The organism is Segatella copri DSM 18205, from assembly GCF_025151535.1.
Taxonomy (GTDB): domain Bacteria; phylum Bacteroidota; class Bacteroidia; order Bacteroidales; family Bacteroidaceae; genus Prevotella; species Prevotella copri.
In genome coordinates, this window is the sequence record NZ_CP102288.1 from 2,175,172 (window position 1) to 2,636,544 (window position 461,373).

363 protein-coding genes, 4 tRNA genes and 13 pseudogenes (2 of these 380 cut by a window edge) are annotated in these 461,373 nt (G+C 44.8%); 173 read left to right on the top strand and 207 right to left on the bottom strand.

Going from position 1 to position 461,373, the window contains the following annotated elements:
• The 24 genes and pseudogenes from NQ544_RS09230 to NQ544_RS09340 all read right to left on the bottom strand — a co-directional run.
• Positions 1 to 1,026: pseudogene (locus tag NQ544_RS09230) on the bottom strand (DEAD/DEAH box helicase) (its annotated part extends 165 nt beyond the left edge of the window); the annotation flags it as partial.
• 391 nt (positions 1,027 to 1,417) lie between these two features.
• Positions 1,418 to 1,573: a hypothetical protein gene (locus tag NQ544_RS09235; RefSeq protein ID WP_006849444.1), complete on the bottom strand. Its 156-nt coding sequence runs from the start codon at positions 1,571 to 1,573 to the stop codon at positions 1,418 to 1,420.
• 478 nt (positions 1,574 to 2,051) lie between these two features.
• Positions 2,052 to 2,564 carry a DUF6169 family protein gene (locus NQ544_RS09240; RefSeq protein ID WP_006849445.1) on the bottom strand — a complete coding sequence of 171 codons (513 nt, stop codon included), beginning with the start codon at positions 2,562 to 2,564 and terminating at the stop codon, positions 2,052 to 2,054.
• On the bottom strand, positions 2,564 to 2,731 hold the full coding sequence (locus tag NQ544_RS09245; protein ID WP_167529954.1) for a hypothetical protein: 168 nt from the start codon (positions 2,729 to 2,731) through the stop codon (positions 2,564 to 2,566). Before NQ544_RS09245 ends, NQ544_RS09240 begins: the two co-directional genes overlap by 1 nt.
• 244 nt (positions 2,732 to 2,975) lie before the next feature.
• Positions 2,976 to 4,883, bottom strand: coding sequence for an IS66 family transposase (locus NQ544_RS09250; protein WP_167529955.1), 1,908 nt, complete (start codon positions 4,881 to 4,883; stop codon positions 2,976 to 2,978).
• Positions 4,884 to 4,993: 110 nt separating this feature from the next.
• Entirely contained in the window at positions 4,994 to 5,332 is a 339-nt protein-coding gene (locus NQ544_RS09255; RefSeq protein ID WP_006849448.1) for a hypothetical protein, read from the bottom strand.
• A 192-nt stretch (positions 5,333 to 5,524) separates the two neighbouring features.
• Positions 5,525 to 6,571 (bottom strand): ISAon1 family transposase, encoded by a 1,047-nt coding sequence (locus tag NQ544_RS09260; RefSeq protein WP_228023671.1) that lies wholly within the window; start codon positions 6,569 to 6,571, stop codon positions 5,525 to 5,527.
• Positions 6,537 to 6,917, bottom strand: coding sequence for an ISAon1 family transposase N-terminal region protein (locus NQ544_RS09265; RefSeq protein ID WP_006847878.1), 381 nt, complete (start codon positions 6,915 to 6,917; stop codon positions 6,537 to 6,539). Before NQ544_RS09265 ends, NQ544_RS09260 begins: the two co-directional genes overlap by 35 nt.
• Before the next feature lie 55 nt (positions 6,918 to 6,972).
• Entirely contained in the window at positions 6,973 to 7,170 is a 198-nt protein-coding gene (gene tnpB, locus NQ544_RS09270) for an IS66 family insertion sequence element accessory protein TnpB (protein ID WP_006849452.1), read from the bottom strand.
• A gap of 1 nt (position 7,171) precedes the next feature.
• Positions 7,172 to 7,519 (bottom strand): hypothetical protein, encoded by a 348-nt coding sequence (locus NQ544_RS09275; RefSeq protein ID WP_006849453.1) that lies wholly within the window; start codon positions 7,517 to 7,519, stop codon positions 7,172 to 7,174.
• A gap of 432 nt (positions 7,520 to 7,951) precedes the next feature.
• Positions 7,952 to 8,077 carry a type II toxin-antitoxin system RelE/ParE family toxin gene (locus tag NQ544_RS14025; RefSeq protein ID WP_422784790.1) on the bottom strand — a complete coding sequence of 42 codons (126 nt, stop codon included), beginning with the start codon at positions 8,075 to 8,077 and terminating at the stop codon, positions 7,952 to 7,954.
• A gap of 68 nt (positions 8,078 to 8,145) precedes the next feature.
• Positions 8,146 to 8,349, bottom strand: a complete 204-nt coding sequence (locus NQ544_RS09285; protein ID WP_006849455.1) for a hypothetical protein — start codon at positions 8,347 to 8,349, stop codon at positions 8,146 to 8,148.
• Positions 8,350 to 8,807: 458 nt separating this feature from the next.
• A complete protein-coding gene (locus NQ544_RS09290) occupies positions 8,808 to 10,232 on the bottom strand; it encodes a nucleotidyltransferase domain-containing protein (RefSeq protein ID WP_006849457.1) in 1,425 nt (474 codons plus the stop codon).
• A gap of 115 nt (positions 10,233 to 10,347) precedes the next feature.
• Positions 10,348 to 11,103, bottom strand: coding sequence for a WecB/TagA/CpsF family glycosyltransferase (locus NQ544_RS09295; RefSeq protein ID WP_006849458.1), 756 nt, complete (start codon positions 11,101 to 11,103; stop codon positions 10,348 to 10,350).
• A 69-nt stretch (positions 11,104 to 11,172) separates the two neighbouring features.
• On the bottom strand, positions 11,173 to 13,110 hold the full coding sequence (locus NQ544_RS09300; protein WP_006848056.1) for an IS1634 family transposase: 1,938 nt from the start codon (positions 13,108 to 13,110) through the stop codon (positions 11,173 to 11,175).
• Between the two features lie 151 nt (positions 13,111 to 13,261).
• Positions 13,262 to 14,563: a D-glycero-beta-D-manno-heptose 1,7-bisphosphate 7-phosphatase gene (gene gmhB / locus NQ544_RS09305; protein WP_006849461.1), complete on the bottom strand. Its 1,302-nt coding sequence runs from the start codon at positions 14,561 to 14,563 to the stop codon at positions 13,262 to 13,264.
• 74 nt (positions 14,564 to 14,637) lie between these two features.
• The gene (locus tag NQ544_RS09310) at positions 14,638 to 15,273 is read right to left on the bottom strand and encodes a D-sedoheptulose-7-phosphate isomerase (RefSeq protein ID WP_006849462.1); all 636 of its coding nucleotides are present in this window, start codon (positions 15,271 to 15,273) and stop codon (positions 14,638 to 14,640) included.
• A 23-nt stretch (positions 15,274 to 15,296) separates the two neighbouring features.
• Entirely contained in the window at positions 15,297 to 16,358 is a 1,062-nt protein-coding gene (locus tag NQ544_RS09315) for a GHMP family kinase ATP-binding protein (RefSeq protein ID WP_006849463.1), read from the bottom strand.
• Positions 16,359 to 17,303: 945 nt separating this feature from the next.
• Entirely contained in the window at positions 17,304 to 17,555 is a 252-nt protein-coding gene (locus NQ544_RS09320; RefSeq protein ID WP_260113649.1) for a transposase, read from the bottom strand.
• A complete protein-coding gene (locus NQ544_RS09325) occupies positions 17,552 to 19,009 on the bottom strand; it encodes a transposase (protein ID WP_260113650.1) in 1,458 nt (485 codons plus the stop codon). Before NQ544_RS09325 ends, NQ544_RS09320 begins: the two co-directional genes overlap by 4 nt.
• Positions 19,010 to 19,089: 80 nt before the next feature.
• Positions 19,090 to 19,641 carry an acyltransferase family protein gene (locus tag NQ544_RS13960; RefSeq protein WP_006849466.1) on the bottom strand — a complete coding sequence of 184 codons (552 nt, stop codon included), beginning with the start codon at positions 19,639 to 19,641 and terminating at the stop codon, positions 19,090 to 19,092.
• Between the two features lie 4 nt (positions 19,642 to 19,645).
• A complete protein-coding gene (locus tag NQ544_RS09330; RefSeq protein ID WP_006849467.1) occupies positions 19,646 to 20,524 on the bottom strand; it encodes a decaprenyl-phosphate phosphoribosyltransferase in 879 nt (292 codons plus the stop codon).
• Positions 20,521 to 22,206, bottom strand: coding sequence for a hypothetical protein (locus NQ544_RS09335; RefSeq protein ID WP_006849468.1), 1,686 nt, complete (start codon positions 22,204 to 22,206; stop codon positions 20,521 to 20,523). Before NQ544_RS09335 ends, NQ544_RS09330 begins: the two co-directional genes overlap by 4 nt.
• 1 nt (position 22,207) lies before the next feature.
• Positions 22,208 to 22,510, bottom strand: a complete 303-nt coding sequence (locus tag NQ544_RS09340) for a glycosyltransferase (RefSeq protein WP_167529956.1) — start codon at positions 22,508 to 22,510, stop codon at positions 22,208 to 22,210.
• A 350-nt stretch (positions 22,511 to 22,860) separates the two neighbouring features.
• Between NQ544_RS09340 and tnpC the strand changes: the two genes are divergently transcribed.
• The gene (tnpC, locus tag NQ544_RS09345) at positions 22,861 to 24,336 is read left to right on the top strand and encodes an IS66 family transposase (RefSeq protein WP_153134078.1); all 1,476 of its coding nucleotides are present in this window, start codon (positions 22,861 to 22,863) and stop codon (positions 24,334 to 24,336) included.
• Here tnpC and NQ544_RS09350 read toward each other — a convergent pair.
• The 9 genes from NQ544_RS09350 to NQ544_RS09390 all read right to left on the bottom strand — a co-directional run bounded on the left by NQ544_RS09350 (position 24,305) and on the right by NQ544_RS09390 (position 30,571).
• Positions 24,305 to 25,207, bottom strand: a complete 903-nt coding sequence (locus NQ544_RS09350) for a glycosyltransferase (protein ID WP_006849471.1) — start codon at positions 25,205 to 25,207, stop codon at positions 24,305 to 24,307. The two genes, tnpC and NQ544_RS09350, sit on opposite strands and share 32 nt — an antisense overlap.
• 1 nt (position 25,208) lies before the next feature.
• Positions 25,209 to 26,315 (bottom strand): glycosyltransferase family 4 protein, encoded by a 1,107-nt coding sequence (locus tag NQ544_RS09355; RefSeq protein ID WP_006849472.1) that lies wholly within the window; start codon positions 26,313 to 26,315, stop codon positions 25,209 to 25,211.
• Positions 26,293 to 27,426 carry a glycosyltransferase gene (locus tag NQ544_RS09360; RefSeq protein WP_040553911.1) on the bottom strand — a complete coding sequence of 378 codons (1,134 nt, stop codon included), beginning with the start codon at positions 27,424 to 27,426 and terminating at the stop codon, positions 26,293 to 26,295. Before NQ544_RS09360 ends, NQ544_RS09355 begins: the two co-directional genes overlap by 23 nt.
• Before the next feature lie 123 nt (positions 27,427 to 27,549).
• Positions 27,550 to 27,981: an acyltransferase gene (locus tag NQ544_RS09365; protein WP_006849474.1), complete on the bottom strand. Its 432-nt coding sequence runs from the start codon at positions 27,979 to 27,981 to the stop codon at positions 27,550 to 27,552.
• A 10-nt stretch (positions 27,982 to 27,991) separates the two neighbouring features.
• Positions 27,992 to 28,588 (bottom strand): hypothetical protein, encoded by a 597-nt coding sequence (locus tag NQ544_RS09370; protein WP_228023678.1) that lies wholly within the window; start codon positions 28,586 to 28,588, stop codon positions 27,992 to 27,994.
• A gap of 159 nt (positions 28,589 to 28,747) precedes the next feature.
• Positions 28,748 to 29,641 (bottom strand): transposase, encoded by an 894-nt coding sequence (locus tag NQ544_RS09375; protein ID WP_260113651.1) that lies wholly within the window; start codon positions 29,639 to 29,641, stop codon positions 28,748 to 28,750.
• Positions 29,642 to 29,655: 14 nt separating this feature from the next.
• Positions 29,656 to 29,790, bottom strand: a complete 135-nt coding sequence (locus NQ544_RS09380) for a hypothetical protein (RefSeq protein ID WP_260113652.1) — start codon at positions 29,788 to 29,790, stop codon at positions 29,656 to 29,658.
• Positions 29,768 to 30,208 carry an ISAon1 family transposase N-terminal region protein gene (locus NQ544_RS09385; RefSeq protein ID WP_006849278.1) on the bottom strand — a complete coding sequence of 147 codons (441 nt, stop codon included), beginning with the start codon at positions 30,206 to 30,208 and terminating at the stop codon, positions 29,768 to 29,770. Before NQ544_RS09385 ends, NQ544_RS09380 begins: the two co-directional genes overlap by 23 nt.
• Before the next feature lie 75 nt (positions 30,209 to 30,283).
• Complete coding sequence (locus NQ544_RS09390) at positions 30,284 to 30,571, bottom strand: hypothetical protein (RefSeq protein ID WP_050758673.1); 288 nt, start codon at positions 30,569 to 30,571, stop codon at positions 30,284 to 30,286.
• A 144-nt stretch (positions 30,572 to 30,715) separates the two neighbouring features.
• Here NQ544_RS09390 and NQ544_RS09395 point away from each other — a divergent pair.
• A pseudogene (locus tag NQ544_RS09395) lies at positions 30,716 to 30,922 on the top strand (IS982 family transposase); the annotation flags it as partial.
• A 26-nt stretch (positions 30,923 to 30,948) separates the two neighbouring features.
• Here NQ544_RS09395 and NQ544_RS09400 read toward each other — a convergent pair.
• Together NQ544_RS09400 and NQ544_RS09405 are read right to left on the bottom strand one after the other, a co-directional pair.
• Positions 30,949 to 31,992: pseudogene (locus NQ544_RS09400) on the bottom strand (ISAon1 family transposase).
• Complete coding sequence (locus NQ544_RS09405) at positions 31,958 to 32,338, bottom strand: ISAon1 family transposase N-terminal region protein (protein ID WP_006847878.1); 381 nt, start codon at positions 32,336 to 32,338, stop codon at positions 31,958 to 31,960. Before NQ544_RS09405 ends, NQ544_RS09400 begins: the two are co-directional and overlap by 35 nt.
• Before the next feature lie 47 nt (positions 32,339 to 32,385).
• On the opposite strand from NQ544_RS09405, the gene NQ544_RS09410 reads away from it, so the two are divergent.
• The 3 genes from NQ544_RS09410 (at position 32,386) to NQ544_RS09420 (ending at position 34,240) form a co-directional block, all read left to right on the top strand.
• Entirely contained in the window at positions 32,386 to 32,556 is a 171-nt protein-coding gene (locus NQ544_RS09410; protein ID WP_422784791.1) for a peptidoglycan recognition protein family protein, read from the top strand.
• A 217-nt stretch (positions 32,557 to 32,773) separates the two neighbouring features.
• The gene (locus NQ544_RS09415; RefSeq protein ID WP_153151780.1) at positions 32,774 to 33,214 is read left to right on the top strand and encodes an ISAon1 family transposase N-terminal region protein; all 441 of its coding nucleotides are present in this window, start codon (positions 32,774 to 32,776) and stop codon (positions 33,212 to 33,214) included.
• Between the two features lie 129 nt (positions 33,215 to 33,343).
• The gene (locus tag NQ544_RS09420) at positions 33,344 to 34,240 is read left to right on the top strand and encodes a transposase (RefSeq protein WP_260113653.1); all 897 of its coding nucleotides are present in this window, start codon (positions 33,344 to 33,346) and stop codon (positions 34,238 to 34,240) included.
• Positions 34,241 to 35,533: 1,293 nt separating this feature from the next.
• On the opposite strand, the gene NQ544_RS09425 is transcribed toward NQ544_RS09420, so the two are convergent.
• The gene (locus tag NQ544_RS09425) at positions 35,534 to 36,370 is read right to left on the bottom strand and encodes a hypothetical protein (protein ID WP_006849351.1); all 837 of its coding nucleotides are present in this window, start codon (positions 36,368 to 36,370) and stop codon (positions 35,534 to 35,536) included.
• Positions 36,367 to 36,750 carry a type II toxin-antitoxin system antitoxin SocA domain-containing protein gene (locus tag NQ544_RS09430; RefSeq protein ID WP_155814081.1) on the bottom strand — a complete coding sequence of 128 codons (384 nt, stop codon included), beginning with the start codon at positions 36,748 to 36,750 and terminating at the stop codon, positions 36,367 to 36,369. Before NQ544_RS09430 ends, NQ544_RS09425 begins: the two co-directional genes overlap by 4 nt.
• Positions 36,751 to 36,836: 86 nt before the next feature.
• Between NQ544_RS09430 and NQ544_RS09435 the strand changes: the two genes are divergently transcribed.
• Positions 36,837 to 37,217 carry an ISAon1 family transposase N-terminal region protein gene (locus NQ544_RS09435; RefSeq protein WP_006847878.1) on the top strand — a complete coding sequence of 127 codons (381 nt, stop codon included), beginning with the start codon at positions 36,837 to 36,839 and terminating at the stop codon, positions 37,215 to 37,217.
• Positions 37,183 to 38,229: pseudogene (locus NQ544_RS09440) on the top strand (ISAon1 family transposase). The gene NQ544_RS09435 and the pseudogene NQ544_RS09440 overlap by 35 nt, the downstream one beginning before the upstream one ends.
• Before the next feature lie 29 nt (positions 38,230 to 38,258).
• Here NQ544_RS09440 and NQ544_RS09445 read toward each other — a convergent pair.
• The 9 genes from NQ544_RS09445 to trxA form a co-directional block, all read right to left on the bottom strand.
• Positions 38,259 to 39,212 (bottom strand): transporter, encoded by a 954-nt coding sequence (locus NQ544_RS09445; protein WP_006849355.1) that lies wholly within the window; start codon positions 39,210 to 39,212, stop codon positions 38,259 to 38,261.
• A 28-nt stretch (positions 39,213 to 39,240) separates the two neighbouring features.
• Positions 39,241 to 40,179 (bottom strand): M14 family metallopeptidase, encoded by a 939-nt coding sequence (locus tag NQ544_RS09450; RefSeq protein WP_006849356.1) that lies wholly within the window; start codon positions 40,177 to 40,179, stop codon positions 39,241 to 39,243.
• A 37-nt stretch (positions 40,180 to 40,216) separates the two neighbouring features.
• The gene (locus NQ544_RS09455) at positions 40,217 to 41,146 is read right to left on the bottom strand and encodes a M14 family metallopeptidase (RefSeq protein WP_006849357.1); all 930 of its coding nucleotides are present in this window, start codon (positions 41,144 to 41,146) and stop codon (positions 40,217 to 40,219) included.
• A gap of 60 nt (positions 41,147 to 41,206) precedes the next feature.
• Positions 41,207 to 42,007, bottom strand: coding sequence for a transglutaminase domain-containing protein (locus NQ544_RS09460; protein ID WP_006849358.1), 801 nt, complete (start codon positions 42,005 to 42,007; stop codon positions 41,207 to 41,209).
• Positions 42,004 to 42,705: an alpha-E domain-containing protein gene (locus NQ544_RS09465; RefSeq protein ID WP_006849359.1), complete on the bottom strand. Its 702-nt coding sequence runs from the start codon at positions 42,703 to 42,705 to the stop codon at positions 42,004 to 42,006. Before NQ544_RS09465 ends, NQ544_RS09460 begins: the two co-directional genes overlap by 4 nt.
• 72 nt (positions 42,706 to 42,777) lie before the next feature.
• Entirely contained in the window at positions 42,778 to 43,200 is a 423-nt protein-coding gene (locus NQ544_RS09470; protein WP_228023715.1) for a circularly permuted type 2 ATP-grasp protein, read from the bottom strand.
• 141 nt (positions 43,201 to 43,341) lie between these two features.
• On the bottom strand, positions 43,342 to 44,259 hold the full coding sequence (locus NQ544_RS09475; protein ID WP_006848425.1) for an IS982 family transposase: 918 nt from the start codon (positions 44,257 to 44,259) through the stop codon (positions 43,342 to 43,344).
• A gap of 92 nt (positions 44,260 to 44,351) precedes the next feature.
• Positions 44,352 to 45,272, bottom strand: coding sequence for a circularly permuted type 2 ATP-grasp protein (locus NQ544_RS09480; RefSeq protein WP_228023676.1), 921 nt, complete (start codon positions 45,270 to 45,272; stop codon positions 44,352 to 44,354).
• A 208-nt stretch (positions 45,273 to 45,480) separates the two neighbouring features.
• Positions 45,481 to 45,999, bottom strand: a complete 519-nt coding sequence (trxA, locus tag NQ544_RS09485; protein ID WP_006849362.1) for a thioredoxin — start codon at positions 45,997 to 45,999, stop codon at positions 45,481 to 45,483.
• A 222-nt stretch (positions 46,000 to 46,221) separates the two neighbouring features.
• Here trxA and NQ544_RS09490 point away from each other — a divergent pair, with 222 nt between their 5' ends.
• Both NQ544_RS09490 and rbr read left to right on the top strand, forming a co-directional pair.
• A complete protein-coding gene (locus NQ544_RS09490) occupies positions 46,222 to 47,850 on the top strand; it encodes a Na+/H+ antiporter NhaC family protein (protein ID WP_006849364.1) in 1,629 nt (542 codons plus the stop codon).
• Between the two features lie 157 nt (positions 47,851 to 48,007).
• Positions 48,008 to 48,550, top strand: coding sequence for a rubrerythrin (rbr, locus tag NQ544_RS09495; protein ID WP_006849366.1), 543 nt, complete (start codon positions 48,008 to 48,010; stop codon positions 48,548 to 48,550).
• Between the two features lie 81 nt (positions 48,551 to 48,631).
• Here rbr and mutY read toward each other — a convergent pair whose 3' ends face one another.
• From mutY to NQ544_RS09515, 4 genes are read right to left on the bottom strand one after another with little or no spacing between them, the layout of a single operon-like run.
• Positions 48,632 to 49,672, bottom strand: coding sequence for an A/G-specific adenine glycosylase (gene mutY / locus NQ544_RS09500; RefSeq protein ID WP_006849367.1), 1,041 nt, complete (start codon positions 49,670 to 49,672; stop codon positions 48,632 to 48,634).
• A 35-nt stretch (positions 49,673 to 49,707) separates the two neighbouring features.
• Entirely contained in the window at positions 49,708 to 50,961 is a 1,254-nt protein-coding gene (locus NQ544_RS09505) for a mechanosensitive ion channel family protein (protein ID WP_006849368.1), read from the bottom strand.
• A 53-nt stretch (positions 50,962 to 51,014) separates the two neighbouring features.
• Positions 51,015 to 52,295, bottom strand: coding sequence for a D-alanyl-D-alanine carboxypeptidase/D-alanyl-D-alanine endopeptidase (dacB, locus tag NQ544_RS09510; protein ID WP_006849369.1), 1,281 nt, complete (start codon positions 52,293 to 52,295; stop codon positions 51,015 to 51,017).
• A 30-nt stretch (positions 52,296 to 52,325) separates the two neighbouring features.
• The gene (locus NQ544_RS09515) at positions 52,326 to 52,730 is read right to left on the bottom strand and encodes a hypothetical protein (RefSeq protein WP_006849370.1); all 405 of its coding nucleotides are present in this window, start codon (positions 52,728 to 52,730) and stop codon (positions 52,326 to 52,328) included.
• A gap of 233 nt (positions 52,731 to 52,963) precedes the next feature.
• Between NQ544_RS09515 and nadB the strand changes: the two genes are divergently transcribed.
• On the top strand, positions 52,964 to 54,553 hold the full coding sequence (nadB, locus tag NQ544_RS09520) for an L-aspartate oxidase (protein WP_006849371.1): 1,590 nt from the start codon (positions 52,964 to 52,966) through the stop codon (positions 54,551 to 54,553).
• A 124-nt stretch (positions 54,554 to 54,677) separates the two neighbouring features.
• On the opposite strand, the gene sov is transcribed toward nadB, so the two are convergent.
• Both sov and ruvA read right to left on the bottom strand, forming a co-directional pair.
• Positions 54,678 to 62,216, bottom strand: coding sequence for a T9SS outer membrane translocon Sov/SprA (sov, locus tag NQ544_RS09525; RefSeq protein WP_006849372.1), 7,539 nt, complete (start codon positions 62,214 to 62,216; stop codon positions 54,678 to 54,680).
• An 18-nt stretch (positions 62,217 to 62,234) separates the two neighbouring features.
• A complete protein-coding gene (gene ruvA, locus NQ544_RS09530; protein ID WP_006849373.1) occupies positions 62,235 to 62,849 on the bottom strand; it encodes a Holliday junction branch migration protein RuvA in 615 nt (204 codons plus the stop codon).
• 460 nt (positions 62,850 to 63,309) lie between these two features.
• On the opposite strand from ruvA, the gene NQ544_RS09535 reads away from it, so the two are divergent.
• Positions 63,310 to 64,209, top strand: coding sequence for a diaminopimelate dehydrogenase (locus NQ544_RS09535; protein ID WP_006849374.1), 900 nt, complete (start codon positions 63,310 to 63,312; stop codon positions 64,207 to 64,209).
• A 671-nt stretch (positions 64,210 to 64,880) separates the two neighbouring features.
• Here the strand turns inward: NQ544_RS09535 and NQ544_RS09540 are convergent.
• The 7 genes from NQ544_RS09540 to NQ544_RS09570 all read right to left on the bottom strand — a co-directional run bounded on the left by NQ544_RS09540 (position 64,881) and on the right by NQ544_RS09570 (position 75,717).
• A complete protein-coding gene (locus tag NQ544_RS09540) occupies positions 64,881 to 66,164 on the bottom strand; it encodes an L-cysteine desulfidase family protein (RefSeq protein WP_006849375.1) in 1,284 nt (427 codons plus the stop codon).
• A gap of 151 nt (positions 66,165 to 66,315) precedes the next feature.
• Positions 66,316 to 67,503, bottom strand: coding sequence for a TlpA family protein disulfide reductase (locus tag NQ544_RS09545; RefSeq protein ID WP_050758669.1), 1,188 nt, complete (start codon positions 67,501 to 67,503; stop codon positions 66,316 to 66,318).
• A 38-nt stretch (positions 67,504 to 67,541) separates the two neighbouring features.
• Complete coding sequence (locus NQ544_RS09550) at positions 67,542 to 68,963, bottom strand: RagB/SusD family nutrient uptake outer membrane protein (RefSeq protein WP_006849377.1); 1,422 nt, start codon at positions 68,961 to 68,963, stop codon at positions 67,542 to 67,544.
• A 3-nt stretch (positions 68,964 to 68,966) separates the two neighbouring features.
• Positions 68,967 to 72,491, bottom strand: coding sequence for a SusC/RagA family TonB-linked outer membrane protein (locus tag NQ544_RS09555; protein ID WP_006849378.1), 3,525 nt, complete (start codon positions 72,489 to 72,491; stop codon positions 68,967 to 68,969).
• Between the two features lie 188 nt (positions 72,492 to 72,679).
• A complete protein-coding gene (locus tag NQ544_RS09560; RefSeq protein WP_006849379.1) occupies positions 72,680 to 73,648 on the bottom strand; it encodes a FecR family protein in 969 nt (322 codons plus the stop codon).
• An 80-nt stretch (positions 73,649 to 73,728) separates the two neighbouring features.
• Entirely contained in the window at positions 73,729 to 74,223 is a 495-nt protein-coding gene (locus NQ544_RS09565) for an RNA polymerase sigma-70 factor (RefSeq protein WP_006849380.1), read from the bottom strand.
• Positions 74,224 to 74,310: 87 nt separating this feature from the next.
• Positions 74,311 to 75,717 carry a C1 family peptidase gene (locus tag NQ544_RS09570; protein ID WP_006849381.1) on the bottom strand — a complete coding sequence of 469 codons (1,407 nt, stop codon included), beginning with the start codon at positions 75,715 to 75,717 and terminating at the stop codon, positions 74,311 to 74,313.
• 178 nt (positions 75,718 to 75,895) lie between these two features.
• On the opposite strand from NQ544_RS09570, the gene dxs reads away from it, so the two are divergent.
• From dxs to NQ544_RS09585, 3 genes are read left to right on the top strand one after another with little or no spacing between them, the layout of a single operon-like run.
• Entirely contained in the window at positions 75,896 to 77,788 is a 1,893-nt protein-coding gene (dxs, locus tag NQ544_RS09575; protein ID WP_006849382.1) for a 1-deoxy-D-xylulose-5-phosphate synthase, read from the top strand.
• Complete coding sequence (gene trkA, locus NQ544_RS09580) at positions 77,785 to 79,128, top strand: Trk system potassium transporter TrkA (RefSeq protein ID WP_006849383.1); 1,344 nt, start codon at positions 77,785 to 77,787, stop codon at positions 79,126 to 79,128. Before dxs ends, trkA begins: the two co-directional genes overlap by 4 nt.
• 30 nt (positions 79,129 to 79,158) lie before the next feature.
• Positions 79,159 to 80,616, top strand: a complete 1,458-nt coding sequence (locus NQ544_RS09585; protein ID WP_006849384.1) for a TrkH family potassium uptake protein — start codon at positions 79,159 to 79,161, stop codon at positions 80,614 to 80,616.
• Between the two features lie 256 nt (positions 80,617 to 80,872).
• Here NQ544_RS09585 and NQ544_RS09590 read toward each other — a convergent pair whose 3' ends face one another.
• On the bottom strand, positions 80,873 to 81,871 hold the full coding sequence (locus NQ544_RS09590; protein WP_006849385.1) for a DUF4435 domain-containing protein: 999 nt from the start codon (positions 81,869 to 81,871) through the stop codon (positions 80,873 to 80,875).
• 16 nt (positions 81,872 to 81,887) lie between these two features.
• Positions 81,888 to 82,703 (bottom strand): AAA family ATPase, encoded by an 816-nt coding sequence (locus NQ544_RS09595; protein ID WP_006849386.1) that lies wholly within the window; start codon positions 82,701 to 82,703, stop codon positions 81,888 to 81,890.
• A 176-nt stretch (positions 82,704 to 82,879) separates the two neighbouring features.
• Between NQ544_RS09595 and NQ544_RS09600 the strand changes: the two genes are divergently transcribed.
• Positions 82,880 to 83,824 carry a DMT family transporter gene (locus tag NQ544_RS09600; RefSeq protein WP_006849387.1) on the top strand — a complete coding sequence of 315 codons (945 nt, stop codon included), beginning with the start codon at positions 82,880 to 82,882 and terminating at the stop codon, positions 83,822 to 83,824.
• An 84-nt stretch (positions 83,825 to 83,908) separates the two neighbouring features.
• Here the strand turns inward: NQ544_RS09600 and NQ544_RS09605 are convergent, their stop codons facing one another.
• Positions 83,909 to 85,489 (bottom strand): L-lactate permease, encoded by a 1,581-nt coding sequence (locus tag NQ544_RS09605; RefSeq protein WP_006849388.1) that lies wholly within the window; start codon positions 85,487 to 85,489, stop codon positions 83,909 to 83,911.
• A 156-nt stretch (positions 85,490 to 85,645) separates the two neighbouring features.
• On the opposite strand from NQ544_RS09605, the gene NQ544_RS09610 reads away from it, so the two are divergent.
• Positions 85,646 to 86,146, top strand: coding sequence for a GFO_1088 family ECF-type sigma factor (locus tag NQ544_RS09610; protein WP_006849390.1), 501 nt, complete (start codon positions 85,646 to 85,648; stop codon positions 86,144 to 86,146).
• 215 nt (positions 86,147 to 86,361) lie between these two features.
• Here NQ544_RS09610 and NQ544_RS09615 read toward each other — a convergent pair whose 3' ends face one another.
• The gene (locus NQ544_RS09615; RefSeq protein WP_006848425.1) at positions 86,362 to 87,279 is read right to left on the bottom strand and encodes an IS982 family transposase; all 918 of its coding nucleotides are present in this window, start codon (positions 87,277 to 87,279) and stop codon (positions 86,362 to 86,364) included.
• Between the two features lie 134 nt (positions 87,280 to 87,413).
• On the opposite strand from NQ544_RS09615, the gene NQ544_RS09620 reads away from it, so the two are divergent.
• The 12 genes from NQ544_RS09620 (at position 87,414) to cysK (ending at position 99,669) form a co-directional block, all read left to right on the top strand.
• On the top strand, positions 87,414 to 87,887 hold the full coding sequence (locus NQ544_RS09620; RefSeq protein ID WP_260113654.1) for a PG0215 family putative anti-sigma factor: 474 nt from the start codon (positions 87,414 to 87,416) through the stop codon (positions 87,885 to 87,887).
• A gap of 65 nt (positions 87,888 to 87,952) precedes the next feature.
• Positions 87,953 to 88,399, top strand: a complete 447-nt coding sequence (locus NQ544_RS09625) for a DUF6108 family protein (protein ID WP_006849394.1) — start codon at positions 87,953 to 87,955, stop codon at positions 88,397 to 88,399.
• A gap of 173 nt (positions 88,400 to 88,572) precedes the next feature.
• Positions 88,573 to 89,859: an IS1380-like element IS942 family transposase gene (locus NQ544_RS09630; RefSeq protein ID WP_006847166.1), complete on the top strand. Its 1,287-nt coding sequence runs from the start codon at positions 88,573 to 88,575 to the stop codon at positions 89,857 to 89,859.
• A 201-nt stretch (positions 89,860 to 90,060) separates the two neighbouring features.
• Positions 90,061 to 90,954, top strand: coding sequence for a hypothetical protein (locus NQ544_RS09635; protein WP_006849398.1), 894 nt, complete (start codon positions 90,061 to 90,063; stop codon positions 90,952 to 90,954).
• Positions 90,955 to 91,510: 556 nt separating this feature from the next.
• Positions 91,511 to 91,891, top strand: coding sequence for an ISAon1 family transposase N-terminal region protein (locus tag NQ544_RS09640; RefSeq protein WP_006848144.1), 381 nt, complete (start codon positions 91,511 to 91,513; stop codon positions 91,889 to 91,891).
• Complete coding sequence (locus tag NQ544_RS09645) at positions 91,857 to 92,903, top strand: ISAon1 family transposase (protein ID WP_153088815.1); 1,047 nt, start codon at positions 91,857 to 91,859, stop codon at positions 92,901 to 92,903. The genes NQ544_RS09640 and NQ544_RS09645 overlap by 35 nt, the downstream gene beginning before the upstream one ends.
• Before the next feature lie 344 nt (positions 92,904 to 93,247).
• Positions 93,248 to 93,502, top strand: a complete 255-nt coding sequence (locus NQ544_RS13970; protein ID WP_006849402.1) for an adenine-specific methyltransferase EcoRI family protein — start codon at positions 93,248 to 93,250, stop codon at positions 93,500 to 93,502.
• Positions 93,465 to 94,379 carry an adenine-specific methyltransferase EcoRI family protein gene (locus NQ544_RS09650; RefSeq protein ID WP_307681346.1) on the top strand — a complete coding sequence of 305 codons (915 nt, stop codon included), beginning with the start codon at positions 93,465 to 93,467 and terminating at the stop codon, positions 94,377 to 94,379. Before NQ544_RS13970 ends, NQ544_RS09650 begins: the two co-directional genes overlap by 38 nt.
• Before the next feature lie 5 nt (positions 94,380 to 94,384).
• The gene (locus NQ544_RS09655; protein ID WP_006849404.1) at positions 94,385 to 95,554 is read left to right on the top strand and encodes an HNH endonuclease family protein; all 1,170 of its coding nucleotides are present in this window, start codon (positions 94,385 to 94,387) and stop codon (positions 95,552 to 95,554) included.
• A 209-nt stretch (positions 95,555 to 95,763) separates the two neighbouring features.
• Positions 95,764 to 97,038: an ATP-binding protein gene (locus NQ544_RS09660; protein WP_006849405.1), complete on the top strand. Its 1,275-nt coding sequence runs from the start codon at positions 95,764 to 95,766 to the stop codon at positions 97,036 to 97,038.
• A gap of 286 nt (positions 97,039 to 97,324) precedes the next feature.
• Positions 97,325 to 98,620, top strand: coding sequence for an O-acetylhomoserine aminocarboxypropyltransferase/cysteine synthase family protein (locus NQ544_RS09665; protein WP_006849406.1), 1,296 nt, complete (start codon positions 97,325 to 97,327; stop codon positions 98,618 to 98,620).
• Positions 98,621 to 98,721: 101 nt separating this feature from the next.
• Positions 98,722 to 99,669 (top strand): cysteine synthase A, encoded by a 948-nt coding sequence (cysK, locus tag NQ544_RS09670; protein WP_006849407.1) that lies wholly within the window; start codon positions 98,722 to 98,724, stop codon positions 99,667 to 99,669.
• A 168-nt stretch (positions 99,670 to 99,837) separates the two neighbouring features.
• Here cysK and NQ544_RS09675 read toward each other — a convergent pair whose 3' ends face one another.
• Positions 99,838 to 101,130 carry an ATP-binding protein gene (locus NQ544_RS09675; RefSeq protein WP_006849408.1) on the bottom strand — a complete coding sequence of 431 codons (1,293 nt, stop codon included), beginning with the start codon at positions 101,128 to 101,130 and terminating at the stop codon, positions 99,838 to 99,840.
• A gap of 222 nt (positions 101,131 to 101,352) precedes the next feature.
• Between NQ544_RS09675 and NQ544_RS09680 the strand changes: the two genes are divergently transcribed.
• Together NQ544_RS09680 and NQ544_RS09685 are read left to right on the top strand one after the other, a co-directional pair.
• Positions 101,353 to 101,526: a hypothetical protein gene (locus NQ544_RS09680; protein WP_006849409.1), complete on the top strand. Its 174-nt coding sequence runs from the start codon at positions 101,353 to 101,355 to the stop codon at positions 101,524 to 101,526.
• A gap of 920 nt (positions 101,527 to 102,446) precedes the next feature.
• Positions 102,447 to 103,670, top strand: a complete 1,224-nt coding sequence (locus NQ544_RS09685; RefSeq protein ID WP_006849410.1) for a serine/threonine-protein kinase — start codon at positions 102,447 to 102,449, stop codon at positions 103,668 to 103,670.
• Here the strand turns inward: NQ544_RS09685 and NQ544_RS09690 are convergent.
• Complete coding sequence (locus NQ544_RS09690) at positions 103,655 to 104,209, bottom strand: hypothetical protein (RefSeq protein WP_006849411.1); 555 nt, start codon at positions 104,207 to 104,209, stop codon at positions 103,655 to 103,657. The genes NQ544_RS09685 and NQ544_RS09690 overlap by 16 nt on opposite strands.
• 12 nt (positions 104,210 to 104,221) lie before the next feature.
• Between NQ544_RS09690 and NQ544_RS09695 the strand changes: the two genes are divergently transcribed.
• The 16 genes from NQ544_RS09695 (at position 104,222) to NQ544_RS09770 (ending at position 116,393) form a co-directional block, all read left to right on the top strand.
• Positions 104,222 to 104,368, top strand: a complete 147-nt coding sequence (locus NQ544_RS09695) for a hypothetical protein (protein WP_006849412.1) — start codon at positions 104,222 to 104,224, stop codon at positions 104,366 to 104,368.
• A 312-nt stretch (positions 104,369 to 104,680) separates the two neighbouring features.
• Entirely contained in the window at positions 104,681 to 105,163 is a 483-nt protein-coding gene (locus NQ544_RS09700) for a hypothetical protein (RefSeq protein ID WP_006849414.1), read from the top strand.
• A gap of 39 nt (positions 105,164 to 105,202) precedes the next feature.
• On the top strand, positions 105,203 to 106,444 hold the full coding sequence (locus NQ544_RS09705) for a tetratricopeptide repeat protein (RefSeq protein ID WP_153134093.1): 1,242 nt from the start codon (positions 105,203 to 105,205) through the stop codon (positions 106,442 to 106,444).
• 40 nt (positions 106,445 to 106,484) lie between these two features.
• Positions 106,485 to 107,324: an energy transducer TonB gene (locus tag NQ544_RS09710; protein ID WP_228023675.1), complete on the top strand. Its 840-nt coding sequence runs from the start codon at positions 106,485 to 106,487 to the stop codon at positions 107,322 to 107,324.
• Positions 107,325 to 107,385: 61 nt separating this feature from the next.
• A complete protein-coding gene (locus tag NQ544_RS09715; protein ID WP_006849417.1) occupies positions 107,386 to 107,871 on the top strand; it encodes a hypothetical protein in 486 nt (161 codons plus the stop codon).
• Entirely contained in the window at positions 107,868 to 108,386 is a 519-nt protein-coding gene (locus tag NQ544_RS09720) for a hypothetical protein (RefSeq protein ID WP_006849418.1), read from the top strand. Before NQ544_RS09715 ends, NQ544_RS09720 begins: the two co-directional genes overlap by 4 nt.
• 681 nt (positions 108,387 to 109,067) lie before the next feature.
• Entirely contained in the window at positions 109,068 to 109,964 is an 897-nt protein-coding gene (locus NQ544_RS09725) for an AbaSI family restriction endonuclease (protein WP_006849421.1), read from the top strand.
• Positions 109,965 to 109,990: 26 nt separating this feature from the next.
• Positions 109,991 to 110,791 carry a zinc ribbon domain-containing protein gene (locus NQ544_RS09730; protein ID WP_006849422.1) on the top strand — a complete coding sequence of 267 codons (801 nt, stop codon included), beginning with the start codon at positions 109,991 to 109,993 and terminating at the stop codon, positions 110,789 to 110,791.
• 3 nt (positions 110,792 to 110,794) lie between these two features.
• On the top strand, positions 110,795 to 111,091 hold the full coding sequence (locus tag NQ544_RS09735) for a hypothetical protein (RefSeq protein ID WP_006849423.1): 297 nt from the start codon (positions 110,795 to 110,797) through the stop codon (positions 111,089 to 111,091).
• A gap of 2 nt (positions 111,092 to 111,093) precedes the next feature.
• On the top strand, positions 111,094 to 112,458 hold the full coding sequence (locus tag NQ544_RS09740) for an SPFH domain-containing protein (protein ID WP_006849424.1): 1,365 nt from the start codon (positions 111,094 to 111,096) through the stop codon (positions 112,456 to 112,458).
• Positions 112,459 to 112,472: 14 nt separating this feature from the next.
• On the top strand, positions 112,473 to 112,811 hold the full coding sequence (locus NQ544_RS09745; RefSeq protein ID WP_006849425.1) for a DUF4339 domain-containing protein: 339 nt from the start codon (positions 112,473 to 112,475) through the stop codon (positions 112,809 to 112,811).
• Positions 112,812 to 112,823: 12 nt separating this feature from the next.
• The gene (locus NQ544_RS09750) at positions 112,824 to 113,171 is read left to right on the top strand and encodes a hypothetical protein (protein WP_153134095.1); all 348 of its coding nucleotides are present in this window, start codon (positions 112,824 to 112,826) and stop codon (positions 113,169 to 113,171) included.
• A gap of 15 nt (positions 113,172 to 113,186) precedes the next feature.
• Complete coding sequence (locus NQ544_RS09755; protein ID WP_006849427.1) at positions 113,187 to 113,552, top strand: NADH dehydrogenase subunit 6; 366 nt, start codon at positions 113,187 to 113,189, stop codon at positions 113,550 to 113,552.
• Positions 113,553 to 113,640: 88 nt separating this feature from the next.
• A complete protein-coding gene (locus tag NQ544_RS09760) occupies positions 113,641 to 114,462 on the top strand; it encodes an ion transporter (protein WP_006849428.1) in 822 nt (273 codons plus the stop codon).
• Between the two features lie 59 nt (positions 114,463 to 114,521).
• Entirely contained in the window at positions 114,522 to 115,406 is an 885-nt protein-coding gene (locus NQ544_RS09765; protein WP_006849429.1) for a DUF6591 domain-containing protein, read from the top strand.
• Positions 115,407 to 115,640: 234 nt separating this feature from the next.
• Positions 115,641 to 116,393 (top strand): hypothetical protein, encoded by a 753-nt coding sequence (locus NQ544_RS09770; RefSeq protein WP_006849397.1) that lies wholly within the window; start codon positions 115,641 to 115,643, stop codon positions 116,391 to 116,393.
• 530 nt (positions 116,394 to 116,923) lie between these two features.
• On the opposite strand, the gene NQ544_RS09775 is transcribed toward NQ544_RS09770, so the two are convergent.
• Positions 116,924 to 118,210, bottom strand: a complete 1,287-nt coding sequence (locus NQ544_RS09775) for an IS1380 family transposase (RefSeq protein ID WP_006849437.1) — start codon at positions 118,208 to 118,210, stop codon at positions 116,924 to 116,926.
• A 172-nt stretch (positions 118,211 to 118,382) separates the two neighbouring features.
• Here NQ544_RS09775 and NQ544_RS09780 point away from each other — a divergent pair, with 172 nt between their 5' ends.
• Both NQ544_RS09780 and NQ544_RS09785 read left to right on the top strand, forming a co-directional pair.
• The gene (locus tag NQ544_RS09780; RefSeq protein ID WP_006848388.1) at positions 118,383 to 118,721 is read left to right on the top strand and encodes a hypothetical protein; all 339 of its coding nucleotides are present in this window, start codon (positions 118,383 to 118,385) and stop codon (positions 118,719 to 118,721) included.
• A 7-nt stretch (positions 118,722 to 118,728) separates the two neighbouring features.
• A complete protein-coding gene (locus tag NQ544_RS09785; protein ID WP_006848389.1) occupies positions 118,729 to 119,451 on the top strand; it encodes a hypothetical protein in 723 nt (240 codons plus the stop codon).
• Between the two features lie 83 nt (positions 119,452 to 119,534).
• Here the strand turns inward: NQ544_RS09785 and NQ544_RS09790 are convergent, their stop codons facing one another.
• From NQ544_RS09790 to NQ544_RS09810, 5 genes are all read right to left on the bottom strand, one after another.
• Positions 119,535 to 120,983 (bottom strand): AAA family ATPase, encoded by a 1,449-nt coding sequence (locus NQ544_RS09790; protein WP_006849433.1) that lies wholly within the window; start codon positions 120,981 to 120,983, stop codon positions 119,535 to 119,537.
• 346 nt (positions 120,984 to 121,329) lie between these two features.
• Positions 121,330 to 121,911: a GNAT family N-acetyltransferase gene (locus tag NQ544_RS09795; RefSeq protein ID WP_228023673.1), complete on the bottom strand. Its 582-nt coding sequence runs from the start codon at positions 121,909 to 121,911 to the stop codon at positions 121,330 to 121,332.
• A 22-nt stretch (positions 121,912 to 121,933) separates the two neighbouring features.
• Positions 121,934 to 122,095 (bottom strand): hypothetical protein, encoded by a 162-nt coding sequence (locus NQ544_RS09800; protein ID WP_006849435.1) that lies wholly within the window; start codon positions 122,093 to 122,095, stop codon positions 121,934 to 121,936.
• A 280-nt stretch (positions 122,096 to 122,375) separates the two neighbouring features.
• Positions 122,376 to 123,506 carry an ATP-binding protein gene (locus tag NQ544_RS09805; RefSeq protein ID WP_006849436.1) on the bottom strand — a complete coding sequence of 377 codons (1,131 nt, stop codon included), beginning with the start codon at positions 123,504 to 123,506 and terminating at the stop codon, positions 122,376 to 122,378.
• 557 nt (positions 123,507 to 124,063) lie between these two features.
• On the bottom strand, positions 124,064 to 125,350 hold the full coding sequence (locus tag NQ544_RS09810; RefSeq protein ID WP_006847166.1) for an IS1380-like element IS942 family transposase: 1,287 nt from the start codon (positions 125,348 to 125,350) through the stop codon (positions 124,064 to 124,066).
• 214 nt (positions 125,351 to 125,564) lie between these two features.
• Here NQ544_RS09810 and NQ544_RS09815 point away from each other — a divergent pair, with 214 nt between their 5' ends.
• The 6 genes and pseudogenes from NQ544_RS09815 (at position 125,565) to NQ544_RS09840 (ending at position 134,096) form a co-directional block, all read left to right on the top strand.
• A complete protein-coding gene (locus tag NQ544_RS09815; protein ID WP_040553909.1) occupies positions 125,565 to 127,124 on the top strand; it encodes a glycoside hydrolase in 1,560 nt (519 codons plus the stop codon).
• 119 nt (positions 127,125 to 127,243) lie between these two features.
• Entirely contained in the window at positions 127,244 to 129,610 is a 2,367-nt protein-coding gene (locus NQ544_RS09820) for a beta-galactosidase (RefSeq protein WP_006849439.1), read from the top strand.
• 462 nt (positions 129,611 to 130,072) lie between these two features.
• Positions 130,073 to 131,478: pseudogene (gene ltrA / locus NQ544_RS09825) on the top strand (group II intron reverse transcriptase/maturase).
• A gap of 261 nt (positions 131,479 to 131,739) precedes the next feature.
• The gene (locus tag NQ544_RS09830; RefSeq protein ID WP_006849430.1) at positions 131,740 to 132,963 is read left to right on the top strand and encodes a transposase; all 1,224 of its coding nucleotides are present in this window, start codon (positions 131,740 to 131,742) and stop codon (positions 132,961 to 132,963) included.
• 64 nt (positions 132,964 to 133,027) lie between these two features.
• The gene (locus NQ544_RS09835; RefSeq protein ID WP_006849431.1) at positions 133,028 to 133,366 is read left to right on the top strand and encodes a hypothetical protein; all 339 of its coding nucleotides are present in this window, start codon (positions 133,028 to 133,030) and stop codon (positions 133,364 to 133,366) included.
• Positions 133,367 to 133,397: 31 nt separating this feature from the next.
• Positions 133,398 to 134,096: a hypothetical protein gene (locus NQ544_RS09840; RefSeq protein WP_006849432.1), complete on the top strand. Its 699-nt coding sequence runs from the start codon at positions 133,398 to 133,400 to the stop codon at positions 134,094 to 134,096.
• Between the two features lie 83 nt (positions 134,097 to 134,179).
• Here the strand turns inward: NQ544_RS09840 and NQ544_RS09845 are convergent, their stop codons facing one another.
• The 9 genes and pseudogenes from NQ544_RS09845 to fldA all read right to left on the bottom strand — a co-directional run bounded on the left by NQ544_RS09845 (position 134,180) and on the right by fldA (position 145,743).
• Complete coding sequence (locus NQ544_RS09845) at positions 134,180 to 135,628, bottom strand: AAA family ATPase (RefSeq protein WP_006848390.1); 1,449 nt, start codon at positions 135,626 to 135,628, stop codon at positions 134,180 to 134,182.
• A 221-nt stretch (positions 135,629 to 135,849) separates the two neighbouring features.
• Complete coding sequence (locus NQ544_RS09850) at positions 135,850 to 138,024, bottom strand: TonB-dependent receptor (RefSeq protein WP_006848391.1); 2,175 nt, start codon at positions 138,022 to 138,024, stop codon at positions 135,850 to 135,852.
• 35 nt (positions 138,025 to 138,059) lie between these two features.
• On the bottom strand, positions 138,060 to 138,542 hold the full coding sequence (locus tag NQ544_RS09855; RefSeq protein ID WP_006848392.1) for a calycin-like domain-containing protein: 483 nt from the start codon (positions 138,540 to 138,542) through the stop codon (positions 138,060 to 138,062).
• Positions 138,543 to 138,740: 198 nt separating this feature from the next.
• Complete coding sequence (locus NQ544_RS09860) at positions 138,741 to 139,085, bottom strand: DUF2149 domain-containing protein (RefSeq protein ID WP_006848394.1); 345 nt, start codon at positions 139,083 to 139,085, stop codon at positions 138,741 to 138,743.
• Positions 139,086 to 139,124: 39 nt separating this feature from the next.
• Complete coding sequence (locus NQ544_RS09865; RefSeq protein ID WP_006848395.1) at positions 139,125 to 139,715, bottom strand: MotA/TolQ/ExbB proton channel family protein; 591 nt, start codon at positions 139,713 to 139,715, stop codon at positions 139,125 to 139,127.
• A 56-nt stretch (positions 139,716 to 139,771) separates the two neighbouring features.
• Positions 139,772 to 140,467, bottom strand: a complete 696-nt coding sequence (locus NQ544_RS09870) for a hypothetical protein (protein WP_040553446.1) — start codon at positions 140,465 to 140,467, stop codon at positions 139,772 to 139,774.
• Positions 140,468 to 140,530: 63 nt separating this feature from the next.
• The gene (locus tag NQ544_RS09875; RefSeq protein WP_040553474.1) at positions 140,531 to 144,892 is read right to left on the bottom strand and encodes a cobaltochelatase subunit CobN; all 4,362 of its coding nucleotides are present in this window, start codon (positions 144,890 to 144,892) and stop codon (positions 140,531 to 140,533) included.
• Positions 144,893 to 144,959: 67 nt separating this feature from the next.
• Positions 144,960 to 145,163: pseudogene (locus NQ544_RS09880) on the bottom strand (DUF2023 family protein); the annotation flags it as partial.
• Positions 145,164 to 145,248: 85 nt separating this feature from the next.
• A complete protein-coding gene (fldA, locus tag NQ544_RS09885) occupies positions 145,249 to 145,743 on the bottom strand; it encodes a flavodoxin FldA (RefSeq protein ID WP_006848399.1) in 495 nt (164 codons plus the stop codon).
• Between the two features lie 276 nt (positions 145,744 to 146,019).
• Between fldA and NQ544_RS09890 the strand changes: the two genes are divergently transcribed.
• The 3 genes from NQ544_RS09890 to NQ544_RS09900 all read left to right on the top strand — a co-directional run bounded on the left by NQ544_RS09890 (position 146,020) and on the right by NQ544_RS09900 (position 148,972).
• Positions 146,020 to 147,246 carry an ATP-binding protein gene (locus NQ544_RS09890; RefSeq protein WP_006848400.1) on the top strand — a complete coding sequence of 409 codons (1,227 nt, stop codon included), beginning with the start codon at positions 146,020 to 146,022 and terminating at the stop codon, positions 147,244 to 147,246.
• Entirely contained in the window at positions 147,201 to 147,665 is a 465-nt protein-coding gene (locus tag NQ544_RS09895; protein ID WP_040553448.1) for a 3'-5' exonuclease, read from the top strand. The genes NQ544_RS09890 and NQ544_RS09895 overlap by 46 nt, the downstream gene beginning before the upstream one ends.
• A gap of 134 nt (positions 147,666 to 147,799) precedes the next feature.
• Entirely contained in the window at positions 147,800 to 148,972 is a 1,173-nt protein-coding gene (locus tag NQ544_RS09900; RefSeq protein WP_006848402.1) for an ATP-binding protein, read from the top strand.
• A gap of 226 nt (positions 148,973 to 149,198) precedes the next feature.
• Here the strand turns inward: NQ544_RS09900 and NQ544_RS09905 are convergent, their stop codons facing one another.
• The 14 genes from NQ544_RS09905 to NQ544_RS09970 form a co-directional block, all read right to left on the bottom strand.
• On the bottom strand, positions 149,199 to 150,179 hold the full coding sequence (locus NQ544_RS09905; RefSeq protein ID WP_153134118.1) for an ADP-ribosylglycohydrolase family protein: 981 nt from the start codon (positions 150,177 to 150,179) through the stop codon (positions 149,199 to 149,201).
• A 34-nt stretch (positions 150,180 to 150,213) separates the two neighbouring features.
• The gene (locus tag NQ544_RS09910) at positions 150,214 to 150,927 is read right to left on the bottom strand and encodes an ADP-ribosylglycohydrolase family protein (protein ID WP_006848405.1); all 714 of its coding nucleotides are present in this window, start codon (positions 150,925 to 150,927) and stop codon (positions 150,214 to 150,216) included.
• Entirely contained in the window at positions 150,908 to 151,456 is a 549-nt protein-coding gene (locus NQ544_RS09915; protein WP_006848406.1) for a phosphatidylglycerophosphatase A family protein, read from the bottom strand. The genes NQ544_RS09910 and NQ544_RS09915 overlap by 20 nt, the downstream gene beginning before the upstream one ends.
• 1 nt (position 151,457) lies before the next feature.
• Positions 151,458 to 151,622: a hypothetical protein gene (locus tag NQ544_RS09920; protein WP_006848407.1), complete on the bottom strand. Its 165-nt coding sequence runs from the start codon at positions 151,620 to 151,622 to the stop codon at positions 151,458 to 151,460.
• An 80-nt stretch (positions 151,623 to 151,702) separates the two neighbouring features.
• The gene (locus NQ544_RS09925) at positions 151,703 to 154,552 is read right to left on the bottom strand and encodes a cation-translocating P-type ATPase (RefSeq protein WP_006848408.1); all 2,850 of its coding nucleotides are present in this window, start codon (positions 154,550 to 154,552) and stop codon (positions 151,703 to 151,705) included.
• A gap of 1 nt (position 154,553) precedes the next feature.
• Positions 154,554 to 154,883 carry a hypothetical protein gene (locus NQ544_RS09930; RefSeq protein WP_153134117.1) on the bottom strand — a complete coding sequence of 110 codons (330 nt, stop codon included), beginning with the start codon at positions 154,881 to 154,883 and terminating at the stop codon, positions 154,554 to 154,556.
• 159 nt (positions 154,884 to 155,042) lie between these two features.
• Entirely contained in the window at positions 155,043 to 155,648 is a 606-nt protein-coding gene (locus NQ544_RS09935; protein WP_006848410.1) for an N-acetylmuramoyl-L-alanine amidase, read from the bottom strand.
• A 20-nt stretch (positions 155,649 to 155,668) separates the two neighbouring features.
• Complete coding sequence (locus NQ544_RS09940; protein WP_006848411.1) at positions 155,669 to 156,274, bottom strand: TerD family protein; 606 nt, start codon at positions 156,272 to 156,274, stop codon at positions 155,669 to 155,671.
• Positions 156,275 to 156,297: 23 nt separating this feature from the next.
• Entirely contained in the window at positions 156,298 to 156,945 is a 648-nt protein-coding gene (locus tag NQ544_RS09945) for a TerD family protein (protein WP_040553451.1), read from the bottom strand.
• 22 nt (positions 156,946 to 156,967) lie between these two features.
• Positions 156,968 to 158,944 carry a hypothetical protein gene (locus tag NQ544_RS09950; RefSeq protein ID WP_153134116.1) on the bottom strand — a complete coding sequence of 659 codons (1,977 nt, stop codon included), beginning with the start codon at positions 158,942 to 158,944 and terminating at the stop codon, positions 156,968 to 156,970.
• 22 nt (positions 158,945 to 158,966) lie between these two features.
• Positions 158,967 to 162,836, bottom strand: a complete 3,870-nt coding sequence (locus tag NQ544_RS09955; RefSeq protein WP_006848414.1) for a hypothetical protein — start codon at positions 162,834 to 162,836, stop codon at positions 158,967 to 158,969.
• A 20-nt stretch (positions 162,837 to 162,856) separates the two neighbouring features.
• Positions 162,857 to 164,530: a hypothetical protein gene (locus tag NQ544_RS09960; protein ID WP_006848415.1), complete on the bottom strand. Its 1,674-nt coding sequence runs from the start codon at positions 164,528 to 164,530 to the stop codon at positions 162,857 to 162,859.
• Positions 164,531 to 164,545: 15 nt separating this feature from the next.
• Positions 164,546 to 164,887, bottom strand: a complete 342-nt coding sequence (locus NQ544_RS09965) for a hypothetical protein (protein ID WP_006848416.1) — start codon at positions 164,885 to 164,887, stop codon at positions 164,546 to 164,548.
• 30 nt (positions 164,888 to 164,917) lie between these two features.
• The gene (locus NQ544_RS09970; protein WP_153134115.1) at positions 164,918 to 166,468 is read right to left on the bottom strand and encodes a hypothetical protein; all 1,551 of its coding nucleotides are present in this window, start codon (positions 166,466 to 166,468) and stop codon (positions 164,918 to 164,920) included.
• 945 nt (positions 166,469 to 167,413) lie between these two features.
• Here NQ544_RS09970 and NQ544_RS09975 point away from each other — a divergent pair.
• Both NQ544_RS09975 and NQ544_RS09980 read left to right on the top strand, forming a co-directional pair.
• The gene (locus tag NQ544_RS09975) at positions 167,414 to 167,869 is read left to right on the top strand and encodes a DUF6078 family protein (protein WP_006848419.1); all 456 of its coding nucleotides are present in this window, start codon (positions 167,414 to 167,416) and stop codon (positions 167,867 to 167,869) included.
• Between the two features lie 244 nt (positions 167,870 to 168,113).
• A complete protein-coding gene (locus NQ544_RS09980) occupies positions 168,114 to 170,000 on the top strand; it encodes a VapE domain-containing protein (RefSeq protein ID WP_006848420.1) in 1,887 nt (628 codons plus the stop codon).
• Positions 170,001 to 170,284: 284 nt separating this feature from the next.
• Here NQ544_RS09980 and nhaD read toward each other — a convergent pair whose 3' ends face one another.
• On the bottom strand, positions 170,285 to 171,655 hold the full coding sequence (gene nhaD, locus NQ544_RS09985; protein ID WP_006848421.1) for a sodium:proton antiporter NhaD: 1,371 nt from the start codon (positions 171,653 to 171,655) through the stop codon (positions 170,285 to 170,287).
• A gap of 536 nt (positions 171,656 to 172,191) precedes the next feature.
• Between nhaD and NQ544_RS09990 the strand changes: the two genes are divergently transcribed.
• Positions 172,192 to 173,526 (top strand): ATP-binding protein, encoded by a 1,335-nt coding sequence (locus NQ544_RS09990; protein WP_153134114.1) that lies wholly within the window; start codon positions 172,192 to 172,194, stop codon positions 173,524 to 173,526.
• A 238-nt stretch (positions 173,527 to 173,764) separates the two neighbouring features.
• Positions 173,765 to 174,898: an AAA family ATPase gene (locus tag NQ544_RS09995; protein ID WP_006848423.1), complete on the top strand. Its 1,134-nt coding sequence runs from the start codon at positions 173,765 to 173,767 to the stop codon at positions 174,896 to 174,898.
• A gap of 70 nt (positions 174,899 to 174,968) precedes the next feature.
• On the opposite strand, the gene NQ544_RS10000 is transcribed toward NQ544_RS09995, so the two are convergent.
• The 6 genes and pseudogenes from NQ544_RS10000 to NQ544_RS10025 form a co-directional block, all read right to left on the bottom strand.
• Positions 174,969 to 175,274, bottom strand: a complete 306-nt coding sequence (locus NQ544_RS10000) for a PD-(D/E)XK nuclease domain-containing protein (protein WP_006848424.1) — start codon at positions 175,272 to 175,274, stop codon at positions 174,969 to 174,971.
• Between the two features lie 157 nt (positions 175,275 to 175,431).
• Entirely contained in the window at positions 175,432 to 176,349 is a 918-nt protein-coding gene (locus tag NQ544_RS10005) for an IS982 family transposase (protein ID WP_006847996.1), read from the bottom strand.
• Between the two features lie 85 nt (positions 176,350 to 176,434).
• Positions 176,435 to 177,700, bottom strand: coding sequence for an ATP-binding protein (locus tag NQ544_RS10010; RefSeq protein WP_006848426.1), 1,266 nt, complete (start codon positions 177,698 to 177,700; stop codon positions 176,435 to 176,437).
• Positions 177,701 to 177,913: 213 nt separating this feature from the next.
• Positions 177,914 to 178,582, bottom strand: a complete 669-nt coding sequence (locus NQ544_RS10015; RefSeq protein WP_006848427.1) for a hypothetical protein — start codon at positions 178,580 to 178,582, stop codon at positions 177,914 to 177,916.
• A gap of 25 nt (positions 178,583 to 178,607) precedes the next feature.
• Positions 178,608 to 179,960: a PDDEXK-like family protein gene (locus tag NQ544_RS10020; protein WP_006848428.1), complete on the bottom strand. Its 1,353-nt coding sequence runs from the start codon at positions 179,958 to 179,960 to the stop codon at positions 178,608 to 178,610.
• Positions 179,961 to 180,336: 376 nt separating this feature from the next.
• Positions 180,337 to 180,603 (bottom strand): annotated as a pseudogene (locus NQ544_RS10025) (IS1380 family transposase); the annotation flags it as partial.
• Between NQ544_RS10025 and NQ544_RS10030 the strand changes: the two are divergent.
• The 3 genes and pseudogenes from NQ544_RS10030 to NQ544_RS10040 form a co-directional block, all read left to right on the top strand.
• Positions 180,575 to 180,979, top strand: a pseudogene (locus NQ544_RS10030) (sigma-70 family RNA polymerase sigma factor); the annotation flags it as partial. The pseudogenes NQ544_RS10025 and NQ544_RS10030 overlap by 29 nt on opposite strands.
• Before the next feature lie 44 nt (positions 180,980 to 181,023).
• Positions 181,024 to 182,961 carry a DUF262 domain-containing protein gene (locus NQ544_RS10035; protein WP_040553455.1) on the top strand — a complete coding sequence of 646 codons (1,938 nt, stop codon included), beginning with the start codon at positions 181,024 to 181,026 and terminating at the stop codon, positions 182,959 to 182,961.
• Positions 182,962 to 182,966: 5 nt separating this feature from the next.
• Entirely contained in the window at positions 182,967 to 185,357 is a 2,391-nt protein-coding gene (locus NQ544_RS10040; protein WP_006848433.1) for a DUF262 domain-containing protein, read from the top strand.
• Between the two features lie 277 nt (positions 185,358 to 185,634).
• Here NQ544_RS10040 and NQ544_RS10045 read toward each other — a convergent pair.
• A pseudogene (locus NQ544_RS10045) lies at positions 185,635 to 186,315 on the bottom strand (transposase family protein); the annotation flags it as partial.
• 211 nt (positions 186,316 to 186,526) lie between these two features.
• Here NQ544_RS10045 and NQ544_RS10050 point away from each other — a divergent pair.
• Positions 186,527 to 187,435 (top strand): helix-turn-helix transcriptional regulator, encoded by a 909-nt coding sequence (locus NQ544_RS10050; RefSeq protein WP_006848437.1) that lies wholly within the window; start codon positions 186,527 to 186,529, stop codon positions 187,433 to 187,435.
• Between the two features lie 121 nt (positions 187,436 to 187,556).
• Here the strand turns inward: NQ544_RS10050 and NQ544_RS10055 are convergent, their stop codons facing one another.
• Positions 187,557 to 189,230 carry an ATP-binding protein gene (locus NQ544_RS10055; protein WP_040553490.1) on the bottom strand — a complete coding sequence of 558 codons (1,674 nt, stop codon included), beginning with the start codon at positions 189,228 to 189,230 and terminating at the stop codon, positions 187,557 to 187,559.
• Between the two features lie 235 nt (positions 189,231 to 189,465).
• Between NQ544_RS10055 and NQ544_RS10060 the strand changes: the two genes are divergently transcribed.
• Positions 189,466 to 190,599 carry an AAA family ATPase gene (locus NQ544_RS10060; RefSeq protein WP_006848439.1) on the top strand — a complete coding sequence of 378 codons (1,134 nt, stop codon included), beginning with the start codon at positions 189,466 to 189,468 and terminating at the stop codon, positions 190,597 to 190,599.
• Between the two features lie 173 nt (positions 190,600 to 190,772).
• On the opposite strand, the gene NQ544_RS10065 is transcribed toward NQ544_RS10060, so the two are convergent.
• From NQ544_RS10065 to NQ544_RS10090, 6 genes are all read right to left on the bottom strand, one after another.
• A complete protein-coding gene (locus tag NQ544_RS10065) occupies positions 190,773 to 190,931 on the bottom strand; it encodes a hypothetical protein (protein WP_006848441.1) in 159 nt (52 codons plus the stop codon).
• A 90-nt stretch (positions 190,932 to 191,021) separates the two neighbouring features.
• Positions 191,022 to 191,339, bottom strand: coding sequence for a helix-turn-helix domain-containing protein (locus tag NQ544_RS10070; protein WP_006848442.1), 318 nt, complete (start codon positions 191,337 to 191,339; stop codon positions 191,022 to 191,024).
• 163 nt (positions 191,340 to 191,502) lie between these two features.
• Entirely contained in the window at positions 191,503 to 193,230 is a 1,728-nt protein-coding gene (locus tag NQ544_RS10075; protein ID WP_040553491.1) for an alpha-amylase family glycosyl hydrolase, read from the bottom strand.
• Between the two features lie 66 nt (positions 193,231 to 193,296).
• Entirely contained in the window at positions 193,297 to 195,399 is a 2,103-nt protein-coding gene (locus NQ544_RS10080; RefSeq protein WP_006848444.1) for a glycoside hydrolase family 97 protein, read from the bottom strand.
• Between the two features lie 27 nt (positions 195,400 to 195,426).
• Positions 195,427 to 197,154: a RagB/SusD family nutrient uptake outer membrane protein gene (locus NQ544_RS10085; RefSeq protein WP_006848445.1), complete on the bottom strand. Its 1,728-nt coding sequence runs from the start codon at positions 197,152 to 197,154 to the stop codon at positions 195,427 to 195,429.
• A 71-nt stretch (positions 197,155 to 197,225) separates the two neighbouring features.
• The gene (locus tag NQ544_RS10090) at positions 197,226 to 200,201 is read right to left on the bottom strand and encodes a SusC/RagA family TonB-linked outer membrane protein (RefSeq protein ID WP_006848446.1); all 2,976 of its coding nucleotides are present in this window, start codon (positions 200,199 to 200,201) and stop codon (positions 197,226 to 197,228) included.
• 228 nt (positions 200,202 to 200,429) lie between these two features.
• Between NQ544_RS10090 and NQ544_RS10095 the strand changes: the two genes are divergently transcribed.
• The 7 genes from NQ544_RS10095 to NQ544_RS10125 all read left to right on the top strand — a co-directional run bounded on the left by NQ544_RS10095 (position 200,430) and on the right by NQ544_RS10125 (position 208,940).
• Positions 200,430 to 202,067: a SusR-related protein gene (locus NQ544_RS10095; protein ID WP_006848447.1), complete on the top strand. Its 1,638-nt coding sequence runs from the start codon at positions 200,430 to 200,432 to the stop codon at positions 202,065 to 202,067.
• A 474-nt stretch (positions 202,068 to 202,541) separates the two neighbouring features.
• Positions 202,542 to 202,922: an ISAon1 family transposase N-terminal region protein gene (locus NQ544_RS10100; protein ID WP_006847878.1), complete on the top strand. Its 381-nt coding sequence runs from the start codon at positions 202,542 to 202,544 to the stop codon at positions 202,920 to 202,922.
• Positions 202,888 to 203,934: an ISAon1 family transposase gene (locus tag NQ544_RS10105; RefSeq protein ID WP_228023671.1), complete on the top strand. Its 1,047-nt coding sequence runs from the start codon at positions 202,888 to 202,890 to the stop codon at positions 203,932 to 203,934. Before NQ544_RS10100 ends, NQ544_RS10105 begins: the two co-directional genes overlap by 35 nt.
• Positions 203,935 to 204,447: 513 nt before the next feature.
• Positions 204,448 to 205,128, top strand: a complete 681-nt coding sequence (locus tag NQ544_RS10110; RefSeq protein ID WP_006848449.1) for a hypothetical protein — start codon at positions 204,448 to 204,450, stop codon at positions 205,126 to 205,128.
• A gap of 218 nt (positions 205,129 to 205,346) precedes the next feature.
• Positions 205,347 to 206,561 carry an ATP-binding protein gene (locus NQ544_RS10115; RefSeq protein WP_006848450.1) on the top strand — a complete coding sequence of 405 codons (1,215 nt, stop codon included), beginning with the start codon at positions 205,347 to 205,349 and terminating at the stop codon, positions 206,559 to 206,561.
• An 18-nt stretch (positions 206,562 to 206,579) separates the two neighbouring features.
• A complete protein-coding gene (locus NQ544_RS10120; protein WP_006848451.1) occupies positions 206,580 to 206,969 on the top strand; it encodes a nitroreductase family protein in 390 nt (129 codons plus the stop codon).
• Positions 206,970 to 206,981: 12 nt separating this feature from the next.
• Positions 206,982 to 208,940 carry a MutS-related protein gene (locus NQ544_RS10125; RefSeq protein WP_006848452.1) on the top strand — a complete coding sequence of 653 codons (1,959 nt, stop codon included), beginning with the start codon at positions 206,982 to 206,984 and terminating at the stop codon, positions 208,938 to 208,940.
• 70 nt (positions 208,941 to 209,010) lie between these two features.
• Here NQ544_RS10125 and greA read toward each other — a convergent pair whose 3' ends face one another.
• Positions 209,011 to 209,475 carry a transcription elongation factor GreA gene (gene greA, locus NQ544_RS10130; protein ID WP_006848453.1) on the bottom strand — a complete coding sequence of 155 codons (465 nt, stop codon included), beginning with the start codon at positions 209,473 to 209,475 and terminating at the stop codon, positions 209,011 to 209,013.
• Between the two features lie 144 nt (positions 209,476 to 209,619).
• On the opposite strand from greA, the gene NQ544_RS14030 reads away from it, so the two are divergent.
• The 9 genes from NQ544_RS14030 (at position 209,620) to NQ544_RS10175 (ending at position 218,436) form a co-directional block, all read left to right on the top strand.
• Positions 209,620 to 210,045: a hypothetical protein gene (locus tag NQ544_RS14030; RefSeq protein WP_422784786.1), complete on the top strand. Its 426-nt coding sequence runs from the start codon at positions 209,620 to 209,622 to the stop codon at positions 210,043 to 210,045.
• Positions 210,046 to 210,135: 90 nt separating this feature from the next.
• The gene (locus NQ544_RS10140) at positions 210,136 to 210,612 is read left to right on the top strand and encodes an Lrp/AsnC family transcriptional regulator (RefSeq protein ID WP_006848455.1); all 477 of its coding nucleotides are present in this window, start codon (positions 210,136 to 210,138) and stop codon (positions 210,610 to 210,612) included.
• A gap of 11 nt (positions 210,613 to 210,623) precedes the next feature.
• Positions 210,624 to 211,322 carry a M15 family metallopeptidase gene (locus NQ544_RS10145; protein WP_006848456.1) on the top strand — a complete coding sequence of 233 codons (699 nt, stop codon included), beginning with the start codon at positions 210,624 to 210,626 and terminating at the stop codon, positions 211,320 to 211,322.
• A 458-nt stretch (positions 211,323 to 211,780) separates the two neighbouring features.
• Positions 211,781 to 213,016: a DUF3810 domain-containing protein gene (locus NQ544_RS10150; protein WP_006848458.1), complete on the top strand. Its 1,236-nt coding sequence runs from the start codon at positions 211,781 to 211,783 to the stop codon at positions 213,014 to 213,016.
• Positions 213,017 to 213,106: 90 nt separating this feature from the next.
• On the top strand, positions 213,107 to 214,294 hold the full coding sequence (locus tag NQ544_RS13975) for an A1S_2505 family phage non-structural protein (protein WP_006848459.1): 1,188 nt from the start codon (positions 213,107 to 213,109) through the stop codon (positions 214,292 to 214,294).
• 37 nt (positions 214,295 to 214,331) lie between these two features.
• Positions 214,332 to 214,868, top strand: coding sequence for a tetratricopeptide repeat protein (locus NQ544_RS10160; protein ID WP_006848460.1), 537 nt, complete (start codon positions 214,332 to 214,334; stop codon positions 214,866 to 214,868).
• On the top strand, positions 214,847 to 215,476 hold the full coding sequence (locus NQ544_RS10165) for an HI_0787 family protein (protein WP_228023670.1): 630 nt from the start codon (positions 214,847 to 214,849) through the stop codon (positions 215,474 to 215,476). Before NQ544_RS10160 ends, NQ544_RS10165 begins: the two co-directional genes overlap by 22 nt.
• 6 nt (positions 215,477 to 215,482) lie before the next feature.
• Positions 215,483 to 216,295 (top strand): ADP-ribosylglycohydrolase family protein, encoded by an 813-nt coding sequence (locus tag NQ544_RS10170; RefSeq protein ID WP_006848462.1) that lies wholly within the window; start codon positions 215,483 to 215,485, stop codon positions 216,293 to 216,295.
• Between the two features lie 1,325 nt (positions 216,296 to 217,620).
• A complete protein-coding gene (locus NQ544_RS10175; protein ID WP_006848464.1) occupies positions 217,621 to 218,436 on the top strand; it encodes a putative polyvalent protein kinase domain-containing protein in 816 nt (271 codons plus the stop codon).
• Positions 218,437 to 218,554: 118 nt separating this feature from the next.
• Here the strand turns inward: NQ544_RS10175 and NQ544_RS10180 are convergent, their stop codons facing one another.
• Both NQ544_RS10180 and NQ544_RS10185 read right to left on the bottom strand, forming a co-directional pair.
• Positions 218,555 to 219,028 (bottom strand): lipocalin-like domain-containing protein, encoded by a 474-nt coding sequence (locus NQ544_RS10180; RefSeq protein WP_006848465.1) that lies wholly within the window; start codon positions 219,026 to 219,028, stop codon positions 218,555 to 218,557.
• 395 nt (positions 219,029 to 219,423) lie between these two features.
• A complete protein-coding gene (locus NQ544_RS10185) occupies positions 219,424 to 220,047 on the bottom strand; it encodes a vWA domain-containing protein (RefSeq protein WP_006848467.1) in 624 nt (207 codons plus the stop codon).
• Positions 220,048 to 220,251: 204 nt separating this feature from the next.
• Between NQ544_RS10185 and crcB the strand changes: the two genes are divergently transcribed.
• From crcB to NQ544_RS10225, 8 genes are all read left to right on the top strand, one after another.
• Positions 220,252 to 220,632, top strand: a complete 381-nt coding sequence (gene crcB / locus NQ544_RS10190; protein ID WP_006848468.1) for a fluoride efflux transporter CrcB — start codon at positions 220,252 to 220,254, stop codon at positions 220,630 to 220,632.
• A gap of 223 nt (positions 220,633 to 220,855) precedes the next feature.
• Positions 220,856 to 221,464, top strand: a complete 609-nt coding sequence (locus NQ544_RS10195; RefSeq protein ID WP_022120293.1) for a DUF6621 family protein — start codon at positions 220,856 to 220,858, stop codon at positions 221,462 to 221,464.
• A 38-nt stretch (positions 221,465 to 221,502) separates the two neighbouring features.
• Positions 221,503 to 222,744, top strand: a complete 1,242-nt coding sequence (locus NQ544_RS10200; RefSeq protein ID WP_006848470.1) for a saccharopine dehydrogenase family protein — start codon at positions 221,503 to 221,505, stop codon at positions 222,742 to 222,744.
• A gap of 19 nt (positions 222,745 to 222,763) precedes the next feature.
• Positions 222,764 to 223,795, top strand: a complete 1,032-nt coding sequence (gene recA, locus NQ544_RS10205) for a recombinase RecA (RefSeq protein ID WP_006848471.1) — start codon at positions 222,764 to 222,766, stop codon at positions 223,793 to 223,795.
• 330 nt (positions 223,796 to 224,125) lie between these two features.
• Entirely contained in the window at positions 224,126 to 226,063 is a 1,938-nt protein-coding gene (gene dnaK, locus NQ544_RS10210) for a molecular chaperone DnaK (RefSeq protein WP_006848473.1), read from the top strand.
• A 200-nt stretch (positions 226,064 to 226,263) separates the two neighbouring features.
• On the top strand, positions 226,264 to 227,118 hold the full coding sequence (locus tag NQ544_RS10215) for an HAD family hydrolase (protein WP_006848474.1): 855 nt from the start codon (positions 226,264 to 226,266) through the stop codon (positions 227,116 to 227,118).
• Between the two features lie 155 nt (positions 227,119 to 227,273).
• Entirely contained in the window at positions 227,274 to 227,633 is a 360-nt protein-coding gene (locus NQ544_RS10220) for a hypothetical protein (RefSeq protein WP_006848475.1), read from the top strand.
• A 95-nt stretch (positions 227,634 to 227,728) separates the two neighbouring features.
• A complete protein-coding gene (locus NQ544_RS10225) occupies positions 227,729 to 228,475 on the top strand; it encodes a peptidylprolyl isomerase (RefSeq protein WP_006848476.1) in 747 nt (248 codons plus the stop codon).
• A 127-nt stretch (positions 228,476 to 228,602) separates the two neighbouring features.
• Here the strand turns inward: NQ544_RS10225 and NQ544_RS10230 are convergent, their stop codons facing one another.
• On the bottom strand, positions 228,603 to 229,499 hold the full coding sequence (locus tag NQ544_RS10230) for a DMT family transporter (protein WP_006848477.1): 897 nt from the start codon (positions 229,497 to 229,499) through the stop codon (positions 228,603 to 228,605).
• Positions 229,500 to 229,896: 397 nt separating this feature from the next.
• Here NQ544_RS10230 and NQ544_RS10235 point away from each other — a divergent pair, with 397 nt between their 5' ends.
• On the top strand, positions 229,897 to 232,161 hold the full coding sequence (locus NQ544_RS10235) for a glycoside hydrolase family 3 C-terminal domain-containing protein (RefSeq protein WP_006848478.1): 2,265 nt from the start codon (positions 229,897 to 229,899) through the stop codon (positions 232,159 to 232,161).
• Positions 232,162 to 233,458: 1,297 nt separating this feature from the next.
• Here NQ544_RS10235 and NQ544_RS10240 read toward each other — a convergent pair.
• Together NQ544_RS10240 and NQ544_RS10245 are read right to left on the bottom strand one after the other, a co-directional pair.
• On the bottom strand, positions 233,459 to 235,168 hold the full coding sequence (locus tag NQ544_RS10240; RefSeq protein ID WP_006848479.1) for a SusR-related protein: 1,710 nt from the start codon (positions 235,166 to 235,168) through the stop codon (positions 233,459 to 233,461).
• Entirely contained in the window at positions 235,155 to 235,358 is a 204-nt protein-coding gene (locus tag NQ544_RS10245) for a hypothetical protein (RefSeq protein WP_260113655.1), read from the bottom strand. Before NQ544_RS10245 ends, NQ544_RS10240 begins: the two co-directional genes overlap by 14 nt.
• 132 nt (positions 235,359 to 235,490) lie before the next feature.
• Between NQ544_RS10245 and bglX the strand changes: the two genes are divergently transcribed.
• Positions 235,491 to 237,860, top strand: coding sequence for a beta-glucosidase BglX (bglX, locus tag NQ544_RS10250; RefSeq protein WP_006848481.1), 2,370 nt, complete (start codon positions 235,491 to 235,493; stop codon positions 237,858 to 237,860).
• A gap of 175 nt (positions 237,861 to 238,035) precedes the next feature.
• On the opposite strand, the gene NQ544_RS10255 is transcribed toward bglX, so the two are convergent.
• The 5 genes from NQ544_RS10255 to NQ544_RS10275 all read right to left on the bottom strand — a co-directional run bounded on the left by NQ544_RS10255 (position 238,036) and on the right by NQ544_RS10275 (position 246,416).
• Positions 238,036 to 238,911 carry a DUF4923 family protein gene (locus NQ544_RS10255; protein ID WP_006848482.1) on the bottom strand — a complete coding sequence of 292 codons (876 nt, stop codon included), beginning with the start codon at positions 238,909 to 238,911 and terminating at the stop codon, positions 238,036 to 238,038.
• A gap of 733 nt (positions 238,912 to 239,644) precedes the next feature.
• Complete coding sequence (locus NQ544_RS10260; protein WP_006848484.1) at positions 239,645 to 242,467, bottom strand: M16 family metallopeptidase; 2,823 nt, start codon at positions 242,465 to 242,467, stop codon at positions 239,645 to 239,647.
• Positions 242,468 to 242,705: 238 nt separating this feature from the next.
• On the bottom strand, positions 242,706 to 244,088 hold the full coding sequence (locus NQ544_RS10265; RefSeq protein ID WP_006848486.1) for an MATE family efflux transporter: 1,383 nt from the start codon (positions 244,086 to 244,088) through the stop codon (positions 242,706 to 242,708).
• A gap of 93 nt (positions 244,089 to 244,181) precedes the next feature.
• The gene (gene bamJ / locus NQ544_RS10270; RefSeq protein WP_228023669.1) at positions 244,182 to 244,820 is read right to left on the bottom strand and encodes a BamJ family beta-barrel-assembly machinery protein; all 639 of its coding nucleotides are present in this window, start codon (positions 244,818 to 244,820) and stop codon (positions 244,182 to 244,184) included.
• 33 nt (positions 244,821 to 244,853) lie between these two features.
• A complete protein-coding gene (locus NQ544_RS10275; RefSeq protein WP_006848488.1) occupies positions 244,854 to 246,416 on the bottom strand; it encodes a glycine--tRNA ligase in 1,563 nt (520 codons plus the stop codon).
• Between the two features lie 105 nt (positions 246,417 to 246,521).
• Here NQ544_RS10275 and NQ544_RS10280 point away from each other — a divergent pair, with 105 nt between their 5' ends.
• The 3 genes from NQ544_RS10280 (at position 246,522) to NQ544_RS10290 (ending at position 250,980) form a co-directional block, all read left to right on the top strand.
• Positions 246,522 to 249,383: a DNA gyrase/topoisomerase IV subunit A gene (locus NQ544_RS10280; RefSeq protein WP_006848489.1), complete on the top strand. Its 2,862-nt coding sequence runs from the start codon at positions 246,522 to 246,524 to the stop codon at positions 249,381 to 249,383.
• A gap of 129 nt (positions 249,384 to 249,512) precedes the next feature.
• On the top strand, positions 249,513 to 249,953 hold the full coding sequence (locus NQ544_RS10285) for an ISAon1 family transposase N-terminal region protein (RefSeq protein ID WP_006848975.1): 441 nt from the start codon (positions 249,513 to 249,515) through the stop codon (positions 249,951 to 249,953).
• On the top strand, positions 249,931 to 250,980 hold the full coding sequence (locus NQ544_RS10290) for a transposase (RefSeq protein WP_228023590.1): 1,050 nt from the start codon (positions 249,931 to 249,933) through the stop codon (positions 250,978 to 250,980). The genes NQ544_RS10285 and NQ544_RS10290 overlap by 23 nt, the downstream gene beginning before the upstream one ends.
• 250 nt (positions 250,981 to 251,230) lie before the next feature.
• Here NQ544_RS10290 and NQ544_RS10295 read toward each other — a convergent pair whose 3' ends face one another.
• Positions 251,231 to 252,508 carry a histidine-type phosphatase gene (locus NQ544_RS10295; RefSeq protein ID WP_040553459.1) on the bottom strand — a complete coding sequence of 426 codons (1,278 nt, stop codon included), beginning with the start codon at positions 252,506 to 252,508 and terminating at the stop codon, positions 251,231 to 251,233.
• A 40-nt stretch (positions 252,509 to 252,548) separates the two neighbouring features.
• Entirely contained in the window at positions 252,549 to 253,664 is a 1,116-nt protein-coding gene (locus tag NQ544_RS10300) for an SGNH/GDSL hydrolase family protein (protein ID WP_006848492.1), read from the bottom strand.
• Positions 253,665 to 253,846: 182 nt separating this feature from the next.
• Between NQ544_RS10300 and NQ544_RS10305 the strand changes: the two genes are divergently transcribed.
• Positions 253,847 to 253,928 (top strand) — tRNA-Leu (locus tag NQ544_RS10305).
• A gap of 343 nt (positions 253,929 to 254,271) precedes the next feature.
• Positions 254,272 to 254,625: a hypothetical protein gene (locus NQ544_RS10310; RefSeq protein ID WP_006848494.1), complete on the top strand. Its 354-nt coding sequence runs from the start codon at positions 254,272 to 254,274 to the stop codon at positions 254,623 to 254,625.
• 433 nt (positions 254,626 to 255,058) lie between these two features.
• Here the strand turns inward: NQ544_RS10310 and NQ544_RS10315 are convergent, their stop codons facing one another.
• The 7 genes from NQ544_RS10315 to NQ544_RS10345 all read right to left on the bottom strand — a co-directional run bounded on the left by NQ544_RS10315 (position 255,059) and on the right by NQ544_RS10345 (position 264,122).
• On the bottom strand, positions 255,059 to 256,765 hold the full coding sequence (locus NQ544_RS10315; protein WP_006847703.1) for a transposase: 1,707 nt from the start codon (positions 256,763 to 256,765) through the stop codon (positions 255,059 to 255,061).
• 327 nt (positions 256,766 to 257,092) lie between these two features.
• Positions 257,093 to 257,974 (bottom strand): BT4734/BF3469 family protein, encoded by an 882-nt coding sequence (locus tag NQ544_RS10320; RefSeq protein ID WP_228023667.1) that lies wholly within the window; start codon positions 257,972 to 257,974, stop codon positions 257,093 to 257,095.
• Between the two features lie 98 nt (positions 257,975 to 258,072).
• Positions 258,073 to 259,323 (bottom strand): DUF3987 domain-containing protein, encoded by a 1,251-nt coding sequence (locus NQ544_RS10325; RefSeq protein ID WP_006848508.1) that lies wholly within the window; start codon positions 259,321 to 259,323, stop codon positions 258,073 to 258,075.
• A 4-nt stretch (positions 259,324 to 259,327) separates the two neighbouring features.
• The gene (locus NQ544_RS10330; RefSeq protein WP_006848509.1) at positions 259,328 to 259,612 is read right to left on the bottom strand and encodes a helix-turn-helix domain-containing protein; all 285 of its coding nucleotides are present in this window, start codon (positions 259,610 to 259,612) and stop codon (positions 259,328 to 259,330) included.
• Between the two features lie 220 nt (positions 259,613 to 259,832).
• Positions 259,833 to 261,371, bottom strand: coding sequence for a site-specific integrase (locus tag NQ544_RS10335; RefSeq protein WP_006848510.1), 1,539 nt, complete (start codon positions 261,369 to 261,371; stop codon positions 259,833 to 259,835).
• A gap of 319 nt (positions 261,372 to 261,690) precedes the next feature.
• Positions 261,691 to 261,975: a hypothetical protein gene (locus NQ544_RS10340; protein ID WP_006848511.1), complete on the bottom strand. Its 285-nt coding sequence runs from the start codon at positions 261,973 to 261,975 to the stop codon at positions 261,691 to 261,693.
• Positions 261,976 to 261,989: 14 nt separating this feature from the next.
• Positions 261,990 to 264,122 carry a Tex family protein gene (locus NQ544_RS10345; protein ID WP_006848512.1) on the bottom strand — a complete coding sequence of 711 codons (2,133 nt, stop codon included), beginning with the start codon at positions 264,120 to 264,122 and terminating at the stop codon, positions 261,990 to 261,992.
• A gap of 89 nt (positions 264,123 to 264,211) precedes the next feature.
• Between NQ544_RS10345 and NQ544_RS10350 the strand changes: the two genes are divergently transcribed.
• Both NQ544_RS10350 and NQ544_RS10355 read left to right on the top strand, forming a co-directional pair.
• On the top strand, positions 264,212 to 264,436 hold the full coding sequence (locus NQ544_RS10350) for a hypothetical protein (RefSeq protein ID WP_040553466.1): 225 nt from the start codon (positions 264,212 to 264,214) through the stop codon (positions 264,434 to 264,436).
• 1,028 nt (positions 264,437 to 265,464) lie between these two features.
• The gene (locus NQ544_RS10355) at positions 265,465 to 266,643 is read left to right on the top strand and encodes an ATP-binding protein (protein WP_006848516.1); all 1,179 of its coding nucleotides are present in this window, start codon (positions 265,465 to 265,467) and stop codon (positions 266,641 to 266,643) included.
• Positions 266,644 to 266,937: 294 nt separating this feature from the next.
• On the opposite strand, the gene NQ544_RS10360 is transcribed toward NQ544_RS10355, so the two are convergent.
• The 4 genes and pseudogenes from NQ544_RS10360 to phoB all read right to left on the bottom strand — a co-directional run bounded on the left by NQ544_RS10360 (position 266,938) and on the right by phoB (position 269,633).
• Positions 266,938 to 267,168, bottom strand: a complete 231-nt coding sequence (locus tag NQ544_RS10360) for a hypothetical protein (protein WP_006848517.1) — start codon at positions 267,166 to 267,168, stop codon at positions 266,938 to 266,940.
• Between the two features lie 9 nt (positions 267,169 to 267,177).
• Positions 267,178 to 267,273: pseudogene (locus tag NQ544_RS13980) on the bottom strand (hypothetical protein); the annotation flags it as partial.
• A gap of 198 nt (positions 267,274 to 267,471) precedes the next feature.
• The gene (locus NQ544_RS10365) at positions 267,472 to 268,932 is read right to left on the bottom strand and encodes a sensor histidine kinase (protein WP_006848518.1); all 1,461 of its coding nucleotides are present in this window, start codon (positions 268,930 to 268,932) and stop codon (positions 267,472 to 267,474) included.
• 5 nt (positions 268,933 to 268,937) lie between these two features.
• Positions 268,938 to 269,633 carry a two-component system response regulator PhoB gene (gene phoB / locus NQ544_RS10370; protein WP_228023661.1) on the bottom strand — a complete coding sequence of 232 codons (696 nt, stop codon included), beginning with the start codon at positions 269,631 to 269,633 and terminating at the stop codon, positions 268,938 to 268,940.
• 246 nt (positions 269,634 to 269,879) lie between these two features.
• On the opposite strand from phoB, the gene NQ544_RS10375 reads away from it, so the two are divergent.
• Complete coding sequence (locus NQ544_RS10375) at positions 269,880 to 270,134, top strand: helix-turn-helix domain-containing protein (RefSeq protein ID WP_006848520.1); 255 nt, start codon at positions 269,880 to 269,882, stop codon at positions 270,132 to 270,134.
• Positions 270,135 to 270,186: 52 nt separating this feature from the next.
• Here the strand turns inward: NQ544_RS10375 and NQ544_RS10380 are convergent, their stop codons facing one another.
• Positions 270,187 to 271,398: an NADP-dependent isocitrate dehydrogenase gene (locus NQ544_RS10380; RefSeq protein ID WP_006848521.1), complete on the bottom strand. Its 1,212-nt coding sequence runs from the start codon at positions 271,396 to 271,398 to the stop codon at positions 270,187 to 270,189.
• A gap of 283 nt (positions 271,399 to 271,681) precedes the next feature.
• Positions 271,682 to 272,536 carry an OmpA/MotB family protein gene (locus NQ544_RS10385; RefSeq protein ID WP_006848523.1) on the bottom strand — a complete coding sequence of 285 codons (855 nt, stop codon included), beginning with the start codon at positions 272,534 to 272,536 and terminating at the stop codon, positions 271,682 to 271,684.
• Positions 272,537 to 272,977: 441 nt separating this feature from the next.
• On the opposite strand from NQ544_RS10385, the gene purL reads away from it, so the two are divergent.
• The 4 genes from purL to NQ544_RS10405 all read left to right on the top strand — a co-directional run bounded on the left by purL (position 272,978) and on the right by NQ544_RS10405 (position 280,586).
• Positions 272,978 to 276,709, top strand: a complete 3,732-nt coding sequence (gene purL / locus NQ544_RS10390) for a phosphoribosylformylglycinamidine synthase (protein WP_006848524.1) — start codon at positions 272,978 to 272,980, stop codon at positions 276,707 to 276,709.
• Between the two features lie 19 nt (positions 276,710 to 276,728).
• The gene (locus NQ544_RS10395; protein WP_006848525.1) at positions 276,729 to 277,280 is read left to right on the top strand and encodes a chromate transporter; all 552 of its coding nucleotides are present in this window, start codon (positions 276,729 to 276,731) and stop codon (positions 277,278 to 277,280) included.
• Positions 277,281 to 277,369: 89 nt separating this feature from the next.
• Positions 277,370 to 277,942 carry a chromate transporter gene (locus NQ544_RS10400; protein ID WP_006848526.1) on the top strand — a complete coding sequence of 191 codons (573 nt, stop codon included), beginning with the start codon at positions 277,370 to 277,372 and terminating at the stop codon, positions 277,940 to 277,942.
• 202 nt (positions 277,943 to 278,144) lie between these two features.
• Positions 278,145 to 280,586, top strand: coding sequence for an alpha-L-arabinofuranosidase family protein (locus NQ544_RS10405; RefSeq protein WP_006848527.1), 2,442 nt, complete (start codon positions 278,145 to 278,147; stop codon positions 280,584 to 280,586).
• Positions 280,587 to 280,729: 143 nt separating this feature from the next.
• Here the strand turns inward: NQ544_RS10405 and NQ544_RS10410 are convergent, their stop codons facing one another.
• The gene (locus NQ544_RS10410) at positions 280,730 to 280,990 is read right to left on the bottom strand and encodes a hypothetical protein (RefSeq protein WP_006848528.1); all 261 of its coding nucleotides are present in this window, start codon (positions 280,988 to 280,990) and stop codon (positions 280,730 to 280,732) included.
• Between the two features lie 267 nt (positions 280,991 to 281,257).
• Here NQ544_RS10410 and NQ544_RS10415 point away from each other — a divergent pair, with 267 nt between their 5' ends.
• Entirely contained in the window at positions 281,258 to 282,823 is a 1,566-nt protein-coding gene (locus NQ544_RS10415; RefSeq protein WP_006848530.1) for an ATP-binding protein, read from the top strand.
• A 389-nt stretch (positions 282,824 to 283,212) separates the two neighbouring features.
• On the opposite strand, the gene NQ544_RS10420 is transcribed toward NQ544_RS10415, so the two are convergent.
• From NQ544_RS10420 to NQ544_RS10480, 13 genes are all read right to left on the bottom strand, one after another.
• Complete coding sequence (locus NQ544_RS10420; protein WP_006848531.1) at positions 283,213 to 284,238, bottom strand: family 43 glycosylhydrolase; 1,026 nt, start codon at positions 284,236 to 284,238, stop codon at positions 283,213 to 283,215.
• A 110-nt stretch (positions 284,239 to 284,348) separates the two neighbouring features.
• Positions 284,349 to 286,019: an arabinan endo-1,5-alpha-L-arabinosidase gene (locus NQ544_RS10425; protein WP_006848532.1), complete on the bottom strand. Its 1,671-nt coding sequence runs from the start codon at positions 286,017 to 286,019 to the stop codon at positions 284,349 to 284,351.
• 122 nt (positions 286,020 to 286,141) lie between these two features.
• Positions 286,142 to 287,959: a bacterial Ig-like domain-containing protein gene (locus NQ544_RS10430; protein WP_006848533.1), complete on the bottom strand. Its 1,818-nt coding sequence runs from the start codon at positions 287,957 to 287,959 to the stop codon at positions 286,142 to 286,144.
• Between the two features lie 84 nt (positions 287,960 to 288,043).
• Entirely contained in the window at positions 288,044 to 289,801 is a 1,758-nt protein-coding gene (locus tag NQ544_RS10435) for a RagB/SusD family nutrient uptake outer membrane protein (RefSeq protein WP_006848534.1), read from the bottom strand.
• Between the two features lie 49 nt (positions 289,802 to 289,850).
• A complete protein-coding gene (locus NQ544_RS10440) occupies positions 289,851 to 293,054 on the bottom strand; it encodes a SusC/RagA family TonB-linked outer membrane protein (protein WP_006848535.1) in 3,204 nt (1,067 codons plus the stop codon).
• A 368-nt stretch (positions 293,055 to 293,422) separates the two neighbouring features.
• The gene (locus NQ544_RS10445; RefSeq protein WP_006848536.1) at positions 293,423 to 296,416 is read right to left on the bottom strand and encodes a two-component regulator propeller domain-containing protein; all 2,994 of its coding nucleotides are present in this window, start codon (positions 296,414 to 296,416) and stop codon (positions 293,423 to 293,425) included.
• Positions 296,417 to 296,729: 313 nt separating this feature from the next.
• Positions 296,730 to 296,936, bottom strand: a complete 207-nt coding sequence (locus NQ544_RS10450; protein ID WP_006848538.1) for a DUF6722 family protein — start codon at positions 296,934 to 296,936, stop codon at positions 296,730 to 296,732.
• Between the two features lie 138 nt (positions 296,937 to 297,074).
• Complete coding sequence (locus NQ544_RS10455; RefSeq protein WP_006848539.1) at positions 297,075 to 299,000, bottom strand: glycoside hydrolase family 13 protein; 1,926 nt, start codon at positions 298,998 to 299,000, stop codon at positions 297,075 to 297,077.
• Between the two features lie 24 nt (positions 299,001 to 299,024).
• Positions 299,025 to 300,977 carry a type I pullulanase gene (pulA, locus tag NQ544_RS10460; protein WP_006848540.1) on the bottom strand — a complete coding sequence of 651 codons (1,953 nt, stop codon included), beginning with the start codon at positions 300,975 to 300,977 and terminating at the stop codon, positions 299,025 to 299,027.
• 131 nt (positions 300,978 to 301,108) lie between these two features.
• Positions 301,109 to 303,244, bottom strand: coding sequence for a glycoside hydrolase family 97 protein (locus tag NQ544_RS10465; protein WP_006848541.1), 2,136 nt, complete (start codon positions 303,242 to 303,244; stop codon positions 301,109 to 301,111).
• A gap of 177 nt (positions 303,245 to 303,421) precedes the next feature.
• A complete protein-coding gene (locus NQ544_RS10470; protein WP_006848542.1) occupies positions 303,422 to 306,097 on the bottom strand; it encodes a 4-alpha-glucanotransferase in 2,676 nt (891 codons plus the stop codon).
• A gap of 169 nt (positions 306,098 to 306,266) precedes the next feature.
• Positions 306,267 to 307,607, bottom strand: a complete 1,341-nt coding sequence (locus NQ544_RS10475) for an MFS transporter (RefSeq protein WP_006848543.1) — start codon at positions 307,605 to 307,607, stop codon at positions 306,267 to 306,269.
• Positions 307,608 to 307,678: 71 nt separating this feature from the next.
• Entirely contained in the window at positions 307,679 to 308,704 is a 1,026-nt protein-coding gene (locus NQ544_RS10480) for a LacI family DNA-binding transcriptional regulator (RefSeq protein ID WP_006848544.1), read from the bottom strand.
• A 344-nt stretch (positions 308,705 to 309,048) separates the two neighbouring features.
• On the opposite strand from NQ544_RS10480, the pseudogene NQ544_RS10485 reads away from it, so the two are divergent.
• The 10 genes and pseudogenes from NQ544_RS10485 to NQ544_RS10530 all read left to right on the top strand — a co-directional run.
• Positions 309,049 to 309,906, top strand: a pseudogene (locus NQ544_RS10485) (TonB-dependent receptor plug domain-containing protein); the annotation flags it as partial.
• A 388-nt stretch (positions 309,907 to 310,294) separates the two neighbouring features.
• Positions 310,295 to 312,232, top strand: a complete 1,938-nt coding sequence (locus NQ544_RS10490) for an IS1634 family transposase (RefSeq protein ID WP_006848056.1) — start codon at positions 310,295 to 310,297, stop codon at positions 312,230 to 312,232.
• 28 nt (positions 312,233 to 312,260) lie between these two features.
• Complete coding sequence (locus NQ544_RS10495) at positions 312,261 to 314,393, top strand: SusC/RagA family TonB-linked outer membrane protein (protein ID WP_006848546.1); 2,133 nt, start codon at positions 312,261 to 312,263, stop codon at positions 314,391 to 314,393.
• Positions 314,394 to 314,421: 28 nt separating this feature from the next.
• Entirely contained in the window at positions 314,422 to 316,056 is a 1,635-nt protein-coding gene (locus tag NQ544_RS10500; protein WP_040553469.1) for a RagB/SusD family nutrient uptake outer membrane protein, read from the top strand.
• A gap of 27 nt (positions 316,057 to 316,083) precedes the next feature.
• Positions 316,084 to 317,268: a SusE domain-containing protein gene (locus tag NQ544_RS10505; RefSeq protein ID WP_006848548.1), complete on the top strand. Its 1,185-nt coding sequence runs from the start codon at positions 316,084 to 316,086 to the stop codon at positions 317,266 to 317,268.
• 58 nt (positions 317,269 to 317,326) lie between these two features.
• Positions 317,327 to 318,700, top strand: a complete 1,374-nt coding sequence (locus tag NQ544_RS10510) for an Outer membrane protein SusF domain-containing protein (RefSeq protein WP_006848549.1) — start codon at positions 317,327 to 317,329, stop codon at positions 318,698 to 318,700.
• A 157-nt stretch (positions 318,701 to 318,857) separates the two neighbouring features.
• Positions 318,858 to 320,375: a DUF8451 domain-containing protein gene (locus tag NQ544_RS10515; protein WP_006848550.1), complete on the top strand. Its 1,518-nt coding sequence runs from the start codon at positions 318,858 to 318,860 to the stop codon at positions 320,373 to 320,375.
• Positions 320,376 to 320,579: 204 nt separating this feature from the next.
• Positions 320,580 to 320,822, top strand: a complete 243-nt coding sequence (locus tag NQ544_RS10520) for a DUF8507 family protein (protein ID WP_006848551.1) — start codon at positions 320,580 to 320,582, stop codon at positions 320,820 to 320,822.
• A 9-nt stretch (positions 320,823 to 320,831) separates the two neighbouring features.
• On the top strand, positions 320,832 to 320,999 hold the full coding sequence (locus NQ544_RS10525) for a hypothetical protein (protein WP_307681167.1): 168 nt from the start codon (positions 320,832 to 320,834) through the stop codon (positions 320,997 to 320,999).
• A 197-nt stretch (positions 321,000 to 321,196) separates the two neighbouring features.
• On the top strand, positions 321,197 to 321,559 hold the full coding sequence (locus tag NQ544_RS10530; RefSeq protein ID WP_006848553.1) for a hypothetical protein: 363 nt from the start codon (positions 321,197 to 321,199) through the stop codon (positions 321,557 to 321,559).
• Positions 321,560 to 321,899: 340 nt separating this feature from the next.
• Here the strand turns inward: NQ544_RS10530 and istB are convergent, their stop codons facing one another.
• The 3 genes from istB to NQ544_RS10545 form a co-directional block, all read right to left on the bottom strand.
• Positions 321,900 to 322,631, bottom strand: a complete 732-nt coding sequence (istB, locus tag NQ544_RS10535) for an IS21-like element helper ATPase IstB (RefSeq protein ID WP_006847955.1) — start codon at positions 322,629 to 322,631, stop codon at positions 321,900 to 321,902.
• 14 nt (positions 322,632 to 322,645) lie between these two features.
• The gene (istA, locus tag NQ544_RS10540) at positions 322,646 to 324,202 is read right to left on the bottom strand and encodes an IS21 family transposase (protein ID WP_040553263.1); all 1,557 of its coding nucleotides are present in this window, start codon (positions 324,200 to 324,202) and stop codon (positions 322,646 to 322,648) included.
• 454 nt (positions 324,203 to 324,656) lie between these two features.
• A complete protein-coding gene (locus tag NQ544_RS10545) occupies positions 324,657 to 324,866 on the bottom strand; it encodes a hypothetical protein (RefSeq protein ID WP_006847957.1) in 210 nt (69 codons plus the stop codon).
• Positions 324,867 to 325,191: 325 nt separating this feature from the next.
• Between NQ544_RS10545 and NQ544_RS10550 the strand changes: the two genes are divergently transcribed.
• The gene (locus NQ544_RS10550; RefSeq protein WP_040553332.1) at positions 325,192 to 327,210 is read left to right on the top strand and encodes an alpha-amylase family glycosyl hydrolase; all 2,019 of its coding nucleotides are present in this window, start codon (positions 325,192 to 325,194) and stop codon (positions 327,208 to 327,210) included.
• A gap of 189 nt (positions 327,211 to 327,399) precedes the next feature.
• Here the strand turns inward: NQ544_RS10550 and NQ544_RS10555 are convergent, their stop codons facing one another.
• Positions 327,400 to 328,290, bottom strand: a complete 891-nt coding sequence (locus tag NQ544_RS10555) for an NAD kinase (protein ID WP_006847959.1) — start codon at positions 328,288 to 328,290, stop codon at positions 327,400 to 327,402.
• 83 nt (positions 328,291 to 328,373) lie between these two features.
• On the opposite strand from NQ544_RS10555, the gene NQ544_RS10560 reads away from it, so the two are divergent.
• Positions 328,374 to 328,946 (top strand): DJ-1 family glyoxalase III, encoded by a 573-nt coding sequence (locus tag NQ544_RS10560; RefSeq protein ID WP_006847960.1) that lies wholly within the window; start codon positions 328,374 to 328,376, stop codon positions 328,944 to 328,946.
• A gap of 42 nt (positions 328,947 to 328,988) precedes the next feature.
• Entirely contained in the window at positions 328,989 to 329,657 is a 669-nt protein-coding gene (locus tag NQ544_RS10565; protein ID WP_006847961.1) for a 2-C-methyl-D-erythritol 4-phosphate cytidylyltransferase, read from the top strand.
• Here NQ544_RS10565 and NQ544_RS10570 read toward each other — a convergent pair.
• Entirely contained in the window at positions 329,629 to 331,551 is a 1,923-nt protein-coding gene (locus NQ544_RS10570) for a glycosyl hydrolase (protein WP_040553265.1), read from the bottom strand. The two genes, NQ544_RS10565 and NQ544_RS10570, sit on opposite strands and share 29 nt — an antisense overlap.
• 132 nt (positions 331,552 to 331,683) lie before the next feature.
• On the opposite strand from NQ544_RS10570, the gene recG reads away from it, so the two are divergent.
• From recG to NQ544_RS10585, 3 genes are all read left to right on the top strand, one after another.
• Positions 331,684 to 333,780, top strand: a complete 2,097-nt coding sequence (recG, locus tag NQ544_RS10575) for an ATP-dependent DNA helicase RecG (RefSeq protein WP_006847963.1) — start codon at positions 331,684 to 331,686, stop codon at positions 333,778 to 333,780.
• Between the two features lie 154 nt (positions 333,781 to 333,934).
• Positions 333,935 to 334,255 carry a hypothetical protein gene (locus NQ544_RS10580; RefSeq protein ID WP_006847964.1) on the top strand — a complete coding sequence of 107 codons (321 nt, stop codon included), beginning with the start codon at positions 333,935 to 333,937 and terminating at the stop codon, positions 334,253 to 334,255.
• Positions 334,256 to 334,490: 235 nt separating this feature from the next.
• Positions 334,491 to 335,441, top strand: a complete 951-nt coding sequence (locus tag NQ544_RS10585; protein ID WP_006847965.1) for a M23 family metallopeptidase — start codon at positions 334,491 to 334,493, stop codon at positions 335,439 to 335,441.
• Between the two features lie 86 nt (positions 335,442 to 335,527).
• On the opposite strand, the gene rseP is transcribed toward NQ544_RS10585, so the two are convergent.
• The 6 genes from rseP to tsaB form a co-directional block, all read right to left on the bottom strand.
• Positions 335,528 to 336,910: an RIP metalloprotease RseP gene (gene rseP / locus NQ544_RS10590; protein WP_006847966.1), complete on the bottom strand. Its 1,383-nt coding sequence runs from the start codon at positions 336,908 to 336,910 to the stop codon at positions 335,528 to 335,530.
• 88 nt (positions 336,911 to 336,998) lie between these two features.
• Positions 336,999 to 338,159, bottom strand: coding sequence for a 1-deoxy-D-xylulose-5-phosphate reductoisomerase (locus tag NQ544_RS10595; protein WP_006847967.1), 1,161 nt, complete (start codon positions 338,157 to 338,159; stop codon positions 336,999 to 337,001).
• 73 nt (positions 338,160 to 338,232) lie between these two features.
• Positions 338,233 to 338,754, bottom strand: coding sequence for a ribosome maturation factor RimM (gene rimM / locus NQ544_RS10600; protein WP_006847968.1), 522 nt, complete (start codon positions 338,752 to 338,754; stop codon positions 338,233 to 338,235).
• Between the two features lie 31 nt (positions 338,755 to 338,785).
• Positions 338,786 to 340,096: a UDP-N-acetylglucosamine 1-carboxyvinyltransferase gene (gene murA / locus NQ544_RS10605; protein WP_006847969.1), complete on the bottom strand. Its 1,311-nt coding sequence runs from the start codon at positions 340,094 to 340,096 to the stop codon at positions 338,786 to 338,788.
• A 30-nt stretch (positions 340,097 to 340,126) separates the two neighbouring features.
• Positions 340,127 to 340,726, bottom strand: a complete 600-nt coding sequence (locus NQ544_RS10610) for a DUF4290 domain-containing protein (protein WP_006847970.1) — start codon at positions 340,724 to 340,726, stop codon at positions 340,127 to 340,129.
• A gap of 29 nt (positions 340,727 to 340,755) precedes the next feature.
• Positions 340,756 to 341,448: a tRNA (adenosine(37)-N6)-threonylcarbamoyltransferase complex dimerization subunit type 1 TsaB gene (gene tsaB, locus NQ544_RS10615; RefSeq protein WP_040553267.1), complete on the bottom strand. Its 693-nt coding sequence runs from the start codon at positions 341,446 to 341,448 to the stop codon at positions 340,756 to 340,758.
• 91 nt (positions 341,449 to 341,539) lie between these two features.
• Here tsaB and NQ544_RS10620 point away from each other — a divergent pair, with 91 nt between their 5' ends.
• The 11 genes from NQ544_RS10620 to NQ544_RS10670 all read left to right on the top strand — a co-directional run bounded on the left by NQ544_RS10620 (position 341,540) and on the right by NQ544_RS10670 (position 352,645).
• Positions 341,540 to 342,418 (top strand): YicC/YloC family endoribonuclease, encoded by an 879-nt coding sequence (locus NQ544_RS10620; RefSeq protein WP_006847972.1) that lies wholly within the window; start codon positions 341,540 to 341,542, stop codon positions 342,416 to 342,418.
• A gap of 152 nt (positions 342,419 to 342,570) precedes the next feature.
• Positions 342,571 to 343,146: a guanylate kinase gene (gmk, locus tag NQ544_RS10625; protein WP_006847973.1), complete on the top strand. Its 576-nt coding sequence runs from the start codon at positions 342,571 to 342,573 to the stop codon at positions 343,144 to 343,146.
• Positions 343,147 to 343,293: 147 nt separating this feature from the next.
• Positions 343,294 to 343,866 carry a nicotinate (nicotinamide) nucleotide adenylyltransferase gene (nadD, locus tag NQ544_RS10630; protein ID WP_006847974.1) on the top strand — a complete coding sequence of 191 codons (573 nt, stop codon included), beginning with the start codon at positions 343,294 to 343,296 and terminating at the stop codon, positions 343,864 to 343,866.
• A gap of 55 nt (positions 343,867 to 343,921) precedes the next feature.
• Positions 343,922 to 345,829 carry a phosphoethanolamine transferase family protein gene (locus NQ544_RS10635; RefSeq protein WP_006847975.1) on the top strand — a complete coding sequence of 636 codons (1,908 nt, stop codon included), beginning with the start codon at positions 343,922 to 343,924 and terminating at the stop codon, positions 345,827 to 345,829.
• A gap of 2 nt (positions 345,830 to 345,831) precedes the next feature.
• Positions 345,832 to 346,977: an acyltransferase family protein gene (locus tag NQ544_RS10640; protein WP_006847976.1), complete on the top strand. Its 1,146-nt coding sequence runs from the start codon at positions 345,832 to 345,834 to the stop codon at positions 346,975 to 346,977.
• A gap of 9 nt (positions 346,978 to 346,986) precedes the next feature.
• Entirely contained in the window at positions 346,987 to 347,991 is a 1,005-nt protein-coding gene (locus tag NQ544_RS10645; RefSeq protein ID WP_040553269.1) for an acyltransferase family protein, read from the top strand.
• Between the two features lie 35 nt (positions 347,992 to 348,026).
• Positions 348,027 to 348,932, top strand: a complete 906-nt coding sequence (locus NQ544_RS10650) for a decaprenyl-phosphate phosphoribosyltransferase (RefSeq protein ID WP_006847978.1) — start codon at positions 348,027 to 348,029, stop codon at positions 348,930 to 348,932.
• A 4-nt stretch (positions 348,933 to 348,936) separates the two neighbouring features.
• The gene (locus NQ544_RS10655) at positions 348,937 to 349,581 is read left to right on the top strand and encodes a haloacid dehalogenase-like hydrolase (protein WP_006847979.1); all 645 of its coding nucleotides are present in this window, start codon (positions 348,937 to 348,939) and stop codon (positions 349,579 to 349,581) included.
• A gap of 122 nt (positions 349,582 to 349,703) precedes the next feature.
• Entirely contained in the window at positions 349,704 to 350,684 is a 981-nt protein-coding gene (locus NQ544_RS10660) for an acyltransferase family protein (protein ID WP_006847980.1), read from the top strand.
• Positions 350,685 to 350,736: 52 nt separating this feature from the next.
• Positions 350,737 to 351,174: a GtrA family protein gene (locus NQ544_RS10665; protein ID WP_006847981.1), complete on the top strand. Its 438-nt coding sequence runs from the start codon at positions 350,737 to 350,739 to the stop codon at positions 351,172 to 351,174.
• Positions 351,175 to 351,205: 31 nt separating this feature from the next.
• The gene (locus tag NQ544_RS10670; RefSeq protein WP_006847982.1) at positions 351,206 to 352,645 is read left to right on the top strand and encodes a DUF6080 domain-containing protein; all 1,440 of its coding nucleotides are present in this window, start codon (positions 351,206 to 351,208) and stop codon (positions 352,643 to 352,645) included.
• Positions 352,646 to 352,648: 3 nt separating this feature from the next.
• Here NQ544_RS10670 and NQ544_RS10675 read toward each other — a convergent pair whose 3' ends face one another.
• Positions 352,649 to 353,518 (bottom strand): beta-1,6-N-acetylglucosaminyltransferase, encoded by an 870-nt coding sequence (locus NQ544_RS10675; RefSeq protein WP_040553271.1) that lies wholly within the window; start codon positions 353,516 to 353,518, stop codon positions 352,649 to 352,651.
• Positions 353,519 to 353,747: 229 nt separating this feature from the next.
• Between NQ544_RS10675 and NQ544_RS10680 the strand changes: the two genes are divergently transcribed.
• Both NQ544_RS10680 and NQ544_RS10685 read left to right on the top strand, forming a co-directional pair.
• Positions 353,748 to 355,085 (top strand): DUF6080 domain-containing protein, encoded by a 1,338-nt coding sequence (locus NQ544_RS10680; protein ID WP_040553336.1) that lies wholly within the window; start codon positions 353,748 to 353,750, stop codon positions 355,083 to 355,085.
• Positions 355,086 to 355,133: 48 nt separating this feature from the next.
• Entirely contained in the window at positions 355,134 to 356,108 is a 975-nt protein-coding gene (locus NQ544_RS10685) for a glycosyltransferase family 2 protein (protein WP_006847986.1), read from the top strand.
• Here NQ544_RS10685 and NQ544_RS10690 read toward each other — a convergent pair.
• Positions 356,044 to 357,480: a lipopolysaccharide biosynthesis protein gene (locus tag NQ544_RS10690; RefSeq protein ID WP_006847987.1), complete on the bottom strand. Its 1,437-nt coding sequence runs from the start codon at positions 357,478 to 357,480 to the stop codon at positions 356,044 to 356,046. The two genes, NQ544_RS10685 and NQ544_RS10690, sit on opposite strands and share 65 nt — an antisense overlap.
• A gap of 122 nt (positions 357,481 to 357,602) precedes the next feature.
• On the opposite strand from NQ544_RS10690, the gene NQ544_RS10695 reads away from it, so the two are divergent.
• Positions 357,603 to 358,472: a LicD family protein gene (locus NQ544_RS10695; protein ID WP_006847988.1), complete on the top strand. Its 870-nt coding sequence runs from the start codon at positions 357,603 to 357,605 to the stop codon at positions 358,470 to 358,472.
• On the opposite strand, the gene NQ544_RS10700 is transcribed toward NQ544_RS10695, so the two are convergent.
• Genes NQ544_RS10700 through NQ544_RS10710 form a run of 3 tightly spaced genes read right to left on the bottom strand, consistent with a single transcriptional unit; the run spans position 358,469 to position 360,839 of the window.
• Entirely contained in the window at positions 358,469 to 359,545 is a 1,077-nt protein-coding gene (locus NQ544_RS10700) for an NAD-dependent epimerase/dehydratase family protein (RefSeq protein ID WP_040553273.1), read from the bottom strand. The genes NQ544_RS10695 and NQ544_RS10700 overlap by 4 nt on opposite strands.
• Positions 359,546 to 359,553: 8 nt before the next feature.
• Positions 359,554 to 360,270: an IspD/TarI family cytidylyltransferase gene (locus NQ544_RS10705; protein ID WP_006847990.1), complete on the bottom strand. Its 717-nt coding sequence runs from the start codon at positions 360,268 to 360,270 to the stop codon at positions 359,554 to 359,556.
• Between the two features lie 20 nt (positions 360,271 to 360,290).
• Complete coding sequence (locus NQ544_RS10710) at positions 360,291 to 360,839, bottom strand: serine O-acetyltransferase (RefSeq protein WP_040553275.1); 549 nt, start codon at positions 360,837 to 360,839, stop codon at positions 360,291 to 360,293.
• Positions 360,840 to 361,076: 237 nt separating this feature from the next.
• On the opposite strand from NQ544_RS10710, the gene NQ544_RS10715 reads away from it, so the two are divergent.
• The 3 genes from NQ544_RS10715 (at position 361,077) to NQ544_RS10725 (ending at position 365,343) form a co-directional block, all read left to right on the top strand.
• Positions 361,077 to 362,447: a sigma-54-dependent transcriptional regulator gene (locus tag NQ544_RS10715; protein WP_006847993.1), complete on the top strand. Its 1,371-nt coding sequence runs from the start codon at positions 361,077 to 361,079 to the stop codon at positions 362,445 to 362,447.
• Positions 362,448 to 362,679: 232 nt separating this feature from the next.
• Positions 362,680 to 362,865, top strand: coding sequence for a hypothetical protein (locus NQ544_RS10720; protein ID WP_006847994.1), 186 nt, complete (start codon positions 362,680 to 362,682; stop codon positions 362,863 to 362,865).
• A 162-nt stretch (positions 362,866 to 363,027) separates the two neighbouring features.
• The gene (locus NQ544_RS10725; protein ID WP_006847995.1) at positions 363,028 to 365,343 is read left to right on the top strand and encodes an ATP-binding protein; all 2,316 of its coding nucleotides are present in this window, start codon (positions 363,028 to 363,030) and stop codon (positions 365,341 to 365,343) included.
• Between the two features lie 145 nt (positions 365,344 to 365,488).
• Here NQ544_RS10725 and NQ544_RS10730 read toward each other — a convergent pair whose 3' ends face one another.
• The 19 genes and pseudogenes from NQ544_RS10730 to NQ544_RS10815 form a co-directional block, all read right to left on the bottom strand.
• Positions 365,489 to 366,406: an IS982 family transposase gene (locus NQ544_RS10730; RefSeq protein WP_006847996.1), complete on the bottom strand. Its 918-nt coding sequence runs from the start codon at positions 366,404 to 366,406 to the stop codon at positions 365,489 to 365,491.
• 375 nt (positions 366,407 to 366,781) lie between these two features.
• Positions 366,782 to 367,558 (bottom strand): glycosyltransferase family 2 protein, encoded by a 777-nt coding sequence (locus tag NQ544_RS10735; protein WP_006847997.1) that lies wholly within the window; start codon positions 367,556 to 367,558, stop codon positions 366,782 to 366,784.
• Complete coding sequence (locus tag NQ544_RS10740) at positions 367,555 to 368,823, bottom strand: glycosyltransferase family 4 protein (RefSeq protein ID WP_006847998.1); 1,269 nt, start codon at positions 368,821 to 368,823, stop codon at positions 367,555 to 367,557. Before NQ544_RS10740 ends, NQ544_RS10735 begins: the two co-directional genes overlap by 4 nt.
• A gap of 607 nt (positions 368,824 to 369,430) precedes the next feature.
• Positions 369,431 to 369,910, bottom strand: a complete 480-nt coding sequence (gene ispF / locus NQ544_RS10745) for a 2-C-methyl-D-erythritol 2,4-cyclodiphosphate synthase (protein ID WP_006848000.1) — start codon at positions 369,908 to 369,910, stop codon at positions 369,431 to 369,433.
• A gap of 122 nt (positions 369,911 to 370,032) precedes the next feature.
• The gene (gene porV, locus NQ544_RS10750) at positions 370,033 to 371,211 is read right to left on the bottom strand and encodes a type IX secretion system outer membrane channel protein PorV (protein WP_040553340.1); all 1,179 of its coding nucleotides are present in this window, start codon (positions 371,209 to 371,211) and stop codon (positions 370,033 to 370,035) included.
• 19 nt (positions 371,212 to 371,230) lie between these two features.
• The gene (porU, locus tag NQ544_RS10755; protein WP_006848002.1) at positions 371,231 to 374,869 is read right to left on the bottom strand and encodes a type IX secretion system sortase PorU; all 3,639 of its coding nucleotides are present in this window, start codon (positions 374,867 to 374,869) and stop codon (positions 371,231 to 371,233) included.
• A gap of 25 nt (positions 374,870 to 374,894) precedes the next feature.
• Positions 374,895 to 375,512 carry a fumarylacetoacetate hydrolase family protein gene (locus NQ544_RS10760; RefSeq protein WP_006848003.1) on the bottom strand — a complete coding sequence of 206 codons (618 nt, stop codon included), beginning with the start codon at positions 375,510 to 375,512 and terminating at the stop codon, positions 374,895 to 374,897.
• A gap of 120 nt (positions 375,513 to 375,632) precedes the next feature.
• Complete coding sequence (tsf, locus tag NQ544_RS10765; protein ID WP_006848004.1) at positions 375,633 to 376,628, bottom strand: translation elongation factor Ts; 996 nt, start codon at positions 376,626 to 376,628, stop codon at positions 375,633 to 375,635.
• Positions 376,629 to 376,736: 108 nt separating this feature from the next.
• Positions 376,737 to 377,507 (bottom strand): 30S ribosomal protein S2, encoded by a 771-nt coding sequence (gene rpsB, locus NQ544_RS10770; RefSeq protein WP_006848005.1) that lies wholly within the window; start codon positions 377,505 to 377,507, stop codon positions 376,737 to 376,739.
• A 158-nt stretch (positions 377,508 to 377,665) separates the two neighbouring features.
• Positions 377,666 to 378,052 carry a 30S ribosomal protein S9 gene (gene rpsI / locus NQ544_RS10775; RefSeq protein WP_006848006.1) on the bottom strand — a complete coding sequence of 129 codons (387 nt, stop codon included), beginning with the start codon at positions 378,050 to 378,052 and terminating at the stop codon, positions 377,666 to 377,668.
• Between the two features lie 10 nt (positions 378,053 to 378,062).
• A complete protein-coding gene (rplM, locus tag NQ544_RS10780; RefSeq protein ID WP_006848007.1) occupies positions 378,063 to 378,524 on the bottom strand; it encodes a 50S ribosomal protein L13 in 462 nt (153 codons plus the stop codon).
• 620 nt (positions 378,525 to 379,144) lie between these two features.
• Positions 379,145 to 379,303 (bottom strand): annotated as a pseudogene (locus NQ544_RS10785) (IS5/IS1182 family transposase); the annotation flags it as partial.
• A 339-nt stretch (positions 379,304 to 379,642) separates the two neighbouring features.
• Positions 379,643 to 380,209 carry a 6-carboxytetrahydropterin synthase gene (locus tag NQ544_RS10790; protein WP_006848010.1) on the bottom strand — a complete coding sequence of 189 codons (567 nt, stop codon included), beginning with the start codon at positions 380,207 to 380,209 and terminating at the stop codon, positions 379,643 to 379,645.
• Positions 380,210 to 380,214: 5 nt separating this feature from the next.
• Entirely contained in the window at positions 380,215 to 380,559 is a 345-nt protein-coding gene (locus NQ544_RS10795) for a transcriptional repressor (protein WP_229775057.1), read from the bottom strand.
• Between the two features lie 1,118 nt (positions 380,560 to 381,677).
• Positions 381,678 to 381,818, bottom strand: a complete 141-nt coding sequence (locus NQ544_RS13985) for a hypothetical protein (RefSeq protein WP_006848014.1) — start codon at positions 381,816 to 381,818, stop codon at positions 381,678 to 381,680.
• On the bottom strand, positions 381,805 to 382,140 hold the full coding sequence (locus tag NQ544_RS13990) for an AAA family ATPase (protein ID WP_006848015.1): 336 nt from the start codon (positions 382,138 to 382,140) through the stop codon (positions 381,805 to 381,807). The genes NQ544_RS13985 and NQ544_RS13990 overlap by 14 nt, the downstream gene beginning before the upstream one ends.
• 537 nt (positions 382,141 to 382,677) lie before the next feature.
• The gene (locus tag NQ544_RS10805) at positions 382,678 to 384,867 is read right to left on the bottom strand and encodes a glutamine synthetase III family protein (protein WP_006848017.1); all 2,190 of its coding nucleotides are present in this window, start codon (positions 384,865 to 384,867) and stop codon (positions 382,678 to 382,680) included.
• A gap of 302 nt (positions 384,868 to 385,169) precedes the next feature.
• Complete coding sequence (locus NQ544_RS10810; protein WP_006848018.1) at positions 385,170 to 387,110, bottom strand: alpha-L-arabinofuranosidase family protein; 1,941 nt, start codon at positions 387,108 to 387,110, stop codon at positions 385,170 to 385,172.
• A gap of 140 nt (positions 387,111 to 387,250) precedes the next feature.
• Entirely contained in the window at positions 387,251 to 390,520 is a 3,270-nt protein-coding gene (locus NQ544_RS10815; protein WP_006848019.1) for a glycoside hydrolase family 2 TIM barrel-domain containing protein, read from the bottom strand.
• Positions 390,521 to 390,893: 373 nt separating this feature from the next.
• On the opposite strand from NQ544_RS10815, the gene NQ544_RS10820 reads away from it, so the two are divergent.
• From NQ544_RS10820 to NQ544_RS10830, 3 genes are all read left to right on the top strand, one after another.
• Positions 390,894 to 391,085, top strand: coding sequence for a hypothetical protein (locus NQ544_RS10820; RefSeq protein ID WP_006848022.1), 192 nt, complete (start codon positions 390,894 to 390,896; stop codon positions 391,083 to 391,085).
• Positions 391,086 to 391,412: 327 nt separating this feature from the next.
• On the top strand, positions 391,413 to 393,233 hold the full coding sequence (argS, locus tag NQ544_RS10825) for an arginine--tRNA ligase (RefSeq protein ID WP_006848023.1): 1,821 nt from the start codon (positions 391,413 to 391,415) through the stop codon (positions 393,231 to 393,233).
• Positions 393,234 to 393,386: 153 nt separating this feature from the next.
• Positions 393,387 to 393,860 carry an RNase H family protein gene (locus NQ544_RS10830; protein ID WP_040553281.1) on the top strand — a complete coding sequence of 158 codons (474 nt, stop codon included), beginning with the start codon at positions 393,387 to 393,389 and terminating at the stop codon, positions 393,858 to 393,860.
• Positions 393,861 to 393,935: 75 nt separating this feature from the next.
• Here the strand turns inward: NQ544_RS10830 and NQ544_RS10835 are convergent, their stop codons facing one another.
• Both NQ544_RS10835 and NQ544_RS10840 read right to left on the bottom strand, forming a co-directional pair.
• Entirely contained in the window at positions 393,936 to 394,079 is a 144-nt protein-coding gene (locus tag NQ544_RS10835) for a hypothetical protein (RefSeq protein WP_006848025.1), read from the bottom strand.
• Between the two features lie 400 nt (positions 394,080 to 394,479).
• Complete coding sequence (locus tag NQ544_RS10840) at positions 394,480 to 396,552, bottom strand: glycoside hydrolase family 127 protein (RefSeq protein ID WP_006848027.1); 2,073 nt, start codon at positions 396,550 to 396,552, stop codon at positions 394,480 to 394,482.
• 214 nt (positions 396,553 to 396,766) lie between these two features.
• On the opposite strand from NQ544_RS10840, the gene NQ544_RS10845 reads away from it, so the two are divergent.
• Complete coding sequence (locus tag NQ544_RS10845) at positions 396,767 to 397,591, top strand: Cof-type HAD-IIB family hydrolase (RefSeq protein WP_006848028.1); 825 nt, start codon at positions 396,767 to 396,769, stop codon at positions 397,589 to 397,591.
• Between the two features lie 257 nt (positions 397,592 to 397,848).
• Here NQ544_RS10845 and NQ544_RS10850 read toward each other — a convergent pair whose 3' ends face one another.
• Positions 397,849 to 399,810, bottom strand: a complete 1,962-nt coding sequence (locus NQ544_RS10850; protein ID WP_006848030.1) for a glycoside hydrolase family 97 protein — start codon at positions 399,808 to 399,810, stop codon at positions 397,849 to 397,851.
• Between the two features lie 156 nt (positions 399,811 to 399,966).
• Here NQ544_RS10850 and ilvA point away from each other — a divergent pair, with 156 nt between their 5' ends.
• From ilvA to NQ544_RS10865, 3 genes are all read left to right on the top strand, one after another.
• Positions 399,967 to 401,166: a threonine ammonia-lyase gene (gene ilvA, locus NQ544_RS10855; RefSeq protein WP_006848031.1), complete on the top strand. Its 1,200-nt coding sequence runs from the start codon at positions 399,967 to 399,969 to the stop codon at positions 401,164 to 401,166.
• Between the two features lie 63 nt (positions 401,167 to 401,229).
• On the top strand, positions 401,230 to 401,604 hold the full coding sequence (locus tag NQ544_RS10860; RefSeq protein ID WP_006848032.1) for a RidA family protein: 375 nt from the start codon (positions 401,230 to 401,232) through the stop codon (positions 401,602 to 401,604).
• 53 nt (positions 401,605 to 401,657) lie between these two features.
• Positions 401,658 to 402,434: an ABC transporter ATP-binding protein gene (locus tag NQ544_RS10865; RefSeq protein ID WP_006848033.1), complete on the top strand. Its 777-nt coding sequence runs from the start codon at positions 401,658 to 401,660 to the stop codon at positions 402,432 to 402,434.
• Positions 402,435 to 403,145: 711 nt separating this feature from the next.
• On the opposite strand, the gene NQ544_RS10870 is transcribed toward NQ544_RS10865, so the two are convergent.
• Positions 403,146 to 403,517, bottom strand: a complete 372-nt coding sequence (locus tag NQ544_RS10870) for a hypothetical protein (protein ID WP_006848034.1) — start codon at positions 403,515 to 403,517, stop codon at positions 403,146 to 403,148.
• A gap of 248 nt (positions 403,518 to 403,765) precedes the next feature.
• On the opposite strand from NQ544_RS10870, the gene NQ544_RS10875 reads away from it, so the two are divergent.
• Positions 403,766 to 405,346, top strand: coding sequence for an ATP-binding protein (locus tag NQ544_RS10875; protein ID WP_040553285.1), 1,581 nt, complete (start codon positions 403,766 to 403,768; stop codon positions 405,344 to 405,346).
• 62 nt (positions 405,347 to 405,408) lie between these two features.
• On the opposite strand, the gene NQ544_RS10880 is transcribed toward NQ544_RS10875, so the two are convergent.
• Both NQ544_RS10880 and NQ544_RS10885 read right to left on the bottom strand, forming a co-directional pair.
• Positions 405,409 to 406,257: a LytR/AlgR family response regulator transcription factor gene (locus tag NQ544_RS10880; RefSeq protein WP_006848036.1), complete on the bottom strand. Its 849-nt coding sequence runs from the start codon at positions 406,255 to 406,257 to the stop codon at positions 405,409 to 405,411.
• A gap of 33 nt (positions 406,258 to 406,290) precedes the next feature.
• Complete coding sequence (locus NQ544_RS10885) at positions 406,291 to 408,348, bottom strand: tetratricopeptide repeat protein (RefSeq protein ID WP_167529931.1); 2,058 nt, start codon at positions 408,346 to 408,348, stop codon at positions 406,291 to 406,293.
• Between the two features lie 206 nt (positions 408,349 to 408,554).
• Between NQ544_RS10885 and NQ544_RS10890 the strand changes: the two genes are divergently transcribed.
• The gene (locus NQ544_RS10890; RefSeq protein ID WP_228023657.1) at positions 408,555 to 410,186 is read left to right on the top strand and encodes an RluA family pseudouridine synthase; all 1,632 of its coding nucleotides are present in this window, start codon (positions 408,555 to 408,557) and stop codon (positions 410,184 to 410,186) included.
• Positions 410,187 to 410,254: 68 nt separating this feature from the next.
• Here NQ544_RS10890 and NQ544_RS10895 read toward each other — a convergent pair whose 3' ends face one another.
• Positions 410,255 to 411,916: a putative transporter gene (locus NQ544_RS10895; RefSeq protein WP_040553291.1), complete on the bottom strand. Its 1,662-nt coding sequence runs from the start codon at positions 411,914 to 411,916 to the stop codon at positions 410,255 to 410,257.
• Between the two features lie 151 nt (positions 411,917 to 412,067).
• Here NQ544_RS10895 and NQ544_RS10900 point away from each other — a divergent pair, with 151 nt between their 5' ends.
• The 4 genes and pseudogenes from NQ544_RS10900 to NQ544_RS10915 all read left to right on the top strand — a co-directional run.
• On the top strand, positions 412,068 to 412,937 hold the full coding sequence (locus tag NQ544_RS10900) for a PfkB family carbohydrate kinase (RefSeq protein ID WP_040553293.1): 870 nt from the start codon (positions 412,068 to 412,070) through the stop codon (positions 412,935 to 412,937).
• 66 nt (positions 412,938 to 413,003) lie between these two features.
• Positions 413,004 to 415,070, top strand: a complete 2,067-nt coding sequence (locus NQ544_RS10905; protein WP_006848041.1) for an AAA domain-containing protein — start codon at positions 413,004 to 413,006, stop codon at positions 415,068 to 415,070.
• Positions 415,071 to 415,085: 15 nt separating this feature from the next.
• Entirely contained in the window at positions 415,086 to 415,487 is a 402-nt protein-coding gene (locus tag NQ544_RS10910) for a hypothetical protein (protein WP_006848042.1), read from the top strand.
• 79 nt (positions 415,488 to 415,566) lie between these two features.
• Positions 415,567 to 415,767 (top strand): annotated as a pseudogene (locus tag NQ544_RS10915) (MATE family efflux transporter); the annotation flags it as partial.
• On the opposite strand, the gene NQ544_RS10920 reads toward NQ544_RS10915, so the two are convergent.
• Both NQ544_RS10920 and NQ544_RS10925 read right to left on the bottom strand, forming a co-directional pair.
• A complete protein-coding gene (locus NQ544_RS10920) occupies positions 415,741 to 416,997 on the bottom strand; it encodes an ATP-binding protein (RefSeq protein ID WP_040553296.1) in 1,257 nt (418 codons plus the stop codon). The pseudogene NQ544_RS10915 and the gene NQ544_RS10920 sit on opposite strands and share 27 nt — an antisense overlap.
• A 267-nt stretch (positions 416,998 to 417,264) precedes the next feature.
• Positions 417,265 to 417,495, bottom strand: coding sequence for a hypothetical protein (locus NQ544_RS10925; RefSeq protein ID WP_006848045.1), 231 nt, complete (start codon positions 417,493 to 417,495; stop codon positions 417,265 to 417,267).
• Between the two features lie 1,090 nt (positions 417,496 to 418,585).
• Here NQ544_RS10925 and NQ544_RS10930 point away from each other — a divergent pair.
• The 7 genes from NQ544_RS10930 (at position 418,586) to NQ544_RS10960 (ending at position 426,340) form a co-directional block, all read left to right on the top strand.
• Complete coding sequence (locus NQ544_RS10930) at positions 418,586 to 419,911, top strand: ATP-binding protein (protein ID WP_006848047.1); 1,326 nt, start codon at positions 418,586 to 418,588, stop codon at positions 419,909 to 419,911.
• 83 nt (positions 419,912 to 419,994) lie between these two features.
• Positions 419,995 to 420,360, top strand: a complete 366-nt coding sequence (locus NQ544_RS10935) for a hypothetical protein (protein ID WP_153134131.1) — start codon at positions 419,995 to 419,997, stop codon at positions 420,358 to 420,360.
• 39 nt (positions 420,361 to 420,399) lie between these two features.
• Positions 420,400 to 422,619 carry a TonB-dependent receptor gene (locus NQ544_RS10940; RefSeq protein ID WP_006848049.1) on the top strand — a complete coding sequence of 740 codons (2,220 nt, stop codon included), beginning with the start codon at positions 420,400 to 420,402 and terminating at the stop codon, positions 422,617 to 422,619.
• Between the two features lie 197 nt (positions 422,620 to 422,816).
• Entirely contained in the window at positions 422,817 to 424,181 is a 1,365-nt protein-coding gene (locus tag NQ544_RS10945) for a sigma-54-dependent transcriptional regulator (protein WP_006848050.1), read from the top strand.
• A 36-nt stretch (positions 424,182 to 424,217) separates the two neighbouring features.
• On the top strand, positions 424,218 to 425,546 hold the full coding sequence (locus tag NQ544_RS10950) for a sensor histidine kinase (RefSeq protein WP_006848051.1): 1,329 nt from the start codon (positions 424,218 to 424,220) through the stop codon (positions 425,544 to 425,546).
• A 78-nt stretch (positions 425,547 to 425,624) separates the two neighbouring features.
• Entirely contained in the window at positions 425,625 to 425,945 is a 321-nt protein-coding gene (locus tag NQ544_RS10955) for a nucleotidyltransferase domain-containing protein (RefSeq protein WP_006848052.1), read from the top strand.
• Between the two features lie 5 nt (positions 425,946 to 425,950).
• Positions 425,951 to 426,340, top strand: a complete 390-nt coding sequence (locus tag NQ544_RS10960) for a HEPN domain-containing protein (protein WP_006848053.1) — start codon at positions 425,951 to 425,953, stop codon at positions 426,338 to 426,340.
• On the opposite strand, the gene NQ544_RS10965 is transcribed toward NQ544_RS10960, so the two are convergent.
• The 8 genes from NQ544_RS10965 to ribD all read right to left on the bottom strand — a co-directional run bounded on the left by NQ544_RS10965 (position 426,341) and on the right by ribD (position 436,313).
• Positions 426,341 to 427,018, bottom strand: a complete 678-nt coding sequence (locus tag NQ544_RS10965) for an ABC transporter ATP-binding protein (protein WP_006848054.1) — start codon at positions 427,016 to 427,018, stop codon at positions 426,341 to 426,343.
• 88 nt (positions 427,019 to 427,106) lie between these two features.
• Positions 427,107 to 428,405, bottom strand: coding sequence for an ABC transporter permease (locus tag NQ544_RS10970; protein ID WP_006848055.1), 1,299 nt, complete (start codon positions 428,403 to 428,405; stop codon positions 427,107 to 427,109).
• Between the two features lie 12 nt (positions 428,406 to 428,417).
• The gene (locus tag NQ544_RS10975; RefSeq protein WP_006848056.1) at positions 428,418 to 430,355 is read right to left on the bottom strand and encodes an IS1634 family transposase; all 1,938 of its coding nucleotides are present in this window, start codon (positions 430,353 to 430,355) and stop codon (positions 428,418 to 428,420) included.
• 173 nt (positions 430,356 to 430,528) lie between these two features.
• Positions 430,529 to 431,659, bottom strand: coding sequence for an ABC transporter permease (locus NQ544_RS10980; protein WP_006848057.1), 1,131 nt, complete (start codon positions 431,657 to 431,659; stop codon positions 430,529 to 430,531).
• Between the two features lie 78 nt (positions 431,660 to 431,737).
• Positions 431,738 to 432,991 carry an efflux RND transporter periplasmic adaptor subunit gene (locus NQ544_RS10985; protein WP_006848058.1) on the bottom strand — a complete coding sequence of 418 codons (1,254 nt, stop codon included), beginning with the start codon at positions 432,989 to 432,991 and terminating at the stop codon, positions 431,738 to 431,740.
• Between the two features lie 63 nt (positions 432,992 to 433,054).
• Complete coding sequence (locus NQ544_RS10990; RefSeq protein WP_040553348.1) at positions 433,055 to 434,398, bottom strand: TolC family protein; 1,344 nt, start codon at positions 434,396 to 434,398, stop codon at positions 433,055 to 433,057.
• Positions 434,399 to 435,000: 602 nt separating this feature from the next.
• Entirely contained in the window at positions 435,001 to 435,159 is a 159-nt protein-coding gene (locus tag NQ544_RS10995) for a hypothetical protein (protein WP_167529932.1), read from the bottom strand.
• A 116-nt stretch (positions 435,160 to 435,275) separates the two neighbouring features.
• Positions 435,276 to 436,313, bottom strand: coding sequence for a bifunctional diaminohydroxyphosphoribosylaminopyrimidine deaminase/5-amino-6-(5-phosphoribosylamino)uracil reductase RibD (ribD, locus tag NQ544_RS11000; protein ID WP_006848061.1), 1,038 nt, complete (start codon positions 436,311 to 436,313; stop codon positions 435,276 to 435,278).
• An 83-nt stretch (positions 436,314 to 436,396) separates the two neighbouring features.
• Between ribD and prmC the strand changes: the two genes are divergently transcribed.
• From prmC to metG, 12 genes are all read left to right on the top strand, one after another.
• Positions 436,397 to 437,275, top strand: a complete 879-nt coding sequence (gene prmC / locus NQ544_RS11005; RefSeq protein WP_040553298.1) for a peptide chain release factor N(5)-glutamine methyltransferase — start codon at positions 436,397 to 436,399, stop codon at positions 437,273 to 437,275.
• 40 nt (positions 437,276 to 437,315) lie between these two features.
• Complete coding sequence (locus NQ544_RS11010; RefSeq protein WP_006848063.1) at positions 437,316 to 437,843, top strand: regulatory protein RecX; 528 nt, start codon at positions 437,316 to 437,318, stop codon at positions 437,841 to 437,843.
• A gap of 139 nt (positions 437,844 to 437,982) precedes the next feature.
• Positions 437,983 to 438,624, top strand: coding sequence for a ComF family protein (locus NQ544_RS11015; protein WP_228023655.1), 642 nt, complete (start codon positions 437,983 to 437,985; stop codon positions 438,622 to 438,624).
• A gap of 111 nt (positions 438,625 to 438,735) precedes the next feature.
• On the top strand, positions 438,736 to 439,368 hold the full coding sequence (gene pyrE, locus NQ544_RS11020; protein ID WP_006848066.1) for an orotate phosphoribosyltransferase: 633 nt from the start codon (positions 438,736 to 438,738) through the stop codon (positions 439,366 to 439,368).
• Positions 439,369 to 439,387: 19 nt separating this feature from the next.
• The gene (locus tag NQ544_RS11025) at positions 439,388 to 439,849 is read left to right on the top strand and encodes a hypothetical protein (protein ID WP_006848067.1); all 462 of its coding nucleotides are present in this window, start codon (positions 439,388 to 439,390) and stop codon (positions 439,847 to 439,849) included.
• Between the two features lie 14 nt (positions 439,850 to 439,863).
• Positions 439,864 to 441,201, top strand: coding sequence for an argininosuccinate lyase (gene argH / locus NQ544_RS11030; protein WP_006848068.1), 1,338 nt, complete (start codon positions 439,864 to 439,866; stop codon positions 441,199 to 441,201).
• 18 nt (positions 441,202 to 441,219) lie between these two features.
• Positions 441,220 to 441,846 (top strand): hypothetical protein, encoded by a 627-nt coding sequence (locus NQ544_RS11035; RefSeq protein WP_006848069.1) that lies wholly within the window; start codon positions 441,220 to 441,222, stop codon positions 441,844 to 441,846.
• 103 nt (positions 441,847 to 441,949) lie between these two features.
• Positions 441,950 to 442,022, top strand: a tRNA-Gly gene (locus tag NQ544_RS11040).
• A gap of 20 nt (positions 442,023 to 442,042) precedes the next feature.
• A tRNA-Leu gene (locus tag NQ544_RS11045) sits at positions 442,043 to 442,128 on the top strand.
• Between the two features lie 17 nt (positions 442,129 to 442,145).
• The gene (locus tag NQ544_RS11050) at positions 442,146 to 443,153 is read left to right on the top strand and encodes a DUF4369 domain-containing protein (RefSeq protein ID WP_006848070.1); all 1,008 of its coding nucleotides are present in this window, start codon (positions 442,146 to 442,148) and stop codon (positions 443,151 to 443,153) included.
• Positions 443,154 to 443,195: 42 nt separating this feature from the next.
• Positions 443,196 to 444,746 carry a YifB family Mg chelatase-like AAA ATPase gene (locus NQ544_RS11055; protein ID WP_006848071.1) on the top strand — a complete coding sequence of 517 codons (1,551 nt, stop codon included), beginning with the start codon at positions 443,196 to 443,198 and terminating at the stop codon, positions 444,744 to 444,746.
• An 885-nt stretch (positions 444,747 to 445,631) separates the two neighbouring features.
• Positions 445,632 to 447,698: a methionine--tRNA ligase gene (metG, locus tag NQ544_RS11060; protein ID WP_006848073.1), complete on the top strand. Its 2,067-nt coding sequence runs from the start codon at positions 445,632 to 445,634 to the stop codon at positions 447,696 to 447,698.
• 92 nt (positions 447,699 to 447,790) lie between these two features.
• Here the strand turns inward: metG and NQ544_RS11065 are convergent, their stop codons facing one another.
• Positions 447,791 to 448,495 carry a porin family protein gene (locus NQ544_RS11065; RefSeq protein WP_167529933.1) on the bottom strand — a complete coding sequence of 235 codons (705 nt, stop codon included), beginning with the start codon at positions 448,493 to 448,495 and terminating at the stop codon, positions 447,791 to 447,793.
• Between the two features lie 396 nt (positions 448,496 to 448,891).
• Here NQ544_RS11065 and NQ544_RS11070 point away from each other — a divergent pair, with 396 nt between their 5' ends.
• A complete protein-coding gene (locus NQ544_RS11070) occupies positions 448,892 to 450,145 on the top strand; it encodes an ATP-binding protein (protein WP_006848076.1) in 1,254 nt (417 codons plus the stop codon).
• Between the two features lie 102 nt (positions 450,146 to 450,247).
• On the opposite strand, the gene NQ544_RS11075 is transcribed toward NQ544_RS11070, so the two are convergent.
• Together NQ544_RS11075 and NQ544_RS11080 are read right to left on the bottom strand one after the other, a co-directional pair.
• Entirely contained in the window at positions 450,248 to 451,681 is a 1,434-nt protein-coding gene (locus tag NQ544_RS11075; RefSeq protein WP_006848077.1) for a RagB/SusD family nutrient uptake outer membrane protein, read from the bottom strand.
• A gap of 21 nt (positions 451,682 to 451,702) precedes the next feature.
• The gene (locus NQ544_RS11080; RefSeq protein WP_208855007.1) at positions 451,703 to 454,732 is read right to left on the bottom strand and encodes a SusC/RagA family TonB-linked outer membrane protein; all 3,030 of its coding nucleotides are present in this window, start codon (positions 454,730 to 454,732) and stop codon (positions 451,703 to 451,705) included.
• An 825-nt stretch (positions 454,733 to 455,557) separates the two neighbouring features.
• On the opposite strand from NQ544_RS11080, the gene NQ544_RS11085 reads away from it, so the two are divergent.
• The gene (locus NQ544_RS11085) at positions 455,558 to 456,415 is read left to right on the top strand and encodes an enoyl-ACP reductase FabI (RefSeq protein WP_006848080.1); all 858 of its coding nucleotides are present in this window, start codon (positions 455,558 to 455,560) and stop codon (positions 456,413 to 456,415) included.
• A gap of 75 nt (positions 456,416 to 456,490) precedes the next feature.
• Here NQ544_RS11085 and NQ544_RS11090 read toward each other — a convergent pair whose 3' ends face one another.
• Positions 456,491 to 457,498, bottom strand: a complete 1,008-nt coding sequence (locus tag NQ544_RS11090) for an endonuclease/exonuclease/phosphatase family protein (protein ID WP_006848081.1) — start codon at positions 457,496 to 457,498, stop codon at positions 456,491 to 456,493.
• Positions 457,499 to 457,554: 56 nt separating this feature from the next.
• Between NQ544_RS11090 and NQ544_RS11095 the strand changes: the two genes are divergently transcribed.
• Positions 457,555 to 457,626 (top strand) — tRNA-Arg (locus tag NQ544_RS11095).
• A gap of 146 nt (positions 457,627 to 457,772) precedes the next feature.
• On the opposite strand, the gene secDF is transcribed toward NQ544_RS11095, so the two are convergent.
• Together secDF and NQ544_RS11105 are read right to left on the bottom strand one after the other, a co-directional pair.
• Positions 457,773 to 460,790, bottom strand: coding sequence for a protein translocase subunit SecDF (gene secDF / locus NQ544_RS11100; RefSeq protein ID WP_006848082.1), 3,018 nt, complete (start codon positions 460,788 to 460,790; stop codon positions 457,773 to 457,775).
• A 119-nt stretch (positions 460,791 to 460,909) separates the two neighbouring features.
• A protein-coding gene (locus tag NQ544_RS11105; RefSeq protein ID WP_006848083.1) for an endonuclease/exonuclease/phosphatase family protein crosses the window boundary here: on the bottom strand, positions 460,910 to 461,373 show its end. Its footprint extends 634 nt past the window's final position; 464 of the gene's 1,098 nt are visible here — the last part of the coding sequence; the start codon falls outside the window, past its right edge; the stop codon is at positions 460,910 to 460,912.

Here is a 461,373-nt window from a genome sequence, read left to right on the forward strand (position 1 = left end):
CCGATAGAGCCTTTCGATACTCGGTTTCTTATTCAGCAACATATCCATTTCCTTGTTCTGGTAGTCACCGTCTGCCCCTCGCTTCTGCAAGGAGTCGATGAGCCGTTGCGTCACACTATCCGATTTGATGCTCACAAAATCGTATGTCGCCAATCTTCCCTTGCTGATAAACTCAGGAACACTCCACGACTGCACCAAGACATCAAACAAATCCGTGAATCCCTTACCATTCAATCGGCAAGGAGTAGCCGTCAGTCCCAGGAACTTAGCATTTGGGAATCTCTCCCACATCTCCTTATAGGTCTTGGCAAGCGCATGGTGCGCCTCGTCAATCACAATCATCCCCGGTTCTTCCTCTATCTCGTCACAGTGTTTCGACAACCATTGTATCGACACCGCCTTTATCGGCATCATGTCAGAAGTAGGATTAACAGAAGAGGCAGAAGTGGCACCAAGCCCATCACCACCCCTCTCACCCAGGCGGTCCCCAAGCCCCTCAGTAGGCCGCAAGCAAGTAGCAGTAAGCCCATCACCAGCTCGCAAGCAAGCAGCACCCAGGCGGTCCCATCCCGCACAATCTGGCGAGACCTTTGATGGTCCGCCAACCTTAGAGCGAAGCGGTTCCGAGCACCGAGTAGGGCGGTTTCCTCCCTCTCCCCTGAGGGTGAGAGGGTCGGGGTGAGAGGTGGAGCCCTCTTTAAGGGTAAAGAGGGACGGGGTGATTTTCGAAAAATTGACAGGGTGGTTCGAAAAATCCTCTTTTATGGTAAGGGAGGACGGGTGGGTTTTCGAAAAAACTCTTTGAATAGTTTCTCGAATCTGAGAAACCAACTCCCTTCTATGGGCAACAATCCAAACATTACAATTGGAATGTTCCCTCAAAAACGATTCTACGACCGAAGCGAGTAGAACCGTTTTTCCCGTACCCGTTGGCATTTGTGCCATCACGGACCGATGAAGGCGCATCGCCTTCTCAATCCGTTCCTTCATATCCTCTTGGTAATCAAAAAGCTTAATATTCTTCATATAAAAGCATATAATGAATATAGCGTCCCTGCTATATTCCAAGCAGTGACACCTATCAGTATGTTAAAAAGTAAGATGGTATCTTTTTTTAAATTCAAAAAAAGAAAAGTCAAAAAGACGGGCAGAGCTTCATCAAAAGCCCTGCCAATCTTAAAGTATATAATTAAAAATCTAAATTCTTATCCTTTTGTGTTTTCCAGATATTAGGCAATTGAAGTCACTTTCTTCAAATCATAGTACATCAAACGAGTGTGCTAAGTCTTTGCTACGTCATAGCCAAGATTTTCCGCTTCTTGCTGTTCCGTAGAAAACAAAAACAGGAACTCATTCTTTTGGTATATCTTATCATCCAATTTCACAAGTTTGCATTTTTCCAATAAGAACCCCATAATCAAAAACCCGCTTTTTCCAAAATGGCACGAGCTTCAGCAACTTTTGCAGAGAAGTCCACACGATTATTATTATTCATAACTTCTTCCGCTCTCTTCACAAAGCGAGCTGCTTCTTCACCTCGTAGAGTCGGTATCACTTTAATATCTATTGCCATAATCTTCTCCTTTTAAACATTTAATTCTGCCGCCAAAGTTACGCTTTTTTCTCGAAACCACCAAGAAAATCAAAAGAAATCTGCAACTCATCAGCAAATTACCACAAAAATCAGAAAACTATAAACTATTAACTGTAAACTGCTATTCCCCCGGCGGTCCCATCCCGCACAACATGGCGAGGGCTTTGATGCCCCGCCAACCTTAGAGCGTAGCGGTTCTGAGCACCGGAGGGCGGTTACATCCCTAATCCCTATGGTAGGGATTTAGGGCTTGGGTATAGGGTAAGGACCCTCCCGCAGGGGTTTCTGTCCCCTACAAGGGGAACCGAAAGGGTCGTAAAGACTATTGAAGACAGGTGGGGCAAATATAGCACTGTAGGGCAGTTACATCCTCTCTCCCCTGAGTTTTTCTGTCCCCTGTAAGGGGAACCGAAGGGGGTGTAAAGACTTTTAAGCCCATCAAGAATATCAAAAGAAATTAGTCATGACTATTAGGTTTTACCCTAAACATAGCCACAGTGTTTGAAAATTCTGCAACAATATCTAAAACATTCGGATTATCTTTTCGAATAATTAAAGCTGCAAAGTTTTCAACACCATCCATATCCTCAATGCTGACAGGCATTAGAATAAACTTATCTTTCATTTGATAAGAAGAAAACCAATATTCAAACAGACGGCTTCGCATATGCTGCTTACCATCCCCACTCTCACAAATATACAAGAGAGCAGCTTCATTCATATTAAAGAAGTTCTCAATAATAAGCATCACCGTATCACGCATTTTCAAGTCTCGAGGAGAAGGTATTTTATTTACATTGATGATAGAAAAGACATATGATTCTGCATTTTCAATGATGTCATCATCATCAAAGCCAATAGCAAGTACCACACCAAAATCACTTTTAAAGCGATAAGTTCGAGACGTTTCATGCCAATAAACCTCATAAGGAGCAGAAGCATTAATTATATCCAAAGGAAGTGGTTTCATTACCAAACATTTATATATTTAGGATATACCCCCGTTCGTTCCTTATATTCCTCACAAAGGCTCTTAGTAATTTCAGCTACACGAGCCTTTTTACGCTCTTTTGCCGCCATAAATCTTTTCATAGCAGCTTCACGTTTTTCCCAAAATTCTTTATCTAATGTATCCATAATAGTTCTCCTTTTAAATTCTTTAATTGCAATCTGCCGCAAAAGTACGCTTTTTCCTCGAAACCACCAAGAAAATCGAAAGAAATCTGCAAGTTATCTGCAAATTACCACAAAAATCAGAAAACTATAAACTGTTAACTGTAAGTATATCACCATTACAGCGTCCCCACTATTTTACAAGTAGTTACACGTATCTGTTTTCGAAAAAAGTTATTTTATTATCGTTTTTAGGGTGAAGGATTGCCTAAGCGCACTCCTTCACCTCATCGGATTTCTCTACATAGTAACATGGAAGCATAGACTTATAGTCCTTATCCCCATCTTTCATGCGGGTAAGGATGTCTTCAATATACCTTCCAAAGTTTAAATTGTTCATTTTGCAGCTTTCATATAAAGAATACATAAAAGCTAAGTTCTCCGCAGCCTCATGACTACCTGCCTTGCCCAAATTGCGACGTCCCATGGCGATATGCCGGAAGCATCGCTCAATGGCTATGTTGTGGATTTCTACATCACCATTAGTGAGAAAGACTTGAAACGCCTCTTTATCATCAAGCACGTAGTTGACTGCTCGCATCACCATCTTGCCATACTTCTTCACGTTCTTCTCGTCCTTCATTCTCTGCAATGCCTTCATGATGGACTGAACGACGAAGCGACTGTACTTCAAGCGGAACTTTAGTCGAGCCTCACCTGTCTTGCCTTTTTCATCTGCAACTCGCTCTATATAGAAGAGGTAGTTCATAAGCTTGATGATTGGTCTCACTCGATGGTCTGCTATGAAGGCGTCCACGAAGTAATGACGGGCATGGAACCAGCAAGCCGTGCGAGTAATCTTCACACCATACTTTTCCTCGATGCTCTTGACTACTGTATCATAAAGCTTGGCTCTGTCTGCCGTAAAATACTTGATGTTCGAGTGCTCGAAGATTTGTTCCTCAGGGATTGTATGGCTACGACTGCCTTCACCGTAGAGCATGACAACCAGCTTCTTCTCCAAGGAGAGGGCGGCATGGATATACTCCACTTTGTACTTGTCAGGCTTGTCTTCCAACAAGTTGCGAACCAAAATACGAGTCTCGTCATTGTTGGTATATATCGATGACTTTATCACTTCCAGCATCAGACCTTGCAATCGCTCACGCAAGCACTTCATTATCTCGTGCATCCACTTGTTGAGCGAGGACTGTGGCATAAATGCCTCCATGTCTCTCAGCATCTCCAAGATGCGATTCTCACTTACATTATAATGTATCTTCATGTCAAGGTAGAATCGGGCAAAGCTTGGAAGCAATGGATTCTTACCTACAATATGGTCTGGATGCTTGCTGCACATCGGATCATGTCCAGGAACATTGAACCTGCCGATTTCATACTCGATACAACCTGCCAAGGGAGCATAGCAATCGTACATTCTCACAATCCAAACGTCCTCGCCAGTAATCTTGTCTTTGCGATGGATTAGCTTGAAGCCGGCAGGCAAGTTGCTCGTATCAATACCCATAGAGTCAAGCACCTTGATGGAGAAGACGTTTCTTCTGCGCTTAGGCTTGTCCTCTTTGTCTTTCTTTTCTTTCCTTTTGTCGGACTTTGGCAACTTGGGCTCTTTACCTGTGTCAACTGGGGTTTGGTCAACTTCCTCAATAATTCCACTGGCCAACTTGTTGGCTTCGTCAACGACATCAGTGAATTCCATGTCGTTCATTCGACGTTCATCGAACTCAACCTCGCCTTTCATATAGGAACTAGCATCGCTGTTTGTCTTGAAGAGACGGCGTTGGAGCACCAGAACCACGCTGTGCAAGTCCACATTGGCTTGTTCGCTAAGTTCCTTGGCTTCCTTGGACTCTTGGAGTTTCGTTATTTCCTCCTTGGCTTTTGCCAGTTCCTTTTTAGTCTGAGAATGAGACTCACGCTCTTCATCGCGTTCCTTTTTATAACAGTCTCGTTGACTTTGAAGTTGAGCTTTTTCCTTATCCCATTCTTTTTGATTCTCCTCCAGCTCGAGAATACGACTATCCATAGACTCAATCGTCTTGCGATTGGCCTCTAACTCATCCTCATGCTTAGACACAGCATGTTTCAAGTGAGCATTTTCATTGCTCGCCTGAAGGTACAGATTTTTGTACTGATTGAGCTTGTTTAATATCATATTCTCTTGCTGTTTCATGTATGCAAAGATACAAAAAAATCTCTAGAAATCAGCATTTTACGAGTTAAAGAACGTTTATTTTTTGAACTATTTTTCATCTGCTAACTCTCTCATTTCCTGCGAGTTTTCAACTGGTCTAGCTCACGCTTTTTCTGCAACAATTCTTCATTCATCCGTTCTCTTTCCTCACGAAGTTTCTTTGTTTCTGACTTGATTTTTAAGGTTTCCTGCATTATTGCCTTACTCTCGTCCTTCAAAGAAGCCACAGCAGATTCCAAGGCAGTAGCCTTTAGTTCCAACTCTTTTATTAGAGCTTGGTGAAAATCAGCCAAGGACGCATGTTTCTTTGAGAACAAACGTTCCACCTGATTTTCATCAAGACGCTTTAGAGCCTCCTCAACTTTCTGCCAAGAGGCAACAAAGTCAGGATCTTCTGTTTCAATCATCATAAATATACATTTTAGATTGAACGGCATTTGAAACAAGTAAAGTCACTTGTTCACGAGTTATAAGATGACAACTCTTTATTTCCATAAATTTTGGTTTCAGCATCTTGCCATCATCAAACCATTTCTGATAAATCACATAGCCATTCAAGTCATAGTGAAGGATCTTCAGGGTCACCAGTAAAAGTGTGTGGATTAGGCATAGATTTTCATTAGTCTGAAGAGAAAGAACTTACGGTCAATAATACCTCTGAGTTGTGCTCTGAAATGCTTGATCTTTGCATTGAGGGATTCTGCTGATGCATTGGTAGAGCGATTGACAAAATAGTTAAGGATCTCATCCTCACGGTCGTACATGGCGGCAGCAATATCATTGAACGCTTTGTTACCGAACTCACCGACCTTCGAGTACCATGAATGCAGGCTGACAGCACCTTGCTCCTTAGTACACCTCTGCGAGAATATCATTCGAAGAGAGTGGGTAAGCGAGAAAGCCGTCTTTATGTCCGGAAACTCACGGAACAGTATTTCTGCACGTTCCTTCTGTGTGCCTGTCCATTTCTCGGGTGACATCATAAGTAGCCCCTTACTGCGTGCAAGGAGTTCTGCACGAGTCTCTCCGTTCTCAAGTCTTTCGGGATAGTACCTTGCATTGCGCCTTATGGCATTGCCCTCCTCATCCACAAATGGACCATCGTTCTCCTGCAGCTGGCGCATCATCAGACGGTGCTCTTCCCTAGCATGGGCATCAAGTGTCATCTGCTCACGCCTATACTCTCTGCGTACCTCTTGCAAGGCTTCAAGACAAAACTGCTGATGATGGAACCGGTCGAGCGTACGCATAGCCTTCGGAAAGCATGTCTCTACTATGTTGTGCATACTCTCAGAGAAGTCGAGAGTAACCTCTTCCACGCTCATTCTCAACGCTTCTGGTATCTTCATCAATGCCTTTATGACATCCTTTGCCTTAGTGCCCTTGACTACAGCAATAAGGCATCCCTTGCGACCATGTGCATCCTTGTTCGAGGCTATTGTGTATACCTCTCCCGTGGACAAGCATGTCTCATCTATGCTGACGTGAGGACTTATGTTCTCTGGGAAGATGAGCCACTCGTCAGCATGGCCTAGTTCAGACCATTCACGATAGCCGCTTAGGTGGTCCTTGTAGGCTCTGCCATACTCATCACCGTCTATGTGATAGTCATCCTCAAACGAACGGGCCGTTATAGGGCGCGTCTCCAAACGCTTCTTTTAAAAAATCCGCCAACTCGGTTGAGCAGCGGGTGGACTCCTGAATGAGATTGCATTCGGTCATCACGTTGTGACCATCTGCATCAAGCCATCTGCGACGGCGCACGTGAAGCAGTACTTCCTGACCTCTAATCGGAAAGTCGTGAAACACACTTTCGCGTGTAAATCCATTGGGGCGCAGGTCTTCTCCGTCGTCAGGTTTCTGCTCGTTCTCATCGAGATAAAGGTGAATCACCTGTGTGTCACCTTTCTTCTCGACACGTACAGTCTTCAAGTCAAACCAGTCAAGCATGCGGGCTGGCAATAGGCATTCCGCTAAGAGTCTATACTGTTCCATTTTCTTCTAACGTTTACTCTATAAACGTACACCTGCTTGCTTTTATTGTGCTATGCTATCCACACGCTTTTGCAAGTGACCCGATCTTCACCGTATCATATTTCTTGTTATAGAAGATGAAGGCTTCTCCATAGGCCGTTGGATCGCGATGAAAATACTCACGGACTATTGTTGCCAATCCTTCTCTTCCTTTTCTCATATCTGTTGGGATGCTGCAGATATAGAAATTGGTGCGTGACGTAAAGTTGAGCATACTACATACTCATTTTACGCAGCAGTTCTACAACAACCGCCAAGTTTGAACATTTTATCTCCAACTCATCTCCAGTAGGACTTGCTATCACCAGTTGCTTTACGCACCACTTTGCCTCTGGCTGTACAACAGGCTGTTCTGAGAAGCGTTCATCAATAACCTGAAGAGGTATCAATGAAGGTTCTTCTTCCTTCTCTACCTTACCCTTGCTAGAAGAGTACTGTTTCTTGTATTCAGACAACCACTTGTAGTCGATTCCTTCATCACTACAATACTTACGCAGGTTTCGACCTCTACGGTTCTGGTTAAAGTCCTGCATCACCTTTTCGAAGTATTCCTTTGTTTCCATAATTCTGATTTTTAAGAATTCGGATGCAAAGGTAAATACTTAGTGTGTTAAAACCTTACGCTGTAATGGTGATATACTAACTGTAAACTGCTATTCCCCGGCGGTCCCATCCCGCAAAATATGGCGAAGACCGCTTTGGTCCGCCAACCTTAGAGCGTAGCGGTTCTGAGCACCGGAGGACGGTTACATCCTCTCGTCCCTTAGGGAAGAGAGGCTTGATGAGAAAGGTGAAGCTCTCCTTGCAGGAGAGACAGAGAGGTAGAAAAACCTTTGAAAAGGGTCATTGGGATTCCCGAATCTACTTCATGAACTTCGCTTGAATGAATTGCGGCACTTTCCATGCCATTTTCAATTGTTTTTAGAAAACATCACTATGAGAACCAGTATTAGTCATCACTAAAACCAGCTCATATATTGTTTCCATATCAACAGTCAATCTGGCATAATATGACATTCCCAACTTCCCGCATATTGCCCAGATAGTTTATGAGGCTTATATTCAGGAGGTAATTTTCCGGTCTCTTCTAGTATTCGAATTACCTTCTTTAGCTTTTCCATTGGAAGATTACGTTTTTTACAACGCTTTACATCCTTTTCAAAGCGACTGGTAGCTATGATTCTTTATTTCATATTCCCAACTTTTCAAACATATCATCAGCACTTTCATACTCCGTCACTCTACCATGACGAATATCATCCATTGCTTCTTCTATCCCAGACATGCTTTTCTGATGATTAGGAACAATCACAACACCTTTCATTGCCTCAAGAACTTTCTTGAGTCCAGCCATAACACTATTATCTTCCACTTGTATAGTTAATGTTGCCATAACCTATAATTTTAAACGTTAAACTTTTCCGCAAAATTACGCTTTTTCCTCGAAACCACCAAGAGAATCACAAGAAATCTGCAAGTTATCTGCAAATAACCACGAAATCAATCGTAAACTATAAACTATTAACTGTAAACTATAAACTGCTATCCCATGCGGTCCCATCCCGCACAACATGGCGAGGGCTTTGATGCCCCGCCAACCTTAGAGCGAAGCGGTTCCGAGCGACGAGGAGGAGCGGTTTCCTCCCTCTCCCCTGAGGTTTCTGTCCCCTAGAAGGGGAACCGAAGGGGTCTTAAAGACTATTGAAGGTAGGTTTTCGAAAAGAGATACCAGGCGCTCTCAATCCCGAATAGGACAAAATCTGTGTAAATCCGTGCAATCTGTGGGACATGAAAAAGTAAAGAAGAAATCTGCGTCATCTGCGAGACCTTAAACCCAGCCCGCATAGGGCTTCAAGAAAAGACTCCGAGTGACTGCCTCCTGTGTTTAAGCCTCCAGAAAAAGTGCCAAATGCGAAACAATGGTTCGCATAGCGCCTCAGCAGGAAAATACCTCACGAGTCTTATATCCCTATACACCCTTTGGAGATTATGTCCAAGCTGTGACCTACCAAACCGATTCCGGGCATCATGCCTTCCGAAATTCCCGGCTTCCAGCACTTCATTCAGCACAAACCTACCATACTTCTCATTCGGAGGAACAATAAGGCGAGAGGCAGGCATGCCGAACACCTCCTGCATGATATACATGATACCCCCGGCAAACTTCCACAACCCCAACTCCTTCAATTCCTTCTGCACCCTATCAATAGCTGCAGAAGAATTGGCAGCAAAAGAAGAGCGAGCAGCAGTAGCAGAAGTGTCAGTAGAAGTAGAAGCAGTTGCAGAAGTCATATCCCCAATAGCATCCCGGCGGTCCCATCCCGCACAATTTGGCGAGACCTTTGATGGTCCGCCAACCTTAGAGCGTAGCGGTTCCGAGCACCGAGAAGGTGCGGTTACATCCCCGCTTCCTGAGGAAGAGGGGCTTGGGGAGAAAGTGGAGCCCTCTTTGGAAAGAGGGACGGGGTGATTCGAAAAATCTCCTTCTTTAAGGGTAAGGGAGGACGGGTGGGTTTTCGAAAAATTTTGATAGACTTTATAAAAGTCGCAAAGAACATAGTAATAATCCACCAGTTGCCTTAACCCAATCCCCTCATTCATCAGATGCGAGAAGATATGAGTCAATTGGAAGATAATATTAAACTCCACTGTTGGGATTGCAATCTCCCCTTGCTCTCCCAACATTACCCGATGCGAGAACTGCTCCTCCTTCACCCTCTCATAATATTTCTGAAGCTTTCTGTTATGCCAAAAGCACAGCAGGAAGCTAGGTCGATAATGCACTTCAACCTCCACACCCTTATACGATGGGAACTCGATGTGGTGATAGCACGCCTTTTCATGAGGCGAGATAGAGCGGACAAAGGAGATAACCCGTTTATCTCCACCTTCCACCCAGATATCAATATCGCCAGGAGTCCGGGAATAAGGATTCGGATACATCAATGCATTTCCCTGCCCTTTCAGGATACAGGTTCTGAATCCCTTCTTTCGGAACCACTCAGAAACCTGGATGGCAGCATCATTCAGCCGAACATTCGCTTTCTCCAACATCTGGCTTTCCGCCATCCATTGGAGCAGCAACTCCTTTTCTATCCCTACATGTTCCGCAGGTAGCTTCTTGATACCATCAAAGAGAACACCCACCAGGCATTGCTTCTTGGCAATAGCATACAGCTCCTTCCAATCCGCTTCCTTCAAGGAATCAGGTATTTCCTTGGCAGAACCAATACAGAATCGCAAGAAATCAAAGAAAATCTTTTGTTGTTTCAACATAAAGTTGTACTTTTGCACGCATGAAACAAGCCATACGCATCATATTATCCTACATAGCAGCTATCATCCTCCTTCCGATAGCCTTGCTATGTAAGTTCTTCCGAAGAAAGTAATCCTACTTTTTTCGGAAAGGATCCTTGTATATTCCCAAGAGCTGCTTACCGAAGTAATAAAAGAACTGCATGTCATCTACGAAGTAACGCTTGAAAAGACGCTTTGGTTCCAGACAGAAACGATAAAACCATTCCAATGCAAGTTTTTGGAAAATCTTAGGAGCTCGTTTGATGTTTCCAGCTTCAAAGTCTATAGTTGCCCCCAAAGCCATAAATACATCAATGTTAGGCAACTGATCCTTATACTTATAAATCCATTTAGTTTGTTTTGGATTGCCCAAACCAACTAAAACCACATTAACAGACGATTTACTAAGCATATCCACTATATGCTGGCATTCCTTCTCATCCTTCTCAAAACCAAATGGAGGAGAATAAGTTCCAACAATAATGTCTCGTCCAATACGTTTGTTAATTTTTTCTTTAGCTACATCAGCAACACCTTCTTTTGCGCCAAGTAGGAAAACCTTAATATTTTCATCCTTAGCATGATAATCACAATACATTGGGAAAAAGCTAGATCCAGGAATAGCCTCTTTCAATGGTTTGCCTGCAATAGAAGACATTAACTTAACCACCTTACTGTCACAAATAGAGAATTCTGCTTGTGAAGCATACTCATGAAACTCTTTATCATGCTGATGCTTCATAATATCGTCAATATTTGGAGTAACAAGAACACCATGAGTTAAGTTCTCCAGCAATTCTTGAGATGAGAGATTGTCTATTCTCACATTTAACAAATGAATTGATTCCATAAATTATCTTTTTATTTATCGATAAGAATTTGATTCAATACTTCCATTAACCCACATTGCAGTCACCCGTCATGTAACTCCCTGATTTCCAATATCCAGATTTTTTGAGGTATGATTTGGGTGTAGCATGGATTTTCTTTTCCCGAGCGGTTTGGGGTTAATGTAGAGCAAATCATAGATGGCGGAGAGTTTACTCTCTGCCTCTGTGCTCTGTCTTATACTAATGACCTGCCCATCTACGGTTTCAACTTTTGCAGTAACCACAACCTGTGTGCTGGCAATGCGCATGATTTCATCCCATCTCACATTCTCATGCTTCTTCAATTTCAGGCGATACTTGGTGACGCTGACCACCCAATATGCCAGTATGGCAAGGTTGAGATGAGCCTTGATTCCATTGTCGCTCTTATGATAGACAGGACGGATATCCAAGTCTGTCTTCAACACATGGAAAGTCTCCTCTACGGTTCTGATTACATTATAAAATTTCCAGATGTTCAATTCCTGGCTTTCATCAAGGCTCGTCAGCAAGACATATTTTCCATGGAACTTTCTTCTCTGAGCAGCCTTGTCCTCTCTGCATTCCCAGGTCATGGAAGTAGCAACCTCGTTCTTTCCTGTACCCTCATAGGTAAAGGTAACGTTGTATGACAGGCGAATGGCTCCATATTGCTTGTCCAATTTGCCCAATCGCTTGTTCACGGCGTCACGTTTCTTGGTTCCGCCCTTGGTAAGAATACCCTTTTTGATTGCTTCCAATCCCTCCTCATAGCGTTTGCATGCCTGCTCATACATGGAGCGTTCCTTGGCCCCCTTTGCGTCACTATCCACCATGAGAGCCTTGACGGATTCTCCATCCATGTCAACCTTACCCATCTGCAAGCGTATCTGCTGTCCCTTTTTGTCGGTATGATTGATGATTTCTGAACTTGTAGACTCGAACTTGCTATCGCCGGAAGGGAGTACGGTAATGTAGTCGAATCCATTGGCTTTTAACCAATTGACATTCGGCTTGGAGTAGAAGCCTGCATCCATCACTACGACACGTTTGGCTTCCTGAGTGGTGGTCTTGGCCAAAGTGCCAACGACTTCCTCAACGGTAGTAGAATCATGACGGTTTCCCTCGTATATCATTGTGCGGACGAGTAATCCCTCTGTGTTTACTACAGCAGCAAGGACAACAATCCTGCAGTCGTCCCTTTTCTCTTTGGAACGACCATACTGACAGAGTTCACTGTTCTCCATTTTCCCCTCAAAGTAGGAGTTTGTGATGTCAAACAGAAGGATTTTCTCCTCGATGCCGAACATGCTGCATACCCTGTCATGGAGCCAGTCCTCAAGACCATGGTGCTCGTCCCACAGACGCTTGGCACTTTCGTACAAGGCATCTTTGGTTATTTTCTCCTTAGGAATGCCGAACATCTCTGCAAGTGCAGTGTTCTCACGAAGATAGCGGACGGTCTTCAATTCTGAATATGGATAGATGGCACGTGCGATAATCTGCATGAGGGCAAAGTTTATATGGTCACGCTTCCATCCCCTGGAGGTCAGATATTTACGAATATCAAGCATACGCATGGTAGAGTTGCAGAGGTTCTCGCAACCGATGATGCGAGCTTCATGCTGGGTGAGCGTTTCAAGCTTAACGGCAACTGCTTTCTTGCGCTCCTCTTCTTCGCGAACCTTGCGCTCGGCGATGAGACGGGGATCGTTTTCCTGGGCATACTTGCTGCTGCGGTACTTCACGTATTGAGACATGGCTTCCTCGTAGAGCTTTTTGTTATCACACATCACGCTTTGTCCATCCTCAATCATAGTGGTAAGCATGGCTGCCAGTCGGTTACGTTCATCCTTGTCAAAGCCGGGAAGTTCTCCAAGGCAAAGAACACTACGATGCTTAGTCTTGCCATCTTTGTCGATGTAAGACTTCGTGAGACGATAGTAATCATATGCGATTGCTGTACCATCTCCCTGATCGCGATATTTCTTTGCCTTGGATATATACATTTCGGGGGCAAAGGTACACACAATTTTTTAACTGGCAAAACGGGCGGGTGTAGCATTTTGGGGATTTTCCCGAACATTCGCCGCAAATTAGGATTCTTTATGCAAAATCAGCTAGGTAATTGGCTGAAAACTGCCAAAATCTAGGATTTCGTTAGGAATCTTTAAGTTTTTCATCAAAGACTGCTGCAATGTGGGTTAAAGTACCAGCTTTATTCTCTTCCACCTTAATGCTCTTCTTTACCCCAGCATTCTCGCCAGCTTCAACATCACGATGGCTATCACCAATCATATATGATTCTGCCAAATCTATATTAAAGTCTCTGGCTGCCTGTAACAACAACCCAGGCTTTGGTTTGCGACAATCGCAATCTATCTTGTATTCAGGGCGTTCTCCTTCGAATCCCTTGTCAGGATGATGAGGACAGATATAAATACCATCAACATAAGCACCTTCTTTACCCAAGAGGGTTGCCATCTTCTTGTGTATCTCGTTGAGTTCTTCCCATGTGACCTCTCCTCTTGCTATCACAGGCTGGTTTGTGACAACAATTGCCAAGTATCCACTTTGGTTAATCAGCTTAATTGCCTCTGCTACTCCTTCAATCAGTTCAAAGTCATCTATATTGCGAAGGAATCCCACATATTTATTGATGGTTCCATCACGATCAAGGAATATGGCTTTCTGCTTGTTGGTAAGATTCTTTGCCTGAACAACACCATTTTTATAATCAGCCTCCACTTGATGAAAACGTTCTGGAGTACCCATGTCCTTTACATATTCAGGACTGTCATAACAGAACATCATGTTTGATCCACACAAAGGTTTTAGTATCTGTCGATCCAAGTCAACCTTTCCTTGTGGAAATCCAGACTCTTTGTTGATTTCAAGAGATTTCAAACCAATATCCAAAGCCTTGGGATCTATCACATGAAGACCAGCATTCACACGATTGTCATACCACTGTGGACGTTCATCTTCCTTGGCAAGCCATTTCTCTACATGACCGTTTTCATCAGCAATGATCAATCCACTATCGTATGGATGCGAATTAGGGTGAGTAAACAGAGTAACAAGACCTCCATGATTCTTATGGAATGCAACCATACGATTGAAATCAACATCGAATGCAGCATCCGCATTCAAGAGAAGGAAAGGCTCATCACCTAACTTTTCTCTCAGTCTAAACAAAGCACCAGCATTGCCAAGAGGAGACTCTTCTACAAAATAATCTATCTTTGCCCCAAATTGACTGCCATCTCCAAAATAGGCAATAATCTTGTCTGCTAGATAACCTACGGTCAAAATGATGTCTTTAAAACCTTGCGCACAGAGAGATTTTATTTCTCTTTCAAGAATAGGCATACCAGCCACTGGTATCAGTGGCTTTGGTATATTAGGAAAAAGTTCAGCGATACGGGTTCCTCTACCGCCCGCCATAAGTATTGTCTTCATACGAGTTTAGTTTTGAACACGAATCTCTCGAATAACACGAATAGATATTAATCCTTGCGATTCGTGTGAGTTTATCAATTTCCAAAGAATTTTTCTTCCAACATCAAGCACAAGCAATGATATACAGGAAGATGAAGTTCCTGAATCTTATATGTTTCAGTCTCTGGGACATGGATACAAACATCAGCAAATGTTTCCAATCTGTTTTCGTTCTGACCGGTCAGACCAATCACCTTCAAACCCTTAGATTTTGCAGCAACAGCTGCATAAAGTATATTCTTACTATTACCTGAAGTCGAGATACCCAAGAAAACATCACCAGCTCTACCTAAGCCATTCACCTGCTGGGCGAAAATCAAAACTGGGACGGCATCATTCATAAATGCGGTAGTTAATGAAGGTTCTCCCACCAAAGAGATGGCAGGAAGCGAACCTTGCAGATGATCAGCCAACACAGTACCCATTTCTGCATCTATCTGCATCAATCGGTCAATCTGAGCAGCATAAATTTTGCGTTTCAACTTAAACTCCTTCATCAACTCACCAACAATATGTTCTGAGTCTGATGCAGAACCACCATTACCAGCAACAAGCAACTTGCGACCAGCCGAATAAGCTTCCTCCAGGATTTGATAAGCCTTCAAAATATCATCTTTACAACTCTCCAACTGTGGAAATCGTTGCACCAAAGTTTCAATATGATTGTTCATATATGAATTCTTCTATTAAACATTCAACATTTAACACTCAACATTCGAACATCGTCTGTTGGATAAATCTTCCATCCATGAGCACCACCATCAGAGAACTGGAATGGCATCACAAAACCTTTAAGTTTCTTCAAAGCCTCTTCCACTTCCTTCTTACGGGTAGGTTCTACCACGAACATAATAAAACCACCACCACCAGCACCAGATACTTTGCCTGCCTTAGCACCAGCAGCCATAGCTACATCCATAGCCTCCTGAATCATAGGATTGGTGATGTTATTTGCCATCTTCTTCTTATTTTCCCATCCTTCACGAAGAATGTCAGCAAATCCATCAATATCACCCTTCAAGATCGCAAGTTTCATATCCTTGGCGCTCTGCTTAATCTTGTGCATAGCTTCAACAGCATCATTATCACCATGAGAAGTATTCTTCTTCTGTTCCTCAATGATAGCAGCACTACTACGGCTCTTACCTGTAAAGTAAAGAAGCATACTTGCCTCTAACTCATCGATAATCCATCGCTTAATCTTCAAAGGATTCACAATGACGATATCGTTCTGCAAGAACTCCATATAATTGAAGCCACCGAAAGCAGCTGCATACTGATCCTGCTTACCACCAGAAAGTCCCAAGTCCTTGCGTTCAATCTCATAAGCAAGACGGGAAATCTCATAATCACCCAATGGTAATCCAAGCCACTCTACAAATGCTTTCAGGATACAAACCACCATGGTAGATGATGTTCCCAAACCTGACCCTGCAGGAGCATCATTGTAAGTAGTAATCTTGAAAGATTTAGCACCAACGCCAAAATCCTTTACCACTCGATTATATACACCCTTAATGAGACTCGCCTCACCATCAATCTCCAGACATTCAGTCATCGGATAACTCTTGTTACAATGCGCATCATACGCATTGATAGTTATCTGATTGTCATCAGTCTCTTCAATTGTACAATATGCATACAAATTAATTGTTGCATTCAATATCAAACCTCCGTATATATCGCTATATGGCGATACATCGGAACCACCTCCAGCCAAGCCAAGGCGGAGGGGTGCTTTACTTCGAATAATCATATTTTAAACGTTTTTTATATTTCGTCCTGCATTGTACAAAATATACATTCTATTTCCAAACATCTCATTTCTCAGCTTCTCCGTTAATAATAAGACAAACTGTTATCCGTTCTTTCCTGTTACGAAATATCAATCACCCAAGATGTATCATATAGCTCTCATCAACTACAAGGACTAATGACGGATAATTATCTCTTTTCAAATCAAGTATTGAATAACTTCCCCATTACCCATCTTTCCAACGGATAAACAATATAACTTGCTATTGTAGACATTACAAACATCAATATCACACAGATAATACCTTCCAGTACATGATTGCCAATTTTATTTATTATCGCAAGATAAATTCCAAACATACCAAAATATACTATACTCTGATACAGATACAAAGTATAGCCCCGTTCATTCCATAATTTAATGAGTTTGAACTCAGGTATCTTCACTTTTGAGAAAAGCAAAGAGAAGAGGCATAGCACGATTAAATTATAAACCATAAATAAATAGTCTGGCGGAAACTTATGGTCTTGCATAGGTGTAAAAGTCATATCAGTACATGATAGAATAAGAGTCATTGTAGCAATGCAAATACTCAAAATCAGTAAAATCATTTTTTTGGAAATCTGCTTATAATAACAATACCCTATTACCATAAAAACATTGTAACAAAATATATTCCTAAAAAGCATATTATCAGAAAGATACTGAATTACAAAAAATACTATAATACATGCTAAGCAATACCCCCCCCCTCAGACCGTCCGAAAACCTTGATTTTCTGCTGTTTATCACTGTTTTGAGGGCATATAAAGCCCTCTAAGCTAGTCTGGGGACCAGCTCTAAAATTTCGATTTCTAATAAAATTCATAATTGATGTGCTCAAATCGAGCGAAAATAAGTGATAGGAGGTCTAAAAATTAAGTTGTGGGGACCTCCTTCTTCCCCTTATGCCATCTTTGCGATCAATTGTGGAACGCCAAGCATAGAGATGGCTCTACGCATGTTATAGGAGAGGCAGATGAGGGCCATTTCGGCCTCCACCTTAACCTTCGTTTTCAATAAAAAATAATACGCCCCTAAGGTTCTCTTCATCGTTCCAAAAGGATGTTCTGAGAGACACATTCTTTGCGCCATCTTCTTCTTGTCTAAATGAAGTTTGTATGTCACAATCTTGTGTTCTTTAACTTCTCGTTTCATCTTAGTCTTAGGAGGTTATGGTCTTCCTGATGATTACTGGAGTCTACCTTGTAATTCTGAGCTTTCATCACGAGAGTATCCTTGTTGAAGTCTGCTTCTTTAAATGCTGCTTTAGTACACTTATGCGAGCATTTTTTGCAAGCCAACTTATTGCAATAACGGATACGGCCATCCTTCTTTAAGGACTTTTGACGTAATATAGAGCCCTGCGGACAATACACTAAATTCTTAGCAGCATCTCTGACAAAGTAGCCTTGCAGCGCAAGCTGTTTGAGTTCCTCATCAGACATTTCCTTTATATTACTTGATGCCGTACATTCGTAGGATTTACGAACACCAATTTGGGGAGAGTCAAGGATGCCTGCATAGGCAGTCGGTATTTTGCCAGCCTTAAGGCAAGTTTCGAGATTCTCGGGCTTTTTGCTGTTTAGCATATCATCTGTTACGGTAGCTTCTACATATTCAAACTCTACTTCAGCAACATCATCGCCATCTCGCTGTATTACATTAGGGATGATTCCGGCAGCCAAAGCGTTTGCCATGTCTTTTGGATCTTGATAACCCTTGTCGGCAACAACTTCTACTATTTCATGTTCCAAATCATTCTTGGCCTCAGTCAGTGTTTCCGTAATTTCGCCATGATCAGTAGGATTGGTGGTAACATTGTAGGTGGCTATCAGATGACTGTCTGCCTCGACGGCTGTCTGTACATTATAGCCAACGTTAAAACCGTCATTGAACTTCATCAACTTAGAATCAGGATCTGTGAGTGAAAGTTGTTTCTCTCCACTTTCCTCCAGTTGATTACGATATTCTTTGTAATCCGCCTGACGCTTCTGAACCACCTCCAGATTAAGCTCGGTTTCATCCCTGCCAAGCTTACGTTCATCATCGAAGTCATTCTTTTCCAAATCCTCCAAGTACTGACGCTCATGCGCTTCAAGACGGGCAATACGATCATCAAGCTTATTGAGAGTAAAGTTGTTATCCTTAGAATTTACAGCCTTGAACTTACTACCATCAATAGATAAGTAAGAATGGCTGAAGAGTCCAAAGGAATCCAACTGCTTATTCAATGATTTAAAAACTTTCTTGATAGGCTTCAAATTATCCTTTCGGAAATCAGAAACTGTACGAAAGTCAGGGGTTACCTTGCTTAAAAGCCACATAACCTCGATATTGACAACGCACGCTTTGGCCAACTTTCGAGAAGAACGGATAGAATTGAAATAACCATAAATGAGTAGTTTCAATATGTCTGAAGGGGCATATGAAGGTCGTCCACCATTTCCAGGAGTCTCACGTTTAGTATGATTGAAGCCGAGTTCTTCTAAATCCTGGCTATCTACAAACGCATCAATGTAGCGAACGGGATTATCCTGCTCGATGTACTCGTCCAGACAAGCCGGAAACAATACGTATTGTCTTCTATCTTCACCTTTAATGTACTTCATAAGCGATAAATGTTTGATAGCTACAAAGTTACGAAAATATTTCGAGAAAACCAAAGATAAAGTGTTAACAATAAGAAATATTAGGAGACATTTTGGCTGCTATGGGTTTTCAGACAATCTCCCCTATTCACTTTTGTCAATATTCTTTTCTGCATTTCAAAAGAACACGACAACACCAAATAAGGTAGAATAAACCATAGATGCCAAACACAAGGCGACTGTGGAATTCCAGAAAATGAAAGGATACTCCATATATCATTCCAAGAATATGTAGAAATGTTAAACATATACTTGGTTGCTACCTTTTCTCCAAACAGGCTTATGATATTAGGCAACCAGTAATGCCATACTATTGATAAAACTGCAACTATTGCAACCATTACAACTGCATAAATATAGTACGGCAAAACAACACGCTTTATGCGACTCCATATTGTTTTCTTCAAACTACGATGCCCCTTATTAAAGGACAATGATGCACCTGATATAAAGAAAATTAGAGGCATTTCAAAGAGCATTAATGACAGAATAGGTTCCGATCCTATTTTTAGCCAATAGATTACATGAATGAAACACACCACGTATATCATTGATAATCCCCTATACAAGTCTAATTGCTTATCTCTTTCCATAGCTTTACAGATATATTAGTATCAAAAAAGAAATAACCCAACCAACAATACACAACTGAACAAATCTATCTTTCATCAATACCTTGGTCGGACTTCCACTTTTAACATCTACGATTGTAATCTGCAAGTATCTCAATATACCAGCCAAGACAAACACTGTAGTAAGGTAAATATAATGAGAATTAAACTGCTTCATAACATCATCAGAAACAGTATACATTACATAAGCAACCAAAGTAACTGCCGAAACAATGGTCAAAGCCTGATTCATAAAGTCCAAGTTATAGCGGTTGACATTTTTTCTTGGCAACACTCCCGTTTCTTGATACAATACAACATCATCTCTTCTCTTAGCGAAAGCAAGGAACAATGCTAACAAGAAAGTCATTAGAACTATCCAATGAGAGAGAATGATATCATTGACAACACCACCTAAAATAACACGAAGGACAAAACCAATTGCTATGATGAAAACATCTACTAAGGCTATTTGCTTAAGCTTTACACAATAGGCTATATTCATCAGATAATAGAAGCAAATAACACCAATCACCTGCATACTGGAATTTCCAAGAGTCCAAAACGCAAGATTTAAAGAAAGAAATAGCATCAACGCCATTAATCCATAAGCTTGAGGAATACTAATAGCACCAGATGCAATAGGACGTTTACATTTCTCAGGATGCTTTCTATCAGCGGCTACATCATATATATCATTAAAACAATATATGCTACTAGCCGCAAAGCTATAACAGAAGAATGCTATTACCGCATTTAGCAACATCTGGACATTTGCTAAATCCCCATGAAAGAACAAAGGCAAGAAGATAAATGTATTCTTTACCCATTGTTGAGGGCGAAGAAGCAAGATTAAGTTTTTCATTTCAGAACTCCTTTCTTCAATAATAATTCTTGTATGAAATTAGTCTTTACATCACGATTCAGTGCGCTATAATCAATATAGATTCTTACTCTCGTTGGCAACAGAGGAATCTGCTCCATCGTATTTGAAGGCTTACTTAAACCTAAAATCCGCTTAGCAGGTTCTATCTTACGTACAAAACCATACAAATCAGAACTATAGCATGATTTATCCGAGTGGTTGATGCATTTTACATAATAGTCTTCTATTTGGTTAGCAACTATGGTAGTAGCAAGAGTTGCTCCCATTGCTACCAAACAATTGATTAGCAATAAGCCATAAGTAAGCTTTCTTAGACGAACAATATTCTTACCCAACAATTTCCCTTCTGTAGCCATCAACAAGAGTATTGGCACCAAGTAGATATAGCTAACATAGCGATAGAACCAACCGCCAGGTACCAAGAACTGAGTGGCAAAGAAAGCCAAAGATAGAGCAATCATCCCCTTTCCTCGCTTCGTCTTATGCCCTCTTGCGAAACCGAACACCAATAAAGCCAACAACAACGCATCTATCCAGAACAATCCAGCTCCACCAAGCTTTGCATCTACAGAGCCACAAGCAGTAAGATTTTTCAGAGGATATCCTCCGTATGGAAATTGATAAACTTGACTCTGGGAGCCAGTAGTCGGTCTAGAGAAATCCGCAACAAGAATTTTCTCCAAATTATTATATTTATCAAACGACTCAGGCTCCACTATCGACATGATATCAACATTAGCTTGACCCCCCATAAGCGGATAAACAGGCGAATGATGATCCATTGTATTCGTGATGTATGGATTAAAAGAGAATGTAAGGATGGAGACGATTGTCGCCCCTATCCCATAGCTAACGATTTTACCAACCATTCCACGTTTGCCTTGCTTCCAGAAATACACAATGAAACTTAGGTAAAGCAATCCAAACCACATCAACATATTAAACTTAACAGATATAGCCAACGCCAGCAGGCATACGAATATCGTCAAGAACTTCACCTTATCCTCCCGATAAAGAATCATTGAGCAGAATGCTATCAACACTATAGAATAGAGGTTGAAGTCAATATAGTAGCTCAAAACCTGATTCCAGATAACGGGCGGGAATGCGATCACAAAAGCCAAAATGCCGACCTTTTTCTTACTCCAATCTTCAAATACTTTACTCAAAGCCAAGATAGTGAAGAATAAAGAGGACAAAGGAAGAAAGAAATTACCAAGCTTTCCCATCTCCATATTTCCAGTAAAAGCGACAATAGATGCACAAATAGTCTCTTGCCCTTTTGCATAGTGATCTACCCACATTCTAGATGATTCGTCCACAAGTTTCATGGAGTGATGCTCATAGATAGGATTCCAACCATGACTTAGTAGATAAATACCTGGTTGATGATACCAATTGCTATCGAAGGCTGGATCTTTGAGTAAATAGCAAAATAAAGCTATAAGCGTCAATCCAAGAATCACACAACAAGGAAACAATTTTACTATACAACCTTTAGCTTTAGAATATGCAAGAGATAATCCTAAACAAATCACTAAGGATATAGGAAAAATATAACAGAAGATTTCTAATTTTAAAACCCATGACATTCCTGCCATAAGTAAAATCAGTATAGGCATTAGTAAAAATGTAAATGCCCCAAGTTGAACATACTTCATATTAATTATTTTCAAATAAGATTAACCATTCTCTATAAATATTACTCATACTATACACCAAACTCTTTGAATATGCAGAATTTGACATATGTTGTAATTTTGACTCATCTGTTAGCAAAACTTTTGTTTGCAAAGCCATTTGCTCTGCTGAAAAAGTACCTAGAACTGGCTTAATAATTAAACCATCTATTCCATTTTCTATAACATCATATATAGAAGAAAAACTACCATAAACGATTGGAACGCATGAATTATTCATAGCCTCCATAACAACTAAAGGTACTCCTTCAAAATCAGAAGTCAAGAATAAGATTTTAGCTTTTTTATATGATGATAGAGGATCTGTAACTACTCAGCACCCCTATAGAAAACTTCTCGTTAATAAAGCATAAACTTGATTTTGCTTATTTTCTTCATCATTACAAACTTTTTAATGATTGAGTCGATGAGGACGTAGGCTGTTTAAAACAGTTCATTTAACGAGTTCTTTTCCGATGATGCCTCCAACATGTCTCCTTTGTCTATTATCGCCCTTCAACAGATTATCTGCCAGGAGATGCGTTTTTGCATTCCCCGTAAGTCAAAAGTCTGCGTTAAGGGATGTAAATCGTGATTTTGCCATGTGGAGATAAATGCTTATCTTTGCACCAAAAAATGGCAAGCGACTGTACTGACATAGATGTTGTTTTGCGCCAGATAAACCAGCGTCTGCGCAAACTTGAGAAGTCCGACTCCGAGAAGACTGAGGAGATCGGACGTCTCAACCGTGTCATTAACCAGAAGGACGTGGAGATACATAATCTAAAGACAGAACTTGCTTCCACAAAGGCTGAACTAGCCGTTGCTAAAAAGCGCATCAAGGAACTCGAGGGTGCTGATGACGATACATCAAGTACACCAGGAAAGCCCGAGAAAAACAGCAGTAACAGCAGTATCCCTCCATCCCAAGAAAGTATCGCTTCCCGTGAGCTGCGCAGGACCAAGTCTCTTCGCAAGCCAAGCGGAAAGCCGAGCGGTGGACAGCCTGGTCACAAGGGTCACACACTGCAGACTATAGCAGAACCAGACGTAATTGTAAAGCACGAACCCGTCTATTGTAAATGTTGTGGTCGGCTCTTGATTGATATACCATGCCAGAAGATCCGTAAGACACAGATTGTTGATATCAAGGTGGTCGTAGAGACCTGCGAGGAACAGTATTACGAGAAGGTCTGTGAATGCGGTTGCGTAAACAACTGCGAAGCTCCCAACTGTCGTATCAAGTATGGTGACAACCTCCGTGCACTGGTGACATACCTTAATGTAGTGCAGTGTATTCCGTTCAAAAGGATTGCAGAACTTATATCCGACCTGTCCGGCCAGAATATAAGTGAGGGAACAGTGCAGAACATACTCAAAGAGAATAGCGGCAAGGCAGACTGTGCATATGAGGAAATACGCAAGAGGCTGGAAACAGCGTCAGTCGTAGGAGCCGATGAAACTGGTGCTACGGTAGGAAAGCATCTGCATTGGAACTGGATATTCCAGAACGACCTGCTTACATACGTGTTCCAGTCAGAATCGCGAGGTCAGAAGGCCATAGATTCCAAGTTTCCAAAGGGACTTCCCTATTCGACACTTGTGACTGACAGACATCAGAGCTACTTCAGGATGAATGTTAAGGACCATCAGGTCTGCCTGGCTCATCTTCTTAGGAATGCAGAGTATCTGAACGAACTGGATCCAAACCAGAACTGGTCACGGAGATTCATCCATCTGATAGAACACTCTATAAATCTCAGAAGAGAGGACAACATTACCTCTAGAAAGATAAAGGTACTGAAGACAAAGATGAAGAACCTCTTGGGTGAAAGCCTCACGCATTTAGATAACGAGTTTGAGAAATTCAAGAGGGGTATCCTTAAAGTCAAAGACTACCTATTTACCTTTCTCTCCAATCCAAGTGTGCCTTACGAGAACAATGCCAGTGAGCGGGGAGTTAGGAAAATCAAGATAAAGCAGAAAGTCAGCGGTTGCTTCCGAACAGACAGCGGTGCCGATGATTTTGCCAAGTTGCACTCCATTGCTGAAACTGCTATGAAGAACGGAAATTCTAAATTCAATGCAATTCTTGCTGTAGTACAACAGTAAGACGATTACTCATGCCCATAGGGGGTGCTGAGTAGTTACGAGGATCTTGGAAACCTAAAAATTCCACATTACATAAATTATACATAGAGGCTTTACGCTTTACATTCTGCAACTCCGCACCATCGCCTATTATGCGTAAAGTCCATTCAGAGTTACAACGTTTCAATTTATTCCAAACTTCAATTATTCTAGAAACATTTTTATTCTCATCAATTCTCCCAACAAACAATGCAATATTGTCCTTTGCTAAAGAATCAGAATTTGTCTGCTCCAAAGTTGTAATAGGATTATGAATAACTTTTAGTTTTCGATAGTTTTTTAAATATACATATTCTTTGAAATCATCTATAAAACTTTCTGAAAGCAATACAAAACAATCACTGTACACATAATTATAAGTGAGACATAATTTAGAAGCAATACGTGTTAGAAATAGTTTCCCTTTTATTACCATACGTTCCCATAAATTACAACTATCAGTCAAAGTCCGAATTAATGTATACAAGCGGCCGTTCATTTTAGGTGAACAATGCAACACTGTTATAACTTTTATTTTGTCCTGGTCAACAACCTTTCTTATCAACCTTAAAGGATAAAAATTTTGTCCCCACTGGTTTATTATAACATCCGGAGAAAAAGAAGCTACTATTGAAGAATAAGCATCAATGTTATATTTTGACACTTTACCCCCGTTTCCGATATATATGTCAATTCCTTGCAGCACATGATGACTAGACTCACCTAATGTTGGGCTGCATAAAGCAAAGACTAACACATGATGCCCTTCTTCTTTGAATTTATTTGCCAACTGAAGAGTAACTTTTTCAACCCCTCCTACAGCAAAACTTTTTAATGTAAACAGAATATTCATTTTAATTAGAGATTTTCAATAAAGCACTAGCAAATTGACTTGCCATTTGACGTACACTAAATTGAGAATAAAGTTTTTTACTTTCTTCTACAGGTTTTTCTGCTATTAACATATCAACAATAGCCTTACCCAAAGCAATATCATCACCAGATGGAACCATAACGCATTCTCGACCATTTGCCAAATCGTAGGCAGCTCCCACTGAATCTGTAGCAATGACTGGAGTTCCTTGTTCTAAAGCTTCATTTACAGTTAGTCCCCAAGCCTCTATAATTCCTTGAAAAGGATAACTAGGTAGTACAAAAAGGTCTGATTGTTGATAATACAAACTTCGATTAGAAGGTTCTATCTTTCCTGCAAAGATTACGTTTTCTAAATTCGTTTCAGCTACATAATCTTTGCATTTCTTTAGCATTTCTCCTTCACCACATATTAGTAAATATGCACTTGGAAGTTGATTCTTAACAAATTTAAAAGCATTTATCAAGTTCATAATTCCTTTACGCTCAATAAGTCTCCCTAAATATAACACTATTTTAGAATTCTGAGAAAACCCATATTTTTCTCTTATACTAGTATTCTCATCACAACTGGGAGATGTACTACTATCATAGGCATAGACAATATTCTGTTTATCTACTCCATAAGTTACAAGATATTCACGAGCCTTGCTACCTGACGCAACACATAAATTAGCCTTTTTTGCATAAAAGGTTATCATTTTCATGTGAAGCCAATTCTTTATGCGTTTTTTGAATGGCTGACTGCCTAGAGGAGCTTCCCACTTTTCTGACCAATAAACAAAGGGGATTTTTTTTTGTAAGCACTTTTTGTATGCAAAAAAAGCAACAACAAACTGGTAAATTGTATCTATTGGTGGGAACACAACCACATTAAATTCATTACTATCCATAACCCCAAGAATATCTTTAGGGCGATTTACCAATACCATACCTATAGGTATATCTTTTTTAAAAGACAACCCATAAACTGAGTTTGCTAACTGTATATCGGTAACAGCTATATGTAATTCTACTTGCTTGGACAGCTCCTTAAAAAACTCTAACCGATATTCCGGCAAAGTATTATGAATAAATAAAACTTTCATAAATGCTCAACATTTTTTTATGTATCTTATCAATTTGGCAATAATCATTATAATAAGCAGCCTGATTCATTTTCATTTTAGAATTATCTGCATTACATAAAAAAGATAATTGGACCATCAAATCCATCTTATCACCATGTTTAAACAACATCCCTCCCTGTGAGTATTCTATTATAGATTTAAAGAAAGGGACATCTGAACATAAAACTGGTACATTAAAATAGTAAGCCAAAGATAGTACTCCAGACTGCGTAGCTGACAAATAAGGGTAAACAACACATTTCGCATGGGAATACAAATACTGAACTTCAGAGTCATCAATAAATCTATTAATTACTAAGATATGCTTTTCTGTTTCATCTTCTTTACGTTGAAACGCAATCGTTCCATTTCCCGCAATAACCAAGCGTTCCTTAGAACAAAGATTACTATTATAAAAAGCATTATATAATAATTCAACACCTTTATATTCCTCTATTCTACCAAAGAACAATATATAATTATCATAAGACAGTTCCTTCGGCTTTTTGCGTCCCCTAATTATGCTCTCTGTAACTAATGAGGGGAAATCGTGATAGAATGAAAGCTTGGAGTTTTTTGCCTCTAATTCTTTTTTCTGCACTATGCTATTCGTAACAAAAGCATCGCTCAACTTTAGAACTTGATATACTCTATGGTAAAACAAATGATGCTTTAACATTTGCAAAAAACTCTTTTTTGCTTCATGAGGATGCAAATCATGTACGGTATTCAAAACTTTGATACCATGTTTATGCAACCCAACAAGTAATTGAGGATGACAACTACCAGTTAGAATATGGACAAACTTAATGTGATACTTTTTACAATCATCAATTAGATTGCTATAATATGGCGGATAAATCGGAAATACCAAATGAAATAATGACTTTACTTTATTTTCTGGTTTAAGAAAAAAAGTAGCTTTTGAACGCAGATCAAGTTTAATCTGATCTGTATAAAATTTCTGTTCGTTTTCTACTAAGAAAAATCTAATATCATCTGTGCTGCTAAAAGAGTTTACTATATTAGCAACATATGGTCCCATCCCTGCATATGAGGTATCTGCCAATAATAATACGTTCTTATTCACTATGACTAAAAAAATATTTCTGTTTCTGTATAATAAGTTCACCCTCTGAGACACCCGGAGTTTGTGTCCAAGGATACGCATTGGAGGTCTCCAAAACTTTGCGAGAATATTCGTCCATCGTCATTATAAATTTTGCAGGAATGCCCCCCATACCTCACCTGCTGGAATATGTTTTGTTAGCACACTTCCAGCAGCTAATATACTATTTCTTCCTATAGAAGTATTTGGCATTAATATCGAGAAAGCCCCCACAAAAGAATTTTCATACAATTCAATAGCTCCTACTTTATCCAGAGAAATATGTGGCTTTCCTAGAAACCGAGATACATTCCATACGCTAACATCATGATTTATAAATTTCACGTCTGCAGCACAAGTCACATTGTCATGAATACTAATTAGATAAGGTTCTGTCCCAAAATAATGAGTATATAACTTAATATTATTGCCACAAAAAAAGAATTTATTTCTCATTAATTCCAATCTTTTCTCCAAAGAGCAATGTTTTATTCGATAATTAAATATTTTCTGTGAAATTTTTAAAATTATTCCCATATTGTACTCATTAATTTATTGAGATATTATATTTGTTCAAAATTGACATCAATTCTTTTGCACGGGCAGAAGTGTAATGTTTTTTTATAAAAGAAGAAACTTTCTCGTAATCAAAAGATTTAGCACGCAAATCATCCAAAACCTTTTCAAAATCTTCATAAGAATCAACTTCTGGTACTATACTTTTTAAATTATACCACAAAGTATCATCAGAATCAGGATAATGTCCTATTACCATACAACCATTACATAACATTTCAAAGAGTCTAGGAGTAACTTGGTTAAAACAAGAAGATTCCTTTTTAGCCTCATCAATTCCAGGCGTAGTATAACAAGAAATTTTTGTCTTGCTAATCATATCTAGATATGAACTTCTGCCGGTATCTTTAGCGACAATATTTCCTCTATGATCTATATATTGACGATTTTCAATATCTCCATTATTCATTATATAAGTAAAATCATCATGCAAAGACGCATACTTATCTAACATCCTTATAAAGAAAGGATTAGGTCTACCAAAAACACAAAATTCATATTTTTTTTCATTGTCCTTATTTACCTTATATCTATCTGGATAAGACAAAGCCCAATGCTCTATGTTCAAGGGACATCTATGTTCTTTTAAGAACCTATAGACCTCTAAATTTGTTACCAGCACCAAGGGCACATCTTTATAGGCTAAATAAAAATCATCTAACTCAGATTCCTTTAACCAAAAATCTAGGCTCAGGTGCGGAAGTCCGTGGATAGCCCAGCAGGCATGTTAACCGAAGATCATCATACGGTACATGAAGAAAGTCAAGTCTGCTACTCCTCTCACCTGCGCCCGAAATCCCTTCATCTTTGAGTTGAGAGATTCTGCAGAAGCATTGGTTGAACGATTGTTGAAGTAATTCAATACATACTCCTCCTTCTCCTTTATAGTGTCACGTACTGCGATTAGCTCTCTGATGTGGCTTCTGCCTATATTCTTGTACCACGCATGTAATGCCTTCTTGGCCTTCTTGCGGCTCTGCTTCTTCTTGAAGATGTTTCTCAATGCGCAGACCAAACCATAGCCGGTCTTGATTCGGTTATCCAGTTCGAAGAGAATCTTCATGCCTTTCTTCTGCCAGTCCGTCCAGTCATTGCCGCTCTTGAGCAGAGGGTAGCGTACATGAGTCAACAGTTCCACCTTAGTCTCACCATTGGCAAGTATCTCTGGCTGAAACTTCTCATTCTTGCGCTTTCGCGGCCTTCCAAGGGTTTTGCCGTTCTTGCTCTTCTTTGGTTTGTGGTTCTTCGCATAGTATGCCCTCGCCTTGCGTCTTGCCTGCACAAGTTTCTTGAACTTGCTTTCCTGCATATTCCTCTCCGTGACGGCAGCACGCTTGAGTTTCATGCGCATCTCCTCAAGACCTTTGCCTGCAAGCTGCATGATATGAAAGCAGTCTATGACAATCTCCGCATTGGGGAATACCTGCTTGATGATGCCCATCATGCTGTCGGAGAAATCCATCGTGACTTCCTTCACTGCAAGACGTTTCTCTTCCGGTATAGCCATGAGTCGCATTGCCACTTCTGCAATGGTAGTCCCCTTGACAGCTGCGATGAGCGTACCACGCTTACCATGGCCTTCCTTGTTGGAGAGGAATGTAAAGAGGTCATTGTGCAGCATACTCTCATCTATGCTTAGGTGCGTGCCCATATTCGGCGAAGAGCACCCACTCTGCGGCATGATCCTTCGTCCCAGTCTTCAAAGTCACTCAGGTGCTCCTTGTAGACACGGTTCAGGTACTTACCGTCAGTCCGGAAGAATCGCGCCACGCATTGGGCCGTCACTGGGTAGGTATCCAACCATTTCTTTTAAAAAAGCAGCGAACTCAATTGAGTAGCTGGTGCCGTCTGCAATAAGTGCAGGAGTATCTAACAGTTGGTTCTTCCCATCCTCCGTAAGCCATCTGCGACGGCGCACATGAAGGGCAACCTTGTGCTCACGCACAGGGAAGTCATTGAACACCCGGGGCTCAGTAAAGCCATTCGGCTTCAAATCATGCCACATATCATCGCGCAGGTCACGTTCGTCAAGATTGATATGAAGAATGCGGATTTCCGTATTCGTCTCATCGTATAGACCAGTGCACTCTTCATCGACATTGGTAACTTCAAAGGTGTCAAGCATCCCTTTTGGAAGCATGTAGCGTACGAGTATCTCGTAGTCAAATTGGGTAGTCTTCTTTGCCATGATGCAAAGGTACTACTTTTTATTGGAAAACATGTACCGTGCGATGATAATCTTTTGGTTTACATGTCTGCTGGGCTATCCACGGACTTCCGCACCTGAGCCAAAATCTATGATGACAGGTATAGTATTTTTATTAACAAAACACGTAGGGCGGGTTTCAGCCGTCATTACATACATCAATGACAACTTATTACTTTTAAACACCAACTTATTTACAAAATTTGCAAAACCATTCTTATTTATAAGATTAAATTTAACAAATCTAGTAAATTTGTTTTCACTTTTGAGACGCAAATGTAATTCTGACGCTAAAATTTCATCCCATTCTCTAACAATTCGCCAAGAAGGCTGAATTGCGTTCATTGATTTAATTGTAGTTAACTTCATTGCATTATATTACCTCAGTTCGGGATAAGAAATAGTGCCTAAAAAAGTTGGTAATCTCCGATATTTTTTGTATCTTTGTAGTTGAAATCCAATTAGTTACAAACATAAAAAGATATCATTATGGAGATTACCAAGGACAAAGTTACAGAATTATTTTGTATTATTGATGAATTTTACAAAGTTTTTGATGCTGAAAATGCAGGAAAATTGCTTTTGAGTGAAGATGGAGTAAAGCGCAGACGACGTAAAGCCTCTTTATCTGATAGTGAAATCATGACGATTTTGCTGTATTTCCATTTCGGCTCGTTCCGAAACTTCAAGCATTATTAGGGTCACCAGTAAAAGTGTGTGGATTAGGCATAGATCTTCATTAGTCTGAAGAGAAAGAACTTACGGTCAATAATACCTCTGAGTTGTGCTCTGAAATGCTTGATCTTTGCATTGAGGGATTCTGCTGATGCATTGGTAGAGCGATTGACAAAATAGTTAAGGATCTCATCCTCACGGTCGTACATGGCGGCAGCAATATCATTGAACGATTTGTTGCCGAAATCACCGACCTTCGAGTACCATGAATGCAGGCTGACAGCACCTTGCTCCTTAGTACACCTCTGCGAGAATATCATTCGAAGAGAGTGGGTAAGCGAGAAAGCCGTCTTTATGTCCGGAAACTCACGGAACAGTATTTCTGCACGTTCCTTCTGTGTGCCTGTCCATTTCTCGGGTGACATCATAAGTAGCCCCTTACTGCGTGCAAGGAGTTCTGCACGAGTCTCTCCGTTCTCAAGTCTTTCGGGATAGTACCTTGCATTGCGCCTTATGGCATTGCCCCTCATCCACAAATGGACCATCGTTCTCCTGCAGCTGGCGCATCATCAGACGGTGCTCTTCCCTAGCATTGGCATCAAGTGTCATCTGCTCACGCCTATACTCTCTGCGTACCTCTTGCAAGGCTTCAAGACAAAACTGCTGATGATGGAACCGGTCGAGCGTACGCATAGCCTTCGGAAAGCATGTCTCTACTATGTTGTGCATACTCTCAGAGAAGTCGAGAGTAACCTCTTCCACGCTCATTCTCAACGCTTCGGTATCTTCATCAATGCCTTTATGACATCCTTTGCCTTAGTGCCCTTGACTACAGCAATAAGGCATCCCTTGCGACCATGTGCATCCTTGTTCGAGGCTATTGTGTATACCTCTCCCGTGGACAAGCATGTCTCATCTATGCTGACGTGAGGACTTATGTTCTCCGGGAAGATGAGCCACTCGTCAGCATGGCCTAGTTCAGACCATTCACGATAGCCGCTTAGGTGGTCCTTGTAGGCTCTGCCATACTCATCACCGTCTATGTGATAGTCATCCTCAAACGAACGGGCCGTTATAGGGCGCGTCTCCAAACGCTTCTTTTAAAAAATCCGCCAACTCGGTTGAGCAGCGGGTGGACTCCTGAATGAGATTGCATTCGGTCATCACGTTGTGACCATCTGCATCAAGCCATCTGCGACGGCGCACGTGAAGCAGTACTTCCTGACCTCTAATCGGAAAGTCGTGAAACACACTTTCGCGTGTAAATCCATTGGGGCGCAGGTCTTCTCCGTCGTCAGGTTTCTGCTCGTTCTCATCGAGATAAAGGTGAATCACCTGTGTGTCACCTTTCTTCTCGACACGTACAGTCTTCAAGTCAAACCAGTCAAGCATGCGGGCTGGCAATAGGCATTCCGCTAAGAGTCTATACTGTTCCATTTTCTTCTAACGTTTACTCTATAAACGTACACCTGCTTGCTTTTATTGTGCTATGCTATCCACACGCTTTTGCAAGTGACCCAGACCTTCTCTACAGTCTCGTCCTCGACTATCCCGATGCCGAGATTCTAGGTCATCGCGACCTTCCCTGGGTTCGCAAGAGCTGTCCTTGCTTCGATGTCAAGGAATGGCTGAAGGAAATCGACTTCCATCTCTAGAAAATGCTCCTCATCTGAAAACAGATGGGGAGTTTTTTCGTATATCAACATTACAGCGTCACCACTATATAACAAGTAGTTACACGTATCAGTTTTTTGAAAAAAGTTATTTTTGGGCTCAGGTGCGGAAGTCCGTGGATAGCCCACCAGGCATGTTAACCAAAAGATTATCATCGCACGGTACATGTTTTCCAATAAAAAGTAGTACCTTTGCATCATGGCAAAGAAGACTACCCAATTTGACTACGAGATACTCGTACGCTACATGCTTCCAAAAGGGATGCTTGATACCTTTGAAGTTACCAATGTCGATGAAGAGTGCACTGGTCTATACGATGAGACGAATACGGAAATCCGCATTCTTCATATCTATCTTGACGAACGTGACCTGCGCGATGATGTGTGGCATGATTTGAAGCCGAATGGCTTTACTGAGCCCCGGGTGTTCAATGACTTCCCTGTGCGTGAGCACAAGGTTGCCCTTCATGTGCGCCGTCGCAGATGGCTTACGGAGGATGGGAAGAACCAACTGTTAGATACTCCTGCACTTATTGCAGACGGCACCAGCTACTCAATTGAGTTCGCTGCTTTTTTAAAAGAAATGGTTGGATACCTACCCAGTGACGGCCCAATGCGTGGCGCGATTCTTCCGGACTGACGGTAAGTACCTGAACCGTGTCTACAAGGAGCACCTGAGTGACTTTGAAGACTGGGACCGTAGGATCATGCCGCAGAGTGGGTGCTCTTCGCCCGCAATATGGGCACGCACCTAAGCATAGATGAGAGTATGCTGCACAATGACCTCTTTACATTCCTCTCCAACAAGGAAGGCCATGGTAAGCGTGGTACGCTCATCGCAGCTGTCAAGGGGACTACCATTGCAGAAGTGGCAATGCGACTCATGGCTATACCGGAAGAGAAACGTCTTGCAGTGAAGGAAGTCACGATGGATTTCTCCGACAGCATGATGGGCATCATCAAGCAGGTATTCCCCAATGCGGAGATTGTCATAGACTGCTTTCATATCATGCAGCTTGCAGGCAAAGGTCTTGAGGAGATGCGCATGAAACTCAAGCGTGCTGCCGTCACGGAGAGGAATATGCAGGAAAGCAAGTTCAAGAAACTTGTGCAGGCAAGACGCAAGGCGAGGGCATACTATGCGAAGAACCACAAACCAAAGAAGAGCAAGAACGGCAAAACCCTTGGAAGGCCGCGAAAGCGCAAGAATGAGAAGTTTCAGCCAGAGATACTTGCCAATGGTGAGACTAAGGTGGAACTGTTGACTCATGTACGCTACCCTCTGCTCAAGAGCGGCAATGACTGGACGGACTGGCAGAAGAAAGGCATGAAGATTCTCTTCGAACTGGATAACCGAATCAAGACCGGCTATGGTTTGGTCTGCGCATTGAGAAACATCTTCAAGAAGAAGCAGAGCCGCAAGAAGGCCAAGAAGGCATTACATGCGTGGTACAAGAATATAGGCAGAAGCCACATCAGAGAGCTAATCGCAGTACGTGACACTATAAAGGAGAAGGAGGAGTATGTATTGAATTACTTCAACAATCGTTCTACCAATGCTTCTGCAGAATCTCTCAACTCAAAGATGAAGGGATTTCGGGCGCAGGTGAGAGGAGTAGCAGACTTTCCTTTCTTCATGTACCGTATGATGATGATCTTCGGTTAACATGCCTGGTGGGCCATCCACGGACTTCCGCACCTGAGCCTATTTTTGCTCCTCATCGCAGTATCGCTCTGCACTTGTCGTCGCTCGAATGAGGAATATTTGCTTTATTCTACTTTTGAGAGGATTACCTCGGGGGAGGTGCCCATCAGGGTTATGGCAGAAATCTTATGACCGCCATTGACCATATGTTCCCAAATGGAACAGAAGAGCAATGCTCTATTTGCTAAAACCATCAAGCACGTCTTGCTTGATTCTCTTAGCAACATCCAATTGTTCTTCGCGTACCATTATATGAATATACATATCGTTACCACAAGCATCAATGCAAATTGGTAAATCAACAACATTCATATCTAATAACCCTTGAAGCTTATAAAACAAACTAGTAAAAAGCCTGTTACGATAATACTGTACCGACCATATCTTGGAGCTGAGCTGCCTTATATGCCTTCATACGCTTCACCCACTCTGCTACCTTTGGGGAATCGCTTTTAATAACTAATGTTTCTTTTATCTCAATCATTGTATAACCTCCTATATTAAAGAATGCTGCAAAGATACTACTTTCTGACGTAAACACCAAGGAATTAAGTAAAAATCTTCATTACCTAATCAATTTATAGGTTATCAACCTACTATTTTGTTCCTCATTGCAGTATCGCTCTGCACTGGTCGTCAATCGAATGAGGAGTTTATTCCATCTAATGTCCCACAGATTGCACAGATTAACACAGATTTCTTAGACCTGTGCGGTCTGGGGGATTAAGGGCACGCGGATTTCGCTGATGACGCAGATCTTTGAGTTGTGCGGAATACGATGGTGTTTTATTTTATTTTGTTCCTCATTGCAGTATCGCTCTGCACTTGTCGCCACTCGAATGAGGAATATTGTATTTATTAACCTATGCTTGGCTTATGACTAAACATTACAACACACAAAATGATTCTGCTTCCTTATCTGCTTTTTTCTCTTCTATGTTCATAACGTAATCTCCTTATTAATTATTGTATTTTTTCGACTCCCCTGTCCCCCTCTTGCGAAGAGGGGGTCCTTACCCTATACCCAAGCCCTAAATCCCTACCATAGGGATTAGGGATGTAACCGCCCTACTCGGTGCTCGGAACCGCTACGCTATAAGGTTGGCGGGGCATCAAAGCCCTCGCCATGATTGTGCGGGATGGGACCGCCTGGGGACAGCATGCTGATTGGGACCGCCTTACTATAGCTTGCTGATTGGGGGCGGCTTGCAATTACCCTCATAAAGGCATGTTGGAGAACCTTGATATAGAGGATTAATCATTAAACTCTTCAAAGAATTGTTTTCTTTTTCCCTCTAATTCACAAGTCTTCTGACTCATAAATTGACAAGTGAAATCATACATCGGAATGGCAACACAATGCTCATCTGCCTTTTCAAACTTCAACTGATCTGAATAATAGCGTATCAGCTCTTCATAAGGAGTCAAGTCGGCAGCAAATAAGAAAACATATTCACAACCTACTATTTTCAACATTTCCAATATCTTTGGTACTATAAAATACCAAAATACAGTTGTTCCCAAATTCTGAGGTAAACCATATCCATCCCACACTTCACGATGAGCATCATTCGCACAAAAATGAACCAACTCAACTCCAGGGAATGTTTTGACTACATTCTTTAGATTGTTACCAAATATCTTGGAGAATTCATCTGAATCAACTGACAAATGCAAAACTCTCGCAACATCCTCTTTCTTAATACCCTTCTTTGAACGAACGCTTTCAAGAATAGAAGCTATCGCCTTCTTGTTTTCTACAGACTGTGTTTCATCCAAACTCATGCGGAGAATCGTATCATAAAAATATTGTATCTCTTTCAAACGGTCACCCTCAATGAATTCATCATAAAGCAAACCACATTTTAGTGAAAAGAAAAAAAGAATTTTATCATCCACAGTTTTCACTATGTAATAAGCAATTCGATTATTCTCATCATCATCATAAGCATCTCCTTGCAAAGTATCTACAAGACTATTGTTACGAGTATTGTAGAAATCATCTATCAATGAGAAATTTTCCGGTTTTGACGAGAGTCGCTCACACTTTAAACTTCTGAGCAATTCCAATTGTGATTCTGTTATCTTCATGCGTAAACTGGTTTGTGGAATTGTTCCAAGTTAGTTAACAAGAAACGTCTTACTCGGAAACGGGCGGCATCTTCTTTGATGTCCTGGATATCCATTGATGTACCCTCTCCTTGCATCATGGCACGTTTCCAAGAATCTTCACCATGAATAAGATTGCTCAAACTTCTTGTTTTCTTTGCAGATAACAGTTCGAAAACACTATCAAAAATGGTCTTATATTCTTCTATAATGCTTGACGGCAAAACATCATGCAATGAATTTGATATATATGCGGCATGAACTTCCGGAATATATGGTCCGAGAGTATGAGCATAAAATATTGCTTCAAACAGAGGGCTCCCTGTTTGAACTATACACTCACGCTGCATAAAATAAAGCAAAATCGGGTCACTTGCAAAAGCGTGTGGATAGCATAGCACAATAAAAGCAAGCAGGTGTACGTTTATAGAGTAAACGTTAGAAGAAAATGGAACAGTATAGACTCTTAGCGGAATGCCTATTGCCAGCCCGCATGCTTGACTGGTTTGACTTGAAGACTGTACGTGTCGAGAAGAAAGGTGACACACAGGTGATTCACCTTTATCTCGATGAGAACGAGCAGAAACCTGACGACGGAGAAGACCTGCGCCCCAATGGATTTACACGCGAAAGTGTGTTTCACGACTTTCCGATTAGAGGTCAGGAAGTACTGCTTCACGTGCGCCGTCGCAGATGGCTTGATGCAGATGGTCACAACGTGATGACCGAATGCAATCTCATTCAGGAGTCCACCCGCTGCTCAACCGAGTTGGCGGATTTTTTAAAAGAAGCGTTTGGAGACGCGCCCTATAACGGCCCGTTCGTTTGAGGATGACTATCACATAGACGGTGATGAGTATGGCAGAGCCTACAAGGACCACCTAAGCGGCTATCGTGAATGGTCTGAACTAGGCCATGCTGACGAGTGGCTCATCTTCCCGGAGAACATAAGTCCTCACGTCAGCATAGATGAGACATGCTTGTCCACGGGAGAGGTATACACAATAGCCTCGAACAAGGATGCACATGGTCGCAAGGGATGCCTTATTGCTGTAGTCAAGGGCACTAAGGCAAAGGATGTCATAAAGGCATTGATGAAGATACCGTAAGCGTTGAGAATGAGCGTGGAAGAGGTTACTCTCGACTTCTCTGAGAGTATGCACAACATAGTAGAGACATGCTTTCCGAAGGCTATGCGTACGCTCGACCGGTTCCATCATCAGCAGTTTTGTCTTGAAGCCTTGCAAGAGGTACGCAGAGAGTATAGGCGTGAGCAGATGACACTTGATGCCAATGCTAGGGAAGAGCACCGTCTGATGATGCGCCAGCTGCAGGAGAACGATGGTCCATTTGTGGATGAGGAGGGCAATGCCATAAGGCGCAATGCAAGGTACTATCCCGAAAGACTTGAGAACGGAGAGACTCGTGCAGAACTCCTTGCACGCAGTAAGGGGCTACTTATGATGTCACCCGAGAAATGGACAGGCACACAGAAGGAACGTGCAGAAATACTGTTCCGTGAGTTTCCGGACATAAAGACGGCTTTCTCGCTTACCCACTCTCTTCGAATGATATTCTCGCAGAGGTGTACTAAGGAGCAAGGTGCTGTCAGCCTGCATTCATGGTACTCGAAGGTCGGTGATTTCGGCAACAAATCGTTCAATGATATTGCTGCCGCCATGTACGACCGTGAGGATGAGATCCTTAACTATTTTGTCAATCGCTCTACCAATGCATCAGCAGAATCCCTCAATGCAAAGATCAAGCATTTCAGAGCACAACTCAGAGGTATTATTGACCGTAAGTTCTTTCTCTTCAGACTAATGAAGATCTATGCCTAATCCACACACTTTTACTGGTGACCCGGAAATCACCCATGCTTCTTCTGATAATGCCACAGTTCGAAAGAATTGATCAAGTTCTGCCAAAGCACATAACAGCCTGGCCCCACCGTGGAAAGAGGATTCAAGTAGGCTGATGCTGCCCAAATGGCGAATGGGGTGTTCTTCTGCCCCAATGCCTGGCCCGACTCCACCACACTGTCGAAATAATGACCGATGAAACGGCCGGTGGCAAACTGGATGATGCTGAGCACCAGACCCAGGATGGCGATGACGCCCACAAACAGCAGCGAGGTGTTGGCATGCATGATGTTGCGCATCGTAGTGCCAGCCACAAGCACCAGCGAACCGCCCCAGAGATAGAAACTCAAATCCTTGATACCTATCAGCCAACGGTGGAAACGATGACAGGTGTGCTTTACCACAAACGCCAAGACCATCGGAACTACCAATACAATACATACCTGGTACAGAATACCAAGAAAAGCAGAGAGAAAGGTGAGATGCTCACCCTTCTCTATCAAAGGAAAACAGACTGGTATCAGGATAGCAGTTACAAAATTTGAAATGAATGTGTATGTAGTCATCTGCTCCATGCAGCCTCCCAGTTTGGCAGTAATCACCGAACTGGCAGCAGCACAGGGACCGATAACACAGGCAAGAATAGCCTCTAAAAGAACCAAAGGCTCGCCATGAATATGAAAAACAAGGATTAAACCAACAATCAACAAAACAAAGACTACCTGCTGAATCGCCACCCACATCTGCCACTTCACAGGTCGCAACTTCTTGAAATCAACCTTGCAGAAGACGGTGAAGAGGATGAGAAACATAAACGATGGCAGGATAGGACGACTCAGCGGCAGAAACCACTCGCACACCGGTTCCAACTCGGGAATCTCGGCAAAGACAAAATAGATGATGATGCCGAGACCGATAGAAACCGGCAATGTCCAATCCTTTAAAAATCTCACTAATCTCATAGAATACAATCTTTTCTGAAAAAACTCCTTAACTCTCCTCTTCCCTGATGATGCGGTAGAGGATGGCATGCTCCAAAACCAGCGGCTTGTTGTGGGCAAAGAAGATCTCGCCGTTCACGGGTGCCTTCACCTCTTCCAATACACTGCTATCGTATGGGTTGAGAATGCGTGCCAGCACCTCGCCCTCAGTCACCTGCATTCCGATGTTCTTCAGGCGATAGAAGATGCCTGCCCTCCGGGCTATCACATTGCAGAGGTCCTTTTCGTTGAGCACCACCGATTCATAGCCGGCACTCTTGTTCTTGTAGGAAATGATTCCTTCCTTGCTCAGGAATCGCAGGATAGCCTCCACGCTCTGCATGCTGGTACCGTCCTCCACATAGTTGGTCTGTCCGGCATAAAGCGAAAACGCCTTGCAGCCCCAAATCTGCCAGTTGTAGTTGAGAAGCGTGGTATCATAAGGCAACGGCTTGCGGATGGTTACAAAAGGCAAACCGAAATGACTGGCGGTCTGTACGTCTTCATAACCCGTCTGCAGCATTCTGACATGCGGCACGAAATTGCCCGGTATGTAAAAACTTGCCATCTGGATACCATATTTATAATCTTTTATCTGCTCAAACAGGGCAGCAGCGATACGCTGGGTAGTTTCACCCTTGTCGTAGCCCGGAAACATGCGGTTGATATCAGTGCCGTCCATCGCCCAGAAACGCTTGCTCACGTTCATGGAAAAAGGGTTGCACGATGGAATCACCAGGATGCTCTTGCCGTCGGCTATCCTGCCCTTGCGCTCCAAATCCTTCAAAACCACCACCATCCTGGCGCAGATATATTGTTGCTGAATCTCGTCACCTCGCATGGCACCCACTATGGCAAGCGTCTTCTCGCCGCTGCCAAAGAGGAAACCGTCAATATTGAAATCGTCACGATAAGGTGACTTCATGCTGAATAATGTCTCTTTCTTCATCTCGAATTATAAAAAATCTCACTCAGTACAAAAACTTCTAATTTTCATGATAAATTCTCGCCATGAGCGAACCTTCGTAAACGATAGGATAAGCCCGGATGGTAAACAGATAGCCATCTACCGGCGAAATGACGCGACTCAGAATCTTGCCCGTCAGCGGTTCCACAATCTGTCCTATCTCCTGCGATTTCTCTACCATGAATCCACATTTCAACTCTGTGATAAAGATGCCCGATGTCTCGGCATTCAGAAATTCCACCTTGTTGCCTTTGCATACAATGGAATCTGCCAGATGGTCGGCAGGCGCTTCACCCTTCCACATCCCCATCTCGTGCATCAGATGCAGGATGCCGTCGCGCAGACGGAAACACATGGAATGATTGATGCGCTCGCCTACTCCCATTTCTACTACCAGACATTTGGTACCGGTGGAATTGAGCGAATGTGCCAGCGTAGCCTCCAGCACGGTGGCTGCATCGTGAACCCAAACGAAATCTACACCCATTTCCTGTGCCAGCGGCACCAGTTCCTTCTCGTTCAAAACATTGATGCGAACCTGAGGAGTTTCCCTAAGATAGAGGTTACTGGAGTGAACGTCAATAACCAGGTCGGCACCTTTCAGATCTTCGATGATGGAATAGGCTGCCTGTTCTGCCATCGTTCCGTTCTTATCACCCGGAAAGATGCGGTTCATATCGAGGTCGAAGTTTGGGATTCCCCGTTGTATGGTGTCAATACCCAGAGGGTTGAGGGCGGGATAGATTTCCACCGTTCCATCCAGGTTTTCCTGTTGTTCGTTCAGCAGTCGGGCCATGAGATAGCACACCATCTGGCCTTCCAGTTCATCGCCGTGAGTTCCCGTCACGATGCAGATTCTCTTCTTTCCTTCACCATTGCTGATGATGTTTTTTCTGATGAGGTATCTCTCGTTTACGGGAAGCTCTGTTGATACAATCGTCTTAATCATATTTCAGCTTTCTCTCTTACTTCTTAGTTATGTTACTATTTTTTCTTTTTTGCCTTGCCATTATATTTCTTTCAGCAATACACTTACTTCCGTATTCTGCAGGGCATTTCCCATATAAATGCCACGACTCACAGGGCAATCGGATGCATCCCTGCCATGAGCCAGCTTTACGTATCCCAGCTTCATCTCCACATCGTTGGTAGGATCGAATCCATACCAGGCATGTCCGTCACAGGCCTCTACCCAGGCATGCGTCTCTCCTTCGCCTTCCATGAATCCACAGGCATAACGAGCCGGAATACCCCGGAGTCTGCAGAGGGAAATCATCAGATGAGCAAAGTCCTGACAAACACCCTGATGGGTCTTGATGAGTTCAGATACCGGCGTATCGGATGTCGTTACATCGGGTACATAACTCATCGTTTCATGAACGAAATGGCAGATGCTGAGGGCTGTCTGAAGCGGATGGCTTGCTTTTTCTAAATTAGAATCTCCCAGAGAAGAAGCCTCAGCCAGTGCTTCCTCCACCTGTTCTTGGGAAAGATACGTAAGCGGCGTAGGCTCCCGATACGCCATCAGGGGGATGGCATCCAGCGGCACCTGGTAATCGCTCATACTCACGATGCCCGTACTCACCGTGACCAGCGAACTGTGCGGTTCATGCTCGCAGCCATACACGATACGATTACCCAGTTGGTCAGTGCCCCGTTGAATATGAAACGAGGGAGGAAGCAGCAGATGCTCTTCCTCTATGTTCATATAGGCTCCCTGTGCGGGTTGTGCCCGCAGCAGGATAGCATGCCGGCTTACTGGCTGATTGAAGCCGACCACGGTCTGGTAATTATAAATGTATTTCTTCATACACGCACCAATTGGTTGATGTATTTGATTAACTTGAATTTATATTCCTGGTCATCGAGGTTGAAGTGCTCTTCCGTAATCAGAGCATCCAGCTGGTGAACCATGTTCTCATCCAGGATATCCAGATGATCTTCTACGCAATATCTCTTCAGAGATTCGTAGGCGAGTGCCACACGGCGGAAAGGATAGCCGAAACGGATAAGAATATCAAGATTCTCCACGTTTCTACCTATCATCACGATGTTCAGAGCATTATGATTCTGGATGCGCTGTTCTGCTGAGCCCCAGAAAGCAAGCGACCAGTCGATGACAGGCTGCAGAGAAGCGAGTTGCTTATCGTTCTGCTCCTTGCATCGCTTCATCAAGGCAACGCTCATCTCCAGATAACTCAGCGTCTCCGACATGATGTCTTCGCGCAACAAAATAGCATTATCCATCGCACATTCTTGGGCAGAAATCACCGAACTCGGATTGTTCTCATCATAGAGCATGCCGAGGATAAACTCGTCGTTGGTCTTGTAATTACCCATGGCATCCAACTTAGTCCATACGGCATGATAAGCCTCCGGACTTCCGTCTATCATCTCATCGCAACATTTATTGAGCTGATGCAATGTAAGATAAACTCTCATCTCATATCTTCCCAACCAATACAATCTGTTTGCCTTAGTGGCAGAAATAATATCACTCTTAACCATATCTTTATTTACACTTTCAAATTTCTCTAATAATCTTCTTAAAAACAAAAAATACTCTCTTATATCCCTATTTTATTTTGTCATGACCCAAGTATCTTTGAATCCGCCACCCTGTGATGAGTTGACTACAAAAGAGTTCGGATTGCGCGAGAAACGGGTCAGTCCGCTCTTCCATACCTTGGTTTCCTTACCGCTCACCACAAAGGCACGAAGGTCTGCCTTGCGCCAAACCAGTTTGCCATCTTCCAGAATCTCCAGATCCTTGAAATCGATTACTTCCTGTGCTATCCATCTTCTTGGATATTTGATAATGAGCTGCTTCAATTCCTCCAGTTTCTCTGGCGACAGATTCGAGCCGAATACCACACCATAGCCTCCAGCCTCGCTCACATCCTTGATTACCAGACGGTCGATGTGCTTCAGCACATAATCGTAATCTTCCTTGAAATAAGGCAGATAGGTTGGTGCATTGTGCAGGATAGGCTCTTCGTCCAGGTAATACTTACCTCAGTTCGGGATAACGAGCTCTATCTAAAGGCTTTATAATGTTTTTATATAAGGGACACAGAGGCTTGGCAACCATCTATATATCTTGGATGGTTGCTGAGACAAAATCCTCCTGTAAAATATGCAATGTTAGAAAAGACTAAGCTGTTTCGTATCTTCGATAACGTATCCAGTAAGTGCCTTGGGCTTGTTGTCAAAGAAACAGTATGCCCCTAATGCAGAAATAATATTTATGATGAAATTCGCAACAGACCTGTGACGTGAATGTACTATCTGAGCCGTATTTTTCAACAGGTCATTAATCGTTTCAATGATGTATCTTTTGCGTAGCATCATCTTGTCATAGAACGGCATTAGTTTGTTCTTCATGTTCACTCTCAGTCCTGTTACCAACTGGATGCCTTCCTCAAAAAGCGAATCGAAAAGTTTTTGCGAGATATAGCCTTTATCTGCAAACAGCTTACCATACAGACGTTTAGCCAACACATCGAATACCGCTGGATCTTTGTCGCTAACGTTTGCACCAGTGAGAACAAAAGCAATTATCTCACCTCTATCATTACAAGCCAGATGTAGCTTGAACCCATGACACCATCCCATTGTTCCCTTTCCGTCTGTGGCAATGCCTTTGAACACTTTGTTGGCATAACGCCTGAGATTGTGGCATATTGGTATCATGGTTGAATCAACAAAGGTTATACCTGTACATCTGCCAAAAGCACGGAGATTCAGGAAGAACATGAGAGGGAAGAATACGCGACTTTCAAGTTCTACAAAACGGTTATAAGACACCGCATTTGGAAAATATGACTTCAAAGTTCCTCTAATAAAGAATAGGTAATAATGCTTGAAGTTTCGGAACGAGCCGAAATGGAAATACAGCAAAATCGTCATGATTTCACTATCAGATAAAGAGGCTTTACGTCGTCTGCGCTTTACTCCATCTTCACTCAAAAGCAATTTTCCTGCATTTTCAGCATCAAAAACTTTGTAAAATTCATCAATAATACAAAATAATTCTGTAACTTTGTCCTTGGTAATCTCCATAATGATATCTTTTTATGTTTGTAACTAATTGGATTTCAACTACAAAGATACAAAAAATATCGGAGATTACCAACTTTTTTAGGCACTATTTCTTATCCCGAACTGAGGTAATACTTCACCATTTTCGGCACGAAATAATAGATACCCTTATCATCTGCCACACCATTTCCGATGGCATTGATCAGCGCTACGTTGCCTGCCTTGTATGCCTGCATCACGTTCGGGATGCCCAGAAGCGAAGAAGCCTCGAACATCATCGGGTCCATATATTCATCGCTCACACGGCGATAGATACAGCCCACACGGATTTTCTCCTTATACATACCGCCATAATACACCTTGTCATCCTCCACAAAGAGGTCACCCGGATAAGCCAGGGTAGCTCCCGTCTTCTCGGCAAGATAAGAGTGTTCGAAGAAGGCGGAGTTGTAGCGGCCCGGCGTAAGAATCACGGCGATACCACGGTCTTCGTTCATATCATCCATCATGTCGCGCAGCAAGTCAGCATAATCTCTGTTGTCTGCCACGGCATTGTCGGCGAAAGTAGAAGGCGAAACCTTTCTGGTTATCTTTCGGGCAATCATCGGATAACTGGCTCCCGACGGGATTCGCAGGTTATCTTCCAGCACATACCAGTTGTCATCCTTACCTTCTACCAAGTCTATACCGGCAATATGCGCATATACTTTTCCGGTAGGACTTATTCCTTCACATTGAGGCATATAGCCTTTAGAGGAATAAACGAATTCCTCGGGCACGATGCCATCCTTGATAATTTTCTTGTCGTGATAGATATCCCACAAAAACATATTGAGGGCCTTCACGCGCTGCTGTAGACCAGCCTCTAAGTAATCCCAATCTTTCTTGGGAATGATTCGTGGCACAGAATCGAATGGAAAGAGCTGCTCCTTGAACGTCCCCTTCTTATAAACACCAAATCGAACACCAAATCTTTCCATCCATTTGTTTACGGTGTCTCTACTGTCTGTCAATCCTTTAATATTTACCTTCATACCTCTTTTGCAATTTGGAACATTTATACCTTGTTTTACATATCACTTTGATAAGTTTTCAACTGCAAAAGTACGCATTTTATCGCAAACGCAAAATATTTTCGCACAATAATTTATTATAATCAGCAATATAATTGCATTATGATTACAAACAATAAACAATAATACACTTTTCGAAAGCAAATACACACCAAAAGCTACCAAATTGTCATTTTGTTTTAATTTTACCAATCAGTTCTTCGAAATCCTCCTTTTGCATAGCACCCATCTGCACAGATGGTTTGCCTTTCACGGGGATGAAGAGGAAGGTAGGGATGCTGCTGATACCGAAAACAGAAGCAAGTTCGGACTCCTGGTCGATATCCACCTTATAGAAATCTATCTTGCCGGCATATTTCTCGGCGAGAGATTCCACTACGGGAGCCATCATCTTGCAAGGACCACACCAGGTGGTATAGAAATCGATGACGGCAGGACGGGAACCGGCAAAGACCCACTCATCCGGATGAGCCTCGTAATCCATAATCTTTTTTCTGAAATCAGATGTGGTGAGATATTGCACCTTGGCAGTTTCATTCTTCTCAGTTTTTCCTACAGTCGGTTGAGGAGAAACAGCAGGTGCTTTCCTGTTCTGAGAACAAGAAACAAGAAATGGTAGAAATAAAACAACTGCCATGATGCCGATGGTTAAAATCACGGCTTGCTTAATACCAGAATTGATGTTCATAATTAGTCCTCCATTATTAAGTTGCTAAAATTGAGTTTCCATTCTATCTCAGATTGAGTTGCAATTTGAGTTTTCAAAGATACAATAAAAATATAGAAAAACGACACTTTATAATGATAAAATATGCTAAAACAGCCCATATCAACCCATAAACACCATTTTTTCTGCCCAAAAGCTTGCATATATTACCGAAAAAAACTACCTTTGCCAAAAAACAATAAAATGGATTACAACATGATTGGGACCGCATGGTCGTTACTGCCTCCTATCGTCGCCATTGCTCTGGCGCTGAAGACGAAAGAGGTCTATTCTTCTCTTTTTATCGGTATCATACTGGGTGCCGTTCAATATTGCATTTCGATGGGAACAGGTTTCGACGGATTCCTCGTTCACCTGACAAACCACACTGTAGGTGAAGGCGATGATGCCAAGACATACGGTTTGATACATTGCCTTTCCGACCCATGGAACGTGGGCATTCTAGTATTCCTGGTGGTATTAGGCTGCATCGTTTCACTGATGAACAAGGCGGGTGGTTCGGCTGCTTTCGGCCGTTGGGCTTCCAAACACGTACACTCGAAGATTGGGGTACAGATTGCCACCATTCTGCTCGGCATTCTGATATTCATCGATGATTACTTCAACTGCCTTACGGTGGGTTCGGTGATGCGTCCTATCGCAGTGCGCAACGGTGTTACCAAGGAGAAGCTGGCTTATCTCATCGATTCTACAGCCGCTCCGGTCTGCATCATCTCCCCTATCTCGAGTTGGGCAGCTGCGGTATCGGGCTTCGTATCAGGAGGTGAGAACGGACTGGCACTTTTCTGCAAGGCGATACCTTTTAATTTCTACGCATTCTTTACCATCCTCTTTATGTTTGGCATCGTGATACTGGGCTTCGACTTCAAGGCGATGAGCAAATATGATGCAAGACTGAAGGAATGGTACGAACGAACCAATGGCGGGAAACTCGATGAAGTGAGCGATACCAAACTGCAGATTGTTGAGCATGGTGTGGGAGCCATACAGAAAGAGGATTCCAAGAACAAGGGAACCGTGAGCGACCTGGTGATACCAATCATCATGCTGATTATCTTCTGCATGGCGGGTATGGTATATTCGGGCGGATTCTTCGATGCCAATAATGCCAACTATCTCAACTTTGTAGATTCCTTTGCTGCGAGCAATGCCTCTGTGGGCTTGGTAATCGGTTCATTGGCTGCTCTGATTCTTACCATCATGATGTTTACCATTCGCAAGACCTTGCCTTTCGATGAGGCGATGAGTAGTCTCATCAAGGGTTTTGAGGCGATGGTACCAGCCATTCTGATTCTTACCCTGGCATGGACCCTGAAGAGCATGACCGACTCGCTGGGTGCGGCAGAATATGTATCTAGCGTAGTGGCAAGCAGCGCTTCTGAACTCCAGATGCTCCTGCCAGCCATCATCTTCCTAGTTGCTGCCTTCCTGGCATTTGCAACGGGTACCTCCTGGGGAACCTTCGGTATTCTGATTCCTATCTGCATCGCCGTATTCCCAGGAGCCGACCCATTGCGCATCATCTCTATCTCGGCATGTATGGCTGGTGCGGTATGCGGCGACCATATCTCTCCTATCAGCGATACCACCATCATGGCGAGTGCAGGAGCGGAATGCAAGCATGTACATCATGTATCATCACAGTTGCCATACGCCCTGACTGTAGCCTGTGTGAGTTTCTTCACCTTCGTTGTGGCGGGATTCACTCATACGCTGGGGATGGCAACGAGTGCCATCATCTCGTGGATATTCGGTGTTGCCATGCTCGGTTTTGCTTTATTTTATCTAAATAAACGCCAAAAAGGTAAATAGTTCTTAATTTATTTGTATATTTGAAATATTTTCAATATCTTTGCATAAGAAAAGCTGCACTCGGCAATTTGAAAGCAAGCTTTCATTGCGCTCGTTTGCATTTTCTTTGCATAAGAATTTAATAAAGAACATATAAACATTATAAAAAGTAGACATTATGAAAGAATTAAAAGGTACAAAGACTGAGAAGAACCTCCTGGAGGCTTTCGCTGGTGAGTCACAGGCTCGTAACAAATATACCTATTTTGCAAGCAAGGCAAAGAAAGACGGTTTTGTACAGATAGCTAATATCTTTGAGGAGACAGCTGCTAACGAGAAGGAGCACGCTAAGTTGTGGTTCAAGTATCTGGAGGGCGGTGCTATCCAGGATACAGAGAAGAACCTGGAAGCTGCTGCCAATGGTGAGCACGACGAGTGGACAGAAATGTATCCACGCATGGCAAAGGAGGCTCACGAAGAAGGTTTCGAGGAGATTGCAGCTAAGTTTGAGATGGTTGCTGAAATCGAGAAGCACCACGAGGAGCGTTATCGCAAGCTCTTGAAGAACGTACAGGACAAGCTCGTCTTCTCTCGTGACGGCGACTGCATCTGGCAGTGCTCTAACTGCGGACATATCGTAGTAGGCAAGCAGGCTCCTGAGGTTTGCCCAGTCTGCAACCACCCACAGAGCTACTTCCAGATTGAAGCACAGAATTACTAATTCTTGCTTGAGACGAAATATCTAACAGAACATATATAAATAAGAAAGGGTGTGTCATGGCCTTATGACACACCCTCTTTTTTATGATTTAGCTTGAACCATTTCCAACATGATTTCTATCAACCTTGGAACACCATACTGTTCTACCTCGTCCTCTTTCACCCAGATATAATCATCAGGGAGCAGGGGGCGGGTTTCTGTTTCCTGCAGATAGAAGTCGGCAAGGAGGATGCGATGGGTAAGTACATGCTTCACATCCTTAGCCAGGAGAAGAGGATTATGGACAAAGGCAGGCAGTTGCGGAGCATCTGATGCGTTATATGGTTCCCACAATCCTTGCCAGATATCACCCTCGCCGCGACGGTGGATAGCCACTTCGCCTTTACACCTTATATATATATAGGAGAGATGGCGCGTTTTCACCTTCAGTGTCTTGTTCTTCACCGGCAACTCCTCTACCCTTCCAGTCCTCAACGCCTCACAGGTTTCGGCAAGCGGACAGACAAGACATTTTGGAGATTGAGGAGTGCACTGGATAGCTCCGAAATCCATCATACCCTGGTTATAGGCAGCAACAGGCGATAATGCTGTATCAGAAAGTTGCTGAGCAGACGAAGCAGGCAAGAGTGATTGAGCCAATGCAGCAAACTCTTTTTTACCCTGCGTTGAATTGATAGGAGTATCTATTCCGAAGTAACGTGAAAGAACCCGGTACACATTGCCATCTACTACTGCCGCCGGAATATCAAAGGCAAAAGAACCGATGGCTGCCGCAGTATAATCACCCACCCCTTTCAGGGCTTTGATACCTTCAAGCGTATCAGGGAAATGACCGAGCTCCACAATCTGTCTGGCAGCAGCATGAAGGTTGCGGGCTCGCGAGTAATACCCCAATCCCTGCCAGAGTTTCAAGACATCATCTTCGCTGGCAGCAGCCAAGTCTTCAACCTTGGGATAGGTCTTCATGAACCGCTCCCAATATTCCCATCCCTGTGCGATGCGGGTTTGCTGAAGGATGATTTCGCTCAGCCAGATGGCATAAGGGTCCGTGGTTTCGCGCCAAGGCAAATCCCTACCATTCTCACGAAACCAATGGATAATGACAGCCGAAAAACTATTCATAAAATTCAATGTTCAAATCTCAATGTTCAAAGTAATTACTGTTCCGGATATTGCTCGTAAATCTTCAGACCGAATTCATTCGCCAAGGCATAGGCATGCTCCATGATATCGGCGAGAATGTGCTCATAATTCACCCATACCTTATCCTTGATGAAGAAATAGAACTCGATAGGGAGACCGCATTGCGTGGCTTCCATGTGGCGCACCATCAATGTGAGATCGGTATTGACCTCCGGACGCTGGCGCAGATACTTCTCCATGAATTTACGGTAAAGTTGGAGATTGGTAGGAGCAAGGGCTGCAGGATTCTTTAAATCCTCAATATCCTTCCCTTCTTGTATATCTTTATCTATCGCCTTCTGCAACGACTCCTTCAACTTAAACGAATCTTCGGTGGCGAAATGCCTAGCAAGCAGATTACGTTTTAATGTCTCATCCACCAGACGGACACTACGGAAATCGAAGTAAACCACGCGCTTCACTCTTCGTCCACCACTCTTCTGCATACCAATCCAGTTCTGGAACGAACCATTCACCAGGTTAATAGGCGAAATGGTAACGATGGTGTTATCAAAGTTGCGCACCTTTACGGTCGTGAGTGATATATCCTCAACGATACCATTGGCATCCACCGACTTCACCGTAATCCAGTCGCCCTTATGCAACATATCATTGCTGGTAAGACGCACACCAGCCACCAATCCCGAGATGGTATCCTTGAAGACCAGCATCAGGACAGCCGAGGTAGCACCCAAACCGGCAAAGAGGGTCATCGGGTTCTTGTCCAACAGGATGGCAACCACCACCACAGCAGCCACGAAGAGCATCAATATCCTGAGAACACCGCAGAAAGTATGGAAATACTGCTGAGTCGACGAGCGTCGTTCCTGAGAATCCTCCAATCCTTTGAAAGACCCGATGAAGACCAGAGCCGTACGCACCGACATCACCACGATATAGATGCCCGTAGCCCGCTCCAATATCTCCTTGAATATCGGATACTCCAGATAAATCAGCGGCATGAGCGACCATATCACCACCGCCGGCACAATATGGCAAGCCGAGGTGAGCACCTTCTTGTTCAGCAGCACATCATCCCAAGTGATGTCCGTCTTATCAGTAATCTTACTGATGAGCGGAACCAGTATCTTGCGACACAGGAAATCGCTCAACATCGCCAAGAGGATGGCAGTAATGGTGAGCAAGATATGGCGCAGCATGGGCACAAAATCACCGGTGACTCCTGCCCATGTTATCATTTCATCTACAAAATTACGAATTTCCTCCATAAAACTATTAACTATCAACTATAAACTATCAACTAAAAACTATCAACTAACGCTCACGGTTGGCAGAGCAAAGTACATACTTTATCTGCAAAGTGTCTGGCATTATTGCCATGCATGATACCATTGTTGATGATGGCGAAACAGAGTTCATGACCATTGGCTGCGGTACAGTAACCCGCCAATGAGATGATGCCCGTCAGCGTACCCGTCTTTGCTTTCACATTGCCATGCACAAAACTGTTCTTCATACGCTTCTTCAATGTACCATCTACCCCACCGATAGGCAGCGAATGCTTCAGATGGTCCATGATGTTGCCGTTGAAATAAGCATAACGCAGCAGTTTCACCACCAGTTCGGCACTGAGATAATTATAGAGCGAAAGTCCCGAGCCGTCAGCCAGTTTATATCTTGCCGGATCGAGTCCTATCTTACGGATAAGCTGTTTTTCCACATTTCGGGCACTCTTGGCACTCGCCCATTTATTGCCCGTAGAAGCCGCAATCTGATAATACATGCTCTCGGCATAGAGATTATCACTCTCCTTCATCATCTTGTGCAGAATCTGATCCATCGTATGGAATCGGGTACAGACCGTAAAGGCACTCGTAGGACAAACCTTCTCTGAAGCCCCAAAGCAGGAATATTCGATGCCCTCCTCACGGAGCTTGGCAAGAAACTTATCCATAAAGATGTCCTTACGCTGGAACACCAGTGGCGAAAGCACCGGATTGTCATCATCCCAGCACCAGCCTTCACCCAACAGGTCGGCATCCTTCAAAGAGCGGTCGGCATAGATGCTGCCACGGATGGTGTCAACACCCATATCCTTCAGACTATTGACAAATGCCGACATATCATCACTGTTGAAACGGGGATCCATACCGCCTATACAATAGACATCACCCGTCAACACCCCATTCTCAATGGTACCGGTATATTTCAGAGTGGTTTTAAACTGATAAGAACCGCCCAACTTATCGAGCGCCGTAATGGCAGTCAGGAGCTTCATAGTACTTGCCGGACGCATCAGCTGTCGTTCATTTCTCTGATAGATACAAGAGTCAGCAGACAGGTCCCAGACCATTAGTCCTACCTGTGATGTCTCGAACATCTTGCTCTCAAGGAGTTTATCAATACCCACCCTCACCGATTCTGGCCAAAGCAATTTCTGCGTCAGCGTATCCGCAGCCAGGGAGTCAACGAGTGTCGAGTCGGAAACATCCTCCTCATCAACCGTTTCTATTCTCTCATCTTCAATCACATTCTGGGCCTGCACCGGTACAGAGATCCATACCATCATCAGACCCAACATCATATATATTATCTTTTTCATCACAATCAGTTCACCTGAACTTAAAAGAAATTATTTATTTTTGATTCTCTCCATAAATGCCTCTTCATTATCCGGCTGAACGGTTACAATATTATTATGTCCGTATTCGATGACCACGCAATGGTCTAATCCGAAGAAAGTCTTGGCGATGTGTACATCAATGACATCACATAGCGGCACATTTCTGTTGGAAGAGAACCTGCCCTCATTGATGATGAGATATTCCATCTCCTCATCCAGGTCTATCGGTTTTACCATCTTGAAGGTATAGGTTGTATTCAGTATGCGCTCTATCATGCCCACGATGATGATAGCCACAAAGATGCCGATGATAGCCAGTTTGACCCAGAAAAAGTAGAGAGCCAGGATTGCAAACACCGCCACACCGATACGTGCCGTCAGCGTAAAGCGCTTATGAAAAGTTCTATCTGCCATAACTTTGATTTATTACCTTATATTATTGTCGTTTTTACGACCTTTTGATAGTCTAAAAGACTATATAACCTTAAATTTCGCTGCAAAATTACAAAAAATCCCTCTCTTATTACTCATTTTAAAGATTAATTATTACTTTTGCAACGAATTAAGAATTAATTCTGAGAGAATGGGGCTGTTTTATAGATAAAAACACCCGTTCTTAAAATTGAAATTAGATAAGAATAAACTCAATGGTTTATAAGTATGATTTTCTGATTATCGGCTCAGGAGTTGCCGGTATGAGTTACGCCCTGAAAGTAGCCAGAGCGCATAAAGGTAAGGTGTGTATGATTTGCAAAACCTCGCTCGACGAGGCTAACACGTCATTCGCACAAGGTGGTGTGGCGTCAGTTACCAACTTGGAAGTGGATAACTTCGACAAGCACATACAGGATACAATGATTGCTGGTGATTATATCAGCGATTATAAAGCAGTGAAGCAGGTTGTCACCATGGCACCGGATCAGATCAAGGAGCTCGTGCAGTGGGGCGTCAACTTCGATAAGCAGCAGGACGGCAAGTTCGACCTCCACCGTGAGGGCGGTCACAGCGAGTTCCGCATCCTTCATCATGCCGATGATACGGGTGCAGAAATCCAGCGCGGTCTGATGGAGGCTGTGCGCAACTGTCCGGATATCGATATCAAGGAAAATCATTTCGCCGTGGAGATTATCACTCAGCACCACTTGGGTGCCCGTGTTACCCGCCGCACTCCTTATATCAACTGTTACGGTGCATACGTATTGAATCCTGACACCCAGAAGGTGGATACCTATCTGAGTAAGGTTACCGTGATGTGTACCGGTGGATGCGGTGCTGTTTATCAGACTACCACCAACCCTGTGATTGCCACTGGCGATGGTGAGGCGATGGTATACCGTGCCAAGGGAACTGTAGCCGACATGGAGTTTGTCCAGTTCCACCCAACCGCTCTTTATCATCCGGGCGAAACCCATCCTGCCTTTCTCATCACCGAGGCTATGCGTGGTTATGGCGGCATCTTGCGTCTGCCTAACGGCGAAAGTTTCATGGAGAAATATGATAAGCGATTGAGTCTGGCTCCTCGTGACATCGTGGCTCGTGCCATCGATAAGGAGATGAAGATTCACGGATTGGATCATGTCTGTCTCGATGTAACCCATAAGAATCCAGAGGAGACCAAGCGTCACTTCCCTAATATCTACGCCAAGTGTCTGAGTATCGGCATCGACATCACCAAGGAGTATATCCCTGTTCGTCCTGCCGCTCACTATATGTGTGGTGGTATCAAGGTTGATTTGAACGGCTGTTCAAGCATCAACCGTCTCTATGCCCTGGGCGAGTGTTCATGCACCGGTCTGCATGGCGGTAACCGTCTTGCCAGCAACTCGCTCATCGAGGCTGTGGTATATGCCGAGACAGCTGCCAAGCACAGTCTGGAGCATGTAGATGAATATGATTTCAACGAGAAGGTTCCAGCATGGAATGATGAAGGTACTTTGACCAACGAAGAGAAGGTATTGATTACACAGAGCGTGAAAGAGGTTGGCGAATGCATGAGCAACTATGTAGGCATCGTGCGCAGCGATCTCCGTCTGAAGCGAGCATGGGACCGTCTCGACCTTCTCTACGAAGAGACCGAGAATCTCTTCAAGCGTGTAAAGGTAAGCAAGGAGCTCTGCGAGCTCCGCAACATGATCAACGTGGGTTATCTCATCACCCGCATGGCGATAGAACGCAAGGAGAGCCGTGGTCTTCACTATACCATCGACTACCCTGTTCATGCTTACGACAAGAAGTAATCAAGAATTATCAGAATATTAAAAAGCTCGGATGCATCACAAGCATCCGAGCTTTTTTTATTTTCAAGAATTTGAGAATTAGAGAATTTTTCTTTCTACCTATTGGTTCTGGTGAATTTTCTTTTTATCTCGTCAGCGAGAACTTGATGCTCAGGCCGAAATCCTGTGTGGTGGTAGGATAACTGCTGCTCGACAGGAGCGGTGTGTTGGTCTGACGGTCATAATAGAAACTCATGGTAAGGAGTTTGCTGAAGGTATAATCGGCAGAGAAACTCAGTTTCAGAGCATTGTTGCCGCTGCTGGCACTGCTTACCATTGAGGCTATATCACGAACGATGGCTGCCTGCTTACGGAAACTGAAGTCAAGACGTAGATTCAGATCATGGTTGGTACCATTCTGAACCGTCTTGGTGGTCGACGCATTCTTATTGGCTGCATTCTTGTTGCCGCCCTTCGACTTGGAACGGGAGGCTTTGGCGCCCCAACCGAAAACATCGAAGTTGTTGATGCGGTAACCCATGCCGATTACCCAGTCCTTACTCAATGCCTCGTTCAGCTGCACACTCGTCATACTGAGGTTCAATACACGGGTCTGGCGATATTCTGCCTTCACCGTCATATTATTGTTGAATGTGACATCCATACCCAATAATGGCGAGAACGACTCGTTGATACTTACCTGCGAAATGTTGAACATGCTGCTTGGCGACGGATTGCCCGTAGCGGCATCACTCACGAAGCCGAGACCGTTCATATACTCCTGGAAGGTGCTGTAACTATTGTAGCTGCCAACTGCAAAGACGCTTTTGTAAGAGTGGTTGATGTTGATACTCTTGAAGTGCTCGTTGAACCAAGGCAGACGTCCCAGTCCACTATAACGGATAGTCCAGTTTGGCAACATCCGGCTCAATGCCGGGAATACCGAGAGCGAATTGCCACCCATCGAGGTATAAGCCTTGAGGAAGGCAGGAATCATGACATCGCTGCTATACTGGTTAACCGGTGTGCGGGAAGCATCAAACTTGCCGCCAGCCAGAGCCGAACCAGCCGGATAAACAGTTCCGGCATACTGCGCCTCTACCCTATCTCTGAAACCAGCCAGCGAGTTGACAAACTTCTCGAAGGTCTTGCTGCGATACCCCGAATTGGCATTGCCCATTCCCTCGAAAGCCGAACCCAGCGAGATGGTAGTCATCTGGAAGGCTCCACTTTGGGTAGTTGGCGTTCCTTCATACATATACTGTATGCTCTTCTGCGTGGTCTTGGTGCGTGTGGCAGAGAGATCAATCTTGAAATCCTTGACAGGCTCCAAGGTGGCACGCAACGTAAGATTATCCGTTCTGCTGGTAGTAGCAGGTGTTGCGATACTGTCGTTGCAGAGCAGCCAGTCGTTGTTTCTAGCCTTCTCGATATAATCGTCGCCAACCATACCGAAGGCGAAGTCAAGACCCGGTGCCATCTGTCCCACCTTCTTCTGTCCGAAGGCATCACCCACACTAGGCAAGAAGCCCGGCAGGGTGAGCTGATAGCTGCTGCGATAGTTGATGCTCACATTGCGCACCATCATTGCCAGACGACTAGCCAACTGCAATCCCTTATACCATTTCTTATCATCAAGCGGTTCCTTAGCCAGTACGGAAAGTTTCACCTTCATGGCAGTATCTACCTTTGAGATGATTCTGATCTGGTTATTATCCACCTTTTTATATTTAAGCGGGAACACTTTGCCGTCTTCCGTCTTGGCATTCACAATCAGTCGCTTGGTATTCTTGCCGTGGCGTATCTTGAATGTGGTATCAGGCAGGAGGGTGATTTCCCGTTCGAAGGCACGCTTGTTCTTAGGCAGCGCCTTCTTCGGATCAGCCGCCTGTTCCTTTGCTTCCTGCTTCTTTTTCTTTTTTTCCTGCTTCTTGCGCTGCATCTGTGCCCTACTCTGGGTACGGTCAAACTTATCGTTTACCTTCTTCAGGAAAGGCACATGGTTGTAGAGTTTCACCAGGTTGAAGTTACCGTTCAATGTCAGCTCGCGCTGGGTATTGATGGTATTTCCATACGAGTTGCCCTCCTCATCCTCTGTACCGCGCTCCCAAGAATAGTTGGCATTGTAAGAGGCATCGCTGTTCACCCAGTCGAAGACAGGCAGCAGATTGAGAGGCACCTTGTAAGATGCCTGGAAATTCTGACTATAGTCGAGCGGTGCACCCCAGTGGCGGATGCTGGTCCATACGGAGTCCTTCCAGGCATGATACTGGTCGGCATAAAGATCCTTGTTGACCGGTGTATATGGTTCCTCAATCTGTGCATGGGTAGCACTCTGGAAGTTCATGTGCAGGTTCTTGGTCAGATCCCAGTTGATGGAGAACTCACGGTTCCAGAGGAACTGTTCACTGAAAGTGAGCGGCAACTTGGCGTCTACTCCGGCAGCTCCACTCATCAGGGTTTCCATATCGCGCTCCTGCAACTCGTAGTAGTCGCGCGTCATCTCGGTATTGAAGGCTATGTTCTGCGGCAGCCAGTTCAGTCCAAAACGTTTCAGAATGTCGAGCCACTTACTCTTGTTCTTCAGTCCCTTGAATGGTTCCCAAGCCTTATAAACCGGGCTCCACGAATAATCCAGGGCTCCGCGCCAGTTGTCCTTGCGCTCATACACCGTCGTTTCACCCGTAGTATACTGATGCTGATGACTGTAGGTGAATGAGAAGTTGGCTGGATCGTATGGCATCGGATGACGCTTGGTAGCGATACCCACCCGGGCATTCGAGATGGAGAAGTTGGTCTGCGTAATCTTGGTGGCAGCGATGTTCTCGATAGAATCGCGCTCATGCTTGGATCCGGCGGCATCGAGGGCATCCTTCAATTCCATATCGGTATCCAGCGGATTATACTTAGGAGTGGTCTTCTCCTTGGTAATACTATAATATAAAGGTATGCTCACCTTCGCCTTGTCAGGGAAGAACTTACCCATTTCGAGCGATGTGGTCACACTGTAGGTACCGTAATTATCGGTAGTGCGACTTGCCACGCCATCTTCCAGACCGCCGAATCCCTCGCTGATGTATCTGCCGGTGGCATTCACGCTACCCCAATCGGAGAGCTGTACGTTGAGGTTGGCATTGGCAGCCCAACCGCCCGAATTATTATGTTCCTTGAGTCGGAGTTCGTTTATCCATACCTCACCGCTCTTGATATCGGCAGAATTGTTTCTCACACCCAGCATCATGGTCTTCACCTCGCCGAGACTCGGATTACCCACGATGGTAATCTTGTTCTGCGGATGTTCTGCATCCATCATGGAATAAGGAGCGAGATAAGAAGCCACACCCTGTGCCTTCGCCTTGTTGCGGTTTTTCTTCAATGCCGTAAAGACACTCAGCGGCACATCGAGCATATTCTCCTCAGGCCATACCGCCTTACAGTCGGCAAGCACATAGCGGTTATAGTTGGAGCGTGGCTCGGTGAGCTTCAGTGGGATTTCATACTCGTAGTAATTATTCTTGTAATCACTACCCAGACGGATGAAGACTGAGAGATCACCATCCTGCAGACGGGTGGTATTCTGTTCCAAAGCATTGGCATGGGCAAACATCTGGATGCGCTTGTACAGGCGCAGATCAAGGGTAGAATTCTTATAAACCGCCTTCGCCTCGCCTGTGCTCATGTTCTTGACCACCAGACTCAACGCCTGCTCGTTCGCCTCAACCAACTGAGGCTGACTAGGATCCTGTTCGCGCCTGATACCCGGAGGCAAGACATAGTTGACCGGTGTCTTCTCGCCGTTCTCCTCCAGACTCACACTGCTTGCGTCAAGGGTTCCGCCACTGGCTGCACTAAGCGGCTGGTCATAAGTACGCCACTTGCCCATCACGAGGTCGAAGGTACCGAAACGCAGCACGATAGGTTTCTTGAAACCGGTGAGGAACATACGCATGAAGCGGATGCTGGAGAAATCGTTGATGTTGCCCTGACGGCTCTCAAACTCATCGATAGGTATGCGGAACTGATACCAGGTAACGGTAGACTTGGTATTATCACGCCAGGTCTGGCTGTATTCACGCTTATCTACAATATGATTGTTACCCACCACGAGATCTTCCGGACGGATGCTGACACGGTACTGGAAGTATTTCTCATATTCGTTGAGGGTATAATCCTGGTTGATATCCTCGACATCCGGCGTTGACTTATAAGAAGTATCATAGCCCTCAGAACGGCTGTCGCTGTCAGGCGAATTGCCCTGAGGATTGTTGATATACTTATATCGCTGCAAGATAGGAGCACGCATCTCATCCCAGTCGGAACCGCGGAAATAGTGGTAGTCATCACGTGCCGGATCGGCAAAGATGCTGTCGAACACCGCCTGGTTCACCTTGCCCTGAATCTGGTCGAGATAAGCACTCTTGTAGAATTCCTGCTCCTCGGCATCAGTCAGTCCGTTGAAACCCACATCCTGCAAGGCTCTGCTGCCACTGGTGGTAGCAAAGGCATAGGTCACGGTGCTCTGGGTAGGAATCTTACCCCACTGGGTATAGGTGTAGCTCTTGCTGCCATCTACCGGCATGCCACTCTCATAGAATTTCTTGCCATCACGCAGGATATCCTCGCTCACCTCGCCCAGGTTGATGTAGAAATCGCCACCGTAATCGGCAGCATCAGCCTCTTCGCGAGAATAGATGAACGGATCGAGCATCCAGAACTCGATGTATTCGATGTTTGCCTGCTCGAAATCGTTGGTATCCAGCTTACGCATCATTCCGCCCCAGTTGCGCTGCGGATTCTGCAGGGTTCCGTCAGCCTGCAAATCTGTTACATTGAAGTTGTATGGTCCCGGCTCGCTTGGATAGTAAGCCAGATTGAGTACATTCAGGGTATTGGTAGCGCCCTGATAACTGCTCTGGTCGCGCAATGGGAAGAGCTCCTTGGTATAGACCTCGCGAACATAATGGTTACTCAACTGCTTGAGGTCGCCCTTGATATGACCCGGAGTGAGCGAACTTCCACGGCGGGTGAACAGCGGATCGATGGTATACCAGGCTAGGCGCGAGCGGTGGAAACCGCTGCTCAGACCGGTCTTATCGCTGTAATCGTCCTTGAAATTGAGCGAAGGTACACTGGATATAAACCAGGAGGTAGGAGTCGTTACATCGATGGTAGTCTTCGTACCCTCGAAGTCATCGATATAAGATGCATTGTCCTGTGTGCCGCCTGCCTCACCGGCAATGAGCTGGGCAAATTCTCCTGTAAAGGATATCTGCGATGGCTGGGTAAGATGCAGGAATGGTATCTTGTCAAGCACATTGGTGAGCCACTGACTCTCCTTGCGCCAGTTGAGATTGATGCCCCAAAGGGTGTTCTTCAGCGGTTCGGAGCCCATGGATACCTTGGTAGTAAGCGCCTGTTCGGAGAGGTGCTGGATAGTACCGCTCAACTGGAAGTTCTTGGTAAAATCATACTCCCAGTTCAGTCCGAACATCGTTTTTCGGGTTTGTCCGAAATCGGTATTACTCTCCAGAGAAACGTTGACAGCCGTACCAGCATCGATGATGCTCTGGTTCAGGATGGTCACCTCACCGGCACTGTAATCTACCGAATAGTCGGTGCCCTCTTTCAGGGTGATACCGCCTGCCGTAACGACCACCGAGCCCTGTGGCACATTGTAGGCATCGAGCGAGATGACATTGGCTGCTGAGCCCTTGAACTGTCCCACAATCTGATACTTGTTCTTTTCGGCTATCTGCTTGGCTACGGTCTTCGTACTGTCATAGAGTTCGGTAAAGGCATACTTTTCAGCCTTGTCGGCAGCCACGCCCCGCTTGACCAGATAATCACGCATATAACTGCCGAAAGGCTCTACCTTCGGAATGAACACGCGTCCGTTAGAGATGGTATAGCCTTCTACATAATCGAAATATCCATTGCTGTGTGCCTTGTTGTTGTTATCCAGACGGTCGGCGCCCAGCACACGGATGATAGGCTGCTCCTTCACCTGCTGCTCAGGGATATAACTGAGATATACGCCGGTGGTATCGCTCTGGTATTTCACATCCAGGCGGAACTTCTCCTTCTCTACGGTAGAAGCCAGATAATAAACGTTCTTCATCATCAACCCCCAGTTGCCCTGTCGCGGATTGCTGCTGGTATTCTTGAGCGATTTCACGAAGAGTGCCTGCTTGGTATCGCTGAGATCGGATGCAAACTCGCCCACCTGATAGGTTACGCCTCCCGATGTATACTCATAGGCTACGGCAAGTACCTGGTCGGTCTGCAGACTGGTTTTCAATGAGATATAACCCAAGGCGGTATTGACTGTATACTCAGAAGAATTAAGCAGACGGGCACTCTCCAGTTTCTCATAATCGGCTCCGCCAACCAGTCCGCCTCCATCGAGAGTAGTTGCAGCCTGGTCGATGTCACGGGCAGCAGCATACTGCCCTGTCATCGCAGCATACTCTGTATTCGCCTGGTTAGAAGGCACCTGTCCGCTCGCCGCCCACATCGGGTTGCTCAGTTTCTGGTTCTCGCCCAGGTCGGTCAGGGCTACGATGTTTCGGGTATTGGTGGTATTGCCGGTTTTGTTGGTAACCCACACCTCCACGCGGTTGATGGTGATGCCCGTGGTGAGATTAGGAAGTTTCTGCATCCAGGCATCATAATGATTTCTGAAATACTGGGAGAGGAAGAAGTGGCGGTTCTCCTCATAATCGGCTACATTCAACTCGAAAGGAGTAAGCTGCACACCGCCCCTGGTAGATACGCTCTTCGATGCACTCTTTTTCTGCGAAGCTACCATCTGCAGCTTGAGTTTGCCAAACTGCATATCGGTTCTAACACCAAACAGACTGCTGGCGCCTTTGATGAGCGAAGAGTTGGAAGGGAAAGAGACGTTGCCCGCCTCAACGAGTTTGATGATTTCATCTTCCTTGCCGTCGTACTTCAGTTTCATGTTCTGTGCATCGAAATCGAAGGTGGCATCGGTGTTGTAATTCAGGTTCATGTTCACCTTATCGCCCACCTTTCCGTTGACGTTGAGATTGATTTTCTCATCAAAATCCATCATCGTCGTCTTTCGGTTGCGGATAGGCAACGAAGGATTGTCGATGCTCTTCTTGTTGATACCGAATTTGAGTTCGGCAGAACCCTGTGTCTTCACTCTGATGCCACCAGGACCGAAGATTTTCTCTGCAGGTCCCAAGTCGAAGTGCATATCTGAGAAATCGAACTTCTCCTTGCCTTTTGCCTGGAAGATTTCATCGTTCTGCTTGCGGAAGTAGCTGTTGCGCTGCTGCTGTTCAGTCCATGCAAGATACTCTTTCGGAGTGAGCATGAGAGGAGCCGAAAGCCAGGTTGAGCCCATGCGGTTGCCGATGATATAGCGGTCGATGGTATCGTTGTAGACTACCTGATATTGCAGATTATCAGGACGTTTCAGGTCGAGCGGACTCTGATAGAGGTCGCTCAGGGAGTAAGGTTGGGTGCGCTGAATCTGCCAGCGGGTATGCAGCAGCGAATCGGGAATGGTATCTTCATCGAGCTGCACGGGCTGGGCTGTGCTGGTATGGGTTTTCTTTTTATCGTCCTGAAGTTGAGGCAAAGCTATCGCATAGCCGAAGGTTGCCACCATCAGCCAAGCCAATAGAAAAGATATGAATCTTTGCTTCTGTTTCATCGATAAAAAACTCCTAACTTATTTGATTTGCTTCAATGCCAGTTTCACAACCTGTTCTACCGGGAGATCAGGCTGTGCCTTGAGGATATCTACTACTACCTTGGCTGATGGTGCTGGCGAGAAGCCGAGCATAGTGAGGGCGCTTACCGCCTCATCCTTTACGTCATTGTTCACCATCACCACATTGCCTCCGCTGGCTGGCAGTTCGTCAGCAATGCCAAGGCTCACGATTTTATCTTTCAGGTCGATGATGATTCGCTGTGCCGTCTTCAGTCCGATACCCTTCACGGTTTTCAGCATCTTGTCGTTACCAGTAGAGATGATTTCGCAGAGTTCGCGTGGCGAGAGTGAAGAGAGAATCATGCGGGCTGTATTTCCGCCTACTCCTGAAACGGTGATGAGGAGGCGGTAGAGTTCACGTTCCTGTTTGGTAGCAAAGCCGAAAAGGGTGAAAGAGTCATCTCTTCCACCAGTCACCAGCACTTCGTGAACATAGAGTTTCACTTCCTGTTTGCCCTGAATGGCAGTATATGTATTGAGCGATATATTGAGTCCGTAGCCCACCCCCGCAGTCTCAACAACAGCCAGCGCAGGTGTCAGCTCTGTCAGATCACCATGAATATATTCTATCATTTTCTTTTTCTCCTAATTAAATTAATATTTTAATAACGTGCGAAGGGCGGGATTATTGTAATAGAGTTCCATAAAATTACGTCCCGACGTAGCATGTCATACGTCCCGACGCAGAGCCAGAGACGTCGGGACGCAGCAAAAGCTACGTCAGGACATAATTCAAAGCACATCGGGAGGTATCGGAAAGGGGATGTATGATGTTTCGCAACAAAATAACGAAACTGTAAGGCTCTTGCTGCAGATACCTTACAAATCTCCGCTTATTCATACCTAAAAACTATGATTTTACTACTTTTTGCAACTTTTATGAGTTAAAATTCTATTAAAACGTCACGTATTTCAAGAAAAAGCTATACTTTTGCAACCGGAAATAGAATAAAGAGCGGAAAACATATCCGTTGGATGACTAAACCGCAAGAAATAAAAGAAATTAAAACAACAAAATAAAAGAAATAAGACAATGAAGAAATTTAGAGCAGCCGTAGTAGGATACGGCAACATCGGTAAGTTTACTGTTGAGGCACTCGAAGCAGCTCCTGACTTTGAGATTGCAGGTATTGTACGTCGCCAGGGTGCCAAGGACAAACCAGCTGAGTTGGCAAACTATGAAGTAGTAGATGACATCACCAAGTTGAAGGATGTAGATGTTGCTATCCTCGCAACCCCTACCCGCTCTTGCCCTGAGTATGCAGAGAAGATCGTTGCCCTCGGTATCAACACCGTAGACAGCTTCGATATCCACACCAGCATCCTCGACTACCGTACTAAGCAGATGGAGAACTGCAAGAAGGCTGGCAAGGTAAGCGTTATCTCTGCTGGTTGGGATCCAGGTTCTGATTCTATCGTACGTGTTCTGATGGAGAGCCTTGCTCCTAAGGGCTTGACATACACCAACTTCGGTCCTGGTATGAGTATGGGTCACTCAGTTTGTGTTCGTGGCAAGAAGGGCGTAAAGGAAGCGCTCTCTGTAACTATCCCATTGGGTGAGGGTATCCACCGCCGTATGGTTTATGTAGAGTTGGAAGAAGGTGCCAAGCTTGAGGATGTAACAGCCGAAATCAAGGCCGATCCATACTTCGCTCATGATGAGACCCACGTATTTGCCGTAGCATCAGTAGATGATGTAAAGGATATGGGTCATGGTGTGAACCTCGTTCGCAAGGGTGTATCAGGCAAGACCCAGAACCAGCGTTTCGAGTTCAACATGAGCATCAACAACCCAGCCCTCACCGCTCAGGTATTAGTTAACGTGGCTCGTGCTTCATTCCGTCTGCAGCCAGGTTGCTACACCATGCCAGAGATTCCAGTTATCGATATGTTGCCAGGAACCCGTGAGGAAATCGTTGCAACACTCGTATAATTGGGAGTGAAGAAAGAAGAGTGAAGAGTGAAGAATTCACTTGCATCACAATAATAAAACGGCTCGCAAGAAGTTTCGATTTCTTGCGAGCCGTTTCCATTTATTTCTTTCGAGTTTACTCATTCTCGTCTGTTGACCAGACAATGATTTACAAGGAATTTTGTTTACATATACAACTATACGAACACCCCATAATTACACCTATCCGCGATTAAGATTTCTCGATTTTTACACATATCCGCGATTAATATTTTCCGTTTTTTACACCTATCCGCGATTATCGGACAGTACAACTATACACATATCCGCGATTATCTCCAAGAAAAAGCCAGTTTTTTAATATCTTTTAATTTTAAGAATAAGATGATAGCGATACGCAAGATCATAATATTGGGAATAGTATAAACATCATGCTTTAAGTCCATTGTAGCTTTGTTTTATAATCCATTGCAAGCATGTGCATTAGCTACAGAAGCCGTATCTATCGGCCTGAAGAAGTAGATCTATCCAATAGTCGGCAGCCGCCAGCAAGGTTGCTGGCATATGGCAGCAACATTGTCGGCATATGGCAGCAAGGTTGCTGGCAGCTGCCGGCAACCATACGAAACTATATTTAAAAGGTAAACAATATAGGTTTCTAAGACTATTTAAATAACTTATCAAAAGCTATATTATTTATGCGTCATGATATCAAGCACCATATCATCGGTAGCTCTCATCGCATCGGCACCGATGCTCGTGAGGTTGTGGATGCACTTATCCACATCATCATCTACGATACCCTCGGCAGAGGTGACACACTTGCCTTCCATAGAAAGGAGGGCGGAAAGAAGAGCAGTGCTGACACCTGATGAAATCTTCAGGGCACAACTTGGTTTCGCTCCGTCACAAATCATACCGGTGAGATTGGCTATCATATTCTTGACAGAATTGCAGATGCGGGTATAATCGCCACCCATCAGATAGGTAATGCCGCAACTGCTGCCAGTACTGGCTACCACACAACCGCAAAGAGCTGAAAGCTTGCCTAAGCTCTGCTTGATATAGATGGCAGTCAGATGACTGAGCATCAGGGCACGGATTATTTCCTCCTCGGTATTCTCGTTCTCTAGCGCATAAACCACCACAGGGTTCGTTGCACAGATGCCCTGGTTGCCGCTGCCACTGTTACTCATCACCGGAATCATGGCGCCACCCATACGGGCATCGCAGGCTGAAGCGGTGCTGGAGATGATATGCGAGAAAATATTATCACCGAAGATACCATGACTCAACGGACGGTCCATCGTCTTGCCCAGACAGTGCCCATAGTTGCCTTTGATACTCAACTCGGCAGCCTTCATATTATAGTCCCTGGTCTTGAGAATGAAAGAAATCTCATCGAGCGGAGCTGTTGTTGCAAACTCGTAAACCATCGGGAAATTGAGCTGGATATCATCATCAGCCTCATCGCCCACAGTACCGCCACGCTTATCGAGCACCACCTCGCCATTACGCTCAACATACACAAAATGGGTATGTGAACCGGAGATAATTGCCGTAGCCTGGTCTTCACCGGCATGACAGATGATTTCGATATAGAGTTTATCTACATCCCCCTGCTTCAGTTTGATGTTGATATCCGCATCCTTGATATATTGTTTGCCCTGCTCCAGACTGTCGGGAGTGAGGTCTTTCAACACTTCCAGCTGATATTCAGGTTTTCCGATGAGCGCACCCAGCGATACGGCGATAGGCAAACCGATCATACCCGTGCCAGGAATGCCGACACCCATCGCATTCTTGAGCATATTAGGACTCAGAAGAACTTCGATACGTTCAGGGCGCTTGCCCAATGTAGTAGCAGCCTTGGCTGTACATAGTGCCACAGCCATCGGTTCGGTACAGCCGATGGCAGGAACCACCTCTTTATTAACGAGCGCAATGATGCGCTCACGCTTACTTTTCTCTAACATAATCTATATAGCTTTTATATAAATAACGTTCTTACCATTATTTCGGGTACAAAAATACAAAAAATAAACCGTATTTCACGATATTATCGAAAAAATACGGTTTATCTTTATATAAATGGAGCACTTTAGCCAAACTTTTCGTCTAAATATCTTATTTCGAGAATAGTTCAGCCAACTTTGCAGCCAATTCCGTACCACGGACATTCTCAGCAATACACTTACCTGTAGTACCATCTACCAGGAAGATGGCAGGAATGAACTTTACCTTATAAGAATCAGCTATACCGGCACGGTCAAGTCCGTTAGGCCAAGAAAGTTTCTCCTCAGCAAGCGCTTTCTTCCAAGCAGTTTCATTCTTATCGATAGAAACACTTACTATTTCCAGTCCCTTTCCTTTATACAGTTCATAAAGTTTTTTGAGGTTAGGAATTTCCTTGCGGCAAGGTCCACACCATGAAGCCCAGAAATCAACCAGATAATACTTCTTTCCCTTTACACAAGAAGCCATGCTCACCTTAGAACCATCAACTTGCTGGAGTTCGAACTGAGGCAAAGTCTCACCTGCAAGTCCCTGTGGATTAATCTGCTCGTTGAGCAACTTTCCATAGAAGCTATTCTTAGCAGTTTCTGAGAACGAATTCCATTCCTTGGAGTTTTCCTTGGTGAAATAGTTCAAGGTACAAAGCATGGCGAAAGGTCCCCACCAGGAATCCTTGTTGTCTGAATACAACTTTCCATAAGAAGACTCCACCGTATCAAAGAAATTCTTCTGTTCGGTAGCCATCTCTTTTCCCTCGTCACTATCTTCCAAAGCTTTCATCTTAGCTTTATCCTTTGCCTGGTAAGCCTTGCTCTGTTCTGCAATCAATTTTTTATGCTTATCTTTTATATCCTTATACATCTTATCAAGCATATCCCTCACTGATCCGATTTTTGTCTGATATTCTTCGTTCATAGCACTGCCGGAAATCTTGACATTGCTGGCATTAAAACCAGTGTTCCCCCCATCATTGATGGGTTTGGCATCGAGAGACACCTGCACTTTTTCGCCACCTTTGGTCATCAGACTAAAAGTGAAAACACCATTTCTTGGACCGACACCGATAAAACGAGCCTCTGTAACAGGGATGGTTAAAGTAAGTTTTCCACCCTTTACCACACCTTTAGCGAGAGGTTTCTCGTTGCGATGAGTAGCAGCCAGGACAGCTTCCATTTCCGTACCATCAGGCACACCATTCAAGATTGCATCAATGATACACTCGTCTGCATTCTGAGCATGAGCACTCATCACAGAGATGAGCGCCAATGCCAATGAGAAAATTGTTTTTTTAAACATCATATTTGTACAATTATTAGAAAGATTTATTTTAACGCTCATTACTTCTCCACATTCTGTACGAAACTTCCGTTGCCAGGATTATCAATGGCTCCCTTAGGGAATGGGAAGGTCCAGAGATGAGAGGATGGAGCAAGACTTATCTGCTTGCCATCTATCTCTTTTGTCAGCGTGCGGGCATAGGTACCTTCAGCATTGAAGCGACGAGCATCGCCAAACGGCACGATAGAGAAGATAAGTTGATTATCCTTAGCTTGACGTATATACCGGATAGCTTCTGCCACAGAGGACGCCGATAGTGGCTGATATTTCTCTGGAAGGATATATGTCTTACGCACCTCATTGAGCACATCCATAGCATCTGTCAACTGATTCTTACGAGCCAAGCATTCAGCCTTGATAAGATACTGCTCCACGGTTCTCATACCAGCAAGATTGATATAGCCATTGGTCAACCCCTGATAATAAGTTTCTGCACCCATCGTTCTTAGTTTCCAATTGCTCAAGAAATAAGCATCTCCCTCTTCGAATCCGGCAGCACGATTTACCGGTATCTTGAATATCGCAGATGCATAGTTGGAACTATTATCGGCATAATTGAAATTATAACAGTCCTGGCTATCAAATCCCAATGGCGTTTTCAAAGAAGGATAAACACCCTCTTGGCCTATCACACCCTTATTATCATTATAGAATCCAACCCAATCAACCAACTTATCATTAATGGCAAGAGCCTTATCAGCAAACTCCAACGCCTTTTCATAGTTCATCATCTGAAGATAGGTACGTGCCAACATAGCATAGGCAGCTCCCTTGCCCGGATGGAGGAGCGTGGTACCCATATCTGGAAGATCAGCTACCGACGTGTTCAAATCATTCAAAATGAATTCATAGATTTCCTGAATGGTGGCCTGATGATATGGAGCATTCTGAAGACTGCTCGTAATCAGAGGTACACTCAACTTACTGGCAGCATTTGAAGGCTCGTAGGTATCAGCATAATAATTAGCGAGATTGAAATAGTTCATCGCACGCAACACTCTGGCATATGCCATCACCTCAGCCTTTTCTTTCTCAGTACCTTCTGTTGTATTAGGCACATCTTCCAATATCAGATTGCAGGTATTGATAGTGCCATAAGCCACATAATAAGTACTCTCATCTGCAGAGTTCCAATAGGCACGATCGGTTTCCTCCTCCCAATTGTAGTTAGCCTTATACATCGGATAATAACTGGCATACGAATTGGTGAGATATTCATCATTAAGCAAATAGCACGTTTGCAAAACCGGCATGCGATGAGTACCATACTCGTAACGGAGAAAAGCCTCATAGTCGGCGAGCGACTTAGGGATGCGTTTGCCCTTTGGTTCTATATTGAGATAGTTATCGCAAGAGGCAAGTCCCATAACCATGCCCAGCAACAACACCATATATACTAATTTCTGTTTCATTTTCTTCATTATTTAAAAGTTGAGATAAATGCCTAACACATAGTTGGTGGCATTATAACCACCCAGCTGGTACTTAGCCTGTTTGGTCTTTGCCCAGAAGAACGGATTCTCCACATTAGCCTGAACACGGGCACTCTGCATATAGAGCGAACGGCACAGCGACTTTGGCAAATGATAAGCCAGAGAAATGTTGTTCAGACGAATATAACTGGCATCAAGGATATTGATATCAGAATAAAAATAAGTACTATACAAAGAAGATGCAGACAAACCACTTTCGGCAAAAACAGCCTTTGGCACATTGGTATAAGCCTCATCACCTGGTTTCTGCCAACGATTAGCAAGTCCGGCACTAGCTCCCGCAATATTGGAGATATATCCTACGCTGGAATAACTGCAAGTGAGGAAAGCAGGATTGGCATTGCGCATCTTATGACCACCCGCAAAAAGGAACTGCATACTGAAATCGAAATCCTTGTAGCTGATACTGGTTCCGAAAGATCCACTATACTTAGGAGTGGTAGTACCCATGTAAGAGATGGCATCCAATGTCGTTGGCTGATTAGTTACTTTCTCACCATTCTCGTTATACACCTGTGGCAATCCTTCTTCACTCAATCCAGCCCACTTATAGCCATAGATTGCATTATATTCGTTGCCGATAATAGGATAAGCCGAAGGGTAATCCAACTGAAGAATATAAACCGGCGCCTTTACATTTACATAAGTCACCTCATTCTTATTATAAGCATAAGTCATATTGGCTCTCCATGAGAAATCCCTGGTACGCAGAACCTCACCACTCAGGGAAATTTCTACACCACGATTGTACATCTCGCCATTGTTGATGGTATAGGTGCTGTAGCCCCAACCTTCAGTAGGTACACCCATGGAAGAAGCCAGGAGGTCGGTACCCTTTTTGTCGTAATACTCTACAGTACCATTGAGTCGGTTCTTAAAGAGCGAGAAATCGATACCTATATTAAAGGTATTGGTTTTCTCCCAGCTCAGCATCGGATTGGCACGCGACTGCACATATCCCTGTGTACCTCCCACATGCCCGTTATTATTATAGCTTGCCACCATATAAGGGGCAGAATTCTTAGATACGTTACCGGCAATACCATCAGAAACACGGAGTTTCAAATAATTGACCCAATCTGCGTGGAAGAACTTCTCCTTACTGATAATCCAACTGGCACCTACCGACCAGATAGGCTTGTTCTGAAACTTCGAACTGGTTCCCCAGAGATTAGAGCGGTCCCATCGTAAACTACCAGTCAAGCTATAACGGTCATCGTAAGTATAAGCAGCATTACCATATACCGAAACATAACGGTTTACATTTTCATAAGAAGCAGATAAATCAGTCGCAGTCATAGATTTATATCCCAGCACACCCGCTATACCTTTCAACAAATCAGCATCATTCACCATACTGGATGTTAACATCTGAGAATCATAGTTAAACAGTTTGTCTCGATGCAATTCCTGCTTGTTCTGGATGGTTTCCGTGCCCAGAATAGCAGTTACGCTGTGAACATCCTTGAAAGTCTGATCAAAACTCAACTGCTGACGGAAGTTATAAGCAGAGGTATATTGGTCTGAACGAACCAGGATATCCCCATAAGGAATCACATAATTGACAGAGCCATCACCATTATCGGTTGCATACTCGTTTACCACACCCCGAACCTGCGCAGAAGCTTTATCAGCCCAGTTTTCACCACGATATGAAGCTCGTTCGTACTGGAAGGAAGCAGCATACTTCAAACAGGGCAGAATCTGTACATTCAGACGGGCAAAAGTTCGTAAAGCCAACTCCTTGTTGGTGGTAATCTGACGATCCAGCTCTTCCAAAGGAGTGATATCCATATTATAAAGACCATACTTCTGATAGATAGTCAAAGTACTTGCATCATATCTCTCACTCATCGGCTTGGTATAACAAGAGCCATCAGCATTCACTAAATTATCGTATGGCAAAACAGAATATCCAGGAGAAAGGACATTGTAGTTCTGTGTCTGATCCTCACCCACCTTTAGGTAAGCACCTAAATCCAAAGAAAGCCATTTCGTGAAATGAGAAGTATTGGTAAGGTTGATACCTAAACTCTGATTATTGGAATACTTATCTTCGAGGGTATTATACTTATAAGTGACCGAAGCCTTGAAGAGATTATTCACCGAGTTGTTTACAATATTCATATTATACTGCTGATACAACGGATCGCGCTTAGCATACTTCTTCATCTGGTCATAGTAGTTATAACCTTTTCCAGCCAAATCAGTCAGTTTAGCATTCATTTCTGACTCAGAGATATTGCCTGCATAATAATTCAAGATATTGCAGATACCCGCGCTCGTATAGATTTTCTGATCCAACATATTCTGAGCGTATACCTTAGCTCCATTGCCTGCAAGATTCGGATTCTGCGCAGCCCACTCCTTCTCCAAATCAATAACAAGAGAAGAATTGGCGAGATAATCTGTATAATAAGAATAAGGATGCCAGGTAAGAGAAGCATTGAAAGAGACATTGGTCTTACCCTTAGCTGCCGATTTCTTGGTAGTGATGACAATGACACCATTGGCAGCACGAGCACCATAGATGGAAGCAGCTGCAGCATCTTTAAGAACAGTAATACTCTCAATATCATCCATATTCAAATCAGGGATTTCCTCGGTAATATCACCAGTTCCATTGCCGGTCAACTTAGTTTTCTCTACTGGAAAGCCATCTATGACATAGAGAGGAGAAGCAGAGGCATTCATCGTGGTTACGCCACGAATCATGCCGTCATTATATCCGGCAACCTCGCCAGCCAGCACAGTAGAGAGATTACCCAACCTCTTGTCTTTCAGTTCATCAGCTGTTACCTTGGTAAAAGCACCGGTTGCACGCTCCTTAGAGATTGTCTGATAACCCGTTACAACCACTTCACCAAGTATGGTCTTATTTTCAGACATCACAATCTTCACATGATCCCTACCAGCCACCTTTACCTTCTGGTCATTCATACCGACATACGAAACCGTAACCTCATGACATCCTTTAGGAATATAAAACTCAAAATTACCATCCGTATTAGTCACGGTTCCAAAAGGACTGCCAGGCACTACAACAGAAGCGCCAATCATAGGTTCTCCATCCTCATTGGTAATTGTTCCTGAGAGGGGGCGGATGGCAGCTCCATTATCTGTAGCTTCAGCTGCAGTTTTATGTTGCGAAACCTTCTTGACGGTAATAAACTTACCACTTACTGAGTAAGTGAAAGGTTTACCCTGTAAAATCTGCTTTACGGCAGTTGAGGCAGAAGCATTCTTCAGATGAACCGTTGTGGTATAGGACTTTACGTCCTCTATCACAAAACTCACCTTATAATCCGACTCCTGCTGTACTTTTCTCAATGCAGAAGCCAAAGACTCATTAACGAGCGACATCGTGATGCCTCTCTTTGCATTCTGTGCTCCTACAGGCAATGCCATCCATAAAGTCAGGACAGCAAACATGAATACACATCTTACTTCTTTCATATTTCTCTCTTTTTCGTTAATACTATAATAAAAATACGTTTCTGACAGCGAATCGGTAACATCTACTTTCAAAAAATAATAAAAAAAGTTTGTTTTCTTACAAATAAAACTAAAACATCGGCATTTTCAGGAATTATAATTTCCCAGAAATGCCGATGTGACGATACATCAAGATTTACTTAAATACCTTATTCTATATATATAGTATTTCCCTTAAAACTAACCTTTGCAACTCCCAGATTATTCAAGAGTCCTATAGCATCCTCTATACTGCCACTCTTATCTGCGGAGAAATCGAGATGCTTGGTTTTGACTGCAGGATTTCTAAAAACCACCTTACTCTGATAATATGCTGCAAGATTATCCAAGATGTATTCCAAAGTCTGGTCGTGATAATAGAGCACACCATCTGCCCATGCGGTAGTTTCATCCGTATTTACATTAATTATCTGCCCAGAAACAGTCTCCTTTGCACTTAAGGAATATTGCTGTCCCGGATTCAATGTCACAGGTTTATGCTGACTGTTCTTTGCCAGAACTTCCACCTTTCCCTCAACCAAAGTCACTTTACAGTCACTACCCTGATAAGCCTTGATATTAAAAGAAGTACCCAAGTCCTTGGTCAAGACACCACCTGCATCCACCACAAAAGGACGCTTACTGTCGTGCCTTACCTTGAAGAATGCTTCTCCTTCAAGATGCACCATACGCTCTGCTCCCTTAAAGCAGTGGGGATAAGTAATCTTACTATTACTATTGAGCTTTACTTCAGTGCCATCAGCCAGTGTCAGAGTAATCATCTCACCATCTGCAGTCTGAAGCATTGTCATATCTTGTTCAGAAGATACATTTTGCGTTATCCGATTTCCGGTAGCTCCATCAATAGTCTGCCTTGAGCTCACCCACTGCCATACAAAAACTATCGCCAACATAGCAGCAGCGCCCATCAGAGCACTCATCAGCATTTTCATCATCGGATATTGATGTTTCACAGGCTCTTCGGCATCCGAATTTTCTTTGCCTACTATCTTCTCCAACTCCTTGTCAAGATTTGGCAGAGGATATGTTTTGCGTATCATAGCCTGTTCTATGGCAACCAAGTCTTGGAAGTCATTCTGTAAACTCTCATCATTAAAAATATCTGTTTGCTTCATCATATTTCTATTTCTTTACTAAAAATAATACGTTTTACCTACCAAAATGGTAACATCCCCAATTGAGATTCTTTTGATTATTTTCAAGTTTTTATTTGATGATAATGTTCTCTTAACAGTTTCAAGGCCTTTATGATATGGCGCTTGACCGTTTCCTGACAGACATTCATCTCATCTGCCACTTCCCGATATTTCTTATGGTTAAGATAACATTCTTCCAAAACATGACGAGTAGTATCCGGTAACAAATCCAACATTTCTTCTACTTGCCGCTGACGTTCTTTCTGGATATCATTATCTTCATAGCATTGATCTACTGCATGAAGATAGTAATCGGCATATTGTGCATGAACAGCTGTATGCCGAAGATAGTCTAAACACTTATTTTTCACGGTTTTAAGCAAGAAGGCTGGCAAGGTTTGCATGTCATATGAGTCGAAATTCTCCCATACGTGAGCAAAAACGCCACTCACGATATCTCGGCTTGCCTCCTCATCTTTCAGGAGTTGCAGCGCATAATAATATAATCGACCATAATATGATTTGAAAAAATGCCCAAAAACTTCCCGCTTATTCATCTATACCTAATTCTATGTTGATTACTAGAAACAATATGCCATATATGGCGCATGATACACCATATATGGCTTTGAATATTCTTATTATTAGTCTTCCAACTGGAACAGAGGATCATCTGGAGTCAGCATGGTAGGCTTCTGGTCGAATTCCTTCAAGAGCTGCTCAGAAGCATACTTTTTGTTTACTACCAGGCGGAACATGTACTCGTTGAACCAATCGTTGGTCATGATGAAGCAACCGGCAAAACCATTGTCAGCACCCCAACTGTTCTCCACCTTCCACTTTACAGGCTTGCCATTGGCATCGAGATCTACAGCTGTCAGCGTCATGGCATGAGTAGAACCGCTATCGAAAGTAGCGATGCGGTCAGCCTTGTTCATTGGGAATGAGGTATTGAAGAGACTTCCATAGTCGTAGTTGTCGAGTGCCAGATAGCCGCGCTTGCGGTCGAGCTGCTTGCCCACATCATAGCTTGAATACATCTTATGACCGTCCTTTAGAGAGGCGATGGCGAGCTGGGCAATCTCCTCCATAGGCAAGTTCAGATACTTCCAGTTATGACCATCATAAGTATGACGGTCGTACTCTACCTCGTATGTCTTGTGGTAAGGACGGCGTGGATCGTTCATCACCATCAGGAAGGTACCGTTCAAGTCCTTGCCTACGGTTTCCTCATAGAAACTCTTAGGAGTATACTTTTTAGCCTCGCCAATCTGCTTGCCATCCTTGTCGCGGAAAGCATAGGTAAATTCCTTTACCGGTTCACCGAGAGTAAGACTCAGCATGTGATAAACCTGACCGAGCATCTCGTTCTTGCGAGCCTGGATAGCTGCAGATTTCTTGCCCTGAGCCACCATCTTACGGAGTTCCAGACCATACTCGCGGAGCTTGCTGCTTACGAGACGGCTCATCTTGGAAGTATTGTTGCTTGAGAAGGTCTCAGGCTGGGCACTCATAGGTACAAGACCATACTTGCTTGCCAAATCGGCAACACCACAGAAAGTACCACCATCATTGAGCGGATTCTTGAAGAAGAACTGCACCTGAGGATCCTCGATGCTCTTCTTGCCAAGGTCGATAACACCCTGAAGCATCAGGTTAGCCTTCTCCAGCTGGTCATAGAAGAAGAGATAATCCTGAGAATACTCCACCACTCTACCCTGCTTGTCATTGAGGGCGAAGTTAGAACGGAGCACATTGAAACCGCTGAACATCCAGCAACGGCCCGAACTCTTCTGGTTGTGAATGCTCTGCGAAGGAGTCTCGATGCTGAAATGAGTATCAACCGGGGCCTCGTTGGCATGATTCTTCACAAGGTCATCAATGCTGTTGTTGGCTATCGCATTGAAGAGTGCCTTGTTGGCTACACCTGCCTGCTGGCTTTTCTCCATCTGCTGGAGAGCAGACTGACTGATGCCGCCACCTTTGGTCTGCGCCATCAGAGACATGGAAGCCATCATCATGGCTCCCAAAAGTAATACATTTTTTCTCATCACGATAAAGGTATTTATTTGCTTATTATTATATAACTAATTCCGGATTTCATTCCTTTTTCTGAAATTTCTTTTGCAAAAATACAAAGAATAATCGGAAAAAGCGAAAATATTGCCTCAAAAGTGCTTTATATAGGAAAAAAGCATTATCTTTGCACAAGATTTTCACGAAGAAAACATGGACAAGAACAAGTTTAGTCTATTAAGTAGTATAAAATACCCGGAAGATTTGAGACGGCTGAGCATTGACCAGCTGCCACAAGTCTGCAAAGAGTTAAGAGAAGACATTATCGACGAGGTTGCCGTCAACCCCGGTCATTTTGCCTCCTCTCTTGGCGTGGTGGAAATAACCGTAGCCCTACATTATATCTACAACACCCCATACGATCGTATTGTATGGGATGTGGGACACCAGGCCTACGGACATAAGATATTAACAGGACGCCGCGAAAACTTCTGCACCAACCGCAAGTTGCACGGCATCCGTCCATTCCCTACACCTTTAGAAAGCGAATATGATACCTTCGCCTGCGGACATGCGAGCAATTCCATCTCCGCAGCACTCGGTATGGCCGTTGCCGCACGCGAAAACGGAGATACCGACAGGCATGTGGTAGCCGTCATTGGCGATGGAGCCATGAGCGGCGGACTGGCTTTCGAGGGACTGAACAACGTATCAAGTACACCTAACGACATGCTCATCATCCTGAACGACAACGATATGAGCATCGACCGGGCTGTGGGCGGTATGGAGAAATATCTCCTGAACCTCGATACCAACGAGACCTACAACCGCCTGCGCTTCAAGGCATCGCAGTGGCTGCACTCCAAAGGCTATCTCACCGAAGACCGTAAGAAGGGCATCCTGCGCCTGAACAATGCACTGAAGTCGGCACTGAGTCATCAGCAGAACATCTTCGAGGGTATGAATATCCGCTACTTCGGACCTTTCGACGGTCATGACGTGAAGGAAGTGGCGAGAGTGCTCAAACAGCTCAAGAACATGAAGGGTCCTAAGCTGCTGCACCTGCATACCACCAAGGGAAAGGGTTACGAACCTGCCGAGAAGAGTGCTACCATCTGGCACGCGCCAGGCAAATTCGATCCGGAAACGGGTGAGAGAATCATTGCCGATACCAGCAACCAGCCTCCTAAATATCAGGATGTTTTCGGAGAGACGCTGCTGGAACTGGCTCAGAAAAATCCGAAGATTGTAGGTGTGACGCCAGCCATGCCTACAGGATGCTCCATGAACATCATGATGAAGGCGATGCCAAACCGTACCTTCGATGTAGGTATTGCCGAGGGGCATGCCGTCACCTTCTCAGGAGGTATGGCGAAAGACGGACTCATCCCTTTCTGCAACATCTACAGTTCGTTTGCACAGCGTGCCTACGATAACATCATCCACGACATGGCACTGCTCAACCTGCCGGTTATCATGTGTCTTGACCGTGCCGGACTGGTAGGTGAAGACGGACCTACCCATCATGGTGCCTTCGATATGGCGGCTCTCCGTCCGATTCCGCATCTCACCATCGCATCTCCGATGAACGAACATGAGTTGCGCAACCTGATGTATTCAGCCCAGTTGCCAGGTCATGGCAGCTATGTAATCCGTTATCCGAGAGGCAAGGGTGTGCTCGTAGACTGGCGCAACCCGATGGAGGAAATCAAGACCGGTACCGGCAGAAAACTGAAAGACGGCACCGATGTAGCCGTTCTCACCATCGGTCCTATAGGAAACGATGCTGCCCAGGCTATTGCTGAGGTAGAAGCCGAAACCGGAATGAGCATCGCCCACTACGATATGCGATTCCTCAAGCCACTCGATGAAGACATTCTGAAAGAGGTGGGCGAAAAGTTCAGCCGCATCATCACCATCGAAGACGGCGTTCGTATGGGCGGTATGGGCTCAGCCGTACTGGAATGGATGAACGACCATGACTATCAGCCAAAGATGACCCGAATGGGATTGCCAGATGAGTTTGTGGAACACGGAACCGTGGCACAGCTCAGAGAAATCGTACATCTCGATAAAGAATCAATCAAAGAAGCAATTAAGAAATGAAAATAATTATAGCTGGCGCATATGCCATAGGTACTCACCTGGCGAGACTCCTGTCACGCAGCAATGAAGAGATTACGCTCATCGATGAAAGCGAAGAGCGTCTGGCAAGCATTGGCTCCGACTGCGACCTGCTCACCATGCTGGGCAAGCCTACCAGTCTTCACATCTTACGCGATGCGGGGGTTGCAGATGCCGACCTCTTCATCGCCGTTACTCCGGTAGAAAGTACCAACATCACAGCTAGCATCCTTGCCAAGAACCTGGGTGCCAAAAGAACGGTGGCCCGCGTGGATAATCCGGAATATATGGATCAGCAGGCTCAGGAATTCTTCAAAGAATTAGGTATCAGCAAACTGATTTATCCGGAGATGCTCGCAGCCGTAGATATCAATAACGGACTGAAAATGAGTTGGGTACGTCAGCGCTGGGATGTGCACGACGGCGCACTCGTCATGCTCGGCATCAAACTGCGCGAAGGATGCGAGATACTGAACGAACCGCTCAAGAACATCAGCGGTCCTAACGACCCATACCACGTGGTAGCCATCAAGCGAGGCAGTGATACCATCATCCCTGGCGGTAACGACGAGCTGAAACTCTACGACCTCGCCTACTTCATGACCACCCGCAACTATATTCCATATATCCGCAAGATTGTAGGCAAGGAGCACTATGTGGATGTGAAGAACGTGATGATTATGGGTGGCGGACGCACAGCCGTAAGAGCCGTGAAGAAGATGCCGGAATATATGGAATGCAAGATTATCGAGATGAGTGAGGAGCGCTGCGAATATCTCAACGATATTCTCGATGAGAACAAGACGCTCATCATTCATGGTGACGGACGCGACATTCCGCTGCTCGTAGAAGAAGGTATCCGCAGTACTCAGGCCTTCGTGGCACTGACCGGTAACGCCGAAACCAATATCCTGGCCTGTCTTACCGCCAAGAGAATGGGTGTGCGCAAGACGGTGGCTGCCGTAGAAAACGTAGACTACGTGAGCATGGCAGAGAGTCTGGATATCGGTACCATCATCAACAAGAAGATGATTGCCGCCAGCTACATCTACCAGATGATGCTCGATGCCGACGTGATGAACGTGAGATTCCTGATGAGTGCTAACGCCGATGTAGCTGAGTTTATAGCCAAAGAAGGTTCGAAGGTAACCAAGAAACCGGTGAAGGAACTCGGCATGCCTATCGGTGTAACCATCGGTGGACTGGTTCGCGGTGAAGAAGGAATGCTCGTTTCGGGTAATACCCAGATAGAACCGGGCGACTCGGTGATGGTTTTCTGCCACAACATCAACATGAAGAAAATTGAGAAATACTTCATCTAAGCGTGAAGGAGATAGAGAAATACTTCATATATGATAAACAGCAAATTAATATATAAGATTTTAGGGCAACTGCTTTTCATAGAAGCATTCCTGCTCTTCGTCAGTCTGCTGGTAGCTTTCTATTACCAGCAGGACGACATCTTTGCCTTCATTGTGGCAACACTTACCACCATCGGAGGCGGACTGGTGCTGAAATGGCGAGGTCATGGAGCCGATAACTCAATGTCGCGCCGTGATGCCTATCTCGTGGTAACGCTCTCATGGATTGTATTCAGTTTCTTCGGAACCCTCCCCTTCATGGTGAGTGGATACATCAATAACTTTACCGATGCCTACTTTGAAACCATGTCGGGATTTACGACCACGGGAGCTACAATATTAGACGATGTAGAATGCTTCCCCCACGGACTGCTTTTCTGGCGTTCGCTCACCCAATGGATAGGCGGTCTGGGAATCGTGTTCTTCACCATCGCCCTGCTGCCATCGCTTGTAGGTGGACAGACCAAGGTGTTTGCTGCCGAGGCAACAGGACCTATCAAAACGAAACTGCATCCCCGGCTTTCCACTTCGGCTAAATGGATATGGAGTATCTATCTGATGCTCACCATTGCCTGCATCGCATCCTACTATGTGGCAGGAATGAGTCTCTTCGACAGTTTCAACTATGCGATGACCACTACGGCTACAGGAGGTTTCTCTACTCATAACAGCAGTACCTCGTTTTTCCATTCGCCGGCACTGGAATACATCTGTGCCTTCTTCTGCTTCCTGTCGGGTGTTAATTTCACCCTGCTCTATGCAGCCGTCATCAAGTTCAAGATCAAGGATCTGTTCAAGAATTCAGAGTTTAAGTTCTATATGTTCCTCGTTACAGCCTTCACGGCTTTCATCATGGTAGAGCTGATAGCGATGCGCAACTACGATGTGGAACATGCCTTCAGAAGTGCTATCTTCCAGGTGGTTTCTTTCATCACTACCACCGGTCTGTTTAACGACGATGCAGCCCTCTGGCCTCACGTTACCTGGGTGGTATTGGCAGCCTGCATGTTTTTCGGAGCCTGCTCGGGCAGTACGAGTGGAGGTTTGAAATGTATCCGTGGCGTGATGCTGGTAAGAATGGTGAAGAATGAATTCCGCCAGATTCTGCATCCTAACGCCGTACTGCCATTGAAGATTGATGGTGTGAACGTACCGATGCAGAAGCGTGTTACGCTGCTTGCCTTCCTCACCACTTATCTCATCATCTGTCTGGTGATATCGTTCACGATGATAGCCATGGGCATCGACAATACCAATGCCATCACCATCACCCTGAGTTGTGTTGGTAATGTGGGACCTACGCTGGGTACGGAAATCGGACCAACCATGTCGTGGAGCGAACTGCCGGATGTGGCAAAATGGTTCTGCTCGCTGATGATGCTCATCGGTCGTCTGGAAATATTCAGTGTGCTGGTTATCTTAACGCCAGCATTCTGGAGAGAGAACTAACATACCCAGAGGGGGAGTTAGAAAATAAAAGAGAAGTTGATATTTGAAGTAAGAAATACGCTTACTAGACTAAGTATATTTCGCACAAAAAGCGTTATATATAATAAGGTATAGGTTCAGCAAAAGCCTTACCGGAGAGTAAGAAACCGTACCGAAGAGTACATTTATAAACTAAATACAGGTAAAAAGAGCCTGGCGAGATATCATCTGCCTGCTTTCTTTTTACCTTTTTACTTTTTTACCTTAAATATCCTTTTTACCTTTCCAAATACTTTTCCACATCCGCCTGTATCTTCTGGAATTCCGGTGAGAACTGGTAGAAGGTGTTTTTCTTCATCATCATTTTTACCTTGCCCAGACTGTTCTCATAGCATGCCATTTCGGTGCGGGCCTGCTCGGAATGGAGGGCACGGTCGCGGATTTCATTCTCCCTATCGTTGCGCAAAGCATCGCAGACGCTCTGGACGATGGGACTTACTACCAGGTCGAAGAGATGATGACCCTGTATATATAAATAGGTATTGCTCTCGTTTACACCCAGATTATTGAGGTAAAGAGCCATTTCATCCAACTCATCCTTAAGCTTCTTGAAGCGGCGCTCCAGCTGGAACAGCTTTGCCCGCACCTTCTTTCCCAAATAATCTATCGCCCATTTAGGATCCTGGATTCGGACAGAAGGCAGCATGATGACCTTATCAAACTCCGCCATATCAAAATGCATCGACATCTTGCGATGACGCACATAGAACAGCATGTGCCATAAGAAGAGGGGCCAGATGGTACGGGAATAGGACTCAAGAAAACGCTCGAAATCGAAGATGCGACGGTCGTTGAGCGTCACCATCACACAGGTTTCGTGCAATCCTCTGGCATAACATTGGAAGTTTTCAATGGCATAGGCATAGGTATGGAAGATGTAAGGATTCTCCAACATCTGCTGGGAAGACTCAGTTGAGCCCTGACGCAGATAATCGTAATCGGCATCTACACAGGCTATCATATCCCTACCTACTCCCTTCAGCATACTGGAGATAGCAGCCTTCTTGCCTCGGTCTAAATGCTGGTTACGGGTAGGCAGCATGATATCAAAATAGCGTTTTTCATTTTCAAACTTTCCCAGTACAGAACGCCAGAAGAAGACATCATCATAGCTCTCGACGTAAGCCACAATCTTGCGCCGAGCCTTCTTCGAAGTCATCCTGTTGGCTGCCTCGAAGAACTGGGAATTGATATTATCAGTTAAACGTTTAGCCATAATACTTCTTTTTCACTTATATCGTGATGTCGCTCACATCCGTCACCCTATCGGTCCATCCATCCATGACCACAGCAGGACTGTGGGTGGTCATGATGATCTGGATATTCGGATTAAGCTGCAGCACCAGACCGATGAGCTGCTTCTGCCATTCGAAATGAAGGCTGATTTCCGGCTCATCCATAAAGAGGACGTATGACTGGTTATCCTCCACTAGCACGGTGAGGAGGATGGCAAGAATCTGCTTCTCACCAGCCGAGAGCTGATAAGGCGAGAGCTGCTCGCCTATCTGGTTGAAGCGGATTTCGTTGGCAGTACGGATGATGGTCTTGCCGGTATCCTTGAAAAGATTATCTACCATATCCTGGAACATCTTCTTCGGTTCACTCAGTTTCTGAGCCTTGAAGGCTGCATCCGGTTCGCCACTCTGCAAGACGGCGATGATGCGGTTGCCGATGTTCACCTGGTAATCCAGATACTTGCGCTGCAACTGGAAGAGCTGCCAGTCGAGTTCGGTAACCAGGGTAAGGTCTATCCTGTTGATCATCTCGGCATTCATCAATGGTCTATCTACCGATCGGATTACATCGTAGCGAATCCACTTTGCCTCCTCCGGCTCCACCTTCAGATGCACACCTTTGATCATGTGACTAGGGAATTCACCGCCAGCCGCCAGACCCTTTACCACCTTATTTAATATAGTACTCTTGCCCACGCCGTTTACACCACTCAGGATATTGACACGGCGGTCTAGGTTCCAAAGAATATGTTTGGTACCGCTCCAGAGAGATTCAATCTCTATCTGTTTGATATAATCAGCATATTTCTGCATAAGAATAATCTCCTATCTTTAACCGTCAAGAACGGAAAAAGACTATTGTCTTAACTTCTTAACTCCTTTAAGTTTCAAAAAATATACCGCAAATATAGCAAAATTCCTCGAATTTTTGTACCTTTGCACTCGATTTTATTCAAAAATAGGAAGATTTAAATAGAAATAAGGAAAAAATGGATAACAAACGACCTCTTATCGCCCACCTGTGCCTCTTCTGTTCCGGCGCATTCTGGGGACTGATGGCTCCCGTAGGCAAGGATGCCATGCTTCACGGCATCAACGGCATCGACCTGGTGAGCTTCCGTGTTTTGGGTGGTGCTCTCCTCTTTTGGCTCACCTCATTATTCACCAAGAAAGAGCATGTTCCAGTAAAAGACATCTTCAAGTTTGCTGCTGCCGGACTCTTCGCCCTCGTGTTCAACCAGTGTTCTTACACCATCGGTCTGAACATGACCTCGCCTAGCAATTCCAGCATCATGACCACCTCGATGCCTATCTTCGCCATGGTTCTCTCCTTCCTGATATTGAAGGAGCCTATCACCTGGAAGAAGGCACTCGGTGTATTGATGGGATGCGCAGGTGCCGTCATCATCATCATGACGAGTGCTACGGCTGGCAATGCCAAGGTGGGAAACATCTGGGGCGACCTGCTCTGTATGTCGGCGCAGCTTTCCTTCGCCCTCTACCTGTCGCTCTTCAAGAACCTGCTGTCTAAGTATTCGCTCTTCACCATCAACAAGTGGATGTTCCTCTGGGCAACGGTCCTGATATGGCCTTTCACCATCAGCCACGTGATGAGCATCGACTTTGCCCATGTTCCGATGAGCACCTGGTGGGAAACGGGCTACGTCATCTTCTTCGGCACCTTCCTGGGTTACATCTGCATGATGATTGGTCAGAAGACGTTGCGCCCTACCGTGGTAAGTGTATATAATTATGTGCAGCCGCTGGTATCGGTTACCGTGAGTGTTTTCGTGGGTCTCGCCGTATTCAAGGGTATGCAGGCGATTGCTGCCATCCTCATCTTCTCTGGTGTATGGCTCGTGGTAAAGAGCAAGTCGAAGCATGATATCGACCAGCACGACCACAGCCTGGCCTACGAGAAAAGGCATCCTTAAAAGATTTAATGTCTATTTATAAAACAGAAACTGTCCCCATCTGAGATAACAGATGAGGACAGTTTTTTATATAAGAAAAGAAGATCAGCAACCGAAGTAAACCATCAGTCCGCCCAATACGATATACAGCAGGGCGTATGGGATGGCCGAACGGAGAATCTCTCCATCCTTTCCCTCCATATCGCAGGCTGCAGTAGCAATGGCAATACTCTGCGGACTGATCATCTTGCCACCCGTGGCTCCCGTGGTATTGGCAGCAACCAGCCAGTTTTCCTGACCGCCCTCCATACCGAAGAATGTGCTCTGCCCCGTCATGCCCAACTGGTTGGCAACATGAGCCTGGAGCTTGGCAAAGAGGATATTCGAAGAGGTATCAGACCCCGTAACGAAGGTTCCAATGGCACCAATCATCGGTGCTACCAGAGGATAGAAATCTCCCGTTAATGCCACCAGTCCGGAGGCGATGGAAGTAATCATTCCCGAATAGTTCATCACGCTCGCCAGGGCTATCAGCGAACAGATGGTTACCACCGTCTTTCGCAGATTCACCGTGGTACGGGCAAGAATCACCAACAGTCTCTTAAGGCTCAATCCCTGAATCAATCCACCAATCGTAGCACCCAGGAAGAGCATCAGGCCTGCATTGGATATCCAGCCAAACTTAAAGGTGCTGTCGAGCACTGGCAGATGAACCGCACTCACCAGATGACTTTTGAGGAAAGCATTGACCGGAGGACAGAGTGCGCCGGAAACCAGGATGAATATCAATATAAAAAGGTAAACGCTCCATGCCTTCAGGCTTTCGGCAAGCGTAAAGGTTTCCTTATCCTGCACCTTACTCTTTCTGGCAAATACCTTGGCGTATGCGATGATGGCGATAATGGCTGCCAGCGAACCGATGATGGCTGGAGTCTCCGAACCGAGATAATAGCCGCAGACAAACTGCACTATCACGGAAATCACTCCCACCCAGAGGGCGATGATGAGATTCTTGATAAGATTATGCTTATCGGTAAGCGTCAGGATAATAAAAGGCAGGATGATAAAGAGAGGTGCCAGCTGGATAATGGCGAAGGCCGAAGTCTCGCAAATCTGAGCCGCCGAAGCCGATCCGCTTTCAGCCACCTCGTTACAGAGCGTTGTAACCGGTACACCCACGGCACCAAATCCCGTAGCCACGGTATTACCAATCAAGGAAACCAGAGCCGAGAACATCGGTTTGAAGCCGAGTCCGATGAGGATGGCAGCAGGTATCGCCACCGCCGTTCCGAAGCCCGCCATACCTTCGAGCAGTCCGCCGAATCCCCATACGAGGAGCAGCACGAGCAATCCCTTATCATCGGTAATCGATGTAAACTGCTTCTTGATCACCTCTATCTGCTTGCTTTCCACGAGGATATTATAGCTGTAGATAGCCATCAGTATGATGATGAGAATCGGGAATACCGCCTTCAGGATGCCTTCCACCACCGCCCATCCCGTCAGGGCAATCACGCTGTCCTCCGCATGTTCTGGGGCAATCATGCCTAGCGGCGAAGCAGCGAAGAGAGCGAGCAACACGGTAATTACGAGCGTCAGCAAGGCGCTTTTATGACCTGCCATCTTGAAGCCGAGCATCAGGATGAACAGCAACACGATGGGAATAATAGAAACTACAGATGCCATAAGCCATTCAGTTTTTTAATGTTTTCGATTGCTAAATTTTATGTTTATGACTGCAAAAATAACATATTTCTTTGAAAAAAGAAAGCATTATTTGAAAAAAATCTCTTCTTAGATGTCCGATTTTTCAATTTCATACGTCTATAGAGTGTAAAGGTTATGAGAACAGAAGAATTCAACCATATCATCCTACCAATGCGCAGCCACCTGAAAGCGTATGCGCTAAGGTTGACTGAGAGTGACGACAATGCCGAAGACCTCGTGCAGGAAGTCATGCTCAGGCTGTGGGACATGCGCCAAAATATCCAGGCAGAAGACAACCTCAAGGCGCTCGCCATCACCATCATGCGCAACAGGTTTTATGACCAGTGCAGGCATGAGGAGCGGAACTTCACCACCGACAAGGTAATGGAAGTACCCATAGAAGACCGGCGGGCAGAGCAACGGGACGAGGTAAATCTCATCAAACAGATAGTGGCACAGCTCCCGCCCTTGCAGCAGCAGATATTCCGCATGAAGGAGATAGAAGGCTATACTGCCGATGAAATCATGCAGATAACGGGATGCACAGCTGATAATCTCCGAAAGAATCTCTCCAGAGCCCGACTCAAAATCAGAGAGACCTATATGAATATCGTGAAACAGAACAGAACAAAATAAAGAAGGAGGAAAGAATATGAACGATAAAATAAAAAGAATCGATGAATTCAAGGATATCAATGAATTCAAGGATATCAATGAATACCTCAGTTCGGGATAACGAGCTCTATCTAAAGGCTTTATAATGTTTTTATATAAGGGACACAGAGGCTTGGCAACCATCTATATATCTTGGATGGTTGCTGAGACAAAATCCTCCTGTAAAATATGCAATGTTAGAAAAGACTCAGCTGTTTCGTATCTTCGATAACGTATCCAGTAAGTGCCTTGGGCTTGTTGTCAAAGAAACAGTATGCCCCTAATGCAGAAATAATATTTATGATGAAATTCGCAACAGACCTGTGACGTGAATGTACTATCTGAGCCGTATTTTTCAACAGGTCATTAATCGTTTCAATGATGTATCTTTTGCGTAGCATCATCTTGTCATAGAACGGCATTAGTTTGTTCTTCATGTTCACTCTCAGTCCTGTAACCAACTGGATGCCTTCCTCAAAAAGCGAATCGAAGAGTTTTTGCGAGATATAGCCTTTATCTGCAAACAGCTTGCCATACAGACGTTTAGCCAATACATCGAATACCGCTGGATCTTTGTCGCTAACGTTTGCACCAGTGAGAACAAAAGCAATTATCTCACCTCTATCATTACAAGCCAGATGTAGCTTGAACCCATGACACCATCCCATTGTTCCCTTTCCGTCTGTGGCAATGCCTTTGAACACTTTGTTGGCATAACGCCTGAGATTGTGGCATATTGGTATCATGGTTGAATCAACAAAGGTTATACCTGTACATCTGCCAAAAGCACGGAGATTCAGGAAGAACATGAGAGGGAAGAATACGCGACTTTCAAGTTCTACAAAACGGTTATAAGACACTGCATTTGGAAAATATGACTTCAATGTTCCTCTAATAAAGAATAGGTAATAATGCTTGAAGTTTCGGAATGAGCCGAAATGGAAATACAGCAAAATCGTCATGATTTCACTATCAGATAAAGAGGCTTTACGTCGTCTGCGCTTTACTCCATCTTCACTCAAAAGCAATTTTCCTGCATTTTCAGCATCAAAAACTTTGTAAAATTCATCAATAATACAAAATAATTCTGTAACTTTGTCCTTGGTAATCTCCATAATGATATCTTTTTATGTTTGTAACTAATTGTATTTCAACTACAAAGATACAAAAAATATCGGAGATTACCAACTTTTTTAGGCACTATTTCTTATCCCGAACTGAGGTCAATGAATTCAAGACGATACAGGACTTGCTCGACAAGTATATGGATGGTGCCACATCCAATGAGGAAGAGGCAACGCTCAGAAAGTATTTCGAAGAGCATGGCAATGATATTCCGGAAGAATGGGAATCCTATCGCGCCCTCTTCAGTTATATCGGATTCGAACAGATGAATCTTTCTCAAATTCTAAAAGGAGAAGAAGAGAAGGAGGAGGATTTCGAAAAAAAAGATATCGAGAAGGAAGAAATCCCAAAGAAGGAAGCTTCTCGCAGCAGATGGCTCAAATATTTCGGCACTTCTGTGGCAGCCGCCGCTATCATCGCATTCCTGATTGTGGGCATCCAGAAGATAGCCCAGCCTCAGCCTGAATGTTATGCGGTTATCGATGGAAAGGTTTATACCGACCAGGAGTTCGTTCATAACGAAGCCCTGGATGCCCTGGAAGATGTTTCGGCAGATTCCGAAGATCCATTCAGTGCCCTGGATATGATGAAACAATAAATTCATCTTTTAGATGAAACAATCAATCAAACTATAAAGTATAATATATATAATAAGGATAGAATATGAAACGATGCAACTTGATAAAACGCTTCTTCATCGGACTGCTTCTTATCGTGGTAGCCTCGATTTCGGCTAATGCCCAGGAGGGGCTGTACGTAAAAAGCATATTCCAACGCTTCGGACACGCCAAGGGATGCAAGATGGTTACGATGCAGAATGCGCAACTCAAAGGTTACAGGCTCAAGATATACAAGAGCCTGGTATATAAGAACCATGCCACGGAAATAGCCCACTATCTAAAGTCCGACCGCAAGGCTGCGAAAAAGATCAGAGAGGTGGTGGAGAATGGCAAGATGGTGAGCGGCTATTACATGATGGCCCCCTTGAGCAATGGCAACAACCGCTTCATCCTCTTCAGTAATCCGAGTAAAAGCAAGGGAACCGTGATTTATATAGAGGGCGACCTGTCGCCCGAAGATATCATGCAACTCTGCTATTCCAGAAGATAGAAGCAACATCTTCCTACAGGAATCCTCTCAATAAGAACCTTAATTCCGCAACACTATAATTTAATATTTTTTATAAGCACCTGAGCAACAAAAAGTTGCTCAGGATTTTGCCATGTCAGAAATTTCACTTATCTTAGTGTTGCAAATAAAAAGCAAATAAAACTCTGAATGACATGGCAAAAGTACAAATAAAATCTGAGAAACTCACTCCTTTTGGAGGAATTTTTTCTATTATGGAGCAATTTGATGCTCTTTTAGCTCAAACCATAGATTCCACCTTGGGATTGAGATGCACTATGTTTGGTTATCAATATAGCGAAATTCTACGCTCTCTGATGTGCGTATATCTTTGTGGCGGCTCATGTATTGAGGATGTTACAACTCACTTGATGAAACATTTGTCTCTTCATCCAACTCTTCGCACTTGCAGCGCAGACACCATATTGCGTGCTATCGAAGAACTGACTTGTAAGAACATCACCTATAAATCTGCTTCTGGCAACTCCTATGATTTCAATACTGCAGACAAGATGAACTGCTTATTGATCAAAGCCCTGCTTGCTACTGGTCAATTGAAATCCGGTCAAGAGTATGATTTTGACTTTGACCATCAGTTCATTGAAACAGAGAAGCATGATGCAAAACCAACCTACAAGAAGTTCCTGGGCTATAGTCCAGGTGTGGCAGTCATTAACGACATGATTGTCGGTATTGAAAATAGAGACGGCAACACAAACGTGCGCTTCAACCAAAGAGAGACTTTGGAAAGAATCTTCAAGCGACTGGAGGCATCAGAAGTATATATATCCCGTGCCCGCATGGATTGCGGCTCATGCTCGGAGGAAATCGTAGATATGGTAGAGGCTCATTGCAGGCATTTTTATATTCGTGCCAACAGATGCTCTTCCTTCTACGATTCCATGTTTGCCTTGACTGGATGGAAAACTGTTGAAATCAACGGTATTGAATTTGAGCTGAATTCCATCCTTGTTGAGAAATGGAAAGGAAAACCGTATCGTCTTGTCATACAGAGACAAAGGCGAATAGAGGGAGACCTTGACATTTGGGAAGGCGAATATACCTACAGATGTATACTGACTAACGATTACAAGTCGAGTGCAAGAGACATTGTGGAATTCTACAATCTTCGTGGTGGCAAGGAACGCATCTTCGATGACATGAACAATGGCTTTGGCTGGAATCGGTTGCCAAAATCGTTCATGGCACAGAATACAGTATTCCTGCTTATGACAGCTCTCATCAGAAACTTCTACAAAGCTATTATGCAGAGATTGAAAACCCATGAATTTGGATTGCGTGCCACCAGCAGAATCAAGACCTTTGTGTTCAAGTTCATCTCTGTTCCTGCAAAATGGATTAAGACGTCACGTAGGCATGTATTGAACATTTATTCAGACAACTATGCTTATGCCAACCTGTTCAAGACAGACTTTGGTTAAAGGCCATGCTTTTCTGGTTAAACCGGCGTATTACCTCAAGTCGCTTTATGGGGTAAGGGAATTTTGTGTTTACGACGTTTCTGTTATGACCAAGGAATATGTACAATAAAAGAATTTTTGTCGTTTTACAAGTAAATTCCCACGAAACCCTATAGGTTGCGGATTTGAGGAAGAATAAGAAACAACATAAAATAAAGTATTATGAATATCAAAAACGTAATGATGATGGCTGCCATGATGCCAGCCTTCGCCCTTGCTGAAACCAACAGCAACTGTGCACCAGCCCCGGTAGAGGCTAACGACACCACAATCAGAGTGAACGACCAGAACATCGTCATCAAGCAGGATGGTGAACAGACTTCTGTGAAGATATATAAGATGAACGGCAACGAGATGACCAAGATTTCCGAAACCCAATTCGTAGATGGTCAGGAAGTAGAAAAGGTATTTGTCACCTCACCATTCATCCCTCAGACCTTGAGAAAGCGCAAGCGCAGTCTGGAGAGTCATTATCCAACCTTCTTCTTCGGCTGCAGCCAGTTGCCAGGCAGCAGGGGAAGCATGGGAGGCAACAACGAGATGCACAGTCGCGACTCCAAGTCGTGGGAATGGGGCATCACCCTCACCAGTCTCTGCTTCCGCCTTTCCAACGAAATGGCGCTCACCTCCTCTCTCTCCATCGGACAGGTACACCACCATTTCAAGGACAATTATGTATTAAGCACCGAAAACGGGGTATCGGCAATGACTCCGATAGATGGCGAAACGCTGAAGAAAAGCTATATCAGCTACAATGTGCTCCGCCTGCCTATCATGCTGGAGTGGCAGAAGCGCATAGGATGCCATGATGCATTCCTGGCGTTAGGTCCATCGGTAGAATACCGCTGGCACGAGCATTCCCGCTACTTCATCGGAAAGCACAAGCATACCGAAACGGGCGATATCAACCTCAACCCTATCGGCTTGAACTTCGAGGCCCGTGCCGGCTACTCAGGAGTAATGCTCTACGCCCGTGCCGGAGTAACCCCACTGCTCAACAAGACCAAGGCTCCCGAGTGCTACCCGATAACCATCGGCTTAGGATTTAGACTGTAACATAGCTGCAATGTAGCAGAAATATAGCTGTAATGTAGCAAAACATAACTGAAACTGTCCCCATCTGAAACACCCATTCAGATGAGGACAGTTTTTTATTCTGCCAAATTCGGGAATTAAAAACGGCCAAATTCGGGAAAAATAATCGGCCAAATTCGGGAGTTAAATAATGCCAAATTCGGGAATTTGTGAAAAAGCCCACATTTTCGGCATTTAGCCGAGAACCTAGGATTTATCAAAAAAAACGAAAAAAGTGGCGATAGGTGTGCGAAATCAATGTTTTTTTATGAGATTTAGCACAACTATCGCCACTTTTTGCTATTTTCATGCATTTTTTTCAATAAACGTTTGGCTATATAAATTCTTTTCAGTACTTTTGTATTTGTCATTCTGCGGATTGCCATCAATGAGTTGTTGGCGTTAATCTGCCGTTTGGCTCTATTTTTATGAAAACGGCGTTTACTGCGTTTTTCTGGGTCACTTGCAAAAGCGTGTGGATAGCATAGCACAATAAAAGCAAGCAGGTGTACGTTTATAGAGTAAACGTTAGAACAAAATGGAACAGTATAGACTCTTAGCGGAATGCCTGTTGCCAGCCCGCATGCTTGACTGGTTTGACTTGAAGACTGTACGTGTCGAGAAGAAAGGTGACACACAGGTGATTCACCTTTATCTCGATGAGAACGAGCAGAAACCTGACGACGGAGAAGACCTGCGCCCCAATGGATTTACACGCGAAAGTGTGTTTCACGACTTTCCGATTAGAGGTCATGAAGTACTGCTTCACGTGCGCCGTCGCAGATGGCTTGATGCAGATGGTCACAACGTGATGACCGAATGCAATCTCATTCAGGAGTCCACCCGCTGCTCAACCGAGTTGGCGGATTTTTTAAAAGAAGCGTTTGGAGACGCACCCTATAACGGCCCGTTCGTTTGAGGATGACTATCACATAGACGGTGATGAGTATGGCAGAGCCTACAAGGACCACCTAAGCGGCTATCGTGAATGGTCTGAACTAGGCCATGCTGACGAGTGGCTCATCTTCCCAGAGAACATAAGTCCTCACGTCAGCATAGATGAGACATGCTTGTCCACGGGAGAGGTATACACAATAGCCTCGAACAAGGATGCACATGGTCGCAAGGGATGCCTTATTGCTGTAGTCAAGGGCACTAAGGCAAAGGATGTCATAAAGGCATTGATGAAGATACCAGAAGCGTTGAGAATGAGCGTGGAAGAGGTTACTCTCGACTTCTCTGAGAGTATGCACAACATAGTAGAGAAATGCTTTCCGAAGGCTATGCGTACGCTCGACCGGTTCCATCATCAGCAGTTTTGTCTTGAAGCCTTGCAAGAGGTACGCAGAGAGTATAGGCGTGAGCAGATGACACTTGATGCCCATGCTAGGGAAGAGCACCGTCTGATGATGCGCCAGCTGCAGGAGAACGATGGTCCATTTGTGGATGAGGAGGGCAATGCCATAAGGCGCAATGCAAGGTACTATCCCGAAAGACTTGAGAACGGAGAGACTCGTGCAGAACTCCTTGCACGCAGTAAGGGGCTACTTATGATGTCACCCGAGAAATGGACAGACACACAGAAGGAACGTGCAGAAATACTGTTCCGTGAGTTTCCGGACATAAAGACGGCTTTCTCGCTTACCCACTCTCTTCGAATGATTTTCTCGCAGAGGTGTACTAAGGAGCAAGGTGCTGTCAGCCTGCATTCATGGTACTCGAAGGTCGGTGAGTTCGGCAACAAAGCGTTCAATGATATTGCTGCCGCCATGTACGACCGTGAGGATGAGATCCTTAACTATTTTGTCAATCGCTCTACCAATGCATCAGCTGAATCCCTCAATGCAAAGATCAAGCATTTCAGAGCACAACTCAGAGGTATTATTGACCGTAAGTTCTTTCTCTTCAGACTAATGAAGATCTATGCCTAATCCACACACTTTTACTGGTGACCCGTTTTTCTTCTGACAAGTTGGAAATTAGGGACTTCCAAAACGAGCTTCGGATAAGAAACAAGGTGGGCGCTTACACCTTGCGTGTATATACATGGCACAAATGCGCCCTTTCGTCAAGAGAGGGTGCATCTTGTGCTATCCATATATACCTTCTTGGCGTAGGCTTCTGCACTTCATTCTTTGAGCTCAAAGGTCCCCTAATACCTCAACTTACAAAGGATGGTTAGTACAGAACTCCTACGCCATTTCTTTTGATAGATAATCCTTAACCATTACCTTCTGCTTAGAGGAGTCGGTAGAATAAAGACCAAAGTACTCAGATGGCAAATAGTGGATTAGCAAATGCAAAAAATGCAAAGAACGATGAGTTTTACACTCAATATTATGATATAGAAAAAGAAATGAACGCATACCTGGAATATAATCCAGATGTATTCAAAGATAAAACTATCCTTTTTCCATGCGATGACCCTGAATGGAGTAATTTCACAAAATTCTTTGCTCAAAACTTTGAACGATTCGGTCTAAAAAAAACTGATAAGTACAAGTTATGCTCCAGAAAGCAAAAAGTATAAGACTGGTTATCAACCCTCTCTTTTCGAGCAAAACGACATCAAGTTCGATAAAGACAAAACCAAGACAAATGGTAAGATATTCGTTCTTGACCATGATGTTTCTGGAGATGGGAAAATTGACGTGGAAGACTTACAGTGGAATTATCTACAGGGAGATGGAGATTTCCGAAGTACAGAAATCAAGAATCTCCGCGACGAAGCAGACATCATTATAACTAATCCTCCATTTTCTTTATTCAGAGATTTTTTAGGTTGGATAATTGAAGCTAAGAAACAGTTCGTAATAATCGGAAATATGAATGCAGTAACTTACAAAGAAGTCTTCCCCCTAATTAAAGACAATATCATTTGGATGGGATGCACGATTCACAGTGGTGACCGAGAATTTGGAGTACCAGATACATATCCTTTGACTGCTTCAGGATGGAGAATTGATGAAAACGGTAAAAAATATATTAGAGTAAAAGGAGTACGCTGGTATACTAACATCGAACATGGTCGCCGCCATCAACCATTGCCTTTAATGACTCTAGAAGACAACCTAAAGTTTAGTAAGCATAAAGAACTCAAAGGGCGTAGCTCTTATATTCATTATGCCAACTATGATGCTATAGATGTGCCTTATACAGATGCTATCCCTTCCAACTATGATGAAAAAATGGGAGTTCCTATCAGTTTCTTGGATAAGTATTGTCCTGAACAATTTGAGATTATCGGGCAAACACAAGGTGACTCTGGCAAAGCTTTAGGTCTAAAGCCCTTCGACCGAGAATTGAAGAAGCTGAACAAGAGCTTGCGTGATGGCCAACTTTACTATATGGAAGATGGCATTCCTCAAAAGCCATACGCTAGAATATTAATCCGACATAAAAAATAAGAATCATGAAACCAACATTATATACAAATTGGACTATAGCAGACATCTGCAAAGGTTTTGTCTATAACGAACATGAAGGAAAAGGTTTATTTGGCTTGAACGGCCAGCTGACTATCCAACCAGAATACCAACGCAACTATATTTATTGCGACGGCAAGAAAGACGTAGCCGTTGTGGATTCTATCCTAAAAGGCTATCCCATCGGCTTGATATATTTCAACAAGACCAAAGATGGACGATACGAAGTACTTGATGGTCAGCAACGTATCACTAGTTTCGGCAGATACGCCACCATGAAGCTAGCCGTAAAAGTGAACGGAAAAGAGCAATATCTTGATGGACTAGACGAGGAATCACGAGAACGATTCCTAAACACCAAGCTGACTATCTATGTTTGCGAGGGAGAAGAAGCCGAAATCAAGCAGTGGTTCAAGACCATTAATATTAGCGGAGTTCCGCTTAACGAGCAAGAACTGTTAAATGCCATCTATTCTGGCACATTCGTCACAGCTGCGAAAGAGGTATTCAGCAACAGCCGGAACTCAAACATCCAGAAATGGAGTGCCTACATTAAAGCAGATGTTAAAAGACAAGGCTTCTTGGAACGAGCTTTGCAATGGATAAGTGCTAGTAAAGGCGTAAGTATAGATAATTACATGTCGCTTCACCGCCGTGACTCCAATATCCAAGAGCTGCTATCTTACTTCGACAGCGTGATAGACTGGATTTCAGCTACCTTCTACAAGACATACGATAAAATGTGTGGTTTAGAATGGGGACGTTTATACGAAACCTATCATAAAAAGCCATATGATTTGGCAAAACTGAACAAAAGAGTAGAAGAACTTTTAGCTGATGAAGCCGTAACCAAGCAAGCAGGAATCTTTGAGTATGTTCTTGGAGGCGAGCAACAACCAGAACTGTTAGAAATTCGCCTATTCGAAAAATCGATAAAACAAAAAGCATACGAGAGACAGACCAAGGACGCAAAAACAAAGGGCATCTCAAATTGTCCACTTTGCGCACAAACAGACAACAATCGTAAGAGTTATATCTATAGAATCACCGAGATAGAAGCCGACCATGTTACTGCATGGAGCAAAGGTGGCAAAACAGACTTGGCAAATTGCCAAATGCTTTGCAAGATGCACAACAGAACGAAAGGTAACAAATAATATATCAAAACATCCTCATCTGAAACACATAACAGATGAGGACGTTTTTTATTCCGCCAAATTAGGTAACGAATCACAGCCAAATTGGGTAACAAATCACAGCCAAATTGGGTAACGAATCACAGCCAAATTAAGTAAAAACATGCCGCCAAATTTGGTAATTCCGAGATTTTATCGTATATTTGCAGCCGAAATAAAGGAGATTCAATATGAAAGAATACAAAAAAAGAATTGCAGATAAACTATTGGAATACAGACTCGAAGAAGTTGGAGCAGTATTGATAGAAGGGCCAAAATGGTGTGGAAAAACTACCACAGCAGAACAAAAGGCCAAAAGCGTGCTATATATGGCAGATCCAGACAACCAAAACAACTATCTGGAAATGGCAAATTTAAAGATAAAAATGCTCCTGAAAGGAGAAAAGCCACGACTCATTGACGAATGGCAAATCATACCGCAAATCTGGGATGCCATCAGATTTGAAGTGGACCACCAGGGTGAGGAAGGCTTGTTTATCCTCACAGGATCTGCCGTGCCTGCATCTTCCGAAAAAATACATCACACGGGTACAGGACGTTTCGCCTGGATTACCATGCGACCTATGTCATTATGGGAATCAGGAGAATCTACAGGAGAAGTTAGCATCAGCGAACTGTTCAAGGGAAATGCAAACCTGGAAGGTTTCAACAAATTGAAACTGGAAGACATCGCCTATCTCGTATGCAGAGGTGGATGGCCTAGTGCCACTACCAAGAACCCAAGAGCCGCTTTGCGACAGGCATACGACTATTACGATGCGGTGGTAAAGAGTGATATTTCAAGAGTGGATGAAATCAGCAGAAACAGCGAACGAACTAAGTTGCTTCTGCGTTCATACGCCCGTTCACAAGGTGGCCAAGTAAGTATCGGAGCCATAAGACAAGACATGATGGAAAACGATGATGAGACACTGGCAGACAAGACTGTACAGAGTTACATTGGTGCACTCAAAAAAATCTTCGTCATAGAGGACATGCCTGCCTGGAATCCGAACCTTCGCAGCAAGACAGCCATCCGTTCGGCTGAAACCCGATATTTCGTTGATCCATCCATTGCGGTGGCTGCTTTAGGTCTAGGTCCTGATGATCTCATCAACGACTTGGAGACTTTCGGTTTGCTTTTCGAGACGCTATGCGTCCGTGATCTTCGTGTATATGCTGATGCCATCGACGGCAACGTATATCATTACCGCGACAAGAACGGTTTGGAATGTGATGCAGTTATCCATCTCCGCAACGGCTCATACGGCCTCATCGAAATCAAGCTGGGTGGTGCACAAGCCATCGAAAAAGGAGTCTCTACACTAACTGCTCTTGCAGATAAGATAGACACGACCAAGATGAAAGCTCCATCTTTCATGATGGTACTCACTGCCGTAGGAGACTATGCTTACCGCAGAGAAGACGGAGTATATGTGGTACCTATCGGCTGCTTGAAAGACTAGTTTGGGATGGGATATAGACTCAAAAATCCTATATATAATAAAAATTGCTCCTATATATAATAAGGTGTAAACCCATCAAAGCAGCTAAAAAATGCCCGAATACCACAAACGTGGTAGCAGGAATACTACTCATATGCTATTTCAGAATCCAAAAAATCGCCGTACCTTTGCAGCGCCAATCAGAACAAACAATCTGATGCCTATCATGACTGGATTTCTGGGCGACAAATTTATATAAATGAATAAGATTGAATATTAACGTAAAATTAAAGAAAGGACATAGATTATGAGTACAGAAAAGAAACTTCGCTTTGAGACACTTCAGTTGCATGTAGGTCAGGAAAATCCAGATCCAGCTACCGACGCTCGTGCGGTGCCTATCTACCAGACCACAAGTTACGTGTTCCGCAACTCTCAGCACGCTGCCGATAGATTCGGACTCCGTGACGCAGGTAACATCTATGGTCGCTTGACCAACTCTACTCAGGGTGTATTCGAAGACCGTGTAGCTGCCCTCGAAGGTGGTGTAGCAGGTTTGGCTGTCGCTTCTGGTGCTGCCGCCGTTACCTACGCTCTGCAGAACATTCTTCAGAATGGCGACCACATCGTAGCTGCCGACAACATCTACGGTGGTACTTATAACCTCATCACTCATACATTATCCACACAGGGTGTAAGCTACACCATCGTGGATCCTCGCAACTTCGAGCAGGTAGAGGCTGCCATCCAGGACAATACCAAGGCACTCTATGCAGAGACCTTCGGAAATCCTAACTCTGATGTAACGGATATCGATAAGTTGGCAGAGATTGCTCATCGCCACAACATCCCATTGATTATCGATAACACCTTCGGCACCCCATACCTCATCCGTCCTATCGAGCACGGAGCAGATATCGTGGTTCACTCTGCTACCAAGTTCATCGGCGGTCACGGTTCCTCTCTCGGTGGTGTCATCGTAGATGGCGGTAAGTTCGACTGGAAGGCAAATGCCGACAAGTTCCCTACTCTCGCTAAGCCAGACCCATCTTATCATGGTGCCGTATTCGCAGATGTAGCCGGAGCAGCAGCCTTCGTAACCCGAATCCGTGCGGTCATCCTTCGTGATACCGGTGCAACCATCTCTCCATTCAACGCCTGGATTCTTCTTCAGGGCTTGGAGACATTGAGCCTCCGTGTAGAGCGTCACGTTCAGAATGCATTGAAGGTGGTAGAGTATCTGGAGAACAACCCTAAGGTGGCTAAGGTTAATCACCCAGCCGTTCCTTCTCATCCAGACCACGAGCTTTACAAGAAGCTCTTCCCTAACGGCGGTGGTTCTATCTTCACCTTCGATATCAAAGGCGGCGAGAAAGAGGCATGGGAGTTCATCGACCACCTGCGCATTTTCTCTTTGCTGGCTAACGTAGCCGACGTGAAGTCACTGGTTATCCACCCAGCAACAACCACCCACTCTCAGTTGAGCCCAGAGGAGTTGGAGGAGCAGCACATCTATCCTTCTACCGTTCGCCTGAGCATCGGTATCGAGAACATCGACGACCTGATTGAGGCACTCGATGAGGCATTTACCTACGTAAAGTAATTTCAGTGTTGAATGTTGAATGTTAAATTGCCTGACGGACAATAACACTCAACATTAAAATTCAACATTCAACACTCAACACTTAACATTAAAAAATCATTATGGCAAAGATATATAAACAGATTACTGATTTAATCGGTAAGACCCCATTGGTAGAATTGGGTAAGTATTCAGCATCCAAGGGTTTGGAGACTCCTGTGATTGCTAAGGTAGAATTCTTCAATCCTGGCGGAAGCGTAAAGGATCGTATCGCACTTGCGATGATCGAAGACGCTGAGCAGAAGGGCATCCTGAAACCAGGTGCCACCATCATCGAACCAACCAGCGGTAACACGGGTGTAGGTTTGGCTCTGGTATCAGCCGTTAAGGGCTACCACCTCATCCTCACCATGCCTGAAACCATGAGTGTGGAGCGCAGAAACCTGGTGAAGGCTTACGGTGCAGAAGTGAAATTGACCAGCGGTAAGGACGGAATGCCTGGCGCCATCAAGGCTGCCGAGGAGCTCCGCGATTCCATCCCAGGCTCTGTGATTCTGGGACAGTTTACCAACCCAGCCAATCCTGCCAAGCACTATGCCACAACTGGACCAGAAATCTGGGCAGATACCGATGGCGAGATTGATATCTTCGTAGCCGGTGTAGGAACAGGTGGAACCATTTCAGGTATCGCCAAGTACCTGAAAGAGCAGAATCCTAACGTGAAGGTGATTGCCGTAGAGCCTGCCACATCGCCTGTATTGAACGGCGGACAGAGCGGTCCTCACAAGATTCAGGGCATCGGTGCCGGTTTCATTCCAGAGACTTACTCTTCAGAATATATCGATGAGGTATTGGATATTCAGAACGATGATGCTATCAAGGCAGGTCGTGACCTGGCTCAGACCGAGGGCCTCTTGGTAGGAATCTCATCAGGTGCTGCCGCCTTTGCAGCCACCGAGATTGCGAAGCGTCCTGAGAACAAGGGCAAGAAGATTGTAGCCCTCTTGCCAGATACAGGTGAGCGTTATTTAAGCACTGTACTCTACGCTTTCGAGGAGTATCCATTGTAATTCACAATCGGACATTTTCTGATGAAAGCAGAATCTATCATAATTTCCCCAACCAGCTTTCCCATAGCAGGTTGGGGATTTTTATTTTTCGGAACTTCATATATATTTGCAAATGCGACACCACCGTCCTAACTACCTATTTTTTATATAGTTAGGGCGGGGCTATCGCTAAAATTCGAGACCATTTACCGCATAGAGCGGTACGTTTGTAACCCAATCTTCCTGCTGATAATCATTCATGGAGATGCGATAGGCCTTCTTTGACTGGTTGTCTGCAACAAACTGGCGCAGGCTCTTTGCCTTGACATTCGTCTCGGCTTTCACCTCCAGCGGAACAATCTCATCCTCCTCATCCTGGAGCAGGAAATCAATCTCCTGAGTACTGTTGGTCTTGGCATAATAATAGGGTTCATACCTGAGAATGAGCTGCTGCAAAACATACTGTTCCGTCAATGCCCCTTTGAACTCGGTAAAAATACTGTTACCAGCCACTATTGTCGATGCCTTGAGATTAGACATCGCACCTAGAAGCCCGACATCCAGGACGAAAATCTTAAAGGCCGCCCGGTCTTCATAACTGGCAAGCGGCAGTCGGGGAGCTTTCACATTATATACCTTATATATCAGTCCGGCATCCAGCAGCCACTGCAAGGCCAACTCATACTCCCGGGCTCTTGCTCCCTCGCGCACCACTCCATAGATAAACTTCCTGTTTTCCTTGCTCAACTGGGCGGGCAAGGATTTCCACAAATCAGTAATACGGGGAATAATCTCCGATGGAGCATGCTTCGACATATCTCTCTGATAACTGTTCAGAATGTCCTTCTGTATGGTTCTCACCTCTTTCCAGTCATGATTCTGGCTAAAGCTCAATACGGCTTCAGGCATGCCTCCCACGTAGTAATAATACTTTAAGAGTTCCTGAAACTTGGGAGCAAACATCGTTATCATATTCCAATCCCTCGTCTGAAGCAGCTGCGCCAGATTCTTCTCCCCCATAGCCATCACGAACTCGATAAAGTTCATTGGATACAGAGAGAGAAAATCCACCTTACCCACAGGAAAAGATTCCCCCTGATGCAGTTCGATACCCAGAAGAGAACCTGCAGCTATGACATGATAGCCCGGCGCATTCTCTGCAAAATATTTGAGAGAAGTAACAGCATGAGGGGCAGCCTGAATCTCATCCAGGAATATCAGCGTTTCGCCCTCAGTGCAGGTTACATTCGTTGCAGCCCCAATAGCTGTAAGAATTCTAGGAATATTGAAGTCCTGCTCAAAGAGATTCTGCAGGATCTTCATCTCTTCAAAGTTCACATATGCCAGCTGCTTGTAATTCTGGCGGGCAAACTCCTTCACCAGCCAAGTTTTTCCCACCTGTCTGGCACCCTCTATAATAAGAGGTTTACGATATTGTTTATCCTTCCATTTCAGAAGTTCATTGATAGCTAATCTTTCCATAATCCGTATCTTAAAATCACATTTTATGAGGGAATAATCTACCTCTCTATCACATTTTATGAGGGAATAATCACACTTCCTCCCACATTTTATGAGGGAATAATCACACTTCCTCCCACATTTTATGAGGGAATAACGCTGCAAATATACACATTTTATGAGGGAATCCTGCAATATTCCCACACATTTTATAAAAGAGCACTCACTTTTTAACTGATTTTAATGGATGATATCCCTATCACATGGGGGCAGTATCAGTTTTGGAAACGGACATTAAAGGGTGTAGGTTTGGCTCAGTCCGAGGGTCTCCTGGTAGGTATCTCATCAGGTGCTGCCGCCTTTGCAGCCAAAGAGCGATACCAAACATCTTCTGCTCTGTTCACGGTGACACGGTGACACGATGACACTAGTTTTTCAACTTTTCGCCTCGCACGCGGGCAGGCAGGAACTTTCGGCTTGATTTTTCCTGCCTGCCCGCGCGAGAGTAAATCTTCAGAAATCACTGTCATAAGTGTCACCCTGTCATCCAGAAGCAGGTTAATTCCGAATCAAGAGTCAAAGACTTACGGTGCAAAAGTCAGGCACTTACGACGCAAAAATCAGGGACTTACGCCCTGTAATCCCCTGGCTTACGAACCGCAATCCAATCATAAAGCCCTTAAAAATCAAACAAGCCAGGCATTTAGAAGTGATACCAAGCAAGGCATGTAAAAGGGCTTACAAACACCAGAGCAAAGAGAATCTATGAAAAAGTATGAGCAACTGTGAGCAAGTATGAGCAACTGTGAGTTGCCTCCTCACCGATTTCGTATCTTTGCATTGTGATTCAGAGATACTCAGCGGTTCCAATCAGCAAGCTATAGTCAGGCGTCCCCATAGCAAGCTATCCCCAGGCGGTCCCATCCCGCACAGCCATGGCAAAGACCGCTTTGATGTGATTTGATAGCCAACCAGCCAGGTATTAAAAAGAGAGTGGATTTGCGACAACCAGTTCCTATATAAAATAAAGTATAAGCTCGGGGAGGAATGAGTTTGAACCAATCGTCAAAGTTTAAAGAATACTAAAAGTTTCGTTTCCGCTTGAAAATTTCTTTTAAAATACCTATATTTGCAATGCCGTTAGTAATGGCGGCAGACATAAAGAGGTAGCAACTACGCTTAGTTCAGACTGAGAATCTGGACAGTTCGCAGTACACAAGAATGACAGTTCTAGTTGTTTGCCCCAATATGTATACTCATATCCATCCCGCTTCTGTGGGATGGGTATCTCTATTTAGTTAATTTTGCAACCGAATTATCAACCCAGTCTGAGTAACATGGATTCATATTCTGGAATCATCATAGAAGAAAGTAGAAGGTCTGAGCAATTTTCAGACTTTACTCCCATACCTTGCAAAGGATTCAACATTCTTTGCAAGGCAAAGCGCTATGGCAGATGGTGGGTGCTCAAAGGCCTGAAGAAGCCATATCGCCAAGACGAAAACTACAAGAACCTGCTGCACAAAGAGTTCGATATCCTCATATCCCTGCAGCATCCCAACATCGTATCAGCCTACAGCATGGAAGAAATACCGGAAATGGGTACCTGTATCGTAATGGAATGGATAGATGGTATCACGCTGGAACACTGGAGCGGCAGCAAGACTGAGGGAGAAGCTATTTTCCTCCAGCTACTTGATGCCGTACACTACATCCACGCCAAGCAGATAGTACACAGAGACTTAAAACCTTCCAATATCATGATTACCCATAACGGAAATCATGTAAAGCTCATCGATTTCGGACTTTCAGATACCGATGACTTTACCATCCTCAAACAACCTGCCGGCACCCCGGGCTACATCTCTCCAGAACAGATTGTATCCCAACAGGCAGACATCCGCAACGACATCTTCAGCATAGGCTGTATCCTGGAAAAGATACTTCCAGGCAAACCCTATACAGCAATCATCAAGCGTTGCAAGGCTCCCATAATCCAGCGATATGCCAATGTTGACGAACTCAAAGGTGATTTCATGGCTCGAAGAAACAGCCATCCATCCGAAATCAAGCGTATTGCAATCTCAGCTTTGATCTGTATCATCTTATTAGGTTTCATCAGTTACCCATTACTGCATCAGCCGGAGAGGAGCATAAACACCACCCCTGAACATACCGAAGCCAAGAAGGATACATCCATCCGCCAGCAAACCAAGAAGCCTGCCCCACTTTCCAATGGCCAGAAATCTCTGCAGCCAACAGCTACCGAGCCATCTTCTGCATCACAGGCACAAGCCGCCGAACTCCTATCCGAAGGCAAGAAGACTATCGACAAGATGTGGAAGGAATCCGGCATAGACACCATCCGGTCTGTTGTGAAAAAGAGCGAGGCATACTTTCAGTTTGTAAATAAGAGTAATGAATTCATCACAACGACTTATCCACAGACATTCTCTAAGGACATAGACGGCAAGAAGGCAGATATCATCTATGAACTGTCCTCTTATACCACTGAGAGATATGTGAAGCCAACCCTGTCGAGTTTTCAATCTTCCAAATAATGCTCTACGATGATGCCGTTCTTCTTACCTATGACGTAAGTAACCGGTTCATCATCTCCATGTTTCCAAGCATGGAGATAAGCAGGCTCATGATTGATAAAATGACGGCACTCAAAAGTATCATCTTTCGCCAATCTGGTATTTTCTGATGATACCACCTTGAAACTTCCGTTTCCCTGATACCTGATGATACAGGTTCTGTCGGGCAGCCAGGAAAGTTTAAGCATCTGTCCCTCATAAAGATCATCGCAAGATATTTCCTTGCCTATAACCATCTGGCTCTGCCGTTCTCCCGTCCCTAGCGACAATCCGAACTCCTCAAAGTCCGCATAACCGAGAAAATTAGCCAGCACATTCTTGGTAAACTTACTGGCAGAAACCCCTTCGCTCACGTATCCCCAAAACCGTCGCAGCGTAGAGGCACTCACCCTCTGCTGGGTACGCTCCTCCACCTTTTCGCTCAACCAAGCGAAGTCGCGAGGCACAACCATCTTGCGCCCCACCATTTTTTCTATCATTTCACGTAATATCTGTTCCATGCTGCAAAGATAGTGAAACAAATCCAAGCAACACACAAAAAAGCCAATATTTCGACTAAAAACGCCCTATATTTTGAACTTGGAACGGAATGGAACGCTGAAAAAGCAGAAAAAACACCTATTTTTGCAAAAAAATCAGCTCACAATGAACAACTTTAGAAAAAAAATGGTATATTTGCAGTGCTGTTCTAAACAAGCAGCAGACATGTTAAGGAAACAACCATGCTTGGTTCGTACTGAGAATCTGGACAATTCATTGTACACAAGAACGAAGACAGAAGTTGTTCACCCAATCGTGTATTATTGTATCCATTCCGCTTCGGCGGGATGGGTATCAACATATACCCATTGGTGTGAGCTGATTTTCATTCTTTGTGTACAGGTAGTCCAGAACCTTCAGAACAGAATGAAATTGGTTCGCACCTTTTTTGTGCCTAAGAATGAAATAACCAAAAAGTAAATGATTAGCTTATGGAAAAATTAGAAAATAAAAAGCCAGAAAAGCTACTGATAGCCATCAGCGCATTAGGCAATCATGGCAAGACACTAAGTGCTACCAGATTGATAGAACTTTTAATTTCACATCGTGAAGGATGGCTTTATGATAGCCGTTCCATCATTCTCAAGAAAGAGCAACTGGCTATTCTACAACGTAATGGAACGGCAGAAATTGCAGTTATTACCATTGGTGATGGAGTAGGTCGCAGATTTGAAGATTGGTATAATATTGTAGCAAGCATTCCAACTATCAAAATCATTGTTGGATGTTGTCGTACAAAACATGGGACATTCGCCTATCTCAAAAAATTTGCAATGACTCATCAATATACAATGGTTGTAACGCATCCATATTTTCAAGAGATGCCTGTTTTGCCTAAGGGCTCACCTATTGCAAACTATTGGAACACAATTTTTGCAAACCATCTATTAGATATGATACATTTACACTTGTAAACAATATTGGGAATAATAACAATTAAAAACAAGAAGAATATGAAAAAGATTTATCTAATCATGATACTCTTCTTTGCGATAGCATCGGGAGTATTTGCACAAACAACCAACATTGTCACCCTCATGCTAAAAGCCAAGTCTGGCGAAGCAGAAGCACAGAATGCTCTGGGCGAAGCATATTATGATGGGAAAGGGGTTACGGAAAATTTAACTGAAGCTGTAAAATGGTTCACAAAAGCTGCAGAACAAGAAAATGCTAAAGCAGAATACAACTTAGGCAACTGCTATTACTATGGCTATGGAGTACAATACAAGGACTATGGAGAAGCCGTAAAATGGTATACAAAAGCGGCAGAGCAAGAATATGCAGAAGCACAAAACAGCTTAGGATACTGTTATGAATTTGGCGAAGGAGTAGACAAGAATCTTAAAGAAGCCGTAAAATGGTACACAAAAGCTGCAGAACAAGGACTACCATTGGCACAATGCAACTTGGGAGCCTGCTATGAAAATGGCGACTGGGTAGAAAAGAACCTTGAAGAAGCCGTGAAATGGTATACAAAAGCAGCCAATCAAGGATATGCGAAGGCTCAATACTATCTGGGAAAAGCCTATGATAAAGGCGAAGGTGTAGCTAAGAATGATTCGGAAGCTATGAAATGGTATCTCAAAGCGGTAAAAAACAATTACCCACAAGCAGCCTATTATTATGGTGCAATGCTCTTAGCGGGTGACAAGCAAAAGGGTGTAACAAAAAACATACCAGAAGGAGTCAAATATTTGCGCAAGGCAGCTGATCTAAAAAACCTTGATGCAATTCAGGTTTTGGTTGGTGCCTATTTATTGAAAATGGAAGGTAAGAATGATTTAGGTATTAGCAAAAATCTTTCTTACGCAGACTTTGTTAAGTATCTGAAAATTGGTGCAGAACAAGGAAATCAAGACATGAAAACTATTCTGGCCAATTTACCAAATTATAAATCAATGATAGCACAAGAAAAAAATCTTGTAGCGAAATATGGTCAGAGAGCATACGACAACATCAAAAAGGGAAAGGTTTATATAGGTATGCCAGAAGGTATCCTTACCGCATACAAGACTTTTGAGACTGATGGTAGCAGATATCAAATGTACAAATACAACGGTCCTTACAGAGACTTAGTTGGTACTTATAAACAATATATCCCTTCCTATGGTCTCCGACTGGCCAATCTTCTTGGGAAGGTATTCCCTAGAATCGTAAAGGTTAGAAATGGAAAGGTTACAAATGTCATATATTAATAACATTATTAAGTGGACTCATAAAAGCATTACATTTATTATGAAGCATTCATTTTTACAAACATTAAGCACCACTTTTTCCTCTAAAATCGGAAAAAGTATCATTTTAGCAATATTCGTTATGCTAACAGGAAGCCCAACCTTCGGACAAGCAAGACGAGGCACTACACAAAAAGCTCATACAACAACTGTCACTAAGCCAAGCCCAAATTTGGTGAACGACTTTAACAAAAAAATCAAAAACCATTATTTCTTCAACAATAAGTCGAACAATAATGAGTGGGACATAGTATTCAAACCTGCTAATACTGAAGGAAAAGGCGGTGGAAATATCGTGATACCTATATCTAAACTTGGTCTCTCATTCTCATACAACATCACTGCAAACGGAAGTATCTATATCAAGATTGACAACGTCAAGATGAAGGAGGAGAAGATAACATGGCAAACTAATCCCGATGGGGTCATTTTAGAAGATCTGTTTTTCCAATTGCAGAGCGACTCACTTAAATACGATGAACTTGTAAATTGGAATCCAAACGAAGAGTCAGTTTACAACGAAGTCAATGAAATTGATAAAGTTGATGAAAAGCCATCTTTTCCTGGTGGTGAAAGTGCAATGAAGTCTTATCTGAACAGCAATGTAAAATATCCTGATGTAGCACAGGAAAATGGCGTACAAGGACGTGTAATCGTAGAGAGTATCATAGAGAAAGACGGCTCCATGTCTGACGTTAAGGTTATTAGAAGTGTTGACCCGTCACTTGACAGGGAAGCCCTGCGTGTTGTTAAGGCTATGCCGAAATGGAAACCAGCAAAACTAAAAGGAATACCTGTACGAACCAAATGTACAACACCTGTCGTTTTTAGATTACAATAAGGATCTATACCCAAAATGGGAAAGTAGCTTCTATAAAGTGTAAATTTCAAATTACAAGACAATGAAAAAGAAACATTTTTTAATCATGATGTTTGTATGTTTCACAACAAGCATCACAAGTTGCTCAAACAACAAGAATAACAAGGAGGAGAATGGAATAGATTCATTTGCCATAGCGCAAGCTAAAGCAGACAGTATCGCCAGGGTCGACAGCATAGTTCGTGCTGATAGTATTGCAAAAGCAGACAGTATTGCTAAGGCAAACAATCTCGTTGTCGGAATGAAGGTAAGTGATGCCTTACAAAAAACTGGCGTAAAGAAAGCCTGTATTGAGGATTTTGACGGTATGCATGAAGGTGAAAAATTAATTTTGATACAAAACGGCAAGAAGTTTCTCACAAATGTAGGATATACTATAAGAATGGGAATGCCGGTTTGCGCCAATCTTAAATTCGATGTCATGCCAGATAAGTACGAGCAAGACCTTACATTAGTCAGAGCTAAGGACTGTGCTGCATCCGCAAAAATTGTAAAGGAAATCAAATGACAAGCCTCATGAGACATTCTATTATCACAGCATTAGGCGTTTGCCTAGTCGCATCATTTACCGCCTGTGGCAACAAACAGACTAAAGATGCAAAAGCCGTAGACAGTACGGCTATAAAAGACACCATCGTTTCCGAAAAAGTAGAGCCACAAGTAGACTCTACAAAAATCTTTAGCGACACAGTTGCACTAAGAGGGAAAATGGTATATAAGGTAACTCGCCAAGTAGAAGACGACATCGTATATGATGACGAAAGAGACTTGGATAAGAGCACATTTACTGAGTCATTGCGCATTACCTTCAAGAACAATGGCAAAGTCAGCATCAAGGAAACATTGCAAGACGACGCCACTTGGAGTGGAGAATGGGAAGCGAATGGCTATGACATAACTGTTTACGCCAACGATCTAGTCCTACGAGGTACCGTTTCCAAAGATTACAAGACACTTGAACTTTCCTCAGAATCTATCAGCAAAGTAAGTTGGACAGGTTCTAGAAAATTAAGACTTCAATAAACCAATAACACTCATGGCTTTCCTATTGATATAATAGCGAATGACATGAGTGTTTTCTTTATTTTCATCCTACGGGAGAGGAGAAGAGCATCTTCTAAGAGACTAAAGGTTAACTCCGTTAGAGACAAAAAATATGAAAACCACCTTATTGTGATATCAATCTTCCAAATGATGGCACTCGAAGGTTTCATCTTTCGACAATCTGACATTTTCTGAAGGATAGCGAAACAAATCCAACCAACACACACAAAAGCCAATATTTCGACTAAAAACGCCCTATATTTTGAACTTGGAACGGAATGGAACGCTGAAAAAACAGAAAAAACACCTATTTTTGCAAAAAAATCAGCTCACAATGAACAACTTTAGAAAAAAAATGGTATATTTGCAGTGCTGTTCTAAACAAGCAGCAGACATGTTAAGGAAACAACCATGCTTGGTTCGTACTGAGAATCTGGACAATTCATTGTACACAAGAACGAAGACAGAAGTTGTTCACCCAATCGTGTATTTTTGTATCCATTCCGCTTCGGCGGGATGGGTATCAACATATACCCATTGGTGTGAGCTGATTTTCATTCTTTGTGTACAGGTAGTCCAGAACCTTCAGAACAGAATGAAATTGGTTCGCACCTTTTTTGTGCCTAAGAATGAAATAACAAACAAGTAAATGATTAGCGTATGAGACAACAGAAAGCACCTATTGATTACCAATTGGATTACATGGAGCACCTCTTCTTCAGCATTAAACACAAGAAGACCGAAAGCTATGTAATCCATCGTATCTGGGACAAATTGGATGATACGAGCATACTCTTCAAAGGGCAACAGGAAGTTTTGTTACCTAATGGAAAGCATGCCCTTGCCGACCTATATTTACCCCAACTCAACATCTTCGTAGAAGTAAATGAACCCTACCACGAAAATCAGGTTGAAGAGGATGAATACAGAAACACCAACATCGTAAATCTCACCCATGGCGACCTGTACATTATAAGATGCGGCAAACCTGAAAAGAAAGGAGAATGGAGAACTCTTGAAGAGATTCACCAACAGATAGATGAATGTGTTGCCTGTATCAAAGAAAAAATAGCCCAATCTAGAGACAGCATCAAGCCTTGGAATATGAGCAAATGGCTCACTGTAGAATACCATAAAGAGAAAGGCATTCTGAATGTTGAAGATCAAGATTGTCTAAGAACTATAGATGATATCTGTGCTATATTCGATACTACCCTAAAGCATCGTGGTTTTCAAAGAATGGGAACTACTCCTGTGCCTGGCAAGGAGAATTTTGAGATTTGGTATCCCAATATCAATAATCGAAGTGGTTGGAGTAACGAACTCTCTCCTGACGGTGAGACCTTTACCGAATACAACAAAGATGAAAAAAAGCGAGAGGAGCATGTAGCTGATTGTATAAAAGACAACAAGAAGCGAATCGCTTTCTTCCGTACCAAAGATGCACTTGGCATAGAGCTTTACCGATTTGTCGGTGTATTCCACTTGGATACAGACGCAACCCAAGAACAGGGAAAGTGCATCTGGCATAGAGATAGCAAAATATATGAACTGTAACATACTTAAAAAAAAAATAACAAACAATGTATAACGAACAAATTGAAGCGCTTATCAGTGCAGCTTTGGCTGATGGCGTATTAACCGAAAAAGAGAAGCAAATTCTCTTCAAGAAAGCAGAATCTATGGGAATCGACCTCGATGAGTTCGAGATGGTTCTTGACGCTCGCCTCGTTGAACTGAAAAAGAAAGAAACTCGTGAGGCTGAGCAACATGAGTTGGAGATGGAGAAGGCTAAAGCTGCTCAAAAGTCTGCGCCCAAATCCAATAAGTATGGAGATGTTAGAAAATGCCCTGCTTGTGGTGCTATGGTTGAGTCTTTCCAAACCAAATGTCCTGAATGCGGATATGAGTTTACTAACATAGAGGCCAATTCTACGACAAAGAAACTACTGAAAGCTTTAGAAGAAGTTGACGAACAAGTTTCTTCCAATGAAGGCATGGTTGGTAGTGTACTCAGAGGTGCGGCAAGCGTCTTTGGCGCAGATTCGTTAACTGCTAGAAAAGTTCAAATTATCAGAACTTTTCCAATTCCAAATACAAAAGAAGATTTGCTTGAAATGCTTAGTCTTAGCAATGCAAACTCCACAGCACCAGCCAATCCCTCTCCTTCTGACAACAAAATTGCTTCTGCTTGGCAAGAAAAGACAAAACAGCTCATACTTAAAGCCAGAATTATGCTGAAAAACGATCCTGACTTAGAGTATATTCTTGCTGAAATTGCAAGAGAAAAGAAAAAGAGAATAATCAAGATATCACTTGCTATAGGCATACCTTTACTCATAGGAGTGATTATGTTCATCATACTAGCAATTTGTTTATTTTAATCAATGGATATTGGAATAGCTAGCATTATTGTAGCCTTAGTAACAGGAGTTTCCAGTATAGTAACTGCTATTATTTGGGGATATGTTCCAAGAAAGAGACTAGAAGAAAACAAACGTCTTCAAAAAGAGCTACTTGAAATCTACATGGGCGCTTATAACCTAAAAGCAATAGAAGAAGGACTCGAAGGAGAACTTGGAATTTCTAAGAGGAAAGCAAGACAAAATTTGCAAATCACCCCCAAGCTACAAAAGAGCCACATCGAAAAGAGAATAACAGAATTACAATCTAAACTCGATTGATTATGGGACTATTCGGATTTGGAAGTAAAGGAAAGTCGGGCGGATTGATGAATGTCATCCGCTGCGACGAACAGGAATACTTGGTATGGAAGTGGCGACCAGAAGGACAGGAAGCCAACTCTACATCAAGAGAAAACGCTATCAGATATGGTAGCAGTTTGAGAGTGAAAGAGGGAGAAGTTGCAGTCTTCGTCTATAAACAAAAAGGCAATGGAGTCATGCAAGACTTCATTGTTGGTCCATACGACGATACCATAAAGACAGCCAACTTTCCTATCTTAACTGGTATTGTAGGTTTGGCATTCGGTGGTGAATCACCATTCCAAGCAGAAGTGTATTTCATCAACTTGGCAGGCATCATACAAGTAAAGTTTGCCGTGCCATACTTTGATGTCTATGATCCACGTTTTTTGGATTTTGCTGTGCCAATGGCTGCAAGAGGTTCAATTACATTCCAGCTAGAGGATTATCAGGCATTCATCAAGTTACATCGCTTGATTGACTTCGACTTGGAAGCATTTAAAAATCAAATAAAAGATACAGTCAAGAAATACGTCAAGGGGTTCATCACCAACGTTCCATCGGACAATCAGATACCAGTATTACAGATTGAGCGTAAAGTAATGGAAATTAGCGACTTGATACAGCAGAAGCTAGCACCTGCATTCATTGATGACTTCGGCGTCAAGTTGAAACGTTTCGACCTTTCAGCCATCGAGCCTGACAAGGAAAGCGAAGGTTACGAGGAGTTACGCCGTCTCACTGCAGGTCAACAAGCCAAGACTATCGAAGCCCAGACAGACATCAACATCAAGAACATGCAGGACACCCAACGTATCAATGCAGAGAATATGGCAGAAACCATGCGCATTCAACGTGAGGAAAGTCAGCGTGCTCAGCGTCTGCAGACTGAAACCAACTTCATTGGTGCTCATACCATTAACCAGCAGGCAGAAGTTCTCAAGACAGGAGCACAGAATTTGGGACAGATGGGAAGCATGGACATGGGCGGCAATGGTGGCGGCAGTATGAACCCAGCCGGAATCATGACAGGTATGGCAATGGGCGGTGCCATGGGACAACAGATGGCAGGCATGATGAACCAGATGGGCAATGCCATGAATGGTCAGATGAATACACCACCACCTCCACCAAACGTACAATATCATGTATCTATAAATGGTCAACAAGCAGGTCCATTCAATATGAACCAGCTACAACAGATGGTTCAACAAGGACAACTCACACCTCAGACATACGTCTGGAAACAAGGCATGGCTGGATGGGAATTGGCAAGCAATGTACCGGAATTAGGAAGCCTCTTCCAAAGTACAACGCCACCACCTCCTCCACCACCAATGCCATAAAACAATAATAACCTATGGATGATTATAATTCATTTAGTACCATCGACCATCTCGTAGAATTTGGCATGGGAATCGCCATTGCACAACAAATGGTAAACACGATGAATCATTGTATTGGCAATATGCAGGTACCAGGAGCAGGCAACACGCTTACATCAGGCAAGCCTACCCCACAGTATCATATACTAGCCAACAATGCTGTAGCAGGTGCGTTCTCTGAAGAAGAACTCAATACGCTCGCCAAAGCCAAGACCCTAACATCTGAAACGATGGTATGGAAGCCAGGTATGAGCGGATGGATGCAAGCCAAGAATGTACCTGAAATACAGAAAATAATATTGCTGAACACATAAATGATTAATGATATGAAAATAGATTTAGTCAGAACAATAGTTGCCATTGGTATAGGAGCACTCATAGGATGGGGCTTCTATGCCCTGGCTCAAGACTCAGTGGATGGTCAGCCATTAGGTTTTGCCATCGGAATAGAAACCGCACTATTAGGAATGGGACTATTTGGCGTAACCTATAACGAAAGTCCTCGCTCAGGAACAGCAATAAGAGCTACTTGCGCCTTAGGTTTCGTTGTCCTATTGGTATTGAATGCCATTTATGCATATACAGGACTCAACACCTCTTTCTATATATTAAATGGTATCATTGCTCTCATCTTAATACTAATAGTAAATAGTGTATATAAAAGTAATCAATAAAACAATAAAGAAAGTATGAGACTCACAGATTTTATTATTGACGTAGCTAAAGACGCAGCTAAAGACAAAATAACAGATAAAATTGTAGATACAGCAGAGGACAAAATCGTTGGAGCAGAAGACGAAAATGAACATCACAGTTTCCTTGGTTCGCTTTTTCGTTTTGTATTCACTTTTGTTTGGCTATTTGTGGTGATAGGTATAGATATTCTATCTTTTATCGTATTCACACCAATTATTGGAGCTGCTATCGAATTTGTATTGTTCATTATAACAATGATAACTCCATTCCTCAACAAAAAGGGCTCCTACACGCGTTATTGGGGATGGCTGGCATTACTCTCTGCTATATCTTTAGCGGGTATAAGTTTCGGCATATAAACACCAAACATGTAAATACTAGTATTTTACCTATCTAGCCTCTTAGAAGAAAGCCAAGAGGCTAGATACTTCATTTAAAACATGAAAAATGAATAAAATACAGAACTTGTGCAAAAGCATTACAACAAATAAGAAATTTGAATTAGGAATCACAGTAATCATCTTACTGAATTCGTTTCTTATCGGTGTAGAAACATATACCGACAACCCAACCATAAAGGCAATTCAAACTTCTATATTAGGGATATTCACTATTGAAATATTGCTAAGATACATTGCATCGGATAGCAATAAAGCATTCTTCTTAGATGGATGGAATATTTTCGACCTTTCTCTTGTTCTGATTGGTTATATTCCTGAAACTTTATTTGCTAATGCTACAGCGATGACAGCAATTAGAGTACTGAGAGTTTTTCGTGTTCTCAGATTACTACGAGCAGCCAAAGAAATCAAGATAATCATCACTGTATTGATAAAATCAATGAGTGCAATGTTTTATAATGTTATTCTTTTTGGTATATTCATCTATCTATATGCAATCATCGGGGTTGCCCTATTCAAATTGCCAAATCCTGAAAAGATGAATAAACTGGAACTCGCTAAATATGAAGAATTTGTAAAAGTTGCCCCCAATGCTCCAGCAAATTCACCAGACCCGTTTGGGACTTTAGGTGAAGCGATGTTTACTCTGTTCCGTGAATTAACAGGCGAAGATTGGACTGATTTACGATATAATCATATAACAGCATACGAATATGGTTTCATAAAAGCCACTCCTACTGTTATAAACATATATCATATTTCATGGTTTGTTTTAGCTGCATTTTTACTATTGAACTTAGTAACAGGTGCTATTCTAAATAACTATCAGCTTGTTATGGAACATAACAAAGAAAAAGAAGCAAAATAAAAAATGGAAAAAGCCAAAAATCCACAAGAGAGTAGGCACAATATTAAAAAAGAATTATTATGAAGACAAAATTATCTGTTAGAAACAACGTTTTTGGTTTCATTGTCATGTGCTTAGTATCCTTATTGTCTTTTACATCATGCAATAATGCAAAAGATGGTAAAGTTGAACTAGACGTTACAAATGCCGAGGTAGAAGGCGACAACAATGATATTGTCTCTATAGAGGACGGCAACTATACTTTAGTTGGTACCGTTAAGGGAGACATGGGACAGGAGCTATATATACAGGTAAAGGTGCGCCTGAAAAATCCAGTGAAAAAGAGTGCCGAAGAAATAAGTTTTGTAACTGGAAACGTAAACCTCGAGATTATTGACAAAAACGATATGTCGATGATCAAGTTGCCATTGAAGGAAAATGAGGAATTCAAGAAGTTTATCACAGAAGGCAAAGAGGATGATACTAAAGAATTCAAGTTTTCTTATGTAATGAATGACAAGGATCAATATGCCCAAATCATGAAAGAGGCTAAAAGCGTGAAGCTCGTTGATTTGTCACTTTATAATTACGAGAATACTGATATGATAGCAGATGAAGGATCTGCTAGTTATGATGAAGATATTGATAACAGTAGTGATATCGATAATAGTGATGATAACGATGAAACTACTGATGATGATTCTTCTTTTGACGAAACATCCGAAGATAACAATTTGGATGAATTACTTGATAAGTACGAAGAATACTACGACACATACATCTCTCTGATGAAAAAAGCTAAAAATGGTGATATGAGTGCAGTGGTAGAATATGGTAAATATCTCAAAAAATCTCAGGAGTTAAGCAAGAAAATAGAACAGGCTAAAGGAGATTTAACAACTTCTCAACTTGCACGATTCCAAAAGATCCAAATGAAGTTGATGAAGGCTATGAAAGAATTATAGAAACTTAGAAGTTAGCCTTCACCAAGATTCATGAGATAGTTTTTTGTACATAAAATCAAATATAATACTTATTTTTTACAATTATGAATAAATCAATACTGCGTTAAATTAACATTTAATCGTCTGTAAATCAATAAATTATATTAAGAAATGCTTATGAAAACTTAACTATAAAAAGTTGGTCAAGTCGCTGATTTTCAGTAACTTTGCAAATCACGACAAACGCAAAATTATATGAATACAGGACTTGACCAATATATGGATATCTTTAAAGATGCAGTTGAAGATTCGGCTGCAAAGTTAACAAAAAGTTTCGAGAAAATACTCATCGAGGTGATAATTTTGTTCATGGTAATACCAAGAAAGATAAATTTCACCCAAATGGGGAGGTATGGCTCGCATGTTGAGCAAACCTATCGCAACGCATTCGGCTTAAAAAAGTCGAAAAGCATTGACTGGCTCAAACTTAATGTATCACTTGCCAAGCGCTTCTTTGGTAAACAGGGAAGATGGGCTATTGCCATTGATCCCAGTTACATCAGCAAAGCTGGCAAGAAGACTCCACATATCGGTCGTTTTTGGTCGGGATGTGCACAGTCTGTTAAACATGGTCTCGAAATCATGGGTATTGGCCTCATTGATATTGATACCAAAGACTGCATGATGTTAAGAGCCCACCAGTCGCTAAGTAATAAGAATCCTGATGCAGACTGTGCTGCAGATTTTAAGTTTAAAACTATCACCAAGAAAATCTTCATAGATGGTAAGGAGAAAAAGCCAACAGAGAAGGAAATCATTAGCTTCATCAAAGAAATGTATAACGGGGAATTATACAATGACTACGACTTTCTGAAAAAACATTGTACAAAGTCTCTTCTTAAACACTTGGCTGCAGAATATGATTATGACGATGGAGGTTATGCCACTTGGCTGTTCCGCAGCGGTTTACAAGATGGTCCAAGTGAGCGACATGGGAACAAAGGCTGAAAACAAAGTAAAGGTCATCATAGATGGAACAACCATCAAATTCGACAAGGTGGAACAACTTACCAAATTCTAATGGATGACATCATTTAAATAATCAAGCGAGGGTGTGTCATAAGTTTATGATTCACCCTATTCTTGTTGTTGGAAAAGATAGGATATGTTGTTGGAAAAGATAGGATATGTTGTTGAGATAGTTAGTATCTTCGGTCGCACAACAGCTGTTGTGCGCTTGCATAACAGCTGATATGCGCATGCACAACACTTGTTGTGCATGCGGTGGTCAACTGTTATGCACCAACTATTATCCAGACTTATGACACGCCCTCGTTTTTTTGAAATTTTCCCTTCATATTACTATACCCTCAAATCCGCAACCTATAGGGTTTCGTGGGAATTTACTTGTAAAACGACAAAAATTCTTTTATTGTACATATTCCTTGGGCATAACAGAAACGTCGTAAACACAAAATTCCCTTACCCCATAAAGCGACTTGAGGTAATACGCCGGTTTAACCAGAAAAGCATGGCCTTTAACCAAAGTCTGTCTTGAACAGGTTGGCATAAGCATAGTTGTCTGAATAAATGTTCAATACATGCCTACGTGACGTCTTAATCCATTTTGCAGGAACAGAGATGAACTTGAACACAAAGGTCTTGATTCTGCTGGTGGCACGCAATCCAAATTCATGGGTTTTCAATCTCTGCATAATAGCTTTGTAGAAGTTTCTGATGAGAGCTGTCATAAGCAGGAATACTGTATTCTGTGCCATGAACGATTTTGGCAACCGATTCCAGCCAAAGCCATTGTTCATGTCATCGAAGATGCGTTCCTTGCCACCACGAAGATTGTAGAATTCCACAATGTCTCTTGCACTCGACTTGTAATCGTTAGTCAGTATACATCTGTAGGTATATTCGCCTTCCCAAATGTCAAGGTCTCCCTCTATTCGCCTTTGTCTCTGTATGACAAGACGATACGGTTTTCCTTTCCATTTCTCAACAAGGATGGAATTCAGCTCAAATTCAATACCGTTGATTTCAACAGTTTTCCATCCAGTCAAGGCAAACATGGAATCGTAGAAGGAAGAGCATCTGTTGGCACGAATATAAAAATGCCTGCAATGGGCCTCTACCATATCTACGATTTCCTCCGAGCATGAGCCGCAATCCATGCGGGCACGGGATATATATACTTCTGATGCCTCCAGTCGCTTGAAGATTCTTTCCAAAGTCTCTCTTTGGTTGAAGCGCACGTTTGTGTTGCCGTCTCTATTTTCAATACCGACAATCATGTCGTTAATGACTGCCACACCTGGACTATAGCCCAGGAACTTCTTGTAGGTTGGTTTTGCATCATGCTTCTCTGTTTCAATGAACTGATGGTCAAAGTCAAAATCATACTCTTGACCGGATTTCACTTGACCAGTAGCAAGCAGGGCTTTGATCAATAAGCAGTTCATCTTGTCTGCAGTATTGAAATCATAGGAGTTGCCAGAAGCAGATTTATAGGTGATGTTCTTACAAGTCAGTTCTTCGATAGCACGCAATATGGTGTCTGCGCTGCAAGTGCGAAGAGTTGGATGAAGAGACAAATGTTTCATCAAGTGAGTTGTAACATCCTCAATACATGAGCCGCCACAAAGATATACGCACATCAGAGAGCGTAGAATTTCGCTATATTGATAACCAAACATAGTGCATCTCAATCCCAAGGTGGAATCTATGGTTTGAGCTAAAAGAGCATCAAATTGCTCCATAATAGAAAAAATTCCTCCAAAAGGAGTGAGTTTCTCAGATTTTATTTGTACTTTTGCCATGTCATTCAGAGTTTTATTTGTTTTTTATTTGCAACACTAAGATAAGTGAAATTTCTGACATGGCAAAATCCTGAGCAACTTTTTGTTGCTCAGGAACTTATAAATAAAGTTAAATCAAAGTGTTGCGGAATTAAGGTATACTATAAAGGTATAACCAAAAAGAAAGAATAAAATGGCAAATAAAATGTCTTTATGTATTATCAAATACACCTATACTCGATATGTAGGGGTGGATATCGAAAAATATACTCGGGGACTATTCGAGTATGTGAAGGAAGCGTTTGGAGAGTTTCGACCACAAATGTCAGAGCCTGGAACTATACCTGATATGCCAGACTATCTGGACATCGTGCTCTGCAAAAAGGACGGAAGCATCTTCTACGAAATGGATATCCAAAGACGTGCCATCAACATCCCGCTCGACTTTCAGCTGGAAGGACTGGTCATGGAAATCGACATCACCAACTGTGATGGTACAAAATACAAGAAGACACACCAATTCTTAAGATAACCATCCCATGACATACGAAGATTTCAAGCATTTGGCTGAGCATCCACAGCATCGGGATGTTCCTGCCATCTTCAAGCTCGAAGTTTTAGAAACAGAAGAGCTGGAGGAGAAAAAGCGTTCACATTATCCGAAATACAAGGTGAACACCAATTGTCCGCAAGCCTTCACTACAACTTTGGAGGAGGCAGAGAGACTGATGCACCAGGATGTCCTTTACCGCAAGAAGATGAAGGAGGAAGACGACTATCCGCTGGATACCTTCTGCTATTATATCTCGGAGATTCCGCTGGGACTGTTACACTACGACCGCGAATGTCTTTCTGAAAGAGTGTATGACGGTGAGGGAAAACTGATCGAATACCACGACCATGTTCCGTCGCTGTATGTCTTCGCCCCTCACTATCATGTGCCGCTCTATCTTCAGAGACGATTCAAGGGGTATTTGGAAAAGGCTGAGAAAAAGCAGAAAGAAGAGGAGGAGAAAGACAGGATCTTCCGCCAGGCTCACGATTGCAGCTTCAGCAACAAGGAACAGATTGAGAAGTCTGAAAAGTGCGGCTGTTTCTTCTGCGGCGAAATCTTCTCGCCATCCGAAATCACGGATTACCTCCCTGATGAGCCGCCTACAGCTGAATGTCCCTTCTGTTATACCGACTCCGTAATAGGTGATGCCTCCGGCTTCCCTATCACCAAGGATTTCTTGAAGAAAATGAAGAAGAGATGGTTCTAGGCGATTTTTCAACGTTTTTCACCGACCTGCCCCCTATCTCATGGGGGCAGTATCAGTTTTGAAAACGGACATTAAAATACCATTTATCCAAAGAGATCATTCATCCTTACCTCACTATTCACCAATCCACTATGCATATTCTGCTTCACCCCATAAGTCGTGATGAAAGTATGCAGCAATGCTTTCTTCGTCTTGGTCGCCACAGAGAAAGAAGACATCCTGTCACGCAGCCGCTGCTCATAGCTGGCATCTATCACAAACTCATCCTTGGCATATTTCATCTCACAGATATTGATAGCTCCATCAGCACGGTCTATCAGCATATCAATCTGACCTCCTCGCCATTCTGCACCAGTAGAATCTACAAAAGGACGGCAGGACCAGGAATAAACATTCGCCAAAACACCAGAAATACCCAATGCCTTCTTGATCTGTGGGATATGATGTAGGCATACCTGTTCGAAAGCATAACCGCTCCAGGCTGTTCTACTTCCCGAATTGCGCATGTTACTCCAGAAGTTCTTATCCTGCCCACTGTTATTTGCCACAAAACGGGTATAGAACAATGAGTATAAGTCAGTTAACTGATATAGGGCATCCCTTTCACTCTTTCCTATGGTAGCATATTTCCTGATAAAATCGCATTTCTTCAGATTCTCCAGGATTTCTGATAACTGTCCACCGCCTTTCAGTTTCAACTCATCCATCAATTCCTTACGGGTCATCCCCTTCATTTTTTCAGAAAGCACCTCTACTATCTTGCGATAATGCTTGGAGTCATTAAAGAGGGAACGGAAGAGGAAATCGAATTCTCCACGTAATGGCGAATCCTGCGAGAAAAACAGTCTGTCGATGCACACATCTAACGGCACACCACGCTCCAGCATATCAAGATAATAAGGAATACCACCCAATATCATATACACATCCAATACCTGCTGTCGGGTAAGAGCAAGGCCTTTCAATTCGTTTAAGAACAGCTCTGTCTCGCCCAGAGAGAATGGAGCCAGATAGATCTGCCGGGTAACGCGACCATACAATCCGCCCTTATCGCCTATAAACTTAGCCAACATCCACGTGGTGGAAGAACCACAGACGATAAGTTTCAGTTGAGGGACCATAGAAGCCCATGAATTCCAGAAATAACTGAAAGCTGCGATAAAATTGCTTTTGGGCGTATCCATCCAAGGCAACTCATCAAAGAACAGAACAATCGGTTCCTGCAGAGATAAGCCCGACAGATATTCACGCAAAGCAGCAAAAGCCTCAAACCAGGTTTTCAGCTTGGGCACGGTCTGCTTAGCATACTGCGCCAACGCCATCCGAAACTGCTCCAGCTGTACCGCACGGCTCACTTCATACATACCAATAAAGGAAAAGGCAAACTGGTCGCTGAATATTTTTCGAACCAGAAAAGTCTTTCCTACGCGCCTACGACCATAGATAGCTATCAGTTCTGCCTTGTTGCTTTTACAACGTTCCAGAATGAGTTTCTGCTCATATTCACGTCCTATTATTCCGTTTGCATCCATAACTTTCTGATTTTATTTCATTTATACTAAATTTTATCGGTGCAAAGATAAACAAAAAATGAAATCTGCAAGGATAGTGCCGCCCTAACTACCTTTTTTAACATAGTTAGGGCGCACCTATAAACGATAGCACCGCCATAACTACCTATTTTTATATAGTTAGGGCGGTGCTATCGCAAATACATCCCCTCTTCCTCCCCTATCTCATGGGGGCAGTATCAGTTTTGAAAACGGACATTAAAATACCGTTTACCGCAAAAGCACAAAGTAAACTGCCTAAAATAAGTAATGCCCCTCTAGCATGCAGCCTTTCGGCGCGCCAGAGGGGCTTATTATCTTTTATTTGTTATTTTGTGCGGAGATAAATCAAATCAAAATACATCAGCCGTGTTTTCATCGGCTCAACAAGAGTTGCAGGTTCTAGACCTTTATTGTGCAAGAACGTCCATTCCTCCTTATCTGACGAAAACAGAAATTTGAAACCATTTCGTTGATAATATTCAAACACTTTCGGATGATTGACAGCATCAACAATGACATACCGGCATCCAGTCTTATTCAGTGGGTCTATAAACCATGATTTGATGAAATCCAACAATTCATCTCCCACATGATGTCCACTGAATAAATCGCTTACTGCCAACTGTCCAACCAACACTGCAGGATACTGCGGTCTTCGCTTGGCATTCGGAATCTTTCTATTAAGCTTATTCCGAAGGTTAGAAGGAAGTGAATCTACTTTTACACTCGAATTAGCGACTGTAAATGCGCAGACTATTTCAGATGTATCTGGTTTAACAAAACAATATGATTTTCCAAGCAACTGATAGGCATAGTCAGCATAGTCTTGGGTGAAGAACTCTGTTATGTCCTCATCCTTACAAGTGAAGCCTTTGCATTGCGGCAAGACTTCCTCTGTCAGTTCCATAAAATCACATTGCTCTAACATTTTAAATGTACAATTTTGAACGTTTTAATATAGCACGTGCCTTGGCTACTTGCTTGGAGAAGTCAATGGAGCCACGCTTTTCCAATGCCTCATCAGCTGCTTCAACGAAACGAGCTGCTGCCTCACCATGAAGGACAGGTATTGTTTTAAATTCTATTGCCATAATCTTCTTGTTTTTAATGTTATATACTTATTTAATCTGCAAAAGTATGCATTTATTTCCACATTACCAAACTTTTTGTTAACTTTCTGTTGAATTTTACCAAAAATTCCAAATTCACGCCTATCCTAGGAGAATAATGTATAAACTTGAGAAATCCCCAATCTGTAAAGTTCAACAGATTGGGGATTTACATTTCCTGAAACTCCATTAAAACCAAATAAGACAATGTCTCATAGGGGCAGTGTCAGTTTTGAAAACGGACATTAAAGGGGGAGCATTATCACTCTATAACCCAATCTATCCAATTTTCAGGCGTAACGATGCACTTATCTTTCACCTGATAAGCAGAAAGGAAAGAGGCCGGGAACTTTGTATTGGCACGCCTAGGATTCCACTTCATTTCAAACAGGGAAAACTGACCATCACACTCCTCCAGATAATCAATCTCCTGCTGCTGACTGGTACGCCAAAAATAGCTGTTTACATATCGTCCAGCATTTTGATTGACCTTCATTCGCTCACTAATGAAGAAGTTTTCCCACAAAGCCCCCACATCCTGCCGGAGAGCAAGAGGTGCAAAGTTTTGCAAAATAGCATTACGTATTCCATTATCATAAAAGTAGAATTTCTTAGCACGTTTCAACTCCGTACGTAAGTTGCGACTAAAGCCATTCAACTTGAATATGATATAACACTTTTCGAGCAAATCAATGTACTTCTCTACCGTTTTATTATCTGTTCCTACGGTTTGCGCCAACTCATTATATGAAACTTCACTTGTAACCTGCAGTGCCAAGGCAGTAAGCAGCTTGGACAACAGGGCTGGGCGCCGAACACTTTCTAAATTCAACAAGTCCTTATACAGATAACTGTTAGACAAATTATACAGCAACTCCTTTGCATCCGTCTCATGATTCATGATATCTGGATAAGAACCATAAATAAGCCGATTCTCTAATGTTTGTTTTACACTAAGCAGTCCATGAGCCTTCATCAGTTCTCCTGTAGAAAAAGGGAAAAGATGGTACTCAAACTTGCGTCCTGTCAAAGGTTCGTTGAGCTTATTCTGCAATTCAAAAGAGGAGGAACCTGTCACCAAGAGTTGTACATCTGGGAAATTATCCGTGATTCGTTTCAAAACCATCCCGATATTCTCTACCCGTTGAGCCTCGTCTATCACAACAATAAGATTGTTGCCTATAAGCAGACGCAACTCAGAAGAATTTGCCTTTGCCAGCAACTCTCTTACTTCTGGTTCATCGCAATTCAACATAAGAGTAGGTTCATCACGATTCTCGAGCACCATTTTAAACAGCGTGCTCTTACCCACTTGTCTGGCTCCAATCACGATGATAGCCTTCCCGGAAAATATCCGGGCTTCAATTGTATCTTGTATTTGACGACGTATCATAAATATCCTTTCTTTTAAGTTATGAATCCTTCTTTCTTTCGGATGCAAAGATAAGGAAAAATAATCGTAATCCCAAAATTTATACCTATTTTTGGGATTACAATCCCAAAAAACATAGTAAATTTTGGGATTAGAGCGTTATTTCAACATTTTTCACCGACCTTCTCCCCCTATCTCATGGGGGCAATATCAGTTTTGAAAACGGACATTAAAGGGGGTAGGCTTCCACATTCCATAAGAGAAAAGGGAGGGGAATTGCGGCAAGCATTCCCCTATATATAATAAGGTGTAAGCTCAGAAGTACAATCGGGAAAGGAAGAGGTAAACAGGCTTCAGCGGGAGAAAGACACACCTCTTCAACTACGTCTCCCAAAAGTTTAAGAAATGCCTCAAATCCGCAACCTATAGGGTTTCGTGGGAATTTACTTGTAAAACGACAAAAATTCTTTTATTGTACATATTCCTTGGGCATAACAGAAACGTCGTAAACACAAAATTCCCTTACCCCATAAAGCGACTTGAGGTAATACGCCGGTTTAACCAGAAAAGCATGGCCTTTAACCAAAGTCTGTCTTGAACAGGTTGGCATAAGCATAGTTGTCTGAATAAATGTTCAATACATGCCTACGTGACGTCTTAATCCATTTTGCAGGAACAGAGATGAACTTGAACACAAAGGTCTTGATTCTGCTGGTGGCACGCAATCCAAATTCATGGGTTTTCAATCTCTGCATAATAGCTTTGTAGAAGTTTCTGATGAGAGCTGTCATAAGCAGGAATACAGTATTCTGTGCCATGAACGATTTTGGCAACCGATTCCAGCCAAAGCCATTGTTCATGTCATCGAAGATGCGTTCCTTGCCACCACGAAGATTGTAGAATTCCACAATGTCTCTTGCACTCGACTTGTAATCGTTAGTCAGTATACATCTGTAGGTATATTCGCCTTCCCAAATGTCAAGGTCTCCCTCTATTCGCCTTTGTCTCTGTATGACAAGACGATACGGTTTTCCTTTCCATTTCTCAACAAGGATGGAATTCAGCTCAAATTCAATACCGTTGATTTCAACAGTTTTCCATCCAGTCAAGGCAAACATGGAATCGTAGAAGGAAGAGCATCTGTTGGCACGAATATAAAAATGCCTGCAATGAGCCTCTACCATATCTACGATTTCCTCCGAGCATGAGCCGCAATCCATGCGGGCACGGGATATATATACTTCTGATGCCTCCAGTCGCTTGAAGATTCTTTCCAAAGTCTCTCTTTGGTTGAAGCGCACGTTTGTGTTGCCGTCTCTATTTTCAATACCGACAATCATGTCGTTAATGACTGCCACACCTGGACTATAGCCCAGGAACTTCTTGTAGGTTGGTTTTGCATCATGCTTCTCTGTTTCAATGAACTGATGGTCAAAGTCAAAATCATACTCTTGACCGGATTTCAATTGACCAGTAGCAAGCAGGGCTTTGATCAATAAGCAGTTCATCTTGTCTGCAGTATTGAAATCATAGGAGTTGCCAGAAGCAGATTTATAGGTGATGTTCTTACAAGTCAGTTCTTCGATAGCACGCAATATGGTGTCTGCGCTGCAAGTGCGAAGAGTTGGATGAAGAGACAAATGTTTCATCAAGTGAGTTGTAACATCCTCAATACATGAGCCGCCACAAAGATATACGCACATCAGAGAGCGTAGAATTTCGCTATATTGATAACCAAACATAGTGCATCTCAATCCCAAGGTGGAATCTATGGTTTGAGCTAAAAGAGCATCAAATTGCTCCATAATAGAAAAAATTCCTCCAAAAGGAGTGAGTTTCTCAGATTTTATTTGTACTTTTGCCATGTCATTCAGAGTTTTATTTGCTTTTTATTTGCAACACTAAGATAAGTGAAATTTCTGACATGGCAAAATCCTGAGCAACTTTTTGTTGCTCAGGTGCTTATAAAAAATATTAAATTATAGTGTTGCGGAATTAAGGATAAAATAACAGCAAGGGCATCCATCTGTCTTTTGAACAACTCATCAAACATAAAATTCTATTATGGCACATAATTATATGAAATACGGTGCTTTAGCTGCATTGCTCATCGCCAGCATCAACATGCAGGCAGCACAGGAAGGAACAACCCGTTATACTATCCTTACCCAAAGCCCGGAGCAGCACATCCAGCACTTCGGTGCCAGCGATGCATGGAGTATGCAGTTTCTCGGTCTATGGTCAGAGAAACAGCAGGAGCAGATTGCCGACTGGCTCTTCTCTACCGAGAATGATGCCTTGGGCAAGCCTAAAGGCATCGGCTTGTCCATCTGGCGATTCAATCTGGGAGCCGGAAGCGAGGAACAGGGAGAGGCTTCGCAGATTCAGCCGGGCACAAGAACCCAATGCTTTCTCAATGCTGACGGCACCTACGACTGGAGCAAACAGGCTGGACAGCGCAAGTTTCTCAAGCTCGCCAAGCAGAGAGGTGTGCCTTATTTCCTCGCCTTCTGCAACTCAGCACCCGTGTTCTATACCAAGAACGGACTCGCAACCAACACAGGGCGCGGCGGCACCATCAATCTGAAGGATGATTGCTACGGCAAATTCGGAAAGTTCATCGCCACATCTCTCAAAGGCATCGAAGAGCACGATGGCATCCACTTCAACTACATCAGCCCTATCAACGAGCCGGATGGACATTGGAACTGGACAGGACCGAAGCAGGAAGGAACCCCAGCTACCAACCGTGAGTTTGCCAAGGTGGCAAAGGAGGTAAGCAAAGCATTGGTAAAAAACAAGCTCAACACCGAGATTCTCATCAATGAGTCGAGCGACTATCGCTGCCTGCTTGGCACCCACATGGCCGACTGGCAGCGAGGTTACGAAATCAACTCCTTCTTCACCAAGGACAGTACGCAGACCTATCTGGGCAAGACCAAGCAACTCCCCCCTCTCATCGGTGCTCACAGCTACTGGACCAATACCCCAATTCCATACATGAGAGAAATCAGAATGAAGATTAGGGAAGCATGTAAGCAGAAGAACATCAAGTTCTGGCAAACAGAACTCTGCATCATGGGCAACGACGAGGAGATTGGTGGCGGAACTCCTTACGACTTCTCGATGAAGACAGCCCTCTATGTGGCTCGTGTCATCCATCACGACCTGGTATATGCCAATGCCGAGAGCTGGAGCTGGTGGCGTTCTGCAGGCGGTGACTACCGCGATGGACTCATCCGCATCTACAGCAAGGATGGATGGAAGAGCGGCTGGGCAGTAGATTCCAAGTTGATGTGGGCACTCGGCAACTATTCCCGCTTTATCCGTCCTGGTGCCCAGCGCTTCGATATCGCTACAACTTCTGCCGACGGAAAGCAGATAGAGGAAGGCTACAACGACCCTTACGGTGTAATGTGTTCTGCCTATCAGAATGCAGATGGCAAATGGGTGATTGTGGCAATCAACTATTCTGAGGATGTGAAGCCTGTCAACTTCCAACTCGATAATCAGGAGCAGAAAAGCTGGCAGATGTATCGTACCAGCGACATCTCTGCCGAGAGTTTAGCGCCTGTTGGAAGTTGCGATGGAACCACTCAGTTGGCTCCACGAAGCATTACGACTTTTATGCAAAAATGATTGAAATAGTCCCTTTTTAACGAAAAATCCCTTTTATTGAACGATTTTTATCCTTCATAAAGGAGATTTTCCGTTATCTTTGCAAATGTTTTATCAAGAATACTAAAAAAATAAGTATAATGACAGTAACAACTTCAATCAAGACATTAGCCTTTGCCTCGCTATTGGCACTGGCACCGGCTCAGATGATGGCTGCACAGAAAGGTGGCACCTTCACTACCGGCGACAAGACATTCCTTCTCAATGGCAAACCTTTCGTGGTTAAGGCTGCCGAGTTGCACTACCCTCGTATTCCTCGTGCCTACTGGGAGCATCGCATCAAGATGTGCAAGGCTCTTGGCATGAATACCGTCTGCCTCTATGTGTTCTGGAATATCCATGAGCAGGAGGAAGGCAAATTCGACTTCACAGGCAACAACGATGTGGCTGCTTTCTGCCGCCTCGCCCAGAAGAACGGCATGTATGTCATCGTTCGCCCGGGTCCATACGTTTGTGCTGAATGGGAAATGGGCGGTCTGCCTTGGTGGCTCCTCAAGAAGAAGGACATCCGGCTTCGTGAGCAGGACCCTTACTTCATGCAGCGTGTAGAAATATTCGAGAAGGAAGTAGGCAAGCAGCTGGCTCCACTCACTATCCAGAATGGTGGCCCTATCATCATGGTTCAGGTGGAGAATGAATATGGTTCTTACGGAAAGGACAAGCCATACGTAAGTGCTATCCGTGACATCGTTCGCAAGAGTGGCTTCGACAAGGTGAGCCTCTTCCAGTGCGACTGGTCATCCAACTTCCTAAACAATGGTCTCGATGACCTTACCTGGACCATGAACTTCGGTACAGGTGCCAACATCGACCAGCAGTTTAAGCGTCTCGGCGAGGTTCGTCCTAACGCCCCAAAGATGTGCTCAGAGTTCTGGAGCGGCTGGTTCGACAAGTGGGGAGCACGCCACGAAACCCGTCCTGCCAAGGATATGGTAGAAGGAATGGACGAGATGCTGAGCAAAGGCATCAGCTTCTCTCTCTATATGACCCACGGCGGAACCAGCTTCGGCCATTGGGCAGGTGCCAACTCTCCAGGTTTCCAGCCAGACGTAACCAGCTACGATTACGATGCCCCTATCAACGAATGGGGATTGGCTACTCCTAAGTTCTACGAACTGCAGAAGATGATGGCGAAATACAACGACGGCAAGAAGTTGCCAGCCGTGCCTAAGGCTCCGATGCAGATCATCAAGGTGCCAGAATTCAAGTTTACCGAATACAAGCCATTGAGCTATGGTATCGGAAAGGCGAAGGAAACCCATGCTCCTCAATGCTTCGAGGATATGGACATGGGATGGGGCACCATGGTTTACGAGACTACCGTTCCAGCCATCGAAAGTACATCAACCCTGACCGGCGAGTTCCACGACTTTGCCCAGGTATATGTGAACGGAAAATATGTTGGCAAGATAGACCGTGTGAAGAACGAGAAATCACTCGAATTGCCAGCCATGCCACAGGGTGCTCAGCTCACCATCGTGGTAGAAGGTATGGGAAGAATCAACTTCGGTCGTGCCATCAAAGACTACAAGGGTATCATCGGCAACGTAACCCTCACTACTCAGAAGGAGAATTGCGAACTTGCCCTCACCCCTACCCGATGGAACAACAGCAGCATCGCTGATGATTACCAGACGGCAGTGAAGGCACTCGCCATGCCAACCAACAAGATGCGTGGTCTTCAGACCAAGGCAGGTTACTACCGTGGCTACTTCAACATCAAGAAGGTGGGCGACACCTTTATTAATATGGAGGCATTCGGCAAGGGTCAGGTTTACGTAAACGGTCATGCCCTCGGCCGCTTCTGGCAGATTGGTCCTCAGCAGACCCTCTATCTCCCGGGTTGCTGGTTGAAGAAGGGCAAGAACGAGGTGATTGTTCTCGACGTTGTAGGTCCTAAGGGTGAAGCAGGCAAGCCAGGTTCTACCGTGGTTCCTACCGCCTTCTGCCAGGATCATCCAGAGCTTGACAAGCTGAATCTCGAAAAGAGCAACAAGCACAACGAGCCTGGTCATCGCATGGATCTCAATTCAGAGACTCCTGTATTGAAGGGCGAGTTCAAGGCTGGTAACGGCTGGCAGACCATCAAGCTCGACAAGCCTGTAACCGGTCGCTACTTCGCCATCCAGGCAGAGAGCAGCCAGAGCGGCGACAGCCAGATTGCCATCGCCGAGTTTTATCTCCAGGATGCACAGGGCAACCGCATCGACCGCAACAACTGGGTGGCTTACTACGCAGACAGCGAGAAGGGTAACTCAACTCTCGACAAGATGTTTGACTTGCAGGAGAGCACTTACTGGCAGACCGAGAAGGGTGCCAACTTCCCACACCTCGGCATCGTGGATATGGGCAAGGAAGTTACCATCTCTGCCTTCGAGTACTTGCCACGTGCCGAGCAGGGTGCTCCAGGCAGCGTGAAGGCATTCAAGCTCTATGTAAAGAAATAAATGAAAAGAGGGAGACGGAAAGTCTTCCTCTTTTTTTTAGTATGCTCGGCATGAGCTTATTCTAATGGGTGCAAGTCCCTAACAAGCCCTAATAGCGGGAATTGTATAGCCAATAGCAAAGGTGTCCACTGCGAGGTGGAATCTGAAAGAAACTGGCGGCAAACATCTGACCTTACGTACAGAAACTTCATATAAGGCATTTGACCATGGATGAGATTGCTAAACAAATCAAAGTCCTATAGCTATTCGGAATGGTTGGTGTAAATGAAGTGGGTATAAGATGGAAAGAATAAGCCCTTATCCGAGGAGGTCTCACGGACATGACGATTAGTTGCCTTTACGAAAGTCATGGAGTAAAGCTTGCTGTGAGAAGTCAGCAGATGCCATAGTAGTGCAATAGTCGATAACGTTGCACGAAGGGCTGAACCTAACAATTAAACGATAGTATTTGAAACATACCTTATGAAGGAAAGAATGCAGAAAACATTGGCAGAAGTCAAGGGCTGCCACAGAAGGATAGGACGGAATCCGAAGGATATGTGGGAGTGCAGACCTTCATGTGGATATGTGAAGACAACATCGTGGAAGTACCATTCGACAAGGAACACCTTTTCGAGCAAATCCTTAGTCCTGCAAATCTCAACCGAGCCTACAAGGCTGTTGTGAGAAACAAAGGCTGTGGTGGTATCGACAAGATGTCGTGCGAGCAACTGCTCCCATGGCTCTTGACCAATAAGGATGAACTCATCCGTTCCTTGATGGACGGTTCTTACCGTCCGAACCCAGTGAAAAGGGTAGAAATACCCAAGGACAATGGCAAGATGCGCCTGTTGGGAATACCTACAGTAGTAGACCGTCTGGTGCAACAAGCCATCAACCAAGTACTGACTCCCATCTATGAGACCCAATTCTCCAAGACGAGCTACGGCTTCCGACCGAGAAGAGGATGCCATGACGCACTACGAGGAGCGCAAAGGATAATCAACGAAGGCTACATATATGTAGTAGACCTTGACCTTGAACGCTTCTTCGACACGGTGAGCCATAGCAAACTCATAGAAATCCTAAGCCGTACGATAAAAGACGGCAGAGTGGTCAGTCTTATACACAAATATCTCCGAAGTGGTGTAATGAACAAAGGCTTGTTTGAAGCGAGCGAGGAAGGAACTCCCCAAGGAGGACCGCTAAGTCCGTTGTTGAGTAACATCATGCTCAACGAATTGGATAAAGAACTCGAACGTAGAGGACTACCCTTTGTACGCTACGCCGATGACTCGATGATATTCTGCAAGTCCAAGAGGGCTGCAATGCGAGTAAAGGAGAGCATAACCCGATTTATAGAAAATGCTCTATATCTCAAAGTCAACAAGGAAAAGACCGTAGTGTCGTATGTGCGCGGAGTGAAATACCTCGGCTACTCCTTTTATGTGATGAAAGGCAAATGCCAACTCACGGTGCATCCAAAGTCCAAAGCCAAGATGAAGTCAAGATTGAAAGAACTGACAAGTCGCAGCAATGGTTGGGGATGTGCCAAGAGAAAGCAAAAGCTGAAAGAATACATAAGAGGATGGGTCGGTTATTATCATCTTGCCAATATGAAGCGTCTTTTACTTGAAACAGACGAATGGCTAAGGCGTAGAATCCGCATGTGTATATGGAAAGCTTGGAAGAAACCCAAGACAAAAGTGGCAAACCTCATTAAATGTGGTATCAATAAATACCAAGCATACGAATGGGGTAATACTCGCAAGGGCTATTGGCGTATAGCAGACAGCTACATACTGCATAAAGCTATAACAAATGAGCATCTATGTAGGGCAGGGTATGCTACTTTAATGGATGCGTATCTCGAATGGTATCCAAAATAGGAACCGCCGTATGCGGAACCGCACGTACGGTGGTGTGAGAGGTCGGAAAACGAAAGTAGGAAGAAAACTGCTTCGTTTTCCTCCTACTCGATTTTTGTTTTTTTATACATTATTATTCTACAATACTGCGTTAAATTAACATTTAATCGTCTGTAAATCAATAACTTATATTAAAAAATGCTTATGAAAACTTAACTATAAAAAGTTGGTCAAGTCGCTGATTTTCAGTAACTTTGCAAATCACGACAAACGCAAAATTATATGAATACAGGACTTGACCAATATATGGATATCTTTAAAGATGCAGTTGAAGATTCGGCTGCAAAGTTAACAAAAAGTTTCGAGAAAATACTCATCGAGGTGATAATTTTGTTCATGGTAATACCAAGAAAGATAAATTTCACCCAAATGGGGAGGTATGGCTCGCATGTTGAGCAAACCTATCGCAACGTATTCGGCTTAAAAAAGTCGAAAAGCATTGACTGGCTCAAACTTAATGTATCACTTGCCAAGCGCTTCTTTGGTAAACAGGGAAGATGGGCTATTGCCATTGATCCCAGCTACATCAGCAAAGCTGGTAAGAAAACTCCACATATCGGTCGTTTTTGGTCGGGATGTGCACAGTCTGTTAAACATGGTCTCGAAATCATGGGTATTGGCCTCATTGATATTGATACCAAAGACTGCATGATGTTAAGAGCCCACCAGTCGCTAAGTAATAAAGAACTGAGTCTTAGAAACAAGACTATGGTAGATTTCTATATCAGCGTCATTAAGCGTTACCGCAAGGAACTTCTTAAACTCTCAACCCTCATAGTTGCAGATGCTTACTTCTCTACAAATACATTTGTTAATGGGATAAAGAAAGAAGGGTTCTCTTTGATAAGCCGCTTTCGTGACAATGCTTGTCTCTTTTATGTCTATGCTGGTCCACGTACTGGAAAACGTGGTCGCCCCAAGACCAAGGATGGCAAGATTGATATGAAGAATCTTGACCTCACTCGAATGGAGAAGATGGAGATGAAAGATATAGAAGGAACAGCTTATACTTTGATTGCCTATTCCAAGGCACTCAGGTGTAAAGTTAGACTTGTCATCTGGCAGATGCCGAATGGCAAGAAGAAACTATTCTTCTCTACAGACACCTCACTTTCGGGTGAAGAGGTACTTCTTTATTATAGAACCAGGTTCCAGATCGAATTTTGCTTTCGTGACGCCAAAGGCTATACTGGTCTTATGGACTGCCAGGCTCGCGATAAGTGGAAACTCGATTTTGCTTTCAATGCTTCCTTCACATCACTAAATGTTGCCAAGGTAACTATGAAGGAGATGGGAATGGAATATTCTATGTCTTCATTCAAGTCACTGATGACCAACATTTATCTGGTGAAACGAATTGTTAAAGCAAGTGGGTACACCCCGAACCGAAATTTAATTAGCAAGATTTTCAAAGATCTCTCGTGCTTACAGCGTATAGCTGCTTAGCACATTATTGAATTATTAACGAACTATTGATATTATAAAGGTATAACCAAAAAGCAAGAATAAAATGGCAAATAAAATGTCTTTATGTATTATCAAATACACCTATACTCGATATGTAGGGGTGGATATCGAAAAATATACTCGGGGACTATTCGAGTATGTGAAGGAAGCGTTTGGAGAGTTTCGACCACAAATGTCAGAGCCTGGAACTATACCTGATATGCCAGACTATCTGGACATCGTGCTCTGCAAAAAGGACGGAAGCATCTTCTACGAAATGGATATCCAAAGACGTGCCATCAACATCCCACTCGACTTTCAGCTGGAAGGACTGGTCATGGAAATCGATATCACCAACTGTGATGGTACAAAATACAAGAAGACACACCAATTCTTAAAATAACCATCCCATGACATAGGAAGAATTCAAGCAATTGGCTGAGCATCCACAGCATCGGGATGTTTCTGCCATCTTCAAGCTCGAAGTTTTAGAAACAGAAGAGCTGGAGGAGAAAAAGCGTTCACATTATCCGAAATATAAGGTGAACACCTATTGTCCGCAAGCCTTCACCACAACCTTGGAGGAGGCTGAGAGACTGATGCACCAGGATGTCCTTTACCGCAAAAAGATGAAGGAGGAAGACGACTATCCGCTGGATACCTTCTGCTATTATATCTCGGAGATTCCGCTGGGACTGTTGCACTACGACCGCGAATGTCTTTCTGAAAGAGTGTATGACGGTGAGGGAAAACTGATCGAATACCACGACCATGTTCCGTCGCTGTATGTCTTAGCCCCTCACTATCATGTGCCGCTCTATCTTCAGAGACGATTCAAGGGTTATCTGGAAAAGGCTGAGAAAAAGCAGAAAGAAGAGGAGGAGAAAGACAGGATTGTCCGCCAGGCTCACGATTGCAGTTTCAGCAACAAGGAACAGATTGAGAAGTCTGAAAAGTGCGGCTGTTTCTTCTGCGGCGAAATCTTCTCGCCATCCGAAATCACGGATTACCTCCCTGATGAGCCGCCTACAGCCGAATGTCCCTTCTGCCATACCAACTCCGTAATAGGTGAAGTCTCCGGCTTCCCTATCACCAAGGATTTCTTGAAGAAAATGAAGAAGAGATGGTTCTAGGCGATTTTTCAACGTTTTTCACCGACCTGCCCCCTATCTCATGGGGGCAGTATCAGTTTTGAAAACGGACATTAAAATACCATTTATCCAAAGAGATCATTCATCCTTACCTCACTATTCACCAATCCACTATGCATATTCTGCTTCACCCCATAAGTCGTGATGAAAGTATGCAGCAATGCCTTCTTCGTCTTGGTCGCCACAGAGAAGGAAGACATCCTGTCACGCAGCCGCTGCTCATAGCTGGCATCTATCACAAACTCATCCTTGGCATATTTCATCTCACAGATATTGATAGCTCCATCAGCACGGTCTATCAGCATATCTATCTGACCTCCTCGCCATTCTGCACCAGTAGAATCTACAAAAGGACGGCAGGACCAGGAATAAACATTCGCCAAAACACCAGAAATACCCAATGCCTTCTTGATCTGTGGGATATGATGTAGGCATACCTGTTCGAAAGCATAACCGCTCCAGGCTGTTCTACTTCCCGAATTGCGCATGTTACTCCAGAAGTTCTTATCCTGCCCACTGTTATTTGCCACAAAACGGGTATAGAACAATGAGTATAAGTCAGTTAACTGATATAGGGCATCCCTTTCACTCTTTCCTATGGTAGCATATTTCCTGATAAAATCGCATTTCTTCAGATTCTCCAGGATTTCTGATAACTGTCCACCGCCTTTCAGTTTCAACTCATCCATCAATTCCTTACGGGTCATCCCCTTCATTTTTTCAGAAAGCACCTCTACTATCTTGCGATAATGCTTGGAGTCATTAAAGAGGGAACGGAAGAGGAATTCGAATTCTCCACGTAATGGCGAATCCTGCGAGAAAAACAGTCTGTCGATGCACACATCTAACGGCACACCACGCTCCAGCATATCAAGATAATAAGGAATACCACCCAATATCATATACACATCCAATACCTGCTGGCGGGTAAGAGCAAGGCCTTTCAATTCGTTTAAGAACAGCTCTGTCTCGCCCAGAGAGAATGGAGCCAGATAGATCTGCCGGGTAACGCGACCATACAATCCGCCCTTATCGCCTATAAACTTAGCCAACATCCACGTGGTGGAAGAACCACAGACGATAAGTTTCAGTTGAGGGATCATAGAAGCCCATGAATTCCAGAAATAACTGAAAGCTGCGATAAAATTGCTTTTGGGCGTATCCATCCAAGGCAACTCATCAAAGAACAGAACAATCGGTTCCTGCAGAGATAAGCCCGACAGATATTCACGCAAAGCAGCAAAAGCCTCAAACCAGGTTTTCAGCTTGGGCACGGTCTGCTTAGCATACTGCGCCAACGCCATCCGAAACTGCTCCAGCTGTACCGCACGGCTCACTTCATACATACCAATAAAGGAAAAAGCAAACTGGTCGTTGAACATTTTTCGAACCAGAAAAGTCTTTCCTACGCGCCTACGACCATAGACAGCTATCAGTTCTGCCTTGTTGCTTTTACAACGTTCCAGAATGAGTTTCTGCTCATATTCACGTCCTATTATTCCGTTTGCATCCATAACTTTCTGATTTTATTTCATTTATACTAAATTTTATCGGTGCAAAGATAAACAAAAAAAATGAAATCTGCAAGGATAGTACCGCCCTAACTATCTTTTTTAACATAGTTAGGGCGCACCTATAAACGATAACACCGCCCTAACTACCTATTTTTATATAGTTAGGGCGGTGCTATCAGAAAAGAAGTAGGATGGAAGACTGGTCCACCCTGCTATTTTTATTAGAATACCTTTACAAAACGGTCGATATCGATAGAAAGGCCTACCGTGAAGGTGCGACCGGTGGTCCTCGCCGAACTCCAATAATAGTTCTTTGGCGTATAACCGAAAAGATTATCTACCGTAAAGTTCAGATTGACGGCATCCAGGAATCGCTGTTGAAGCGTGAACTTCCACAACTGATAACTGCTGTCATGCTTCTTGATGTTCGTATCAGGAGCAGACAGGTATCTGCCTGACAGAGCGGCATTGATGCGATAGAACGAACAGAGCTGACGATCGTAGTCGAGACGCCAGGTTGCTGAATGCGGACGAGGCTGGGAGAACTGGGAATCTACGCTTCTGCCACCCACATGGAGATAGCTGTAGTCGAGTTTCACACCGAGTCCCATATCCGAACGGTACTGGGCACTGAAGTCGATGCCGCTCACCTCGACTCCATCCTCGTTGCAATAACGCGAAGCCACATCCGGCTGACCGGTTCCCGGGGTATAATCGGCATAATCCTCGGTAGTGATGCGCTTATCATACTTATTATAATAGCCCATCAGGGTAAGACTATACTGACCGGTAAAGAAGCCAGCATTCTTCACCCTTCCGGTATGCTCCAGCGCCAGGTTGTAGTTGTTGCTCTTCTCCGGCTTCAGATCCGGATTACCGTAAATCATCTGCATACCTGCCATATCAAAGTTCATATACATCTCCTTGAGCGTTGGGGCACGGAATCCGCCGGCATAGTTGGCACGGATGGAGAAGCCCTTCCACTTGGTCATCAGAGCCAGACGACCGGTAGTAGCATGCTGGCTAGATGCGGAGAAGTAATCATGACGAAGACTTGCCACGATGTTCAACCACTGCAAAGGATTGTAATCGAACTGGGCGAAGGCATCACATGAATTCTGATTCTTTGATTCATTATCCTCAAACTGATAGGTGGTAAGATAATCGTTCAGGAAATCTGCACCTACCGTCAATGTATTCTTGCCGAAGATATGGGAATAGAGGGCACGGACGGTGTTCTGACGGTTGGTATAATCGTGGTCGTGAGTACGCTCATCATTCACATATCGAGCCTTGTCATACTGGTCGAAGCCGTAAGAAATCTCCAGATTATCATTCTCCGAAAGATTCATCACGGTCTTCAGTCCGGCAGAATAATCCATGTAATGATCATCATAGTTGCTGCGCTTGCTGATACGATTGAAATAACCGCCACGACCTATCAGTTTTATCTTATCAGAAAGCTTGTAGGTAAGACGCTCCTTCACATTGAAGGTCTCTCCACCATAGATATGGAGGATGTTGGATTCTGTATCGAAAGGACTGGTGAGCTGAACCTCATCCGATGTGGTGCGCTGGATGCTGGTCTGCGAATTCCACTTTCCGGCATTGAAGCTGAAGCTTCCACCGTGACGCCACTCCTTGTTGAAGTCGTTGTAGCGGGTGTTGACATTGGCAGTCCAAGGTTCGTTGTTTTCACGTGAGATGATGTTGATGACTCCGGCTACGGCATTGGCGCCATAGAGCGCCGAAGCAGCCCCCTTTACTATCTCGATACGTCCTACATTATCCAAGTTCAGACGACTATAATCTACATTATCCATGGTTTCACCAGCCAATCGCTCGCCATCTACAAGGAAGAGCACGGCATTTCCGCCGAAACCATTCATATTGAGCGAAGTCTCCTGATTCATGGCATAGCCGAATTCCAGACCCGGCATCTGCTCGGTGAGGAGGTCCTGGATATTGGTAGCATCAGCTATCTTGATATCATTGGCGGTAATCAGACGGGTTACCACAGGAGCATCCTTCAGCGCCTTCGGAGTTCGGGTAGCGGTAACCACCACCTGATCGAGGGCTGTAGCATCCGGTTGAAGGCGAAGCACATGCTGCTCACCTTTTCTCTCATCCGCTTTCAGTACGAAGGTCTGAGTCTGATAGCCCACAAAGCTCACCTTCACTCTCACCGCTCCATCCTTGCTGTAAGGAATGCGGAAATATCCGTCTTCATCAGTTGTTACCCCACCCTTGGCATTCACCATCTGGACGGTAGCACCCACCAAAGGTGCGCCCGAATCATCAAGCACCCTACCCACGACATCGCCCTGGGTTTCGGCTTTCAGATTCAGGCACAATCCGCAAAGGATCAGGAATAGTGCGAATATCTTTTGTTTCATCGAATTATATCAAAGTTTATCCTGAAACAATCCTTTTATTTTGTACAAACAAACTTAGCAATCATCGGCATAGGCATCTTGCCATACTGCACAGAATAGTTGACGGTTAGGGTGTTGTCCCTTAATGTACCCTGCAAAGTAACGGTATAGTTTTTCTCAGCACCATTTACGGTAATAGTACCGGCATAGCTTTCCTGAGAGAAAGCATAAGCACCGTTAGAACCTGAAACCTTCACAGCAGGTACCTCCAGAGCAGGAAGAGCCATCATGCCCTCGCCACAAGCTGGCAATGTAACCTTGACTGTAGCATCATCAACAGCCTCAATCTTCATGGTAAGGTTATCGTATGTAGAAGCCGTGCCCATTACAGTCATATCCAAACTTCCGGTATAGGTACCCGCAATTTCCTTTGCCGCAGCTACTGCTACAGGATCATCATCACTGCTGCAAGAGCTGAATGCTACACACATAGAAACCAAAGCCAACATCATGGCCATCATTGTCTTAAACTTTTTCATTTTTCTTTATTTTTCTTTTAGTTACAATATTATTTATTCAAGTTCAGAAGTTAAAGAAGTTAAAGGAGTTATCGCTCCCTACGGTCGCAGAGGAGTTAAGACAATAGTCTTTTTGGCGTAGTTTTTAAGCAGCAAGACATACGTCTTAACTCCTTAACTTCTTTAACTCCTTTAACTTCCTGATATACGGAAATTCAATTATTTATCTTCCGGAACATAGATGATTTCGCCATTCTCCAACTGGTAAGCAATGCCTACCTTCTTTCCCCTGTTGCCAGACTTCTTACTCTGGTCTTCTGAAGGGGTATAGCGATTGATTTTCTGTCCATCCTTGGTAATGATTTCCATATTCTCCTTGCCAGGGTTCTTCACCATCGTGAAGTTATCCTTGCTGAACATTTCCGTCATATTATAGCGCGAAACGAGGGCTACCATCAGGGCGAGGGCAAACACCATCGCCACATCAAAGAGGTTGCTCACTACGCTCATCGGATCATCATCCTCGCCATCATGCGCAAGCCTATTTCTGCGTCTCTGTCTCATAAATTATATATCTTTACTTTTTTACCTTTAAAAGCCTTTTTACTTTTCCTCCAAAAGGTCTGCCATAAACTCGAGGTTGCTCATATCCTCAGTGTACCAGCGGTTCTTGGTCTGCTTGGTTACGAAACCGATGGCAGCAGAGAACAATCCCACTACGGTGGTAGCGAAAGCCACCTGCATATTGTAAGCCATCGAAGCAATATCGCCGGTAGAAAGACCTACCAGGGCAGGACCCATCGGAATCAAGGTACCCATCAAACCGAGCATCGGACCCATCTTCAAAAGTGTAGAAGGAAGAGAAAGATCCTTCTCAACAAACTGGGTATACTGGTCGAGGATGCGGTTTACCTGCGCCTTGCTCTGACGGTTGTCCACGAGTTTCTTCATATAGGAAACGATGACAGCCTGCTTGTTCTTCGGCAAGCGATCGCCCAAGGTATCGATGTTATCGAGTGTCAGGGTGTTCATCTGTTCACGAATCTCCGCACCCGACTTGCGCTTTACAAGATACTGTCCGAAGAAACCTCCGAGGAGCAGCAAGGCTCTGAGGAAGAAGAAAATCAACAAAATAATCACAGGAACCAGCATGCCTGTGGAAATCCAAAACAATACGTCTGATATGTAAGTCATCTTTATTTTATAATGTTAAGTGTTGAATGTTAAATGTTAAGTTGGGGCTTGCGCCTTTATAACTTTTGGGATAAGCGCTGCATCTTGATGCGATAGCAGCCCCATCCGATAGCCATTCCTACGATGACGATGGCGATGACGCCAAGAAGTGAGAGGGCATCGAAACTGTTGAATCCTGCCACGGCTGTCCTGCCATTCACCGTACCGATAATGCCCATCAATCCGAGCAGCACCTCTACCAGGAAAAGCAGTTCCAAGCGGATTGGTCGCTCCGGCAAGAGCCATCTCAAACCGTAGGTGAATACCGGCGTCAAGACCAGCAGCACTACGGCAAGCACCCATGCCACTACCTGGAACGATACGCCAGGAAGCAGGAAGATGGTCATCACCAAAACGCTGAAAAGCACTGGGAAAACCAGCAAACCCGGGAAATACTTCAGGAAGATGAAGAACACCCATTTGCGGCGGCTCACATGTTCCGAAGTCTTCAGATCTACGTGGTGCACACAGAAAAGCATCGTGAGTGCCACGTCGATACTCAGCAGCACCGCCATATCGAGCATCAGCTTCTGGTCGGCTATCCAGGCCGCAATCTGCGTCTTCGACTGCTCGATGGCGAATGGCCAGGTCATTCCCACGAAGAAGGCTACGAGCACCGAGATGATCATAATCTCCTTCACTCCGTAGAAGGTCTGCTTCAGCACAAAACTGAAGCAAACCAATATCATCATTACAAAAACTAATGTCTCCACTTTTTTTCAATGTTAAGTGTTGAATGTTAAGTGTTAAATTATTCTTCACTGTTAAGTGTTGAATTATTCTTCACTCATCATTTTGCGACGACGTCGCAAATATACGGCGAGCACAACGAATGCTACGATGACGATGACACCTACAACGATACCGCTCACCACAGTGGTGGTCTTCTGAGCTTCCTCATTCAGCGTCTCCTTCTTCATTACCATACCCTTGTCGCTGCTGTTCTTCGCAGCCTCAGCATCGCGGATCTGCTCTACATTCTGCTGATATTCCTTGGCAGAAGCAGCATCGGTCTTGCTGGCGATATAGTTGCGCAGCTTGGCATTGTCGCAGACAAAACCGGAGCATGAAGGCTTATACTTGTTCACGGTCTCGGTATGGAGCTTGGCGATGTCCTTGAGCTGCTGAGGAGTAGCCTTCCACATTCCCTTGCGGGCACTCTCCATCATCACGGCGGTCATCTCCATCAGAGCAGCCGGATTCTGCTTGTCGAAGAACTCCTTGGTGCCGAGATTGTACTTGTCCTTGACATATACATTATAGATCTCGTCCCACATCTCCTTGTCGATTGCCTTTGGCTTCATCACATTCCAGCCGTAGGTATTGGTTACGATTTCGGCGAATGTGCTGGCACTGCTGGCTCCACCCTTCATCTTCTCCTTGATATAGGCAGGATTGAAGATGGTGGTTCTGCCCTCGATACCGATAGCCTCCTTCACCTCCTGCATTCTCATATTGCTATGGTTGCGATAGTCGGCGAGATAAGCATCCGGATCCTTACCGGTTACGTTGCGGACTGCGAGGTTCATACCTCCCATGAATTCATATACGTGGTCGAGACTCAAAGCACCCCAAGTGTTGCTCTGTCGTGGCTGAACTACCACATCAGTACGGGTCAGCGCTGCCTCGAAAGCAGCCTTGCGAACGGTCTCCCAGTTCTTCTCATCACCGTAGTAGGCACCCATATTGTTCATATAGACCTCGGCAATCTGACTCTCCTTATCCCAGCGGTCGCCTGCGGTTACCATCTCCTGGATACCGGTACCATAGTTGCCGTTTACGCCACCAAAGACACGATACATACTTACCTCGCGGGCCTCCTTTGGCGACATGCCCTTCTCTACGAGCACTCTTTCGGATTCGGTAACACCGGCTTTCACTAGGTTATCATACTTATCACCCTTGGCATTTGCCGCCATCTCTATCGCCTTGTTGATGAGGAAGAGACGGGATGCTGCCAGGTCGCGGAGCTGACCGGAAGTCTGAACCACGACATCGATGCGAGGACGGCCCAACTGCTTGGATGGGATGAGACGCAGATCGGTAACACGACCGAAAGCATCTCTTACCGGTTCTACACCGAGCATATAGAGAATCTGAGCGATGGTAGCACCCTCCGTTTCGATAAACTCGCTACTCCAGAGCGTATAGCTCACCTTACGAGGATATTCACCCTTATGTCGCTCGCAATACATCTTGATGGTATTGTCGCAAAGTTCCTTCGCCTTCTCCCAGGCATCCTCCGAAGGCGTATTCTCCACATTGATTGAGAAGAGGTTTCTACCGGTAGGCAGAGTGTTCGGATTCACAATCAGATCACCACCAGGAGATGGAGCAGTAAAGCCGCCATTCAGGGCATTCATCAGAGAAGACATCTCGTTGAGCGGACTCTGACGGAGCGCCTCCGAATACTTGCCCACATTCTGCAAGGCATGCTCTACGGTAGTAATCGCCTGAGCCAGATGAATCTGCTGACGGGTATATTTAGGTGCTTTCGACATCATCATACCCTTATCTTTAGAAGATTTCTGAGATGCTTTGCCTTTGCCGGCTTTCGACATCTTCGCCTTCTTCAAATCCTCCTGATACCATTTCTGTCCCTTCTTGATGGCTTCCATCATCTTGTCAGGGAAGCGACCGGTCTGCTCCATCTTCTCAAAAGCCTCACGACTCATCTGCGGAATCTTCTTCTTATGAGAAACCTTGGCAGCACGGAGTTCGCTTACCGTACGGTGGTCTACCCTCTTCGGCTTCGCCTCCTTCGCTCCACCCATCTGATCTGCCATCTGCATCATCATCTGGATAGGATCCGGAGCTGCCTGCATCGCCTCTACCTTACGGGCCATCTGGAGTTCGGCAGGAGTGATTCCAACATAACGGCAGATGTATTCATCAGAAACCGAGGCTGAACCCAGAAGCTGGGTCACAGTGTTGCGTGCCTTGCTCAGATAGAGACGGTCGAAAAGCTGCTTGTGCTTCTCCACACCCTCCTGGGCACGACCTTTCAACTTATCTACTGCCAACATTCCGTAGGCAATAGGATCTGTAGCCATCGCATAGACACTGGTGCGGACATCATCAGTATCGTATGGCACACCCAGAGTATAGAGCTTGCCGGTAATCTTCTCGTTTGCCAACTCTTCCTCAAAGTTCTCTACTCTCGCGATTTCATCTGCAGAATAAGGCTTGTTCATCTGCTTGGCATCGAGACCCAGTTCTCGGGCGATTCCCATCTTCACGGTCAGCGCCTTCACCTTGAGCGACTGTTCGGCAGATGCCTTCTTTTCGTAAGACTGGATGGCATCACTCAACTGCTTATAAGTCTGTCGCAATTCGCTCTCCTTGAAAGGAGGGGTGAGATAGCTCTGGGTCTGGGCATAGGTGCGGCGCTTGGCAATCATCGCCTCGCCCACATTGCCGATGGTATATATATAAAGATGTGGAACCACACCAATCAATCGGTCACTCCAGTCGTTGCTGTCGAGTGCCACCTGCTTTCTCGGGGTATATTCCAGCGAACCGTGGGTTCCGAAATGGATGAGAGCATCAGCACTGAAACCATAACGTGCCCAGAGATAAGAGGCAACATAAGTGTAAGGAGGTGCCTGGTCGGTGCCATGCACAATCTTGAAGGAGTCGCCTCCCACGCCTGCCATCACCTGTGGAAGCAGAGCCACATTACCGAACTGCAGTCTTGCCACCGCCAACTTACCGTCATCGGTAGCCATATATTTGCCTGGGAAGGAACCATAGAGCTGATTCATCTCCTTGATCATCTTCTTAGACAAAGCCTTCTGGGTCCATCCGGCAAACTGCTGGGCGGTAACCAGGGCAGGATGTCCCGACTGGAGGAATTGGGTATAGGCTCCCTCGGCATAGGTTCCGAAGACGGCACCCTGAGCCTGGATCATCTTTGCCAGTTCCTGAGGATTGGCTGGCAACTTGCCTACATTGTATCCCTCATTCTTCAAGCGAACCAGGAGATTGTAGAGCGATGGAACCACTTCCATTCCCGAAGCGGTGAGTGCATTCTGACCGGGACCCTTGAAGTAGAAGATGGCGATGCGCTTGCTGCTGTTCTTCTTGTTCTTCAGATTCACATAACCCTGCACGCTCTCCACGAAACTCTCCATTCTGTCTGGGATGCCGTAAACCTCCTGCAAGCCCTCCTTGTTGATGCGCTGTCCGAAAACCACGTATGGACGGATGGCACCATCAATCTCCGGAGTCACGATGCTCTGCGACATGAAACCGCCATTCATTCCCTGCTTGTCGTTCTCCCAATCGGTGGTCAAGCGGTTGATATTAAGAGGTGAGAACAATGGAATATTCTTCTGCTTCAGGAACTCAACGAAGTAATCGCCCAGTCTGCCATGCGCCATATTCACTACGGCATTCGCCTGAATACTGTCAGCATGATGACCGGCAATAAAGCTCTGCAGCTGGTTGATGCGATACACCATGAATCCCTTCTTCTCGAAAGCTTTTTCCATATCAGGAGCCGCACCCATAAAACCGGTGAGCAAGATGGTAGGAGCACCTTTCTTATATAATCCGTTCTTCGCCAGGAAGGCATTGTACTCACGGATGCTGTTGAAACCCAGCTCATCGCCTTTTTCATCCTTCGGGTCGAAATGAGTCAGGAGATAGTTTGGTCGCTCATCCACACGTTCCGGTTCTGGAGCCATGAACTTCTTTCCGTCTATAAACTTACGGATGTAAGCGAGCATACTGTGATAATTCTTCTTGCTGCCGTTCTCGATGTACTGCATCAGATAATCTGCATCGAAGTTATCTACCGATACGATATTGTTGGCTGGGTTGGTAGCAGCATGAGTCAGGGTCGGCACCTTATAGGAAGCCTCTTCCAACTGCTTGCGCTGGTTCTCGTCAATTCGGAGTCCCATACCATTCACGATAATCATATCGTAATCATCCAGATGATCGAAATCATCGGTCGTGATCTCACTCAGTTTAATCATCGCATTGTCGTTGGCATGCGAAATCTGTCCCAGCGCAATAGCCTGATAGTTGAGGAAAGCGATGCGGGTAGTACCCACCCAGGCAGAGTAAGCCTTCGCCAAACCTCCCAGAACGATCACAGCCAATAAGGCCAGGAAGATGTGTTTCTTTTTAATCTTTCTGATTTTTCCTAATCCTTTTTTCATATCTATTCCTTTTTTCGGGCTGCAAAGGTAAGGCTTACTTACCAAAGAAGAGATTCAGACGGTCGTTGCCAACCGGCTGGATGATATAATCAATGTTCTGACGCTCTAATCTAGTTATGGCAAAAGACTCATATTTCTTGTTGAAGGTGTAGAGCACCAGGCGGCGCACGCCCTTCTTATATTCATATATATGATTCATCAGAACCTTCAAATCTACTGGTGTTGCGATTTCCTGCTGCATACTATCCGAATTAATCAAGTTTAAAATCAAGAATCAGAGAATTCCATCATTCTCTAATTCTTGAAAGATACATTTTTAGAAATAATTATAACGCTGGCTTGATGGCCTCGAGCCAGGCATCGATGCGCTCCTCTGTCTTGTCGTCCTCGTTCACCTCGTCGAGTGCGAGTCCCAGGAACTTATCGCCATCAATCGCCTCACTGTCATCATAGGTGTATCCATCCGTAGAAACACCAGGCAATACGGTAGCACCAGCCTCAACGGCAGCATCGTAGAGTTCCTTCATGCCGCCACAGAATGTATCAGGGTAAGACTCGCTGTCGCCACAACCAAACAGGGCCACAGTCTTGCCAGCCAAACCGGCACTCTTCAATGTCTTCACGCCATCATACCAGTCATCCTGCATCTCGCCGGCACCCCAGGTAGAAGTACCGAGAAGAAGATTCTCATGACTTGTGATAGTAGCGTCATCGATGTTAGCTACATCTACAGCTTCCACGCCCAACTTAGAGGCGATGGTTTCGGCAATCGACTGGCATGAGCCAGTGGAAGAGCCATAAATTACGATTGTTGTTTTCATTTGTCTATCTTACTTTTAGTTACATTTATTTTCGGGTGCAAAGATACATCCTTTTCCCGCAATCTGCAATACCTAAAAATGATGGTTTCGCAGAAATACCTAAATATGGGGATAGATAAAAAGTTTTAGGACGATTTATCCTAAAACTTCTCTAATTTCAAAAGTTTTAGGACGATTCATCCTAAAACTTTCTTAAATATTCTACTTTTAGGATGATTTATCCTAAAAAAATAGTATCTTCGCAGCAAATATATAATCAAAGAGCAATGAAATGATATGAAACGAATAGAAAGAACGGAATATCTCAATAAACTGATCGCTTTCAAAGACAAGTCTCTTATCAAAGTGATAACCGGCATTCGCCGTTGCGGTAAATCCACCATTATGGAGATTTATCGTGACTGGCTTAAGAGGCAAGGTGTCAGTGCCGACCAAATCATCTATCTCAATTTCGAGGATTACGACTTCTATGAGCTTCGTAATCCACATAACTTATACGCTTATATCAAGCCATTAATTCATCAAGACAAGATGACTTATATCTTCTTTGATGAGATACAACATGTGGAAGATTTCCCAGACATGATCAACAGCCTCAACCTGAAGCCAACAGTAGATCTCTATATTACGGGGTCGAATGCCTATATGCTGTCAAGCGAAATCGCCACGTTACTATCCGGAAGATATGTAGAAATCGCAATGCTTCCCCTTTCATTCAGAGAGTATGTTGAAGGTATCGGAGGAACCGACAATCTTCCCAAAGCCTATACAGACTACATCACAAGGAGCAGTTTTCCATATACACTTGAACTGGATACTCCCGCAGAAATCAGCGACTACCTGAATGGCGTATATAACACCATTGTAGTAAAGGATATCATGAGCAGGAAGAAGTTACCCGATGTCATGATGCTGGAAAGCGTTATCCGTTTCACAGCCGACAATATCGGCAACATCCTATCCACCAAGCGCATAGCCGACATCATGACTGCCGATGGAAGGAAAATAGACCAGAAAACCGTAGAACGGTATCTGACCGCACTCTGCGAAACCTTCTTCGTATATGAAACCAAAAGATACAACATCAAGGGTAAGCAGCTGCTCAAGACATTGGGTAAATATTATCTAGTAGATATCGGTTTGAGAAGAATGCTCCTAGGCTCCCGCTCATTCGATGCCGGCCGCATCCTGGAGAACATCGTTTATCTGGAACTACTCCATCGCCAGCAGAAAGTATATATAGGAAAGATGGATAATCTGGAAGTAGATTTTGTAGCGATTGATGAAAACAATATCACGTATTATCAGGTAGCTGCTACCGTTAGAGATGAGACTACCTTAAAACGAGAATTGGCATCTCTGCAGCAGATCAATGACCAATATCCTAAGTATATCCTTACACTTGATGAAGACCCTACTGCCGATTACAACGGTATCAAGAGAATCAATGCCCTAAGATGGCTGATGGGAGAAATAGAAGTGTCTGCTCGGTGGGCATTGTGATAGTGAGGGATGGCGAGATTGCAGACAGCTACTACAGCCTCATCAAGCCCGAACCGGAGTATTACTCTTATTGGAACACCCGGGTTCACGGCCTGACCCAGGAAGACACGATGAATGCCGATGTCTTCCCGAAAGTCTGGGCAGAGATTGCGCCCAAGATAGAAGGTCTGCCCCTGGTAGCCCACAACGCCCCCTTCGATGAAGGATGCCTGAAGGCCGTATTCCAGATGTATCAGATGGAATATCCCGACTACGAATTCCATTGCACCTGCCGTGCCTCCCGAAGAAAACTGGGCACTCTCCTCCCCAACCATCAGCTCCAGACCGTAGCCGCCTATTGCGGTTACGACCTCACCCAGCACCACAATGCCCTGGCAGATGCCGAAGCCTGTGCCTGGATAGCAAGAGAGCTGTTATAAGCCAAATAGAGAAATTTGTGGTGTTTTTACCACAAATTTCTCGTATTTTTGTAGGGAATTTACCACAAATTTCGTATATTTGCACCCAAAATGCTAAAAAGCATTCAAATAAATGAATTAATAACAGAAGAAATATGGAATTATTGAAGCAATTATCCGACAATCTCATCAAACGTACAGACACCCGATACGTAAGATATATGTATCATCAGATTCCATGGAAGAATCGGATGACAGCCCTTGTGGGACCTCGTGGCGTGGGTAAGACCACACTCCTCTTGCAGTACATCAAGCAGAATCTCAAGTTGAAGGACACCCTATATGTGAGTGCCGAATCCATCTATTTCGCCAATCATACACTCTTTGAAACTGCCATGAAATTCAATCAACTTGGCGGCAAGCATTTCTTTATCGACGAAATACATAAATATAAAGGATGGGCAACGGAGCTGAAGATGATATACGATAATCTGCCCGACCTGCAAGTAGTGTTTACAGGATCATCAGTGCTTGACATCTATCAGGGAACCGCCGACTTAAGCCGTCGTGTCCTCGTCTATAAAATGCAAGGTCTGTCGTTTAGAGAATATATTGGCATGAAACTAGGAATCGACCTACCAGCCTACCCATTGGAGCAAATCGTTAATCATGAGGTAGAGTTGCCGATAGAGATAGACCACCCCCTATCCCTCTTCAACGAATATCTGCGCCAGGGGTACTATCCTTTTTATGAAGACGAGGGCTATAAGATGCGCTTAAACCAGGTAGTAAGCATAACGTTGGAAACCGACATTCCCCAATATGCCAACTACACAGTAACCATATCGAGGAAATTGAAGGAACTGATGCAGGTGATAGCAGACAGTGTGCCATTCAAGCCTAACATGAGCACCATCGCAACAACCATCAAGGCAGACCGTGGCTTGCTTCCCGACTACTTTGAACTTATGGAAAAGGCAGGTCTCATCTCCCAACTCCACGATTCAACAAAGGGAGTAAGAGGTCTGGGAAAGGTTGAAAAAGTATATCTCGACAATACAAACCTCTCTTTCGCCCTCACATCTGAAACTCCCGATATAGGAAATCAACGTGAGACCTTTTTCTTTAATCAAATGAGAGTGAACCATACCGTTTACAATTCTCCCATCTCTGATTTTCTGATAGACGGCAAGACCTTTGAGATAGGTGGCAAGAAGAAAGGGCAGAAGCAGATAACCGAGGCAGAAGAGGGATATATCGTAAAAGATGATATTGAAACCGGTTTCGGCAATATCATTCCTCTCTGGACATTCGGAATGAATTATTAGTCAACAGCAGGAGGCTACAGAGACTAAACAGCAGACAAATGCTGAACAAGAAATCACAAGAGAGTTCTGTAGAGATCAATTGAGTTCATTTTGCAGACGACATATTTAAGAAATTAATAGGGAAAGCGTAGAATCCTGCTGGCAGTGATGCCAACAGGATTCTGCGCTTTTTGAAACAAAAGCATACACATGGATTTCTAAAGAACAAGCCAAAAGTTTAAATCTATTAAACATTCCCGTTTTTTGTCATTAATGACACTTTTCGGGAATGACGATGATTATAAAAGTAGAGATTCTGCACCTTATCATGGAGCATAGAAGCATGGAGAAGACCATTCTTCCATTCTTCAGGAATATGGCATATTCCAAATTTAGCACCCAGGGTAGCTCCTGCTACTGCTGCATTGGTATCCGCATCTCCTCCTGACAAAACAATCTTCAAGATACCCTCCTTATACGAGGTTGCATGCCAATAAGCCCATAGGGCAGCCCCTAAAGTTCCGAGCGTATATCCCATACTATTTTCATCATCCAGACACAAAGAATCCAGACCTTCATAATATGCCAAGTCAATAAATGGAACGATTCGTTCATCATATTGTTTGGCTATGCCAATCACATCTTCATAATCCAATATCCTGTCTTCAAAGACAAGAGCATGTATGATAGAAGAAACGATAACGCAAGAGCCAACACAGCGAGGATCATAATGAGTTAGCTTACAGATATTCTCTGCATTATTAGCCACATTGTCCTTCAAAAGTCCTACCACCGAAGTTCTCATGACGGCTCCATTAGCTGCAGCTTTTTTCTTTCCCATCTTCCAGATAATCTCTGCAGCCTTCTGTGGATTCGAAGTATAGTCACCAAGAGCCATTACATTATATGTATGCCGGCCAATTCCCATGCCTCCGTTCATCATCCATTCCTTAAACCTTCTGGCAATATCAAGAATATCTACCTTTTGACAAGCCACAAAAGAATCTAAGATGCATAGCATCATGTCGGTATCATCAGTCCAGTCGCCTCTTTGCCAACGACGACGATGATCATCCTGCACGATTTGTGAATAATCCTCTATCCCATTAGGATAAAAACGATCCACCTCTTGCTTGGACATAAACTCCGTGCTCAGTCCCAAGGCATCTCCTACAGCTTGTCCGAAGATGGTACCGAGGAATCTTTCTTTTAAAGTTTCATTTTCCATATTTTTTCTATTCATACAACCAACAATCGTAAAATCATCCATCTCCAGCCATACACGCCATAGTATCTGCATCACCGCCAAGAGAGATGGCATTACGGATAACAGAAGTATAACTATCTGCTTCGAGATATGAGATGATAGATTCAGGAACACTCGACTGACAACTAACCCTAAATCCATAATCGGGACGTATTTCTGCAAGAGTACGGTGAAGATTGTACCCTTCAAAATGAGCCTCAACGTAATCGCATATTTGCTTTTTGTCTTTTCCTTGACGAGCCAGAAAGATACAAGCAGCTATAGCCTGCGCCCCCTTTATCCCTTCAGGATGGTTATGAGTCACCTCTGCAGAAATCTTAGCAAGCAGTAAAGCCTCATCCAATGTCTTGGCATAAAAGCCACATGGACTTACTCGCATGGCAGAACCGTTGCCATAGCTGTTATACGGTTCCGTTTTTCTACTAATAATCCACCGCAAGAACTTCTTCCCATAGCCAACAAACATATACTTCCGTCCCAATTCTTTCATACACTCCACGAGCTTCTCATGAGTATGTTCAGGATCTATCGTCAGCCATTTTGCAACAGCCAAAGTCATAACCGTATCATCCGTAAAACGAGGCTCTTTGTATATATAGAAGTCCCCATGCTTTACCGGATGAAATTCATACGCAGCCCCGAAGCAATCGCCAGCAATAGCTCCAATGATACCAGTTGTAGGTACAGTTTTACAAGTTATATGTCCCATGAATATATTCTACTAGATGGAAATATCTGATTATAAATGTTACAATAAATGCATAGAAGCCAGCCAATGCATCGTCAAGCATACAGCCCCATCCACCATGAATATTCCGGTCTATCCATCTGCAACCAAGCGGCTTAGTTATATCTATCACTCGAAACAACACAAAACCTATTGTTGCAAGGGATATTGAGACATAAGCTGGACCATCTACACAAACAGCAGCTAAAGCTGCAACCCACGTACCAAAGAACTCATCAATTACGACAGCCCTAGGGTCTTCACCCCAATATTTCTCCATCACATTATCAGTCCAGACTCCAATCAACAAAGAACTAACAACCAATAAAATTGTAGCCACCATCAACCCTATCGGAGAAAGGACATAATAAAGACCTATCCAAATGAGCAAAGCCAGGAAAGCACCTGCTGTACCAGGTGCTTTAGGTATAAAACCTGTGCCTAATCCTGTGGAAATAATTACATGCAGCCAAGGAGCTTCACCTAACTGTTTATTATTGTTATTACTCATATTATTTTCCAAACAATGCCTTCAGAACTATCTTGCCAATTTTTCTTTCCAATCCTGCCTTTGAGGTTGGAATACCTGTCTCACGAGCAAACTTTTGTTTTGCTTGCGTGATACCTAAAGCCCGATTTAAGGAGAATGACACTCCTGGTATTTTAAACTTAGACATATCTTTATAAATTTTAGAAATTGATAAAAAAGAGTTGCGCCTTCTATCTTAAAGAATAACGCAACTCCTTCTATTTTATTTTAGATTTTCTTTAGCAAACTCCAGATTTCACGAATCCAAAGCACAAGTGAAGAACCAACGATGATGATTACCCAATCCTCAAACTTCAGACCAGTAACATTGAAGAAATTCTGCAAACCAGGAATCTCTACCATAGCAATCTGACCAGCCAAAATGATAGCTGCAATAATCAACAAGCCCTTGCATCCCTTGAAATGAAGCGCACTCTTACCTGTCTCAAATGCTCTTGCACAGAAGAGATAGAAGAAGTGAGTCATCACGAAGATGGTGAAGAATAAGGTCAACTCGTAAGGAGTAAGATCATCAGATGCACCTAACTGAACGTTGAGTAAATCTGTTAACTGCGTAATATTCGAATGCTCAAAGACATAAAGTAATACAAGCAGCAACACAAAGAAGAATCCACCTACGCCCAAGATGTTCTGATACATCGCCTTATTCAGGATAAAGGCATTTCTATCTCTTGGCTTATCTTTCATCACGCTCTCTGATGGAGGCAAAGATGCCAATGCCATTGCAGCAAAAGTATCCATAATCAAGTTTACCCAAAGCATCTGAGTTACGGTAAGCGGACTTTCCTCGCCCATAAATGCGCCAAAAAGAACGATAAAGCAAGCAGCCACATTCACAGTCAACTGGAAGAGCAAGAAACGTTGGATATTCTGATAGAGTGAACGTCCCCACATCACCGCCTTACCAATACTACTAAATGAGTTATCGATAATGGTAATATCAGATGCCTCCTTTGCTACAGAAGTACCATCACCCATAGACAAACCAACATGAGCAGCCTTCAAAGCAGGGGCATCGTTGGTTCCGTCACCAGTAACAGCAACGACTTGGTTCTTTCTTTGCAAAGCCTCAACCAATCGTTTCTTATCCATAGGACGAGCACGAGAGATTATCTTCAAATCCAAGACTCTCTTATCCAACTCTTCATCAGAAAGAGCAGCAAACTCTGGACCAGTAATAATATTCTTATCACCATCCTTTGCTGTCCACAGACCAATTTGGCGACCGATTTCCTTAGCTGTACCAGGAGTATCACCAGTAACAATCTTCACATTGATACCGGCATTCATACATTCTGCAACGGCTGCAGGAACATCCAGACGAACAGGGTCGCTGATAGCCACAACACCCATAAAGGTTAAATTATCTGCCACAACCTTACCATCCTTGAATACGTCAGCCTTACTATCAATTATTTGATAAGCGAAGCCGAGGGTACGCATAGCTTGGTTCTGATATTCAACCAACTGGTTCTCAATATCAATTTTTGAAACATTGTTCTCGATGTTCTTGCACAAGCCACTTACAATTTCAGGAGCACCCTTGACATAGAGAATTGTCTTGCCTCCAAACAAGGAAGACTTAACAATTGTTGCCATATACTTACGCTCCGTAGAGAAAGGCAACTCCTCCAAAACCTCAGCAGACTCACGTAGATTCAGATAATCAACGCCAGCCTTCTTGAGCCAAAGAAGCAAAGCGCCCTCTGTAGGATTACCCAATACTTTTACAGCCTCAGCATCTGAATAATCCAAAGAAGCAGTTGAATTAACCGCGATACCTTCCTCTATCAACAGACTACCCTTATCATTACCCAACGTCTGAGCAGAAAGACCATAGAAATTGGTATCATGCACTTGCATCTGATTCAGTGTTAAAGTACCAGTCTTATCGGTACAGATAACTGTCGTAGCACCCATTGTCTCACAAGCATGCATTTTACGAACCAAGTTGTTGGTCTTCATCATTCGAGTCATACTATAAGCCAAACTCAGAGTAACAGCCATTGGCAAACCTTCTGGTACCGCAACAACCACAAGTGTTACTGCAATCATCAAGGTATCCAACGTATATGTAATCAACTTAGCTATTTGCTCACCCGGCATCAAAGTATCATGGAAATAAACTACCATACCCATCAATATCACAAAATAGCCAATGATTGCTGGAACAACAGCCTTCCAACTCCAGTCGTCAAACTTTTTAATAACCATCCAGAAAAATATAGCTGTAGGAACCGCCAATGTCAAAACAATAGGACTCCAATCAAAGAACACCATCAGCTTGAGAACAATGATAAGGGCTGCAAAGATATAACTCAACTTGGTTATCAAGTCTGCCAATCCATCCAACTGTTCATTTAATGGGGTGCGAACGCTATCATCTATCTGGGCAGCCTCAAAGACTTTACCATTTTCCGTTTTGTCACCAACTGCCAAGACTTTGAAGATACCATGACCTTCCATCACCTTTGTACCACGCATCACATGGTTAGAAGGGAATGTTGCATCCTTATCAAACTCCTGTTCATGAATCGTCTTATGACAAATAGGCTCACCAGTCAAAGAAGACTCATCAACATTCAAGGTAATCGCCTCTAAAAGTTCACCATCAGCAGGAATTTCCTCACCTGTATTTAACACGACAATATCACCAACGACGACATCTTTCTTCTTGATAGAAGTTGTGTTTCCATTTCGGATTACCTCTACCATTTCGTCGTCATTGACTTGGTTGAGAACCGAGAACTGCTTATCAGCCTTTAACTCAAAGATAAAGGCGATACCAGTGGCAAGCAAAATAGCCACAAATATACCAACAGGTTCAAAGAAAGTCTCTGCACCTTCATGCAATCCCCAAAACTCATAGCAAGAAATACCGATAGACAACACTCCGGCTATCAGCAAAATGATAATCAGAGGGTCGCCAAACTTCTCTAGGAATTGTTTCCATAAAGGTTCTTTCTCTGGTGGTGTCAAGATATTGGCACCATGTTTACTACGGCTTTCGAGCACTTGGGCATCGGTCAAGCCTGTGTAATGATGTTTTTGTTCCATTTTATTTTTTCTCTTTGAATAATTTCAATACGTATTCCAAAATACCATTTGGCACACATTCAATATCCAGCCATTCAAAATCAGGTGGTCCAGAATGATAATTTGAGACTTGAGCATATAAAATGTCATTTTCTATACAAAAGCCTTCCAACAAGAACCAAGTTTCATCTAGCCATCCATCATAATCTGGTCCCTTCCAACATAAGGGAACATTCTCAATACACATGCCATGAAAATCTATCAAGTCACCATAACCTATTTGTTCTATTATATGATTATAAAAACCAGGATTTTCTGTGTAAAGTTTGTATATTCTATCTTTAACCTTCATATAATTCTGCTCAAATTCATTTTCATATTTTATAGAGCCATCATTAACATTAATTTCAACTTGTATAATGATGTTTAATTCTGAAATTCTTATAGCATATAAAAACAATTTGGACAGAAAGAGTAGTACCTACCCACCCATCTGTCCAAACTATAAATATTAATGTCTGTATCCGTTACGATACATTTCATTTACACGCTTCTGAACAGCCTTATAATCAGAACCCAATTTGGACTTTCTTTCAGTTCCATTGCCATAAACACCATCCCAAACTTGCATAGCTTTTTCTTCTATACTTTTTCCTGATGATTCACTTTTGGTAGTTGGTACTGCAGATGTATTATCTGATTCTGCGTTTGTTCCAGTTTCAGAACTTACCTCACTTGATGTTGATTGTGATTGCTTACTTATAGGACTTGCAGATTTCTCTTCATGTGAGGTTGTATCAGCTTTTTCTTTTTCTGTAGAATCAGAAACTATCGTGTTAGTAAGCTCATCTACCTTTGATTCATTTGTTCCACAACTTCTGTAAGCAACAAAAGCAACAACAATCAAAACTATAACTGCAATAATAGCAAGTATCTTGTTCTTGCTACCATTTCCATTATTGCCACCATCTGTTTCTTGCGTTTGCACATCTAAAGTTTTATTTTGAGGAGTATCCAATACAGGAGCTTGCTCCTTTTCTATATCGAAATGTCGCTCAACATGTTTTTCCATATTAAAGGAACGTGTCGATTTTCTTTGATTTTTATTATCAGCCATAACTACAACTTTTTAATTCATTAACTAGCATAGATGTCTATGAGAGTTTCCAAGCCACCAACATGACCAACACCAACAGCTTCAAACTCCCAATCACCATCCTCATTTACAACAAGTTTGGCAACAGACAATGCTGTTTCTTCTGTGAAAGCCTCATTTAGCTCGTATCTGCAAAGCTCTTCATCGTTCACTGCATTAACTACACTGATAAAAGCATCTTTAACATCGCCAAAAGTCATTCCTTCATCATGTATTGACACAACAAAGACAATTTCACAAACATTTGGATCAACTTTGTCCAAATCCACATCAATCTGTTCCCCCGAACCGCCATTGCGATCATCAAGAGAACCTAGAACTGCTCCATCACTTGACATTGGACGTGTTTCAGCCATCCACTTACGCTTGTTACCAAACACCGCACGGTCAAATGGTTGCTCTCGATTCTCTGAGTTATAGAACACGAAACCTGCATCATCAAGTATCACGCCCTCATCGCCACAAAGAAAAGTTGAAGCATCAAGGTCGGCATCGGAATTCCAATCCAATACCACCTTGATTTTACTCAAACCTTCCGATTTGGCTATTTTAAAACGTTCTCCTTTTGACAAATTAAATCTTCCCATAGTCGTAATCGTTTGAAAATTTATTATGCATAAATATCAATGAGAGTCTGCATGCCACCATCATGACCTTCACCTACGGCTTCAAATTCCCATTCACCCTCATCATTACAAACTAGCTTAGCTGCTTCAACTGCAGTCTCTGTGGAGAAATTTTCCTTAAGATTATACTTACAAAGCTCCTCACCAGTCTCCTCATTAGAAATGGTAATAGAAGGCTCACGAACTGCCCCAAAGGTCACTCCATTTTTGTCCCCATGATAGATTGTAACGCAGAAGATGATTTCTTGAACTTTTGGACTCACCTTAGAAAGATCCACGTGCATAGTCTCACCAGCCTCATCACCTTCCTCATCATCGCCAAGGTCATCTAGAGAGCCAAGGACAGAACCATCTGCAGAAACAGGAACTGTAACAGAACGCCAATGAACTTTATTACCATGAACAGCCTTATTGAAAGGCTCAAGCTCACCAGTCTCAGAATTAGCACGATGATTAGAATTGTAGAACACAAAGTCTGCATCATCCATTATCATGCCATCTGTACCTACAAGAAAAGCGGATGCATCCAAGTCTGCACCTGATTTCCAATTAAGGTCAATCTGTACCTTCTCCAATCCCTCACTCTTGTCAAGCGCAAAGCGCTCACCTTTTTCAATTTGAAATCTTGCCATAATCTTACATTTAAATTGTTTATTATATTGTTTTATACTGTTCAATAAGTTGCTCTATTTCTGCAGTTTCCAAGTTATACAATCGATAAAGAGCCGAACAATTTTCCAACTCTCTGATTGCATTCTGTTTGCTTGTCATATTACGACTACGACGAACAGAATCGATACCATTTACGTACGATGCTATATTGCGCTTTGCCCTTATCAATTTAGAACAAGCCTGAGCCATCTCAGAATTACCCTCCTCTGCGAAAATTCGCTTTGCTTCCGCAAATAATCCCTTTTGAAGTAGCATCTCTGCTTCAGACTTTTTCTTTTTGGCTGGGTTCTCTTCTTTTTTCACAGCGCCAGCATTTTCTAAGCCATATTGCTTTCTTATGTCTGCTAAAGCAGCGTCAAACTCTTTGATGTCATCACGATGCAAACGTGTTTCTAGCTTATGCAATGCTATTCTAGCATCATCCTTTCTACCAGTTCGAGCCAAAGCTTTTATATCTGCTGTCTCTCGATGAAACTCTCGCTGTATCTTCTTCAAGTCAACGACAGGTGCTTTCTTTGGAATATCAGAAACAGGCTTAAGGACTGACGATAACTTGTCTCTATTTTCTGGAGCCTCCTTCACTTTCCTCTTCATGCTCCCCATTGTTTCTGACAACTTACTCAAATCGTCATTCCATTCTGTAAAGCCTTTTTGAGTTACCCATTCTTTCAATTCTTCATAAACTGCATAAGCACCATTTGCATCATTTCCTCGAAGTTTAGCATTTATATCTGCCTTCATAACTCGAACCTTTCTTTTGTCCGCAGGAGTTGGAACAGCAACATTTTCCACTGGTAATACGGAAGCTACCGAAGTTTCTTTTGAAACAACAGGTACTGTCTGCACCTTAGGAGTTCGAGAAAACAAATTACTCACGTCATAATCTGCCATTTTTACCAAACCTAACAATCGGTCTAGCATCAAGTTTTTCACTTTCTCCGTTACCTTTCTAACTGGATAAGCCAACGCCATCTGCCCAAAGATATTCTCAAAATAGTCAGTTGCAGCTTTTCCCACCAAAACAACTTGACATTGCTTTACATTCAAGCCATTGTTATTCAAAGCCTCATTCAGATGATGCGAAACCAATCTAGATGCCTCACCTATAGCAGACATATCCAAGTCGTCTCGGGACAAACAATAAGCTTGCATAGAGCCATCGCTCATACACAATTCTTCATTAGCCGTCCTCACATTACTATTGAGAAATCGCAATGCTGCTTCTCTCAATATATTTTCCTCTTGTTCACGAGGCTGATAGTTATAATTAAAGAGTCCTGCCCAAATCAAATCCATTGTCTGTTTCAATCTTGGGTCACTTCCCAGTCCTTCTATTCTTATGGAATCCATAAGCGTTTCTCTAGTTACAGCATCATAAAGTTGCAACAGCAAATCATTCTTATCTACCGAAACCATAATAGCAACCTTTGCCCTTTGTTTTTCTGGCAAAGATTCCATAACAACAGGCAGCAAAAGCTGACAGTAACTTATGGAACACATATTCTGAAAGCCACCTTTTTCAAATGGGCTACTTATAAAAAGTTTCTTATCCGTATCTATTTCTGGGGCAAACAGGAACACCAATGGCAACTTAGATACATTACTATCAATATTCCCGACCTCTCCATAAAAACGGTTTTGTAAGATTTTATTAACATAATACTTGATTGCATAGAATGGTAATTTATTGAGTTGCTCATCACGTCCTGCAAATCGAAATGTACGCATTTCCTTACAAGTATCGAAAATGTTAGCAAAAGCATTTGGAGCCAGTTTTTGGGTTGCCGAGTCCAACGCACTCTTGCCTATCACAAACTCATTGCCTACACATTCTATGGCAAAAGGCATCTCACCTCCACCATCCTGCATGAAATCGACAAAGCGATTGTCGCCATCCGTGCGGTAATAGCGGAAGGAGATTGTATTACGCGATATAGTTACCAATATGCAATAATTCACTTTCTTCTGATTTTATCTGTTTTCAACTCTTAAATATGTTCATCAAGAACTCATCGTAGAACTTCATACCTTCGAGGATGATGATAGGAGCCACATAGTCAAATTTATCTTGGCGTCGGGCTTTCTGCATCTCTGGAAGATTTTGGATATAAGTATTGATATTCGCCATAGAATTAATACCATTCATCATTTTTTTCAAGTCCACCATATCTCTTCCAAATAGACCATTTACATACTTATAGAATATTCCTGCAAAAGTATAGAAACACATTTTCGTTGTATCCAAGTTATTAGGAGATTTGAAACAAACTCCAATGCTTTCCATGAACTCTGGAGAAATACTATCTTCAAATGTAAGTTCTTCTTCATTGCCTGTACTTGTATTATAGAGAGTAAAGCCATTTTCTCCAATAATCTCAATAACTTTATCAGAGATTTGCAATGGACTTGCAATGGTCTTAGCCAATCCCTTAGATACTTCAAACTTCACCTCATTAGCTTGTTTGGTCTGGATATCTATAGTTGGCCATCCACCAAGATTACCCTTGACTACATCAATGCCCCCCATACCCATACAGAACATCTCCATATAGTATTTTCTCGCAACATCTTTATTGATGGTGTATAACCATTCAAAAATGCGAGATCCTTTGCCTGCAAAGATAATCTTTACCTTTGGTCGCCAATCAGCCTTAAACATAGACAACTCGCCAGACTGACGTGCTTCCTTTACCAATTTTATAGCCAATTGTCCTGCATAATAAGTGATAAGACCTGTAACATACATATCCACACAGAACAAAGGACTACATTCTGTAGAAAGGATTTGATAAAACTCCGCAAGTTGTTTCGTATCCAACAAATCGACCACTTGTTCGAAATAATAAGGGGCAGTAGCTGCAGAATAGAGTTTTTGTCCATCATTAAACCCAAGTAATTTCAAGTTGTTGCGATGGCAGATATTAGTCAAAGCATTCTCAAACTGAACATCCATAAACTTGGTTGCAGCTGATATTCGCTGGGCTGCAAAACGAATTGAATTCTGTTTCAACATTTTGCTTGCCACATTGTCCTTACAGATTACAGAAATATCCGTCGTACTTCCACCAACATCAAAACAGAACGTCAATTCATTTGTACTATTAATATTGTATGAAAGGAAATTAGCCACAGCACAAGCTTCCGTCATGGCTTTACTTGTATCTATATCCTTAAAATCAAACCTAAAAGGTTCTCGATTAGGCACAAGTGGCTTTTGTTCTTTTTTCTTTTGTTGAGGAGAGGATGTTCCAAAAGGATTATCACTATCATCAAATGCACTTGTAGTATTGGAGAAAGGAGCCTCATTTTGTGGAGAAGCAAAAGCATCCGTAGAACCAAAGGCATCGCCTCCAAATGGGTCGCCTCCCCCAAAAGGATTATCATTGTCAAAACCATCATTGGAAATGCCCCCAGAAACATCTACCGTTATTCCAAACCCATCTGAGCCTATACCACCTGTATCCATACCTGGAATTTTAGAAACTGATAACGGAACAGGATTCCCCGCAACATCTATCACAGGAGATATATGTTGCAAAGACTGCCAAATTTGGTTATATTGCAACATCAAATTATATCCCATTGCCGAAGGATACGACCATCTAAGAACATTTGGTACAAATCCTTTAACAAACAACTCTGCATAGATATGCAATAACAAAGAAGCTAAAAAAGCCTGCTTATGCGCCTTATCCTCCTCTCTATCACTCCACTTCATATTATGGATGAGTTGCACAATATTCTGTCCACCTCGGAAGCCAAGCGTCATCGTGTCATCCGCAACATTGTCAACAGGCAAGTGACGGCAGAAGCATGGGAATCCTCCTTGTACAGCTTCACTGCGCAAGGTATTGATACCATCCAACTCATTTTTTGGCAAACGTTGGTCATCGTGGATGGCAAGAATGCTCTTAATGGCATTCGAATACAAATCTTCATTTTGGAAGAAGAGCACATTTCGCTCAGCAGGAGCTTGATTGGCATTAGCTCCCAAATCAGTAAAGAGCGATACTCGCTGACCAGTAAACTGTATGCCTTCTGCATATTGCATCTGCCCATCATGATAAGCCACAGAAGTATTAGTACTTCCAAAGTCCACACCAACAGTAACATCACTCAATGTACGATTAACATCAAGCATATCCTTTGGTAAGGAATCGTTCGCATTTAAGTTACTGCTATAATGTATCAAAATAAAGCCACTATCACAACCAGTGATATGAGTAAAGCGCACTCCTCTGAAAGGATGCTTGCTCTCAAATATCTCATATTTATATTTGCGAGTTGCAGTACGATTATCGCTGGTCACCAACAGTTTGGCATCACCCAAAGCAACACCTTTATCTGCAAGATACTGTATATTACCATCATAATCGGTAATAATCTCATTATCTTGCTTTTCATTACCGACAAAAGGAATTGCGCTATACTGGCAATCCTCTTGACGAGCATTGTGTGGCATCTCTGAATATAAGAAATAACGATTCCACTTATCGGAAATGAAATTAGGCCACAACACGACATCTTTGTTTCTCTTAAATATACCATTAATCTTGTACTCTATAGGAATGGTCTTCTCCTTACGGTCACCATTTTCATCGGTTACAGATATAGTCAACCGCACTGAAAGATTAGATTTATCCTCATCAAACTCGGCATCCATGTGTGAATTGATACTAACGCCAGCTTGAGTATACCCCAGCAAAGAGCTTACATTACGACCAAACACTACCAATCCCTTTTGACTCAAAGGGATAGCAAAGAAGGCATAATCCGTACTGCCTGTCCTATGTGCTCTCAACAAAAATATAGGCAATGTCGCTATATCCTTTTCACCTTTTTCATACTCACGTGGTAGCCAAAATCTAAGCAACTTAGAATCCTTAGGCAACAAAAGTTCCTCTGGTTTAAAAGCTTTTGACACTCCATCAGCATCAGGTTCCGTGGTTATATCTCCATTATATCCATAAAGTTCCTCTGTATAATTAAGGAAACTAAATGGTAATCCAAAGCCTTGTACAGGAAGAGCACTTGCATTATTCTCATCGAGCTTTCGGTCACGTATAAGTTTCAAGATTTCATTACGCCATGTACCCAATTCACCCTTGATTCCTTCATATGTGAGTCCAGTCTGCTTGTAGTAGTCTTCCAACTGCTTGATACGAGGCAACAACTTATCTACGTAAGCAAACAAATTGAGCAACTGTTCATCAGAAATCGTGCTATGCAGTGGGTCTGTAAAACGGTGAGTCGCAGGGTCTACAAACGCAACATTCTTATCTATACCATAAGACACAGAAGTAAAGAACAACGAGCGAGGCGAAGTGGCACCAACCACTTGCTTATTATATTTAATAAGGTATAGAAAAGGCTGCACTTGGGCATTTTTAGCCTTACCCTGCTCTGTCCAAAGGCTGCGGTCATTCATCAGCATATTACCAAAAGCACCTTTTGGCTCATACATATTTTCCGTAGTCTTCATATCCTTACCGTCACTATAGGCAAGTGTGATACGACGTATCTCTATTGCGGTATTATTCAAAGCAATACAAGCTATAAGACCTCGCCACTCATCTACAAGATTGACATAATATTGGTTTAGTCCAACAGAAGCATCCTTACGGATTGTCTGTATTTCATTAAGTGCATGATTGAAAAGGTCGGCACGAGCAAATACAGTTGGTACACCCGAAACAATGGCACTAACATCAACTCCATCCTGAATAGATGGAGTCTCTATATCTCGTGTAAAAGCTTGTATGCTTGAAGTCAAATCCTGCCACTGTCCAGCAGCTCCTTGTTGTTGGCTACGAGGTTTGACATTGATTACTAATGCTTTAATATCTGGCATAAGACTTATATTTTAAACTTTTATAATTTAGCACTAAAAGGAATTGTAAAGTTGATGGCGTTGAACATATGCGCCAAGAAACGTTCTTTCATTGTGCTGACATTTTGCTTTTCATCTACAGGACGGCACTTAGGGAGATTTTTGATGAAATCATCATAATCTGTACGCTTGTCTGTCTTAAACAAGCCTGATTTTCTTTCCTCTTGAATCTCCTTACATGGATCCATTGCAGCAAGAGACATCACATTTTCCTCAAAAACCTTCGATGGGAACAAGAAACGACTCACACCTGCCAAACGTACAGAGTTATATACTTGATAAATCCATCCACGCTTTATAGTTCCATTCTCTGTACTATAGGCAAATTCCTTCATGTAGTCATCAATCTCCTTAGACTGTTCTTTTTTCATGTCGTTGTAGTCAGGGATTTCCTGTTCCGCTAGACGAGTAATAAAGCCACGTGTACCTCTCGTCTTATCTTCCACATTATTCTGCAATAAAGCACCACCATGCTTAGATAGAACGATATGTGCTAAGGTCAAGAATGAGCCCAACTTTTGCATAAACTCAGAAGCCTTGGATTGACTTACGAAATCCGTACCACGGAAAGTTAAGTTCTTTGCATCATCCAATTCTACCGAACGATACAAGTATTGAACCGAAGTATTTTGTAAATTCTGATCAGCAATCGTAAAGAAATCATAAGCTGCACAAGCACTCATCATTTCCACAACATGGCAAGCATTTTTTTGTTCTGCGCCACCTGTGATTGTTTTACCGCCATTGCTATCTGAGACATTAAGGTCTTTTGCTGGCCAGCCTATATGATAGAAACGCTTATATCGTTCCTTCACCGTCTTGTCATTCTGATAGAACTGCAAAGCCGCTTGTGAGTTGATGGCAAAATAATCGGATGAAGCTATCAACTTTTCTTGCTTACGTTGCGCATCAGAAGGAGATTGGAAACTGAAGTATTCCGTAAGCAAAGTGGCTCCAAACTTCACCTTATTGAAGTCTATCGTATTTTGCGAGATGATATTTCCGGCCTCTTTCAAAGCCTCAGGCACAACAGGTATCGAAGATGCACCTGTTCCACCAAAAACAGAACCAAACACAAACACACGAGCACCTGTACCGCTCTTCTGCAAGCCTGTCAGAAAATCAGCCAACTGTAGCTCTGGTTCTGTTGCCTTAGCTTTGTTTGCCACATAATGACAAGCCGCCTCTACTATGCCATGATACATCAGCATTGAACCTAAATGAGTTTGCGCACGGTAGCCATGATCCAGATTAAAACTTTGTACAGTATCATGCTCCAAGAACAAGTCTGCCAAATCATGATCATCTTCTTCCGTTTCCTGTCCTACACCCTGTGTAGCGCTCAATTTAGAATAAGTACTACGGTTTGCCATAGAATAATCCGTATAGAAACGATAAAGGTTCAGTTTGGAAGAGAAGAAAGTATTGGAATTCGGACTTCCACCAGGTGATTCTGGATTATCAGTCTTCACCTTATTATATAACTCAATCAATCGTTCTACACGGCCCTTATTACCATTGCTTTGGTCGGTATCAAGTGTAAGTATGTTGATTTCTTCATTGTCAAACATTCCTACAGCGCAGAGATGCACGAAAGCCTCCAAACACCTCATCCCCGTGCCACCAATGGCTATAATAAATAAACTATCTTTCATAATCGAAACTCCATATTAGAACCAAGAACCTAACTTGCCTTGCTTGTTCGCCTTAGAAACAACAAAGCCAAGAGCAACATATACCACCCATGAAACACAAAGTCCAATAGACATATGTAGCATAAATGTACTTTTCTTTGAACCAGTTTTCAAACCTATATATACAAACAAAAATGCAAGTAATGCAGAAACAACAGGTGCAACAATACTGGAGAACCAGAATATCACCTTACGTTTTCTTACATCACTCAGATTAGGCTGATAAGAAACATTGTTGGACAAAATGATAGCCAACACCAAAGCCAATACCGATGCCACCAAGGCACAAATATAAACAGGAACGATAATTTCTGACATACTTTTTCTTTTTATATGGTTATACGATTGTTATTGATTCATTCTGATAAAATAGCTATATACACAGCTACCTTGAGGATTGCAATGCTGTAATACATTTCTAATCGCAGAGCTGAGACAATTATTGCCAGGCCAAGAGAAGAGGTTATCTATTTGAACACCAAGATTTGGCTCTGCCTTAGCCACAATAATGTCTATGCGATAAAGACCTGAAGGTTCCTCATTACCAGCTATAACACCACCAAACTGAGGATTCAAATCTACAGCTAACTCTACATCATGTCCTTTCGTCTTGGCAAAAGATTGAGCGAACAAACTTTGATCAAAGGCTACCACTCCTTGAATATCCGCAATATTTCTACCTCCCAACTTTACATAATCAAACTCAGGTAAAAGTTTACCTTGCTCATCATATAAGTTAGAGCTTTCAGTTGGCACTTCAATCTCTTTTTCTCCTTCAACTATTGTAGTCTTAGGTTTATATAGCATAGCTGTATGCCAATTCATATAAAGGTCAAAATCTTTTCCTATGTCCGCCATTCTTGCCGCTAAGCCTTTTATTTGATAAGAATCGACATTAGAAAAATCTGCATATAGATTTTGGAACAAATGCCGGAATCGGTATTGCAAAGGAATTTCTTCTTCCTGCTGGCCACGAGCATTTTCCACGATAGCTTGCCACCCCTCATCAAAAGTATACAACTCGGCACGTGATCCCTGCAAGAAATTAAAGCCATCATCCTTTCCATTCTCCACAGACCCAGTAACTACATCATCACCATTTGCATCATGATAAGTTCCACCTATACAAGGACCTGCATAAGCACCACTTGTTCCACCTTTCTTTGGCAATACTGTGTAGTTATGCATAGAAAGCGTAAAACGTTTATAGTTCTGAGCCTTGCCTTGCAAACCATCTTCAATTTCTTTCAAGAAGCGATGATTCTCGTCATCAAAAACAGTATAGTAAAGATGTTTATCTAGAGCACCTTCTTTGTAATCTGTCACAAAGAACGTTATATCCTTACCTCTCTTTAACCATTCCTCAAAGTAAGGAGTAGCATAAGCTTGTTGATAAATCTGATGTCCTGGTGTATATTCCTCGTAATCCGTTACCAACAAGGCACTTCTATTCTCATCGACAATTTTCTTGAGAGTTTTTTCTATAGGAGCATACAATTGTCCTTGAGCTGCAGGGTTATGTAGTTGAGCAAAGATATTCGCAGCTGAATGCAAATCGTTTCCATTCAACTTTTCAATCTTTTCATTAGCCAATGAATAAAGGTCATAATTATTCAATGAACCTGTAACCTTCTGTGTGATACCATTAAAGGTTTGAGCAGTAGCTGGGTCATCGTATGCTATATAAACACCAGAAAAATCAAAATAGGCAGCCCATTTCCCCTCATTTGGCATTCGCTGTGAGTCTTTCTCGTAGTAAGCTTGGATGTTTTGTGGATTAGGACTCAAATCCACCTTATGTCCACCACAACTTGACGTGCAACCAACAAGACTCATTGAGGCTAAAAACATCAATAAAGAAGAACCAATCCTAGGCAGTTTTAAAGATCTATTCAACATTTTGCTTTTTTATGTGCGCAGATACGTCCCCATCAACACTGTGCGATTAGACATCAAAGTTTCATACGAACATAAAAAAGCGTGGGAACTGCCTGTCGTCTGTCCCACTGATAGAGGCCTTCGCATTGCCCGATACTGCTGAACAGACAACGTTAGAGCCCACGCCGATATGATATACGCCACCACATGGAGTATCTTACCTATTATTATAGGTATACAATACTCCATTGGCTGTGATATAATCACACCCGTAGACACCTACCGTTGCTAAGTCCATGACAGTATCTGAAAGTTGCGAAGTTTCTATCAGTCGTGAACAAAGCGCCAAGTATGCGCCTTATATATGTCGTGTCTCTTTCCCACCCTACTCTCCTCTATCATAAAGCTAAAGCAAATATGAAAAGGCTCGGCGTGGTTCGAGACTTTTGCTGCGATTTTCATGTTTTTACACATTTCTATCGCTAACTGCCTACAAAATTATAGAAAAAAAACGAAACAACAAAACTTTTAGCAAAAAAGTTTCGAAAAAAGTTGTGTGAGGGGACACAATCGTAAAAAGGAGAGCTATTTGTGGAACATGATTCTTCCTACAAAAGGGATGAGGCTAGGATGATATTTAGAAAGAAGTACGCAAGCGATAAAGAACCAACAATTACACGCACGTATAAATCTTTATTCTCGAAAAAAGTATCAAAGTCTCATTTTTCGGTGTAGAATAAGACTTATATCTTTAATACACAACACTTTATCACGAATGAGACTTCTCTAAAAATAAAGGGAGAAGTATCATCGAAGTATCATAAATTAGCGAGAAGTATCATGATTTCTTGCTTGCATCGAAAAAAAATGCTTTATGAAGTGATAATAATAGCATTTGCAAGGCAATAAACAGGAGGTTTTTGCGTTTAGTAAAACAGAATGTTTTATTCTTAATACTTAAGAAACATGGATGAAAAGGAATTACTGAAAAAGGCTTTTGAGTACGGAAACGTACCTAGCAACATCACCTACTGTTTCACCGAACCATGTCCGATGAAAAACAAATGTATCCACTATCTATCCGGTCTCTACAAAAACGAGAAGACTGATAGAGGGGATGCCATTTTCCCAAATGCCCTGAAAAACGGGAATTGCAAGTACTTCGCTCCGCTGCGTGTCGTGAAAATGGCATGGGGATTCGACAAACTCTTTGCCGAAATGAAAGTGAAAGACGCTCCTGCACTGCGCGCCGAAATGAGAGACTACCTCGGCAGCAAAGGACAATACTACCGTTACAAACTGGGACAACTGAAACTCCTGCCGGAACAACAGGCATATATCAAACAGCTCTTCGACAGATACGGATATAAAGATGTTGAATTCGACCATTTCTCAGAAGAGATTGATTTCACTAAAAGCTAATCTCTTTCTCTGCCCTCCAGATGTTCCAGCCATGCCATTTAAACGGTCCCACAGAGAACACGTGACGGGCTACCGGTGAACACGTGACGGGCTACTGGAGAACAAGTGATGGGCAACCATTGCCCGTATAACGGGAAACAAGTGCCCAATTTACCAACCGAACTTTGGGCAACGCAAACAAGAGTTTATAGTTTATAGTTAACAGTTAATAGTTAACAAACAAACATCCTAATCAATATATTCAATGAAGGTAACAATCGTTCATACAAACAACAAGAAGCAGCTCCTCGTCAGCACCAAGACGATGGAGAAGTTGCTGCAACGTATCGCAAAAGATGACAGCAGACTTACTGTTACCCATTTCCGCGAATACGTGACCTATATGGAAAGCGGCTACGAATATTACAAGGATATGCCAACATGGATGCACATCTACCCCGCTGCTGAATTCGCCAAAGACGAAAACAACAACCTGAAGATGAAGGCGTGCAACGGTATCCTGATGCTGAAATTCGGAAACATCACGGATGTGGACGGCGTGGAGGGCGTGAAGCGCTCGGTTGCCATGCTGCCTTCTACCTTTGCTGCGATGGAAGGTGCTGATGGTAAGTCGGTTATCGTATTGGTGAAATTCTGCAATGAAGATGATTTGCTGCCTGCTGAGGAGGCGGATGCCGAACGACTGTACCGCATCGCTTACCAGCAAATTCTGCCTGTATATCAGGCGATTGCCAAGGCTTCGGTGCTCACAGACGGACCGAAACCTTCTATAGAAGCGGGCTCAAACCTGTCTTTTGAGCCTTCGATGCACAACAGTTTTATGATGACGCTCGATGCGAAACCTTATTTCAACAATAAGGCGGTAGCGATGAAAATTGACAGCAACATGCACCCTCAGAACCAGGCTTTCAACACAGAAGATAATCAGCAGATGAATCCTGGTTCCGATACTTCGGAAGAAGAAAAGAAAGTTGACAAGAACAGCGTTCGCGAGAATATCATGAGCATGATGCAGCTGCTGAAAAGTAAATATAACTTCAGATACAACACGGTGATGAAATTCGTGGAATACATGCCGAAGGAGAAGGGGTGGTATGGTTTCCAGCCTGTGGATCCGAGAGTGCAGAAGCGCATGACGCTGGAGGTGCAGCTCGCTGATATCCGGGTGAGCATCAAGGATGTAAGGAATTTTCTGGAGTCTGATTATATCAAGAATTATAATCCGATAGATGAATATCTCTTCCAATGCTACGACAAATGGGACGGGAAGGACCATATACGTGCCTTGGCTCGTACGGTTCCTACCAACAATCCTTACTGGGCAGACTGGTTCTACACCTGGTTTCTGGGCATGGTTGACCAGTGGCGCGGCTTTACCCATCGCCAGTATGGCAACTCGGTGGCTCCGCTTCTCATTTCCAAGCAGGGTTACAACAAGAGTACTTTCTGTCGCCGGCTGTTGCCACCGGAGCTGCAATGGGGATATAGCGATAATCTGATTCTGTCAGAAAAACGTCAGGTTTATCAGGCGATGGCGCAGTTTATGGTCATCAATCTCGATGAGTTCAACCAGATTTCGCCACAGGTGCAGCAGGGATTTCTGAAGAATCTCATCCAGTTGCCTACACTGAAATACAAGCCTCCGTATGGCAGTCATGTCATGGAATTTCCTCGTCTTGCCTCGTTCATCGCCACGAGCAACATAACGGATATTCTCACCGATCCATCCGGCAACCGAAGATTCATCGGTGTGGAACTGACGGGGCCGATCGATGTGAGCTTGCGTCCGAACTATCAGCAGCTTTTCGCCCAGGCGCTGACTGCTTTGCACAATGGCGAGAAGAGTTATTTTGATGCGGAACAGGTGAAGTTGATCATGAAGAACAACTGTCAGTTTGAGGTGGCTGAGCCGATAGACCAGTATTTCCAGCTCTATTTTGATTTGGTTGAGAATGAGAAAGAGGGTGAATATCTGACTGCTGCCGAGATTTTCGACTATCTGAAAAAGCAGATAGGTTCATCGCTCAAGGTGAACAGTTTGATGGGATTCGGCAGAAAACTGGCGAATATGAGTGAGTTAAAACATAAGAGATTTGCAGATGGAATGAAGTATCTTGTAAAGAAAAAGTGAAATAATGATACTTCTATGAGACTTTAATGAGACTTCTCGGCACCAAAACCGAGAAGTCTCATTCTTTTTATCTCATTATCTATCAAGTCTTTAAGTCGATATTTTCAATAGAAAATGAGACTTTGAGACTTTTTCTCAAAAAAAAACTTTTTCACGTAAGAGAGAAAGCTTTTGCCCTTACAGGGCGACAGGCTTGCATCCATCATTACCCAGGGCGCTGCCCTGGGCTATGAGCTTCTGCCCTTTCAGGGCGTGTGGGGTTTACATCTGAAAATGCTTATCCTTTAGATAGCATAAAGGAAGGTACGGATGAACCAGTAGCAAACGATACCTGCGATGTAACCTACGAAAGCAATCCAGGAGATGTGTTTCATATACCAGCCGAAGGTAATCTTCTCCAAGCCCATTACTACCACACCAGCAGCACTACCGATAATCAGCATAGAACCTCCGACACCGGCACAGTAGGCCAGCAACTGCCAGAAGACACCATCTACAGCCATATCGCCAGCGGCTGCCACAGGATACATTCCCATACATCCGGCTACCAGAGGCACATTATCAACAATACTTGAAAGCACACCGATGATACCAGTAACCAGGTAGTGGTTGCCATCGAATACGACGTTCAAGCCCTGACCCAAAGCAGTCAACACGCCAATCTCAGCCAGGCAGGATACTGCCATCAGGATACCGAGGAAGAAGAGGATGGTACTCATATCAACACGAGAAAGCAACTTGGTTACTCGCTTCTGAGTGCCCTCGGCATCAGCTCCACGATGCAAACCGCGATAGAAAACTTCGGTAGCAGTCCAGAGAACGCCCAATACCAGAAGGATTCCTACGAATGGAGGCAAGTGGGTGATACTCTTGAAGATAGGAACAAAGATCAAACCGCCTACTCCCAACCAGAACACAGCCTTGCGCTGACCTTCGGTGAAATCGCTGACCGATGCATTCTGCTGGGCAGAAACCTCAGGCATCAAGAGTTCGCCCTTCAACATGGTCTGAAGGATGAGGGCTGGAATCACCATGGAAACCACAGACGGGATGAAGATTTCGGCGATAACGCCGGCTGCAGTAATCAATCCCTTGTTCCAGAGCATGATGGTGGTAACGTCGCCGATTGGTGAGAAGGCACCACCCGAATTGGCTGCGATGATGACGAGGGATGCATAAACCATGCGATCCTTATGGTCGGTGACGAGCTTTCGGAGAATCATGATCATCACGATACTGGTGGTCAGATTGTCGAGGATAGCCGAGAGGATGAAGGTAAGGACAGCGATACGCCAGAGGAGCGCACGCTTCGACTTGGTCTTCATCACCTTGCGAACCCAGTTGAATCCACCGTTCTGGTCAACTATTTCCACGATGGTCATCGCACCCATCAGGAAGAAGAGTGTTGTGGCGGTATCGCCCAGATGTTCCTGGATGATTCCGGTCACCTTCTCCACCATTCCAGCAGCACCACCTGTATAATCAGGGTGCATCAACTGGAGATACTGCATTGGATCCACCATATAGAGGGTCCAACAACCTACCAACATCAACAGGGCAATTGCAGCCTTGTTTACCTTAGTCAAGCTTTCGGTAGCTATGAGTGCATAGCCGAGCACGAAAACGACAATAATAGAAATTGTAAGTGTAGTCATTACTTTTTATTTATTATTAGATATTCTTTTTTCCTTTATGTATGATTTGGTACTCAAAATTACCAAACGGCTGCAAAGATACAAAAAGAAAAGCAATAACCACACGATTCCTTATTATAATTGTATGAAATCGTTTACTTACTTACGGTTTTAACCCGATAATAACCGATTTCGACCAGTATGGTTGAGGCATTACATAAAACATGTAACGTAAAACATGAAATAGATATAAAACATTATGGAAATGCAAAATCCGAAACAGATAGCTGTCAAAGCTTCTGTTTCGGATTATCTTTTCGTATTCTTTCTTATTCATCCTTAAAACATCGGCTCATACTTCTAGATGGTCAAGGTAACCGCTCTGGTAAAGCAAAGGCAAAGCATCCGTCATTTTCTCTGTAGATAGGCCGAAGGAGCTCAGTAGTGCCTCCTATTTTAGTTAACAAAAACTAAAATAGGGGATTTTGCAAGTATTTACTTGTTTAAATTTGGGGATTTTGCTAACTTTGCAGCAAATAAAAATGGGGATTTTGCATATGAATACATTTAAAAGGAAGATTTACAGCCAGTTACGTTTATGGAAAGAAAACACTGGAGGCAGACGTGCTTTGATGATAAAAGGTGCTAGACGTGTAGGCAAATCAACAGTAGCAGAGGAATTTGCCAGGAACGAATATGAATCATATATTCTAATAGACTTCGGACAGGCATCCAAACGAGTTATCGACTTGTTTGATGACTTATCAGATTTGGATTTTATATTCCTGCAACTACAGATGATCTATAAGGTAAAGCTTATAGAGCGTAAGTCTGTTATTATTTTTGATGAAGTACAGCTTGCTCCTAAAGCACGCCAGGCAATCAAGTATTTGGTTGCAGACGGACGCTATGATTACATTGAAACAGGTTCGCTTATAGGCATTCGCAAGTTTACAGAAGGAATTTTGATACCGAGCGAAGAAACTACGATAGAAATGTTTCCTATGGACTATGAGGAATTTAGATGGGCTTTGGGAGACGATGTCAGTATTCCTTTGTTCAAACAGTGTTTTGAAACACAAAGAGCTCTTGGAGATGCGGTCGTCAGACAATCCTTGCGCGATTTCAGACTCTATATGTTGATAGGTGGTATGCCACAAGTTGTATCAGAATATATCAGGACGAATAATTTTGCTGATGTCGACGAGATGAAGCGTTCTATCATAAGTCTCTACGATGCAGACTTGCGTAAAATAGATTCCACAGGTCGTGCCTCGTTACTTTTCAACAATATACCTGCACAGCTTTCTCATGGCGGAAGTCGCTATCAGGTAAGTTCGGTAATAGAAAATCAAAGAGCAGAAAACATTCTTCCAGTATTGGAAGATATAAAAAACTCTATGATTGTGAATGTTGCATATCATGCAGATGATCCGAACGTAGGTATGTCTCTGACTAAGAATCTTGAGAAATTTAAGCTCTATCTACATGATACTGGTTTGTTTGTGACTTCCATGTTTATGGATAAGAAGGCTACAGAAAACGTGATTTATGAAAAGTTGCTTAGTGACAAGTTAAATGCAAACTTAGGATATGTTTTTGAAAATATTGTTGCTCAGATGTTAACTGCATCCGGAAACAAGTTATTCTATTATACATTTGCATCTGAGACATCTAATCATAATTACGAAATAGATTTTCTGCTGAGCAGAGGCAACAAAGTGTGTCCATTGGAAGTGAAATCTTCGGGGTATGCGACACATACATCCATAGATCTTTTTTGCAAAAAGTTCTCTTCTCGTATATCTGATAAATATCTTATTTACACAAAGGATTTTCGCAAGGACAAAGGTGTAACATGTCTTCCTATATTCATGGTACCATTCCTATGATGTGTTGTGCATTGTTGTAGCCCCCAAAAAACGAAGTTAGCTTCATCAGGCATTGAAAGTAGTTTCGTTGCCTGATGAAGCTAATATACTTACGGAGGGAATTTTTGATGGATAAGCACTGTCAAAATGCAAGTTTTAAAAATTATTAGGAAAAGAAGTGGCGATAGTTACATAAAAAGTAGTATCTTTGCATTTCATAAAACATGTAACATAAAACATGGAATAGATATAAAACGTTATGGAACAGCTGAATAACCCATTTGTTATCTACGGATATAAGGGAGCAGAATACTTCTGCGACCGCAAAAAAGAGACGGAAGTCATCATGAAGGCTTTGCAGAATGAGCGTAACATCGTGCTCATCTCTCCCCGACGCATCGGAAAGACGGGACTCATACACCATGTCTTTGAGAACATCAGTAAGCAGGAGCCTGAAACGCATTGTTTCTATCTCGACATCAATGCCACAAGAAATCTGAGCCAATTCATCCAATTATTGGCAAAGACGGTTATCGGGAAGGTTGATCCTTTCTCACAAACTGCCATGCGCAAGATTACCACTTTCTTTGCCGGCTACAAACCTACGATGTCGTTTGATGAGATGACGGGAATCCCTACGTTCTCGATTACGGTTTCACCAAGCCAGAGCGAGGATTCTCTCAAACATATCTTCGAGTATCTGAAACAATCGGAGAAACGAATCTATATTGCCATCGACGAGTTCCAGCAGATAGCCGAATATCCCGAAGATGGCACAGAGGCCCTGCTGCGCTCCTACATCCAGTTCTTGCCGAATGTATATTTCATCTTTGCAGGCAGTAAGCAGCACATGATGACCGACATGTTCCTGTCGGCAAAACGCCCATTCTATCAGAGTTCGCAAATTCTCAATCTTCCTCTCATCAACCAGGATGAGTATCATCGTTTTGCCAACAGATGGATGGGAACCCGGAATCTGACCATGGATCCTGATACCTTTGCCTATCTATATAATAAGGTGGATGGTCAAACCTGGTATATCCAGGATATTCTGAACCGCCTCTATCAGAACGGAAAGGAAATAACGACAGCGGAAATTGATGATGTAACCCTGGAATTGGTGAACGAGCAGGAAGTGGCATTCGTGAATTACTACGATTCCCTTACGGACAATCAGACTGCCCTTTTATCTGCCATTGCCCAGGATAAGGCTGTCACCTCCATTCTTTCGCAGGATTTCATCAGCCGCCACAACTTGCCTGCTGCCAGCAGCGTGAGTCTTGCTCTCAAGACGCTGATCAATAGAGAATTCATCTACAAGTACAATGGCTGCTATATCATCTACGACCGCTTCTTCGGGATGTGGTTGAGGAAGAACTGCGCAGGAAATTAATGATTGCAAAAAAATCCGAAACAGATAGCTGATAACGCTTCTGTTTCGGATTATCTTTTCGTAATCTTTCTTATTCTTCCCTGATTATCCAATCACCAATCGTACGCTGACTACTATCGAAATTTACACCTATTTTAAACAGGCGCTTACCATCTGCAGAATATGGAATCAGATATCCCTTTTCATCAATCTGCCTGATAGCTTCTTCGGCAGAACCATCATACTTCAGTTCAAAAACAAACACGGCATCAGGCATATACACCACGGCATCAGCCCTGCCTATCGCACTGTTCTCCTCTACCCTCATGTAGGCACCCATCAGGTTGAAGATAAGATAGAACACCGTCTGGAAATCCCGTTCGTTCTTATTACTCAAGCGGTTGGAGATATTGGCAAGATAGACCTCAGTTCGGGATAACGAGCTCTATCTAAAGGCTTTATAATGTTTTTATATAAGGGACACAGAGGCTTGGCAACCATCTATATATCTTGGATGGTTGCTGAGACAAAATCCTCCTGTAAAATATGCAATGTTAGAAAAGACTCAGCTGTTTCGTATCTTCGATAACGTATCCAGTAAGTGCCTTGGGCTTGTTGTCAAAGAAACAGTATGCCCCTAATGCAGAAATAATATTTATGATGAAATTCGAAACAGACCTGTGACGTGAATGTACTATCTGAGCCGTATTTTTCAACAGGTCATTAATCGTTTCAATGATGTATCTTTTGCGTAGCATCATCTTGTCATAGAACGGCATTAGTTTGTTCTTCATGTTCACTCTCAGTCCTGTAACCAACTGGATGCCTTCCTCAAAAAGCGAATCGAAGAGTTTTTGCGAGATATAGCCTTTATCTGCAAACAGCTTGCCATACAGACGTTTAGCCAATACATCGAATACCGCTGGATCTTTGTCGCTAACGTTTGCACCAGTGAGAACAAAAGCAATTATCTCACCTCTATCATTACAAGCCAGATGTAGCTTGAACCCATGACACCATCCCATTGTTCCCTTTCCGTCTGTGGCAATGCCTTTGAACACTTTGTTGGCATAACGCCTGAGATTGTGGCATATTGGTATCATGGTTGAATCAACAAAGGTTATACCTGTACATCTGCCAAAAGCACGGAGATTCAGGAAGAACATGAGAGGGAAGAATACGCGACTTTCAAGTTCTACAAAACGGTTATAAGACACTGCATTTGGAAAATATGACTTCAATGTTCCTCTAATAAAGAATAGGTAATAATGCTTGAAGTTTCGGAATGAGCCGAAATGGAAATACAGCAAAATCGTCATGATTTCACTATCAGATAAAGAGGCTTTACGTCGTCTGCGCTTTACTCCATCTTCACTCAAAAGCAATTTTCCTGCATTTTCAGCATCAAAAACTTTGTAAAATTCATCAATAATACAAAATAATTCTGTAACTTTGTCCTTGGTAATCTCCATAATGATATCTTTTTATGTTTGTAACTAATTGGATTTCAACTACAAAGATACAAAAAATATCGGAGATTACCAACTTTTTTAGGCACTATTTCTTATCCCGAACTGAGGTAAGATAGGCCTTCAGGCGCACCATCGCTCCCTCAACATCAGCATCATAGAGCTTTTCCAGGAAATCACCTACCAGACTATTATTATCCAAAGATATTGGTGAAAGATAGTTGGGCGCAAGACTCTTGAGCATCCCCGTCTTAACCTCCTTGTTAGGATATTCCAGCGTATAACGATGCAATATCGGATTATACTTCTTGATGGTGAGGTAACCGCTCTGATAGAGCAGCGGAAGTGCAGAGGTCACCAGTTCGGGCGAAACATCAAAGTCATCTATATCACATGACTTTTTCTCTATATCCATCACGCTGACATGGTACTTCTGCAACGTTTTGATAAGATAAGTTGGCGTTCCAGAACCAAACCAGTAAGGGGCAATTTTTTGGGCGTTCAAGGCCTTTACCAAACTGAACGGATTAAAGACATCCTCTGATTTCTCACTGAAATGATAGCCGTCATAGTATCTTGTCAACTCAGCCAGACATTCCTCGTACGTCATGCCAAGAGCTTCACCAAGAGCCTCTATATCCGGTTTCATCTGCGTACAAAGTTCAGCCTTACTGATACCACAGATAGCCGAATACTGGTCGAACATGCTGATATTATCGAGGTTGTTGAGTTCGCTGAAGATACTGAGCTGAGAGAACTTAGTAATACCCGTAATGAAGGTAAACTCCAGATATGGGTCGAGCTTTTTCAGAGGACTATAGAAGTTCTGCATAATGAGACGCAACTGCTTGAGTACATCCTTCTCATGCACAACATCCAGCAATGGGGCATCATATTCATCAATAATGACAACCACCTTTTCGCTCGTCTGTTCGTAAGCTCGCTTTACGATTCCATCCAATCGGTCGTTTGGATACAATTCATCATCATCCCTGCCATAGAGCTTCTCGTATGGTTTCAGCTGCAAGTCGAGATAATGCTTCAAGCCTTCCTCATCAAAATGCTTGGCACCGCTCAGGTCGAAGTGGAGCACAGGATGCTTCACCCAATCCTTCTCATAATCAGCAATGGCCAATCCCTCGAAAAGTTCCTTTCTTCCCGCAAAATAAGCCTGGAGGGTAGAGGCAAAGAGCGACTTACCGAATCGTCTTGGACGACTCAGAAAGACATACGACATCTGCTTTTCCCTGAAATCCACAATATATTTGGTCTTATCTATATAGAGATAGCCATTCTCGCGGATTTTTTCAAATGTCTGAATTCCTACAGGATATTTATTTACTATTTTTGCCATATTCCTACATGCTTTACGTTTTGCGCTGCTAAGTTACGAAGAAATTCTGAATTAGCCAAGCATATTCTAAAAATTATTAGGAAAAGAAGCCCAAAAACGAAGTTAGCTTCATCAGACATTGAAAGTAGTTTCGGTGTCTGATGAAACTACTTTCGATGCTTGATGAAGCTAATATACTTACGGAGGGAATTCTTCCTTCATCAACGTTTCCTTTTATTGCTCTGAAGATATAGAAGCAAACAAAGTTACTTTTTGCGAAGTTGCTACTCTGTATGTCCAGTAGAGGCTGCTCTCTTCGGGGAAAGCATCCATGTATTCATTGAGAGAAGCCAAATGCTTAGATAGAGTCTTCTCATCATACTTACCTACTGTAAACGACAGAAGATATTTGCCATTGTCTTTTAGATTGACTGGCTTTAGATGGCAGATAGCCTCAGCTATGTCGTCTTGATATTCATACGAATAGACAGATACCACATTCTTTCCTCTGATGATATCGGAGAAACTTCTGAAATCAAAGCCTACCATACCATGAATCTCCACATTCTCCTTATACATCTGCAAGAAGTGCTTCAATTCCATGTATGGATTACAGCCTGGCTCTGGAAGGAAAGACAAGATAGAGTCGATATCGGATTCATCCTTGATGCAGAGTTCCGGAGTCATTTTTACGACTACATTCTTTCTGGCACGTTCGTGGTTCTCCAATACCTGATGAATACGTTCTGCTCCTTCGGCAGTAGATACCACTACCATATTGATAAGTGTGCAAGAACGGTTCTCGATGGAATATATTCCATCTGAGCGAAGCTGATTGATAGCTTGCTGACTGACATCGTCAGCAGCTATCAGTAGCAATGAATCAAATGCGATTTCTTTCATGAGATTGATGCTTGGTAATTATAAACTACAGCTTGTCTATGATGCCATTATTTTTCAAAATTTCAAAACGGGTTCTCATAAAATCAAGCATCTTGCCATTGCGCATATCTGCCAAAGTCTGAAGGTCATCCCAATCAAACCATCTTTTTTTATCCTTCTCTCTATTTTCGTCATACAAAAATGAATATCCAAAAGGGAATTCTCTTTTGAAATTCCCCTTATTTTCAGGAAGTTGATGGTATCCTTTCTCGGGACCAAACAAAGGTTGATCATTAAGATCACTTGATTCAATCTTAAATACATTCTTTAACTCGCCCAAATTTGAGAAATATCCATTAATGATAGACAAGCCATATAACATTCCTCCATAATCCTCGTTTTTTCGTGAGAAATTTCCAATCACAAATCCTACTTGTGATTGATGTCTCTTCTTACCTACGAATATCATCCAACCATAATCACTATTCCATGTAACGATATTAGCATTATATTGTTCACGAAGTTCAAGACCATATTCACCTGCCAATTTCACTAGCTGATCACAGAAGTCTCTTCTGATTTTCTCTTTTATCATTTGCTCATCACGTAAGATACCAAGTGTTACATCTACATTTTCTTCAGAAAGTAACAAATTCAATAATTCTTTTTGATCCTCTTTTTCCATAATCTGTCTTGTATTTTTTATATAAGTTATGTATTGCTTGATAACCTCATGAATGCGAGGACATCCTTTAGATATATTCAAGCACTCATCAAGCCAAAATAAGATATTTGGCTTATCATCCGATAGGTCATAACTTATCGGATAATAAGTTATTTTATTGGAACCCGTAGAATCCTCCGAAGCATATTGACCTGAAGGAGTGAGATATATCAAGATAAAATCCTCATATTTCTTATCATCTTTACCATGATTATAATATCGCTCAAGTTGTTTAGGTTGATCTTGAGCAGGATTGCCATATCTATCAAACTTGTTTTCAATAATGATAGCATGCTTTTTGTCATCATGCAAGAGAATATCTATTTTTCCTCCAGTAGAAGTACCATCCTCAGATATCTCATTATTGCCCAAATAAACATCTTTATTTTCAACATGACTCGAATTGATATCATATTGAAAATCATGCTTCAACTCTTTCACAACCATTTTTAGAAAAGCCTCCAAGAAGCCTTTCCCCACTCCATGATTGGCATCCTTATCAAGCAGCATACGAAGAAAAGGGGTATGCAGATGTTCCTCAGGGCGTCTAAAATGCAAATTTTCAAAAACATTGAAATATTCGCCTTTTGCCTCACGCTCTTTCTTCTCAGCCTTACTTTTCTGTAAGATAGGCTGAGCTTCTTGCAGCAATTGCTGTATAGCTTTTAAATCCATATTACTAAAATTTTAATTTCATTCTTTTTCTTATACTTATTCCACATTCTTATAATGTCTATATCAGAAAACGGAAAAGTCGGGAAGATATTATATAAATTTCTTTTTTTATTTCCTGTGCAAAAGTACAGAAGACATGGGTAAATTGACTGCACAGGTTCGTTTTATTTTCACAAAATGATGAAATAATTGAAATTTGCATGAACCTCAAATCCGCAACTAAGCCCTTCAACGTCCTTTTTGCGTGTACACGTTCTCTCATTACAGAATTATCAGATAAACTGAGGCTGAAACACCCACTTCAGCTCACAACATCCCCTTACCCCACAATGCGACTTGAGGCAATACGCTGTATCATACCCATAAGTTGTAGGCGTTATCCAAAATCAGTCTGAAAAATATCTGCATAAGCATTATTACAGGTATAGATATTCAGCACATACCGCCTTGATGTCCTGATCCACTTGGCTGGTACAGAGATGAACCTCAAGACAAACGCTTTTATGCGACTTGTAGCCTTGAGTCCGAACTTCTTTACGTCAAGTCTTTGGATAATGGCCTTGTAGAAGTTACGGATAAGTGCTGTAAGAAGAAGGAACACAGTATTTTCTGCCATGAAGGATTTGGGCAATCTGTCCCACCCGAGTGCAAAGGTAAAAGAGCGATATCTAATGAAAATAGGACGTGAGCCTTTACTTTCTCATGATGAAGAGCTTGAACTCGCTAGGAAAATCCGTAAAGGTGGAAGTGAGGGAGAGCGTGCCAAAGAGAAATTGATTAGAGCCAACTTACGTTTCGTAGTGTCCGTTGCGAAGCGATATCAGCATCGAGGTCTTGCTCTCACAGACCTCATTGATGAGGGGAATATTGGTTTGATAAAAGCTGTTGAGAGGTTTGACGAAACTCGCGGCTTTAAGTTTATCCAATATGCGATATGGTGGATTCGCCAGAGCATTCTTCAGGCTATAGCCGAGCAAAACCATATTACCCGCATCAGTTTGGATAAAATCGGTTCATTAAAATAAGCGTTTAATGAAAGAGACAAGAAGTTGCCCTGCTCGTGATGGGTGGTACGATTTTTTATTCTTATTATTTGTTAATGGGCAGTTATTTTTCACAGCTTTTTATTAAATTTGTAGATGGTAAGGCATTACTATATTATGTCTATGCTATAAGTGTAAACAATTTTCAATACAACAAACAGCCTATGAGTGCTAATAAAATAACTTTAGGACAGTATATCGATGGTAAGACGATCCAAATACCATGTTATCAGCGTGGATATATTTGGGGAAAGGAGCATGTTGGCTCTAAAAATTCTGTGAGTTATATGCTTGATACTTTATGTGAGGGTTATAAAAACTCTACGGACATCTTTATCCAAGGCATTACCGTTGCTATAGAAGGTGACAAATATTCTGTTATAGATGGTCAACAGAGAAGTACATTTTTTTATCTATTACTCAAAACTTTGGGTGTAGAGCATCCTTTTACCATCGAGTATAATAGCAGTAGAGGTAGTACAGTCGGTGGTGGTAAAGTAAATCCTGGAGAATGGTTAAAGAATTGCAATGAAGATGAAGAAATAACTACTCAGGACGGTTATTTTTTCAAGAAGACTATCTGTTTGATAAAGAAGCATGAACTTTATACTAAGAATAAGAATGAAATAATCAAGTATATACGTCAACATGTTTACTTCTTGCTCATTAATATATCTCAGGAACTTGCCGTCTCAACATTTACCATGATGAATGGCAATAAGGCCATTATGCAAGATTATGAACTAATTAAGGCAGACTTGCTTCGCATGGCTTCTTTAGGGACTGGTGGATATACTAATAATCAGGCTAGTGAGTGGGACAATATCTCATTGCGTAGTAGATATGCCCATGAATGGGATAGATGGCTTCATTGGTGGAACCAGGAAGAGGTAAAACTTATGTTTAATTGCCAAAATCCGATGGGCTGGCTTTTGAAGACCGAATTTGAAGACAATAAAAGCGGATTGTTTGAAGCCTATAAATTAAAATTAAAAGAGAATAATAAGGCAAAGAATCCTGCATTTTCAGCAAAGTACCTTTTTTCTCAGTTAAGAGATTGCCAGCACAAGTTTGAAGATGTTTTTTCACTTCCAAAGGAGGCGAACTGCTTTGGAGTGATAATGAGGTTGCTATCTAATGACCAAGACAAAATAGGCTTTATCAAAGCATACTTTGGTTATACAGGTGAGAAAGACAAATGTAATGTGCAAGATTTAAAGCTTGTTGTAGATTTACTTTTGATTGGTTTCACCTACAAGAATATAGTTCATCATGATTTTGAAAAGAAAGATAAAATAGAAGAATTTCGTCAGACATTAGCTCAGAATCCAATTTATGGTGTGAATAATGAGCTTGCATATAATTATCTCTTGGTTAGAAATGTTGAGAGAGACACTGAATTGAATAGAAAGTTTGACTTTACTATTGTGGCAGGTAATCGCTCCTTGGAGCATGTCTATCCAAAGTCAATGGTTTTACATTTACAAAATAATGACATCTATAGAGGAGATAGTGAACTATTAAAGTATGAAAAGGATTTCAAAGATGAAGATTTTAATAAGCAAAATGGTTCTTTGAAACTTGGCGAAATAATTATGGAAAAAGGCTATATTTCAAGAGATGACATCCAAAATCATTGGAAAGATTTAGTCAAAGATAATTCATCGGAGCTGTCTTTGGATTTGGCATCTGTTATATTGTCAGAACACAGCATTGGCAATTTGTTGCTATTATACGGAAATAACAATTCTGAATTTGGTAATATGTTGCCTGAGAAAAAACGACAAAGCTATTTTGATTTGAGTAAAGTTTTTTTCAGCAGCCGTCATCTTTTGCATACAGTGTTTAGTTTCGCTCAATACCAAAAGTTTGACGAATCAGCCATTTGCCAAAATCAGTTGGATGTAATCAATGATGTTGAGCAGCGCATCAAATATGTGGAATTAATAATTAAGTAAAACGTATGATACATGAAAATATAAAGTCAGATGATAATCGTTTGAAATCAAGTCAGTTGTATGATTTAAAGGGATTATTTGTAAGTTCAGATAATTCCAAGATTGTCATACCTGATTTACAGAGAGATTATTGCTGGGGAACTACAGGTAATCTGGTAGTGGACTTTGTAGACAACCTCATAAAACACTTTGAGGAGAATAGATCAAAGGATTTAATCATAGGACTTATCTATGGTTATTATGAGAAGGAGCGTCCTTATTTGCAGCTTTGTGATGGTCAGCAGCGTTTGACAACATTGTATTTGTTACTTGGCTTACTGAATATTATGTCAGAAGAAGAGAATCCCTTCCAGGATTTCTTGATTTCAGATTTTGAGTATAATTTGGATGATAAAGAGCCAACGTTATTATATGCGATAAGAGATTCTTCACTATATTTCTTATCTGATTTAGTATGCAAGTTCTTTATCAAGTCTGATAAGAATAAATATGCTTGGCAAGATAACATCCCTAGCGATTTTATCAAAAAGCAGAGTTGGTGGTTCCATGAATATGAGTCAGATCCAACTATCCAGAGTATGTTGGTTGCTTTGGATAAGATGGCAGAATTGCTGAAAGATAAGAAATTTGATGTTATTGCCCTTGGTAAGTATATCACAGAACACCTATTCTTTGTCTATTATAATATGGGCAACAGGAAAGATGGTGAAGAAACATTTGTCATTATTAATACTACAGGTGAGCCATTGACTTCTACAGAGAACTTAAAACCTCTTGTAGTAACTCATGATGATAAGAGCAAGTGGAAGAGAAATAGTGAGATTTGGGAAACAATCGATAATTATTTTTGGAATCATAGACGTAAAGATGAGGAGACTTCCGATTTAGGCATGAAGGAGTTTCTGCGCATGGTTGCTGCTATTTTTAATCCTGAGAGAGCAATCGCAGATTATCTATCACGTGAGAAAAATGACTTCAAATTCCCTTATGAAAACATTTCTATACAACAGATTGACACTGTGTTTCAAAATTTCAAGAAATTGGATACAAATCCTACATTGATGGAAATATGTCAAAAAATGTCTCTTACAGCTAGTGGCGAATTTAGTAAGCAGAAAGATTTGAAAGAGTACTTTGTCATTTTGCCACTGATTAAGTATCTTATGGAACATCCTTCTGCAGAGGATATTGATATAAAGCGAGTGTATGAATTCCTTTACAACATCACTCGTTATACTGTTATCAGAAGTCAAGAAAATCAGATTGCTGATGCAATCCATGTGTTAAGTAAGTTGGAAGGCAATGACATTTGTGGACTGCTTGATATGGATGCAAAAGAGCACAAGATTTTGACAGATGAAGAATTGCTTAGATTGAGAATCTATAAAGAAAATGAAAGTAAACGTGAAAGTATAGAGCAATTGTTTGACGACATGTCAAAAAGATCGGTATGTCCTGTTTTGCACGGAAGAATTTCTACCATTATAAAATGGGCAGGATTTGACGAGAATGGTTGTTTTAATAAGGATAAGTTTGCTCTTATAAAGCAGAAGTTCGAGCAACTATTTTTTAAGTACCACCAGACTGTATCAGACTTAACTGCCATATCATTTGCTTGTTCTGTGGATATGGATAAATATCCTGTTCATACAGGAAGTGATAACTATTCTTTTTTGTATAATTTAGATGATTGGTATGACCGTTTCTTTAAAGGTGATACTAGTGTGCAAACTGATAAAATTGATAGTGATAAGTCTGCTAGTGAAGAGGATAGACTTTCCGTCAAATTGGGTAAGTATATTGATACTTTAAAGCTTGACGATATGGTATCAAGCCAAATTAGCATTATTGATAGTTGGTTGTTGAATGCTTCTCATTCGAAGAATATTTTCTTTCAGTTTGTCGAATATTTTAAACAAGTTGGCTTTTGGAAAAGTAACGGCTATAACATAAAGTTTAATGAGGGTGGTTCTTGGGGCAGAATGTTGAGAATAAAAGATACTCGTTTCACACAGATAATCTATAGCTCGAATAATAACTATCGCGACATTTATCTCTATGGGAATGCTTTTGTCAATAGTGGGGAGAAAAATTCTAAATGGAAACGAATAGAATGTTGGAAAGGTGATTATGTATGCCTTTTTTCTGATTTGATAAATTATGATGTAGCCATAGAATTATATTTTGATGATGATTCTTTAGGTTATCTATCAGTATTCCAAAGAGATAACGGTAAGAAAAAATTACCGTTCTTTGATAAGGTTGTTCAAGAATTCGAGTTGAAGGAAGATGATAAGGAAAAAGCTGGTATATATTATTCCAGCCATGAATCTCCAAAGGATATTATGGATAAAATGAATAGTATCAGGGAGTTTATTGCCAGTAGTCTTTCTTAAAAACTGGTTAATGTTGGATATATAAGTGTCTCTCTTACCATCGCATAGGAGAGGTGTTTTGAAATAACTCATTTTTCAGTCAGTAAAATTAACGAAATTCAGATAATATGTGGATAGCTATTGCTTATCGATATATTATCTGAATTTAGTTCTACCTCAAATCCGCAACTAAGCCCTTCAACGTCCTTCTTGCGTGTACACGTTCTCTCATTACTGAATTATCAGATAAATTGAGGCTAAAACACCCACTTCAGCTCACAACATCCCCTTACCCCACTATGCGACTTGTAGCCTTGAGTCCGAACTTCTTTACGTCAAGTCTTTGGATAATGGCCTTGTAGAAGTTACGGATAAGTGCTGTAAGAAGAAGAAACACAGTATTCTCTGCCATGAAGGACTTGGGCAATCTGTCCCACCCGAAACCATTGTTCATATCATCGAAGATACGTTCCTTTCCTCCACGATTTCCTCGGAACATGATCCGCAATCAGCTCTGAAACGATTGATAGTAAGTCCGTTCTGTTCACTCTTCAGCGTATCCTTCTGATGAAAACGAACATTTGTGTTACCATCGCTATTCTCAATGCCAACAATCAAGTCGCCAATAACCGCCACGCCAGGGCGATAACCAAAGAACTTCTTGTATGCAGGCTTTGCATCATACTTCTCAGTCTCTATGAACTGATGGTAGAAATCAACATCATACATCTCACCCTCTTTAAGTTGACCAGATGCAAAAATACAATTGAGCAGTGACATCCTCAATGCATGAGCCACCACAGAAGTAGATACTCAAGAGAAAACAGATGATTTCGCTGTACTGATAACCGAACAATCTACACCTTAGACCGAGGGGTGAGTCTATTGCAGATGACAATGTAGAGTCAAATTGCTCCATGATTGAAAATTTTCCTCCCAAAAGAGTGAGTTTCTCAGATTTTATTTGTATTTTTGCCATGCCTATCGCTGGATTTTCTTGTTTTCTTTTGCAACACTAAGATAAGTGAATTCTTCGACATGGCAAAATTCGGGGCAACTTTTTGTTGCTCAGGATATTATAAAAGTTTAAATTTATAGTGTTGCGGAATTAAGGATGAAATAAATCTATCTTGTGCAACATATTTTCCTACTTTTCCGTTATTTTTGTACCAAAATAAAAGAAACAGAATATGGCTATCAATCAATTGAACAAATATGTCTGGCTCGTGGAAACCATCCATCGAGCCAGAAAAAGGGGCGGCATCACACTAAGAGAAATCCAAAGCAGATGGAAGGATTCTGATCTCAGCGAAGGAACGGAACTCTCTCGCCGTACCTTCATCAACAACCTCCATTCCATCGAGGAACTGTTTGAAATCAGCATCTGCTGTGGCAGCGGATACCGCTATTACATTGAGTATGGCGACTGCTTCGAGGAAGGAAGTGCCAGAAGTTGGATGCTTAATGCCTTCTCCCTCAATGCCATGGTTGGCAACAGTCACAAGCTCAAGGAGCGTGTACTCCTGGAAGATATGCCTTCTGGCAGAAACTATCTGGAAGACATCATCAAGGCAATGCGTGACAACCGCGTCATCTCCATATCCTACTATAGCTTCAATACAGAGAAGTATCATGAATTTGATATTCATCCTTATTTCGTAAAGGCTTTCAAGAAGCGTTGGTATGTGGTGGCTTACAGTCCTGGCACAGATGACATCAGATGCTATGCGCTCGACCGTATGGAGAATGTCACCATCTCTGAAGAAACATTCAAATTGCCTGAGGATCTGGATCCTGCTGAATATTTCAAGGATTGCTTCGGCATCATCAACAACGAGGATTCTGAGGTGCAAAAGGTGGTACTCAAGGTGGATGCATTCCAAAGTAACTATATTCGCAACCTTCCTCTCCATACCTCACAAAAGGAAACGGAGCGCACAGATGAATATTCTATCTTTGAATACCATCTGAAGCCTGAATTCGATTTTGAACAGGAGATATTCTCCAACATGGATACCATGGAAGTATTGGAACCTCAATGGCTAAGGGAGGATATTGCCGAAAAATTGAGAAATCTCACAAAGAAATACCAGATTTAATCAATTAAGGAATAACAGATTTAATCTATCAAGAAATATCAGATACAATCATCTGAAACTAGGAGAAAAAGGCGGCAAATACATTTTTCGTATTTACCGCCTTTTCTTTATGGGTGATGCATCAGAACCCAACCTTTCTCTTGGGGGTTCTTCCTTCCAGCCTTTCACTATCGCAATACCCGACAAGAGATTTGAGCATATCCGCCGGTTTGCCATGCAAAATGGATTGGATGGTATAATGGCGGGCAATGTTCTCTATCTCTCCACCACTGAAATCATATCTGGCGGCAAGGAAAGAAGCATCAGCATCATTCAAAGATGGTATCATCGTTTGCCAAATCTGTAAACGACCATGCAAATCAGGCTTTTCGAACTTCACTTTATAAAGGAAACGACGCTCGAAGGCCTTGTCCATATTCTCGGCAAGATTGGTTGTGGCAATAAGAATGCCATCAAGCTGCTCTATCTCCTGAAGAATGATGTTCTGGATATTGTTCTCCAGTTTATCCACAGCCTTCTCTGCACCCACCATACGCTTGCCGATGATGGCATCAGCCTCATTGAAGAGCAGAATAGGAGTCTTTGCCGATTGTTTCACCATCTTTCTGTAATCATCAAAGATACCCTTGATGTTCTTTTCGCTCTCCCCTACCCACATACTCTTGATATCCGAGATGTTAACCTGTATAAGGTCACGACCCGTTTTCCTGGCTATCTGAAGAACCGTCTCCGTCTTTCCGGTACCTGGTGCACCATAGAATAGGCAGGCAAAGCCACTTCTGAAATTGGTTTCCTTCAAGCGGTCTCGGATACCCTGGAAATTCTTTTCATCCAAAAGAGCTGCGAGTTCTTCTACCAGTTTACGTTCCTTGTCGTTGTAAAACAGCTGTTTAGGCTTGATACTCTCAAAGGATAATATGCCACCTTTAGGACGGGAGCCTCGCATAGCAAAAAGGTTCATCTCCGAAAAGAGCAGCTTCTTCGCACTGTCTGTAATCTTAAAGGATTCCCTGTCGGCAAAGCCGTCATCGTTGGTATATTCTATGAACTTTTTCTGCAAGAAACGATGATTGCCTTGGTTAAGGTCTCGCTTAGCCCATCGCCAGACCGACTCACCTTCCTCATAGATGAAATCCAATTCATGGCAACGGATGTCATCATCGCCATCAATAACAAAGAGTGTACACAGCAAGATGAAAAGCGGAAAGTCTTTATCCTCCACATTTATATCATACAATGCCATTGCCTTGACAAAAGCCAGGTTGCTATTCTTGACAACCAGCGCTCTGAGTTTCTTTCTCAAAACCTGCTTGTTCAGTTTTTCGCAGCGGCATTTCGAGAAAAGTTCATCAAACTTATCAAACATTTCTCTGGCTGTGAATTCATCCACATCCGAAGGAATATATCGTCGATTATGCTGGAATGCCTCCATCACCTCCATCGGGATGCTATAGCTGAGTCCTTCTATCCGATTCTGACAAACATATTCCTTATCGATAAGTTCCTGAGTTTCGTTGGAATATCTGAGCAATGTCAGGATTCTACAATCCAGGAATTCCGTCAAATCAGAAAACCGGATATGGGTATCATAACACCGGTCGGCAAAGAGGGCCATAATAACACTTGCTCGCTTGGAGATACACAGTTTATCAGAAACAAAAACAAGATACGGATCTGCTTTCTGATAAAACTCTTCTCCGAGAGAAGACCCTTTTGCCTTTTCTACGATTATTTCGAAGGCCTGGAGCAAGTCTATCGGCTCCACATCTGTTTTATCTGATATTTGCTTAACCATCATCATACAACATTAATACATTCTTTTTTGGATGCAAAATTAAGTTGTACCTATGAAAGTTGGTTTCACAGTTTGAGAAATTTTTCTTCTGCGTAGTATTTTTGATAGATAAGCACTGTCAAAATGCAAGTTTTAAAAATTATTAGGAAAAGAAGTGGCGATAGTTACATAAAAAGTAGTATCTTTGCATTACATAAAACATGTAACATAAAACATGGAATAGATATAAAACGTTATGGAACAGCTGAATAACCCATTTGTTATCTACGGATATAAGGGAGCAGAATACTTCTGCGACCGCAAGAAAGAGACGGAAGTCATCATGAAGGCTTTGCAGAATGAGCGCAACATCGTGCTCATCTCTCCTCGACGCATCGGAAAGACGGGACTCATACACCATGTCTTTGAGAACATCAGTAAGCAGGAGCCTGAGACGCATTGTTTCTATCTCGACATCAATGCCACAAGAAATCTGAGCCAATTCATCCAATTATTGGCAAAGACGGTTATCGGGAAGGTTGATACTTTCTCGCAAACTGCCATGCGCAAGATTACCACTTTCTTTGCCGGCTACAAGCCTACGATGTCGTTTGATGAGATGACGGGAATCCCTACCTTCTCGATTACGGTTTCACCAAGCCAGAGCGAGGATTCTCTCAAACATATCTTCGAGTATCTGAAACAATCGGAAAAACGAATCTATATTGCCATCGACGAGTTCCAGCAGATAGCCGAATATCCCGAAGATGGCACAGAGGCCCTGCTGCGCTCCTATATCCAGTTTTTGCCGAATGTATATTTCATCTTTGCAGGCAGTAAGCAGCACATGATGACCGACATGTTCCTGTCGGCAAAGCGCCCATTCTATCAGAGTTCGCAAATTCTCAATCTTCCCCTCATCAACCAGGATGAGTATCACCGTTTTGCCAACAGATGGATGGGAACCCGGAATCTGACCATGGATCCTGATACCTTTGCCTATCTATATAATAAGGTGGATGGTCAAACCTGGTATATCCAGGATATTCTGAACCGTCTCTATCAGAACGGAAAGGAAATTACGACAGCGGAAATTGATGATGTAACCCTGGAACTGGTGAACGAGCAGGAAGTGGCATTCGTGAATTACTACGATTCCCTTACGGACAATCAGGCTGCCCTTTTATCTGCCATTGCCCAGGATAAGGCTGTCACCTCCATTCTTTCGCAGGATTTCATCAGCCGCCACAACTTGCCTGCTGCCAGCAGCGTGAGTCTTGCTCTCAAGACGCTGATCAACAGAGAATTCATCTACAAGTACAATGGCAGCTATATCATCTACGACCGCTTCTTCGGGATGTGGTTGAGGAAGAACTGCGCTGGAAATTAATCATTGCAAAAAAATCCGAAACAGATAGCTGCCATTACTTCTGTTTCGGATTATCTTTTCGTATTCTTTTTCTTTCTTTTCCTTTCTTATTCTTCCTTAAAACATCGCCCAAGCATATACTAAACTTTATCAGGAATCTCTTCCCCCATCAACGCCAAATGATATGAAATCGCTTACTTACGGATTTCTTCCAAAACCCATTCTATTTTGCGTATCCAGTGCTCATCGATTTCCACTTTTTCGGCATAAGACTTGAAGTTCATCACCACGTCTTCCACTTCTTGTATGATATTAGAAGCATTTCTGATATCCTGTCTTTGTGCAAAAAGCATCAAATCCTGCTTCGTTATATTCTTTCGCTTGCCAAGAACCGTAAGTTCATGGTTACGATAGAAATGTGAATCAGGATCACCTGCACAACATTATCTTTCATGTCTTACCCTTTCCTTCTTTTCATTCATTTTCTTCACTTGGCTAGGCAACATTGGCAGCGGCGGCAAGAGTTTCTCTGCTTCCTGCAGGAATCCAATGCTCCTCAACAGAGAAAGAATAGTGCCAAAGCCTATGTTCTTAGCTTCGCCTTTTTCAAACTGGCTAATGGTGAAAATGCTCACACCAGCCTTTACAGCCACCTCTTTCTGAGTGAGATTGCTGAACAGACGATATTGCTTGAATCGTCCTCCTAATTCAGATATAATCTCAGAATTAGACTTTGCCTCTATACCATATTCCGTAATCATGCTGCAAATATAGTTATTTCTTTATTTATCGCCAAATATAGGGTTAAATATTTAAATATCTTTAGTTATTACAATAGAAAAATCGGTATAAAAAATCCGCACAGCCCAGAGAGCCATGCGGATTCTGATATTTAATAAAGCTAGCAATAATCATGTTCACAGGTTACTTAGCCACCTTGAATACGGCGGCACTAATGCCTGAAGCCTTGATGGCATCGGTCTTCTTGCCTGATTTATATACAACCTTGCCTGTAGAAAGAACAGAAACTGCCTTGCCACCTACAGAGGTGATGTTGAGAGAGGCAGCCTTGGCACCAGGATTCACGACAACAACATACTTCTCATCACCCAAAGTGCGCTCATATACCATCGGATATTCCTGACCCTTCTGGTTCAGGAGCTTCCAATCGCCCTCATTGTCAAGAGCCTTGGCTGAATGACGCAAAGCGGTCAGCTTACGGGTATATGACAACAGAGAATTCTGATCTCCCTGCTGAGCCTCAACGGTCAACTTTCCGTTTTCCGTATCTACAGGGAAGTAGAGTTTTTCAGGCGCACTCGTTGAGAAGCCGGCATTCTTGCCCTTGGTCCACTGCATCGGAGTGCGGGTACCAGAGCGCTCATTGCTACCCTCCTTGTTAGGGAGATTCATCTGATACTTCATACCAATCTCATCACCATAATAGATAAATGGAACACCTGGCATGGTGAGGAAGAAGGTCATCGCCACCTTCAACTGGTCTGGCGTATTGCGGGTACCGATGTTAGGACGCTGGTAATCGTGGTTGGCAGATGGAACAGCGATGTAGCCGAGATTCTTGGTGGCATTGAAAGCCTTGGTATAGTTCTCGCTAAATTCCGTAAGCGAACCCTTGCCCTGCTTGTCGAAATAGCAGTTCTGATAGCTCTGCTCCCACTTGCCCCATGGAGTCTTGCGGTCGAAGAACAGAGAAGCATAGCCCTTAAGACCGAAATGGATGTAGAAATCGATGTTGAAGCCGGCAGGAATGGCTTGCTGCGGATTAGCCCACTCTGAAATCAGGACGGTCTCAGGATAGTACTTGTCCTTCCATGCACGCATCTCATTCCAGAGTTTGGAAACCTCCTTTTTGTCAGGGTCGTTCTTGATGAGCGATGACGCCATATCAACACGGAATCCATCCACACCCTTATCAAACCAGAAAGCCATGATGTTACGTATCTCCCTGCGAACAGCCTGTGGTCCAGGCGCATCTACGCTCTGCTCCCAAGGATGATTTGGGTCTGGATGAGCAAAGCCATAGTTCAAGGCTGGCTGGCACTCGAAGAAATTCTTCTCATAATACTTGGCACGAGGAGCATTCGCCTCCACATATCTGCCTCGGGTACTAGACTCCGGACTTGCCTCCTGATGACGGGCTTCTATTTCTTTCTTCTCGCTCTCAGGAATATCGTTCATCCAGATATAATAGTCGCTGTAACGCTGGTTAGGATCTTTCTCGGAAGACTCCTTAAACCAGGCACACTTGGTACTGGAATGTCCTGCCACCAGGTCGAGACAAACTTTCATGCCACGCTTATGGGCCTCATTGACCAATGTAACCAAATCGGTATTGGTACCGAATCGAGGATCCACCTTGTAGAAATCGATGACATCATAGCCACCATCAAACCATCCCGACTCAAAGATCGGATTGAGCCAGAGGGCGTTCACACCCAGCGACTTGATGTAATCCAACTTGGAAGTGATACCCGGCAGGTCGCCAATACCATTGCCATCAGTATCCATATAGGAAGATGGATAAATCTGATAGAAAAGTGCATCACTCAACCAAGCCGGTCCCTTCTTCTGTTCTGCCTGAGCAGAAAGTGTGGTTGCCGCCAAGGCAGCAACCAACAACATTTTATTCATTCTTTTCATGAGCTTCATTATTCATTCAAGAAAAATTTCTTTCATAATAACTCATAATTCTGCATTTTATTGCGCAAGAAGGCTAATTGCGAATCCGCCACCTGCAACGGAGTTCAACTTCAAGACAGACTTGCTGGTTACAGTCTTCTTGGTGATGACATAAGCCTGCGGATTGGTCTTGTAGTTGGCATTCTTTGCATCCTGATAGATGGTAGCCACATACTTCTTGCCCTTCTCGAGGAAATCGAGCTTTACGGTAGACTGATGAGCCTTCATGCCCGTAACGCCACCGACAAACCAGTTATCAGAACCCTTTGCCTTGCGGGCTGCGGTGATATACTCCATTGGTTCAGCCTCCAGATAGATAGACTTGTCCCAATCTACAGCCACATCCTTGATAAACTGGAAGGCATCCATGTGCTTCTCATAATTCTCAGGGAAATCGGCAGCCATCTGCAACGGACTGTACATCGTTACATAAAGTGCCAACTGACCGCAGATGGTAGAGTTGCAATGAGAACCATTGGCGCAATCCATTTCAAAGATACCCGGTGTATAATCCATCGGACCACCCTGCAGACGGGTGAAAGGCAAGATGGCGGTATGTCCCGGTTTGGTACCTCCGAAAGCCTGATATTCAGTACCGCGAGCACTCTCATTGCCAATCAGGTTAGGATAAGTGCGGCAGAGACCGGTAGGACGCACAGCCTCATGGGCATTTACCATGATGTGATAATCGGCAGCACGGGTTACGGCATGCAGATAGTGATTGATTTCCAACTGACTGTAGTGATGCTCGCCACGAGGAATGATGTTGCCCACATAACCACTCTTCACTGCATCGTAGCCATAATCCTTCATCAACTGATAAGCTCTGTCCATATACTTCTCATAGTTCATTACAGAAGAGGAGGTCTCATGATGCATGATGAGCTTCACACCCTTGGAATGCGCATACTCATTGAGCGCCTTGATGTCGAAATCAGGATATGGAGTCAGGAAATCGAATACCTTTTCCTTCATATAGCCACTCCAGTCTTCCCAACCGATGTTCCATCCTTCTACCAGGACAGCATCGAAACCATGGGCTGCAGCGAAGTCGATGTAACGGCGTACATTGGCATTGTTGGCAGAATGCTTGCCCGATGGCTTGGCATGTACATAGTCGGTTCCATCCAACTTCACGGTAGGATAATCATGGGTATAAGCCCACTCACCCTTACCGGAAATCATCTCCCACCATACACCTACGTACTTCACAGGATGAATCCAGGAGGTATCCTTGATCTTGCAAGGCTCATTGAGATTGAGAATCAGGTTGGAAGACAACACCTTGCGGGCATCATCTGTAATGACCATCGTACGCCAAGGGCTCTTGAACGGAGTCTGCATATATCCCTTCATACCCTGTGCATCAGGGGTAAGCCAAGAGGTAAAGGTCATAGTCTTGTCATCCAGGTTCAGATGCATGGCTGGATAATCTACCAGGGCAGCCTCATGCAGGTTGATGTAGATACCATCATCAGTCTTCAACTGGAGTGAGGTCTGTACACCGGTATCTGAAAAGACAGTCTGTGAGAGATTGCTGCTGACAGCAGCATGCAGGGCTGGACGGATGCCCGACAGACGGGTCTTGGTGTATTCATACTCCTGGGTATCGTAATCACCCGGAATCCACCAGGCGGTATGATCGCCCGTCATGACAAATTCAGTACGCTCTTCCTTGATGGTAAAGTAGTTGAGATTGCCTTTCTGAGGGAACTCATAGCGCAATCCTACTCCATCGTCATAAACACGGAAGCGGACGTTCATATAACTGTCTGTAGAATTCTGCTTCAACTCTACCAGCATATCATTATAATGATTGCGGATCGACTTGTTCTCTCCCCAAACAGGAGTCCAGGTCTCATCGAAAGTGGAAGTCTTCTCATTGATGACACTAAAATCAGAAAGCAGATCCTTGCCATCCTTGCCGCCCTTGGCGAGCTGATAACCCAGACGGCTAGGCTTGATGATGGTCTTGCCCTGATAGGTCACACTATAGGTAGGCACAGTGCCATCCAAGGTGAAGTTCACCTTGATTTGTCCGTTAGGAGAAGTGATGTCTCCTGCATCTGCTGAGATGCCAAAAGCCATCAGAAGGCTTGCGAGCAAAAAGAGTTTTTTCATATTATTTCCTTTTTAGTTTATGACTGACTACTTAGTATATCCTGGATTCTGCTTGAGTTTCTTGTTCAAGTTGAGCACGGCATAAGGGATAGGATAAACCATGGTATAGCCCTGCGTATCATCATTGTAATCACCTGCAGACGCATTGTGGGTCACACCATTGAAGCGGTCAGCAGTAGGCTCTGTAAAGGTACAGAATCTGATCTGGTCTTGGCGGCGTACTCCCTCCCAAGCCAGTTCCAGCATACGTTCATCCAGAATGTCATTGAGCGTAAGTTCTGTACGAGGTGTAGCAGCAACACGGTCACGAACCTCATTGACAATTGTGAGAGCCTCAGCCTTGTTACCCATACGATACTCAGCCTCAGCCTTCAGGAGCAAGGCATCGGCATAACGCCAGATTACCAGGTCGTTGTTGAAGCTATACTGCTGGGTAGTGGACTTGTCAAACTCATACTTCTTCATTCTGGCACCAGCACACTTCATGGCATGAGGGTCATCGGCAGCAGAGAAATCCACCTTTACAGCCAATGGCATATACTCCAGTGGCTTGTCAGTGGCACCGTCATCTACAGCTTTTCCTGTCTCCTCCATATAATCCTTGTCGGTATAGAAGTTGAGTTTCAGACGAGGGTCCGGATTAGCCGTTCCATAGCCATATACCTGCATCTGCTGCTTGGAAGAGCAGGCTCCATTCCAGCCCTGGTAACCGATGGCACCACCATGGTTATAATGCAGGGTGCGCACGATGTTGTAATCCTCTATCTTATAGTTAACACAATCATTCGGGCGGGTCCAGATATTCTCCACGGAATTCTGGTTGGCTACAATGAAGTTGTCGGCATAGCTAGGCTGCAGGCGGTAACCCAAGCTGGCAATCTGGTCAGCACAATAGACTGCTGTTTCCCACGCATTGCGAGTTTCACCATCCAAAGTAATGTTTATATTTTTGCCCATTTCAGAAACAGTCTTTCCCTGCTCCTCGCTGGCAGTAGCCTTGCCGCTCTTGTCTGTTCCTACAAAGGCACTGTAGCTGGTTGGAGTGGTATCATCGATGGTATAGACCGGTGCATTGATGGCACACTTAGCCATACACATATATGCCACAGCCTTGGTGATACGACCATAATATTCACCCTCGTTCTGACTCTTACCATCTGAAAGATGAGGAATGCATTCAGCCAACTCAGAAGTGACAAACCTGAAGACATCAGAACGGTTGGACTGATTCACCTCGTTAGCACTCACCTGAGAAGAAACAACCAATGGCACCTGTCCGAAGAGATCCATCACATAGTAATAATAGACAGCACGAAGGGCTCTCAATTCATATACATATTCAGCATACTCCGGATGTTCACCCAGGTACTTGTTGAGTCGGTCGATAGAAGAATTGGCAAGACCGATGACACGATACAGGTTGTTCCACACATCGTTATACTTGCTTACAGACGACTCAAAGTTGTGGAGGAAGATATTCTGCCAGGTTCCACCATCTACCCAGTCACCCTGACGACCAGGAATCATACTGGCATCAGAAGAGAACTCCTGGAAGGTGTGTACCGAGCCACCATCGCTTCCATACAATCCATTTCCGATGGAAGAATATACGTTAGCCACTGTGTTTACATATACCAGCTTAGAGGTACTGAAAGCCTCCTCCTCAGAAAACTTGCTTCGTGGAGTCTCATCCAGTGAGCAACTAGCCAGTAATATCGATGAAAGAAGCATCGAGCCTATAATATATTGTTTCATAACTGTAATCCTTTATATATTAATAATGTAATTCTTAATTAGAACTTGTTATCTATTCTATGTGAAAACATTTAGAAATTCACTGAGAGCGACAGAGTATAAGTACGGCTCAGAGGATAGATGTTCTTGTCGTCAACACCCAGATTGCCACCACTGATGGTTGCAGAGTTGATCATTGGAGTCAGGCCCTTGTAACCAGTGAGGGTACAGATATTGTTGACTGACAATGCAAGGTGAATGTTGTTGATGAACTTCCACTTGAGCATATCCTTGGTGAAGGTGTAGCCCAAAGAAGCGTACTCGAAGTTCATATAGTCACCCTTTTCCAGCCAGTAGTCAGAAATCTGAACATCATGGATACCCTTGCCATTATTGAGATGCTGTGCACCGCTCAGGATATTATAGGTTGGGAAATTACTCATATTGTTCAAGGTCATGGATGTGGCATTGTAAATCTTATGACCGAAAGCACCGTTAAACTGCATAGTCAGATCCCAGTTCTTGTACTTGAAGCTCATATCCCAGCCGAGGAAGTACTTAGGAATTGCCTGTCCGCAAACCTTGCGGTCGCCACTGTCACCCGTATCAATGGTACCATTATCATCAAGGTCTTCGATGATATACTGTCCATTCTCATCAATACCTGTGCAGTGAGGCAGATAGAATACACCTACAGGCTGTCCCTCAATGAGATAGGTTACGCCATTATTATGTGTCAGACCAGCCGCACCTACGGTGGCAACAGAGATATGCTCGCTCGTTGTCATAGGCTGTCCCTTGTAGGTACCGCTCAACTTCTTCAGCTTGTTCTTCTGATAAGAGAAATTCAGACCGGAATTGAAGGTAAAGTCCTTTGTCTTGATGATGTCACCTCGAACAGCCAATTCAAATCCCATATTAGTCATGGTACCCATATTGGCCAGCAGACGGTCGTAAGTGAAAGGAGGTACCGGCACGGTATAGGTATAAAGCATATCTGATGTTTCAGAAGTGTACCAGTCGAAGGTTACATTGAGACGCTGCTTGAACATCGACAGGTCAAAACCGACATCAAATGTCGTCTTTACCTCCCACTTCAGATCAGGGTTGCTGTTGGAGGTAACCGCAAAAGTAGTACTTGTTGCGCCGTTGACGGTAGTTACACCATTAGGCTCCATCAGGGCGAGAGAAGTATAAGGATCGATGGCATCCTGATTACCGGTCACACCATATCCTGCACGAATCTTGAAATTGTCTATCTGCTTGATTTTCTTCATCCAAGGCTCATTGCTGATTACCCATGCCAAGGAAGCAGAAGGGAACCAGCCCCACTTCTGACCATTACCCAACTTAGAAGAACCATCGGTACGAACATTGACGGTAGCGATGTATTTGTCAGCCAGCATATAGTTGACACGAGCCATATAAGAGCTCAGGGTATATTCGGTGTAGTTAGACTGCAGATTACCCCAGCTCACATTGGCAGCAGCCTTCATGTTATTGAATTTGAAGTAGTTGGTATCAAATCCATGTGCCTCCTGTGAGTTCCAGTCGTAGGTGTACTTCTGTCCCTCCATCAGAGCCAAGGCATCAATGTGATGCTTGCCGAAATCCTTGGAGAAATTCACCATGACGTTGCCCATATAGTCCTTGCGGTTGGTATTGGCAATATAAGCCCATCCGTTACCGTTCAGCTTACCCATCTGGATATTGTTAGGAATATAGAACTTATTGTCACGGTTCCAATAATTGTATGAACCAAAGGCACTTACAGTGAGTCCGTCGATGATGTTGACCGTTGCCTTGCCATGAACATTGACAGAGGCATCCTTGTAGAAGTCATCAATATCGAGCAATCCCAGTGGATTCCAGACTTCATTGGCAAGCAGATCCTCATCCCATTCGCCCTTGTCGTTTCTTACATTAGGATAAGTAGGGTTATAGGCTGTAGCAGAATAGAACATCTTGTGCATATCATACTGGATATTGCTATTGCGCTGAGAACCGAATATGCCCAGTTCCAGCTTCAGATGTTTGTCGAAGAGATACTGGGTTCCATCCAGCTTTGCTGTAAAATTCTTCATATCAGAATTCTTCAAGGCACCCTGACGGAGAACGAATCCCAGAGAAGCACGAAGACTGGAAGTGTCTGTACCAGAAGAGAAAGAGATGTTATGATTCTGTGTGAGACCCACATTGCGCTCAATCTCCTCGAGGAAATTGGTATCGCCACCCATATCGGTATAGGTCAGACCCAAAGACTTGGCAGTTTCACGATATTCTGAAGCCGACATCAGATCCAGATTCTTATAGACTGTATTGACACCAAACTGGCCATTGTAGCTCAGGCTGGAATAGCCCAACTTGCCCTTGGCTGTGGTAACAACGATGACACCGGAAGCACCACGTGAACCATACTGGGCAGTCTCAGAAGCATCTTTCAGGATGGTGAGACTCTCAATATCGCCAGGAGCCAGAGAATTGAACATTGTCATATCAGCAAAGACGCCATCGATGATAACCAATGGGTCGTTACCACCTGAAAGAGAAGAGGTTCCACGAACTCGAATGCTTGGCGAACTGGTAGGGTCGCCGCCAGCCTGAGAAATGATAACACCCGCAACCTTACCCTTCAAGGCCTCGGCAGGACTGGTTACCACACCCTTGTTCATATCTTCTTTCTTGATGCGGTCGACAGCACCCGACACCGTGCGCTTGCTGCCCACAGCATAACCAACGACAACCACCTCATCGAGCACCTCGTCGTTTTCTTTCAGCGAAACATTGATAACATGATTTCCCTTTACAGGAATTTCCTGGGTACGGTAGCCCAGATAAGAGAATACCAGGACAGAACCATCCTTAACATTGTCAAGCTTGTAGTTACCATCCAAGTCGGACACTGCACCATTCTTGGTATCTTTCACCAGAATGCTGGCACCAATGACAGGTTCACCTGTGGCATCTACCACCTGACCCTTAATGGTTGTCTGACCAAGAGCATTAAAAGTAATAAAGCATCCTGCTAACAGCAGACCTACTTTCTTTGAAAGGTTGTTTTTATCCATAATCTATAGGTTTATAACGATTAAAATTGTTTGATGCCGCAAAAGTACGTCAAAATTCAATAGGTTGTTGCGATTAGTAGGTTTTTGGTAGATTACCATTATCTACTATCCAATTTATCAGGCTGAATATCAGTAAATTAAAGATTTCTAAAAAAAACACGTTAGTAGATGCGAGATTTTGAAAGTTTTTTATTACTTTTGCAGCAGAATCTTTAAAACATAAGAAACATGAGACATTTTATAACTATCGTACTACTGATACTACTACCACTATGCGCAAAAGCAGACAACAGCCAGCTCTACAAACAGCTGGATGCTGCCCTGGAAAAACGTGCGCATTATGTAGAAGTAAAAGAGAAAAGTCTGAACGACATCAAGCAGGGTGCCAAATATGTAACCAGCAACGAGGACAAGCTCAAGCTTTACGAGCAACTCGCCAATGGATACAAAGCCTACGAGTATGATTCAGCGATGACTTACGTAAAAAAAGGCCTTGTTCTTGCCCAAAAGAGCAACAACATCTTATATTATAAAAGATTCCAACTTAGCCAAACCAGCCTGCTTATCACACGTGGATTCTATGCTGAAGCAAAAAACATCATGCAGAAGATAGAACCCAAGGAAGAAGATCCGCTTGACTATCAGTTTCAATACTATTATACACTTTACGGACTATACAACAACTGGTCAACCTATTGTGAGAACAATGAATTCAGCAAGATTTACGACCAGCAGAAAGTGGAATACCTGAAGAAAACATTAGAACTGTCGCCAAAGAAAGATGCATTCTATTACTACCTGCTGGGAGAGTTATACTATTACAGCAATCATTCCAACAATAACAAGACCATCCTATACTACAAAAAAGCACTGAGTATGGAAAAGCCGGACAGCCGTCTCCATGCCATGACCGCCTTTGCCCTATCCGAAGTATACCAGAAAGCCAACAACCAGAAACTGACGGAACATTACCTGCTGGTTGCAGCCATCTCTGACATCACTTCTGCCACAAAAGAAAACGTAGCCCTGCAAAACATCGCACTCTTCATCTACAAACATAAGACCAGAAGTCTGAACAAAGCCCAGGAATACATCAACCTATCCCTGGAAGATGCTTATGCATACAACAACCGGTTGCGCCGCATTGAGATTTCATCCAAATTGCAGATGATTACCAATGCCTATACAGATGACATCAGAGCCACCAACAGCATGCTCTACATTGCGCTGTCGGTCATTTTCCTGCTCTTGCTCGGAGTAGGACTTAGCAGTCTGTTCATCCGCAAGAAGAACAAACTTCTGAAACAGAAGAAAGACGAAATCACGGCTACATCGGCAAAAATGGAAGTTCTCAACAGCCAGTTGCACCTCATCAACGACGAACTGAAGGACACCAACCAGAAGCGCGAGAGACTGATAAAGGTGTATATTGACCTGTGCTATAAGAACATAGAGAGAAACAGCAAACTGCGCACCTTGGCAGTAAGAAAGATCAAGGCCAACCAGAGTAAGGAGCTGCTGAGCCTCCTTTCTTCCTCAACCAATACAGAGAAAGAGAACAAGGAGTTTCTGACGGAATTTGACAAGGCATTCCTGTCTCTGTACCCAACTTTTATAACCGAGCTGAACAAGCAGCTTACAGAATCGGCACACATCCAGCTGAAAGAGAATGGAGAAATGCCCCCTATCCTCCGTGTGTGCGCCCTGTTAAGATTAGGCATCACCGAAAGTTCAAAGATAGCCGGCATCCTGTCTTATTCGCCACAAACCGTATACAACTACCGTTCCCTGCTCAAGAACAATGCCATCGACAAGGAGCACTTCGAAGAAAATGTGCTCAGACTCTGCATGGTGATAGCCGACTGATCGGAGAAAAAAAAATGCATATCTATCTTCAAACGAGGGTGTGTCACTGAATGGCATCAACAAATTCTTGATAGACTTGAAATAACCATGGGCGTTTGATGGAGTTCTATCCTTTTTCAGACCAGTCACTACCCATGCCCCCTGTTTTAAGGGGCCATAGGTAAGACCATCCGTATTCAGTATTCAGTTATTCAGTTTTATTTTAAACCCTTACATGGATAAAGGGTTTGAAAACCCGGAAGAAAGGAATTTATTATTTTGTAATGTATTTTTTATTATTATATTATATATATTTATATATATAGATACATAGATAGTATATAAACTTTACTTTTTAGGGGGTAAAAAGTAACCCCTTAAAAAAAAACTGAATAACTGAATACTGAATAAGCGGGTCACTTGCAAAAGCGTGTGGATAGCATAGCACAATAAAAGCAAGCAGGTGTACGTTTATAGAGTAAACGTTAGAAGAAAATGGAACAGTATAGACTCTTAGCGGAATGCCTATTGCCAGCCCGCATGCTTGACTGGTTTGACTTGAAGACTGTACGTGTCGAGAAGAAAGGTGACACACAGGTGATTCACCTTTATCTCGATGAGAACGAGCAGAAACCTGACGACGGAGAAGACCTGCGCCCCAATGGATTTACACGCGAAAGTGTGTTTCACGACTTTCCGATTAGAGGTCAGGAAGTACTGCTTCACGTGCGCCGTCGCAGATGGCTTGATGCAGATGGTCACAACGTGATGACCGAATGCAATCTCATTCAGGAGTCCACCCGCTGCTCAACCGAGTTGGCGGATTTTTTAAAAGAAGCGTTTGGAGACGCGCCCTATAACGGCCCGTTCGTTTGAGGATGACTATCACATAGACGGTGATGAGTATGGCAGAGCCTACAAGGACCACCTAAGCGGCTATCGTGAATGGTCTGAACTAGGCCATGCTGACGAGTGGCTCATCTTCCCAGAGAACATAAGTCCTCACGTCAGCATAGATGAGACATGCTTGTCCACGGGAGAGGTATACACAATAGCCTCGAACAAGGATGCACATGGTCGCAAGGGATGCCTTATTGCTGTAGTCAAGGGCACTAAGGCAAAGGATGTCATAAAGGCATTGATGAAGATACCAGAAGCGTTGAGAATGAGCGTGGAAGAGGTTACTCTCGACTTCTCTGAGAGTATGCACAACATAGTAGAGACATGCTTTCCGAAGGCTATGCGTACGCTCGACCGGTTCCATCATCAGCAGTTTTGTCTTGAAGCCTTGCAAGAGGTACGCAGAGAGTATAGGCGTGAGCAGATGACACTTGATGCCCATGCTAGGGAAGAGCACCGTCTGATGATGCGCCAGCTGCAGGAGAACGATGGTCCATTTGTGGATGAGGAGGGCAATGCCATAAGGCGCAATGCAAGGTACTATCCCGAAAGACTTGAGAACGGAGAGACTCGTGCAGAACTCCTTGCACGCAGTAAGGGGCTACTTATGATGTCACCCGAGAAATGGACAGGCACACAGAAGGAACGTGCAGAAATACTGTTCCGTGAGTTTCCGGACATAAAGACGGCTTTCTCGCTTACCCACTCTCTTCGAATGATATTCTCGCAGAGGTGTACTAAGGAGCAAGGTGCTGTCAGCCTGCATTCATGGTACTCGAAGGTCGGTGAGTTCGGTAACAAAGCGTTCAATGATATTGCTGCCGCCATGTACGACCGTGAGGATGAGATCCTTAACTATTTTGTCAATCGCTCTACCAATGCATCAGCAGAATCCCTCAATGCAAAGATCAAGCATTTCAGAGCACAACTCAGAGGTATTATTGACCGTAAGTTCTTTCTCTTCAGACTAATGAAAATCTATGCCTAATCCACACACTTTTACTGGTGACCCGAATAAGCTGCTATGTTTTCTTCTCTTTTACTCTATGTTTTCTCTTTAGAAAAACTATGAGTTATGGCGCGCGAAACGGCGAGTTAGATTGTTTAACAGGTTTCGGATTGAAAGCGTGCTGAAAATCGCCCCTTATCACACGCTGAAATTTGGTGGTATCGGGAAATTGCAATATCTTTGCTTCGTCGTTTGAAGAAAGGCTGCACTCTTTAAAGGTAAAAAGACCTTAGCTTATTAAAAGTCCTTGGTGCACTGGGGGCTTTTTTGCCTTCGGGGGACCAGCGATAGAATCGCTGGGGACGGGGGCGCGAAGGGGTTAAGGCTCTTTTTACTTTTTACCTTTTTACTTTTTTACCTTTTTACTTTTAATTAGTATATATCATAGCCAAACATTTTCCACCTATTTTGCTAGAATTTCCCAAAAACTTCGTATCTTTGCAATGGCTTTATACAAGATAAGCTGTTTATAAAATCATCAAACGTAGAATTATGGAAAGAAAAAGTTATTCTATAGATATAAATCGCATTGCACAATATGCCATGTATGCATATTGCATTTTCGCATTGTTTTCGCTGGCATTTTCTGTTTGCGGGCAAGCGGGCTTATCCTTCAGAACAAGCCCCATCCTGATTCCAATAAGTCCCATCCTGGTTACCATCAAGCAACTGGTCTTGCAGCTCGCCCCTATAGCTTTATGGGGAATATTCCGCTACACGCTACCGGCAGGCGTAAAATTGCTACGACGCTGCAGCGAGTTGATGGTACTTTACTATGTGCTCTCATTCATCCTGGGCCAATGCTTCAATCTTCATCTCGTAACGATGATGCAGAACGGACAGATTACCCAAATGGCTTCCATACTCACCTGGACAGAAAGCACGATGGGCCTGATTTCCGTCATCGCCTCCCTGGTAGCCGGCTGTCATCTGTGCAGCAAGCACAGGGGCAACATGCGCAAACTGGGCATAGCCCTTGTCCTGGTTTTCATTGCATGGCTGCTATGCTCGAATCTCCTCCCTGCGGCAGTGTTTTATCTGGCAGGTAACACCCAGCAGGCAGCCTTCATCAGCGTGTACATTATCAGTATGATAACCACAACATCGGCTTATATATACGCATACTACATGATGTATCGGGCGATAAAAACTATAGGATGTATCGGGCAATAAATACAAATTCTCGGATATACAGATTACAGAAAGTGTTATCAGTTTTACAGAAAGAAAATTGCAATACACTGCAAATTTTACCCAAAAACACAAGAAATTTGCAATACACTGCAAATTTCCCGAAAAAGTTTCGTATATTTGCAGCGCATTTCATTTTTAGCAATCAAGATAGAATGCAAAATGAATAGCAAAGTGAATAAATAGAACATAAAGAGAATATGATAGAGCGTAAAGAATACATGAATCTCCTGGAGAAATGGAGAGACAAGAAGGCCATCAAGGTAGTAACAGGCATACGACGCTGTGGCAAGTCATCGCTGCTGAGAATGTTTAGGGAGAAACTTCTCTCGGACGGAGTATCCGAAGAACAAGTACAGAACCTCAACTTCGAGGATCTCGACAACGAGCCGTTCCTCGACTATAAAATTTTGTACGCTCACGTAAAGCAGAACCTGTGCCCAGACAAGATGAACTATCTTTTCTTTGACGAGATACAGATGGTGGAAAATTTCCAGAAAGTGATAGACAGCCTGTTTCTGCTAGACAACGTAGACATTTACGTTACTGGCAGCAATGCCTACCTGCTCTCTGGCGAAATAGCCACCCTGCTCACCGGAAGATACATCGAAATCAAACTCTTCCCTTTCTCCTTCCGAGAATTCATGCAAACGCAGCCTGCCCATACTTCCCGAGAGCTCGCCTATCGCCAATACATCGAACTGGGTTCCTTCCCATACATTCCCCAAATCAGCCAAGACCGAGAGATGGTGCGTGAATACCTGTCAGGTCTCTACAACACCATCGTACTGAAAGATGTGGTGAGCCGCAAGAAGATAACCGATGTGATGATGTTGCAAAGTGTGGTAAGATTCCTTGCTGACAATATAGGCAACATATCCGTAATCAAGCGCATCAGCGACACCATGACCTCGCTGGGAAGAAAGACTACATCTCATACGATAGAAAACTACGTCTCTGCCCTCACCGACAGCTATATCTTCTACCCTGTGCAGAGATATGATGCCAAGGGTAAGCAGCTATTGAAGACTGGACAGAAACTTTATCTTGCCGACGTAGGTCTGCGCCAAGTCATCAATGGCACCAAAGGTGGCGACTTGGGGCACGTACTGGAGAACATCGTGTATCTGGAACTAGCACGACGAGGCGGAGAAATCTATGTAGGCAAAGCCGGTGATGCAGAAATAGACTTCGTGGTAATCATTGGTGAACACAAGGCATACTATCAGGTATCGCTCAGCGTAAGGGATGAGACCACGATGCAGAGAGAATTGGCACCCCTGAAGTCCATCTCCGACAATTTTCCAAAATATCTGCTCACCCTGGACAACGACCCCGTCCAGTTTCATGATGGAATCAAGCAAGAATATGTGCTCGACTGGCTTATGGAATGCTATGATTCGCCTAAAAAATAAGACTCACACAGAAAAACAATGATGGAAAAGAATCAGATTTTTGAAAATATTATGAGCCGTACATCGGTGAGAAGTTATACAGACATGCCACCGCTCGCCATCGTGGTTTGCGGATGCCTTGACAAGACGCTGGAAGGCACAGAGCAGGAGTTCTGGATTCAAGACTGTTCGGCAGCCACGGAGAACATTCTGCTGATGGCTCACGGCCTGGGACTCGGCGGTGTATGGACAGCCCTCTATCCCCTGAAAGAACGATACGAGGGAATGCAGCAACTGCTGCATCTGCCCAAGACGATGATTCCGCTCAACGCCCTCATCATCGGATATCCGAAGAATCAGGCGGAAGCAAAGGATAAGTGGAAAGAGGAGAATATTTCCTATAATAAATGGATGGAGAAAAATTCATAATAAAGAAAAAGTATGAATATCAAGGAGAATTATCAACAATATGTAAGCCGATACGCTTCTGAGGTGGTTGCCCTGAAGCGTAAGAATACGGGATTTATAACGGGCGAGCTGCTGGCTTTTGGCGGCATCCTCGCCTTCCTGATCTGCTATTTCGCAATGGATGGAGATACGCAGAACTATCTGATGGGGGCGGCGCTGTGCCTGATTGCCTATCTGGGAATCAGACGACTTGACGATAAGAACAAGGAGAAGATAGAGCATCTTTCGGCTTTGCTCAAGGTTTATCAGGACGAAATCAAGGCTTGGGAGGGCGATTTCTCGCCTTTCGAAACGGGCGATTGCTATCAGAATCCGCAGCATCCTTATTCCTTCGACCTCGATGTCTTCGGCAAGAGTTCGCTGTTCAACCGCATCTGCCGAACCATCACATCGGGCGGTTCTGAGGCACTCGCCAGGAATCTTACCCGGGAAACGCCTCTGAGCCTGGAAGATATCAAAAGAAGAAGAGATTTGCAGAAGGAATTGGCTGGAGAAGAATCCGCAAAAGAAGAATTGACTGGAGAAGGCGAAAACTGGCGAATGGAATTCCTGGCACTTGGCGAAAAGAACAGAAGCCAGACTGTGAATGGCAAGACGAAGAAGATTGATTCTGCTGCGGTGATGGATGCGATGCAGAAGGTTTCGAAGATGGAGGTGCCGGCATGGTTTGGGTCTCCGGTTTCGCTCGTTATCGGATGGCTGCTGATTATCGGAGTAATCGGTTCCGTGATTTTATCGATATGCGATATGGTTTCGGTGGATTTCGCCCTGTGGTGGGTGTTGGTTCAATACATGGTGGTATTCTTCGTCTGCAAGCAGACACTTGACAAGATAGACAGCAATGGAGGCAAGCTTCGCCATCAGCTCATCGCCTATGCTCAGATACTCCAGCTTATCAACAGGCGCAATTTCCATAGCGAATCAGGCAAGGAGATGCAGAATTCCCTGGCAGATGCCCTGCCTTCCTTTGCCCAACTGGAAAAGATATTGAAGGGGTATGACAGAAGAGGCAACTTCCTCGGTCTTTTCTTCACCGATGCCTTCATGCTGAGCGATTTCTTCCTGGTTCGCAGTTTTCTGAAATGGAAGAATACCTATATGGTGAAGATGGAGGAATGGATGCATATCATCAGCGAGATGGATGCGATGGTTTCGATGGCGGATTTCAGATATAATCATCCGGAGGCAGAAGAGGCGGAATTTGTTTCGGGAAGTCCGGAAGCAGATACCGAAAGCGATGTTTCAGAAAATGCAGGAATCGGAAGTCCGGAAATCGTGTTTGAGGGAAAGAATCTCTATCATCCTTTTCTGGGTGCCAAGGCGGTGAAGAACGATTTCACCATCAAGGACGACAACTATTATATCATCACCGGAGCCAACATGGCGGGAAAGAGTACCTTCCTGCGTTCGCTGGGCGTGAACTATATCCTGGCAATGGCGGGTATGCCGGTGTTTGCGGATCAGCTGAAGATTTCCCGTTTCAGATTGTTCTCGAGCATGAGAACCACCGATGATTTGACACATGGCATCTCTTACTTTAATGCTGAGCTGATAAGACTGGAGGAGCTGCTGAAGTTCTGCAGGGAAAGTGCTGAGGGAAAGTGCTGCAAGGAAAGTGGAGAAGACAATAAGGAGCCACTCCGAACGCTGATTATTCTGGATGAGATTCTGAAGGGAACGAATTCATTGGATAAGCTGAATGGTTCGAGAAAGTTCCTCGAAGCCATTGCCAAGCAGCCGGTGAGCGGTATCATCGCTACCCACGATCTGGAGCTCTCCAAGATGGAGAATGATGCATCAGGAAAATTCCACAACTATTGTTTCGAGATAGATTTAGGCACAGATGTTACCTATACTTATAAGATACAGAAGGGTGTGGCGAGAAACCAGAATGCCACCTTCTTACTGAATAAGATTCTGGAGAAATATTAGAATAAAAAGAGAAACTCCCGATAATTTGATCAGTTTCAAATTATCGGGAGTTTTCCTTTTAAAGAATACATTATAGCTCCACGCTATCCAGGCGGAATTTGAGCAAGCCGGCTGGTACCTTTACCATTACCTCTTCACCTGCCTTCTTACCCAGAAGGGCCTTGGCGATAGGCGACTTGATGGAAATCTTGCCACTATGCAAATCAGCCTCGTGAGGATTTACTATGGTATAATTCATGCTGCACTTGTTGGCGAGATTGGTAATCTTAATCTTGCTCAACAAGCCAACGGTATCACTCTTCAGGCGAGACTTGTCGATGACACGGGCATTCTCCAAGACCTTCTGTTTGAAGCTGATGCGGCTCAACAGCTTGCCCTGCTCACGCTTGGCTGCATGATACTCGAAATTCTCACTGAGGTCGCCCTTATCGCGGGCCTCAGCTATCGCATCGCGAACGGCTGGCAACTCTACGTTAACCATGTGTTGAAGTTCGGCCACGAGCTCATCGTAACCTTCCTGAGACATATATTCCATTTTCTCTGATAATCTTAATGAATGATGTTTTTAATTTTCGGGGTGCAAAGTTACTAGTAATTCATGAAAACACCAAACATTTTTGATAAAAAGTAAATAAAAAAAGAGAAGATGTGCAGCCATGACAGACAACACATCTTCTCCTTGAATATATCATTATCCCCAAACTTCCTCGGAAATCTCTCTAACCAGATCTATCTTTGCCCACTGCTCAGCATCGGTCAGTTTATTACCAATCTCGCAAGAGGCGAAACCGCATTGAGGACTGAGGCTGAGCCGATCGAGGGGGATATATCTGGCTGCTTCTCGGATGCGGGCGATGACCGTAGCCTTATCTTCCAGCACCGGAGATTTGGAGGTTACCAGACCCAGCACCACCTTCTTGCCATCTGCCACATACTTCAACGGCTCGAAACCACCCGAACGCTCATCGTCATACTCCAGATAGAAGGTATCTACATCTTCATGAGCAAAGAGATAAGGAGCTACGGCATCGTAGGCACCCTTGGTGGCATAGCAGGAATGATAAAGGTAAGAAGAAGAATTTTATTCGCCAAATATTCTCCGTAATTCAGAAAAATATACTATCTTTGCAGCGAATTAAGCTAATCAGCAGAATATTATTCTGTAAGAATCAGTAAAAACAGAAATAAAGAAACAATGACAACAGAAGAAAAACTTGATGAAACAGACATCAGAATACTGAAGTTACTGCAGCAGAACTCCCGACTCACCGTAAAGGAACTTGCTGCAAGAGTCAACCTCTCCCCTTCTCCCACCTTCGAGCGGCAGAAGCGGCTGGAACGCGAGGGATACATCCAGCGATATGGAGCCATCGTAGACCATCACAAGTTGGGGCACAACGTAATCGTGCTCTGCAATATACGGCTCAAGCAGCATACCCATGACCTGATTCAGCAATTCATGGATACCGTGCAAACCATCGACCAGATAACGGAGTGCTACAACACCACCGGTGATTACGATTTCCAGATCAAGGTATATGCCCGCGACATGAAAGCCTATCAGGACTTTATGCTCAACACCCTGGGAAACATCGACTGCATAGGAAGTCTGCACAGCATCATCGTGATTGGAGAAATCAAGGATTCGCATTATATACCCGTAGCAAAATAAGGAGAAACGTGATGAAAGCAAAAAATATATTGATGATATGCCTGTTTATTTCTGGACTTTTCTGCCTCCCATCCAAGGCACAGCAGCCTGGAGAAAACGTCAGTCCTCAAACCATCAGAAAACTGGGCGAGAAGCATTTCTTCTCCATCTCCACTATTCCTGATGATATCTTCCGCCTGATGCAGGGGAAGACGTATAAGAAGAACTGTACCGTGGCAAGAAGCGAACTGAGATACATAAGATGCCTGCACGTAGACAAAGACGGCAGAAACATCGTGGGAGAAATGGTGGTGAACAGGGCGATAGCCACAGATGTGCTCGACATTCTGAAAAAGCTCTACGAGGCAAAATATCCGATAGAACGGATGAGACTCATTGACTACTGGGATGCCGACGACGAAAGGGCGATGAGAGCCAACAACTCCTCCAGCTTCAACTTCCGCTTCATCTCACATACCCATACGGTATCGAAGCACGGAAGGGGACTGGCCGTAGACATCAACACCCTCTACAATCCTTACCACAAACGACTGAAAAACGGCAAGGAAGTGGTGGAACCTGCCACCGCCCGCCCCTATCTGGACCGCAGCAAGAACCACGCTTACATGATTAAGAAAGGCGACCTCTGCTACCGGCTCTTCAAGGCAAAAGGATTCCGATGGGGAGGTGACTGGAAACACAGCAAAGATTACCAGCACTTCGAAAAATAGAAATGCAGGAAAGAACAGCCGGCAAGGAAAGGACATAAAAAAAGACTATGCCTATGTTACATCATTTCTTTAGTAACTATGGCATAGTCTTTTATTATCCAAACGATCTTTTTTATATGTAAAACAAATTTAACAATTCTGCTACAGCCTTATTATAATACATTGTAACTAGCTGTACCAGACAGAATTATATTCTCTACGTTCATCGTCCTCATTATAGAGGTTCTCATATTCAAGGTTCATAGCCTCGAATGATTCCTGTGTCTGTTTCATGATAACTCCTCCTCTATTTATTAAGTTCAACTTTTAATATGGCAAAATTACTAAAAAAACAGATTTCTGATGTCAATATTTCAGAAAACTTTTGTATTTTTGCACCATCTCTGCACATCAGGGGCAAAAAGTGCAAAAAAACAGCTCTGTTCAAGAGCCATGCAAGATAAAAAACAAGAAACAAGATGAAGATATTAGATACTTTACGACTCGACAGAATGAAGTGGCGCCACTGGGTACTGCTGCTGTTGCTCATCCTCGTCACCCTTACCAAGATGATTCCTCTCTGGGGAGTTATCTACACCTACCGTGTTTATCCCGTTATCGGCAGCCTTCTTTCGCCCATCTCGGGCATCTTTCCTTTTGCCGTGGGCGATATTTTCATAGCTCTCAGCATCGCCTGGGTCATCCTCTATCCTATCTACGAGATGGGATTACGGAAGAAACTCGCCCGTCGGTTTATCTTTCTTGCTGCCAAGAGCGGCGGCTATCCGAAGAAAAAGGCGGTTTTCGGAAGGGTAATTGAATATCTGCTGTGGGTATATGTTTGGTTTTATGCAGCTTGGGGACTGAACTATTCGCAGCCTGTTATCTATTATAGAGTTGGCATGAAGCCTGCTGAGGTTTCGGAAGTGAAGTTCCGGAAATTTGCCTACCAGTATGCCGACAGCCTCAACCTTTTGAGTGAAGAACGGAGAGGGAAGAGTGAAAAATTCAATTGTATTGTGGATGATAAACTGAAGAATCGGGTGCGGGATGCGGTTCTGAAGGAATATAACAAGATAGGCTATCGGGAGGGCATCAATCCGCCTTTCAACCAGCATCCGCATGCCAAGACGATGGTGTTTACGCCCATCAGTTCGATGTCGGGTGTAACCGGCAGCATGGGACCATTCTTCTGCGAATTTACGCTGAACGGCGATATTCTTGCACACGATTATCCTGCTACCTATGCCCATGAGTTTGCTCATTTTCTGGGCATTGCCAACGAAGGAGAGGCAAATTTCTACAGTTATCTCGTCTGTACGGCATCACAGGATAAGGCGGTGAAATTCAGCGGATATTACCACATTCTGCCCCATGTATTATATAATGTATTCGACATCCTCGGCGAAAAGGAAGGTGAAAAATATCTGAAATATATCCGTCCTGAGATAATCAGGCTGCTGAAAAGCGACCGCCAATACTGGCAAGGCAAAAGATGCAAGGCACTGGATGCTGCCCAGGATTTCTTCTTCGAGCTCTATCTGAGAGGCAACCATGTAGAAGGCGGCAGAAAGAGCTATGCCGGCGTCATCGGTCTGATTCTGGCTTGGGAAGAAAAAAAAAGGCTAGTATACCCTCGCACGCCAGCCTTTTTAAAAGTTTTCGCATATTTTTTTCGATGCCCGCTTAATTTTTCCTTCTCTTTTCTCTTTTAATATCATAGAGAAGAGAAAAAAGGAGCTATTCCTCCGCTTTCTCAAAGAAAAAGTATATATTTGCAAACGGATTTAGAATATCGAATCGATATGAAGAAAGAAAAGAATTTTTCAGAAACTGATTTTCAGAAGAAGAAGGCATTGGAAAGCTTATCGGACGATGAGATTCTGCAGGGCTTCAAAGATGCAGATGCCAGAATCGTAAGGGAGTATTACTACGGATACTGCCGGGTGGCTTATTGCATCTACGATAAGCGATATGACCTGCAGCACAAGCCAGGCATGGACTTCTTCTCGCTGGCTCACGAATATTATCTCTATCTCTGCGAACACGACTTCAAGCCTCTGGAAGACCGGAAGCCGAGCATGTCGCTCAAAACCTGGATGGTGAATGGTTTCCGGTTCCTGCTGCTGGATAAACTGAAGGAGGTGGTAAAGGAGCATCGCTTCGAGAGTTTCGAAGCAAGGCAGGAAAGCCGCAAGATGCAGTTTGACGTGACCGACAACCAGTTTGAACACGATCTTTACCAGACGATAGAGGACATCGGCAATTTCTATTATGGCAGAGACAGCAAGAACAGCATCATTCTGAAGATGCTCTATATAGAGGGATTCCGGGGCAAGGACGTAGCCGCTCAGTTGGGCATATCCCATTCTGCCGTCACCCAGCGTTGCCAGAAGATGATGCACGATGTGGTGATTCCTTATTTCAAGAGATACTTCGATGCATCGGAATACGGAAGCTATCTGTCGTTCGCGGAGGAAGACACATGTATCGAAAGTGCTCCGAAGATGTCGATGCCGAGAATGATGTCCGAGTGCATGTGCTGCAAGGAAGCGGCAGATAAAGGCAATAACATATTTAATAATAAGAAGAATATGGAAGATATGAAGAAGGGAAGAATCACTCCTAGCTGGATTGATTCATTAAAGGAGAACGAGATTTTTGTGTTTGGCAGCAATCTGGCTGGCATGCATGGTGGTGGAGCTGCCCGTATAGCCCGCCTGCATTTCGGTGCCGTCATGGGCAAGGGTGTTGGTTTGCAAGGTCAGAGTTACGCCATCCCAACGATGCAGGGCGGCGTAGAAACCATCCGTCCATACGTGGATGATTTCATCGCCTATGCCAAGCATCATCAAGAGCTTCATTTCCTGGTAACCCCAATAGGTTGCGGCATCGCCGGTTTCGAAGCCGAAGACATCGCCCCATTGTTTGAGAGCGCAAAGGAAATCAAGAACATCAGCCTTCCGGAGAGTTTCTGGGAGGTGATAGAGTAAAGAATTGGAATAATACATAATTTAAACATTATAAGATATGAAGACAAATAATAAAGATAAGTATTTTGATATACCAAAGAATTATCAGAATTTTGTATTGGTACAAAAGACGAATGCAAAACCTGAAGATTATGGTTACACAGAGGAGGCTGTATTGAGTGTTTTGGATCTGGTCAAGAATGATCCAAACAATTATGACCTTGAAGATGACGACCTACAAAACGACTTGGGTTGTTTCTTCAACGATGGAGTATGCGTTGAAAGAAATGTAGAGTTTGCTAAATATTGGTTTGCCAAATCTGCAGATCAAGGCAATGACTTAGCTCGTAGCAACTTGGCAGACATCTATCGTAAAGGTACAGATGGAACAGAAGTTGACCTAAAGAAAGCATTTGAATTGTATAAGGCCTGTGGTTTGCCATACGCCCACTTTCGTTGTGGAGAGTTTTACGAAAAAGGTTGGGGAGTAGATAAAAATATAGAAGAAGCTAAACGCTACTATTCATTAGCCTACTCAGAAGGACATCCTTTGGCTAAAAAGAAACTAAAAGATTGGAATTTTTTAGAGGATTAAAGATGAAAAATCAAACTATTCCACAAGAATACGAGCCATCCCCAAGCGAAGTTGAAAAATACATTCGCTTGTGGGATAGCTTAGACAATTATGTAAATCAAGAGAAAGCTCTTGACAAATTGTTTTTCAGCTTATGCCAAAAGAATGATACCATAGAAGATGTTCTGCTAAAATGCTCTACACTAAATGACTTCTATAGTACCAACATATTTGATATTCATGCTGTTGCCAAGCATATACTATCAATTGCTGATGTTGACAAGAGACTGAAAAATGGAGATTTAACATTAGTGGATGAAATTGCCCACGTCGAAGTTGGAAAAGAAAAGAAGCAGCATTTTTTCTACTCATTTGCATCAAAATATTGCAGCCACCATCAACCATTAATGTATGCTATTTACGATAACTATGTAGAGAAAGTGTTACTGTATTTCAAAAGACGCGACAAGTTCTATAATTTCAACAATTCCGACTTACGAAACTACCCAGTTTTCATCAATATCATACATAAGTTCCAAGAGCGCTATGGGTTAACAGCATACAATCTAAAAGAGATAGATAAATACCTATGGCAATTAGGTAAATCTTATTACAAAAAATATAATTAAGTAACTATGTTAGGAGCAATGATAGGAGATATTGCTGGCTCAAAATATGAGTTCAACAATACGTTTGATTATGATTTCGAGATGTTCGGCGAAGGATGCGACTTCACCGATGATACCATCTGTACGGTAGCGATAGCTGATGCAATACTGAACGGGCGAAGCTATCAGGAAAGCCTGCTGGATTGGTGCCGCCGCTATCCTTCTCCAAAAGGAGCGTATGGCGGAAGATTTGCGGGGTGGATTCGTTCTCTTGATCCACAGCCATATAATAGTTTTGGCAATGGTTCGGCAATGCGAGTATCACCGGTAGCTTGGCTATTCGATGACCTGTCGCAGGTTTTGGAAGAGGCAGAGAAAACGGCTCTTCCTACTCATAACCATCCCGAAGGAATCAAGGGAGCCAAAGCCGTGGCTCATGCCATCTGGCATTTCCGCAAGAGCAGATTCTCAGAAGAATCTAATGAGTGTAAAGATAAGAATTCTAAAGAATCTGATGATAAGGCAATGAAAGCCTTCAAGGATATCGCCCGCAGCTATTACGAGGATTTCGATACGCGAGATTATCCGAAAGGCAAATTCGATGAAACCTGCATGGATGCCGTGCCATTATCCTTCTATCTCCTCTCGCAAGCCTCATCCTTCGAAGATGCTATCCGCTTAGCCATATCTCATGGCGGCGATAGCGATACCATCGGAGCCATCGTTGGCAGTATCGCCGAAGCACGATTCGGTATTCCACAAGATATGAAAGAGAAGGCAATCTCTTATCTTCCGGATGATATGAGAGAAATATCGGCTAGAATAAAGTGTAGCAACTAGGCTCAGCAAAGCTGCTGACTGCAGTCAGCAGACCTGCCGACTAGGCTCGGCAGACCTGCTGAGCCTAGTGGCAACTTCTGAGAAGGTATCTTCTGGAACCCAAGGAGTAATGTCTTTCAACTCACGAAGACGCTTGCATCAACCTATAGAGTTGACTCCTTTATCCCATCGAGCCGACTCCGTCATCCAGTAGAACCAACTCATTCTGCTAAATCAACCCTATCTACAACCTTCTCCAGACAGTTAATCATTATGATACTGCTTATCAGAAATCGTGGTCACAATAGCACTCAGCTTCTGCATTTTCTCCTCATTTATTTCCTGCACATAAAAGTTTTTTGTGAGAAAAGTATCAAAGTATCATTATTTAGAGAAAACAACATTCTAAACATCTGATACATTGCGACATACAAAAATGAGACTTTCGAAATATTTTACAGAAAAGTATCATCGAAGTATCATAAAATTGCAAGAAGTATCATAAATTTCGGCTTTGAGGTAAATTAAAAGGCTAAAAAGAAATATCTACTATTCCAGTTTTATAAAATTAATAGCGTCTACTTTTTCAGAATGTAAAGAATGTCAACACAAACTAGGAATAAGAGGAAAGATTGACAAGTTGGATTAGGAATAAAAGCACATAAAGTGGTCTGTAAGAGACCATTAAGCGGTCTGTAAGAGACCATCAAGTGGGCACTTAGGGACCAAGTGTCGGGCATTGAGAGAACAAGTAACGGGCACTCATTGCCCATATAGTAGGCATCGAGTGCCCAAAGTATCGGACGATTTTTGGGCACTTCTCGCAAGTCGGCGGCTTCGATATTATTCATGATGCTTTATGACGATTTTGTGATGGTTTTATGATGGTTTGGTGATACTTCTATGGCAATTTCATGATACTTCTATCACATTCATGATACTTCGATGATACTTTTTGTAAAGTAATCCGAAAAGTATCATTCTTGTATATTATTATATATCAGTTATTTATACCATTACTTAACCCAAAAGATGATACTTTGAGACTTTTTTTCATAAAAAACTTTTCTCGTGTGCGTATAAACTCGACGCTAAATCTAAAAAGAATCTGATACAATACCTTATAGATACTCCCAAAATCACGTCCCGACGTAGACTTTACTACATGGCGACGTAATCTTTCCTACGTCCCGACGCAGAGATTCCTACATCGCCATGTAATTTCAAGGACAACGGGAAATGAAAGATGTATTAAAACAATTTGCTGGAAAATACGAAATAAAGCCCAAATAATTTGGTGTTATCAAAGAAAAACCGTAATTTTGTAGCAATTAAAACAAGTAAATATGACAAACCATGATTTTTGGATGTCCATCAGCGACATAATCAATGAAGGATTTACATCTGAAGGTCTAGCAAAATTAGATGATTATGCAGAACAATTCAGTACTGGAAAGATCTTATATAAACGATTTTCACCGTCAGAGCAGCTTGGCTGCGTTAAAGGGGGAACAATACATGTTATTGCATCCTTACTCGCGGGAGCAGAAGTTGGCACAGATCAACTCACTGCGCCAGAACACAGTTTCAAAAGAGAACAGCAACTTGGAAAGGTCCAAGAAAAACGCATAGAAAGCTGGGCTAAAAAGACAGGATGCTGGGTAGATGACACTAGCGTATACAACCAAACCTTGGGCGATAAATTAGCGCAAGGCGGTGAAGCTATTGTATATGATAACGGTAATTCTGTACTAAAAGTAATCGGCCTTGACTATTTCATACAGCCAATTTTTGCTTTGGACAGAATTTCGTTACACAATGCTTACTTTGAACAAACCAAGATGTTTGTATTGGGATTCGGTAGAAACTCTATGGGCGACTTTATGATTATTGTTACCCAAACTTTCTTTCAAGGTAGCCAAATGACCGAAGAAGACATTGAAGAGTATACGGAACGTATTGGATTTAAACTGGTGAATCCCAGAAATTGGACATACTCCACACCAGGTATATACCTAAGCGATATGCACAACGAGAATGTTTTTCGTGGCCATGACGGAGTGGTTTATGTCATAGATTGCGACATCCGAATAAACACACCAGAACTAAAGGCTGGTGGCACACGAACTTTAACAACAGAAGTTGAATTTATAAAAGAATAAAGACATTGCAAGAATAGCTATATAGGCTATGATTAAAGAATTCAAGAAAAGAGGATTGATATAAAACAAAAAAAAGCAGCATGTGAAATCATGCTGCCTTTTTAAATTCTTATATAATTTAGTTTACTCGCTTGCAAGTAATTCTCTGCTTATACTGAGGTCCTTCCTCTAAAGTAACTTCCAATACTACTGTATCATTTTTGAAGGAAACAACAGTATAAGTTATATCTATATCACCTCTATTGTCATACAGAATGATTTTATTGCCAGATACCTCATATTTATAAGTAGAACTAGATGAATGCCAATCACCACCATAATACCAATACCACTTGTAAGTTCCATCACCCTTGAAAAGGATTCTCTCACTATCCCCTTCAGGAACATCCTGATCAACCTTAATAAGATTTTCATCCTCTGTATCATCATATCCCCAGCCAGAAATGTGAGTTGTCTGCCACATTCCTATACAATTAGTCTTGATATCATCTTGTGATGGAGCATCGTCATCATCAGATGAACAAGCGGTGAAAGACACCATTGAAAACAAGGCGAAAAGAATCGCCATTAAAGAAAAATGTAACTTTTTCATAAGTTGTGCCCGTTATGCCGATAGCTAAGCTTTTAATGTTATTAAATTAGTGAATCCGATAGATTATAATTGCGAAGCCATCGTTCTCTACATCACCTACGGATACAAAACACGTGGACGAAACTTGTCCACATTGCAGCCGTAGGAAAAGCTGAGGAAAACGACAAGTAACGCCCACGCTATAGCGGACGCTTACTATCTGCCGGTATTCCTGCTTTTTATTGAAGTTTCCTACGTTCCAATGTGCATGACCGAATAGCAAACGCTAATTTAACCATCAAAAAAATAGAAGTCAAACTCTTGCGAGAAATCATTCTGATTGCAAAAGTACAAAAACTTTCTGAATAATCAGCATTTACCATTCACTTTTTTCGTCAACTTCTTCTTTTTTATCATTATTTCTCCTCAAAATAACTACCTGCTTCCATCTTGCAATCCATCGCACGGCACTTGTTGTAGCGCTCTCGGGCTCTGTTTTCTCTAGCAAACATCGCCTTGGTGCCAGCCTCATCTTCTGAGAACTGCAGATGATTGTCGATGCCCATACCATGAGCAATGTTCTCCACATCAAGATCGTCGGTACCGATGAAGGTAAAGGTCCAGTTCTGCTTCTTCAGCTTCTCTATGAGGTTCTTTATCATCTTCAAATCATACTCCTCGCTGCAGTTCTCCTCACCATCCGTAATGATGGTTACCAATACGCTGTCATCCTCGGTAGTCAAGGCATTGATTTTGGCTATGCCCATGCCGATGGCATCGTAAAGAGGGGTACCGCCACATGGGGTGTAATCCCTTGATTTCAAAGGTTTAATATGATGAGCAGACACATTATCATAGAACAGATTCTTGTGGGTGCTGTCGAAGGTGATGAGCGTAACCCGCTGCTCCATGTCCTTATGCGTCTTCTGCATTTTCTGAATCGTGGTCAGGGTCTCGTTGATACCCACCAGTGCCTGGTGCTCGATAATACTCATGCTTCCACTCTCATCTACTACCAAAAGATTGAATACTCGTTTCATAACTTGTTTCTCCTATTTATTTTAAATTGTTCAACATAATTTTATAAGCAAGAAGAACTATTCCCTGCTTCTATTTATCCCTTAAAAGAAAGAATAGAGGGAAAAATTAAGAAAAGGATTATCTTTTTTCCAAAAATATTTTTGTCAGTAGAAATAAAACCCGTACTTTTGCACCAAATTATTATACATATATTATATAAGGAGATGAAAGAAATATTGATAGTAAGCATCGGCAGCTTCTTCGGGGGCGGCATGAGATATTGGGTATCGAAGATGGTGCAATCCTGCACGGTGATTGCCTTTCCTTTCGGAACGATGGCGGTGAATGTGGCGGGATGCCTCATCATCGGGTTCCTCTCGGGATTGAACTGGCGGGAAGAGGGATGGATGTCGCCATCTGTCAAACTGCTGCTTACCACGGGATTCTGCGGAGGATTCACTACCTTCTCTACCTTTATGAACGAGGGAGCAGGACTGATGAAAGAAGAGAATTACCTCTATATGATGCTCTATCTCTTCGGAAGTCTGGCGCTGGGACTTATCGCCGTTCTCGCCGGACATTATCTGGCGAAAATGATTGCATGAGAAGAAGTAGGAGAATAGAAGAAAAAGGCTCAGATTGCCGAAGAATATACTGAAGATAGTATTCCATCAAATGAAGAAATGATGAAAATACTATCTTTTTTATTATTTTATATTTCCAAAATGCCTTAATTACGAAATTTATTCGTAAATTTGCAGAAATAATCTGCATTCGACAATTTGAAAGCAAGCTTTCATCATGTTCGTTTGCTTAATTTTTGCACCAATGAATACATTAGATACAAACAACATAAAATGGAGCGAGAATGTAATTATCGCTGATGCCGACTATATCGACCGAGTGGCTTTCGACCTGATAGTCAACTTCGAACGAATGATTAACCGTCGCATCCAACCAGCCGATATGGCACAATGGGCAGTCTGCATTGCCCTTGACGGAGGTCTGAGAGAGGGCGAGCACGAGACTCAGGTTGTGCTTATCCACGACAAGCAGTCGATGGCGATGAAGAACTTCCGCCCTGCCAACTATGAGAAGGATCTGAACGCTCAGGCTTTCAAGGATGATAAGCTCGGAGAATTCATCATCTCTTCATATCCTACAGAGGAGAAGATGGTAGGCAAGGATGACTTCCTCGTAGATGTGGCACGCACCGTATGCAACGCCAAGGAGGTGAAGCGAGTGATGGTAATCCCAAATTCTGAGGATGGAGATGCTTACGACCGTCTCCGCGAGATACTCCGTAAGGTAGATGACGATGACAAGCGCATCACCCTCTTTGCCATGCAGCCCATGCCAGGCGGCAACTTCAGACAGGAGATTCTCGGTTATTCGCTCATGAATGCCCTGGGGATTTCGGCAGATGAAATAAAATAAACTTTAAAATAATAAACATAAAAAAAATAAGATTATAAATGAGTAGAGTACTTATGATTGGCGCAGGTGGCGTGGCTACCGTGGCTGCCTTCAAGATCGTCCAGAACCAGGACGTTTTCACCGAGTTTATGATTGCTAGCCGTCGCAAGGAAAAATGCGATAAGCTGGTTAAGGATATCCATGCCAAGGGCTACAAGATGGATATTCAGACAGCTGAGGTGGATGCCGACGACGTTGAGCAGTTGAAGGCTCTCTTCAATAGCTACAAGCCTGAGCTTGTCATCAACCTAGCTTTGCCTTACCAGGATCTCACTATCATGGATGCCTGTCTGGCTTGCGGTTGCAACTACATGGATACCGCTAACTATGAGCCTAAGGACGAGGCTCACTTCGAGTACTCATGGCAGTGGGCATACAAGGATAAGTTCGAACAGGCTGGTCTCTGCGCTATCCTCGGCTGCGGTTTCGACCCAGGTGTATCAGGCATCTTCACCGCTTATGCAGCCAAGCATCACTTCGATGAGATTGAGGTGCTCGACATCGTGGATTGCAACGCCGGTAACCATCACAAGGCTTTCGCAACCAACTTCAACCCAGAAATCAATATCCGCGAGATTACCCAGAAGGGACTCTGGTATAAGGATGGCGAATGGATTGAAACCGACCCACTCTCTATCCACAAGCCTCTCACCTACCCTAACATCGGCCCTCGCGAGAGCTATCTGATGCACCACGAGGAGTTGGAGAGCCTGGTGAAGAACTACCCTACCATCAAGGAGGCACGCTTCTGGATGACCTTCGGTCAGCAGTATCTCACCTACCTCGACTGCATCCAGAACCTCGGCATGAGCCGCATCGACGAAATCGAATACGAGGCTCCTTTGGCAGACGGTTCAGGCAAGACAGCCAAGGTGAAGATTGTTCCTCTGCAGTTCCTCAAGGCTGTATTGCCTAACCCACAGGATCTCGGTGAGAACTATGATGGCGAAACATCTATCGGTTGCCGCATCCGCGGTAAGAAGGATGGCAAGGAGCGCACCTACTACGTTTATAACAACTGCAAGCACCAGGAGGCTTACAACGAAACCGGTATGCAGGGCGTAAGCTACACCACCGGTGTGCCAGCCATGATTGGTGCCATGATGTTCCTCAAGGGCATCTGGAAGAAACCAGGCGTATGGAACGTAGAGGAGTTCGACCCAGATCCATTCATGGAGCAGCTCAACAAGCAGGGATTGCCATGGCACGAGGTGTTTGATGGCGATTTGGAAATTGACTAAACTTTAAACTAAATAAGATATGGCAAAAGAAATGCAAGAGGGAAAATTGAATCCCAATGAAGGCAAGCTGAAAGCTCTTCAGGCAGCCATGGCTAAGATAGAAAAGGACTTCGGTAAGGGCTCTATCATGAAACTCGGCGATGAGCACGTTGAGAACATCGAAGTTATCCCTACAGGCAGTATCGCTCTCGACAATGCACTGGGCGTAGGCGGTTATCCTAAGGGACGTATCATCGAGATTTACGGTCCGGAATCTTCCGGTAAAACAACATTGGCTATCCACGCCATCGCAGAGGCGCAGAAGGCTGGCGGTATCGCTGCTTTCATTGATGCAGAGCACGCTTTCGACCGTTTCTATGCGGCTAAATTGGGCGTTGATGTTGATAACTTGTGGATTTCACAACCAGATAATGGTGAGCAGGCGTTGCAGATTGCAGACCAGCTGATCAGTTCTGCTGCTGTAGACATCGTAGTTGTTGACTCTGTTGCCGCCTTGACTCCTAAAAAGGAAATCGAAGGCGATATGGGTGACAATGTGGTAGGTCTTCAGGCTCGATTGATGAGTCAGGCTCTCCGCAAGCTCACTTCTACCATCAGCAAGACCAACACTACCTGCATCTTCATCAACCAGTTGCGCGAGAAGATTGGTGTAATGTTCGGTAACCCAGAGACAACCACCGGTGGTAATGCTCTGAAGTTCTATGCATCAGTGCGTTTGGATATCCGCAAGGCTACAGCCATCAAGGACGGCGATGAGGTAATAGGTAATCTGGTTCGCGTAAAGGTGGTAAAGAACAAGGTGGCTCCTCCTTTCCGCAAGGCAGAGTTCGACATCATGTTTGGCGAAGGCATCAGCCGTGCCGGCGAGGTATTCGGTCTGGCTGTAGCCAACGATATCATCGAAAAGAGCGGCAGCTGGTATAGCTATGGCGGTTCTAAACTCGGACAGGGTGCCGATGCCTGCAAGGCTTTGCTCAAGGATAACCCTGAACTTCTCGATGAACTGGAAGCTAAGGTTCGCGAAGCACTTGCTGCTAAGGAACAGAAATAAAGTCAGATAAGGTTTCACACCTTATTATATAGGAGCTTTATCTGAAAAGAAAGATTTCTCAATCATATTACAGGAATCAAGATAGGGAGAATGCGACATTTTATCGCCTCCCATATCTTGATTCCTTTTATTTTGTCAGCATAATCTGACACCTTGTCAGCCACTTTAAATTTTGCAATCCCTTGGCACATGCTTTGTTATGACGGAAAGCGTGAACGCTGAATAGAGAGGTTCCCGACAGATGCATATCTTCGGCAGACTTCCATTAGCCAGCAAGTTCATGAGATAAATAACATATTAATAACGATAAAAATAAAAAAAGATATAATTATGGGAAAAGTAATTGGAATTGACTTGGGTACCACAAACAGTTGTGTTGCCGTTTTCGAAGGTAGCGAACCAGTTGTAATCGCTAACAGTGAAGGTAAGCGTACTACTCCATCAGTAGTAGGTTTCGTTAAGGATGGTGACCGCAAGGTAGGTGATCCTGCTAAGCGTCAGGCCATCACAAACCCTAAGAACACAGTATATTCTATCAAGCGTTTCATGGGTGAGACATACGCTCAGAGCCAGAAAGAGGCTGAGGCAATGCCTTACTCAGTAGTAAACGAGGGTGGTTATCCACGTGTTGAAATCGAGGGTCGCAAATATACTCCACAGGAGATTTCTGCAATGGTTCTCCAGAAAATGAAGAAGACTGCAGAGGATTATCTCGGACAGGAGGTTACAGATGCTGTTATCACAGTTCCTGCTTACTTCTCTGACTCACAGCGTCAGGCTACAAAGGAGGCTGGTCAGATTGCAGGTTTGAACGTTCAGCGTATCGTAAATGAGCCTACAGCCGCAGCTTTGGCTTACGGTGTTGACAAGGCCAACAAGGATATGAAGATTGCCGTATTCGACTTGGGTGGTGGTACATTCGATATCTCTATCCTGGAGTTCGGTGGCGGCGTATTCGAGGTACTTTCTACCAATGGTGATACTCACCTGGGTGGTGATGACTTCGACCAGGTAATCATCAACTGGTTGGCTGATGGCTTCAAGGCAGAGGAAGGCGTGGATCTCCGCAAGGACCCTATGGCTATGCAGCGTTTGAAGGAGGCAGCTGAGAAGGCTAAGATTGAGTTGTCAAGCTCTACATCTACCGAAATCAACTTGCCATACATCACAGCCGTTGACGGTATGCCAAAGCACTTGGTTAAGACTTTGACCCGTGCACAGTTCGAGCAGTTGGCTCACAACCTGATTCAGGCTTGCTTGGTACCTTGCCAGAATGCCGTTCGTGACGCTAAGCTCTCTACATCAGATATCGACGAGGTTATCCTGGTTGGTGGTTCAAGCCGTATCCCAGCCGTTCAGACACTCGTTAAGAACTACTTCGGCAAGGAGCCTTCTAAGGGTGTTAACCCAGATGAAGTTGTTGCAGTAGGTGCAGCTATCCAGGGTGCCATCCTGAACAAGGAAGAGGGTGTTGGTGACATCGTATTGCTCGACGTTACTCCATTGACTCTCGGTATCGAGACTATGGGTGGTGTGATGACTAAGCTCATTGATGCCAATACAACTATCCCTTGCAAGAAGAGCGAGGTATTCTCTACAGCAGCTGATAACCAGACAGAGGTTACCATCCACGTATTGCAGGGTGAGCGCCCAATGGCAGCTCAGAACAAGAGTATAGGTCAGTTCAACCTGACAGGTATCGCTCCAGCTCGCCGTGGTGTTCCTCAGATTGAGGTTACCTTCGATATCGATGCCAACGGTATCTTGAACGTATCAGCTAAGGATAAGGCTACCGGTAAGGAGCAGAGCATCCGCATCGAGGCTTCATCTGGCTTGAGCGAGGACGAGATCAACCGCATGAAGGCTGAGGCAGAGCAGAACGCTGCTGCTGATAAGGCTGAGCGCGAGAAGATTGACAAGATGAACCAGGCTGACAGCATGATCTTCACCACCGAGAACTTCCTGAAGGATAACGGTGATAAGATTCCAGCTGACAAGAAGCCAGGTATCGAGCAGGCTTTGCAGCAGTTGAAGGATGCTCACAAGGCAGGTGATGTTGCAGCTATCGATTCAGCTATGAACAACTTGAATACCGTCATGCAGGCTGCTTCTCAGCAGATGTATCAGGGCGGCCAGCAGGCAGGTCCTCAGGGTGCTCAGGGCGGTCAGCAGGCAGGTCCTCAGGGTGCTCAGGGCGGTCAGCAGGCACAGAGCGGCAATGATGGCGCTCAGGATGTACAAGACGCTGACTTCGAAGAAGTTAAGTAATACAGACTAATATTATAATAAAGGCGTACAATGCTCAGAAATGAGTTTTGTACGCCTTTTTTGTTTCATTATGATTTTTTATATCCCAATAGTTTGCTAATTCGCTGAGAATTATGTATATTTGCAAATTAAGGGAGATAGAACATCGCCCGAAAGAGATAGACAGTTTAGGGTAAATATAAAAGAAAGGAGAACGAGATATGGCAAAGAAGAGACCACAGGTAGCGCTGGTTTATGATTTCGACGGCACACTGTCGCCTGGCAATATGCAGGAGTTTGGATTCATACAGGCTACAGGCAAGACAAAAGACGAGTTCTGGGAGAAAAACAGAAAGTTTGCAGAGGGTAAGGATGCCAATGGCATTTTGACCTATATGTATCTGATGCTCGACGAAGCCAAGAAGAACAATATCTCGCTCACCCGGGAATCTTTTCAGAAATTCGGCAAGGATGTAGAACTGTTCCGCGGCGTAAAACAATGGTTTTCGCTCGTGAATGAATATGGCAACAGCATCGGACTGGACGTAAAGCACTACATCAACTCCTCGGGACTGAAGGAGATGATAGAGGGCACACCTATCGCTCACGAATTTGAGAACATCTACGCCTGCTCCTTTCTCTACAACAAGGATGGTATCGCCTATTGGCCAGCCGTAGCCGTAGACTATACTACCAAGACGCAATTCCTCTTCAAAATCAACAAGGGTATCAAACAGGTGAGCGACAACAGAAGAGTGAACCAGTATATCCCCGACGAAAAGCGCCCTATCCCTTTCCCCCGAATGATATATTTCGGAGATGGAGAAACCGATGTGCCTTGCATGAAGATGGTAAAGGAACATGGCGGCCACTCGATTGCTGTATATGATAACGAGGATAAACAGAAGACTGCCTGCCAGCTTGTCAAGGAGGGACGGGTAAACTTCATGTGCTCTGCCAACTACAGCAAAGGAAGCGTGATGAATATCATCGTAAAGAGAATATTGGATAAAATCAAAGCCGACTTTGAATTCGACCGTCTGATAGAACTGAACCAGAAGAAGGCATGGAAGTGATTTAAGGGTAAAAAAGTAAAAAGGTAAAAGGGTAAAAAGGGCAAGAAAGTAAAGGGAGAAAGGGATTCTTTTGTGAATTCCTTGAAACTTTTCTTGGTTTTATCGAGGATTATGCTTAATTTTGCACGCAAAAATAATAATATCAAATCATATTAATGGGAAGAAACAAATACTCAGCAGGAGAAATCAAGGAAATCGGCAAGTTGCTGCGACTCAAGAACGCAGGCAACCGTTTACAACAGAAAATGATACGCCACGACCTTCGCGTGGATTATGAATTCAATATCTCTGACTTCAATGAGCCTGGCAAGGCTTTCGGAGAAGAGGAGTTGCAGGCAGCCATCAAGCGTGGCGCCATTCAGATTCTCGACGATGCCACCATCGAAGCAATGAAGGCAAAACGTGCCCGAGATAAGGCTCGCGACGAGGCAGAGAGACAGAAGGAAGCCGTAGCCAGAGGTGAACAGACCGACTGGCAGGAGGCTATGAAGGAGTGGAATGAGTATTATAAATAATGTTGAATGTTAAATGTTAAATGGCCCAATGAGCTATGATATCAAAAAGCAAGATATAACTTAACATTCAACACTTAACATTTTATTAAATTATTATGGCTAAAGTATTGATAAAGACATCAGAGGGCGACATCAAGGTGCGCCTCTACGACGAGACACCTCAGCATCGTGACAACTTCTTGAAGTTGGCAAAGGAGGGATATTTCGATGGCACTCTCTTCCATCGTGTCATCAAGGATTTTATGATTCAAGGCGGCGATCCAGACAGCAAAGGCGCTCCTAAAGGCAAGATGCTGGGCACAGGTGGTCCTGACTATACCATCCCTGCCGAGTTCGTTTATCCACAACTTTTCCACAAGCGTGGTGCCTTGAGCGCAGCCCGTTTGGGAGATGAGGTAAACCCGGAGCGAGAGAGCAGCGGTAGCCAGTTCTATATTGTATGGGGAAAGACCTACAAGCAGAATGAACTGAAGCAGATGGAAAAGCAGATGGGCATGCAGATGGAGCAGAACATCTTCAACCAGCTTGCCAAGGAGCATCATGATGAAATTATGAACTTCCGCCGCAACCGCGACCGTGAAGGCCTGATGAAACTCCAGGATGAACTGGTGGATGAAACCAAGAAGCGCTGCAAGGAGCAGGGCTATCCTAAGTTTACTGAAGAGCAGCAGAAGGCTTACACTGAAGTAGGCGGAACACCTTTCCTCGATAACCAATACACCGTTTTCGGTGAAGTGGAGGAAGGAATTGACATCGTAGAAAAGATTCAGAACTGCGAAACATTGCGTGGCGATCGCCCAAAAGAGGATGTTTCTATGCAGATTTCAGTCATCGAGGAATAAGAAATTTCCATAACGCTCCGCCGGACGGTAAATCCGGCGGAACGCCTAATGAAAAGCAAAATGGTAAAGAGCATCATAATGCTCTTAGCATTGGCAAGTTCTAACTACAGCTATGCTTCGTCATTTTTTATTCCGCCTTCGTCATTCTATCCGTAATATACATACCTGCCAGAATGCAGCAGGCACCTGCCAGGAAGTAAGGAGTTATCTTTTCGTCTAATACCAGAGAGGCGAAAATCATTGTGGTGATAGGATTGAAATAAACCCAGTTGGTAGCTTTCACGGCACCCAACTTAGAGATACACCAGTTCCATGTAAGGAAACATATCATGGATGCCAAACAGCCCAGGAACAAGAGATTACCCACCACCTGAGGCTTCATAAACACATCCCATGACGGCCAACCAGGGATGATAAGATAATAAGGCAAGATGGTAAGCACACCATAAAAGAATACCTTGCGGGTAATAAAAGCTGCGCCATAATCGCCCGATACCGATTTCATCAGGAGCGAATAGACAGCCCAGCTCATACATGCCGTAAAAGCCAAGGCATCGCCTACAGGCGACAGATGCAGCACGAATCTGCCATTCAGCACCACGATAATCATACCTACAAAAGCAAGCAGAGAGCCCAACAGCTGTATCATGTTGATACGCGAAGAATGGCGATAAACCAGACGTACCAGCAAGGTAGCAAAGAGCGGACAGGAGCAAACGATGAGCGAAGTATTGGTTGTTGTGGTATAATTCATCGCCTCGTTCTCGCTCAGAAAATAGAGTGAACCGCCCGTAATGCCCAGCATCGCCATTTTAAACTCATCTTTCCAGCTATCAGCAAACATCCGCTTATGATTCACCATCAGCATCATCATGTATGCGATACTGAAACGGAGCGTAAAGATCTGTGCTGGCGAAAGTCCGTTCAGCATCAGCACCTTGGTAGATACAAAGGTGGTTCCCCAGATAGCTACGGTGATAAAAGCCACAAGATGATATAATAAATTACTATTATTCTGTTTCATTCTATTTTCCTGATTTTTGAAATTCAACTGCAAAATTATAACTTTTATTCGAAATGAGCAAATTGTAAGCAAGAAAAGCAGAAAAAGACAATAAAAAGCGAAATTGGAGCAAAAGAAAAATGCGTTAAGAAGAGTTACATCAGCATTTTTCAGTGTTCACACTCTGCCACTTTTCAGTCGCACAGCAACACATTTATTTTCCTAACTATCAGCGGTTTATAAAAATCTCATTTTTACACCCATCCACTTTTCACTTATCACCCACCATTTTTTCATTATTTATTTAGTAATTTTGCAGATGAATGAGCATATACGCCTAAACGCACAAAAAAACGTGAGAGGCGGTGTGCAAAACAAACAACTGCAAGAAATAAACAAACCATAATAAATATTACTTATGAAACAGTTCATTTTATCATGTGTCCTGTCGGTTGCAGCCATCGCTCCATCTCAGGCACAGCAGACTACCAGACAATTGCCAGTCTATCTCGACCAGACCAAGCCGGTAGAGCAGCGCATCGATGATGCCATCTCCCGCATGACGCTGGCAGAGAAGATACGCATCATCCATGCTCAGAGCAAGTTTTCATCAGCCGGTGTACCACGCTTGGGATTTCCTGACTTCTGGACGGATGACGGACCTCACGGAGTGCGTCCTGACGTATTGTGGGATGAGTGGGAACAGGCTGGTCAGACCAACGACTCCTGCGTAGCCTTCCCTGCCCTCACCTGTCTTGCCGCATCATGGAATCCGCAGATGAGCCGCATCTATGGCGAAGCATTGGGCGAAGAAGCCCTGTATCGCGGCAAGGACATGATTCTGGGTCCTGGCGTCAACATCTATCGCACGCCTCTCAACGGCCGCAACTTCGAGTATATGGGCGAAGATCCGTTCCTGGCAAGCATCATGGTAGTGCCGTATATCCAGGGATTGCAGTCTAAGGGCGTATCAGCCTGCGTAAAGCACTATTGCCTGAACAACGATGAGGAATACCGCCACCAGGTCAACGTAATTGTCAGCGACCGTGCTCTCCACGAAATCTATCTCCCTGCCTTCAAGGCGGCTGTTGAGAAGGGTAAGACATGGGGTATCATGGGAGCCTACAACCTATATAAGAATGAGCACAACTGCCACAACCAGTGGACCCTGAACAAGATTCTGAAGGGCGACTGGAAGTATGATGGTGTCGTGGTAAGCGACTGGGGCGGTGCCCACGACCTGGAGCAGTCAGTAAAGAACGGGCTGGATATGGAGTTCGGCACCTGGACAGACGGTCTTACGATGGGCGCTACCAATGCCTACGACAACTATTATCTCTCCATGCCTTACATGAAGGCCATACAGGAAGGCAAGTTCACCCAGAAGGAGCTGGACGATAAGGTGCGCCGCGTATTGCGCCTCTTCTATCGCACCACGATGAATCCGAACCGCCCTCATGGTTTCCTCTGTTCCGAGAGCCATTATGCAGCAGCCAGACAGATCGCTGAGGAAGGCATCGTATTGCTCCAGAACAGGAACAATGTGCTCCCTATCAACACCCAGAAGGCTAAGCGCGTACTGGTAGTGGGCGAGAATGCCATCAAGATGATGACCGTGGGCGGAGGCTCTTCTTCGCTCAAGGTACAGCGCGAGATTTCGCCTCTCGATGGACTGAAGACGCGCTTGGGCAAGGACGGCATCGAGGTAGATTATGCCCGCGGATATGTGGGCGATGTAACGGGCAACTACAATGGCGTTACAACCGGCCAGAACCTGGAAGACAAGCGCAGCGAGGCTGAACTGATAGCCGAAGCCGTAGAGAAAGCCAAGACAGCCGACTATGTCATCATGTTTGGCGGTCTGAACAAGAGCGATTTCCAGGACTGCGAGGGCCACGACCGCAAGCATTATGAGTTGCCATACCATCAGGATAAGCTGATCGAGGCTTTGGCTAAGGCAAACAGAAACTTCGTTTATGTCAACATCTCAGGCAATGCGGTAGCTATGCCTTGGAAGGCTAAGGTTGCCGGCATCGTACAGGGCTGGTTCATCGGTTCGGAGAGCGGCGAAGCCCTTGCAAGCATCCTTACAGGCGATGCCAACCCTAGCGGAAAGTTGCCGTTTACATGGGTCAACTCGCTGAAGGAAACAGGTGCTCATGCACTCAATACCTATCCGGGAACCTGGCGTCAGGAAGGTGGAGCCAGCACGAAGGGCAACATCATTGATGAGGAATATAAGGAAGGCATCTATGTAGGTTACCGCTGGACCGATAAGGAGCGCATCAAGCCTACCTTTGCATTCGGTCACGGCTTGAGCTACACCCAGTTTGCCATCTCTAATCTGCGCAGCGACAAGATACAGATGAAGCAGGACGGCACAATCACCTTTACCGTAAACGTAAAGAATACCGGTAAGCGTGCCGGAGCCGAGACGGTTCAGCTCTATATCCACGACGTCAAGGCATCGGTAGACCGCCCTCAGAAGGAGCTGAAGGGATTCCAGAAGGTTTATCTCCAGCCAGGTGAGAGCAAGGATATCAGCATCACCATCAACAAAGAGGCCCTCAGTTTCTACGATGAGACATCTTCATCCTGGAAGGCTGAAGCCGGAAAGTTTGAGGCTCTTGTTGGTAATGCAGCCGATAACCTGAAGCTCAAGAAAGCTTTCGAGCTCTTTTAAAAAGAATGATTCGATTCTGAGAAATTGAACGGAGGGAAGAAATAAATATAACGCATAAAAGCTTGTTACGATGAAACGCCGTAACAAGCTTTTATTGTTTTCCCCTGCTTTTATCCTATCGACAAACTCGTAGAAACGGGGATTTTCAAAATATCAATATCTTGATTATCAGAAGATTAACCCACTTGATGTTGTAAAACACAACGTATGGGTACCCCGAAGTATTCACTCTTACCATAAAATAGTTAGCAATCTGATTATCAAATGGTTAACCTATTTGACGCCCTATTTCAGGGCGTCAAACTTTTTATACGATTTCTCTCGCTCCTCATCCATCACCAAGTTCGCAGAAACAGGGATACACAAACATCAATATTTTGATTATCAAATGACTACCCATACATCGCGAAACGCGATGCATGGGTACGTGAAGCATTTACTCTTTCCCAGAAAACAATCAACACGCTGATTATCGGTTAGTTAACCCACATGAAGCCCTAAAATAGGGCACATGGGTACCTGGAGCATTTACTCTTTCCCAGAAAACAACCAACACCCTGATTATCGGTTAGTTAACCCACATAACACCTTAAAACAAGGGGCATGGGTACCCCGAAGCGTTTACTCTTCCGAAAAATAATCAACACCCCAATTATCGGACGTTTTACCCATACGCCCTAAAACAGGGCGCATGGGTATCAGCAGCATTTACTCCTAAGCTTTCGCAAGTTTGCGCCACACGCCCTGAAAGGAACTTTGGATTTTCAGGCGTCAAGGTTCTATGCTTACAAAAAAAAACTTGACATATCATTTCAAGTAACAAGATTTCAGATGATCTTCGGGGAAAAGGAGCAAAGCGTTACAGCGTGACAGTTGTGACAGTTGTGACAGTTTTCAGCGGAGGGGTACATGCATTTCCCCTACTTTCAATCTGTAAGTATTATATATATACTTATATATTTATTATAAATATATAAGTAACCTCTAAATAGAGAAAAGGGAGGGGTACCCCTGAAAACTGTCACAACTGTCACAACTGTCACACTGTAACGATTAGGTCTACCTGATGAAAACCAATACGTCCATCAGCAAACCTATCTTCTCTTCCGGTAAAACTTATTGATATCTGCTCGCCTACTCATAGTTTCTATCCTGCTAAAACTATGAGTAGGCTTTATTGGCTCGGGAAAATACGAGTGTTAAATCCGTTTAACAGGACTCTGCAGCGCGATTTTTGGCAGTAACAGAAATATGTTGTACCTTTGCAGCACATTTCACCCATCACGCCCAGAAAGGCTTATTTCATGCCAATCTGCTTCACGCGCTGCTCGAACTCTTCCCTGTCACAGATGGCACTATTCTTGATTTTGGCGCGATAATTATAGATAGTGTTCACAGAATAGTGAAGGAACTCGGCAATCTTAGAACTGTCCTCGATGCCCAGACGGATAAGGGCAAAGATGCGGAGGGTGGTAGAAAGACGGCTGTCATCTTCGAGCACGATACGCTCTTCAGGCTTCAAGAGAGCATTGAACTCCTCAACAAAGTCAGGGAAGAGCTTCAGGAAGGCGGAATCGAAATACTCATACAGCTCGCCCATGTAGGCCTCGCCAGCCTGCATCTGCTCCAACAACTTGTTGAGTTCTCTTGCCTTCACCAGTTTCACTACTCGCTTGCGCATGGTCTCTATCTTGTCGACATAGATGGCACAAAGGCGCAGGAATCGACCAATATATACTTCCTTCATCTTGTTACTCTCGTTGAGTGACTGGTTCATCTCATTGAGCGACTGGTTCATCTCGTTAAGACGCTCATTTGCCAACTGCAAGGCATGGTTGGTTTCCTTCAGCTTATGATGGGCCGCAGCAATGCGCTTGCGCTGCTTGTTGACATAGTAGAGCAAGAGCATAACCACAAAGAGAAGCAAGGCTGAACACGCTACCATGAGCCGCAGATGCTGGTTGCTCGAAGAAAGCTCTTTCTGATATCCCTCCTCAATATGCGTGAGCACAGGCATAATCTGGCGGCTGCGGATAGGCGTATTGAAAACGGTAGCCGACTTCCAGGCAAACTTGATATACTCGTGAGAGCGCTTCTGCTCGCCCAGTTCGGCGTTGAGAAGATTGGCAACTTCCCAGAGAGAACCCTGGTCCATCACAGCCAACTGGACATCGCAGATAGCAGAACGCAAAAGGCAGCTGAGAAATTGCTCTTCATCGCCAAACTGATTGTAGGTCAAGCCGCGATAAAACTGAACGATGGCATACTGATGGGTGCCCGGTTTCGTCATCGACAGCCGCTTATCGCTCAATCGCAAAGCCTCCTTCATATTGCCTGCATCGCGTGTCCTCACCTCCTGCATCTGCAGATAAAGGTCATCATCATGGCTGAATGTGCTGTCTATTGCAGCCTGATAGGCATTATGCTTGCCGGCATAATATTTCTTTAAGGAAGGAACGTTGGAATAATATGCCATCTCGCCATACAGGTGCTGGCAAGCCCAGAGGTAGTTGCGTTTGCCCTCAGCATCAAGATCAGCGATATTGACAGACTTCAGCAGATCGTACGATTCGGCATAATCGCCCGTGGTAGATTCCTGGAAAGCAAGCAGCGCCTTGGCATTTCCCACCTTCTTTTTATCGCCCATTCTGAAGGCAAGTTCCATACACTGGTTGATGTATTTCAGCGCCATGTCGTTCTTGTAGGAGCGGTTTTCCTCAAAGAGCGCAAAGCAGGCATCATACTTACTGCTTAGGCGCCTGGCGGTCTTCAGTTTCTGCTCCCAATCGCGAATTCGGGCTTCACGTACCTTCACATAATCAGCCGAATGGGCAATGGCGTTGTCCAGACTATGAAGAAGCTGCTCTATATTATCTGTTGTTTTTGCTGCAAGAGAAAGAGGCATCAAGACAAAGAGCAGGAAGAAGAATGCCTTTCCCCATAATTCATTTACGCGATACATCAACTTGATTCCGTTTAAGATTGATTTATTTTCATGAGGTTTCATGTGCAAAAGTAATAAAAAAATCGGAAACGACAAAATCTGATATAGAAGAAATGTAGGTTTCTTCGCATTTTTCGTCTATACCGCATCCACTTTTTATATATTCTTCATTTTTCTTATCCATCTCATTATCAGACATATTCCTATCTAAAAAAGAAAAATTCATCCACATTTTAACATTCCTATCGCGCATCGTATCATCTTTTTTATTATCTTTGCATAAGATAAGCTGCATTCGGCAATTTGAAAGCAAGCTTTCATTGCGCTCATTTGCATTATCTTTGCAGAAGATAAGCATCAAAAATAACAATTAACATAATAAACAATGAGAACAGCACTTTTATCACTCACATTTCTTTTGGCTGGTTCTATGGCAGCACCTGCTTTCGCCCATACCGCAGCCCCTAAGAAAAAAGTAACTGCCACAACCAAGAAAGGCAAGATTCTACCCATGAAGGAGTATATCGACCAACTGATGGCGAAGATGACGCTACAGGAAAAGATTGGTCAGCTGAACCTGATGGTAGCTGGCGACATCACCACCGGCGGCGCACTTGATACTCAGGTAGGCGGCGATATCGCCCAGGGCAACATGGGCGGAGTTTTCAATATCAAAGGGCTCGACAAAATCAAGGCTCTGCAGGAAATCGCCATCAAGAACAGCCGTCTGGGCATCCCGCTGCTCGTAGGCATGGACGTGATTCATGGTTACGAAACGATGTTCCCTATCCCTCTCGCCCTCTCCTGCTCATGGGATACCGAGGCGATGAAGAAGGTAGGCGAAGTATCGGCCAAGGAAGCAAGTGCCGACGGCATCAACTGGACATTCTCTCCTATGGTAGACATTGCACTCGATGCCCGCTGGGGACGAATAAGCGAAGGAAATGGCGAGGATCCTTATCTGAGCGGCGTGATGGGAGCAGCGATGACTCAGGGCTACCAGGGCGTGGATATGCGCACAGAAGAGATTCTGAGAGCCAACCGCATCATGGCCTGTCTGAAGCATTTTGCCCTGTACGGAGGCGTTGAGAGCGGTAAGGAATATAACACGGTAGATATGAGCCGCGTGCGCATGATGAACCAGTATCTTCCACCTTACGAGGCAGTGGTGAAGGCTGGCGTAGGCAGCGTGATGTCTTCATTCAATCTCATCGACTACATACCTGCTACAGCCAACAAATGGATGATGACCGATGTCTTGAGAAAGCAGTGGGGATTCACCGGTTTCGTAGTTACCGATTACGCTTCTATCGCCGAGATTCTGCAGCACGGAACAGCAAAAGACATCCAGGAGGCTTCAGAGCAGGCGCTGAAGGCGGGTACCGACATGGACATGTGCTCCAACGCCTTCGTAAAGCATCTGGCTAAGAGCATAGCAGAAGGAAAGGTGAGCGAGGCGGATGTGAACATCGCCTGCCGCCGCATCCTGGAAGCGAAATATAAACTGGGACTGTTCAGCGACCCTTACCGCTACTGCAACACCAAGCGCAGCAAGAGCGAGATTTATACCGCTGAGAACCGTCAGGTAGCCCGCGATGTAGCAGCAGAGACCTTCGTGCTCCTGAAGAACGAAGGAAATATCCTGCCACTGAAAAAGGAAGGAAAGATAGCCCTGATAGGTCCGCTTGCCGACACCCGAAACAACATAGCCGGCACATGGAGCGTGGCTCAGGTACCATCGAAATATACCACCATCAAGGAGGCAATGGAGCATGCACTTGCTGGAAAAGCCACCTTATTATATGCCCAGGGAAGCAATATCTGGCGCAATCAGGAACTGCAGAAAAACGGCGAATCCGGTAAACCGATCAACTGGGGCAACGAGGCTGAGATGAAGGCTGAAGCGCTGAAGATTGCGAAAGAGGCGGATGTGATAGTATGTGCTATGGGCGAAAGCGCCGAGATGAGCGGCGAATGCGGTAGCCGTACCAACCTGGAGATGCCGGACGTACAGCGCGAACTGCTTGCCGAACTTCTGAAGACGGGCAAGCCTGTAGTGCTCCTCAACTTTGCGGGCCGTCCTACGGTCCTTACTTGGGAAAAAGCCCATGTACCAGCCATCATGAATGTATGGTTTGGAGGTTCAGAGATGGGCGATGCACTCTGCGATGTCATCTTTGGCGACAAATCGCCATCGGGTAAACTCACCACTTCGATGCCTAAGACTACCGGTCAGGAGCCTCTCTACTACAACCATCAGAACACCGGCCGCCCTGTAGCAGACGATAATGAGAAGTTTGCCAAGTTTGCCAGCAACTGTCTGGATGTAAGCAATGGTCCGCTCTATCCTTTCGGTTACGGCTTGAGCTACACCTACTTTTCATACAGCAACTTCCGCCTGAGCAGCCAGGAGGCCGGCATCAGCAATGAGGAGGCTACCGAATGGCAGGATGGCAAGAAGATTACAGCTAGCGTTACCGTTAAGAACAATGGCTCCCGCGATGCCGATGAGATTGTGCAGCTCTACATCCGTGACATGGTAGCCAGCATCTCCCGCCCTGTAAAGGAACTGAAAGGTTTCCAGCGCATCCATCTGGCAGCAGGTGAGAGTAAAGAGGTAAGCTTTGATATCACCCCAGATATGCTCAAGTTCTACAACGCAAATCTGAAGCACGTGATAGAACCTGGCGACTTCCAGATTATGATAGGAACCAACAGTAAAGATGTAAAGACATTGAAACTGAACGTGAAATAAACAACTGAACTTTCGCATATCGGGAAGTTAAAGGAGTTAAGGAAGTTAAGGAGTTAAGACGTATGTCTTGCTGCTTAAAAACTGTGCCAAAAAGACTATTGTCTTAACTCCTCAGCGACCGTAGGGAGCGATAACTCCTTTAACTTCTTTAACTCCTGAACTTACGAAACTTAAATTACTTACTCATCTCGAAACCTACACGCATACCATCGTAATTATTGGCGATAGTACCGATAGCGCTGAGGGTAGAACTGCCCTTGAGGGCACCCATGGTCTTGATGAGGTTGAGCAACTTTGTCTGGTCGAAAAGCAGGCTGATGCCGTTGGTAGTCTTCGTAGCATAGCCCGACATACTCAAGAGCAAGCCCTTCATCTGAATGGCATGAGTCTTCTCATCAAAAGTATAATTGCCCTGCCATGACTTGCCATCTATCTTGGCAGCGAAAGTGCCATCAGTTTTGAAGGTGAAATAGGTATTTGAGCCGCTGAGACCAAATTTGCTGTAATACTCACCCAACTTCTCCTCTACCTTGTTGGCAGCAATCTCACCGCCAGCCTTTGCCAGGAGATTCTCAGAGGTAAAGGCGCATCCCGGCTTACTGTACTTCCAGGTATGGGCACAGAGATCCTGCTTGCTGAAGGTACCTGAACCGATTACATTATTCAGAATGCCATTGATAATGCTGCTACCTGCAGAACTGCTGCTGTTAGAGTTTCCGCCCAGTACAGCACCCAAGATACCTGCAACGGCAGAGCCTGCATTGCTGGTTGTACTGGTAGATGTAGCGGTATTGCTGGTTGTTGCTGCAGTTGTTGTTGCAGTTGTTGTTGTCGCAGCTGTTGTGTTAGATGCAGCAGAAGTTGTTTTCTTTGTAGAAGTCTTCTTGGTCGAAGTTTTCTTTGAAGTCTTCTTTGTTGTCTTCTTAGTCGTTTTCTTAACCGGCATCATCTCAGACATTGAGGCATTGAGCGCTGCCTCGTTCATAGCGCTTGCGTTGCTGCCAGCTGTGCATGCGAGCACGAGGGCAGCCAAAAGAAATACCTTTTTCATTGCTTTCTATATATTTATTTTTATCACTCTTATTTATATATACCCAATACTTCCTATTGTTCTTTCGGGTGCAAAGTTCGCAAAAAAAAACGGAAATACGATAAGAAAAATCCCTATTTCGCGGTATGAATCTACCTAAAAACTCAGCATTTCTGCTCTTTCTACGCTATTATAGACGAATACTATGACAATTCGTTTAAAAGACTATGAAAATATCGTTCAGGAAATGATAATTATCGGCCTAAAGGAGGGGAAACTGTTCAATCGTTTGCACTTTTTTTTGACATACATCAAAAAATAACGAATAAAACACGTATTTTCATGCATTTTATACCTAGAAATAGGTAGAAACCCCTATCTTTGCAAGCGGTTAACAAATATCAATAGGTTATGAATGATTTAATTAAGGTAAATTCAGAAAATCAGAATCAGGCTATCGATAGATGCCAACAGATTCTTCAGGATCGCCGCGAGGCTCTTGCCTCTAAGGCAAAGAGAAGAGGTTAATACTCTTCAGAAACATGACGTAAAGGAGGAAAGATGATGCTCTTATATAATATAAAGACGCATCCTTTCTTTTTAAAGAGAGATTTTTCGAAACGACTCTTAAATGATGAGTTTCAAAAATTTTGGGAAAAGAAAAAAAAACGTAAAAATCCCGTTGTCAGCCATCTGGCTTGTACAACGGGATTTTTTCGTTTATTATTCAAGTTTATTATATCAAGTCCGAGATTTACTTCTCGTTCTTCACTGCCTTCATGATAATCTCGAAATGATTACCACTCTTCAGGATGACATTCTTCAGGAAGTCTGAAATCTCAGATGCCTTCAGATTCTTCACCATCTCCTTGTAATCGCTATGAGTATCAACACCCATACGCTCGTATGTGCTCAACGCACCAAGCCAATAACCATTGGTTTTTTCGCTAACAGCAGCCTGCTTCAGGAGGATCTCCTTCACCTTCTGAAGGTCTTCTGCATTTGGCTGGGCCACGGTCTCTTCCATACCCTTGAAGAAGTAAGGAATAGCGATATCCGACTTCTCTGGGTTCAACTGAGCCACGGCAGAAATAGAGATGGCAGCCTTGTTATCATAATCGCGAAGCAAACCATAGTTTGCTCCTGCATGATAAGCAGCGCTGAGTTCCTCACGGATAGTACGCAAATACTTCATCTCCAAAAGGCGGGCTGAAACATCAGCAAGAACCATATACTGCAAGGTGAATGGAGCCTTGGTATACCAGATCTCTGTTGCCTGGTTCTGTGGATTCTCCATTGCCTTGGTAAAGACATTGCTTACCTTACCATTAGCATAAGGAATCTGCTTGTTCTTAAGCTTGAAGCCCTTGTTTGGCAGACTGGCGATATACTGCTCGATGAGTGGGAGGAGAGTCTTCTCATCATAGTTACCTACGAAATAGAAGGTGAAGTCCTTGGCATTGCCGTAGAACTGCTTACCAATCTCCAGGATACGGTCGTAGTTGATATCTTTTATATCGCTTGCCTCTGGCACACGGGCAAGTTTGCTACCCAAATAGAGGGTGCTCTGAACAGAATCCTGATATACGAGGCTTGGGTTGTTGCTCTTGTTGGCAAGAACAGTAGCCATCATGCTCTTCATATTGTCGAAGCTCTTCTGGTCCTTGCTTACTGCGGTCATCTTGAGATAGATGAGCTGCATCAGGGTTTCGATATCCTTAGGAGTAGAATTACCCTTCAAACCATGATTGAAAGGACTCAAGGTGAACGAAACACCAGCCTGCTTACCTGCCAAAGCCTTATCAAGCTCATTGCTTGAGAAATCGCCAAGACCACTAGCATCGAGCACATCTGCTGCAAATGCAGCATTCAGGAAGTCTTCCTTGCCGAAAGTAGAATAACCCACATTGGCTGAAGCTGCGAAAGCAATCTCATTGTCCTTGAAATCAGTCTTCTTCAATACCACCTTAGCGCCATTAGAAAGAGTCAACTCCTTGAAGCCCAACTTCTTATTCTCAACAGTCTTCTTAATCTTACCAGCCTTAGGAGCCTGAGCGATGAGAGGTTCCTGCTTAACATTATCCACATAAGCCTCGAGCTTCTCAGCACGTACCTGCTTTACGATGGCAGAGAGTTCCTGCTCGGTAGGATAAACGGCACCAGCCTGCTCGCGCATCATTACCAATGATACAAGGTTAGTATCGCTCTGGCAAACCAACTGCTTGGCATAGCTGTTGATAACCTCAAGAGGCAAGTTTGGAACTACCATCTTCCAGATCTGGCTCTCCTCTTCTACTGACGGAATAGGCTCGTTAGAAGTGAAGTTATCCACATACTGGGTGGTAAACTGCTCGTTCTTCATCTTATCCTTGTTGGCAAGCGCCTTGTCAACCTGGCTCATGAATTCATCCTTGGCACGCTGATACTCAGTAGCTGTGAAACCGAACTCATGCATACGCTGTGCCTCGCGGAGAACAGCAGCATAAGCCTCCTTAATCTTTCCTGGCTTAGCCACACCGGTAAGGGTGAAAGCATCCTTAGTGCTTGAAAGCAGGTATGAACCATCACCGGCATTTGCCTGGAGATATGGACAATCTGGCTCCAATGCCTTCTCAGCATAACGGGCAGCAATCATAGAAGAAATCACGTTATCCATGTATCCCTTCAGGAGATAGCTCATATTGCCCTTCAGAGAATCTGGCACAGCATTGTGCTTCATATAAACCTGGAAGAGATCAACCTGCTGCTCCTTATCCTTGTCGATAACATAGATGGCAGAATCATTATCAGATACTTCTACCTTCTCAATCTTAGCGGCATTCTTAGGTACCTTGATTCCTGAGAAGAGTTCCTTAATCTTAGCTTCGATATGATTTACATCTACATCACCCACTATGATAATAGCCTGATTGTCTGGGCGATACCATTTGCGGTAGTAAGCACGGAGAGTTTCTGGCTTACAACCATCGATAACGCTCATCAAACCGATAGGGAAACGATAGCCATACTTTTCGCCCTGATAGAGTTTAGGAAGTGAACGCTCTATCATGCGCTGCTGACCTACGATACGCATACGGTACTCATTGTGTACCACATCGCGCTCGTCATTGATGGCTTCCTTGGTAAGAGAGATACCGTTGCTCCAATCCTTGAGGATGAGCATGCATGAATCTACGGCTGTAGGGCGGGTAGTAGGTACATCGGTGAAGTAATATACGGTTTTCTCTACGCTGGTATAGGCATTGAGATTTCTACCATACTCCACGCCGATGCTCTGCAGGTAATCCTGGAGGGAATTACCTTTGAAGTGATCGGTACCGTTGAAGGCGAGGTGCTCGAGGAGGTGAGCCAAACCGCGCTGGTCATCATCCTCATTGATAGAACCCACTTTCTGTGCGATGTAGAAACTGGCTACATGCTCAGGATAACTGTTGTGACGAATGTAGTAAGTCAATCCATTATCAAGACGACCTATCTTCACATTCTTGTCTACCGGAATAGCTGGCATCTGCTGTGCCATCGCTGTACCTGTAGAAAGGAACAGCACAACTGCTGCAAAAATCTTTCTTAGTTTCATCTGATTTTAATTATTTATATATTTATTGTTTTCTATATCATTCTTTCTATATACCTTATTATATATATCATGCTACTTTACAAGTTCGCCTATATATAACGACAAAACCTGTGACATGGTTACTGTCTGCGATGCAAAATTAAGAAAAATAAAAAAGATTTGCAAACATTTTAGAGAATATCTTCCCGATGTATGCAAATCTTAACCTAAAACTAACATTGGAGGCAGAAAACCAATCCTAACCTACATGAAAACTCTTCATCCATGAACCTCTGAAGAGGCGGATAAGGAAGAGGATTCCCCTGAATGTGAGTTCGGTAGCCATCGCTATCCATACTCCCTCCAAGCCATAGCTCTTGGAAAGCGCATAAGCCAGAGTAAGGCGCACCAGCCACATGGTACCGAGATTAATCATCGCCGGTTTCCTGGTATCGCCCGCTCCTACACAAACACAGTAGGTCACGATGCTGGCTGCAAAGAATGGTTCAGCAAAAGCCTCGATGCGCAAACAGATGGTTCCCATCTCACGGATGCTTTCTACCGGAGAAAGAACGCCAATCATCTCAGGAGCAAAGACATACATCACCACTCCCATCACAGCCATCACAGCCATTCCAAGTCCTACTGTCATATAAGCAAAATTCTTGCACAAACCTACTCGCCCAGCTCCATGCGTCTGTCCCACCAGAGTGGTAGCCGCATCACCAATTCCATAACCCGGCATATAGCAAAGACTCTCAGCCGTAATAGCAAAAGAATGGGAAGCAATGGCTATATTGCCAAGAGGTGCCACAATCATGGTACTCACTATCTGCGCCCCGCTCATCAATATGTTCTGTATGGCTATCGGAATGCTGATTTTACAGGCATTATGAACATACGACCTGACCCAACGGAAACGGACATGGTCCTGACGGAGATTCAGTATCTTATTCTTGAAACCTGCAAGATAAAGATTAGGCAGAGAGATGCAGACATAAGCCATCGCCGTTCCTAAGGCAGCCCCCACAACACCCAACTTCAGGATATAGATAAACAGGTAATTGAATATCACATCGCAGATACAGATCAATACAGCCATCACACTAGGTGTATGCATATTGCCCGCAGATTTCAGCATCATCTCGGATATATGATAAAGGAAAACGAATGGAAGTACCAGACCGTATATCAGAAAATAGCGAGAGGAATTGGTGGCAATATCAGCACCTCCACCCAGCCAATAAGGCAGATAACCATGAATGCCGACACAGAGAAGAGAAACAAAAATGCTGAACGCCACACCGCAAATCAGCGCATGACGAAACACCTGACGGGCATTTGCAAAATCATTAGCCCCGATAAAATGAGCCACCTGTACTGAAAAGCCAGTAGCCGCTGCACTGAGCAAGCTACCTATAAGCCAGGTAGTTGACTCAATCAATCCGATACTGGCAGAAGCCTCTGCTCCCAGATGCCCCACCATAGAAGCATCGATGAAGAACATCATCACCGTAGAAATCTGAGCCAACATAGAAGGTATACTCAACCCTACAATAAGATTGAGTTTCTCGCGCCGATCCATCTCCCTACCCAGGCGAATCGACTCCATCAAATAATCTGTCTTCTTGCTATAAAGCATAAATTAATTTCTCGTATATCGCTCATACAAAAAAATATGTGCATATATCATTTCAAACATATGCACATACTTTTCTCTAAATCTTTATTCTTATTATTCAGTAATCCACTTCTTGCCAGAAGCTCTCTTATAACTCTTGAGCACCATCTCAAAACGGAGCATTGAATAGCCTTGGATTGAAGAATTACCGCTCTCGCCATAAGCCAGCTGGTATGGAATGAACACCTGCCAATGGTCGCCCGGATGCATCTTGAGCAATGCTGTGGTAAAGCCATCGATAAATCCACCGGCCACACTACGGATAGGATTAGCTGTAGCTGCATCAAAAGTACCCGTAAAACTCTGGTCGAAGACGTAACCTTCCGTATAATTCTTAGTAGGAATGAAACGACCACGATAGCTCACCTGTACCGAATCGGTAAGGATTGGAGAAGTTGTACCCTCTCCCTTCTTCAGAACATGAACGATGATATTATCGCAATCCTTATAAGTAAGGGTCACTAAATTACCATTCTGATCCTTGTTCAGAGTCGGAGTCTGGTTTTCGAACGTCCAGTTCTTATAAACGTACCAGCCGTTAGCTTCGCCCATCTTTTTGGCATAAGCCAATGTATCGGCAAAAGCCTGCTCGTTACGCTCCTGCCAGTTGGCATATTCCGAGACATTATCATCATCTTCGCTACATGATGACAGTGTGATTACTGCCATCATGAGGAAGAAGAAATATTTCAAACTCTTAAGATTCATCTAAATGTATTTGATTAATTAGAAGTTCTTGATTTCCTTGCCAAGCTTCTTCAATACGCTAGTGATGCTTACGCGCTCCTCGATGATGCTGCGAAGATCTGAGATAGCTACGCGCTCCTGCTCCATGGTATCACGATAACGCAGAGTTACCTTATGATCGTTTGGAGTCTCGTGGTCTACGGTGATACAGAATGGAGTACCGATAGCATCCTGACGGCGATAACGCTTACCGATTGAATCCTTAGGATCGCCATAGTGAGTATTGAAGTGGAACTTCAGCTCGTCTACAATCTCGTGTGCCAACTCTGGCAAACCATACTTCTTATCCAATGGGAACACAGCACACTTAACAGGTGCCAAAGCCTCTGGCAAACGCAAAACAACACGTGTCTCGCCATTCTCCAGCTTCTCCTCGCAGTAAGAGTGGCACATTACGCTGAGGAACATACGGTCTACACCGATAGATGTCTCTACATCGTAAGGTACATAGCTCTCGTTCTTCTCTGGATCGAAGTACTTGATAGAACGGCCGCTGTACTTCTCGTGCTGAGAAAGGTCGAAATTGGTACGGCTGTGGATACCCTCTACCTCCTTGAAACCGAATGGCATCTTAAACTCGATGTCGGTAGCAGCATTGGCATAGTGAGCCAGCTTCTCGTGATCGTGGTAACGGTAGTTCTCATTACCCATACCGAGAGCCTCGTGCCAAGCCAGGCGAACCTTCTTCCAATATTCAAACCACTTCATCTCAGTACCAGGCTGGCAGAAGAACTGCATCTCCATCTGCTCGAACTCACGCATACGGAATACGAACTGACGGGCAACAACCTCGTTACGGAAAGCCTTACCAATCTGGCAGATACCGAATGGCAACTTCATACGGCCGGTCTTCTGAACGCTCAGGTAATCTACGAAGATACCCTGAGCTGTCTCAGGACGGAGATATACCTTGCTTGTAGCATCGCTGGCAGCACCCATCTGGGTAGAGAACATCAGGTTGAACTGGCGAACGTCTGTCCAGTTCTTGGTACCGCTGATAGGGCAAACAATACCCTCATCCTCGATAATCTGCTTCAGCATCTCCAGGTTAGGGCCCTGCATAGCCTCAGTATAGCGGGCATGGAGATCATCAAACTTCTTCTGGTTCTCCAGAACGCGAGGATTAGTTGCACGGAACTGAGCCTCATCAAAGCTATCGCCGAAACGCTTCTTAGCCTTGGCAATCTCCTTGGCAATCTTCTCCTCATACTTAGCCATGTGATCCTCGATAAGCACATCGGCACGATAACGCTTCTTTGAATCGCGGTTATCAATCAATGGGTCATTGAAAGCATCTACGTGTCCAGATGCCTTCCATACTGTAGGGTGCATGAAGATAGCTGCATCGAGACCAACAATGTTCTCGTGCAACAACACCATACTCTGCCACCAGTACTGCTTGATATTGTTTTTGAGCTCAACACCATTCTGACCATAGTCATAAACGGCAGCCAAGCCATCATAAATTTCACTACTTGGGAACACGAAGCCATATTCCTTGCAATGGCTTACAATTTTCTTAAAAACATCTTCCTGTGCCATGATTAAATCTTATTTTTTTCAAATTTTCGGCAAAGATACTCTTTTTTCTCGAAAAATTGTTGTATTTTTGCCATAAATTAATAAAATAAGTATTAAAAGCTATATATGAGCGACGAAATTAAAGATAAAAACGGTCTTGAAGAGGAAAAATCGCCAAATTTGGAAAATTCTTCTGCAGAATCTGAACAGGATGCTGCGGAAGATGACAACGAGGAGATTTCGACCGAGAAACATTCCGATTATAAGCCGGTGAACCGATTCGATGCTTCTGCTGTACATCACCTCAGCGGAATGTATCAGAACTGGTTCCTCGACTATGCATCGTATGTGATCCTCGAACGTGCCGTTCCTCATATTGAGGATGGTTTGAAACCGGTACAGCGACGCATCCTCCACTCTATGAAGCGCATGGACGACGGAAGATACAACAAGGTTGCCAATATCGTGGGACATACCATGCAGTTTCACCCTCATGGTGATGCGTCTATCGGAGATGCTTTGGTACAGATGGGACAGAAAGACCTGCTCATCGATACGCAGGGTAACTGGGGAAACATTCTTACGGGCGACCGTGCCGCTGCTCCCCGATATATCGAGGCACGCCTCTCTAAATTTGCTCTCGACGTGGTTTTCAATCCTAAAACCACCGACTGGCAACTCTCTTATGATGGCAGAAACAAGGAGCCTATCACGCTCCCTGCCAAATTCCCGTTGCTCCTGGCACAAGGTGCCGAGGGTATTGCCGTGGGATTGAGCAGTAAGGTTTTGCCACATAATTTCAATGAGATTTGCGATGCTGCCGTCCACTATCTCAAAGGCGAGCCATTCCAACTCTATCCCGACTTCCCTACAGGCGGTGCCATCGATGTAAGCAAATACAATGATGGACAGCGAGGGGGTGCATTGAAGGTAAGAGCCAAGATAGACAAGCTCGACAACAAGACACTCGTTATCAGCGAGATACCATTCAGCAAGACTACAGGTAGCCTCATCGATTCTATCACCAAAGCGGTAGAAAAGGGTAAGATTAAGGCACGCAAGGTAGACGATGTTACTTCAGCAAATGTTGAGATTCTTGTGCATCTGGCACCAGGTACCTCATCAGATAAAACGATGGACGCACTCTACGCTTTCAGCGATTGCGAAATCAATATCTCGCCCAACTGCTGTGTCATCGAAGACAACAAACCTGTATTCCTCACTATCAGCGATGTGTTGCGCCACAGCGTAGACCGCACAATGGGATTGCTGCGCAAGGAACTGATGATCAGAAAGGGTGAATTGGAGGAACAGCTCTTCTTCTCTTCTCTCGAACGGATTTTCATCGAGGAACGCATTTACAAGGAGCGAAAGTTTGAGCAGAGTAAGAGTCAGGATGAGGTTGTTGCCTTCATCGATTCTAAACTCGAACCATTCAAGGACAAACTCTTTACTGCCGAAGTAGACGGTAAGGGTATGGTAGAATATGCCTTCCATCGGGAAATTACCCGCGAGGACATCCTCAAACTCCTGGAAATCAAGATGCAGCGAATCCTTAAATATAATAAGGATAAGGCAGACGAACTGCTGATGAAGATTAAGGCTGAACTTGCTGAGATTGAGAACGACCTGGCTCACATGACCGATGTTACCATCAACTGGTTTGAATATCTCAAGGGTAAGTATGGAAAGAACCATCCTCGCAAAACAGAAATCAGAAACTTTGATACCATTGAGGTGACTAAGGTGGTAGAGGCTAACCAGAAACTCTATATCAACCGTCAGGAAGGTTTCGTTGGTACAGGTTTGAAGAAGGATGAATTCGTATGCAACTGCTCCGACCTCGATGACATCATCATCTTTTATAAGGATGGTAAGTTTAAAGTCACCAAGGTTGCCGACAAAATATTCGTTGGCAAGAATATCCTCCATGTACAGGTATTCAAGAAGAACGACAAGCGCACCATTTACAACTGTGTTTACCGCGACGGCAAACAAGGCGATTACTTCATCAAGCGATTCAACGTAACCGCCATGACCCGCGACAAGTTGTATGACATCACCCAGGGTACACCTGGCAGCCGCGTTATCTATTTCACCGCCAACCCGAATGGAGAAGCTGAAATCATCAAGTGTACGATGGAGCCAGACCTGACGAAGAAGCGCCAGAGCATCTTTCTGGAGAAGGATTTCTCAGACATTCTAATCAAGGGGCGTGCTGCCAAAGGTAATCTCCTTACCAAGCGCACCATTCGCCGCATCGGTCTGAAGAGTCACGGCCACAGCACGTTAGGAGGCAGAAAGGTTTGGTTCGACCCAGACGTAAACCGCATCAACTACGATGAGAACGGCCGTTTCCTGGGCGAATTCAATGATGATGATTCTATCTTGGTAGTACTCGACAACGGTGAATTCTACATCACCAATTTCGATGTCAACAACCACTACGAGGACAACATCATCCGCTTAGAGAAATGGGATGAGCACAAGATCTGGACGGCTATCCTTTACGATGCCGACAATCAGGGATATCCATACATCAAGCGATTCACGATGGATGCCACCAAGCGCCATCAGAATTTCATGGGAGAGAACCCTAACTGCAAGCTCATCTTGCTTACCGATACGGTTTATCCACGCATCAAGGTTACTTATGGCGGTGTGGATGCCATCCGTTCTGCCGAAGAAATCGATGCCGAGCAGTTCATTGCGCAGAAGAGTTTCAAGGCAAAGGGTAAGCGCCTCACGACATGGAAGATTGAAAGCATCGAGGAACTGGAACCAACCCGATTCCCAGAACCTCCTTCTGAGGATAATGATGAGGAACCGGATGGTTCTGACTCAGAAAATGAAGGTGAAAACCTTGATCCAGATGCTGGCAAAAGCGAGCAACAGGTGATTGACGAACTGACCGGTCAGACCAACCTCTTCTCAGAAAAAGATTTTGAAGAAGACCAGAAGGATAAAGACTGGTTATCGAAGCAATAAAAAGCGCTAAGAAAGCGCAAAAAAAAGGGCTCAGGTGCGGAAGTCCGTGGATAGCCCAGCAGACATGTAAACCAAAAGATTATCATCGCACGGTACATGTTTTCCAATAAAAAGTAGTACCTTTGCATCATGGCAAAGAAGACTACCCAATTTGACTACGAGATACTCGTACGCTACATGCTTCCAAAAGGGATGCTTGACACCTTTGAAGTTACCAATGTCGATGAAGAGTGCACTGGTCTATACGATGAGACGAATACGGAAATCCGCATTCTTCATATCTATCTTGACGAACGTGACCTGCGCGATGATATGTGGCATGATTTGAAGCCGAATGGCTTTACTGAGCCCCGGGTGTTCAATGACTTCCCTGTGCGTGAGCACAAGGTTGCCCTTCATGTGCGCCGTCGCAGATGGCTTACGGAGGATGGGAAGAACCAACTGTTAGATACTCCTGCACTTATTGCAGACGGCACCAGCTACTCAATTGAGTTCGCTGCTTTTTTAAAAGAAATGGTTGGATACCTACCCAGTGACGGCCCAATGCGTGGCGCGATTCTTCCAGACTGACGGTAAGTACCTGAACCGTGTCTACAAGGAGCACCTGAGTGACTTTGAAGACTGGGACCAGAAGGATCATGCCGCAGAGTGGGTGCTCTTCGCCCAGAATATGGGCACGCACCTAAGCATAGATGAGAGTATGCTGCACAATGACCTCTTTACATTCCTCTCCAACAAGGAAGGCCATGGTAAGCGTGGTACGCTCATCGCAGCTGTCAAGGGGACTACCATTGCAGAAGTGGCAATGCGACTCATGGCTATACCGGAAGAGAAACGTCTTGCAGTGAAGGAAGTCACGATGGATTTCTCCGACAGCATGATGGGCATCATCAAGCAGGTATTCCCCAATGCGGAGATTGTCATAGACTGCTTTCATATCATGCAGCTTGCAGGCAAAGGTCTTGAGGAGATGCGCATGAAACTCAAGCGTGCTGCCGTCACGGAGAGGAATATGCAGGAAAGCAAGTTCAAGAAACTTGTGCAGGCAAGACGCAAGGCGAGGGCATACTATGCGAAGAACCACAAACCAAAGAAGAGCAAGAACGGCAAAACCCTTGGAAGGCCGCGAAAGCGCAAGAATGAGAAGTTTCAGCCAGAGATACTTGCCAATGGTGAGACTAAGGTGGAACTGTTGACTCATGTACGCTACCCTCTGCTCAAGAGCGGCAATGACTGGACGGACTGGCAGAAGAAAGGCATGAAGATTCTCTTCGAACTGGATAACCGAATCAAGACCGGCTATGGTTTGGTCTGCGCATTGAGAAACATCTTCAAGAAGAAGCAGAGCCGCAAGAAGGCCAAGAAGGCATTACATGCGTGGTACAAGAATATAGGCAGAAGCCACATCAGAGAGCTAATCGCAGTACGTGACACTATAAAGGAGAAGGAGGAGTATGTATTGAATTACTTCAACAATCGTTCAACCAATGCTTCTGCAGAATCTCTCAACTCAAAGATGAAGGGATTTCGGGCGCAGGTGAGAGGAGTAGCAGACTTGACTTTCTTCATGTACCGTATGATGATGATCTTCGGTTAACATGCCTGCTGGGCTATCCACGGACTTCCGCACCTGAGCCAAAAAAAGCGCAAGAAAAGCAGCAAGAAAAGCGCCCATCATAAAAAAGGAGCTTAAGCCCAAAAAGCTTAAGCCCCCTTTTTTATTATCCAGCCATTTGCATTTCGCGCTTCAGCGTTTCGCGTTCAGTAAACAAGAAGCCAGTCCCCTTCCTGCCCCCGTTCCAGGCGATTCCATCGCCTGTCCCCCCAGCAGTCAGTAGCCTTCATTTTTACCTTTTATACCCCGCCAGCTTTTTCAGGCAGTATTCTTTAAAGTCATTCCAATGGTAATAAGGTGCCACATCGCTCTTGATAGGCAAAGTAGCCTCGTCTTCATTCAAAAGCACCTTCACCAGCACATCATTCGCCTTGTTTCTATAAAAAACAAACTGCAAATTCGTAGCCATCGGAGTAATTTTATAATCCCACCATTGAGAAGCAATCTTCTCCGGATCCTTTATCTCTTCGCCATATCCATTCAAATCCAGCAAACAGGTAAGCGGAGTAACCATCGTATCGTGTCCATATCTCAATGTAGCGCCCGGATGCGGAAGAGCGATGCAGCTATCCGCCTTCTGGATGATATTCCTCAAGAGATTGCGCTGGGAGAATGGCTGCACATTGCCCGTATAAGGCGAGTTGCCGTAAGCCATCTGCCACCAGATGTTGGCATTCAGCCAGTTCTGATACAGTTCCTCCTCCGTAAAGAGGTCATAGAGAGAAACCTTGCCTCTCAGTTCCGTGCCTTGGATTGAGCTTGCCATCTCATAAAGTTTTCTGTTCAGGTCACCCTGGTTGATATTCTGCTTCACCCAGGCAGGGTCGTTGAACAGTTCCTGCATCACACGGCTATAGCTAACGTGCTTCTGTGCAAATTCCTGCTGTGCCACCTTGATACCCACGCTATGCTTCAAGCTATCCAGGTATCTGTCGTCTTGGTTCATATAATACATATCATGCTCGCTGGCATCATGGAAAATATGAAGTTTCGGATTGATACGCAGCATCTGCTGCAAACCGTTCTCCATAGAGAGGATGCATCGGATTACCAAAGTACTTCGGGCCTCAATATTCGTATTACCGGCAAAAATCTCAGGGAAGCGCTCCATCATTCTTCTGGTAATACCCTGATGCTGGAGAGCTCCGAGCGGAGTCAGTTCGCCATCGCGCCCCTTCGCCTCCTCACGAATCATCTTCACCTTAGCCAGCGTTTCCTCGCCCTTAGCTGTCAGTTTGCCCTCCTGCTTCGCTTTGAGCAGAGAGAAATAAGGCACATCATAAGCCTGTTTGCCTATCATATAGCGGGAACCATGCCGGCCATAATGGCTCAGATAGAATGGCTTATAACCCTTAGGAGCCGCAGTCAACTGCTTCTGCGGACCACGATAAGCTACATAGTTACTACCCGAAAGCGTAATATCCCGCTTGAAATCCTCTTGCGGAGTCTGTGCTGTCAGAGGCATCGCCAATGTAAGAGATGCCAACAATAATAGATTTTTTGTGTTCATTGTTATCATATAATTTTGTTTTGGAAACATGCAATTTCATTTAATTCCAATTCATCAGTTTTCTCAGGAGCGGAAGCAATTCTGCTGCCATCTTCCGATGCTGCAACATACTAGGATGCCAGCTGGCGCCATAACCTAAATCTCCTTTCTGGAAACTGAAATCGAAACGGTAAATGTTCTTATCGGTTTTATTGGCATCTGCACAGATTCTGTCAAGCACAGTTCGCTGCTTGCTACTCTCCTTCTCGCCGAGCATCGGACCTGTCAACATCACAATCTTTGCATGAGGATACTTGCTACGTACCGTTTTAAGAAACATGCGATAATTCTTCTCGTAGAGTTGAATATCATAATTCTTGGTAGAAAAATCGTTCGTACCCAGATTGATGCAGACTAACTGAGGCTGATACTTGGCAAAATCCCATTTTTCATCATGCTGGTCAAATAAGGTATATTCATATTGCCAAGGCATGTTATCGGCATCACCCGTCTTCGGACCATTATAATTACGATATACACCGATACCACTACGGGAGATAGAAGTATGCTGAGCCTTCAGACTGTCACTTACGATATTGGCATAAGTAAGCCAATGGTTCTCCGTTTCATCCTCAAAAGGATCAGACATGTTGATACTTTCTACGCCATAACCGCAGGTGATTGAATTTCCGATAAATTCAATCTTCCGTTCCGGGAGAGCCGGAGCCTCAACGAGCTGACATCCCTTATCAAGAACGAATCCCCTGAATTCCGGTTTGCGGAACAAGCCTTCTATCACATACATCACCTTAGCATGATGCACCCCCTTTGGCAAAGCCGCAGCCAGGGTAACAACCGAATCGCGTTCGGCATTAAAGCCCACTTTGAAAGGTTCGCAACCATCAATCTGCGCCATGAAATATCCAGTCTTCGGGCAACACAGCATTTTCAGAGAAGACCCTTGAAAACTAGCCTCAATCGTAGTTCCCGGATAATTGAAACTGGCTACGTCAGGATTCTTAGCAAAGCTCACACGCCCAACATACTGAATCATCGGATGAGAAGCCTTTACGATCTCTCCCTCAATAGGAAGAGTAGTTGATTTCTTCACATTTCCAGCCATCATCGTGGAAGAAACCATCAATGTAGCCAGCATCATAACCCATATTTTTTTCATATTTCTGTTATTTAATTTTTATCTGTCCTTACTGTCCAGCCTTCATTTTTTGCAAAATAAAAATAGAACAGTATCTGTTTGCAAAATTACCATTATTTCTCGTAAAAAGCAAGTAAAACCATCATTTTTTTCATTTTTATTCTTTTTATTCAAATTATTATTGTATCTTTGCACCCAAGAATGCGCTTGTGGCGAAATTGGTAGACGCGCTAGACTTAGGATCTAGTGGTTCAGGCCGTGTAGGTTCGAGTCCTATCAGGCGCACCCAAGAAAATCCTAACTGCTTGATAATAAGCGGTTAGGATTTTTTAGTTTTTAAAATTGCCGAGTTTTTGCCGAGTTTTCCGAGCGTTATACTATTTAGAAAACTCGAAGATAATCAGATATTTTGACAAACAACTCTGACTACAGATAATTAAGTTAAAAAGAAAAATTATCATTATACGAAAAAACATATTCTTTAGCTTGACAGAATCTTGTAATATTACATCTTTTAAGATAATCGTCGGTTACCTTCCCTCATTGCTTAGAGACATTATTAAGTTCTCCAACATTCTCTACAATAGAAAAGAGGGTAATTCTTCAGATTGTATCGGATGAAACTAAAATGAAAGCGACAGCATCAGAAGGAATTATAATCAATGCTGTTATAGAGAGCAAAGACATCAATCTATCTGAAGAATATTTGCTTCATTTACTAAAGTCTAATTGTAAAATATCTGACAGAGTAAAATTGGCAGTTCTAATCATATCAGCCCAACCAGAGAATACAGAAAAAGTTCTTACTGCATTAGGTAATCAATATGCTGAGTTAAGCAATAAAGGCAAACGACCAACCATAAAAGCAACATCTTGGAATGAGTCTTTACTAAAATTGCTACAACAACAGAAGTACATATCATCCTACCAGACAACCAAAGGAAAAGAAGAATTCCGAATTTTCCACAAATCAAAAGGATGACCACCGTCTTAGAAATATAAAGTCTGCACTTCCACCATTGGAAGATGCAGATTATTTCTCATTCCACCCTTTGCGATAGACTAAACTTTGATTTTAGCATATAAAAACATCACTAATAATACATACCAATCATACTACAACTATCCCCTCGGCTTGCCGCAAAAATGAGCAACATTTTTCTTAGGGCAATATGCGAATTTTCAGCCGGTTAGCGTGCGAACCGGGGATTAGGCTCCCCCCTCAGACCGTCCGAAAACCTTGATTTTCTGCTGTTTATCACTGTTTTGAGGGCATATAAAGCCCTCTAAGCTAGTCTGGGGACCAGCTCTAAAATTTCGATTTCTAATAAAATTCATAATTGATGTGCTCAAATCGAGCGAAAATAAGTGATAGGAGGTCTAAAAATTAAGTTGTGGGGACCTCCTTCTTCCCCTTATGCCATCTTTGCGATCAATTGTGGAACGCCAAGCATAGAGATGGCTCTACGCATGTTATAGGAGAGGCAGATGAGGGCCATTTCGGCCTCCACCTTAACCTTCGTTTTCAATAAAAAATAATACGCCCCTAAGGTTCTCTTCATCGTTCCAAAAGGATGTTCTGAGAGACACATTCTTTGCGCCATCTTCTTCTTGTCTAAATGAAGTTTGTATGTCACAATCTTGTGTTCTTTAACTTCTCGTTTCATCTTAGTCTTAGGAGGTTCCTGGTCTTCCTGATGATTACTGGAGTCTACCTTGTAATTCTGAGCTTTCATCACGAGAGTATCCTTGTTGAAGTCTGCTTCTTTAAATGCTGCTTTAGTACACTTATGCGAGCATTTTTTGCAAGCCAACTTATTGCAATAACGGATACGACCATCCTTCTTTAAGGACTTCTGACGTAATATAGAGCCCTGCGGACAATACACTAAATTCTTAGCAGCATCTCTAACAAAGTAGCCTTGCAGCGCAAGCTGTTTGAGTTCCTCATCAGACATTTCCTTTATATTACTTGATGCCGTACATTCGTAGGATTTACGAACACCAATTTGGGGAGAGTCAAGGATGCCTGCATAGGCAGTCGGTATTTTGCCAGCCTTAAGGCAAGTTTCGAGATTCTCGGGCTTTTTGCTGTTTAGCATATCATCTGTTACGGTAGCTTCTACATATTCAAACTCTACTTCAGCAACATCATCGCCATCTCGCTGTATTACATTAGGGATGATTCCTGCAGCCAAAGCGTTTGCCATGTCTTTTGGATCCTGATAACCCTTGTCGGCAACAACTTCTACTATTTCATGTTCCAAATCATTCTTGGCCTCAGTCAGTGTTTCCGTAATTTCGCCATGATCAGTAGGATTGGTGGTAACATTGTAGGTGGCTATCAGATGACTGTCTGCCTCGACGGCTGTCTGTACATTATAGCCAACGTTAAAACCGTCATTGAACTTCATCAACTTAGAATCAGGATCTGTGAGTGAAAGTTGTTTCTCTCCACTTTCCTCCAGTTGATTACGATATTCTTTGTAATCCGCCTGACGCTTCTGAACCACCTCCAGATTAAGCTCGGTTTCATCCCTGCCAAACTTACGTTCATCATCGAAGTCGTTCTTTTCCAAATCCTCCAAGTACTGACGCTCATGCGCTTCAAGACGGGCAATACGATCATCAAGCTTATTGAGAGTAAAGTTGTTATCCTTTGAATTTACAGCCTTGAACTTACTACCATCAATAGATAAGTAAGAATGGCTGAAGAGTCCAAAGGAATCCAACTGCTTATTCAATGATTTAAAAACTTTCTTGATAGGCTTCAAATTATCCTTTCGGAAATCAGAAACTGTACGAAAGTCAGGGGTTACCTTGCTTAAAAGCCACATAACCTCGATATTGACAACGCACGCTTTGGCCAACTTTCGAGAAGAACGGATAGAATTGAAATAACCATAAATGAGTAGTTTCAATATGTCTGAAGGGTCATATGAAGGTCGTCCACCATTTCCAGGAGCCTCACGTTTAGTATGATTGAAGCCGAGTTCTTCTAAATCCTGGCTATCTACAAACGCATCAATGTAGCGAACGGGATTATCCTGCTCGATGTACTCGTCCAGACAAGCCGGAAACAATACGTATTGTCTTCTATCTTCACCTTTAATGTACTTCATAAGCGATAAATGTTTGATAGCTACAAAGTTACGAAAATATTTCGAGAAAACCAAAGATAAAGTGTTAACAATAAGAAATATTAGGAGACATTTTGGCTGCTATGGGTTTTCAGACAATCTCCCCTGCTATAAAAATGTTTCGTTTTATCGGCGCAAGCGCAAGATAAAAAATGACCTTAATACATCCCATAAACAAGCATACGACCGCATCACAACTTCCTGAGATTATTGCTCGAATCTAATAAGGTTCCATCCAGCCTTTCTTCGAGCAATAATCTCAGATACTTGTTTAGTTTGATGAAGGCACATACTCTTTCATCTTAGTTTTCACTTCATCTGGATTCCATTCTGCTTGCATAGCCAGAAGAATGTTCCGATGTTGATATTTTGATAATTCCGTTTCAAGAGATCCGAGAACATCTTGTCGGTCTTCGATTCGTTGTAGTCCATGCTCTGTTGACTACACAGATGAAAGAAGTCTCGCCCATCCTCACCCAACGTGGCAAGTGAGCAACCCACTTTCAGCCATTGGTCATAACCATCTGTTATGTCAATGCCACGCTGTTCTATTTGCTTGCAACAAGCAGCAACTTCAGATAAGATGTCGTTCTCCCTGATGTTCCTATAAGATAAATACCGCCTCACTTTTGGCGGCTCCATATAAATGCCTTCGTATGGGATGGCATTCTCGTTAATAATTGGATGCGCATCATAGCTAACACACCTCATTCTTGTGATGTCACTACAAGCTGCATCTATGGTTATCCCCATTCGATAGAAGTCGTGCTGCAACTGTCGGAATTGCAATAAATGCTTCTCTGGATAGCGCAAGGGAATAACTGCAAAAAGTCCGTTGCCACTAACACTCAATGAGCAATAAGCTATCTGAGGTATCACGGCAAGTTGCTCCTTCACTGCATTCCAATCAGATATGGCAGGATTCTCCTTGGCATCCATATCTACACATATCAACCCAGAACGATATTGGATGTTCTGAATAGACCTCGTTGGTTGAAACACTCCACCTATCGTGGCTTGTGGCAACTTTCGCTTCCAACTATCACGCTCTTCTTTGCTTGACAGATGGCGAAGCATCAGAATCTCATACTGACGTTCTTGCGAGAACAGAAAATCTCCAAGAGAGGAGATGGTTCCCTTATTATCCATCACACCATCATAAACAGATACATTTATTGAAAATATGTTCATAATCATCACATTTGTTCTTGGTTGCGGTTGCGTTCTTATTCATCTCCCTGATTCACAGATTGATACATACTATCGTTACCGCAACCACGCAACTTAGTCTACTTTTTTATCACCTTGCTCACATATTGACGACTTACGTCTATTCCTTCTGCAAACTTCGTGATATTCATTTTGTCTATTCCGACTAATGAAACCAAATCCTTAATCAACTGTTCTTTGGTAGGTTTCTTTATCTGCCCTTCACCCACAACAAGATTCAAAGCCCTGGTTCCACAATACTCAAAGTAGCGCATGCACTCCACACTATACCGCATCTCATCAGCAGTTATCTCCAAAGAACTTGGCAAAACAAAGTATTGCCCACCTCCTGCATTATCCGAGCATGATAAGATGTGAGTAATGGCACACCACTTCAACACATGGATTCTCAACTTGGATAGCATCGAAGACAAATAGGAATCAGCATCATCTGTACGAGATATTGTCTCATTATAGTAGTCGATATAAACTTGCTTTGCTTCATTGCTCAACGTAAGTTCCATATCATTAATAGCCAACAACTTCTCAAAGATTTCATTCCATGCAGTTTCATACTTGGCATCCAATATTGAATCAGAATAAAGAGCCTTCTGTATCTCATCGGGATAGGCGAACAACCATCTTTGCACAAAGCCCACACCTGCCAAGTCTCGCTTGAATGCCTCACTGAATACATCGGGTTGGATTCCACCCATGATGCACAGGAAAGGATTCTCGATATACATCGGTGGCTGAGTCTTGCGAGTGACAGGAAAAGTGGTTCCATCCCATATTGATAAGTAATTGCTCACCTCACCACTGTTATGGTATCGTCCCATATCATCTATAAAGCCCTTGATTTCATCCCTATAGAGCAAAAGACCATCTTTCGATTCCGCTCTGCCATCCAAGATTTTATACAATCCTTCTGGAGTCACATCTGAAACCGTCAACTGATTCAAAGTCGGTTCTTCCTCGTCTGTGTTTCGTTTGAATTCCTTGAATTTCTCCCGAAACTCCTTATAGCGTCTGCTTTCTTCTTGATTCATCGGTTGCATCAGAGCCTTGATAGGCGAACTCTTGTTGGAACCACTTGGAGCAACATGACAAATCCAAAGATTGGGATGATTGCGATACTTCCCATCAAAGATTGTCACATGCCTACCACACATCGTGCCAACAACACCAAACACCGCAGAAATAATAAAGTCCCTAGGACATTGAAACACTTCTGCATAATGCTCGATAATCTTCTGCACCTCCCATCGAAGGGCATATATTGGCAGTTGCTTGGGCAGCGACTCCAACGAATGTTGATTGATATTGAGCATACACCTATTTATTAAGATCAAATACTCGCTCTATATCTGACTGACGATAGAATGACTTGCGCCCCATCTTGATAGGAGCCAGCAATCCCATCTTGTCCCAACGCCACAAAGTGACCTTGGAAACACGATACTTCTCCGTCACCTCCGCTGGTGTCAACAGAGGCGACTCTTCCTTCTGAGGTTTCTGCACCATCTCCTCTTTCCAATTCAAGAAGAGTTCCTTCAAATCCATCGCATCCACCACCAATTGTAGTGGTGCGCCTGTAGCTAAAATGTCTTGAATACGCATCTTTTTACTTTAATTATTTTTGAAATCTGGTGCAAAAGTACGAAACAAAAAGGAATAAAGGGGGCGATGCACAATTAAACTTCATATTTAACACTTTCGTAATAAATATCTGACAAAACAGCCCATTTTATGTTAAATTTGAAAATTTATTATTTTTCGCAAAAACAAAAAACCGCACGATTTTGTATCGTACGGTTCTACAAGATTCAGAAAACCTTGGCTAAATGCAACTTATTGTTTCCTTCAATATGTCATCATCTATCTGGCGATAGCGATTGAATGCCCTACTTCCCTCAACATGACCACTCATCTTTCCAACGATATTCGGGTCACGAACAGCCTTATAAGCTGCACCAACGAAAGTACGGCGAGCCATGTGAGAACTGGCAACATCACAAATTCGTTTCATTTCATTCTCCCCAGTCGTTGAGTTACGAACCTGAACGATTCTTGTGATGCCACATATCAACAGGATAGCCTTGATGGCATCATTGTATTTCTGTGGACTGATGAAAGGGAATAAACGTCCATCCTTATCAACACCCTCATATTTCTTCACCAATTTCAAAGCACATGGATTTAACGGAATACGAGGCTTCACCGGAGCATCCTCATCGGCCGTCTTACTCGGCACATACTCCAAGATTCCCTGAGTGATGTTCAGAGAAGTCAATCTTGTAAGATCACCAACACGACAACCTACCAAACACTGGAACACAAATATATCACGCTGAGTTTCCAAAGTCCTTAAAGGAAGTTTTGAACATGCCTTCTTATCTTCATCATCCAGTTTTTCAAACATTGCAGGAATATCTGTTTCAGCCACAAGATTTCGTTCTTCCTTTGTTATATAAATAGGTGTACCATACTTCTCCACGCCTATCTTAATTCCATCGAAAGGACGATTGGTTGTTCTCTCCGTTTCATACAACCATTGCATAAATGCCTTGAATTTCTTTTTAAGTTTCACAATGGTATTCTCTCCACGGTCTTGCAACTTCACCATTGTATGTACCACATTGATTTCTGCAGGATATTCCTCCAAGATGCTCTCAAACTGCTTTGGATACTTCTCTGACAATGTTTTCTCATTGCGCAGATAATCCTCAAAGTCCTCAATATCCTTGCGAGTCATCTTATCTATGTTCCAAGTAAATTTCTCTTGAAGCACTTTCTTCTTGAAGGCTTCGTATCGTGCCAAGTCTCTTACTAAAACTCGAAAAGCCTTGGTATGGTCATAGGAGAAACGCTTCTTATCCAAGTACTCCTCTGCTAATTCATACATAGAGACTCGCTTCTTTCCTCTTTGTCTTTTCACTTTACCTGTACCAAGAGGATGATGAAAACGATAGACTATCTTATCAAGCCAATCCTCACTAAGATCACTTTTGTCTGCAGCAACAAAAGCATCCATGATAGTTGTCTGCAACTCCCCCAACAACCGAGCTTGTTCTTTATCAAACTTCACTTCGGGAGTAATAAGACGATCTGTGATTACTACTTCACCTCTCGTAGTAATCGCATATCCCTTGGCTTTCGCTTCTTCCTTGGTTACAGAAGTAACCTTATCTGGAACAACCACACCTTGCTTCTTACTTGCATTACGATTAACGAAATATCGGAAATGGCGTGGCTCCACAAACAAGCCACTCTTTACACGATAATCAATCTTTTGACCTTGGTAAAAACGGATTAGGATTTCGCAGCGATGCGTCACCTTGTCTTCCTTGGAAGATAGTTTCAAATCTATATTTGCCATACTCTCATTGTTTAAATTCGAGTGCAAAAGTAATTATTTTACATTCGCCCACCAACATTTTTGCCGAGTTTTTGCCGAGTTTTATGTATTCTAACAAAACTTTAGGTAAAATTAAGAAACAATGATTTTTTCTATATCATTTATAATCAGGTAATTATACATTTCTCTAATTTTCATAAGATTTCACAAAAATACGCCTATCAGGCGCACAAAAAAATGCTAAGTAGTTAATATATAACTATTTAGCATTTTCTTTCAATATAACTACCTGTCTTTTTACACCTTTTTGTCAGATCCTTCTCCTAAAGCAGAGAGATACCTACATCATCCCTTCCAGTTTTTCCTGCGCCTCGCGCATATCTTTTTCAAAATTCACATGGTCTAGAAGGAATTCCGTTCTGCCTTGAGAAAGAAGAAGATAGAGCTGCGGATTCATGCCCTCTACATACTGGGCGATGGCATACTCTATATCATCACGCTGCGTAGGATTGGTGGAAAATTCGAAAACCCTGAGCTTCTGATGAATAAAGCAATATGCCGACTCTATACAATCTCTGGTGATGCCCCCTGCCAAGAGAGCATCACCATTATTATTCTGATTCATTCTGAATATCCTTTTTATTTCACACCCTTCATCGACAAGGCGATGCGCTTGCGCTTCAAATCTACTTCTGCCACTCTCACCATCACATGCTCATGAAGCTTTACCACCTCAGAAGGATCCTGAATGTAACGGTTTGACATCTGGGATACATGAACCAGACCATCGTTGTGGACACCTATATCTACAAAGGCACCAAACTTGGTAATGTTGGTAACAATGCCCGGCACAACCATGCCCACCTGCAAATCCTCTATCTCCTTGATGCTGGCATCAAACTCAAACTTCTCTACCTCACCACGAGGATCCAAGCCCGGCTTGTCAAGCTCAGCCATGATATCGGTCAAAGTAGGCATACCCACCTCAGCACTCACATATTTCCGGATATCAATCTTCTTCTGCAGCGCCTTGTCTTCTACCAGTTGCTTCACCGTTACGCCCTGATCTTTCGCCATCTGCTCTACCAGCGCATAGCGCTCCGGATGAACGGCACTGTTATCCAAAGGATTCTTAGCTCCTGGAATGCGGAGGAAGCCGGCACACTGCTCGAAGGCCGAAGGACCCAGACGTGGCACCTTCTTCAACTGGGCACGGGAAGCGAAGGCTCCATTCTCGCGGCGATATTCCACGATATTCTTGGCAAGCGTAGGTCCCAAACCGCTCACATAGGTCAGGAGATGCTGCGATGCGGTATTCAGGTTGACACCCACCGAGTTCACACAACTCATTACCACTGTATCCAGACTCTTCTTCAACTGAGTCTGGTCCACATCATGCTGATACTGTCCCACACCGATGCTCTTCGGATCAATCTTCACCAATTCTGCAAGCGGATCCATCAGTCTTCGTCCGATGCTCACAGCACCACGCACGGTAACATCCTCATCCGGGAACTCATCTCTTGCAATCTTCGAAGCCGAATAGATAGAAGCGCCATCCTCGCTCACCACATAGATATCTACCGGATGAACGAAATCGATGCTATGCAGCCAGTCGCTGGTTTCGCGGCTTGCCGTACCGTTACCTACAGCCATTGCCTCCACCTGATACATCTTTACCATGCGCTGGATGGCAGCCGTAGCCTCGCTCTTCCTGTTGCGGGGAGGATGAGGATAAACGATTTCATGATGAATCAGATTGCCCTGCGCATCGAGACAGCAAGTCTTGCAACCATTGGCAAAACCCGGGTCAACCGCCATCACGCGTTTCTGTCCGAGAGGAGCCGCCAACAGAAGCTGGCGCAGGTTTTCGGCGAAGACCACAATAGCCTCCTCATCCGCCTTCTGCTTGCTGAGCGCAGCAAATTCGGTTTCAATGCTAGGCTTCAGCAGTCGCTTAAAGGCATCATCCACCGCTTCACCCACCAGCGTCTGGCACTCACCGAAACCATGTACATAGTGGCGCTTCAGTTTATCCTGACACTGCTCATCATCAGCCGAGATGCTGACACGCAAGAATCCTGCCGCCTCGCCTCTACGCATAGCCAGCAGTCGGTGCGAAGAACATTTCTTCAATGGTTCTGAGAAATCGAAATAGTCGGAGAAGCGCTGCGCCTCTTCCTCATCCTTCTTCTTGGCTACCACCTTAGAAGTGATGATGGCACCGCGTCTGAATTCGCCGCGAATCTGATTGCGGCTCTGCTCATTCTCGCTTACGGTTTCGGCGATGATGTCCTTGGCTCCCTGAAGTGCAGCCTCCACATCCTTCACCTTATCGCCCATAAACTTCCTGGCAGCCTGTTCCGGATTGCGCTCACGCTGGAAGAGGAGCAGCTGTGCCAGAGGCTCCAAGCCTGCCTCACGTGCTATCTGTGCACGGGTGCGGCGCTTAGGCTTATAAGGAAGATAGATGTCTTCCAGTTCGGTAGCATCCCAGCACTGTTCGATGCGTTTTTTCAGTTCATCCGAGAGTTTTCCCTGTTCCTCGATGGTTTTGAGGATAGTCTCCTTTCTCTTCGCCATCTCAGAGAGTTTCTCGTTAGCCTGTGCGATGGCTTCAATGTTTACCTCGTCCATATTACCGGTTTTCTCCTTGCGGTATCGCGAGATAAACGGAATGGTGCAGCCCTCTTCGAGCAGCGCCAGAGTATTTTCTACAGCCTGCTCCTTCAGATTGAGCTGGGCTGCTATCAGCTTTGCAAATTGATTCATTTATGATATTAATAAAATAAAATACAAACTGTTTGTTCATGCAAAGATAGAGAAAAAAGTTGGTTTGCCCAAATATTCCCTCATATTATTTGGCGGTTTCACTAAAAAATCGTAGCTTTGCAGCAGAAATAGCTTTAGATACATTCAGCATACCTGCTTTTTTAATTTACATCAACAACCACGTAAACTTCATCACAAAGGTAGGTTTCCTCGGTTACAGAGGTTATTCTCCTGACCATGGTGACAGCTCATCAACATTCGGACTTAACGTAGATGCGAGCAACATTTCATTTGGTGCTATCTACAAGTTCTAATCTTAGGGTGCTCATTTACTCATAAGCAATAATATCAGGGGCGCAAGCGATTCCTTTCATGGAAACAGCTTGCGCCCCATTTTTTATCTGCAAGCGAACACGCTTTTACTCTTCACTCTTCACCTTTCCTTCGGAAACCCCTGTGTTTATCGGCATTCCGAGGGGTGAAGAGTTTGCAGCGACTCTTCACCCTCTCTTCACCACTCTTCACCGATTCCAAAGACCAACAGGCGTAAATTGCAGCGCAAGACTGCTAGATGTCAAGGAGAGATGCAAGACCGCTAGGCTTCTCTAAGGAGGGTGTGTCATAAGTCTGAATAATAGTTGGCGCATAACAGTTGACCATCGCATGCACATCACCTGTTGTGCATGCGCATATCAGCTGTTATACAAGCGCACAACAGCTGTTGTGCGACCGAAGATACTGGCTGTTTCAACAACATATCCTAACTCTTTCAACAACATATCCTAACTCTTCCAACAACAAGAAGAGGGTGAATCATAAACTTATGACACACCCTCCGCCGAACCAGCGAGGGTGAAGAGTGGTGAAGAGTGGGTGAAGAGTGTCCAAGAACTCTTCACCCCTCGAAACGCCCATAAACACTGGGGATTCCGAAGGAAAGGTGAAGAGTGAAGAGTATTTCTTTATCCCTTACTTACATCATTTTTACAGGCATTTACGCTGACTGTTCCTATAAAACAGCCAACTGGCGAGCGTACGGCTAGTCAGCTGTTCTTCATTCGCCAGTACACTATTTCCGATTAACAGCCAACTTATTCCTCGGCAAAATATTCTTCCATAACTAGACAATAATCGCTACATGCTGATAAAAATCTCTGGCAATTATTAGAAATAAGGGTAAAGGAAACTTTTAGCAAAAATAAATAAGCAAAAAGTTTGGAGTTTCGAAGGAAAAAGCATATATTTGCACCTTGAAAAGTGCACATTGTGCACAAACGTGCACCTTCCAAGGTGCATATACTACAAAAACAGCATCTTAAAAGATGCATAAAAATGGTGAAATATGGATATTACACTCGTAAACTACATGAAAGAACAGCTGCGTCTAGTAAGTCTGGACTTTAAGCGCTATATGTATGACAAACTTCCTTGGCAAGCGAGGTTCGTTGGACTCATGGGACCTAGAGGAGTAGGGAAATCAACTTTGATTCTTCAACATCTTAAAGAAATGGATGCTGATACTCAGGCAAAAAGTCTCTATATATCAGCAGATCATAGCTATTTCACAACCCACACACTAATTGAGACAGCCGACCAATTTGTACGTGAAGGAGGTGAAACGCTTTATATAGATGAAGTACATAAATATGATTCATGGTCGAGGGAATTGAAGCAAATCTACGACTCCCACCCTGAACTCAAAATTTTCTTCACAGGATCTTCTATGCTTGATATTTTAGATGGAGAGGCAGATTTGAGCAGAAGAGTCGTATTATATGAGATGCAGGGTATGTCTTTTAGGGAATATCTGGAAATGTTCGAAGGAATCAAGACACCAGTCAGGTCATTAGATGATATTCTGATGGGAAATATAGAAATTAAAGAGGTGCTCCACCCTATTCCGCTCTTCAATAAATATCTGAAAGAAGGATACTATCCGTTTTCCAAGGAAGGCTTCTTCCAGCAAAGACTACAGCAGGTGATACGTCTTACGATGGAAGTAGATATTCCACAATATGCCAACATGTCGCCAGCAACAGGCAAAAAACTCCGCCGCATGTTATCTATCATAGCAGGTAATGTGCCCTATAAGCCAGAAGCGACAGGATTGGCAAACGAAATTAAAGTGAGCCGTAATGATATTCCTACCTATCTGCTATACATGGAAAAAGCGGGAATGATTGGTCAGTTACGTGACGAAACAGGCGGAATGAGAGGATTGGGAAAGACAGAGAAAGTTTATCTCGATAATCCGAATATCATATATGCACTTTCAGGCAATAATTCTAATATTGGTAATGTGAGAGAGACATTCTTCTACAACCAAACCAGAGTCAATCAGGATGTTACATCATCTAAGATTTCCGATTTTACAATAGGAAAGTATACATTTGAGATTGGGGGTGCCAAAAAGAGTCATAAGCAGGTGAAGGATGTAGAAAACGCTTATATTGTGCGTGACGATATAGAATATGCTAACGGTGACATATTACCACTATGGAGTTTTGGTCTTTTATATTGAAATTAAAATATTCCGGAATACAGTTTATACTGCAACAATAAATAAGGGGCGTGCTTAAATGAGCACGCCCACAGACGAGAGATTTTATGTATTCTTTTCACAAAGAACTCGACAAAACATTATGTATATAATTTTATTTCATGATGAAAAGTTTAGGTGTCGCAACGTTCATCTTTTTGCGAGCACCCGAAGCATCTACCTTCAAGAGATAAGGTGCTATCATATTCTTCAAACCACCAATACGGGTTTTACTTGTGAACTCCTTTGAAGAGAATGCGTAAAGCGACAGATAATCTACGTTATAAGTCCATGAACCATCATTTTCGAACTCAGCATAGGTTCCATCTTCATCATTATGGAAAGCAGCAGAGTAGGTAACGTTTTACCATTGGTATTCAAGGCAAAAGCCTCTCGTGATGCGCCATTAGCTAAGGAAATGGCAGTACCCATATCACCCTGGAAATAGAAACCCTGCTGCTGTACTGTTACATTTACAGAATCTATTCCAGACTTGATGGTAAGCAAACTGGAACGGCCACTATTAGTCTCGTTATTATCTACCGAAACCTGAACGGTAGAATCATTCAGAGCCGTAGCCTTACACCAGTCGCTGGCACTGGAGAAAGTGATAGGACCTTGCTACTTAACCACAACAACTGAGGATTCGGATCTGTCTTTTTAAACATAGTCATTCTGTTTGATTGATGGTGTAAAGATACGAAAAATATTCCAGATAACAGCATAAATCATAGATTATTTTCGTGAAATATAAATATTTAAAACAAGCCTTACTTTTTAAAGTGGGCTCAGTTATTCAAAAAAAAAAAATTATTTCTTAAGCGTAAATTCAAACTTCAAGCCGCCTTCCTGTTGATTACTCACACGGATGGTTCCGCCATGTAGGAGAACGGCATTCTTGACGATGGCAAGACCCAAACCGGTGCCACCCATCTTGCGGCTGCGTCCCTTATCTACCCGATAGAAACGCTCGAAAAGACGGGAGAGATGCTCGGCAGGAACTCCCTGACCATTATCACAGAAGATGAAATGCCACTTGTTGCCCTGCTCCTTGGCACTCAACGTTATCTTACGTCCTTCGCCGGCATAAGCTATGGCATTGTCGGTAAGATTGCGGAACACACTATAGAGCAGACTGCGGTTACCCTTCACGATAATATGCTGGTCGGGAAGAATATTCTCGAAAGTCATCTGGTGCGACTCTCTTTCCAGCGCCGTCTCATGGGCTATTTCACTCACCATCTGCGTAATGTCTACCGTCTCGAAATCTATCATATCCGAACCGTCATCCAACCGGTTCAGGGTAGAGATGTCGCGGAGCAGAGAGGTGAGACGCTCGCTCTGGGCATAACAGCGCTGCAGAAACTGCGACTTCATCTCTTCGTTGATATGCGGATTGTCGAGTATCGTTTCCAGATAACCCTGAATACTTGCTACAGGAGTCTTCAATTCGTGAGCGATATTCTGGGTAAGCTGCCGCTTCAGTACATTCTGTTCACGTCGGGTGGTCTGTATGCGCTTATACATCTTGATGATACGCTCGGCTATCTCGCCCAACTCATCGTTAGGGAACTTGGCGAGATCTTCCACCTCCAGACTCTCGTTATGGTCTGCCTTATAAGCAAAGATGCTCAGTTTGGAAACATTCTTAGCCAGACGGTCCGTAAAACGGTAGAGCACGATGGTAAGCAGAATGACGGCTACGATGGCAAACCAGATAAAATGCTGGTCGGCCTGCAGCGATTTTGCCAAATCATTATTGTAAGGTAGTGCCGTACGGATGATAAGCTTGCTTTCCGGAAAATAAGAAGCCACATAGAAATAATCATGCTTCAGGGTTTTAGACTGTCGCTCCACGCTTGAGCCTACCCTGTTTTTCAAGGCCTCTGCTATTTCCTCCCGCTTGGCATGGTTGGCAAAATGTTCATAGTCGGAACTCATGTTGTCATAAATCACCTTACCGTTAGGGCGCACCAGCGTAACACGAAGATCCTTGCTTTCATGTTCTCGGACAAAAGCCTGCAACTTCTCATGAGCCACAGTCACATCCCTATTGTGGATGCTATCCTGCAGTATAATTCCTTCATCAGGAGAGAGCGCCAGATCTTCTGCCAGCAGTTCATTATAATTTTCCAGCTTGATAGTAAGCGTACCTATTTTATATTGTTTCTCTCGTGCCTGCTGGAACACGATAAAACTGACGGCGAACACAAGGAACACCGCCAGTACACTGAAGTACAACTTTCTACCTACACTATTTAACTGAAACATTTTAATTACGCATCAAAATAATAACCGAACCCCAGACGGGTAACGATGCACTTGGCAAACTTACCAATCTTCTTTCTCATACGGGTGATATTGACATCCACCGTGCGGTCGAGCACCATCACATCCTTAGGCCATACCCGGTCGATAAGTTCCTGACGGGAGAACACCTTGCCGCGCTCTTCGAGGAAAAGACGCAGGAGTTCGAACTCGGTCTTGGTGAAAGGGATAGCCTCACCATCGATGCTCACCGTCTTCTTGTCCAGATTTAGCTGCAGTCCCTGATAGTTGATGATCTTCGATTCATCAGCATCGCCAGCCTGTTCAGCGGTACGGCGCAAGACGGCACGCACTCTGACCATCACCTCTCGTATAGAGAAAGGTTTCGAGATACAATCATCGGCACCGATATTGAATCCAGTAACCGTATCGTTTTCCGTATCTCGGGCTGTAAGGAAGATAATCGGAACATTGGCTGTCATCGGATTTCCCTTCAACTGCTTAGCTAGCTGGAAACCGCTCATTCCTCCCATCATGACGTCCAGTAGCAACAGGTCGAACGAAGCAATGTCCATCTCCAAAGCCTCTTCTGCAGAATTGGCAGTCTCTACCTCATATCCTTCTGTTTCGAGATTGAATTTCAGAATCTCACACAAGTCTTGCTCATCATCAACAACAAGTATTCTTTTCATATTCTCTTCCATATTTCATGTTATTTAAAATACCGCTGCAAAATTACGACTTTTCTTTCGTAATAAGCGTTACATTCGGTTACAATTTCGTGACATTTAGTTCTTTAGAGAAAAAAAATATAAAAAAACGGGTATTTTGTTACACATTTTAACTTAGTGTTCCAAATTCGCTACATGTTTCTTTGCTAGTTAGAAACAGAAATACTACTTTTGCACCCGATATAACTATAAGTGAGCATATAACACAACTGAAAGAGTATGAAAGATAAAGTAAATGCAATTCCCTTTATCGGTGAAATCATCAAAGAGGAATTAAACAAGCAAGGCAAGACCACAGTATGGCTTGCTGAAAAACTAGGCTGCCACCGTACTAATATATATAAGGTATACGGCAGAGCCACTATAGATACGGGTATGCTTTACCATATCTGCCAGTTGCTGAACATAGATTTGTTTAAGGTTTATTCAGACGCTTTGCGCAAACGCAAGAAAAAAAATCAAGATTTAAACTAAAAATAACTAAAACAATAAGACCTGAGGTTAATCACCCCAGGTCTTATTGTTTTTATGCCAATCGCCTTTCCAGACGCTCGCGGATGGCAGCGATAAAGCCAGCTGAGTTTACAGCCTTAGCCTCAACACCTTCCATCAGGCTTACGAGATCCTTGGTAGCGATACCGTCGTTCAATGTATCGAAACATGCAGCCTCCAGCTGGTCGCCAAAGTTCTGAAGTTCCTTGATGCCATCCAGTTCGCCACGCTTTCTCAACGCACCGCTCCATGCAAAGATGGTAGCCATAGGGTTGGTAGATGTATCTTCACCCTTCAGATAGCGATAGTAGTGACGGGTCACTGTACCGTGGGCTGCCTCATACTCATACTTGCCGTCAGGAGAAACCAATACGGAAGTCATCATCGCCAGAGAACCGAAGGCTGTACTGAGCATATCGCTCATCACATCACCGTCATAGTTCTTGCAAGCCCAGATGAAACCGCCCTTACTGCGGATAACACGAGCCACTGCATCATCAATCAATGTATAGAAATACTCGATGCCGAGTTCTGCAAACTTCTCCTTATAGTCGCTCTCATATACTTCCTCAAAGATTTTACGGAACTGGGCATCATAAGTCTTAGAGATGGTATCCTTGGTAGCAAACCAGAGATCCTGCTTGGTATCAATGGCAAACTTGAAGCAGCTGTGAGCAAAGCTGCGGATACTCTTATCAGTATTGTGCATGCCCTGGATAACGCCAGCACCGTCGAAAGAATGAATCTCAATCTCCTGCTTCTTGCCGCTCTTACCCTCGAACACGAGTTTGGCTGTACCTGGCTCATCAGCACGAAGTTCCACGCTCTTGTACACATCGCCGTAAGCATGACGGGCGATGGTAATAGGCTTCTCCCAGTTCTTTACACAAGGGTGGATGCTTGGGATGGTGATAGGAGCACGGAATACGGTACCGTCCATGATGCTACGGATAGTTCCATTAGGACTCTTCCACATTTTGTGGAGTTTATACTCGTCCATACGCTGTGCATTAGGAGTGATAGTAGCACACTTCACAGCCACGCCATATTTCTTAGCCGCCTCAGCAGAGTCGATGGTTACCTGGTCATTGGTCTGGTCGCGATAAGGCAGACCGAGATCATAATACTCAGACTTCAAATCAACGAAAGGAAGAATGAGTTCGTCCTTAATCATCTTCCAGAGAATTCTTGTCATCTCATCACCGTCCATCTCTACCAATGGAGTTGTCATCTTAATCTTTTCCATAACACAATATAATGTATAATTAATAATTTACAATGTACAATGATCAGGGCAGCCAAGTGGCCCCTTGATATTTTGCCTGCAAAATTAATAAAAATAATCAAGAAAAGAAAGGAAATTAAGAATAATTCTAGCAAAATGATAACAAAAAGCACTTTTTTACGTACTTAAAACATAAAACCTGTATATTTATACCTAAAAAGGCATCAATGAGCCCGAAAACTCATTGATGCCTCTACTTATTTACCTTTTTACTTTTTTACCTTTTTACCTTTAAATAGCCTTTTTACTTCTCCTCTGGAGCCTTGTCGATCAAGTCCATGAACTGGTCGAGCTTAGGAGTGATGATAATCTGAGTGCGGCGGTTGCGCTGCTTGCCTACCTCTGTATCGTTAGTTGTTACAGGGTTGTACTCACCACGACCACCAGCAGTAAGGCGCTTAGGATTTACACCGAAGTGATCCTGCAAGTACTGAACAACAGAAGCTGCACGGAGAGCAGAGAGGTCCCAGTTGTTGCGGATATTCTTCATCTTGGCACTTGTAGTGCTTACTGGTACGTTATCGGTATTACCCTCTACGAGCACATCGTAATCCTTATAGTCTGTGATGATCTTAGCAATCTTGCTCAATGTTTCCTGAGCACGGCTGTTCACCTCATAGCTACCACTCTGATAGAGCATATTGTCAGCCAGAGAAATGTAAACTACACCCTTCAGAACCTGAACATCAACCTCCTTCATCTCTTCCTTGCTCAAAGAGCGGGTCAGGTTGTTGGTAAGAACCATGTTGAGCGAATCGCTCTTGCTCTTTACCTCAACCAGGTGGCGGATATACTGGTTACTCTCGTTGATCTGGTCAACGAGTTTCTCAATGCTCACGTTGTTCTGGCTTGCATTGTTCAAACTCTTGTCAAGTGAGTTCTGCAACTTAGCGTAATCGCTCTTTGCAGTAGCGAGCTGCTCCTGAGCTGCCGCCAAACTAGCCTCAGTAGCTGCCAGCTTTTCCTTGGTAGCCTGATAGTTGCTTGACAATTCCTTATTCTCATTCTGGCAATTCTGAAGATCCTTCTTACTTGCACAGCTTGTAGCCATCAGAGCTACAGCCATCATTGCCATTACCATTAACTTTGTCTGTTTCATATTCTTTCTAATTTAAATTTTCTTGTTATTATTAATTGATTATAGTATATTAACGTCGCTTTCTACCTCCTATTATATTAGAGTTCTCCCGGCTTTCATCCGTTATCCGGAAGCTTCTACATTTTAGGGCATTATAGAAACTGATTCACTTCTTTCACTTGCAAAGTTACAGATAAGACTCGAATAAACAATATTTGTCAAATGCATTTAGACATTTTTAACCTCTAAATCTTTATTTATCACCTTTTTAACAAAAAAAGGCAACAGAAAGCACTTTTCTTATAGCTAAACCGTCAAATGTAGCCTCTTAAGGTAAGAATAGCCCAAATCTCAACAAAAAAAAACATAAAAAACAGTGTTTTATTTTGTAGTGTCTTGAAATTGCACTATCTTTGCACTCGAAAAGAAATAAATACATTAATAATATAAAAGAAAGCAAGTATGATTCTTTTTTTTAGAACTCCATCTAAGAGTGTGATTGCGACCGAGATTGACCACAAACCATCTCAGGACGAAATCAATGAACTTTGTTGGCTTTATGGTGACGCGACTTTAGAGGACGCCCAGCAGTTGCAGGGCTTCTATGTCGGCCCACGCCGTGAAATGATTACTCCTTGGAGTACGAATGCCGTTGAGATTACTCAGAACATGAGTCTTAACGGCATTTCGCGTATCGAGGAGTACTTCCCTGTAGATAGCGAAGACGCTGAGCACGACCCTATGCTCCAGCGTATGTACAACGGTATCGGACAGGATGTGTTCACCGTGAACCACCAGCCAGAACCTATCAAGTACGTCGATGACCTCGAGAAGTATAACGAGGAAGAGGGTCTTGCCCTCAGCGAGGACGAAATGGCTTATCTCCACAAGCTGGAGAAAGAGAACGGACGCCCTCTCACCGACAGCGAAATCTTCGGTTTCGCACAGATCAACTCAGAGCACTGCCGCCACAAGATCTTCGGCGGCCAGTTTATCATCGACGGTAAGGAGATGGAGTCTTCTCTCTTCAACATGATCAAGAAGACCACCAACGAGAATCCTAACAAGATCCTCTCTGCTTACAAGGACAACGTGGCTTTCTCTCAGGGTCCTGTTATCGAGCAGTTTGCTCCAGCCGATCAGACTACCAGCGATTTCTTCCAGGTGAAGGATATCGAGAGTGTTATCTCTCTGAAGGCTGAGACCCACAACTTCCCTACTACCGTAGAGCCTTTCAACGGTGCTGCTACCGGTACGGGTGGTGAAATCCGCGACCGTATGGGTGGTGGTGTAGGTTCATGGCCTATCGCAGGTACTGCCTGCTACATGACTGCTTATCCTCGCCTGAAGGATGACAACGGAAAGAGCGATGTTGAGCGCGACTGGGAAGACATCATGCCAGTGCGTAAGTGGCTCTATCAGACTCCTGAGCAGATTCTGATCAAGGCTTCCAACGGTGCATCAGACTTCGGTAACAAGTTCGGTCAGCCTCTCATCACCGGTTCTGTGCTTACATTCGAGCACGAGGAGAATGGTGAGAAATATGCATACGATAAGGTAATCATGCTTGCTGGTGGTGTTGGCTACGGCAAAAAGCGTGACTATAAGAAGGGCGAGCCACAGAAGGGCAACAAGGTGGTCGTAGTAGGTGGTGATAACTATCGCATCGGTCTTGGTGGCGGTTCTGTTTCTTCTGTAGATACAGGCCGTTACAGCAACGGTATCGAGTTGAACGCTGTTCAGCGTGCCAACCCTGAGATGCAGAAGCGTGCCTACAACCTGGTTCGTGCACTCGTTGAGAACGATGAGAACCCAGTAGTCAGCATCCATGACCACGGTTCAGCCGGTCACTTGAACTGTCTCTCTGAGTTGGTAGAAGAGTGCGGTGGCGAAATCGACATGTCTAAGTTGCCTATCGGCGACAAAACTTTGAGCGCCAAGGAAATCATCGCCAACGAGAGCCAGGAGCGCATGGGCTTGCTCATCGACGAGAAGTATATCAGCGAGGTTCAGAAGATTGCCGACCGTGAGCGTGCTCCAATGTACGTGGTTGGTGAAACTACAGGCGATGCTCACTTCAGCTTCAAGCAGGCTGACGGCGTAAAGCCATTCGACCTCGATGTAGCTCAGATGTTCGGTCATACTCCTAAGACTGTGATGGTAGATGAGACCGTAGAGCGCAAATATGAAGATGTAACTTATTCTGCAGATAACCTCGACAAGTACTTGCAGCGTGTTCTCCAGATGGAGGCTGTGGCTTGTAAGGACTGGTTGACCAACAAGGTTGACCGTTCCGTAACAGGTAAGATTGCCCGTCAGCAGGGTCAGGGTCAGATTCAGTTGCCACTCTCAGACTGTGGTGTCGTAGCACTCGACTACCGTGGCGAGAAGGGTATCGTAACAGCAATGGGTCATGCACCTCAGGCTGGTCTTGCCGATCCTAAGGCAGGTTCAGTACTCTCTGTAGCAGAGTCATTGACTAATATCGTATGGGCTCCATTGGCAGATGGCATGGACAGCATCAGCCTCTCAGCCAACTGGATGTGGCCTTGCCGCAGTCAGAAGGGTGAAGATGCCCGTCTGTACGAGGGTGTGAAGGCTTTGTCAGACTTCTGCTGCGCCATCCACGTGAACGTACCAACAGGTAAGGACTCTCTCTCATTGACCCAGCAGTATCCTAACGGCGAGAAGATCATCGCTCCGGGTACCGTTATCGTAAGTGCTGGTGGTGAGGTTTCAGATGTCAAGAAGGTGGTTAGCCCAGTTCTCGTTAACGACAAGAACTCTAGCCTCTACCATATCGACTTCAGTTTCGACGAGCAGCGTCTCGGTGGTTCTGCTTTCGCTCAGAGCCTGGGCAAGGTGGGCAGCGATATTCCTACCGTCAAGAACCCAGAGTACTTCGTTGATTGCTTCAACGCCGTACAGGAACTCATCAACCGTGGTTGGGTAATGGCTGGTCACGATATCAGCGCCGGTGGTTTGATTACTACTCTCCTCGAAATGACATTCGCCAACGTAGAGGGCGGTATGAAGATCAACCTCCACGACATCGCAGATGCCGACATCATCAAGACTCTCTTCGCAGAGAACCCAGGTGTTGTCATCCAGGTAAGCGATGCTCACAAGGACGAGTTGAAAGCATTCTTCGATGAGAACGGTATCGGTTATGCCAAGATTGGTTATCCTGCTCCTGAGCTCCGCAAGATTATCATCAAGAAGGAAGGCTTCGAGCACGAGTTTGATATCGATGCATTGCGTGATAACTGGTATAAGACATCTTACCTCCTCGACCGCAAGCAGAGCATGAACGGTATGGCTAAGAAGCGTTACACCAACTATAAGAAGCAGCCTATCGAGATGAACTTCGGCTACGGCTTCAAGGGAACTCTCTCTAGCTACAGCCTCGACGCAAACCGTCGCAAGCCATCTGGCATCAAGGCAGCTATCATCCGTGAGAAGGGTACCAATGGTGAGCGTGAGATGGCATACTCTATGTATCTCGCCGGCTTCGATGTAAAGGATGTGATGATGACCGACTTGATTTCTGGTCGTGAGACTCTGGAGGATGTGAACTTCATCGTATTCTGCGGTGGTTTCTCTAACTCCGATGTTCTCGGTTCTGCCAAGGGTTGGGCTGGTGCATTCCTCTACAATCCTAAGGCTAAAGAGGCACTCGATAAGTTCTATGCCCGTGAGGATACTCTTTCACTCGGTATCTGCAACGGTTGCCAGCTGATGGTTGAGTTGAACCTCATCAATCCTGAGCACAAGCATCGTTCACACCTCTGCCACAACACATCTAAGAAGTTCGAGAGTACATTCCTCGGTCTGACTATTCCTCAGAACGACAGTGTAATGTTCGGTAGCCTGAGCGGTGACAAGCTCGGAATCTGGGTAGCTCACGGCGAGGGCCGTTTCTACTTGCCAGAGCCAGAGGATCACTACAACATCATTGCGAAGTACAACTACGCTGAGTATCCAGGTAATCCTAACGGCAGTGACTACAATGTAGCAGGTATCTGCTCTGCAGATGGTCGCCACTTGGCTATGATGCCACACTTGGAGCGTGCCATCTTCCCATGGCAGAACGCCTGGTATCCAGCTGATCGCCGCAACGACGAGGTAACTCCTTGGATTGAGGCATTTGTCAATGCACGTCAGTGGATTGAAGAAAGAGCTTTGAAAAAGTAAAAAAATAAAAAGGTAAAAAATGAATAATAGCGTAAGTTATCTTACATTATTCAAAACATTTATGAAGATTGGCATAGTCACCTTTGGTGGTGGCTATGCCATGATTCCTATTATAGAATCCGAAGTCGTCGACAAGCATCATTGGATGACGAAGGAGGAATTCTTGGATGCCATCGCTACCACCCAGATTTGTCCGGGCGCCCTGGCCATCAACATGAGTTCCCTGCTCGGATATAAGTTGGCAAAGACACCGGGAGCCATCGTCTGCACCCTCGGCGCTTCGTTGCCATCGTTCCTTATTATCTTAGCGATAGCCATGTTTTTCCATCAGTTTGAAGACAACAAGGTTGTTGCTGCCATGTTTGCAGGCATCCGTCCTGCCGTCGTGGCATTGATAGCCGTACCTACATTCTCGCTTGCCAAGAGTGCCGGTATTTCGCTTGTCAACTGCTGGATTCCTATTCTATCCGCCCTTCTGATTTGGCTTTTGGGCGTCAACCCAATCTGGGTAATTATCGCAGCTGCCGTAGGTGGCTACATCTATGGACAGTTTATCCAGCCAACGGAGTAAGATTAGTTAAAAGTTTATAGTTAATAGTTTATAGGGGCTACGCCTTATTGTAGGAATGCCCTATTAACTTTACACATTATTATATATATATGATATTTCTTCAGCTTTTCATCGTATTCATTCAGATAGGCATCTTCGGATTCGGAGGTGGCTATTCCATGATATCCCTGATTCAGGGACAGGTTGTTACGCAATATCATTGGATGACGATGCAAGAGTTTACCGATGTGGTTGCCATCTCTCAGATGACACCGGGACCTATCGGTATCAACACCGCCACCTACTGTGGCTATACAGCTGTCCATAATGCCGGCATGAGTGGCATGATGGCTGTACTCGGAAGTGCCATGGCGACCTTTGCGCTGGTTCTCCCATCCTTGGTTTTGATGATTCTTATCAGCAAGATGCTGTACAAGTATATGAACACCTTAGCCGTCCAGAGCATCTTCATCGGTCTTCGTCCTGCCATCGTCGGCTTGGTGGGAGCCGCAGCCCTGCTCCTGATGAATGGCGAGAACTTCTCTACGCCAGCCAATCCCTGGCATTTCTACATCTCCATCGCCCTCTTCTTTGCCACCTTTATCGGCGTGAAGGTGCTGAAGATTAATCCTATCCGCATGATACTCTACTCGGCTTTTGCCGGACTGGTATTACTATATTAAAACCGATTTTATTGACCAACAATAAACAAAAGGTGGATTTTCTGATGAAAATCCACCTTTTACACTATAATTCGCTTTTTGTCCACCTCTTCTTTGTGTTTTTTGTGTACTTTTGCAACTGTGTATTAATCGCGGCATGAATTCAGGCTTAGCTTGGTTTCATGCCAACCAACAAGTAAACAAACAAACCTAAGAATAAGAAATGAATAAGAAAAGACAGATTTTACTTTCAGCAGTGTTGGCCTCTGCTTTGGCATCCAACGCACAGGTTACCATCAATGTAGATGCCTCTAACCCAGGTATCAAGGTATCTCCTAACCTCTATGGTATCTTCTTCGAGGATATCAACCATGCTGCAGATGGCGGTCTCTATGCCGAACTCATCAGCAACCGTTCTTTCGAAGACGATGACAAGAATATTCCTACCTGGAAAACTGCCTCTCAGGAAGGTGCAAAGATCAATGCACAACTCATCAATAAGGGTTTGCTCAACAATGCACAGGGCAAGGCACTCCAGCTTACCATCGCTGCCAAGCCTGCAGCTACAGCCTCTCTCATCAATGAGGGTTTCTGGGGAATCAACGCCGTGCAGGGCAGAACCTATAAACTCTCTTTCTGGGCTAAGGGTAGCTACAAGGGCGGATTGAAGGCTCGCCTCACCAACGCCAAGGGCGACAAGGTGTATGCAGAAACAGCACTCAATGCCAAGGTTGGCAAGAAGTGGACCAAATATACGGCAGAGTTGACTGCCAACGGAAACGATGCCAAGGCTCAGTTCGAACTCGTAGCCGACGGAAAAGGTACCATCGTTCTCGATGTAGTAAGCCTCTTCCCTCCTACTTTCAAGAATCGCGAGAATGGCTTGCGCCCTGACCTGGCTCAGCTTCTCTATAACATCCATCCTAAGTTCGTCCGCTTCCCTGGCGGTTGCTACGTAGAGGGACAGGAATCTCCAGAGAATGCTTTCCACTGGGAGAAGACTATCGGTCCTATCGAGGAACGTCCGGGCCATAAGAACGTAAACTGGCGCTACCGTACCAGCGATGGTATGGGATTCGATGAGTATCTGCAGCTTGCCGAGGATCTGAACGCCAAGCCTCTCTATGTTGTAAACGTAGGTTTGTGGCACGGCGGTATGACTCCTGTAGACAGCATCCAGCCTTGGATTGATGAGTGCATGAATGCCCTGGAGTATGCCAACGGTCCTGTTACCTCTAAATATGGTGCGCTCCGTGCTAAGAATGGTCATCCGGAACCATACAATATCGAGTATCTGGAGATTGGTAATGAGAACAACCAGCCGGATCCTGCGGCTCAGAGCGACCATTACTACGAGCGCTTCAAGAAGTTCAAGGATGCGGTTCTGGCAAAATATCCTAAGATGCACCTCATCGGTAACGTGGTGGCTTGGGGCGATGACAATCCTAAGTGGGAAAGCAACGAGAGCGTAGAACTCCTCGACGAGCACTACTACAGAAATCCTGCCTGGTTTGCCGAGAACTTCAACAAGTATGACAACTACGACCGTAAGGGCAGCGAGATTTATGTAGGTGAATATGCCGTAACCCAGGGCTTCGGCAATATGGGTTCGCTCGATGCAGCACTCGGTGAGGCTGTCTATATGATGGGCATCGAGAACAACTCTGACATCGTGACCATGGCATCCTACGCTCCTATCTTCGCCAACCTCAACAACCGTATGTGGGCACCGGATATGATTCAGTATACATCAGACAAGGTATTCGGAACTCCATCTTACTACGTTCAGAACGTGATGGCAAACAACATCGGTACCCGTGTACTGAAGGTGAACCAGGAGAATCCATACAAATATGAGCAGACTCAGGTGAAGCCAGCTATTTGCCGTGTAGGTATGGGAACATGGGGCACTCAGGTTTCTTTCGAGGACAAGGGCTACAGCGATGAGAACGGAAAGGCGCTGCCGATGACCTTGCAGGAGTTGCCTACCGATATCCGTGGACAGTGGAAGACTGAGGGTAGCCTCATCAAGCAGACCAGCAACGAAGAGAGCTGCATCCGTCTGAACCCAGGCGAGATTACCAGCAATGGCTATATATATAAGGTACGCGCGAAGAAGGATGCCGGAAACGAAGGTTTCCTCATCATCTTTAACTACGTGGATAAGGACAACTACTGCTGGTTGAACCTCGGCGGCTGGAACAATACCCAGCACGGTGTGGAGTCTATCGTGAATGGTGCCAAGAGTCAGATTGCTACTACCCCAGGCAGCATCGAGACCGGCAAGTGGTATGACATCGAGCTGAAAGTAGTAGGCGACAGCATCTTCGCCAAGTTGGATGGCAAGGAAATATTCTCTACCAAGTTGAAGGCAAACACCCTTCCTGGCATCTTCTCTACAGCCACACTTGATGAACAGACGGGCGAGGTAATCCTGAAGATTGCCAACACCAGCACCGAGCACACCACAGCGAAGATTAATCTTCAGGGCAAGGAAATCAAGAATGGCAAGCTCATCCGCCTTTCTGCCAAGAATGGTCTGGAGGAGAATACCATCGATAATCCTACCAATATCTATCCTGTAGAAAACTACATAACTACAGAGAAGAACGGTGCAACGGTAGAGATTCCAGCCAGCTCGCTGAACATCATCCGTTTGAAATAACAGACTACATCCAGGGCAGGATGCCCTGGGATCCATATATAGGTAATAACATTTTGAATAGTTGATAAGAAAGTTAGTTAGAAAAGAGAAGGCGACAACCTGCGTGATGCAGATTGCCGCCTCGTTTTTTATCTGTCGTTTAATTAACCGAAAACATAATTGAAGAGCAGGAAGATGCTCAGGATAAACATCAAACCCACAAAGAAAGATGTCAAGCCCGACTTACCACCCTCGGCAACGCCCGAAGCACTCTCCACATAAGTGGTAATGGTAGAGCTACCCAGCAATGCACCGGCTGCCAGAATGTAACACATGGTCAGGAAAGTAGTCATACCAGCTATCAATTCCGTCTTGACCGTAGTAGTCTTTGGGTCGAAACCCAATAATGCTTTTAATTTGTTCATTTCTTATATTTAAATTTATCTCTATTTTCTCTTTCCCCCTTTCCACAACCCAGTCGCGTTATTTTTTCGGGGCGAACAAAGATAAGAAAAAATAATGAGGAATGCCTTATTTTATATGTTTTTAACTCATCAGAGTGCCTTATTTTACATGTTTCGGGGTATTCCGGATGCCTTATTTTACAAAGCATTTTATTTTTAACCATTATGCTTGGTTAATTCGGATTTTCTTTGTAACTTAGCAGCGCAAAACGTAAAGCATATAGGATTATGGCAAAAATAGTAAATAAATATCCTGTAGGAATTCAGACTTTTGAAGAAATTCGCGAGAAAGGTTATCTCTATGTAGATAAGACCAAATACATCGTGGATTTCAGAGAAAAAGGTATGAAGTATATCTTTCTGAGCCGTCCAAGACGATTCGGAAAATCGCTCTTTGCATCTACCCTTCAGGCCTATTTCGAGGGAAGAAAGGAACTGTTCGAGGGATTGGCTATTGCTGAATACGAGAAGGAATGGGTGAAGCATCCTGTGCTCCACTTCGATATGAGCGGTGCCAAACATTTTGATGCAGATGGCTTGAACAATTATCTGAATCTGCAGCTTTTGCCTTACGAGAAACTTTATGGTAAAGGAGAAGGGGAAATTTACCCTAACGAAAGGTTGGATGGTATCGTAAAGCGTGCTTATGAGCAGACGGGCGAAAAGACTGTTGTCATCATCGACGAATACGATGCCCCATTGCTGGATGTGGTACATGAAAAGGAAAACCTGCAACCGCTCCGCCGCATTATGCAGAACTTCTACAGTCCTCTGAAAAAACTCGATCCTTACCTGGAGTTCACCTTCATCACGGGCATCACCAAGTTCTCGCAGCTCAGCATCTTCAGCGAACTCAACAACCTCGACAATATCAGTCTGTTCGACCAGTACTCAGCCATCTGCGGCATCAGCAAAACCGAGCTTACCACGCAGATGAAACCAGATATTGAGGCTATGGGCGAGGCACTGAACATGACGTATGAGGAGTGCCTGAAAGAGCTGACGCAATTCTACGACGGTTATCATTTCAGCGAGAAATCAGAAGATATTTTCAATCCGTTCAGTCTTGTAAAGGCAATGAATGCAGGCAAGATTGCTCCTTACTGGTTTGGTTCCGGCACTCCATCCTTCCTCTTGAAACTCTTGGATAAGTATCATGTCAATCTTTCTACTTTAGAGAGTCAAGAGACAGTATTGAGTTCCTTCGACCAATCAACAGAGGAAATGACAGAAGCCTTGCCATTGCTTTACCAGAGCGGCTATCTGACCATCAAGAAATATGAACCGATGTTTCAGGAATATACGCTGGGCATCCCAAACAAGGAGGTACGCGACGGACTGCTCAACTCATTGATTCCTCATTATGTGAACCCTCGCCGTTCTGACAACAATGCCTTCCTCTTGGGATTCTGCAAGGCGGTTTATAGAAATGACATCGAGGCGGCACTGGAGCACATGCGCACCTATATGGCTACGATACCATATGATTTGGAGAATCACAGCGAGAAGCATTATCAGACTATCTTCTATCTGATGTTCAGTTTCCTCAACATCTATATCCGCACAGAGGTGAAGAGTGCCATCGGCAGGGCTGATGCCGTGATGCACATGCCAGATACAATCTACGTCTTCGAACTGAAGGTAGATAAGAGTGCTGATGAGGCTTTGGCACAAATAGACGAAAAAGGCTATATGCTGCCATATCATACAGAGGGCAAGCGACTGATAAAAATCGGTATCAGTTTTGACAGCACCCAGCGCACTATCAGCGATTGGAAGATTAAGGAAGAATAAAGAAAAAATCCGAAACAGAAGCTTGCCAAGTTATCTGTTTCGGATTTTTTGATGCTTATTTCGTTTGGATAAGCCAAGGTTTTCAAACCATCTTGAATTGTTAAAAAAAATAAGTCATAGTTTTCTCTCCCACAACTCATAGTTTCTTTCATCATAACTCATAGGTTTCTTTCATCATAACTCATAGGTTTCTTCCCAGCATCTCATAGGTTTCGGCACCAAAATCCATTGTTTTCAAGCAAAAAAGGGCTAAAAAAAACAAACGGACAAATTGAATTTGTCCGGACAAATTGTCCGTATCTTTATAAATCACTCATTTTTAATAACTTACAAGCCACCAGACAAAAGAGCCGGACAAATTCAATTTGTCCGTGTTTTAAAAATCGAGGCTATTCCAGCGTCAGCCACCCATCTTCCGTCCAGTTGATTTTCTTCTGAACCAGGATGCTGGCGCCATTCTTTGGCACGCTATAACCATGACAGAAGAAGAAATCGCCATCGGGGAAGGAGTAGGCAGAGCAATGACCCATCGCCTCATATTCTTTCTTATCGCCTTCCAGAATCAGCGTACCTCCGCCATTGCGCATGTCCCTACCCTCCTTATCCAGATAAGGACCGGCAACCTTCTTGCTTCTGCCCACGGCAACACGATAGTTGCTCTTGATGCCGCGGCAGCAGTAATCCCAGCTCACGAAGAGATAGTAATAATCACCATGCTTCATGATGAAAGGAGCCTCGATGGCATTGGTGCCGGCAAACTTGGAGGTAGGATTCGGCTCTGCCGAAGTATCGCCTACGACATGACGGCGGGCGATGGTCTGAGGCTTGGCGCCCTTCTTGACATGCATCGACTTCTTATCCAACTTGATCATCTGGATGCCATCCCAGAAAGAGCCCCAGGTAAGCCAAGGGTTTCCCTTCTCATCAACGATGAAATTCGGATCGATGGCATTCCAGTTGTCTCTATCACCCTTAGAGGCGACGAGGCAGCCCTCATCCTTCCATCCATCCTTATCAGATAAGGAAGTATTGCTCAGCAAGCCGATGGCAGATGTGTTCTTGCCAAAGGTAGAACAGGAATAAGCCAGATACCACTTGTTCTTGAAGCGGATAACATCCGGAGCCCAGATATGGGTTTCAAACCCCGGCACACTATCATGCGTCCATGCCGGAATCTCACTGTTCTTGAGCACGCCCTGAGGAACGATGGTCCAATGCTTGCGGTCGGTAGAGGTCATCTGCGTGATGCCATGACCTGTGCAGTAGAGATAGTACTTGCCATTCTCATACGCCATTACGGGGTCGTGGACAAAAGGAGTATCTACAACCAAAGGCTGTTGTGCACGAGACTCAGCTGGCGCTAGCATCATGGCTATCGCCACAATGCCAAAATATTTCATTGCAGTTTGTTTCATCTGTATATCTTCTCTATTTTTTAACAAAAAAGGGGAGTCATAGCTTCACTGCTTAACTCCCCCAAAAGATTCTACTTAGATTCTTTTATACCTTAAAAACTAACTAACATTTATTTTTTCTTGCCCCAGAAGCTCTTGCTACCACTGACGCCAGAGTATACGATAGTCAACTTGCGAGGACTAGCCTCCCAGTCTACCTCACGCTGTACCTTGAGCTTGGTAGTACCGATGGTGAGGGTGTTGGAAGAAGTATCAAAGTTCCATACCTTCACATTAGGCCAAGCCGTACCACCAGTCATTGAGCCGTCGGCATTGAGTGTAAATTCGGTGCTGACGCGCTGTTTGCCATACTCATAAGCGAGGTCTATACCTTCCCAAGTGCCAGCCAGTTCGCTAGCCTTGATAGCCACTTGTGGCACAGCTCCATAACGCTCTGGCATCACAGTAGGCCAACCATTAGACATCCACTTGATGCTACGCACACCACCCATCATGATGGCATTGCTTGCATTGATACCAGCCACATTGGCAGGCATACGCTGCTGAGATACATAGTACCAGTTGCCCGCGCCATCGTCGAAGACGGCACAGTGGCTGATGCCTACCCAACCATATCCCTGGCTGAACTTATAAGGATGAGTCAAGACGGTAGGATTGTCACCTGCGCCATTGGCTGCATTAGTCACTCTGTTATTCATCGTCTCGTAAGGACCGTCCACATTCTTGGAACGAAGCACACGGGTGTTGTAAGGAACATCCAAGCCATCGTAAGCCAAGAAGAGATAATAATATCCATCATGGTATACAACCTCAGGAGCCTCAGCTCCCTGCCAACGACTACCGTTGGTACGAGTGAAGATAAGCTTTCCGTAATGAGCAATCTCATCTGCTGTACCGTATGACTTAGGAAGTTCTTTCAAGGTCTTGCCTGTCTCTGGGTTCAACTGCACGGCAGCGATACCGCTGTGCCAAGAGCCATAGATAAGCCAGTGCTCGCCATTAGGTGTGATGATGAACGAAGGGTCGATGGCATTGAACTTGAAGTAGCCGTCCCAGTCGCGGTCCGATTTGCGAGCCCAGTTCTTACCCTTATCAGAAGAAGAGCAAATCACGAAACCCTTGTCTGTCCACTTGTTGCTGGCTGGGTCCGTAGTCTCTGCCATACCGATGAAGGCACGCTCCGTCCAAGAGCCATCATAGGTAGTGCCACCTGTCTTGATGTAGTTGTTCACCACGATGGCATAGTACATACGATAGAGATTATCCTTCACTTTTCTTACGCAAGGAGCCCAATAGCCATAGCTTGGGTTGGCGATAGGAGCCAAACCTTGCTCAGCACGAATCTCGTTCAACTTAGTCTTCACCCAAGCAGGAGCCACCGTCATCGTACCACCGAGATATTCCCAGTTTACGAGGTCTTTGCTTCGACGAGCATGGAAGTGTCCATGACCTTCGTGGACATTGCCATAGCTGGCATCAGTCTGATACATATAGTAATATCCATCAGCAGCCTTTACTACCGAAGGGTCATGCACATTGGCAAGATTCCACTTACTGCGCTGAGTCCAAGCAGCTACTGAAGTATAATTGTCATTATATGTAGGACAAACATACTTAGCCAAATCCTCGCTAGTAGGATTGTTTGGAGTTTCTGGCTGGGAAGGAGTCTCTGGTTTGTTTGGTGTATCTGGTACATCAGGATCATCACTTCCACCACTACTACAACTTACTGCCAAAGTACATGCCAGCAAGAATGCCCATTTATTAAGAAGTTTCATCATTATTTCCTTAAAAGTTTAGTTAGTTTTTATTCGATATTTTTGAAAAAAGGCAAGGCCTCATAGGAGGATTCTTCCATCCTCCTCATAGGTCATGCCTTTTATCTAGTATTTCAAAGATTCTCTTATCTGCGACGAGCAGAGTACTTGCGAGCAGATGCTGCTGTATCAAACTTCAAGCAGCTGCTATCTACGGTGAAGTCTACAAAGAGGTCGTTTGCAACAACTCCATCAATACCATAGTAATACTGAGTATTTACCTTGCCATCAGTACCTGTTGTAATAGCTAAGACGTCAGCAGTACCATTATTATTGTTGGTTACGTAAACAACAACCTTAGCGCCATTCATACCTGCCAACCAAGTTGCCCAGTCAGCCGCACCAGTAGAACCAGCAGTACAATTCTTCCATCCATAAGGACCAGAGTTGTCGCCAGTCCAACCGTAGTTATCCGAACGAACTACAACATACTCAGCTAAAGCTGCATTGCGGAGTACTACTACGTAGTTGTTCCAGTTAGCTGCACCACCCAAGTTAGTGAAAGAGAATGCGCGAGTCTCGCCAGCAGGAACCTTCACGTCTGCATCGAGGTGAGCACCCCACCAACCAGTTGTACAATCCTCAGCACCCAAGATAGCTGGGCTAGGAGTTACGAATGTTGCAGCATGCTTCTCTACTGTTACATCAAATGTTGTCTTCACACCATTCTTAGCAGTTACAGTAACAGCCTGCTTGCCTGCCTTCATTGGCACTGCAGAGATAACCAACTTATCGAGTGTGATATCACGAGTTACACCATCCAAATAAGTAGCCTGAACTGTCAAGCCCTTAGTATCTACTGGGAATACAGCAGAAGCAGGGTTAGTGATGCCTGCTGCCTCATAATACTTATAAGTGAGACGTGTAGGCGCACTTACTATATGGAGAGCTGTGATAGCTGGCACAACTTCGAATGTCTTCTGTGCAACGATAGGAGTAGAAGCATTCTCGCCCTTGAATGTCTTGTTATAGATGACGATGAGGTTCTTGGTGCCAGAAACATCCATATCGTTGATGGCAGAGAAATAAAGTTCCTTGGCAGGAATTACCTTGGTTACACCTTCCTCGAAGGTTACGGTAGCAGACACATTCTCCATTGCCTTTTCTAGGGGTGTATTCTCGTCTACTTCGGCAGGAACATTGTTCAACACCATAGAAACCGGAGCCTTATCCTGGGCAGATGTATAACCGCCGATAGGTTCTACGTTGCTCTGCATGAAATCGATGTAAGAGCCCTCAGGTACCAGGAAGCAACGGATGTTGGTATTGCTCTCGTCTGCATTCAGATTAGCAATCTTAGATGGCTGAATGTAGGTCTTGGTAACTGTACCATTGGTAATCTTCACCATGAAAGTATCTACACGGGAACGGTCAACCGTCAATGTTACCTTACCACCCAATTTATCTACACCCTTGTCTTTATCAGTTTCAAAGGTGAGATTACTCTGCACGCAGCTTCTGTCGATATGGTCACCCCACTCAGAGTTACCGCTTGGCTGGTTATCAAAACGGATAGCACCATACTCGGTATAACCTGTTCCGCCACGATCCACATCATTGGTGATGAGGAGGGCGAAGTTCTTATAGGTGTTAGTCGCAGAAGGATTGATGTTCAGATTGAACACGGCATTCCACTTCTGGTTGTCTTGAACCACATAATACTTTGAGAATGAAGTCCAAAAGCCTGAAGAGAAATCAGTATTACCTACAGTATAGACATCCTCATTCATACCTACAAGCACTTCCTCTGTAGATTGGTTAGCTTTTTCGATTGAATCAATCTTTTCAGAGAGCCAATCAGGAGAGCTGACGCTAAACATGTCACTTCCCTCGCATCCTGTCATCGCTGTCAATGCCATGGCTGCCACACAGAAGACGGATGCTAATTTATTTAGACGTTTCATATTATATCCTATTATAAATATGTAAATGTTATTTTGGTTTCCCTATGGGGCTATCGTTAAGAAACCCCATAGGAATAGATATTATTAGTTGCCCAAGTTAACTACAGGATGAACAGTCCAACCTCTTCCGAAGAAATCAGATGAGTTATCCGTATTCGTATTAGCTGAGTTACCTGTCAGGTTAGGGTTATCATTCAACAAGCCCTGATAGATAGGCAGGAACTCATGACCTGGTACGTATGTATCGTAAGAGCTCTTCAACTCTGGATCAACACCTACCATAGAGTAGCTGACTGCTTCCTTAGCCTTGTATGGAGAACGACGGAAGGTTCCGTGCTCCTTCAACTGAGCCAAACGACCCTGATCATAGAAGAATCCCCAACGGATCAGGTCAAGACCACGACCATTCTCGCAACCGAACTCCTTTGGACGCTCTACATTGGCAATCTGCTCGAAGAGCTTATCCTTGGTATCGAAGTCTGAGAGACTCAAATCCTTCAGGTTAGCACGCTCACGAACCTGGTTAATCCAGTCGATAGCCTGCTGTGTAGGACCGTTCACCTCGTTCTCGCACTCTGCTGCACGGAGCAAAACGTCTGAGTAACGCATCATACGGAGGTTGATACCGCAATGAAGACCGGTTGTCACCTTATCATAAAGGTTGGTACGGAAATTGGTCCACTTAGCGATAGGAAGACCACCATAGTTGTTGTTGGTTATGATTGTATCAGTAGCTGTCATCTGACTGGTATAAGCCACGTTGCCATTTTCAAATCCTTCCCATTCATTCTCGTAGGTACCGATGGTCCAGTAGAGACGTGGATCCAACTTACCAGCTGTGGTACGCTCCTGCTTGAAGAGGTTGTACAACCATGGAGAAGCTGAGAGGTCAGCCCATCCACCGAATCTACCTGGAGCGAAGTTAGACTCAACGGCATGTCCCTGTGTAGCGTTAGGGCTTGTATTAACTGGAGTCCACTCATCATCCACACCCTGTGAACCGTAGTCGAGATACTGGATTTCGAAGAGGCTCTCGGCATTGTTCTCATAAGCAGAACCCTCACGGAAGTTGTCGCCATAGTTGGCCATCAGCTTGTAAGAGCCATACTTCTTGTTCATGATGTCCTTGAGTACAACGAGTGCATCGCTATACTTATGGCGCTGCATCAGAGTGCGGGCATAGTAACCGGCAGCAGCACCGCAGGTAGCACGTCCCTTTGCCCACTCGCCACCTGCATCGCGAGATGGGAGGAGAGTCATAGCCTCTGCGAAATCCTTCTCCACCTGATCGAGCACATCGTCGTAGGTACTGTTCTTGCCATAGAGACCATCCAGAGAAGAATAGTTGGCATAATCAGTAATCAGCGCAGGATTCTGATAATATCCTGCCAATGTATAGTATGAATAACCGCGGAGGAAGAGAGCCTGTCCCTTGATTCGCTTCATGCTTTCGCTGAGCGAAGCATCATCGCCTGTGGTACGTGAGAGGATGAAGTTACATACATTAATAGTATAGTAAGCCTCACGCCAAGGCCAGAATGAGATTTCGTCTGTTACTGGGTCGTTCATGTCGTCGAATGGCATATACCATACCTGTGATGAGTTCCAAACCTCATCGCCACGTGTTACATCAAGGGTATAGCCTACACGAGCAGAAGAACCTTCCATACGGATATGGTTGTATGCTGCGATAACGCACTCCTCCAAATCATCTGCATTGAAACCGAAGGTTCCGGTGGTCTGCTGGTTTGGATTTGTTACCTCCAACTTGTCCTCACATGATGTAGTTGCCATTGCACCGAGGCCAAGGAAGAGAGCTAATGATAATTTATATAGTTTCATATCAAATGTTCTTTTAAATAATGATTCTTATACTTGTCTATTCTCATTATTAGAATGTGAAGTGGAGACCACACATGAATGTTCTTGCACTTGGGAAAGAGCAGAAGTTGTAACCTGGGGTAAAGGTACCGCCAGCATAGTCTACATTATATCCATGATAGCCTGTGAAGGTGTAGAGGTTCTGTGCTGATACATAGAGACGTACACCATTTACATATCCACCAAACCACTTGTCTGGGAAGTTGTAGCCCAACTCTACGTTGGCTATCTTCCAGTAAGCAGCATTCTGAATCTTGCGAGAGCTGAAGAGGTCGTTCCATGGCAATGTTGCATTGTTGGCTGCGTAGGTACGTGGAACACTTGAAAGGTAGGTACCATCCTCTGACCAACGATTGGCATCCAGCATGCCTACCTCCTTGTTACCATAGCCGTAGCAAGAGTTCAAGCTATTATAGATATCATCTGATACGTGATAGTTCAATACTCCGTATGTAGAGATGTTGAGGTCGAAACCCTTATACTCCAAGTGAGTGCTCAAACCGAAGTTTACCTTTGGAAGACCACTGCCCAATACGGTCTGGTCGTAAGCATCGATTACGCCATCAGGAGTTCCGTCAGGACCTGAAATATCCTCATAGAGGCAGTCACCGACATTGGCACCCTGCTGAACAGCATTGTTGTCCAAATCTTCCTGAGTACGGGCGATTCCCTTATAAACCCAACCATAGAACTTACCAATCTCCTGACCTACGTAAGTAGCGTATGCACCCGCAATGTATGAATCCTTACCGATACCCAGAGAAGTTACCTTGTTCTTCAGGGTACTTACATTGGCGCTGATATCATACTTGAAGGCATGATCGTGGTTGCGATAGGTAGCACTGAACTCGAAGCCACTGTTCTCCATAGAGGCAGCGTTCATGGTTACAGAGGTGTTGGATACACCGGTCTGTGCTGGCACAGGAACAGAGTAAAGCAGATCTTCTGACTTGTTCTTATACCACTCGGCAGTGAACTCCAGTCGATTGTTGAACATTGCCAGATCGATACCCACGTTGGTGGTCTTCTTCTTCTCCCAGGCGATATCGTTGTTCACGAAGGTAGAAACGGCAGAACCGGTTACAGGACTGTTGCCGAAGCTGTAAGTCATGTTGTTACGGTTCATGGTAGCCATATACTGGTACTCACCGATGTTCTCGTTACCGAGCTCACCGTAGCTGGCACGAATCTTGAACATGTTAACGATGTCGCGGCTGATAGGGAAGAACTTCTCCTTATCGAAACGCCAACCTAAAGATACAGATGGGAAGGTTGCCCAACGGATGTTCTTGCTCAAGCGAGAACTACCATCACGACGTACTACTGCAGAAAGCAGGTACTTCTCATCATAGTTGTAGTTCAAACGACCTACGTATGATGCCAGGCTATGCTTATACTCGAATGACTCTGAGTAAGTGTTCTTGGCATTCTGAAGCTGGAGGAAGTATGGCTCAGTGAAATTGATACCCCAACCAGTAAGGAGGTTGGTATTCTCTTCCTCGTAAGTCATACCGGCGAGCAGGTTGATGTTGTGCTTGCCAATCTTGCCATCGTATGTGATGGTATTCTCAACCAAGGCGTCGCTGTAGTTGCGTGAGCCCTTGGTAAGGCGCTCATTCTCCTTGGCAAGATATACACGGTTGCTCTGAATCCACGAAGGAATCCAGGTCTTATCCTTTGCCTCTGTCTTGCTGTAAGAGAGGTTTACATTATAGTGAAGACCATGGTTCTTGCTCTTGATACCTACCATGCCCAACAAATCTACGTCGGCAGAAGCGGTACCTACGAAGCGGTCAACCAAGGTGTTGCGCTGCAGGAGGTTATTAACCAGCAATGGGTTGGATGCAGAGATATCTCCATGTACGCCATCATAATATACACCATAGCCATAGGCATCGTAGCGATAACCATTAGCTGCACCTACCTTGTCATCGAGAACCCATGTTGATTTATCATAAGCCTTGATAGTTGGCTGCATCAGAAGTGTACCACGGAGCACGTTGGTTACATCACCATACAGACCCTGGACATACTCTGAGGCATTGGAAAGACCCATGTTGTCCTGGTTAGAGTGAGAGTAAACCATGCTTGTACGGAACTTCACGAACTTGGTGTCCATGGTATTGTTCACACGGGCTGTGTAACGCTCGTAGTTAGGACCTGCACCTTCCAAGGTACCCTTCTGGTTATAGTAGTCGAGAGATACATTATAAGTACTGTGAGAGCTACCACCGCTGAGGGCTACGTTGTGGTTCTGGCGGATACCGGTCTTGAACACTTCGTCAAACCAGTCTGTGTTGGTTGCATCCTGGAAGTGATACTTGCCATCCTCACCCATCTTATATCCACCAGGGATAGGAGTGTTGGAGTTTGTGCAAGCAGTACCAAGGTACTGGCTATACTGGTCGGCGTTCATCACGTCATATACATCGCCAGGAATCTGGTCAACACCAAAGTAACCGGAGTAGTTCACCTTCAGAGGCTGGTCTTTCTTACCATTCTTGGTAGTGATAATAACGACACCATTCGCAGCACGGGAACCATAGATGGCACCCGCAGAAGCATCCTTCAGAATCTGGATGGTCTCGATATCATTAGGAGAGAAGTCACGGATAGTGGTACCCATTGGCACACCATCGATGACATAAAGGGGAGCTGTGCTACCGAAAGAACCGATACCACGAATTCTCACACTAGGATCTGCACCAGGCTGACCGTCTGATGTAATCTGCACACCGGCAACCTTACCTTCAAGCATAGTAGAGATGTTAGAGTTTGACACCTTCTTCAGCTCCTCAGCATTTACGATAGATACAGAACCGGTAAGGTCTGCTTTCTTCTGGGTACCATAACCCACTACAACAACCTGGTCGAGCACCTGATTGTCGGCAGAGAGTTGGATAGATTCGATAATGGCACGACCGCGCACAGCAATCTCACGCTCCTTGTAGCCAAGATAGCTCACGAAAAGAGTCGCATTAGCCTTTACTCGAATTTCGAAATTACCATCTAAGTCGGTAACTGCACCAGTCTTGGCATCTTTAGTCTTAACTGTTGCACCAATCAGAGGTTCACCCTGATCATCTACAACATGTCCCTTGACCGTGATCACCTGATCTTGTGCAACTGCAGCCATTGCGGGCATTGGGGTGACAAAAGAAGCACCACCAACAGCACCTAGGCATAGCATCATAGAGAATAATTGTTTCCTCATTGCTTATCAATTTTTAGGTTTATACTTTGTTTATTATATTTTTAATATTTTTGTTTCGTCCGTTCTCTATTTTTAGGTTGCGGATGAAATGATAAATGTCAGCTAAACTAGACATCAACCATCAAATTTCAGTGGCAAAAGTACAATTAACCGGATTATATTGGGTGGACAATTGGGTTTTATAGGTGGACAAACCGCATAAACAGTAGATTTTTAAGGATATTACGTGCTTATCCACCAGTTGTGTACCCACACATACAAAACAAGGGGTTACTTGACTTATATCAAGTAGCCCCTCAGTTTTATTTTATTTACTTAACAAATTCTCACATCTTGGAACATTATTTCTCCGAAGAATCCAAGGAGAACTATGCCATATCTGAACCCTGAGAATCCAACTGATCCTTATATGCAGTCGGCGAGATGCCAAACTGCTTGGTGAAGCAACGGGTGAAATACTTCGGATCGTTGAAGCCTACACGGTAGGCTATCTCCGTAATATTTCGGTTGGAAGTTTTATCAGCCATCATCTTGCGCGAGATGTCGAGACGGTAGTTACGGATAAACTGGGCTGTTGGCAAGCCTGTCTCCTTGGAGAGATTCTTGCTCAGTACACTGCGGGATATACCCAAGGCACCTGCCAGTTCCTGTACACCAAACTCCGAATTATCGTAATTCTTCTCTATCACATCCATCACTTCTTCCATGAATGGACGCGTATTCTCCTCTACCATCTTCCTGTCAGCCTCAATGCTCTTTTTCTGACTGTCCTGATAACGCTTCTGGTTCTGCAGAATCATCTGGATGCGACTCTGCAGTTTTTCCGGTTCATCACTTTCCTTCATCGCTGCCTCGATAGGACGGTACAGAGCCTCAACTTCCTCTACGCGCATCTTGTTGAGACGGCGCACATAAGCATATTGGAGCAAGGCGATGATACCTATTATAATAAGGGTAACAAACCACCAGCTCTTCCAGAAATAAGGAGTAATCTGAACTTCTACAGAGATAACCTGCTCCTTATCGGAATTGACAGATGGGATATATTTCACCTCAAACTTATAGTCTCCAGCTGGCAGAGTGGAATAACGCACACTATGCTGACCAGCTTTGAGTTGAACCCACTCATTCTCGTATCCCTTCATGCGATAAAGGTACACGCCCTGTGTCTCGCAGCCATAATTGAGCGCTGAGAAAAAGAGGGTGAACGACTTATCACACTCATGGATACGCAACTTTCTGGCGATGGAGATGTCTTCTTCCAGATAATCGCTGCCGGCAAAGACAGGCTGGTTATCTACCAGAAGTTCGGTAAAGTACAACTTACCCGTCTGATGCACAGAACGGTTTATGCCCTTTACAGCCATCATACCCGCATCGGTGCCCAGGAATATTTCGCCCTTCGCATTGCGGATGGCTCCATTGAAATAGAACTGCGAACTGATCAGACCATCTTCACGGGAGAAACTGCAGAATGCCTCGGTCTTCGGATTGAAGATAGAGAGTCCGTTATCAGTAGCTATCCACAACATACCCTGGTTATCCTCTACAATACCCTTCACGATATTGTTGGCAAGTCCGTTATTGGTGGTATACGACTTCACTTGAGTCTTTCCGTTTTTATCGCTGGTATAGCAATACAGACCATAGCCGTTACTGCCCATCCATATCTTTCCATCCTTAGCCTGGCAGAAAGACAATATCTTATCGAAGACTCCACTCTTCGGATTGTCGAGTTTATACTGATGATACGTCACAGCGAAATCGCCCTTGCCATGAGGACGCGACTTGAGGTCGACCTCTACCATTCCCCGCACACAACCCATCAGGAGTTTGCCCTTTCGGGTTATCAGAGAACCAATGCAGCCGCGCACATTCTGGCATCCCCTGAAAGGTTCGATGAGTTGGCGGCGCTTCATATCATAGAAGAAGAGACCATCATTGGTTCCGAGCCACATACCATCATTGATAGGATCGTAAGCCAAGGAACCGGCAAAGTTAAGTAAATGCTGATGCTTAGCATCTATCACCAGAGGAATAATCTTGCCCGGCTGACTGAGATTCATCACAGCAAAGCCCCTTCCCCAGGTACCAATCCAGAGCTGATTGCGGTTATCGGCTGCAAGAACCGAGACGGTATTATGCGGCAAACCGGAATTTGCCACCGTATAATGAACAAAGTTCATGCTGCCTGGAGTCAAGGCATTGAGACCTCCCTCTACTGTTCCTACCCACAGGGTTCCGTCAGCTGCCGCATACATGGCATTGACAGCATTAGGAGAGATACAGCCCGGGGTGGCGGGGTCGTGACGGTAGAATTCCAAAATCAGCTGACGTGGAGCCAGCTTGATAACACCACCTGTCTCGGAACCTACCCATATCTGTCCGTTCTTAGAGAAAAGACTGTTGATAAAGTTGCTGCTCAGCGGATTCACAGCCGTAGCAGTGTTCCAATGTTCTATCTCTCCGGTCTTATCATTGAAGATATCTACGCCACAGAGCGTTCCTACCAGAAGTTTGTCATCTGGAGAAACAGCAAGGCTCGTCACTACTTCGTGCTGGAGCGAATGGTCGGTAGCAGAGCAATGGAATTCCTGCTTTGCACTATTAAACAATCCGCGATTCGTACCCATCCATATCTTACCATGATAATAAATAAGCGCCCCCCCATACCGACCTTCGAGCGGAGGGAACAGGGATGAGATATTCTTTGCTACGAGCTGATTGTTCTTCACAGAAAACTCGCTCACCACTCCATTGTTGCATAATACAACCGTTCCTCTGCGATAGACATCACAGATTCCGAGGTCGGGAGCATTATAAGGATAGGATGTGGACAAGACGCTGTTCACCTCGCCCTTTTCGTTAAAGCCGAAACGGGTAAGCTGGTTGAAAGAAAGCATCCATATATTGCCCTTTGCATCACAATATGTTCGGGTGCAAAGGTTCTTGAATACTTTGTTGAGGTGTGCCTCTACCTGGCTGTTCTCACAAGGTGGAACAACAGGCTGCATTGTTTTGAGGTCGAGCACCTGTGGCCCTTCTTCAAAAGCCACCCAAAGACGCTTGAAATGATCTTCGCAAGTATTGCGGCAGCTGTTGCTTCGCAGACTGATACCAGGAGTCCCCAAACCAAAGTTCATGAAATTGAAACCATCGTAGCGTACCAGTCCACCACCATGCGTACTGATCCATACGAAGCCGTAAGAATCCTGAAAGATATCATCAGCAAAATTATTCGGCATACCTGCAGCCATATTGAGATAGCTTACATTATAGCGACTAGGCAGCCCACCTTGCGCCCAACTGCTCAAGGTTATAAAAAGAATGCTTATTATAGAAAGAATGTATCTAATCATCATTTATTGCTCTTGTTGCTGATGCTTATCTTCCCATTTTGAATAGATAACTAATCCTGTTGCAAACACAGCAAGGAAAATATACATTGCCAATAATCCATTACTCATATTATTGCCTTTTCTGTTCTTTGCGATCATCTATTTTGGCATAAATAAATATTCCTGCTGCCAAAAGCACCAAAAAGCCATACATAATAAACAATCCAGTATCCATATTATTTTCCTTTCTTTTTATCTTCAATTTTGGAAAATACTATCATTCCTAAGCCTAAAAGCATAAGAGCGACATACATACTTAACAATCCTGCATCCATACTTATTTCTCCTTTTCCTTATCTTTTTTATCGTTATTATTATCTTTATGCAAGAAATAGACACCTATGGCAAACAGTATCACCATGATGACTATTGCCCCTAATGCAGCAAAGATTGAATCAACCTTTACAAACATTGTGGTCAAAACGTATGCTGTTACTATATACTTCGCAACATCCAAGAACCATTTGCCTATTTCCTTATACATATTTATTAAGTTTTTAAACTTCTGATTGCAAAAGTACGAAGAAAAAATGAAACGAAAGAATTTTTATTAAGAAAAAAACGTTCCTAGAAGTGTAAATTTACAACTCTAGGAACGTTCATATAGGAATATACTTGTGTTTTAGAACTCAAGAATCATGCTCTGGCGAGGACGGAGCTTCACGTTCTTGTTGATAAGAACGGTGCGACCGTTTGTAATATCCGTAGCCTTGTCATGAGAACCGATAATCTCTGCATAACGGGAAACATTCAGTTCGTTTGCCTCGTTCTTGCCGTTGATCACCGTCATCACATTCTTACCCTTATACTGGCGGGCAATTACGTAAACACCCTTCTGAGGACAGAACTGGGTCTGCTTGCCCTTGGTAATCACTTCATTGCCCTGACGCCAGTGCAACAGGTTGCTGAGCCAGTTGAACATCTGGTTTTCTGCCTGAGTTCTTCCTTCGGCAGTAAATGCATTGTGCTTGTCACCAGCCCAACCGCCAGGGAAGTCCTTGCGTACATTGCCATCGGTCACGCTCTTGGTACCATTCATCAGCACCTCTGTACCATAATAGAGCTGAGGAGTGCGATTAATGGTCAGAAGCAATGACAGTGCCTGCTTCAGAGCCAGGGTATCCTTGCCGTCTCCCAGAAAGCGGTCGGTATCATGATTCTCGATGAATGCCATTACACTCTTTGGATTAGGATAGAGATAGTCGTAGCAGAACACGTTGTAGAGACGGTTCATGCCGTTCCACCAGTCATCAGTCTCCTCTTTCTTTGCACTGTTGATGCGGTCGAAGAAAGCGAAATCCATAACGGTTGGCAGATAGCTGTTCTTCTCTGAAAGTTTGCTGTCCTTCTGCCAGGCTGCAGTATAGGCAGGCTCGGTTACCCAAGTCTCGCCTACGGTATTGAAGTGAGGATACTCCTCGCCCAGCACCTTCATCCAGTGTGCCATCGCATCGCGGTCGGCATAAGGATAGGTATCCATACGGATGCCATCGATACCAGCGCTCTCTATCCACCACTCGCTGTTCTGAATCAGATACTTGATAACATGTGGGTTACGCTGGTTGAGGTCAGGCATGGTTGGAACAAACCAGCCGTCTACGGTTTCTGTGAGATCAACCTTGCTGGCATATGGGTCAAGTACCGGAGTCAGCTTATAACTGGTCTGCAGATACTTATCGTTCACCTTGGCAGCACCATCCACCATACCGATGTTCTTCTGATGCTCGGCAGTCTGATTTTCAGGAGCCAGCCATTCTGGGGTATTGAACCAGTCCTTTGAAGGCATATCGGCCACCCAAGGATGTTCGAAACCGCAATGGTTGAAAATCATATCCATCACTATCTTCAAACCTTTCTTGTGAGCCTCATCTATCAGCTGCTTATAATCGGCATTGGTTCCGAAACGTGGGTCTACACGATAATAATTGGTGGTAGCATAACCATGATAACTGCTGTTCTTGCCGTTACTTGGACTGTCGTTCTCCAAAACCGGGGTAAACCACAGAGCGGTTACACCCAACTGGTTAAAATAATCCAAGTGCTGGCGGATTCCCTCCAGGTCGCCACCATGTCGCAGACTAGGCTCTGCACGGTTGCAGGTCTTATCACGCATCGTCTTAAAGGCATCATTCTTCAGATTGCCATTGGCGAAACGGTCTGGCATCAGCATATAGAGCACATCTTCATTAGAGAAACCGATGCGCTTGTCGCCCGCCATCTCACGGTTCTTCAACACATACTTCACCTTCTTCGACTGTTTGCCCTGCTTGAAGTTGAGGGTCATCTCACCAGCCTTTGCCCCATCGAGGTTAAGATAAACCAGGAGATAATTAGGAGAATCAAGGCGGGCGATGCTGTCTACCTTCACACCCGGATAGTCTACCGTTACATCGGCATTCTTGATATCTTTGCCATACACCATCAGCTGGAGTGAAGCATCTTTCATGCCCACATACCAGTCAGTAGGTTCAATGCGGTTCACGTTAACCGCCGCATTCATACTTATTGCACTACTCATAAGCAATAATGAAGCTATTATTTTTTTCATATTACACCTTATTATATATATAAACTATTTCTGATAAAGTATCAGGGCTGACTGAAGGGCTACCTCAACATCCTTTCCCGAAACAAAACCTAAGCCTTCCTCGTTAATCACACCATTGCAGCAAGCCACGGTATAATTACCCTCAGGAATCTGCATCTTCTTTGCCTCCTTATTGAAGTTATAGATCACGATGATGTTCTTCCAGGCATCAATGCCCTCCAGATTCTTGAGCTGGAAACCTACGAGACAAGTCTGCTGACAAGGCAGGAACTCCAGATGCTGACGTACCTTATCGCCTGTTGAAAGACGGAATGCCGGATGATTCTTGCGGAGCTGGATCAGACTCTTGTAATAAGCAAACGCCTGCGGATACTTCTGCAGATTGGTCCAGGTAAACTGGTTGATGCTGTCAGGAGAGTTATAGCTATTGTGTACTCCCTTCTTGTCGCGGAGCATCTCTTCGCCGGCAAGGATGAAAGGAACACCCTGTGAAGTGAAGACGCAGGTCTGCGCCAGCTTATCGATGCGGAGCAACTCGGCAGTACGTATTGCTTCAGGGATATTCTTGTCGGTAAGAGATGCGATGCTTGCCTTCAGACGGTCTACCAGACACATATCGTCGTGGCAGCTTACATAACTGATCTGCTCGGTAGGATTGTTGGTCCAAGGCTTCTTGTCATAGTTCACCTTTGTCATATCCACCTGCGGATGAGCAATGCCACCCACAATACCGAACTTCAGACTCTCCTCCTGACCTGTAAGACCAGCCAGGAGCGCACCCTGATGGTCATTAGAGAAAGGACCACGGAGCGCATCGCGCATATCATCGCTGAAAGCACCGATGCCCTTGAGCTGCTGGGTATTCGCCTTCACCGCCAGTTTCTCGGTAGGATAAGCACAACTGCCTGCACTCCATCCCTCACCATAAATATAGATGCTAGGATCGATGCGGTTTACCATCTCACGGATAGCCTGCATGGTTTCGATGTCATGAACGCCCATCAGGTCGAAACGGAAACCATCGATATGATATTCGTCTATCCAATATTTCACGCTCTCCAGCATAAACTGACGCATGAGAGGCTTCTCTGAAGCAGTCTCGTTGCCACAACCTGAACCGTCAGAATACTTACCATCCTTGGTCTTGCGATAATAATAATCAGGATAGGTACGCTGGAAATTGCTGCCGTTGATATCAAAAGTATGGTTATATACGGCATCGAAAATCACTCGGATGCCTGCCTTATGCAGCGCCATCACCATCTCCTTGAACTCCTTGATGCGGGTTGCTGGAGAATAAGGGTCGGTAGCGTAACTGCCTTCCGGCACATTATAGTTCTTCGGATCGTAACCCCAGTTGAACTGTGGTTTGTCGAGTCGGGTCTCATCTATAGAAGCGAAATCGAATACAGGCTGGAAGTGGATGGCGTTGATGCCCAGATTCTTGAGGTATTCGATGGCCTTAGGCTCGGTGAGGGCGAGATACTTGCCCTTATATTTCAAGCCGGATGTAGGAGAAATGGAGAAATCACGCACATGAAGCTCGTAGACAACGAGATCGGCTGGCGATTTCAGGGCAGGACGCACGTCCTGATCCCATCCAGATGGATCGGTATCATACAAATCTACGATGGCGCCACGGTTTCCGTTCACACCTACTGCTTTGGCAAATGTACCTGGTGTTTCACCCTTGCCAATATCAAAGGTATAGAACTTTCCCTTGAGGTCGCCCTTTACGGTAGCCTCCCAGCGTTCATCACACAACTTCTTCATTTTCAGCGTTTTATAAGCCTTTCCTCCCTGACCTTGCTTATAAAGACGGAGGGTTACAGAAGACTTTTGGGCTGTTGGAGCATTCAGGATAAACATGGTTTTCTCCTTGGAATACATCATCTCATTGAATGTCTGCTGGGCGTTCAATGAAGTTGGTAAAACGGTTGCTGTCAATGCTGCAATTATTAGTTTTTGGATATTCATATTGTTAAGTTGTTGTTATACAGGACATTAAAGCGAACTGAGCGAAGAAAACTGTGACAGATTATCTACGCTCATTTTTAGCGTATTTCCGACCAACCGGACAGTTGGACGGAAATACGGAAATTATAGGCTTATTTAGCGAGCAATGAGATGGCAAAACCACCACCACGTGCTTCGTCAATCTTCAAAACATCACCCTTCTTCACAGTCTTGTGAACAATCTTGTAAGATTTAGGGTTCTTCTCGTAGTCAGCAGTCTTGCCGTCCTGATAGATAGCGCAAACATACTTCTTGCCCTTATCCAGGAAGTCGAGCTTTACTACGGCTGTGCGGGCTGCATCAGTCTTACCGCCTACAAACCAGTTGTCAGTTCCCTTTGCCTTGCGGGCTACGGTGATATACTTGGCTGGCTCTGCCTCCAGATACTTGGAGTCATCCCAGTCGCAAGCTACGTCGCGGATGAACTGGAAGGCATCATCGTTCTTCTCATAATGCTCTGGAAGATCGGCAGCCATCTGCAAAGGACTGTACATTACGAGATAGAGAGAAAGCTGACCACAGAGAGTGGTATGAACATAACTCTTATTGTTGCTCCACTCTGAAAGTTTGGTCTCAAAGATACCAGGAGTATAATCCATCGGACCACCCTGCAGACGGGTGAATGGCAACATGACGGTATGATAAGACTTGCTACCGCCAAATGCCTCATACTCTGTACCACGTGCACTCTCGTTACCCACCAGGTTAGGCCAGGTGCGACAGATACCTGTAGGACGGGTTGCCTCGTGGGCATTTACCATGATATGATGCTTGGCAGCGGTCTCGATGACACGCTGGTAGTGATTGTTCATCAACTGGCTGTAGTGATACTCACCTCTTGGGATGATATCACCTACATAACCGGTCTTCACTGCATCATAACCATATTTGTTCATCAGGTTGAAGGCATCTTCCAGGTGGCGCTCGTAGTTGAGAGCTGCAGAAGATGTCTCGTGGTGCATCATCAGCTTCACGCCCTTAGAATGAGCATAGTCGTTGAGCATCTTGATATCGAAGTCAGGATATGGAGTCACGAAGTCGAAAACATCGAGTTTCTGATGACCGAACCAGTCTTCCCAACCTTCGTTCCAGCCTTCTACCAATACTTCCTGCAAACCGTTCTTGGCTGCAAAGTCGATGTAGCGCTTCACTTCCTCGTTGGTTGCACCATGAGTACCGTTAGGCTTGCACTTGCTGTAATCAGTAACGCCGAGACGCACAGATGGCAGATCGTTGGTATAGCTCCAGGTCTTGGTACCCACAATCATGTTCCACCATACACCGCAGTACTTGGTAGGATGAATCCAAGATGTATCCTTAATCTTGCAAGGCTCGTTAAGGTTCAATGTCAACTTGCATGAAAGCATATCACGGGCATCATCACTTACCATCACGGTACGCCAAGGGGTATTGAATGGAGTCTGGATGAATCCCTTTCTGCCCACGGCATCAGGAGTAAGCCAAGACTCGAAGGTCAATGTTTTCTCGTCCAGATTGAGGTGCATGGTAGGATAATCCAGGCAGGCAGCCTCATGGATGTTGATGTAGAGTCCGTCCTTGGTCTTCATCTGGAGAGAGGTCTGAACACCGGTATCAGAGAAGACGGTGGTAGACGAATTGCTCTTGTAAGCTTCACGGTTTTTCGCAATAATTGGGCGAATGCCTGTCAATGGAGTAATGTTGTAATCATACTCCTGTGTATCATAATCACCAGGAATCCAGTAAGCGGTATGATCGCCTGCCATGGCAAACTGGGTATGTTCCTCCTGGATGACAAAATAATTCAGACTTTCCTGCTGTGGAAACTCATAGCGCAAGCCCATACCATAATCATATACACGGAAACGGATGGTGATGTTACGCTTAGAAGCAGCCTGGTTCAGGTTTACCTCCATCTCGTTGTAATGGTTGCGGATGGTAGCAGTCTCGCCCCATACCGGCTTCCAGGTTTCATCGAAGGTCGATGTCTTGCTGCCGGTTTCAGTAAAACCATCCATCAGGCTGGTTTCCTCCATGCCCTTAGAGGCATGTTTATCCTTAGCCAGTTCCAATCCTAAGTGGGATGGCTTGCATACAGTCTTTCCCTTATAGCTCATCTCATAGGTAGGCTGTCCCTTTTCGGTCAAAGAGAATGTTACCGAGACGTTGCCGTTAGGCGACTTTACGGTCTGGGCCGCTGCCAACATAGGAAGCAAGAGACCCATCACTAATACATTCAGTTTTTTCATACTGTTCAGTTGTTGTTTATTCTTGTTTTTGAATCTTCGTTAGTTTATCTCAATCATTATCTGTTTATTCTTAAGATAGTGCAAAGATACAAAAAACAAAAATACCCTCCACGTTTTGGGAGGGTATTTTTCTGCAAATGAGTGTGCAAACGTTTGCACTATATATAATTATGTTAGTTAGCATCTTCCAGACTGCGAAATCATCTCTGTGATATTCTGCACGAAACGCTTGTCTGCAGCCAGATCCTCTATGTTGAGATGCATGCGATAACGCCAGTAATGCTTAGGGTTAGCCGGGATATTGATACGCTCAGCATCAGCATCAGGCAGACGGAGAGCCTCATCGGTAGCCAACCAGTCCTGGATGCTCAATATGCAGAGCATGGATGGAGAGGTGAGATGGCGGCTGATGATGTCACTAGCCAACCAGCCTGGGAGTGGATGAGGTGCTGGTCCCTGACGGTAGAGCATCGTATTGTAATACTCCTGGGTACGCTGGATATTCTCATCCCACCACATGCGCAGAGTAGGCATATCATGGCTCGAAATGGTACATACCGAGCGGTATGGGTTACGGCTCAGATGTCCGAACTTAACCGATGGATCCTTTGGCATGCTCTGGAGTTCCAGACTCAATATCTTCAACTCGTCCATTACCCAAGGCACACAGTCTGGCACCATACCGAGGTCTTCAGCACAAACCAGCATGCGGGTAGCCTGAACCAGTTTAGGCAACTTTTTCATCGCCTCCTGATACCAGAACTGGTTGTTGCGGCGATAGAAATAGTCGTCGTAAAGGCGGTTGAACGCTGCCTTGTCATTATCATAGAGCGACTCGTAGATAAAGTCAAGCTGGGCTGAGATACGTGGATGGAAGACGCTAGGGTTGGTATGATCACGTACAAAGAGTACATCGCTGATCAGGGCATACAAGCCATCACGCAGCCAGAGTTCCTTCTCATCTGTTACGTCAGCAAAGAGTGCCTCTACCTTGCGCTGGGTATCTACCTCGGGTTTCATCTGATAACGCTCGTCATCCAGACGGTCGAGATACTTCTCCTTTACCTCGCCGGCACGCTCATGGAACACACGGTCCAATACCCAATCGGTAATGAACGGACGGGTAAAACGGTCTTCCTGGAAGTGCAAACCATAGCTTTCTATCTCTTCACGGCTCATGGCAAGCGCCGGTGCAAACTGTCCGAGCAATCCATGTACACTATGTACCGGAATCTCCCAGATACGGAAGAAGCCCAATACGTGGTCGATGCGGTAAGCATCAAAGTATCTTGCCATGTTCTTGAAACGGCGGTTCCACCACTGGCAGCCATCCTTCAGCATCTCAAACCAGTTATAGGTAGGGAATCCCCAGTTCTGACCATTGGCAGAGAAGTCATCAGGTGGAGCACCCGCCTGACCATTGAGGTTGAAGTATTTTGGTTCCGTCCATACATCGCAACCATTGCGGTTTACGCCGATTGGAATATCACCCTTCAAAATAACGCCCTTAGCCTTGGCATGCTCGTGAGCCTCCTGCATCTGTCGGTCCAGTACGAACTGTACGAAATAGAAGAACGCCACGTTCTTGTAAGCAGCAGTCTTAGGGTCGGCAAGCGCCTTGCGCTCAGCCTCATCCCATACCTGATGATCTGGCCACTGGTTGAAATCAGCCGTACCATTCTTATCACGCAGGTATGAATATTGTGCGTAAGGAACCAGCCACAGTTCAGTATCCTGGAAGAAAGCCTTGTATTCGGCTGTCTTCATCATCTTTTCACCTTCCTGATTGAAGATTTGGCGCAAGTAATTTATCTTGAAATCATTTACTTTCTCGTAATCTATCTTATCCAGTGCGTTCAACTCAGCACGTGTCTTCTCAGCCTCAGCACGAGCCTTGGCATCCTTCAGCTCTGGGAGAGCATGGAGGTCGGCATACTGCGGATGAATAGCGAAGACGCTGATGCAGCTGTATGGATAACTGTCGGTCCATGTATGAGTGATGGTGGTATCATTGATAGGAAGGAGCTGGAGCACCTTCTGACCGGTAGAAGCCACAAAATCAATCATGGTCTTCAGGTCACCGAAATCACCGATACCGGCACTCTTACGGGTACGCAATGAGAATACTGGCACCTGCGTTCCGGCAAGTTTGCGGTTATACAGGGCGAAGAAAGCCTGGTCGAGTTCATAAGATACCAACTCACCTGCCTTCATCTCCGGCAAATCCACGGTTCTGTTCATGCTGGTTTCCCAGAGAAGCTCGTTCTTCGCATTACGGAAAGCCACGAACTTAAACTCCAGATGTCTGCCCTCAAGATGAGTCGCATCAATATCAGCCACCCATTCATTATAGGTATGCTGAGTCATCGGAAGAATCTTCTGCACATCCCAGACACCCAAAGCTTTATCTGCACCCAATACACCCAGACGCTCACCATCACGAAGCTGAGGAGCACGGACTATCAGACGCACAATCTTGCTGCCCGTTTCCGGCTTCATCTCCTGTGGAGCCTGATGATTGATGCAATCGGTAAAGGCACTGCTGTAGAGGTAAGCATCCTCCGGCATAACCTTCCAATGATCGTAAAGGGTATAAGCCGCAGCCTTCTTGGCATTTACATCGAGCTGATGCTTGATTATAAGCCATTCGGTCTTGACTGCTCTTCCTTCACGTTCTACACTATAATAATAGGTATACGATTTTTCAGGTGATTCAACACACCAGTCGCATGCCCATCTTTGACCATCTGTTGTCTCGAGAGGAAGTTTCAGTTCACCTTCCTCCGTCTGAATGTTTACGACGATCTGTTCGCCGAACATTGCTTTATATTCAATATTAAACTGTACTGTCATAAGACTCTTAAAGGCTCTTAAAAATGTTATAAGTTATATTTGATGCTACAAAGGTAAGAAAAACGAGCGAAAAACGTATCTGAAATTTGCATATTTTTTCTCACAAATCGTGCAAACGATTGCACAACCCTCACTCCGTAGAAACAATCAATTAATCGTTCATCTTATTTTATTCTGATTTCTTATCCTTGATGATACTCACAGACAGCGCACCCGCAATCAGCAGGATACCTGCCACAATCATCATATCGCTCTGATGAGAACCCACCAGACTCAGGACAGTTCCACCGCAGATGGCAGCCACAATCTGAGGGATACAGATAGTTCCGTTAAACAGACCGAGATAAGCACCCATGTGACCATATCCCTGCAAAGCATTGGTAACAAAGGTGAAAGGCATCGCCAGCATGGCTGCCCAACCGGCACCAATCATCAGGAACGGAATAAACTGCAGATACTGGTCATGCAGGAAAGGTATCAGGGCAAAACCCACACCACCGATAACCAGACTGACAGCGTATGCCACCTTCGTATTCTTAAACTGAGGGAGAATCACAGCCCAGATAACACTACCTACAGCCTGAACTGCAAAGAGAATGCCCACCCAGTTGCCTGCCTCCTGAAATGCTTCAGAAGCAGGGTCGGTCGTATTCCATACGGTTTCAGCGATGGCTCCCGTAGAATAATTCCAGAGATAAAGGAAACCAGCCCAGCAGAAGAACTGAACCAGTCCCACCTTCCAGAAGGTAGATGGCGCCTTGCGGAGCAAAGTAATCCAACCGGCCTTGTCTTCAGAAGCCTCAGCATTAGAATTCTTCACTCTTCCCTCTTCACTCTTCGCTTCATTATAGTCCGCATACTGCTGTGGATTCCACTCCTTCACCTTCATCGAGGTGTAGATAACACAGAGAATCAGGATAGCCGCACCGATATAGAACGACCAGATGACAGAATCAGGAACCACACCCTTCTCAGCATAATTCTTGATACCGAGGAAGGTAAAGAGGAACGGGAAGATATATCCGGCTACAGAACCGGCATTGCAGAGGAAACTCTGGATAGAGTAAGCCTTTGCCTTCTGTTTTTCATTTACCATATCGCCTACAAGCATCTTGAACGGCTGCATTGCCATATTGATGCTTGTATCGAGGAACATCAGCGCTATCAGTCCGAAGAGCATCGCACCGCTCACGGTCAGTCCGAGCGAACCGGCGTTCGGCAGCAGGCACATCACCAGGACGGCAATCGTAGCACCCACAAAGAGATAAGGGATGCGGCGACCGAAGCGGCACCACGTCTTATCACTCAACGTGCCCACGATAGGCTGAACCAGGATTCCCATCAGAGGAGGGAGAATCCAGAAATAACTCAAGTTGTGTGGGTCAGCACCCAACGTTGCAAAGATTCGGGAGATGTTGGCGCTCTGTAGGGCGTAGGCAATCTGTACTCCGAAAAATCCGAAGCTCAAGTTCCAGAGCTTCCAGAAACTTAAATCAGGTTTTTGTTTCATATTGTTATGCTTTTATTTATATTCATTCAGAAAAGAATGTCAATTCAACATTTAACATTCAACATTTAACATTATCTAGTAGTTCCTCTCACCACGAGTCGTGTTCTCACCACTCTCTTCTCCACCTCATCTCTAGGGATGGAGCCTTCCACCAGACCAATCAGGATATTGGCAGCTTCCTCGCCTACGGCTACACCTCGCTGCTCAACCGTAGTAAGCATCGGGTCGCACGCCTTGGCACGGTCACCATTGGTGAATCCGCAGATGCTGATTTCTTCAGGCACCTTGAACCCCATGCGCTTGGCGGTATAGAGGATGCCGATTGCCGTATCATCATTGATGGCGAAGAAAGCATCCGGACGATCTTCCTCTATCAGAATATCCGGCGTTATTGCTTCGGCACTGGCACGGTCATCGCAGATCTTCACCCAGTCAGGGTTCTCCGTCAAACCATGCTTTACCAGCGCATCATGATAACCGTTATATCGGTTCTTGGAGATTTCCAGATTCATCGGCGAGCCGTAGAAAGCAATCTTCTTGCAGCCCGTATCAATCATGTGGGTAACGGCAGTAAAGGCACCCATATAGTCATCTACCACCACTCGCGAGCAGTTCACGCCCGTACATATTCTATCATAGAAGATAAGCGGCACCCCATTCTGCAGCAGTTTTTCGAAATGGTCATACTGCTTGGTATCCTTCGCCTGTGAAACGATGATGCCACAAACCTTGTTCTGATAGAAGTCTTCACAGATGGCCACCTCCTTATCGTAACGCTCGTTACTCTGCGCCACCATCACACGGTAACCTCTGGCTCTAGCCTCTTCCTCTATACCCGAAAGCACCGACATGAAGTAATAGTGTACCACCTGAGGCACAATAACTCCAATCACCTTCATCGGCTTCACCTTATTATGTCTTAAAGCTTCACCCAGGAAATTAGGAAAGAAGTTATGTTCACGCGCGTATTTCTGAATACGTTCCTTTTGGGCAGTACTGATACGAGAACTGTCCTTCAATGCCCGGCTCACTGTGGCAACACTTACGCCCAGATCGCGAGCAATATCTTTCATTGTTATTGTTTCTTTATCGCCCATTGCTATTAGTTGTGCTGCAAAATTACGAAATATCCTCAATATTGGTCAGAATTCATTGACATAAATCAAGTAAATTCTGTGCAAACGTTTGCACAAAATAAATAACGGAATTAACACAAAAATAGTACAACATAAGAGAAAAGAACTTAATTTTGCACACAGAAAACGACAAGTTTATGGGCAAGCGCCCCATTCCTACCTTATATAATATAAGTAAGATGCCAGAAAGACCCCGAAAAGAGCCAGAACGGCATTTTGAGTAGGAACGACAACAACTTAAGCCAAGAAGAAAAGAAGAAAAAGTAAATAATTTAATATAATACATTAACTTAAAAATCAAGCAAATGATGAAGCAGGTAAAAATTAAATTGCCTCTCAGAGCGTTGACCCTAGCAAGCGGTCTGCTTCTGACGGTGAGTTCCTTTGCGCAGAGTAATGCGATTAAGGGACAAGTGAAGGATGCTTCTGGTGAGCCTGTCATGGGTGCTACCATTACAGTTAACGGTAAGGCAGTGGGCATTACCGATATGGATGGTAACTTCTCAGTAGACGCAGCGCCAGGTACCAATCTTACTTTCACCTATCTTGGAATGACTCCGCAGACAGTGAAAGCAGCTAATAACATGAGCATTACCTTGGCAGATGACTCTAAGGCTTTGAACGAAGTCGTAGTCATCGGTTATGGTGTGGCTAAGAAGAACGACTTGACCGGTTCTGTTACAGCTATCAAGCCTGATGACATGAACCATGGTCTCCAGACTAATGCACAAGACATGATTTCCGGCAAAATTGCCGGTGTTAATGTCATCTCTAACGATGGTGCTCCAGGTTCAGGTGCACAGATTCGTATCCGTGGTGGTTCGTCATTGAACGCTTCCAATGACCCATTAATCGTTATTGATGGACTTGCTATGGACAATTATGGAGTTAAGGGTCTCTCTAACCCACTCTCTATGGTAAATCCTAACGATATCGAAAGTTTCACTGTATTGAAGGATGCTTCAGCAACAGCCATCTATGGTTCCCGAGCTTCTAATGGTGTCATCATCATTACTACAAAGAAAGGTCGTTCAGGCCAGGCTCCTAAGGTTAGCTATAGCGGAAACATGTCAATTTCTACCAAGAAAAAGACCTTCGACGTAATGAGCGGTCCAGAGTATAGAGAGTTTATCAAGAATCTTTATGGTGAAAAGAGTGCAGCTTATAAGGCACTCGGCTATTACACCTATGATAAAGAAACTATTTCACCTATCATTAAGGACGATAAGATTACTGGTTACAAGAGCGAATTCAACCAAGTAGGCGAACAGCAATTTGCTGATACCAACTGGCAGGACGAGATTTATCGTACAGCCATTTCTCACGACCACAACATTACTATCCAGGGTGGTTTAACCCACATTGCAGCAGTCTTTGATGAAAAACTTAAAGATTCCTAACGAAATCCTAGATTTTGGCAGTTTTCAGCCAATTACCTAGCTGATTTTGCATAAAGAATCCTAATTTGCGGCGAATGTTCGGGAAAATCCCCAAAATGCTACACCCGCCCGTTTTGCCAGTTAAAAAATTGTGTGTACCTTTGCCCCCGAAATGTATATATCCAAGGCAAAGAAATATCGCGATCAGGGAGATGGTACAGCAATCGCATATGATTACTATCGTCTCACGAAGTCTTACATCGACAAAGATGGCAAGACTAAGCATCGTAGTGTTCTTTGCCTTGGAGAACTTCCCGGCTTTGACAAGGATGAACGTAACCGACTGGCAGCCATGCTTACCACTATGATTGAGGATGGACAAAGCGTGATGTGTGATAACAAAAAGCTCTACGAGGAAGCCATGTCTCAATACGTGAAGTACCGCAGCAGCAAGTATGCCCAGGAAAACGATCCCCGTCTCATCGCCGAGCGCAAGGTTCGCGAAGAAGAGGAGCGCAAGAAAGCAGTTGCCGTTAAGCTTGAAACGCTCACCCAGCATGAAGCTCGCATCATCGGTTGCGAGAACCTCTGCAACTCTACCATGCGTATGCTTGATATTCGTAAATATCTGACCTCCAGGGGATGGAAGCGTGACCATATAAACTTTGCCCTCATGCAGATTATCGCACGTGCCATCTATCCATATTCAGAATTGAAGACCGTCCGCTATCTTCGTGAGAACACTGCACTTGCAGAGATGTTCGGCATTCCTAAGGAGAAAATAACCAAAGATGCCTTGTACGAAAGTGCCAAGCGTCTGTGGGACGAGCACCATGGTCTTGAGGACTGGCTCCATGACAGGGTATGCAGCATGTTCGGCATCGAGGAGAAAATCCTTCTGTTTGACATCACAAACTCCTACTTTGAGGGGAAAATGGAGAACAGTGAACTCTGTCAGTATGGTCGTTCCAAAGAGAAAAGGGACGACTGCAGGATTGTTGTCCTTGCTGCTGTAGTAAACACAGAGGGATTACTCGTCCGCACAATGATATACGAGGGAAACCGTCATGATTCTACTACCGTTGAGGAAGTCGTTGGCACTTTGGCCAAGACCACCACTCAGGAAGCCAAACGTGTCGTAGTGATGGATGCAGGCTTCTACTCCAAGCCGAATGTCAATTGGTTAAAAGCCAATGGATTCGACTACATTACCGTACTCCCTTCCGGCGATAGCAAGTTCGAGTCTACAAGTTCAGAAATCATCAATCATACCGACAAAAAGGGACAGCAGATACGCTTGCAGATGGGTAAGGTTGACATGGATGGAGAATCCGTCAAGGCTCTCATGGTGGATAGTGACGCAAAGGGGGCCAAGGAACGCTCCATGTATGAGCAGGCATGCAAACGCTATGAGGAGGGATTGGAAGCAATCAAAAAGGGTATTCTTACCAAGGGCGGAACCAAGAAACGTGACGCCGTGAACAAGCGATTGGGCAAATTGGACAAGCAATATGGAGCCATTCGCCTGTCATACAACGTTACCTTTACCTATGAGGGTACAGGAAAGAACGAGGTTGCTACTTCCATGACCTGGGAATGCAGAGAGGACAAGGCTGCTCAGAGAAGAAAGTTCCATGGAAAATATGTCTTGCTGACGAGCCTTGATGAAAGCCAGGAATTGAACATCTGGAAATTTTATAATGTAATCAGAACCGTAGAGGAGACTTTCCATGTGTTGAAGACAGACTTGGATATCCGTCCTGTCTATCATAAGAGCGACAATGGAATCAAGGCTCATCTCAACCTTGCCATACTGGCATATTGGGTGGTCAGCGTCACCAAGTATCGCCTGAAATTGAAGAAGCATGAGAATGTGAGATGGGATGAAATCATGCGCATTGCCAGCACACAGGTTGTGGTTACTGCAAAAGTTGAAACCGTAGATGGGCAGGTCATTAGTATAAGACAGAGCACAGAGGCAGAGAGTAAACTCTCCGCCATCTATGATTTGCTCTACATTAACCCCAAACCGCTCGGGAAAAGAAAATCCATGCTACACCCAAATCATACCTCAAAAAATCTGGATATTGGAAATCAGGGAGTTACATGACGGGTGACTGCAATGTGGGTTAAAGAATATGCCTTACCGCGCTTCGCTCGGCTATACAAACAATGAAGGTATCATTAAGACTTCAAAGTTTGAACGTTACACAGCCAGCATGAGTTTGAACCCTTCATTCTTGCAGGACCACTTGAAGTTCAACATTAATGGTAAGGGTATGATTGCCAAGAGCCGTTATGCAGATGGTGGTGCCATCGGTGCAGCCCGCTATATGGACCCTACCAAGCCAGTTAGTGTAAACAATGGTGTCTATGAGAAGTACTTCGGAGGTTATACACAGTGGTATTCCAGCAGTTCTACATACATGGATCGAAACTGGGGCATCTCTTACAACCGCAACGCTACACAAAACCCAGTGGCAATGCTCGAAATGAAGAACGATCGTGCAACATCAAAGACATTCGTTGGTAACATCGAGGCAGACTATAAGATTCATGGTTTCGAAGACTTGCACATTCACATGAATGCTGGTGCAGACTATTCTACTGGTAAGCAGAATACAGATATCAGTCCTTATTCATACTCAAACAGCTATTTCGGTTACAATGGCTGGAGCAAGATGGATACATACAACCTCTCATTCAATGCTTATGCACAGTACTTGAAGGACATCAACAAGGCAAACCACATTGATGTGATGGCAGGTTATGAATACCAGAAGTTCCACAAAAAGACCGATTGGGATGGCTATGGAATGTATCCTGCAACTTGCGGAATGACCCAAGACATTACCAACCCGGATAAGACAACAACAACCATTCCATTGGCGGGCACTAAGTATAATGCGCCAACATCAGGTACGCTCTATAAGACAGAGAACTATCTCGTATCATTCTTTGGTCGTTTAAACTACTCTCTCTTAGACCGTTACCTCTTCACATTCACGCTTCGTGATGATGGTTCTTCACGTTTTGCCAAGGGCAATCGTTGGGGTTTGTTCCCATCTGCTGCTTTGGCATGGAAGATGAAGGAAGAATCTTTCCTGAAAGATGTCAAGTGGGTTGAAGACGTGAAACTTCGTCTCGGCTGGGGTAAGACTGGTCAGCAGGAAGGTATCGGTGACTATACATACATGCCTACATTTACACCGAACCAAGACCACGCATACTATGGTGCTATCAAGGATGCTAATGGCAATGGTGTAACTTATCGTCCAGATGCATTCAATACCGACTTGACTTGGGAGAAGACCACTACTTGGAACGCAGGTCTTGATTTCTCATTCTTCCGTGACCGTTGGATTCTGAACTTGGACTGGTACTACCGCAAGACAACAGATTTGATTAACTCTGTATATGTATCAGCAGGTTCTAACTTCCGCAACAAAGTTACAAGCAACATCGGTTCTTTGCATAATACAGGTTTTGAGTTGGCGACAATCGTTCGTCCTATCCAGACAAAAGACTTGAGATGGGAAATCAACTACAACCTGACTTACAACAAGAACAAGATTGATGAGTTGGTAGGCGGTAATTCAGAAGGTTATCTGGTAGAAACAGGTGGTGTCTCAGCCGGTACTGGAAGTACTATCCAGGCACATGCCGTTGGTCACTCTGCAAGCGCATTCTATGTATATCAGCAGGCTTACGACAAGAACGGAAATCCTCTCCAGAATACATACGTAGACCGCAATGGTAATGGCTACATAGATAGTGGCGACCGCTACTTCTACTATAAACCTGCACCAGACGTAACAATGGGCTTCGGTTCAAAGTTGATGTACAAGAACTGGGACTTCAGTTTCTCTATGCGTGCAAGTCTTGGCAACTATGTATACAATGATAACTTCGCAGGTTCTTGCAACGTAGGCACAGGTTCTGTTTACGCATTGGGTTACTTAGGTAACCGTCCAAAAGATGCAGTAAAACTTGGATTCACCAACCCACTCACACAGCAGTTCTTCACGGACTACTTCGTAGAGAATGCTTCATTCCTGAAGATGGACAACATCACATTGGGTTACTCATTTGATGGTCTCTTCGGCGGAAGCAAATACAAGGGAATCAGTGGCCGTATCTATGCTACCGTTCAAAACGTATTCACTATTACAAACTATAGTGGCATCGATCCTGAGGTAGCAAGCGGTATCGACAACTCAATTTACCCACGTCCATTCACAACTGTTATTGGACTCAACTTGAACTTCTAATTACTTAAGTATTACAATTATGAGACTAATGAAAATTAAAAATATATTGCCTGTTGCAGCTATGGCTGTAGCATCATTAGGATTCTCGTCATGTGTAGGTGATTTGGATGCAGACAACATCAACCCACAGCAGGTTCCAACCGCCAACTATGACGCTCTCCTAAACAAGGTATATGCTAACATGGTACTGACAGGTCAGAAAGGACCTGATGGAAGTGGCGATATTGACGATATCGATGAAGGTACTTCTAGTTTGATTCGTCAGTTGTGGAATGCCAACGAACTTCCTACTGATGAAGCAGAGTGTATTTGGGGTGATGCAGGTATTCCTGAATTCAACCACGCTTCATGGGGTGATTCACACCCAATGATGAAGGCGCTTTACTATCGTCTTTACATGGGTATCACATATGCAAACAACTATTTGGAGTCAACAGCCAACTCTACAGATCCTGAAATCAGTACCAAGCGTGCAGAAGCCCGCTTCTTGAGAGCTCTTCACTACTCTTATCTGATGGATCTCTTTGGTAATGTTCCATTGGTACTTAACGTATCTAAAGAATCAGCGCCTCAGGTAAGCCGCAAATATCTCTTCGACTTTATAAATGGTGAACTTCGTGAAGTTTGTGGCGAAACAGCTGGTGCCCAAGAGGTTTTAAGCGATGCAAAGGTAGTAAATGGCAAACAAGATGGTTATGGCCGTGCGAACAAGGCAGCAGCATGGTTGCTCTTGGCCCGCGACTATATCAATGCTAAGGTATATTCTGGTACAGAACATAACGACTCTGCCAAGTATTTCGCACAGAAAGTTATTGACACTCCATATAACTTGTGCAAGACACCTACTGGCAGTTACTCAGGCTTCCAGAAACTCTTTATGGCAGATAATGATGTGAATGGTGCAGAAAACGAGATTATTCTTCCTGCAATCCACGATGGTTGGGATACTCAGACATGGGGTGGTTGCTTGTTCCTGATTGCTTCTACTACTGATGCCGACATCATAAAGAATTATCCTACGGGAACTTCAGAACAGTGGGGTGGTAATCACGCCCGCAAGCAGTTTGTACAGAAGTTCTTCCCTAGCAGTCAACCTATAGAAGGCACCCCTACTGAGGTTGCAGCTCAAGCTGGCGACAATCGTGCTTTGTTCTATACCAAGGGCTTCAAGATGAGTATTACAAAGGAAACAGACTTCAAGTCAGGTTATGCTTATGTCAAGTTCCTTAATACTTATGCAGGTTCTGGTTCTCCAAAGCATAATCAGTTTGTTGATACCGATTTCCCTATGATGCGTTATGCAGAGGCACTTTTGACTTATGCAGAAGCTGATGCCCGCATGAACAATGGTTCTTGCACAAACGATGGTCTTGCTAAAATCAAGGAGATTCGCGAAAGAGCAGGTATAGATGTTTCTAACTTGACCTCATTCACTCTTGATGACATCTGCGATGAGTGGTCTCGTGAGTTTGCTTATGAAGGACGCCGCCGTATGGACTTGATTCGTTTCGACAAGTTCGGTGGCCAGAGCAAATACAAGTGGGAATGGATGGGTGGAACTCAGGATGGAACTCCATTCGACAAGCACTTCAACATCTATGCAATTCCTATCAGTGATATCAATAGTAACACAACAGGTTTGAAACAGAACCCTGATTATTAATTATCAATCATTTAATAAGGTTACAATATGAAAAAGATTAATATAATGGCTGCAGCGTTGGTGGGTCTCTTGGCTTTCGCTTCTTGCGATGCCGATAGAGATGACAACCCAATCATGTCAGTTCCAGAGTCATTCAATCTCCTCAAGCCTGAGATGGGTGACAATATCATCGACCTGAAGAGCAGCGAATACGTTCAGTTCAAGGCAGAAAAGGCTGCTGACTACGGTTTCCCAACAGAAACTTCCTATTGGATACAGATTGCAGGAGAAGATAATGCTGACTTTAAAAACAAAAAGCGCATCTTCTCTACTTCAACCAAAGGAAACTCTATCACTTATAATGCACCAGCCAACGAGTTTGACCTCTGCGTTATGAAAGTGAAGGGATGGGAAGAAGAATCTCAAGTAGTAACAGACCAGCCTATCACTTTGAATGTACGTATGGTTAGTTGTCCAAAGAACTTGAACGACTCTGCAAACTACGTTTATACAAACGTACAGCAGGTAAAAATTTACCCATACTTCATCAAAGAGAGTTTGCCACAATTCTGGTATCTTACTGGTGGTATTATTGCCAATGCTAGTTGGAACAATGATCCTAGCAAGATAGGTATTGGCATGATGCCTATGTACGTGAAAGAAGGTGAATCTTACGACAAGTTTACCGGTGACGGTATTGTTCAGTATACAGGTTACCTCAAAGCCGGTGAATTCAAGATTATTGCCCCTAAGGGTTTGAGCAACTGGAACTACGGTATAGGTGGTGGAAACATCACAAAGGATGGTGGTGAAGACTTCAAATACCGTGATGGTGGCGATGACACAGGCAACTTGGTTGTAGCAGATCCAGGTTATTATGTACTCGAGGTAAATACTAAAGAGCATAAATTGAAGGTTTCACCTTACAACGCAGACTATAAGTATTACAAGGGAGAAGTTGTAGACTACACCACTATGAAGATTGGTGATACAGAGATGTCACCAATTACAACAATTGATGGTGTTCCAAATCATGACTGGTATGCAGAAATCACTTTGTCAGCTAAGACAGAGATGTCCTTCACTTCCGGTGAGGCAACATGGGGCAGTTCCATCTTCCCATGTGCTATTGGCAACAAGGATGATGGCGTATCAATTCCATGTGATAAGGGTACCTACAAGGTATACTTCAACGACATCTCAGGTGCATACTCTTTTGTTGAGCAAAAATAATTAATCAAACTCAGGGAGAGGAGTTTGTTCTCCTCTCCCCCTAAATAAAGAAACAATTATGAAAATCAAATCATATTTATTAGCAGGCTTAGCAACATTTGCCCTTGCTTCTTGTGATGACAGTTTCAACGATTGGTCAGAGCAGCCAGGAAACCCACAAGGCGAAGCTGTAGCTTTTGGCAATGGTAGCGTTGCAGCTGTAGATGTTATTGATTTCGCACAGATTACAGAAAGTACAGACTCTGTACAGATTTGTAACATCACAAAGGCACCTACATCTTCTAATACTGCCTATACGCCAAAATATACTTTGCGAATCAACTATAAGAAGAACAACGAGCAGAAAACGGAAGTACTTAAGATGGGGCCTACCGGTAAGGTCAAATACGCAGATTTCAAGAAATTCGTAGAGAACACTTATGGTAAGAAACCAGTTGTCAAAGACATCCAAGCAAAAGTTAGAGCCACTCTTTCCATGAATGGTAATACCAATGCAAGTTTCCTTGACTCAGAAAACTTTATCATAAAGGCAAAGCCAGATGCCCCAGAAATTGCGTCAACTTATTATGTAATTGGTGGAACATTAAACTGGGCTGAATCAGCAAGTACTAAGGAGCAGAAATTTATCCGCACCCACGCAGATGTTTACGATGACCCAGTTTTCACAGCAGTCATACCTGCCAATGCCGGTGGTGAGACATGGTTTGGAATTGGTAGTGGAGAAACATGTGACGAAATTGCCAATAAGAATGAATGGAAACATGTTTTAGGAACAACCAAGGGTAATGGCGAAAATGGTGTCGGCGTAGAAGAAAACCTTGACACTCGTGAACATCTCGGAAATGATGGTTCTTTTAAAGTTTCAACCGACAAGAAATATATCAAGATTGAAATCAATATGATGTACTCATCATACAAGATTACTCCTGTCGACTACCCTGACTATATTTCTGCAGTATCTGGTAATAGCGAACTGATGTTGAGAACATCTGATGGTAACAATTATTGCGGTGGTGCTTATATTAATGGAGCACTGAAGATCAACGGAGAAGAGATTGCCGTTTCTGAACCAGCCGGTTACTATTGGATAGATTACAATACAGAGAATAAGACTGCTAAACTGACAGCCATCACAACTATTGGTGTTATAGGTGATGCCACACCTGGAGGATGGGGCAATGATACTGACATGACATACAACGCAGATGAAGGCTGTTGGGAAATCAAAGATATCAAATTGAACGATGGAAATATCAAGTTCCGTGCAAACAATGGCTGGGATATCAATTGGGGTACCAATTCCGCCAAATCTCTCTTCTCGTTGGATATGAGTCCAAAGAGTGGTAACTTTAACGTTGAAGCAGGAACATACGACATAAAACTCTATGCTCTCTGTTCTGGTCAGGCATATGCAATAATGACTAAGAAGTAAACATTTGCTTCATCAAAAAAACTAAATATCAATAGGCGGCTCTCAATTCCGGGAGCCGCCTATTTTTTTCTTTCTCCATCCAATAACTTTTCCACCTAAACATTTGGAAGTTACAAGGAAAAGTTGTATCTTTGCCACCAACTAACAAAAACAAGGCATGACAGAAACAGAAATTAAGCAAATGCTTGCCCAAGGCGAACGACTTACCCTGGAATGCAAAAAAGCAAAGACGGAGCTCCCTAAATCTGTTTGGGAATCATATTCCGCTTTTGCCAACACTATTGGTGGCTATATATTATTGGGTATTGACGAAAATAGAAAAGAAACGGATGTTGACAAACGTTTCACTATCATCGGAGTTGACAATATCCCTAAGATTATCTTTGATTTATGGAACACCATCAATAGCAACAAAGTAAATAGAAACATTTTGCTAGACTCAGATGTAGAGGTAACTACAATAGACAAGAAATCTATTGTATGTATCCACGTGCCACAAGCAGATTGGCGAATGAAGCCTGTCTTCTTAAATGAAAATCCTTACAAAGGTTCCTTCAAGCGCAATCATGAAGGTGATTACCATTGCACAGAAATGGAAGTAAGAGCCATGATTCGTGATGCTAACGAAGATGGCAATGACGGAGGATTACTAGATGGTTTTACTCTGGATGACATTGATGCAAATACGCTCCATGGTTACCGTAATCAATTCAAAATACTAAATGCCGACCATGATTGGAACGATAAGGACGATAAAGAATTTTTGCGACTTTTAGGTGGATATACTAAGAATAGACAAACAGGAAAAGAAGGACTGACGGTAGCAGGGCTAATGATGTTTGGAACAGGGTTAGCCATAAGGGAGCGATTTGGAAATTTTCGTATGGACTATCTCGACATGAGCCATCTAGAAGGCGAGGAAAGGTATAGAGACAGACTAACTTACGATGGGCGTTGGGAGAACAACTTGTATCAATTCTTTAGAATTGTTATGCCTAAGTTGACATTCGACTTACCTCACCCTTTTCATATGGTAGGTTATCAGCGTGTAGATGACACACCACAAATGAAAGCTGTAAGAGAAGGATTTACCAACTCGATTATTCACTCTGACCTATTCTTGGATAGTGGTATCTTAAGGATAGAAAAGCATGATGACTGCCTATGCTTACGGAATCCAGGAAATTTGAAACTTCCGATAGAAAACATCTATGAAGGTGGGGTTTCAAAAGCACGCAACCCAAGAATACAGAATATGCTCCGTATGATAGGATATGGTGAGAATATAGGTTCTGGATTTCCAAAAATTATCTCTGCTTGGCAAAAGGCAGGTTGGGGTAAGCCTGAATTAATAGATAAATACGAGTTACAAGAGGTAGAACTACGATTACCTATTCCTAATGAAACTGGTGGTCAAACTGATGGTCAAACTGGTGGTCAAACTGGTGGTCAAACTGGTGGTCAAACTGGTGGTCAAACTGGATCACCAAAAACAATTGAAAAGGTTTTTGAATTAATAAAAGACAATCCGTATATAACAAGACAAGAGCTCGTGGACAAACTAGCTATCAAGGCAAGTGCAATACAAAAACATATAGAAAAGCTAAAGGCTCAAAAAAGAATAGAGCGTGTTGGTTCTTCTACATTTGGTGGCCATTGGGAAATCAAAGAATAAATAATCCTTCGTTTCATCATCGAAACAACAATATTCAATAGGCGGCTCTCCTCCAATCCGGGAGCCGCCTATTTTCTTTTTATCATCATGATTTCTCTATTATTTCCTTCATATCCTATAAAAAACACAAAAAAACTTTGGCGGTTTCAATTATTCAGCGTATCTTTGCAAAAGTTATAAGAATAAAATTATGGAGGAAATAATATGATAACAAAACGTACTGTACTTAACGAGGCTCAGCTTGAACTTCTTGACCTTGTGTCCGTTATGGACTCAAAAGAAGAGATAGAAGGATTGCGTAAAGCAATAACTGATTACTTGGGTTCACAACTAAAAGGAGAACTTGACAAACTTTGGGCAAACGGAACACTCAATGAAGAAAAAGTAGAAAGCTTCCGCACACTCCATGAAAGAACTCCTTATCATAAGGCAAAAGTATCATGCTAAAAGAGAAGTTTGATAAAAGCTAGCGAAGATGACAACAAGTTTGTTGATTGTGCCATTGCTAGTAATGCAATTTTTATTGTAACAGAAGATAAACATTTCAAAGAGTTAGAAAACATTCCTTTCCCAAAAGTGGAAATAGTAGGTATTGATGACTTTTTGAAACATCTCAAGAAATAATAGTTTTCAATAGGCGGCTCTCCTCCTATCCGGGAGCCGCCTATTTTCTTTTTCTCCTCGCCCTTTTCAAGTATTTTTTCCCTAAAACCTTGGAAGTTACGAGGAAAAGTCGTATCTTTGCAGAAGAAAAGCTGCACTCGGCAAATTGAAATACACGGCACGTGCCACTGTTCGACAAGCACACGGAGGCAGAGTGTATGGATATATTTGATTGTTGGATTTATATAGTGAAGAATATGAACATGTTTGAACAGATGCCATTCAGCGAGAAGTATCCAGTCTTCCGCAAGTTGGCAGAAACAGGCGACCTCCGCAAGCTCTCCCGAGAGGAACTCGAGCTGTATGACGAGGACATCAAGAATATGCGTGATATATATGCCACCAGAAAGTTTGATGAAAAGAAAGGGATGGAAATAGGTATGGCAAAAGGAATGGAAAAAGGAATGGCGAAAGAAAAGATAGCCACAGCTTACCGCCTTTTGTCCATGGGTCTTTCTGAAGCGCAAGTGGCAACGGCCACAGAGATTCCACTGGAGGAAATTCTGAAAATGAAGGAATAAGAAGAGATTACCAGGCGGCTCTCGAACATATCGGGAGCCGCCTTTTTTGTATGCCTTTACGTTATGCAAATCTATGAAAATCGTATTAAGCCTTCTGCACGTTTTCAAGATTTTTATGATCATATTCTTTAACAGACAATGGGATGGATTTTTGCACTTGCTTGTTGAATTCGCATTCTTTGTCTTCTATGAAAGATGATGCATATATTGACGATAGCGCTGTATCGGTACCACGCGTAGCGGTGTAATCGGTACCATGCTATCACTGCAATCGGTACCGCTTGTATCGCTGCAAGCGGTACCAAGATTTCAGTTCTGCTTTTCAATTTGCAAAGGTAATTTATTTTTTCAATTTCTGGCGCATAGATTCGCCTTTTAACTCTATTTTACTTGCATTTGCCACCAAACGGTCCATAATGGCATCTGCCAAGGTAGGATCACCTATGTAATCATACCATTTGGCAATGGGAAGCTGTGAGGCGATAATGACGGACTTTCTCTCGTATCTCTCTTCTAGGATTTGGAGCATTGCGAGTCTGGTCTTGTCATCCATTGGCTGCAACCCGAAGTCATCCCATATGAGCAAGTCATACTTTTCCAGATTGGTTATCATCCTCAGGTACGACCCATCCAGCTTGCTGAGTGCAACTTTCTCCACAAAGCTGTTCATATTGAGATAGAGAGTTCTGTAGCCTAGCATGCAAGCCTGTCTTCCAAGGGCACAGGCAAGGAAGGATTTTCCGCAGCCGCACTTTCCTTGTATGAGCAAGTTCTCATGCCTGCGTATAAAGGCACAGTCGGCAATGGCGGCAAGGTCATCCTTGGTGAAGTTGCGGTCTGTTCCACAGATGACATCCTCTAAGAGTGCCGTATATCTAAGCTTGCTGATTTTTAGATACATGGCGGTCTTTCGATCTCGTCTGTCCTGCACCTCTGCATCCACCATCTTGGAGATGGCGACTTCCAGGGATGGGCGGTTCTGTACAGGAAGGCTGGTCATGGCCTCGAAGGAGGATGACATACCTCTGAGCTTCAACTCGTTGAGTTGTATGATGGTTTCTTGTAAGTTCATGTTACTATATATGTTTAAATGTTCATAAATGCCTCCGCGCCTCTCACATAGTCGTTCTGTGGCACATTTGAGACTGTTTCTTCCCCGTCAACTTGGTCAAGGTTCTTCTCCAACACATTGCGGATGGTCGTGTAGGTGATGGATGAACAACCTGCCAGACGCTTGCAGGCCTTCTCCAGGCGCTCCTTGCCATACTTGCGCTTGAGAGACAGGACTCCTTGGCAGGACTTGTACGACTGCTCGACATGCTTCGTGCGATTGAGGATGGATTGGACTGCGGCAGTGGTGTTGCTGCCGACCAATGCCGCCTCCTCCAGGAAATAGGCGGCATTATATCCCTGTCCGTGCTTGTAGGCAAGATGTTTGTCTGGCATATGCTCGTCAAGCGTGCTGTATCCAGATCCTTGGCGACGCTGATGGATGGCTATGCGAGAACTCCCGGAGTAAACCTCCACGGTATCCAAGTCCCACAGTACGCTCACCTTTTGCCCGACATACTGGTATGGCACGCTATAGTTGTGCTTGTCAACCATGACGTGATAGGTACCGGACAGTTTCACCTCCTTGCGATATCTGAAGCGGTATGGAGCCATGGGCAGTTTACCCAACGTTGGTTGCTCTTCCGCCTCGAAGATGTCACGTCTGCTTCTCCCTGTCGTTCTGGACGGCTTTTCATTGAAGCCGTCCATCAACTCATAGATACGGGCATTCATACTCGGTAGATTGTAAAACACCTCGTCATGTAGCAGAGCGTAGACGGCATTGTATGTCTTTTGGACGAGTCCCTCGACTGGACCTTTGTCCCTGGGAGTGCGAACCCTGCAGGTTTGGAGGGTTGTATCGTAGTAGGCGGCCCATTCCACGGCTGCATCATTGAACGCTGGCTCGTAGCGGTCGTATTTCTTCACCCACTGCTTCATGTTGTCACTCTTGGCTATGCGAGTTGTTCCGCCGAAGTAAGAGAAGGCATCGGATATACCGCCGAAGAAGTTCTCCATGGAAGCGTTGTACATAGCCTTGGCAAATCCCAAACCGCTGTATGGCAGGATACAGACCAGGACGACAACCTTGGTTAGCTCACCTGTCTTCGGGTCGGTAAGCCACAGGGCATCGCCGGCGAAGTCAATCTGCATCTCTTCCCCAGGAATATAGGTGTTATGGAAGCTGAGGTTGTGTGAGTACTGATACTCACGGATTGACTTCTTGAACTGGGTGTATCCATATCCGTCGGGATGCTCCTTCTTGTATGACTCGTGCAGGGCTTGAATGGTGAGGTAGCGGTTATGCGACAAGTCTGACACATATTCAGGCAACAGCCCGTCCAGCACCTGACGTTGGGAGGATGGGGCTGCTGTGGGTTTGGACAACTGGAGGAAAGATTCTATTTCCCCGTCACTCATGCGGCCTATCACGCCATAGGACAAACCTTGGGAATCCGCCAGGGTCTTGTAACGGTTCAGTACGCCACGTCCCATGTGTAGTTGCTCGCAAATGGTGCGTTGCGGTATTTTTGCCGCTAGCATTTGAAATGAACGTTTTAATTTGCTCATGTTTACATTACTTTGTGCCATATCTATACAGATTTTAAAATTCTTCTGCAAAGATAGGCGGTGATTATTATACATGAGCAGAACTTTACATCTTTTTGATACCGATTGGTGCGCTATGATGGTACCGATTCAAGTGATACGATGGTACCGAATGCAGTGCTATGATGGTACCGATTCATGCGCTACAGTGGTACCGATTCGCCGATACTGTCACATATATATATAATAATGTGATAACTTGTATCTTTTGGTGTAAAATATTAGGTTTATTTATACTTTGATATATATCATGTGATTATACGACATTTGTCATCCGGTCGTACGACAAGTGTCGTACAAACGCATGACAAATGTCACGCAATCGCAAGAAAGGCTTCCTTGCATCGTTATAATTGATTCCTTGCATCGTATAAGTTGCGGCATTGTTATCATCCATCTCACCATAGCCAAGCATCGGGACGTAATTTTCATTTCCTCAGTTGGCTATGATTCCTCCTCTCACCAGCCATTTCGCAAAGAAGCGGTCACTAACCAGATAGCCAGTCGGAGTCTTGCTTACCAGCTGCTTATCTACCAATGCCTTTAATGCCGTTTTCACGCTGCTCGTAGCTGGAAGATGGTGGGTGCTGACAAACTGCTGACTCAACGGCGAAGATACCAAATGCTCACGAGCTATAGCCCACAAAAGGATTGTTCAATCTTGCCATATCTTGTTATCATTCATTATACAAACGTTCAGTGCGCTTTTTACGCAACGCAAATTACGCAATAAAAAACGAGACCGCCAAATGTTTTCTTGTTTTTTAATCATAATTATCTCCTAAAGCTACATATACCTTAATTATATATAGAAGAAAAGCGCACCGGAATGCAAACGTTTGCACAATTTATTCGCTTGATTTGCATCAATTTTTGAACAAGCTAATAAAATAAATCGTAACTTTGCCAACGTATAACAATACAACTTGCAATTAAACATAAAATAATAATCACAAAATACAATGATAATTATGAAGAAGATATACTTTACACTTATCGCTTTACTGGCAAGCATCAATATGTTTGCACAAGGTTGGCCTGCTAACTATAGTGGCGTCATGCTGCAAGGATTCTCATGGGATTCTTACGACTACTCCCAATGGACTGTCTTAGAGAAGCAAACCGATGATATGAAAGGATTCATCGACCTTGTATGGCTTCCACAAAGCGGTAAATGCATCGAAACTACTCAGGTAATGGGCTATAAGCCATATTATTATTTCAACCAGAATTCCTCATTCGGAACTGAGGCTGAACTCAGAAGTCTGATTGCCAAATTCAAAGCCAACGGCATAGGCGCAATAGCAGATGTTGTGGTCAATCATCGCAATACAGACGGCTGGTATACCTTCCCTGGAGAAACCTACAAGGGAGTGACCTACCAGATGCAATCTACAGACATCTGCAAGAATGATGATGGAGGAGCTACTTCAACACAGGCAACTAAAGACGGTGTAAGCCTCAGCCAGAACTATGATGAGGGAACCGACTTTGGAGGATGCCGTGATATTGACCATAAGAGCGCAAACGTGCAGAAGATTATCAAGGCATATCTGAAATTCCTGAAAGAGGATATAGGATATACCGGATTCCGCTACGACATGGTAAAGGGTTTCAGCGGTACCCACGTGGCTGACTACAATGATGCAACAGGCGTAAAATTCTCTGTTGGAGAATATTGGGATGGAAACGAGACTATCATCAACTGGATAAACAGCACCAACAAGAAGAGTGCAGCCTTCGACTTCCAGTTCCGTTATAATGTACGTGACGCAATAGGCGTAAAAGACAATAAGATTGTTTCAGCACAGAACTGGTCGAAGCTGAAGAGCGATTACAATCTGATGCATGATGCAACCTATCGTCAGTATGCCATCACATTCGTAGAGAATCACGACATGCAATACCGTTCTAAAGATGAGCCGCTGGATCCTCTTAAGCGAGATACGCTTGCAGCCAATGCCTATATGCTCGCCATGCCGGGAACTCCTTGCGTGTTCCAGCCACACTGGAGAGCATACAAGCAGGAAATCAAGAGCATGATTGAAGCCCGCAAACTTGCAGGCATCACCAACATGAGCAATTATACCAACAAGATGGCACAGACCGCATGCTTCGCCAATGAGACTACTGGCAACAAGGCTAAGCTCATCGTGGTTGTAGGAAACAACACCAAGGCATATACTCCGAGTGCTGATTATACACAGATTCTCGAAGGATACCACTACCGTTATTATCTTTCAAAATCAGCAGAAACCGCATGGTGCAATATTCCATCAGGCGAATACGAGGCAGGATTCAAGGCTAAGCTTACGGCTGTCAGTCAGAACAGCAATGCCAAACTGGTATACACTACTGACGGCACAGCCCCTACAGCCAAGAGCAAGCAGGTGGCTACAGGTAGCACCATCAACATAGAAGAGACCTGCACCTTGAAGGTTGGCTTGCTTATCAATGGAAACGTAACAGGTATCCGTACCTACAATTATACCGTCAAGGCATTCGAACCATATACCATCACCGTATATGCCAATGCTGACCAGGTAACCAACTGGGGTTCAGTCATGTATTTCTACGCATGGAATTCCAGCGAAACCTTTACAAAAGCCTGGCCAGGTACTGCTGTCACAGCAACCAAGACGCTGAACGGAAAGAAGTGGTACTATATGGACTTCAAGATCAAAAGCAAGGATGCTATCGTAAACATCATCTTCAATCAGGGAAATGGAACAGGCAAGAAGCAGACCGTAGACTTGAATGCCGGCAACAGCACCAAGTATTATGAGATTACCACTACACAGAGTAATGGCAAATACACCTGCAAGGATGTTACCGCCACCTGGGCACCAACAGGCATCACGGGAACTCCAACCATAAGCAATACCACAACAGACAACGCATGGTATACACTTAGCGGTATGAAATTGGGTAAGAAGCCTGCAGAGAGCGGTGTTTACATCCACCAGGGAAAGAAAGTGATTATCAGATAAGAATATAACAAATAAGTTCAAAGAATAGTTTTAAGTTTTTAGGTTTATTAAGGTTTATGTTTTTAGGTTTAGTTTTGTGTGAACAAAATTACTAGTTAGTTGTTTTAGGTTAAGAATAAAGAGGTATATCCAAGATTCATCTTCGGGATATACCTCTTTTCTTATTTTAATTATCTTTCTTATTCTAAATTATCTTTCGCGCTGGTCAGCACCCCACATCAGTTTCTCTCTCAGGGTAGAGAAATAACGCTGGTTGCGCTGCTTCACAATCTTGATGCTATGAGGAGCCTTGCGGATGATGAGGCGGGTTTCCTCCGTCATACGCTCACTACGACCATCGATGGCTACCAGATAGTTGTGGCTGCGGCTCTCGATATCGAGCGTGATGACAGCCGTATCGTTGATAACGATAGGACGGATGTTCAGACTGTGAGGAGCCACCGGAGTAAGACAGATGCTGCCACTCTGCGGAATGATGATAGGTCCGCCATTCGATAGATTGTATGCCGTAGAACCTGTTGGCGTGGTAACAATCAGTCCATCAGCCTGATAGGTAACGAGGAATTCGCCATCTACCTGCGTACGGATGGAAATCATCGAAGCATCATCACGCTTCAGTACGGCGATATCGTTGAGGGCGAACGGATTGCCGGCAAGTATGCCACCTTCTGCCTCCACCTGAATCACCGCATGCTCCTCTATCAGACATTCACCAGCATAAAGACTGTCCAGCGCCGACTCGATCTCGCTTGGCAGCACATCGGCAAGGAAGCCCAATCTGCCCATATTCACACCGATGATAGGCGTACCCTTGGCTCCCACACGGCTCGCTGCCTTCAGGAAGGTACCGTCACCACCCATAGAGATGACGTAATCCACATCAAAGTTGTAATCCTCGAACACCCCAGCCGCCTTCACATCGAGATGCTGGTCGCGGATAAGAAACTCGTAATAAGCATTCTCCACATAAACTTCAGCCTCCTTCTTTTCGAGATAAAGAAGGATTTTCTCTATCGAAGCCGACTTCTTAGCCTGGTATTCATTACCAAATATTGCGAATTTTAAATGTTGCTGTGCCATTTATTTTGTTATTTCAATAATTATTCTTACTTTTGCAAAGGTAATCATATTATTTGAATAACAAGACAAAAAACAAATAAATTATGGCTAAGGTATATGAATTTCTTGCCAATGGCTTCGAGGAAATCGAAGGATTGGCTCCGGTTGACATCCTACGTAGAGGTGGTGTAGACATCAAGACTGTAAGTGTAACGGGTACTGAATGGGTAGAAACATCGCATGGTGTTACCATCAAGGCTGACCTGAAGTTTGAGGATATTGCCAGCTTTGAAGATGCTGACATGCTGATGATTCCGGGCGGAATGCCAGGCAGTACAAACCTCAACGAGCACGAAGGTGTGCGCCAGGCGCTCATCGCACAGCACAAGGCTGGCAAGCGAATCGGTGCCATCTGCGCAGCCCCAATGGTTCTTGCAAGCACAGGCATCCTCGAAGGAAAGAAGGCTACCTGTTATCCTGGCTTCGAGCAGTATTTCGGCGAGAACACCGAATATACCGCCACCCTCTTCCAGGAAGACGGTAACGTGATTACGGGCGAAGGTCCTGCCGCAACCCTCCCATACGCCTATAAGATATTGAGCTATTTCGTAAGCAAGGAAACTGTAGCTGCCCTGCAGGATGGCATGATGTATGATCATCTCATGCAAAGCAAGTAAGCCCTATAAACTATACATTATAAAACATTAATTAGTAACAAAGTGGATTACGTAATCATAGTAGCCGGAGGCAAGGGCCTCCGCATGGGAAGTGAGATTCCAAAACAGTTCTTGCCGGTAGCGGGCAAGCCTATCCTGATGCGCACCATAGAGCGTTTTCATGAATATGACCCTGCATTGAACATCATCCTGGTTCTGCCGGAGAGTCAGCAGGCATACTGGCACCAGCTCTGCGAGGAGCATCATTTCAGCATCAAGCACCAGATAGCCAATGGTGGCGACACCCGTTTCCAGTCATCCAAAAACGGACTGGCACTCATTCCTGAAGATGAAGATGGCGTAGTGGGTATTCACGACGGCGTGCGCCCATTCGTATCTAAAGAAGTCATCGAGGAATGTTTCGAGACGGCTCGCGAAGAATATGCAGCCATCCCTGTATATGCCGTAACCGACACCCTGCGCTATATCGACCAGCACGGAGGCGGAAAGAACGTGCTGCGCAGCGATTACCGCGTGGTGCAGACTCCCCAGACCTTCGACATCGGTCTGGCAAAGCAGGCTTTCAACCAGGAATACAAGGAACAGTTTACCGATGATGCTTCGGTGGTAGAAAGTCTTGGCTGTCAGGTTGCAATGGTTGAGGGTAACCGTGAGAACATCAAGATTACCACTCCATTCGACATCAAGGTAGCGGAAGCTTTGCTGGGCTGATAATCTGCATGTCATCCCTGTTAGACAGGATGACGAAGACTGAGCCATAAGCTGGCAAGTTCAAATTCACTATCTGGCGGATTCTGGAAGTACCGGTACGGAAGGTTGCCGTAATCTGGCGCTCCTTATTCTCCTGATTAATCAGGAAATAGATATCCTTCCTGCCCGTTGCCTCCAGAACCAGACGGTGGGCATAATCCATATTCTCAGGCAGTATGACATCTGGATCGATGCCATACTGCGAGAAGTTCTTCGCCTGATAAGGCTTGTCGATGATGACGATGCCTTCCTCACGCAATTCCTCCAGTTTCGCTTTTATCTCAGCAGAGAGAGAGCTCTCCGGCTGCGAAACCACGAGAATGCGATAATCCTGATTTCCAGGCAGTTTACCTTTCGGACTGTATTCGAAATTCCATTTCAGCAAGGCATCCTTGTTAATCAAATCGTATTTGTAACCACGAGGGGCACGATAGCTGTTCTTCTGTTCGGGGTTTTCCGAAGGATGGAACACAGCGATATCAACCACCGATCTGCCCTGCTGCAGATAATGCTGACACATGGTGATGTAATCCATGAAACCTCGATCCTCTGGATGCCGGACAATATCATGCTGGAAAATGAGCCTGTTGATACCAAGCGCCAGGTGGCTGTCTGTCAAAGGTTTGAGCAAGGCGGGCGTTCCGTTCTGTGCGCCATAGTTTCCTGTACAAGCCACAGCCTGGACCGGATTTTCATTATAGATATGGGCTCTGCTTACGGCACGGAACATATCGTCGGGATGATCGGTACGCGGGATAGGCTCACAAGAAACCTCAACATACTGTTCTTCTGCCAGACGGGTGAAGGTCTGGAAGAACTTCTCCTTTACCAGTTCCTCGATGGTGAGACGGATATCATTCTGTACCTGTTCGTATCGGGAAGCCGACTCCAGCGGAACACCTGCCATGATAGGAAGATAAGGGATGAGATCATAGCCGCGGCGCACCTTGAATTCTTCGGCAAACTGACAGCCCCAGTTCTGGCTACCCCACTCTCTCGGGTCGATATACAGATACGACACCACATCGCCATGCGGACGGTTCAGTAACGGCGCATACCAGGAACCGAATAGTTTCTTTACGGCTGCCGGTGAGAACCTGTCCACCTCAAGTCCTATACCTTTCCCATCCGTTGCATGAGTCTGTCCCGTTGAGGTATGTCCCATCCGCAACAGGCACCAGGAGCCCTTAGGCAACTTATTCTGCAAGATACCATTCACCATGACACCCATCACCATTCCCCCTTCCATCTTCAAGGGGAGCACATCAGTCATCGGCACCGCCTCGCTCCGGGCAGCCGAATCGGTTGCGTTGCGCCAGGCAGGACCCGTTTTCCCTTTAAACCGGATAGCAAAAGCTGCAATATCCTGATAATATCCACCTTCGCTTCCGGCAGACTGCATCTTTCCGTCCTTATAACTCTCGGGCTGCCACATCTGCAAGCCTTCAATCTTCTTTCCGCCCTTCACGATGGTATCGGTCCAGACAACCTTCTGCATCGATTCAGCAGGGAGGACAAGCGGATTGCCAGGCAAGACATGGATGCCCATATCAAAATCGAGAGAGTCGGCTAGCTGGAAGGAATAATCCATCATCTTCCAGAACTCAGGCGACAGCTGTGCCACCCCGTCCTGAAATTCCAGACGCTCGCCGGCTTCACGTACCGGCATCAGCCAGATACCGCCCATACCTACATTCTTCATACCCGTCAGATCGGCATGAATACCCGGTCTGGAAACAGAGCCATACTTCCAGTTCCAGAAGGTCCAAGGCTTAGCCTCGTCATTATATGCCATTGCCGACACAACCAGAAGCGCCAGCAAAGCTATCACCATATATCTTTTCTTACTATTCATGAAAGTTTTAATCTTATTCGGTGCGAAGGTACGAAGAAAAATCAATATAAACAAATAAAAAAGCCACAATTGCGGAAAAAAAGCGTTAAACATTTTGGCTGTTTTGCCATAATGTTGTACTTTTGCATCATTATGAATAGTATTTTAGACCAAGACATCATGTTCCTGCCAGGGGTAGGACCCAAGAAGAAAGAGATACTGAGCAAGGAGCTCGGCATCAACTCTTATAGTGACCTGCTGGAATACTATCCATATAAATATGTAGACCGCTCCAAGGTTTTCCACATCAGCGAACTCAATGCCGACATGCCCTTTGTACAACTCAAAGGCAAGATACTCAGCTACGATGAGATAGATACCGGCAAGCGCAACAAACTGCTGGTAGCCCATTTCTCAGACGGCTACGGTGTGGCTGATCTCATCTGGTATCGCGGTGCCCAATACATCATGAAGACCTATAAGGTGGGAACCGAATATCTCGTTTTTGGAAAGCCAACCGTCTTCAACGGCAGATTCCAGTTTACCCATCCCGATATGGACGATGCCACCAATCTCCAGATTTCAGAGATGGGCATGCAGCCCTACTACTCGCTTACCGAGAACCTTAGGAAGCGCGGCTACACCTCACGTTCCATAGAGAAGATGACCAAGCAGCTGGTCACCATCCTTCCTCCTCTTCCCGAAACGCTGCCAAACCATATCGTAGACCGTCTGCATCTGGTTTCGCGCGATGCAGCCATCCGCATGATTCATTATCCGCATTCCCATCAGGAGATGCAGAAAGCACAGGTACGCCTTAAATTTGAGGAACTCTTCTATGTGCAGCTTAATATAATAAGGTATGCCACCGACCAGCGCCGCAAGTTCAGGGGATATGTCTTCAACCGCATCGCCGATATCTTCAACGGGTTCTATGCCCATCATCTGCCTTTTGAACTGACAGGAGCACAGAAACGGGTGATGCATGAAATCAGAGCCGATATGTGCAGCGGCAGACAGATGAACCGTCTTCTGCAGGGTGATGTGGGTTCGGGCAAGACGCTCGTGGCTCTCATGACCATGCTCATTGCGCTGGATAACGGTTATCAGGCATGTATGATGGCACCTACCGAAATTCTTGCCGAGCAGCATCTGCAAACCATCTGCGACTTCCTGCAGGGAATGGATATCCGGGTGGAACTGCTCACAGGCATCGTAAAGGGAAAGAAGAGAGAAAAGATTCTTGCCGACCTGGCTACGGGCGACATCCAGATTCTGGTAGGCACCCATGCCATCCTCGAAGACCCTGTGGTTTTCAGAAGATTAGGCGTAGCCGTCATCGATGAGCAGCATCGCTTCGGTGTAGCACAGAGAGCCAAGCTGTGGAACAAGAGCGAGAATCCGCCTCATATCCTCGTGATGACCGCCACTCCTATCCCCCGCACCCTCGCCATGACCATTTATGGTGACCTGGACGTGAGCGTGATTGATGAACTGCCACCGGGCAGAAAACCGATACAGACGCTACATAAGTTTGATACCCAACTCACCAGTCTCTATCAGAGCATCCGCCGCCAGATTAATCTCGGCAGACAGGTATATATCGTCTTTCCGCTGATCAAGGAAAGCGAGAAGAGCGACCTGAAGAACCTGGAAGAAGGTTACGAAACGCTGAAACAGGCATTCCCGGAATTCAAATTGAGTAAGATACACGGAAAGATGAAATCTACCGAGAAGGAGGTAGAGATGGAGCAGTTTGTGAAGGGCGAAACACAGATTCTCGTTGCCACCACCGTGATAGAAGTTGGTGTTAATGTGCCCAATGCTTCTGTGATGGTCATCCTGGACGCACAGCGCTTCGGTCTCTCCCAGTTGCACCAGCTGAGAGGCCGTGTAGGAAGAGGCTGCGACCAGAGCTACTGCATTCTGGTAACCAACTATAAGCTTTCAGAAGAAACCCGCAAACGTATTGATATCATGTGCGATACGAACGACGGTTTCCGTATCGCCGAGGCCGACTTGAAACTCCGTGGTCCCGGCGACCTGGAGGGAACGCAGCAGAGCGGCATGGCTTTCGACCTGAAGATAGCGAATATTGCCAGAGACGGTCAGCTGGTACAACTGGCGCGCACAGAAGCACAGGAAATCATCGACAACGATCCCGAATGCAATGCTCCTCACAACGCCCTACTCTGGAACCGCCTCAGGGATTTGAAGAAAACCCATATCAACTGGGCAGCCATCAGCTAAAGCAGTAAGCAAGAGCAGTTCCTGTTATCAGAAAGCAAGCAAAAGCAGTTCCTGTTATCAGAAAGCAAGGCTAAAAGGTGGCTTCAGCTATCAAGCAGCCTCACCCCCGTTCCAGGCGATTCCATCGCCTGTCCCAAAAGTAAAAAGTATAATTATGGATAGAAGAAGAAAGCCGGCTATCAGGGAGCCGCGACCAGAAATAACCCTGGAAGAAATGAGAGCCATTCTCGAAAACATTACAGAAATAGAAAGCGCAACAGGCATCAGATACGTCAAACTGCATGTAACGGCAAAGATGATTATCGGTATCAGAGAGTCATCGGGTAAGGAATTTACCATCAACCTCAACGACCTCTACCGCGCTTATCAGGAATGCCTCCGATTCACCAGTCCGGAGGTAAAAAAGTATATTTTCATGGGGCATTCTCCTGCCGTGGCTCTGTTGAGAATGCTACAAAAGCATGAAACGTACTAAAAGTCAACTCCTTGCATCTCATTTTCCTAATGTAAGTTAAAAATAAGGCTAGGGCGTTAAATATCGCCCTTTTGGCTTTAACAACTTTGGTTTTTTGAAGTTTTTTTGTTATATTTGCAACGTCTATATAACAAAACCGCTACATGAAGGCATTTGCCTTAGTGGTTTTTGCAGAATTTCTTGTATGATTCTGCGCTGTTGACACGAACCTAAAAAAGAAAATAGAAAAAGTAGTATGAGTTTTAAAAAGAGTATAAAGAAAATTTCGGTCGTTGCATTGTTGGCGCTAACAGTTTCTCCTGTTTGCGGACAAGATCTGTTGGCAAGACAGGCACCTGTAGACCACAGAATGAAATCGCTCGACACACTCGCTGTGTCGCATTATCGAATGATTGAAGACAGAGAGAACCCTGCAGCCGAGCTGTATGAGGATTTCTCTAACAAGTACGCTCACAGGGCTACAACCTTGCCTGAGCACTTCCGCATCGATCTCCGTCATTTCTGCATGCCAACTCCTAGTCGCGTTGTCACAAGTAACTTCGGTTACCGTGCTAGCTTTGGCCGCCAACATAAAGGTATGGACATCAAGGTTTATATTGGCGACTCAATCCGCTCAGCCTTTTCAGGCAGAGTTCGCATCGTAAGATATGAAGGTGGTGGTTACGGTAAGTACATCGTGATTCGTCACAACAACGGTTTGGAGACTATCTATGGTCACCTCTCTAAGCAGCTCGTTACTGAGGGCGAAGAGGTAAGAGCCGGCGATGTGATTGGCTTGGGTGGTAATACGGGTAGAAGTACCGGTTCGCATCTCCACTTTGAGACCCGTCTCTGTGGTGTGGCTCTGAACCCGGCACTCTTCTTCGATTTCCGCAACCAGGACGTTACAGGCGACTTCTACAGCTTTAACCGTAATACCTACGAAAGCGAATCAGCTGATGCCAATGCTGCCCGTGGCAAGGTTGGCAACGGTGGTTACACCAGAGAGCAGGTTAACGGCGGCGAAGTGGGAAGATACTACGAACTGCCTGCTGACCACGAGAAGCTCTACCACAAGGTGAAGCCAGGCGAAACGCTTAGTTCTATCGCTGAAAAGCGCGGCGTAACTGTAGAGCAGATCTGCAGACTCAACGGCTACCGCAAAGACAAGAAGGTTAGTGTAGGACAGATTATCAGATACGTATAAAAGAATAAACTCTAAAAAAGAGGGTGTGTCATTAATTAATGACACACCCTCTTTTTTTAGACCTTTATTTTCGCGATTCCTCGGCATTACAAGATGCCGAAGAGTCGCAATACATCGTTCAGATTGGCCACAACAAGCAGAAGAATCAGTATGCCGAAACCAATATACTCAGCACGCTCCATGAACTTATCGCCCGGTTTGCGACCTGTGATAATCTCATAGAGAAGGAAGAACACATGTCCACCATCAAGAGCAGGGATAGGAAGAATGTTCATGAAGGCAAGAATGATACTCAGGAACGCTGTCATAAGCCAGAATGCATGCCAATCCCATACAGATGGGAAGAGACTGCCCAGCGCACCGAAACCACCTAGACTCTTGGCACCTTCCTTAGAGAAGACATACTTCATATCGCCCACATAACCGGCCAAGACATTCCAGCCGTATTTGATGCCGGCAGGGAAACTCTCGAAGAAACCATAGTTGACATGAGTAATCTTATAATCGAGCATGACAGGATGATTGTAGAAACCAAACTTCACACCCTCTTCGGTAGACTTCAGGAGAACACTCGACTTGACGGTATCGCCAGAAGCCTTGAGATAAGTAACCTGAGCTGTAAGTGCTCTGGCACTATCCTGTGGCGTCTCAGCCGAAGCAAGCACATCCTCTACTCTGCCCAATTCTATCTGAAATTCGTTGAAAGAGACTACCTTTTTATTATTAATAGCAAGAATCTTATCACCCTTTGCCAAACCGAGTTTGCTGGCAGGCGAATCCTTCATCACACTATCAATCTGCAGAGGCACATACAAATCTACGAAGCGAGGACTGCTCTTAATCATACTGAGCATGTCGAGATCGCCAGGCAGATTAAGCGTCATCGGTTTGCCCTGACGGATGATATTGACCTGCTTAGCCTCAGAGAGATTACGATACAGATCGCCATCAAAGGTCTTGAACTCACCCAGATCGGTGCTTACCAGAATATCCTTATCCTGGAAGCCCAATGCCTTTGCCTCGGTATTGAACTTCATACCATAACTCATATCGCGGGTAGCCACATAATTGTCGCCCCAATGGAACAGAATCATGGAATAGATGAAGAGAGCCAACACGAAGTTAACCAGCACGCCACCTATCATGATGAGCAGGCGCTGCCATGCCGGTTTGCTGCGAAACTCGTATGGCTGTTCCGGCTGTTTCATCTGTTCGGTATCGAAACTTTCATCTATCATACCCGAAATCTTACAATATCCTCCGAGCGGCAACCATCCCAAACCATAGGTAGTATCCGAATTCTTTGGCTTGAACTCGAAGAGATGGAACCAAGGGTCGAAGAACAGATAGAACTTCTCCACTCTTACACCAAAGAGTTTGGAGAAGAAGAAGTGTCCGCCCTCATGGAGCAACACTAAGATGGAAAGCGACAGCATCAGCTGCAACGCTTTGATCAAAAATACTTCCATTTATTTACTTTGAACTTTGAACTTGGAACTTTGAACTTTATGATGAGCCCTATATCCTACGTTCATTTTAACTATTAACTATAAACTATTACTTGTGCATCAGCTCTGTAGCTATGCGGCGAGCCTCAGCATCGGTCTGCAGATAGACATCGAGGTCGGGATTACTGTCGAAAGTAGCCTTCGCCATCGTCTCTTCGATGATATCAGCCATCTGAAGGAAGCCACACTCACCTTTGCGGAAGCCGGCATTCACTATCTCGTTGGCTGCATTCACGATACATGACATATTACCACCCTTTCTGATGGCATCGAAAGCCAGTTGCAGACACTTGAACTTCTGATAGTCAGGCTTGAAGAACTGCAAATCCTGCGTCTTGAAGAGGTCGAGACGATCGCCATTCAGATGCAGACGCTGAGGGAAAGAGAAGGCATACTGGATAGGCAGACGCATATCTGGCACACCCAACTGAGCCTTGACAGCACCATCAACAAACTGAACGGCACTATGCACAACGCTCTGCGGATGGATAAGCACCTCAATCTTATCAGCCGGAACCCCAAAGAGCCATTTAGCTTCTGTCACCTCGAAGCCCTTGTTCATGAGCGAAGCCGAATCGATGGTTATCTTGGCGCCCATATCCCAGGTAGGATGCTTGAGGGCATCGGCAGCAGTCACCTTCTCCAACTGCTCGTGGGTATAATTGCGAAAAGGACCACCCGAACAGGTCAGGAGAATCTTCTCTACTTCGTTGTCGCCCTCACCCACCAGACTCTGGAAGATGGCACTATGCTCGCTGTCAACAGGGAGGATAGGCACATGATATTCCTGTGCAAGATTGCAGATCAGCTCACCCGCTACCACCAGTGTTTCCTTGTTGGCAAGACATATCTTCTTACGCGCCTTGATGGCATGGATGGTTGGTTCCAGGCCCGAGAAGCCTACCATGGAAGCCAGCACCATATCGATAGGCTCAGCCTGTACGATATCGCAAAGCGCCTGAGCACCGGCATAAACCTTGATATCAGGCTCATCACTGAGCATATCCTTCAGCTCCTCGTAGCGAGCCTCATTGGCTATGACCACAGCAGCCGGATGGAACTTGCGAGCCTGCTCGGCAAGTTCCTGCACTCGGTTGTTGGCGGTGAGGCAATATACCTCGTAAAGGTCACTGTGCTGTTCGATGACATCAAGCGCCTGTGTACCGATACTTCCCGTAGAACCGAGAATACATATCTGTTGTTTCTTCATTTACTTTGAAATTATTAACTTTGAACTTAGAACTTTATGATTAGTAAAGCAAATGAATTCTTCACTCTTCACTTTATAAGTCGAGCAATCCCTCAGGAATTGCCATTCTGATTTCTTTCTTTTCAGCACTCACCTCTTCGATGAGGTCGTTGCTGGCAGGGATGAGGATTTCATCACCTGCATCGGTTGTTACCTCGAAAAGAAGGTTGAGGGTAGAATCGTCTACATGTGCTATGGTACCTACCACCTTGCCGCTTACGGCATCTACCAGGTGGAAACCGATGATTTCTGCCCAGCTCATGTTCTCTTCATCACTGTCAGAGAGATGACGTGGGAAGAAAACCTCGCAACCGGTATAGTTGCGTGCCTGCTCTTGGGTATCGATATCCTCAAACTTCACGAGCACATTTTCATCGTTCTTAAAACGATATTCCTCTAAATAGAAAGGCACGAGGATGCCATCGATGTCGAGTACCAGGTACTCGGCATCTACACGGTCGAAAACATCATCTGTAATGGCGAAAGTAATCTCGCCCTTCACACCATGAGGTTTTCCCAACTTGCCTATCTTATATACTTCGTCACGTCTAATCATTCAACATTCAACATTTAACATTTAACATTGATTAATCACTGACACGGGTAATCTTGGCACCCAGCGCATTAAGGCGATGCTCGATATCCTCGTAACCACGGTCTATCTGGGCGATATTGGCAATGCGGCTGGTACCATTGGCACTCATGGCAGCAATCAGCAGGGCAATACCGGCACGGATATCAGGACTGGTCATTCTACCAGCACGCAGTTTGATCTTATGGTCATGACCAACCACCACAGCACGGTGAGGATCACAGAGAATAATCTGCGCACCCATATCAATCAGTTTATCCACGAAGAAGAGGCGGCTCTCGAACATCTTCTGATGGAAGAGAACGCTGCCGCGAGCCTGGGTAGCCACTACAAGGAGCACGGAAAGAAGGTCAGGAGTGAGTCCTGGCCAAGGGGCATCGGCAAGTGTCATGATGGTGCCGTCAATAAATGAATCGATGACATAATGCTTCTGCTCTGGAATCACAAGGTCATCATCCTCTATACTTATCTTCACTCCCAGGCGGCGGAATGCATCAGGAATAATACCCAAATCCTTGACAGACACATTCTTGATGCGCACACCTTCGCCACACATTGCCGCCATGCCGATGAACGAACCTACCTCAATCATATCAGGCAAGATGCGATGCTCGGCACCATGCAGTTTATCAACACCCACGATGGTGAGCAGGTTGCTGGCGATGCCGCTGATCTGAGCACCCATCGCATTGAGCAGATGGCAGAGCTGCTGGATATATGGTTCGCAAGCTGCATTATAAATGGTGGTAGTGCCCTTTGCCAATACAGATGCCATGATGATATTGGCGGTACCGGTAACCGAAGCCTCATCGAGCAACATATAGCAGCCCTTCAGCTTCTTTGCCTGTATCTGGTAAACATTACGCTCATCATCGTGAACGAAGTTGGCGCCCAGATACTTGAAGCCCAGGAAGTGGGTATCCAGACGGCGACGACCTATCTTATCGCCACCCGGCTGAGCTATGGTAGCCTTGCCACATCTACCGAGCAGCGGACCTATCATGAGCACACTACCACGAAGAGAAGAACATTTCTTCACAAACTCCAGACTGTCGAGATAATCGAGTTTCAACTCATCACTTTGGAATGTATAGTCGTGACGACTGTGCTTGGTTACCTTGACACCTATCTCCTGGAGCAACTTAATCAGGTTGTTCACATCCAGGATGTCCGGCACGTTGGTGATGCGCACAGGCTCGTCGGTAAGGATTGTGGTACAGATAACCTGCAGTGCCTCGTTCTTGGCGCCCTGAGGTGTGATAGTACCTTTGAGCGGATGACCGCCCTCTATGATGAAAGACTCCATAAGCTTGTCTACTATATATAATAATGTGGATTACTTTTTCTTCTTATTATTATTTACATTCTTAGGTTGTGCCTCAATCTTCTCGAAAACGAAAGTATCGAGATCGAGCTGGATGTTGCCATCGGTAAAACGTGCCAGATCGGAAGCTACCTTGGCTACATCGCTGGAGCCATGGCTCCAGGTTACCAGGTCGCGATGCATCTGGTTGGCAGTAAGCTCCACGAGTTTATCGCGCTCCTCACTTGGTTCCATCGTCTTCAGCTTTTCGAAAATCTCGAAGAGCATAGCTCCATAATGGCGCACCGGGATGTGCTGCATAGGATATGGCAAAGGCTCCGGCTTGGTTGCTATCTTTACAGCATCCGATACATCATAAGGGAAATCGATGTCGAGCTGGAAATTGCTCATGATGGCAAGCTGGTCCCAGAGTTTCTGCTCATGGTCCTCTACCCCTCTGTTCTCTGGGAACATACGGTCCATGACTGCAATAATGGTCTCTGCACAGCGCTGGCGCTCTTCACGGTCGGTAAGCGTCAGACAATGGTCTACCATCTGCTGAATCTCACGGCCATACTCAGGCAGAATGAGCTTAGCTCTCTGGGTATTATAGTCTAATCCTTCTATATTCATTCTTACAATATTTTATATAATCAATAATTCTAGAGCAGTTTCTTTGGCATCTTAGCCACGAAATCCTTGAGATAGAAAGGCACGAAATATGCCACATCTTCGAACTTGCCCTCTACAAAACGCTTCTCTGCCAGCGGAGCCATATTCTTAGCCAAAGGCTCAATGCCCTCTACGAGGTGAGCATTCGGATGGTTGATGGTCTCCATACACTTGGCAGCGCCATTTCCGAAGAAGTATACATGATGCTGGTCCAGATATTCCTTGTAGGTATCAGCATCCACAATATCAGCCTGAATAGGGCGAACCACCTTCAGGGCGCGGTCGAGCACTTCGGCATATACCTCCATGCGGCGGGCGTCGAGCATAGGTACGATGAGAGCGTCTTCCTCCTCAGGATGTTCGCCAAGCAATACAGGCACAGCCATCAGTTCGAGTGTTGGAACAGCGATGAGTTTCACACCGCGACCATAACAGATGCCCTTCGCCATACTCACACCGATACGCAATCCGGTATAGGAACCCGGACCGCAACTTACCGCCACAGCCTCCAGCGGAAGGCCATGAGAATCGAGGAAATCAAGAGCCTCATCTACAAACACACCCAACTTAACAGCATGGTTAGGACCTGTGTGATCTTCCTGGTTGAAAATCACCTGTCCACTATCACTAATTGCCACTGAGCACACGTCCGTACTCGTCTCAATATTCAATATACACGACATAATTAAAAAATATATTCTTAAATAAGGTGCAAATATACTCATTTTCTCGCTTTTTTTTGTACTTTTGCAGAAATTTAACGCGAAAGATTATATGATACAGTCAATGACAGGCTTCGGAAAAGCTACCGCGGCCTTTAAAACAAAGAAGATTAATGTAGAGATAAAGTCATTAAATAGCAAGACGCTTGACCTCTCTACTCGTATTGCTCCGCTCTATAGAGAGAAGGAGATGGAAATCCGTCAGTATATCTCTAAAAATCTAGAAAGAGGCAAGGTTGACTTCGCCATCTGGATTGATAAGGATGCTACTACAGATGCCACTCCTATCAATGCGGCGCTTGTACAGAATTATTACCAGCAAATCAAGAAGATTTCGGCTGAAACAGGCATTCCTGAGCCAACCGACTGGTACAGCACTCTGTTGCGTCTTCCGGATGTAACAACGAAGACGGATGTGGAAGAATTGACCGATGAGGAGTGGGAAGTGGCAAAAAATGCAATTTGCGAGGCTGTGAACCATCTCGTTGCCTTCCGCAAGCAGGAAGGAGCCGCTCTTCAGAAGAAATTCACAGAGAAGGTGGATAACATCCAGACTCTCCTGGCTAGCATCGAACCATACGAGAAGGCTCGCGTGGAGAAGATCAGACAGAACATCGTTAACGGCCTGCAGCAGATTCCAAATGTGGATTACGACAAGAACCGCCTGGAGCAGGAACTCATCTACTACATCGAGAAGCTCGACATCAGCGAGGAGAAGCAGCGCCTTGCCAACCACCTGAAGTATTTCCGCGAGACCATGAATGAGGAAGGTCATGGTGTAGGAAAGAAACTCGGTTTCATCGCACAGGAAATGGGACGTGAAATCAACACCACCGGCTCTAAGAGCAACCAGGCTGAAATGCAGAACATCGTGGTGAAGATGAAGGACGAACTGGAGCAGATCAAGGAGCAGGTGCTGAATGCTCTCTAAACAAGAGACAGGCACCTTCTCTCTCCCCGAGAGCCGCCTCAAAAGCCCCCTCAAGTGGCGTTTTTGAAAGCCTCGCCCCCGTTCCAGGCGATTCTATCGCCTGTCCAAAAAGCCCCCTATCAAACAGCAAATAAAGAAAAGAAGAATAAAAAATGAAGAACGGATTGTTAATTTTCAGCGCCCCATCGGGCAGCGGTAAGAGCACCATCGTAAACTGGCTGATGAAAGAGCACCCGGAATTGAAGCTGGCTTTCTCTATCAGCTGCACCTCTCGTGCTCCGCGCGGTACAGAACAGAATGGTGTAGAGTATTTCTTCCTCTCTCCAGAGGAATTCAAGGCTAAGATTGAGGCTGACGAGTTCCTGGAGTATGAGGAGGTTTACCAGGACAGATTCTACGGCACCCTGAAGTCACAGGTAGAAAACCAGCTTACCAAGGGCGAGTCGGTGATTTTCGATATTGACGTGAAGGGTGGTGTAAACATCAAGAAGTTTTATGGCAAGCGTGCCTTGAGCATCTTTGTCCAGCCACCTTCGGTAGAGGAATTGCGCCGCCGTCTGGTTGGCCGCAATACTGATGCGCCTGAGGTGATTGAGCAGCGCCTTGCCAAGGCAAGCTATGAGTTGACCTTCGCCCCTCAGTTTGACCACGTGGTCGTAAACGATGACTTGGAGAAGGCTCAGCAGGAGGTTTATCAGCTCGTCAAGACCTTCCTAGACGCAGAGTAAAAGCTAGCAAGCAGCCCCAGCCCAGGCCGAAAACACCCCCCTGCCGCAAGCAGAAAGCAGCCCCCCGTTCCAGGCGATTCCATCGCCTGTCCAAAACCAGGCCTCAACAGCTAGCTCCCCATAACTCCCAAATAAGAAGAATAAGAAATGAAGAAGGTAGGAATCTTTGGCGGTAGCTTCAACCCCATCCATACGGGCCATATCGCATTGGCGAAAAGCCTTTGCGAGAAGGCCTGCCTGGATGAGGTGTGGTTCATGGTTTCGCCCATGAACCCATTCAAGAAGACCGCTACCGACTTGCTCGACGACCAGCTGCGCCTGGAAATGGTAGAAAAAGCGCTGGAGCACGAGCCACAACTGAAGGCATGCGACTATGAGTTCCGCCTGCCTAAGCCATCTTATACCTGGCACACGCTGCAAGCCATCAGCAAGGATTACCCGGAAAATGAGTTCACCCTGCTGATTGGTGGCGACAACTGGGCTGCTTTCGACAAGTGGTACCACCACGACGACATTCTAGCACACTATCCCATCGTGGTTTATCCACGCCAGGGAGCCTGCATAGGCAATGTGCCAGAAGGCGTTACCATCGTAGAAACTCCACTGCTCAACATCAGCAGCACGGAAATCAGAAAGCGTATCAAAGAGGAGGAAAGCATCAGGGGAATGATGCCGGAATGCATCGAGCAACTGGCTGTCAGAAACTACAGGCAGCTCTAAGCATCCCTCTCTCCGAAAACGCTTAAAATCATATTTAAACAACAAACAGCAAAAAATGAGTTGGAAAGAAATCATTAAGAAGTGTCTGAACGTGGCTTCTGCGCCGATTCGCAGAAATGCCAACTTCTTTGTGTTCATGTACCTGCTGGGCATGATCAGTTCTATCGTGACTACACCTGCCAAGGGGACTTTATACGACAACCTGTTTCTGGAACTCTTTGTCGACCTCTATGTGGTGTGTGCCGTTATCGCCATCTTCCCCAAGAAGGTGCGCTGGGGTCTGCGTGCCGTACTATACCTTATATTATATAGTACAGCTGCCGCCGACACCTATTGCTACGTGAATTTCGGCTCTACGCTCAACCCTTCTATGCTGATGCTGGTGGGCGAGACCAACAGTTCGGAGGCTAGCAGTTTCCTCTCAGCCCTCATCTCTGCCGAAGTTCTCTTCAGTAGTGTGGGCTGGATTCTGCTTCTCGCTCTCATCCAGATTCTCATCGCCATCTTCCGCAAGCAACTCATCAAGCTATACGTTTTCATCATTACCGTTCTGGAGTTGGCTTCTGTCAAGAAACGGCTGATGGCTATCCCCCGCATGACTGCAGCCATGCCTGCCAGCTTCGGAATCCTATGCCTCATCATCTTCATCATAGGATGCTGCACCTCCTGGCACAACAAGACGGCTTACCATAAACTCATGAATGGTAGAACGATAGGCGAAGTAGAGCATATCCTGACAGAAAAGGATCATGCTGTTCTCTATCTGCCTGTCTACCGACTCCAATTCAGTATCTATGCCAACCAGCTGGCTGCGCATCAGATTACCCAACTCATTCATGCCGCCCACGAAGTGAAGGTTGACAGTTGCAGCTACCGTTCGCCAAACATCGTACTGATTATCGGCGAAAGCTTCGGCCGACATCATTCCCAGCAGTACGGCTATTTTATGGATACCACTCCACAGCAGGTAGCCTTGGAGAAATCGCGCAAGCTCACCAAGTTTACCGATGTGGTAACCTGCTGGAACCTGACCAGTTTCGTTTTCAAGAACATGCTCTCTACCCATGTGGTAGGCGAGAAAGGCGAATGGTGCGACTATCCGCTCTTCCCTGAAGTGTTCCGAAAGGCAGGCTACAACGTAACCTTCATCACCAACGAATTCCTGCCACAGGCAAAGGAGGCGGTTTACGACTTCAGCGGCGGTTTCTTCCTGAACAACCCGGAACTGAGCAAACTTCAGTTTGACCATCGCAACACCCAACTCCACGACCTGGACGACGGACTGCTGAAGGATTATGATGACAGTCTGAAGAACTTCCAGAAGGAGCACAACCTCACCATCTTCCACCTGATGGGCCAGCATGTAAACTATAAGCAGCGCTACCGCACAAAGCAAGCCCGGTTCTGGGCAAGCAGTTATGAAGACAAGCGCCCTGAACTGACCAATGCCCAGCGCAAGATGCTGAGTCATTACGATAACGCCACCCTTTACAACGACTCTATCGTAGCCCAGATAGTGAAGCGGTTCCAAAAGCAGGATGCCATCGTCATCTACGTGCCCGACCATGGCGAGGAATGCTACGAAGAGAACCGTGGCTTCATCTGCCGTAACCATTCTGCAGAAATCGACTGGCCGCTGGCTCACTATGAGTTTGAAATTCCGTTCTGGATATACTGTTCGCCAAAATATATCAGGAACCACCGCGACATTTACCGTCAGATACGCAAGGCTAAGGACAAGCGCTTCATGACCGATGCTCTGCCTCATCTCCTGCTGTATCTGGCTGGCATTGAGACACCTACCTATAAGGAGGAATATAACATCCTGAGTCTGAAATATGACGAGATGCGACCACGTATCCTCAAAAACTCTGCCGATTACGACAAACTTCGTGATGCGCATCTGGAAAAGATAAAAAAGGAAGAAAGTAAAAAGGTAATAAAGAAAGAAAGGAGAAACTGATTATGAATAGTGCTATTCTATCACGCCCGGCATGCAATGCCCTGAGAGGACTCGCCATCATCGGCATCTTCTTGCATAACTACTGCCATTGGCTGGGACCTATCGTCAAGGAGAACGAGTATCAATACTTCCAGCACAATGTTGACTGGCTGAACCAGGTAATGGTCAGCATGGACCTCAACCTGCCTGTGCACCTGCTCTCGTTCTTCGGCCATTACGGTGTGCCCGTATTCCTCTTTCTGAGTGCTTACGGACTAGTGATGAAATATGAGGCTAAACCTCATCTCTCTACCGAACAGCAGACCAGAATGTACAACATCTCGGGCAAGAAACTTACAGGAAGCATCAACTGGCGCGAACCGCTCCACTTTATCCGCTATCACTATCTGAAACTCTTCAAGATGATGATAGTAGGTTTCGTGGCATTCACGATGCTCGACCTTATCACGCCTGGCTCTCACCACTATGCAGCGCTCGACATCGTTGCGATGCTGGGCATGTTCAATAATGTATTGCCAAATCCGGATAACATCATCTGGCCGGGTCCGTACTGGTTCTTCGGTCTGATGCTGCAACTTTACATCGTCTATCGACTGCTGCTCTATCGCCGCCATTGGGGATGGACCGTAGGATTGATGGCCATCTGCATCGTCATCCAGCTCCTCCTGGGCTTTGACAATCCGGAGAGTGAAGTGATGAACCGCTACCGCTACAACTTTATGGGCGGCATGCTGCCATTCGGTTTGGGCATCCTCTATGCCCGCTATGGCGAGAAGATTCTGATGACCTTCCATTCGCCTATCACCAACTTCTTTGGCTGCATCTTCTGTCTGTCGCTTATCTACAGTCTGAGCGGCAGCATGGTTGGCTGGACCTTCGTGCCTTTCTTCTTCTGTCTGGTGAGCGTATTGGTAGCCGACCTTCTTCAGAATATCAGCTGGTTATCAGGTCTTTACAAGGTATTAGAGTGGATGGGCAGCATCTCCGCCGCCCTCTTCGTATGCCACCCTATCACCCGCAAGATATTCATCCCTATCAGCCGTCAGGGCGACATCTATGCCGGCCTGCTCCTCTACATCATATCGAGCATCTGTCTGGCATGGCTCTTCACCCAACTGATGAAGAAGATTCCAAATCCGAAATATTAAAAGAAAATCATGAAGATAAAAGATATAGAACTGGCGAATATCAGCCGGTTTCGCGGCGAGTTGATGGGAGCAGCCATGCTGTTCATCATCCTCTTTCATGTGGCATTGCCTAGAGAAGATGCCTTTTTCGGGCTTCGCAGAATGGGCAATGTCGGTGTAGACATGTTCCTCTTTCTCAGCGGAATAGGTCTCTGGTTCTCGTGGATGAAGAATCCTTCTGCCAAGCATTTCTTCATCCGCCGTTATCTGCGCATCTACCCTACCTGGCTCATCATAGCCTGCCTCTTCTATATCCCTTCTTTCCAGGGAGGAAGCACCTGGAACTGGATCTATCTCTTTGGAGAGATAACCATCAACTGGGGGTTCTGGCTGCATGATGAGCTCAACTTCTGGTACATCCCGGCTACGATGATGCTCTATCTCTTTGCCCCTGCCTACATGGAACTCATCAGGCGCCATCCTATCTACCGCTGGCTGCCGGTGGTGATGATTATGTGGTGCATCCTGGTACAATATGTCACCCCAATACATCAGGCTGTAGGACACCTGGAGATTTTCTGGAGCCGCGTGCCTATCTTCTTCATCGGCATCAACATGGGTGAGATGGTAAGACAGAAACAGACGCTCGACGGTGCTTCGATATGGATGATATGGCTCATGTTCCTGATGACGCTGCTGGCGAGCATCTTCCTGGAACAGGAGAAGCATGGCATGTTTCCGCTCTTCCTGGAACGCATGCTCTATATCCCGCTTACCATCACCAGCATCCTGCTGCTGAACCGCATCTTCCACCGCACACCGAGCTGGTTCAACAAGGGGGTCATGTTTGTGGGAGCACTGAGTCTGGAGTGTTATCTGCTCCATATCCACTTCGTGCTGAAATACATAGAGCCGCATCACTTGGGCTATTGGCCTACTTTCTTCATCTGCATAGGCATCACCCTGCCTGCAGCATGGATTCTGAGCAAGATAGCCGGATGGATTTCTAAAGAGTTAGCTAAGTTTATCAAGTAAAAAGGAGTTTATTTATTAAGAAAAATAGGAGTTTTATGAACGAGAATAAATTGGAAGACAGTAAAGGTTTTGCTGCGCTGCTGCGACTGGTTCGCCCGAAGCAATGGATCAAGAATAGCTTTATCTTCTTACCGCTGTTCTTTGGCGGCGCCCTGTTGCATACAGATGCCCTGCTGGCGGGTCTGATTACTTTCTTCGCCTACAGTTTTGCCGCATCGAGCATCTATTGTTTCAACGATATCTATGATGTGGAGGCCGACCGCCGCCACCCTGTCAAGTGCCATCGTCCGATAGCATCGGGGGCGGTCAGCATCAAGCAGGCATACGGACTGATGTTCCTGATGTTTGCCCTCTCTATGGGTATATGCAGCCTGCTCGGATCATGGGAGACGATGGGAATCATCATTTTCTATTGGCTTCTGAATCTCGGCTACTGCGCCAAATTCAAGCAATATGCTATCATCGATGTGTGTATCGTGGCTTTCGGTTTCGTACTCCGTCTGCTGGCAGGTGGTGTGGCTACGGGCATCGTACTCAGTAAGTGGATTGTGCTGATGACCTTCCTCATTACCCTCTTCATGAGTTTTGCCAAGCGCCGCGATGATGTGCTGCGCATGGAGAAGACGGGCGAGGCTCCCCGCAAGAATACCATCCGCTACAACCTCACCTTCATAAACCAGGCTATTACGATTACGGCTTCCGTAACCCTGGTATGTTACATCATGTATACGGTGAGTCCGGAGGTTATCGAGAATTTCCATACTGATTATCTCTATCTTACGAGTGTCTTTGTGCTGGTTGGTTTGCTGAGATACATCCAGATTGCTGTGGTAGACCAGAAGAGTGGTGATCCTACGAAGATTATCCTGCGCGACCGCATTACCCAGTTTATCGTGCTTGCCTGGTTGCTCTCCTTCCTGATCCTTATTTATATCGTATAAGAAAATGAAGAAAAAATTATATTGTTTCGATTTCGACGGAACGCTGACAACAAGCGATACCCTGCTGGAATTCATCAGATATGCCAAGGGTACCGGTCGTTTTCTGATGGTTTTCCTGATGTACAGTCCGCTCCTGGTACTGATGAAGTTGCATCTTTTTCCCAACTGGAAGGCGAAGCAACTCATCTTTGCCCATCTCTTTGCCGGCATGCGTATCGAGAAGTTTGATGCGCTCTGCCGCGATTTTGCCGAAGAATACCAGCATCTGTTACGCCCCAAAGGTATTACGCTGGTACACGAAGCCCTGGTTGCAGGTGCTCAGGTTTTCATCGTGAGTGCCAGCATCGACAATTGGGTCCGCCCGTTCTTTAAAGTTCGCGGCCTAGATGGAGTCAGGGTATTGGGTACTCAGATAGAAGTGATTGACGGTAGACTTACCGGCAAGTTCAAGAGCAACAACTGCTATGGCGAGGAAAAGGTGCATCGCATCTGCGAGGCACTGACCACCACTGCCGCCTATGCCTACGGTACCCCCTCATTATCTTTCGACCGCACGCAATATGATATTGAAGCATTTGGCGACAGCCGAGGCGACAAGGAGATGCTCGCCTTCGCCGATAAAGGTCATTACAAACCTTTCAGAATTTAGAAACGCATAACGGAAGACAGGAAAGCCTAACGGAGTCGCGAACCATCTTGCCAAGTACCCATATACGGCGAAACGCCGTATCCAGTATGCCAACTTACTGACTTACAATACATTAACTTGTTATGAAACAAAGGAATACAGACATCGACTGGATAAGAGCCATACTCATTATTCTCATGATATTGATTCATATCGTGAGCTTCGGCAACACATACCCCCAGCTCAAGGCAGGCATTCTCTCGTTCATGATGCCTACCTTCCTCATCATCACGGGCTATCTCGTGAATATCGAGAAAAGCCCAAAGGAGATGGGAAGATACCTGATGTGTCTCGCTTTGCCTTACGTCATCATGGTAACCGGTTTCTCTGTACTCTCCTATTTCATGCCGGTGAGAGATGGCATCACGGAACTGTCACTCTCTCAGATTTGTGAGAAGATATTCGTTACTTCCATCGGTCCCTATTGGTTCATCCAGACCATGATTATCTGCGGCATTCTCTATTACGTCAGTTTCAAGGGAGCAACCTGGGGAACCCTCAGACAGGGAAAAACAACGATGAGCACCACCTCAAGCCTCTTTATCTTCGCCACCCTACTCCTGCTCCTGTCCAAGACACCCGCTCTTTCGCCCAGTGCCGCCACCTATTATTTCATCGGAGCGGTACTCAGACAATGCCATATCGGCTTTGACAGAATATTCCGTCCTTCACCGGTTGCCCTGCTGCTCTGGATCAACTTGCTGGGCTTAGAAGAATGGTACGACTGGGGCACGCTCGCCATCGTCTTCTCCTGCTGGTGCTGCATTTCATCCCTGATGTGGATACACAGCCTCATCAAACGCCTACAGGATAATGCCAGCGTTCGAAAGACAGAAGACACCTTATTATATATAGGCCGCAACACGCTTCCTATCTATCTCTTCCACCCCATCTTTACGATGGCAGCCAAGTTTTATCATCCCCTCTTTAGTTGGGACAGGAGCGAAATCTGTTTCGCCCTCGTTACCATATTCATCGCCATTGCCGGAAGCATCGGCATCGCCAAGATAATGGAGAAGACTCATTTGGCTTATCTCTTCGGAAAAGGAAAGATGCTGAGATAAATAATACCAGGATATATTTGGTAATTTGGAGATTTTGAAGTACTTTTGCAACATGAATATCAAGAACAAGATAAATAATATGGATGATGCCAAGCGAGAGAAGCTGGGCGAAGTCATCAGATTCGGAATCGTAGGCGGACTGGCTACAGTACTGCAATATGTCATCTACCTGGCTATGATGCCGGCGCTGGCCCATTTCATCCCCAACATGGGCGACCACAGTCTGGCTACCACCGCCAACACCATCGCCTACATCGTGAGTTTCATCTTCAATTTCATCGCCAGTACCCGCTATACCTTCAAGGTAAAGGCGAATGCCAAGCGCGGAGCAGGATTCACCCTCTCCCACATCGTCAACTACTCGATGCAGACCCTCTGCCTCAACCTCTTCGTAGGCTTGGGTCTAGCCAAACAGCTGGCTATGATACCCACCCTCTGCATCTGCATCCCGGTAAACTTCCTTCTGGTAAGGTTCTTCCTGAAGAAATAAGGGGATTCCAAAAACACGATAAAAGAAAGATATGAAAAAGATATTCGATATTTTTAAAATCAAGAAAGAGGAAAGAGTTTCAGCACTCGTCGCACTCATCATAGCATGTGCCCTCAATGCCCTGACTGTCATCAAATACCACAGCCAGTTCTCGCAGATTACAGAGAATTATCACAAACTCTTTGTCAAGACCTTCCATGTGGCAGGTTTCGACCCGCTTACCTATAGCATCGTATCTCACTGGGACACAGAATATAACGTATACCGCCACCCGCTGCTGGCGTTCTTCATGTATATCCCGAATCAGATAAATCAAGGATTGATGATGCTTACCGGCATCAACTGCGTTCAGTTTGTCGTGGGAGCTATCCTGGTGTTCTGCGCCTTCTATTCCTTCATTTTTCTTTACCGTATATTCAGAGAAGTGATTGGTACAGAGCGCTTTGATGCAAACCTGCTCTCTGCCTTCTATTTCTCTTTCGCCTATGTGATGGTTTCAGCGATGGTACCCGACCATTTCATCATGTCGATGATTATACTCCTCTGTACCCTGTATATCACAGGCGTATGCATGAAGAAAGGCAGACAGCTTTCCATCTGGCAGACTATCCTGCTCTTTGTATTGACAGCGGGCGTATCGCTCAACAATGGTCTGAAGACCTATCTTGCCGCCCTTTTCACCAATGGCAGAAAGTTCTTCAGTATCAAATACTTCCTGATAGGAGTCATCCTTCCTGCCGCACTCATGTGGGCTTTCGCCAGATGGGAATACCGCACCTTCGTATGGCCTAAGGAGATGGCAAGACACGAGGCCAAGATGAAGAAAAACAAGGAAGCCACAGCCAAGATTTACCAGCAATACCGCGACAGTACTGGCGTGAAAGACTCGGCAAAGGTAGAAGCTGCCGTTGAGAAAATCATCAAGGATAAAGCGCATGCCAAATATGTTCGTGACCATAAACAGATATGGAACAAGAACACGGGCAAGCCTATCGCCAAGGGCGAATTCATGAACTGGACCGACAAGACTACCTCCCGCTCACAAACGCTGGTAGAGAATTTCTTCGGCGAAAGCATCATGCTGCACCAGCAGAACCTTCTGGGCGATGTATTGCGCAACCGTCCGGTTATCGTGAAATACCAGTCTGCGGTCAATTATGTGGTAGAGGCATGCATCATTGTGCTTTTCTTACTTGGCATTCTTGCCGGAAGGAAGTCAAAGTTCCTCTGGCTCACCCTGACGTTCTTCCTCATGGATGCTGCCCTCCATATCGGTTTGGGCTTCGGTATCAACGAGGTATATATCATGACTGCCCACTATATGTATGCCCTTCCTATCGCCATCGCCTTCCTGGCGCTCAAGGCAAAAGGAAAGAACCTGAAATGGGCCTTCAGAGGATTGATGCTCGCCATCACCCTCTATCTGTGGATAAGCAACGGATATCTGCTGGCAGGCTACATGCTAGGATAAATATTAGCAAGAAGCCTTGATCCAGCGGATGATATCCTCATGCTCCATATCAAACTTACGGGCAAAGAGGCGGTTGCTTTGTTCCAGCTCCTCTTTGTCTGCCAAAGTCCAGACGTATGGATTGCCCCGTTTCCAGTCGATAAGTCGCATACAGCCCTCATATTCATCTTTTTCTGAGTACAAGGCGGCCCGGAAATCGGGATGATTCCATACCAGGGTCTGCAGGAAGAACTCATCAGGGCAGAAGGTATAATTGAATCTTTTCAATACAAACGGCTTCTGGCTCACCACATACTCCACGCATGCCTGCGTGATGCTCACCCAGTTGGCACCCTTGGCAAAATCCATCTTCTGGCGATGGAGGAACGGCATGAGCAGCATCGAAAGATATTTATTCAGTCGTCTGGTAATGGCATTCAAAGCCCCATACTTCGAGCGGGTAAGACTGGTAAATAGCCAATAACGCATCATCTTCCGGCGGCAATCCCATTCAAATTCCTCACCATGATTGATGCCCACAAATTCCTTACCCTGATGCTCCTCAAAGAACTGATGGATGTAATCCTGCGATTTGATAGGTAAATCCTGACCACTCAGCAGATGGTAGTAGGCATAAGGTCCATGCTTCAAAGCCTCCTCGAAAAGCACATACTCCGCCTTAATCTGGCTCAGATTTCCCCAACGCACATCCACCCTCTGTTCCAATACAAAGAGGCATGCCTTGGAAAGAACCAGCGGTTCAGCACCATCCAGCATATCCGATTTCCGGTCGATATGCAGAAATATATCATTGCGCTCATCATCGAGCATCGACAGCAATACCCTCAGAAGCGGTAAACTGCCATGAGCCATTATCAAAAAAGCATGTTTCATTGTCATTATTTATCTTTATTATCCAACTGTCCGTCCTGATGACTTTTTCATCATCATTGCGACAAAGATACACCAAATAAAAGAGAATACAAAATAAAACTCCGTTTTTATCAGAAAAAAGACACAAAATAGAGCCTTTCTTTTTGAATATTCAGAAAAAACAATTACTTTTGCAGCGCTAAGAAGGAGATGCGGCATGCATCAGCCCAGCAAAAAAAATAATCAGAGAATGAACAATATATTTAGAATTAAAAAAGAAGAAAGGCTCTTTGCCTTGATTACACTCATCGTTATCATCGCCTTCAATGTGCTGATGATAACCTATCATTTTGATGATTTCGGCAAGCCGAAAGCAGGATTTTGGACGCTCTTCACCAAGAACTTTCAGATTTCAGGTTTCGACCCCTACACCTACCTTACCCTCTCGAAGTGGAAGGTGTATTACACGGAGTATCGCCATCCCATGCTCCCTTTCTTCCTCTATCCTTTCTCGCTACTGAACGGCTGGCTGATAGAACTCACCTCCCGCAACTGGGCAACTACCATCGTGGCGGTGATGATGACATTCTTCTCCACCTACTCCACCCTCTTCTTCAGAAGAATCTTCAGAGAGGTGATGCAGCTGAAGGCTATAGACAGCAATGTGCTCACAGCGATGCTTTTTTCCTTTGCCTACGTGCTGCTCGTCACCTTTGTAGATGACCATTTCGGCATGTCGCTTTTCTTCCTGTCGATGACACTTTATCTGGCAGGCAAACAGCAGCAGGAACACCGCAGCATGCCTTGGTGGCAAACAGCCCTGCTCTTTTTCTTCACGGCAGGCATCACGCTGAGCAATGGCGCCAAGACCTTCCTTGCCGCCCTCTTTACCAATGGCAAAAAACTCTTCCGCCCGAAATATCTGGCATTGGGCATCATCTTGCCTACCCTCCTGATAGGTGCTGCAGGCATTTATCAGAACAAGGCTTTCATCATTCCGAACCGTCTGGAAGGAGAACGGCTCGTTGCCCAAAAGGCTGCAAAAGACAGTACTTTTAGGGCAAAGATGGAACAGAAGCAAAAACACGATAAGGCCATCGCTGGCAAGAATATCCAGAAACGGGGCATGCTCTCATGGGCAGATATGTCTATCTCCCGTTCAGAATCATTGGTTGAAAACGTTTTTGGCGAATCGCTTATCCTGCACAGAGAACATCTGCTGGAAGATATCCACAGCCACCGCCCGATATTCGTGAAATACCAGACACCCGTTCCTTATATCATAGAGGGTATCATCGTGATTCTGTTGTGCATGGGCTTTTGGATGGGAAGACGCTCTGCCTTTCTCTGGCTCACAGCCTCATGGGTGGTATGCGATGCCTTCATTCATCTGGTCATGGGATTCGGACTGAACGAGGTTTATATCATGGCTGCCCATTGGGCGTTCATCATTCCGATCTGTATCGGATATATCATCAGAAACTGTAAGGAGAAATATCTGCCTTATCTTCGTGGAGGACTCGCCATCATCACCATCTTCCTGTTCTTCTATAACAGCACGCTGATATTCGAGTATCTCACAAGATAAAAAAAGAGAACCCGACAAGATAAAAAAGTATCTTAGATTAAAACCATCATGCTGAAAATAAGTATCTTAACCCCTATCTATGGAGTAGAAAAATATATCGAACAGTGCGCCCGTTCACTGTTCGAGCAGTCGTATGCGTCTATCGAATACATCTTTGTAGATGACTGTACCCCCGATAAAAGTATCAGTATCCTACAATCGCTTCTGAAAGAATATCCGGGAAGAGCACAACAGGTACGCATCATCCACCACGACAGAAACCGGGGCGTGGGAGCTGCAAGACAGACGGCACTGATGGCGGCTACAGGCGATTATCTTTTATTTGCCGATAGCGATGACATGCTGCCGAAAGATGCAGTTGAGAAGCTGGCAGGAAAAGCAGATAGTAGCCATGCCGACCTGATTGATGGCGGCTACCGGGAATGGTGCGATGAAAAGGCAGGCAGACTCCAGAAACCTTTTGATGTTTCTGATGAGAAACTGCTCAAACTGCTTGTCTGTCAGAACATCATCACCAACCGGCTGTGGGGCAGAATCTATAAGCGTTCGCTCATCATGGAGCACAGGATATTCTTTGAAGAGGGCATCAACTATGCGGAAGATCTTTTCTGGAATGCCCAGTTTATGTTCTACGGCAAAAAGGTGAACATCGATGATGCAGTATATTATTACCGTACCGACAATGAGAATTCCTACAATCACAACATCTCTGAAAAGAACCTCCTGTCATACTTCAAATCAACCCGCCGACTCATCGATTTTTTCGAGCAGAACGATAAGAAGCATCAGTACCTCAGGGCCACAGAGATAGGCATCGTCAATGCCTACCGCTGGGCGGCAAACGCTCATGTAGCCTTCGAAAAGGTGGATCAGGCGCTCGACTACAAGCCTAAGAACTGCCTCATCCGACTCATCATCAAGCTCATCAAAAAGGGGGTACCTGTCAAGAGGGTGAATCTTATCTACCTCGCTTACAGAAAGCTATACACTCTTCTAATATCTGCACCTTCAGCAGTTTCATGATACAGAAGTAGATGGTGGCAGAAACCAGCAGACGAACCAGCAGCAGGAGATAGATGTTCTGCAAGCTGCGGGTAATGAAATAGGTGGCCACCATGGTGGCTGCCGCACAAAGCATGAATGGCAGTATATCCTTTGCCACATCCAGGAACCGCAAGCCTGCAACACGCTTCAGCATCCACTGCCAGACCAAGAGCCAGGCTATTATAAATAAGGTATAGGCTATCACCATGGTCTGGATGCCATATTGATGACAAAACAATACCAAAGCGAGCAAACCCACTACCTGACCGATGTTGCACCACATATACACATCAGAACGCCCCTTGCTGATGGCAAGATTCTGATAAAGCGTGTAAATAGGCATAAAGGCACCGCTCACGCAGAGAATCTGCAACAGCGGCACACTGGCTATCCATTTCTCATGAATCGTAATCAGAATGAATTCACGTGATACAAGGGTCAAGCCAAACATCAAAGGGAAAGAAAGGAATGCCGTGAAACGGAGCATCTTTCTAAACACCAGCAACTCGCGGTTCTTATCGTCCTGGATAGAAGCCAAGACGGGCTGAGCTATCTGTCCCACCGTATTGGCAACAAACGAATTAGCCTTGGTGTCCCAGTTGTATGCCTGACTATAGTTACCCACATCATTAATCGGATAGAACCTGCCGAAGACAAAGGTCAATACATTGTTGCTCACCGTATTGATGATGTTGGTAACCAGAAGTTTCACGCTGAATCCGAACATCTTCCTTACCGGTCCGAAATCGATATGAAAATTCGGGCGCCATCCCGTATAATAATATCTTCCTATATTCAGCACGAGGATAAAGATAACCTGCTGCCAGGCAAGACTCCAGTAAGCCATGCCGTTGAATGCCAGTATCAGTCCCACGACATTCGAACTGATCAGAGCCATGAAATTAACGATGGTAATCTCCTTGTTCATCATGTTCTTCATCATATATCCGTTCTGGGCGATGCCAAACGAAGAGATGAAGAAACTCAGGAACACAAAGCGCGACAGGGAGGTGAGACAAGGCTGATGGAAGAAATCTGCTATCAGCGGTGCACAGAAAAAGAGCACCACATACATGGTAAGACTCACCAGGACATTAAACCAGAACACCGAGTTATAATCGTTGTCGGTGGGTTTCCTGATATTCACCAGTGCCTGGGTAAACCCGCTACTCTGCAGATTGCCCGCTATCAGGGTGAATATGGTAAGGATGCCGATGATACCATAATCGGCTGGCGACAACAAACGCGCCAAGAAGATGCCAAAGAGGATATTGAGTACCTGGGTAGAGCCACTGTTCATCGCTCCCCAGAACAATCCCTTGGCGGTTTTTTCCTTTAATGATTCTGCCATCGTTTCTATCTGATAAATATGGAATATTACTTGTTTTTACTTTTTAGAATGCAAAAGTAGCATAAATAGTTTGAAGTTCAAAACTTTTTGCTTACTTTTGCAGCCGTAAAACAGAAAAAAGTATGGATATTAAGAACATCAAGAAGGAATGGAACGCCACAATACTCGATATATTGAAGGCTTTCATCGAAATCTGCAACAAGTATCACCTCAGATATTACTGTTGTGCCGGCACCGCCATCGGAGCCGCCCGTCACCACGGAATGATTCCCTGGGACGATGACATCGACGTACTGATGCCACGCCCCGACTACGACCGTCTGCTCGAAATCGCCAAGCATGAAGACTTTGGCAAATACGAGGTAGTAACTCCCTACAACAACGAGTCATACCCTCTGTATTTCTCCAAACTCGTGAATCGCGAAACCACCCTTATCGAGGAGAAGGAGCGTCCCTGCATCATCGGTCTTTACGTAGATATCTTCCCTCTTGATGCCACCGACGATGACCTGGAAACGGCAAAGGCGCTGTATCGGAAATACTCTAAGACCATCAACCGTCTGAATGCCGTAACCACCCACAATACTTTCTTTGAGTACATCTCCCTGCTCCTGCACAAGGAAACCTGGGGCCGCTTTGCCATCAAGACGATCGCCTTCTTCTGCCGCAGCAAGATGCGCCACCGCCTCATCCAGCAGATGGACGAGATGAGTCACCGGTATAACTTCGATAAGGCGAAGAACGTACTGGTGAATACAGGTTCCTACCACTATAAGGAGATTTTCCCGAAGGAATGGCTCGGCAAGGGCAAGGAATTCCCGTTCGAGGATACCACCGTCTTGCTGCCGGAGCAGGCTGATACCTATCTGCGCCACTTCTTTGGCGACTATATGAAGTTTCCACCCGTAGAACAGAGAGTAGAGAAACACCTTCGCTACTATCTGAACATGGAAAAGCGGGAAACATGGGATGAGATTAAAAGAAAGCTTTAGCCTTCCCTCACTTCCTGCAAGGTATGTCCGAAACCTTCTTCTACATCAAAGAGCGGTTTCCAGCCTAAAGCCTTGAGCTTATCCGTACTGAAGGTTGCCTTGGTGATAGGCGTGGTATTGCCCTGCTGCGCATCCGCCTCAGGAATATCAAACACCACCTTTCTATCCGCTTTCCGGGCTATCAGCTCTGCCAGTTGGCGGATGGAAATATTCGATTCTGAATGAGCCACATTATAGGCATTTGCCTTCTCGCCATCCAGCAGGAGGCGCAAGATGGCATGGGCGGCATCTACTACATAAAGCCAGGAGCGGAAAGCCTCACCCTTACTCTTCAGGACGATATCCTCACCCTTCAGAACATTGCGGATAAACTGGGCATACACCCTATTGTCACTCTCTGTAAAGCCCGGGCCGTAGGTATGACTCAGTCTGGCTATCACCACATCGGCATCATACTCTGCTCCGTATGCCATGCAGAGTGTTTCGGCAGCACGTTTGGAAGATGGATAGCAGGCACGCACCGATGCACAATCCACATAGCCGCTACTCTTCTCGGTAAATTCAGAGCCATCGCCCTCGCCATAGATTTCACCCGAAGAGATATAAACCATGCGCTGCATACGGTGACTCAATCCATATTCCAACAGGTTGGATACGCCGTTGATGTTTGCCTTCATCACCTCTACAGGGTTCTGCTTAAAGAAGTTAGGACTCGCATTGCTGGCTGCATCGATAATGTAATCAGCGCCCTCAGCCAACTCATTATAGACTGGTTCCCCTATCATCCTGTCGATGCTCTTGATGACAGGCTGGATAACGTCTATCTCTGCAAAGAAGAAAGATTCATCCTCCCAATAGGCAGCAAACTTCTGTCGGGCACGTTCCTTGTTTCTTCCGGCTGCTATCACCTTGTAGCACCGGGCAGGATTCTGCATCAGCACATCAACCACACAGCCTCCTACCAATCCTGTAGCACCAGCCACAAGAATGGTCTTGCCATGCAGACGCCCCAATTCCAAACCTTCCCGGAAAAGGCGCGCAATATCTTCCTTATATGGTGAATTTCCTATCATAACATGTTTTATTTTAACCAAGCCTCAGGCTGAACCTTCATCAGTGCCTTCAGTATCTCCAGATCCTCAACGGTGGTTATCTTGATGTTCTTCTCTGAACCAGGCACGATATGCATCTGTCTGCCTCCCAGTTCTGCCATCAGGGTACAGGATGCCACCGAATTGGTGATGCCCTTCTCCTTAGCCTCTTCGTGGGCTGCTATCAGATTGCCCAAACGGAAGGTCTGGGGTGTCTGGGTACGGATCAGTTTGTCGCGCGGAATACTGGTATTGGTCGTGAAACCATCTTCGCTCTCCAGGATAGCCTCTCTACATTTGATACCCGTAATGGCATAGCCATACTTCTGGCAGATGGCGATATTGGATGAGATGATGTCTTGCGACAAGAGTGGGCGCACGGCATCATGCACCAGCACCAGGTCGTCATCACCGCATCCCGCCTCTTTCAAGCCATAGATACCATTGCGGATCGACTCCTGACCATTGCTTCCGCCAGGGAATATCCATTTCAGCTTGGTAATGCAGAACTGGTTGGCATACGACTGCAGTACCGTTTCCCAACCTGCCAGACATACCACAGCAATACCCTGAATATCAGGATGCTTCTGAAAAGCCATCATCGTATGGATGATGATAGGACAGTTGTCTACATGCATAAACTGCTTTGGGATGTCCTGTCCCATTCTATTGCCAGAACCTCCGGCTATGATCAATGCATAGTTCATATTCTCTATCTTTAAATTGATTATTTCTGAATGATTCTCCCCGGATTCCCTACCACGGTAGCCCCGTCGGGAATATCCTGGAATACCACGGCACCGGCGCCTATCGTCACGTGGTTGCCGATATGGATGCCGCCGAATACCGTGGCGCCGGTATAAATCTTCACGTCATTTCCGATGGTAGGTCTGCCGCCCTTGCCGTTGCCCAGCGTCACCATCTGCAGACAGTAGAAGTCATCACCTATACTTTCTGCGTTGAGATAGGTGGCATAGCTGTGCTCCAGATGCGCACCCTTCCCGATATACGGGCACCAGATGGTCATCGTACGCTCGGGAGGCAACAGCCAGCTGATGAAAACCGAACGGTATTCGCCCATACGGTAATAAAACAGATTGCGGAAACTCCTTTCGCGGGTACATGCCTTAATCAGGTTGAGCACCGTAGGCTTCCTGTCCTGCACCTTCAGCAGGTCGGCATCTATCTCCTTCTTATGGAGCAGATACAGAGCAATATGCGGCAACATGCGCACCGCCGAAGCTGACAATATGATGGTTTGTACTATCGGATTCATGACTCTAAATCTTATTTTTATCTTTGCAAAGATACAAAAAATAAAGCAACTAGCATGCTTTTATCCGAAAACAATTGTTCTTTTCACTAAAAATAAGATAATAGAACAGGGTTTGTAGAAATTTAGTCGGTTTTATTGCTAAATAATGTGAATTAAATAGCTTTCCATATAACTTTTCCGTACCTTTGCACAAAGTTATATATAACGATATTTTAGAAGAGGATAAAAAAGAACATCATGAAGAGGATATTGATTGTAGAAGACGATTTGGCATTCGGAACAATGATACAGACTTGGCTCAAAAAGAAAGGATTCGATGTAGAAAGGGTAACATCCGTAGGCGCTGCCATCAAAGCGATGGGAGCCGGCGATGCATTCCATCTGGTTCTTTCCGACCTGCGCCTGCCCGACCATGACGGACTGGTATTGCTCCAGCATATCAGAAAGTCCGATGCCCACCTGCCTTTTATCGTAATGACTAGCTATGCAGAGGTTCAGAATGCTGTATGTGCCATGAAATCGGGTGCTACCGATTACGTGGCTAAGCCCTTCCATCCCGAAATCCTCTTAGAGAAAATCCGTGAGGCTATCCAGTCGGCTGCTTCTGCGGTTTCAGCCCCTCAGCCTGCGGAATCTGTCGCCATGCAGGATGCCCCCCAAGAAGAGCAGCAGGGCGCGGAGGTGCCTAGATATATAAAAGGTGAAAGCGAGGCTTCCAAGCAGCTCTACGAATTCGTTTCGCTCGTTGCCCCTACCCCGATGTCAGTGCTCATTCTCGGAGCCAGCGGCACCGGAAAGGAATATGTGGCGCGCAGCATCCACGAACAGAGTCTGCGCAAGGACAAGCCTTTCTATGCCATCGACTGCGGCGCCATCCCTAAGGAGGTGGCGGCATCTGAATTCTTCGGATATAAGAAGGGTGCCTTTACCGGAGCCGAACAGGATAAGAAGGGTACCTTCGAGATAGCTAACGGCGGAACGGTTTTCCTCGATGAGATGGGAAACCTCAACTACGAAGTACAGGTGCAGCTCCTCAGAGCCTTGCAGGAGAGAAAAATACGTCCGCTGGGCAGCACGCAGGAGATTGATGTGGATATCCGACTCATCTGTGCCACCAACGAGAATCTGGCGCAGGCGGTAGCCGAAGGCAAGTTCAGAGAGGACCTCTATCACCGCATCAACGAGTTTACCATCTACATGCCTGCCCTCAAGGACAGAGGTGCCGACATCTTCCTCTTTGCCAACCTCTTTATCAAGCACGCCAACCAGGAACTGGGCAAGAATGTGCTCGGACTGGATGCCAAAGCCTCCGAAATCATTGCCTCATACGACTGGCCGGGCAACCTGCGCGAACTGAACAATGTGATGAAGCGCGCCACCCTGCTCACCCGTGGCAAGTATATCGGTGCCCAGGAACTGGAGAAGACGATGGCACAGACCTCCCCAGCCCGACCAATCAATATGCAGCTGCACAGCGAACAGTCGGAACAGGAAAGCATCGCCGCTGCCCTGAGAGCCACCCACGGCAACAAGAGCAAGGCTGCCCAACTGCTTGCCATCGACCGCAAGACTCTCTACAACAAAATGAAGAAATACGGCATGGAGTAAAACATTCCCCAATATATTCCACACTATATTGGGGAATTTTTCTACACCTTTTCCCCACTTTCCCCACACCCCATTTCTGGCACAGAGCACCATCTAATATGATTATCAGACACTTAACCAACTCATCAATTTTTGGCACGCCTATTGTGATATTATTTAGCGAACTCGCAAATGAGTTTCAGCAAGAGAATTAATAAACAAATAATATTCACAATTAAAAAACAAAAGAATTATGAAAAAGTTAGTATTTGCAGTTATTGCAGCAGTAGCAATGGTATCAGTTAGCAATGTATTTGCAGGTAACAGAATGGTAAGCGTTGCAGGTTCAGAACCAGTAGACACAGTAGCTCCAGCCGACACAACAGCAACACCTGTTGAGGCACCAGCAGCAACAGTGGATTCAACCGTAGCAAAGTAAATCCACCTTCAGAAAATAGTAATTACGCGTCGCTTTCAATGAAACAGGAGATAGATGACCAGATTTTGGCATTTATCTCCTGTTTTCGTTGGTTTATATCGCATTTTTGATTAACTTTGCACGCAAATAGCAAAAAGACTCAAAACATTAAAAGATAAGAAGATGCAGCAAACAAACGTTCCTTTCAAGGTAGCCCTGGGTTACATCATCGTTGCCATCGTACTGATTCTGGCGATAGGGCTGGTATATCGCAACACCACAACCGTGCTTGCTATCAACCAGGCAACCCGCGACTATATCGAAAAGCGACAGGCAGCCGACAGCACCATGTCCAACCTGCTCAAGGAGGAACAGACCAATCTGCAGCAGCTTACCCGCGCCATGCAGGGCAAGTCATCCCACAACTATCTGCACGAGAAGATGAACAGCCTCAACAGTGGCGAAGATTCCGTTGTCGTGCATTCCAAGGCACCCAAGACTCATGTGGCAAAGAACACCACCGTAGAGGTGATGAAAACCCGCAAGGGCTTCTTCCGCCGCCTTGCCGATGCCTTCAAGAAGGAACATGCCGAAACGCTCAGCATCAGACGCGACAGTAACCAGGCTGTCACCGATACCCTCTCTACCCCGGTCAACTTAGCCGGAAACGTAGCCAATATTCTGGAACAGATTGACCGCAAGGAGAAGCAGTCTACACGCGATAACCACGAAGCCATCAACCGCGAGGTGAGAGACCTGCAGATAACCAATGCCCGCCTCGCCCTGCGCTCCTCCCAGCAGCTCAACGATATCCACCAGCGCGAACGTCAGGCGATGCAGCAGGCCATCAACCAGGCGATGCAGGCGCGCCAGAATCTGCTCTGGCAGATAGGTCTGCTTGCCATCGTAGCCATCACAGCCGCCATCATCCTCGTCTATTACATCTACCGCGATACGCAGAAGGAACGCATCTACCGCGAGAATCTCGAAGAGGCTAACGAGGAAATCAGGCGCATCATGAACCAGCGCGAGCGCCTGCTCCTCACCATCACCCACGACATCAAGGCTCCGGCTGCCAGCATCTCGGGCTTCATCGACCTGATGAAGGATTATGTCGACAACCCGCAGGGCATCTCCTGCCTCAACAGCATCAAGGGTTCTGCCACCCATCTCTCCCGGCTCGTTGCCGCCCTGCTCGATTATCACCAGTTGGAAAACGGACTGATGAAGCTGAACCCTGTAGATTTCTCGCCTGCCGACATGTTCCGCCAGTGTGCCGGAGAGATGCAGATCCTGAGCCAGGAGAAGGGATTGGAACTGCATCTGGAGCTCGATGGCATCAGCAGTCCGAAGACCTACTACCGTGCCGATGCCTTCCGTATCCGTCAGATACTCAACAACCTGATAAGCAATGCCATCAAGTATACCGATAAGGGCAGCGTCACCATCCAGGCAGCCATCAGTCCCCAGCACCTCCTCACCTTCTCGGTAAGGGATACCGGCAAGGGCATGACCACCGAAGAGCGCCAGAAGGTATTCCAGGCGTTCACCCGCCTGAAGAGTGCTCAGGGCATCGAGGGCACCGGTCTCGGGCTGAACATCACCCAGGAACTGGTCAATCTGCTTCAGGGCACCCTGCGTCTGGAATCCGTCAAGGACAAGGGCAGCACCTTCACCGTCACCATTCCGCTTGCCTTAGGTACCGCTCCTGCAGCAGAAGAGGCAGAAGAGCAGAAGCCCCTCGCCCCAGCCAAGCCCCATTTCGAAAACCACAAGATACTGCTGCTCGATGACGACCCGTTGCAGCTCCGCCTGCTTCAGGAGATGCTGAAGAAGCTGGTAGGCGACAGTTGGCAAGTCTTTGCCTGTCTGCATGTAGCCGAGGCGCTCACCGTGCTCCACAACGAGCATCCTGCGCTGATGATGATGGATATCGAAATGCCCGAGATGAACGGCATCAGGATGATTCAGCACATCAACCACAGTCACATGCAGGTAGTAGCGATGACTGCCCACGATGCCAGCATCATCAGAGAGTTGAAAGAAGCCGGTTTCGACGATTGCCTCTTCAAGCCGTTCAGCACAGAGAAGCTGAAAGAAATCCTCGGATTGGAGGATGCAGCATCAGAAACAGAGGATATGGCAGAGAAAACATCATCAGAAGCAGAGGATATTACAGAGGAATCCAATAAGAAATCCCGCTTTGCACCCCTCCTAACCTTTGCAGAAGGCGATCCGGAGGCAGAAGCTAAGATACTCAGCACCGTCAAGCAGGAGTTGTCATCCCATCTCCAGAACCTCCAGCAGGCAACAGAAGGCGAGTTATCAATAGAAGCCATCGGCAAGACAGCCCACAAGCTCCTCCCTATCGCCACGATGATAGAGATGGAGACCCACCAGCACATCGCCGCCCTCGCTCCCGAGCATATCAGCGATCTGTCAGAATCTCAGATAAGAGCCTACACCCAGGCCATTATCGCCGACCTGAAGGGCTTTTAAAGGTAAAAAGGTAACCTCAGTTCGGGATAACGAGCTCTATCTAAAGGCTTTATAATGTTTTTATATAAGGGACACAGAGGCTTGGCAACCATCTATATATCTTGGATGGTTGCTGAGACAAAATCCTCCTGTAAAATATGCAATGTTAGAAAAGACTCAGCTGTTTCGTATCTTCGATAACGTATCCAGTAAGTGCCTTGGGCTTGTTGTCAAAGAAACAGTATGCCCCTAATGCAGAAATAATATTTATGATGAAATTCGAAACAGACCTGTGACGTGAATGTACTATCTGAGCCGTATTTTTCAACAGGTCATTAATCGTTTCAATGATGTATCTTTTGCGTAGCATCATCTTGTCATAGAACGGCATTAGTTTGTTCTTCATGTTCACTCTCAGTCCTGTAACCAACTGGATGCCTTCCTCAAAAAGCGAATCGAAGAGTTTTTGCGAGATATAGCCTTTATCTGCAAACAGCTTGCCATACAGACGTTTAGCCAATACATCGAATACCGCTGGATCTTTGTCGCTAACGTTTGCACCAGTGAGAACAAAAGCAATTATCTCACCTCTATCATTACAAGCCAGATGTAGCTTGAACCCATGACACCATCCCATTGTTCCCTTTCCGTCTGTGGCAATGCCTTTGAACACTTTGTTGGCATAACGCCTGAGATTGTGGCATATTGGTATCATGGTTGAATCAACAAAGGTTATACCTGTACATCTGCCAAAAGCACGGAGATTCAGGAAGAACATGAGAGGGAAGAATACGCGACTTTCAAGTTCTACAAAACGGTTATAAGACACTGCATTTGGAAAATATGACTTCAATGTTCCTCTAATAAAGAATAGGTAATAATGCTTGAAGTTTCGGAATGAGCCGAAATGGAAATACAGCAAAATCGTCATGATTTCACTATCAGATAAAGAGGCTTTACGTCGTCTGCGCTTTACTCCATCTTCACTCAAAAGCAATTTTCCTGCATTTTCAGCATCAAAAACTTTGTAAAATTCATCAATAATACAAAATAATTCTGTAACTTTGTCCTTGGTAATCTCCATAATGATATCTTTTTATGTTTGTAACTAATTGGATTTCAACTACAAAGATACAAAAAATATCGGAGATTACCAACTTTTTTAGGCACTATTTCTTATCCCGAACTGAGGTAAAGGTAAAAAAGGCCTACCCCCGTTCGTCCCCATTCCCAGCGATTCCATCGCTGGTCCCCGTAAAGTTAAAAGCCCCTGATGCAAGAACACACCAGGGGCTATTTTTCAAGACTTAAGGGGACCAGCGATGGAATCGCTGGGAACGGGGCCGCTTTTTTAGTTGATAGTTTATAGAGGGCTAACGCCGTCGAGCGAGGCTGCCCTATCAACTATTAACTATAAATTATTAACTAAACGAAAGGGGCTAAGCCTCTTTTTACCTTTTTACTTTTTTACAGCCCCTCTTATCGCGAACCAGGCATGAACTGCAAGGGTGGGAAGAAGGCCGTAATGGGTGCGCATCACCTGAAAACGCTCCTTCAAGGAGGCTTTGTGGTTCTGCGTGGTCATGCCGCCATCCAGAAAATGGGTGAGGACGGCATGGACGTTGCGCAACGGGAGCTTGCGGCGAGATGACTCCCGCATGATACGGATGCACCAGTCTACATCTGCCGAATAACGGTAGTGCAGATCGTAATGAATCTCACGGGCTATGTCTGTGCGGGCATAGAATGACTGGTGGCATACCAGCATGCCCCAGATGAACGAACGCCACGTGAGCTTCTTGGGTGGGGCTAGACGGCGATGACGCAGGAAATGGCCCATCTCGTCCACGATATCGGTATCCCCGTAAAGTACGCCGGGCAGTAATTCGCCTTCGCCTACACAGCCTTCTACATATTCCAGCGTATCGGCTGTAGGAAAGGTGTCACCGGCATTCATGAACACCAGGTAATCGCCCGTAGCTCGGTCGATGCTCTTGTTCATGGCATCATAAAGTCCCTTGTCGGGCTCTGATATGACCACGATTTCGTGCGAACTCTCGCCTACTGCATTGCGATGCTGATATGCCTTCACCAGCTGGAGGGTGCGGTCGCGGGAACCGCCATCCATGATGATGTGCTCAATGTTGCAGTAGGTCTGGCGCTGCACGCTGTCGAGGGTACGCTGCAACTCCTTCTCGGCATTGTACGTACAGGTTACGACGGTGAACTTAATCATAACTTATAGTTTTTGTAGGCCATCGCCTCGTTATAAACTTCAATATATTTCAATGCTACTGCATGCTGCGAATAGTTCTGTGCTACCTTCTGCAGACATGCCTGCTTCAGCGCCGCCCTGTCGGCCTCTTCGAGTACCCAGTGGATGCCACTCGCCAGGTCTTCGGTATCGCGGTAGTTAGCTACGTAGCCGTTCTGCTGATGGTCTATCATCTCCGGTATACCTCCTACCCTGAAACCGATGCTCGGCACGCCGCACGCCATCGACTCCATGATGGTGTTAGGGAGGTTATCTTCGAGCGATGGCAGCACAAAGGCATCTGCAGAATTGTAGATTGCCACAATCTGCTTCTCATCGCTGACATAGCCGAGCGAATAGGACGGCAGGGTGAGGTTTACTTCCTCGGAATGGCCGCCCAGGATGGCGATGGCGGTATTCTCCTTCATCTCGGGATAGCGCGCTACCAGCCGGTCGATGGCTTCGATGAAATAGCGCATGCCCTTGCGCTCGTCGGTTACGCGCTGGGATACGAAGAGAATGATATGCTTGTCGGCTGGCAAACCGGCACGCAGACGCGCCTCTGCCTGATCCTGAGGACAGAACACGTGGGTATCTATCGGATTCGGGATGTTGGTGATGCGCTGGCCAACGAAGAGACCGCTGCCCTTAGCCTGCCGTTCGAGCCAACGGCTACAGGTGACGAAGGAGATGGCGCCGCGATGGTAGAGTTCCTTCTTGCGGCGGAATATCTTTGCTGAGAGGTCGTTCTTGCTGCCTTTATTGGGGAGAAGCGGACAGTTGCCGCAGGCGGAGGCATAGCGGTTGCAGCCACGGGCATAATGGCAGATGCCGGTAGCTGGCCAGAGATCGTGCATGGTCCATACCACCGGTTTGCCGCTGCGGATAATCTTGCGGATGTTCTTGAGTGAGAGCATGCCCTGGTTGATCCAGGAGAGATGGATGACATCTGCCTCCTGAAACTCGCGGAGCCTGGTGATATCGGTACCCGATGTTGCCATGTCTACCTCCCAGAGGCGCTGACGGGAGAAATGGAGATGCCAGAATACGCACCAGCGCTCCCACAGGAAGTTCCACTGCAACCTGAGCGAACGGGGCAGACTGACCACGGTGATGTCTTCTGTCTCCTTGTCGCGTACCAACATCTTTGCCTTAACGCCATTGTTGTTAAGGGCATCCATCAGGCGGTTGGCTGCTACTGCCGCTCCGCCTGTCTTTTCACTTGTATTTACTATGAGTACTCTCATCTGCGTATATTTTTGATACCGCAAAAGCTGCGTATATTGATTGATACTGCAAAGATAGCACAAATCGGAGACAAAACAAAATAAAAAGGCATGTTTTTTTCGAGGAAATCGGAAAAGAGGAAACGGAAGAGGGAGAAAGGGGGATAAAAAAACATACCACAACTCTCAACGAGCTGTGGCATGTAATATGTTTAACTTAAAAAATCTAATCAAAATAGTCTCACGACCTTCTCAATTATCGGTTAAACAATCTACCTTAAAACCTAATAACTAAAAACCTAAATCTATTACTACTAACCTAAACAATCTATTAACCTTTTGACGCTGCAAAATTACTACTATTTCGGCTATTCACCAAATATTCAGCCAAGAAAGTGTGACGTTTTTACATTTTTTTGATATATATCAAGCAAAAATGAACAAAAGAAACGGAAATTAACAACTTTCTGACACTTTTCCTACATTTTGCAGAATATAAAGCTTTTGCCCTTACAGGGCGCCTTGCTGATTGCTATTATACCCAGGGCGCTGCCCTGGGCTAGGAGCTTCTGCCCTTTCAGGGCGTGCTGCTTGCATGCTGCCCGATTAAGGGCGTGCTGATTGCGTTCTATCCTTTCTGGATAAGAACGGTGGCATAGGCGGAGATTCCCTCCATTCTGCCTGTGAATCCGAGTTTCTCGGTGGTTGTTGCCTTGATGGATATCTGGTCTTCGTCTACCCCCATCACCTCTGCCAGACAGGCTTTCATGGCTGGCACATGCGGGTTGAGTTTAGGGCGTTCGGCACAGACTGTGGCATCGATATTGCCCAGTGTATAGCCCTTGGTAGCTATCAGTTCCATCGTTTTGCGGAGCAGTATCTTAGAATCCACATTCAGTGTTTCTGCTGCCGTATCCGGGAAATGATATCCGATATCACGCATGTTGGCGGCGCCCAGCAGGGCATCGCAAATGGCATGTATCAGCACATCGGCATCGCTGTGGCCCAGCAATCCCAGTTCATAATCTATCTTGATTCCTCCCAGCCACAAGTCGCGGTTTTCCACCAGCTTGTGGACATCATATCCAAATCCTACACGTATATTCATCGCTTTAAATTAATTGAATGTTGAATTTTGATTTTTTAGTGTTGAATGTTGAATGTTGAATTAGGCTAGCGCCCTTGAGTCCGTTAGGCAAAAATTCAACATTCAACATTCAACACTCAACATTACCTTTTAAACAGGTCCTTCAGTCCATCCATATCAAACGACAGGGTGAAGCGGAGGGTCTGGTCGAGCGGGTTACTCTTGGCGGTAGCCACCACATAGGCAGCATCGAGCGAGAAGACATTCATCTTGAAACCGGCACCCACGGTGAAGTACTTGCGGTTACCCTTGCTCTGACTCTCGTGATGATAACCGGCACGGAGCGCAAACTTATCATTGTATACATACTCGGCACCCAAACCGTAGTTGATTTCCTCCAGCTCTTCCTTGAAACCGCCAGGGGCATCGCTGAAACTCTTGAAGATACCGCTGATGCCCGAAATATCATCATACTCACGATGCACACGGTCTTCATATTCTGAATTATCCTCACCCTCTTCCTGCTTCGGAACGGTAGGCACCAGATACTTGTTGGCATCGGCTGCCAGGGTAACGCGGTTGTACTCGTCGATAGGAATCATCAGCGAGGCACCCAGACGCATGTTGGCTGGCAGGAACTCGCCATACTCCTTGCCGCTGAAGGTAATCTTACTACCGATGTTAGAAATATTCAAGCCCAAACCCAACTGGCATTCGCGCTGGCCGATGACCACATAGTTCTGGTAATAGGCGGCAATATCGGCTGCGAAAGCGGAGGCAGGCGAATTATCTTCGGTATAATCGAAGCGCATATCGGAATAGATCCAGCGGATGGCAGCAGCAAGAGAGAACTTCTCGCTGAGCATCAGAGAATAAGCCACATCGACCGACATCTCGTAAGGATTGATGGTCATACCCGTGCCACTCTCGGCACCCTCTTCGCTGGTAAACACTTCGCCCATATTGAAATAGCGGAGCGATGCAGATACGGCACTGTAATCGCCAATGCGGTAATAGCCAGAGAGATAGGCGAGGTTCATATCATTGACCAGCGAGCGCAGCCAAGGAGTGAAGCTGAGCGACACACCGGCACGCGAAATGGTGAAAGGATATTTTGCCGGATTCCAGTACTGAGAGTTGACATCAGGGTCGGTAGCCGCACCGATGTCTCCCAAACCGCCACCACGGGCATCAGGAGCTATGGTTTGCGAAATGACTGCATAGTTCACAGGATTGAAGAGGTCTTTCTTATCCTGCGCCTTCACTTCTGATGCCATCAGAGCGAGACATCCCAAGATGAATATCTTATAGATTCTTTTCATTGCCATTGTAAATATATTTTTATTTGATAATGATGAGTTTCTTGACTTTAGAGGTGTAGCTGCTGCCATCGCTCGCCACCTTGACGCGATAGAGATATACTCCGGTGCCCAGAGGGGTGCCACTATCGGAGGTGAGGTCCCAGCTTACGGTATAGCTGCCCGAGGTAGGTACACCGCTTTCGGAATGGCGCCAGTGCTGTCTGCCCGACGAATCGAACACTTCTACCACCACGTCCATATCGCTCTCTGTGCGGTCGTGACTGATGATGAAGGTAGTGGAGGTCTTAGCCGGATTGGCGGTTACGCCCACATCGAAGAGCGCCGGACTCAGTGCCTTCACCACATTGAAGCGGAGCTTCACCGTAGAACTGTTGTTCTGGATATCCCAGGCACGGAAGGTGAGTTCGTGCTTGCCCGGTTCCAGTTGCGGTATGCTGTAATAGGTAGAACCGCTGGTATAGGTTCCGAAATCGTAGGTGAAATTGCTGTTCAGCACGTAGGTCTTCGACATATCGCCATCTATCACCAGCTGCAGGTCGTGGCCGATACCGCTTCCGGCAGCATTGATTCCGTCCTTATCGGTTATCTTTGCCACAAAGAACGGAGTGGTATTGACATTGCCGCCATCTACAAAGGAAGGCGAATTGAGATAGCAGTAGATGGAAGGACCGATGGAATCGTTCTTCTGCTCCTCGCTCTCGCCTACCGTAAACTGCTCGCTGAAGCCGTGAGCGGAGAGGGTCTTGGCGGTATTCACCGCATAGAGGTTGACCAGACCGCTCTGGTTGGAATAATTGATATCCAGCGGAACGGCAAAGGAGAAGGCAAACTTGCCGCCTCTTACGCTATCGGTGCCCTGATACAGGGTCTTGGTTCTGTCTTTGTATTCGAAAGCCTTCTCAGCGCCATCCTTGCCGGTATCGTTCAGGCGACAGGTAACCGTTTCCTTGGAATCTCTTACGGTAGCGGTGATGACGCCCCGGAAGTCGTCTGCTCCCTCGATATGACCTGCCATGCGGGCGATAGAGCCTGCCTTCAGCATCGGCAGGGTTGCGGCTCCGGCAACAGGGATGCCGTTGATGGAATCTACTACTATCTGACGCTTAGGCAGATTGAGCGCAAGCGCCGGGTCGCCCAAGAGGGAATAGTGAAGATGGTTCACCGTGACATCGGAGCCGGAAGTTGGTCCGTTGCCGCTCACCAGGTCGTTCTGCGCCAGTCGGTGCGCCTCGCCTATCGTGACAGGCTTGCCATCTACCAGACTGAGCACTCTGTGGATGAAGGCACGGTTGATATGTCTGTTATACTGGGCGTAAACGGTACGGGTGGTGCCATAGAAGGCTACTGCGCCGCCTTTTTCGTTGAGCAGTGCATATTCGCCGATGTTGGCTTCGAGTCCGTCGAACGGCATGATATCGCAGGAGGCAGTTACCCAGAGCGGCAGGTTGGTATTGCGGAAATCGGCAAAATCGGTAAGTTTCAGAACCGATTCATGCGACATCTGGGTAGGATCGCCATGTCCGGCATAATCCATGATGAGGGCTCCCGCAGCCTGCTGCTGTTTGATAATCCTCGTTGCTTCGGGATAGGTATTGCCCGAAGAGGAAGTTTCGCGGGTATAGGCATCCCACATCACCTTCTTGACGAGATAGGCGGGATAGGTGGTGAGCACATCATTTGCCACATCATCGGCATCCTGCATGTGAAGGTTGCCGTTTCCGTCATCGCCCATAAACATCAGGGTGTTCTGCCAGGCGCCTACATTGGCATTCTGAGCATAACTGATGGTCTTGTCTACCAGCATCTGGGCTTCTTCTGCATAGGTTACCGGGAAGCGGCCTACGGCTACATCCTGCAGTTCGCGGCTAGGGTACAGTCCGGCTCCCTCGCCGAGCAAACCGAACCAGCTGTCGCTGACGAAGCAAGATACGGCGCTGAAGGAGTTTTCACTCTCAAAGCACAGCAGGTAATCGTCTGGATTCAGGGTTCTGCAACCGGAGGTAAGCATGCGGTTATCCCATACGCAGTCGCCGAAGAGCAGGAGATATTTCGGCATATCTGCCTCGCTCTGCGCCTTATCGGAAAGCATGCGCAGGTAGCGGCGGTAGGCGTTGGCATCGGGGGTACCGCTAGAAAATTCGTTATAGAGTTCATCGGCAGGCACGATGGTAACGCGCAGTCCGTCGTGCTGTTCATGAAATTCTTTCAGCCGCTGAGCCTGTTTCAGCAGTTTCTGTGAGGTCGGGATGATGATGACCATATCGGCTGCTCCATCGGCATGATGATCCTGGTTGGTGATGCCGTAGACATACTGGGCAGCCGGAATCTTTCCACCGGCGGCAAGTTTGGCAGCGGTAAAGGCACAGCTTCGAGGCTTTTCCCACGTTACGGAGATATAATCGAGGCGGATGGAAGCGCCCGACAAGACCTTGATGGAGATGGTATCCTTATCCTGGAAATCGGAATCGGGATAGGTGACAACCCGCTCTGTAGCCTTGAGGTAAGCTGTTTCCTCCGTAGGATTATCATTCTTGAGAGAAAGGGTGATTTCGCCCAAAACCTTGCCATTCTTCAGTATCTGAGCCTTGCTGTCTGTGGCGGTAGTCAGGGCTACGGAGAGTTTGCCTATCGTAGAACCGGTGGTATTCGTGATTACCACTTTCTTCTCATCGCCCACCTTCAGTTCTTCTGCATCGAAAAGGTTTCTGCCACCATGATAGTAGCTGTAACCATCTGATTCATAGAGGGAATGATAATCGTAAGGCTGCGGATAATGGGAAGAGACAAAGGTGGCTGAATCCTGCACCAGAGGCTCTCCATCGGTCTGGGTAATAAAATAGTAGCCGTAATCGGAATAAGGATTACGGACGCGCTGGAGGGCGGTTTCTGACTTCCAGGAAACCGGTCCCTGGGCATAGAAATAATGCTTGCCGCCAACGATGCACTGGGGAACTTCCTGCAAATCGTCAGTAGCCTGCAGTTCGCTCGCCAGAAGGGCTTCGTTCTGCAGATTGCCGCCATAGCCGTAAATCTTCACCTTGCTGATATCGGAGAAGCCTGCCTGGCGCACTACCTGTTCGGTAAGCTGATGGAAACCGGTTTCGCTGACTCTGATCTTCGCCCATCTGCCTGAGGCAAGAACGGAATGGGAGGCATAGAGGGAAGAGGCTGAGCGCAAAGCATCAGAAGAAGTGAAGGCTGATACTTTGCCCTTAGCCAACAGAGAACCTCGACTGGAACGCTCGGAGCGCTTCAGAGGACGGGCATCTACCTGGAGCATGAAGCTGACCAGCAGCTGATGACGGTTATTGCGGAATACAACAGGACTGAAATCTATCTGGAGTACGCCCTGCTTACGGCATTCGGTAACCCGCTGCTGGGGTAATACCTGCTCAGGAGGAACTGCACCCGACAGGCGGTTATAATTGGCGATGTCGGAGGCAGTCATGTCGATATACTCGCCATATTTAAGGCTGACGGTATATACAGAATCACGATATGCACCGGTCAAAGGAATGGAATACACGAAACGGGGCAACACGGAATCTACTCTGACTTCTGAAGAGGTCAGATTGAAGAATCGCTGTGCCTGAGCAGGAGCCACCAGCATGAGCAGGCATGCCAGCAGCATGTATTTCCAAACCTTCGTTGTGTTCATATCGATATATTACTTGCAATATTGTTTATTTACAGTGAAAATCGAGCACCTTCCTGTCTTCTAGATAGCCTACGAGATGGTCGTCGATGTTGACAGGACCGCAGCCTGTAGGACATCCGGTATAGAGCAGGTCGCCCGTCTTGAGCGTGAAGTACTGGCTGATATAGGAGATGATTTCATCTACCTTGTAGAGCATATCGCTCGTGCAGCCTTCCTGTACGGTCTTGTCATTGAGGTCGAGGCGGAAGTGCAGTGCCTGGATATCACGGAACTTCTGGATGTCGACCCATTCGCCGATAACCGCAGAACCGTCGAATCCCTTGGCGAGTTCCCAAGGCTGGCCAGCCTCGCGCAGCTTCTTCTGCATCTCGCGTGCCGTAAAGTCGATACCTACGGTTACAGCATCGTAATAGCGGTGGGTGAAACGCTGCGGAATGGTCTTTCCCAACTTGGATATTCTGACCACTACTTCGGTTTCATACTCTATTCTTCCCAGATGATCAGGGATGAAGAAAGGCTTGCCGTTATTGAGCAAAGCAGAATCTGCCTTGGTAAAGATGACAGGACGCTCTGGTTTAGATAACGTACCATGCAGCGATTTATTGTGTTCGGTATAGTTCATACCGATGGCAAATATCTTCATAACATCAAATTTTTATATAAAAAAGAAATGGGAGTTAGAAGCAAAGCGAGGCTTAACTTCATAACTCCCGGTATTCTAATTTAACTATAAGTCAAATTAACGCTTGCTTTTGAGTAATGATTACTCAGCAGCAAGAGTAAAGCGCTGGTAAGCAACGATCTTGAGATCCTTGCTCTGAGAAGCGAGGTACTGAGCAACAGTCTGCTTGTCACCGTCACCGAACTGGAACTCCTGGTCAACGAGGCAGTTCTCCTTGAAGAACTTAGCCAGACGACCATTAGCAATGTTCTGGATCATAGTAGGGTTCAAAGTAGCAGCCTTCTCCTCACCAACAGTCTTCTTGATGTTGCGAGCCTCTTCAGCCTGCTCAGGTGTCAACCAACCCTTCTTGGTGTTGCTCTCGATGTGCTCCTCAGAGTCAACGTGAGCTGGGTTGATGCCAGCCTTCTTCAAAGCAGCGTTAACAGCCTTCTCTACGAGCTCTTCCTTAGTCTTGGCAACAGCAACCTCGAGCTCAGTCTTCTTAGTCTCCTCAGAAACTGAAGACTCGTCGAGAGCTACAGGGCGCATAGCAGCAACCTGCATAGCTACCTTGTGACCAGCCTCCTCGTTGTTCTCGTTGAGCTGAACCATAGTACACAAAGTGTGCTTGTTCATGTGATCGTAAACCTCGATGTTGTCACCCTCGAGAACACAGTAGCCGTCGAGCTCCATCTTCTCGCCAGTGATACCAGAGCGCTGTGTAACAGCAGCCTGAGCATCAGCATCGCCAACCTTCAAAGTCTTCACCTCATCGAGAGTGTGAGCCTTGGCAGCGATAGCAGCGTCGAGGATGTCAGATGTCAACTTGATGAAGTCAGCACCGTTAGCTACGAAGTCAGTCTCGCACTTGAGAGCGATGATAGCAGCGAAATCGTTAACCTTCTTAACGAGAACGCAACCGTTAGAAGTCTCACGGTCAGAACGCTTAGCAGCGATAGCGAGACCACGCTCACGGAGCAACTCCTTTGCCTTATCGAAATCACCTTCAGCCTCTGTGAGTGCCTTCTTAACGTCAGCAAGACCAGCACCAGTCATAGCGCGAAGTTTCTTGATATCTTCAATTGAAACAGCCATAATAATATTTTTATATTAAAAAGTTAATAATAATCTTTGCTTAAAAGCTACTAAAGCCATCGAATCATAAACAGAATCAATGGCTTCAGTATATATTTCTTTGCCTAATTACTCAGCCTCGTCCTTGCGGGCAGCCTTCTTCTTAGGCTGGTCCTTCTGCTCAGCAGCAGCCTTGTCGTCAGCCTTCTCAGCCTTGCGCTCCTCGAGAGCCTCAGCGATAGCACCGCAAACTGCAGTAAGGATAGCATCTACAGAATCCTTAGCATCGTCGTTAGCTGGAATAACGTAATCAACATTCTTAGGATCAGAGTTGGTATCTACGATACCGAACACTGGAATACCAAGACGGTTAGCCTCCTTAACAGCGATATGCTCCTTCATTACGTCAACAACGAAGAGGGCTACTGGGAGACGGGCCATATCTGCGATAGAACCGAGGTTCTTCTCCAACTTAGCACGCTGGCGGCTTACCTGAAGCAACTCGCGCTTAGAGAGGTTAGAGAATGTACCATCGTTCAACAGACGATCGATGTTTGCCATTTTCTTAACTGCCTTACGGATTGTAGGGAAGTTGGTGAGCATACCACCAGCCCAACGCTCGTTTACGTATGGCATATTGATAGAAGCTGCCTTCTCAGCAACTACGTCCTTAACTTGTTTTTTAGTAGCGACAAACAGGATCTTTCTACCTGTCTTGGCAATTGTCTTGAGAGCCTCAGCAGCCTCGTCGATCTTAGCGACAGTCTTGTTGAGGTCGATAATATGAATACCGTTACGCTCCATGAAGATGTAAGGAGCCATTGCTGGATTCCACTTGCGACGGAGGTGTCCGAAGTGGCAACCTGCCTGAAGTAACTGGTCAAAATTTGTTCTTGACATTGTTTTTTCTTTTTTAATTGTGTTTACTTTCTTTTTGAATCTAATGTTAGATCAGTCGATGAGTAGTCCCCGATTAATGGAATCTCACCGATTTAGATACTAAACTTTTTAGCTCAGCTATATATAATCTGTATATATATAATAAAATATGTATAAGATTAACGCTTGCTGAACTGGAAGCGACGACGAGCCTTTGGCTGACCTGGCTTCTTACGCTCTACAGCACGTGAGTCACGTGTCATGAAGCCTGCATCCTTCAAAGCCTTCTTATCGTTAGCGTCGATCTTAACGAGCGCGCGAGCGATAGCGAGGCGGAGAGCCTGGCTCTGACCGGTGAAACCACCACCGTCGAGGTTTGCCTTAATATCATACTTACCCTCAGCTTCGAGCAACTGCAATGGCTGCTTTACTACATAGCGAAGGATTGCTGATGGGAAATATGTCTCAATATCTTTCTTGTTGATTGTGATCTTACCGGTACCCTCTGTGAGGTATACACGAGCTACAGCGCTCTTACGGCGACCAATTGCATTAATTACTTCCATTCTACCTTAATTATTTATACTGGTTAATATCAATAGCCTTTGGCTGCTGTGCCTCGTGCTTGTGCTCTGTGCCATCGTAAATGAAGAGGTTGTCCATCAAAGAACGACCAAGAGGGCCCTTTGGCAACATACCCTTGATAGCGTGACGGAGGATTTTGTCCATTCCATCAGGACGCTTGCGCAACTCTGCTGGAGTGTTGAAGCGCTGACCACCTGGATAACCAGTGTAACGAGTGTAAACCTTATCTGTTTCCTTCTTACCTGTGAAAACTACCTTAGCGGCATTGATAATGATTACGTTGTCACCACAATCTACGTGTGGAGTGAAAGTTGGCTTGTACTTTCCGCGGAGCAATTTAGCAACCTTAGAGCAGAGGCGACCTACAACCTGGTCGGTAGCGTCGATTACGACCCACTCTTTCTTAGCTGTTTCCTTGTTTACGGAAATAGTCTTGTAACTTAATGTGTCCATTTTAAAATTTAAATTTACTACTAAAAAACGTTTTTAATCTTTTTTACTCACTATTCAGACAGGTGATTCACTAACCACATACCCCGGCCACAGGGCATGCTATTAACACACCATATCTTGGGGACTCTAAGTGTATCCCCGAAATAATCGGACTGCAAAGTTACACATTTTTATTTGATTATGTGTAGGTTACGAGTTTCAAACCCAAACTTTTATAAAAATTTAACTTAGTTTGCGCTTTTCTGCTCAGGATAAGCAAAAAAAAGAGTGCATTGTTAACGCAATAGTTCGTTAATAATTCAATAATATGCTAAGCAGCTATACGCTGTAAGCACGAGAGATCTTTGAAAATCTTGCTAATTAAAGTTCGGTTCGGGGTGTACCCACTTGCTTTAAAAATTCGTTTCACCAGATAAATGTTGGTCATCAGTGACTTGAATGAAGACATAGAATATTCCATTCCCATCTCCTTCATAGTTACCTTGGCTACATTTAGTGATGTGAACAAAGCATTGAAAGCAAAATTCGATCTGGAACCTTGTAGAAGTTCCGTCCCAGACGATGGTCGCTCTTGCGTCCACGACCGTCTTTCCCTTATTCCTGTCATCCTCCTCCTTCTTCCTGTCCTCCATGGCAAGATTGGTGCGGATGCTTTCCTTGAGGATAAGCTCCACGCCCTCCTCTCCGATACGGTGACGGAAATGTACAAGCTCGGATGAGGCGCAAGGTGCGGATATGCTGAAAGCCTCAAGACCGCAAAAGTACTGATAGTAGGCAGACAGGTAATAATCCCTCTAAACCAATCGGCTTTGCATTGGTTACCTGAGCGAAACGGATGCAAGCCGAGCCAAAAGGTGTTTGAACTGACTATATTGGGAGTATGTAACAGGTGTCTTTAAAAAATGGCTGCGGATGCAGGGATTACGAAAAATGTCAGTTTCCATACGAGCCGTCACACAACACAGGTATATGCCGATGTGGTTATGGAAACAAAGGTTGAAGCCATTAGCCGAATTTCAAATTATTTTTCTAACTTGTACAATACGGGCGGAAAAGTGTGAAATCTTTTCCACCCGTATTTTCATCATCACTTTATTTTATATGCAGCTTTACGTGGATTATTTTTTCCGATAACCACATTTTGGGCATACTCCATCCTCATTGAGGGCGACACCGCAAAGAGGACAGCGGTCGATGTTATTCTTTGTGGTAAACTCGGCAGAAGCGGCATTCACACCGCTTGTGAAAGTGATTTTAGCGATGTTCAGTTTGTCTTTCAACAAGTCATATACAATCTTAATCATACCTTCCACTGTCATGGTTTCCTTGGTAACAACCAGACGGGCATCAGGGTAAGCCGTTGCCAATTCGGTCTTGAAGGCCTCTCCTTTCATTTTGTTTTGCGGATGGCCGTTTTTGATGCCTTGCTTTTCATACACATCAAGAATAGCAGGAAGCAAAGGGTCATCTTCGCGGAGCACCAAGGCATGGTCAAAATTCTTCAACAGGCTCCATGCCACCTTTTGGATTTCATTACAAGGGTACACCATGTTTACACCTTCTTCAACCGTATCTTCCACCTCAATGGTCAATGTGCCAGTGTGACCGTGAAGATACTGGGCTTCGCCTTGGAAGCCATAGAACCGATGTGCATACTGCAAATCGAAAGTCGTGATACTTCTCATACTTTTTACTTTTTAGAGTTTAACTTTGGGTTATTTATCGTTATCTGCACCTGTATTCGGCTAATGTCAACCGATGCAAAATTCTTTTCTTTCAAATACTGTCGTATCAATTCCGTAAGCCCTTCATCCATATAATCCAAGATGCTCTCTCCCTCGAATATGTGGTGATGCTCTGTCACGGTAATGTCATAATAGCTTTTCCCCACTTCGGGATGGAACACAAGTGATAACAGATTAGCCTTGCAAAACGAATCAAGAATGCGATAGATGGTTGAGATGGTTATCTGATTATCTTTGGATTGCACACACTTGATTATTTCATCAATGGCAGCATGACGCAATTCCATCATAACCTCATAAACCACTTTACGTTGCGGAGTGATTTTTAGGCCTGCGTTCTTTATAATCTCCGTACTTTCCATTCTTCTCGTATTTTGATGCCACAAAGTTAATGAAAATATTTCGCATTTGCAAATTTTTACCAACAAAATTATGCTTTTTTAAGAATAAAGCCGCATTACCTATTTATCTGTTCGAAGATAGTGGCATACTGGTGGGGGGTCACATATAATGATGTGGTTCCCGAGTGTTATATTATCACTATGGATGGTCTTGAATCGGAACATTTCGCCGACGTTGCGCCCTACATTTTTGAGGATCTGGGACGCGCCTATGCTGTCGTAAAGAAGCAATACCGCAATACAGACCTCAAAAAAAATGTTATCGGACTCAACCTCGTCGAAATACATTCCTTAGATTCTGTCTATCAGAAATTCACCTGGCCCATGTGGGAATGTATAGAGTCTATGCACAATGGAGCAATTCTAATCAAAAAGGCTCGACTAATTAAACAAATTTAGTAAGATAAATCGAGAAATTAATAAAAAATAGATAGCATAAAACCGCAATAGGGCAACAAAGTTTCATCTTGTCATTATACATTCGTCAAAAGCAAAAAGTATGCTTTTCGACCGCAATAAACTGCTGACAGATTACGTTCCTATCGTTCTGCAATCTGGAAAAACTTATTCTGTAAAAGTGCCGACTATAATGATGAGGTAACATCAGGTTCTTCCGTGATTTTTTCTTTAGCTTTACATCGCTGAGATTTCCATATTTTCAACTGACTCCAATTTATTCATGAATATTGCAAACACAACAAAGAATAGCAATATACTGTAAATCAACGCGTTACATATTTACACTTTTAGAATAACAAATAGAAATTCTATAGTTGTACGACTAAGAACCCTATAGTTGTACAACTATAGCTCTATGGTTGTACAACTATAGCATGTATAGTCGTACAACTGTAGCTTTATAGTCGTACAACTATAGAATTTTATTTTGCTGAAAGTGATAAAAAAGAGGAAACATGCATGTTATAATCCATCTTCTCACTGCTAGATTACCCCAAACCAAGGAAGCTAATTATGGATATAAATATTTACATTGCCACATAGCAAGGCTACTGCACATATCCTATCAACTGCTCTGTTCTATCTGCCAGGAAAAGAGGGATATTGACAAAAGTATCATCCTTTTTGAGATTAAGCATGGAATATCTGATGCGCAGACGGGGAGAATACTTCTTGTTATACTCTATCAAACTGCGCCCGGTAACACTTGTTCCCGACTTCACCTCCATAGGAATCACATTCAAACCACGCTGAACAATTAACACCCTCTTCTTCATCAAGACTGAAATAAGCACAATGCTCAAAGCTGTCTTTTCCAAATTTCTTCAGCACCGATGTCTTGCCTACTTGTCGAGCTCCCAGCATCATCAATGGCTTGCGGTCTCTGCGCTCTTTCCATTGCTCCAATTCGTGAATAATCGTTCTGTTAAACATATCCTTATCTTTTCTTGAAGTGGGAAAAATGTGGAGTTTTACACATTTTTGATACCTCTTTTGTGTAATTCTCCACATTTTCCACACTTGAATCCATAATTATGGGGCAAACGTACTAAAAACAAGCAAGGAAACAAACTTCCTCACGTTCTTTATATTACTTTTAACCAACTTTACCATATTCCCGGAATCTAAAAGGATGCGTCATAAGATAATTATTCACCCTCTTCTTGTTGTTGGAAGAGACAGGATAAGTTGTTGGAAGAGATAGGATATGTTGTTGAGGTAGTCAGTATCTCCGGTCGCACAACAGCTGTTGTGCGTTTGCATAACAGCTGATATACGCATGCACAACAGCTGTTGTGCATGCGGTGATCAACTGTTATGCGCCAACTATTATCTAGACTTTTGACACACCCTCTTTTTAATTAGGCAAAGTGTTAAATCTTAGAAAAACGGACAAAAAGCACGAAGATAGACAGATATTTAGACAACTTTTTTTAACGCTGACAAAAAAGCGTTGATGTTGACTGGAGCAAGGTGATAATAAAAAAGAGTGCACTGTAACAAACAATGCACTCTTTTTTATTATCTTAATTCCTAATCCAGGAAATATTATCTGATGAACAGCAGCTCACGATACTTAGGCAATGTCCAAAGCTCATCGGCTACGAGAAGCTCGAGCTTGTCTATCTGATAACGGATTTCCTCCATCTTTGGAGCTACCGTGTCGTGATATGCTACTGCCTTCTCGCGCTCACTCTCTATCTTGTTGGCTACCTTGCGGGCATCTACCAATGCCTCTACACCACGCTCTATTGCCTCGGTGCGCTCGGCTATCTCACGGATAATCTTCACGTTGCGGGCTGTCAGTTTCTTGCCTTCCTCGCCACCGAAGATGTGAATCATACCCTCTACATTCTTTGCCAGACGGCTCTGATAGTGGGTAGCCACTGGGATGATATGGTTCATGCTCAGGTCGCCCATCACACGAGCCTCAATCTGAATCTTCTTGGTATAGGTCTCCCACTTCACCTCGTTGCGCGCCTTCAACTCGCTCTCGCTCATCACGTTGGTCTTGGCAAACATCTCGATGCTTTCCTTGTCCAGATAACGGTCGAAGACTACCGGGCAGGATGCCTCGCAGTCCAGACCTCGCTTCTGAGCCTCTTCCTTCCACTCATCTGAATAGCCGTTGCCGTCGAAGCGGATAGGCTTGCAGGTCTTGATATCCTCGCGTACAATATCTATAATAGCCGATGTCTGGTCCTCACCCTTTGCTATCAAGGCATCTACACGAGTCTTGAAGTCTTCAAGAGCCTCAGCTACGGCAGCATTCAATACGATGAGGGATGATGCACAGTTGGCCTCTGAACCTACAGCACGGAACTCGAAACGGTTTCCGGTGAAGGCGAATGGAGAGGTACGGTTGCGGTCGGTGTTATCGATCATCAGCTCCGGAATCTCAGGGATATCCAGCTCCATACCCTTCTTGCCAGCCAGGGCGAAGAGTTCGTCCTTATCTGCCTTCTCTATATGGTCGAGCAGATCGGTAAGCTGCTTGCCCAGGAATGAAGAGATGATGGCTGGTGGTGCCTCGTTGGCTCCCAAACGGTGCGCATTGGTAGCACTCATGATAGATGCCTTCAGCAGTCCGTTGTGCTTGTAGACACCCATCAAGGTCTCTACGATGAAGACTACGAAGCGGAGATTGTCCTCCGGTGTCTTGCCTGCTGCATGGAGCAGTACACCTGTATCGGTGCAGAGACTCCAGTTGTTGTGCTTGCCCGAACCGTTGACGCCGGCGAATGGCTTCTCGTGAAGGAGTACACGGAAACTGTGCTTATGAGCCACACGCTTCATCAAACTCATCAGGAGCATATTATGGTCTACGGCAAGATTGCACTCCTCATAGATAGGTGCCAGTTCAAACTGGTTTGGTGCCACCTCGTTATGACGGGTCTTGCAAGGGATGCCGAGTTCGAGTGCCTGCACTTCCAAATCCTTCATGAAAGCCTGCACACGCTCAGGGATGGTTCCGAAATAATGGTCGTCCATCTGCTGGTTCTTCGCAGAGTCGTGTCCCATCAGGGTACGGCCCGTAAGCATCAGGTCAGGACGCGCCGAGTAAAGGCTCTCATCTACCAGGAAGTACTCCTGCTCCCAACCGAGATTGGTCTGCACCTTCTTTACCTGTGGATAGAAATAATGGCACACCTCGGTAGCCGCCTCACTCAGGGTATGGAGCGAGCGGAGCAATGGAGCCTTGTAGTCCAAAGCCTCACCGGTATAAGAAATAAAGATGGTTGGGATACAGAGGGTATCGTCGATGATGAACACAGGCGATGTAGGATCCCATGCAGAATAGCCACGAGCCTCGAAGGTATTGCGGATACCGCCGTTAGGGAATGAGCTGGCATCAGGTTCCTGCTGGACAAGCAATTTGCCAGAGAATTCCTCAATCATACCACCCTTTCCGTCATGCTCTACGAAGGCATCATGCTTCTCTGCAGTACCTTCTGTCAATGGCTGGAACCAGTGAGTATAATGTGTTACCCCGTTTTCCTCAGCCCAGAGCTTCATGCCGGCAGCCACGGCATCAGCGATGGAACGGTCCAGACGACTGCCGTTATCTATCACATCGATGAGTTTCTCGTACACATCAGATGGCAGATACTTGTACATCTTCTGGCGGTTGAATACATACTTTGCGAAGTACTCCGAAGGACGCACCTTGGGAGCCTCTACATCTACAGGTCTTTTCTTAAAAGCCTCGGCTACAACCTCAAATCTCAAATTAGCCATTCTTTCTTTTATTATTAATTATAAGTTTGCGGGTGCAAAGTTACGAAAAAATGAGCAAATTGCTAGCGTTTGAGCGTATTTTTTATGCAAAATTCAAACTTTTCTTATACATAAAGTGCCTTTTTCCTACATGGCGACGTAATCTTTCCTACGTCCTGACACAGAAACTCCTGCGTCGCCATGTAATTTCTAGGGCATTAGAAGAGAAAAAATCCCTTGCAACCACTAGAGTCGCAAGGGATTCACATTATCCACTTATCTATTTGTACCTTAAGGGTTTATTGAAGATTGGAGATAGGCAATTAGAAACGGTATACAACAAAGCTGTTTGGCTTCATCTTCACGTTCAACACATTGCCCTGAACCTGTGCATCTGATACAACAGGAACAACCACATTTTTATTGTCTATCTTGTTTTCTGCCTGAATATCGTCGGCATGGAGAACGGTTACCTTACCTGGGTTCAACTTCTTGATACCATTAAAGGTTACGTTGATTTCCTTTGCCTCGTTAGAGGTGTTGGCAATCTTTACGATGTAGCTCTTGGTTGTCTTATCGAAACAAGCGGTGGCATAGAGACCATTCTCGCCTGCTACAGCCTTGCCGTTCTCGGTAAGTTTCAACACATTGGTACCCTTGTTCTCGCCGTAGAGCTGCTGAACATAGTAGTTGGCAGAACGGACAGAGCTGAGGTTATCGAACCAGATGAGGTCCGGACGCCACTGCCATCCCTCTACATGAGCGAAGAGAGGTGCATAGGTAGCCTGATAAACCACATCAGCATTACGCTCCAAACCGGTCATGAAAGCTGCCTCAGAAAGGGCTGCCTCCCAAGAGTTTGGATCATTCTCGGCATGAGCAGCATACTCACCGGCAAAGACCTTAGGACCCTTACGGTCGTACTTGTCGTAACGGCTGGCATTGCTGCGGAACCATTCTGGACTCTTGTAGTAGTGCTCATCCACCATGTCTACGCCCAACTTGCGCATCTGCTCCCAACCGTAGTCGAAGTCCTTTCCATCAGCAGATGGACCAGATGAACCGCAGATCTTGATCTTTGGATACTTGGCATGAATCTGCTCCATGAACTTCTTCAGACGCTCAGGATACATAGGACCCCACTGCTCGTTACCGATACCAATCTGCTTCAGATTGAATGGTGCTGGATGACCCATATCGGCACGGAGCTTACCCCACTTAGAGGTGACAGGACCATTGGCAAACTCGATGAGGTCGAGTGCATCGTCGATATAGCTCTGGAGATCCTTGACTGCTACATGTGCATTAGGATCCTTATCATCGTTCTGATACTGGCAAGCCAGACCTACAGAGAGAATAGGCAATGGCTCAGCACCAATCTTCTCTGAAAGGAGGAAATACTCATAGAAGCCCAAGCCCAATGACTGATAGTAGTTAGGGAAAAGGCGATGTGGGAAGGTATCTCTCCAGCGGTTCTCGTTCAGAGGACGGTTCTCAGGAGCACCCACAGAGTTCTTCCACTCATAACGGGTATCGAGGTCGGTTCCCTCTACGATACATCCGCCAGGGAAACGGAAGATGCCTGGCTTCAAGTCAGCCAAATCCTGTACGAGGTCGGCACGGAGACCATTCCAGTTGTCCTCAGGGAAGAGAGAGATATGGTCGAGGTCTACGCTCTCAGAACCCTTCTCCAGATATACTCGCATCAAACCCTTGGCATCGGTCTGAGGAGAAGTAAGGGTAGCAGTAAGCTTCTGCCATTTATTATTGGTGATGTTGATGACCTGCTTGGCAATCACATCATTCTTTGAATTGACGAGTTCTACGCGAATCTTGCCCTGCTTGCCATCGATGAGATGAAGACGGCCATATACGGTGAAATCGTACTTCATATCCTTCTTCAAGCCCATGCCGAAGAAGCCACGGTTCTCAAGACCAGTCTGCTTCTCACGTGCGCCTGCGCTCTCAAGTGTTACATAATGAGGATTGCGGTCGAAGGCAGGTTTTACGTCGCTGAGGGTTACATTTCCGAATGTATTCCATCCCATCAGGCGCTGTGGGAATTCGAAGGAACGGTTCTCTACCATCTCTGCATAGAGTCCACCATCGGCACCGAAGTTGATATCCTCGAAAAAGATACCATACATGGTAGGCTGGATTTCTGCTCCAGGCTTGTTAGCCTGAACAGTAAACTGATGCTGTGCGAAAGCTCCGAGTGAAGACATCGCCAGCAATGCTGCTGCGAAAAATTTTGCTTTTCTCATATTGTTCGTTATTTTTATTTTTTAGGTCTGTACCTACACTTTTCCGTGATAGGTGCTGCAAAGATAAAAAAATCCACCCCGAATGAGGTGGATTTTCTGTTTAAATATATTGGATTTTCGTATAAATCCCTGCTTTTCCACTATTTATCTAATGGAATGAGCACGAAAGTGAAGTTCTTATCGCCATAATGGAGGCGATATTTCTCCAATGGCCACGCACCCCAAGAGTTCTCACCAGCCACACCAGAATGCTCTGCATCGAGGAAGAGATTGGTGAATTTTGACTTCTTCAGATTGAAACTGTGACGCTGGTCCTTGTCATCACCATCATCCAGTTCTTCTGTGTCGAAGTGGATGGCGGAAGCATAGAATGGCTTGCAGCTCTTCACCTTGAATCCGAAGCCGGAAGCATCGGTCTGGTTCCACCAGCGCATATCGCCCTTGGTTCCACTCTCCTGTGGACGGATGTATGGGAAGTACTGGTGGTCGGCATCATCGCTATAGATTCCGATGCGCATGCAGTCCTCACGGTCAGAATAGTTCTCGATAGGACCACGGCCGTAATACTGGCTCTTGTCCATATCGTATGGCAACTGCATCAGCATACCGAAACGGAACAGATCGCTGACCTTGGCATCATCAGAAGCATCAAACTCCTGGGTTACCTTCATCGCACCGGTGTTAGGCATGATGAGATAATCGATTTCCAGCTCACCCTTCACCTCTGGCATCTCATAGGTTGCACAGATGCTGATGGTGTTTGCCTTCTTATCCTTTTCAACAGCTACACCCTTCAGGTTCATGACAGGGTTCTTCCAAACCTGGAACTTCTTCTGCAGACCGGCACCGAAATCATTATCGGTAGGAGCACGCCAGAAGTTTGGCTTCAGGGTACCGCCCTCTCCGAGGAGCGACTTGCCACGATAGGTATATTCAGAGATGAGACCGGTGGTACGGTTCACCTTCACGGTCAGATCAGGAGTAGTAACGGTGATATCCTGCTCGCCCTTTTTGTCGATGAGCTTAGCCTTCACCTTCTTGCCGCCCTGAGCCTTAGCCATGTTATCTGCACAATGACCGCAGCACTTCTTCTCCTTCACTGCCAGCTGGGCATAAGCCACAATCTGACCAGCCTCCATCAGAGGTTCAGCCTTCTTCAGACGGAAATCGATGTTGAGGAATACCTCCTTGCCCTTTACCTTAGAAAGGTCGTAAGGGATGGTGAAGTTCTTGGTTTGCTGGGCAGCTACATCGATATCAGCGATGGTACCGTTCTGAGTCTCCACGCCATCCTCAATGAGGCTCCATGCCAAGGCATAGTTGCTCAAATTGCGGAAGAAGTTCTCATTGTATACACTTACTTCGCCCTTCTCTGCATTCACCATCTTAGCCCAGATGTTCTGATACTGGTAGGCTACCTCGTAGGCATGAGGATTGAGCTGACGGTCAGGACCGATGATACCATTGCAGTTGAAGTTGTTGTCGCTAGGGTCGTAATTGTTATAATCGCCACCGTAGCAATATTCTATCTTGCGGAGCTCTTCATTGCTCATCTTCTCAGGATTCTTGATGGTCATCGGCTTCAATACCTTGCGGTGCAAGCCCTGGTCAACGAAATCCCAGTCGAAACCACCCTGGAGGATAGGATACTTGCGAATCAGATTCCAGTAATCCTTCAGGTTACCGCCTGAGTTACCCATAGTATGGTTGTACTCGCACTGGATGAGCGGCATCGGACTGTTAGGGTCCTTCGCATACTTTTCACAAGCGCTTACAGGATAGTACATAGGGCAGAAGATATCGGTACCCTCGCCTCTGCTTGCCTGCTCATACTGAACCGGACGGCTCTGGTCCTGGCTCTTGATCCACTTGTAAGCCTGCAGGAAGTTATCGCCCATCACCGTCTCATTACCCATACTCCAGGTTACGACACTAGGATGATTGAAGTACATGGAAACATTGTGCTGGTTGCGCTCCATAATCTGCTTGGCAAACATCGGTTTCTTGGCAGCTGCATCATCGCCATACTGGAAACCGTGACTCTCCTGGTTAGCCTCAGCTACCACATAGATACCATACTCATCGCAGAGCTCATACCAGCGTGGATCATCAGGATAGTGGCAGGTACGGACAGCGTTGATATTCAGGCGCTTCATAATCTTAATGTCCTGAATCATGCGCTCCATGCTCAATACATAACCTCCATCAGGGTCCATCTCATGACGGTTGGCACCCTTAATGAGCACAGGCTGACCGTTGACAAGGAACTGCTTGTTCTTGATTTCCACCTTGCGGAAACCTACCTTTACTGGCGTGATGCTTGCTGATTTCATGTTGCCATTCTTCAGCGCACTTGAGAGGGAAACCTGCAGGGTATATAAATAAGGTGTCTCAGCACTCCACTTGTGTGGATTCTCTACGTTCATCGTAATGTTGGCTGTTCCATTCTTTGCCAATCCTGTAGCTGTAGCCACCTGCTTGCCCTCTTTGTCGAAGAGGATGAAGTTCAGCTTGCCTGTTCCCTTTACCTTGGTAGAGATGTTGAGCACACCGTCCTTGTAGTTGTTTACAAGGTCAGGAGTAACACGGATATCCTCCAAATGCAACTGGGCATCGCGGGCAAAGAGATAGCTTTCACGAGCCACACCACTCAAGCGCCAGAAGTCCTGATCCTCATCCCAGGAACCATCGCACCAGCGGAAGGTCTGGAAGGCAATCAGATTCTTGCCCTTCTTCAGGTAAGGAGTGATGTCAAACTCGGCAGCTACCTTGCTATCCTCTGCATAACCGGCAAACTTGCCGTTTACATAGAGATAGATGTTGGAAGTAACGCTACCGAAATGAGCTACAACCTGCTTGCCATCCCAGTTGGCAGGGATGTCGATGATACGGCGGTAAGAGCCTACATGGTTGTCCTTGGTAGGAACTGCTGGTGGCTGCTGGTCAAAATTTCCACGCCATGCAAAACCAATATTTACATATTCCGGATCACCGAATCCGTTCATCTCCCAGTTGCCTGGAACATTCATGGTCTTCCATTTGGAGTCATCAAGATCTTCCTTGTAGAAGTCGGTAGGACGCTGGTCGGCATTAGCCACCCAGTTGAACTTCCAGGTTCCGTCGAGCGAAAGGAAATACTTGCTCTCCGTCTTGTTCATGTGCAGGATATCCTTGCTCACGATCTTACCGTCTTTCTCAGAAACCCAGTCATCTGCCGGATAGGTGAAGAAATTGGTGTGCAACGGAAAACGATTGATGGCATTCACCTGAAGGTCGTGCCATTCTGTGTAAGTTGGCTGTTGGATGGTCGTCTTATTCAACGACTTAATGGCAGTCTTCGGTTTGGTTGCACCAAAGGTTGCCATTGCTAATCCTGCCAAACTCAATGTTACGAACAGTCTCTGTTTCATGTTTGTTAGTTATTTATACATTAGATTGAAATTACACCTTATTATATATAGGCTATTCTATACCTTAATTATATATAGGCATATCCTGGAGCATCTTATATACCTCCATGTTGCCGGTAGCCTCAGCTAAGCAACTGCAAATATATGAAAATTAAGTTAGAAACAAGCAGAACGACCGTATTTTTTTTTGTTTTTTCAACACCGGAGCACCATTTTCCCAAGAAATAGGTACCCATACCATCATAGAAAGGCATATAAATATATAAAACTTTTTCAATATCCGCTAAAAGAAAATGACAAAAAAGTTTGGTGTTTCCAAAAAAATGCATTACCTTTGCCATCATAAAATAAACAACGAAACGACATAAAAATTATGATGACAATCGAAGAATACAGAGCAGCCATCTTGCAGGCTTTGCTCGATGCTAAGAACGAGGACGGCACTCCAGCCATTACTCCAAGGGAAGCACAGGAAGCACTCAACGGATTTACCGACGACGAGTTGCAAGACGGACTCCTATGGAATTCGCCCGAAGACGTGGCATCAATTATCCTTGAGGGATAAATCACGGAAGTTATATTCAGCTACCAACAGATAAGAATAGGAGCAAAGACCCTTTTTGCGGAGTCTTTGCTCCTATTCCTATTTATACTTCCTGTTCTTTCTTCCCTTTAAAGACAGTCTTCAACAGCCCCGCAATACTTCATTTCTGTTGCAAAAGCAATAAAAAACTAAAGAATGCGACAAAAAACAAAAGAATGTGCAATTTTTCTTTCACAATTCAATTATTATTTGTAAATTTGCAGTCGCATAAACGGAAAGGGAACTTGCAAATCCCTCTTCAATCAGTTTAAAAAGATAATTTTACCGGTAAAAAAGATATATTAAATAATGAAGATAGAAAACGAAATCATCAGCTCGGTCATCGCTGCGGTGAAGGAGCTTTATGGTCAGGACGTACCTGAGAAGATGGTAGCCCTGCAGAAGACCAAGAGTAATTTCGAAGGTAACCTTACCCTCGTCGTATTCCCATTCCTCAAAATGTCGAAGAAAAAGCCTGAGGATACAGCACAGGAAATCGGCGAATACCTGAAGAAAAACTGCGCTAATGTTATCGCAGACTTCAACGTGGTTAAGGGTTTCCTCAACCTTTCTATCGCTCCTGCCGCTTGGGTAGGACTCTTGAATACCATCAACGCTGACCCTAAGTTTGGTGAGAAACCAGTTACAGAGAACAGTCCGCTCGTCATGATCGAGTACTCTTCTCCTAACACCAACAAGCCTCTCCACCTCGGTCACGTGCGCAACAACCTCCTCGGCTGGTCATTGGCCCAGATTATGGAGGCTAACGGCAACAAGGTAATCAAGACAAATATCGTTAACGACCGTGGTATCCACATCTGTAAGTCTATGCTCGCCTGGCTCAAGTGGGGCAATGGCGAAACTCCTGAAACTTCCGGCAAGAAGGGCGACCACCTCATCGGCGACTACTATGTAGCCTTCGACAAGCACTATCGTGAGGAAATCGCAGAACTCAAGGCTCAGTATATGAAGGATGGCATGGACGAGGAAGCTGCCACAGAGAAAGCTAAGGTAGAGGCTCCGCTGATTAAGGAGGCTCACGAGATGCTCGTAAAGTGGGAGAACAACGACCCTGAGGTTCGTGCTCTCTGGCAGAAGATGAACAACTGGGTTTACGCTGGCTTCGATGAGACTTACAAGATGATGGGTGTAAGTTTCGACAAGATATATTATGAGTCAAATACTTACCTCGAGGGTAAGAAGAAGGTAGAAGAAGGATTGGAGAAGGGGCTCTTCTTCCGCAAGGACGATAACTCTGTTTGGGCTGACCTCACCAATGAGGGTCTCGACCAGAAACTCCTGCTCCGTTCAGACGGCACCTCTGTTTATATGACTCAGGACATTGGTACTGCCGACCTCCGTTTCAAGGACTTCCCTATCGACAAGATGATCTACGTAGTAGGTAACGAGCAGAACTACCACTTCCAGGTGCTCTCTATCCTGCTCGACCGTCTCGGTTTCAAGTGGGGTAAGGACTTGGTTCACTTCTCTTACGGTATGGTAGAGTTGCCTAACGGTAAGATGAAGAGCCGCGAGGGAACCGTAGTAGATGCTGATGACCTGATGGCAGAGATGATTAAGGATGCTCGCCAGACAAGCGATGAGCTTGGCAAGTTCAAGGACATGAGCGAGGAAGAGCGCCAGGAGATTTCACGCATCGTGGGTCTCGGAGCGTTGAAGTACTTCATCCTCAAGGTAGATGCCCGCAAGAACATGCTCTTCAACCCAGAAGAAAGTATCGACTTCAATGGTAACACAGGTCCTTTCATCCAGTATACCTACGCTCGTATCCGCAGCATCATGCGCAAGGCAGCAGCCGAGGGCATCGAGATTCCTGCTGAGTTGGGCGCAGATGCTCCTATCAACGAGAAGGAGATTGACCTCATCCAGAAGATGAACGACTTCGCAGCAGCCGTAGCCGATGCTGGCAACAACTACAACCCTGGTGGTATCGCTAACTACTGCTACGAGTTGACCAAGGAGTTCAACCAGTTCTATCACGACTACAGCATCCTGAATGCTGAGAGCGAGGCTGAGAAGATTACCCGTCTGGTTCTTGCAGCCAACGTGGCTAAGATTCTGAAGAACGGTATGTCTCTGCTCGGCATCGAGGTTCCAGAAAGAATGTAATATATACATAAGATATAATAACCTACAATTTAAAAATAAAAAAATATTGACTATTTGACATAATGAGCATGGCCCTGGAGCTCAACTCCAAGGCGCATGCTCATTTCAGTTTTAGCCAATCCTTTTTGTTTTCCAACTCCAAAAAGAAAAAAGATGAATAAAATGCCCGTAAATCCTCCTTCATGGAGAAACGATACCGTTTTGCCTCTACCCAACGAGGTAGTAGCCAACGCCTGGGCTGTGGATGCCGCCTGTTCCGGCAATCCCGGTCCGATGGAATACCAATGCATCGACCTTCAGACCGGTGCCCAGGTTTTCCATTATGGTCCTATCCACGGCACCAACAACATCGGCGAGTTTCTCGCCATCGTCCACGCCCTCGCCCTGATGCAGCAGAAGGGCATTACCGACAAGGTAATTTATAGCGACAGCGTGAATGCCCAGCTCTGGGTAAGCAAGAAACAATGCAAGACCAAACTGGAGCGCACTCCCCAGACCGAACAGCTCTACCAGGTCATCGCCCGAGCCGAGAACTGGCTCCGCACCCACCCCATCACCATACCTATTATAAAATGGGAAACGAAGAAATGGGGCGAGATTCCAGCCGATTTTGGAAGAAAGGGATAAAATACTCTTCACTCTTCACCTTTCGGCCGGAAACCCCTGTGTTTATCGGCATTCCGAGGGGGTGAAGAGTTGTTTTTATCTCTTCACCCACTCTTCACCACTCTTCACCTTCAGAAACGGGAACAGAGGTGAAAGACTGATAGGTGGATTGCAAATCAGCCAGAACTGAAGGGTGAAGAGTGGTGAAGAGTAGGTGAAGAGTGCCCGAATACTCTTCACCCCTCGGAATGCCGATAAACACAGGGGATTCGGGGCTTTTGGTGAAGAGTGAAGAGTATTTGGCAGGAAGCCTATACGAAAATAAAATAAAGGAGGTTTCGATAACTGTTCCAGTAAAACAGCCGACTAGCGACTCATGCGCTAGTCGGCTGTTTGCAGTTTGCCAGTTGGCTGTTTATATTTTGCCAGTTGGCTATTTCCGGTTCTCGCATCAATCATCGCAAGTACTTGCATCTATCATCGTAAGTACTTGCATCTATCATCGTAAGTACCTGCATCTATCATCGTAAGTACCTGCATCTATCATCGTAAATACTTGCATTAATACACGCTATTTTGCTCGAAATGGGGTAAAAACACCATTTCGAGCAGAATTTACTTAGCATTTACGAACCGATACTTATTTATCCAACACACTTAAATTCTGATAGAACCAGACGTTCATCTGATTGGCTCCACGATGATTCCAAGCATAGTAAGGAATCAGAGTCAACACATCGTTCTTGACAGATACGCCATTGGCACCCTCTTCCAGAATCTGGGCATCAGCCTTGATAGCCTTGACAGAGAAGGCTGGAGCACCCTTAGTCTCGGTGTTCTGAATGCTGTAGTTATCCACTACAGAGAAGGCAGGCTTCTTGGCCATGACGGCACGGAGCACTGGCTCGTTCTGATTATCCACAGCCTCAGCACAATATACCAATGGTCCGCGCTCTACGGCAACCTTGCCCTTATCATCAGCTACCTTACCGTTAGCAACCACAGTACGAACCGGCATATCAAAATGGATGCGGATTACATCGCCCTTCTTGATGTTCTTGACAGGGAGATAACCCTTGTTGGCATCGAGATCAGCCTCTACAGCCTTGCCGTTTACGGTTACTGTGTAAGCAGGCTTCTCTGCATCGCTATACTTGTAAAGGTCGCTAGGTACTACCTGGTTGCGAACCCATCCAGGAATACGGACCAGAAGGTTGGCATTCTTCACACCACTCTTCTTCACAGCAATCTTGATGTCGCCGTTCCAAGGATACTCGGTAGTCTCCTCCAGAACCACATCCTTGCCATTCACCTTGATGGTAGATGTATTACCGGCAAAGAGGTTTACATAGATGTTGTTATCCTTCACACCATAGAGATAACCCGGCACAGAAGGGATGAAGCGGCTCAGGTTACTTGGGCAGCAGGCACAGCCGAACCAAGGCTGGCGGGTGGTGTTGCCATCGGCATTGAAGGCATACTTGCCATCGCTAGACAATGGGTTTGGATAGAAGAATCTGCCACCATCCATGCTCATACCCGAGATGACACCATTATATAAGGTACGCTCCATACAGTCGATATACTTGCTCTCGCCGTGAAGCAGGAACATGCGCTCAAAGAGATAAACCATAGAGATGGCTGCACAGGTTTCATTATAGGCAGTCATGTTTGGCAACTCATAGTTCTCGCCGAAAGCTTCACCTGCATGACGGGCACCTACACCACCCGTAAGATAGTACTTCTTGCCAACGATGTTTTCGAAAATGCGGTCGATCACCTTCATATAGGCAGAATCCTTGGTCAGAGCTGCCACATCTGCAATACCGGCATACATATAGCCGGCACGAACAGCATGACCTACCGCCTCTTTCTGCTCCAGGATAGGAACCTGGCTCTGAGAATATGGGTTGCGGATATGGGTCTTGCCACGATAGTCGAGCAGATACTTAGCCTCATCCAGATACTTCTTCTCACCGGTCAGGGTATAGAGACGAGCCAAAGCCATCTCTGCAATCTGATGTCCCGGAACGATGGTAGTCTGTCCAGGCTTAGGTCCCACCTCCTTTACCACGCAATCAGCATAGCGCTTGGCGATATTCAGGAACTTGGTGCTTCCGGTAGCCTGATAGTGAGCGCAGGCTGCATCTACCATGTGACCGAGGTTGTAAAGCTCGTGGCTCGCCTCCTCGTCCTTGACCCAACGCTTATTTCCCGACCATCCGTGTGGATGCTTTGGGTTGATGGTACGGGCGGTATAGAGATAGCCATCTGGCTCCTGTGCCGCAGCTACCACATCGAGCACGCTGTCGATGTAAGCCTTCAACTTCTTGTTCGGATAAGTCTGGAGGATGTAGCTGGCACCTTCGATGGTCTTATACACATCGGTATCATCGAAAGAGAAGCCCATGAACTTGCTCACATCCCACTCCTTGGTGTTCAAGCCCGGGTGGTTAGGATGCTGCAGGGTATAGGCAGCCATATCGAAATTCTTGTAACGGTGCTCGCTCTCACATTTGCTGAAAGCCAATGGCACGGTTACTTCTCGGGCAGCCTTCAAGCGGGCACCCCAGAAAGTATTCTGTGAAATCTTCACACTGGTGAATGGTACTTGAGTGAATGGATAGCCATTGCCCAATACCTTTGCATTCTTCGCCATGGTTGGCACAACTACGGCTGCCGAAAGCAATACTGCTGAAATTAATCTCTTCATTTTCAAATAGGTTTTATTAATTTTATATTATTGTTTGTTATTTCGGTTGCAAAGATAAGAAAACTTTCCGACTATAGTGTATAATAAACAATAAAAAGCAGGTAATTATCAGTCAAACACCAATATTTATATCATATTTAACTCTTTTTTTTGTTACAATCGTTTTTTTATCTTACCTTTGCAGTCAAATTATAAATACAATAATATATCAAATATGAATCATCTTCCATACCGTGCCATCGCCCTTGATCTGGATGGCACCCTGACCAACCACGACAAGGTGGTTACCCCGAAAACCCGCGAAGCGCTGCTCCAGGCAGAAGCCGAGGGTGTTGTTATCATCCTTGCTTCAGGCAGACCGACCTATGGCATCGAACCGGTGGCAGAATGTCTGGAACTGGATAAGCGAGGCGGATACATCCTATCTTATAATGGCGGCAACATCGTGAATGCCAAGACTGGCGAAAAACTCTTCGCCCAGTTCCTGCCTGATGAGGTGATACCTATATTATATAGGTACGCGAAGGAGAAGAACCATGCCCTGCTGGGATATGCCGGCAACGAGATTATCACCGAGATGCCCGACGACCAGTATGTGAAGGAAGAATCGCGTATCAACAAGATGAACATCCGAAAGGTAGAAAACCTGTTCGAAGCCCTGGAGCCTCACCCTACCAAGCTCCTCATGACAGGCGACCCGGCAGATATGCTCAAGGCAGAAAACGAACTTTCAGAGATTCTGGGCGACAGGATGGACATCTTCCGCTCAGCCCCATTCTTCCTGGAGCTGGTTCCTAAAGGCATCGACAAGGCAAAGTCCCTGCTCCGCCTTCTGTCGAAAATCAATCTCACCCCAGCCGATATGATTGCTTTCGGAGATGGCTACAACGACCTGAGCATGCTGAAACTGGCAGGCATGGGTGTAGCCATGCAGAATGCAGCACCAGAGGTTAGAGCCGAAGCCGACTACATCACGCTTTCCAATGAAGAAGATGGCGTAGCTGCTGCTTTGGAACATTTCTGTAAAAAGGATTTTTAAAAGTAAAAAGGCTGAAGTTTCGCATGTGGTTCAAGTATGGGCTGAAGGCCCAAAAGCTCCTAGCCCAGGGCATCGCCCTGGGAATAATGGCAATCAGCAAGGCGCCCTGTAAGGGCAAAAGCTTTGTATATTGCCAGGTATTTGAAAGCTTTTGCCCTTACAGGGCGACAGGTTTGCGCCCATAAACACCCAGGGCGATGCCCTGGGCTAGGAGCTTCTGCCCTTTCAGGGCGTATGGGGCTTACTTTTTTACCCTTTTACTTTTCAACAATCAGTCCACCCTTAGGCTGCATTTCCACCTTCAGGTTTCCCTTCTTATCCACCTTTACGGTCTTCATCTGAGAAACAGGCCAGAGAGCCTTCTTGTCCTTGCTGGCTGTTTCATGATAATAGGTAACGCTCTTACCGGCAAGCATTGGCAGATTCAGGGTGAGCTTCATCACCTGGTCGGTGCCGTTCAAACCGGCAACATACCATTTATCACCATGGCGACGGGCAACAACCGCATATTTTCCAGGATAACCGGCGATGAATTTGGTCTCATCCCAGGTAGTAGGAACGCTCTTCAGGAAATCAATCTCGTGCTGAGGAAGCTCAGAGAGATTGTTCGGATAGATGGCGATACATTGGATAGCTGCCTGGTTCATGATAGCCGAGGCCATCTCGAAAACATCAGTAGTATAACGGCGGTGACGACTCTTGTTATCTTTAGAGAGATACTTGTTCATGATGGTACCACCCCAATCCATCGCTCCCACGGCATTGCGGCAGAATGGATGCATGGTCAGCTCAAAGCCCTCCTGCTTGGCATGATAATCAGAGAAGAATACATTCTCCGAAGCCAGTACAGCCTCGCTCGATACATAGTTAGGATACATGCGCTCCCAACCTCTTGGCAGGGTGCAGCCATGGAAGATAACCTGAATGCCATAATCGTTGGCATCGCTCAGGATGTCTTCATACTGCTGCATGGTATGCTGCTTGTCACCACCGAAGAAATCCACTTTGATACCCTTGATGCCGATGCTCTTCATCCAGGCCATCTCCTTCTTTCTTGCCACGATGTTATCCATGATGCCACGAGGTCCCTGAGGTGCATCGTTTGCCACACCATTGGAATTATACCAGAGCATCAGACTTACATTCTTGCTCTGCGCATACTTGCTCAACTCTGCTATCTTGTCTCTACCAATCTGGGTATCCCAGAGCGCATCAACCAGCACATATTCATATCCCATGGTAGCAGCCAGGTCGATGAACTGCTTCTGGTCGTTATAGTTGCAGGATTCATCCTGCCAGATGAGCCAACTCCAGGCATACTTGCCTGTTCCGTATTTCTGGGAAGCCTCGAATCTCGGCTCTACTACATCGTATGGAATGGTGGTCTCTACCAATGGCTTCAAATCAGAACCCACGGTGATGGTGCGCCATGGAGTGGAACCCGGAAGAATGAAAACACCCGATGTAGAACCGATGCCATCTGCCTCCTTCTCCATAGGGAAGGCCACCTGATAACCCTTTGCAGCATCATAATCGCTGATATGACAACCCGGATAGTTGCCGTGAGTACCCGTCTCGCTGACCAATACCCAGCCATCGCCGCCTACCTTGAAGAGGCAAGGGAAGGTATAGCCATGACCATAACCCGACTTGGCTGTAAGAGGCTGATCCACCTTATAATCTTCTTCATAACTTGGTTTGGTTCGGGCAAAACCGATGAGCGGATCCGACTGTGGGCAGAGGTAAGTGGTAGTTACCTTAGGAAGATTGAAGGCAGTCTTCTCCTCGTTTACGATGAGATGCTGAGCCTTCAGTTGATCAAAAGTATAACGGAATGCCACGTCATTGTTGCTTACATTGAAGGTAACCGTCATTGGCTGCTTCTTACCGTTGATGTATGTCACGTTGAGCTGGTTGGCATGATAATCAACATGCGAAACCTTGGCGGTGCGGAGGTCATAGCTCTTCTCCACCTTTATCTCATTCTTGCCCTGATAGGTCAAGCCCTGACTGAAATCGCCTACATTGGCAAGGAGTCCGAGCTGTGATTCCTCCATCATTCGCTTGCCTGCATAGTCGATGGAATAATAGAGTTTACCATCGCGGTCTTCTACCACGACATTCAACTTACCATCAGGAGAGCTGACAGTATTCTTCTCTGCGTATGCACCGATGCTTGCCATCAATGCCAGCGCTACTACTAAAACGTTTTTCTTCATTTCCAGATAAAAGTAATTAGTTTATTTGTTACTATGTTTTTATGCCGCAAAGTTAAGCAATATTATCGAATAAACAAAAATTAAACCGAATTATTTTGTATTTTCTTCAAATAACAGTAACTTTGCACGAAATAAACTATACACATATCAGCAGTTATGTTACAACTTGACAATTTCTATAAGGCTCGCTTCGTGCTGAGCAAGGTAATAAGAAAGACTGAGCTGGTTCACACGCCAAGAATCAACCCAGAGAGTGATGTTTATTTGAAACCAGAGTGCCTGCAGAAGACCGGTTCGTTCAAGATTCGTGGTGCTTACTATAAGATTTCACAACTCACCGATGAAGAAAAGGCGAAGGGTGTGATAGCCTGTTCTGCGGGCAACCATGCACAGGGTGTAGCGCTGGGAGCTACAGCCATGGGCGTCAAGAGCCTCATCTGTCTGCCAGAAGGTGCTCCTATCTCTAAGGTAGAAGCCACCAAGCGACTGGGTGCTGAAGTCTGTCTGGTACCTGGCGTTTACGATGATGCCTACCAGAAGGCGCTGGAACTGAAAGATAAGCATGGCTACACCTTCGTTCATCCTTTCGATGATGAGAATGTCATCGCCGGTCAGGGCACCATCGGTCTGGAGATTCTCGACCAGCTACCAGATGTAGAAGCTGTCGTCGTTCCTGTAGGTGGCGGCGGACTTATCTCTGGTGTAGCCTTTGCCATCAAGTCGCTGAATCCTAACGTCAAGGTATATGGTGTTCAGGCTGAAGGAGCAGCAAGTATGGTACAGAGTCTGCACGATCATAAACAGGAGAAGTTGCCTTCTGTAGCAACCGTTGCTGATGGTATTGCCGTAAAGGAACCGGGCAAGATTACTTTTGAAACCTGCTCCAACTATGTTGACGAAATCGTAACCGTGAGCGAGGATGAGATTTGTGCAGCCATCCTGAAACTCATAGAGAGCGAGAAGATGGTAGCCGAAGGCGCCGGTGCGGCCAGCGTGGCAGCAGTAATGTATAACAAGGTTCCGGTGAAGGGCAAGAAAACCATCTGCGTGGTAAGCGGCGGTAATATCGACGTAACCATCCTGAACCGCGTCATCACCCGTGGTCTTGCCAAGAGCGGCCGTCTCTGCACCATCGAGATGGAGCTGGATGACAAACCGGGCGAATTGGTAGAGGTCTGCTCTGTCATCGCCGGATTGGGCGGCAACATCACCGGTGTTCACCACGACCGTTCTGCCAACCGCAACAAGGTGAATGCCTGCGTGCTCCGCCTCACCATGGAGACTCGCGACGAGGAACACGTAAAAGAAATCAAGGAGGCTTTGGAATCAAAGGGATTCCACCTCTGGATAGTATAATGTTAAATGTTAAGTGTTGAATGTTGAATTATACATTGTAAATTATAAATTATAAATTAAATTATGAACGCAATTCACACAGACAATGCGCCTGCAGCTATCGGTCCATATAGCCAGGCTATCGAAGTAAATGGTTTTGTTTTTGCATCTGGTCAGATTCCTATCGACCCTGCAACAGGCAATTTCGTAGAAGGCGGCATCAAGGAGCAGACTCGCCAGAGCCTCACCAACGCCCAGAACATCCTGAAGGCAGCAGGTACCGACCTTTCTCATGTAGTTAAGACTACAGTTTATCTGAACAGCATGGACGATTTCGCAGCCATGAACGAGGTTTATGCCGAGTTCTTCAGCCAGCCATATCCAGCTCGTTCTGCCGTAGCTGTAGAGAAGTTGCCAAAGGGCGCCCTCGTAGAGGTTGAGGTTTTGGCAGCCAAGTAATTCTTCCTCTTTTCTATCAGGAAGTAAAGTTTCAAGGTGAAAATATTCTTTAGATGGTATCAAGCATTACATTAAAGAATCTGATTATAGGCTATCGTTCGAAGCACCAGCTCCGGGCGATAGCCTCACCTGTTCATGCCTCGCTCCAAGCCGGTGAACTGACCTGTCTCATCGGAGCCAACGGAGTGGGCAAATCTACCTTGCTCAGAACTTTAGCCGGATTTCAGCCAGCACTTGATGGCGAAATCCTGATTCAAGACAAATCTCTTTCTGATTTCTCTGCCCAGGAACTCGCCAGAGAAATCAGCATCGTTCTCACATCGAAGACTGACCATGCCCAGCTCTCTGCCGAAGAGATTGTAGGCATAGGCCGTTCTCCCTATACCGGTTTTTGGGGCACATTATCTGCTGCCGACAAGCAGATTGTTGCTTCTGCTCTTCAGGAAACGGGCATTCAGCATCTTGCCCAGAGAAACATCAGAGAACTGAGCGATGGTGAGCGTCAGAAAGTAATGATAGCCAAAGCCCTAGCGCAGCAAACCCGCATCATCATCCTGGACGAGCCAACCGCCTTCCTCGATTTCCCCAGCAAGATAGAAACCCTACAGATGCTCCGCCGTCTGGCGCACGAACAGCATAAATCCATATTACTGTCAACCCATGATGTAGAGTTGGCGCTCCAGCTTTCCGACCGTCTCTGGCTGATGGAAGAAAGCCGTTTCTCTATCGGCACTCCTAAAGAACTGGCTGCCGATGGTTCCTTATCCAGATTCATCAATCGTGACGGCATCCGATTCAACAAGGATTACCTCCGCATCGAAATCAAATGAGTTTTCGTAATTGATTTTTTCTATGGTCGCACTCAAGCACATGAAGAAAAATTCTCAAGTGGCTCAGTTTACTAACTCAAGTAGCTCAATCAGCTAACTCAAGTAGTTCAGTCTGCGAGTTCAGACGTCTCAGTTAGTTAATGCAGACGTCTCGGTAAGCCTACGGATACGGCTCCGTTAGCCTACGCAGCCATATCTGTAACCCGATGCAGTCATATTCGTAACCCAGCGCAGCCATATTCGTAACCCAGCGCAACCATATTCGTAACCCAACGCAACCATATTCGTAACCCAACGCAGCCATATTCGTGAATAAGTTTTAGATAATTATCTATCATCCATCACGATTTACATACACCACGCACCTTAATACACTAATATACTGATACTTAAATAGCGTGACAGATACTCCGCAAACGGGAATATCCATCACGCTATACAGAAGAGATAATTACCTCATTATCAAACGTTTAAAGATTTAAAAAGAGGATACGTGTAAAATCTAGCACTTTGAAAGCTAGGATACGTGCAACAACAAGAATACCAGGAAGTTATGAGACGTAAAATCTACAGTCAATTATTAACAGAACTTTCGCATGTGGTTCAAGTACGGGCTGAAGGCTCAAAAGCTCCTAGCCCAGGGCGCGTGGAGCAAACTTGCGTATATATTGTCAATAGAAGCGCTTTCAACCGTACAGATTGCCAGATTTACTATTTCCGTTTTTGCTGTTCTCTTATTATCCTAACCGTCAAATCGGCAAACTTTTTTATTGCTACCTGAACCTGTCCTCGTCCGAAAGCCCAGAAGATGAGGGCGGCAGAGGCTGGTGCAGCATGTGTTCCTACATACTGGCGCATTTTAAGAACCGTGCAGTTTTCAATACCAAGTTCTTTCATGGCAGCGAATACTTGGGCTGCTGGTACTTCAAAATCAGCCTTAGTGCGCTGATCTCTAAGTACCAATGCGGTCTTGTTTACCTTAACTACCTTGTATTCCTTATTGGCGTTACTGCGATATGTCTTGATAGTCTTAATCTTTTGAATAAAGTTATCGAATGTCAATATATTAATATCTTCCGTCATAACTAATGGGGTTTAAATGTTGTGGTGATAAGCAAATCATTCCACCTTTTTGTTATAATTCTCCTCTATTATGGTGCAAAAGTAAGTTTTTTCCGTGAAAAAAACAAGAAAAAATGCATTTTTCTAGAGCATGTACAATATATTCTTTTATCAGGTATCTATTTACATCTTTTTAATTGCCAAAAACTTGCATGATTCAAAAATTAGCCGTATCTTTGCGGCTAAAGATAGGAATAGGAGAAATTGTTATGGCAAACAATGCATGCAGAAAGCTGCCGGTAGGCATACAGTCTTTCAATAAAATCAGAGAAGAAGGTTATCTCTATGTAGATAAGAGTGACATCATTTGGAAATTGGCGAACAACGGCAAACAATATAATTACTTGAGCCGTCCTCGCCGATTTGGTAAGTCTGTGCTTGTTGATACACTCCAGGCTTACTTCGAAGGAAGGAAAGAACTCTTCGAAGGACTGAAAATCATGGATTTGGAGAAGGAATGGAAACAGTACCCGGTTATTCGATTCGACATGAGCCGAGGGGGAGCGACTGCAAATGAAGTTAAGGCATATCTGGATCGAACTTTTGATGTTTATGAACAATTATATGGCATCCATATCAAACCAACAGATTCACTAGGAAACCGCTTCGACCTAATCATTAAAACCGCCTATGAGCAAACAGGGCTCAAGGTTGCCATTCTTATCGATGAGTACGACTCTCCTCTCCAGCACTCGTGGAAAACTCCCGAGCATGAGGGTTGCACAGAAGTATATAGAAGTGTATTTTCCATCTTGAAAGCTGATGATGCGTACCAACGTTTCGTCTTCATTACGGGTATCACCAAGTTTACGCAGATTTCTCTTTTCTCAGTTCTCAACAACCTGACCAATATCAGTTTCCTTCCTGAATATGCAGCTATCTGCGGTATTACAGAAGAAGAAATCGGGGAGAACTTCAAGCCGGAACTGGAAAGAATGGCTGAAGTGAACGAGTGGACCTTGCAGCAAACTCATGATAACCTGAAGGATTACTACGATGGATACCATTTCAGTCGCAGAAACATGGTGGACATCTACAATCCTTTCAGTCTCCTTAATGCACTCGACGCACAAGACTTGAGCTGTTTCTGGGTTTCATCAGGAGCAACCTCCATGCTACCTAAGTTTGTGGACAACATGGAACTGCGCTTACGAAATTTCGAAAATTGTCCGATTTTACGCAAGACTCTTGAGAGTTCTGATGTCATAAATGGTGGTGCCGAACTCTTTCTCTATCAGACGGGTTACCTTACCATCAAGTCGAGCGATGAATTTGGCTATTTCTTAGGTTTCCCAAACCAAGAAGTGAAACAGGCTCTTTACGAGGTTGTACTGCCAAGCCTGACCATGAAATCAGAAAGCGATATTATCAGTCTGCAAGGCAGTCTGTTCCGCCAATTGGGTACCGGGCAAATCGCAGATGCCATGAAAACGTTGAAAGCATTGGTTGCCGATGTGCCTTACAGCAACAAGAAACTTGCCTCGATGGATATGGAAGAGCGCTACCGTCTCATCATCAGTACTATTCTGAATGCCATCGGTCTGAAAGTGGAGGTAGAGCATATGCTTGCAACAGGAAGAATCGACCTCATTGCCCAAACTTCACGCTACATCTACGTGATAGAACTGAAACTGAAAAATAATGGTGGTAAGAAGGCTGCCATCCAGCAGATACTGAATAACAAATACCTGGAGCCTTTCCAAGCAGACAAGCGAAAGGTGATAGGCCTCGGCATCGAACTGGACGAGGAAGGAAAAGGGCTATTGGATTGGGGAATTACTGAAGAATAAAAACATAGAAGAAGAGGGCGTGCAAAGACTATATCTTGCACACCCTCTTTTTTTCCATATCCCTACAATATCTCCAACTGATCCTTTACCGCCTTATAACAGCGGCGGGAAACCGTGATTTCCTCATGGTCGAAAGGAGGAGAAAAGATGCAGCGGAGCGTATAATTCTCGATGCAGAGAAGATAATCGAGATTGATGATGCAATCCTGACGAACCTGAGCCAGAGAAGGCGACATGGAAAGGATGGTCTTTGCCGTGGCCTGCCTCTTCAATTTATAAACCTGCCCATTCGACAACTTCAACTGCCAAAGATGAGTAGCCTCATCAAAAGTGCAACTGAACACATCATCGGGCTTCAACATCAATAAACCCGAAATGGTCTGAATGGCAAGACGCTTGGCTGCTGTTCCCAGCATCCCATTCATTCCCGAAAAATCCTGAGCCTTCTGAGAAGCCAAGACTGATTCAGAAGAACAGGAAGAGGACTCTGGAACGGAAGAAGCATCTTCATCCACATCATCTCCATCTTTCATTTTCTGCCGGATTCGGTCTACCACCAGTTCAAACTCATCCTGCTGATAAGGTTTCAACAGGAAATCGAAGGCAGAGGCTCTGAGCGCATCAATCATATACTTATCGAAGGCGCTGTAAAATACTACGATAAGTTCCATCGGAATTTCATCTCTCAGAGATTGCAACACCTCAAAACCCGTCTGTCCAGGCATTTCAACATCGATGAACAGCACATCGGGCTGTATGCTCATCACCAGATTCTTTGCCGATACCGCCGAAGAGGATGTGGCAATCACCTCAAAATCTTCCAGAGTTGCCAAATCATCCTGCAACCTGTGGATGCTCTGTGGCTCATCATCCACAATCACAACCTTGATTTTATCTTGCATTGCTTGCATATTAGTATGTTTTAAATTCTTATGAAAAGTTTCTTACTTAAAGACATTATAATCGTAATTACATGGAACTCCGATACTTACACATATTCCTCTATTCCTGGTACCACCCTCCTCTTCTGATGTTCCTCTGTTGCTCTGCATCTTGAAAAACATCTTGCGTTCGTTGCTTGCATTAAGCATTTCGATGGTACTGTTCAGAATTCTCAATCCGGTTCCCGTACTGGCAGCACAATTTTTCTTTTTCTTGCCAACGGTACCCGAAACTCCACATCCGTTGTCTGTAACATCTATGCGGAGCATATCGTCCTCAACCCAGATGTTTACATCCAGCAAAGGCTTATCTTCCGTCTCTTTCATTCCCACAAAAGCATGTTTCAAAGCATTCTCTACAGGAATCTGGATAATCATAGACGGCAGCATGAACTTCATATCCACATCCTTGGCAACATGGAACTGAGGCATCGGAAGGAACGGATTGGTTTCATGGCGAAGAGTAGAATAGCTCGTCACCATCTGCAGTTCTTCTTCCAAACTTACTGCCATCTTATCGCAAGAAAGCAAGTAGGCACGCAGTACCTGTATCAGGAGCTGAAGCGGTTTGACATTAACCCCCTTCGGAAGATTAGAGACAAAGATATTGAGCACATTAAATACAAAATGAGGCGAGAAACGATTGCGCACATTCTCCATCTTCAGAGCCATCATCCGGTTCATCTCCTCATGATGCTGATGCTTGCTGCGCATCCATTTGTAACGGATGAAAGCGATGAGAGCCAACACGCTCATTACCAGCAAGCCGATAATCAGGAGCAAGATGACTCTAAAGGATCTTACCTCTGCTTGCGTGGTGCTAAGGGATAAATCACGGCGAACGATGGCCGTATCCTGCTTGAATCTCAATTCATTCTCCTGAACATTCGAAACCATCGTGGCATTACGGAGCGAATCGTCGTACTGATTCATCAGTTTCTGATATTGCAGAGCCTTGGCATATTGTCCCTTGCGCTCACAAAGAGCCGCCAGTCCCTTATGATAAAGGTAAAGATAATTAGGCGACATCTTGGAGAGATCGTATGGCTTGTTCAAAATCTCAGTAGCCTTCGCCAGACTATCCTGCTTCAGAGCCAGAGATGCATTCAATCCATCCACATAGAATTGCACATCGCTCTGCATGGAGGGCTGGGCAAAGAAGAATTTCGTGGTAAGAGTCAGATATTTCTGTGCAGAATCCAACCGGTTGAGTTCCAGATAAGTCTGCCCGAGATTAGCATCAACAATAGCCGTCGCCAGGGGCTGTTCCATCTGCCGTGTAGCCTTTTGAGCCTTCAGAAAGCATTTCAGAGCCTCAGCCGGTTTTTCCTGACTGCTGTACACATTTCCCCAACTGTTGTAAAAGAAATGAACATCTTTCGGATTCTTTGGCGGATACAGGCGTTCAGCCTTCTGGAAATAATGATGCGCCAGCTGATAGTTCTGCAAATCATTATAAACCTGTCCCAGTCCTGAGAGAATACTATTCTGGGCTTCATGCTGATTCAGAGAATCTGCCAGGAAATAGGCACGGCGGTACCAGGAAGAAGCATCCGCCAGCTTACCCATCTGTCTTGACGCATCGGCAATATTGATACATACATCAATCGCCTCGCCGCAACTGTCAAGGTTCATGATTTCATGATAAGCTTTCTCATAATAAATTAAAGCCTCCTTCCTCTTGCCGGAAACCAGTAAAAGTATGCCTTGCAGATTATCAGCATAAGAAAGAATTCTGTTGTCAGGAGTTTGTTTGCAATAAGCGTTAACCGAATCTATCAACAACTGGCATTGGACATCAGCCCCCTTCATATAATAACATTTAGCTATTAATAATTTTTTCCATTGATCGCTTTTATCGGGATTACCTTCACATTTGAAATTTCTTATCAGCATGATCATCGAATCAGGATGACTCTGCATGAGAGATTGGTGACCGGACACAAATTCATCGATATCTTTATGCCACAACTCATCATCCTTCTGCCGATGAGAACAAGCGGCAAGCAACAGCATAAGAGCGAATATGCACAGAAGGCACAGTCCGTTCTTAATCTGCATCGTCTTTATCTTTCTATATACGCTTACCATGATAGACTATTTAAATGAATTTATGTTTCTGTTGCGAAAGTACAACAAAAAATCCAAATAGACAAAAAAATAACTGAAAAACTCATTTTTTATATAAAATATGAACTAAAACGCGTTTAAATGTGTATCTTTGTAGCATGGAAATGCATTTATTCAAAAATATAGAACTAAATAATATGCCTGAAAGGATGAACAATCCATTCAGCTACGAACCTCATCCGCTCTGCATCGAAGCATGCAGGGAGCTGCAGGATGAACTCTCACAGCGAAACGACTGGCGGGAGGAAATAGACCGTGGAAAGATGTTCGGCGTACTTATCGTAGAAGCCGACAACAGTAAGATTGGCTATCTGAGAGCTTATAGCGGACAGATTGGCGGCAGAAGCGACTGGGAAGGTTTTGTGCCAGCCGTGTTCGATTATCTCCAACCCGACGGATATTTTAAGGTACATGAGGCTGAGATTTCGGAAATGAACCAGCAAATCAGACAGTTTGAAGCCAACGAAACCCTGATAAAGGCGAAAAACCTGATTGATGATTTGCAGCAAAAGCGCCAGGAAGTTATCGCAAACTATCAGACAAAGATAAAAGAAGCAAAGGAAAAGCGAGATGCAAGGCGCCAGGAAGCCCTTTCGGCAGGAACGCCCCTGAGCGAGGAAGAGGAGAAAGCGATGATAAAAGAGAGCCAGTTTATGAAGGCAGAACTGAAGAGGCAGAAAAAGTCGATAAACGAAAAGACGGCATACGAAACGCTATATGAAAACTACGAAAAGGATTTGAAAAGTGCGAAACAGCTCCGCAAACAGTTATCTGAAGAACTTCAGCAATGGCTGTTTTCGAAATTCCAGATGCTGAATGCGGAAGGAGAAAGCAAGGACCTGCTGGAGATTTTCAAGGACGAGGCGGTTAAGATTCCACCTGCCGGAAGTGGAGAATGCTGCGAGCCGAAACTCCTGCAATACGCTTACCAGCATGGCTACAAGCCTCTGCAGATGGCGATGTTCTGGTGGGGAGAGAGTCCAAAAGAAGAAATCAGACATCATCTTCAGTTTTATCCTGCCTGCAACGGAAAATGCAAACCGATACTACATTGGATGCTGCCTAAAACAGTCTTTGAAACCCAACAGACCGAAACTACTATATATAATAAGGTGGAAACGCTCTACGAAGACCGTGAACTGGCAGTCATCTATAAGCCCGAAGGTTTACTCTCGGTTCCGGGGAAAGATGCAGCCCAGCCTTCCGTCTACGCTCTGATGCGCAGAAAATATCAGGAAGCTACCGGTCCGCTCATCGTCCATCGTCTGGACATGGCAACAAGCGGACTGATGATTATTGCCAAGACCGAGTTTGCCTATCATCGCCTGCAGAAGGAGTTTCTGAATCATCGGGTTCAGAAGAAGTATGTAGCCATCGTTTGCGGAAAAGACAAGGAATCGTGCAACCGGATTCTGAAAGAAGCTGAAGGCGGAAGAGGTTACATCTCGCTCCCCCTGATAGCAGATTTCCTAGACCGTCCACGACAGATGGTAAACCGCGAACAGGGCAAGGAAGCCATTACAGAATACGAGGTTCTAGAGCGTATAGACGATACCCATCTTCGCCTAGCGCTCTATCCGAAAACGGGCAGAACGCACCAGCTGAGAGTGCATTGTGCTCATCAGGAAGGTCTGAATGCCCCTATCATCGGCGATCCGCTCTACGGCAACGAGCCGGCAACAAGACTGCATCTTCATGCAGAGGAAATCACATTTGAGCACCCGATGACAGGAAAGAAGATGACTGTAACAAGAAAGGCTGATTTCTAACCGAAACCAGCCTTTCTTCATATCTGCGGATGACAGAATCCGCAGAAACAGATGAAAACATCGTAACATCAGACAAAGAACATCACGATAACCTGAGCTATCACCACTCTGATAAACATGCCGAGCGGATAAACCGTAGCATAACTGATACTTGGCGTATCGCCATCCAGCGTCTCGTTGGCGTAAGTAAGCGCCATCGGATTCGCCATACTTCCACAGAGGATTCCGCAGATACTGCCGAAGTCATACTTCTTGGACTTCAGGATGATGAGACCTACAATAACCACAGGCACAACCGTGATAAGGAAACCGATGCCTACCCACATCAAACCTTCCGGACGGACTACCGTCTCGAAGAACTGTCCACCAGCCGCCAATCCCAGACAACCGAGATAGAGGGCAAGACCCAGTTCTCGCAGCATCAGACCCGCACTTCGCGTCATGTAAGAGATGAAATGCACACGAGGCCCCAGCGCACCAATCAGAATACCCATCACGATAGGACCGCCGGCAATACCCAGACGCACAGGAGCCGTCATTCCAGGAATATCCAGAGGAATGGTTCCTACGGCAAGACCGAGAATGATTCCGAGGAAGATAGCGCCGAGGTTCGGCTCATTCAGGGTCTTTACGGCATTACCCAGAAACTGCTCTACATGGTCGATACTCGTAGGGTCGCCAACTACCGTCAGTCGGTCTCCGTACTGCAGACGGAGGTCATCTGTAGCAAGCAGACGGATATCACCACGAAGCACACGGCTCACATTCACGCCATAAGAATTTCGCATCTGCAGACTGCCCAGGCGCTTGCCGTTCAGTCCCGGACGGGTAACAACGATAATACGGCTTTCTACCTTCGCATCAATCGCATTCCAGTCTACCTTATCATTATTCCACTCCTTATCCACCTTCTTTCCGAAGAGAATCTGCATCGCCGAGACCTCTTCCTTATTGGTAACCACGAGCACATTATCATTCGTATGAAGTACCGTATCAGCCTGAGGAACTATCACCTGGTCGCCTCTCCACACACGGGAGATGATGAACTTGCGATGCGTCATCATCGTAATCTCTGCTATGGTATTGCCGTTCAGGGCAGGATTCACGATTACATATTGTCCGATAGACGTATGGTCGTCATCATCATTATTGCGAATCTCCAGATCTTCCGGTTTCACAAAGAGTTTGCGCAAGAGCATCATCGCCAGGATAACGCCCACAACACCCAACGGATAAGTAACGGCACAGCCCAGAGCCGCACCTTCGCTAGGCAAGCCCAACTGCTGTAACGCCTGCTGGGCAGCACCAAGGGCAGGCGTATTGGTTGTGGCGCCACACAGGATGCCCATCATATCAGGCAGACTGATTGGCAAAATCCAGCACAAGCCGAGCGAGAACAAGGTTCCCACCAGGATGACAGCCAGACTCCAGAGATTGAGCGAAATGCCTTCGTGACGCATCGAACCGAAGAAGTTAGGACCCACATAAAGACCCAGCACATACACAAACATGGTAAGGCCGAAGCTTTCTGCAAACTCCAGCATGTTCTGGTCAATAGAGATTCCTAGATGCCCCGCTATAATACCCACGAAGAATACGAAGGCTATGCCAAGAGAGATTCCTTTGACATGAATCTTGCCGAGAGCAAGACCCAAAGTACAAATCAAAGACAGGATGACGATGCCTTGCACCGCCGAATGCACGTTGATTAAATTATCAAACCACATAATGTTTCTTTATATCTATTCTAGATAATATTAAAAAAATTGCTTTTTCTCGATGCAAAGGTACATTAAAAAGCGAACAAAACAAAATAATTCCCATTTTTTTTTGTATTATTCTCGATTTGCAGTACCTTTGCATCCGCAAAATGTAATAAAAATGAAAGATATTTGTTGTATTGGGCACGTAACAAAGGATAAAATCGTGACCCCGAGCAGTACAGTTTACATGGCTGGCGGCACCTCTTTTTATTTTGCCTACGCCATCAACCAATTGCCAAAGGATGTAAGTTTCTCGCTCATTACGGCGATGGATCCTACCGAGAAGGAACCGGTTGAAAAGATGCTCAAGGCTGGAATAGACGTCACCTTGAACCCATCGCGCAATACGGTTTTCTTCGAGAATATCTATGGCGATAATCCTAACGACCGTAAGCAGCGTGTGCTTGCCAAGGCAGATCCTTTCACCATCCAGCAGCTGGAGCATGTAGAGGCCAAGGTCTTCCACCTGGGCAGTCTGCTGAGCGATGATTTCTCGCCAGAAGTGGTTGCCTTTCTTGCCAAGAAGGGAAAAGTTTCCATCGATGTGCAGGGATATCTGCGCGAGGTGAGAGACGAGAAAGTTTACGCCATCGACTGGAAGGACAAGCTCGATGTGCTCAAGAACACCTATTATCTGAAGGTGAACGAGACCGAGATGGAGACCATTACCGGGCTGAAGGACCCGAAGGAAGCCGCCAAGCTGATTCATGCCTGGGGCGTAGCCGAAGTGATCATCACCCTGGGTAGTGAGGGTTCGCTGGTTTATGTAGATGATACGTTCTACGACATTCCAGCCTATCCTCCTCATGAAGTAGTAGATGCTACCGGATGCGGCGATACCTATTCGGCAGGCTATCTCTACAAGCGCCTGCAGGGAGCCAATCCGGTAGAAGCCGGCAAGTTTGCGGCAGCCATGTGTACCATCAAACTGGAGCACAACGGACCATTCAACCGCACCATCCAGGACGTAGGACGCGTTATGAAATAAATTTTAGATAATTTATCCTATTATCTTCTTATTTTTGCCTAAATTGGTGTAACTTTGCATTCAATTATGGAACAGATTTCACCAATTCAGGCATTATTGCAGCAACGCACCCTGCTCCAGCTGGAGTATTATACCGAGAAAGAAGCCTTCCGCAAGCTTACCGAACAGATGGGAATGCAGCGGAAGGTGAAACGAGGTGATGCCTGGTTCCCGCTACAGGTGGGAAAGAGCTTTTATAATTCGCTGAACCAGACAGCCATAGAGGTTTTCCGAACCTCTGACCAGGATATCGAGCACAATTTTGAGTTCGGTCGCCCCGTCATGTTCTTTATGGTCAAGAAGATGGGCAAGAATGAGAACCAGGGCAACACAGCCCTTCAGCAGCCAGAAAACGCTTCAGACGCTAATCATAAAGTTCAAAATTCAAATCTCAAAGGTCAAAGTATTAAATATTTTTCCTTTACGGGAACCGTAAGCTATGTGGATGGCGACAGAATGGTGATTACCGTTCCCGATTCTGCCCCATTGCTCGACTTGCAGCAATCTACGGAGCCAATCGGCGTGCAGCTATCCTTTGACGAAACCAGCTACAAACTGATGTTCGAGGCCTTGGACCGCGTGATGAAGGCGAAGAACAACCGTCTGGCTTATCTCCGCGATTTATTCTATTCTCATCAAAAGGCAGGAAGATTCTCCTTCGAACCGATGAAGTTCCCATGGCTCAACCCTACCCAAGAAAGAGCTGTGAACGAGGTGCTTTGGGCGAAGGACGTGGCGATTGTTCACGGACCTCCGGGAACCGGAAAGACTACAACCCTGGTGGAAGCCATCAACGAAACCCTGATGCGAGAGACTCAGGTGCTGGTGTGTGCACAGAGCAACATGGCGGTAGACTGGATATCAGAAAAACTGGTAGACAGAGGCATCAACGTGCTCCGTATCGGAAACCCGACCCGCGTGAACGACAAGATGCTGGGCTTCACCTACGAGCGCCGCTTTGAGAGCCATGCTGATTACCCTCAGCTTTGGGCAATCCGCAAGGCAATCAGGGAATTAAGAAAGAACAGAAAGAAGGGTAGCGAAAACTATCATCAGAAGATGGACAGGCTGAAGAGCCGTGCTGCCGAAATAGAACTCCGCATCAACGCAGAACTCTTTGGCGAGGCGCGTGTCATCGCCTGTACCCTGGTAGGCTCAGCCCATCATCTGCTGGAAGGCATGAAGTTCGGTACCCTCTTTATCGACGAGGCTGCGCAGGCTTTGGAAGCTGCCTGCTGGATTCCGATGAGAAGAGCCAGCCGGGTGATTCTGGCAGGCGACCATTGTCAGCTGCCGCCTACCGTAAAGAGTATTGCGGCATTAAGAGCCGGACTGGGCAAGACCCTGATGGAGCGCATCGCCGAAAACAAGCCGGAGGTGGTAACCCTGCTGAAAATCCAATACCGCATGAACGACGAAATCATGCGATTCTCCAGCGACTGGTTCTACGGGGGCAAGGTGGAGAGTGCGCCTCAGATCAAATACCGGAGCGTATTGGATTATGACCATCCGATAACGTGGATTGATACTTCGAACGAGGAGAATCAGATAACGATAGAAGGAGAAGATGCTCCTGAGGATTCTGTTTCCACATCATCTTCTGTATCTGCAGCCAATCAGAATTCTGATTTGAACTTCAAGGAACAGTTTGTGGGTGAGAGTTTCGGGCGTATCAACAAGGCAGAAGCCGAGCTTACCCTGCTGACTCTGGCGGAATACTTCACCAAGATAGGCAAACAGCGCGTTTTGGAGGAAAGAATCGATGTAGGCATCATTTCGCCTTACCGTGCCCAGGTACAATATCTCAAGAAGCTCATCAAGAAGTATGAGTTCTTCAAGCCTTACCGCCGCCTGATAAGCGTGAATACGGTAGATGGTTTCCAGGGGCAGGAAAGAGACGTGATCCTCATCTCCCTGGTACGTTCCAACGACGAGGGACAGATCGGATTCCTGAAAGACCTCCGCCGCATGAACGTGGCGATGACGAGAGCCCGAATGAAGCTCATCATCCTGGGCAACAAGGACACGATGACGAAACATCCTTTCTACAAGAAACTGTGGGAGTATGTGGAAGCTATCAACAACAACGAATAAAATAAAGACTATTTTATGCTACAACGAGACTACATACAGCGACTGATTCGCGAGTTTATGGCGGCACTCGAAAGAATGCTCGAAAAGAAAGAGGTGGAGGAGAGACGTGAGAAGATCAGGGAACTCTACAATCAATACGTAGGTCCTTACGCCTTCTACAGCGTAGCCACCATAGAAGACGTGATGAAGGCGATGGCAGGAATAGAGGACGAGGAGAAGCGACTCTCCAAGATGGACATGCTTGCCGAACTCTACTATCACGAGGCAGATACCGTGGGGCAGCCTACAAGAGATGAACTCCTGAACAAGGCTTTCATGCTCTTCGATTATGTGGAAGCCCACGGAGATACCTTCTCCATCGAGCGCCGCAACAAAATGGCACAAATCAAACAGAAAATAGGAGATGCGCTCAAATAAAGAGTGCATCCTCCTTTTTTATATTTCTAGGATAACAAAAACTAATCATAAAGTTCAATGGTCAAAACTCAAAGTTCAAATTTCGATGCTGAGTGGCGTGATGGAAATGATAGCGAGATGCGGTGTGAGTCTCTGGCTGGTGCCTGCCCTGGCATGGACGGGAGTCTGCTTCGGCGACCCAGTAGCGTGGATCATGGCAGATCTCTTCCTCATTCCCGCCTTCCTGTGGCTTTATAAGCATCTGAAGAAGGAATCAGAATTCCAGCAGCCATTTCCATAGAGGGATTATCTCTATGCGGCAACCATCCTTCTCTACAATATCCTCCTCGTCCTTTGTCACAACAATCATCCGCTTGACATTCTGGACAGAAGAAAGCTTGATCAGCCCATCTGTCTCCCGCCGGAAAGTATCGGGATCTGCCATAGAGTAGGAAACCTGTATGGCCAATTCTTCTTCCGGAATCACAAAATCTACCTCGGCATTCCTGCTGTTCCAGAAATAGCTGCCGTCACCATATTTCCGCCTGAGTGTGACGGCAACTATGTTTTCCAGCAACGAAGTGTCTGCATCTACAAGAAAAAGATGAAGCAAACCATTGTCCGTAAAATAATACTTGCGGTTGGATTCCTTGTCCTGCAACTTTCCGAACAAATTCTCATACGGCAAAATGAGCCAGGTGTCAGCCATGTAGCCGACATAATCTATCGTGGCATCCGTACTGAGTTTTTTTCCGGTACTACTCACGATACTGGCTATTCTGCTGTAAGATAATGGCTGCTTCACGCTTTCTGCCATCTTGCGAATCATTACCCGCAGGGCATAGTCATTACGAATCTTATATCGAGCCACCAAATCACCGAAGAAGATTTTGCTGAAGAGATTGCTCATCCACGACCTCGGCTCCTTCATCCCCACAGTCTCAGGCAAACCTCCATGCTGGAAATAGATATTAGAGAGTCTTACAATATCCTTAGCGTAAGCATAGAGGGCATTCTTTGCCTTTACATCAATACCGCTTGCCTTCAGATATTCGGCAAAGGAATAGGGATACACCTCATGTATCATGTACCTGCCACCGAGTGTTGTCGCTATCTCGCTGCTCAACATCTTGGCATTACTACCCGTGATGTAAACCTGATATTTCTGATCTGCTAACCTGCGGGCAAACTTTTCCCATCTATCTACCAGCTGAACCTCGTCGAGGAAGAAGATAGGTCGACAGTCATACATTTCTTCATAACAGGTTTTTATCAGGTCAAGGTCGGTCACATCCAAGGAGTCAATACGGTCATCCTCGAAGTTGAAGTACAGGATTTCCTCCTGCTTATGCCCCTGTTCCAGCAGCTGTGCTATGCGCTGATACATCAGATACGATTTTCCTGCGTGTCTCAATCCTACAAACACGTAATTCAGTCTATCCATGAGCTCTACGTCACGATGAACCAGTTCTACCTGAGTAACATAAGCCTGATACTCAATTATCAGTAATTTAATCAAATCCTTCGTCATAATTCCCTTTCTTTTTACTGAATCCGGTGCAAAGATACACATTTTATCGTTTATAGACGACAAAAACAACAACTTTTTATCGTTTATAGACGATAAAAACGCATCAATTCTATCGTTTATAGACGACAAGCATCATTTTTAGGGCAATTTTGCGCTGGGACAATTACCCTTCTAAGAGAAGAAAATAATATTTCCAGGTAGGAAAATAAAAATCTCTAACTGGGAAAATATTTAGGATGAAAATAACTCAAAACAGACAGCTGAGACTCACTTTCCGGTTTTTCCGGCTCTAAATCGGGCAATAGTCTCAGTTATCCCGTTTTTACTTGCATTTTTTAGGAGAATATGATTTTGTATTTCAGCAAGGTCTAAATCTACTTTAAAGCAAAAAACAAAGCAATTTTGAGGGTTTGGGAGACCTAAAAAGAATGCTTTTGTAAAATCTTTCGAATAATCTATAGGGCTGAGACCGAAAATAAAAAACTGCAAAACCATCATAAGTCGTTGCTTTCTAAGGAATTAGGTTATCGCCTCTTTTCCTTTTACTTGTTTCCATAGTCTCAGTCTCAGAGTCTCAGTTGTTTTTCAAGCACCCCCTCTTCTTCTTATATACTTATATATTAATATATAATTAATTAATAATCAATAAGTTATAAAGATAAAGAAAGAGAGATCGGAAGAATGGTACCCCCTTTATTTATAACTGAGACTCTGAGACTGAGACTCCTTTCAATTAATTGGAACGCCACTTCATTACATTAACCTTCTGATAATAAGCCTTTTAGAAGAAAACAACTTAGAGAATCTTCCAGATTCCAGTTCTTCCAATTAATTTTTCAGCATATCCCTCCTACCCTCCTTTTTATATATATTTATATATATTATATATATAATTAATTAATAATCAATAAGTTATACAACACAAAGAAGTAAAGAAGAAGGACAAACAGAAGTTGCATACCCTCTTAAAATTAATTGGAAGAACTGGAATCTGGAAGATTTAGCAGGGTAACTGGAACGCTATCATTTCATTAACTATCTGATAATAAGCCTTCTAGGAAAAGAGGAAGCGTTCCAGTTCCAGTTGTTCCAATTATTTTTTCAGCATATCCCTTCTACCCCTATTTTTATATATATTTATATATATAATATATATAATTAATTAATAATCAATAAGTTATATAATACAAAGAAGTAAAAAAGGAGAACAAACTGAAGATGCATACCCACTCAAAATTAATTGGAACAACTGGAACAACTGGAACGCAGCCAACAGGAGCAAGCTAATTGGAACGCAGCCCCCAAGGAAATCCCCTTTTCTCTAGAAGGCAAGCCCAATCCATTTGCTTTTCACCTTAGGAACAGAAAATCATAGGAAAAACATTAAATTTCCTTAAACAAGCCACCTTCTAGGATTATTTCAAAGTATAGTTAGAAATATTTTCGTATCTTTGCAACCGAAAGTCCCTTGAAAAAGTGGCAGAACAGAGCAAAAAGTCCCTTGAAAAACGTGCATGAATTCAAGAAAAGTCCCTTGAAACACGTGCACAGCATAAACGGCAATACATCATAAATCATTAGAAAACAGATGTTTAAACGAAAAATCGAGAAATATCTCAAAGAATGGAAAAGTGATGAGCACAAAATGCCTCTCATCATCAAAGGATGTCGCCAATGCGGAAAGACATTCTCTGTACTCGATTTTGCCCATAAGAATTATGAGCATGTTGTGTATATTGACTTTTTCCAGCACCCAGAATACAAGTCGGTATTTGATGGTGGCCTGGACATCGATCTTCTCTGCATGACACTTTCTACCTTAATACCTGATGCCTATTTCGTATCGGGCAAGACCTGCATCATCTTTGACGAGATACAGGAATGCCCACGTGCTCGCACAGCCTTGAAATTCTTCAAGACTGATGGCAGATACGATGTCATCGGTACAGGTCCCCTGCTAGGAGTCAGCGGTTACCATACCAATGCTTCGTCAGAGGCTCCAATTCCTGTTGGTTACGAGACTATCATAGACATGTATCCAATGGATTTTGAGGAATGGCTCTGGGCAAATGGCATTAAGAAAATGACCATCGACTACCTGCATCGCTGCCTGGAAGAAAAGACTCCAGTACAAGAAGCCATCCACGAAAGAATGCGCCAACTGCTGCTACAATATTGCATTGTTGGCGGAATGCCAAGAGCCGTGAGCGTATTTATGGAAACTCATAATATGCAAAACGTGCTACGGATGCAGCAAGCCATCATCGAAGAATACAAAGTAGATATGCTGAAATATGCTCCACAAGCAGACAAGTCGAGAATCAGAGAATGCTTCGAGTCAATTCCGCGTCAACTGAGTAAGGAAAACAAGAAATTCGCATACGCCACAGTACGATCCTACGGAAGAGGACGTGACTATCAGGGCAGTTTGCAATGGATAGAAGATGCTGGCATTATCCGCCGTTGCTACAACCTGTCAGCGCCCGAACTTCCACTTGATGGCAACTCCATTCCCAACCAGTTTAAAGTTTACATGGCAGATACAGGGCTTTTCATCAGTATGCTCGAACCAGGAACGGCAGCTGACATTCTACAAGGCAATCTCTATGGATACAAGGGAGCCATTTTTGAAAATCTGGTAGCCGACATTTTTGGCAAGATGAATCGCAAACTCTATTATTTCCGCAAGGACTCGGGTTTGGAAATCGACTTTGTTACAAGATACGAAGGCAAATGCACGCTGGTAGAAGTAAAGGCGAGCAACGGAAACATTAAAAGTGCCAAGACCATCCTTTCGAACCCCGAAAAGTATCACGTATCTCAAGCCATCAAACTGGGAGATGTAAATGTGGGAACAGCCCCACAAACACTCATTTTTCCCCTCTACATGGCTTTTCTGCTGAAAAACAAATAATCTTCATTAAAATATCGGAATTCCAAGAATAATCCCGACAGAAATGATTATTTTTGCAAACAAAAACAGAATACTGTAGATACATGCAGAGGATAACGCATAAGAGAATCAGAATTTCCTGGCTGCTGCTATTGGTTTACCTGCCGATGCTGCTTGCCGTTACGTTTCACCATCATGGTGAAGCGCAGGGAACTCATGCTGATTTCTATTGTGCCGATTGTGCCCATCATGTTCATCACGACGGGCATCTGATAGCCCTGCAGCATACCATGCACGACTGTGTGCTTTGCCAATTGCAAAGCACTCCTTATCTGGCTCCATCCCTCGTGGTTTGGGTTGCCATCGCCGTGCTCCATCTCTCCCCTCGCCGTGCCTTCTGCTCTCCTTGCTTGTGCAAGACGAAGGGGATAAAATCTACCCGTGCTCCACCTTATTCTCTGTTTTTATAAATAATTGAATATTAACAGAATAAGGTAACAAATAACATAATGAGAACAATATTGAAAGCAATATTGCTGATGAGTCTGTGCTCATCGGCAACAGCCCCTGCTATGGCTATAAACAGAGCAAATCATGATAAGAAGGAAGCAAACATTCATGAAGAAGAGGCAAACGATTCTACCAGACACCAGCCGCTGACGGAATCGGGCGTGAAACTGAACGAAGTGGTAGTAACAGGCTTGACGGGCAGCCAGAAACTGAAGCAATCGCCGGCACCAATCTCCTTTGTTTCTGCCCGCCAGCTCGAAATGCAACCTTCTACCAACATCATCGACGCCATCGCCCACCAGCCAGGCGTTTCGCAGATTACCACGGGAAGCGGAATTTCAAAGCCCGTGATCCGTGGCCTGGGCTATAACCGCGTGGTAGTGGTAAACGATGGAATCAGACAGGAAGGACAGCAATGGGGCGATGAACACGGAATAGAAATCGACCCCGCTTCGGTTCATTCCGTAGAGATTCTGAAAGGTCCGGCAAGTCTCATGTATGGATCGGATGCGATGGCAGGCGTCCTCATCTTCCACTCCGCTCCTACACTTGCCAAGGGCGACATGAGAGCAAATTTCTCTACAGGTTATCAAACCAACAACGGACTTTTTGATTATTCGCTCAACTTTGCCGGCAACCAGGGCGGATTTGTATGGAACACCCGCTACAGCGGAAAGATGGCGCATGCCTACAAGAACAAATACGATGGTTATGTATTCGGTTCATCACTCAGAGAGCAGGCATTCTCGCAGCTTCTTGGCTGGAACTACCGCCAGGGGCATTCGCATCTCACACTCGATTATTATCATCTCACTCCGGGCATCGTAGAGGGAGAAAGAGATGAGAAAACGGGCGAACTGGAAATTCCGGAAGGCTACGATGCCAAGAGTTACGGCAAGCCGATGCCTTATCAGCAGATTCATCATTACAAGGCTGTACTTGATAATTCCTGGTTCCTGGGCGACGGCAATCTGAAGTTTCTCCTGGGTTATCAGCAGAACCGCCGTCAGGAGTTTGAGGAGGAAGAGAATCCGAAGGAATGCGGACTCGATTTCATGCTCCATACCATGAATTACGACCTGCATTATCTCTCGCCGGAAATGAATGGATGGAAGTTCTCTACGGGCATCAACGGCATGTGGCAGCAGTCGGTTAATAAAGGTTCTGAATTTCTGATTCCAGCCTATCATCTCTTCGATTATGGCGTATTTGCCACGGTGAGCAAGGAGATAGGCAAACTGAACCTGAGCGGCGGCATCAGATACGATCATCGCCATCTGCACAGCGAGGCTTTGAGAGAAGAGGATGATGCAGAATCGCATGGTTCCGGTTTGAATGATTCCTTCCGCTTCCAGGCCTTTAAGCGCAGCTTTGAAGGAGTAACCGGAAGCATAGGATTGGCTTATGAAATCCTGCCCGATTTCAATCTGAAGCTGAACCTGGCAAGAGGATTCCGTGCTCCAAACATCAGCGAATTATCATCGAATGGTGTGCACGAGGGAACCCAGCGATACGAATTGGGAAATACCGGTTTGAAGCCAGAGAACAGCTGGCAATTCGACCTTGGTCTGGATTATTCTTCGCCTATCATTTCGGCAGAGCTCTCGCTGTTTGCCAATCGCATCAACCATTACATCTATAGCGAGAAGTTGGCAGATGAGAACAATCAGCCTGTCCTCATAGACGACACGCCAGCCTATCAGTTTACTTCGGGCGACGCCCGCATTCTGGGTGGTGAGGCGAGCATCGACATCCACCCTGTGGAGCATCTGCATATCGGCAACACCTTCTCGTATGTCAACTCGGTTCAGTTGCATCAGCCATCCGAATCAAAGTATCTGCCATTCACCCCAGCCCCTCGCTGGGTTTCGGATGTAAGGTATGAGTTTGTTTGCGACGGCAAGACTTTCGACCATCTCTTCGTAAAGCTACAGATGGATTGCAATCTCCGCCAGAACCATTATTTCGCAGCCAACGATACGGAGACCGCTACGCCATCGTACACCTTATTAAATATGTATGCCGGTACCGACGTGAAGCTCCATGGCAAACGCCTTCTCTCGCTCTATCTTTCGGGCGAGAACCTTGCCAACCGTGCTTACCAGAACCACCTGAGCCGTTTGAAGTATCTTGACGTAAACCAGGTTACAGGCAGAAGAGGCGTTTACAATATGGGCCGCAACTTCAGCATAAAGATAGTGGTTCCGATAGAGCTGTAACTCCCCTTTTGGAATAAGTAATTCCCCTTTTAGGATAAGCAATTCCTCATCAGGAATCAGAATTTTGAATAAACAAGTGCCGATAAAGATGCCAAAAGCTGCCGGAAAAGCAACTTTTGGCGCCATTATCGGCATTTTTTCGTCTAATTATTAGACAATCATTACCCATTTCCGATGATATTTCGTAACTTTGCACCATGATTAAGAAACAAGGAACGATATTGATTGTTGATGACAACCGCAACATTCTTACTACAGTAAGGATGCTGCTGGAACCCATATTCGATGGCATCATCACCATCGCCAACCCTAACTCCATCCCAGCCAAGCTGAGAGAGGAGCATCCCGACGTGGTGCTGCTCGACATGAACTTCTCCAGCGGAATCAATTCGGGAAACGAGGGACTGTACTGGCTCAGGGAAATCAAGAGCCTCAGCCCGAAAACCGAAGTGGTGCTCTTTACCGCCTATGCCGACATCCAACTTGCCGTAACTGGCATCAAGGAAGGTGCCGCCGACTTCATCGTGAAGCCTTTTGAAAACGAGAAGATGACACGTACGCTGGTAGAGGCTAGGGATAAGAACAAGGCTGTGGATAACGTTATCAACAGAAATGGTGGAAAACCTGGTGGAAAAGATGCGCAAAGCGCTATGTATTGGGGAGATAGCGAAGTTATGAACAATTTGAGAAGTATTGTGGAAAAAGTTGCCGCAACCGATGCAAATATCCTCATTACGGGCGAAAACGGAACAGGTAAAGAGGTGTTAGCCAACGAGATACATCGTTTATCCACAAGATGTGGAAAAAAGATGCTGCCTGTGGATATGGGAGCCATTACGGAAACCCTTTTCGAGAGCGAACTCTTCGGTCATGTGAAGGGTGCTTTTACTGATGCCAAGGTGGATAAACCGGGCAAGTTTGAGCTTGCCGACGGCAGTACCATCTTCCTGGATGAGATAGGAAACTTATCCTACGGTCTTCAGGCAAAACTCCTTACCGCCCTGCAACGCAGAAGCATCGTAAGAGTGGGCGGAAGTACGCAGATTCCCATCAACGTACGGCTGGTTTGCGCCACCAACCGCAACCTGCAGCAGATGGTAAACGTTGGCGAATTCAGAGAGGATCTGCTCTATCGCATCAACACCATCCATCTGGAATTGCCTGCCCTGAGACAGAGAAAATCAGACATCGTTCCGCTGGCAGAAAGATTCCTCCGTCAATATGGCGATTTATATAATAAGTTGAATCTCCGTCTTTCGGAAGAGGCTGAGAAAAAACTTACCAGTTTGCCTTGGTACGGAAACATCCGTGAACTCCAGCACGCCATCGAGAAAGCCGTGATTCTGTCTGATGGCGGAATGATTTCTGCCGAAGATATTGACGGCGGAAACCAGCAGAAAAGAGAGAAGCCCCTGGAAGAGGTTCAGACGCTCGACGAGATGGAGAGCCGAATGATAGAGAAAACCATCAGGGAATGTGAGGGAAACCTGTCGGTGGTAGCCGCAAGGTTAGGTATTTTCCGCCAGACGCTTTATAATAAGATTAAGCGATACGGGTTATGAATTTAGACACGGATTACACGGATTTTTAGTTATCAGATGAATAGTCAGTTAGCAATCATCGTTTTATTGGTGATTTTGGTAGTTTTAGTAGCAGTCAACATCTGGCTCTACCGCCACTATCGCCGTAACATCAAGAAGGTAACCTTCCTTTTTGATGCGATAGATAATGGGGATTTCTCCTTCAACTTTCCTACGGAGAAGAGGTTTAAGGAAGATAAGATTCTGCATCAATCCCTCAACCGCATCAAGCTCTTCCTGCAGCATACGAGAGAGGAGCAGATGGATCGGGAGAAATATTACGAGCAGATTCTGAATGCGGTGGATACGGGCATCCTGGTGGTAGATGGTCACGACAACATCCTGCAACATAATCAGGCAGCCCTCCGGTTGCTCGATACGGATGTGCTTACCCATATGAACCAGGTAAAAGAGAAACTGAAGGATGAACACTTGGCAAAGCATGAGACGCAAGCCATGCTGAAAGACAAGCACGTGCGTATCATCGCCCTGAGCGACGTGAGCCACGAGCTGAGCAATCAGGAGGTGGATTCTTGGATCAAACTGATTCGTGTGCTGACCCATGAAATCATGAATACCATCACGCCGGTTACTTCATTGAGCGAAACTCTGCTGAAAGAATTGGGCAGCAAGGAGTTGCTGATTGCAGATAACGAATCTGATGATTTACATTCTCCAGGCAAATTGATAAAGGTTTCAGAGAAGCCACAATCTGCTGAGCAAGCGAAGCTGAAGCAAGGCTTGAAAACCATCCACAAAACAGGAACCGAGCTGTTGGCTTTCGTCAACAACTATCGCCGCTTCACCCATGTTCCCCAGCCTCAGCCTGCTCTCTTCTATGTGGAGCCATTCCTGGAAAGAATGGCGTTACTTTGCAACCACGAAGTAGAGATAGAAGTTTCTCCCAAGGATTTGCTGGTTTACGCCGACGAGAGCCTCCTCTCTCACGTGGTAACGAATCTTCTGAAGAATGCCGTAGAAGCTTTCAAGGAAAAGGGAAAGTTATCTGCAGAAAGAAACAAGCAAGATGGAAATAAGCAGGGTAGGAACAAGCAGGAATGCCGCTCCGCGGATTTGCAATCCGCGGCAAGCAAGAAGGCATTTATCCGTCTCAAAGCCTACGCCAACGTCCAGGAATCCATCATCATCGACGTGAGCAACAACGCCGGTCTCATCCCCGAAGATGTAGCCTCCCACATTTTCATCCCGTTCTTCACCACGAAGCCGGAAGGAAGCGGAATCGGTCTCTCCCTCTCCCGCCAGATCATGCGAGTAAGCGGCGGCAGTCTCTCGCTCCATCAGGACAAGGCACAGGGAATCACCACCTTCCGCATCATCATCCCATAAAAAAGTATAATTTTGGGGAAGAAAGTTTGGCACTTTCGCTTTTTTACCATATCTTTGCCATTATAAAAGATTAAGCTTATGTCAACCGACGATAAGATCATATTAAAGATAAAAGATATAGCTAAATCTGCTATTCCTTCAGGAAGCAAGGCTATATTGTATGGATCAAGAGCGAGAGGTGATGCTCGCAACGATTCAGACTGGGACATTCTTATCCTTTTAGACAAAGACAAACTGGAACAAACAGACTATGACAAAGTAAGTTACCCGTTTGTCTTGTTAGGTTGCGACCTCGGCACAGAAATCAATCCAATTCTTTACACAAAGAAAGAATGGGAATCGTATAACTTCACCCCTTTTTACGAGAATGTAAATCGAGACGGCATTAGTTTAATATAAAAGTTATGGATCAAGTAAACAAAGACACATTAATCAGTCTGCAAGTAGAAAAAGCCAAGCGATTTTTAACTCAAGCAGATGAAATGGTTGAACTAAAGCATTGGGATTTAGCAGCCAATCGCTATTATTATGCCTGCTTCCATGCCGTACAAGCTCTATTCATAGCAAAAGGTGTTAATGCCCACACTCATGCTGGCATTAACACCCAATTCAGCTTACACTTCGTAAAGACTGGTATCGTAGATATCTCTTATGGCAGTTTCCTCGCCCGTATGTTCCAATTAAGGCAAAAAGCCGATTACAACTGCGCCTACGAAATTTCCGAAAATGACATCCTGGAAATTATTGGCTTATCACACGATTTTATAAAAACCATATTAAACTTAGTCAAATAATTACTGATTGCCCTCCGTTTCCACAATCTGTCCATCAAACAGGCGGATGGTGCGATGGGCTATCTTGGCATCATGCTCATTATGCGTTACCATGACGATGGTGGTGCCCTCGTGGTTCAGCTCGGTAAGCAGATGCATCACCTCGGCTCCATTCTTGGAATCGAGGTTACCCGTAGGCTCATCGGCAAGGATGAGCTTGGGACCGAAGACCACGGCACGGGCGATGGCTACTCGCTGCTGCTGACCACCCGAAAGCTGGTGAGGGAAGTGCTTGGCACGATGGCTGATGGCCATTCGCTTCATAATTGCCTGCACCTTTGCCTTGCGCTCCGCCTTCGGAATGTTGAGGTAAGTAAGAGGAAGCTCGATGTTCTCCTCTACATTCAATTCATCTATCAGGTTGAAGCTCTGGAACACAAATCCGATTTCTCCCTTTCTCACATCCGTGCGCTCTTTTTCCTTCAGGTTTGCCACCTCGTAATTACCCAGGAAATATTTTCCCGAAGTTGGGTTATCCAATAATCCAAGGATATTGAGTAAAGTGGATTTACCGCAACCGGATGGTCCCATAATGGCGACAAATTCGCCGTCTTCTACTGTGAAAGATACGTTATTTAAAGCAATCGTCTCCACATCTTCTGTGCGGAATGACTTGCAAAGATTCTCTACTTTTATCATTTTGTTCAATGTTAAGTGTTAAATGTTGAATGTTAAATTAGGGTATACGCCCTTAAATCTGTGTCATCTGTGAAAATCTGTGGGAGACTTATTCATCCTTGAGATATTTCACAGGATTACTGTTCGCCACCTTGTAGCAGTTGATGATGACGGAAAGCCCGATGATGACGAGCAAGATGATGGTAACGCCAATAAACAGCAAAGGCGTCATCGTAATCTTCTCGCTGAACGACATCAGCCATTGTCTGGCTATCAGCCAAGCCCCCAAGTCGCCCACGATGATGCAAGGCAAGGCAATCTTCATAATGTCCTTCAGGAAAATGCGAAGAATATCCTGCACCTTCGCTCCGTTCACCTTTCTTATCGCAATCTCCTTGCGGCGGCGGTTCACCTCATCACTCGTATAGCCCACCAATCCGAAGAGGGCGATAATCATCGTTACGATGCCGGCTACCAGGATTCCGTTGCGGAAATTAAGCTGGGAAGCATACTGGTTAGCCAATTCAGAAGCATAACTCTTCACGATGACCTTATTGTTCGGATACATCGCCTGTACCTTCGATTGCAACTCCGACAACGATTCTTCCCTTAGTTCTTTAAACTTAACCAACATATAATAAGCTGTCTTGGCAGCATAGAAATACAGTACAGGAAACTCCTTCATATCATCGCCATCGGCCGACATGTCACCCCAGCGGATATTCCTGCACACGCCACAAACCGTCAGCTTGAGCGGATTTACACCGTCATCATGTCCCGAACAAGTAATTAGCTTGCCTACTACGCCATCTTTCCAATGCCACGTTTTGATGAGTTTCTCAGCACCTCGTTCGTCAATAATCACCTGACGGCAACTGTCATTGCGCTCTGTAAAGAACGTACCCTGTACTATAGGGATGTTCATCATCTTGAAGAAATTGTCATCCACACCTTCCATATCGATGATGTTGAAGGTATTAGTATCGTCACCAGGCTTTTGCACCATATTTCCGCTTCTGCCGTATCCATTGAGCGGAATATGATAAGTGGAACAGCACTCCTTGACATTCGGCATTCGCTTGATTTCGGCAAGACACTGGTTGCGCTGGTCGCGATTGATGCCATCTACCGAGACGATGGCAACATTATCGTAATCATAGCCGGGATTGGTGCTCAGCATCAGCTGATACTGATTATTGATGATGTAGAGCAAGCTGAACAGCAAACCTGATATAACGAACTGGATGCCCAACAAGGCAAGCTTCCATCGGTTGCGGTTCTCATTATAACCACGGAAAGCAATGGCTACTGGAATCTTATTGTAAAGCCAACCAGGCACAAAACCGCCAATTAGCAATACCAAAAGACAAATAACCACCAATATCCAACTGCCACGATTAACCCACATTGCAGTCACCCGTCATGTAACTCCCTGATTTCCAATATCCAGATTTTTTGAGGTATGATTTGGGTGTAGCATGGATTTTCTTTTCCCGAGCGGTTTGGGGTTAATGTAGAGCAAATCATAGATGGCGGAGAGTTTACTCTCTGCCTCTGTGCTCTGTCTTATACTAATGACCTGCCCATCTACGGTTTCAACTTTTGCAGTAACCACAACCTGTGTGCTGGCAATGCGCATGATTTCATCCCATCTCACATTCTCATGCTTCTTCAATTTCAGGCGATACTTGGTGACGCTGACCACCCAATATGCCAGTATGGCAAGGTTGAGATGAGCCTTGATTCCATTGTCGCTCTTATGATAGACAGGACGGATATCCAAGTCTGTCTTCAACACATGGAAAGTCTCCTCTACGGTTCTGATTACATTATAAAATTTCCAGATGTTCAATTCCTGGCTTTCATCAAGGCTCGTCAGCAAGACATATTTTCCATGGAACTTTCTTCTCTGAGCAGCCTTGTCCTCTCTGCATTCCCAGGTCATGGAAGTAGCAACCTCGTTCTTTCCTGTACCCTCATAGGTAAAGGTAACGTTGTATGACAGGCGAATGGCTCCATATTGCTTGTCCAATTTGCCCAATCGCTTGTTCACGGCGTCACGTTTCTTGGTTCCGCCCTTGGTAAGAATACCCTTTTTGATTGCTTCCAATCCCTCCTCATAGCGTTTGCATGCCTGCTCATACATGGAGCGTTCCTTGGCCCCCTTTGCGTCACTATCCACCATGAGAGCCTTGACGGATTCTCCATCCATGTCAACCTTACCCATCTGCAAGCGTATCTGCTGTCCCTTTTTGTCGGTATGATTGATGATTTCTGAACTTGTAGACTCGAACTTGCTATCGCCGGAAGGGAGTACGGTAATGTAGTCGAATCCATTGGCTTTTAACCAATTGACATTCGGCTTGGAGTAGAAGCCTGCATCCATCACTACGACACGTTTGGCTTCCTGAGTGGTGGTCTTGGCCAAAGTGCCAACGACTTCCTCAACGGTAGTAGAATCATGACGGTTTCCCTCGTATATCATTGTGCGGACGAGTAATCCCTCTGTGTTTACTACAGCAGCAAGGACAACAATCCTGCAGTCGTCCCTTTTCTCTTTGGAACGACCATACTGACAGAGTTCACTGTTCTCCATTTTCCCCTCAAAGTAGGAGTTTGTGATGTCAAACAGAAGGATTTTCTCCTCGATGCCGAACATGCTGCATACCCTGTCATGGAGCCAGTCCTCAAGACCATGGTGCTCGTCCCACAGACGCTTGGCACTTTCGTACAAGGCATCTTTGGTTATTTTCTCCTTAGGAATGCCGAACATCTCTGCAAGTGCAGTGTTCTCACGAAGATAGCGGACGGTCTTCAATTCTGAATATGGATAGATGGCACGTGCGATAATCTGCATGAGGGCAAAGTTTATATGGTCACGCTTCCATCCCCTGGAGGTCAGATATTTACGAATATCAAGCATACGCATGGTAGAGTTGCAGAGGTTCTCGCAACCGATGATGCGAGCTTCATGCTGGGTGAGCGTTTCAAGCTTAACGGCAACTGCTTTCTTGCGCTCCTCTTCTTCGCGAACCTTGCGCTCGGCGATGAGACGGGGATCGTTTTCCTGGGCATACTTGCTGCTGCGGTACTTCACGTATTGAGACATGGCTTCCTCGTAGAGCTTTTTGTTATCACACATCACGCTTTGTCCATCCTCAATCATAGTGGTAAGCATGGCTGCCAGTCGGTTACGTTCATCCTTGTCAAAGCCGGGAAGTTCTCCAAGGCAAAGAACACTACGATGCTTAGTCTTGCCATCTTTGTCGATGTAAGACTTCGTGAGACGATAGTAATCATATGCGATTGCTGTACCATCTCCCTGATCGCGATATTTCTTTGCCTTGGATATATACATTTCGGGGGCAAAGGTACACACAATTTTTTAACTGGCAAAACGGGCGGGTGTAGCATTTTGGGGATTTTCCCGAACATTCGCCGCAAATTAGGATTCTTTATGCAAAATCAGCTAGGTAATTGGCTGAAAACTGCCAAAATCTAGGATTTCGTTAGGAATCTTTAAGTTTTTCATCAAAGACTGCTGCAATGTGGGTTAAGCACCAACGTGCTTACCGGAGCAGAAAGGAAGTTTTCGATGGTTCCCTTGCAAAGAAACACAAGAACAGCCGCAAGAACAACCGCCAGCCCCACATGCACCAAAGCCTCGGAGAAAATGATGGCATGAATGTTCTTCGATTCGGCACCATAGCACTTGCGGACAGCCATTTCGCGCGAACGGCTTACCAAATTGCCCACGATGATAAGCAGATAGTTCATCACCGAAGTAAAAAGGAGGACAAAAGCCACAATAGACATAATCCATCCCATCTTCTTGATATAAGGATTTTGGGTGTAAACATCGCTCAATACCGTGAAATCATAGTTCAGTTCTATTCCCATATTCTTCATCTCCTTCAAAGGGAAATGATCCTCTCTCATCTTATTCACGTAAGGCTTGAGTTCTTTTGCATCATGTCCCTTTGCCAATCGGATGTAGGACCCATAGGAATCATTTCCCACCCATTGGCCTCTGCCATCGTAGGAATATACGTATGGCACACTACACATCGACAGAATCATCTGCGTACCATGAAAGGAAGAGCCCCAAGGAAACGCTTCGAAAACACCATAGATGGTAAAAGTGGTTCCCGGATAATTAGAAAGCGTGAAATGCTTGCCTACAACATTACCGCCAATCTTTGCTGCCGTTTCTGAATCGATGAGACAGGATAAGGGTTGGGATAAAATCTGTTTAGCCTTGCCTATCAATATCTTCTGTGGAAAGACATCAAAGAAACAACTGTCTGCCATCCTGATATTGGCAGAAACGATGTTCTGGTCTTCCATCTTGCATTGGGCACCATCATAAAAATAGAGAGTACTGGTAGCAGCTTCCACCATAGGCGCATATTGCTTTACACCTTGGGCGGTGGCTCCAGAAGTATTAGTAAACTCCATGGTTTCGCCATGGTTAGTACCCACTTCCGAAATCTGATACGTCCTTTCCCATCCTGGGAAATACGTATCGTAAGTCTGCTCGAAATAAATCTCGGCAATAATTACCGAACTGATTGCCAATCCGAGCGCCAGACACAACATCTTCACGAAATTGTGCTGACCTCTTCGAGGCAGATTCTTGAATGCGTTAATAATATGATTCATATCAAATATCCTGTTTCAAGGGCGTTAGCCCAATTTATCACTAATCACTACTAATTAATCATTACTAACTAATCACTACTAATTAAAAACTAAGACATCATTATCCTTATAGGCTTCATAGCCGCTAACGATAACCTGCTCACCCGGCTCCAAACCTTCAATCACCTCATAATACTGAGGATTCTGGCGACCGATGGTGATCTTTCGGCGATAAGCCTTCTTGCCACTCTTGTCTAATACAAAAATCCATTGACCACCCGTTACACTATAGAACGTGCCTTTAGGGATAATTATTGCCTGCTTAGACTGACCGAGCTGCAAATCTACATAATAAGTCTGACCGGTTCGGATGTTGCCTGGGCGAACGCCTTTGAAGACGAAGTCGATGCGGAATCTGCCGTCTCTTACCTCGGGATAAACCTTGCGAACCTGCAGGAGATAATGCTTACCGTTCTGGTCGAAAGTGGCAGTAAGTCCCGGTTTTACCCGGTCAATGTAATGCTCATCCACCTGCGCCTGCACCTTGAAATCGCTGAGGTCGTTGATGACTCCAATCTTCTGTCCAGCCTGGATGCTCTGTCCCAGCTCCACATCTAGCAAGCCGATTTCACCCGAAATGGTGCTGCGGATGTTCAGCTTCTCCTTGCGCTGGCGAACCAGTTGCACATTCTTCTGCATGGCTTCCAGATTATCGCCCATCTGATCCATCTGCGAACGGCGGAGCTGTGCATCCTTCTTCAATCGCTTGCTGATGAGCGCATGCTTCTTGACGGCAAGGTCGTAATCTTCCTTAGCCTTCAGATACTCCTCGCGCGAATTGAGTTCTTCCTTGTGCAACGCCTCCTGATGCTGATAGGAACGGCGCTTGGTAATGACATCCTGCGAAAGCGACAGTTCCTCGTTGCTATTGTTCAGACGGTCCTGCTCCATCGAAATCTGGGTGTTGCGAAGCATGTCCTGCTTTTCGGCAAGTTCGCTTTCGGCATTCAGAATCTCCAGGTCGAGATTCGAATTGCTCAGTTTCACGATCACATCACCCTTGTTCACGTGGGCACCTTCATCCACCACTTTCTCCAGAACAATACCGCCTTCCTCGGAACTGATCTGCACCACGGAGATAGGAACCACCTGTCCATCCACCGAAACATAATCGTTGAACTGCGCCTTCTCCACGGTTCCGATGCTCAATCCCTTCCTGTCCACCTTCAGAGTGGAAGAGAAATTGCTCAATCCCAACCAAATGAGGACTGCGATCAAAACCGCTCCTCCGCCAATCCATGCCCAGTACTTGCGAGGCACGAGATATTTTTTCTTTTCTATTTTTATATCCATAATTTAAGTGAAGAGTGAAGAGTGAAGAACGAAAAGTGAAGAATTCACTTGCATTCTCCAGGTTTATTTAATTAAATTTTCTCCCTGATAATAACCTACTAACCTCTGTTTGATGATGAGCAACATCTGCATCTGGAGTTCCTTGATTCTGCTTTCCAGAAGCGTCTGGGCTGCGGTATGAAGATCGAAGGTGGAAAGCATTCCTTCTTCAAACTTCCGGCTCGACATGTGATAGGCGAGCGAATCTGAGGCCACCTTCTTCTGCATCTGATGCAACTCCTTGGCGTAACCCTCTGCATCCATTACCGCCTGGGCTATCTGGTCGTGAAGCTTGCGACGGGTTTCCTCCAGGTTCACCTGTGCCAGTTGCCAGTCGTTGCGTGCCTTCTTCACGCTGTGCCAGCGGTCGCTATTATAAATAGGGATGGAAAGGGTCAACGCGAGGTATTCGCCCTGATTGTTGCGAAACTGCGAGGCAAACCCATCGTATTGCCCTTTCTGAGAGAGATTCTTATAATAGTTGGTAGAAATGCCGCCACCGAGAGAGAGTGATGGCAGCAATCTGCCTTTTGCTATCTTGTAATCATACCGTGCCCGCTCCACTTCGTATTCTGCCGACTTCAAATCGGGAGAAATATGCTGGAAGCCCTGGTAAACGGTTTCGTAGTTTACTCCAGATTCAGGAACCTCTTTATTTTCTGCCTTTAGCTTCAGATTCCGCTCTTCAGTTATCTGGATTTTCAGCTCTTCATCCACCGGAAAATTCATCGCGGATTTCAAGGCGAGCAGACTCTGTTTTGCCACATTCTCCTGATGCGTAAGATTGTATTCATCTTCCGCCACCTGCGATTCCATCTGCACCACATCCGGGCGTCCCTTCTCGCCCAGCTCATACAGGCGCTTCATCTTAGCCAGCATCCGCTTGCTTTCGTTCAGTTTCTCGCTTGCTATCTGAATGCTTGCCTCCGCATAGGCAGCATCCACATATTTCTGCATCACGTCGATGGCTCGGTCGTCCTGAATCTTCTGCATCGCCGTGGCTGAATAATCACGGCTCAGCTTAGCCTGCTTCAAGGCGTTGATGGTGGCGAAACCATCGAAGACATTCAGTTCGGCATAAAGCTGATAGTAGTTGTTGAATGTCGTTACATGATTATAAGTATTGGTTTCTGGGTCGATGTTTCGTCCCCAGGCGTACTGTCCCTGTACGCCACCCGTAACGGTAGGCAGGAATCCAGCCACAGCATGCTGGTAATCCTGCTTGCGCTGGCGGGCATTCACCACCTCCCGCTTCACCTCCGTGGCGTGCTCCACGGCGTATTTCATACAGTCGTCAAGGCTCCAGCTCTGTGCCGAGACTCCAGCCGCCCAGACCAACCATCCTATCAATATTCCTATTCTTTTCATAATTTTCTTCATTTTGGTATGATAAGGACAAGAGCCGTGCCAAAACAGCATTTCTCCTGATAATCAAGCCATTATATAAAATTCCTCATTAAACAAACTGTCCAACAATTAGACACCACCGTCTAATTGTTGGACAGAAAACCGCAGATTAAAGCTAAATACTCTTCACTCTTCACCTTTCGGCCGGGAACCCCTGTGTTTATCGGCATTCCGAGGGGTGAAGAGTTCTTTTCATCTCTTCACCCACTCTTCACCACTCTTCACCACTCTGTTTTGGAGGATTTGCAAACCGCTAAGAGAATTGGCGCAAGATACGCCTGAAGGGTGAAGAGTGGTGAAGAGTAGGTGAAGAGTGCCCGAATACTCTTCACCCCTCGGAATGCCGATAAACACAGGGGATTCGGGGCTTTTGGTGAAGGGTGAAGAGTATTTGGCAGGAAGCCTATACGAAAACAAAATAAAGGAGTTTTCGATAACTGTTCCAGTAAAACAGCCGACTAGCCACTCATGCGCTAGTCGGCTGTTTGCGTTTTGCCAGTTAGCTATTTATATTTTGCCAGTTGGCTATTTTCGGTTCTCGCATCAGCTGTTCCCGACATTTTCTAATAATGCTCCATATAACCCTTGGTAAACATATCGTAGGACAGGGCTTCCAGTTCTGAGAGCGTCATCTGCTCTACCGAATGCTCAATCTTACGTATCAGTTCGTCTCGCTTGAAATCGTCGTCATCGCTCAGACGCGATGTAAATCTGTTACTCATTTTCTTGAATGTTAAGTGTTGAATGTTAAATGTTGAATTGGGCATACGCCACTAAATCTGTGTCATCTGTGAATTGAAAATCGCTGGCCGAAGGGAAAAGCAAATCTATGAGAAGATTACATCCGCTCGTAGGTATTGATAACATTTCCATCATACGCCTCGTGGCTGATTAACCGGACGTTATGAGGAAGCATAGGCGCTGGCGTTCCAGAAGTTACGGAGTTTTCCACAGATGTGGATAACAACGTTTCTGCCCTGATTTCATCCCAAAGTCCAGCATCGAGGAATGCCTGATGGGTGATGGCGCCTCCCTCTACTATCAGCGACTGCACCTTATTATTATATAAGTACTGCATGATTTGCTGCAACACTTCCGTCTTGCCCCGTGAGAAATCCAGACCTTCGAAACAAGGATGATGGCGGTCGATGACCAGGCGCATCGGGTCCTTGCCGCTCCAATCTCTAACGTTGAGCTGACTGTGGTCGCGCTCATCGGTTACGCGGCCTATGAGGATGGCATCGTTCTCAGCACGCAACTTGTGGGAGAGCATCTTGGTGAAAGGCGAGGAAATAGCCATACCCCTACCCCCGTTGTCAAGAAAGCCATTCGCGGTCTGCGCCCATTTCAGGATGATGTAAGGACGCTGATGGGTGTTGAAGGTGATGAAGCGCTTGTTGAGTTCGAGACATTCCGCCTCCAGAACGCCTACTGTTACTTCGATGCCTGCCTCGCGAATCTTGCGGATACCGCGGCCCTGAACCTTGGCAAAGGGATCTACGCAGCCGCAAACGCATCGCTTTACTCCTTTTCTTACTATCAAATCGGCGCAAGGCGGCGTCTTGCCGTAATGAGAGCAGGGTTCGAGACTCACATAGATGGTAGCTTGGCTTAATAGATGCTCATCCTCGGGCTTAACAGATGCAAAGGCGTTGACTTCAGCATGCCCTTCTCCGCATCTTACATGATAGCCTTCGCCGATGATTCTGCCATCCCCACTCACGATAACGGCTCCCACCATCGGATTGGGTTTGGCATTCTCTCTTCCGTTTTTCGCCAGCTGCAGACAGCGGCGCATAAACATTTCGTCTATTTCCTTTTGCGACAACGGTTCGCCCGTCTTCACATTCTGAAAAGAAACATTATTTTGTTCCATATCTAAAACTTTTCTTCGTTTTTTACTTACTTTTCGATAAAATGTCGTACCTTTGCTCTCAAATCATAATATACGATTTAGAGATGAAAACGTATCAACAACTTTGGCAATCCATTACCCCTCTATATGAGGCGGGCGAAGCACAGGCTATCGTCCGCACCGTGCTCGATGTAAAGTACGGAATGACGCTGACCGACATAATCTGCGGCAAAGTTAATGAATTATCTGCAGATGAAGAAAGAAAACTGGAAGAAATTATCAGAAGATTGCAAAAAGGCGAACCTGTACAGTATGTTCTGGGCGAAGCTGACTTTGCAGGAAGAACCTTCCATGTAGAGCCGGGCGTGCTGATTCCGAGACCCGAAACGGCGGAACTCTGCGAGTGGATAGAAAAAGATGCGACTGAAAACAAAGGGATTACGGAAGGAGAGAATGAAGAAAACGCCATCCGCATCCTGGACATCTGTACGGGTTCGGGCTGCATCGCCATTACGTTGGGACTGGACATCGGCGGCTCGGAGGTTACGGGTTGGGATATTTCGGAAGATGCCTTGAAGATAGCACAGGGAAATGTTGCGCTTCTGGATGCCGGTAACGTAAAAATAGAATATCAGGATGCCCTGAAGTTGGCGGAAACATCGGATGCCGGAAGATGGAACATCATCGTGAGCAATCCCCCGTATATCTGCGAAAAAGAGAAAGCGGATATGGAGAAGAATGTGTTGGAACACGAACCCGGAATCGCCCTCTTCGTGCCCGATGAAGAGCCTCTGAAGTTCTACAGAGCCATCGCCGAATATGCCTCTTCTGCCCTCAAATCCGGAGGTGCATTATACTTCGAAATCAATCCTATCTACGAAAAAGAAACAAGGGAAATGCTGGAAGGATTGGGGTTTAAAGCTATTGATACAAAGGAAGATGCCTTCGGAAAGCAGAGAATGATGCGAGCCGGAAAATCATAAAGTTCAATGTTCAAATCTCAAAGTTCAAAGTAAAATCATCATGTTCAAATCTCAAAGTTCAAAGTATAAAAAGCCGATGACCGAGCAGCAGGCGCTCCTGAAGCTCACCACCCTCTGCACCCAAGCCGAACATTGCTCGCAAGAGATGATCGACAAGATGAAGAAGTGGGAACTGCCCGAAGATGCCATCGCCAGAAACATGGAATTCCTGACCGAGAAGAAATTCATCGACGACGAACGTTTCGCACGCTTCTTTATCAACGACAAGATAAAATACAACAAGTGGGGACGCCGGAAGGTGGAACAGGCGCTGTGGATGAAACATATTCCGAAGGACATCTCTGACCCTATCTTCGAAGAGATTGAAGACGACCTGTATATGGAAACCCTCCTGCCCCTGATGAAAAACAAATATAAAACCATCAAGGCAAAGAACGACTATGAACGCTCGATGAAACTCATCCGCTTTGCCCTGGGAAGAGGATACAACATGGAGGTTATCCACAAATGCATCGACCGGATGAAGGAAGAAGATCTGGGAGACATCGATTTCGAAGAGGAATTCTAAAGCAAAGCATCAAGTTCAATATCCGAACCTCAAAATTGAGAGTAAAGCCATGCGTACCAGCCTGTTAAGAGACATATTAGATTTATTCTTCCCCCGAACCTGCGCCATCTGTGGAAATGTGCTCGCTGGCGGGGAGGAGATGATATGCATAAAATGTCTGTTCCGCATGCCGGGAACCGATACCTGGAAACAGCCCTACGACAACGAGATGGCAAAACTCTTCTGGCATCTGATTCCCATCGAACGCTGCTGCGCTCTCTTCCATCACATCAGCCATGCCACATCGGCTAGAGCCGTCTACCAGCTGAAATACATGCATCATCCAGAAATGGGAATCTATCTGGGCAGAATGCTGGCAAAGAAGGGGTTAGGCATTCAGTTCTTCGACGGAATAGACGCCATCATCCCCATCCCGCTCACCCGAAAACGAGAAAAAGAACGCGGCTATAACCAGAGCCTTCTCATCGCCAAAGGCATCCAGCAACTCACCCATCTGACCATCATCAAGGATGCCGTAAGAAGGAAAAAGTTTAGCGAAAGCCAAACCCACAAGAACCGGCAGGAAAGACAGGAAAACGTGAGCCAGGTTTTTGAAGCCGCAGCAACCTATCATGACGGGCAGGGCGAGCACCCCATCACGCAACTTGAGGGCAAACATATCCTCATCATCGACGACGTATGCACCACCGGAGCCACCATCATCTCCTGTGCGGAAACCCTGATAAAAGCAGCCGGAAAGATGAAGATAAGCGTGCTGACTGTAGGTTTCGCACACGACTAAAGGCCCTTTTTGCCGAGAGTTAAAACATTTTAACCCTAAATATAGCCGCCGTGTGCAAAAATCATTGTACCTTTGCAAAATAATTAATAATAATTTAATCCTTTAAAGATTATGGACAAACTGAAGAAAGAATTCGCATCTAAGTTATTGAAAGTAAAGGCTATCAAGTTGCAGCCTAATGATCCATTCACATGGGCTTCTGGCTGGAAGTCACCATTCTATTGCGATAACCGCAAGACTCTCTCATTCCCAGAACTCCGCAATTATGTAAAGCTTGAGCTCGTTCACGCTATCCTGGAGCAGTTCCCAGAGGCTGATGCTGTAGCCGGAGTAGCTACTGGTGCCATCGCGCAGGGTGCTTTGGTTGCTGACGAACTGAACATGCCTTTCGTATACGTTCGTTCTAAACCAAAGGATCACGGTATGCAGAACCTCATCGAAGGTCAGCTCGACCCTAAGGCTAAGGTTGTGGTAGTAGAAGACTTGATTTCTACCGGCGGCAGCTCTCTCAAGGCAGTAGAAGCTCTCCGCAAGAACGGCAACGAGATTGTGGGCATGGTAGCTAGCTACACCTATGGTTTCCCTATCGCCGAGAAGGCTTTTGCTGATGCTAACGTAAAGCTGGTTACTTTGACCGACTATGAGCACGTAGTGGCAGAGGCTCTGGAGACGGGCTATATCAAGCAGGAAGATGTAGAGCTGCTCCACGAGTGGCGCAAGGACCCAGCTAACTGGAAGAAGTAATCAAGCTGACCCATCAATAATGAGTACAAGTACATTCGAAAGTAATATCAAACAGATTCCTCACAAGCAGGAATCTGTTTACCGTACATTGAGCGATCTGAACAACCTGCAGATGCTCAAAGACCGCTTCGAGCAGGTGAAAGAGCAGATTCCTGAGGACAAGAGAAAGGAAATGGAAAAGCTGAAGGACCTCAAGTTTGATAGCGACAGCATCTCTATCACAGCACCTATGGTGGGTGAAATCAAGATGCGCATCATCGACCGCGAGGAGCCTAAGACCATCAAGTTTGAAACAGAAAACAGCCCTGTTCCTTTCAACTTCTGGATTCAGCTGCTCCCTACAGGCGAGTTCTCATGCAAAATGAAACTCACCATCAAGGCAGAACTTAACATGTTTATCAAGGGTATGGTGAAGAAGCCATTGCAGGAAGGCATCGAAAAAATTGCTGATGCGCTTGCGATGATTCCTTACCAGGATTAATAAATAAAGAAATTATGGCACATAAACTTTGGGAAAAGAACTTCGAAGTAAACAAGGAAATTGAAAGATTCACCGTAGGAAGAGACCGCGAGCTCGACCTCTATCTCGCCAAGTATGACGTGCTGGGCAGTATGGCACACATCACCATGCTCGAAAGCATCGGACTCCTGGAGAAAGATGAACTCACCCAGCTCCTTGCCGAACTGAAAAACATCTACGCCATCGCCGACAAGGGCGAATTCGTAATAGAAGACGGCGTGGAAGACGTTCATTCCCAGGTAGAACTGATGCTCACCCAGAAACTGGGCGACATGGGCAAGAAGATTCATTCGGGTAGATCACGCAACGACCAGGTTCTCGTAGACCTCAAACTCTTCACCCGTCATGAGTTGAAGGAGATTGTGGACGCCGTGAAGATTCTCTTCGACGAGCTGATTCAGAAGAGCAACCAGTATAAGGACGTGCTGATGCCGGGCTACACCCATCTGCAGGTGGCTATGCCTTCATCATTCGGTCTCTGGTTTGGCGCTTATGCTGAAGGACTTGCCGATGACATGCTCTTCCTTCAGGCTGCTTACCGCATGACCAACCGCAACCCATTGGGTAGCGCTGCCGGCTATGGAAGTTCATTCCCATTGAACCGCACCATGACCACCGAACTTCTCGGTTTCGACAGCATGGACTATAATGTGGTTTATGCACAAATGGGCAGAGGAAAGATGGAGCGCAACGTGGCTTTCGCCATGGCTACCGTGGCAGGAACTTTGGCAAAGATGGCTTTCGACGCCTGCATGTTCAACTGTCAGAACTTCGGTTTCGTGAAATTGCCTAAGGAGTGCACCACCGGTTCGAGCATCATGCCACACAAGAAGAATCCAGACGTATTCGAGTTGATTCGCGCCAAGAGCAACAAGCTCCAGAGCCTTCCACAGCAGGTAATGCTCATCATGAACAACCTGCCAGTAGGCTATTTCCGCGATCTCCAGATTATCAAGGAAGTGTTCCTCCCTGCCTTCGACGAGTTGAAGGACTGTCTGCAGATGGCTGCCTACATCATCAACAAGATGGAGGTGAACGAGCATATTCTTGACGATCCTCGCTACGACCCTATGTTCTCAGTAGAAGAAGTGAACCAGCTTGCAGCCAACGGAATGCCATTCCGCGATGCTTACAAGAAGGTAGGACTGGAAATCGAGGCTGGCAAATTCAAGCCAAACAAGGATATTCATCATACTCACGAAGGCAGCATCGGCAATCTCTGCAACGACAAGATTCAGGCGCTGATGGAGCAGACCCTCTCTGAGTTCCACTTCGAGCGCATGGAGAATGCCGAGAAGAATCTTCTGAAATAAAGACTGAAAGGTTTCTGCATGAAGAATAGCATATATAATAAGGTATATATATATAATAAGGTGAAGAGCATAGCAGGAATAGCTATGCTCTTACTTTGTTCGTGCGATGCAGAAAACAGCATCAGCACCAAATATCCCTGCCAGTTCTATTTCAAGTCGCAATACCATCCGGGCACAAGTCTGGAAACAGCCCTCAACGGAACGGGCGTCTACACGATGGTTAGCGCTAAAAAGGTGAATGGAGCCTGGAATATCTATTCTACATTAAACGATGGGAAAAACCAGCCTGAAACCATCATCCTCTCTACAGCCAAGGAGAATTATGCCAACTATACCTATCTGGGAGCGGGCAACGACCCTAAAGATTCCAGGAAGAATGGCTTCATCATGGGACTTACAAACTTCAGCGGACCTGTAGCCTGGGACCGCCAATGCCCCAACTGTCTGGAACAATATGGCGGCACCAACTATCCGCTGGAATGGACCGGCAACCGCCAATCGGTTATTTGCGACAAATGCAAACGCATCTACAGCCTGGAAAACGGAACCATCTCAAGCGGCGGAAAGAGCAAAAGCGACAAGCCGCTGATGCAATATCGGGTAACCTACGGCGGCAAAGGAACCGATATATACGTGGGAAACTAAGCAGAAACGGAGGGCAAACGAAAAAAATGGCGCTTTCTTGTCTTAAAAAATGTAAATCGTTTGGAGATTTAAAGAAATAGCATTACCTTTGCACTCACATAACGCGGAAATAGCTCAGTTGGTAGAGCACAACCTTGCCAAGGTTGGGGTCGCGGGTCCGAGTCCCGTTTTCCGCTCAACTCTTAACGTTTACCATGCCGCAATGGTGGAATTGGTAGACACGAGGGACTTAAAATCCCTTGGCCAGTAATGGCTGTGCGGGTTCGAGTCCCGCTCGCGGCACCTTAAAGTTTTTCCTTATGAAAAAATTTGCTTACATCTTCATTTTATTCATTACGCTGGTTTTAACATCATGTGGTGTTAGCAGTGGGCATTTCAAGTTTGAAGGCAAATTTCTCAATATGAATCAAGGCGAGTTTTATGTATACAGTCCTGACGGGGGCTTCGAAGGCGTTGACACCATCAAGGTAGAAGGCGGCCGTTTCACTTTCGAAACCGAATGTAAGGAAGATTTTACCATCATGCTTGTTTTCCCTAATTTCTCTGAGCAGCCTATCTTCGCAAAATCGGGCAAATCAGTAGAAATCAAGGCAGATGCTTCGCACCTTAAGGAAATGGAGGTAAGCGGAACCGAGGATAACGAACTGATGACAAGATTCCGCAAGAACATCCTGAAAGATACGCCACCTGAGGCTAAAAAGCATGCTGAAGACTTCGTCAGAGAACATCCGAGTTCTGTGTGCAGCATCTATCTGATCAGAAAATACTTCATCACTTCTACACAACCTGATTACCGCAAGGCGCTCTCACTCATCAATATCGTAGAGAAGGAACAGCCTAAAAACGGACAGTTGGCTAAGATGAAGCAGTTGGCAGAAACCATGAAGAATGTAGGCACTGGTGCAACCCTGCCTTCATTTACAGCATACGATATCAACGGAAAACTCGTTTCTAGTACAGAAATGAGCAGCGCTCCGGTTGCCGTAATCTACACCTGGGCTACCTATAACTATGACAGCCAGGACATGCAGCGCGAACTGAAGAGCCGTCAGAAGAAATCGAACGGCAAGCTTAAGCTGATGGCTTTCTGTCTGGATGCCAGCAAGAGCGAATGCAAGAACAACATCAAACGCGACTCTATCGCATGCCCTATCATCTGCAACGGCGAAATGCTGGAAGACAGGACCTTGAAGAAGTTGGGATTGGGAAACCTTCCTGACAACATCATACTTCAAAATGGTAAAATCATCGCCCGAGGCATGAAAAAGCAAGAGCTTTACAATAAGCTCGACCAACTGCTAAAATAAATACTTTCGAGCTAGTCAAGAACCCATAAAAAGCACGCCTATATGTTAGTAAAGACATATTGTGCAGCAGTTAACGGACTAGAAGTAACTACTGTAACCGTAGAAGTAAGCCTCAACAGAGGCGTCATGTACCACCTCACAGGCTTAGGCGACGAGGCGGTCAAAGAGAGCCGCAACCGAATTTCAGCAGCTCTCCAGTATAGCGGCTTCAAATTTCCGATAGCCGACATCACTATCAATCTGGCTCCAGCTGACCTCCGGAAAGAGGGCAGCAGTTTCGACTTGCCGCTTGCAATCGGACTTCTAGGCGCCAACAACAACATTCCCGAAGATCATCTGAAAGAGTACATGATGGTAGGCGAGCTGAGCCTTGACGGTACGCTCCAGCCTATCAAAGGTGCCCTACCGATAGCCATCAGAGCAAGAGCAGAGCATTTTAAGGGACTGATTGTACCGGAACAGAACGCTCGGGAAGCGGCTGTCGTAAACAATCTTGAGGTTTACGGCATGAAAACACTTTTCGAAGTCATACAATTCATGAGCGACAGAAGCAATCCTTCTCCTACAATCGTTGACACCCGCAAGGAATTCTACGAAAACCAGACACATTGTGAATACGATTATGCCGATGTTCGCGGTCAGGAGAACGTGAAAAGAGCGCTCGAAGTGGCTGCGGCTGGCGGACACAACCTGATTATGGTAGGTCCTCCAGGTTCTGGAAAGTCGATGATGGCAAAACGTTTGCCGTCCATCCTCCCCCCTCTCACGCTATCTGAGAGTCTGGAAACAACACAAATTCACTCCATTGCAGGCAAACTGGGCAAGAATGTATCACTCATTTCCCAACGCCCGTTCCGGTCTCCTCACCATACCATCTCTCAAGTGGCTCTGGTAGGCGGTGGAACATCGCCACAACCGGGAGAAATATCGCTCGCCCATAATGGCGTTCTGTTCTGCGATGAACTTCCGGAGTTCAATAAAACCACTCTGGAAGTACTCCGCCAGCCATTGGAAGACCGCCACATCAACATCAGCAGAGCGAAATATTCTACAGATTACCCATGTTCATTCATGTTTGTGGCAAGTATGAACCCTTGTCCATGCGGATATTATGGTGATCCGACACATCGCTGTGTCTGCACGCCAGGCCAGATTCAAAGATACATGAACAAGATTTCGGGTCCGTTACTCGACCGCATCGACATCCAATGTGAAATCAGTCCCGTTCCTTTCCAGGACATATCGAAGGCAGCACCAGGTGAGCCAAGTGCCAAGATCAGAGAAAGAGTCATCAAGGCAAGAGAAGTTCAAGCCGAAAGATTCAAAGATTATAAAGGCATCCATTGCAACGCCCAGATGACCGAAAGAATGATTCATCAGTTTGCCGAACCCGACGAACAAGGTATCGAACTGCTCCGAATGGCAATGGAGAAGCTTTCTTTGTCAGCCAGAGCCTATAACAGAATACTGAAAGTGGCACGAACCATTGCTGATTTGGCAGGAAGTGAACAGATTAAGCCTGACCATATAGCAGAAGCCGTGGGATACAGAACCCTCGACAGAGGCGATTGGGCAGAAAGAGGACATTTATAATCATAAAGAAGATATATGTAAAAGGATAAAAATCCGTTTTTTCCAATCATTCGCTCTAAAAAGTTGGATTTATAAAGGGAAAAAGGGAGAAAAAAAATAGAAGAATAGCCATTTTAAAATAGTTACAAACCTATTTTAGAATGGCTATTTTCTTTTGTCATTACGAAAATATTATCCCATAAAGACAAAAGTACCACAAAAAAACAGACAAAACGAATAGCAAAATCGTCCAAGACGGGGTGATTTCTATTCTCTAAGGTATAATAATTGATTTAAATTAGCTTTTAAATTTACGAAAATCTCTAATTCTAATAAAAATTACCCCACATAGGATAAAAAAATGCATTACCTTTGCAAACGTAAAAAGAAAGCTAGCACAACGCTAGTTTAATTATTAACAACAAAACTATTAAGATTTATGGATTGCATTTTTAAAATTACAAACGCAGTAAAGAAGATTGGTTTCGTAATTCTTCTTGCAGAGTTGGCCGTTATCGCCTATATGAACGTAATGTAAGAAATCTCTCTATAGATATAAATATATAAGGAGGAAGTTTTCTACATACTAAGGTAATTAGATTGTAAAAGGTCAACAACATAAGTTGTCAGAACGAATAAGCTCGTAGAAAAAGTAAATGATAATAATTAGGTACAATCCTATCAGGGAGGAGTCTGATGGAAATGTACAAGATGGGAGGCTCTTGCAGAGATGCGAAGGGCCTTTTTTGTATCCTGCCCTACGCTATCCTTACTATAAAAACACTAAAGAACCCAGCTTTTTACACCTTATTATATATATAAGTAAGAAAAAGCGACGATAATTCTTTCTTATCTCCAACATTTTTTGTAATTTTGCAGCCAAATAACAAAAATATATTAGCTAATATGGAACAAAAGAACTTTAAACGTACTACCGTGACTGCGGCTTTGCCTTATGCCAACGGTGGTGTGCACATTGGTCACCTGGCAGGTGTATACGTGCCAGCCGATATCTATGTTCGCTATCTCCGCCTCAAGAAGCAAGATGTTGTCTTCATCGGCGGTAGCGATGAGCATGGTGTACCTGTTACTATCCGTGCCAAGAAAGAAGGAATTACCGTACAGGAGGTGGTTGACCGCTATCATAACCTCATCAAGAAGAGTTTCGAGGACTTCGGTATCTCTTTTGATATTTACAGCCGTACCACTTCGCCTACTCACAATAAGTTTGCTTCAGACTTCTTCCGCACACTCTATGACAAGGGCGTATTGGAAGAAAAGGTAGAGGAGCAGTTCTGCGACGAGGTAACAGGCGAATTCCTTACCGACCGTAATATCGTGGGTACTTGTCCTCGCTGTGGTGCAGAGGGTGCTTATGGCGACCAATGCGAGAAATGTGGTGCTACCCTCTCTCCTGAGGAGCTCATCAACCCTACCAACAAGAACAACCCTGGTCATGGTCTCGTAAAGAAGCCTACCAAGAACTGGTATCTTCCATTGAACAAGTATCAGGATTGGTTGAAGAAGTGGATTCTGGAAGGCCACAAAGAGTGGCGTACCAATGTTTACGGCCAATGCAAGAGCTGGTTGGACATGGATCTTCAGCCACGTGCCATGACACGCGACTTGGACTGGGGTATTCCTGTTCCAGTAGAGGGTGCAGATGGAAAGGTGCTCTACGTTTGGTTCGATGCACCAATCGGCTACATCTCAAACACCAAGGAACTCTGCGATGCTCATCCAGAAAAGTGGGGAACATGGCAGAAGTGGTGGCAGGATCCTGAGACCCGTCTTGTTCACTTCATCGGTAAGGACAATATCGTGTTCCACTGCATCATCTTCCCTACTATGCTGAAGGCTCACGGCGACTATATCTTGCCAGACAACGTACCAGCCAACGAGTTCCTGAACCTGGAGGATGATAAGATTTCAACATCCCGCAACTGGGCTGTATGGTTGCACGAGTATCTCGTAGATTTGCCAGGCAAGCAGGATGTATTGCGCTATGTATTGACAGCCAATGCGCCTGAGACCAAGGACAACAACTTTACCTGGAAGGATTTCCAGGAGCGCAACAACTCTGAGTTGGTTGCCGTTTACGGTAACTTCGTAAACCGTGCCCTCCAGCTCACCAAGAAGTATTGGGGCGGCGTAGTTCCTGCCTGTGGCGAATTGCAGGAGGTAGATGAGAAGGCTATCGCTGAGTTCAAGGACGTGAAGGAGAAGGTAGAGCAGTATCTCAACGTATTCAAGTTCCGCGAGGCTCAGAAAGAGGCTATGAACCTGGCTCGTATCGGTAACCGATACATCACAGAGTGTGAGCCTTGGAAGGTTTGGAAGACCGATCCTAAGCGTGTGGAGACCATCCTGAACATCTCCCTCCAGTTGGTTGCCAACCTCGCTATCGCCTTCGAGCCATTCTTGCCATTCTCTTCTGAGAAGCTCCGCAAGATGATCAATATGCCTAACTTCGAGTGGACTCAGCTCGGCAGCACAGATTTGCTCAAGGCTGGTACCCAGCTCGGTGAGCCTGAATTGCTCTTCGAGAAGATTGAGGATGAGGTTATCGAAAGACAGCTCCAGAAGCTTGCTGACACCAAGAAGGCTAACGAGGAGGCTTCTTATCAGGCTGCTCCTATCAAGCCAGAGGTTAGCTTCGATGATTTCGAGAAACTCGATATCCGCGTAGGTCACATTCTGAACTGCGAGAAGGTAAAGAAGTCTAAGAAACTCCTGAAGTTCACCATCGACGATGGTTCTGGCGTAGAGCGCACCATCTGCTCAGGTATCGCAGCCTACTACGAGCCAGAGCAGCTGATTGGCAAGGATGTATTGTTCGTAGCCAACTTTGCTCCTCGCAAGATGATGGGCATCGAGAGTCAGGGTATGATTCTGAGTGCTGTCAACTTCGACGGCTCATTGAACGTAACTTCTCTCCTTGGCAAGGTTAAGCCAGGAAGCCAGGTTGGATAAAGAATCATAGAATCATCTGATTATCAGATAAGGTAAAAGCCTCAAATCCGCAAAGGATTTGAGGCTTTTCTTATTTCTATCCAAATATTCTCTTACAATGTAAACCGATACCCCACGGTAAAGGTCAAAGCCTTGTTCTTACAGTTATCCCAATCACCCTTGCCAGCCTTCGTCAGGCTCACGTTGTAACGGGCATCCAGAATCACGTTCATATATTCATAGCTCAAGCCCAAAGGAATGGCTACATCCACCTTCTTGGCAGGCCAAGGAGCTTCGATTTCCTGCATATCCTTGTATGTAATAGACCCGTTTTTGTCCTTCTGAAGGTCGGTTTCCTCTCTTTTCACCTTGCCGTCGCCACAAAGGAATCCCACCTGAACGCCTGCATTCACCGACAAGCCCTCTACAAGATAGGCCTTCAGCATCAGCGGCACCTGGATATAATCGAGGTTCACATGATGATTCTTAATACCTGTATATTCCCCTTTTTCAGCATTCTCAGTCAACTCACAGTCAGGGAAACGCATACCCTGTCGGGCATAATAAGCACCCAGCGTAATACCCAGGCTCTTATCTATGCGATATTCCACATCTGCGCCGCCCATGAATCCAGCCTGATACTTAGACTCTAGCGAGATTCCCTCCGAAGTTTCCGGAGGCAACCCGCTCCAGTTAGCCAGAGATACACCTATACGAGGAATTACCGAGAATCTGCCTACCGGATTCTCCACTTCTTGTGCCTTTGCTCCCACCACAGCAAGCAGCAGCACCATCATTATAACTATTTTCTTTTTCATTTCCACAACAGTTTGTATATCATATATAACAAGAAACAAGGGATAATATTGCATCCTACTATCATTTTTCTCCATGAAAGACCTGTTCTCGTAAAGTGTTAACAAATACAACTCATAGTTTTCTTCCCTCCAACTCACCGTTTTCTGGAGCATAAGTCATAGTTTGCACCATGACAAAGCTGTGTTTATGCCCAAAAAATATAACACGGACAAATTGAATTTGTCCGTGTTTTTTTTCTTGGAAAGAAGCGAGCTTTAAAGCCAGCATTCTTACCCCTGTATTCGTCAAAAGTGTGATTTATCACAAAAAAATCGAATAATATTTGGTGATTACATATAATATTCCTAACTTTGCACTCGGCAAAAGTGTGACAAATCACAAAAAAATCGAACAACATGGAGATAAAACGTAATATTCACTTAAATAGAATCATTGCCCGCAAGGGTAATGGCATGATAAAGGTAATAACAGGAATGCGCCGATGTGGCAAATCATACCTTCTCTTCACCTTATTTCATAACTATCTCTTAGAACAAGGAGTAGATGAACTGCATATTATCAAGGTTGATATGGAAGACCGCCGTAATGCCGCTCTAAGAAATCCTGATGCTTTGTTGAACTATATAGATTCAAGGATGACAGACTCTCAACAATATTACATCCTCCTTGATGAAGTACAGTTGGTGGCAGAGTTTGAGGATGTACTCAATAGCTATCTCAAAATCACAAATGCAGACGTTTATGTAACAGGTAGTAATGCAAAATTCCTTTCTAAAGATGTAATTACAGAGTTCAGAGGACGAGGCGACGAAATACGTATCACGCCTTTAAGCTTTCAAGAGTTTATGTCTGCAAAAGAAGGTAATCGTGAAGATTTATTGAATGAATATCTCACCTATGGTGGACTTCCACAAGTGGTCACAATGGATGAAATTGAGCGAAAAGTAGAGTACCTCAAGAACCTTTTTACTCATACCTATATCCGTGACATCAAGGAACGATATGAAATAAAGAAAGATGACGATTTGGAAGAGCTAATCAACTTGGTTGCCTCAAATATTGGCAGCCTAACCAATCCAACAAAGTTGGAAAATTGCTTCAAATCTGTTAAACAAAGCAGTCTTTCAAAAGATACCATCAAGAACTATCTAGACTTGATGCAAGATGCTTTTATCATCGAGAAATCCATCAGATTTGACATCAAAGGCAAGAAATACATTGACACACCATCAAAATATTACTTCACAGACTTAGGGTTACGTAACGCCAGACTTAATTTTCGCCAGACAGAATTTACACATCTCTTGGAAAACGCAATATACAATGAATTGCGTCTTAGAGGCTATTCTGTTGATGTGGGACAAATACCAATTTTTACGATTGGAGAGGATGGTAAGCGGCAACGCAGTACACTAGAAGTCGATTTCGTTTGCAATCTGGGCTATAAGAGATGCTACATACAGTCAGCATATGCCTTGCCAACAGAAGACAAAATGAAACAAGAGTTCAACTCTCTTTTGCGCATAAAAGACAGTTTCAAGAAAATCGTCATCGTAGGAACGCCCACTCCGACTTACCAGAACGAGGAAGGTATCCTTACCATGAACATTTATGATTTCTTGATGAATCCAGACAGTTTGAACATCTAAAATCGAAAAAGAGAGGCGAGCTTCACAGCCAGCCTCTCCCGAGAGATTTATAGAAAATGCCACTCATGGCATTCCTATATCTTGATTAAAAATATTATCTTATTAATATTCAGGGTTCTGTTGAAGAGCCTTGTTGTAATCAATCTCAGACTGTGGGATAGCCATAATGGTACGATAATCATTGTACTTCACCTCCTGATTAGCCTGGTTTGTTACACTCTGACGATTACGCCAGTAAGCGAATGTAATCTGGTTCTCGCAGAACATCTCGATTTCATATTCATGAAGAATGTCTGCAAGTGTAACAGAAGTCTTATCTGTATAACCGGCAATACGGTTCTTGTCGATAGCATTGATATACTGAGCTGCTTTGGCACTTGTCTTTGCCAAATCGTATGAACCAGAGTTGTCAAGATGCCACTGTGCCTCAGCAGCAATCAGATACATCTCTGAGAGGCGGAGCAACTTAGTGTTGTTAACATAGAGGTTGCCGTTACGGCCTGGATACTTGTTAGGATAGAAACCTGCAGCCTTCTTGTAGCTAGCTGCAGACTGATCCTTGATCAAGCCAGCACGAATATCCTTATCCTTGTTGGCTACAAGATACTTATACAGGTAACCCTCCTCGTTGAAAGCATTCTCTGAGTAACCATCAGCATCACAGTAGTAACCAGGAGCATAACGCTGCTGGTTATACTTGTCGGTCTGCATGAACTCCAGAATGGTTTCATCTGCCTTCTCCTTAGTCCAAGCCTCAACATAATTGTCGCGGTTCAACATCTTGAAACCACCCTCACCAATTACTTCCTTAGCATCTGCCAAAGCCTCTGCATACTGACCATTATAGAGGTAAGCACGGGCACGAAGACCTAGAGCTGCATAATAGTTGAAGTAACCATTATCAGACTTCTTCTCCAACAAAGGAAGTGCATCTGTAAACTGCTTGATAATGAATGTGTATGTAGATGCCAAATCTGTACGAGTACCCTTGTAATCCTTGTCAAATACCTGGTCAGAAAGAACCAGACCGAGTTCGCTTGCTGGATTCTCTACAGTAGTAGGGATGTGGCAGAACATACGAGCCAAGTCGAAGTGCAACATACCTCTCCAAGCTAACAGCTGTCCTTTATAGTTATTGATTTCGGCAGCATCGCCTTCAACCTGGCCATTTTCGATAGACTTCAATGCGCTATTCACATTACCCAAAGCCTGGTAGAATGCGAAATATGCATAATCATTGAATGAACCTTTAGAATTGTACATGTAAAATCTGAGCTCACCCAACTGATTGTTGTCTGCAGTTACCTTGAAATCGTTGCAGCGAGTATCTGCAAAGAGGGCGAATTCTGACGCATAAGTCATTCTGCTTTCTGTCAATACATAAGCAATACCATTCACTGCATTACGCAAGTCAGATGTAGTTGTGATAGCAGACTCAGTAGGCAACTCAATAGATGGCTCCTGGTCCAGGAAGTCGCTGCATGATGAGAACATCATGCCAACGGCAATACCCAATGCTAAATATATCTTTTTCATATCCTTTTTCCTATGAATTAATTAAAAACTAAAGTTGAGACCGAACAAGAACTGACGTGTTGTAGGAGTATCGGTCTGGCGATAACCATTGATATCAACATCTGGATCAATATCCTTAGCTGCGTTGTAAATCAGGAATGGGTTGGTTGCACGGAAATAAATGCGCAAGTTGCTGATATACTTCTTGAAGTAAGGCACAGTCCAACCGAATGTGATGTCACGTACGCGGATGTTGTCTGTTGAGATAATCTCACGGGTAGAGAACTTATCAGAACGGAATGGGTTAAAGTAGATAGGACGTGGGAACTCGGTCTGGTCACCTGGCTTCTGCCAGTAATTGCCAGCCACACGCTTAGATACATTAAATGAACCCACACGGAAACCATCACTATAGGTAAGGAAGTAACCTGGATAATCGAACATGTCGGCACCAAACTGATATGAAATCATGAATGAAAGGTCAAAATCCTTATAGCGGAAGGTATTGGTCATACCGCCTACCCAGTCAGGCACACCCTTGCCTACAATGGTGCTACCAGCCTTGCTATACTCGTTGGTTACACCCTTAGACTCATCCTCAGGATCAATCCAGAATTCCATCAAACCAGTCTCTGAGTTTACACCCTTAGCCTTTGGCAGGAAGAATGTATGCATAGACTCGCCCTCACGGAGGATATACATGTTACCGTCGCCATACTGAACGTCGTCACCATTAGGCAACTTGTTTACCTTGATACTCTGCTTGGTAAGGTTGAAGTCTGTGGTCCAGGTGAAATCCTTTGTGCGGATATTCTGAGAACTGATAGAGAACTCAAGACCCTGGTTCTTCAACTCACCGATGTTGTTCCAGTATGAGCTGAAACCTGTTACATAAGAAGTTGGTGAAAGGAAGAGAAGATCCTTTGTCAACTTGTTATAGTAATCGAAGGTAAGAGTTACTCGGTTGAAGAGTGTCCAATCCAAACCTACGTTAAAGTTGTGAGACTTCTCCCAACCCAATGTTGGGTTAGAGATGTTGCTCCAATAGATACCTGGCTCAGAGCCGTAACCACCGGTTGTTGCGTATGTACCCATATAACCATAGTAGTCTGTTGGCAAGTTACCATTGGTACCATAAGAGAGACGGAGCTTCAAATCACTGAACAGGTTGTTACCCTCCAAGAACTTCTCGCTACTGATGCGCCATGCACCTGATACAGAGAAGAAGTCTGCCCAACGGTTGTCTGAAGAAAGACGTGAAGAACCGTCACGACGATAGCTAGCAGACAAGTAATACTTGTTGTCGTAGTTATAGTTTACGCTACCCAACCAAGACATCATGGTTGCACAGTTGGTGTAGCTGGCATTGCTGTTAGCCTGACCATTAGACAACTCTGGCAACTTATGTGTAGAGTAGTTTTGAGAGCTGGCAGTCAATGTCATCAAGTTACGCTTCTCTGCCTCATAACCTACCATCGCAGTGAGATTATGCTTGTCAAAGCTGCGGGCATAGTTCAAAGTGTTGGATGAAGTCAAAGTCTTGCTGGTGTAGTTCCAACGCTGACCCATACCGTTCAGTGACTGACCATTACCACTATTAGGAGCCCAGAATTCACGGATGTTGTTGGTCATATAGTCGAAACCGAAGATTGAACGCAATGTCAGATTGAATGGCAACTTGAGTTCACCCTCCACATTGGTCAAGCTACGCATCAACTCTGAATCCAAAGTCTCAGCATATTCACCACCCTCCTGTCCGAACATCAGGTTTGGATTTGAAACATTCGTTGAGAATGAAGCGCTAGTGTTATATGAACCATCCTCGTTCTTTACAGGAGCGGTAGGGTCCATTGAGAAGAGTACAGACATTGGAGCGGTAGTACCGAAGCCCTGCGCCTGGGCACCCTGGTCGCGGAAACCAGCCTGATTAGAGAATGACAGCATTTCCTTGGCAGAAATCTTGAACCAGTCAGTTACCTTGTGATCCAAGTTCAAACGTCCACTATAACGCTGGAAAGAGCTGCCTTTTACGGTACCTTCAACCTTGTTGTAGCCAAAACTGGTGAAGAACTTAGTACGGTCGTTACCACCATTGATAGATACCTGATGGTCGGTAGTCAAACCAGTACGATAAACCTCTTTGTACCAATCTGTTGTCTCGTCTGTATTATAGTTGTTGAACCAGCTAGGAATTTCTTCTGCAGCAGCGGCAGCAGCGGCAGTTTCATCCATACCTCCATAATATACGAAGTAACCCTGGAGTGCATCCTTCCAATACTGCTTCATCTCGGCGCTGTTCATAGTTTCCAAAGCACTCTTCTTGGCAATATTGCTCCAACCAATCTGCATATCATAGTTTACGTGAGTCTTACCTTCCTTACCCTTCTTGGTAGTGATGATGATGACACCATTGGCAGCACGTGAACCATAGAGAGAAGATGCGGCAGCATCCTTCAATACGGTCATGCTCTCGATATCATTAGGGTTGATAGAAGAAAGAATAGACTGTGAACGGAGACCGCTACTCTGCATGTCAGAGTTAGAAACTGGCACACCATCAATCACATACAATGGCTGGGTAGAAGCGCTGATAGAACCGATACCACGGATCAACACCTTCTGGTCAGCACCTGGGTCACCTGTTGAAGCACCAATGTTGACACCAGCCATTTTGCCTTCCAACGACTTGATGAGTGAAGATTTAGCTGCAGACATATCCTTGTCTTTCATTACAGCTGCAGAACCTGTAAAGGAAGCCTTAGTGGTTGTACCATAAGCAACAACTACGACCTCGTCCAAGGTTTTGTTGTCAGAAGTCAAAGCAATCTTCATGTTAGAACTTGCTTTAACAGTTTGTGGATTCATACCTATATAGGTAATCTCCAACTTGGAGCCGGCTGGAACATTCAAACTGAAGTTTCCATCGACGTCCGTAACAGTACCCGTATTAGTACCAGCTACTTTGATTGATGCGCCAATAACAGGCTCACCATTCTCAGAAGCTACTACCTTACCGGTAACAGATGTTTGGGCAAAGGCTACTCCACAACTGAAAATTGCCCCCCCACAAATAAAGCGATTCTTTTAAACATAATCTCTCTCTTTATTAGATAATAATTTATAAATTTATAATAATCGGCTGCAAAATTAGATTTTTTTTCGGATATTTGCAAATATTTTGAAAGAAAAATTTAATAACGCACATAAAAAAGTCTGTTTTTAACACTTCTACCTTGTCATATTGCAACAAAAAGGACATTTTTGCAGTAATAAGGCTATAATTTGTAAGAACAGAAATAAGAAGGTTCTTAAGTTATCTATACAGGCATCTGCCGGGTAAGACGTATTGCTTAAATACGTAGAACAAACAGATTAAATAGTCACAGTTCTACGGTTCATCGGTTCTAACAATTAGTTCCGTTCGGTTGCCGGCAGTTGCCAACAAGGTTGCTGACATATGTCGATAATTCTGTTGGCATATGTCAGGAACCTTGTTGGCATATGTCAGGAACATTGTTGACATATGTCAGGAACATTGTTGACATATGCCAACAATTCTGCTGGGATATGGCAGCAACCCTACAAATCTAATTCCTCAGACCAACAGATACGTTATCTATAAGCATAAGATATATCTGTTTCAGACTTATTATCTGCAAAGAATAAATAGAATATCATACTGACTGCAGGGAGCGAAATACTTGACATACCACAAAAAAGAAAACGTTTACGGCACTTTTTAGTTAAAAAATTTGGGTATATTGCACATTTTTCGTAATTTTGCGCACGATTTCAACGACTAGAACCAAACAAAGTGGTTTTACACCTTATTATATATATAGAGAATGATATATGTAGGGGATTGTCGTTAGTATAAACAAAAGTATTAAGATAACAATGACTCACAATTTGTTAAAAGGCAAGCGTGGCATCATCTTCGGTGCACTCAATGAGGAATCAATCGCTTGGAAAGTAGCTGTAAAGGCTGCTGAAGAGGGTGCTACTATCGCACTTAGTAATACAGCTATGGCTTTGCGTATGGGTACGCTGGATAAGCTCGCTGAACAGATCAACGCTCCTATCATCGCAGCTGATGCGACTAGCGTAGAAGACTTGGAAAAGGTATTCACAGAGGCTCAGGAGAAACTCGGTGGCAAAATCGACTTCGTGCTCCACTCTGTAGCTATGAGCCCTAACGTTCGCAAGCATCGTACATACGATGACCTCGACTACAACTTCCTGAACAAGACATTGGACATCTCTGCTATCTCTTTCCACAAGATGTTGCAGGTAGCCAAGAAGTTGGATGCTATCAATGAGTGGGGTTCTGTAGTAGCTCTCACATACGTAGCTTCTCAGCGTACATTCTTCGGTTACAACGATATGGCTGATGCCAAGAGCATGCTCGAAAGTATCGCCCGCAGCTTCGGTTACATCTACGGTCGTGAGAAGCACGTGCGTATCAACACCATCTCTCAGAGCCCTACAGCTACAACAGCAGGTAAGGGTATCAAGGATATCGAGAACATGATGGACTTCGCCGACAAGATGTCTCCACTCGGAAACGCCGTAGCTGAGGATTGCGCTAACTACTGCGTGATGATGTTCTCTGACTTCACCCGCAAGGTAACCATGCAGAACCTCTTCCACGATGGTGGTTTCTCATCAATGGGTATGAGCCTCCGTGCCATGAACCAGTATGCTAAGGATATGGCTCCTTATGAGGATGAGAACGGTAATGTTATCTACGGATAATCAGGCAGAAGAGAAAAAATCTCACTAATATACAAACAGGTATGTTCAGTAAAAAATCTGAGCATACCTGTTTTTTTATTCATATCCACCCTCTATCTTAAACTTGGCAACAAGCGGAAGATGATCGCTGTATCCACCCAAATATCGTGGACCGAGATAGGTGCGGAAAGGTTTCTTTCCGCCATATTTCTCATCATCTTCTAAGAGAAATGGCAAATCTCCTATCTGACAACTCATCTTAAGCCGGGAAAGCGAAGGACTGAAGAGAATCTGGTCAAGACTTCGCCAATCTCCATGCCAGCGATAAGTAGCCTTGGCACCATGAGAGCCTTTGACACCAACAGATATATTAACAAGGTGATGCTGATAAAGATAACAAAGAGCCGGAGAATCGGAATAATCGTTGAAATCGCCGGCTACGATAATCCTTGCACTATCATTGAGCGCATAGATAGAATCTACAGCAGAAACCAGCTGGCTGGCTACCTGCAGGCGGTAGGGACGCGAAACCTGTTCGCCGCCACGACGGCTAGGCGCATGCAATACAAAGACATGGAGCGTATCATCATTCATAATCCGCCCCGAAGCGTAGAGAATATCTCTCGTAGGACGAGTATCAGGCAGCGGCTTGATGCGGATGGACCGGAACTGTATAAGCGCAAAAGAAGATGGCTGATAAAGCAAAGCCACATCTATGCCCCGTTCATCAGGCGAATCGGTCATCACATAATCATAATTCACACCGCGAAGAGCTGAACGCCGGGTTAAATCAAACAGCACACTATCGTTCTCCACTTCGCAAAGCGCCACAAAATCGGGAACATGCCAGGACTTCTCCGAGGGTCTTGACGGATTATCTGGGGAGGCGGTACCAACAAGCGACAAATCTTCATACCCCAAAGCTACTATAGTCTTGGAAAGATTTGCCAGCTTGCGCCAATAACGATAAGGCGTCCACTTGTAACTGCTCTGTGGCAGGAATTCATAGTCATTCTTCAACGAATCATGCCTCGTATCGAAGAGGTTTTCGCAGTTCAACTCCACAAAAGTGAGGAAACTTGATAAGATGAGAGTGAAAAACATAACATTTTATTTTGTATTGTCAACGATTTGATGTATCTTTGCAGTCGGTTTACAATGGTCCTATAGTTTAACGGATAGAACGGAGGTTTCCTAAACCTTTGATCCGAGTTCGATTCTCGGTGGGACCACGTACTTTCCTTATCATTCCAGAGATGATAAAACAATAAAGGTCGCTCCTGACAATCAGGAAGCGACCTTTATTATTTTTATATTCTTTCCAGTATCTTTCTCTATCCGACATACATCGGAAAGAGAAAGAATGAAGAGTTTCTGATTACTTAACTTCTGCAACCACCTCAGCTGGCTCTTCCTTAATCTTACGACCAAGAACGATGTAAGCCATTGGAGATGCAATGAAGATAGATGACAATGTACCGAATACAACACCCAGGATCATTGCGAATGAGAAGCTGCGGATGCTGTCACCACCGAGGATGAAGATACAGAGCAACACGAGCAATGTAGATGTAGATGTATTGATGGTACGAGCCAATGTCTCATTGATAGATGCATTGAAGAGCTGCTGACGGTCGCCCTTAGGATGCAACTTCAAGTTCTCACGGATACGGTCGAACACAACCACCTTATCGTTGATAGAGTAACCTACCACGGTCAGGATAGCACCGATGAAGGTCTGGTCAATCTCCAATGAGAATGGAACGAGACCCCACAGGAGTGAGTAGAAACCGATTACTGTCAAGGCATCGAATGCCAACGCAATAGTAGAACCTACAGAGAAGGCCACGTTGCGGAAACGTACCAGGATGTAGAGGAAGATAGCAATCAATGCGAAGAGCACACTATAGATAGCACCCATAGTGATATCCTTAGCCACAGAAGGACCTACCTTTGTACTACTGATGATAGAACCACCCTGACGAACGTCTGGATTCTTGAATGCCTCAACACTCTTCTGAGAAACCAGGTTGGCCTTCTTCAAGGCGTTGTAAAGGATAGTCTCAGCCTCATCGTCAACAGTTGGACTGTTGCTCTCAATCATATAGTTGGTAGATACACGGATAGTCTTACCGTCTGTACCGATAGCGATAGCGCCAGTATTTGCCTTGGTGCCGTCTGCATTGACGAAAGCATCGCCAAGAACAGTACGGATCTGCTCAGGCTCTACAGGATTCTCGAACTGTACTACATAGTTACGACCACCAGTGAAGTCGATACTCTTGCTCAAGCCACGAACAAAGAAGCTACCGATGAATACCACAGCTGCTACGATGGCAACGGTGAAGGTAGTCTTGTACATAGACATGAACTTATACTTCTTGCCCTGCATCAGGTTGTGAGAAACTGGAGTATCAAACTTGCAGTGCATCCACTTATCGTGGTTCAACTTGTAATCGTAAACCAGACGAGTCAGGAACACAGCAGTGAAGAATGAAACTACGATACCGATGATCCATGTAGTAGCGAAACCACGGATAGGACCTGTACCGGTAGTCAACAGGATAACACCAGTAATCAAAGATGTCAAGTTAGAGTCGAAGATAGCAGAGAAAGCGTTGCCATAACCGGCAGCTACAGCCTGCTTCATACCCTTACCGGAGCGGAGCTCCTCCTTGATACGCTCATAGATAAGCACGTTGGCATCCACGGCAGTACCCAGAGACAAGACCATACCGGCAAGACCTGGCAATGTCAAGGCTGCCTGGAAGGACGTCAGAATACCGAGTGTGAAGAATACATTGACGAGCAATGCCAGGTTAGCCATCATACCAGGAATGATGTTGTACATCATCACCATGTAAACCATCAGGAGTACGAAAGCTACAACGAATGATACAATACCCATCTGGATAGACTGTGCACCGAGTGTAGGACCTACAACCTCCTCCTGAACGATACGTGCAGGAGCTGGCATACGACCAGACTTCAATGTGTTAGCCAAGTCCTTGGTATCCTCGATAGTGAAGTTACCGGAAATCTGAGAGCTACCACCATCAATCTCGCCGTTTACACGAGGAGCAGAGTAAACTACGCCATCCAAAACGATAGCAATAGCCTTACCTACGTTAGCCTTGGTCATCTGAGCCCACTTACGTGCGCCCTCAGTATTCATCTTCATGCTAACAACAGGTGAACCCATCTGGTCGAACTCATCCTTAGCATCGGTAATTACATCACCCTCCAAAGGAGCACGACCTGTAGTGGTAGTCACCTTCAAGGCGTGAAGCTCGAAGATATTCTTAGCCTTCAGGTTATCAGCTGGCTTAGCACTCCAAAGCAGACGCAAGTCTGATGGCAAAACGCGCTTAGCCACAGCAGAGTAGATAATCTTGTTGATAGCAGCAGTATCGCGAACGCTAGCATAACCAACAGTGCTCAAACCACCACCGAGCTGCAAACGAGCCAACAATGGGTGAGCCTTGATAGCAGCAGCATTCTGAGCATCCTCGCCTACCTTGCTTGCAGCATCGTCCTTCTTCTTGATAGAGAACTTAGCCTCAGCCTTCTTTGGTTCAGCCTTAGCAACTTCTTTCTTTGCAACAGTTGAATCAGCAGCAACAGAGTCTGTCTTCTCCTCACCGTTATCACCATTAGCGATACGAGTATCAAGCTGCTGGAGATAAGGAGCGATTTCCTCTGAGTTGTATGTCTCCCAGAACTCAAGGTTTGCACTACCCTGGAGCATCTTACGCATACGCTCTGGCTGGCTGATACCTGGCATTTCTACCATGATACGGCCCTGCTGACCTTCCAACTTCTGGATGTTAGGCTGTACAACACCAAACTTATCGATACGGGTGCGGACAACATTGAAAGAGTTATCAATAGCATCCTGTACAGAAGCGCGGATAGCCTTCTCTACCTCTGCGTCGCTGCTCTGAGGAGAAACCTTGCCCTGCAACTGCTGGGTAGCGAACACTTCTGCGAGTTTATGACCTGGTGCGCTCTTATGATAAGCGTTAATGAAAAGTGACACGAAGTCACCACCGTTAGCTTCTTCCTGAGCTCTAGCTTCCTTCATGGCATTGGTAAAACCAGCGTCGGTCTTATGATCGGCAAGGTTTTCAAGTACATCAGGTACAGAAATCTCAAGAATTACATTCATACCGCCCTTAAGGTCAAGTCCAAGACCAATCTGAGTCTCCAAGCAGTTCTGGTAAGAATAAACACCTAAATACTTAACAGAATCCTTATAATCCTGCTGAGCAATAGGATCTTTAATCTTTGCAGCCTCGCTGTCATAGTAACGTGTGGCAAACGAGAATGACAAATAGAAGATACTTGCGAGTGTCAGTAAGACGGCTACACAAATTACAATTCCTTTGTTTTGCATTTCTATTTATTGTTATTAATTATTTGTTTCTTTTCAATTACTTTTAGGGATTCTTTCAAAAACCTCCATAAAGTTGTGCAAAAATAAGCATTTTTTTTCTTATATAAGAATAATTTGCTCTATTTTTGCTTTTTAGGGCGCATTTTTAGCTTACAAATGATAGGATAGTGGTCTGAAACGGCGATTTTATCATCAACTTTACATTCATAAGGCTCCCAATCGTCTGAACACATGATATTGTCAATGCGAACAAAAAAGCCTCCATGATGATAGCTGATACCCGGTCCGTTACCACTTGCAATGTAGCAATCCGTCAAATCTTTAGCTATCGTTCGATGAGCATAAGAGATAGGACCATCATTAAAGTCACCGCACAAAATAATACTCTGTTCTTTATGCTGCTGAATGTATTTTGCTACAGCCTCAGCCTCCGGAGCCCGTTTCTTTGTTGCCTCGGCAAGTTTTACAACGAGCAGTTTGGACGTTTCTTCTGCAGTATCAACCTGCAATTTTCCGATAACCAGATTCTTGAACTGGCGTCTGTCCTCTAAACTTAAGCCGGTAGTTTCCAAATGATTATTGA

Bases quoted from the DNA above. Each gene is read 5' to 3' on its own strand.
- NQ544_RS09235 (WP_006849444.1), bottom strand. From the start codon at position 1,573: ATGGCAATAGATATTAAAGTGATACCGACTCTACGAGGTGAAGAAGCA.
- NQ544_RS09240 (WP_006849445.1), bottom strand. From the start codon at position 2,564: ATGAAACCACTTCCTTTGGATATAATTAATGCTTCTGCTCCTTATGAG.
- NQ544_RS09245 (WP_167529954.1), bottom strand. From the start codon at position 2,731: ATGGATACATTAGATAAAGAATTTTGGGAAAAACGTGAAGCTGCTATG.
- NQ544_RS09250 (WP_167529955.1), bottom strand. From the start codon at position 4,883: ATGATATTAAACAAGCTCAATCAGTACAAAAATCTGTACCTTCAGGCG.
- NQ544_RS09255 (WP_006849448.1), bottom strand. From the start codon at position 5,332: ATGATGATTGAAACAGAAGATCCTGACTTTGTTGCCTCTTGGCAGAAA.
- NQ544_RS09265 (WP_006847878.1), bottom strand. From the start codon at position 6,917: ATGGAACAGTATAGACTCTTAGCGGAATGCCTATTGCCAGCCCGCATG.
- tnpB (WP_006849452.1), bottom strand. From the start codon at position 7,170: ATGCTCAACTTTACGTCACGCACCAATTTCTATATCTGCAGCATCCCA.
- NQ544_RS09275 (WP_006849453.1), bottom strand. From the start codon at position 7,519: ATGGAAACAAAGGAATACTTCGAAAAGGTGATGCAGGACTTTAACCAG.
- NQ544_RS14025 (WP_422784790.1), bottom strand. From the start codon at position 8,077: ATGGAAAAGCTAAAGAAGGTAATTCGAATACTAGAAGAGACCGGAAAA.
- NQ544_RS09285 (WP_006849455.1), bottom strand. From the start codon at position 8,349: ATGGCAACATTAACTATACAAGTGGAAGATAATAGTGTTATGGCTGGA.
- NQ544_RS09290 (WP_006849457.1), bottom strand. From the start codon at position 10,232: ATGTTGAAACAACAAAAGATTTTCTTTGATTTCTTGCGATTCTGTATT.
- NQ544_RS09295 (WP_006849458.1), bottom strand. From the start codon at position 11,103: ATGGAATCAATTCATTTGTTAAATGTGAGAATAGACAATCTCTCATCT.
- NQ544_RS09300 (WP_006848056.1), bottom strand. From the start codon at position 13,110: ATGTATATATCCAAGGCAAAGAAATATCGCGATCAGGGAGATGGTACA.
- gmhB (WP_006849461.1), bottom strand. From the start codon at position 14,563: ATGAAGACAATACTTATGGCGGGCGGTAGAGGAACCCGTATCGCTGAA.
- NQ544_RS09310 (WP_006849462.1), bottom strand. From the start codon at position 15,273: ATGAACAATCATATTGAAACTTTGGTGCAACGATTTCCACAGTTGGAG.
- NQ544_RS09315 (WP_006849463.1), bottom strand. From the start codon at position 16,358: ATGATTATTCGAAGTAAAGCACCCCTCCGCCTTGGCTTGGCTGGAGGT.
- NQ544_RS09320 (WP_260113649.1), bottom strand. From the start codon at position 17,555: ATGAAACGAGAAGTTAAAGAACACAAGATTGTGACATACAAACTTCAT.
- NQ544_RS09325 (WP_260113650.1), bottom strand. From the start codon at position 19,009: ATGAAGTACATTAAAGGTGAAGATAGAAGACAATACGTATTGTTTCCG.
- NQ544_RS13960 (WP_006849466.1), bottom strand. From the start codon at position 19,641: ATGGAAAGAGATAAGCAATTAGACTTGTATAGGGGATTATCAATGATA.
- NQ544_RS09330 (WP_006849467.1), bottom strand. From the start codon at position 20,524: ATGAAAAACTTAATCTTGCTTCTTCGCCCTCAACAATGGGTAAAGAAT.
- NQ544_RS09335 (WP_006849468.1), bottom strand. From the start codon at position 22,206: ATGAAGTATGTTCAACTTGGGGCATTTACATTTTTACTAATGCCTATA.
- tnpC (WP_153134078.1), top strand. From the start codon at position 22,861: ATGGCAAGCGACTGTACTGACATAGATGTTGTTTTGCGCCAGATAAAC.
- NQ544_RS09350 (WP_006849471.1), bottom strand. From the start codon at position 25,207: ATGAATATTCTGTTTACATTAAAAAGTTTTGCTGTAGGAGGGGTTGAA.
- NQ544_RS09355 (WP_006849472.1), bottom strand. From the start codon at position 26,315: ATGAAAGTTTTATTTATTCATAATACTTTGCCGGAATATCGGTTAGAG.
- NQ544_RS09365 (WP_006849474.1), bottom strand. From the start codon at position 27,981: ATGGGAATAATTTTAAAAATTTCACAGAAAATATTTAATTATCGAATA.
- NQ544_RS09375 (WP_260113651.1), bottom strand. From the start codon at position 29,641: ATGCTGCACAATGACCTCTTTACATTCCTCTCCAACAAGGAAGGCCAT.
- NQ544_RS09385 (WP_006849278.1), bottom strand. From the start codon at position 30,208: ATGGCAAAGAAGACTACCCAATTTGACTACGAGATACTCGTACGCTAC.
- NQ544_RS09390 (WP_050758673.1), bottom strand. From the start codon at position 30,571: ATGAACGCAATTCAGCCTTCTTGGCGAATTGTTAGAGAATGGGATGAA.
- NQ544_RS09405 (WP_006847878.1), bottom strand. From the start codon at position 32,338: ATGGAACAGTATAGACTCTTAGCGGAATGCCTATTGCCAGCCCGCATG.
- NQ544_RS09415 (WP_153151780.1), top strand. From the start codon at position 32,774: ATGGCAAAGAAGACTACCCAATTTGACTACGAGATACTCGTACGCTAC.
- NQ544_RS09420 (WP_260113653.1), top strand. From the start codon at position 33,344: ATGCTGCACAATGACCTCTTTACATTCCTCTCCAACAAGGAAGGCCAT.
- NQ544_RS09425 (WP_006849351.1), bottom strand. From the start codon at position 36,370: ATGAAGATAACAGAATCACAATTGGAATTGCTCAGAAGTTTAAAGTGT.
- NQ544_RS09435 (WP_006847878.1), top strand. From the start codon at position 36,837: ATGGAACAGTATAGACTCTTAGCGGAATGCCTATTGCCAGCCCGCATG.
- NQ544_RS09445 (WP_006849355.1), bottom strand. From the start codon at position 39,212: ATGAGATTAGTGAGATTTTTAAAGGATTGGACATTGCCGGTTTCTATC.
- NQ544_RS09450 (WP_006849356.1), bottom strand. From the start codon at position 40,179: ATGAAGAAAGAGACATTATTCAGCATGAAGTCACCTTATCGTGACGAT.
- NQ544_RS09455 (WP_006849357.1), bottom strand. From the start codon at position 41,146: ATGATTAAGACGATTGTATCAACAGAGCTTCCCGTAAACGAGAGATAC.
- NQ544_RS09460 (WP_006849358.1), bottom strand. From the start codon at position 42,007: ATGAAGAAATACATTTATAATTACCAGACCGTGGTCGGCTTCAATCAG.
- NQ544_RS09465 (WP_006849359.1), bottom strand. From the start codon at position 42,705: ATGGTTAAGAGTGATATTATTTCTGCCACTAAGGCAAACAGATTGTAT.
- NQ544_RS09475 (WP_006848425.1), bottom strand. From the start codon at position 44,259: ATGGAGATTACCAAGGACAAAGTTACAGAATTATTTTGTATTATTGAT.
- NQ544_RS09480 (WP_228023676.1), bottom strand. From the start codon at position 45,272: ATGAAGGTAAATATTAAAGGATTGACAGACAGTAGAGACACCGTAAAC.
- trxA (WP_006849362.1), bottom strand. From the start codon at position 45,999: ATGAACATCAATTCTGGTATTAAGCAAGCCGTGATTTTAACCATCGGC.
- NQ544_RS09490 (WP_006849364.1), top strand. From the start codon at position 46,222: ATGGATTACAACATGATTGGGACCGCATGGTCGTTACTGCCTCCTATC.
- rbr (WP_006849366.1), top strand. From the start codon at position 48,008: ATGAAAGAATTAAAAGGTACAAAGACTGAGAAGAACCTCCTGGAGGCT.
- mutY (WP_006849367.1), bottom strand. From the start codon at position 49,672: ATGAATAGTTTTTCGGCTGTCATTATCCATTGGTTTCGTGAGAATGGT.
- NQ544_RS09505 (WP_006849368.1), bottom strand. From the start codon at position 50,961: ATGGAGGAAATTCGTAATTTTGTAGATGAAATGATAACATGGGCAGGA.
- dacB (WP_006849369.1), bottom strand. From the start codon at position 52,295: ATGAAAAAGATAATATATATGATGTTGGGTCTGATGATGGTATGGATC.
- NQ544_RS09515 (WP_006849370.1), bottom strand. From the start codon at position 52,730: ATGGCAGATAGAACTTTTCATAAGCGCTTTACGCTGACGGCACGTATC.
- nadB (WP_006849371.1), top strand. From the start codon at position 52,964: ATGGTTTATAAGTATGATTTTCTGATTATCGGCTCAGGAGTTGCCGGT.
- sov (WP_006849372.1), bottom strand. From the start codon at position 62,216: ATGAAACAGAAGCAAAGATTCATATCTTTTCTATTGGCTTGGCTGATG.
- ruvA (WP_006849373.1), bottom strand. From the start codon at position 62,849: ATGATAGAATATATTCATGGTGATCTGACAGAGCTGACACCTGCGCTG.
- NQ544_RS09535 (WP_006849374.1), top strand. From the start codon at position 63,310: ATGAAGAAATTTAGAGCAGCCGTAGTAGGATACGGCAACATCGGTAAG.
- NQ544_RS09540 (WP_006849375.1), bottom strand. From the start codon at position 66,164: ATGTTAGAGAAAAGTAAGCGTGAGCGCATCATTGCGCTCGTTAATAAA.
- NQ544_RS09545 (WP_050758669.1), bottom strand. From the start codon at position 67,503: ATGATGTTTAAAAAAACAATTTTCTCATTGGCATTGGCGCTCATCTCT.
- NQ544_RS09550 (WP_006849377.1), bottom strand. From the start codon at position 68,963: ATGAAGAAAATGAAACAGAAATTAGTATATATGGTGTTGTTGCTGGGC.
- NQ544_RS09555 (WP_006849378.1), bottom strand. From the start codon at position 72,491: ATGAAAGAAGTAAGATGTGTATTCATGTTTGCTGTCCTGACTTTATGG.
- NQ544_RS09560 (WP_006849379.1), bottom strand. From the start codon at position 73,648: ATGATGAAGCAAACAGATATTTTTAATGATGAGAGTTTACAGAATGAC.
- NQ544_RS09565 (WP_006849380.1), bottom strand. From the start codon at position 74,223: ATGAATAAGCGGGAAGTTTTTGGGCATTTTTTCAAATCATATTATGGT.
- NQ544_RS09570 (WP_006849381.1), bottom strand. From the start codon at position 75,717: ATGAGAAAAAATGTATTACTTTTGGGAGCCATGATGATGGCTTCCATG.
- dxs (WP_006849382.1), top strand. From the start codon at position 75,896: ATGGACAAGAACAAGTTTAGTCTATTAAGTAGTATAAAATACCCGGAA.
- trkA (WP_006849383.1), top strand. From the start codon at position 77,785: ATGAAAATAATTATAGCTGGCGCATATGCCATAGGTACTCACCTGGCG.
- NQ544_RS09585 (WP_006849384.1), top strand. From the start codon at position 79,159: ATGATAAACAGCAAATTAATATATAAGATTTTAGGGCAACTGCTTTTC.
- NQ544_RS09590 (WP_006849385.1), bottom strand. From the start codon at position 81,871: ATGGCTAAACGTTTAACTGATAATATCAATTCCCAGTTCTTCGAGGCA.
- NQ544_RS09595 (WP_006849386.1), bottom strand. From the start codon at position 82,703: ATGCAGAAATATGCTGATTATATCAAACAGATAGAGATTGAATCTCTC.
- NQ544_RS09600 (WP_006849387.1), top strand. From the start codon at position 82,880: ATGGATAACAAACGACCTCTTATCGCCCACCTGTGCCTCTTCTGTTCC.
- NQ544_RS09605 (WP_006849388.1), bottom strand. From the start codon at position 85,489: ATGGCATCTGTAGTTTCTATTATTCCCATCGTGTTGCTGTTCATCCTG.
- NQ544_RS09610 (WP_006849390.1), top strand. From the start codon at position 85,646: ATGAGAACAGAAGAATTCAACCATATCATCCTACCAATGCGCAGCCAC.
- NQ544_RS09615 (WP_006848425.1), bottom strand. From the start codon at position 87,279: ATGGAGATTACCAAGGACAAAGTTACAGAATTATTTTGTATTATTGAT.
- NQ544_RS09625 (WP_006849394.1), top strand. From the start codon at position 87,953: ATGAAACGATGCAACTTGATAAAACGCTTCTTCATCGGACTGCTTCTT.
- NQ544_RS09630 (WP_006847166.1), top strand. From the start codon at position 88,573: ATGGCAAAAGTACAAATAAAATCTGAGAAACTCACTCCTTTTGGAGGA.
- NQ544_RS09635 (WP_006849398.1), top strand. From the start codon at position 90,061: ATGAATATCAAAAACGTAATGATGATGGCTGCCATGATGCCAGCCTTC.
- NQ544_RS09640 (WP_006848144.1), top strand. From the start codon at position 91,511: ATGGAACAGTATAGACTCTTAGCGGAATGCCTGTTGCCAGCCCGCATG.
- NQ544_RS13970 (WP_006849402.1), top strand. From the start codon at position 93,248: ATGGCAAATAGTGGATTAGCAAATGCAAAAAATGCAAAGAACGATGAG.
- NQ544_RS09655 (WP_006849404.1), top strand. From the start codon at position 94,385: ATGAAACCAACATTATATACAAATTGGACTATAGCAGACATCTGCAAA.
- NQ544_RS09660 (WP_006849405.1), top strand. From the start codon at position 95,764: ATGAAAGAATACAAAAAAAGAATTGCAGATAAACTATTGGAATACAGA.
- NQ544_RS09665 (WP_006849406.1), top strand. From the start codon at position 97,325: ATGAGTACAGAAAAGAAACTTCGCTTTGAGACACTTCAGTTGCATGTA.
- cysK (WP_006849407.1), top strand. From the start codon at position 98,722: ATGGCAAAGATATATAAACAGATTACTGATTTAATCGGTAAGACCCCA.
- NQ544_RS09675 (WP_006849408.1), bottom strand. From the start codon at position 101,130: ATGGAAAGATTAGCTATCAATGAACTTCTGAAATGGAAGGATAAACAA.
- NQ544_RS09680 (WP_006849409.1), top strand. From the start codon at position 101,353: ATGGATGATATCCCTATCACATGGGGGCAGTATCAGTTTTGGAAACGG.
- NQ544_RS09685 (WP_006849410.1), top strand. From the start codon at position 102,447: ATGGATTCATATTCTGGAATCATCATAGAAGAAAGTAGAAGGTCTGAG.
- NQ544_RS09690 (WP_006849411.1), bottom strand. From the start codon at position 104,209: ATGGAACAGATATTACGTGAAATGATAGAAAAAATGGTGGGGCGCAAG.
- NQ544_RS09700 (WP_006849414.1), top strand. From the start codon at position 104,681: ATGGAAAAATTAGAAAATAAAAAGCCAGAAAAGCTACTGATAGCCATC.
- NQ544_RS09705 (WP_153134093.1), top strand. From the start codon at position 105,203: ATGAAAAAGATTTATCTAATCATGATACTCTTCTTTGCGATAGCATCG.
- NQ544_RS09710 (WP_228023675.1), top strand. From the start codon at position 106,485: ATGAAGCATTCATTTTTACAAACATTAAGCACCACTTTTTCCTCTAAA.
- NQ544_RS09715 (WP_006849417.1), top strand. From the start codon at position 107,386: ATGAAAAAGAAACATTTTTTAATCATGATGTTTGTATGTTTCACAACA.
- NQ544_RS09720 (WP_006849418.1), top strand. From the start codon at position 107,868: ATGACAAGCCTCATGAGACATTCTATTATCACAGCATTAGGCGTTTGC.
- NQ544_RS09725 (WP_006849421.1), top strand. From the start codon at position 109,068: ATGAGACAACAGAAAGCACCTATTGATTACCAATTGGATTACATGGAG.
- NQ544_RS09730 (WP_006849422.1), top strand. From the start codon at position 109,991: ATGTATAACGAACAAATTGAAGCGCTTATCAGTGCAGCTTTGGCTGAT.
- NQ544_RS09735 (WP_006849423.1), top strand. From the start codon at position 110,795: ATGGATATTGGAATAGCTAGCATTATTGTAGCCTTAGTAACAGGAGTT.
- NQ544_RS09740 (WP_006849424.1), top strand. From the start codon at position 111,094: ATGGGACTATTCGGATTTGGAAGTAAAGGAAAGTCGGGCGGATTGATG.
- NQ544_RS09745 (WP_006849425.1), top strand. From the start codon at position 112,473: ATGGATGATTATAATTCATTTAGTACCATCGACCATCTCGTAGAATTT.
- NQ544_RS09750 (WP_153134095.1), top strand. From the start codon at position 112,824: ATGAAAATAGATTTAGTCAGAACAATAGTTGCCATTGGTATAGGAGCA.
- NQ544_RS09755 (WP_006849427.1), top strand. From the start codon at position 113,187: ATGAGACTCACAGATTTTATTATTGACGTAGCTAAAGACGCAGCTAAA.
- NQ544_RS09760 (WP_006849428.1), top strand. From the start codon at position 113,641: ATGAATAAAATACAGAACTTGTGCAAAAGCATTACAACAAATAAGAAA.
- NQ544_RS09765 (WP_006849429.1), top strand. From the start codon at position 114,522: ATGAAGACAAAATTATCTGTTAGAAACAACGTTTTTGGTTTCATTGTC.
- NQ544_RS09770 (WP_006849397.1), top strand. From the start codon at position 115,641: ATGAATACAGGACTTGACCAATATATGGATATCTTTAAAGATGCAGTT.
- NQ544_RS09775 (WP_006849437.1), bottom strand. From the start codon at position 118,210: ATGGCAAAAGTACAAATAAAATCTGAGAAACTCACTCCTTTTGGAGGA.
- NQ544_RS09780 (WP_006848388.1), top strand. From the start codon at position 118,383: ATGGCAAATAAAATGTCTTTATGTATTATCAAATACACCTATACTCGA.
- NQ544_RS09785 (WP_006848389.1), top strand. From the start codon at position 118,729: ATGACATACGAAGATTTCAAGCATTTGGCTGAGCATCCACAGCATCGG.
- NQ544_RS09790 (WP_006849433.1), bottom strand. From the start codon at position 120,983: ATGGATGCAAACGGAATAATAGGACGTGAATATGAGCAGAAACTCATT.
- NQ544_RS09795 (WP_228023673.1), bottom strand. From the start codon at position 121,911: ATGGAACTGACAGAGGAAGTCTTGCCGCAATGCAAAGGCTTCACTTGT.
- NQ544_RS09800 (WP_006849435.1), bottom strand. From the start codon at position 122,095: ATGGCAATAGAATTTAAAACAATACCTGTCCTTCATGGTGAGGCAGCA.
- NQ544_RS09805 (WP_006849436.1), bottom strand. From the start codon at position 123,506: ATGATACGTCGTCAAATACAAGATACAATTGAAGCCCGGATATTTTCC.
- NQ544_RS09810 (WP_006847166.1), bottom strand. From the start codon at position 125,350: ATGGCAAAAGTACAAATAAAATCTGAGAAACTCACTCCTTTTGGAGGA.
- NQ544_RS09815 (WP_040553909.1), top strand. From the start codon at position 125,565: ATGAAATACGGTGCTTTAGCTGCATTGCTCATCGCCAGCATCAACATG.
- NQ544_RS09820 (WP_006849439.1), top strand. From the start codon at position 127,244: ATGACAGTAACAACTTCAATCAAGACATTAGCCTTTGCCTCGCTATTG.
- NQ544_RS09830 (WP_006849430.1), top strand. From the start codon at position 131,740: ATGAATACAGGACTTGACCAATATATGGATATCTTTAAAGATGCAGTT.
- NQ544_RS09835 (WP_006849431.1), top strand. From the start codon at position 133,028: ATGGCAAATAAAATGTCTTTATGTATTATCAAATACACCTATACTCGA.
- NQ544_RS09845 (WP_006848390.1), bottom strand. From the start codon at position 135,628: ATGGATGCAAACGGAATAATAGGACGTGAATATGAGCAGAAACTCATT.
- NQ544_RS09850 (WP_006848391.1), bottom strand. From the start codon at position 138,024: ATGAAACAAAAGATATTCGCACTATTCCTGATCCTTTGCGGATTGTGC.
- NQ544_RS09855 (WP_006848392.1), bottom strand. From the start codon at position 138,542: ATGAAAAAGTTTAAGACAATGATGGCCATGATGTTGGCTTTGGTTTCT.
- NQ544_RS09860 (WP_006848394.1), bottom strand. From the start codon at position 139,085: ATGAGACAGAGACGCAGAAATAGGCTTGCGCATGATGGCGAGGATGAT.
- NQ544_RS09865 (WP_006848395.1), bottom strand. From the start codon at position 139,715: ATGACTTACATATCAGACGTATTGTTTTGGATTTCCACAGGCATGCTG.
- fldA (WP_006848399.1), bottom strand. From the start codon at position 145,743: ATGAAAACAACAATCGTAATTTATGGCTCTTCCACTGGCTCATGCCAG.
- NQ544_RS09890 (WP_006848400.1), top strand. From the start codon at position 146,020: ATGAAACGAATAGAAAGAACGGAATATCTCAATAAACTGATCGCTTTC.
- NQ544_RS09895 (WP_040553448.1), top strand. From the start codon at position 147,201: ATGGCTGATGGGAGAAATAGAAGTGTCTGCTCGGTGGGCATTGTGATA.
- NQ544_RS09900 (WP_006848402.1), top strand. From the start codon at position 147,800: ATGGAATTATTGAAGCAATTATCCGACAATCTCATCAAACGTACAGAC.
- NQ544_RS09905 (WP_153134118.1), bottom strand. From the start codon at position 150,179: ATGGAAAATGAAACTTTAAAAGAAAGATTCCTCGGTACCATCTTCGGA.
- NQ544_RS09910 (WP_006848405.1), bottom strand. From the start codon at position 150,927: ATGGGACATATAACTTGTAAAACTGTACCTACAACTGGTATCATTGGA.
- NQ544_RS09915 (WP_006848406.1), bottom strand. From the start codon at position 151,456: ATGAGTAATAACAATAATAAACAGTTAGGTGAAGCTCCTTGGCTGCAT.
- NQ544_RS09920 (WP_006848407.1), bottom strand. From the start codon at position 151,622: ATGTCTAAGTTTAAAATACCAGGAGTGTCATTCTCCTTAAATCGGGCT.
- NQ544_RS09925 (WP_006848408.1), bottom strand. From the start codon at position 154,552: ATGGAACAAAAACATCATTACACAGGCTTGACCGATGCCCAAGTGCTC.
- NQ544_RS09930 (WP_153134117.1), bottom strand. From the start codon at position 154,883: ATGAAGGTTAAAGATAGAATATACAAACTTTACACAGAAAATCCTGGT.
- NQ544_RS09935 (WP_006848410.1), bottom strand. From the start codon at position 155,648: ATGGCTGATAATAAAAATCAAAGAAAATCGACACGTTCCTTTAATATG.
- NQ544_RS09940 (WP_006848411.1), bottom strand. From the start codon at position 156,274: ATGGGAAGATTTAATTTGTCAAAAGGAGAACGTTTTAAAATAGCCAAA.
- NQ544_RS09945 (WP_040553451.1), bottom strand. From the start codon at position 156,945: ATGGCAAGATTTCAAATTGAAAAAGGTGAGCGCTTTGCGCTTGACAAG.
- NQ544_RS09955 (WP_006848414.1), bottom strand. From the start codon at position 162,836: ATGCCAGATATTAAAGCATTAGTAATCAATGTCAAACCTCGTAGCCAA.
- NQ544_RS09960 (WP_006848415.1), bottom strand. From the start codon at position 164,530: ATGAAAGATAGTTTATTTATTATAGCCATTGGTGGCACGGGGATGAGG.
- NQ544_RS09965 (WP_006848416.1), bottom strand. From the start codon at position 164,887: ATGTCAGAAATTATCGTTCCTGTTTATATTTGTGCCTTGGTGGCATCG.
- NQ544_RS09970 (WP_153134115.1), bottom strand. From the start codon at position 166,468: ATGTTGAATAGATCTTTAAAACTGCCTAGGATTGGTTCTTCTTTATTG.
- NQ544_RS09975 (WP_006848419.1), top strand. From the start codon at position 167,414: ATGGATGAAAAGGAATTACTGAAAAAGGCTTTTGAGTACGGAAACGTA.
- NQ544_RS09980 (WP_006848420.1), top strand. From the start codon at position 168,114: ATGAAGGTAACAATCGTTCATACAAACAACAAGAAGCAGCTCCTCGTC.
- nhaD (WP_006848421.1), bottom strand. From the start codon at position 171,655: ATGACTACACTTACAATTTCTATTATTGTCGTTTTCGTGCTCGGCTAT.
- NQ544_RS09990 (WP_153134114.1), top strand. From the start codon at position 172,192: ATGAATACATTTAAAAGGAAGATTTACAGCCAGTTACGTTTATGGAAA.
- NQ544_RS09995 (WP_006848423.1), top strand. From the start codon at position 173,765: ATGGAACAGCTGAATAACCCATTTGTTATCTACGGATATAAGGGAGCA.
- NQ544_RS10005 (WP_006847996.1), bottom strand. From the start codon at position 176,349: ATGGAGATTACCAAGGACAAAGTTACAGAATTATTTTGTATTATTGAT.
- NQ544_RS10010 (WP_006848426.1), bottom strand. From the start codon at position 177,700: ATGGCAAAAATAGTAAATAAATATCCTGTAGGAATTCAGACATTTGAA.
- NQ544_RS10015 (WP_006848427.1), bottom strand. From the start codon at position 178,582: ATGAAAGAAATCGCATTTGATTCATTGCTACTGATAGCTGCTGACGAT.
- NQ544_RS10020 (WP_006848428.1), bottom strand. From the start codon at position 179,960: ATGGATTTAAAAGCTATACAGCAATTGCTGCAAGAAGCTCAGCCTATC.
- NQ544_RS10035 (WP_040553455.1), top strand. From the start codon at position 181,024: ATGGGTGGTACGATTTTTTATTCTTATTATTTGTTAATGGGCAGTTAT.
- NQ544_RS10040 (WP_006848433.1), top strand. From the start codon at position 182,967: ATGATACATGAAAATATAAAGTCAGATGATAATCGTTTGAAATCAAGT.
- NQ544_RS10050 (WP_006848437.1), top strand. From the start codon at position 186,527: ATGGCTATCAATCAATTGAACAAATATGTCTGGCTCGTGGAAACCATC.
- NQ544_RS10055 (WP_040553490.1), bottom strand. From the start codon at position 189,230: ATGGTTAAGCAAATATCAGATAAAACAGATGTGGAGCCGATAGACTTG.
- NQ544_RS10060 (WP_006848439.1), top strand. From the start codon at position 189,466: ATGGAACAGCTGAATAACCCATTTGTTATCTACGGATATAAGGGAGCA.
- NQ544_RS10065 (WP_006848441.1), bottom strand. From the start codon at position 190,931: ATGCTTTTTGCACAAAGACAGGATATCAGAAATGCTTCTAATATCATA.
- NQ544_RS10070 (WP_006848442.1), bottom strand. From the start codon at position 191,339: ATGATTACGGAATATGGTATAGAGGCAAAGTCTAATTCTGAGATTATA.
- NQ544_RS10075 (WP_040553491.1), bottom strand. From the start codon at position 193,230: ATGAATAAAATGTTGTTGGTTGCTGCCTTGGCGGCAACCACACTTTCT.
- NQ544_RS10080 (WP_006848444.1), bottom strand. From the start codon at position 195,399: ATGAAAAAACTCTTTTTGCTCGCAAGCCTTCTGATGGCTTTTGGCATC.
- NQ544_RS10085 (WP_006848445.1), bottom strand. From the start codon at position 197,154: ATGAAACAATATATTATAGGCTCGATGCTTCTTTCATCGATATTACTG.
- NQ544_RS10090 (WP_006848446.1), bottom strand. From the start codon at position 200,201: ATGGATAAAAACAACCTTTCAAAGAAAGTAGGTCTGCTGTTAGCAGGA.
- NQ544_RS10095 (WP_006848447.1), top strand. From the start codon at position 200,430: ATGAGACATTTTATAACTATCGTACTACTGATACTACTACCACTATGC.
- NQ544_RS10100 (WP_006847878.1), top strand. From the start codon at position 202,542: ATGGAACAGTATAGACTCTTAGCGGAATGCCTATTGCCAGCCCGCATG.
- NQ544_RS10110 (WP_006848449.1), top strand. From the start codon at position 204,448: ATGGAAAGAAAAAGTTATTCTATAGATATAAATCGCATTGCACAATAT.
- NQ544_RS10115 (WP_006848450.1), top strand. From the start codon at position 205,347: ATGATAGAGCGTAAAGAATACATGAATCTCCTGGAGAAATGGAGAGAC.
- NQ544_RS10120 (WP_006848451.1), top strand. From the start codon at position 206,580: ATGATGGAAAAGAATCAGATTTTTGAAAATATTATGAGCCGTACATCG.
- NQ544_RS10125 (WP_006848452.1), top strand. From the start codon at position 206,982: ATGAATATCAAGGAGAATTATCAACAATATGTAAGCCGATACGCTTCT.
- greA (WP_006848453.1), bottom strand. From the start codon at position 209,475: ATGGAATATATGTCTCAGGAAGGTTACGATGAGCTCGTGGCCGAACTT.
- NQ544_RS10140 (WP_006848455.1), top strand. From the start codon at position 210,136: ATGACAACAGAAGAAAAACTTGATGAAACAGACATCAGAATACTGAAG.
- NQ544_RS10145 (WP_006848456.1), top strand. From the start codon at position 210,624: ATGAAAGCAAAAAATATATTGATGATATGCCTGTTTATTTCTGGACTT.
- NQ544_RS10150 (WP_006848458.1), top strand. From the start codon at position 211,781: ATGAAGATATTAGATACTTTACGACTCGACAGAATGAAGTGGCGCCAC.
- NQ544_RS13975 (WP_006848459.1), top strand. From the start codon at position 213,107: ATGAAGAAAGAAAAGAATTTTTCAGAAACTGATTTTCAGAAGAAGAAG.
- NQ544_RS10160 (WP_006848460.1), top strand. From the start codon at position 214,332: ATGAAGACAAATAATAAAGATAAGTATTTTGATATACCAAAGAATTAT.
- NQ544_RS10170 (WP_006848462.1), top strand. From the start codon at position 215,483: ATGTTAGGAGCAATGATAGGAGATATTGCTGGCTCAAAATATGAGTTC.
- NQ544_RS10175 (WP_006848464.1), top strand. From the start codon at position 217,621: ATGACAAACCATGATTTTTGGATGTCCATCAGCGACATAATCAATGAA.
- NQ544_RS10180 (WP_006848465.1), bottom strand. From the start codon at position 219,028: ATGAAAAAGTTACATTTTTCTTTAATGGCGATTCTTTTCGCCTTGTTT.
- NQ544_RS10185 (WP_006848467.1), bottom strand. From the start codon at position 220,047: ATGAAACGAGTATTCAATCTTTTGGTAGTAGATGAGAGTGGAAGCATG.
- crcB (WP_006848468.1), top strand. From the start codon at position 220,252: ATGAAAGAAATATTGATAGTAAGCATCGGCAGCTTCTTCGGGGGCGGC.
- NQ544_RS10195 (WP_022120293.1), top strand. From the start codon at position 220,856: ATGAATACATTAGATACAAACAACATAAAATGGAGCGAGAATGTAATT.
- NQ544_RS10200 (WP_006848470.1), top strand. From the start codon at position 221,503: ATGAGTAGAGTACTTATGATTGGCGCAGGTGGCGTGGCTACCGTGGCT.
- recA (WP_006848471.1), top strand. From the start codon at position 222,764: ATGGCAAAAGAAATGCAAGAGGGAAAATTGAATCCCAATGAAGGCAAG.
- dnaK (WP_006848473.1), top strand. From the start codon at position 224,126: ATGGGAAAAGTAATTGGAATTGACTTGGGTACCACAAACAGTTGTGTT.
- NQ544_RS10215 (WP_006848474.1), top strand. From the start codon at position 226,264: ATGGCAAAGAAGAGACCACAGGTAGCGCTGGTTTATGATTTCGACGGC.
- NQ544_RS10220 (WP_006848475.1), top strand. From the start codon at position 227,274: ATGGGAAGAAACAAATACTCAGCAGGAGAAATCAAGGAAATCGGCAAG.
- NQ544_RS10225 (WP_006848476.1), top strand. From the start codon at position 227,729: ATGGCTAAAGTATTGATAAAGACATCAGAGGGCGACATCAAGGTGCGC.
- NQ544_RS10230 (WP_006848477.1), bottom strand. From the start codon at position 229,499: ATGAAACAGAATAATAGTAATTTATTATATCATCTTGTGGCTTTTATC.
- NQ544_RS10235 (WP_006848478.1), top strand. From the start codon at position 229,897: ATGAAACAGTTCATTTTATCATGTGTCCTGTCGGTTGCAGCCATCGCT.
- NQ544_RS10240 (WP_006848479.1), bottom strand. From the start codon at position 235,168: ATGAAACCTCATGAAAATAAATCAATCTTAAACGGAATCAAGTTGATG.
- NQ544_RS10245 (WP_260113655.1), bottom strand. From the start codon at position 235,358: ATGCGCGATAGGAATGTTAAAATGTGGATGAATTTTTCTTTTTTAGAT.
- bglX (WP_006848481.1), top strand. From the start codon at position 235,491: ATGAGAACAGCACTTTTATCACTCACATTTCTTTTGGCTGGTTCTATG.
- NQ544_RS10255 (WP_006848482.1), bottom strand. From the start codon at position 238,911: ATGAAAAAGGTATTTCTTTTGGCTGCCCTCGTGCTCGCATGCACAGCT.
- NQ544_RS10260 (WP_006848484.1), bottom strand. From the start codon at position 242,467: ATGAAACTAAGAAAGATTTTTGCAGCAGTTGTGCTGTTCCTTTCTACA.
- NQ544_RS10265 (WP_006848486.1), bottom strand. From the start codon at position 244,088: ATGCTTTATAGCAAGAAGACAGATTATTTGATGGAGTCGATTCGCCTG.
- NQ544_RS10275 (WP_006848488.1), bottom strand. From the start codon at position 246,416: ATGGCACAGGAAGATGTTTTTAAGAAAATTGTAAGCCATTGCAAGGAA.
- NQ544_RS10280 (WP_006848489.1), top strand. From the start codon at position 246,522: ATGAGCGACGAAATTAAAGATAAAAACGGTCTTGAAGAGGAAAAATCG.
- NQ544_RS10285 (WP_006848975.1), top strand. From the start codon at position 249,513: ATGGCAAAGAAGACTACCCAATTTGACTACGAGATACTCGTACGCTAC.
- NQ544_RS10295 (WP_040553459.1), bottom strand. From the start codon at position 252,508: ATGAACACAAAAAATCTATTATTGTTGGCATCTCTTACATTGGCGATG.
- NQ544_RS10300 (WP_006848492.1), bottom strand. From the start codon at position 253,664: ATGAAAAAAATATGGGTTATGATGCTGGCTACATTGATGGTTTCTTCC.
- NQ544_RS10310 (WP_006848494.1), top strand. From the start codon at position 254,272: ATGAAAGCGACAGCATCAGAAGGAATTATAATCAATGCTGTTATAGAG.
- NQ544_RS10315 (WP_006847703.1), bottom strand. From the start codon at position 256,765: ATGAAGTACATTAAAGGTGAAGATAGAAGACAATACGTATTGTTTCCG.
- NQ544_RS10320 (WP_228023667.1), bottom strand. From the start codon at position 257,974: ATGAACATATTTTCAATAAATGTATCTGTTTATGATGGTGTGATGGAT.
- NQ544_RS10325 (WP_006848508.1), bottom strand. From the start codon at position 259,323: ATGCTCAATATCAATCAACATTCGTTGGAGTCGCTGCCCAAGCAACTG.
- NQ544_RS10330 (WP_006848509.1), bottom strand. From the start codon at position 259,612: ATGCGTATTCAAGACATTTTAGCTACAGGCGCACCACTACAATTGGTG.
- NQ544_RS10335 (WP_006848510.1), bottom strand. From the start codon at position 261,371: ATGGCAAATATAGATTTGAAACTATCTTCCAAGGAAGACAAGGTGACG.
- NQ544_RS10340 (WP_006848511.1), bottom strand. From the start codon at position 261,975: ATGAATCAGAATAATAATGGTGATGCTCTCTTGGCAGGGGGCATCACC.
- NQ544_RS10345 (WP_006848512.1), bottom strand. From the start codon at position 264,122: ATGAATCAATTTGCAAAGCTGATAGCAGCCCAGCTCAATCTGAAGGAG.
- NQ544_RS10355 (WP_006848516.1), top strand. From the start codon at position 265,465: ATGGATATTACACTCGTAAACTACATGAAAGAACAGCTGCGTCTAGTA.
- NQ544_RS10365 (WP_006848518.1), bottom strand. From the start codon at position 268,932: ATGTTTCAGTTAAATAGTGTAGGTAGAAAGTTGTACTTCAGTGTACTG.
- phoB (WP_228023661.1), bottom strand. From the start codon at position 269,633: ATGGAAGAGAATATGAAAAGAATACTTGTTGTTGATGATGAGCAAGAC.
- NQ544_RS10375 (WP_006848520.1), top strand. From the start codon at position 269,880: ATGAAAGATAAAGTAAATGCAATTCCCTTTATCGGTGAAATCATCAAA.
- NQ544_RS10380 (WP_006848521.1), bottom strand. From the start codon at position 271,398: ATGGAAAAGATTAAGATGACAACTCCATTGGTAGAGATGGACGGTGAT.
- NQ544_RS10385 (WP_006848523.1), bottom strand. From the start codon at position 272,536: ATGAAACAGACAAAGTTAATGGTAATGGCAATGATGGCTGTAGCTCTG.
- purL (WP_006848524.1), top strand. From the start codon at position 272,978: ATGATTCTTTTTTTTAGAACTCCATCTAAGAGTGTGATTGCGACCGAG.
- NQ544_RS10395 (WP_006848525.1), top strand. From the start codon at position 276,729: ATGAATAATAGCGTAAGTTATCTTACATTATTCAAAACATTTATGAAG.
- NQ544_RS10400 (WP_006848526.1), top strand. From the start codon at position 277,370: ATGATATTTCTTCAGCTTTTCATCGTATTCATTCAGATAGGCATCTTC.
- NQ544_RS10405 (WP_006848527.1), top strand. From the start codon at position 278,145: ATGAATAAGAAAAGACAGATTTTACTTTCAGCAGTGTTGGCCTCTGCT.
- NQ544_RS10410 (WP_006848528.1), bottom strand. From the start codon at position 280,990: ATGAACAAATTAAAAGCATTATTGGGTTTCGACCCAAAGACTACTACG.
- NQ544_RS10415 (WP_006848530.1), top strand. From the start codon at position 281,258: ATGGCAAAAATAGTAAATAAATATCCTGTAGGAATTCAGACTTTTGAA.
- NQ544_RS10420 (WP_006848531.1), bottom strand. From the start codon at position 284,238: ATGAAACAAACTGCAATGAAATATTTTGGCATTGTGGCGATAGCCATG.
- NQ544_RS10425 (WP_006848532.1), bottom strand. From the start codon at position 286,019: ATGATGAAACTTCTTAATAAATGGGCATTCTTGCTGGCATGTACTTTG.
- NQ544_RS10430 (WP_006848533.1), bottom strand. From the start codon at position 287,959: ATGAAACGTCTAAATAAATTAGCATCCGTCTTCTGTGTGGCAGCCATG.
- NQ544_RS10435 (WP_006848534.1), bottom strand. From the start codon at position 289,801: ATGAAACTATATAAATTATCATTAGCTCTCTTCCTTGGCCTCGGTGCA.
- NQ544_RS10440 (WP_006848535.1), bottom strand. From the start codon at position 293,054: ATGAGGAAACAATTATTCTCTATGATGCTATGCCTAGGTGCTGTTGGT.
- NQ544_RS10445 (WP_006848536.1), bottom strand. From the start codon at position 296,416: ATGATGATTAGATACATTCTTTCTATAATAAGCATTCTTTTTATAACC.
- NQ544_RS10450 (WP_006848538.1), bottom strand. From the start codon at position 296,936: ATGTATAAGGAAATAGGCAAATGGTTCTTGGATGTTGCGAAGTATATA.
- NQ544_RS10455 (WP_006848539.1), bottom strand. From the start codon at position 299,000: ATGAAAAAAATAATAGCTTCATTATTGCTTATGAGTAGTGCAATAAGT.
- pulA (WP_006848540.1), bottom strand. From the start codon at position 300,977: ATGAATATCCAAAAACTAATAATTGCAGCATTGACAGCAACCGTTTTA.
- NQ544_RS10465 (WP_006848541.1), bottom strand. From the start codon at position 303,244: ATGAAAAAACTGAATGTATTAGTGATGGGTCTCTTGCTTCCTATGTTG.
- NQ544_RS10470 (WP_006848542.1), bottom strand. From the start codon at position 306,097: ATGACAGTACAGTTTAATATTGAATATAAAGCAATGTTCGGCGAACAG.
- NQ544_RS10475 (WP_006848543.1), bottom strand. From the start codon at position 307,607: ATGAAACAAAAACCTGATTTAAGTTTCTGGAAGCTCTGGAACTTGAGC.
- NQ544_RS10480 (WP_006848544.1), bottom strand. From the start codon at position 308,704: ATGGGCGATAAAGAAACAATAACAATGAAAGATATTGCTCGCGATCTG.
- NQ544_RS10490 (WP_006848056.1), top strand. From the start codon at position 310,295: ATGTATATATCCAAGGCAAAGAAATATCGCGATCAGGGAGATGGTACA.
- NQ544_RS10495 (WP_006848546.1), top strand. From the start codon at position 312,261: ATGCCTTACCGCGCTTCGCTCGGCTATACAAACAATGAAGGTATCATT.
- NQ544_RS10500 (WP_040553469.1), top strand. From the start codon at position 314,422: ATGAAAATTAAAAATATATTGCCTGTTGCAGCTATGGCTGTAGCATCA.
- NQ544_RS10505 (WP_006848548.1), top strand. From the start codon at position 316,084: ATGAAAAAGATTAATATAATGGCTGCAGCGTTGGTGGGTCTCTTGGCT.
- NQ544_RS10510 (WP_006848549.1), top strand. From the start codon at position 317,327: ATGAAAATCAAATCATATTTATTAGCAGGCTTAGCAACATTTGCCCTT.
- NQ544_RS10515 (WP_006848550.1), top strand. From the start codon at position 318,858: ATGACAGAAACAGAAATTAAGCAAATGCTTGCCCAAGGCGAACGACTT.
- NQ544_RS10520 (WP_006848551.1), top strand. From the start codon at position 320,580: ATGATAACAAAACGTACTGTACTTAACGAGGCTCAGCTTGAACTTCTT.
- NQ544_RS10530 (WP_006848553.1), top strand. From the start codon at position 321,197: ATGGATATATTTGATTGTTGGATTTATATAGTGAAGAATATGAACATG.
- istB (WP_006847955.1), bottom strand. From the start codon at position 322,631: ATGAACTTACAAGAAACCATCATACAACTCAACGAGTTGAAGCTCAGA.
- istA (WP_040553263.1), bottom strand. From the start codon at position 324,202: ATGGCACAAAGTAATGTAAACATGAGCAAATTAAAACGTTCATTTCAA.
- NQ544_RS10550 (WP_040553332.1), top strand. From the start codon at position 325,192: ATGAAGAAGATATACTTTACACTTATCGCTTTACTGGCAAGCATCAAT.
- NQ544_RS10555 (WP_006847959.1), bottom strand. From the start codon at position 328,290: ATGGCACAGCAACATTTAAAATTCGCAATATTTGGTAATGAATACCAG.
- NQ544_RS10560 (WP_006847960.1), top strand. From the start codon at position 328,374: ATGGCTAAGGTATATGAATTTCTTGCCAATGGCTTCGAGGAAATCGAA.
- NQ544_RS10570 (WP_040553265.1), bottom strand. From the start codon at position 331,551: ATGAATAGTAAGAAAAGATATATGGTGATAGCTTTGCTGGCGCTTCTG.
- recG (WP_006847963.1), top strand. From the start codon at position 331,684: ATGAATAGTATTTTAGACCAAGACATCATGTTCCTGCCAGGGGTAGGA.
- NQ544_RS10580 (WP_006847964.1), top strand. From the start codon at position 333,935: ATGGATAGAAGAAGAAAGCCGGCTATCAGGGAGCCGCGACCAGAAATA.
- NQ544_RS10585 (WP_006847965.1), top strand. From the start codon at position 334,491: ATGAGTTTTAAAAAGAGTATAAAGAAAATTTCGGTCGTTGCATTGTTG.
- rseP (WP_006847966.1), bottom strand. From the start codon at position 336,910: ATGGAAGTATTTTTGATCAAAGCGTTGCAGCTGATGCTGTCGCTTTCC.
- NQ544_RS10595 (WP_006847967.1), bottom strand. From the start codon at position 338,159: ATGAAGAAACAACAGATATGTATTCTCGGTTCTACGGGAAGTATCGGT.
- rimM (WP_006847968.1), bottom strand. From the start codon at position 338,754: ATGATTAGACGTGACGAAGTATATAAGATAGGCAAGTTGGGAAAACCT.
- murA (WP_006847969.1), bottom strand. From the start codon at position 340,096: ATGGAGTCTTTCATCATAGAGGGCGGTCATCCGCTCAAAGGTACTATC.
- NQ544_RS10610 (WP_006847970.1), bottom strand. From the start codon at position 340,726: ATGAATATAGAAGGATTAGACTATAATACCCAGAGAGCTAAGCTCATT.
- tsaB (WP_040553267.1), bottom strand. From the start codon at position 341,448: ATGTCGTGTATATTGAATATTGAGACGAGTACGGACGTGTGCTCAGTG.
- NQ544_RS10620 (WP_006847972.1), top strand. From the start codon at position 341,540: ATGATACAGTCAATGACAGGCTTCGGAAAAGCTACCGCGGCCTTTAAA.
- gmk (WP_006847973.1), top strand. From the start codon at position 342,571: ATGAAGAACGGATTGTTAATTTTCAGCGCCCCATCGGGCAGCGGTAAG.
- nadD (WP_006847974.1), top strand. From the start codon at position 343,294: ATGAAGAAGGTAGGAATCTTTGGCGGTAGCTTCAACCCCATCCATACG.
- NQ544_RS10635 (WP_006847975.1), top strand. From the start codon at position 343,922: ATGAGTTGGAAAGAAATCATTAAGAAGTGTCTGAACGTGGCTTCTGCG.
- NQ544_RS10640 (WP_006847976.1), top strand. From the start codon at position 345,832: ATGAATAGTGCTATTCTATCACGCCCGGCATGCAATGCCCTGAGAGGA.
- NQ544_RS10645 (WP_040553269.1), top strand. From the start codon at position 346,987: ATGAAGATAAAAGATATAGAACTGGCGAATATCAGCCGGTTTCGCGGC.
- NQ544_RS10650 (WP_006847978.1), top strand. From the start codon at position 348,027: ATGAACGAGAATAAATTGGAAGACAGTAAAGGTTTTGCTGCGCTGCTG.
- NQ544_RS10655 (WP_006847979.1), top strand. From the start codon at position 348,937: ATGAAGAAAAAATTATATTGTTTCGATTTCGACGGAACGCTGACAACA.
- NQ544_RS10660 (WP_006847980.1), top strand. From the start codon at position 349,704: ATGAAACAAAGGAATACAGACATCGACTGGATAAGAGCCATACTCATT.
- NQ544_RS10665 (WP_006847981.1), top strand. From the start codon at position 350,737: ATGAATATCAAGAACAAGATAAATAATATGGATGATGCCAAGCGAGAG.
- NQ544_RS10670 (WP_006847982.1), top strand. From the start codon at position 351,206: ATGAAAAAGATATTCGATATTTTTAAAATCAAGAAAGAGGAAAGAGTT.
- NQ544_RS10675 (WP_040553271.1), bottom strand. From the start codon at position 353,518: ATGAAACATGCTTTTTTGATAATGGCTCATGGCAGTTTACCGCTTCTG.
- NQ544_RS10680 (WP_040553336.1), top strand. From the start codon at position 353,748: ATGAACAATATATTTAGAATTAAAAAAGAAGAAAGGCTCTTTGCCTTG.
- NQ544_RS10685 (WP_006847986.1), top strand. From the start codon at position 355,134: ATGCTGAAAATAAGTATCTTAACCCCTATCTATGGAGTAGAAAAATAT.
- NQ544_RS10690 (WP_006847987.1), bottom strand. From the start codon at position 357,480: ATGGCAGAATCATTAAAGGAAAAAACCGCCAAGGGATTGTTCTGGGGA.
- NQ544_RS10695 (WP_006847988.1), top strand. From the start codon at position 357,603: ATGGATATTAAGAACATCAAGAAGGAATGGAACGCCACAATACTCGAT.
- NQ544_RS10700 (WP_040553273.1), bottom strand. From the start codon at position 359,545: ATGATAGGAAATTCACCATATAAGGAAGATATTGCGCGCCTTTTCCGG.
- NQ544_RS10705 (WP_006847990.1), bottom strand. From the start codon at position 360,270: ATGAACTATGCATTGATCATAGCCGGAGGTTCTGGCAATAGAATGGGA.
- NQ544_RS10710 (WP_040553275.1), bottom strand. From the start codon at position 360,839: ATGAATCCGATAGTACAAACCATCATATTGTCAGCTTCGGCGGTGCGC.
- NQ544_RS10715 (WP_006847993.1), top strand. From the start codon at position 361,077: ATGAAGAGGATATTGATTGTAGAAGACGATTTGGCATTCGGAACAATG.
- NQ544_RS10720 (WP_006847994.1), top strand. From the start codon at position 362,680: ATGAAAAAGTTAGTATTTGCAGTTATTGCAGCAGTAGCAATGGTATCA.
- NQ544_RS10725 (WP_006847995.1), top strand. From the start codon at position 363,028: ATGCAGCAAACAAACGTTCCTTTCAAGGTAGCCCTGGGTTACATCATC.
- NQ544_RS10730 (WP_006847996.1), bottom strand. From the start codon at position 366,406: ATGGAGATTACCAAGGACAAAGTTACAGAATTATTTTGTATTATTGAT.
- NQ544_RS10735 (WP_006847997.1), bottom strand. From the start codon at position 367,558: ATGATTAAGTTCACCGTCGTAACCTGTACGTACAATGCCGAGAAGGAG.
- NQ544_RS10740 (WP_006847998.1), bottom strand. From the start codon at position 368,823: ATGAGAGTACTCATAGTAAATACAAGTGAAAAGACAGGCGGAGCGGCA.
- ispF (WP_006848000.1), bottom strand. From the start codon at position 369,910: ATGAATATACGTGTAGGATTTGGATATGATGTCCACAAGCTGGTGGAA.
- porV (WP_040553340.1), bottom strand. From the start codon at position 371,211: ATGAAAAGAATCTATAAGATATTCATCTTGGGATGTCTCGCTCTGATG.
- porU (WP_006848002.1), bottom strand. From the start codon at position 374,869: ATGAACACAACGAAGGTTTGGAAATACATGCTGCTGGCATGCCTGCTC.
- NQ544_RS10760 (WP_006848003.1), bottom strand. From the start codon at position 375,512: ATGAAGATATTTGCCATCGGTATGAACTATACCGAACACAATAAATCG.
- tsf (WP_006848004.1), bottom strand. From the start codon at position 376,628: ATGGCTGTTTCAATTGAAGATATCAAGAAACTTCGCGCTATGACTGGT.
- rpsB (WP_006848005.1), bottom strand. From the start codon at position 377,507: ATGTCAAGAACAAATTTTGACCAGTTACTTCAGGCAGGTTGCCACTTC.
- rpsI (WP_006848006.1), bottom strand. From the start codon at position 378,052: ATGGAAGTAATTAATGCAATTGGTCGCCGTAAGAGCGCTGTAGCTCGT.
- rplM (WP_006848007.1), bottom strand. From the start codon at position 378,524: ATGGACACATTAAGTTACAAGACTATTTCCGTAAACAAGGAAACAGCT.
- NQ544_RS10790 (WP_006848010.1), bottom strand. From the start codon at position 380,209: ATGAGAAGTATCACGACTTTCGATTTGCAGTATGCACATCGGTTCTAT.
- NQ544_RS10795 (WP_229775057.1), bottom strand. From the start codon at position 380,559: ATGATGGAATTGCGTCATGCTGCCATTGATGAAATAATCAAGTGTGTG.
- NQ544_RS13990 (WP_006848015.1), bottom strand. From the start codon at position 382,140: ATGTGGAGAATTACACAAAAGAGGTATCAAAAATGTGTAAAACTCCAC.
- NQ544_RS10805 (WP_006848017.1), bottom strand. From the start codon at position 384,867: ATGGCTAATTTGAGATTTGAGGTTGTAGCCGAGGCTTTTAAGAAAAGA.
- NQ544_RS10810 (WP_006848018.1), bottom strand. From the start codon at position 387,110: ATGAGAAAAGCAAAATTTTTCGCAGCAGCATTGCTGGCGATGTCTTCA.
- NQ544_RS10815 (WP_006848019.1), bottom strand. From the start codon at position 390,520: ATGAAACAGAGACTGTTCGTAACATTGAGTTTGGCAGGATTAGCAATG.
- NQ544_RS10820 (WP_006848022.1), top strand. From the start codon at position 390,894: ATGATGACAATCGAAGAATACAGAGCAGCCATCTTGCAGGCTTTGCTC.
- argS (WP_006848023.1), top strand. From the start codon at position 391,413: ATGAAGATAGAAAACGAAATCATCAGCTCGGTCATCGCTGCGGTGAAG.
- NQ544_RS10830 (WP_040553281.1), top strand. From the start codon at position 393,387: ATGAATAAAATGCCCGTAAATCCTCCTTCATGGAGAAACGATACCGTT.
- NQ544_RS10840 (WP_006848027.1), bottom strand. From the start codon at position 396,552: ATGAAGAGATTAATTTCAGCAGTATTGCTTTCGGCAGCCGTAGTTGTG.
- NQ544_RS10845 (WP_006848028.1), top strand. From the start codon at position 396,767: ATGAATCATCTTCCATACCGTGCCATCGCCCTTGATCTGGATGGCACC.
- NQ544_RS10850 (WP_006848030.1), bottom strand. From the start codon at position 399,810: ATGAAGAAAAACGTTTTAGTAGTAGCGCTGGCATTGATGGCAAGCATC.
- ilvA (WP_006848031.1), top strand. From the start codon at position 399,967: ATGTTACAACTTGACAATTTCTATAAGGCTCGCTTCGTGCTGAGCAAG.
- NQ544_RS10860 (WP_006848032.1), top strand. From the start codon at position 401,230: ATGAACGCAATTCACACAGACAATGCGCCTGCAGCTATCGGTCCATAT.
- NQ544_RS10865 (WP_006848033.1), top strand. From the start codon at position 401,658: ATGGTATCAAGCATTACATTAAAGAATCTGATTATAGGCTATCGTTCG.
- NQ544_RS10870 (WP_006848034.1), bottom strand. From the start codon at position 403,517: ATGACGGAAGATATTAATATATTGACATTCGATAACTTTATTCAAAAG.
- NQ544_RS10875 (WP_040553285.1), top strand. From the start codon at position 403,766: ATGGCAAACAATGCATGCAGAAAGCTGCCGGTAGGCATACAGTCTTTC.
- NQ544_RS10880 (WP_006848036.1), bottom strand. From the start codon at position 406,257: ATGCAAGCAATGCAAGATAAAATCAAGGTTGTGATTGTGGATGATGAG.
- NQ544_RS10885 (WP_167529931.1), bottom strand. From the start codon at position 408,348: ATGCAGATTAAGAACGGACTGTGCCTTCTGTGCATATTCGCTCTTATG.
- NQ544_RS10890 (WP_228023657.1), top strand. From the start codon at position 408,555: ATGCCTGAAAGGATGAACAATCCATTCAGCTACGAACCTCATCCGCTC.
- NQ544_RS10900 (WP_040553293.1), top strand. From the start codon at position 412,068: ATGAAAGATATTTGTTGTATTGGGCACGTAACAAAGGATAAAATCGTG.
- NQ544_RS10905 (WP_006848041.1), top strand. From the start codon at position 413,004: ATGGAACAGATTTCACCAATTCAGGCATTATTGCAGCAACGCACCCTG.
- NQ544_RS10910 (WP_006848042.1), top strand. From the start codon at position 415,086: ATGCTACAACGAGACTACATACAGCGACTGATTCGCGAGTTTATGGCG.
- NQ544_RS10920 (WP_040553296.1), bottom strand. From the start codon at position 416,997: ATGACGAAGGATTTGATTAAATTACTGATAATTGAGTATCAGGCTTAT.
- NQ544_RS10925 (WP_006848045.1), bottom strand. From the start codon at position 417,495: ATGATGGTTTTGCAGTTTTTTATTTTCGGTCTCAGCCCTATAGATTAT.
- NQ544_RS10930 (WP_006848047.1), top strand. From the start codon at position 418,586: ATGTTTAAACGAAAAATCGAGAAATATCTCAAAGAATGGAAAAGTGAT.
- NQ544_RS10935 (WP_153134131.1), top strand. From the start codon at position 419,995: ATGCAGAGGATAACGCATAAGAGAATCAGAATTTCCTGGCTGCTGCTA.
- NQ544_RS10940 (WP_006848049.1), top strand. From the start codon at position 420,400: ATGAGAACAATATTGAAAGCAATATTGCTGATGAGTCTGTGCTCATCG.
- NQ544_RS10945 (WP_006848050.1), top strand. From the start codon at position 422,817: ATGATTAAGAAACAAGGAACGATATTGATTGTTGATGACAACCGCAAC.
- NQ544_RS10950 (WP_006848051.1), top strand. From the start codon at position 424,218: ATGAATAGTCAGTTAGCAATCATCGTTTTATTGGTGATTTTGGTAGTT.
- NQ544_RS10955 (WP_006848052.1), top strand. From the start codon at position 425,625: ATGTCAACCGACGATAAGATCATATTAAAGATAAAAGATATAGCTAAA.
- NQ544_RS10960 (WP_006848053.1), top strand. From the start codon at position 425,951: ATGGATCAAGTAAACAAAGACACATTAATCAGTCTGCAAGTAGAAAAA.
- NQ544_RS10965 (WP_006848054.1), bottom strand. From the start codon at position 427,018: ATGATAAAAGTAGAGAATCTTTGCAAGTCATTCCGCACAGAAGATGTG.
- NQ544_RS10970 (WP_006848055.1), bottom strand. From the start codon at position 428,405: ATGTGGGTTAATCGTGGCAGTTGGATATTGGTGGTTATTTGTCTTTTG.
- NQ544_RS10975 (WP_006848056.1), bottom strand. From the start codon at position 430,355: ATGTATATATCCAAGGCAAAGAAATATCGCGATCAGGGAGATGGTACA.
- NQ544_RS10980 (WP_006848057.1), bottom strand. From the start codon at position 431,659: ATGAATCATATTATTAACGCATTCAAGAATCTGCCTCGAAGAGGTCAG.
- NQ544_RS10985 (WP_006848058.1), bottom strand. From the start codon at position 432,991: ATGGATATAAAAATAGAAAAGAAAAAATATCTCGTGCCTCGCAAGTAC.
- NQ544_RS10990 (WP_040553348.1), bottom strand. From the start codon at position 434,398: ATGAAAAGAATAGGAATATTGATAGGATGGTTGGTCTGGGCGGCTGGA.
- NQ544_RS10995 (WP_167529932.1), bottom strand. From the start codon at position 435,159: ATGAGTAACAGATTTACATCGCGTCTGAGCGATGACGACGATTTCAAG.
- ribD (WP_006848061.1), bottom strand. From the start codon at position 436,313: ATGGAACAAAATAATGTTTCTTTTCAGAATGTGAAGACGGGCGAACCG.
- prmC (WP_040553298.1), top strand. From the start codon at position 436,397: ATGAAAACGTATCAACAACTTTGGCAATCCATTACCCCTCTATATGAG.
- NQ544_RS11010 (WP_006848063.1), top strand. From the start codon at position 437,316: ATGTTCAAATCTCAAAGTTCAAAGTATAAAAAGCCGATGACCGAGCAG.
- NQ544_RS11015 (WP_228023655.1), top strand. From the start codon at position 437,983: ATGATATGCATAAAATGTCTGTTCCGCATGCCGGGAACCGATACCTGG.
- pyrE (WP_006848066.1), top strand. From the start codon at position 438,736: ATGGACAAACTGAAGAAAGAATTCGCATCTAAGTTATTGAAAGTAAAG.
- NQ544_RS11025 (WP_006848067.1), top strand. From the start codon at position 439,388: ATGAGTACAAGTACATTCGAAAGTAATATCAAACAGATTCCTCACAAG.
- argH (WP_006848068.1), top strand. From the start codon at position 439,864: ATGGCACATAAACTTTGGGAAAAGAACTTCGAAGTAAACAAGGAAATT.
- NQ544_RS11035 (WP_006848069.1), top strand. From the start codon at position 441,220: ATGAAGAATAGCATATATAATAAGGTATATATATATAATAAGGTGAAG.
- NQ544_RS11050 (WP_006848070.1), top strand. From the start codon at position 442,146: ATGAAAAAATTTGCTTACATCTTCATTTTATTCATTACGCTGGTTTTA.
- NQ544_RS11055 (WP_006848071.1), top strand. From the start codon at position 443,196: ATGTTAGTAAAGACATATTGTGCAGCAGTTAACGGACTAGAAGTAACT.
- metG (WP_006848073.1), top strand. From the start codon at position 445,632: ATGGAACAAAAGAACTTTAAACGTACTACCGTGACTGCGGCTTTGCCT.
- NQ544_RS11065 (WP_167529933.1), bottom strand. From the start codon at position 448,495: ATGAAAAAGAAAATAGTTATAATGATGGTGCTGCTGCTTGCTGTGGTG.
- NQ544_RS11070 (WP_006848076.1), top strand. From the start codon at position 448,892: ATGGAGATAAAACGTAATATTCACTTAAATAGAATCATTGCCCGCAAG.
- NQ544_RS11075 (WP_006848077.1), bottom strand. From the start codon at position 451,681: ATGAAAAAGATATATTTAGCATTGGGTATTGCCGTTGGCATGATGTTC.
- NQ544_RS11085 (WP_006848080.1), top strand. From the start codon at position 455,558: ATGACTCACAATTTGTTAAAAGGCAAGCGTGGCATCATCTTCGGTGCA.
- NQ544_RS11090 (WP_006848081.1), bottom strand. From the start codon at position 457,498: ATGTTTTTCACTCTCATCTTATCAAGTTTCCTCACTTTTGTGGAGTTG.
- secDF (WP_006848082.1), bottom strand. From the start codon at position 460,790: ATGCAAAACAAAGGAATTGTAATTTGTGTAGCCGTCTTACTGACACTC.